The sequence below is a fragment of the Rathayibacter sp. VKM Ac-2803 genome (assembly GCF_009807175.1).
Taxonomy (GTDB): domain Bacteria; phylum Actinomycetota; class Actinomycetes; order Actinomycetales; family Microbacteriaceae; genus Rathayibacter.
This window is the reverse complement of the sequence record NZ_WUCD01000001.1, coordinates 2,879,288-3,340,660: the sequence shown is the minus strand read 5'-3', so window position 1 is coordinate 3,340,660 and position 461,373 is coordinate 2,879,288. Positions and strand designations below refer to the sequence as shown.

The following is a 461,373-nucleotide window of genomic DNA, read 5'->3' as shown; positions in this document are numbered from 1 at the left end:
CGCGTCGACGTACGGCTTGATCTGCGCGACCGTCTCGTCGGGGTCGGAGCCGACGATCCAGCGCTTGGCGACCTGCTCGATCGGCAGCTCGTCGGCGGCCCGCTCCATGTCGACCGGGTCGGTCAGCGAGTGCTTCTGCTCGGGAGTGAGCGACAGCGGCGCCCAGAAGCGCGTGTTCTCGAGGGCGAGCGCGGGGTCGGTGTCGTACGAGAGCTTGATCTCGATCATCCGGTCGATCGCCGCGGAGCCGCGACCACCCGCGGCCAGCCCCTCCTCCACGGCGGGGAGCAGCTTCTCGGTGTAGAGCTCCATGCCCTTGCCCGAGGTGCAGATGAAGCCGTCGCCCGCACGCCCGGCGTACTTCGCGACGACGGGGCCGCCCGCGGCGATGTAGACCGGGACGCCGTCGGCGGGCTTGTCGTAGATCGACGCCTCGTGGGTCGAGTAGTACTCGCCGTCGAAGGTGACGCGGTCGCCGGCCCAGAGGGCGCGCATCAGGCGCACGGCCTCGCGGAGGCGCGCGAAGCGCTCCTTGAAGTCGGGCCAGGTCTGCTCGCCGGCGCCCTGGTAGCCGGTCGCGACCTCGTTGAGCGCCTCGCCCGTACCGACGCCGAGCATGATGCGGTCGGGGTAGAGCACGCCGAGGGTGCCGAACGCCTGCGCGATCACGGCCGGGTTGTAGCGGTAGTGCGGCGTCATCACGGAGGTGCCGAGGCGGATGGTCGAGGTCCGCTCGCCGGCCGCGGCGAGCCAGGCGAGCGAGAACGGCGCGTGCCCGCCGGTGTGCCGCCAGGGCTGGAAGTGGTCGGAGACGACGGCGCTCTCGAAGCCGTGGCGCTCGGCGGCGACCGCGAGCTCGACGAGCTCACGTGCCCCGAACTGCTCCGCTGATGCCTTGTACCCGAGCGTGATCGTCATCTGCAGCCTTCGTCAGAGGGGAGGGACCGCGCCCGGAAGCAGCGCGGTCCCTCCATTCTGCGCCTGCTCGGGCGCCGATCGGGACGGGTCAGGCGGACGGGCCGGAGATGTTGACCATCCATCCGACGCCGTATCGGTCGACGAGCATCCCGAAGCGATCCCCCCACGGGGAGTCGGAGAGCGGCATCGTGACGGAGCCGCCGTCGGCGAGGGCGTCGAAGTACCCGCCCGCCTCCTCGGCGTCCTCGCCGAAGATCGCGATCGTGATGCGGGCGCCCTCGACGTACTCCATCGACGAGGGGGTGTCCGATCCCATCAGGATGAGGCCGCTCGGCGTGGTCAGCTGCGAGTGCATGATCAGGTCCTGCTCGGCCGGATCGTCGCTCGCGTGGAAGTCGGCGAAGGTGCTCGACTGGAGCTCGCCTCCGAAGACCGACCGATAGAACTCCATCGCTTCGCGAGCGTTGTCGCGGAAGCCGATGTAGGGGCTGAGACTCGTGGACATGAGGTGCCTTCCTGTCGGGAACGCGCCCAGTATCTGCCCGCGGGGGCGGGTCTGCAACGGCAAGGGGACGGGCCGGCGGAGCCCCCGCCTCAGAGCTCCGCGCGCGTCGGCGGGTTCGCGCCCGAGCGCGACGTCGTGATCCCCGCCACACGGGCCGCCCAGTGCCCGATCGCCCGCAGCGCCGGCTCGTCGAGCAGCATCCCGTTCGGCGCTCCCAGCCCCTGCCGGAAGGCCTCGTCGAGGATCGCGCCCATCGCCGAGTCACCCGCTCCGATCGTGTCGGCCACGACGATCCGCGCCGCCGGCACCGTCGCCCGTGCGACAGCGGAGGCGAGCAGCAGCCCGTCACCGCCGCGCGTCACCACGGCGAGCTGCGCTCCGAGCGAGAGCAGCCGCGTGAGCACCTCGTCGAGCTGCATCGTCGGGTAGAGCCACTCGGCGTCCTCGTCGCTCAGCTTCACGATCTCGCAGGCGGCGGCCACGCGCTCGAAGCGCGCGAGGGCGTCGTTGTGCTCGCCGACGAGCGCGGGGCGGATGTTCGCGTCGACGCTCGCGGTGACACCGGCGGGCAGCGCCTCGAGCAGCTCCAGCACCGCGGAGCCGCCGGGCTCGAGGTAGATCGCGATGGAGCCGGTGTGCACGTGGGCGGCTCCGGCCGGGTCCGCGGCGGGCGGGTTCCACGACAGGTCGAAGACGTACTCGGCGGAGCCGTCGCTCTGGAGCACCGCGCGCGCCGTCGACGTGCGCTCGGAGTCACCGCGCAGCACCTCGACACCCGATGCGCCGAGGTGCTCGGCGATGCGGCGGCCGCGCGCGTCGTCGGCGATGTCGGTGACGAGGGTCGCCGTGCGTCCGAGCCGGGCGAGCGTGAGCGCGACGTTGGCGGGAGAGCCGCCGACGTGCTCGCTGCTCGCGCCGTCGCGCTCGACGACGTCGATCAGCGCTTCGCCGACGACCAGGACTCGGGGCGCCGCGCTGTCGCGGTCGTTCTCGGAGGACATCCCGCCATCATGCCGCGTCGCTCGTTCTCAGGGCGAGCGGTCGGGCGCAACCGAGGGCGGGACGCGCGACTCCGGCGATCCGAAGCGCGTCGGCCGTCCTCACCCTCGGTCCTGCACGCCCGCCAGCACCTCGTCGACCGTCGTCAGCGTGATCAGCGGCGCGTACAGCGCCATCGCGTCGAGCGCGCGCCGGTGATCGGTCTCGGAGGCGCCCGCGCAGGCGTCCGCGACCACCCGCACGTGCACCCCCGCGTCCGCCGCGGCGAGCGCCGTCGACAGCACGCAGCAGTCGGTCGAGACGCCGGTGAGCACCAGCTCGCGCGGTCCGCCGTCGAGCAGTGCCTCGAGCTCGGGGCCCCACTTGCCGAACGTCGTCGCGGTCAGGGTCCGGTGCCCCTCGAATCCGGGGACCAGCTCGTAGAGGCGGTCGCTCCCGGGGACGAGGGCGAAGGGCCAGTCGCGGTAGTAGGGGATCCACGCCCCGGCCGGCTCGGCCGGTGCCACGAAGCGGGTCGTCACGACGCGCTCGCCGAAGACCGGGAGCAGGCGCCGCGTGCCGTCGGCGGCCCGGGCGAACTCGCCCGACGCCCACGGCGACTCCGGGTCGGCGAACACGTGCTGCAGGTCGATCGCGACCAGCAGCGTCATGCGCGCGACTCCTGGCGGCGCACGGCCGAGCGCGAGAGAGCGAGCGTGCCGACGAAGCCGATCACGAGCGCCACGAGCACACCGAGGTTCGCCCCCGCCCAGGCACCGTCTCGGCCGCCGATCGGGCCGAGGAGGTAGCCCTCCCACTCGAAGCCGGGGGAGTAGTTGACGACGAGCCCCCAGCCCACGACGGCGCCGATGACGACGAGCAGCACCGGCGCGATCGAGACGCTGCCGTAGCGGCCGCGGGAGTCGTAGAGCGCCTCCTGGTCGTAGTCGCGACGGCGGAGGATCAGGTCGGCCAGGAACACGCCGAGCCAGCCCGCGATCGGCACGCCGAGCGTGATCAGGAAGCCCTGGAAGGGGCCGAGGAAGTCGCCCGCGATGAACACCACGTAGATCGCGCCGAGGACCATCAGCACGCCGTCGATGCCGGCGGCGACCGGACGGGAGACCTTGAGCCCCGTGCTCAGCAGCGCGAGACCCGAGGAGTAGATGTCCATCACCGCTCCGCCGATCAGGCCCAGGAGCGCCACGACGATGAAGGGGAGCAGGAACCAGGTCGGCAGGATGCTCGCGAGCGCCCCGATCGGGTCGGCGGCGATGGCGTCGGAGAGCTCGGTCGACGAGGCCGCGAGCAGGAGGCCCACGATCACGAGCACGACCGGTGCGACGGCGCCTCCGATCGTGGTCCAGCCGATGACCCCGGCGGTGCCCGCCGTGCGGGGGAGGTAGCGGGAGTAGTCGGCCGCGGCGTTGACCCAGCCGAGTCCGAAGCCGGTCATCATGAACACGAGCCCGCCGATCACGGCCGCCGTCGACCCGGCGGGCAGGCTCGCCACGGCGCCGAGGTCGATGCGGTCGAGCACCAGCACGACGTAGACCACGGTGAGCACCGCGGTGGCGATGGTGATGGCCAGCTGGAGGCGCATGATCAGCCGGAACCCGGCGATCCCCGCGATCACGATCAGCGCGGCGACGACGATCAGCGCGACGACCTTGGTCAGCACGCCGCCGTCCCAGCCGAACTCCTCGAACACCGTGGCCGTCGCGAGCACCGCGAGGGAGGCGAGCACCGTCTCCCAGCCCACCGTGAGCAGCCACGAGACCACGGCGATCAGGCGGTTGCCGTCGACGCCGAACGCCGCCCGGCTGAGCACCATCGTCGGCGCCGATCCGCGCTTGCCCGCCACCGCGACGAAGCCGCAGAAGAGGAACGAGACGACGATGCCGATCACGCCGACCGCGGTCGCCTGCCAGAACGACAGCCCGAAGCCCAGCAGGAACGAGCCGTAGCTCAGCCCGAGGACCGAGACGTTCGCCGCGAACCACGGCCAGAACAGGTCGCGGGGCCGGCCGTGCCGCTCCGACTCCTGGATGGTGTCGAGGCCGTTGAGCTCGATGCCGCCGGCGGGGCGGGTGGTCGGCTGGGGAGAGGTCATCGCGTCCCTCGTTCTCGCGCGGAGTGGCCGCCGGAGCGCCGACGGTGAGACGAATCTAGCCCCGCATCGGCGCCCGATCGGCCGCCGCCCGCGATCGGGGGCTGCTACTCCGGTGCGGAGGGGATCTCGCGCTCCAGGAGCCCGCGGAGCGTCTCGAGGTCGTCGGCCACGCGGGCGCAGTCGTCGTCCCAGTCGTCGAGACTCATCCCCGGCCGGCGGCGCACCGTGAAGGCGACCTCGGCCCCGTCTCCGTTGACGAGGATCCGGAGCGGATTGTCGACCGAGGTGCCGTCGGGCAGCGTCACCACGTGGTCGGCCACGCCGAACTGATTGCGCGGGGCGAAGCGCACCTCGACGCGCCCCATCGGCGAGTCGGCGAACCAGCGGCCGTCCACCTCCTCGACGGCGGAGGAGGCGAGCCCCGCGGCCCACAGCGGCAGGTTCGCCGGGTCGACCACGAAGGAGTAGACCTCGTCGGCGGGTGCGTCGATCACGACGCCCACCGGGCGGGATTCGAACAGGGTCATCCAGTGCTCCTCATCGTCTCGTCGATCACGTCAGTCGGCCTCGGCCGCGAAGCTCGCGACCAGGAGCGAGGACAGCGTGATCCGCTCCAGGATCCCGTCGATGCTGACGGATTCGCTGCGGGCGTGCGCGCCCTCGCCCGGTGCGCCGAGCCCGTCGAGCACCGGGACGCCGAGCGCCGCGATCAGGTTGCCGTCGCTGGCGCCGCCGACCGCGGTCTCGGTCAGCGGCACGTCGATGGTGCGCGCGATCCGCTCGGCCCGGCGGAACAGCGCGGCGACGGCGGCCGTCCGCTCGAAGACCGGTCGCTGCCACGAGCCGCGGACCTCGATCCGGATGCGCGGATCCGACGCCGCGAGCGCGTTCATCTCGGCCTCCACCCGGGCGGCCTCCGCGGCGCCGCGGATGCGCGCCTCCAGCTCGAGCCGCACCCGCCCGGTGGTCACGTTGACGCGCTGGCCGCCGCCCACCAGCCCGATGTTGACGGTCGTGCCGGCGTCGGGTCGCGCGATGGCGAGCACCCGCGGGATGAGGGCGCCGAGCTCGTGGATCGCGCTCGCGCCCTTCTCGGGCTCCACACCCGCGTGCGCCTCGACCCCGACGATGTCCACCACGAAGTTGCCGATCCCCTTGCGCGCCGTCTTCACCGCGTCGCCGATCGCGCCCTCGAAGACGAGCGCCGCCTCCGCGCCCCTGCTCTGGCGCTCGAGGAACCCGCGGGAGGAGAGGCTGCCCACCTCCTCGTCGCCGTTCACGATCAGGCGCACCGCGGGGTGGGCGAGCCGGGCGTGCCGCAGCGCCGCGACCAGCCAGACCATCTGCACGAGGCCGACCTTCATGTCGTAGGTGCCGGGGCCGCTCAGCCGGTCGCCGTCGACGGCGAACGGCCACGAGCGGGTCGTGCCGAGCGGCCAGACGGTGTCGTAGTGGCCGAGGAGCGCGAGGAAGGCCCGCGAGCCGCGCGCGCCGCGACCGGGGGCCGAGCCGGGGAAGGTCCAGCTCGTGGCGCGGGGGGCGTCCTGCTCGCGCAGGTGCTCGATCTCGGCCGCGTGCCCGAGGCGCTCGCCGACCCAGTGCACGAGGTAGGCGTGCAGCTCCTCGAGCGCGTCGAGCGAGTCGCTGGGACTCTCGATCATGACCAGGTGGCGGATGTCGTCGAGGATGTGCCCGCGGTGGTCACGCAGGAAGGTGCGCACGCGGGCGGCGTCGGCGGCATCGGGGAAGGTCACCGTACCCGGAGTACCAGAGTGCGGGCGTCGGCGCGAACCGGCCGGCCGCGCGCGCCGAGTGAACCGAACACCGCCCCGCTACGTTGACCAGGGAAAGAGGTGGAGATGTCCGAGGATCAGGCCGAGATGCTGCGTGCGCTGCACGACGAGCACTCGGCGGCGCTGTGGAGGTTCGTCCTCCGGCTCACGGGCGACCGCCATCTGGCGGAGGACGTGGTGCAGGAGGCGCTGCTGCGCGCGTGGAAGCACCCCGAGATCCTCGCGCAGGGCGAGGCGGCCGCCCGCTCCTGGCTCTACACCGTGGCCCGCAACCTCGTCATCGACGACCGCCGCAGCGCCCGTCACGCCCGCGAGTTCGGGACCGACGAGGTCCCCGAGCGCGCGCACGGCGACCGCACCGACCAGGTGCTCGACGCCTGGCTGCTCTCGGAGGCGCTGAGCGAGGTCAGCCACGACCACCGCGCGGTCATCGTGCACGCCTACTACGGCGGGCGCAGCGTGAGCGAGATCGCCGAGCTGCTCGACATCGCCCCCGGCACCGTCAAGTCGCGGATGCACTACGGGATGCGGGCCCTCAAGCTGGCGCTGCAGGAGCGGGGGGTGACCGAGCTGTGAAGGACGACTTCGACGACTGGGACGCCGCCTACCTGCTCGGCGCACTGTCGGCGGCCGACCGCCGGGCGTACGAGCTGCACCTGCGAGCCTGCGGCGGCTGCCGCGACGCGCTCGCCGAGTTCGTGCCCCTGCCCGGGATCCTCTCGCACCTGTCGCACGACGAGGCGCTGGGCCTCCTCGAGACCCCCGAGGAGCGCGCGGTCGAGGCGTCGCCGCCCGCCCTCCTGTCGAGCCTGGCCGCGGCGACCGCGTCCGCCCGCCGGCGCACGCGGCTCAAGATCGCCGGCCTGGTCCTCGCGGCGGCCGGAGTCTCGGCCGCGGCCGCAGTGGCCCTGCCGATGATGGTGGCCCCGGCGCTCCAGAGCGTCGAGACAGCGAGCGCCACCGTCGCGCTGGCGGGCGCCCCCGGCGTGCCCGTCGAGGCGACCGTCGAGTTCGTCTCGGAGGAGTGGGGCACGCGGATCGACATGGACTGCACCTGGGGCGCCGCCGACGGCGAGACCGGTGCGTACGCGGGCGGCGTCGGCTACGTCATGTACGTGACCGACACCTCCGGAGAGACCGCGCCCGTCGGTTCGTGGACGAGCACGCCGGGCAGCACCGTGCACCCGACCCTCGCCACCGGCCTCTCGCTGGCCGAGATCGCCGCCGTCGAGGTGCGGGTGCAGGGCTCCGGCACGGTCGTCCTCACCGGTGCGCCCTGACCCGGCGGCCGCTTTCCCAGGCGCCGCCGCGGAGGACTGAGTAGCTTCTCAGTCATGACGATCGCGACCCTCGCCCTCGCCCCGGCGTCCCTGGCCACCGCTTCCTCCTCCGACAGCATCGACGAGCTCTCCGGGCTCGTCGGCGTCGCCGCGCGGGTGATCGCCGCTCTCGGCGAGGTCGGAGTCGGTCTGCTGACCCTGATCGAGACGGTGTTCCCGCCCATCCCGAGCGAGCTGGTGCTGCCGCTCGCGGGGTTCCTCGCGCAGCAGGGGCGGATGAACCTGATCCTCGTCGTCGTCACGGCGACCCTCGGCGCCTACCTCGGCGGGCTGATCCTGTACTGGCTCGGCTACCGCATCGGCACGGAGCGCTCGATCCGCCTCCTCTCCAAGCTGCCTCTCGTCGACCGCGAGGACTTCGAGAAGGCCGTCGGCTGGTTCCGCCGTCACGGCACCTGGGCGGTGCTGTTCGGCCGGCTGATCCCGGGGGTCCGGAGTCTCATCTCGCTGCCCGCGGGATCGGAGCGGATGAACCTCCTCCTGTTCTCGGGTCTGACGATCCTCGGCTCGGGCGTCTGGAACGGCCTGCTCATCGGTCTCGGTGCCGCGCTCGGCACGCAGTACGAGCTCGTCGACCAGTACGCGGGCGTGCTCGACGCGATCATCTACGGCGCCATCGGCGTGCTCGTGATCGCCCTCGTGATCCGGAGCCTCCGACGTCATCGCGCGGCCGGCATCCGCGGGCGGCGCTGAGCGGCGCCCCGACCGGCACTGGTGCGGAGGCGTCGCCCGCGCGAACGCGCTCGACTGAGCGGGGGGGCTCCGCACCGCCTCCCTCCACCTGCGCGATCGCGCCTCCTCGTCTCTTCTCTCGGGAATACCTGGGGGCCTCCCTCGTTGATACCCCCCGGGGGTATTGAGAGGAGAGTCCGCAGGAGACGACGGAGCACGCGCCCGTCGTCGGCGAGCACGAGCACGACCACTCGAGCGAGGTCGGAGGCGGTCACGACCACGCCGCGCACGACCGCGCCGGCGGAGGCGATCACGCCGGTCACCACGCCGGTCACGTCGCGCAGTACCGGCGCCTCTTCTGGGCGATGCTCGTCCTCGCCGTCCCGACGGTGCTGGCGAGCCCGATGTTCGCGGCGCTCCTCGGCTACCCGCTGCCCGACGCCGCCTGGGTCGACTGGGTCTCGCCCGCGCTCGGAACGGTGGTCTTCGTCGTCGGCGGCCGTCCGTTCCTCAGCGGAGCCGTCGACGAGATCCGCTCGCGCGCCCCCGGCATGATGCTGCTGATCGCCCTGGCGATCACCGTGGCCTTCGCCGCCTCGCTCGGCGCGAGCGTCGGGCTCCTCCCGCACGAGCTCGACTTCTGGTGGGAGCTGGTGCTCCTGGTCGTGATCATGCTCCTCGGGCACTGGATCGAGATGCGCTCGCTCGCCCAAGCCTCCAGCGCCCTCGACTCCCTCGCCGAGCTCCTGCCCGACGAGGCGGAGCGGCTCCTCGACGAGGGATCCGAGCGCGTGCGCCCCGACGAGCTCCTGGTCGACGACCTCGTGCTCGTGCGCCCGGGCGGTCGCGTCCCCGCCGACGCCGAGATCGTCGAGGGGGCGGCGGAGGTCGACGAGTCGATCCTGACGGGGGAGTCCCGCACCGTCGCGCGCTCGGTCGGCGACCGCCTCGCCGCCGGCAGCATCGTGACGGACGCGCGCCTGGGCCTCCGCGTGGTCGCCACCGGCGACGACACCGCGCTCGCCGGGATCCGTCGGCTCGTCGCCGCCGCGCAGGCCTCGACCTCGCGGGCACAGGCGCTCGCCGACCGCTTCGCCGCCCTCCTGTTCTGGTTCGCCCTGGGCTCCGCCGCGATCACGGCCGTCGTGTGGTTCGCCCTCGGCGCACCCGACACGGCCCTCGTCCGCGCGATCAGCGTCCTCGTGATCGCCTGCCCGCACGCGCTCGGTCTGGCGATCCCGCTGGTGGTGTCGATCGCGACCGAGAAGGCGGCGAGGGCCGGCATCCTCGTCACCGACCGCGGTGCCCTCGAGGCCATGCGCACCGTCGACACCGTGCTCTTCGACAAGACGGGAACGCTCACCGTGGGCCGCCCGGAGGTCGTCGAGGTCGTGGGCGCCGCCGACACGCTCGCGCTGGCCGCCGCCGTCGAGCGCGAGAGCGAGCATCCGCTGGCCGCCGCGATCGCGCGCGCCGCCGGCGACGGCGCACCGCGCTCCGAGGGCTTCACCACCCGGGGCGGCATCGGAGTGGAGGCGCTCGTCGGGAGCGACCGCATCGCCGTCGGCGGCCCCGCGCTCCTGGCCGAGCGCGGCCTCGAGCCCCTCCCCGCGGCGGCCTCGGCGGCGGAGCGCGGAGCGACCGTGCTGCACGTGCTCCGCGGACGCGAGATCGTCGGCGCCCTCGCCCTCGACGACGCCGTCCGGCCGGAGTCCGCGGAGGCGGTCGCGTCACTGCGCGCGGCCGGCCTGCGGGTCGCCCTGGTCACCGGAGACGCGGAGCCGGTCGCGCGCCGCGTCGCCCGCGAGCTCGGGATCGCCGAGGTCGTGTCCGGCGTCCTGCCCGGCGGCAAGAGCGAGGTCGTCGAGCGGCTGCGCCGCGAGGGTCGGCGCGTGGCGATGGTCGGCGACGGCGTCAACGACGCCCCCGCGCTGGCCGGCGCCGACGTCGGCATCGCGATCGGGGCGGGGACGGAGGTGGCGATCGCCTCGGCCGGGCTCGTGCTCGCCTCCGACGACCCCCGCGGCGTGCTGCGGATCCTCACGCTGTCCCGCGCCTCGTACGCGAAGATGCGGCAGAACCTCGCCTGGGGTGCGGGCTACAACGTCGTCGCGGTGCCGCTCGCCGCCGGTGTCCTCGCACCGATCGGGTTCGTGCTCCCGATGGAGGTCGGCGCCCTCCTCATGAGCGCCAGCACCGTGGTCGTGGCGGTGAACGCCCAGCTCCTGCGCCGCCTCCGCCTCTGATCGTCGCGGTGCGCAAGGCCGTCCCCGGCGGCGTCCGGGTGCCCTAACGTTCGAAGTGCCCTGTCCCGCCCCTCCGACGCGAAGGAACTCCATGTCCGAGACCACCCCCGCGCCCACGATGTCCCGCACCGCCGTCGAGCGCGGCTGGATCATCGGCGTCTCCCTGATCGCCATCGCGCTCGGGGTGATCGCCGTCCTCATCCCGGGGCCGACGCTGCTCACCGTCGCCATCGTGTTCGGCATCCACCTGATCGCGGCAGGGGTGTTCCGCCTCCTGCTCGCGTTCACCGCGTCGCGCCTCGAGACGCGGGTGCGCTGGGTGGCAGGGCTTCTCGGCGCGCTGATCCTCGTCGCCGGCATCCTGTGCCTCTCGAACCCGTTCGAGTCGCTGAGCGTGCTCGGTCTCGTGATCGGCGCGGGCTGGATCCTCGACGGAGTCTCGAGCATCACCAGCGGCCGCACCGTCGCCGGCCCCGCCTGGCTGCCGATCGCCGCCGGCATCGCCTCGGTGATCGCGGGCGTGCTGACGATCATCATGCCCGTGCTCGCGCTGGCCTCCTTCGTGACCGTCGTCGCGATCCTCCTGATCGTCGTCGGCGTCTCGGGCCTGCTGCTGCTGCCGGGTCGCACGAAGAAGGACTGACGCCCCGGGGCATCGCGCGGCGATGACCCTCGGCGCCCGTGCCAGCATGGCCGTGTGCCCGACTCCGACCCCGACCTCGTCCCCGAGCTGCTGGTAGAGGATCTCGGCCGCAGCCTCGCCTTCTGGTGCGGGCCCTGCGGCTTCACCGTCCGCTACTCGCGGCCCGACGAGGGCTTCGCGTACCTCGTCTCGGGCGGCGCCCACGTGATGCTCGATCAGATCGGTCACACCCGCGACTGGGTCACCGCCCCGCTCGAGCGACCCCTGGGCCGCGGCCTCAACCTGCAGATCCGGGTCGACGACGCGGACGCCGTCGCCGCCGCGCTGGCGTCCTCCGGGATCGAGCCCTTCGCGCCGCCCGAGACCCGCTGGTACCGCGTGGGCGAGGAGGAGGCGGGCGTCCGCCAGGTCCTCGTCACCGATCCCGACGGGTACCTCCTCCGCTTCCAGTCGTCGGTGGGTCGACGGCTCGGCCCCTAGCGACAACCGCTACCGGAGTCGCGCGCCGTCATGCCAGCGGAGGATGCCGCCGCCCCTCGCGGACTGGTTGCATCGAGCCCATGAGCACCTCTCCGTCCACCGGCACGCTCGCGCAGGTCCCGCCCGCGCTCCTGAGCGCCCCCGCCCCCGAGGCCGACGACGCCGAGTGGCGCGTCGTCCGCCCCGCCGATCTCGTCTCGGCGCTCACCGGCATCGCCCTCGCGTTCTTCTCCCTCTTCGTCTTCGCCGTGACCCAGTGGCAGTACCTCGGTCCCGACGTCGACAGCGTGAGCGTGCTCGGCTGGCTCGCGCCGCTGATCGCCGGTGCGGTCTGCGTCCTCGCCCCCGCTGTCGCGGTCGGTGCGCGCCTCGTCGCCCGCCGCTCGGCAGACCGGTCGGAGGGCGGCGCGTGAGCGCGTCGACCAGTCCCCGTCCCCTCGCCGGTCCGTCGGTCGAGCTCGCGGAGGAGCTCCTCGGCCGAGCGGGCTGCCTCCGCCCCGAGCACCCGTGGGTGCTCACCGCCGGCGACGCGCCCGTGGTCGACTTCGCCCTCCTCGAACGGCACGCCTGCCTCCTCGATCTGTCGGAGGAGGCGGTCGTCCGCATCGCCCTCTCGCTCGCGACCGGGCGCCCCGTCGACCTCCGCAGCGCGCTCGGCTACCTCACCCGCGACCACGCCGAGCTGGTGATGACCGCCGTCGCCTGCGCCGGCGGGCACGACCGAGCGGCCGGCCGGATCCGCGTCGTCGACGGGCAGCGCCTCGTCGAGATCGCGCCGCCGCTCGGCTCCTGGCGCGCCTGACGAGCGGTTTCCGCGACGCGATCGACGCCCCTCCGCGTCGCTACGGTCTTTCGGATGTCCCCGGCTTAGGGTGTCCGTGTGCAACGTGTCGACGATTTCCCAGGAGCCGGACCGGTGGCGACCTCACCCGAATCCGGTGACCCGCGGGAGGCGTCCTCCCTCCAGCTCCCCTCCACCTCCACCACCCCCGGTCAGGTGACCAGCGGCGAGGCCGGCTACCAGAGCGGCAACGTCGCCGATCCCGTGTGGCAGTCGTGGCGGGACGAGCTCGCCAAGGTGGGCGGCCCCTCTCCGCTCCTCCACTTCGTCGACTCGCCGCGGACGCGCATCGAGCTCTCGACGACCCACCCCGGTGGCCTGCCGCCCTTCATCTCGGGCAAGACGACCCTGCTCTCGTCCCTCATCCGCGACGAGCTGGCCCTGCGGACCGCGAAGAACGCCGCCGCAGCGATCACCGACAAGGGGATCGAGCTGCGCTCGGTTCGCGGCATCGAGGGCGTGCACCTCGCGATCGGCCTCGCCCAGTGGCGCGCCGGCGAGACCGAGTTCACCGCCCCGGTCCTCCTGCGCCCGCTCGCGATCCGCCGCTACGGCCGCGACTTCGAGCTCAAGCTCAAGGGCCAGCCCTACTTCAACCCGCAGCTCGCCCGCGCCCTCAAGCAGCAGTTCGGCATCACGATCGATCCCGAGCAGTTCGTCGAGCTCGCCGTGCAGAACGGCGTCTTCAAGCCCCAGCCGGTCATCGACCAGCTGCGCGGCCTGACCTCGCACCTGCCCTGGTTCGCCGTGCACCCGCGCCTCGTCGTGTCGAGCTTCGCCGACGTCGCGGGCGACATGCTCCGCGACGCCCGGATGCTCGAGCACCCCGTCCTCGACGCGGTCGCGGGCAACCCGGCCGCCAAGCGAGCGCTGCAGCAGTCGCAGAAGGTGGCGTCGATCATCCCGCAGGACGAGCGTCCTCCCGCGACCGACAACCTCCTCCTCGACGCCGACGCCGAGCAGGAGCAGGTCATCGCGAACATCGCGGCCGGCAACTCGCTCGTCGTGAAGACCCTCCCGGGCACCGGAGGGACGCAGACGATCGTCAACGCGATCGGCGCCCTCGCCGCGCAGCACAAGCGCGTCCTCGTCGTCAGCGCGCGCCGCTCCAGCCTCGACAGCATCCACCAGCGCCTGCTCTCGGCCGGGCTCGGCGGCATCGCCGTCAGCCCCCGGACCCTGCGCCGCGATCTGATCCAGTCGATCGGCCGCAACGAGAAGTCGGCGCGCCCCTCCGTCAGCGAGATCGACGACGCCCTGCTGCGCCTGCGCAAGGTGCTGCTCGACTACCGCGGCGCGCTCTCGCGCCGCGACGGCAGCTTCGGAGTGTCGGCGCTGCAGGCCCTCGAGGAGCTGGCGCGCCTCTCGCAGCTGCGCACGCCTCCGTCGAGCACCGCCCGTCTCGACCGCCGCTCGGTCACCGCGCTCGCGCACAGCCGCCCCGAGGCGACGCGCATGCTCATCGAGTCGGCTCGCCTCGGCGAGTTCCGCTACGGACCGGGCGACTCGCCCTGGTACGGCGCCCACTTCGAGTCGACCACCGACGCCGAGGCCGCCCACGAGCTGGCGAAGCGCCTGCACCTGCGCGACCTGCCCCGTCTGCTCGACCGGGCGCAGGACGTCATCGGCCAGACGAGGATGCGTCCCTTCGAGTCCGTCGCCGAGCTCGGCATCTACCTGCGCCTGCTGCAGGACGTCCGCGACACGCTCGACAAGTTCCAGCCCGCCGTCTTCGACCGCTCGATCCAGGACCTGATCGTCGCGACGTCCCCGCGCCGCGACGCGGCCGAGATGTCCTCGACCAACCGTCGGCGACTGAAGAAGCTCGCCCGCGAGTACATGCGGCCCGGAGCCCACGTCACCGACCTCAACGCGGCGCTGCGTCGCGTGCAGCAGCAGCGCACGCTCTGGCAGCGCTACGCGGTCGCCGGCACGGTGCCGGAGGTGCCGGTCGGCGTCGCCGACGTCCAGGTCGCCTTCCAGCACGTCTCCGACCAGCTCGGGCGACTCGACGAGCCGCTCGGCCGCCTGGGCGGCACGAACCAGCTCGCCTCGCTCCCACTCGCGGAGCTCGTCTCGATGGTCTCGGGTCTCGCCGAGGACAGCGAGGTGCTCGCGAACCTCCAGGAGCGCACCACGCTGCTCTCGACGCTCCGCGAATGGGGCCTCGACCCGCTGCTCACCGACCTCTCCCGCCGCCACGTGCCGGCCGAGCTGGTCGCGATCGAGCTCGACCTCGCCTGGTGGCGCTCGGCCCTCGAGATCATGCTCACCGACGAGCGCGCACTCCTCGGCGGCAACACCGGCGTGCTCGACCGCCTCGAAGCCGACTTCAAGCTCGTCGACGAGGCGCACGCCGCCTCGAGCGCCGAGCTGCTCGCCTGGAAGCTGTCCGAGACCTGGAAGATCGGCCTCGTCGACTGGCCGCAGGAGCGCGACGCGCTGCGGGCGCTCCTCCGCACCGAGTCGGCGACGACGCCGCAGGAGCTGCAGAAGGCGGCGCCGCACCTCTCGCGCGTGCTCGCCCCGGCCTGGCTCGCCTCGCCCTACGAGGTGCACCGGATCGGCACCGAGACCACGTTCGACGCGGTCTTCCTCGTCGACGCCGGAGCCACGACCCTCGCCGAGAACGTCGGAGCGATACGCCGCGCGAAGCAGGTCGTCGCCTTCGGCGACCCGGTCACGCAGACCCCGACCCCGTTCGGCCTCCGGGTCGACGAGGCCGTCGAGTTCGGCAACGCCGCGTCGCGCACCGACGTCGAGGCGCTGCACGCGCAGTCGGCGCTGGCCCGCCTCGGCGAGCTGCTCAACACCGTCACCCTGACCCGCAGCTACCGGGCGGGTGGCGAGGATCTCGCCGAGCTCGTGAACCGCCGCTTCTACGGCGGGCGCATCGACTCGCTGCCGTGGGCCGGCTCCTTCCTCGGCCACGACTCGCTCCGCTTCCACTACATCGCCAGCGGGCACGGCATGCCCGAGAACGACTCCGGGGCGGTCGAGTCGGTCGACGCCGAGGTCGCGAAGGTGGTCGAGCTGGTGCTCGAGCACGCGGTCATCAGGCCGCGGGAGTCGCTGATGGTCATCACCGCGAGCCCGCGCCACGCCGTGCGGGTGCAGCAGGCGGTGCTCACGGCCTTCGCCAAGCGCGCCGACCTCAACGACTTCATCCTGGGCGACCGGCCCGAGCCGTTCGCGGTGGTGACGCTCGAGCAGTCGGTGGCGCAGAGCCGCGACCGGGTGATCTTCTCGATCGGCTACGGACGCACGCCCCACGGCCGCCTGCTGTCGAACTTCGGCGCCCTCGCGGAGCCGGGGGGAGAGCGCCTGCTCGCCGTCGGCATGACGCGGGCGCGCCGCTCGATGGACATCGTCTCGTGCTTCCGCCCGGGCGACATCGACGAGTCGCGGATGCGCTACGGCATGGTCGCGCTCGCGCAGGTGCTGCAGGAGGCGGAGGACCGCGTCCAGCCGAGCGATCGCGACGACTACTCCGAGCCGATGCTCGTCGACCTCGCCGCGCGCCTCGAGCGCCGTGGACTCCGCGTCAACATCGGGCACAAGGGCAAGCTCGCCCTGGTCGCGGCGCACGGCACCCGCGCGGTGGTGGTCGAGACCGACCGCGACGTCAGCACGCAGAGCCTGCGCGTGTCGCTGCGCCTGCGTCCCGAGCTGCTGCGCCGACTCGGCTGGCACTACCTCCGGGTGCACAACTTCGAGCTGTTCGCCGACCCCGAGGCGGTCGCCGTCCGGGTCGCCGGGCTGATCGGTGCGCCGACGGAGGAGGGCGCCACCGGACCGATCACGGTCCCGGCGGGCGCCGGACCGAACGAGACGCACCCGATGCCGCCGCTGGCGCGCGACTGACCGTGGGCGAGGGCTCGTCGCCCGCCGGCTCCGACCGGCCGCTGCGCCGGTCGCGCGGCGGTCGGCGGGCGACCCTGCCGGCGAAGCCCGGCACCGACCCGGCGCCCCACGACGCTCCCGTCCCCGACCCGGAGGCGCCGCGTGCTCGCCCGGACACCGGCCCGAACGACGCCCGCCTCCGCCAGGACGTTCCCCCGCACTACTGACCTGCAGCCGTGCCGCGCCCGGCTGCTGCGGCACCGAGGGAACCCCGGTCCGTCGACCCCGCCCGCCAGCCCTGGCCCCCTCGACGGTCCACGGTTCCCTCGGCCAGGCGGTCTCTCCGCAGGGTGCTCCTCTCGGAGAGACGGCTTCTCTGAAGGGGGCCTCCCTCGCTGATCGAGTAGCCCGCGCAGCGGGCGTATCGAGATCCACCAGCGTCAAAAGGCATGGTCAGAAGCCCGATCCACTGACGCCGGTGGGCCTCGATACGCCCCTCCGGGGCTACTCGACCAGCATGGAGGGCGACGGCCCCCGCGCCTGGAACCGGATGCCCGCCAGGGCGACTCCCTCAGCCGCTCTGAACCGCACCGCGAGACGCATCCCGGAAGGCCGAGAGGCCGACCTCCCTGGGGAATAGGAGTCGTCGGAAACGCGTGCCAGCGTTTCGGCCGCTCCGTCCGCACAGCGCTCTGCGGAACTCCCCATCTCGCGAAGCCGACCGCGGTTCTTTCTCGCCGCTGGCGAGAAAGAACAGAACAACTCAGTCCACGTGCTTCCCCGAGTTGGCGGTGGTGGCGGTGCCGCCGTTGGCGAGGAGGTCGCGGATGTCGGCGAGCAGCTCGAGCTCGGTGGGGGCCTTGTCCTCGGCGGCGGGGGCGTCGTCCATCTTCTTCTTGAAGGCGCTGTTCTTGAGGTGGTTGATCGGCACGACGAAGGCGAAGTAGAGGACGAACGCGACGATCACGAACTGGATGAGCGCCGAGACGACCGCTCCGTAGGCGATGACCGTCGGGTCCTCTCCGCCGGTTCCCTCGCGGACGGTCCAGACCAGGGCGGAGAGAGAGGACGCGTCGAACAGCAGCCCGATGATCGGATTGAAGATCCCGGTGACGATGGCGTTGACGATCGTGGTGAACGCCGCGCCGATGACCACGGCCACGGCCAGGTCGATGACGTTGCCTCGGAGGATGAACTCTTTGAAGCCGTTGATCATGGTCTGGTCCGTTTCTGCCGGCGGGCGGGGGAGGGGGTCGGCTCAGCTCCCGGAGGAGGACGACCCGGAGGAGGAGGATCCCGAGGAGGAGGATCCCGAGGACGAGGATCCCGAGCTGGAGGACGAGGAGGAGGACGACGATCCCGACCCGTTGGACGCCGTCGAGGTCGACGCCGGCGCGGCCGCGCCTCCGGACTTCTCGCCGGAGCCCGATGGCGACGACTCGCCCGAGCCCGACGACGACTTCTCGCCCGACTTCGACTCCGACGAGCGCGAGTCGGTGCGGTAGAAGCCGGAGCCGTTGAAGGTCACGCCGACCGCGCTGAACACCTTGCGGAGCGCTCCCTGGCAGCTCGGGCACTCGGTGAGCGTGTCGTCGGTGAACTTCTGCTGGATGTCGAAGGCGTTGCCGCACTGCGTGCAGCGGTAGGAGTAGGTGGGCACGGGTGGCTCCTCAGGAGGGCGGATCAGGGGAAGGAGGGGATCAGCGGCGCAGGTCGACGATGCCGGAGGGAGTCACGACTCCGTCGACGGCCTGGTCGTGCACTTCGCTCGGCACGCGGTCGACGAGCTCGCTGTCGAACACGACCGCGTAGACCGGCGGGCACTTCTCCATCGAGCCGAGCGTCTTGTCGAAGTAGCCGCGGCCCCAGCCCATCCGCATGCCCTGACGGTCGACGGTGGCGGCAGGGACGATGATCAGGTCCACGTCGTTGATGGCGATGGGTCCGAGCAGCTTGCCGACCGGCTCCGGCATGCCGAACAGGCCCTGCGTCTCGGTGTGGCCGTCGCCGACGGCCCAGTCGAGGAGGCCGTCCTGCCGGGAGATGGGGAAGAGGACGCGGATGCCGCGGCCCTCGGCCCAGCCGAGGAACGGACGGGTGCTCGGCTCGTCGGGCGCCGAGAGGTAGCAGGCGAGCGAGGTGGCCTTCGTCCGGGTGGCCAGCTCGATCAGGTGCTCCGTGATGCGGGCGGCGGCCTGCTCGCGGGCCGTCGCGGTCTGCGTGCGTCGGCGCTCGCGCAGCTCGGCACGGAGCGCGCGCTTCTCGTGCGTGATGTCGGCGGGCATGCGCCCAGTCTAGATCCGGGCGGTTCGGCCCCGAGGCGGCGCGGGAGAGCGCGCTCTCTGCGCAACGATGGCCCGGGAAAGGGGGCGCGCGAGCTCCGCACACCGGCCCGACCGCGGAAACATCACCGACCACCGGCTCCGCTACTATGGCGCCCCATGGGCACTCGAATCCGCAAAGCCGTCATCCCCGCCGCCGGTCTCGGCACCCGGTTCCTGCCGGCGACCAAGGCCATCCCGAAGGAGATGCTCCCCGTCGTCGACAAGCCCGCGATCCAGTACGTGGTCGAGGAGGCCGCCGACGCCGGTCTGCAGGACGTCCTCGTGATCATCGGTCGCAACAAGAACGCGCTCGCGAACCACTTCGACTCGGTCCCCGAGCTCGAGCACAACCTCGCCAAGAAGCTCGACGACGCGAAGCTCGCCCACGTCAAGTACGCGAGCGACCTCGCCGATGTGCACTTCGTCCGCCAGGGCGAGCCGAAGGGCCTCGGCCACGCCGTCTCGCGCGCTCAGCGCCACGTCGGTGACGAGCCGTTCGCGGTGCTCCTCGGCGACGACCTGATCGACGCCCGCGACCCCCTCCTGACCCGGATGATCGACGTCGCCGAGCAGCGCGACACCACCGTGGTCGCCCTGCTCGAGGTCGACCCCGACCAGATCCACCTCTACGGCTGCGCCGCGGTCGAGACGACCGACGAGGACGACGTGGTGCGCATCACCGGCCTGGTCGAGAAGCCCTCGAAGGAGGACGCTCCGTCGAATCTCGCCATCATCGGCCGGTACGTCCTCAAGCCCGACGTCTTCGGCGTCCTCGACGAGACCGCGCCCGGCAAGGGCGGCGAGATCCAGCTGACCGACGCCCTCGAGCGCATGGCGCAGGATCCGGCCGAGTTCGGCGGCGTCTACGGCGTCGTCTTCCGCGGCCGCCGCTACGACACCGGCGACAAGCTCGACTACATCAAGGCGATCGTGCAGCTCGCGTCCGACCGCGACGACCTCGGCGTCGACCTCAAGCCCTGGCTCAAGGAGTTCGCCGCGACCCTCTGACGCCTCGCCGCGAGAGGCGTGCGAACGGCCGAGATCCCCTGGCGACACGGGGATCCCGGCCGTTCGCGCGTGAGGCGTGAGCGACTGACCCGCGCGAGTCCAGCCCCTTCTGCGGTCGCGAGTGCGCAGTAGGGTCGGGGCATGCCACTGCCGATACCGACCCTCTCCGAGGGTCGTGTCACCCTCCGCCCGATCAGGGTCAGGGACGCCCGTCCGCTCGAGCGCGAGCTGATCGCCAACCGGGCGTGGCTGCGGCAGTGGGAGGCGTCCGACCCCCGCGGCGGCGCCGCCTTCGACGTGCGCGCGAGCATCCGCGCTCTGCAGCAGAACGCCCGCGCCGGCGGAGGAGCTCCCTTCCTCATCGACTGGGACGGCGAGCTCGCGGGACAGCTGAACATCTCCGGCATCGGCTACGGCTCGCTCTCCTCCGGATCGATCGGCTACTGGGTCTCGGAGCGCTTCGCCGGTCGCGGCATCACGCCGATCGCGGTGGCTCTGGCGACCGACCACGCCTTCTTCGACCTCGGGCTGCACCGCATCGAGATCTGCATCCGCCCCGAGAACCGGCCGAGCCTGCGGGTCGTCGAGAAGCTCGGATTCCGCTACGAGGGGCTGCGCCGCCGCTTCATCCACATCAACGGCGACTGGCGCGACCACTTCTGCTTCGCTCTGGTGTCGGAGGAGGTGCCGCGCGGGGTCCTGCGCCGCTACCTCGACGGCCAGGTGCCGGCCGACGTCGGCGTGCCGACCGACGCCGACGTCCGCGCGTCGCGTCGCTCCGGGCTCTCGGGCCCGCCCGACGGCGCGGGCGTCCCCTCGTCGGGGGCCCGATTGATCCGCGATCCGTACGGACACACCTACCCGTAATCACGGACGCAGGCACCGCGTACTCCTAGCGTTGGCTCCATGAGTAGCGACTGGCTGGGTGGGGGCGTCGTCTGGGCGCTCGCCGCCGTTCTGTGGGTCGCCTACCTCATCCCCACGTGGATGCGCCGCCGGTCGTTCAACGCGACCGAGCGCAACGCGGTGAGACTGCAGCAGACCCTGCGCATCCTCGCCGAGACCGCGGAAGTGCCCGAGCACGTGCGTGCGGAGGCGACGGCCCGAGAGGTCGCGCTCCAGCAGCGCAGGCTCCGGGTGACCGAGACACGACGACGAGCCGAAGAGAAGGCACAGGCGATGGAGCTGGCACAGGCGGAGAAGGCGGCGCGCGAGGCGCTGCGGCGGGCGGCCGCGAGCACGAGGCGGAGCACCCAGTCCGGGCCGAGCGCGCTGCGCTGGCGCCAGGGTGCGGCGCTGACGGTGCTCGTGGGCTTCGTGGCCGCGCTGGTGGGGCTCGTGATGCTGCCCTTCGGCGGCACCGGAGCGGTGCCCCTGGTGGGAGCCCTCGTGCTCGCGGCCGGGCTGGGCACGCTGATCCTGCTCGCTCCGGGTCGCCGCCGGCAGAGCGCGCCTGCCGCGGTCGCGACCGACACGGGCGAGATCGCCCGCCGGCGCGCGGAGGTGTTCGAGGCGGAGCTCGCCGAGGAGTCCGAGGACGTCGAGGAGGCGCCCGTCGCCGCCGAGGCACGCTGGACCCCGCAGCCGCTCCCGAAGCCCCTCTACCTCTCCCGCGGCACCGTCGCGGCCAGCGCCATGGCGTCCATCGATGCGGTCGAGCGCCTGCGTGCAGCGGCAGCGGATGCGGAGCTCGCCCAGCGCGCTGCGGCTGCGGCCCCCGAGGTCGCACCGATCCGCGCGCCGCGCCCCTCGGCTCCGGCCCCGGAGGCGCCCCGACCGTCGTCGCGGTTCGCCTCGATGGGCGTCGTCGAGGGCGTCGACGCGATCGATCTCGACCAGGCGCTGCAGCGCCGTCGCGGGGCCTGAGCCCGTCCGAGCCCCGGCTCGCCGCGTGCTAGTGTGGACGAGTTGTTCGGGCCGGTGACGGTTCGAAGGGCACGGGTCCGTGGCGCAGTTGGTAGCGCGCTTCGTTCGCAATGAAGAGGTCAGGGGTTCGAATCCCCTCGGATCCACCAGTGCTGATCAGATCAGCACGTGAAGGCCCGCTCGTGAGAGCGGGCCTTCGTCGTTCCCGGGCCGTCCGGAGTCGATCCCGCGCCTCCGACCTGCGTCTGCGACAGTGAGGGCATGGCCCTCGAGATCGCCGCCCTCCGCGCGCACTTCCCCAGTCTCCAGTCCGGCATCGCGCACTTCGACGGGCCGGGCGGGACGCAGACTCCCACCGCGGTCGGCGAGGCGATCCTCCGCACGATCACGGGGCCGCTGTCGATCCGCGGGTCAGCGACCGTCTCCGAGCGCAACGCCGAGGAGTGCGTCGCCGGGTTCCGCTCCGCGATCGCCGATCTCCTGGGCGACGACGGCAGGGGTGTCGTCCACGGCCGGAGCGCGACCCAGCTCACCTACGACTTCTCGCGGCACCTGGCCACGACCTGGGCGCCGGGCGACGAGGTCGTCGTGTCCCGGCTGGATCACGACGCGAACGTGCGCCCGTGGATCCAGGCGGCTGTGGCGGCCGGCGCCACGGTGCGCTGGATCGACTTCGATCCCGCGACAGCGGAGATCGACCCGGGGTCGGTCGCCGGCGCGATCACGGAGCGCACGAGGCTCGTGGCGATCACGGCCGCCTCCAACCTGCTCGGCACGATCCCGCCCGTGCGCGCGATCGCCGACGCGGCGCACGCCGTCGGCGCTCTCGTCTACATCGACGGCGTGCACTACACCGCGCACTCGGCGGTCGACGTGAGCGCGCTCGGCGCGGACTTCTTCGTCTGCTCGCCGTACAAGTTCCTCGGTCCGCACTGCGGCGTGCTCGTCGCGGCCCCGGAGCTGCTCGAATCGCTGCATCCGGACAAGCTGCTGCCCTCGACCGACGTCGTCCCCGAGCGGTTCGAGTTCGGCACGCTGCCCTACGAGATCCTGGCGGGAGTGACGGCCGCCGTGGAGTTCCTCGCCGCGATCGCACCGGGCGACGCGATCGGTCGGCGGGCGCGACTGCTGGCGTCGGCCCAGGCCGTCCACGAGCACGAGCTCGCGCTGCGGACACGACTCGAGTCGGGTCTGGCGGCCCTCGGCGACGAGGTCACCGTGCACTCGAGGGCGCGGGACCGCACCCCGACGCTGCTGGTGACGTTCGCGTCGCACGCCTCCGCCGACGCCTCGCGGTTCCTCGCGGAGCGCGACGTCCTGGCACCGGCGGGCTCGTTCTACGCGCGCGAGGCCTTCGATCGTCTCGGCCTCGAGGATTCGGCGGGACTGCGCATCGGTGTGGCTCCGTACACCGACGAGGAGGACGTCGATCGCCTGCTCGCCGCGCTCGCCGAGTTCCTCGCCTGACGCGGACGGCCGGCTACTCCGCGTTCTCGTCGAGCAGCGCCGAGACCGAGCGGTGCACGTCGACGCGCTCCTTGCGGACCGAGTCGCTGACCGTCCGCATCGCCGTGATGCGGTCGACGATCACACTGACGCGCTCGACGGGGACGACGCGGGTGGTGACGACGGGCTCCTCCGCGTGCAGGACCATCGTCACCGGGCCGGCGACCGGGGAGTCGCCGACCGGCGAGCTCTCGACCGGCTCCCGCTCGATCACCAGCTCCTCGCGGCGGAGGCGGACCGTGACGGTGCGCTCCTCCGTCACGATGACCCTCCGGATGCGCAGGCGCTCGGTCGCGATGCGGACCGTCGTGACCTCGAGCCGCTCCTCCGAGCGGATCACCGAGACGGGGTCGCTCATTTCTGCGGCTTCCCGGCGCTCTCGCGCAGCTCGCGGCCGTCGGCCACGTCGTCCGCGTGCTTCTTCGCCTTCTTCTCGCTGAGGCGGGTGTCGCGCGGCGGGAGCTGGAGGACCTCCTCCGCCTCGATGCCGGCCTGCAGCTGACGGCCGCGCTCGAGCTCGGCGTCGAACTCGGCGCCGAACAGCAGCGCCAGGTTCGTGATCCAGAGCCAGAGGAGGAAGACGATCACGCCGCCCAGTGCGCCGTAGGTCTTGTTGTAGTTGCTGAAGTTCGCGACGTAGAAGGCGAAGCCGGCGGAGGCGAGGGCCCAGATCACGAGGGCGAGGACCGAGCCGAGGCTCGTCCAGGCGAACTTCGGCTGCTTCACATTGGGCGACCAGTGGTAGAGCACGGCGACGATGACCACCATGATCACGATCAGGACCGGCCACTTCGCGATGCTCCACACCGTGAGAGCGACCTCGCCCAGGCCGATGGCGTCGCCGATGGTCTCGGCGATCGGTCCGCTGAGCACGAGGATGAGGCCGGCGATCACGAGCAGCGCGACCGTCACGAGGGTGATGCCGAGCATCGTCGGGCGGAGCTTCCAGATCGGGCGCCCCTCGTCGATCCCGTAGATCCGGTTCATCGCGCGGCCGAAGGCGCCGACGTAGCCGGAGGCCGACCAGAGCGCGCCGAGCAGGCCGGCGACGAAGGCGACGCCGGCGGCGTTCGAGGAGGTCAGCTCCTTCAGCGGGCCGCGGACCGTGTCGAGGACGTCGGGGGAGACGAAGCCGCCCGCGAGCTCGAGCACGGTGCTCGTGGTCGACTCGGCCTGCCCGAAGAGCCCCAGGATCGAGACGATCGCCAGGAGGCCCGGGAAGAGGGCGAGGACCGCGTAGTAGGTGAGCGCCGCGGCGAGGTCGGTGCACTGATCGGCGCCGAACTCGCGCAGCGTCTTCTTGAGGACGTAGCCCCAGGAGCGCGCGGTGACATCCGTCGGATCGTCGGGCTTGCGGGAGTCGTCAGGATCGGGAGCGGTCTGCTCGCGCTCGGTGCTGGTCTGGGACACGGTTCTCCTCGGTGGTCCTCCCGGCGGGCGCTGCTGCGGCCGGGGTGCTGCGAACGCCGCAGCGGCGGAGGCGGTCATCGCCCCCGCCGCTGCGACGTGGTGTTCTCGGAGTCGTCAGACGCCGTCGGTCGTGCGGCGCGAGGTCGCGTCGTCGATCTCGATCTCCTCGTGGCTGACGTCCTCGGTCACCTGGCGCTCTTCGGTGACCGTCTCGGTGCCGAGCGAGACGCGCTCGACCGGGACGGTCTCCTTGGCGGCGACGACGCGGTCCTCGGTGAGGACGACCTCGTGCTCCTCCTCGCTGAGGTCCGGGCCGGCGGTCGCCGAGCCGATGTTCGCATCGGTGATCGGCTCGCGGACGACGCGGACCTCGTCGTGGCTGACCGGCACGGTGACGGTCTCCTGCTCGGTGACGACGTGCTTGCGGAGGCGGGCGCGCCCGGCCTCCACGCGCTCGGTGCCGACGTGCAGCTGCTCCTCGGAGCGCGTCATCGCGTCGTCGGTGGTCGGGCCGGAGGTGTCGTGGCCGACGGTGGTGTCGACGCCGGTGGTGGTGGCGTGGTCGGGAGTGGTGTCGACGTCGGTCGTTCCGCCGAAGCCGGCCGCGCTGTCGACGTTCTCGGTCTCGGAGGCCGAGGCCGCGCCGCCGAGGTTGTAGTAGCGGTAGAGGTCCGCCTCCTCGTCGGCGTTGAGCGCGCCGTCGGCGTCGATCCGCGGTGCGTCCTTCACGAACGACTTGTCGTAGGCGACGCTCAGGCGGCCATCGTCGAACGAGGCGCCCTCGAGCGGGACGAACGACTCCGAGGTGCCGAAGAGACCGGTGCGGACGGTCGCCCAGACGGGCGTTCCGCTCTCGTCGGCGACGTAGACCTGCTCGACCGAGCCGATCTTGTCTCCGTCGGAGCCGTGGACGGGGGATCCGATGATGCTGTCGATCGCAGTGCTGTCGATCATGTGACTTCCTTCTTCGTCGAGGGTGGGGTCGCGCTGACGCGCCGCCGATCACCGGGCGGTGGTGACCGTCCGGTGGGGGTGAGGGGGAGAGCGGCGTCGTCGATCCCGACCGTATGACCGGGATCCCGAGAGGTCACGGAGGTTGACAGCTCCCCCCGCCGCGCGAGAGAGTGCGCCGTATTCGGGGGACACGATGTGTCAGCGCACGGTCGCGTCCGGCTCGTCCCAGTTCTCGACGGTCTGCAGCACCCAGAACGCCGCGAACAGCGCCAGCGCGGCCGCCTCGCCGATCAGGAGCCACTGGTCGCCCAGCAGACTCGCGCCGCTGCCCGTGGCGACGAGCGCGATCAGCAGCACCTCGACCAGAGCGATCAGGGCCGCGAGGGCCGCGTAGCAGCGCGCGTAGACGACGGGCGAGCCCGGTCCGGTGACCCCCTCGGCGCCGACCTCCGCCGCGTGGATCCCGGCGACGGCGGCGATCAGCACGAAGAAGGCACCGGCGGCCGCGTAGTGCGCGACGAGGCCGAACGACGGCTGCGTCGACCAGAGCCCGACGGCCGCGAGCAGGAGCGCGGCGATGCCGCAGCGCAGGACGGCCCAGCGGTCGAGGGAGCGGTCGAGTGCGAGGAAGACGACGGAGGCGGCGAGCACCGCGGCCGACACGGTCAGGTAGGCGAGCATCCCCACCGCGACCTCGTCGACAGTGCCCGCGGGCAGGCAGCGCGCGGCGCCGTCGGCGCAGCCGGCGCCGGGCAGCTCGCCGGCGTCGAGCGGAACGGGGACCAGCGCGATGATCGGCGCGATCATCCCGGCCAGGAGGAGCAGGTAGCGCCGGACACTGCGGCCCGCCAGCACGACGAGCGCGACGGCTACGGCGACGAGGGCGCCGACGAAGACGCTGCGCGCCGGCGTGTAGTACGCGGCGCTGATCGAGCGGAGGGGACCGAGAGCGATCAGGTGCCAGACGACGCCGACGCCGAGCAGGAGAACGGCTGCGCAGAGCGAGACGCGGACGTAGCGGTAGGTGCGCTGCGACGAGACGGGTGCACCCCGGCCGAGGGCGTCGGAGCGGGGCACCCGGCTACTCCGCGCGGAGGCCCGAGGAGGCGAGGGCGAAGTCGACGTCGATGCGGATGGCGACGCGGAGCGGGTTCGGGCGCGGCGTCCGGTACCGAGCGGAGTAGAGCTCGACCGCGTGCGCGACGGCATCGGGCTCCTCCTCGATCGTCGCGGGGCCGCCGAGGCTGAGCCAGCGGATGCCGTCGACCTGGCTGACGGTCGCGGTGCCGCCGCGGCGGACGTTCAGCACCTTCTGGCTCTCGCGCGAGGTGATGACGCGCACCACTCCGTCCTCATAGGTGAACCCGACGGCGACGACGTGGAGGCGCCCCTGCTGCCACGGGGTCGAGAGGGTGGCCAGGTGGCGATCGGTCACGAAGGCGAGGCCGTCGGCGCTGAGGATGCTCATCCGTCGAGCGTATCCGGGAGCGGAGCTGCGGCCCTCGGGCTCGGTGCTCCTCCACGGCGTCGCACTTGGTTGCCTGTGCACGGCCGGCGTCGCGGAGTGCATACTGAGATGGTACTGCGACATATGCTCACCTCGTCGAGACGGATCGGCCGTCTCGCATCGAGGAGGAACACCATGTCACTGCGCACACGTCGGATCGCGGCAGCGATCGCCGCCGCTCTTCTCGCCGGAGCGGTCGCCGCTCCGGCGGAGGCGTACGGGTCGGGCCAGGCCAGGGTCACCCCGGGAGGCGGCTGCAATGCCGGCACCTACTACTACCGGAGCGATGCGGGCAGCGGCAGAGCCAACGCCTTCACCTCGTTCGACGGGTACTGCTGGGGCAACAAGTCGGCGGGGGCGCAGCCGATCGCCGGAGCGTCGGTCGGCAAGTGGCAGTACAACTGGGGCTCGGTGAGCGCCTCGATCACGAAGCCCGCGAACGCCACGGTGTACGGCAACCACTCCATCAACGGCGGATACGTGCGGAGCACCTGATGGGGCGTCGAGGTCTCGCGCTCTCCGGCTCGGGAGCCGTCGTGCTGCTCGTGCTCGCGGGCTGCTCGGGAGCGGTGCCGGACGACTCCGTCCGGCACGAGCCGCTGTCGTCCGCGCAGATCGAGGCCCTCGGGGAGCAGGAGCGCGAGTCGGGTCACGATGAGCAGGCGGAGTCCCTCGAGGACGGCGTCGTGACGTTCGAGGAGTACGACGCGTCCTTCACCCGCTACGCCGAGTGCCTGACCGGCAAGGGCTTCACGGTCGAGGGTCCTCAGGTCAGCCCGGTGGACGGTGTCAGATACGAGTCGTCGACCGACATCGGCACGCGGGAGCGGTCCGCCGCGCTCGCCGACATCGACGAGTGCCAGGCGAGGTACTCGACGAGCGTCGCCCAGGCCTACGAGCTGTCCCGACCGCAGGTCATGGATCCCCCGCTCGCGACGGCGGCCGGGGAGTGCCTGACCGGGAGGGGCCTCTCCGTGACGGGGGAGGAGGCGAACGTCGTCGACTTCGTCGAGTCGGTCGGAGAGGCCGAGGACGACGTGGTGATGGACTGCGTCCTCGATGAGGCGACCCGCCTCTATCCCGAGATGCCCGCCCTCTCGGTGGGGTACTGAGGCGGCACCGGACCGCGGGGAGCGGCATCGGCGGGCCCGCGATCGACGCTTCGCTCCTCCACAGGAGCGGAAGAGCACGCAGTCGTCCCGAGACGTGCCGATCACCATCCGAGTATGGGAGGCTGAGTCCTACGATCTGAGCACTACTCACCTCGGGGCGGATCCCACCCGCCCCGCCATCAAGGAGGAATCATGTCTCGTCGATCACGGCGCACAGCTCTGGTCGCCCTCGCCTCGGCGGCCCTCGTCGCAGGTCTCGCCGCGCCCACGGCTCTCGCCTACGGCTCGGGGTCGAGTCAGATCACGCCGGGCGGCGGCTGCAACTCGGGCGCGTACTACTACCGCAGCAACCCGAGCGGCGGTCAGGCCGTCGCCTTCACGTCCTTCAACGGGTACTGCTGGGGCAACAAGTCCGCGGGTGCCCGCGCGATCGCCGGAGCCTCGGTCGGATCGTGGCAGTACAACTGGGGGAGCGTCACCGCGAGCCGGTCGAACCCGCAGTCCGCGACGGTCTACGGCAACCACTCGATCAACGGCGGATACCCGCGGAACACGTGATGCGACGATCCATCACCGCGCTCGCCGGTCTCGCCGCGCTCCTCGGGCTCGCCGGCTGCGCCGCCGGAGGCCCGAGCGGCTCCGTCCGTCACGAGCCGATGTCGTCCGGTCGGATCGAGGCGCTCGCGGCCCAGGAGCGGGACGCCGGGCACGAGGAGCAGGCGGAGCTCCTCGAGGACGGCGTCGTGACCTTCGAGGAGTACGACGCGTCGTTCGTCCTCTACGCCCGCTGTCTCACCGACAAGGGCCTGAGCGTCGAGGGCCCGCAGATCAGCCCGGTGGACGGGGTGAGGTACCAGTCCTCGGTCGACATCGGCACGCGCGAGCAGACCGCCGCGCTGGCCGACATCGACGAGTGCGAGGCCGTCTACCGCACGAGCGCGGCCCAGGCCTACGAGCTGTCGCAGCCGCAGGTGATGGACGCACCTCTGGCGGAGGCGACCGCCGAGTGCCTGCGCGGCAAGGGGCTCGCGGCGACGGGCGAGGAGACCGAGGTCGCCGACTTCGTCGACTCCGTCGGCGAGGCCGAGGCCGAGGAGGCGGTCGACTGCGTGCTGAGCGAGGCCTCGCGCCTCTACCCCGAGATGACGTCGCTCTCGGCGGGGTACTGACGTGGTGCGAGGGGTGGCGCGGCGATCGCGGATCTCCGCGGGTTCCGTGATCGTGCGCGCTCTCCTCACCCTCGGGCTGCTCGCGTGGATCGCGCTCCCGATCGGCGGGTACCTCGTGCTCGCGGAGTCGACCCGGACGGCGGGACTCGCACCGAGCATCGACGTCTGGTCGCCGGTGCAGGCGAGCACGGCCGCGTCCCGGCGCTCGGTCGGCGTCGTCGTCGGCAGGGGCGCCGCCGTCGAGCTCTACGCCCCGGCGTGGAGCGGGATCGTCGAGGCGACCGGGATCGCGCCGGGCACCCTCCTGCGCGACGGAGACGTCGTGGCGACCGTCGGCGGGATCGACCGGCCGGCCGTCGCCTCCGATCGACCGTTCGGCCGGGAGCTCCGGCGCGGCGACGAGGGGGCGGACGTCGCCTCGCTCAACCGCCTGCTCGCCCGCCGGGACCTCTCCGCCTCCGACTCGGATGAGTTCACCGCTCGGACCCTGACCGGAGTCCGCTCCCTCGCGGACGATCTGGGGGTGCCGGGGTCTGACGCGCTCGAGGCGTTCGACCCCGCCTGGCTGGTCTTCCTGCCGCAGCCGGAGGTGCGCATCGCGACGACGACGCTCCGCGTCGGAGCGCCGGCGCCCGCCCCGGGAGACGCCGTGGCGACGAGCCGGCCGCCCCTCTCGTCCGCGCTGCTCGACGCGGTGGGGACCTCGGAGGCGGGCGAGGGCGCCGAAGCGACCGTGCAGAGCGCCGTCGTCGCGGCCGTGGGGGAGCGGCTCGAGATCGGCGGGCGGGAGCTCCCCCTGTCGGTCGACCGGCTGGGTGTCGACGCCACCGGCTGGGGTGCGCTCGACGAGATGATCGATCCCGCTCTGGCGAGGATCGACGCCGTGCTGATCGCCGAGCCGACCCCCGGCACCTGGGTGGTCCCGAGCACCGCTGTCGACGAGAGCGGGTCGGGCGCGGCCTGCCTCCTCAGGCGGCGGGCGGGGGCGAGCGGGGAGCCGGTCGAGGTCACCGTCGAGTCGAGCGCGCTCGGTCGCAGCACCGTCTCGGGTCCGCTCGGCGACGACGACGAGGTGCTCGTCGCCTCCGCGACGGGGGAGCCGCCGTGCTCGTGACGCTCGACGGCGTGGGGGTCGTCCGCGGCTCCCGCCCGATCCTCCAGGACGTGTCGCTCGCCCTCTCGTCCGGAGAGACCGTCGCCCTCGTCGGCCCGTCCGGAGCAGGCAAGTCCACCCTCCTCGGCGTCGTGGCGGGAGACCTCCGCCCGACCCGCGGCACCGTGCGGACGGTGGCGCGGGAGAGTGCTGCCTGGATCGTCCAGTCGACCCCCGTGCTCGCCCGCCGCAGCGCCCTCGACAACGTCGCCCTGGGGGCTCTCTCCTCGGGAGCCACCCGCCGTGCGGCGGAGAGAACGGCGATCGGGGTGATGACGGCTCTCGGAATCGAGACGCTCGCTCCGCAGGCGGTGCACCGGCTCTCCGGCGGTGAGCGGCAGAGAGTGGCCGTGGCCCGGGCGATGGCCGCGGAGAGCGCGCTGATCCTGGCCGACGAGCCCACCGCCGCGCTCGACGCGGTGTCGCGATCCTTCGTGATCGACGCCCTGACGAGGGCGGCGCAGGAGGGCGCGGCGGTCGTCGTCGCCACTCACGATCCCGTCGTCGCCGAGGCCTGCGACCGCCTCCTCCGGATCGACGCGGGGCTGCTCGTCGACCCTCGGGAGGCCCGCAGTGGCTGACCGGCGCTTCCGTGGAGGCGTCCTCGCGCAGGAGGCGGTCCGGACAGTCGCCGGGCATTCGGCGTTGAGCGCGCTGGCGGTGTCGACCGCGCTCCTCGCGGGTCTGCTGGTGCCCGCGCTCACCGGCGCCGAGGTCGGCGCCGTCGAGACGGAGGCGGCGGAGCGCGTCCTCGCGGGCTCCACCGTCCTGACGATCTCGGCGAAGGATCGCGTCCCTCTCCCCGCAGCCCGCTGCGACGCACTCCGGTCCGTCGCCGGGGTGGCCGGGGCGGGAGGGGTCACCGAGAGCGCCACGGTGCCGGCGGCCGACGGCTCGTCCGTCACCCTGGTCACGGCGACACCGGGCTACGCGGAGGTGGTCTGGCCCGGCGCGGCACTCCGACGGGACGAGTCGCGATCGGCTGTGGCGGGCTCGCTCCTCGGCTCCCGCGCCGGACTCAGCGGATCAGGCACCCTGGCGGGCGTCGTCGTCGACGGCGAGTCCCGCGCCCTCCGGATCGATCAGGTGGCCGCCGCGTCACCCCGGATCCCCTTCCTCGATCGAGCCGTCGTCGTCGCGGAACCCGCCACCGGGACGGTCGTCGAGTGCTTCGTCGAGGCCGACGACGAGGCGCTCGCGGGAGTCGAGGCGATCGCCCTCTCGTGGTTCCCCGCCGAGTACGAGTCGACGATCGCGCCCTTCGATCCCGCTCTCGGCCCCGGCGACGCGCTCGACTCCCGCCTGGCCGGTCGCCTCTCCGCGGCCGGCCCACCGCTCGGAGCCGCGCTCGGCGCGCTGGGCATCGGCGCGACCTGGCTCGCTCGACGCCGCGACCTCGCCCTGTACCGCAGCCTCGGGATGTCGAGCCCGCGCCTCCTGCTCGCCCTCACCGTCGAGACGGCCCTGCAGACGGGAGTGGGGCTGCTGATCGGAGTGGGTGCGGCAGCGGTCCTCCTCCCGTGGTCACCGCTCGCCCTCCGGCTCGCCGCGAGCGATGTCGGAGCACTGCTGGCGCTCACCGCTCTGATCCCCCTGGCGGGCCTCGCCCTCTCTCCGCGCGGCCGAGGCCTGGAGGCGCTGCGGGGCCGATGAGCGAACGGTCACACCCGCAGCAGCAGCGCCTCGCCCTGTCCGCCGCCGCCGCAGAGCGCGGCGACCCCGAGGCCTCCGCCGCGCCGCCGGAGGGCGAGCGCGAGATGCAGGGCGAGGCGCGCCCCGGAGGCGCCGACGGGGTGCCCGAGCGCGATCGCGCCTCCGTCGACGTTGACCGACTCGGGAGCGACGCCGAGATCGTCGGCCGACTGCAGCACCACCGAGGCGAACGCCTCGTTGATCTCGATCAGGTCGAGGTCGGCCACCGCGGCCCCGCGGCGGGCCAGGGCACGGAGGATGGCGGCCGACGGCTGCGAGTGCAGCGAGTTGTCGGGTCCGGCGACCTGCCCGTGCTCGAGGATCTCGGCGATCCAGGGCAGCCGGCGCGCCGCAGCCCAGCCCTTCGACACGACGACGAGCGCGGCCGCCCCGTCGCTGAGTGGAGAGGAGCTGCCTGCCGTGATCGTCCCCTCCGGGGAGAAGGCGGGGGCCAGCCCCGCGAGGATCCCGACCGTCGTCCCGGGCCGGATCCCGTCGTCCTCGGTGACGACCAGGTCGTCGCCCCGGCGCTGGGGCACCGCGACCGGCGCGATCTCCTCGGCCAGGACGCCCGAGGCCCGTGCGGTGGCGGCGCGCTGGTGCGAGAGGGCAGCGTAGGCGTCCTGCCGTTCGCGGCGGATGCCCCGCTCGGCGTTGCCGTCGTCGGTGACCCGCCCCATGATGCGGTCGTCGAAGGGATCGAGCAGCCCGTCGTGTAGCAGCGCGTCCTCGAGCGGGCCTGCACCGACTCCGAGACCCGATCGCGCGCCGAGCAGGAGGTGCGGGGCGCCGGTCATCGACTCCTGACCGCCGGCGACCACGACCGACGCCTCTCCGGTGCGGATGAGACGCGCCGCGTCGATGACGGCGGTGAGGCCCGACAGGCAGAGCTTGTTGATCGTGACGGTCGGCACGTCCCAGCCCAGCCCCGCGCGGACCGACGTCTGCCGCGCCGGACCCTGCCCGGCCCCCGCCTGCAGCACCTGCCCGAGGATCACCGCATCGACGTCGGCCGGCGACGCACCCGAGCGCTCGAGGGCCGCCCGTACGGCGGCGGCGCCGAGCTCGACCGCCGACAGCGAGGCGAAGGCCCCTGAGAAGCGCGCGAACGGAGTCCGCGCTCCTCCGAGGATCACGGGGGTGGTGGCATCGTCCGGCACGGCGGGCTCCTTCGGTGCGGTGGGGGCGCCTACGGCACCAGGAGGATCTTCCCGCGGACGTGGCCGTCCTCGCTCAGCCGGTGCGCCTCCGCGACCTCGTCGAGCGAGAACCGCGGCCCGGTCTCGACCGAGAAGCGCCCCTCGGCGGCGAGCCGCGCCGCGTGCGGCACCGCCTCGCGGCGCAGGCGCTGCTCCTCGTCGGTGAGCGGCACCGGGCTGCCGCCCATCCACGCTCTGATGCCCAGCTCGGCCGCTCGCGCACCGACGACGACCGTCCCGACGTGCTGCGGGTCGTCCACGAGCGCGAGGGAGGCGGCGATCGCCTCGTCGGTGCCCGCCGCGTCGAGCACGCGGTCGACCCCGTCGGGGGCGGCCTCGCGCAGTCGCTCCTCGAGCCCCGGCCCGTAGGCGACGGGCACGGCACCCAGCTCGCGGAGTCGATCGTGGTTCGCCGGGCTGGCCGTCGCGATCACGGTCGCGCCGCGCTCGCGGGCGAACTGGACCGCCGCCTGCCCGACCGCGCCGGCTCCCGCGTGGACGACGAAGGTCGATCCCTCCGCGACTCCGAGCGACACGACGGCCTGGTAGGCGGTGCCGATCGGGATGCCGAGCGCCGCCGCCTCCTCGAACCCCAGGCCCGCGGGCTTCGCGTCGAGCGCCTCGGGCGCCACGACGACGGAGGAGCCGTACGTCCCGGTCGCGCCGGTCACGATCACCTCGTCGCCGATGCTCCAGCCGGAGACGTCGGCACCGACCGCGGTGACGACTCCCGCCCCGTCAGCGCCGAGTCGGCGGGGCGACGTGAGGGGCGGGCTCGGTCGGAGCCCCGAGCGGATCTTCCACTCGATCGGGTTGACGCCTGCCGCGCGGATCGCGACGACGACGCCGTCGGCGGGCGCCTCCGGCTCGGGAGCGTCGACCACCTCGAGCACCTCGGGTCCGCCGATCTCGCGGTACTGCACGATCCTCGCCACGGTGTCCTCCTCAGTTCAGCTGTTCGTGGCCATCAGCCGCTGGCGCACCTCGCGCCGCAGCACCTTGCCGATCAGCGACGTCGGCAGCTCGGTGACGACGTCGACCCGCTTCGGCACCTTGTAGGGGGTGAGGTGCCCGCGGCAGAAGTCGCGGAGCGCCTCGGTGTCGACCGCCGTGCCGGGGCGCAGCACGACCGCGGCGGCCACGCTCTCGCCTCCGTCAGCGCGGGGGAGCCCGACGACCGCGGCGCGCACGACGTCGGGGTGCGACTCGAGCACGCCCTCGACCTCGGAGGGCGAGACGTTGAAGCCGCCCGTGATGATGAGCTCCTTGGCGCGGTCGACGATCGTGACGAAGCCGTCGGCCGAGATGGTCGCGATGTCGCCGGTGCGGAGCCAGCCGCCCGCGAGGAGCGTCTCGGCCGTCTCGTCGGGACGCTTCCAGTAGCCCTGGAAGACCTGCGGGCCGCGCAGCAGCAGCTCGCCCGACTCGCCGGCCCTGCGATCGACGGAGGGGTCGGCCGGGTCGACCAGGCGGATCTCGGTGCTCGGGAACGGCACACCGACCGTGCCCGGGCGCCGGGTCGGACCGACCGGATTGCCCAGTGCGACGGGGGAGGACTCCGTCATCCCGTAGCCCTCGACGAGCAGGCCGCGGCTGGCGCGCTCCCAGCGGTCGACGGTCGCAACCGGGAGCCCCATGGCGCCCGAGATGGCGAAGCGGATGCTGCGCAGGTCGAGCTCGCCCCGCTCGGAGGCGCGCGCGAGCGCCTCGTAGACCGGCGGCACCGCGGGCAGGAACGTCGGGGGAGACGTCTTCGCCGCACCCTTGACCAGCGCCACGTCGAAGGTGGGGAACAGCACGACCTTCGCGCCGATGCTGATCGCGAAGGTGAGGCAGAGCGTCAGTCCGTAGGCGTGGAAGAGCGGCAGCACCGCGTAGAAGGTCTCGTCGCCCTCACGCAGGCCCGGCACCCAGGCGCGCCCCTGCATCGCGTTGGCGCGGAGGTTGGCGTGCGAGAGGATCGCGCCCTTGGGGGTGCCCGTGGTGCCGCTCGTGTACTGCAGCAGGGCGGTGTCGCCGAGCGAGGGCCGCGGGTGCGACCGCGCGAGGCGCCGAGTGCCCAGGAGGCGGTCGAACGGGATGAGAGTGCGGGTCCGGGGCTTCGCGGTCAGCTTCGCGCGCGTCTCCCTGACCTTGGGGAGCGGGAGGCGCAGCGCGAGGCGCTTGGCGAGCGGGAACGACTCCGTCATGTCGACCGAGACGACCCGCTCGATGCCGACGTCGGCCGGCATCGTCGCGACGACGTCGGCGACCTTGTCCCAGACCACCGCGAAGCGCGCGCCGTGGTCCTCGAACTGCCGGCGCAGCTCCCGCGGCGTGTAGAGCGGATTGTGCTCGACGACGATCGCGCCGAGTCGGAGCGCCGCATAGAAGGCGATGACGTGCTCGGGGCAGTTGGGGAGCACGAGCGCGACGCGGTCGCCGGGCCGCACGCCCAGGCGCCGCAGCCCCTCGGCGGCCCGCGCCACCTTCTCGCCGAGCTCGGCGTAGCTGGTCTCGGCGCCGAAGAACTCGAGGGCGGTGCCGCGCCGGTAGCGGGCCACCGAGTCCTCGAGCAGATCGACGAGAGTCTGGGTGGGCGGATCGATCTCGGTGGGGACGCCCTCCGCGTAGGAGGACAGCCACGGCTTCGTCGCCAGGTCGGGGGTTCCGGGGGTCACCCGTGCGAGTATCCGGCACCTGCCTCGGCGGATCCTCCGAGCCGGGCGCAAGGGGTGCCGGGCTCACCCCCTCCGCGAGCAGACTGGCGCCATGAGCGCAGCCATCGACCTCCTCCGCGACGCCTTCGGCCGGGTGCACGAGACCGTGCACGCCGTCCTCGACGACTCCACCCCCGAGCAGCTGGCGTTCCGCGCCGACCCCCAGGCCAACTCCGCCGCCTGGCTGATCTGGCACCTGACCCGCGTGCAGGACGACCACCTCGCGCCTCTCGCCGAGCGCGAGCAGGTCTGGACCGCCGACGGCTTCCACGAGCGCTCCGGTCTGCCGTTCGCGCCGGAGGCGAGCGGCTACGGCCACTCGCCGGCCGAGGTGGCGGCGCTCGCCGCGATGCCGGCCGATCTGCTCTCCTCCTACGTCGACGCCGTGCACGAGAAGACGCTCGCCTATCTCGACACGCTCGCCGACGACGAGCTGGCGCGGGTCGTCGACACCCGATGGGACCCTCCGGTCACCCTCGCGGTGCGCCTGGTGTCGGTCGTCGACGACGACATCCAGCACGCCGGCCAGGCCGCCTTCGTGAAGGGCCTCGCCGAGCGCGCGGGCCGCTGAGCCGACGGCCGTCGCCTCCCGCTACCCTTGACCCCGGCACCGTCGCTCGCGGCGGGGCTCGCGGAGCGAGGACCGCGCCACCGAGAGGACACACCCACGTGACGTCGACCATCCCCACCCCCCTGGTTCGCAAGGGGCGCGACGTCGCCCCCGAGATCGCGCGCTCGTGGCTGCTCGTCAATGCGACCCGCACCGAGACGTTCGACGCCGCTCACGCGTCGCGCGCCGACCAGATCGTGCTCGACATCGAGGACGCGGTCGACCCGAAGGCGAAGCCCGACGCCCGCGCCGATGTCGTCGAGTGGCTGAAGGGCGAGAAGCGCGCCTGGGTCCGCATCAACGACCACTCGACCCCGTTCTGGTCGGACGACGTCGATGCGCTGAAGGGCCTCCCGGGCCTGGCCGGCGTGATGCTCGCCAAGACGGAGGCGGCCGAGCACGTCACCGAGACCTTCGACCGCCTCGGCGGCTCCACCCCCGTCCTCGCCCTCGTCGAGTCCGCGCTCGGCATCGAGGAGGCGGTCTCGATCGCCCGCGCCCGCGGCTGCTTCCGACTCGCCTTCGGCAGCGGCGACTACCGCCGCGACACCGGAACCAGCGCCGACGACCTGGCGATGGCCTACCCCCGCTCGCGCCTCGTCGTGGCCTCGCGCATCGGCGACCTGCCCGGCCCGATCGACGGCCCGACCGTCTCGAACAGCCACCCCGTGCTCCGCGAGCAGTCGGCGCTCACCGTCTCGCTCGGCCTCACCGGCAAGCTCTGCCTCGACACCGAGCAGCTCGCGGTGATCAACGAGGTCATCAGCCCCACCCCGTCGGACGTGGCGTGGGCACGCGACTTCCTCGACGACTTCGAGGCGCGCGGCCGCGTGATCCGCGACGGCAGCGACCTGCCCCGCCTCGGACGGGCCAAGAAGATCGACAAGCTCGCGGCCGCGTTCGGCGTGAACCCGCTCTGACCCCGTCCGGCCGGGGGTGCTCGCGGTACGCGACGCTCCGGGCCGCACCGGCCTCGACGAAGGAGACGCTCATGGGTTCGGTCAGCACGTTCCTCTGGTTCGACAACGCGGCGGGAGAGGCGGTCGACCTCTACACGAGCCTCGTCCCGAACTCCCGCATCCTCGATCGGCAGGTGCTGCCGGAGGGCTCGCCCGCGCCCGGCACCGTGCTGTCGGTGACCTTCGAGCTCGACGGTCAGCGCTTCCAGGCGATCAACGCGGGGCCGCAGTTCTCCTTCACCGAGGCGATCTCGATCGTCGTCTCGGTCGAGGACCAGGCCGAGCTCGACCGGCTGTGGGACGCGCTGGTCGCCGACGGCGGGCAGGAGAGCCGCTGCGGCTGGCTCAAGGACCGCTGGGGCCTCTCCTGGCAGATCGTGCCGAGCGTGCTCGGATCCCTCCTCGGCGGCCCTGACCCCGAGGGTGGACGGCGTGCCCTGCAGGCGATGCTGGCCATGAACCGTCTCGACATCCAGACCCTCGAAGAGGCCTATGCCGGCGCGTGAGTCCGGGCGCCCGCGCCGCTCCACCTCGATGCGCCGCGCCTACCTCCGCGACTACCGCTACGCCTACTCGTCGCGCTTCGCGCACCTGCGCGACGGCTGGGACGTGTCGCACTACGCCTCCGGAGACGGCGCACCCGTGCTGCTCGTCCCGGGTGTCTACGAGACGTGGCAGTTCCTCCAGCCGATCGCCGACCGGCTGCACGCGGCCGGCCATCCGATCCACGTGCTGCCGGCCCTCGGCTACAACACCCGGCCGATCGTCGCCTCCGCCGCCCTGGGGCAGGAGTACCTGCGCGAGAACGACCTGCGCGGAGTCGTGATCGTCGCGCACAGCAAAGGCGGCCTGATCGGCAAGCACATGATGGTCGTCGACGACCGCGACGATCAGCGCATCGAGCGGATGATCGCGGTGTCGACCCCGTTCAACGGGTCACCGCTCGCCCGCATCGCGCCGGCCAGGGCGCTGCGCGAGTTCGCACCGCACCGGCCGGTCATCCGCACGCTGCTCGCCGAGCGCGACGCCGACTCCCGCATCACGTCGATCTACGGGATGCGCGATCAGTACATCCCGGGCGGGAGCCGGCTCGTCGGTGCGCGCGAGAACATCGCGGTCTCGGTGGTCGGGCACTTCGCGCTGCTGTCGCATCCGCGAGTGCTCGACCTCATCGCCGAGCGGGTCGACCCGGCGTGACCGTCAGGCCCAGGGGGTGAGCAGCACGAGCGGGATCTCGCGCTCGGTCTTCGTCTGGTACTCGGCGTAGTCGGGCCAGGCGGCGACGGAGCGCTCCCACCAGATCGAGCGCGCCTCGCCCTCGAGCACGGACGCGGTGTAGTCCTTCTTCTCCGCGCCGTCCTGCAGCTCGACGTGCGGCTCCTTGAGCATGTTGCCGTACCAGACGGGGTGCTCGGGGGCACCGCCCTTCGACGCGACGACGACGTACTCCCCGTCGTGCTCGACGCGCATGAGGGCCGTCTTGCGCAGCTTGCCGCTCTTCGAGCCGACCGTGGTCAGGACGATGATCGGCTTGCCGCGGAGGAGGTTCCCCTCCTGGCCGTTCGTGGCTTCGTACAGCTCCGCCTGCTCGCGGGCCCAGGTCGACGTGCTCGGTTCGTATTCTCCGGTGAGGGGCATGCTCCGATCGTACGACCGGTGTCGCACCACGTCGGCCGAGTCCGCCGGCGAGCTGCGAGAGGTCCTCGTGGCGGACGGTCTGCGGATCGCCCGTGCACGAGGATGGTCCGGTGCAGCCTGCAGACCAGCTCGACCGTGCGCTCCTCGCGCTCCTCCGCGACGACCTCGACCACGCCCACTACCGCGTCGACGCGGTCCGCGAGCTGTGGGGCGAGGCGGCCGGCGAGGCGCTGCACCGCGGCGACCGCGTGCCCGCCCGGCGCGCCCTCGCGGCCGACGACTCCCCGCTGGCGACGCTCGCCCGGCTGTTCCTCCTCGCCGACCCGGTCTCGACGGAGGCGGCGTTCGCCGCGTTCTCGCTGCTCGGTCTCGAGGGGGCGATCTCGCTGGGTCTTGTGCAGTCGGAGGCGGGAGCGGTCGTGACCGCCGCGGTCGACCTGCGTCCGTACGACCTCGTCGACCTGCGCGGTGCCGCCTCGTGGTGGATCGCCTCCGACCTGGGCGAGCTGGCTCTCGGCCGCGCTCTGTCGGAGGACCACGTGCTGGGAGTCGGCGGCGCGAGCCTGACCCTGACCGGCCTGATGATCCAGCGACCGGTCGGCAGCGTGCTCGACCTGGGCACCGGCTGCGGGATCCAGGCGCTGCACGCCTCCCGCCACGCCGAGCGGGTCGTCGCTACCGACATCTCGGAGCGGGCGCTCGCCTTCGCGGCGTTCAACGCGGCGCTGAACGGGATCGAGAGCATCGAGTTCCGGCTCGGCAGCCTCTACGAGCCCGTCGCGGGGGAGCGCTTCGACCACATCGTGACCAACCCGCCGTTCGTGATCACGCCCCGTGCCGCGGGGGTCCCCTCCTACGAGTACCGCGACGGCGGCCTCGAGGGCGACGAGATCGTTCACCGCGTGATCGTCGGCGCGGCCGACCACCTCGTCCCGGGCGGAGTGGCGCAGCTGCTCGGCAACTGGGAGTACCGCGCATCGGCCGACGCCTTCGACCGCGTGCGGGGCTGGCTCGACGACGTCAGGAGCCCCCTCGTGCAGGCGCTCGAGCCGGGCCCCGAGGGGCTGGACGCCTGGATCGAGGGCGCCGCCTCACCGCTCGACGTCTGGATCGTCGAGCGCGAGCGCCAGGATCCGGCGGTGTACGCCGAGACGTGGATCCGCGACGGAGGCACGACCCGCGGCGCGGAGTTCGACCAGCTCGTGGACGCGTGGGTCGGCGACTTCGAGCGCCGCGGAGTCACGGGCGTCGGCTTCGGCTACGTGACGCTGCGCCTGCCCGCGACGGCCCGCCCGCCGCTCCGGCGCTTCGAGCGGATCGACGCGGCGTTCGCCACCGCGGGTCTCGGTGGGCACCTGGCGCACTGCCTCGACGCGGGGGAGGCCCTGGCCGGTCTCGACGACGCGGCTCTCGCCGGTCTCGCGCTCACGGTCGCGGGTGACGTGACGGAGGAGCGGCACTACTGGCCCGGCAACGACGACCCGACGGTCCTGCGGCTGCGGCAGGGCGGCGGCTTCGCACGCGTCGAGGACGTCGACACGGCGCTCGCCGCAGTCGTCGGCGCTTCAGACGGCGAACTGTCGCTCGCGGCGATCGCGTCGGCCGTGGCGTCGCTCCTGCACGTCGACGAGGCGGCGGTGCTGGAGTCGGTGCTGCCGCCCGTGCGCGAGCTCATCGCGACGGGCCTGCTGCACCTGCCCTGATCTTCGGCGCTGCCCGTCCCTCCGTGGGCGGAGAACGTCGGTCCGACAGGATCCGCCGTTTCGCGACTGCGGTGAGGGCGAGAAGTGCCGAACGCCGACGCGGGCCCGGATCGATTCGACAGCTTCTGCCGTTTCCCCGCTCCGGAGAGGGCGAGAAGTGACCAACTCGCGGTCACGTCGGTCGTCGATGGCGAAGCGTGCGTCCGCGGCAACGTCTCGTTGAGAAGCGACTCCCTCGAGGCGCTCAGAAGAGGGTCGCGGGGGCGTCCTCGACGGCGGGGGCGGGAGCGGCGGCGGGCGCGGTGGGCCAGCCCGGCCCGGCGTCGACCGGCCGGCGGCGCTGGTAGGCCGTCGCGGCGGCGCGGGCGCGGACGTCGGCGGCCTCGTTCATCCGGTGATTCGCGTGGCCCTTCACCCACTCGAAGGTGACGGCGCGACCCTGGAGCGCCTCGTCGAGCGCCTTGATGATCTCCACGTTCATCACGGGCTTGCCGTCGGCCTTGCGCCAGCCCTTCCGCTTCCAGCCCGGCAGCCACTCGGTGCAGGCCTTGATGGCGTACTGGCTGTCGCAGAGGATGTGCAGCGGATCGGTCTCGTCCGCCGTCGAGCGCAGCAGCTCCAGCACGGCGGTCAGCTCGCCGATGTTGTTGGTGCCGTGCGACCAGCCGCCGGCGGCCCAGCGCTCGTCGTCGACGTACCAGGCCCAGCCGGCGGGGCCCGGGTTGCCCAGTGCCGAGCCGTCTGCGGCGGCGATGATGGTGCCCACGTGGTGCTCCTCGAGTCCTCGGTGCGCCCGACCCGGCGCCCTTCGAGGGTAGTCGCCCCCGTCCCAGGCCTCGTGCCCGGCGCAAGCCGGTGTCGGATGTCGGCGGTTCGCGGCAGGGTGGAGGCATGACCAGCATCCCCACCCTCACGCTCAACGACGGCACGACCATCCCGCAGCTCGGCTTCGGAGTGTTCAAGGTCGACCCGGAGGAGACCGAGCGCATCGTCTCCGAGGCGCTCGAGGTCGGCTACCGCCACATCGACACCGCGGCGATCTACGGCAACGAGGTCGGCGTCGGCCGCGCGATCGCCGCCTCCGGTCTCGCGCGCGACGAGCTGTACGTGACCACCAAGCTCTGGAACGACGACCAGGGTCGGGCGACCGCACCCGGTGCCCTCGACGCGAGCCTCGAGAAGCTCGGCCTCGACTCCGTCGACCTCTATCTCATCCACTGGCCCAAGCCGGCTCAGGATCGCTACGTCGAGAGCTGGGAGGCGATGCAGGAGCTGCGCGAGTCGGGCCGCACCCGCTCGATCGGCGTCTCGAACTTCCTCGTCCCGCACCTCGAGCGCCTGCTCGACGAGACCGAGGTCGTGCCGGCCGTCAACCAGATCGAGCTGCACCCCTACCACCAGCAGCCCACGGTCACCGCGTTCGGTGCCCAGCACGGCATCGCGACGGAGGCGTGGGGCCCGCTCGGCCAGGGCAAGTACCCGCTCCTCGAGCTGCCCGTGATCACCGGCCCGGCCGAGGCGCACGGGGTCACGCCCGCGCAGGTCGTCCTGCGCTGGCACCTCGACCGCGGCCACATCGTCTTCCCCAAGTCGTCGACGAAGGCCCGCATCGCCGAGAACCTCGACGTCTTCGGCTTCGAGCTCACCTCCGACGAGCGCGACGCGATCACCTCGCTCGAGCGCGCCGGCCGCGTCGGCGGCGACCCCAACGAGGTCTGACCCCCGTGGCCCGCTGCTCGAGCAGCCGCGGCGTGCGGCCCCTCATGCTGGTCGAGTAGCCGCCGCAGGCGGCGTATCGAGACCCACCGCCGTCAGCAGATGGAGCATGCAGAACCTTCTGCTGACGCTGGTGGATCTCGATACGCCCGCTGCGCGGGCTGCTCGATGAGCGGGGACACGCCGCGCTCCGCGGGCTCCGGGCTCGATCAGCGGGAGGCCCGCCGCGCGATCGTCACCCGCGTCGCGTACGGCATCGCGACGCGCCCCTCCGCGCCGAACTCCTCGTCGAGCACCCGCCCGACGGCCGCCAGAGTCGCCGCGCGCTCCTCCTCCGTCATCGCGATCACGTAGCTCCGCGACGCGAACATGTCGAGCACGCCCGCCCGGTCGAGCTCGAACACCCAGTCGAACTCGGCGTACGCCACTCGCGTCAGCGCGGAGCCGAGAGGCGGCTGCACCGTCTCGAACCGCTCCGCGGTCGAGGATCCGGCGACCTCGCCCAGCCGGCGCACCCACGGCACCGACTCGTCGCGGATGTTCCAGACCAGCGCGAGCACACCCTCCGGCACGAGTACCCGCGCGACCTCGGAGCTCGCCCGCTCGGCGTCGACCCAGTGCCACGACTGCGCGGCCGTGACCAGCTCGACGGACGCGTCGGCGAGCGGCAGCGCCTCCGCCGTCCCCTCCACCGCCGTGACCGTCGGCAGATGCTCGCCGAGCCGCGCCAGCATCGTCGCATCGGGCTCGACGGCCGTCACCGTCAGCCCGCGCGCGACGAGCGACGCGGTGAACTTGCCCGTCCCGGCGCCGAGATCCACCACCCGCACCCGGTCGGAGGCGTCCGCACCCGCCTCCCGCGCGCGCTCCGGCACGTAGGCCCCCGCCACGCGCGCCGGCGCGTGCGCGACCAGCCAGTCCACCGCGTCGTCCGGGTACCCGGGCCGTCCGCGGTCGTAGGCGTCGACGGCGGTGCCGAAGGAGCGGGAGAGATCGGAGTCGGTCATGCCCCCGACGCTACGCCTGGCGGGTGTCCGCCTCCAGGCGGCGGGCCAGCACGTCGACCGCGTAGCCGTACCCGGCGATCCCCGCGCCGACGATGACCGCGACCGCGATGTCGGAGAGGTAGGAGTGCTGCCGGAACTCCTCGCGCCGGTGCACGTTGCTGACGTGCACCTCGACCATCGGCAGCTCCGTCGCGAGCACCGCGTCGCGGATCGCGATCGACGTGTGCGTGTAGGCCCCGGCGTTCAGCACGATCCCGGAGGAGGTGCCGCGGGCCGCGTGCAGGCGGTCGATGATCGCCCCTTCCGCATTGCTCTGGAAGACCTCGACCTCGAGGCCCAGAGCGCGGGCGCGATCGGCGGCGAGCGCCTCCGCGTCGGCGAGCGTGTCGGAGCCGTAGAGCTCGGGCTCGCGCGTGCCGAGCAGATTCAGGTTCGGGCCATTGACGACGAGGATCGGGAGGGTCACGGTCCGACCCTACTGCGGGCCTCCGCGTCGGGCGGAGTGGGGCGCTCGACCCGTGCAGAACCGAGGTCCGCACTCCCGAAGCTCCCCTCAGCGCGCCGTCGGCCCCGCTCACCCTCTGTACTGCACGCCGAGCCGAGGCTCACCGGGTCGCGATCGGCAGCGGCGGCAGCTCCGCCCGCAGCCGGATCAGCTCCCGCGCGTGCGCATCGAGCCGCCGGTCCTCGTCCGAGTGCAGCGGGAGCGGCGGCACAGCCTCCGCAGCACCGTCGGACCCGCGTACGACGAACACGCTCATGCACTGCGTGGTCAGCTCGAGCACCCCCGTCCGCGGATCGCCCGAGCGCACGTGGATCGCGAGGTGCATGCTCCGCGGGCCCGTGTGGATGAGCCGCGCCTCCACCTCCACGAGATGCCCGATCCGCACCGGCCGGTAGAAGTGGATGCCGCCGGAGTAGACGGCGACGGTGTCGCGCCGCGTCCAGCCCATCGCGACCGCGTCCGCCGCCTCGTCGATCCAGCGCATCACGATGCCGCCGTGGGCGTTCCCGCCCCAGTTGACGTCGCCGGGAGCGGCGAGGAAGCGGAAGACGATCCGAGGCCCGGTGCCCGCCGCCGTGTACTCCTGCTCGCGCATCACCTCGTGCAGCGCTCGCCGGCCCGTGATGCGGGCCGAGGCGCCCTCGGCGAGCGCCGAGTCCTCGACCGACTGCGGCCGCCACTCCGGCACCGCGCGCGGCCGCTTCTCCTCGTCGACGGCGACGAAGATCAGGAGGCAGTGGGTCGCCTCCTCGTAGCGGCCGGTCCGCGGGTCCGCCTGTGCGACCTCGACCAGGACGTGCATGCTCGTGCGCCCGGTGTGGATGATCCGCGCGCTGGCCTCGATGAGGTTGCCGACCGCGATCGGCCGGGTGAAGTGCACGTTGCCGACGTAGGCGGTGACGCAGTAGCCGGCGCTCCAGCCGACCGCGCAGGCGTAGCCCGCCTTGTCGATCCACTCGAGCACGCGGCCGGCCTGGGCGCTGCGGCCGTCGGCGGTCGCATCCTGCGGGGCGGCGAGGAAGCGGAGGGTGATGCGGTCCATGACGTCCATCGATCGGGAGGGGAGTGGACCCGCGGAGAGGGGTGCGAGGAAAGGGGGGATGTCCCCTCCGCGGGCCACAGGGAGTGCCGGGAGCGCCGGCAGGTTCAGGGTGTCACGCGGCGACCGGCAGTCGCGCGGCCAGCAGCCGGAGGCGCAGCGCGCTCAGCTCGGCGGTCAGAGCGCTGGGGAGGCGGTCGCCGAACCGCGCGAAGAACCGCTCGGTCAGGTCGCACTCGTCGAGCCAGGCCTCGACCGGCACCGAGAAGAGCTCCTCCTTCACGTCGGCCGGCAGGTTCAGCCCGTGCGTGTCGATCGCGAGGGGGAGGTCGCCGATCGCGCTGGGACGCGCTTCCGCCAGCCCTTCGACCCGGCGGACGAGCCACTGGATGACGCGGGCGTTCTCGCCGAAGCCGGGCCAGAGGAAGGATCCGTCGGCGCCCTTGCGGAACCAGTTGACCTGGAAGATCGCGGGAGCCTTCTCGCCGAGGTCCTCGCCGACCGAGAGCCAGTGCGCGAAGTAGTCGGCCATGTTGTACCCGCAGAAGGGCAGCATCGCGAAGGGGTCGCGTCGCAGCTCGCCCACGGTGCCCTCGGCCGCGGCGGTCTTCTCGGAGGCGATGGTCGCCCCCATGAAGACGCCGTGCTGCCACGAGGTGGCCTGCGTCACGAGGGGCACGTTGGTCGCGCGCCGGCCGCCGAAGACGATCGCGTCCAGCGGCACGCCCTCGAACGAGTCCCAGTCGTCCGAGAGCGACGGGCACTGCAGCGCCGGAGCGGTGAAGCGGGCGTTCGGGTGGGCGGCGGGGGTGCCGGAGGCGGGGGTCCACGGCTGTCCGCGCCAGTCGGTCAGACGCTCGGGCGTCTCGTCGGTCAGGCCCTCCCACCAGACGTCGCCGTCCTCGCGGAGCGCGACGTTGGTGAAGATCGTGTTGCCCCACAGGGTCTGCACGGCGTTCGGGTTCGAGGACTGACCGGTCCCGGGGGCGACTCCGAAGAACCCGGTCTCGGGGTTCATCGCCCAGAGGCGCCCGTCCTCGCCCTTCTTCATCCAGGTGATGTCGTCGCCGAGGGTCTCGACGCGCCAGCCCGGGATCGCGGGCTGCATCATCGCGAGATTGGTCTTGCCGCACGCGCTCGGGAACGCCGCCGCCACGTGGTAGCGGCGGCCCTCGGGCGAGACGATGCGGATGAGCAGCATGTGCTCGGCGAGCCAGCCCTCCTCGCGGCCCATCGCCGAGGCGATCCGCAGGGCGAAGCACTTCTTGGCGAGCAGCGCGTTGCCGCCGTAGCCCGAGCCGAACGACCAGATCTCGCGGGTCTCGGGGAACTGGGTGATGTACTTCGTCCCGTTGCACGGCCAGGCGACGTCGTCGCGCGTCGTGCCGTCCGCATCGCGCAGGGGGAACCCGACCGAGTGCACGCCCCGGACGAACGCGGTGTCCTCGGTGAAGGCGGCCAGCGGAGCGGCGCCGACGCGGGCCATGATCCGCATGTTGAGCACGGCGTACGCCGAGTCGGTCAGCTGCACGCCGAGCTGCGACAGCGGACCGCCGACGGGTCCCATCGAGAACGGGACGACGTACATCGTGCGGCCCCGCATCGCGCCGCGGAAGTAGGGGGCGATCTCGTCCTTCATCGAGGAGGCCTCGCGCCAGTTGTTCGTGGGGCCCGCGTCGGCCTCGTCGCTCGTGCAGATGAACGTGCGGTCCTCGACCCGGGCGACATCGTCGGGATCGGTGCGCGCGAGGAACGAGCCGGGGCGCCACTCCGGGTTCAGAGCGATGAGCTTGCCCTCCGCGACCATGCGGCCGGTGAGGCGGTACCACTCGGCGGGCGAGCCGTCGCTCCACTCGATCGCGTCGGGCTCGAGGATCGCCGCCATGTCGCGCACCCAGCGGCGCAGCGCCAGGGGAGCGGCGGGGACTGTGGGCGCCGCGACGGCGGTCGGGGCGGTCATCGTGGCCGGCTCGATCCGGACGGTGTTGGTGAAGATGCTCATGGTGGCTCCGCTTTCTTGTCTGTCGTCGTCGACGGGTGGGGAGTCGTCCTCGAGCGGTGTCGCCGCGGTCGAGGGGCACTCTGTGGCGCCTGGAGCCAGAATGGGGGAGGATCGGGACGTATTCCCGGGACTGATGCAATCAAGAACGGCCGTTTTTTCGCCTCTGTCACAACCGATCACTGGAGCTCGCCGTGACCGACACCGCCGGTACCGATGCCGCCCTGCTGGGGCAGCGCATCCGCCACTTCCGCACCCGTCGAGGGCTGACGCTCGGACAGCTCGCCGAGCAGGTCGGGGTGTCGGGGAGCCAGCTCTCCCTGATCGAGACCGGCCGGAGGGAGCCGCGGCTCTCGCTCCTGCAGCGCCTCGCCTCCGCGCTCGGCGTCGAGCTCGCCGCGCTGCTCTCGGACGAGCCGCCGAGCGAGCGGGCGGCCCTCGAGATCGAGCTCGCCCGGGTGCAGAAGGGGTCGCTGTACCGTTCCCTGGGCCTGCAGGAGTTCAAGGTCAACAAGGCGCTGTCCACGCCCGTCCTGGAGGCGTTCCTCGGCGTGTACCGCGAGCTGGCCCGCCGCAAGAGCGAGGCCAGCGCGACACCGGAGGAGGCCCGCCGGGCCAACACGGCTCAGCGCCTCCAGCTGCGCGAGCGCAACGCCCACCTGCCCGAGATCGAGACGATCGCGGGCGAGATGCTCCGCACCGTCGGCCACCGCGGCGGCGCACTCACCCACAGCTCGGTCTCGAAGATGGCGCGGCACCTCGGCTTCGAGATCATCCACGTCGGCGACCTGCCGCACTCGGCGCGCTCGGTGATCGACCTGGCGAACGGGCGGATCTACCTCCCGCCTGCCTCGATCCCGGGCGGCCACGGGCTGCGAGCGCTCGCCCTGCAGGCGATGGCGCACCGACTCCTCGGGCACGAGCGCCCGGTGACCTACGCCGACTTCCTCCGACAGCGCCTCGAGATCAACTACTTCGCCGCCGCCTGCCTGATGCCGCTCGAGCCGGCCGTCGCCTTCCTCCAGGACGCGAAGCGCGAGCGCGACATCTCGGTCGAGGACTTCCGCGACGGCTTCGGCGTCACGCACGAGGCCGCGGCGCTGCGCTTCACGAACCTCCTGACCTCGCACCTCGACATCCGGATGCACTTCCTGCGGGTCCTCGGCGACGGCTCGATCCAGAAGGCGTACGAGAACGACGGCCTGCCGCTGCCGACCGATGTGACCGGGGCCGTCGAGGGTCAGACGGTCTGCCGCTACTGGTCGGCCCGCTCGGCCTTCAGCCGCACGAATCGCACGACGGAGTACTACCAGTACGTGGACACGCCCGCCGGCACCTTCTGGTCGGCGTCGCAGACCGGCACGACCGCGACGGAGGAGTTCTCGATCACCGTCGGCGTCCCCTTCGCCGAGGCCCGCTTCTTCCGAGGCCGCGACACCGACCGCCGCGAGCTCTCGCGCTGCCCCGACGAGTCCTGCTGCCGCCGCGCCCCCGCCGAGCTCGCCGCACGCTGGGACGGCAACGCCTGGCCCAGCGCGCGCCTGCACGCCCATGTGCTCGCCCCGCTGCCCTCCGGCACCTTCCCCGGCATCGACGACGCCGAGGTCTACGCCTTCCTCGACGCCCACGCTCGCGAATCCTGACCCCCTGGTCGGCTTCGCGAGATGCCACTTTGGTACGCGTGCACCGGCGTGTCGCGTACCCAAGTGGCATCTCGCGGAGGGGGCTGTGGACAACTCGAGCGGGGGAGGGTGCGCTCCGGGCACGCTCTCGTGCATGGAGCACGAGGAGAGTCACGTCATGGCGTCCCGGGATGGTGAGTCGCGGCGCCGCCTCGCCGCCGAGTACCCGGTCGTCGCCTTCCGAGGAGCACGCACGGATGTCGAACCGGGCAGCTATGACGAGAGGATCGCGGCCTACAGCGCGATCATGCGACCCGGCGAGTTCTTCTCGCACGACACCGCCGCCCATCTCCTCGGCCTCCCTGGTCCGATCCTCACGGAGCTGTCGCCGCTGCACGTCTCGGTGGCGCCTCCGCTGCGCGCCGCGAGGCGCCTGGGCGTGCGCTCTCATCACCTGTGGGACGAGGCTGTCTCGGTCGTCGACGCCGGCTTCCCCGTCGCGGACCCGGCGTCGACTTTCTGCCACCTCAGCGATTCCCGCTCCGCCGACGAGCTCGTCGTACTGGGTGATGCGCTCGTCCGCCCCGATGAGGGGGCCGGACGCCGGGGACTGAGGGTCGACCTCGAGATCCTCGCCGAGCGAGCGTCGAGGTTCCGGGGGAGGGGAGGTAGACGCGCTCGCGAGGCGATCGGCTTCGTCCGCGTGGGATCCGAGTCGCCGATGGAGACGCGGCTCCGGCTGCTGCTGATCCGCGCCGGACTGCCCGAACCCGAACTGAACGTGCGGCTCTTCGACGCCGACGGAACGTTCGTCGCCCGGGTGGATCTGCTCTATCGGGACCAGTGGCTCGTCATCGAGTACGACGGCGACCACCACAGAACCGACAAGCGGCAGTACGAGCGCGACATCGTCCGGATGGAGGCGATCGAGGCCCTCGGCTACCGGAGGATCCGGGTGCGGGCCTCCGGCATCTACGACCACCCGGAGGCGACGGTCGCGCGAGTGCGCAACGCCCTGCTCGCCGCCCGGTGACTCCCTGAATACCCCTCGCGAGATGCCACTTGAGTACGCGACACGCCGATGCGGGCGTACTCAAAGGGCATCTCGCGGAGCCCGCCAGAGGTCAGGAGGAGATCAGCGCGCGCGCCGTGCCCTCGTCGAGGATCAGGTCCGTGATGAGGCCGGCGGCCAGCGCCCCGCGCAGCCCCGGCAGCTTCGACGAGCCCGAGACCACGCAGATCCGCCGCGCCGCGCGTCGCACCGTGGAGAGGTCCGGACCGCTTGCACGTTCGTTCATGGGGATGTCGTCCCATGTCCCGTCCGCGCGATAGAACACCGTCGCCACATCGCCGACCACGCCCGATTCGCTCAGCGAGGTGAAGTCGCTCGCCTCGAGGTACCCGCCGATGTAGACCTTCGACGGCACCGCGGCGAAGGGTGAGCCGAGGCCGAAGAGCGCCACGTCCATCCGCTGCTGGAGCTCGAGCACCCGCTTCGTCGAGCGCTCGCGCCACACCGCCTGCTTCGTGAGCGGGTCGTCGAAGAACGCCTGCACCGGGAACTGCTGCACCTTGGCCGCGTACGCGTCGCCGAAGCGCCGGAGGATCTCGCTCGAGTAGTTGATGCCCGTCGTCTCGGTGTTGCCGGCGCCGTTGAGCTGCACGATCTGGGTGTTGTGCGTCTCCTTCGCGATCAGGTGCCGACTGATCGCGCTCATCGTCGAGCCCCAGGCGATGCCGACGATCATGTTGGAGTCGATGAACTGCCCGAGGATCCGCGCGGCCGAGAGCGCGACCCGCTCGAGCCGGTCGATCTCGCTGGTGTGATCCGGCACCGGCACGATGTGCGCCGTGATGTCGTAGTGCGCCCGCACCTCGGCCGACAGCGCGCTCGCCCGGTCGAGAGGGGAGCGGATCTGGATGTCGACGAGTCCGGTCGCCCGCGCGTGCGAGAGCAGCCGCGACACGGAGGAGCGCGAGGTGTGCAGCTCGTGCGCGATGGCGTCCATCGTCAGGTCCTGCATGTAGTAGAGCTGCGCCGCACGAAGCGCATCCCGCGTCTTGTCCGGATGGGTCGCGTGCGTCGTCTCGTCGAGTTCGACGACCGGTCGGACAGGGGTCATTGCCGCTCCTTGCACGTATTTCCACCCGTATTGACCGGATGTGTTGTCGGGTCAAGGATGGCTGTATTCCTCCGCGAAATCAATCGTCCACCTCTGAGATGGACACTCCGTGAAGGCCTCGACGAAACACCTACGACACGAAGGCGAGTACGAAGTGGCACAGTCTGCCGGAACTCCCGGAAACACCGACCTCCGCGAGAGCGTCACCGCCCTGCGCGACAACCCCCGAGCGACCGTCCTCGTGATCGGAGGCGGCATCAACGGCATCGGGACCTTCCGCGAGCTCGCTCTCAACGGCGTCGATGTCGCCCTCGTCGAGCGCGGCGACTACGTCTCGGGCGCCTCCAGCGCCTCGAGCCACATGATCCACGGCGGCATCCGCTACCTCGAGAACGGCGAGTTCCGTCTCGTCAACGAGGGCGTGCACGAGCGCAACGGTCTGCTGAAGATCGCTCCGCATTACGTGAAGCCGCTGCAGACCACCATCCCGATCTACTCGACCTTCTCCGGGATCCTCGCGGCCCCGCTGCGCTTCCTGACCCACAAGTCCGGAGCGCCCCAGGAGCGAGGCGCGCTGCTGATCAAGGTGGGCCTCACCCTGTACGACTTCTTCTCGCGCGACGGCGGCTCCGTTCCCCGTCACCAGTTCCACGGGCGCAAGCGCTCGCTGGCCGAGCTGCCCAAGCTCGACCCGAAGATCAAGTACACGGCGACCTACTTCGACGCCTCGGTGCACGAGCCGGAGCGCCTCGCGCTCGACGTCCTCCACGACGCGCTCATCGGCGGCAAGAAGGCCCGCGCGGCCAACTACGTCGAGGCCGTCGGCGCCGACGAGAAGGGCGTCGTCCTCCGAGACCGCGAGAGCGGCGAGGAGTTCACCTTCGAGGCCGACGTCGTGGTCAACGTGTCCGGCCCCTGGACCGACTTCACCAACACCGCGCTCGGGACGACCACGAGGTTCATGGGCGGCACCAAGGGCTCGCACATCGTGCTCGACAACCCCGAGCTGGTCGAGGCCTGCGAGGGCCGCGAGATGTTCTTCGAGCACAGCGACGGCCGCATCGTCCTGATCTACCCGCTCAAGGGCCGTGTCATGGTCGGCACGACCGACATCGACGCCGACCCGAACGAGCCTGCCGTCTGCACCGAGGAGGAGATCGACTACTTCTTCGAGCTGGTCAACCACGTCTTCCCGTCGATCCCCGTCGACCGCTCGCAGATCGTCTTCAAGTTCTCGGGCATCCGCCCGCTGCCCCGTCACGACGACGAGGCGCCCGGATTCGTCTCCCGCGACTACCGCATCGAGCCCTCCACGCTCCCCGGAGCGGGCGGCGCGACCGTGCTCAGCCTGGTCGGCGGCAAGTGGACCACGTTCCGCGCCCTCTCGGAGCACCTCTCCAACGAGGTCTTCAAGCGGATCGGCGTCACCCGCCGGGTCTCGACCGTGAAGACGCCCATCGGAGGCGGCAAGGGCTTCCCTCGCACCGACGCGTCCCGCGCGCAGTGGATCAGCCAGCACCGCTCGGGTCTCTCCTCCGCCCGCACCGGCCAGCTGCTCGAGCGCTACGGCACCCGTGCGCAGGAGGTCATCGAGGCGCTCGCCGACGGTCACGACGAGGCCCTCGACTTCGATAAGGACTTCACGACCGGAGAGATCCGCTACCTCGCCCAGCGCGAGAGCGTCGTGCACCTGATCGACCTCGTGATGCGCCGCACCAACCATGCGTTCACCGGTGGTCTCAGCCGCGAGCTGCTCGAGGAGCTCGCCGAGCACACCGGGGCGGTCCTGGGTTGGGACGAGGCCGCCCGCGCCTCCGAGGTCGACGCGACCATCGCGCACCTCAAGCAGTACAACGGGGTCGATGTCGGAGGCTCCTCCGTCCAGACCCCGACCGCCGTCCCCGCGTCCTAGACACGGCGACTGGCGCAGAACGACGGGAGCCCCGGCCGAGGCAGGACCTCGGGCCGGGGCTCCCGTCGCGACTCCGCACAAACGTGCACGCGTCGCTCCTTGTCGGAGGGTCGGGGCGCGGATAACTTCACACACGTCGGGCATCGATGCCCGCTGCGGACGCCCGCGTGCGTCCGTTCTAACAAGAGGAAAAGGTCAACGTGGACAATCTCGGAGTGGTCTTCCTTGCTGAGCTGGTGGGGACGGCGATGCTCGTCCTGCTCGGCTGCGGTGTCGTCGCCAACGTCGCGCTCGTCAAGAACAAGGGCTTCAACGGCGGATTCCTGATGGTCAACATCGGCTGGGGCTTCGCGGTCTTCGCCGGTGTGATCGTCTCCTACAACTCGGGTGCGCATCTGAACCCGGCGGTCACGCTCGGTCTGGTCGCGAGCGGAGCGACGGAGTTCGGATCGGGCGTCCCGGTCAACATCGTCTCGATCCTCATGTACATCCTGGCTCAGATGATCGGAGCCATCCTCGGCGCCGTCTTCTGCTGGCTGGCCTACAAGCAGCACTTCGACGAGGAGCCCGACGCGGCCAACAAGCTCGGCGTCTTCTCGACGGGTCCCGCGATCCGCTCCTACGGCTGGAACTTCGTCACCGAGATCATCGGCACCTTCGTCCTCGTCTTCGTGGTCATCGGCTTCGGCCGGAACGGCGACGCCGGCGGGCTCGCCGCACTCGGCGCTCTGCCCGTCGCCATCCTCGTGATCGCGATCGGCGCCTCCCTCGGTGGCCCGACCGGCTACGCCATCAACCCGGCGCGCGACCTCGGCCCGCGCATCGCGCACGCCCTGCTGCCGATCAAGGGCAAGGGCTCGAGCGACTGGAGCTACGCGTGGGTCCCGGTCGCCGGACCCATCGTCGGTGGTGTGCTGGCGGGCCTCGCGTCCACCGCGCTGCTCCCCATCCTCTGAGCAGACGCACTCCACTTCACCCCCATTACGAAGGAGTAATCACACATGGCTGACTACGTCATCGCTATCGACCAGGGGACCACGTCGTCTCGCGCGATCATCTTCGACAAGAAGGGATCGATCGTCTCGACGGGCCAGAAGGAGCACGAGCAGATCTTCCCCCGTGCGGGCTGGGTCGAGCACGACCCGATCGAGATCTGGAACAACGTCCGCGAGGTCATCGGCCAGGCGCTCTCCCGCGCCGACCTGACCCGCCACGACATCGCCTCCGTCGGCATCACCAATCAGCGCGAGACCGCAGTGGTCTGGGACAAGACCACGGGCGAGCCCGTCTACAACGCCATCGTCTGGCAGGACACCCGCACCCAGTCGATCGTCGACCGCCTCGCGGGCGACGAGGGCGCCGACCGCTTCAAGTCGATCGTCGGCCTGCCGCTGGCGACCTACTTCTCGGGCACCAAGATCGTCTGGATCCTCGAGAACGTCGAGGGCGCCCGCGAGAAGGCGGAGGCCGGCGACCTGCTCTTCGGCACCACCGACACGTGGGTCCTCTGGAACCTCACCGGCGGCACCGACGGCGGCGTCCACAAGACCGACGTCACCAACGCCTCCCGCACGCTCTTCCTCGACCTCGAGACCCTCGAGTGGCGCGACGACATCCTCGAGGCGTTCGGCGTTCCGAAGTCGATGCTGCCCGAGGTGTGCTCCTCGTCCGAGGTCTACGGCCACGTGGAGGCGTCCTCGCTGCTGCGCGAGGTGCCGATCGCCGGCATCCTGGGCGACCAGCAGGCCGCGACGTTCGGCCAGGCGGCGTTCGATCCGGGTGAGGCCAAGAACACCTACGGCACCGGCAACTTCCTGATCTTCAACACCGGCACCGAGATCGTGCACTCCAAGAACGGTCTGCTCACGACCATCGGCTACAAGCTCGGCGACGGCGAGGTGCACTACGCGCTCGAGGGCTCGATCGCGGTCTCCGGCTCGCTGATCCAGTGGCTGCGCGACAACCTGGGCCTCATCGGCTCGGCCCCCGAGGTCGAGGCGCTGGCCGCCACGGTCGAGGACAACGGAGGCGCGTACTTCGTCCCCGCGTTCTCGGGACTCTTCGCGCCGTACTGGCGCTCCGACGCCCGCGGTGCGCTGGTCGGTCTGACCCGCTACGTCAACAAGGGCCACATCGCCCGCGCCGCGCTCGAGGCGACCGCGTTCCAGACCCGCGAGGTCCTCGACGCCGTCAACGCCGACTCCGGAGTGCCCCTGCAGGAGCTCAAGGTCGACGGCGGCATGATCGCCAACAACCTGCTCATGCAGTTCCAGGCCGACATCCTCGGCGTCCCGGTCGTCCGACCGGTCGTCGCCGAGACCACCGCCCTCGGTGCCGCCTACGCCGCGGGGCTCGCGGTCGGCTTCTGGGAGAACCTCGACGACCTGCGCCAGAACTGGCAGGAGGACTCGCGCTGGACCCCGCAGATGGACCAGGACGAGGCCGCGCGCCAGTACCGCCTCTGGAAGAAGGCCGTCACCAAGACGTTCGACTGGGTCGACGACGACGTCGTCTGAGTTCATGTCCACGGCGGTCCTCGCCCGCCGTGGCGCAGTCGGCTTCACGGGGCGGTTGCGTCCCGAGGAGCGTCTCGCGTCCGGCTAGGAGAAATGGCTGACACGCGATCTCTCCGTTCGCCTCGGCCCTGTCTGCTGCTGTCCGGTCATCGACCGGCGGAGCGCCTCGGTTCGACCTTCGGGTCGGGCCGGGGCGCTTCGGCGTTCCGGCGAGGCACGCTCCCGCGAGGCCCGCTCCCGCGAGGCGGAGCCGTCCGGTCCGCCTTCCATGCTGGTCCAGCCCGCAGCCCAGCAGGGGCGTATCGAGCGGCGAAGCCGCGTCGCGTCTCGGTGGTGAGGGAGAAGTCGGCGCTCGTCGCCATGCATGCCGGTCGGGTAGCCCCGGAGGGGCGTATCGAGCGGCGAAGCCGCGCTGCGTCTCTGTGGTGAGGGAAAAGGGGCGCCCGTCGCCCTGCATGCTGGTCGAGTAGCCCCGCAGGGGCGTATCGAGACCCGCCAGCGTCAGCAGATCGGGCTTCTGATCTGGACTTCTGGCGCTGGTGGATCTCGATACGCCCGCTGCGCGGGCTACTCGATCAGCAAGGCAGGGACCACACGCAGGAGGTCACTTTTCCTAGGAGACCCACCGGCGTCAGCAGGTGAGGCGTCTGCCGTCGCCTTCTGATGGACGTGGATCTCGATACGCCCGCTGCGCGGGCTACTCGATCAGCGAGGAGGGGACCACGCGCAAGAAATCACCTCTCTTGAGAGACCCCTCTCCCTCCGAACTCCGTCCGCACGCCCGAGGGCGCCGTCAGCGCTCGAGCAGCGGCGGGAGCTCGTCGAGGGTGCCGATGCGCCGCACGCTGAGGGCCACCGCCTCCGTGGGGAGCTCGCGGCCGTGCTCCGGGCCGCCGGGCCGGTCGAGCCAGACGCCGCGGAGGCCGGCGCGGGCGGCGCCGAGGGCGTCGGTGGTGAGGCGGTCGCCCACGTACAGGGCGTCGGAGGCGGCGACGCCGAAGCGCTCGCAGGCGACCTCGAAGATGCCGGCGTCGGGCTTGGTGACTCCGACCTCGCCCGAGGCGATCAAGTGCTCGATCCACGGCGTCAGACCCAGCTTCTCGACCTTGTTCTGCTGGAAGGAGAGGTCGCCGTTCGTGATGATCCCGATCCGCGCACCGGAGGCGTCGAGGCGGTCGAGCACGCGCAGAGCGTCCTCGTGCAGGGTCCAGTTGGCCGTGTAGTGCTCGAGATACGCCGCGAACCACTCGCTCGCCTGCTCCGGTGAGAGCGCGACTCCCGACTCCGCAGCGAACGCGGTCGCCCGGGCGCGACGCTGGCCCTCGTAGTCGAGCTCACCGGCGAGGTAGCGGTGGTAGTGCTCCTCCTCGAGGAGGTACCAGCGGCGCTGGACGTCGTCCCGGGTCGCGGCGTAGGGCGCACCGAGCGCCGCGACCTGGTCGACGATGCCTTCGCGCACCGCGTGGGCGTGAGCGAAGAGGGTGTCGTCGAGGTCGAAGAGCGCCAGCCGGAGGGTCACGTCAGCGGCCGCGGCGGAGGAATCCGAGGCGCTCGTAGGCGACGGCGAGCGTCTGCTCCGCGCTCTCGGAGGCGCGGTCGGCGGCGCGGGCGAGGACCCGGTCGAGCTCGGCCGGGTCGGCCAGGAGCTCTGCGGTGCGCGCGCGGATCGGGTCGAAGGTCGCGGCGACCACCTCGACCAGCCCCTTCTTGAGGTCGCCGTAGCCGCGGCCCGCGTACTCCTGCTCGAGCGACTCGACGGTGCGGTCGGCCAGCACGGAGTAGACGGTGAGCAGGTTCGAGACGCCGGGCTTCTCGGCGCGGTCGAAGCGCACCTCCGACTCCGTGTCGGTGACGGCCCGCATGATCTTCTTCGCGGTCGCCTTCGGGTCGTCGAGCACGCTGAGCAGGCCGGCGTCCGACTCCGCCGACTTCGACATCTTGGCGGTCGGGTTCTGCAGGTCGTAGATCTTCGCGGTCTCGCGGACGATGTGCGGCTCGGGGATCGTGAAGGTGTCGCCGAATCGGGTGTTGAAGCGGTTGGCCAGGTCGCGCGTGAGCTCGAGGTGCTGACGCTGGTCCTCGCCGACCGGCACCGCAGCCGTCTGGTAGAGCAGGATGTCGGCCGCCATCAGGATCGGGTAGGTGAAGAGGCCGACCGAGGCGGCCTCGGTGCCCTGCTTCGCCGACTTGTCCTTGAACTGGGTCATCCGGCTGGCCTCGCCGAAGCCCGTCAGTGTGTTCAGCACCCAGGCGAGCTCGGCGTGCGCGGGTACGTGTGACTGGATGAAGAGGGTCGAGCGCTCCGGGTCGATGCCCGCCGCGATGTACTGCGCGGCGGTCGCGCGAGTGCGCTCGCGGAGCTGCTCCGGATCCTGCGGAACGGTGATGGCGTGCAGGTCGACGACGCAGAAGTAGGCGTCGAACGCCTCCTGCATCGCGACCCACTGAGTGAGCGCGCCGATGTAGTTGCCGAGGTGCAGCGATCCGGAGGACGGCTGCATGCCGGAGAAGAGGACGGGCTTGGCGGGGGAGGTGCTGGTCATGGAGAGGCCTCGGTCGGTCTTCGGTCGTTCGGGGGAGGGGAGGATCAGAGGTCGTAGTCGACGACGACAGGGGCGTGGTCGGACCATCGCGTGTCCCAGGCGGAGGCCCTGTCGATCTCGTAGGTGCGTGCGAGGGCCGCGAGCTCGGGAGTGGCGAGCTGGTAGTCGATCCGCCATCCGGTGTCGGTGTCGAAGGCCTGCCCGCGCTGCGACCACCAGGTGTACGGCCCGGGGACCTCGCCGGCGAAGCGGCGGCCGAGGTCGACCCAGCCGAGGCCGGCACCGGCGTTGTAGTCCTCGTCGCCCTCGGCGCCGACGAACTCGTCGAAGTAGGCGCGCTCCTCGGGGAGGAAGCCCGCCTTCTTCGTGTTGCCCTTCCAGTTCTTGATGTCGAGCGTGCGGTGGCCGACGTTGAGGTCGCCCATCACGACGGCGAGCGGGTTGTGGGCCTGCAGCTCGGGCAGTCGCGCCCTCATCGCGTCGAGGAACTTGTACTTCTCGACCTGCTTCTCGGTGCCGACGCCGCCCGAGTGCACGTACGTCGAGACGACGGTGATCGTGCGGTCGCCGACCTCGTAGTCGGCCTCGAGCCAGCGGCCCGCGGAGTCGAAGTCGTCTGCCCCGAGGGAGACGCGGTGGATCGCGGCGCGCTTGCGCGAGGCGAGCGCGACTCCGGCGCGGCCCTTCGCGGTCGCCTCGTCGTGCAGGACGGCCCACTCGTCGCCCAGCAGGCCGGTGACGTCGTCGGTGGAGGCGCGGACCTCCTGCAGGGCGAGGATGTCGACGTCGCGCGAGGCGAGCCACTCGCCCATGCCCTTGCGGAAGGCGGCGCGGACGCCGTTGACGTTGACGGAGGCGATGCGGAGCTGTGTCACCGTGTCATTCTATTTGGAGCAGCTGCGCTGCTCTTCCGCGGCGGTCCTCGCCCGCCGCGGCGCGGTCGGCTTCTCGACGCGGTGCGCTCCACAGAGCGGGTTGCGACCGGCTACGAGAATTCGCTGCCACGCGAATTCCCGGTTCGCCTCGACCTTGAGGAGAACGCGCCGCTGGCTGCCGCGGACCGCGGACGGAAAAGCCGGCGGTGCCAGAGCCGCCGCCGCCCTCGGAGAAGGGGAGGCGACAGCGGTGGCACCGCCGGCAGGACCGCTCAGGACGGTCGGTCGGGGAGCGTCAGACCGCTACGGCGCGGGCCGCGGCGGGCTCCGGCACCTCGGCGACGATCGGAGCGCGCTTGATGCTCTTCGCGATGATCACGGCGATCGCCGTGACCACCATGCCGACGAGGATCGCGACCAGGTACAGAATCGGCTGGCCGACCAGACCGGTCACCCAGACGCCGCCGTGCGGGGCGCGGAGGGTCGAGCCGAACAGCGCGACGAGCGCGCCCGTCACGGCCGAGCCGATCATGGCCGAGGGGATCACGCGCAGCGGGTCGACCGCCGCGAACGGGATGGCCCCCTCCGAGATGAAGGACGCGCCGAGCAGGTAAGCCGCCTTGCCGTTCTGGCGCTCCGCATCGGTGAAGAGGCGCTTGCGCAGGGTGGTCGCGAGGGCGAGGCCCAGCGGAGGCGTCATGCCCGCCGCCATCACGATCGCCATCACCTTGAACTGCACCGAGTTCGGGTCGCCGTCGGCCGGGACGGAGGCGAGACCGGTGGTCGCGAAGGCGTAGGCCACCTTGTTGACCGGTCCGCCCATGTCGAACGCCATCATCAGTCCGAGGATGATGCCGAGGATGACGAGGTTGCCGCCCGAGAGTCCCGACAGCCAGGCCGAGAGACCCTCGCTCAGCGCGCGCAGCGGAGCGCCGAGCACCACGAACATCAGGAACCCGGTGATGAAGGTCGCGATCAGGGGGATGATCACGACGGGCATCAGCGATTTGAACGCCGCGGGCAGCTTGATCCGCGAGATGTAGAGCGCCGCATAGCCCGCGATGAAGCCGGAGGCGAGGCCGCCGAGGAAGCCCGCGCCGACGGTGACCGCGACGGCGCCGCCGAGGAAGCCGGGCGCGATACCGGGCCGGTCGGCGATGCCGAAGGCGATGAAGCCCGAGAGCACGGGGACCAGGAACGCGAAGGTCGCGCCTCCGATCAGGAACATCACCCCGGCCCAGTCGGTGATGTTGAAGGCGTCGAAGCCGTTGTCGATGATCTGCTGCGCCGAGAAGTCGACGATCTGGTAGCCGCCGAAGAGGAACGACAGGGCGATCAGCAGACCGCCCGCGGCGACGAACGGGATCATGTACGAGACGCCGGTCATCAGGTTCTGCCGGATGCGCGTGCCGACGCCGACCTTCTTCGGGGCGGCGGCGGGCGCGGGCGCGGCCGTGCGGGCGGGGGCGCCGGCGGCCGGCTTCGCGGAGCGCAGCGCGAGGGCGCGGTCGAGCACCTCGTCGGGCTTGGCGAGCGCCTCGGCGACGCCGACCTGGAGGATCGGCTTGCCGGCGAAGCGGTCCTTGCCGCGCACCTCGAGGTCGGCGGCGAGGATGACGACGTCGGCGGCGGCGATGTCGCCCGCGGTCATCTCCTCGGAGCCCGCGGCCCCCTGCGTCTCGACGTGGATCGGGTAGCCGCGCTTCTTCGCGGCCTGCTCGAGCGCCTCCGCCGCCATGTAGGTGTGAGCGATGCCGGCGATGCAGCTGGTCACGGCGACGAACCGCGGTGCGTCGGAGGAGACGGCCGCGGCGGGCGCGTCCTGCACCTTCGCGACGGCGCGGTCGATGACGTCCGCGGCCTTGGCGAGAGCCTCCGAGGTGCCGACCTCGAGGGTCGGCTTGCCGGCGAAGCGCTCCTTGCCGCGGACCTCGAGGTCGGCGGCGAGGATCACGACGTCGGCGTCGGCGATCGTCCGGTCGGACATGGGGTCGGAGCCTGCTGCGCCCTGGGTCTCGACCTGGATCTCGTAGCCCTTCTTCTTGGCGGCCTGCTCGAGGGCCTCAGCCGCCATGTAGGTGTGCGCGATGCCGGCGATGCAGCTGGTGACGGCGACGATCCTCATGAGACGACGACCTCTCGGGCGATGATGTCCGCGACCTCCTGGCCGCTGGTGGCGGCGCGGAGGGAGCCGGTGAAGGACTCGTGGATCAGCTTGCGGGCGAGCTGGGCGAGGATCTTGAGGTGCGCCTGGTCGGCGCCGTCCGGAGCGGCGATCAGGAAGATCAGGTCGGCGGGCCCGTCGGGGACGCCGAAGTCGACGCCCTGCTTCGCGATGCCGACGGCGACGCTGGGCGAGACGACGTGCGACGAGCGGGCGTGGGGGATCCCGATGCCGCCGGGCATGCCGGTGGCCATCTGGGCCTCGCGGTCGCGGACGTCGGCGAGGAAGCCGTCGAGATCGGTGACGCGGCCGGCGTCTGCGAGCGTCTTCGCGAGCTGCGCGGTGGCCTCGTCCTTCGTGGCGGCGGTGAGGTCGACGATGACCGTCGACGCCTCGGTGAGAGCAGTCATGCGCTCAGTTCTCCAATCGGGAGGTGTGAATCGGGGTTCTCGACGACGGTGACGTCGCCGAGGCGGAGGGAATCGGGTCCCGGGGCTTCGCTGCCCGGGAGCTGGACGGCGGCGGTACCCCAGGCGACGGCGGTCGCGAGGCGCTCCGCCTCCGTGGCGTCGGTCGCCGAGAGATAGCCCGCGAGGGTGCTGTCGCCGGCGCCGACGGTGCTGAGGGGCACGACGGCGGGGGCGCCCGCCCACCACGACGAGTCCGCCGTGACGAGGAGGGCGCCGTGCTCGCCGAGGCTGACGAGCGCTCGCGCGTCCGGAAGCTTCAGCAGCGCACGGGCTCCCGCGACGACGTCTCCGACCGTCGGCAGGGAGCGGCCGAGGAGCTCTTCGAGCTCCTCGAGGTTGGGCTTCACCAGGGTGGCGGTGCCGGCCGCGATGATCGCGGTCAGCGGGGCACCCGAGGTGTCGACGGCGAGAGGGACGCCGAAGTGCAGGGCGAGCCGGCCGAGGGCCGGGTAGAAGTCGTCGCCGAGTCCGGGAGGGACGCTGCCGCACGCGACGAGCCAGCGGGGGGCGCCGACCACGTGGTCGCAGATCAGCTGCGAGAAGGCCTTCGCCTCCTCCGGGGTCACGGCCGGGCCGGGCTCGTTGATCTTGGTGGTGCGGCCGGTGCGGTCGTCGACGACGGTGATGTTGGTGCGGATGGGCTGGGCGATCGGCGTGCTGGCCGACGCCACTCCCGCCGCCTCGAGCATCGTCGAGAGGTCGAGCCCGGTGGAGGCGTCCGCCGGGTAGACCGCCGTGGCCTCGACTCCGTTGCGGGCGAGGGCCCGGGCGACGTTGACGCCCTTGCCCGCGGGATCGCGGCGGACGTCGTGCGCTCGGTTGACCTCGCCGAGCTCGAAGCCGCTGGTCGAGAGGGTGACGTCGATGCTCGGGTTGGCGGTGACGGTGACGATCATGCGCGGACGACCTCAGGGCCGGCGGACTCGATGTCGTCGGCGAGCTCGTCGTCGACGTCCGCATCGGTGATGACCGTGTCGACCGCGGACAGCGGGGCGACGTGCCCGAAGTCCTGGCGGCCGAACTTCGAGTGGTCGGCGAGGACCACGACGCGGCGCGCGGAGGCGATGATCGCGGTCTTGACGACGGCCTCGTCGAGATCGGGGGTGGTGAGTCCGCGCTCCCGGCTGATGCCGTTGGTGCCGATGAAGGCGACGTCCACCGAGACGGAGGCGATCGCCTGGGAGACCCAGGGACCGACTGCGGCCTGCGTCACTCCGCGCAGGTGCCCGCCGAGGAGGTGGAGATCGATGTTGGGCCGGCCGACGAGCGCCATCGCGACGGGGAGGGAGTGGGTGACGACCGTCAGCCGGCGGTCCAGGGGGAGCAGCTCTGCGAGGCGGACCGTGGTGGTCCCGGCGTCGATGGCGATCGATCCGCCATCGGGGACCTCGGCCAGAGCGGCGGTCGCGATGCGGTCCTTCTCGGCGGCGAGGTGGCCCTCGCGGGCGGCGACCTCGGGCTCGATGCCCAGTCGCTCGACGGGGATCGCGCCGCCGTGAGCGCGGCGCAGCAGGCCGCGCTTCTCGAGGCTGGTGAGGTCGCGGCGGATGGTCTCGGGCGTGACCGCAAGGGACTGCGCGAGGTCGCGGACCTCGACCCGCCCGTTCGAGCGCGCACGGTCCAGGATCGCCTGGTGCCGCTCCGGTGCGTACATGTGGACTCCGTCGTCTCGCCGTGATGATGCTCGCGATCCGCGGTGTCGTTGCCGACCTCGAATCTGCGTTTACATCTTTTTAGACCCGTTCGTGTGGGATGTCAACAGAAACGGACATGTCCGACAGGAGTCGAGCATCGGAACGTCGTGCCGGCCCTAGGCGTCGAGCTCGGCCAGCTCCTCGTCGAGACGGGCCAGCTGCTTGTCGATCCTGCGGCGCCGGAGGAGGGACGCGTCCGGCAGGGCCGCCCGCAGGCGCTCGCGCTCGGACTCCGCGAGAGTGCGGCGGGCGTCTCGCAGCTGCTCCTCGCGCTCCTGCTCCCGTTCCTCCGCGGTGAGCTTGCGGGTCGCGATGCCCGCGTCGCTCATGCCGACCGAGATCCAGGAGGCGACGATCAGGACGACCTGGCAGACGAGGTTGAACCAGATCAGCAAACCGATCAGCACGGCGACGGAGGCGAGCAGCGGATTCCGCGAGGCACCGCCGAGCAGCTGCGTCCCGAGGATCTTGAGCGCGCCGAGGGCGACGCCGCCCATCAGCGATCCCACCCAGAGGTTCTTCCACGGGATAGGGATGCCCGAGAGGATCCGGAACGAGCCGGCGAGCGTGGCGGTGTCGAGCGCGAGCATGATGAGCAGACCGACGACGCTGCCCGTAACGCGGCCGAGCGTCGAGTCGCTGCCGATCCCGAGGAAGTCGTAGGCGATGTCGACGAGGGACGTGGAGAACACCGAGAGGGCGGCCGACACGATCAGCACCGCGCCGAAGACGAGAGCGAGCCCCGCGTCCTTCAGCTTGAGCAGGATGAAGAGCGTCGTGGGCCCGGGCAGCGCGAAGAGGATCCGGACCGCCTGACGGAGGCTGCCGAGGAAGTTCAGGGCGGTGACGAGGAGTCCGGCTGCGGCGATCGCACCGGTCCAGCCGAGGATGGACGAGTCGAGCAGGGTGTCGACCGACACCAGCGAGCCCTTCCCCTCCCCGATCAGGCCGGGGACGGAGCGGGTGAGCAGGTCGAGCAGCGACTCACGGATGACCGGGTTGGCGCGGACCCAGAATCCGAAGACCGCGAAGAACACGAAGAGCGAGGCGAAGACGGCGAACAGCGCCTGGAACGCCAGCCCCGAGGCGAACAGCGGCCCGCCGGTCTCGGAGTAGTGCAGGAACACCCGGACCGGCCGTGTTCGCATGACCCGCTCGAACAGCGCCGGGATCCCGCGCGGGGTGTCGGGTGCCGCGTCGGTCATGCCTCCAGGGTAGGGCCGCGGGCAGGCCCACCCGCGCCGTGCGGACCGCTTCCGTCGGCTCGTGGCTCGCGGAACCCCGTCGGCCATCTCCGGCTCGTCGTTCCCCGTTCGGCTCGCTGAATCGCGCGATTCCCGCGGGCCGGACGACTCTCCGCGAGCCTGACTCGACTCCGGATGACCTTCGGCTCGTGAAACGACGTTCGGCTCGCGGAAACGAGCGCATTCGACGAGCCGAACGCGATTCTGCGAGCCGAACGTGGCGCCGGAACGGGCGGTGGCCGACGAGACAGAGCTTCGGCTCGCGGAATCGGCTTCGGCTCGCCGAATCGCGCGGCTTCGACGAGCCGAATGTGATTCTGCGAGCCGGACTTCGTGCGCCAGCGGTTCGCGGCTCGCGGGAACGCGGAGGGCGTGCCGGGAATCGCAGATTCGGCGAGCCGAACCTGGTTCTGCGAGCCGAAGGCAGCGGGTCAGTGCGGGCGGCCGCGGGCGAGTACCGCGAGGATGCCGTCGAGGGTGCGCGGCCAGTCGTGCATCACGTCCGCGTAGGTGAGTCGGAGGGTCGTGAAGCCGAGCTCCGCCGCCACACGATCGCGGTGACGGTCCCGCTGGTACGAGCGCGGGTCGTCGTGCCAGGCGCGGCTGTCGACCTCGAGAATCAGCCAGCCGTCGATGACGAGGTCGACCCGCCCGAGGCCCGGGATCTCGACCTGCAGCTCGCACTCGATCCCGCCGAGCTGGAGCCGGACGCCCGTGATCGACTCCGTCCCCGCCTCCGCCCGGGAGTCGACCAGCGTGGCGAGCCGGGCGAGTCGCCGGGGGAGGGCGTCGATGATGCGGGCGACTTGGCCGGAGTCGATGAGACGGAGCCGCAGACAGGAGTCGATCACGGCGACCGCGTACTCGAGCGGCTGGCACTGCGCGACATGCGCGAGCGCCTCCTCGCGGGTCGTGCGGATCGAGCGGTACTCCGCCTCGCGCACGCGGTGACTCCAGTGGGTGACGATGTCGGGGTCGAGGGCATCGGGCCGCGGACGCGAGCTCGACGTGATCGCGAGATGCAGCCGTTCGTCGGGCGGGCGGAAGGCCCCCGCCTCGGCGAGCAGCGAGATGCACGTCAGCGATCCACAGGCGTCGGCGGCCCGCAGCTCCTCCGCGGAGGCGGCCGGTGACGCGTACCAGCCGCGCCGGATCCGCCGGAGCGCGCCGCCGCGCGCAGCCGCTGCGGCATCGACTCCGATGGCCCGTAGATACCCGATGTGGTGCACGCCGTACTGCATGCGCCGACTCTGTCCGAGTCGGTCCACCCCCGGCCCGCGCCCCCCGTCAACAGTGGACAACCGCGAAGCGCGCCGCCTGTGGAGGAGCCGACGCTGCACCTCCGGCTCGTGAGAACGCGTTCGGCTCGTCGAATCCGAGGATTCTGACGAGCCGAACGCGCTTCTACGAGCCGGACTTGCTTCTGCGAGCCGGAGGTGGTCAGGCGCGGCCGCGGATGACGGCCTGCTTCACCTCGGCGATCGCCTGCGTGATCTGGATGCCGCGCGGGCACGCCTCCGTGCAGTTGAAGGTCGTGCGGCAGCGCCACACGCCCTCCTTGTCGTTCAGGATGTCGAGGCGCGCTCCGCCCGCGTCGTCGCGCGAGTCGAAGATGAAGCGGTGCGCGTTCACGATCGCGGCCGGGCCGAAGTACTGGCCGTCCGTCCAGAAGACCGGGCACGACGAGGTGCACGCGGCGCAGAGGATGCACTTGGTGGTGTCGTCGAAGCGGGCGCGGTCGGCGACCGACTGCACGCGCTCCTTGCCCTTGGGGGCCGCGGTGTTGGCTATCAGGAACGGCTGCACCTCGCGGTATGACGCGAAGAACGGCTCCATGTCGACGACGAGGTCCTTCTCGAGGGGCAGGCCCTTGATCGCCTCGATGTAGATCGGCTGCGAGATGTCGAGATCCTTGATCAGCGTCTTGCAGGCGAGCCGGTTGCGGCCGTTGATCCGCATCGCGTCCGAGCCGCAGATGCCGTGCGCGCACGAGCGGCGGAAGGTCAGCGACCCGTCCTGGTCCCACTTGATGCGGTGCAGGGCGTCGAGGACGCGGTCGGTCGAGAACATCTCGACGTCGAAGTCCTGCCAGCGCGGCTCGGCGTCGACCTCGGGGTCGAAGCGGCGGATGATGAACGTGACGGTGAACGCCTCCGGGGCGGCGGGGGCCGCGGGCGGCTGCTCGAGGGTAGCGGTCGACATGGCTAGTACTTCCTCTCCATCGGCTGGTACCGGGTGATCACGACGGGCTTCCAATCGAGGCGGATGTGGTCGCCCGCATCGGAGGAGTGCGCGTCACCGGAGAGGTACGCCATCGTGTGCTGCATGTATCCGTCGTCGTCGCGCTTGGGGAAGTCGTCGCGCATGTGACCGCCACGGCTCTCCTTGCGGTTGCGAGCGGAGTAGACGACGACCTCGGCCAGATCGAGCAGGAAGCCCAGCTCGACCGCCTCGAGGAGGTCGGTGTTGAAGCGCTTGCCCTTGTCCTGCACCGAGATGTTGCGGAACCGGTCGCGGAGGCGCTGGATCGTGTCGGTGACCGACTCCAGCGACTCGTCGGTGCGGAACACCTGCGCGTTCTTGTCCATCTCGTCCTGCAGCTCCTTGCGGATCGCGGCGATCCGCTCGGTGCCGGTGGCGTTCCGGAGCGAGGCGAGCATGTCGCGGATCGCGCCGGCCGGGTTCTCGGGCAGGGGAGTGAAGTCGACGGTCTGCGAGTAGTCGGCGGCGTTGTTGCCGCTGCGCTTGCCGAAGACGTTGATGTCGAGCAGCGAGTTGGTGCCGAGGCGGTTCGAGCCGTGCACCGAGACGCACGCGCACTCGCCGGCGGCGTAGAGGCCGGGGACGACCGTGGTGTTGTCCGAGAGGACCTCGGCCTTCACGTTGGTCGGGATTCCGCCCATCGCGTAGTGCGCGGTCGGCATCACGGGCACCGGCTCGACGACCGGGTCGACGCCGAGGTAGGTCCGCGCGAACTCGGTGATGTCGGGGAGCTTCGTCTCGAGCACCTCGGCACCCAGGTGCGTGCAGTCGAGCAGCACGTAGTCCTTGTGCGGGCCGGCACCGCGCCCCTCCGCCACCTCCTGCACCATGCAGCGCGCGACGATGTCGCGGGGGGCCAGGTCCTTGATGGTGGGGGCGTAGCGCTCCATGAAGCGCTCGCCGGAGGCGTTCCGCAGGATCGCTCCCTCGCCTCGCGCTCCCTCGGTGAGGAGGATGCCCAGGCCCGCGAGCCCGGTCGGGTGGAACTGGAAGAACTCCATGTCCTCGAGCGGCAGGCCCTTGCGCCAGATGATGCCGACGCCGTCGCCCGTGAGGGTGTGCGCGTTCGACGTCGTCTTGTAGATCTTGCCGAAGCCGCCGGTCGCGAAGATGATCGCCTTCGCCTGGAACACGTGCAGCTCGCCGGTCGCGAGCTCGTAGGCGACCACGCCGGACGGCTTGTCGACTCCGTCGACCTTCGTCATCACGAGGTCGAGGACGTAGAACTCGTTGAAGAAGTTGATGCCGAGGCGGACGCAGTTCTGGAACAGCGTCTGCAGGATCATGTGGCCCGTGCGGTCGGCCGCGTAGCAGGCCCGGCGGACGGGCGCCTTGCCGTGGTCGCGGGTGTGGCCGCCGAAGCGGCGCTGGTCGATCTTGCCGTCCTCGGTGCGGTTGAAGGGCAGGCCCATGTTCTCGAGGTCGATGACCGCGTCGATGGCCTCCTTCGCGAGGATCTCGGCCGCGTCCTGGTCGACGAGGTAGTCGCCGCCCTTGACGGTGTCGAAGGTGTGCCACTCCCAGCTGTCCTCCTCGACGTTGGCGAGGGCGGCGGCCATGCCGCCCTGCGCCGCTCCCGTGTGGGAGCGCGTCGGGTAGAGCTTCGAGATGACCGCGGTCTTCGCCTTCGGACCGGCCTCGATGGCCGCGCGCATGCCGGCACCGCCGGCCCCGACGATCACGACGTCGAACTGGTGGTAGTGGACTCCGTCGGGTCCGACGGTCTGCGTGAAGGCGCTCTGGTCGGCGCCGCCGTGGGTGTGGCCTGGTGTGCTCACTGGGGAGATGCTCCGATGTGCGGGAAGGGAGGACGGGGGGAGGAGAGTGCCGGGTGCCTGTCGATCACGCCGAGCAGAACGACGCCAGCAGCGCCGGATCCGCTCCGGGCGGGCAGGGGTCGAACGCGAAGACGACCCAGGTGCCGAGGGCGATCAGCGACACCACCGCGACCAGGATGCCGCCCTTGAAGGCGCGGGCCAGCAACGGCGAGGTGGCGTAGTCGTTGACCAGCGTCCGCATTCCGTTGCCGCCGTGGATCAGCGCGAGCCACAGCATCAGGACGTCCCACCACTGCCAGAACGGGTTCGCGAGCTTGCCGCCCACGAAGCCGAAGTCGATGGCCTTGATGCCGTCGCCGAGGAGGAGGTTGAAGATCAGGTGCCCGAAGATCAGGACGATCAGCACGACGCCGGAGGCGCGCATGTAGATCCAGCCCCACTTCTCCCAGTTGGTGCCGGAGGAGCGGGTCGGGGTGTGCGGGGTACGAGGTGCTGCGACGGTGCTCACGGGGACCTACTCGCTGAAGACGTTGATCAGGTGGCGGGGTGCGAAGCCGAGCATCAGCACGACCCACAGGCCGATGACGACCCAGAAGAGCAGGCGCTGGTTGCGGGTCGCCCAGCTCCAGAAGTCGACCAGGATGATCCGCAGACCGTTCAGGGCGTGGAACGCGATCGCGCCCACGAGGCCCGTCTCGCCGAGACCCATGATCGGGTTCTTGTACGTGCCGATGACCGCGTTGTACGCCTCGGGGCTCACGGCGATGAGAGCCGAGTCGAGGACGTGCACGAGGAGGAAGAAGAAGATGGCGACACCGGTGATGCGGTGCAGCACCCACGACCACATGCCTTCGCGACCGCGGTACAGGGTGCCGGCCGGACGCCGGATCTTTCCCTGCTTCCGGGGTGCGAGGGTCTGAGCAGCTGAAACTGACACGGACAACCCTCCCTGGTTGTGCGCTCCGACGGCCTGACCTGATCCGCGTCTCGAGGACGCGGGCGGGGCGGGGGAGCGACGAGAATCTCGCCCTTGGATTGTAAGCATCGCCGCCGACATCCGCGGCTAAGGCGAGCCTTAGCTGCGGTGCGCCACCGCGGACGCGGCGCCCGCGGTCTCGTAGTGCAGCAGCAGCTCCTCGGTCAGCGCGCTCCAGGTTCGGTGGAGCACGCGGCGGCGGCCGGCCTCGCCGAGCCGGGCGCGGAGCCCGGGGTCGCGCACCAGCCGCTCGACCTGCTTGCGCAGGTCGGAGTCGCTCTCGGGTGCGTAGAGCAGACCGTCGACACCGTGCTCGATGAGGTCGGTGGGTCCGCCGGCGTGCGGGGCGACCACCGCGGTGCCCGACGCCTGCGCCTCCTGCACGGTCTGGCCGAAGGTCTCCTCTGTGCCGGTGTGCACGAAGACGTCGAGCGCGGCGAAGGTGGCGGGCAGTCGTTCACCGTCGAGCCGTCCGAGCATCCGCGCCTGCGGCCCGAGACGCGAGGCGACGCGAGCGGAGGAGGGGCCGTAGCCGCCGACCACGATCTCGGCACCCGGGACCGAGGTCAGGCACGAGAGCCGCTCGACCCGCTTCTCGGGCGAGACGCGGCCGATGTAGCCGACCAGCGCGTCACCGTCGGCGAGGGTGGCCCGGAGATCGAGGGCGTAGGGAGAGGAGCGCATCCGCGGGTGGAAGCGGTCGCTCTGCACGCCGCGGCCCCAGAGGGCGGTCCGCTCGATGCCGGCCGCGGCGAGGTCGTCGAGGGCGCTGCTCGAGGGGGCGAGGGTCAGGTCTGCGCCGGCGTGGATCTGCCGGATCACCTTCCAGGCCAGGGCGCGGGCCCCGCGGATGCCGTAGCGGGCTGCGAAGCGCGCCACATCCGTCTGATAGATCGCGACGCTCGGGACGCCGAGCCGGTTCGCGGAGGCGATGGCGCGTGCCCCCAGTAAGAAGGGCGAGGCGACGTGCACCACGTCGGGCGCGAAGTCGGCCAGCTCGCGGGTGAGGGCGAGCGTCGGGATGCCGACGGGGAAGTCGCGGTAGGCGATCGCGGGGTGCTCCACGACGCGGTGCCCCGCGTAGGAGGCGGGCGCTCCCGCGGCAGGACAGACCACCAGCGCTTCGATGCCGCGGGCCGCGAACTCGTCGAGCACCCGCAGGACGCTCGTGGTCACTCCGTTCAAAGACGGAAGGAAGCTCTCGGTGACGACCGCGACTCTCACACCCCGGACGCTACGGGCTCCGTGTGAACGACGGCGCGCGACCGGGTGAACGGCGGACGCTGTCGGGCGCCCTTGTATCCTGCGGTCATGACACCACCTGAGACCGATGGCCGCGCCCCGCTCGACCGCTTCTACAGCGTGATCCCCGCCGGTGGGATCGGCTCGAGGCTGTGGCCGCTCTCCCGGGCCGATGCCCCGAAGTTCCTGCACGATCTGACCGGCTCCGGCCAGACGCTCCTCCGCGACACCTGGGACCGCCTCGCGCCGATCTCGGGCGCCGACCGCATCATGGTCGTCACGGGCCGGGCGCACCGCGCCGCGGTCGAGCAGCAGCTCGAGCACCTGGAGGACCTGAACGTCGTCCTCGAGAGCGAGCCCCGCGACTCCTCGGCCGCGATCGGCCTCGCCGCGGCGATCCTCGAGCGCCGCGAGCCCGGAGTGATCATCGGCTCCTTCGCGGCCGATCACGTGATCAGCGGTCAGCCGCTCTTCTTCGACGCGGTCGCGGAGGCGGTCGTCGCCGCCGACGCCGGCTACATCGCCACCATCGGCATCACGCCCACCGAGCCCGCCGTCGGGTTCGGCTACATCCGCACCGGAGACCACCTCGGGATCGAGGGCGCACCGCACACCCTCGCCGTCGACTCCTTCGTCGAGAAGCCCGACGCCGAGACCGCGCGCGGCTACGTGGCGAGCGGTCAGTACCTCTGGAACGCGGGCATGTTCATCGCCCGCGCCGACCGCCTCCTCGAGGAGCTCGGCCGGTCGAAGCCGAAGCTGCTCGCGGGCCTCCTCGAGCTCGCCGAGGCCTGGGACACCCCGGAGCGCGGTGCGGTCGTCGACCGCATCTGGCCGGGTCTCGAGAAGATCGCCATCGACTACTCCGTCGCCGAGCCGGCGGCTGTCGAGGGCAAGCTCGCCGTCATCCCGGGTCACTTCTCGTGGGACGACGTGGGCGACTTCGCGTCCATCGCGAAGCTGCACGCGAGCGGCCTGCGCTCCGATCTGGCGATCCTCGGCGAGGACGTCCGCGTCCTGGCCGACTCCGCGACCGGCATCGTCGTCAGCGGCGGCAACCGCCTGATCGCCCTGATCGGCGTGAAGGACATCGTCGTCGTCGACACCCCCGACGCCCTCCTGGTCACCACCACCGAGAACGCCCAGAAGGTCAAGGGCGTCGTCGACGCCCTCCGCCTCTCGGGCCGCACCGACGTCCTCTAGCCCCCTCGCGAAGCGCGGCCCTCCCCTCGGAGGCGCCGCGCTTCGCCGTTCCCGCCTCCCCTCCGAGCCCGACCGCGCTCCGCGCGGACCCCTGCACCCGCCCACCCCTCGACCGCGCTCCGCGCGGAGCCCTGCACCCGCCCACCCCTCGATCGCGCGCAGCGCGGAGCCCTGCACCCGCCCACCCCTCGATCGCGCTCCGCGCGGAGCCCTGCACCCGCCCACCCCTCGACCGCGCTCCGCGCGGAGCCCTGCACCCGCCCACCCTCGATCGCGCGCAGCGCGGAGCCCACCCGCCGCCCCGAAGCGCAGCTCACAGCGACGCGCCGGCGTGCTGAGTCGCATCAACTCAGGAAGAGGGCCGCGAGCGGTAATCGCGTGCCAGCGATTCCCGCCAGCCCGACGCAACCCGCTCTACGAAACGCACCACCCCGCGAAGCCGACCGCGGGGGAGGAGGCGCCCGCGCCTCCTCCCCAATATCAACACTGTGTAACGCTTCCCGAGTTGCACCTCCGCGGCGACTGAGGGAGTTGTCACAGTGGGTAACGTGAGGCCATCGATGCCTGCCGCCCATGCGCGCAAGCCGAATCTTGGAGGACGAATCTTGACTATCACCACGCGTAAGGCCGCGTTCGGCGGTCTCGCCGCTCTGGGCGTCACCGCGCTTCTCGCCGGTTGCGCCTCCGCCCCCGAGGAGAGCGACTCGAGCGCTGCCGCGGGTGGCGACTTCCTGCCCTGCATGGTCTCCGACGCGGGCGGGTTCGACGACAAGTCGTTCAACGAGCTCGGCTACAACGGCCTGACGAAGGCCTCCGAGGAGCTCGGCGTGACGCCGAAGACCGTCACCTCGGAGTCCGAGACCGACTACGCGCCGAACCTCACGAGCCTCGTCGACCAGGGCTGCAACCTGATCATCACCGTCGGCTTCGCGCTGGCCGAGGCCACCTCGGCTGCGGCGGAGGAGAACACCGACATCGACTTCGCCATCATCGACGACGCGTCGATCGATCTGCCGAACGTCAAGCCGATCACCTTCGACACCTCGCAGTCCGCGTTCCTCGCGGGCTACGCGGCCGCCTCGTACTCGAAGACCGGCGTCGTGGGCACCTTCGGTGGCCAGCAGTTCCCGACCGTCACCATCTTCATGGACGGCTTCGCCGACGGCGTCGCCTACCACAACGAGCAGAAGGGGACCGACGTCAAGGTCGTCGGCTGGGACGTCGCTGCGCAGACCGGCTCCTTCACCGGAGGCTTCGCCGCCGGTGTCGAGGCCAAGTCGGCCGCGCAGTCGCTGATCGACCAGAACGCCGACGTCATCCTCCCCGTGGGCGGACCGATCTTCCAGTCGGCCATCGAGGCGATCCGCGACTCCGGCAAGGAGATCGCGATGGTCGGTGTCGACGCCGACCTGTACGAGACCTACCCGGACGGCGGCGACCTGTACCTGACCTCCATCCTCAAGGGGATCGAGGCCGGCACGTCCGACGTCACCAGCTCCGCCGGTGCGGACGCGTTCGACGCGACCCCGTACGTCGGCACGCTCGAGAACGACGGAGTCGGCATCGCGCCGTTCCACGACTTCGAGTCGAAGGTGTCCGCCGACCTCCAGGGCGAGCTCGACACCATCAAGGAGGGCATCATCGACGGCTCGATCACCGTCGAGTCGCCGTCCGCTCCCGCCGCCTCCTAGAGGCGCCCGACGACAGAGGCCGGTCGGCCCGAGAGCATCTCGGAGCCGACCGGCCTCCGTCGTCCCGGCGGGGTCCCTCCACCGGTCGGTGTCCGCTCGATCCCTCCCCGCGCCTCCCCTCCGGGCGATCCACTGGTCCGCACCGAAGTTAGATTGGTTCCATGAAGCTCGAACTGCGGGGCATCACGAAGCGCTTCGGTGCTCTCGTGGCCAACGATCACATCGATCTCACCGTCGAACCCGGCGAGATCCACTGCCTCCTCGGCGAGAACGGCGCGGGCAAGTCGACGCTCATGAACGTGCTCTACGGCCTGTACCAGGCCGAGGAGGGCGAGATCCTGCTGGACGACGTGGTCCAGAGCTTCTCGGGGCCGGGCGACGCCATGAAGGCCGGCATCGGCATGGTCCACCAGCACTTCATGCTCATCCCCGTCTTCTCGGTCGCCGAGAACGTCATGCTCGGCCACGAGCAGACCCGAGCGGGCGGCCGTCTCGACCTCGCTGCCGCTCGTGCGCGGGTCCGCGAGATCTCCGACCGCTTCGGCTTCGACGTCGATCCCGATGCGATCGTCGAGGACCTGCCCGTCGGAGTGCAGCAGCGCGTCGAGATCATCAAGGCGCTCTCCCGTGACGCGCGGGTCCTCGTCTTCGACGAGCCGACCGCCGTGCTCACTCCCCAGGAGACCGACGAGCTGATCGCGATCATGCGCCAGCTGCGGGCCTCGGGGACGGCGATCGTCTTCATCACCCACAAGCTGCGCGAGGTGCGCGAGGTGGGCGACCGCATCACGGTCATCCGCCTCGGCAGGGTGGTCGGCGAGGCCTCGCCCACCGCGAGCAACGCCGAGCTCGCCTCGCTCATGGTCGGCCGCGCCGTCGAGCTGACGGTGCAGAAGGAGCCGGCCCGCGCCGGCGACGAGGCGCTCGTCGTCAGCGCCCTCACGGTGCGCGACGCGAACGGGCAGGCTGTCGTCGACGACGTCTCCTTCGAGGTGCGACGGGGCGAGATCCTCGCCATCGCCGGCGTCCAGGGCAACGGCCAGACCGAGCTCGCCGAGGCGATCATGGGGCTGCAGGAGCGCGTCGAGGGCACGGTGACGCTCGACGGCAAGCGGCTCGACGGGCTCACGGTCCGCCGCGTGCTCGACTCCGGAGTGGGCTTCGTGCCCGAGGACCGCACCGAGGACGGCCTGGTCGCCGAGTTCACGATCGCCGAGAACCTGATGCTCGACCGCAGCGACGGCGGCCCGTTCGTGAAGGGCCTGAGCCTGCAGCTGAAGGATCTCGACCGCTTCGCCGAGGAGCGCGTGCGCGAGTTCGACGTGCGCGCCCAGGGCATCGGCACCCATGTCGGCCGTCTCTCCGGAGGCAACCAGCAGAAGGTCGTCCTGGCGCGCGAGCTCAGCCGCGAGCTGCGGCTGTTCATCGCGGCGCAGCCGACCCGCGGCATCGACGTGGGGTCGATCGAGTTCGTGCACAAGCGCATCGTCGAGACGCGCGACACCGGCGTCCCCGTGATCGTGGTGTCGACCGAGCTCGACGAGGTGGCCGCGCTCGCGGACCGCATCGCGGTCATGTACAAGGGCGGAATCATCGGCATCGTCCCCGCCGACACGCCCCGCGAAGTCCTGGGGCTCATGATGGCCGGGCAGTCGCCCGCCGAGAAGGGAGCGGCGGCGTGAGCGACGCGCAACTGCCGTCGGTCGACCCCGACGCCGAGTCCGAGAAGGCGTCCGGTCTCGAGCCGGGTCAGAAGCCCGGTCAGGAGGCGCGTCCCGGCCCGATCGAGAGCGGTGCGTCGCGGGTCCTCCGCGAGATCCTCTCCGGCACCGCTCTGATGTCGGTGCTCGCGGTCCTGCTGTCGCTCATCGTGGGCGGCGTGCTCATCGCCGCGACCGACAAGGACGTGCAGGCGGCCTCGGTGTACTTCTTCGCGCGACCGCTCGACACGCTGCAGGCGATCTGGCAGTCCGTCGCCGGTGCGTACTCGTCGCTCTTCCAGGGCTCGGTCTACAACTTCCGCCGCGAGGGCTTCGCGAACGGCATCAAGCCGCTGACCGACACGCTGGCGTTCGCGACTCCGCTCATCGCGGGCGGTCTCGGCGTCGCCCTCGCCTTCCGGGTCGGCCTCTTCAACATCGGCGGCCGCGGCCAGATGCTGATCGCGGCGGCGTGCGCGGGCTGGGTCGGGTTCTCCTTCGACCTGCCGTGGGGCGTCCACCTCGTCATCACCCTCGCCGCGGGCATCCTCGGCGGTGCGCTCTGGGGCGGACTCGTCGGACTCCTGAAGGCACGGACGGGCGCGCACGAGGTGATCCTCACGATCATGCTCAACTACGTCGCGTTCTACCTCGTGTCGTACCTGCTCCGCACTCCGGGGGCGCTCCAGGCCCCCGGCTCGAACAACCCGAAGTCGCCCGGGATGAAGGAGACGGCGATCTTCCCCGACCTGCTCGGCTCGGGCTACTCGCTCACGCTCGGCTTCGTGTTCTCGCTCCTCGCGACCGTCTTCGTCTGGTGGCTGCTCACACGCTCGAGCATCGGCTTCAAGTTCCGCGCCGTCGGCGAGAACCCGCACGCGGCCCGCGTCGCCGGCATCGACGTCAAGGGCAGCTACGTCTACGCCATGCTCCTCTCGGGCGGACTCCTCGGGCTCGCCGGGAGCGCGCAGGTGATGGGCACGGTCACCACCGGCTTCACCTCCGGCATCGACGCCGGGATCGGCTTCGACGCGATCACCGTCGCGCTGCTGGGCCGTTCACGACCGTGGGGCGTCTTCTTCGCGGGCATCCTGTTCGGCGCCTTCAAGGCCGGCGGGTACTCGATGCAGGCGGCCGAGGGCGTGCCGATCGACGTCGTGCTCGTCGTGCAGTCGCTGATCGTCCTCTTCATCGCGGCGCCGCCCCTGGTGCGCGCCGTCTTCCGACTCCCGACGCCCGGGGTGGCCCCGAAGCGCCGACCGAAGCGCCGCACCTCGGAGGTGTCCGCATGACCGCCGTGACCGCCTCCGCCGCGCCCTCCCGCGTCGCGATCCGCAGCTGGAAGGCTCCGATCGCGTTCGGAGTCTTCGCGCTGCTCGCCGTCGTCCTCTTCGTGGTCCTCGGCCGCGACGGCACGAGTTCGTTCCGGCTCGCAGCGGGCAACGACTTCTTCGCGCTCCCCGACATCCCGTTCCCGACCAGGGCCACCGGAGTCGTCGTGGCGATCGTGACGGTGGGACTGACCGTCCTCGCGTTCGTGATGACCCGAGCCGCCCGGCGGATCCCGCTCTGGCTGTCGAGCGTCTTCGCGCTCGTCTTCCTGATCGGCTTCCTCGTCTGGGCGTCGGCCGGCGCGGCGCTGCCCGTCTCCGGACTCCTGCTCGGCACCGTCGGACTCGCGACTCCGCTGATCTTCGGCTCGCTCGGCGGGGTGATCTCGGAGCGGGTCGGCGTCGTGAACGTCGCGATCGAGGGACAGCTGCTCGCGGGCGCCTTCACCGCCGCGATGGTCGGCTCGCTCACCCGCCAGCCGGTGCTCGGGCTGATCGCGGCGATGCTGGCGAGCGTGCTCGTCTCGTTCGTGCTCGCGGCCTTCGCGATCAAGTACGTCGTCGACCAGGTCATCGTCGGCGTCGTGCTGAACGTGCTGGTCACCGGGCTGACGAGCTTCCTCTACTCGCAGGTGCTCACGTCCGACGCGGCGACCTTCAACTCGCCCGTCAAGTTCGACCGGCTGCCGATCCCGGTGCTCAGCCAGGTCCCGATCGTCGGCGCGGTGCTCTTCAACCAGACGGTCATCGTCTACCTGATGTACTTCGCGATCTTCGCGGTGTGGTGGGGCCTGTTCAAGACCAAGTGGGGTCTGCGCCTCCGCGCGGTCGGCGAGCACCCGCAGGCCGCCGACACGGTGGGCATCGACGTCGCGCGCACGCGCTTCTGGAACGTCTCGCTCGCCGGGGCGATCGCGGGCATCGGCGGCGCGTACTACACGCTCGACGCCGTAGGAGCCTTCGGCAAGGAGATGACCGCGGGCGCCGGATTCATCGCGCTCGCCGCGGTGATCTTCGGCCGGTGGGACCCGATCCGCGCCACCCTCGCCTCCCTGCTGTTCGGCTTCGCGACGAACCTGCAGAACGTGCTCGGCGTGATCGGGTCGCCCGTGCCGAGCGAGTTCATGCTGATGCTGCCGTACGTGGTCACGATCTTCGCGGTCGCCGGCCTGGTCGGGCAGTCCAGAGGGCCGGCCGCCGCCGGCAAGCCGTACCTGAAGTCCTGAGAGGAGTCGTCGTGACCGACATCGACTGGGAGGCGCTGCGTGCCGCGGCCCTCGAGGCCATGGGCCGTGCCTACGCGCCGTATTCGAAGTTCCCGGTGGGGGCTGCGGCCCTCGTCGACGACGGACGCGTGATCTCCGGCTGCAACGTCGAGAACGCCTCCTACGGCATCGGGCTCTGCGCGGAGTGCGCGCTGGTCTCCTCCCTCCACATGACGGGCGGCGGCAAGCTCGTCGCCTTCACCTGCGTCGACGGCAAGGGCGCCACGCTGATGCCGTGCGGGCGCTGCCGTCAGCTCCTGTTCGAGCACTCCGCCGAGGGGATGGTGCTCGAGACGGTCTCCGGCCTGCGCACGATCGACGAGGTCATCCCCGACGCCTTCGGCCCGCGCACGCTCCAGGCGTACGCGGGGGAGTGATCCCCTCCCACGACGATCCGATCCAGAGGACCCGCATGACCGGCACCACCGCCCCCGTCGAGAGCTTCGACGCCGTCGACATCATCCGCACCAAGCGCGACCGCGGCACGCTCACGACCGCCGAGATCGACTGGCTGATCGACGCCTACACCCGCGGCTACGTCGCCGACGAGCAGATGGCCGCGTTCGCGATGGCGGTCCTGCTCAACGGAATGGAGCGCGACGAGATCCGCGACCTGACCCTGGCGATGATCGCCAGCGGCGAGCGGATGCACTTCGACGGCCTCGGCAAGCGCACCGTCGACAAGCACTCGACGGGCGGCGTCGGAGACAAGATCACGCTCCCGCTGATGCCCCTCGTCGCCTCGTTCGGTGTCGCGGTGCCGCAGCTCTCCGGGCGCGGCCTCGGGCACACCGGCGGCACGCTCGACAAGCTCGAGGCGATCCCCGGCTGGCGCGCGGAGCTCAGCAACGACGAGATGTTCGAGCAGCTGCGCACGGTCGGAGGCGTCATCTGCGCGGCCGGGTCGGGTCTCGCGCCCGCCGACAAGAAGCTCTACGCGCTGCGCGACATCACCGGCACTGTCGAGGCCATCCCGCTGATCGCGTCGTCGATCATGTCGAAGAAGATCGCGGAGGGGACCGACGCCCTCGTCCTCGACGTCAAGTTCGGCTCGGGGGCCTTCATGGTCGACATCGACCGCTCGCGCGAGCTCGCCCGCGCCATGGTCGATCTGGGCAACGACGCGGGCGTGCGGACCACGGCGCTCCTGACGAACATGAACGTGCCGCTCGGCCTCGCGATCGGCAATGCCAACGAAGTGCGCGAATCCGTCGAGGTGCTCGCGGGAGGCGGGCCCGCCGACATCCGCGAGCTCACCCTCGCCCTCGCCCGCGAGATGCTCGCGCTCGCCGGGATGCCCGACGCCGACGTCGAGGGCGCGCTCGACGGCGGGGCGGCGATGGACACCTGGCGAGCGGTCGTCCGAGCCCAGGGCGGCGACCCCGACGCCGCGCTCCCCGTCGCGCGGGAGACCCACGTGGTCGTCGCGGAGCGGGACGGCGTCCTCGTCGAGCAGCGGGCCCTGCCGTTCGGCATCGCGGCCTGGCGCCTCGGCGCGGGCCGGGCGCGTCAGCAGGACGCCGTCCAGCACGCCGCGGGCATCGACCTGCACGCGAAGCCGGGAGACCGCGTGCGCGCCGGCGACCCGCTCTTCACGCTCTCCGCCGACGAGCCCGCCCGGTTCGATCGCGCGCTGGGTGCTCTCGAGGGGGCCTACCGGATCGGCGTCGAGGGCGAGCCCGTCCTCGACGGCGGTCCGCTGGTCGCCGAGCGCATCGCCTGAGCCGGGGCACGATCGCCGTTTCATCGCCTCCGGCGCGCCGACCACCTCCGGCTCGCGGAATCCGGCTTGCGTGACACCTCCGGCTCGCAGAATCCGATTCGGCTCGCAGAATCCCTCGGTTGCTGCGAGCCGAACGCGATTCTGCGAGCCGGAGTTCCCCCCGAACGCGACCGCCCGGTGAGGCCGCGCGGCCGAAGCCCTAGGGTGGTCGGCGAACCGTCGCCCGACCCTGAGGAGCACCGTGACCGACACCATCGAGGAGTACCTCCTCCCGGGCGAGGGCATCCTGATCGACGACCTGCCCAAGGTCTCCCTGCACGACCACCTCGACGGCGGGCTCCGCCCCGAGACGATCGTCGAGCTCGGCACGGCGGCCGGAGTGCCGCTGCCCGCCGCCGACCCCGAGGCGCTGCGGGCCTGGTTCACCACGACCGCCGACTCCGGCTCGCTCACCGACTACCTGGCGACCTTCGAGACCACGATCTCGGTCATGCAGACCACCGCGTCGCTCGAGCGGGTCGCCCGCGAGTTCGTCCTCGACCTCGCCGCCGACGGAGTCGTCCACGGCGAGGTGCGCTGGGCGCCCGAGCAGCACCAGCGGGAGGGTCTCACCCTCGACGCGGCCGTCGAGGCCGTGCAGGAGGGTCTCGAACAGGGTGTCCAGGAGGCGGCGGCCCACGGCTCGCGGCTCCGGGTCGGACAGCTGATCACGGCGATGCGCCACACCGACCGCTCGCTCGAGATCGCCGCGCTCGCGCTGCGCCACCGCGAGCGCGGCGCCGTCGGGTTCGACATCGCGGGAGCCGAGGCGGGTCACCCGGCGTCGCTGCACCGGCCGGCTTTCGAGCTGCTCGCCGCCGCGCACTTCCCGACCACCGTGCACGCGGGCGAGGCCGACGGGCTCGACAGCATCCGCTCGGCGCTGCTCGACGGCCGCGCGCTCCGACTCGGGCACGGTGTGCGGATCGCGGAGGACATCGTGATCGAGCGCCAGGACGACGACGCCAGCTACGTCACCCTCGGGGAGCTCGCCGAGTGGGTCAAGGACCGCGAGATCGCGCTCGAGCTGAGCCCGTCCTCGAACCTGCAGACCGGCGCGGTGGCCGCCTGGGGCACCGACCTCGAGGACCACCCGTTCGACCTGCTCTACCAGCTCGGCTTCCGCGTCACCGTGAACACCGACAACCGCCTGATGAGCGGCACGAGCCTCAGCCGCGAGCTCGCCCTCCTGTCGGACGCGTTCGGCTACGACCTCGACGACCTCGAGGTGTTCCAGGTCAACGCCGCCCACGCCGCCTTCCTGCCGCTCGACGAGCGCCGCGACCTGATCGAGACGATCAGCGCCGGCTTCGAGGCGGCCTGAGCATGCCCCTCGACGCCCTCGCCGACGAGGCGATCGCGCTGCGGCATCCGGCCGCCAGCTGGCGGGAGGCCGTCCTCGAGGCGGGGCGCGCCCTCGAGCGCAGCGGCGCCGTCGATCCGGCCTACTCGCGCCGGATGGTCGAGCAGATCGACGTGCTCGGCCCGTACATCGTCATCGCGCCGGGTCTCGCGCTCGCCCACGCGCGTCCCGGGAACGACGTCCTCGCCGACGGGATCTCGGTCGTGACCCTCGCCGAGCCGGTCGCCTTCGGCCACAGGACCAACGACCCCGTCTCGGTCGTCATCGGCATCGCCGCCACCCAGGCGCACGGACACGTCGGCTTCATCTCGGGACTCGCCGACGTGCTCAGCCGGCCCGACGCGATCGGCGCCCTGGCAGTGGCCAGGACGCCCCGCAGCATCAACGCCGTCCTCACGGGCGACACCCTCGACCACGGAGGAAGCTCATGAAGATCGTCACACTCTGCGGAGCCGGGATCGGCACGTCGGCCATCCTCAAGCTCGGCGCCGAGCGCGCCCTCGAAGCCCTCGACCTCGAAGCGGAGGTGATCGCCTCCGACATCGCCTCGGTCGACGCGCTCTCCGCCGATGCGCAGGTCATCCTGACGTCCAGCGAACTCGTCGACCGCATCGGGAAGACGTTCGCCGAGATCGTCGTCATCGACAACTACCTCGACCAGACCGAGATCACGGCGAAGATCGAGCGCGCGCTGGGGTAGTCCGTCCTTCGGACGGACTACCCGGCGGTGCCGATTCCTGAGTCGCCCCCTGCGCGGCGCAGCGCGGTCGGCTCGGCGAGCTTGTGGGTTCCACGGAGCGGGTCGCGTCGCGCTGCCTCGAATCGCTGGCAGGCGATAGGTGCTCATCTCCGCGCCGCCCCCTGTGCGGTTCGGCGCGGTCGGCTCGGCGAGGTAGTGGGTTCCACGGAGGGGGTCGCGTCGCGCTGCCTCGAATCGCTGGCACGCGATAGGTGCTCATCTCCGAGCCGCCCCTTGTGCGGCTCGGCGCGGTCGGCTCGGCGAGGTGGTGGGTTCCACGGAGCGGGTCGCGTCGCGCTGCCTCGAATCGCTGGCACGCGATCCTCGGTCGCGCGCTCCACCCTGGGCCTGAGCGCCAGCATGCTGGTCGAGTAGCCCCGGAGGGGCGTATCGAGACCCAACAGCGACAGGAGATCGGGCTTCTGCCCCACCCTTCTGACGCTGGCGGATCTCGATACGCCCGCTGCGCGGGCTACTCGATCAGCGAGGGCTGGGTCCGCGTTCGAGGTCCGATTCACCGGACGCCCGACGCGCGCATCCGGCGTCCCTTCGTGGCCGGCGGCAGCCATCGATCCGGCGCAGACGCCCTGTGTGTCCGAGGCGGACGGTGCTTCTCCGACGGATCGATCGCCAGGCGGGTCAGCGCAGGAGCTCCGCGGCGCCGGTGCGCAGGGCGGTGAGGCGCGACTCGACGGCGGCGGAGCGGGCGGCGGCGTCCGGGGCGGACGACCAGGCGTCGAGGTAGAGCTTGACCTTGGGCTCGGTGCCGCTCGGGCGCGCGATGAGGCGCGCCCCGTCGAGAGTGAAGCGCAGCGCATCCGTCGGCGGCAGTGCCCCGCCCGCAGCCAGCAGGTCCTCGGAGCGCTCGACGGCGAGGCCGCCGATCGTCGGCGGCGGATCCGACCGGAGCCGGGCCATGATCCGCGCGATCTCGGACAGGTCGGTGACCCGCAGCGAGATCTGCGCCGACCCGAAGAGGCCGAAGCGCTCGGCGAAGGCGTCGAGCTCGTCCGCGATCGTCCGCCCCTCCTCGGCGAGAGCGCTGGCGAGCGAGAGGAACGCGAGCGCGGCCGAGATGCCGTCCTTGTCGCGGACGACCTCCGGATTCACGAGGTAGCCGAGCGCCTCCTCGAAGCCGAAGACGAGGTCGGGCACCCGCGAGATCCACTTGAAGCCCGTCAGCGTCTCGGCGAAGTCGAGCCCGTAGTCGGCCGCCACCGCTCCGAGGGCGGGAGAGGAGACGATCGAGCAGGCCAGCGCGCCGCCGGTGCGACCGGCGAGGCGTGCGGCCTCCGCCGCGCGCCAGCCGAGCAGCGAGCCGACCTCGTTGCCGGTGAGCCGCCGGAACCCGTCCGGCGCGGCCGCGTCCGGCACCGCCGCGGCGAAACGATCGGCGTCGGGGTCGTTCGCGACGATCAGCTCGGCGCGACCCGAGCGCGCGGTCGCCAACGCGAGGTCGAGCGCTCCGTCCTCCTCGGGATTGGGGAAGGCGACAGTCGGGAACGCGGGATCCGGCTCGATCTGCTCGACGACGACCGCCGGTTCGTCGAAGCCCGCGGCGGCGAGGACCCGGTGCGCCGTCTCCCAGCCGACCCCGTGCATCGCCGTGTAGACGACCCGCAGCGGCGCGGACTGGCGCCCGCCCGCGGCAGTGGCGCTGATGTAGGCGGCCACGACCGACTCGTCGGCGATCCGGTACTCGCCGCGGGGCAGCTCCGGCACGCGCCGATCGCGCGAGACGGCGAGGATCCGCTCCGCGATCTCGGAGTCGACCGGCGGCACGATCTGCGAGCCCTCGTCGCCGCCGCCGAGGTACACCTTGTAGCCGTTGTCCTGCGGCGGGTTGTGGCTCGCGGTCACCATGACTCCCGCGTCCGCGCCCAGGTGCCGCACTGCGAAGGCGAGCACCGGGGTGGGGAGGAGGCGCGGCAGCAGCACGGCGTCGACACCGGCACCCGCCATCAGCGCGGCCGAGTCCTCGGCGAAGACGGCCGAGTTCTTGCGACCGTCGTAGCCGATCACGACGACCGGGCGGCCGCCGCCGCGCGCCATCAGGTGATCGGCGATCCCGACCGCCGCCTGCGCGACGAGCACCCGGTTCATCCGGTTCGAGCCCGCGGCGATCGCACCGCGGAGCCCGGCGGTGCCGAAGGCGAGGCGCTGGCCGAAGCGGTCCTCGAGCTCGGCGGAGGCGGTCGCGTCACCCGCCTCATCGGCCAGCAGCAGACCGACGAGCTCCTGTCGCGTCTCGGGGTCGGGATCCTGCGCGAGCCAGTCCTCGGCGAGGGCGCGGACGTCGGTCACAGCGCGCTCGTGATCGCGGCGAGCAGGCGCACCAGGTCGTCCTCGGCGTTCCGGCCCGCCTCGAGGACCTCCTCGTGGCTGAGCGGCGTCTTCTGGATGCCCGCGGCGAGGTTGGTGATCAGCGACATCCCGAGCACCTCCATGCCGGCCTCGCGGGCCGCGATCGCCTCGAGTGCGGTCGACATGCCGACGATGTGTCCGCCGATGATCCGCGCCATCTGCACCTCGGCGGGGGTCTCGTAGTGCGGGCCGCGGAACTGCACGTAGACCCCGTCGTCGAGGTCGGCGCGGGTCTCGCGGGCGAGGGCGCGGAGGCGGGAGGAGTAGAGGTCGGTGAGGTCGACGAAGGTCGCGCCCTCGAGCGGGGAGTCCGCGGTGAGGTTGATGTGGTCGCTGATCAGCACGGGCGTGCCGGGCGTCCAGTGCTCCTTGATGCCGCCGGCGCCGTTGGTCAGGATCATCACCGAGGCGCCGGTCGCCGCGGCGACGCGGACGCTGTGCGCGACCCGCCGCACGCCGTAGCCCTCGTAGTAGTGGGTGCGGGCGCCGATGATCAGCGCGCGCTTGCCGCTGGGCAGCAGCACCGAGCGGAGGAAGCCGCCGTGCCCGTGCACGGCGGGCTTCGAGAATCCGAGGATGTCGGTCGCCGGCACGGTGGCCGTCGTCTCGCCGATGAGGTCGGCGGCCTTGCCCCAGCCGCTGCCGAGCGTGAGGGCGATGTCGTGCCTCTCGACTCCCGTCGCCGAGGCGATCTGGGAGGCGGCTTCGGCGGCGATCGCGAAGGGATCGGCGTCGGGGGAATCGAGCGGATGGGGGGTCTGGTCGGCCATTCGTCCACCCTATCCACGGTGCGCCGGGGAGCGCCCGACTCCCGGGACGCTCCGCGATTGGGCGGTTTCCCAGCGAGAAGGGATGATGGACGCATGGCTTACGAGTTCGAGCGCACGCAGAGGATCGCCGTTCTCGGAGGAGGACCCGGGGGCTACGAAGCCGCCATCGCCGGCGCGCAGCTCGGCGCCGAGGTCACTCTGGTCGAGCGGGTGGGGGTCGGCGGGTCCGCCGTCATCACCGATGTCGTCCCGTCGAAGTCGCTCATCGCGACGGCGGAGGCGACCAACGCCATCGGCGAGGCCGCCGACCTGGGCGTCCAGTTCTTCACGCGCTCGGAGCAGACCAACAAGCCGGTCCGTCCCGAGGTCGCCGTGAACCTCGCGACCGTGAACAAGCGCCTCCTCGGCCTCGCGCGGCAGCAGTCGGAGGACATGCGCGCGAACCTCGTGCACCACGGCGTGAAGATCATCCAGGGCGACGGGCGTCTCGACGGCTCGAACGCCCTGATCGTGTCGACCGCCGCGGGAGGCGAGGGCATGGACTTCGACCGGATCGAGGCCGACACCATCGTCGTCTCGGTCGGCGCGAGCCCCCGCGTCCTCCCGACGGCCACCCCCGACGGCGAGCGGATCATGAGCTGGACCCAGCTCTACAACCTCAAGTCGGTGCCCGAGCACCTCATCGTCGTCGGCTCCGGCGTGACCGGCGCCGAGTTCGCCTCCGCCTACCGCGCGCTCGGGGCGAGGGTCACCCTGATCTCGTCCCGCGACCAGGTGCTGCCCGGCGAGGACGCCGACGCCGCCGCGGTCATCGAGAACGTCTTCAAGCGCAACGGCATGGTCGTGCTCTCGAAGTCGCGTGCCGACCGCGTCGAGCGCACCGAGAAGGGCGTCCGCGCCGTGCTGTCCGACGGCCGAGTCGTCGAGGGCTCGCACTGCCTGATGGCCGTCGGCTCCGTGCCGAACACCGCGGGCATCGGCCTCGAGGAGGCGGGGGTCCAGCTCACCGACTCGGGTCACATCCGCGTCAACCGCGTCGCGCGCACGAGCGTCCCCTCGATCTACGCCGCCGGCGACTGCACGACGTTCCTGCCGCTCGCCTCCGTCGCCGCCATGCAGGGCCGCACCGGTGTGTTCCACGCGATGGGCGATGCGGTGAACCCGACCGAGGTGCGCAACGTCGCCGCGAACATCTTCACCCAGCCCGAGATCGCGACGGTCGGCTGGAGCCAGCGCGAGATCGAGGAGGGCATCGCGCAGGGTGAGATCTACAAGCTGCCGCTCGCCGCGAACCCGCGCGCGAAGATGATGGGCATCCGCGACGGATTCGTGAAGCTCTTCGCCCGCACCGGCTCCGGCACCGTGATCGGAGGCGTCATCGTCGCCCCCAAGGCGAGCGAGCTGATCTTCCCCCTCGCCCTCGCGGTCGAGCACCGCCTCACCGTCGACCAGGTCGCCCGCGCCTTCACCGTCTACCCGAGCCTCACCGGCTCCATCTCGGACGCGGCGCGCGCCATGCACATCGTCGGCTGAAAGCCGACGATGTGCCGCGCCGTCTTCGGAGCCGCTCCCTGCGCGGCTCCGCGCGGTCGGCTTGTCGAGATGGTGAGTTCCGCAGAGCGGGCTCCGTCGGGCTGTCTCGAATCGCTGGCACGCGATTCTCGATCGCGCCCTCGACGGTGCTGATGTCGGAGCCGCTCCTCGCGCGGCTCCGCGCGGTCGGCTCGTCGAGGTGGGGAGTTCCGCAGAGCGGGTTCCGTCGGGCTGTCTCGAATCGCTGGCACGCGATTCTCGATCGCGCCCTCGCGCCTAGTTGGGAGACGTCTGGTGCGCCGCCGGGCCAGCCCGCTGGTCGAGTAGCCCTTGCAGAGGGCGTATCGAGACCCGCCCGCTTCAGACCGTGAGGCTGCAGAACCGGCCCGCTGGAGGCGGTGGGTCTCGATACGCCCCTGCGGGGCTACTCGACCAGCATGGAGGGGAGGGGGCGCCGACGTCTCTCTCCGCTGGTCGAGTAGCCCTCGCGGAGGGCGTATCGAGACCCGCCCCTTCAGAACGTCAGGGTGCAGAGTCGGCCCGCTGAAGCTGGTGGGTTTCGATACGCCCCTGCGGGGCTACTCGACCAGCATGGGAGGAGAGGGGAGGGGACGCCGACGTCTCTCCTCACTGAACGAGCCGCGCAACTGAGGCGGAGAGCCGCCGAAGTGGAAGAACTCGCCGATTCTGGCGTCTCAGCCTTATCGCTGCAGTCGCATCGCGGGGACCGCGCGAAGACGAGTTCGGTTCAGGGGAGAGCGCCGCGACGGGAATCGCGTGCCAGCGATTCACGGCAGCGCGACGCGACCCGCTCTGCGGAACGCACCACCTCAGGAGGCCGACCGCGCTGAGCCGCGCAGGGAGCGGCTCAGACGATGGACAACAAGACGTGGCCGGAGGACACGGTCGTGCCGGCCTCGGCGGCGAGGCCGCGGACGGTGCCGTCCTTGTGGGCGGTGAGCGGCTGCTCCATCTTCATCGCCTCGAGGACGACGACGAGGTCGCCGGCGACGACGGTGTCGCCCTCGGCGACGGCGACCTTGACGATGGTCGCCTGCATCGGCGCCGTGACGGAGTCGCCGGTGACGGTGCTCACGGATCCGGCGCCGCGGCGCTTGGGGGATGCGGCGGTGGTGCCGCGGGCGGGGGCCGCGCCGACGAGGTCGCTGGGCAGGGACACGTCGACGCGGCGTCCGTCGACCTCGACGACGACGTTCTGGCGGGCTCCCGGCTCCGGGATCGCGCCGGGCTCGCCGCTCCACGCCTCGATGGTGTTGTCGAACTCGGTCTCGATCCACCGGGTGTAGATCGTGAACGGGGCGCCGCCCTCGGGGGCGAAGGCCGGGTCCTCGACGATGACGCGGTGGAAGGGCAGGACGGTCGGCAGGCCGGTGACCTCGAACTCGGCGAGGGCGCGGCGCGAGCGCTCGAGTGCCTCCTCGCGGGTGCGGCCGGTGACGATCAGCTTCGCGAGGAGGGAGTCGAACGAGCCCGAGATCACGTCGCCGGCGATGACGCCGGAGTCGACGCGGACGCCCGGTCCGCCGGGGGCCTTGAAGACGTGGATCGGACCCGGGGCGGGCAGGAAGCCGCGACCCGCGTCCTCGCCGTTGATGCGGAACTCGAACGAGTGGCCGCGCGGCTCCGGGTCGTCGTAGTCGAGGGTGCCGCCCTCGGCGAGGCGGAACTGCTCGCGGACGAGGTCGATGCCGGTGACCTCCTCCGACACGGGGTGCTCGACCTGCAGGCGCGTGTTCACCTCGAGGAACGAGACCGTGCCGTCCTTGCCGATGAGGAACTCGCAGGTGCCCGCGCCGACGTAGCCGACCTCGCGGAGGATCGCCTTCGACGCCCGGTAGAGCTCGCTGTTCTGCGCCTCGGTCAGGAACGGCGCGGGGGCCTCCTCGACGAGCTTCTGGTGCCGGCGCTGCAGCGAGCAGTCGCGGGTCGAGACGACGACGACGTTCCCGTGCGAGTCGGCGAGGCACTGCGTCTCGACGTGGCGCGGCTGGTCGAGGTACTTCTCGACGAAGCACTCGCCGCGACCGAAGGCGGCGACGGCCTCGCGGGTCGCGGAGGCGAAGAGCTCCTCGATCTCGTCGCGCTCGCGGGCGACCTTGAGACCGCGGCCGCCGCCTCCGAACGCCGCCTTGATGGCGACGGGCAGGCCGTACTGGTCGACGAACTCGAGCACCTCGGCGGCACCCGAGACGGGATTCAGCGTGCCGGGGGCGAGGGGAGCGCCGACCTTCTCGGCGATGTGTCGGGCCGACACCTTGTCGCCCAGGCTCTCGATGGCGTCGGGGCTCGGGCCGATCCAGACGAGCCCGGCGTCGAGGACGGCGCGGGCGAAGTCGGCGTTCTCGGCGAGGAACCCGTAGCCCGGGTGCACGGCGTCGGCGCCGGAGCGGCGGGCGACCGAGAGGACCTTCTCGATGACGAGGTACGTCTCGGCGCTGGTGGTGCCGCCCAGGGCGTAGGCCTCGTCGGCGAGGCGGCTGTGCACGGCGTCGCGGTCCTGGTCGGCGTAGACGGCGACGGAGGCGATCCCGCTGTCACGGGCGGCACGGATGACTCGGACGGCGATCTCGCCTCGGTTGGCGATGAGCACCTTCGTAATGCGCGACATGGTCCCCAACACTAGGGGGCTGCTCGGCGATGCCCCGCGCGGCTCTCCACAAAGAAGGGAGGGGGCTTCGTCGGTTCCGCACAAGCGCGGCCGGGCGCCTCAGCGGTTCCAGAGCGAGGGCCAGTCGATCCCGAATCCGCGGACCAGCGAGCGCAGGGTGGGCACCGACATGCCGATCACGGTCGAGGGGTCGCCCTCGATCCGGCTGATGAATCCGGCGGCGAGCCCGTCGATGGTGAAGGCGCCGGCGACCTCGAGCGGCTCCCCGGTGGCGATGTAGGCGTCGATCTCGGAGTCGTCGATGTCGGCGGCGAAGGTGACGGCCGCCGAGGTGACGGCTCCGGCCTCGGCGTTCACCCGCCCGCCGCGGTGATCGATCAGCCAGTGGCCGGAGTGCAGACGGCCGGTGCGACCGCGCTGCGCCCGCCAGCGCTCCCTGGCCCGCTCGGGCTCGTGCGGCTTGCCGTGGACGACGCCGTCGAGCACGAAGGCCGAGTCGCCGCCGAGGACGAGCCCGTCGATGTCCGGCCCGAGGACCGCCGTCGCCTTGGCGCGGGCGAGGAGCGCGACGGTCGCATCGGCGTCGAGAGCGGCCCCGCCCTCGGCCTCGGCGCGGGCGACGGCCGCCGGCTCGTCCACCTGCGACGGCACGACGACGGGCTCGATCCCCGTGGCCCGCAGCAGCGCGAGCCGCGCGGGGGAGGTGGAGGCGAGGTAGAGGCGCACGCGGGCTCCCTGCGGTCGCACCCACGCTGTGGGATGCTCGACGGATGGCACAGACTCCGTCCCGCGCGCCGTCCCGCCCCGAGGGGGCCGACCCAGCACTCGGAACCGAGATCGAGGTCGACATTAGCAACGTCGCCCACGGCGGCGTGTTCGTCGCCCGGCACGAGGGTCGCGTGATCTTCGTCCCCGACGTCCTGCCCGGCGAGCGGGTGCGGGTGCGCATCAGCGAGGTCAGGCACGCCAGCTTCTGGCGCGGCGACGCCCTCGAGGTCCTCGAGGCCTCGCCGCACCGCGTCGCGCACATCTGGCCGGAGGCGGCTCTGGACCGGCGTCCCGAGGAGCGCGTCGGCGGGGCGGAATTCGGTCACGCGGCCCTCGATCACCAGCGCGCGTTGAAGCGCCTCGTGCTCGAGGACTCCTTCTCGCGCTTCGCCCGCCGCGAGGTCAGCGTCGAGGTGTCGCCGGTGCACGGCGACGACGACTCCGGCGGCCTCGGCTGGCGCACCCGCAACCGCCTGCACGTCGACGACGACGGTCGCGTCGGGCCCTACGCCGCGCGCAGCCACCACGTCGTCACCGTCGACTCCCTGCCGCTCGCGACCGCCGCGTCGACGGCGGCCGCTCCGCTCGGCCAGCGCCTCGCGCCCGGCTCGGTCGTCGATCTCGTCGACGCCGCGGGGTCGGAGGGGGCCGCCGTCCTCGTTCACGACCCCAGTGACAAGCGCGCGCGGAGGGACCGCACCGTCGTCACCGAGTTCGTCGCCGACCGCACGTTCCGCGTCGACCGCGCCGGCTTCTGGCAGGTGCACCGGGGCGCCGCGACCACTCTCTTCGACGCGGTGCAGGCGAGCGTCGACGCCGAGCTCGCCGATCTCCGCGCGGCTAACCACGACCTCTACGGAGGCGTGGGGCTCCTCGCCGCGGCGCTCACCGACCGCCTCGGCGCGGGCGTGCGCATCACCAGCGTCGAGAGCGACGCGCGGGCGACCGAGCACGCTCTCGAGAACCTGGCCGACCAGCCGGGCGCCCGCGCCGTGACCGCTCGCGTCGACCGCTACCTCCGCGACGCCGTGGCGCAGGCCGACGCCCGGGAGCGCGAGCGCTGGCGCGCCGCCACGGTCGTCCTCGACCCGCCGCGCTCGGGAGCGGGCAGGGCCGTCACCGACGCCCTGATCGAGCTCGCGCCCGCGCAGCTGGTCTACGTGGCCTGCGACCCGGTCGCGCTCGCCCGCGACGTCGGCTCGCTGACGGCCGGCGGCTACGAGCTCGAGCGCCTCGACGGCTTCGACCTCTTCCCGCACACCTCGCACGTGGAGGCCGTCGCCCGCCTCACCCGCCGCGGGGCGTGAGGGCCCGCCTCGCTACGATGAGCCCCGATGGAGTCGACGATGAGCACTGAGCCCCGGGTCCGCGTGGCGATCGTCGACGACCACGAGTCGGTGCGGCTGGGCGTCGCCGCCGCCATCGAGAGCGCGGGGATGCACGTCGTCGCCGCGGCCGAGACCGTCGGGGCGCTGGAGCAGCTGCTCGGAGGCGCCGAGATCGAGGTGCTCGTGCTCGACCTCTCGCTGAACGACGGGTCGAGCATCACCGCCAACGTCAAGTGGGGCCAGGTCCGCGGCTCCGCCGTGCTGGTGCACAGCATCGCCGACCGCGTCGTCGCCGTGCGGGAGGCGCTCGCCGCGGGAGCCGCCGGGGTCATCCCGAAGTCGTCGCCGATGTCGACGGTCATCGCCGCGATCCGCACGGTCGCGCGCGGCGAGGTGCTCAACAATCTCGAGTGGGCCTCGGCGATCGACGCCGACGACGACTTCGCGCGCGCCGTCCTCGGCCGCCGCGAGCGCGACGTGCTGCACCTCTACGCCTCAGGGCTCCCCCTCAAGCTGGTCGCCGAGCGCCTGCAGATCTCGGTCTCGACCGCCAAGGAGTACCTCGACCGCATCCGCGACAAGTACGTCGAGATCGGGCGGCCCGCGCCGACGAAGGTCGACCTCCTCCGCCGCGCAGTGGAGGACGGGATCCTGCCCGGCATCGACCCGGACGACGGCGATGCCGGGCGCTGAGACCCTCGCGGTCCGCGCGCCGGCCAACCGCGAGCGCATCGACCGGATCATCGGCACCGTCGTCTCGTTCTTCGGCTTCGGCTTCGCGCTGCAGACCGTGCCGCCGATCCTCAGCCAGCTCCCCGATCTGCGGCCCGCGGTGGCGTGGCCGGTCCTCGCGCTCGTCTTCGGGGCGCTCGCGGCCTCGGTGGTCACCGCGGTCCTCCGCCGGGGGATGCGGATCACCGCGATCCTGGTCGCGGGCGGGCTCCTCGTCGCCCTCGTCTCGTGGCCGTTCTCGGTGCTCCCGGACGCCGCGGTGCAGGAGACGCCGTGGATCTGGTACCTGATGACCATCGGCACCGCGTTCTGCACGACGGTGGCGTCGCTGCGGATCGCGATCGCCTACGCGGTCACGACGCCGCTGCTGTTCGGGGTGCTCCGCGTCCTCCCCTCGGGCGGCGCGGCGGAGCCCACGCGGGCGATCCTAGACGCGTTCTACGTCGGCATCGTCGGCTTCGTGATGCTCGTCCTGATCACCGTGCTGCGGCAGTCGGCCGACGAGGTCGACCGGGCGCAGACGACGGCCATGGACCAGTACGAGGCGGCGATGCGCCAGCACGCGGGCGAGGTCGAGCGCGTCGAGGTCGACGCCCTCGTGCACGACAACGTCCTCGCGACTCTCCTCGCTGCCGCCACGGCCGAGACGCCCGCCGAGCGCTCGCTGGTCTCGTCGATGGCCCGACGCACTCTCGCCGTGCTCCTCCCCGAGCGCGAGTCCGAGGTCGCGGACGGCGACGTGCCGCTCGAGCTCGTCGAGCGCCAGCTCACCCACGCCGCGTCGACCTTCGCGGCCGATTTCCTCCTCGAGATCGCGAGCGGAGTCGACGCGCGGGCGAGCAGCGTCCCGCGCGCGGTGGCGGAGGCGGTGCTCGGCGCCGTCTGGCAGGCGCTCACGAACAGCGTCCAGCACGCGGGACCGAGCGACCAGGTCCGGCGGACCGTCCGGGGCGTGCTCGACGACGGTGCGGTCGACGTCGTCGTCGAGGACGACGGCCGCGGCTTCCGGGTCGCCGAGGTGCCGCGCGAGCGCCTGGGCATCCGCCTCTCGATCGTGGAGCGGATCCAGAACGCCGGCGGCTCGGCCCGGGTCGACTCCGCACCGGGCGAGGGCACCCGGGTCGCCATCACGTGGCCGCCGTCGGCCGGCGGGGGGCGGCGCTCGTGATCACCTACCCGCGCCCGCTCCTCTACGCCCTCGCCGCGGGCTTCTCGCTCTACCACGTGGTCCTCGCGTTCTTCTCGTACCGCAGCACGCCGCCGAGCACCGCCGACCTCGTCGCCGTCGGGCTCTACGTCGCCGCGACGATCGTCGCCCTCTGGCCGGGCACCGCGATCCGGATGCAGGCGCTCGTCGGGTTCTCGATGACGGCGGTGGCCGTCGCCCTGCCGCTGCTCGTGGCCCCCTCGCTCGATCCGGGAGCCTCCAACGGCTACTCCACCTGGTACATCGCCGCCGTCGGCACCCTGATGACCATCGTCTGCGCGAGGCGGCGGCCGATCGCCGCCTGGGCGGGCATGGCCTTCCTCATCGTGCACACGACGATCTGGGCCGGGCCCGTCGCCCTGGCGACGCTGGGCGTGGTCGGCGGTCTCGCCTGGGTGGGGATCGCGCAGCTGCTGATCATCGAGCTCGGGCGGGCGAGCTCCGAGGCCCGCGTCCTGGAGGCGGCGGAGCGCGCCGCCGCCTCGTGGCGTGCGGCGGAGGAGGCGCATTTGAGCGAGCGCGAGGTCAGGCTCGAGCAGACGCGCGCCATCGCCTCGGACATGCTGCGCCGTATCGCGACGAGTGGATCGGAGCTGAGCGACGAGGAGCGCAGGGAGTGCGGCCTGCTCGAGGCCTCGGTCCGCGATGAGATCCGCGGCCGGCGACTGCTCGACGACGAGGTGCGCCGACTCGTGCTCGACGCGAGGCGCCGGGGCGTGACCGTGTCGGTGCTCGACGACGGCGGGCTCGACCGCACCTCGGAGGAGGAGAGCGGCCGGGTCCTGAGCGAGCTCGCCCAGGCGCTGGGAGGGATCCGGGAGGGCGTGGACCGCATCGTCGTCCGCACCGCCTCGCAGGACTCGCCGTCGGCGGTCACCGTCGTCGGGCTCCGGACGGCCGGGGACGGCAGCGCCGGGGCCCTCGGCTCGGATGACGCGGGCGACGAGGTCGAGGCCTGGGTCGAGATCCGGCGCGACGAGCGCGACTCCGCCCGAGCCTGAACTCTGCATCGAGCGCCGGTCGCCGATCGATGCTGAGCAGGCTCGCGTCTCGCGCGCCTGCTCGTTCGAGCTTCGTCGGCTGAGAAGTCCCGTCGGTTAAAAGAGTGCGGCGGGCCGTCCACTCCTCCGAAGAGGGGGCCCGGCCCGCCGTCAAACCCCGAGTGAGGGTGATAACCCGAATATCACCCTCACTCGCCCCCAAAACACCCGCCCGCTTACCCTGGTCGGCGAGTGATTGGCAGCGCCCCCTCCGAGGAAGGAGCACCGAACACGCATAATCATCCTCAGCGGGCGGAGATCCAGATAGTCGGCACTTTAGGGGACTAATCGGGGTACAAATCTCACGTTCGCCGAGACGTCCAGCGCCATCGGGGTACAGAGCCCGCCGCAGACGGGTCAGCCGGAGAAGGAGCGCCAGGCTCCCGGCCCCGGGACGAGCGGTGCGCGGACGGCCGACGCTCGTGCGCCCCAGCCCCCGTCGGCGACCTCCGACGGCTCGCGACGGGCGGAGGCCTGCGCCGCCAGCGCGGTCACCACGGCGGTGACGGCGGCGATCTGACGGGCGTCGAGACCCGGGGTCGAGATGACGACGTCGGGCCGGGAGTCGTGAGCGCTCATCCCGCGACCGTACCGCATCGGCCGCCGCGGGGGTCGGGCAGCACGGCCGTTCCGGCGTCGACGGGACGGCCCGCCCTTCACGGCCGGGAGTCGGCGGCACGCGGTTATGCTGACGCCGGGCGTCGCCGGAGCGGCGTCGTCCGCAGGTCTCGAACAGGAGTGCACACCATGCCGTCGTGGTTCTCGGGGCGCGGCGCCGCACTGGTCCGAGCCGGGCGGCACCTGGTGCGCCGATCGCCCGTCGCCGTCTCCGTGACCCTGGTCCTGCTGCTCGCGAGTGCGGCGACCGGGACCCTCATCGGGCCCGCGAGCGCCGAGACCTCGGCCTGGTGGGCCGCCGGGCCCGGGACGACGCTGGGCGGGCGCCCGTGGACCGCGGTGACGGCGCTCCTGATCGCCTCGGACCCGCCGCAGCTCCTCCTCGACGTCGTCCTCGTGCTGCTCCTGCTGGCCGCTGCCGAGCGCCGGCTCGGCTCCCTCCGCACCGTTCTCGCCTTCACCGTGACCGGCGCACTCGGAGCGGGCCTCGGCGCCGTGCTCCAGGTGGCGGGCGCGGCGGCGGGGGAGTGGTGGGCGACCGACACCGTCGGCGACGCGACCTTCGACCCGCTGATCGGCGCCGTCGGCGCTCTGCTCGCCTCGACCGCGTTCATGGGCGCCCTGTGGCGGCGTCGTCTGCGCGTGACGACCTTCTCGGTCGTGCTCATGTTCGTCCTCTACGCCGGCGACTCCGCCGACGTGTACCGCATGATCGCCGGAGTCGCGGGTCTCGCCCTGGGCGCCGTCCTCGCCGGCGGGGTCGGCGCCCTGCGCCCCCGCACGCCCGCGAGGAGCTCCCACCGCGAGTCGCGCGCGCTGATCGCCGCCGTGGTCGCGGTGACGGCGATCGGTCCGCTGGTCGCGGTGCTCTCCGACTCCGGGTACGGGCCGTTCTCGTTCCTCGGTCGCCTGCTGCAGAACGCCTTCACGGGCACGGGCGACCTCGAGGACCCCTGCGGCGGGATGGTGCGCCACTGCACCCACCACGTCCAGCTCAGCCTCGTGGCGCCGGGGCCGATCGTGCTGACCTTCGTGCCCCTCCTGCTCTTGCTGGTCGCGGCGGCGGGGCTGCGCTCCGGACGACGCCTCGGTCTCGTCCTCGCGATCGGCGTCAACGGCGCGATCGCCGTCCTCGAGGTCTTCTCGCTGCAGCGCGCGGCACGCCACTCCGACTTCCCGTACTACGCGGAGTACCTGCTCTGGGTCGCGACGACGGTGATCGTCCCCCTCGCCGTCGTCGCCCTGCTCGTGATCGGGCGTCGGCACTTCCGCATCAGGGCTCCCCGAGCGGCGGCGCGACGCTGGGGGCGGATCGTCGGCGGTGCCTTCGTCGTCGCGCTCGGCGGCTACCTCGCGCTCGCCGCGGCGACGCGGACCAGCTTCGAACCCGTGATCGGAGTCGGACGCCTGCTGATCGACGGGCTGCTCCGCTTCGTCCCGGTCAGCTTCCTCGGCGGTCTCGGCCTGATGGCGGTGCCCCGCGAGCCGGTCGCGCGGGTGGTGTTCGAATGGGTGGGCCCGGTCTTCTGGCTCCTGGTGATCGTCGCCCTCGTCTCGCTCCTGCGCGCCACCGATGTGCAGCGGGTGAGGGGCGACGAGGCCCGCTACCGGGAGCTCCTGGTACGCCACGGCGCGGGCAGCCTCGGACACCAGGGCACCTGGCAGGGCAACGAGCACTGGATCTCGGCCGACGGCGAGGGCGGTGTCGCCTACCGGGTGGTGGGCGGAGTCGCGATCACGCTGTCCGATCCGGCCTGCGCACCGGAGAGGCGGCCCGAGGTCGTCGCCGGCTTCGTCCGCTTCTGCGACGAGCGGAGCTGGACGCCCGTCTTCTACAGCGTCCACGACGAGCTGCTGCCCGTGTTCGACGCTCTGGGCTGGTCGCGGATCTCGGTCGGCGAGGAGACCGTCATCGAGCTCGACGGCTTCGAGCTGACCGGCAAGCAGTGGCAGAAGGTGCGGTATCCCCTCAACCGCGGCATCAAGCTCGGCATCGAGGCCGTCTGGACGAGCTGGCCCGAGCTCTCGCTGGGCACGGCGAACCAGATCGTCGACCTGTCGGAGCGCTGGGTCGCCGAGAAGTCCCTGCCCGAGATGGGCTTCACGCTCGGCGGCATGGACGAGATCCGCGACGCCGATGTCGCGCTCCTGCTCGCGGTCGGCCCCGACGGCGTGCTCCAGGGCGTGACGAGCTGGCTGCCCGTGCACCGCGAGGGACACGTCGTCGGCTGGACCCTCGACTTCATGCGCCGCTCCGACGACGCGATGCCGGGGATCATGGAGTTCCTCATCGCCTCGGCCGCGCTGCACGTCCAGCAGGAGGGGGCCGAGTTCGTCTCCCTGTCGGGCGCGCCGCTCGCCGTCGCTCCCCTCGAGGCGGGCCAGGAGGCGCCGGAGCCGACCGTGCTCTCGCGCCTGCTCGAGTTCCTCGCGCGGACTCTGGAGCCGGCGTACGGCTTCACCTCGCTCTTCCGCTTCAAGGCCAAGTTCCACCCGCGCTACGCAGGTCTCTGGATGACCTACCCCGACGCCCTGCAGCTGCCGCGCATCGGCGCCGCGCTCGGCCGGGCCTACCTCCCCGATCTGTCCGCACGGGAGGCGCTGGCCTTCGCCCGCACCCTCGGCGCCCGGCCCGAGGAGCGGGCACCCGCCGACGCGAAGGCGAGCCGACCTGCCGCGGAGCCCAGCGGTTAGAGCAGGAGCTCGCCGCGCAGGACGCGCCCTGCGACGACCGTGAGCGCGGTCGACGTCGATCGCGCGTGGCGGCGGAGGACGTCGAACGCCTCCTCGGTGCTGATGTCCCGCGAGTAGGCGACGGCTCCCTTGGCCTGCTCGATCAGCACCCGGCTGTCGAGGGCGCGCTGCAGCTGGCTGCGCACGAGGTCGCTCTCCTCCAGCGCGCGCTGGTGCAGGATGCCGATCGTCGCCACGTCGGCGAAGGCCTGCACGACCGCCACGTCCTCGGCGTCGAGGACGCCGGGCGCGGTGCCGAACAGGTTGAGTGAGCCGATGCACTCGTTGCGGAGCCGGAGGGGGACGCAGTGCACCGATCGCAGGCCCAGCTCGAGGGCGCGCTCGCGGAAGTGGCTCCACTCGGCCGGAGACTCGGTGATGTCGGCGACGACGACGACCTCCCCGGTGTGCAGGCAGCGCATGCAGGGCCCGGCATCGTCCTGCAGCTGCAGGAGCCCGATCAGGCGCGAGTCCTCGTTCGTCGACGCGAGCACCTCGGCCACGCCGTGCGCGTCGCGGAGCACGAGGCCTGCCGACGCCGCCTCGAACAGGGAGGCGCTCCGGTCGACGAGCAGCTGCATGAGCTCGACGGTGTCGTAGTCGTCGACGAGGGTGTCGGAGAGCGTCACGAAGGTCTCGATGAGATCGTGCTCACGGGCGCGGGCAGTCATGGTGTCGATCCTAGATTTCGGAGGGTGGCGGGGGGAATCCGGAGCGGCGATCGGCGATCTCCTCCGCGACGTCGGCGACCGTGCGGCCCAGCGCGAACGCGTGGGCCCTCAGCAGCAGGAGCGCATCGCCGGGAGTCGTCCGGTGGCGCGCCACGATCATCCCCGTCGCCTGGTGGATGACGCGCCTCGAGTGCGGATCGTCGGATCCGCCGGTGCCGCCGTCGACCAGCACCTGGACGACCAGCTCGAGGGCGGTGCCGGTGCTCCGTCGGCGGATCGCGTCGACCACCGACACGGGGAGGGGTCCGGGGCTGCTGTTGTGCAGGCCGACGACGCCCACGTCCAGCCCGCCGACGCGCAAAGAGAACGCGTAGACGGCGTCGACCGCGATCCTGGTCGCCTCGTCGGCGAACAGCGGCCAGCGCGGGATCGCCTCGCGCACGTCGTCGACGAGCACCGGTCCGCGGCTGCGCACGGCGTCCCAGCCGGGTCCCTCGCCGAGGTCGAGCTGGATCTCGTCGAGCCGTGCCGCGACGGCATCGCTGGCGGCGACGGTCTCGCCGGCGTACAGCGATCCGATCGTCGAGATCGCCGCTCCGCAGACCGGGAAGTCGTCGACGTAGGTCGCGCAGATCCTGCTCAGTGCATCGATCGGCATCGGCCCTCCGATCTGCACGCTGACCCTCGTCGAGGGCTCACGTTAGCAGCCCTGTCGCGAATCGTCGGATGCGGTCGGCCCGGATCCGAGTGCATCGGCGGGTCGCCATCGACTCGCTGACGGGTCAGAGCGGGATGTTGCCGTGCTTCTTCGCCGGGAGGTTCGCCCGCTTGGTCCGCAGCGCTCGGAGCGCCTTGATGACCGAGACGCGGGTCGCGGAGGGCTCGATCACTCCGTCGAGCTCACCGCGCTCCGCGGCCAGGAACGGGCTCGCGACGTTGTAGGTGTACTCGTTGGCGAGCCGGGTGCGGACGGCGGCGACGTCCTCGCCGGCCTCCTCCGCCTTGCGGATCTCACCGCGGTAGAGGATGTTGACGGCGCCCTGGCCGCCCATGACCGCGATCTCGGCGGTGGGCCAGGCGAGGTTGATGTCGGCGCCGAGCTGCTTCGAGCCCATCACGATGTACGCGCCGCCGTAGGCCTTGCGCAGGATGACGGTGACCAGCGGAACGGTGGCCTCGGCGTAGGCGTAGAGCAGCTTCGCGCCGCGGCGGATCACGCCGGTCCACTCCTGGTCGGTGCCGGGGAGGTAGCCGGGCACATCGACGAGGGTGAGGATCGGGACCGAGAACGCGTCGCAGAAGCGCACGAAGCGCGAGGCCTTCTCTCCCGCCTCGATGTTGAGGGTTCCGGCCATCGCGCTGGGCTGGTTGGCGATGATGCCCACCGAGCGCCCCTCGACGCGGCCGAAGCCGATCACGATGTTGGGCGCGAACAGCGGCTGCACCTCGAGGAAGTCGCCCTCGTCGACGATGTGCTCGATGACGGCGCGCATGTCGTAGGGCTGGTTCGGACTGTCGGGGATGACCGTGTCGAGGAAGCGGTCGGCGTCCGTCGTCTCGAGGTCGACCTCGTTGTCGAAGACCGGGGCGGGCGAGAGGTTGTTGTCGGGGAGGAAGGAGAGGAGCGTCCGCGCGTAGTCGAGCGCGTCGTTCTCGTCGCTCGCGAGGTAGTGCGAGACGCCCGAGATCTTGTTGTGGGTGAGCGCGCCGCCGAGCTCCTCCATGCCGACGTCCTCGCCGGTGACGGTCTTGATCACGTCGGGGCCGGTGACGAACATCTGGCTGGTCTTGTCGACCATGATCACGAAGTCGGTGAGGGCGGGGGAGTAGACCGCGCCGCCCGCCGCCGGGCCGCAGATGATCGAGATCTGCGGGATGACGCCGCTGGCCGCGGTGTTGCGGCGGAAGATCTCGCCGTACTTGCCCAGGGCGACGACGCCCTCCTGGATCCGCGCTCCGCCGGAGTCGAGGATGCCGATGATCGGGACGCCGGTCTTGAGCGCCAGGTCCATCACCTTGATGATCTTCTCGCCGGCGACCTCGCCGAGCGAGCCGCCGAAGATCGTGAAGTCCTGCGAGTAGACGGCCACCTGGCGGCCGTGGATGGTGCCGGTGCCCGTGACGACCGCGTCGCCGTAGGGCCGCTTCTTCTCCATGCCGAAGGCGTGGGTGCGGTGGCGCACGAACTCGTCCAGCTCGACGAACGAGCCCGGGTCGAGCAGAGTGTCGATCCGCTCGCGCGCCGTCATCTTGCCCTTGGCGTGCTGCTTCTCGATGGCGGCCTCGCCGCTCGCGGTGACCGCCTCGTGGTAGCGGGCCTTGAGATCCGCGATCTTCCCGGCGGTCGTGTAGAGATCGGGCGCGGGACGTTCGTTGTTCGCGGTCACTCGCTCACCCTACCGGCGGGGATGGGGCCACCCCCCTTGTCGGACGTGCACAGGGACAGGGGGTCCGCGCGAGAGGACCCGCACAAGCGGAGACGACCGCCGCCGGGTGCGAGCGGCTCCGAGCCGTCCGGGGATCGCGCCCGGTACCGTGGCCGCATGCAGCTCCCGCTCTCCCGGTCCGTCTCGCCCCGGCTCCTCCCGCTCGAGAGCGCCGGCTCGACGAACGACGAGCTGCGCGAGCGCGCGACGGCCGACCCCGCCGCCTGGCCGCACCTGTCGGTCGTCGTCACCGACGACCAGCGCGCCGGCCGCGGGCGTCTCAGCCGCGTCTGGCAGGCGCCGCCCGGGCGGACCCTGGCGGCGTCGACCCTCGTCGACGCGGCGGCCCTGTCCGCAGTCGCCCTCGGCTGGCTCCCGCTGCTCGCCGGAACCGCGCTCGCCCGAGCGCTCGCGCCGCTCGTCGACGTCGCCGTCTCGGTCAAGTGGCCCAACGACGTCCTGCTCGACGGCCGCAAGGTCGCGGGGATCCTCGCCGAGCGGCTCCCCGACGGGCGGGTGATCGTCGGGACGGGGGTGAACCTCCTCCTCGACGCCGAGGAGCTCCCGGTGCCGACGGCGACCTCGCTCGCGCTCGTCGGAGCCCGGACCACCGACGCGGACGCCGTGCTCTCGGCGTTCCTCACCGAGTTCGAGGCGCTGCTCGCTCCGCTCCTCTCTCTCGGCGACGCCGAGGCGGCCGGCTCCGCCGCGGCCGTGCGCGCCTCGTGCGGCACCCTCGGAGCCGCGGTCCGCGTCGAGCTCCCCGACGGCAGCACCGCCGAGGGCACGGCGGTCGACCTCGACGCTGACGGGCGCCTCGTCGTCGAGCAGGGCGGGGAGCGCCGCTCGTTCTCCGCGGGCGACGTCACGCACCTCCGGCAGTGACGGGTCGCCGATGACGCGCGATCAGGGGCGCGAGCTCGCCCGCCTCACGCCGCGGGCCCGCACGGCGTTCGCGCCGGTCGTCGGCTTCCTCCTGCTGACCTGGTCGGGCTTCTACTTCGCCGCTCAGTTCGAACTCGAGCTGCAGCGCTGGATCATCGCGCTGGGCACCGCGGTCCTCGTGCTGCTGCTCTGCGCACCCAGTGCCGCCCGCTGGGCGGGGATCCGCTACCGGATCTCGGAGCACGGTCTCCGCGCGCGTCGCGGGCTCTTCCGCGTGCGCCGGGCCGAGCTGGACTTCGACCCGCGGATGACCGTGACCGTCAGCCGGAGCCTCTCGCAGCGGATCGCGCGCTGCGCCGACGTCGCGATCGAGCAGGGCGGCGCGGAGGTGTTCGTCCTGCGCGACCTCCCCGACCCCGAGCTGGCCGCCGAGGTCCTCCGCGAGGCCATCGCCGCCGCCCCGGCTCCGGAATGGCCGGACCCCGTCGGCCCTGAGTGAGTGGCACGCCCTAGCATGGAGCCGCCCGGGGGCCCGGGCGGAGAGGGAGGAACGCCATGCGCGTCGGCGTGATCGGAGGCGGCCAGCTCGCCCGGATGATGATCCCCGCGGCGGTCGAGCTCGGCATCGAGATCGCCGTCCTGGCCGAGGGCGAGGGCGCCTCGGCGCAGCTCGCCGCGACCGTGGTCGGCGACTACCGCGACGAGGCGACGGTGCTCGCCTTCGCCGAGACGGTCGACGTCGTGACGTTCGACCACGAGCACGTGCCGCAGCCGATCCTCCGCGAGCTCGTCGCCCGGGGAGTCGCCGTGCACCCCGGCCCCGACGCCCTGCTCTACGCGCAGGACAAGCTGCTCATGCGCCGCCGCCTCAGCGACCTCGGCATCCCGGTGCCCGACTGGGCCGAGGTGTCGAGCTCGGACGAGCTCGCCGCGTTCCTCGAGGACCACGGCGGTCGCGCGGTCGTGAAGACGGCTCGCGGAGGCTACGACGGCAAGGGCGTGCGCGTGGTGCACGGAGCTCACGAGGCCGACGACTGGTTCCAGGCGCTCGCCGAGGACGGCCGTGGCGGAGCACTGCTGGTCGAGGAGCTCGTCGACTTCCGCCGCGAGCTCGCCCAGCTGGTGGCACGGCGCCCCTCCGGCGAGACGATCCTCTGGCCGGTCGTCGAGTCGGTCCAGCGCGACGGAGTCTGCGCCGAGGTGTTCGCACCGGCCCCCGCCTCCGCCGGCCGCGTCGCCGCCGCGGCGGCCGAGATCGCCGAGACGATCGCCGAGCGGCTGGGTGTCACCGGGGTGCTCGCCGTCGAGCTCTTCGAGACGACGGACGACCGGATCCTGGTCAATGAGCTGGCGATGCGACCGCACAACAGCGGGCACTGGACGATGGACGGCTCGACCACCTCGCAGTTCGAGCAGCACCTGCGCGCGGTGCTCGACCTGCCCCTCGGGGCGACCGGCTGCCGCGACCCGTGGACGGTCATGGTGAACGTGCTCGGCGGACCGGTGGGGGAGTCTCTGACCGACCGCTACCCCCGCGTCCTGGCCCAGCACCCGGCCGTCAAGGTGCACAACTACGGCAAGGAGCCGCGCCCCGGCCGCAAGGTCGGCCACGTGAACGCGACGGGCGACGAGCTCGAGCTGGTGGTCTACGAGGCGCGTGCCGCGGCGGCCGTTCTCACGGACTGACCCTTAGCATGGGGCGGTGACGAGCCAGACGACCACCCCCGCCCGCCCCCTCGGAGACCTCTCGTGAGCGGGCGGGTCGGCGAGGGCACGCCGCTGGTGGGCCTGGTGATGGGATCGGACTCCGACTGGTCGGTCATGCAGGCCGCCTCCGCGACCCTCACGGAGTTCGGGGTCGCGCACGAGGTCGGCGTGGTGTCGGCGCACCGCACCCCGCAGGCGATGATCGACTACGGCCGCGGCGCGCACGCCCGCGGGCTGAAGGTCGTGATCGCCGGCGCCGGCGGAGCAGCCCACCTCCCCGGCATGCTCGCGGCCGTCACCTCCCTGCCGGTGATCGGCGTCCCGGTGCCCCTCGCGCGCCTCGACGGTCTCGACTCCCTCCTCTCGATCGTGCAGATGCCGTCGGGAGTGCCCGTGGCCACCGTCTCGATCGGCGGTGCCCGCAACGCGGCGCTGCTCGCGGTGAAGATCCTCGCGACCGCCGACCCGGCGCTGACGGCTCGGCTCGACGCCTTCGCGGCCGACCTCGAGAGCCAGGTCGCCGCCAAGGACGCCGCACTGGTGGCCGGCCTGTGACGGCGATGACGCTGCCGCTGCGTCATCCGGACGTCCGCTCGCGCTCGTTCATGACGCGGCGCGCGTGGTGGCTGCTCCTGGGCAACTTCCTCGTCCCCGGCTCCGCGCAGGTGCTCGCGGGCAACCGCCGCCTCGGGCGCCTCGGCCTCGGCTTCACCCTCGGACTGTGGATCGCGCTGCTCGTCGCGGTCGTCCTCTACATCGTCTTCCCGACCGGTCTCTACACGCTGGTCACCTTCGATCTGTCGATGCTGGCGCTGCAGGCGGCGCTGGTCGTCTACGGCGTCGTCTGGCTGGTGCTCACCCTCGACACCCTCCGGCTGATCCGCGTGGTGCGGGTCCGGCCGAGGATGCGCGGCGTGCTCGCCTTCGCCACGATCGCGCTGATGGCCGTCTCGGTCGGCACGGCCGGTTACGGCACGTACCTCGTCGGAGTCACGCGCGGCACGCTCTCGTCGATCTTCGGCGGCGGAGCGATCGAGGCGCCCATCGACGGCCGCTACAACGTGATGCTGCTCGGCGGCGACGCGGGCGAGGACCGCGACGGCCTGCGCCCCGACAGCATCTCGGTCGTCAGCATCGACGCGTCCAGCGGCGAGGCCTCGATCATCGGAGTGTCGCGCGAGTTCGTCGACTTCCCGTTCCCCGAGGACAGCCCGATGCACGAGCTGTACCCCGACGGCTACAACACCGACAACTGCAACGTCGACGTCTGCAAACTCAACTCGGTCTACACCGAGGTCGAGCTGAAGGACTCGGACCTCTACCCCGAGGCGGTCGCGGACGGCAGCGAGCCCGGCATCGAGGCCACCCGGGACGCGGTCGAGGGGATCCTCGGGCTGAAGATCCAGTACTACGCGCTGATCGACATGGAGGGCTTCGCCCAGCTCATCGACGCGCTCGGCGGCATCGACGTCGACTACCAGGGCACCGAGCCGCTGCCCCTCGGCGGGCTCCCCGACTCCGACGGCGAGATGCAGGGCGTCAACCAGTGGATCGACCCGGGCCAGTACCACTTCAACGGCGAGCAGGCGCTCGCCTACGCGCGCTCGAGGTACACCACGAGCGACTACGACCGCATGGCGCGGCAGCGGCAGGTCCAGGAGGCGCTGCTCGCGCAGTTCGAGCCGGCCAACGTCCTCTCGAAGTTCCAGGACGTGGCCTCGGCCGGGTCGCAGGTGATCAAGACCGACGTGCCGCAGGGGATGCTCGGTTACTTCGTGCAGCTCGGGCTCAAGACCAAGTCGCAGCCGGTGCAGGCGATCGAGCTGGTGCCGCCGGCCGTCGATCCCGAGGATCCGGACTACGACGTCGTGCACTCGATGGTGCAGGACGGGCTGTTCCCCGACTCCGCCGCGCAGTAGCTCCTGCCGCCGCCGAGGGAGCCGGTTCCCGGTGAGAACCGGCTCCCCCGGACAGCGGCTACAGGTCCGCGTGCAGCGCCCAGACCCGCTCCGCGGAGTCGCGCCAGCTGAAGGCGCGGGAGCGGTCGCGGCCGGCGACGGCCAGGCGCTCGCGCAGTCCGGTGTCGCCGAGCACGCTGCTCATCGCGAGGGCGAGTCGCTCGGGATAGTCCTTCGCGTCGGCGCGCTCCACCGCGACTCCGGCGTCGGCGGCGACCTCGAGCAGGGCCGGGTCGTCCGAGTGCACGACCGGGACGCCGAAGTGCATGGCCTCGAGCACGGGGAGCCCGAAGCCCTCGGCGATGCTGGGATAGACGAAGAGGGTCGCCCGGTCGAGCACGACCGCGAGGTCGGCGTCGCTGAGCACGCCGAGCGCGCGCACCCGGTGCTCGTCGAGGCCCTGCTCGTCGGCGACGGAGGCGATGTCGAGCTCGCCCCATCCCGTCGGCCCGACGATCAGCAGCGGGATCTCGGGCGCGGACGCCCCGCCGAACGCCGTGATCAGCGAGACGAGGCCCTTGCGCGGCTCCAGGGTGCCGACGCTCAGCACGTACTCGTCGGGCAGCGCGAGGGCCTCGGCCCGGGCGTCGGCGTCGTCGGGCAGCACGAGCGAGGAGCCGACCGCGCCGCCGATGACGCGCAGCCGGTCGCCGAAGTCGAGCACCTGCGAGAGCTGATGGGCGACCGCGTGGGTCGGCACGACGACGGCGTCGGCGAACTTGCGGGCCCGCTTCGCCATCGCGCGGTGCCACTTCGCTCCGTGCGGGGTCAGGGTCTCCGGATGCGTCCACGGCACTGTGTCGTGGATCGTGACCGCGATCTGCTCGCCCTCGCGACCCTCGTGACTGCGCAGCGGCGCGAACAGGCTGGGGGCGTGCATCATCCCGCCGCCGGTCGGGATGCCGATCCCGTACTGCCAGGCGCGCGAGAGCTCGCGGCGGCCGAGGTGCAGGCGGTGGATCCGGGCGAGACCGGGGAGGCGGAGCCGCAGCTCCTCCTCCTTCTCGGGCGGGTGGGCCGACACGACGGCCTCGACCTCGCAGTCGCGGGGTGCCGTGCTGATGAGCTCGCGCGTGAGCTCCTCGGTGTAGCGTCCGATGCCGCCCGGGACCCGGGCGAGCATCTGGTCGACCACGACGCGGAGGGTGGTCGTCACGGGGTCACGGCGTCGAGCGGCGCGGCGGCGAGGGCCTCCTGCCACGAGCGGAGCGGCGGCAGGCCGGCGGCCGCCCAGCCGTCGTGGCCGAGCACCGAGTAGGCGGGCCGCGGGGCGGGGCGGACGAAGCTGCCGCTGTCGGTCGGGCGGATCCGCTCGGGATCGAGACCCGCCTTCTCGAACACGGCGCGGGCGAAGCCCAGCCAGGTCGTCTCTCCGGCGTTGGTGCCGTGGTAGACGCCCGCGGGTGCTCCCGAGTCGACGAGGGCGACGAGCCGCTCGGCGAGATCGCCCGTCCAGGTGGGCTGGCCGCGCTGGTCGTCGACCACCGAGAGGGTCTCGTGCGAGCCGGCCAGGCGCACCATGGTCTTCGCGAAGTTCCCGCCGTGGGCGCCGTAGAGCCAGGCCGTGCGGACGACGTAGCCGCGGTCGGGGTTCGCCTCGAGGACGAGCTCCTCGCCCTCGGCCTTGGTGCGGCCGTACGCCGAGATCGGCTCGCGCGGGTGCGACTCGGCGTAGGGGCTCGTGGCGGAGCCGTCGAAGACGTAGTCGGTCGAGACCTGGACGATCGCCGCGCCCACCTCGGCCGCCGCGACGGCGAGGTTGCCGGCGCCGAGCGCGTTGACCCGGCGCGCCTGGGCCTCGTCGCTCTCGGCGTCGTCGACGCGCGTATAGGCGGCGCAGTTGAGCACGGCGTCGTGGCCGGCGACCGCGGCGCGGACCGCGTCGAGGTCGGTGACGTCGAGGTCGCGGCGACCGAGCGCCGTGAAGGGGCGGTCGCCGAGTGCGGTGCGGAGGTCGGTGCCGAGCATGCCGGAGGCGCCCGTGATGAGGAAGGTCACTCCGACATCATGCCGGAGCCCCGTCGGCGGCGGGCGGTGCCGCACCGGCCCCCGGTGACGGCGCCGGACACGCTCTCGTTACACTGGCGACCGTGCAGATCAGAGAGCTCGGTATCCCCGACGTCTACGAAGTCACTCCGCGCCAGTTCCCCGATGATCGCGGGGTGTTCTACGAGTTCTACCGCTTCGATCATCTCGCCGAGAAGGTGGGCCACCCGCTGGAGCTCCGGCAGGGCAACACCTCGGTGTCCAAGCGCGGCACCGTGCGCGGCATCCACTTCGCGCAGATCCCGCCGTCGCAGGCGAAGTACGTGTCGTGCTTCTCGGGCGCGGTGCTCGACTACGTGATCGACGTGCGCGTCGGCTCGCCGACGTTCGGCCAGTGGGAGTCGATCCTGCTCGACGACGTCGACCGCCGCTCCGTCTACATCGCCGAGGGCATCGCCCACGCGTTCGTGGCGCTGACGGAGGGTGCGGTCGTCTCCTATCTCGTCAACGCGACCTTCGACCCGGTGCGCGAGAAGGGCATCGACCCGCTCGACGAGCAGATCGGCCTGCGCTTCCCGGAGGAGGCCGGCGAGCTGCTGCTCTCGCCGAAGGACACCGACGCGCCGACCCTGGCCGAGGCCGAGGCGGCGGGCATCCTGCCGACCTGGGACGAGGCCCGCGCGTTCTACGCCGAGCTCGACGGGGCCTCCTCGTGAAGGGGATCATCCTGGCGGGTGGTTCGGGGTCGCGGTTGTGGCCGATCACGAAGGGCATCTCGAAGCAGTTGATGCCGATCTACGACAAGCCGATGGTGTACTACCCGCTGTCGACGCTGATGATGGCGGGCATCGATGAGGTGCTGGTGATCACGACTCCCGAGTACAACGACCAGTTCCGCGCCCTGTTGGGCGACGGGTCGTCTCTGGGCATGTCGATCTCGTATGCGGTGCAGGAGTCGCCGGACGGGTTGGCGCAGGCGTTCCTGATCGGTGAGGAGTTCATCGGGGACGACTCGGTCGCGCTGGTGCTGGGGGACAACATCTTCCACGGGTCCGCGTTGGGGACGGCTCTGGCGGCGAACACGGACATCGAGGGTGCGGTGATCTTCGCGTACCAGGTCGCGGATCCGCGGGCGTACGGGGTGGTGGAGTTCGATGGGGAGTTCCGTGCTCTGTCGATCGAGGAGAAGCCGGAGAGACCGAAGAGCAACTACGCGGTGCCGGGGCTGTACTTCTACGACAACGCGGTCGTGGGGTATGCGAAGACGATCGAGCCGTCGGCGCGGGGGGAGCTGGAGATCTCGACGATCAACGAGCGGTACCTCGAGGCGGGCACGTTGAACGTGCAGGTCCTGGATCGGGGGACGGCGTGGCTGGACACGGGGACGTTCGACTCGATGATCGAGGCGACGGAGTTCGTGCGGGTGATCGAGCAGCGTCAGGGCTTCAAGATCGGCTGCATCGAGGAGATCGCCTGGCGCCACGGCTGGATCGACGACACCCAGCTCGCGACCCTCGCCGCACCCCTGGTCAAGAGCGGCTACGGCGCCTACCTCAACCGACTCCTCGAACTCGGTCGCTGATCCGTCAGCGGTGCGGGCGGAGCCGCATCAGGGTCACTCGCGCGCCGAGCCCGACCCGCACGGCCGCCCGCACCGGAGCCTGGTACCAGGCGCCGTACTTCTGCGCGAGGTAGAGGTAGGCGCTGCGGTGGTGCACCGCGAGCATCCGCGCCGATGCCAGGCGCGTCGAGTGCCCGCCGAGGTGCGAGACGACCGCGTCGGCGAGGTACACGTTCGACCAGCCGAGCCGGCCGAGCGAGTCGCCCAGCTGGACGTCCTCGAAGTACATGAAGTACCGCTCGTCGAAGCCGCCGATCTGCTCGAACGCGGTCCGGCGCACCATCACGCAGGCTCCCGAGAGCCAGCCCGCCGTCATGCTGCCGCGCTCGAGCGTCTCGACCGCGCGCGAGCGGCGGTAGGTGGCCGACCACGGGTTGCCGGGCCAGACGTGGGCGAGCAGGGCGTGGCCGATGCCGGTGCCGAGCGACGGCAGCGCCCGCGCCGAGGGGTAGATGCTGCCGTCGGAGTCGAGGATGCGCGGGCCGATCGAGCCGATGCCCGCGTCGGCGGTGGCCGCGGCGTACAGGGCGTCGATCGAGCCGGGGAGGAACACCGTGTCGGGGTTCGTCACCAGGATCCACTCGAACTCCGGTCCGAGCCGGCCGACGGCGTAGTTGACCGCCCTGCCGTAGCCGAGGTTCTCGCCCGTCTCGTGGAAGACCACGTGGGGCAGCCGCTCGACCACGGTGCGCACCGAGTCGTCAGTGGTCGCGTTGTCGACGACCACGACGCGGACGTCGTGCTCGGTCGCCTCCGGGATCGACTCGAGGCAGGCGCGGAGCACCTCGCCCGAGAAGTGGGTGACGACGACGACCGCGATGGGCAACGTCGAGCGGGCGATGAGAGCCTCCGGGGATACGCGTCGACGGAGGAGCCCGTCGGAAGAACTCGACGAGGCTAGCACGCGGCTCGCGATGGCCCGAGGAGGCTCAGCGCACCGTGTCCAGGGGCTCGGTGCTGACGGCGACGGCGGCGGGAGAGAGGGTCTCGCCGACCGAGAGGGCCTCGACCGCCGGGGTCTTGAAGACGACGAACTTGTACATGCAGAAGTTCCAGACAAGGCCGACGAACACGGCGGCCGCCTTGGCGACGTTGATCGCGAGGAAGGCGTTCTCGCCCGCACTCGGCAGGAACAGCAGCGAGGTGCCGAACCGGGTGTCGAAGAACACCTCGAAGCCGTAGATGATCAACGACTGCAGCACGAGCGAGCTGAAGCCCGTCACGGCGAAGAACTTCGCGAAGGTCCGGAACGAGGGCCGGCCCTCGTGCCGGAACACGAAGTAGTGGTTGAGCCCGTACGACACCGTGATGCCCACCAGGACCGAGAAGACGTTGGCCAGCAGGGTCGGCAGGCCGACCAGCAGCGACAGCGCGTTCAGGATCAGGAAGTCGAGGGCCGTGTTCAGAGATCCCGCCACCATGAATCGAACTGTCTGCGACTGCAGCCAACGTGGCACAGGTGCTCCTCCGCGTGGTCCCGACGGCACCCGGTCGGGCGCGGTGATGCCGAAGTTACCGCCCCCACCTGGGGTACAGCCTGCAAGGTGGGTGCCGGTTCTCAGGAGCAGGACCGCCGACGTTCAGCCGATGGACACCCTGCAGACGGTGAAGCGGCTCAGGGGACGAAGAGCAGGTAGCGCTTCGCCGGGTCCTCGCTCGTGAGCGACGGGGTCGCGGAGTCGGTGACGGCGCCGACGAGGGTCGACCAGGCCTGCGGGTCGTCGGGGTAGGCGGCCGTGTCGACCAGGATCGCGCAGGCACCGGAGTCGCGGAACTCCTGGGCGAAGCCCTCGGGCGTCGTCGCGCCGTTCCACTCGTCCCCGGCCACGGTGCCGCGGACGGCGCCGTAGCTGAAGCGCAGGTCGTCGTCGGTGCTGTAGACGTACGGCAGGCCCTCGTCGTAGTCGCCCATGCCGCCGATCGGGCCCGTCTCGGGGAACCCCTTGAACGGGAGCTGCGCGACACCGCAGCCCTCGGGCAGCTCCTGGTCCATCGTGGTCGTGAACTGGCGGAGGATCGAGTCGTCCGTCGGGTCGATCGGGACCGCCGCATTCACGCCCGCGAGCTGATCGACCGCCGCGATGACCGAGATCAGCGCGAGCGTCGGCACGAGCGCACGCAGCCGCTTCGCGAGCATGTCGATGAGGACGGCCAGGGCGCCCAGGGCGAGGAAGTCGATGACGATCGCCAGCCGCGACCACACGCGGATCTCGGGGCTGACGTAGTACGCGAGCATCGTGCCGAGGCCGCCGACGATGAAGAACAGCAGAGCGAAGACGAAGGCGACCGTGAGCGCGCCGACGCGGGGGTCGTCGAGGAAGCGCAGGTACGCGGGCTGCACGTCGCGGCGTCGGAGCGACGAGCCGGCGAGCATGCGGATCAGGACGACGACCAGGACGAGCACGATGGCGAGCAGGGCGATGACGGAGGTCGACGGGTTCTCGCCGGTCGTCACGAGCTGCGTCTCGCTCTGGTAGTCCCTCGCGAGGTCCCGGAGGAACGGGACACCGCTCGTGGTCGAGGGCAGCAGCAGCTGCTGCAGCTTCCCGCCGTAGTACTCCGACTCCTGCGGCGTGCGGCCGGAGAAGTACTTGGTGTACCGCTCGCCGAAGTCGAGGGACAGCAGCGCGACCTGCGCGAGGATCAGCACCCCGAGCGATCCGAGGGTGAACGTCGGCCAGGCGAGGTCGCGCAGCGGGCGCCGCCGGAGCAGCGTCACGACGACGGAGACCGCCCACGTGGTGCCGAGGACGATCGCGCCGAACACGTAGTAGTACGAGACCGTCCAGGCGACTCCGGCGGACAGCCCCACCAGCAGTGCGGCGGTGACGAGCCGGCGCCGACGAGCGGAGGAGATCCCCGAGACGACGCGCGCCACCGGATCGGTGGCGGGACCCGCGACGACGAGCACCAGGATCCCGATCAGCGGGACCGACCAGTAGTTCGCCAGGAACGGGTGCCCGTAGTCGATGCGGACGAAGTGGTAGGGGAGGACGGCGCCGATGACTCCGAAGACCGTGGCGATCGCCGGGCGGACCCGCAGCGCCCGGAAGAAGAGGTACGCGGTGGCGCCGATGCCGGCGAATCCCGCCAGGTAGTACAGGTTGAGCACCCAGATGCCGTTCGGCACGAAGGGGCCGGCCATCGCGACGAAGAGCGCCGACCACGGGTCGAACAGCGGCGAGAACAGGAGGTTCTGCGAGGCGGGGAAGCCGAGCTGCGTGTTCGGGAAGTAGGGGAAGACGTCCTGAGCGCTTCCGAAGATCGTGTAGTGCAGGATCTGGTCGTTGCCGCCGGCCGTCCACCGCAGGGCGAGGTCCGAAGGCGAGATGCGCAGGGCGAGGACGCCGAGCACCGTCGCGATCACCGCGGTCAGCGCGGTCCGGCCGAGCTCCACCAGCATCCGACGCCGCGTCGACCGGGGCTGCTCGCGATCGGCGCCCGCGGCGGTAGCGGGGCGGTCGGCGGCCCGGGTGTCGTGTGCCATGCTCGTGCGCGTCTCCTGTCGGGGGTCCTCGGCGCAGGCGGCCGGAGGGGCGATCGGGGATCGCGCGGGTCAGCATACGACACGCCCTCTCCGGACCGGGTGACGCCCCGACGCGGCGCGCCCTCCGCCTGGGAATCGCGTCCGCGCGGCACGGTCCCGGCGGCGGACGAGGGCGGCGCTGGTAGCCTTCCACCGCTTCCACCGGCGGACGGTGCTCGTTCCCGCGACGAAATCGGATACAGATGCTCTCCCTCGCAATAGTCACGCCCACCTACAACGAGGCCGCCAACATCGGCGAGCTCCTGCGTCGGATCGCGGCCGTCGCTGCGCTCGAGCCGGGCACGCGCATCCGCTCGGTGATCGTGGACGACTCGTCCCCCGACGGCACGGCCGAGCGGGCGCGGGTGCTGGGCGCCGAGCTCGCGACGCCGGACTTCTCGGTCGAGGTCCTCGAGCGAGCGACGAAGGAGGGCCTCGGCGCCGCGTACATCTGGGCGTTCCGGCGGATCCTCGAGGGCGAGGACGCCCCCGAGTACGTGCTCCAGATGGATGCCGATCTCTCGCACGACCCGAAGTACCTCCGCGACTTCCTGCGCGAGGTCCGGAACGGGGCCGACTTCGTCGTGGCGTCGCGGTACATCCCGGGCGGCGGGACACCCGACTGGACCTGGGACCGCAAGCTCCTCAGCCGTGGCGGCAACATCTACACCCGCCTGCTCCTGGGCTCGCGGCTGACCGACTGGACGGGCGGCTACAACCTCTTCAGCACCGAGCTGCTGCACCGGATCTCCTTCGAGACCGTCGATGCCACGGGGTACGGCTTCCAGATCGCCCTCAAGCACCGCACGCTCGCGGCGGCGAGGCGCATGCGCGAGATCCCCATCGTCTTCCTCGACCGCACGGAGGGGACCTCGAAGATCCCGGGTAACACCCTGCTGCGCAACCTGCTCCTGGTCCTGCGCATCCGCGCCGGTCGGAGCGGCGGGCGATGACCTCGACGGTCGCACCGACGGCGCGGGGGCGCTGGAACGCGATCGGCCGCGAGGCCGCGGGGCTCCTGCTCGTTCTCGCCGCCACGCTCCTGGTCCTCTGGCGGCTCTCGAGTACTCCGTGGTGGACCTATCTGCTCTCGGAGGGCGACTCGCTCGCCCTCCCGCTGCTCGTCGAGTCGGTGCAGCGGGGCGAGCCGATGCAGTGGGTCATGACGAGCCAGCTCCTGGTGTTCCCGGAGCTGCCGCTCTACCTCGTGAGCCTCGTGCTCGCCGGCGGGGGATCGGCAGGGTCGCTCGTCGCGAGCGCCTTCGTCAACGTCGCCGTGCTCTACCTCGCGCTGCGCTGGCTCGCGGCGAGCGTGCTCGCCGGCCGGTCGCCGCTCCGCCGCGTCGCCGCCGCGACCGTCGCGACCGTCGTCGTGCTCCTCCTCGTCGCCACCGAGGGCCGCGGGATGATCAACGGCGGAGCGTTCGCCAGCGGGATCCTGTTCACCACCTACTACTCGGGGGTCGTGCTCGCGGGCCTCGTCGTGCTCGCCCTGATGGGCCGGGCGACGGGCGGGTTCGACCCGGCGCGTCCTCCGAGCCGCCGTCGGCTGCTCCTCTCCCTCGTGGGCATCGCCGCCGTCTCGGCGGGAACGACTCTCTCGAACCCCCTGTTCGCCCTGCAGTTCACGGCCCCGGCGGTCGCCTCGCTGCTCGTCGTGCTCGTGCTGCGGCGGATGGCCTGGCGCCGCGTGGCCGTGCTGTCGGCGGTCCTCGTCGTCTCGGCCGCGGTCGGCCTGGCGGCACGGGGACTGCTGATCAGGTTCGTCGCCGTCGACGCCTCGACCTACCTCCACCTCGAGCGCGCCGGAACGGCGGTCGACGGCTTCATCCTGCAGATGCGCGAGGTCGGGGCCGCGCGGTCGGGCAAGCTCGAGATCCTCGTCGTCGCGTGCCTCCTCCTCGCGGCGGCGGTCACCCTGGTCGTCGCGGTCGCCACCCAGGTGCGCCCGGAGCGGGCACGGCAGGTGCGCGATGCGAGCGTGGTGCTCGCCACGTTCGTCCTGGTCGCCGCCGCCTCCCTCCTGATCGGACTGATCATCACGGGGAGCCTCGTGAGCCGGTACCTGCTGCCTCTGGCGGTCTTCCCGGTGCTGATGATCGTGCCGCTGGCGGGGCTGCGCCTGCCGCGCTCCGTCGCCGAGCGGCTCCCGGCACCGGTGGCCGGAACCGCCGTGAGATGGGGGGCGATCGCCGGGGTCGTCGCCGTGGTCGGGGTCTCGATCGCCGTCGCGCTCCCTCCGGTGCGGGCCGCCGCGGCGACCGCCGGCAGCACCGCCGACCGCGCCTGCCTCGAGAGCTGGATCGCCGGGCGCGAGGTCTCGGGCGTCGGCTCGTTCTGGAGCACGCGCGCCCTCGAGCTCTACGGGGACGAGGAGGTGGACGTGCAGCAGGTCAACTTCGACTTCAGCGTCCAGCTCTGGATGAACAACGCGGCGTCGTACCGGGACACGACCTTCAGCTACGTGCTGGCCGACCGCGATCCCGACTGGGCCGCGCTCGCGATCGCCCAGCTGGGCGAGCCGCGCGAGATCACCGCATGCCCGACCTTCGACGTCTACGACTACGCGGGCACCCCCGGGGAGGCCGTGCTCAACGAGCGGGTCGCCGCGAGCCTCGCCGCAGAGAGTGCCGCGCATGGCTTCTGAGCCCGGTGCCCGCACGAGACGCCGCCGCCGCCTCGCGCTCGAGCTCGGCTGGGCGGGCGCGGCGGCCGTCGTCAGCACCCTCGCCGCCGCTCTCGCGCTGAGGGTGACGCCAGACGCTCTCACCGAGCGCTGGCAGCTCGGCGGCGACGACCAGATCCTGCACTACCTGCTCTTCCGCAGCGCGACGCAGAGCTTCCCGTTCTCCGAGAACGGCGCGCTCGGCTTCCCCGACGGCTTCAACGCGTTCTTCACCGCGCAGTTCGACATCGCCTCCGCCCTGCTCGCCGCGGCGCTGGCGCTCGTCGTCCACGACGGCTTCGTGCTGCTCAACCTCTTCTACCTGCTGACCTTCGCGCTCGTCGCGCTCACCGGCTACGCCTTCTTCCGCTGCCTCCGCACGCCACCGTGGACGGCGGCCCTCACAGCGATCCTCTTCAGCCTCGCTCCCTACCACTTCCTCCGGCTGGGGGCGGGCCACGCTTTCCTCGCCAACTACTGGGCGATCCCGCTGCTGGGGATCCTGGTGCTCGCGGTCGCAGGCGAGCGCACGGACCCCTTCCGTGCGTGGATCGCGCGCGGGGCGACGAGGCGCGCTCGACTGCTGCGCGGTGCGGTGCCGGTCGTCGTGCTGCCGCTCCTGATCGCGAGCTCGGGCGGCTACTACTACGTCTTCAGCCTCCTCGTGCTCGCCGGGGCGTGGCTCCTGGGGTCGCTCGCCGCGGTCGCGACCGGCGCGAGAATCCGCGAGGCCCTCGTGCGCGCGCTGCCGCTCGTCTCCCTCGGGGTGCTGGTCGGCGTCGAGCTGCTGCTGCTCGGCGGCGGGTACGGGGAGCGGTCGGAGCGCTACTTCGAGAGCCGGGGACCGGGGGAGTCGGAGACCTTCGGCGGCAAGATCCTGACGCTGTTCCTGCCGTGGCAGGGCACCCAGGTGCCCAAGATCGGCGCGCTGACGAACATGTACGAGAACGCGGCGGCCGTCGCGAAGGCCACCGAGCCGCCCGGCATGCCGCTGATCGGCATCGCCGGACTCTGCGTCCTCCTGATCGCGCTGCCCCTGGTGGGTCTGGCGGGCGGTCGCGCTCTCCGCGCCACGGCACTCGGGCGACTGGTGTCCGACGAGCGCATCCGCGTGCTGGCCGTGGCGACCCTGTGGACGCTCCTCTTCTACGTCATCACCGGATTCGGCATGGCCGTCGCCGTGTTCGCCAGCACGACCGTGCGGGCGTGGTCCCGCCTGTCCATCGTCCTCGTGCTCTTCGCGCTCGGAGCCGTGGCCGTCGTTCTGGCGCGCGTCTCGGGCCGTCGGCTGCGGGCCGTCGTCGTCGCGGCCGTGATCGTCGTCGCCGTCGCCGACCAGCTCGCGGGAGTGGCGCGGTTCGTTCCGCTCGCGCCGACCGAGGACGCGGAGATGGTCGCGCTCGTCGACCAGGTCGAGCAGGCCCTGCCGGACGACTGCGGAGTGGTGCAGCTGCCGATCAAGAGCTTCCCGGACAGCGGGCGCATCGGCGCGATGGCCGACTACGACGAGGCGCTGCCCTACCTCTACACCGAGGAGGGGCAGCTGGAGTGGAGCTACGGGTCGATCAGCGGGACCAGCGGCTTCGAGGTCTTCGGCGACGCCGACACGCCCCAGGAGTTCGCCTCGGCCGTCGAGTCGAGCGGCGCGTGCGCGATCTACGTCGACACCGCCGCCTACACGGAGCAGGTCGGCGCCTGGCAGGACGACGTGGTCGCCGCGAGCGGTTCGCTGACCCCGCTCGCCGCGTCGTCGTCCGGTCGCTGGCTGGTGTTCGCCGTCGTCCGCTGACGCGGCCGGCGATCAGCCGACCAGGAAGAGCTCGTACCGTCCGTCCTCGGAGTCGAGCGCGGGCGCGTCGGCGTCGCTGACCTCGTCGACGAGGGGCTGCCAGCCGCCGACGTCCTCGGTGTACGCGCTCAGGTCGACCAGCACCGCGCAGGCGCCCGACTCCTGGACCTCGTCGCCGAAGACGGCCGGGGTGGTCGCGTCGTTCCACTCGTCGGCGCCGCGCGTGCCCACGACGGCTCCGTAGCTCCAGCGCAGATCGTCGCGCGAGCTGTAGATGTAGGGAAGGCTCTCGTCGTAGTCGCCCATCGCTCCGATCGCCCCCGTCTCGGGGAAGTCCTTCAGCGGCAGCTGCACGATGCCGCAGTCCTCGGGGAGCGTGTCGTCCACCTCCGCCGAGAACTCCCTCAGCGCCGTGTCGGGGGCGGGTCCGAGCGGCAGGGCCGCACTCACGCCTCCGAGCTGATCGACGAGGGCGACGGCGGCGACGAGCGCCAGCACGACGATGCGGACGACGCGCTTGCGGACGAGGGACTCCAGCGCGATCGCGGCGACGCCGAGGGCGAAGAGGGAGAGCACGATCGAGAACCGCGACCAGGCGCGGATCTCGGGGGAGGCGTAGTAGGCCAGGAGCGCCCCGAGCCCTGCGGTCGTGAAGAAGAGGAGGGCCACGACGAAGGCGCCCGACATCGCGCCGACCCGCTCGTCGGAGAGGAGCGCGGGCGTCGCCTCCTCCCCGCCGCGGGTGCGGAGGCGAGGAGCGAGCAGCCTGGCGAGGACGACGACGACGATCACCACGTAGGCGATCGACACGACGACGGCGGTGCTCGCGCTCTCGGAGGTCTGCAGGATCCCCGTGGTGTCGGCGTAGTCCTGCGCCAGCGACGCGAGGGGCGCGAACCCGCTCGAGCGCGCGGGGAGCAGGAGGTCCATGATCTTCCCGCCGTAGAACTCCGACTCCTGCGGGGTCCGGCCCGCGAAGTACTTCGCGTAGCGCTCGCCGAGGTCGAGCGACAGGATGGCGAGCTGCGCGCCGATCGAGGCGAGGAGCACGCCGACGGTCACGGTCGGCCACAGCATCGACCGCCATGAGCGGGTCGCTGCGGCGACGATGACGCGGACGAACCACACCGCCCCGACGACGAGGGCGGCGAAGACGAAGTAGTAAGACTGCGTGAAGGCGGTGGCCCAGCACAGCGCGAGGATCGGGACGAGGCGCCGGGCGAGCCGCATCCGCCTGCCGGCGCCCGCTTCGATCCACTCGCCGAACGGATCGGCACGACCGCCCGCGACGACGAGCACGAGCAGCCCGAGGAGCGGGACGGCCCAGTAGTTCGCCAGGAACGGGTGCCCGAGCGCGAGCTGCACGAAGTGGTACGGCAGCACGGCGAAGACGACCGCGACCACGAACGAGGTCGAGCGGTGCAGCCGCAGACCGCGGAAGAAGAGGAACGCCGTGAAGGCCGTGCCGACGAAGGCGAGGAGGTTGTAGACGTTCAGCGCCCAGACGCCGTCGGGGAGGACGAGCGCCAGCGCCGAGACCAGGACGGCCGACCACGGATCGAAGAGCGGCGCGAAGAAGAGGTTCTGCGAGGCGGGGAAGCCGAGCTCGTCGTTGGGGAGGAACGGGAAGACCTGCGAGGCGCTGGTGAAGATGGAGTAGTGCAGGATCTGGTCGGCGCCCCCGGTCGCCCAGCGCAGCCCGAGATCGGCCGGCGAGACGCGCCACGCGAGGACGGCGAGAAGCGCACTGAGCAGCCCGGCTGCGAGGGCCAGGGCGGCCTCGATGCCGAGGAACCGCCATGGCGCGACACCGCGGATCCCGGTGGCGGCAGGAGGAGCGGACGGGGATGGCGAGGTCATGCTCGTTCTTTTCGTTCGGTTCGGAGCGGTCGGGAATCGCAGCGTCCTCAGATCCCTTCCGAAGTGGCCGGCGCGACCGACCCCATCACGGCGGCCACAACCCTAGACCATCGGTCGAGGCGGCTCCGCGCGGCACGCGTTCGACCGGTCGGGCCCCGTGCTACTGTCGTCCGGTTCTCGCACCGGCGAGCGACCGAATGCACCGGAAGGCCGAAGCACCATGAGCAGACGATTCCTCGTCGCCGGAGGGGCCGGGTTCCTCGGTTCGAACCTGACCGCCGAGATCCTGCGTCGGGGCGACTCGGTCGTCGTGCTCGACAACCTGATCACCGGCTCCACGCGGAACATCGGCGAGTTCCTCAGCCACCCGTCCTTCACCTTCGTCGAGGACGACGCCGAGAAGGCCGCCGCGATCCCCGGCCGCTTCGATGTGGTGCTGCACTTCGCGTCTCCCGCGTCGCCTCCGCGCTACCTCGCGCACCCGATCGAGACCCTGCACGCCGGCTCCTCCGTGACCGAGGCGCTTCTCGAGGTCGCCAAGCGCGACGGCGCCCGCTTCGTCGTGTCCTCCACCTCGGAGGTGTACGGCGACCCCGCCGTGCACCCGCAGACGGAGGAGTACTGGGGCAACGTGAATCCGAACGGCCCTCGCAGCGTCTACGACGAGGCCAAGCGCTACGCGGAGGCGATCACCTTCGCGTACCGCCGCTACTTCGGGGTCGACACCGGGGTCATCCGGATCTTCAACACCTACGGCCCGAACATGGACATCGACGACGGCCGCGCCGTGCCCGCGTTCGTGAAGGCGGCCCTGGCGGGGCTGCCGATCCCGATGCACGGCGACGGCACGCAGACCCGCTCCCTCCTCTACGTCGACGATCTCGTCGACGCGATCCTGCGGATGGCCGACTCCGACGACTCCGGCCCGATCAACCTCGGCAGCGTCGACGAGCTCGAGCTGGGCGAGATCGCCCGCCGCATCGTGGCGATCATCGGCAGCGACTCCGAGATCCGCTACGAGGCGCGCCCGATCGACGACCCCGAGCGGCGCAAGCCCGACATCAGCAAGGCCCGCGAGATCCTCGGCTGGGAGCCGACCGTGTCCGTCGAGGACGGCCTCGCACGGACCATCGCGTGGTTCGAGTCCACCATCGTCACCGCTGCGCCGTAGAGCGCCGCGCACCGACGACGCCGCAGCGACCACACCCGTAGAAAGAGACCCGCGACCCGTGAAGCTCTCCATCCTCATGCCCGTCTACAACGAGCAGGCGACGCTCCAGAAGGCCGTCGACCGCGTTCTCGCGATCCGGTTCCAGGAGGGCGTCGAGATCGAGTTCGTGATCGTCAACGACGGCAGCAGGGACCGCACGAAGCAGATCCTCGACGCGCTCGAGGACCCGCGGATCCGCGTGTTCCACCAGAGCGTCAACCAGGGCAAGGGCGCGGCGATCAGCCGGGCCGTCCAGGAGGCGACCGGCGACTACGTCATCATCTGCGACGCCGACGAGGAGTACCGGCCCAGCGAGATCCCGTCTCTGCTGCAGCCCGTCCTCGACGGCGACGCCGAGCTCGTCTACGGCAGCCGCACCTTCGGCAGCCACACGTCGTTCTCGTACTGGTACGTCATCGGCAACAAGGGCGTGAACCTCGTCACGAACATCCTCTTCAACGCCTACATCTCGGACGTCGAGACCTGCTTCAAGCTGATGCCGCTCGCGCTCTACCGCTCGCTGGACATCAAGGAGAAGGGCTTCGGCATGGAGGCGGAGGTCACCGCCAAGCTCCTCGCCCGCGGACACCGCCCCTACGAGGTCCCGATCAGCTACAAGGCCCGCACCCGCGAGGAGGGCAAGAAGATCACCGTCAAGGACGGCTTCGAGGCCCTCTGGATCCTCGCGAAGATCCGCGTGCGCGAGGGCTCGCGCACCCGCCCGCCAAAGACCTCCTGAGATGAGCGGAGCCGAGACGGGCGCCACCGCTCGACCGGGTCTCGTGGCCCGGGGCAAGGCCGTCTACCGCGGTCTGATCGCCTACGCCCTCAAGTTCGGGGTGGTCGGCGTCCTCGGGCTCGTCGTCGACATCACCGTCTTCAACCTGCTGCGCCTCAGCGGCGAGCATCTCCTCTCGGGTCCGATCGGCGCCAAGGTCGTGGCCGTGGCGGCGGCGACGGTGGTGACCTGGTTCGGCAACCGCTACTGGACCTTCCGGGAGCACCGGCGCTCGAACTACCTGCTCGAGCTCGCCGAGTTCGCGACCGTCGCCGTCGCCGGCATGGCGGTCAACCTGCTCCCGCTCTACATCTCGCACTACGTCCTGGGCTTCGACAACCTCGTCGCCGACAACATCTCGGCGAACGTCATCGGGCTCGGTCTCGCGACCGGCTTCCGCTTCGTGCTCTACCGCTACTGGGTCTTCGGGCACCACCGCTCGGGCGGGGTCGTCGAGGCGCGGGAGGCCGAGATCGCCGCGGCGGCGATCTTCGAGGACGACGTGGCGGCGGTCAACGACACGGCGCCGATCCGCCGCCCGGAGTGACGCGACCGGGCACCGCCCGCACCTCCGATTAGAATGTCGGGGTGACAGACGTGAGCGGTGACCCGCGCCTTCGAGCGGGCGATGAGAAGCCAGAAGCCGGTTCCGCGGAGGTCGTCCCCGAGACGGCCGGCGCCCCCGCCCGCACGAGTGCCCGGGTCGAGACCCTCGAGGAGCTCCGGGCCGAGCGCGACGCCCTCCTCAACGATCCGCTCGATGCGTGGCTCAAGCACATGCACGTCGGCGGAGTCGTCGCCTCGGCACCGTTCGAGCAGACGCTCTCGTGGCGCGTGACGAAGCCCCTCCGCGCCGTCCGACTCTTCCAGATCCGCGCCACGCAGCTCGGTCTCCGCGGGGCGATGGGCCACACGGCCCGCTACGCCCAGCGCCGGTTCGGGCGCCGCGGATGAGCAGCACCGACGATCTCGACGCCCCCCTCCGCCGCGCGCTGCTCACCGAGCGCCTCGAGCAGCTCGCGCCCTTCCTCCTGGAGCCCGACGAGATCAAGGCTCTCGCGGGTCGCGGCCCCGGCCCCCTGCTCGACGCGATCGCGCGCCGCACCAAGGAGCGCGCCTCCGACGACCTGACCTGGCTGGCCCTCACCTCGTTCCTCGCGGTCTTCCCGGTCGAGCACTTCTTCCTCTGGTTCCGCCGCTCGCTCGAGTTCTGCGAACCGCACGAGGCCCTGCGGGTCTTCCTGTCGGCCGGCGCGCGCGCCTCCACCGGCTACGCAGACCTCGGGTCGCGGCTCGAGATCGTCACCGACGCGGTCATCGCCGATGTCGACTTCTGCGCCCGTCACGCGCACCAGACCGGCATCCAGCGGGTCGTCCGCAACACGATGCGCCGCTGGCACGGCCGGCACGAGGTCACCCCGATCGCCTGGGTCAACGGATCGATGGCGATGCGGCGCCTCAGCGAGATCGAGCTCTCGCGCGTCATCGACTACGAGAACATCCGGTCGGAGCCGTGGCGCGACGGCGACCCCGAGGAGGTCCGCTTCGTCGTGCCCTTCCGCTCGACCGTGCTCGTCCCCGAGGTCCCCGGCCTCAACCTCTGCGCGCCCTACGCGTCGCTCGCGGCGTACTCGGGCAACCGTGTCGGGCTGATCGGCTACGACGCGATCCCGGTCGTGAGCGCCGACACCGTCCCGGGCATCGAGACCGCGCGCTTCGTCAACTACCTCTCGATCGTCAAGCACGCGAGCCACGTCGCGGGCATCAGCGAGTCGGCCTCCGACGAGTTCCGCGGCTTCGTGGACGCGCTGCCCGCACAGGGCCTCACCGGTCCGCAGGTCGACACCGTCGCGCTCCCGGTCGACCGCCCGAACCTCGTGGACGCCTCGATCGCGCCCTCCACGGTCGGTCCGCTCGTCCTCTCGGTGGGCAGCACCGAGCCCCGCAAGAACCACCTCGCCGTGCTGCACGCCGCCGAGCGGCTCTGGCGCGAGGGGCACGTCTTCACGCTGCGCTTCATCGGCAACGGCAACGACTGGTCGACCAGGGTCTTCGACGTGCGGATCCGCGAGGCTCAGCAGGCGGGCCGCTCGGTGGAGCTGTGGCGCGGGGCGAGCGACGAGAAGCTCGTCGCGTCCTACGAGAACGCGCGGTTCCTCGCCTTCCCCTCCACGCACGAGGGCTACGGCCTCCCCGTCGCGGAGGCGCTCGCGCTGGGCGTGCCCGCACTGACCTCGAGCATCGGCTCGCTGGCCGAGATCGCGGCCGACGGCGGCTGCGTCACCGTGGATCCCGGCGATGACGACGCGATCCACGAGGCCATGCGCGAGATGCTCGAGTCCGACGAGCTGATCGACCGGCTCCGCGGAGAGGCGCTCGCGCGCCCGCGGCGGACGTGGGACGACTACGCGGAAGACCTGTGGGGCGTCCTGGTGGGCGCCGACGAGAACGAGGGAGCGCCCCGTGCGTAAGTCCGTGGCGATCGACCGCATGAGCGTGCTGCTCGAGACCCTCGCGCCCGAGCTCGCGCCCGACGCCGAGGTCGACGGCCTGGTGCGCCAGCTCGCCGGCGTCCTCGTGGCGCCGTCCACGGAGGAGGTCTGGCTGACCCTCTCGGTGCTCACCGGCGCTCTGCCGCTGCGCGACGACGTGGTCGACGCGGTGCGGCTCGTCCGCCTCGACGGGGCGACCGCGCTGCTGCGCTCGCTCCTGCGCGAGCGGGCGAACGGGTTCATCCTCAACCGGCTGCAGATGCCGCGCGTCCGCGTGGTCACGGCCGCCGTCGTCGTGGATGTGCACCACACGGCGCGCACCGGTCTCGCGACCGGCATCCAGCGGGTCGTCCGCAAGTCGATCGCCGAGTGGACCAAGCAGCACCAGATGGTGCTCGTCGGCTGGGACAGTGCCGACCGCACGCTCCGCGAGCTCGATCCTCCGCTGCGCCGCAACGCCCTCTACGGCACCGTGCCCGACGCGAAGGCCGACCCCTCGAGCGACATCCTGGTGCCCTGGCGCTCGCGCTACGTCCTCCCCGAGCTCGCGACGGAGGACGAGCGCACCTCGCGGATCGCGGCGATGGCCGAGTTCAGCGGCAACGCCACCTCGACGATCGGGTTCGACTGCGTGCCCCTGACCACGGCCGAGACGGCCCACATCGGCATGAGCGCCGCGTTCTCGCGGACCCTCGTCGCCGTGAGCCACATGGACCGCGTCGCCACGATCTCGGAGGCGGCGGCCGTGGAGTACCGCGGCTGGCGCGAGATGCTGGCCGGAGTGGGGCGGAAGGGTCCGGACATCGAGCCGATCCTCCTGCCGTCCGAGGCCGGAGTCGTCGACGTGGCGGCCCTCGCCAGGGCGAAGGAGAAGCTCGTCACGGGAGACCTCCCGCTGGTCGTCTGCGTCGGCAGCCACGAGCCGCGCAAGAACCACCTCGCCGTGCTGCACGCCGCCGAGCTGCTCTGGCGCGAGGGGCACGAGTTCAGCCTCGTCTTCATCGGCGGCAACGCCTGGAACAGCGAGGGCTTCGACGCCCAACTCGCTCGGCTGCAGGCCGAGGAGCGCGAGGTGTCCTCCTTCTCGGCGATCACCGACGAGCTCCTCTGGAGCGCCTACCGGCTCGCCCGGTTCACGGTCTTCCCCTCGCTCAACGAGGGATTCGGGCTGCCGGTCGCGGAGTCGCTGGCCGTCGGCACGCCCGTCCTGACGGCGCAGTACGGCAGCATGGCCGAGATCGCCTCGCAGGGCGGAGCGGTCACGGTCGACTCGCGCGACGACCACGACATCGCGCGGGGGATGCGCGAGCTGCTCACCGACGACGAGCTGCTGGCGCGTCTGCAGACGGAGGCGTCTTCGCGCGACAACTCCTCGTGGGCCGAGTACGCCGCCACGCTCTGGGACTTCGTCGCCGCCGAACGCTAGGCGGCGTCGTCACCAGGCGAGACGCGTGTTTCCCGAGTCGGAATTCTCCTCGGCGGTGCTCGGCGCTGGTGCCAGGTCACTCCGCACGGGTGGATTGTGCTCCCGAGCCGTTTCGCCGGTCTGATTCGACTCATCGACGGCGAACCCCTCGGCCACATCGGCCGCGGTGCCTTCTCTGCTCGTCGCGCCTACACCCTCACCTCGACGGTCGTCCCTCTGCCCAGTCGGTTGTGGTTGCATCGCCGGATCTGGGTCCCCTCGGCTTTCAGCGTCGGCGCTACTCGATGTCTTCGCCACTGGACCGCGCGGAGGTGAAGCCTCACCGTCCGATGCTCTCTGTGTCGGCTTCGCTTTGACTGTCGCGGTCTGGACCGCCTGGCTCCCGAAGTAGAAGGCGGCGATAGCGACGACGAGCGTTCCCAGCGTGGTCTGGAGTTGCTGAGACATTTGGAGCGATGGGGAGTCTCCGCCGTCGAGGACGACAGTGACCAGGCGGCCGCCATCCTCGTCGAGGCCGGATCCCTCCTCTAAGAGAGTCCTGGAGACCACTTCCTGGGCAGGATACTGGTCTGCCTGCTCTTGCGTGATGCCCTCTATCCTGCGCACGTCACGGCGGTCGGCGTTGGCGATCAGAAAGACTGACACGACCGCGAATATAACCAGGAGGAGTAGGGCGATGATCGCGCGAATGCTTCCCTCCGGTAGACCCATGGCGTGGTTTCGATTCGCCAAATCGAGCCGGCTGAAGATGATGGCTGCGGACGCGAGCGCAAGGATCAGCACCATCGCAGACGCGATGACGAGGATCGGCAGCGCGATCTCGGCAAGGAAGACCCCTTGGCGGTTGAGGAACCAGAGGGTGAAAGCGAGGGTGGCTATCACGACGAAGAATCCGAAGATGAGAGACCAGACCACGCGAGCGGCACTGCGAACCTGCTTCTGACCGGCTCGCCAGGGTCGATACGCCGGATCGCGTCGTTCGCGCAGGGAGCCGTGGTCTTCCTGGGAAGAAGATGCACCAGTAGATCCCACCACCATGACCCCGCTCCTCACGCCGTCGTGATGGCGCAACGCTACGACCTCTGCTCTCCTGCGTCCAGGAACACGAATCGGCCATGACACTTTCCGCCTGAACCGCCGCGTCGGCACAGGCTCACGCGGCGAGCTCCTCCGCAGTCCGGACGAGAACCTCTGCAGCGTCGGTCCACGGGCGAATGCGCCCGGGATCTACCCGCCGAGGGGCCGCCATTGCGATTTCAAGGGCCTGGACGAGTTCGTCCTGCCGCTCGGGATCAACGAAGACGGCGGCGTCCTCGTGGCCGGCGAGGGCGTCGCGAATTCCCGGGACGTCAGAGGCGATGACCGGCGTACCTGATGCCACGGCCTCGAGAGCCGGCAGTCCGAACCCCTCGTGGTGCGAGACGAGGACGAGAGCTTCAGCCCCCGAGATCAGGGCCGGCAGCACCTCGGCCGGAATCGGCCGTGTGACGATCCGCACATCGGCGCCCGCCTCCGTCGCACTGCGGACTTCCGCAACGATCTCCCCGTCGTCCCACCCGGTCGCACCCACCAGCAAAAGGGTGTGCCCGACCGGTCGGTCGGCGGCAGCGTAGGAACGGATGAGTAGCGGCAGATTCTTCCGGGGCTCGCGCGCTCCGACGAACAGCAGATATCGGTCGACCTGCAGCTCGCCAGCGACGGCGCGCTCCTCCTCGCGGGGACGCGGTCGGAAGACACCGGAGTCGACGGTCGTGGGGAGGACTCGGATCCGGTCGGCGCCGACGCCGAGGAGCTGCTCGATCTCGCGCGCCGCCGACGGCGTTCCCGTCGCCACCAGGCTCGTGCGCCGCAGCCATCCCGGCACGTGGGCGCGGAGGAAGCGGCGCCGCTCCTCCGGGACCATCGCCGGCTGCGCGGCGAAGCAGACGTCGTGCACGAAGGTGATCGACGGGCTGAGCGTCCGCCAGTTGCGGAAGTTCGGGAAGAAGTAGACGCCCCGGCCGATCAGCACGTCGATCGGGAGCGGGGTGCGGGTCAGCAGCCCGAAGACGCGGCGGGGGAGCGGCACCCCGCGCACCCGGACGCCGTCGGGGGCGCGGCGCGCGACGGCGGCCCGCTCCGAGAACGGCGCGAAGAGCGTCGTCTCGACCCGGCCGGCGAAGCGCGGGTCGGCGAGCGCGCGCACGGTCTCGAGAAGGACGACTCCGACCCCGGTCAGCGCCTCCGCCGCGAGCGGTGTCGCATCGACGCGGAGGCGGACGCGACGGCTCACGCCCGGGTGACCCCGCCCACGGTCGCCGAGGCGGCCACGCTGACGAGACCGACCCGCTTGTCGCTCCGCTCGACCGTGAAGCGCGCGCCGACGGGCACGCGGGTGAATTCGCCGTTGCCGAGGGTCGACGCCGAGGCGTGCACCGCGTAGGTCCCGCCGCCGAAGCGGATGTCGGGGAGGTGGAACGCGACGGTGGTCTCCTCCGTGAGCGGAGGGTGCTCGAAGCCGAGCCGCATGGTGTTGGTGCCGAAGACGATCTGCCCCATCGGGGTGTCGACGCCCATGCCCAGGAACCAGTTCTCGAGCGGCGTCGAGCTGAGCGGCCGCAGGGTCACGCGGACCTCGAGGTCGTCGCCCGGGCGGAGCGTGCGGTTGCCGTCCTCGACGGTGCCGCCGTCGAGCTCGATGCTCACGATCTCGGCGGGCTGGATCTGCTCGACCTCCTCGCCGGACTCCTCCGCCTCGACGATCGCCTCAGCGGTCTCGCGCTCGACGCGCTCCTGGCGGGAGGACTCGAAGCCGTTGCGGAGCACCTCGAGGCCCCGGGCGGTCTCGCCGTCGTAGATCACGTGGCCGTGCTCGAGGACGATGGCCCGGTCGCAGAGCTCGCCGACCTGCTCGAGCGAGTGGGTGACGAGGACGATGGTCTTGCCGGCGCGCTGGAAGGCGCGGATGCGGTCCATGCACTTGCGCTGGAAGGGCTCGTCACCCACCGCGAGGACCTCGTCGACGAGGAGCAGGTCGGGGTCGGTGTGGATCGCGATCGCGAAGGCGAGCCGTACGTACATGCCGGAGGAGTAGAACTTCACCTGGGTGTCGATGAAGTCGGCGATCTCGGAGAAGTCGACGATCGAGTCGAACTTCTCCTCGAGCTCCTTGCGGGAGAGCCCGAGGATCGCGCCGTTCAGGAAGACGTTCTCGCGGCCGGTGAGGTCGGGGTGGAAGCCCGCGCCGAGCTCGAGGAGCGCCGCGAGGCGGCCCCGACGCTCGACGATGCCGGTGGTCGGCTGGATGATGCCGCCGATGAGCTTCAGCAGCGTGCTCTTGCCCGAGCCGTTCGCGCCGATCAGGCCGACCGTCGAGCCGAGCGGGATCTCGATGTCGATGTCGCGCAGCGCCCAGAAGTCGTCGCGGTGCTGCTTGCCGCGGCCGAAGTTGACGACGCGCTCCTTGAGGCTCTTGTCCTTGCGGATCACGAAGCGCTTGGAGGCGTTCTGCACGCGGATGATGGTCGGCATCGCCGCCGCAGCGGGGAGGCCGATCTCGGTCTCGAGGGTCATGGGGTCAGATCTCCTGGGCGAAGTTGCCCTCGAGGCGGCGGAAGATGCGGTGGGAGACCCACACCAGCACCAGCCCCACGAGGAAGACGATGAGCAGGTGGAGGGCCATGTCGGCCGGCCACGGCTGCCCGGCGACGGCGCGGAAGGTGCCGTCGGTCTGCTCGACCTGCGTCTCGCGCGAACCCGGTCCCCAGATGGCGCGCTGGAAGGCGAGCATGGCGTTGGTCATCGGGTTCAGCAGGTAGATCTGCTCGAGCCACGGCGGCACCGTCTCGACGACGAACGACCAGGCGTACGTGATCGGCGAGAGCCAGAAGAAGATGAGCAGGCCGACCTCGACGAGGAACTGGATGTCGCGCAGGTAGACGTTGAGCGCCGACAGCGCGAGAGCGAGCGCCAGCCCGTAGACGAGCGTGACCGCGAGGGCCGGGAAGATGAAGAGCAGCTGCCAGCTGAACTCGAACGCGCCGAGGGCTATGGCGCCGACGATCAGCACCAGGAACTGCACCGCGAAGTTGAACAGGGCAGCGCCGATCGTGGCGACGGGGAAGATCTCGCGCGGGAGGTAGACCTTCTTGATGAGTCCGGCGTTCGCGAGGATCGAGGTGGTGCCGGTGGCGACGATCTCGCTGAAGAGGTTCCACAGCGTCAGTCCGCAGAAGACGAAGATCGCGAACACCGGGATCCCGCGGGCAGCGCCGAGGAACTGGCCGATCGCGACGTAGTAGATCATCAGCATCACGAGCGGGCGGATGAGCGTCCAGACGAAGCCGAGGCTCGAGTCCTTGTAGCGGGCCTTGAGCTCGCGGTTGACGAGGAGCTTGAGGAGCTCGCGGTGCTTGAAGATGTCGACGAGGGACGAGACGAAGCCGCTCTTGCGCCCGACGCCCGGCTGCGTGCCGCTCTGGTGGAAGGGCTCGCGATCGATCGCGTCGACGCGGTCAGCCGCGCGCGTGATCGTCGAATTCCTGGTGCTCATCGGTCTCCCAGCCATAGCACTGCCGTGGCGGCAGCCAGATCATTGTACGTACCCTCCCCGGAGCACCGCCGTGGCGGCACGGGAGGGAGCGTGTGCGGCGTCAGCGTGCTCGGCGGGCGAGCTCGAGGTCGTTCTCGACCATCCTCGCGACGATGTCCTCGAAGCCGACGGTCGGCGCCCAGCCCAGGGCCTCGCGGGCCTTGGAGGCGTCTCCGCGCATCTCGGGGGCGTCGACCGGGCGGGCGAAGCGCGGGTCGATGACGACGCGGTCCTCCCACTCGTCGATGCCGGCGGCCGCGAAGGCGGCGCCGACGAACTCGCGGACCGAGTGCGCGACCCCGGTGGCGACGACGTAGTCGTCGGCGCTCTCGGCGCGCGAGGCGCGGAGCAGGGCGTCGACGTAGTCGGGCGCCCAGCCCCAGTCCCGGCGGGCGTCGAGGTTCCCCAGCGAGAGCTCCTCGGCCGCGCCGACGGCGATGGCCGCGACTCCGGCCGTGATCTTGCGGGTGACGAAGCTCTCGGGCCGGCGGGGCGACTCGTGGTTGTACAGGATCGCGGAGGACGCGTGCAGGCCCCGGCCGCGGTAGACGCCGACGAGGTGGTGCGCGAACGCCTTGGCCGCGCCGTAGGGCGAGACCGGGCGGATCGGGGTCGACTCCGTCTGCGGGTTCTCGGTGGCGGCGCCGAAGATCTCGGAGGAGGAGGCCTGCACGAAGCGGACCTCGCGGCCCGACGACTCCTGCAGCGCCATCGCGGCCTCGAGCAGCGCCGCGACGGCGGTGCCGGTGACCTCGGCGGTGAGGACCGGCTCCTGCCAGGACTGCGCGACGGAGGAGATGCCGGCGAGGTGGAACAGCGCGTCCGGTGCCGCCGCCGCCACGGCGCGGCCGAGGCCGGCCGCATCGCGGAGGTCGCCCTCGAAGGGACGGACGGCGGAGGGGAGCGACGAGTCGTCCCCTCCGCGCACGAGGGCTGCGACGTCCCAGCCGTCCGCGAGCAGGCGCTCGACGAGGTAGCCCCCGTCCTGCCCGCTCGCCCCGGTGACGAAGGCGACCGGCACGGCGACTACCTGTTCAGCTGGGTCTGCTCGGCGAGGTCGTTCTCGACCATCATCGCGACCAGCTCGGGGAAGGAGACCTTGGGCTCCCAGCCGAGGACGGTGCGGGCCTTCGCCGGGTCGCCGATGAGCAGGTCGACCTCGGCGGGACGCATGAACGCGGGGTTCTGCGTGACGTAGGGGGTCCAGTCCTCGATGCCGACGTGCCGGAAGGCGATGTCGAGGTACTCGCGGATCTCGTGCGTCTCCCCGGTCGCGACGACGTAGTCGTCACCCTCGGGCTGCTGCAGCATGCGCCACATCGCATCGACGTAGTCGCCGGCGAAGCCCCAGTCGCGCTTGGCGTCGAGGTTGCCGAGCTCCAGGGTCTCCTGCAGTCCGAGCTTGATGCGGGCCACCGCGAGGCTGATCTTGCGGGTGACGAACTCCGGGCCGCGGCGGGGCGACTCGTGGTTGAAGAGGATGCCCGAGGAGGCGTGCATGTCGTACGACTCGCGGTAGTTGATGGTCATGTAGTGACCGAAGACCTTCGCGACACCGTAGGGCGAGCGCGGCCAGAGGAGGGTCTCCTCGCTCTGGGGGACCTGCTGCACCTTGCCGAACATCTCGGAGGAGGAGGCCTGGTAGAACTTCACGCGCGACATGTCGGAGCCGGCGTAGAGGCGCGTGGCCTCGAGGATGTTCAGGACGCCCTTGCCGGTGACGTCGGTGGTGAGCGACGCGTTCTCCCACGAGTAGGCGACGAACGAGATCGCGCCGAGGTTGTAGACCTCGTCGGGCTGGGCCACGGCGAGCACGCGGACGAGGCTCGAGACGTCGGTCAGGTCGCCCGTGAGCAGCGTGACCTCGGGGACGGTGCGGCGGACCAGCTCGTACTTGGGGTTGTTCTGCCCGCGGACCAGGCCGAAGACCTCGTAGCCCTTCGAGACGAGCAGTTCGGCGAGGTACAGGCCGTCCTGGCCGGTGATTCCGGTGATCAAAGCGCGGGGCACGTGGTGGTCCGTTTCGTCGTGGGTCGATGACAGCGGGCTACATACTACCCATCGGCCTCCCGGAGGCCGGGGATCCGGCCCGGGGCGGCGCCCGAGTGGACGTCCGCCGCCGCCGCCGCCGGGAGCGGGCCGCGCGGGTATCCTGACCCGGCTCGGGAACGACCGGGACACCGGATCGATCGGCTTCGCCGGGATCGGAACGCGATTGGACGCCATGCCCGAGAACCTCCCCGTCACCCTCGCCGTGCTCACCGTCGATCCGGGCGGGATGGGCGGCGGCGAGACCTACGCCCGTGCGCTGACGCGCCTCCTGGTGCCCCGCGCCGGCGAGGAGGGGCTGCGCGTCCGTGCGCTCGTGCCCGAGAACGCGCGGGGCTTCAGCGAGGGAGTGCCCGAGGTCGTCGCGCGCGGAGTGGTCAGCGGCGCCGGGCACCGCCGCCGCGCGATCGGGATGCTCCAGGCGGCCGTCCGCACGCTCCGGCTGCGCCGGCTGCTCGGCCGCGACGAGATCCTCTACTTCCCCTTCACCGTGCCGCTGCCCTACCCGTCGCGCAGGCAGGGGCACGTGCAGATGGTCTTCGACCTGCAGCACCGCGACCTCCCGCAGCTGTTCCCGCGCATCGAGCGGGTGTTCCGGAGGGTCGCCTACGAGGCCACCGCGCGCCGCGCCGACGCCGTCATCACCATCAGCGCCTTCACGAAGAGCCGCATCGTCGAGCTCCTCGGCATCCCCGAGGAGCGGATCCACGTCTCGCACCTGGGCGTGGACACCGAGCGGTTCCGCCCGAACCTGGGGAAGCGGGAGGACTTCGTCCTCTACCCGGCGCGCGCCTGGCCGCACAAGAACCACGCGCGGCTCTTCGAGGCGATGCGCCTGCTGCGCGCCGACGGCCACCCGTTCCGCCTGGTGCTGACGGGCGGCGACCTCGACCGGCTCGCTCCGCTGCCCGACTTCGTCGACTGGCGCGGTCACGTCACCGAGCAGGAGCTCGCCGAGCTCTACCGCCGTGCAGCGGCGCTGGCCTTCCCGAGTCTCTACGAGGGCTTCGGCTTCCCGCCGATCGAGGCGATGGCGTCCGGCTGCCCCGTCGCCGCCTCCTCTGCGGGCTCGCTGCCCGAGATCTGCGGCGACGCCGCCGTGTACGTCGATCCGCTCGACCCGCGCTCGATCGCCGACGGGATCCTCGAGGCGATCGGGCGCGGCCCCGAGCTCGGGCCGCTCGGTGTCGAGCGCGCCCGCCGCTTCAGCTGGGAGCGCTGCCGCGAGGAGCACCTGGCCGTCTTCCGCGCGGTCGCCGCGCAGAGGGCGGCGTCGAGGGTCAGTCCCTCGGGTGCAGGAGGCGCCGCCAGCTGAGCCCCTGCGCGGCGCGCATCGCGCAGATCACCACGAGCAGCCAGCCCGCGTCGAGCAGGATCGAGCTCTCGGCGAGCGCGGTGATGATCAGCACCGTGAGCACCAGGACGGGCCAGACGTGCACGACCGCCTTGCGCTCGGACGCGATCAGCCAGGAGCGCCACAGCGCGAGTCCGATCAGGACCAGGAACAGCACCACTCCGACGACGCCGACCTGCAGGGCCAGGTCGAAGACCGCGTTGAGACTCGACGAGTGCGGCCGGCCCGAGAGGTAGTCGATGGCGGTGAAGGGGTACAGATCGGTGCGCCAGTACCCCACCCAGCCCCAGCCGATGATCGGGGCGAGATCGGTGAACCGCCCGACCTGCTCCCAGAGCCGCACCCGGAACTCGAACTCGCTGCCCGCGTTGAGCATGTCGATGATCCGCGAGCGGAAGATCCACGCGGTCAGAGCGGCGGCGGCCGCGATGCTCACCGTGACGTACTGCCGGCGCCGCCGCTGACCGCCGTCGCCGCGCCGCACCCAGCGGAGGGCGAGGGCGACGACGGCGGCGACGACCAGCACCCCCGCGCTGACGGCCGAGCGCGTGAAGAGCAGGGTGAGAGCGGCCAGCACGATCGAGGCGATGGCGGGGCCGCGGGCGAGCGAGCGCGTCACGAGCTCGATCGAGAAGGTGACGATCGCCAGCAGGCAGACCAGGCCGAGCTGGTTGCGCGTGCCGACCAGCCCCTGGACCGGGCCGCCCGAGGCGAGCAGGCCCTCGACGCCGAGGAAGCGCAGCGGGCGGTCGATCAGCACGCCGGCCAGCACCTCGACCGCCAGGGAGGCGACCAGGACGACTCGCATCACGTCGCCGACCGCGCGGATGATCTGGATGATGTCCCGCGTCAGCCCGATCGCGATCGCGAGGAACGCCAGGGCGAACTGGTACGCCACGCTCGAGACGGTCGCCCACTGGTAGCCGCTCCACAGCACGCTCAGGCCGATCCAGCCGAGGAAGACCAGGATGCTCGTCGGCAGCAGGCCCTCCCAGTCGAGCATCCCGCGCCGGAGGATCAGCATCCCACCCGCGAGGATCGTCAGCGTCGCGATCGCGGCGACGTAGCCCGGCCAGCCGATGACACCGCGGACAGCGGGCGCGCAGAGCACGACGACGAGGGAGGTCTGCGCGAGCGCGGCGGCGAACTGCGGCGAGACCAGTGCGTCCGCGAGGGACGCCGGGAGCGCGGACGGCGTCCGATCGCTCATCGACCGGAGCGCTCGACGGCGAGGGGGATCGGCTCGGCGGTGAGCGCATCCTCCGTCTCGTTCGCGGGCTGCTTCGTCAGGACGGCGAGGGCGACCAGGAGGAGCCAGCCGCCCTCGATCAGGATGCGGCTCTCGGCCAGCGACTGGGCGAGCAGCGCGACGCTCAGCAGCAGCGGTGCGAGCGACGTCGCCGAGTAGGGGAGCGTCGTGGTGGCGCTGCGGCGGGGGCGGTCGACCGCGCGGAACCACGAGCGCCAGAGCGTCGAGGCGGCCAGGGCGACGAAGAGGACGAGGCCGACGATCCCGAGCTGGAACCAGACGTCGAGCCAGGCGTCGTGCGCCTGCAGGTAGAGCACGCCCTTGCGCTCGGCGAGGGTGTCGAAGGGGGCCGCCCACGGCGCCCAGTAGCTGACCCAGCCCCAGCCGAGCACGGGACGCTCGGAGGCGAGAGCCCAGACGGCCCGCCAGATGTCGAGCCGGCCCGTCGCGTCGTCGCTCTTGCCCAGGAGGCCGAGCAGGGCGCTCCAGCCGACGATCGTGCCGGCGACGGTGACGCCGACGATCCCGAGCGCGGTGGCGTACACGGGCCGGCGCCCCGACTCCCCGCGGCGCCGGGCCCAGAGGGCCAGGGCGGCGGCCAGCGCGACGGCGACGGCGCACAGGATCACGGTCGAGGAGCGCGTGAGCAGCAGTGCGGCGACGAAGAGGACGGCCCAGAGCGCGCCCCACCGACGGCGGATGCTGTGCGACGCGAGCTCGATCGCGACGACGATCAGGCCGAGCAGCGCGACGAAGCCCAGCAGGTTGCGGTTGCCGACGATGCCCTGGATCGGCTCGCCGGTGAAGAGGTCGGCCAGCGACCAGTAGAACGCGTCGGGGATGCGGCCGTCGGGCAGGTCGATGACCACCGGCAGGACCGGCTGCCGCACGAACACCGCGATCACCAGCTCGAACAGGAGGGAGAGGCCGACCGTGATCCGCAGCGCTCGCCCGAGGGCGGTCACGAAGGAGCGGACGCCGAGCGTCAGGGCGATGACCACGCCGCCGAACGTGGTGGCCAGCTGCGCGACGATGCCGATCGCGCTCGCGCCGGGGTAGGCCGACCACAGCAGCGACAGGACCGCCAGTGCGAGGAACGCGACCAGCGACTTCGGGGTCCGGCTCCAGCGCAGGCGCGGCCGCTCGCGGACGACCAGCGCGACGCACGCGACGAGGAGCGCCGCGACGACGGCGCCCCAGCCCCACCAGCCGAGCAGGTTGCGCAGCGCCTGGCCGCCCACCATGACCGTGAGCACCGCGACCGCGAGCGCTCGGGGAGCGGCGGGCGCGGCGCGTCGGATCATGGCGATCAGTCTAGGGAGCGGGCGGGTCGGCCCGGCTCAGACGAACGCCGCGCTGCCGGTGATGGCGCGGCCGACGATCAGAGTGTTCATCTCGCGCGTGCCCTCGTACGAGTAGAGCGCCTCCGCGTCGGCGAAGAACCGCGCGACTCCGTAGTCGAGCACGATGCCGTTGCCGCCCATCACCTCGCGGCACCAGGCCACCGTCTCGCGCATCCGCGATGTCGTGTACGCCTTGGCGAGGGCGGAGTGCTCGTCGCGCTGCTCGTCGTCGTCCAGCATCTCGGAGACCCGGGTCGCGAGAGCGATGCTGGCCGTGATGTTGCCGATGCTCTTCACCAGCAGGTCCTGCACGAGCTGGTGCTCGACGAGCGGCTTGCCGAACTGGACGCGCTCGCGGGCGTAGCGCAGGGCCGCGTCGTAGGCGCCGATCGCGACTCCGATCGCCTGCCATGCGACCTCGGCGCGGGTGAGGCGGAGGACCTTCGCGGTGTCGCGGAAGGAGTTCGCGCCCTGCAGGCGGAGCGACTCGGGCACGACGACGCCCTCGAGCACGATGTCGGCGTTCTGCACGGTGCGCAGGCTCTGCTTGCGCGCGATCGCCGTCGCCCGGTAGCCGGGCGCCTGGGTGGGGACGAGGAAGCCCTTCACCTGGCCGTCGGCGACGTCCTTCGCCCAGATCACGGTGATGTCGCTGAAGGTCGCGTTGCCGATCCAGCGCTTGGCGCCGTCGAGCACCCAGCTGTCGCCCTCGCGGCGGGCGGTGGTGCGCAGGCCCTGCGCCGAGTCGGAGCCGGACTGCGGCTCGGTGAGGCCGAAGGCGCCGATCACCTCGCCCGAGGCGAGCTTCGGGAGCCACTCGGCGCGCTGCTCCGGCGACCCGGCGACGCCGACGGTGCCCATGACGAGTCCGTTCTGCACCCCGACGTAGGTCGCGATGCCGGCGTCGACCCGGCCGAGCTCGAGCGCGACCCAGCCGCGGAACACGGCCGAGTTCTCGATCGCCCGGGTCTCGGGCCACGAGAGGCCGACGACTCCGGAGGCGTGGATGCCGGGGATCAGCTGCCGCGGGAACTCGGCGCGCTCCCAGTAGTCGTCGGCGATCGGACGCACCTCGGCCTCGAGGAAGGCGCGGACGCCGGTGATCAGCTGCTTCTCGGCGGGCGTGAGCCGCCCCTCGAACCCGTAGAAGTCGGCCGCCAGGATCTCGAAGGTCGTGCTGTCCATGCTCCATCGCTCCGTTGCTCTCGTGGCGCATCGACCGGTGCCGCGGGAGCGGCGACGATGCGGCTCCTCCCAGCGTACGAAGGAGGGGCGCGCCCGCCGCGCCCGCTGGCGGAGAGCGCCAAGGGCGCCGCCGTCAGCGGCCGTCGGCCTTGTAGATCCTGCTAGCGTCGGGGCGGAGCGGCCCCGGGACGTGCGGCTCCGACCCCACTGTCTCGACGGAAGGCGGCCGCCCCGTGTTCATCCCGATCGGCAACACCCCCCGCGACTACGCCTGGGGCTCGCTCACCGGCATCTCGGAGGCGCTCGGCACCCCGGCGTCCGGATCGCCCGAGGCGGAGCTCTGGCTGGGGGCGCACCCCGGCTCGCCGTCGCGCATCCTCGACCCCGCCTCCGTCGGCGCCTCGACCCTCGCGGAGTACCTCGCGCACGACCCGGAGGCGGCGCTCGCCGGGGTGCAGGGCTCGGTGGACCCGGTCTCGGGCGCACCCCGCCTGCCGTTCCTCCTCAAGATCCTCGCGGCCGGCGGACCGCTCTCGCTGCAGGCGCACCCCTCGTCCGAGACCGCGCGGCGCCGCTTCGTCGAGGAGGACGAGGCCGGCGTCCCGCGCGACGCGGCGAACCGCAACTACAAGGACCCTTTCCACAAGCCCGAGCTGATCTACGCGCTGAGCGAGACCTTCGACGCGCTCTGCGGGTTCCGCGAGCCCGCCGGCACCCGGGCGCTCCTCGCCGACCTCGCCGGCCGGGCCACCGGGCCCGCGGCAGAGGCGATCACCGCGTTCGCGCGGACGCTCGAGGGGGAGCCGGAGGCGGTGCTGCGCCACGCCGTGACCTGGCTGCTCGAGGACGGCAACCGCGACGAGGTGGCGGCGCTGGTCGCCGCCGTCGTGGCGTCGTCCGAGGGCGACGACCGGCTCGAGACCGCCACCGTCCGCGATCTCGCGGACAGCTACCCCGGCGACCCCGGGATCGCGCTCTCGCTGCTGCTCAACCGGGTGCGCCTCGCGCGGGGCGAGGTGCTGTATCTGCCGGCCGGCAACATCCACGCCTACCTCCTCGGCACGGGCGTCGAGCTGATGGCGGCCTCCGACAACGTGCTGCGCGGCGGGCTCACCCCCAAGCACATCGACGTGCACGAGCTGGTGGACGTCCTCGACTTCTCGCCGCTGCCGGTGCCGTACCTGCACCCGGAGGAGCCGGCCGCCGGGCTGAGCGTCTACCGCCCCGACGTCCCCGACTTCGTGCTCTCGGTCGTCGAGCCGGTGTCGGAGGAGCCGGTGACGGTGCCGATGACGGGTCCGGCGATCGCGATCGCGACCGCGGGGGAGTTCACGCTGCGCGGCGCGGACGGGGAGACCCGGATCGAGCGGGGCGGGAGCGTCTACGTCACTCCGTCGGAGCAGGCGCTGGCCGTGACGGGGCACGGGACGCTGTTCGTCGCCACGGTCTGACGCGATACTGCTGCGAGAGGCGCCTCCCGACGCCTCTCGGGCTCGTGGAACGACTTCCGGCTCGGAGAACTGCGTCCGGCTCGCGCGATGACGTCCGGCTCGTCGGAATCACCTGATCCTGCGAGCCCGTGTGGATTCCACGAGCCGGAGGTGCGCCCGGCGGCGGTCGTCGGCACTGCTCAGGAGGCCTCGGCACAGGCGAAGGTGCGGCGGTAGGCCGCCGGCGTCGTCTGCAGCACCCGCACGAAGTGGTGCCGCATGACGGCGCCCGTGCCGAACCCCACGCGGCCGGCGATCGTCTCGAGGGGCAGGTCGCTCTCCTCCAGGAGCTGCTGCGCGCGCAGCAGGCGCTGGCGGTTCAGCCAGGCGAGCGGAGTGGTGCCCAGGTCGGCGCGGAACCGGCGCGCGAAGGTGCGCGGCGACATCAGCGCGCGGCGGGCGAGGACCTCGACCGTCAGGTCCTGGTCGAGGTTGTCGAGCATCCAGTCGGTGACACCCGCGAACGAGTCGGCGCGCACCTCGGCGATCGGGGTGCGGATGTACTGCGCCTGGCCGCCGTGGCGCTGCGGGGGCACGACCATCCGCCGGGCGACGACGTTGGCGACCGCGGCGCCGAGCTCCTCGCGGACGATGTGCAGCGACGCGTCGATCCCGGCCGCGGTCCCGGCGCTGGTGACGATCCGGCCCTCCTGCACGAAGAGCACGTCGGGGTCGACCCGGACGGCGGGGAAGCGCTGCGCCAGCTCGTCGGCGTGCATCCAGTGCGTCGTCGCGCGCCGGCCGTCGAGGAGCCCCGCCTGCGCGAGAGTGAAGGCGCCGCTGCAGACGCTGAGGATCCAGGCGCCGCGGGCGTGCGCGCGCCGCAGCAGCTCGAGGACGCGCTCGTCGACGGGACCCCGGGAGTGCGCGGGCACGGCGATCAGGTCGGCGCCCTCAGCGGCCTCGAGCCCCTCGGTGATCACCATGTCGAAGCCCAGGCTGGTGCGGACGGGGCCCGGGTCGGCGGTGACGATCGTGAAGTCGAAGGCCGGCCCGCCCTGCTCGCTGCGGTCGATGCCGAAGACCTCGCAGACGACGCCGAACTCGAACGGCGCGAGGTCGGGGAGGGCGACGAGGGCGACGGAACGGAGCATGGCGGCAGGATAGCCCGCTGCGTCGAGTTCCTGCCAGGCCGAGCCGTTCCCCGGGCGCCGATAGGGTGTCATCCGGCGCGCGGCGCGGGCGCCGGACAGCGAGGGAGAAGCGCATGGCATGGCTGGTCACCGGGGGAGCCGGGTACATCGGGGCGCACGTGGTGCGCGCGTTCTCCGAGCAGGGCATCGACCCCGTCGTCATCGACGACCTGTCGTCGGGTCACGAGTCGTTCGTCCCCGAGGGCGTCCCGTTCCACCGCGGCTCGATCCTCGACGAGGCGCTGCTCGACAGCGTCTTCGCCGAACACTCGATCGAGGGCGTGGTGCACGTCGCCGGGTTCAAGTACGCCGGAGTGTCGGTCCAGCGCCCTCTGCACACCTACGAGCAGAACGTGACGGCGACGATGCGCGTGCTGGCCGCGATGCAGCGCGCCGGAGTCTCCTCCATCGTCTTCTCCTCCAGCGCGGCCGTCTACGGCGCGGTCGACGTCGATCTGGTGACCGAGGCCACCCCCAAGAGCCCGGAGTCGCCCTACGGCGAGTCCAAGCTGATCGGCGAGTGGCTGCTGGCCGACGCGGGCCGGGCGCACGGCGTGCGGCACGCCTCCCTCCGCTACTTCAACGTCGTCGGCTCGGGGTACCCGGACGTCTACGACACGAGCCCGCACAATCTCTTCCCGCTCGTCTTCGAGGCGCTGCTCGCGGGGAGGACGCCGCGCATCAACGGCGACGACTACCCGACCCCCGACGGCACCTGCGTCCGCGACTACATCCACGTCGCCGACCTCGCCCTCGCGCACGTCGCCGCGGCCCGCCGCCTCTCGGCCGGCGAGCCGATCGACCCGGTCTACAACCTCGGCAGCGGCACGGGCGCCTCGGTCGGCGAGATCATGCGCGCGATCGCCGACAGCACGGGAATCGCCTTCACCCCCGAGGTCGCCCCGCGCCGCCCCGGAGACCCGCCCCGCATCGTCGCCTCGGGCGAGACCGCGGCGCGCGACCTGGGCTGGGAGATGCGCCACAGCATCGCCGAGATGGTCGAGAGCGCCTGGCAGGCCCGGAGCAGCGCCGCAGCCTGACGTCGTCCGCGAGATCGGACACGGTCGCGACACGCCGGTGTGTCGTGAACCCTCCACGGAGGGTTGAGGGTTTACAGTCCGCGACTTGACCTGAGCGAATGACACCGGTGTAATTACCTTGCGGCAGCTCCGGTGACGAGCGGCTCGCTGTTCATCGGTCGCAGGCGGGGTAGGAGACGTTATGGCACTTCCCGACAGTCTCCCCGAAGGCAACGATCTCCCCGAGAACCACGGCGTCCCCGGTCGCTCCGGAGTGCCCGAGGACTGGTTCGTCGATCCGGTCCGGCTCGGCGTCCCCGGTGTCCGCCGCGGTGTCGACACCGAGAGCGAGGCACCCGGCGGCGCGCTCTCCTGGCAGGTCGACTCGCTGTGCGCGCAGACCGACCCCGAGGCCTTCTTCCCCGAGAAGGGCGGCTCGACCCGCGACGCCAAGAAGATCTGCACCTCGTGCGAGGTGCGGGCGCAGTGCCTCGAGTACGCCCTCGAGAACGACGAGCGCTTCGGCATCTGGGGCGGCCTCTCGGAGCGCGAGCGCCGCAAGCTCCGCCGCCGGGCGTAGCGCACGCCTGCCTCCCCTCCTCTCCTCTTCGCCCCCTCCTCTTCGCCCTCCCGGCGGGCCACGCGATGCGGAGGATCGCTTGCTTGCTGCCGCTTCATCGCGTGGCCGTGAGTGCGTCGGGGGAGGGCGGCGAGCCGCAGGCGGCGCCCCGGTCGCCATCGCCTAGGGTGGTCCGCGATGTATCCACGAGTCACCGCCGTCCTCGTCGCGCGCAACGGCGCGGCGTACCTCGAACGAACCCTCGCGGCGCTGCGGACGCAGACCCGCCAGCCCGATGCGACCGTGTTCGTCGACGGAGGATCCCGGGACGCGACGGGTGAGCTGCTCGCGGGATGGGGGCCGACCCAGCTCGTGCAGGTGGCCGAGAACCTGCCCTTCGGTCAGGCCGTGGCACGCGCCGTGCGCGTGATGCAGCCTCCCGCGGGCGAGGACGAGTGGCTCTGGCTGCTCGCCCAGGACTCCGCCCCCGACCCTGGCGCCCTCGCGGCGCTCCTCGGAGCCGTCGAGGTCGCTCCGTCGGTCGCGGTCGCCGGACCGAAGGTCATGGACTGGACGCGCACCGGCTACATCCGGAGCTACGGCGAGTCGATCACGCGCTACGGCACCACGGTCCACCTCGTCGAGGACGAGCTCGACCAGGGTCAGCACGACGCGACTCCCGATGTGCTCGCCGTGTCGGCGGGCGGCATGCTCGTGCGGCACAGCCTCTGGGAGGAGCTGGGCGGCTTCGACCCGGGACTCCCCGTGGTCGACGACGCCCTCGACTTCTCCCTCCGCACCCGCCTCGCGGGTCACCGTGTCAGCCGAGTGCCCGACGCCCGGGTGTCGACGGCGCGCATCGGCCTGCAGCGCCCCGATGGACGCCGCATCGACGGCGGCGAGCGTCGCCGCGCACGGCAGCACCGCACCGCCCAGCTGCACCGCCGGCTCGCCTACGCGCCCGTCGCCCTGCTCGTCCTGCACTGGCTCACGCTGGTGCCGCTCGCCGTCGGACGCGCCGTCGTCCGCCTCCTGCGCAAGCAGCCGGGGCTCGTCGGAGGCGAGCTGCTCGCCTCGTTCGTCGTGGCGTTCGGCGGCACCAAGGTGTTCCGCGCTCGCCGAGTGCTCCGCTCGTCGAAGAACGTGGGCTGGAAGGCGATCGCGCCCCTGCGGATCCCGCTCGACGTGGTGCGGCAGCTGCGCTCGGTCCGCCACGACGCCGTCCGCGTCCAGGCGAGTCGCGAGCGCCACCCTCTGCAGTTCTTCCAGGGCGGCGGAGTGTGGATCGTGCTCGTCGCCGCGCTGGCCGGTCTCATCCTCTACACGCCGCTCATCGCCGCGTCCGCGATCAGCGGTGGCGGGCTGCTCACACTGTCCCCGACGGTCGGCGAGCTGTGGCAGAACGCCGCCTACGGCTGGCGCGACCTCGGCTCCGGCTTCATCGGAGCGGCGGACCCCTTCGCCGCCGTCCTCGCCGTCCTCGGCTCGCTGACCTTCTGGGCCCCGAGCTTCTCGATGGTCCTGCTCTACCTCACGGCATTGCCGCTCGCGGCGATGGGCGCCTGGCTGATGATCGCGCGGATCACCCCGCGACCGATCGCACGCGCCGCCGGAGCCCTCGTCTGGATCCTCGCGCCCGCCTTCTTCGCGGCGCAGGCCGACGGGCGTCCGGCCGCGATCCTCGTGCACGTGCTGCTGCCGTGGCTGTTCTTCGCCGGCTTCGGCGCGTACCGCTCGTGGTCGGCCTCCGCCACCGCGTCGATCCTCGCCGCGATCATCGTGGCCTGCGCCCCGGTCCTGGCGCCGCCGCTGCTGGTCGTCTGGATCGTCGTGCTCGCCACGGCCGGTCGCCGCATCGGCCGCTTCGCCGGGCTGCCGATCCCGGGCCTCGCCCTGCTGTTCCCGATCGTGGTCGCTCAGGGCGGCCGGGGCGACTGGTTCGCGATCCTCGCCGATCCGGGGGTCCCGCTCGCCTCGGCGCGCGTCGACCTGTTCTCGCTGCTCGCGGGCTTCCCGTCGCAGCTCCCCGACAGCTGGCTGGGCTTCCTGCAGGATCTGAGCGTCCCGGCCTCGGCCGCGACGCTGGCGACGGCCGTGCTGATCCTGCCCCTCATCGTCGCCGCGCTCGCGTCGCTCCTCCTCCCGAACAACCTCTCGGCTCTCGGCGGTGTCGGTGTCGCCGCCCTCGGGCTGGTGACCGCGACGCTGGCGCAGGGCCTCGAGGTCGCGACGAGCGGATCGGAGTCGGTCGCCGTCTGGAGCGGGACCGGCCTCAGCCTCTACTGGCTCGGCCTCGTCATCGGCTTCTCGCTCTCGGTAGCGGCGCTGCCGTCCTTCCGCCTCGTCCCGGCCGTCGTCGTGACCGCCGCTGTGGTCATCGCCGTCGCGCCGCTCGCCGGTGCGTTCCCGCTCGGGACCGGCTCGGTGTCGACGACCTCCGACCGCTCACTGCCCGCCTACGTCGCCGCGGAGGCGCAGAACGACCCGCGGGTCGGCACGATCGTGCTCGTCCCGCAGGCCGACGGCGGCATCCTCGCCCGCCTCGAGCGCGGAGCGGGCGCGACTCTCGACCAGCAGTCGACCCTCGCGGCGACCGGAGCCGAGAGCACGGACGCCATCGACGAGCTCGCGGGCAATCTCGTGTCGCGCACCGGCCTCGACGTCGACTCGGCCCTCGACGAGCTCGGGGTCCGCTTCGTGGTGCTGACGGAGCCGACCGAGTCGCAGGCGAGCGGCGCGGCCTCGGCCGTCCGCTCCCGCGCCGCCGTCTCGCTCGACGCCAACGCGGCGTTCTCCGCCGTGGGCGACACCCGCTACGGCCTCCTCTGGAGCGCCGTCGACGACGACGGCGTCCGCGCCGATCCCGCACCGAGGGGAGTCGTCGGGCCCTTCGGCCTCGCCTACACGGTCGGCGTCCTGCTCGTCTTCCTCGTCGCGGTCCTGCTCGCGGTGCCGACGGGCCTCTCGCTCGAGCGCGCCCGCTCGGGCGCCGCGGTGGCGGGGATCGACGACGAGCCCGGCGAGGCGACCGGCCAGTTCGACGACGGGAACGACGATGTCTGATCCGACCGACCAGGAGACGCCGGCGAAGGCCGTGTCCTCCGCCCGCACGAAGCGCGCCGACCGCCGCAGGGCCCCGAGCGAGAGCTCGGCCTCGACGCCCACCCGCCGCGGGCCGTCCGCCGCCCGTCGGCGCCGCTCGGCCCTCCGGGGTGCAGCAGGGATCGCGGGGCTCGCCATGGCGGCCGCCGCGGTCGTCGTCCCGCAGCTGATCCCGCTGCCCGCGGAGAGCCGCGCCGCGGAGGGCGTCGTGATCACGCCGGTCGCCGCCGACGGCTCCCTGGTCTGCGGGGGCGACCTCATCGACGCCGGTGAACCCGAGGAGCTGCGAGCATTCAGCGGCTCGGCGACCACGGTGTGGCCGGCCGGCTCGACCTCGGGCTCCGCGGTGCTCACGGAGGCGGATGTCGCGGCCCCGGGCTCCGGAATCGACGGTCTCAGCGTGCCCGCCGACTCCGACCCCACTCCCGGCGGAGTGACGACCCAGTCGATCGCGAACGAGTCGATCTCGGGCCTCTCGGCGCACGGCTGCGCCGAGCCGACGGCCGACAGCTGGCTCGTCGCCGGGTCGACCGACGTCGGTCGCACGTCGGTGCTCGTGCTCGCGAACGCCAGCGAGGTCGCCGCGACAGTCGATCTGACCCTCTACGGCGAGCAGGGCCTCGTCAGCGCCACCGGCGCGACCGGGATCGTGGTGCCGGCGGGCTCCGTCCGCACGCTGCCCCTCGCCGGACTGGCGCCCGATGTCGTCCAGCCGGTGGTCCGGATGACCGCGCGCGGCGGAGAGATCGCCGCGAGCCTCCAGAGCAGCGCCATCTCGGGGCTCACTCCCGAGGGCGTCGAGACCTCCTCGCCCTCGGCCGGCCCCGACACCGTCACCGTCATCTCGGGCTTCACCGTCGCCTCCCCACCCGCCGACACGGCGAGCGACGACGGCAGCGGAGGAGCGGGCAGCCCGGTGCTGCGCATCCTCACCCCCGGCGAGGCCGACAGCACGGTGTCGATCGAGGTCTCCAACGAGGATCCGAGCGGGCTGGGCGCCTCCACTCAGGTCGTCGTGCCGGCCGGTCGCGTCGGCGAGGTGCCCCTCACCGGGCTCGCCGACGGCTCCTACCGGGTGACCCTCTCCTCCGACCAGCCCATCGTGGCGGCCGGACGCTCGAGCTCGACGGGCTCGGCCGGCACCGACTTCGCCTGGTTCGCCTCCGGGACGGCGACCTCCGTCCCGTTCGGCATCGGCAGCACCGGAGAGGCGGGCGCCCGCCTGCATCTCGCGAACGCGAGCGACTCCTCGGCTTCGGTCGTCCTCGAGTCGGCGTCAGGATCGCGCACCCTCGAGATCGGGCCGTTCGCGGCCGCGACGACCGAGCTGGGCACCGACTCCGTCGTGGTCTCGAGCGACCAGCCCGTCCAGGCGTCCGTGTCGATCGCGGCCGACGGCCGGATCGCCTCCTACCCGATCGTGCCGCCCGGACCGCTCTCCTCGCCGGTCACCGTCTACTCGCACTGAGGCGCGATCCACGAGCGTCAGGGGATCGGGCTCTCGGGCTGTCTGTCCGACGCAGGTGGATCTCGATACGCCCGCTGCGCGGGCTACTCGATCAGCGAGGGGTGGGAACCCTGCGCGAGCCGTGCGAGCCGTGCGAGCCGTGCGAGCTCGCTGGTCGAGTAGCCGCCGCCGGCGGCGTATCGAGACCCACCTCCCTAGGGACGTGGGCGCCCGCGTCAGTGGTGCCGGAAGCGGTCGGGCGAGATGTCCCAGGGGTCGCGGCCGAGGAGCTCTGCGACGGCGCGGAAGACGTAGCTCTCGATGAGCATGCGCTGGTGCCAGTCGTCGCGGCGATGCAGCTTGGCCAGCCGCTCGATGGGGACGCGGTAGAGCGTGATGCGCCGGGCGGCGTGGTCGACGCGCCACCGGGCGATCCCCGTGCCGTGCAGGCGGGCGGGGTCGACGTCGGGTGTCGTGGCGACGTCGACGTGGATGCCCGCCAGTTCCTCCGGCCACATCCCTCGGAGGTAGTCGATCGCCGATCCGATCGTCATCTCGAAGAAGTCGGTGCGCGTCTGCAGCGGCGGCAGGTGCGGCCCGGTGACCTGGCCGCGGATGCCCCGCCCGTGCCGATCGCGGGATCCGCTGCGCACGGTGCTCGCCTGACGAGTGGTGGAACGACGTGCGCGGGGCATGTCTCCAGCCTATTGCGCCCGCGACCGCCCGCTCCGTCGCCCCTTGCTACCCTGAGCCGGATGGACGGTCAGGGCGCGGTGGACCACGAGCGCCTGTGCTCGCGGACGGGCTGCCGCTCCGAGGCGGTCGTGACTCTCACCTACGACTACCGCGACTCCGTCGTCGCCGTGGGCCCGCTCAGCCCATCGCCCGATCCGCACGGCTACGACCTCTGCGCCGAGCACGACCGGCGACTGCTCGTGCCGAGAGGCTGGCAGACGATCCGCTACAGCGACCCGTCGGCTCCGACCGTCGGCTGATCGACCGGCCGACCGGGCTCGCGCTCGGGGAAGCCCCGAGGAGCGTCCGCGAGGACCGGTGCGAGGCGTCGGAGCCGCTGGTCGGCGAGGCCGAGCGCGCGCCCCTCCCGCGCCCGGCGCAGCGCGGCGACGCCGAGCAGGAAGTCCTCGGCCGGAGCGTTCGGCACCGGCGAGACGAACGCCGACGCCTCCTGGGCGAGCGAGACCGCCAGCTGCGAGCGCGACGGCTCGGTCATCCGCCCGCGCTGGCGGAGGAACTGCGCGAGCCGGCGGGCGAGGGCGTCCGGGAGGCGCGCCACGTCGGCCGTCGCGGCCCAGCCCAGCAGCGGGGCCGGCACCTCCGCCTCGAGCGGCTCGACCCGGGGGACGCGTTCCAGCTGGCTGCGGGTCCCGGCGAGGATGTCGCCGAGTCGACGCGACTGCCGCGAGAGCAGTCCGACGACCGCGGCGAGGCCGCCGGCCGTCATCAGGATCTCGAGCACCCCGGTCAGGCCGCGCACGAGGGCGTGCCGGAACCCGATGGCTCCTCCGTCGTCGCGCACGATCCGCGCTCCCACGGCGAGCTTGCCGAGCGATCGGCCGCGCGTGGCCGTCTCGACGACGACGGGGACGACGACGATCGAGACGACCAGGGCCGCGATGCCGACCGCCGCGAGTGCTGCGTCGTCGAGGCCGCCGTCACCCGCGAGCGAGGCGACGAGGTAGAAGAGGCCGAAGGCGAGGATCAGCTCGGCGAGGAGGTCGATGATCGCGCCGCACGCGCGCAGCACGAACGACGTCACCGGGACGTCGAGGGCGATGGCCTCGCCGGTGATCAGGCCGGGATCGCCGTCGACGTCGTGGTCCATCGCACTCCTCGGGTCCCGTCCTCCGTCGCAGCGGAGAGATCACTCCGGGCTATCCTCTCAACAGATGGACATCGACGCTCTCTCGGCTGCTCGCAGCACCCAGTGGACGCGCCTGGACGAGCTCTCGCGCAAGCGCCGGCTGAGCGGCGGTGAGGCGGACGAGCTCGTGGAGCGCTACCAGTCCGCCTCCGCCGATCTCGCCGCGATCACGTCGACCGCGGGCTCGACGGCCGTCGGCACGCGGCTCGCCGTCTCGCTGTCGCGTGCGCGGGGCCGACTGACCGGCACAGGAGACGAGCCCCTCGCCGCCGTCTCGCGCTTCGTGGTGCTGTCGCTCCCGGCCGCGCTGTTCCGCCTCCGCTGGCTGACCCTCGCGGTCGCCCTCGCGACGGCCCTGGTGGCCACGCTCTACGCGGTGTGGATCCTCGGCGACGCCCGGCTCCTCGCCGCGCTCGGCGACGACGAGGAGCTCCGCCGCTTCGCGCAGAACGACTTCATCGACTACTACTCCGAGAACCCGGCCGCCTCGTTCGCGGGCCAGGTCTGGACCAACAACGCCTGGATCGCCGCGCAGTGCGTCGCGTTCGGCATCGTCGGCGTCTACGTGCCGTACATCCTGCTGCAGAACGCGCAGAACCTCGGCACGTCGATCGCGGTGATGTTCCACGTGGGCGAGGGCGACACGTTCTTCCTCTACATCGCGCCGCACGGCCAGCTCGAGCTGACGGCCGTGTTCGTCGCGGCGGCGGCCGGCCTGCGCATCTTCTGGGCGTGGATCGCGCCCGGGCCCCGCACGCGAGCTCAGGCCCTCGCCGAGGACGCCCGCAGCCTCTTCACCGTCGCGATCGGCCTGGTCTTCGTGCTGCTGGTGTCGGGCGTCATCGAGGGCTTCGTGACGCCCGCTCCGTGGCCCTGGTGGCTGAAGATCGGCATCGGCGCGGTCGCGCTCGGTGCGTTCCTCGTCTACATGATCGTGGTCGGGGGCCGCGCGTCGCGGGCCGGTGAGACGGGCGATCTGGATCGGTTCGGGGCGGGCTCGCGGAGCATCGCGGAGAGCTGAGCCGGGTCTCACCGGACGCCCGCTCGGGACTCAGAGCCGTCCGGCCGCCTTCAGCGCGATGTAGCGGTCCGCGAGCAGCGGAGGGAGCCGCTCCGGCGCTCCGAGGACGACGTCGCCGCCGAGCCGGCGCACCGCCGCGGCGAGGCGATCGGAGTCGGTGAGCGAGCGCTGGGCGGCGGCGGCGGTGTAGACGGCGCTCCGGTCGCTCCGATCGGCCGCCATCTCGACCAGCTCGGGATCGAGCGCGCACGCGACGACGACGGTGTGCTGCCGGGTGAGCTGGGGGAGGACGGCGAGCATCCCCTCGGCCGAGCCGACGGAGTCGAGCGCGGTCAGCAGGACGACGAGCGAGCGCTGCGAGGCGAGCGTGCGCACCTGGCCGGGCACGGCCGACCAGTCGGTCTCGAGGAGCTGCGGCTGCACGGGGGCGAGCGCGTCGACGACGCGGCTCAGAACCTCCGTGCCGGTCGCACCGTGCACGCGGGCTCGGCGGGTGCGGTCGAAGGCGAGGACGTCGACGCGGTCGCCCGCCGAGGCGGCCAGCGCGGCGAGCAGGAGGGACGCCTCGATGGCCGTGTCGAGCCGCGGCTCGTCCTCGATGCGCGCGGCGCTGGTGCGCCCGGTGTCGAGGACGAGGATCACCCGCCGGTCGCGCTCCGGACGCCACGTGCGCACCACGGGCTCGCGGCGGCGCGCGGTCGCCCGCCAGTCGAGCGAGCGGACGTCGTCACCGCGGACGTACTCGCGGAGGCTGTCGAACTCGGTGCCCTGACCGCGGATCATCACGCTCGTGCGGCCCTCGAGCTCGCGCAGGCGCGCGAGGCGCGAGGGCAGGTGCCGCCTCGACCGGAACGGCGGCAGGACGCGGATCGCGGCGGGAGCGGCGTGGGTGGCCTGCCGGCCGGCCAGGCCGAGCGGCCCCTCCGACCGCACCGTGACGTGCAGGGCTCGACGCTCGCCCCGGCGGCGCGGGACGAGCGCGGTCGTGACGGCCCGCCTCTCCCCGGGTGGGAGGCGCAGGGCCGAGCGCGTGGCGATCGCACCCGCCGACGGCTCCCAGGCGTCGCGCAGGACACCGCGGATCCGCCTCCGCCCCGTGTTCGTGACCAGCAGCTGCGCCTCCGCCCGCTCGCCGAGGCGCACCCGGTCGGGGACCCGGCGCTCGACGGAGACGGACCGCGGCGATCCCGCGATCGCCAGGTCGACCCCGACGAGGACGAGCCAGAGCAGCAGCCAGAGCCCGAGCACGCCGAACGCGGTCTCGGCGCGGCCGCCGAAGAGGACGACCGGCACGAGGCCGACCAGGAGGACGAGGACGGAGCGCCCGGTGAGGTGCACGGCTCAGACCGGGACGCGGACCTGCTGGAGGATGCCGCCGAGGACCGCCTCCGTGCGCACGCCCTCGAGCTCTGCCTCCGGCTGGAGCTGGATGCGGTGGCGGAGCACGGGGAGCACCATCGCCTGCACGTGGTCGGGCGTGATCGAGGTGTAGCCGTTCAGCCAGGCCCACGCGCGCGACGCGGCGAGCAGGGCGGTCGAGCCGCGGGGGCTCGCGCCGAGCTTCACGCTCGGGCTCTGCCGGGTCGCCCGGGCGACGTCGACGATGTAGCCGAGCACGTCGGGGCCCGCACCGACGCGGCGCACCGCCTCCTGGGCCGCACGCAGTCGCGAGGCGTCGAGCACGGGGTGCACGCCGGCGGCGGCGAGGTCGCGCGGGTCGAAGCCCGCGGCGTGGCGGGCCAGCACCTCGACCTCGACGTCGCGCGGGGGCACCTCCAGCACCAGCTTGAGGAGGAAGCGGTCGAGCTGCGCCTCGGGCAGGGAGTAGGTGCCCTCGTACTCGACGGGGTTCTGCGTCGCCGCGACGAGGAACGGATCGGGCAGCGGCAGCGTGCGGCCGTCGACGCTCACCTGGCGCTCCTCCATCGCCTCGAGCAGCGCCGCCTGGGTCTTCGGAGGCGTCCGGTTGATCTCGTCGGCGAGGAGCAGGTTCGTGAAGATCGGCCCCTCGCGGAAGGCGAAGCCCGAGGTGGAGGCGTCGTAGACGAGCGAGCCCGTGATGTCGCCCGGCATGAGGTCGGGGGTGAACTGCACACGGCGCGTGTCGAGCCCGAGCGAGACCGACAGGGCGCGCACGAGCAGCGTCTTCGCGACTCCGGGGACGCCCTCGAGCAGCACGTGGCCGCCGGCGAGGAGCGCGATCAGCAGGCCCGAGACCGCGCCGTCCTGCCCGACGACCGCGCGCCCCACCTCGGTGCGGACGCGGTCGAGCTCGACGCGCAGATCGTCGTCGCCGATCGGCGGGAGGGAGGTGTCGCTCATCGGTGGGGGCCTTCCGGTCGTCGGTCGGGGTGCGTGGTCGCGGGGGAGAGGGCGGTGCGGATCGCGCTCTCGAGACGGAGGAGCTCGTCGGACGCCGAGACCAGCGCCGCGTCGTCGCCGGGCAGGTCGTCGACGAGCAGACGGCGGACGGCGACCGGGTCGCGGCCGAGGAGGTCGGACGCCACCGACACGATCTCCTCGACCGCGGCCGAGGGCGAGAGCCCGAGCAGGGCGCCGACGCGGTGCAGAGTGCCGATGCGCAGGGCGTCGAGGGCCCGGACCCGGGTGTCGCCGCGGGCGTAGAGGCGTGCCCTGCCGCGGGCGGTCTCGCTCGCGTGGACGACGACCGGCAGCGGCTCGACGGCGAGCGGCCCGAACCGGCGCCCGCGCCAGACGGCGGAGGCGACGAACACGCAGACGAGCAGGAGCAGCGCCGGCGTCACCCAGCCGGGCGCGAGATCGGCCGGGTCGGGGGTGGCGCCCCCGGCGAGGTCGTCGAGTCCGACGCGGTACCAGACCAGTCGGTCCTCGCCGCCGAGCAGCCCCAGGGCCAGGGCGGCGCGCCCCGCCTCGTCGATCGTGCCGTTGCGGAGGAGGTCGGCGTCGCCGACCGCGGTGACGGGCGCACCTCCGGGGCCGGTGGCCGAGGCGAGTGCGAAGGCGTCGTCGCCGGTGGGGAAGCAGCCGACGGCGTCGCCCTCGAGGACGCGATAGGTGCTGCCGCCCGACGGGATGCTCTCGGCGCGCTCGGCCGCGGGGAGCGAGCAGCGGGCCGGGAGATCGCCCTCGTCGAGCGGGACGCCGGCGAACGCCACCTGCGGCAGGAGGGCGTCGAGCGCGGCGCCGGTCGGCTCCACGAGCACGATCGCTCCGGCGGCGGCGCCCAGGCCCGCGTACTGCGACTCGTCGAGGACCGCGTTCGGGTCGTCGATCAGCAGCGTCGTGCCGTCACCGACCGTGTCGAGCGCCGCATCGAGGTCGTCGGCGCGCACGACGTCGACGCCCTGCTCGCGCAGGACCTGCGCGACGGCGCGGGCTCCGCCGGGGGCCGCGCTGTCGAGGTCGAGGTCGGCCCCGGGAGTGGGCGCGCCCGTGGCGACGGTCAGCAGCAGCGTCCCGACGGCCACGAGCGCGAGCAGCAGAGCCCAGAGCCGGCCGCGGCGCAGCAGAGCGCCGAGGGTCGGGGTGGTGACGGAGGCGGTGGTCGTCATCGGCGGGGAGCGAGGGCGGCGAGTGGATCGAGCGCCGGCCCGAGATCGGGAGTCGTCGCGGCGAGAGAGCGGTCGAGGTCGCGGATCCGCTCGTAGTCGGCCGCAGTGCCGTGGCCGTCCAGGTACCGGACCCGGTCGAAGTCGTCCGCGCAGCGGCGCAGGGCCTCGGCGGATCCGGGGAAGGCGGCGGAGGCCCGGCGGGCGAATCCGTGCGCCGTGGTGCCGGGAGAGTGGCTCACCACCGTCCGCTCGTCGAGGGCGCGCACCAGCGCGCGGAACCGCTCGACGAGGGCCTCGTCGAAGTCGCCCCGAGCAGCGGCCGCCTCGGCGAGGGCCCGGATGCTGTCGGCCGATCGGCCGTCGTCCGCGGCGAGCACCGCGCCCCTCGAGAGGGCGCTCCGGCGGCGCCGACGCGGCGCGCCGGCGATGAGCAGGGCCGCGACGACCAGGGCGAGCAGCACCACGACTCCGATGACGGCCGCGAGCGGCACCCCCGCGCCGTCGGTGGGCACCGAGAGGGAGGCGAACCAGTCGCGGATCGCCTGCACCGTGCGGTCGAACCACGTCGGCTCGGCGGCCCGGTAGCGCGGATCGGCGAGCTCCTCGAGGAGGAGGCGCCGCGCCTCCTGCGCATCGGGATCGAGCGGCACGCCGACGAGGATCACCGGGGCGCCCGCTCGGGGGTGGGGAACGGGTCGGTGCTCGGGCGCCCGGCCGCGCGGTCCTCGACGTGCCGCAGGAGCACGAGATCGAAGCCCTCGCGCCGCATCCGCCGGTCGAGGTAGGCGAGACCGGTGACGGCCGACTGCAGCACCGTGCCGACGGCGCCGATGACCAGTCCGACGGCGACCGAGAGGAGGGTCACGATCAGCGAGGAGACGATCTGGGCGCCGGGGTCGGTCGGGGCGATCAGGGCGCCGGCGATCGGCACGAGCAGGCTCAGCGGAGTGGCGATCACCTGGCTCGCGAACTGGACGATCACCAGCATCAGCGCCAGAGCGCCGAAGGTGCGCCAGAACCCGCCGACGACGAGACCCCACGAGCGGGCGACGGCCCGCCTGATCGAGAGGCGCTCGACGACGAGGATGCTCGGCACCAGCGCCAGCTTCGTCCCGATCCAGACGCCGAGCGCCGCCGCCGCGAGGCTCGCGAAGACGAGGACGAGGATGCCGCCCACGATCGTGCCGGCACCGCCGTTCTGCGCACCGAGCAGGAAGAGGGGGACGGCGAGCGCGACGGCCGCCGCGACCAGGAGCGCCGTCCCGATGCCCTGCAGCACCGTCCAGCCGACGAGGGCCCAGAAGCGCCCGCGGAGGCGCCCGAGGAGCTGGCGCAGCGTCGGGCGCTCGCCGAGGACCCCGCGCGAGACCTCCAGCACGACGACGCCCTGCACGAGCGCGCCGGTCGCCAGGGCGACGGCGAGGGGGATCAGGGCGGCGAGGATCACGATGGCGAGGGCTCCCGCTCCGACCGCGTCCTGGTCGGCGGCGTCCGCCTGCTCGATGCGTCCGACGGCGAGGACGGCGATCACGCCGTAGAGCACGAGCGCGAGGACCGAGCCGACGCCCTGCACGAGCAGCGCGACGCCGAGCGTGGTGCGGGGACTCCGTCGCAGCACCTGGAACGGCGCTCCGAGGAGGGTGCCGAAGCCGAGGGGGCGCAGCGGGATCAGACCGGGCTTGGGCGGGGGCGTCCAGCCGGGCGTCGTGCCCGACGGGGGTGCCGACTGCTGCCCCGGGCCGGTGGGCGCCCAGGCGACCGGGGGCGCCGGTGCGACGACGTCGCGGATCGGGGGCGCCGGCGGGACCGCGTCGCGAGGGGTACCGGCGACGCCGCTGTCCGCGGGCCCTGCGGGCGGGGGCCACTGAGCTGCATCGGTCATCCCTCCCATGCTGTCACAGGCCCGCGCGGCGCTCCTCCTGCGCGCCCGGCGCCCTCCCGGCCGCGTCGGTTAGCCTGAGCCGGTAACCGCGGACGCCCAGGGGGGTGAGCGCGACCCGAGACGAGGAAGAACAGGCTCATGAGCGCGCGCATTCTGGTGGTCGACGACGACGCGGCCCTCGCCGAGATGATCGGCATCGTGCTGCGGGCCGAGGAGTACGACGTCTCCTTCTGCGCCGACGGCTCGGGAGCGCTCGAGGCCTTCCGCCGCGCCCGCCCCGATCTCGTGCTGCTCGACCTGATGCTCCCGGGCAAGGACGGCATCGAGGTCTGCCGCGACGTGCGCGCCGAGTCGGGCGTTCCCATCATCATGCTCACCGCCAAGTCCGACACCTCCGACGTCGTGCAGGGCCTCGAGTCGGGCGCCGACGACTACATGGTCAAGCCGTTCGACCCCAAGGAGCTCGTCGCGCGGATCAAGACGCGGCTGCGGCCCGCCCAGGTGGCGGCCAACGCGGTGCTGCAGGTCGGCGACCTCAGCCTCGACGTCGCCGGTCACGAGGTGCGCCGCGGCGACCTGCGGATCGGGCTGACCCCTCTCGAGTTCGACCTCCTCCTCGCCCTCGCCTCCAAGCCCCAGCAGGTGTTCACGCGCGAGATGCTGCTGGAGCAGGTCTGGGGCTACCACTACAAGGCCGACACCCGCCTGGTGAACGTGCACGTGCAGCGCCTGCGCGCGAAGGTCGAGAAGGATCCCGACGACCCCCGGATCGTGATGACCGTCCGCGGCGTCGGCTACCGCGCCGGCGCCGTGCTCCCGAGCTGACCGTGTCCGTCGCCCGCCGGTTCCGGCGCCCCGCGATCCGCCGGTGGCCGCGCAGGATCCTCGGCGCCTGGCGCAGCTCTCTGCAGTTCCGCGCGGTGGCGATCACCGTCCTGCTGAGCGGCATCGCGATCGGCTCCACGGGGGCGTACCTCTCGTACAGCATCAGCGACAACCTCTTCCAGTCGCGCCTCAGCCAGGTGACGGGGGACACCTCCCGCGCCACGCGGGCCGCCCAGGGCTACCTCGACGCCGCCACCGTCTCCACCCGCCAGGACATGGAGGAGGTGATGAGCTCGGTGCGCACCGCGGTCCGCGACGCCTCGTCGTCGGCTCTGATCGCGATCGTGCGCTCGCCCGACCAGGAGGCGTCCTCCCTCGCGCCGCAGGACATCTACAACCGCGAGCTGCAGAACGGCGTGATCAGCGACGAGCTGCGCCAGCGGGTGCAGGACGGCGCGGACGGCCAGTACTGGCAGTCGGTCACCCTCGACGCGTCCGGCGAGGAGCAGCCGGGCATCCTGGTCGGATCCACCCTCGAGCTGCCGAGCAGCGCGGGACGGTACGAGCTCTACATCGGCTACTCGCTCGCCGACGCCGAGCGCACCCTGCAGTTCGTCCAGCAGGTCCTCAACGTCGCCGGCATCCTTCTCGTGCTGCTGATCGGCGCCGTCAGCTGGATCGTCGTGCGCCTGGTCGTCGCGCCCGTCCGGGTCGCCGCCGAGACCAGTCAGCGTCTGGCGGCGGGCGACTTCGACGTCCGCATCCCCGAGAAGGGCCAGGACGTGATCGCCACCCTGGCCCGCTCCTTCAACGGCATGGCCGACAGCCTGCAGGACCGCATCAGCGAGCTCGCCACGCTCAGCCAGGTGCAGCAGCGCTTCGTCTCGGACGTCTCGCACGAGCTGCGCACTCCGCTCACCACGATGAAGCTGGCCGGCGACGTGCTCTTCGACCAGCGGGAGGCGTTCCCACCGGTCGCCGAGCGCACCGTCGAGCTCCTGCACGGGCAGATCGACCGGTTCGAGAGCCTCCTCGCCGATCTCCTCGAGATCTCCCGCCACGACGCGGGGTCGGCCGAGCTCGAGCTCGAGCCGGTCAATCTGGTGCGCCTGGCCAGCGAGGAGATCGCCGACATGAGCGGGATCGCCGCCGCGAACGGCTCCGAGCTGACACTCTCGGCGCCCGGAGGCTACTTCGACGCCGACATGGACGCGCGCCGCATCCGCCGGATCGTGCGGAACCTCCTCGGCAACGCGATCGAGCACGGCGACGGGCGCGAGATCGTGGTGACGGTCGACAGCAGCGCGACCGCGGTCGCCCTCGCCGTCCGCGACTACGGTCACGGCATGAGCTCCGAAGAGGTCGCAAGGGTGTTCGACCGGTTCTGGCGGGCCGACCCGTCCCGTCGGCGCACCCTCGGCGGGACGGGGCTCGGCCTCTCGATCGCGCAGGAGGACACCGCGCTGCACCACGGCTGGCTGCAGGTCTGGTCGATGCCCGATCGCGGAGCCTGCTTCCGCCTCACCATCCCGCGGCGCCGGGGCGAGCGGATCGAGTCCTCGCCCCTCCCGCTCCCGCCGATCGACGCCGGCGAGCAGGCCTTCACCGGGCCGATCGTGATGCCGCCGCTCCCGACCCCCGACGGAGCGCTCTCGTGACGAAGTTCCGCACCCTCGCCTCCGCCCTGCTGCTCGTGCTCGCTCTCGCGGGCTGCGCGGGGATCCCCCGCGACGGCGGTGTCGGCGTCGGGCAGCCCGACGCGGCGCCGCAGGACCTCGAGTACGACTTCCTGCCCTCGGGGCCGGCGGCCGGCGCCTCGCAGCGCGACATCCTCAACGGCTTCATCGACGCGGCCTCCAGCCCGCAGGGCAACTACAAGATCGCCCGCGAGTTCCTCTCGACCGGAGCCGACTGGACGCCGAGCGAGCACGTGACGGTCGACGAGGGCCAGCGCTCGCAGGTCCAGCCGTCGACCTCGACCCTGACCCTGACGATCACCCCCGTCGCCGAGGTCGACGCCAGCGGCGTGTACACCGAGGTGGCGACGACCGCCGCGCTGAACCTCGACTACGGCTTCGTGCAGGAGAACGGCGAGTGGCGCATCAGCGCGCCGCCGAGCGGAGTGGTGATCGACCGGACCACCTTCGAGCAGGTCTTCTCGACGCACGCGCTCTACTTCTACGACCCGAGCTACAGCTACCTCGTGCCGGACCTGCGGTGGTTCGCGTCGAGGGCGGACAGCTCGACGAGCACGACGATCGTCACCGAGCTGCTGCGCGGGCCCACCGCCTGGCTGCGCGACTCCGATGCGGCCGTCTCGGCCTTCCCGACGGGGACGGCGCTCGCCGCCGAGACGGTGCCGGTCGAGGCGCAGCGGGCAGTGGTCGATCTGAACTCGGCGGCGCTCGAGGCCGACGAGCGGCAGTGGCGCCTGATGTCGCTGCAGCTGAGCCGGAGTCTCGCCAACGTCTCGAACGTCACCGGCGTGACTCTCTCGGTCGAGCAGAACCCGATCGAGGTCGCGGCCGAGACGACGGGACTGCCCACGTCGCCGCGGGTCGACACGCGGCCGCTCGTGCTCACCGACGACGCCTTCGGCTTCCTCGGCTCGTCGGGCCTCACCGAGACGGCGGTGTCCGACCGGGTGCGGGAGCTGGCGCCCACCGCGGTGGTGCTGGGGGAGCAGCGGGGCGCCGACTCCGACGCGGCGGCCGCCGTGCTCTCGAACGCCGGAGTCGCACTCGTCACTCCCGGCCGGAGCGACGTGCTGCTCGACGCTCGATCGGGCCTGACGGCGCCGAGCATCGACCCGCTCGGCTACGTCTGGTCGGTGCCCGCCGCCTCGCCCAGCCAGCTCGTCGCCTACTCCTCGGACGGAGCGACCTCGTACCAGGTCGCGACCGCCTGGTCGGAGATCGACTCGATCGCCTCGCTGGCGGTCTCGCGCGACGGCACCCGCATGCTCGCGCTGGCGCAGGACGGCCAGCAGGCGACGGTGCTGATGGCCGGCATCAGCCGATCCGCGACGGGGGAGCCCCTCGCCGTCGGCGAGCCCGTGGTGCTCCGCTCCTCCCTCGGCACGGCGATCGCCGCGAGCTGGACGGACGAGCTGGACGTCGTCTCGGTCGTGCGCGCCTCGACGGGCGAGGACGCCGTGACCCTGAACCAGATCGGAGGCGGCGCCACGTCGCTCGGCACCACCACCGGCACCCTGCAGATCGCGGCGGGCAACGCGTCCACCCAGGTCAGGATCCTCGCCGAGGGCGGCGAGCTCCGCCAGCAGCGCGGCTCGGCGTGGCAGACCATCGCGACCGACGTGCGGCTGCTGGCGGTGCAGACCGGCATGGGGTCCTGACCCGTCCGGCTCTCGCGCGACTCCGGGCGCACCTCCGGCTCGCGGAATCGCGTTCGGCTCGCAGGAACCGGCGATTCCTGCGAGCCGGGGCGGATTCCGCGAGCCGGAGGTCTCCGAGCGGGGCGCGACCCTCCTCCACAGGCCGTCGGGCGTCGGAGTAGGGAGGGTGGCGCGTCACGTCGCACGCGCTCCGGGCAGGCTCGGCGCATGCTCCGCGACTCCCTTCTCGACGCCCTCGCCGTCCTCCTCCCCGTCGACTGCCCGGCCTGCGGAAGCCCCGCCCGCGCGGGGCCCTGCGGCGGGTGCCGCGCCGAGCTCGCCGAGGCGGGGCGGCCCGGTCGGCGCACGCTCGGCCCGGCGGAGCACTCGCTCGGAGTCGTCACGGGCGCGGCGTACTCCGGAGTGGTCCGCCGGCTCGTCCTCGCGCTGAAGGACGAGGGGCGGGTCGGAGCCGCGCCGCCTTTGGCCGTGCTGCTGCGGCCCGCTCTGCGCCTGGCCCTGCGTGAGGAGCCCGCCGTGCTCGTCGGCCCGCCGGGCTCCTACGGCCGGCGGCTCCGTCGCGGCTACGACCCGGTCGACCTGATCGTGCGGGCTGCGGGGGGCCGGCCGGCGCGCCCCCTCCGCCGTGCGCGGCACTCTCTCGACCAGGTCGGTCTCGGGCGGTCGGACCGCCTCGGCAACCTCGACGGCGCCTTCCGGGCGCGCCGTCCGCTCGTCGACTCGCCCCCGATCCTGCTCGTCGACGACGTCGTGACCTCGGGCGCGACCCTGCTCGAGATGCGGCGCGCCGTCGAGGCGGCGGGCGGCAGGGTACGCGGCGCGGTCGCCGTCGCGGGCACGCCGCTGCGTGCTGAGGCGGGATTGCCGGGCGACTCACCGCGGTCGCCGATGATCCTCCGGATGAACACTCGGTGACACTCCGGTGGCCGGGGTCTACGCTCGGTGGCACGGCGTGAACGGTCCGCCCCAGAGAAAGGCGGCACGCCGTACTCGACTGGGAGGTTGTCATGGACATCGACATCACAGGACGCAACTTGGGCATCACCGATCGCTTCCGCGCGTACGCGACGGAGAAGGCGGAGAAGGTGGGGCACCTCGCCGATCGAGCCCTCGCGCTCGAGATCAAGGCGAGTCGGCACAGCGAGGGCAAGGGCGCCCCGGGGGGAGACCGGGTCGAGCTGACCCTGATCGGGAAGGGCCCCGTCGTCCGCGCCGAGGCGAGTGGTGCCGACAAGTACGCGGCCTTCGATGTCGCCCTCGGGCGCCTCCTCGAACGGGTGAGGCGAGCCAAGGATCGCAAGAAGGTGCATCGGGGCCAGCATCGGCCCACCTCGCTCCGGGATGCGGCCGCCGACGACTTCAGCGTCGTCGCCATCCAGCCGGCCGATGCCGCCATCCTCGAGCAGGTGAGCACGGGGGTCGTGCCGGTGCAGGCCGAGGCGCCGGCGCCCGCGGAGGACGAGGTCGAGGAGGAGCCGTACTGCCCCGTCGTCATCCGCAAGAAGGTCTTCGCGTCCGTCTCGATGACGGTCGACGACGCCGTCGACTACATGGAGCTGGTCGGCCACGACTTCTACCTGTTCATCGACGCCGACACCGGCCGCCCGAGCGTCGTCTACCGGCGCAAGGGCTGGGACTACGGCGTGATCGGGCTCGGCGACGAGGCCGACGAGCTCGCGGAGCAGACCGCGGTCTGACCTCCGCCCCCTCCTGACGGGCCCCGGTGCCTCGCGCACCGGGGCCCGTCGGCGTCCGCCCCTGGCGGACAGCACCTCAGACCGCGCACAGCCCTCCCCGGCTAGGCTGGTCGCGGTCCGCGCTCCGGTGCGGAACCCCTGCCTTCTACGTTTTGGAGTACCCCGTGGCCTCAGTTCTCGAAAAGGTCCTTCGCGTCGGGGAGGGGCGGGTCATCCGTCGCCTCGAGAACTACGCGAAAGCCGTCAACGCCCTCGAAGAGGACTTCACGCACCTCAGCGACGAGGAGCTGAAGAACGAGACCGTCGAGCTGCGCGAGCGCTACTCGAACGGCGAGTCGCTCGACGACCTCCTGCCGGAGGCGTTCGCTGCGGTCCGCGAGGCGTCGCGCCGCACCCTCGGGCTCCGTCACTTCGACGTGCAGCTGATGGGCGGCGCGGCACTGCACCTGGGCAACATCGCCGAGATGAAGACAGGAGAGGGCAAGACGCTCGTCGCGACCCTCCCGGCCTACCTCAACGCGATCGCCAGCCGCGGTGTGCACATCGTCACAGTGAACGACTTCCTCGCCTCGTACCAGTCCGAGCTGATGGGCCGCGTGTTCCGCGCCCTCGGCATGACCACGGGCGTGATCCTCTCGGGTCAGACGCCCCAGCAGCGCCGCGAGCAGTACGCGGCCGACATCACCTACGGCACGAACAACGAGTTCGGCTTCGACTACCTCCGCGACAACATGGCGTGGCAGGCGCAGGACATGGTCCAGCGGGGCCACTTCTACGCGGTCGTCGACGAGGTCGACTCGATCCTCATCGACGAGGCGCGCACCCCGCTGATCATCTCCGGCCCCGCCTCGGGCGAGGCGAACCGCTGGTTCTCGGAGTTCGCCAGCCTCGCCAAGCGCCTCATCGAGGGCGAGGACTTCGAGGTCGACGAGAAGAAGCGCACCATCGGCGTCCTCGAGCCCGGCATCGAGAAGGTCGAGGACTACCTCGGCATCGAGAACCTCTACGAGTCGGCCAACACTCCGCTGATCTCGTTCCTCAACAACGCCATCAAGGCCCGTGCCCTGTTCAAGAAGGACAAGGACTACGTCGTGCTGAACGGCGAGGTCCTGATCGTCGACGAGCACACCGGCCGCATCCTCGCCGGACGCCGCTACAACGAGGGCATCCACCAGGCGATCGAGGCCAAGGAGGGCGTGCAGGTCAAGGCCGAGAACCAGACGCTCGCCACGGTCACCCTGCAGAACTACTTCCGCCTCTACGCGAAGCTCTCGGGCATGACGGGTACGGCCGAGACCGAGGCGGCCGAGTTCATGGCCACCTACAAGCTCGGTGTCGTGTCGATCCCGACCAATCGCAAGATGCAGCGCCTCGACAACCCCGACCTCGTCTACAAGAACGAGCAGGTCAAGTTCGAGCAGGTCGTCGAGGACATCGTCGAGCGCCACGCGGCGGGCCAGCCCGTCCTGGTCGGCACGACCAGCGTCGAGAAGAGCGAGTACCTCTCGCGCCTCCTCGCCAAGAAGGGCGTGCGGCACGAGGTGCTCAACGCGAAGAACCACGCTCGGGAGGCGGCGATCGTCGCCCAGGCGGGTCGCCTCGGCGCCGTCACCGTCGCCACGAACATGGCCGGTCGCGGCACCGACATCATGCTCGGCGGCAACGCCGAGTTCCTCGCCGTCACCGAGATGGCGGGCAAGGGTCTCAGCCCGTCCGAGACTCCGGAGGAGTACGAGGCGGCGTGGGACGGCGTGTTCGCCGAGGTCAAGGCGAAGGTGGCCGAGGAGGCCGAGAAGGTCCAGGCCGCCGGCGGCCTCTACGTGCTCGGCACGGAGCGCCACGAGTCGCGCCGCATCGACAACCAGCTGCGCGGTCGCTCCGGCCGCCAGGGCGACCCGGGTGAGAGCCGCTTCTACCTCTCGCTCACCGACGACCTGATGCGCCTGTTCAACTCCGGTGCCGCCGAGGCCCTGATGGGCCGCGGCAACGTGCCCGACGACATCGCGATCGAGTCGAAAGTCGTCTCGCGCGCCATCCGCAGTGCGCAGTCGCAGGTCGAGGCGCGCAACGCCGAGATCCGCAAGAACGTGCTCAAGTACGACGACGTGCTGAACCGCCAGCGCGAGGCGATCTACTCCGACCGCCGCCACATCCTCGAGGGCGACGACCTGCACGAGCGCACGCAGAAGTTCCTGGTCGACGTGATCGACGAGATCCTCGAGGTGCACACCGGCACCGGCAACGGTGACGACTGGGACTTCGACGCTCTCTGGACCGAGCTCAAGACGCTCTACCCGATCAGCCTCACGATCGACGAGGTCGTGCAGGAGGCGGGCAGCCGCGGGCGCATCAACAAGGAGTTCATGCGCCGCGAGATCCTCTCGGACGCGAAGATCGCCTACGAGCGCCGCGAGGAGCAGCTCGGCTCGCCGGCGATGCGCGAGCTCGAGCGCCGCGTCGTGCTCTCGGTGATCGACCGCCGCTGGCGCGACCACCTCTACGAGATGGACTACCTCAAGGACGGCATCGGCCTGCGTGCGATGGCGCAGCGCGATCCGCTGGTCGAGTACCAGCGCGAGGGCTTCGCCCTGTTCCAGCAGATGATGGGCCAGATCCGCGAGGAGACCGTCGGCTTCCTGTTCAACCTCGAGGTCGAGGTGACGCAGAAGCAGGGCGAGGTCGCCGGAGTCGCCGCCAAGGGGCTCGCGGAGCCGGTCGCCCCGGTCGAGAAGCTGAGCTACTCGGCGCCGAGCGACTCGGGCGGAGTCGAGGTGCGCAACCAGCGCGGCCAGGTGCAGCAGGCGGCCACCGCCAAGGCGAGCGCCGCGGCGGCCCGCGAGGCGCGCCCGCAGGACGACGCCGCGACCCCCGCGACCGGCGCCTTCGGGCAGAAGCCGGGTGCCGCCGAGGACGACGTCCCGAACAACCGCCAGGAGCGCCGCGCGCAGCAGAAGCGCCGCTGACCCGCTCGACCGAGGGCCCCGACACCGCTGCTGCGGAGGTCGGGGCCCTCGGTCGTCTCCGCCGTCGACGCGACCGCACACCGCGGGGGCTGGGTCCGCGTATGGTCCGACGCCGCTGAAGCAGGTGGTGCCCCTCAGAGAAGTGAACTCCTGCGCGTGGTCCCTCCCTCGCTGATCGAGTAGCCCGCGCAGCGGGCGTATCGAGATCCACCAGCGTCAGAAGGCGAGGCCTGAGGACCGATCTGCTGACACTGGTGGGTCTCGATACGCCCCTCCGGGGCTACTCGACCAGCGAGGGGCCGGCGGGCGCCGACTTCGCTCTCCTCGCCGAGAGACGAAGCGGCTCCGTCGCCGGAGGGGCGCGACGCGGCGTCGCGTCTCGGTAGGTTGTGGGGCGGACCGACCAGCTGACGACGGAGGCGACGATGACGGTTCTCGACAGCGCGAGCCGCTCGGACGGGGAGTCGCTGGAGGGCGCAGTCGCGCAGGTCGTGGGGCGGTACCCGCAGATCGCCGAGCTCGTGTTCACGCCGGTGGCGGCGCCGCACCCCCTGTCCGACGCCGCCGAGGTGTTCCACCACGCCGCCGGACAGCTGCTGAAGAGCGGGACGGAGCGTCCGCTCGCGTTCTTCGGCTACCACTCGATGAACCGCTTCACGCGATCCCGGGAGGCGGTCGGCCTCCTCCTGACCGACCGCGCCGTGCACGTGAAGGACTCGCCCGCCGGACTCTTCGGCGAGAAGGTCCCTCGCGTCGTCCCGCTCCTCGCCGGCCGGGACGGCCCTGCCGCGTCGGCCGCCGCTGCCGTCGCCTCTGCGACGAGCGACTTCGACTGGAAGTCGGCCGATCGGGTGATCACCGTCGAGCGTCGCCCCCTCCTGCTGCAGGCCGTCACCGATGCGATCGTCGTGGTGCTCGGCAGGGCGGCGGTCTCGGCAGCCCTGCCGACCGAGGTGCCCCGCGCGACCGGCCTCCTGGAGCGCGCCGACGAGCTCGGCCTCGGCGCGGTGCTGAAGCTCCCGGACGAGAGGACCCGCAAGCACTTCGCCAAGCTCGTGAAGGGCTTCGCGATACCGGCCGACGAGACCGTGCTCTTCGGGGTGACCGATCAGACGCTCGGTGGCTCGTACGGGATCGTCGCGACCGACCGCGCGCTCCACTCACGGGACCTGATGGAAGCGCCGATCGCGACTCCGCTGGCCGACATCGTCCCCGAGCAGGTCAGGATCGTCGAGAAGAACCTGCTCGCCGGGACGACGCACACCCTTCCGATGCACCTGACCGACGCGAACAGGGCGGCGCTGGCGACCCTCGTCTCGGAGTACGCCGCCGGCACTCTGCACTGACGACCGTCGCGGTCGGCGCCGAGCCGCTGGTCACAGCACGTTGATCGCGGTCGCCCGCCAGCGGGCGTCCCGGCCCTCGAGCCGGATCGCGACCGCACGCGTCCGCACGCGGTTGTGCACGAGGACCACCGCCTCGACGATCCCGTCGCGCGGCTCGGACAGCACGACCCGTCCGACGGTGAAGGGGATCCGGTGCGCCGGACGCCCCTGCGCGGCGCGGGAGCGCGCCGCGAGCACCACCCGCTTCTGCAGATGCCGGTAGACGTCGTCGCTGAGCCAGCGCGCCACCTGGTCGATCTCCCGCGAGCCCGCCAGGATCTCGATCACCAGCAGGGTGAGGCGCTCGAGGACGGGCTGCGGGTCGGGCAGCTCCGCCCTCGTCGCCGGCTGGGCCTCGAAGAAGCCGATGGCCGGCGCTCGCGCGGAGTCCGCCCCCGCCTCCAGGGGCAGGGTGCGGTAGTCGAAGGCGTTCGAAGGGCGGCTCATGCAGGATGCTCCAGTGGCATGACGAGCGACTCATGGGTCGGGTCACCTCTCGGCTCGGGCGGTGCGTGGTGCGCTCAGGGTGGGGCGCGGGGACCTGCTCATCGAAGCAGTCGAGGGATGCTCACATGCGTGTCGACGCGACACTGTGGATAAGACGTCGCCGGACGCACCCGGTGCGGTGCGCGTGGCGTCGCCTCCCGGACTCCATCGGGCACGAGCGCCGTCTCGCGGAGGGGGTGGATCGAGCGCCTAGGCTTGTCGGGTGTCGACCCTCAGTGACCTCGTTCTCGCCCACGGCCGCTCCACCGACGCGGATGTCGAGTGGCTCCACCTGCTCGTGGGCGACGCCCAGCTGCTGGCCGACCTCGCGTTCGCCGACATCGTCCTCTGGGTGCCCACGTCCGACGACAGCTTCGTGGCCGTCGCCCACGCCCGCCCCTCCAGCGCCGCGACGCTGTTCTACCGCGACTTCGTCGGGCAGCGGATCAAGTCGGAGTGGCGCGCCCAGGTCGTCGAGGCGTTCGAGACGGCGCGCATCGTCGACACCTCGGCGCCCGACTGGTTCGAGGAGACGCCCACGCGGGTCCGGGCGGTCCCCGTCCTCCGCCGCCTCGGCCCGTCCGACTCCACGACCGCGGACCGGCCGATCGCCGTCGTCACCCGCCACACCAACCTCAGCGAGACGCGCACGCCGAGTCGTCAGGAGCTGACGTTCAACGACTGCGCCAACGACCTCTTCTCGATGATCGCCTCGGGCGACTTCCCCGACCTCGGAGCTCCGACCGGCCCGCGGCGCGGAGCCCCGCGCGCCTCCGACGGCCTGATCCGCCTCGACGTCGACGGCATCACCACCTTCGCGAGCCCCAACGCCCTGTCGGCGTTCAACCGCATCGGCTTCGCGGACGAGCTCGAGGGGGAGTCGCTCGCCGAAGTCACGACGAAGCTGCTCACCGGCAAGCTCGTGATCGACGAGTCGCTGCCGCTCGTGGTGACCGGGCGCGCGCCCTGGCGCACCGACATCGAGGCCCGCGGAGTCACGGTGTCACTCCGCGCGATCCCGATCCGCGATCGCGGCGAGCGGGTCGGCGCCGTGGTGCTCTGCCGCGACGTGACCGAGCTGCGGCACCAGGAGCGCGAGCTGATCACCAAGGACGCGACGATCCGCGAGATCCACCACCGCGTCAAGAACAACCTCCAGACGGTCGCCTCGCTGCTGCGGATCCAGGCCCGGCGCACGCACTCCGACCTCGCGCGCGAGGCGCTCACGCAGGCCATGCGGCGCGTCGCGGCCATCGCGGTCGTGCACGACACCCTGTCGGAGGGGCTCAACCAGAACGTCGACTTCGATGCCGTCTTCGACCGCGTGCTGCTGCTGATCGCCGAGGTCGCCTCGACGCACAACACGACGGTGCACCCCAAGCTCAGCGGGAGCTTCGGCAACCTGCCGAGCGAGTACGCGACTCCGCTCGCCCTGGCGCTGACGGAGCTCGTCACCAACGCCGTCGAGCACGGGCTCGCCGGCCGCGAGGGCGACGTCGAGATCGTCGCCACCCGCACCGAGGACGTGCTGACGGTCAAGGTGCGCGACACGGGAGTGGGTCTGCCCGAGGGCAAGGTGGGATCGGGGCTCGGTACGCAGATCGTGCGCACCCTCATCCAGGGCGAGCTCGGCGGCACGATCGACTGGCACACGCTGGTGGGGCGCGGGACAGAGGTCACCATCGAGATGCCGCTGCGCTGGCTGGCCCGTCCGAAGGCCTGACGAGCCCGAGAACGACGAGACCCCCGCTGCCCTGAGGCGGCGGGGGTCTGAGGTCGCTGTACGGCGCGCTACGAGGCGCGGCGGGCGCGGGCGGCGCGGCGCTTGAGAGCGCGGCGCTCGTCCTCGCTGAGGCCGCCCCACACGCCCGAGTCCTGGCCGGTCTCGAGGGCGTACTGGAGGCAGACCTCGGTGACCGTGCATCGTCCGCAGACGGTCTTGGCCTTCTCGATCTGGTCGACGGCGGGTCCGGTGTTGCCGACCGGGAAGAAAAGCTCGGGGTCAGCGGTGAGGCAAGCGGCCTTGTCGCGCCAGTCCATGCAGGTGCTCCTTGTGTGCAGGCGTGCGTGGAGGAACCACGCAGTGTTCGAATGGGATGATCGGATCACGCCGACGATCGAACTCGACGGGAAGTCCCAGCGCACCCTCCTGAGCACGCCACGAAGCCCCGCGCAGCTGCGCAAGGCGATTCGAGAGGGTGGACGGGGGCGGCTCGGTTCTTCCGGAGAGCTCACCCGGCTCCGTGTCACACCCTGGGGCAGGACACACGAGCCTCTCGGCTCGAACGGATCGGGTTGTTCACATCGGCGGAAACCCACGACCCTGTGAGCGGTGAAACGAACTCAAGTAGCCTCTCACGGAGGTACGCCCGAATCAAGAGTCCAGGATGGGATGAGGCTGTGATGACCGACGAGAATCGGCCCCCGACCGGCCGGAACGCCGTCGCGCGGCCGCCCGGACTGCTGGTGCTGATCGCGGTGCTGGCACTCGAGACGGTGGGCGTCGCGGCCGTCGCGGCCTGGCTGCTGATCGAGCTGGTGACCACCACGGCCGACACTCCCGGCGGCGGTGTCGCCATCGTCGTCCTCGCCGTGATCGCCCTCTGCTGGGCCGCCGCGACGACACTCGGAGCCGTCCGCCGGCGCAGCTGGATGCGCGGCTCAGCCCTGACGATGCAGCTGGTGCAGATGGCCGTCGCGCTCGGGGCGTTCCAGGGGCAGTACGCCGTGCCCGACGTCGGCTGGGCGCTGCTCGGGCCGGCGCTGGTCGCCGTCGTCGCGATCTTCCTCCCGAGCGTCGTCGCCGCGACCCGCCGCGATCCCGCAGGCGGGTAGCCACCGCCCCCGTCCGGTGCGAGGCTGAGGGGCCCCCTCCCCGATGCGAAAGCGACGCCTCCCATGGACTACACCCGACTCGGCTCCAGCGGCCTGCAGGTCTCCTCGATCATCCTCGGCTGCATGAGCTACGGAGCGCCCGATCGCGGGGCCCACGCCTGGAGCATGGGCGAGGAGGAGTCGCGGCCGTTCCTCCGCCGGGCCCTCGAGCTCGGCATCACCACGTTCGACACCGCCGACGTCTACTCGGACGGCACGAGCGAGGAGTTCGTCGGTCGCGCGCTGGCCGACTTCGCCGTCCGCGAGGAGGTCGTGATCGCGACCAAGGTGCACGGCACGATGCGCCAGGGCCCGAACGGCGGCGGACTCTCGCGCCGCCACATCCTGAGCGCGATCGACGACAGCCTGCGCCGCCTCGGCACCGACTACGTCGACCTCTACCAGATCCACCGCTGGGATCCCGAGACGCCGATCGAGGAGACGATGGAGACGCTCCACGACATCGTCCGCTCGGGCAAGGCGCGCTACATCGGCGCGTCGAGCATGTGGGCGTGGCAGTTCGCGAAGGCGCAGTACACGGCCGACCTCGGCGGCTGGACGCGCTTCGTCTCGATGCAGGACCAGTACAGCCTGATCCAGCGCGAGGACGAGCGGGAGCTGCACCCGTTCTGCCTCGACCAGGGCATCGGAGTGATCCCGTGGTCGCCGCTCGCCCGCGGACGCCTCACCCGCGACTGGGACGAGACGACCTCGCGCACCGAGACCGACCTCTACGGCAAGACGCTCTACCACCAGCAGGAGGAGGGCGACCGCCGGACAGCCGCCACCGTCGCCCGGATCGCGGGGGAGCGGGGCGTCCCGCGCGCGCAGGTCGCGCTCGCCTGGGTGCGCCAGCAGCCGGTGGTGACGGCGCCGATCGTCGGCGCGACGAAGATGCAGCACCTCGAGGACGCGGTGGCGTCGGTCGAGCTGGAGCTGACCGTCGAAGAGCTCGGCGCGCTCGGCGCCGACTACGCGCCGCGCTTCAACGAGGGCTTCTGACGCCGCTTCGGCTCGCGGAAAAAGGTTCGGCTCGCGAGAATCCGCGATTCCTGCGAGCCGAACGTGATTCCGCGAGCCGGAGGCCTTCTCCGGGGGAGGTCGGTCGACCCGGGCGGGTCAGACGAGCTTGAGCTTCTTGCGCAGCGCCTGCACGTGGCCGGTCGCGCGGACGCCGTACTGCGCGAACTCGAGGACGCCGTCGGCACCGACGACGAAGGTCGAGCGGAGCACGCCGACCACGGTCTTGCCGTACATGCTCTTCTCGCCCCAGACGGCCCAGGCCAGGTGCACGGCCTTGTCGGGATCGCTCAGCAGCGGGTAGGCGATGCCCTGAGCGTCCGCCCAGCGGCGCAGCGCCTCCGGGGTGTCGCGCGAGACGCCGAGCACCTCGTAGCCGGAGTCGCGCAGCGAGGACGCGTTGTCGCGGAAGTCGCACGCCTCGGTGGTGCACCCGGGGGTGTCGGCCTCGGGGTAGAAGAAGACGATCACGCGTCGCCCGCGGTAGTCCGACAGCGAGACGCTGCGGCCGTCCTGGTCGAGGAGGGTGAACTCCGGGGCGACGTCGCCGGCGGCGAGGCGCTGGTCGGCGGGGATCGGGGAGAGGGCGGGGTCGGTCATCGTCTGCTTCCGTCGGTGGGTGCGAAGGTGGTCAGGAGGCGCTGGAGGGAGTCGAGGCGCTCGGGTCCCGTCGGGCCGAGTCGCCCCTCCCCGACCGCCTCGATGATGGCGCAGTCGGGGGAGTCGGGGAGGTGCGTGCAGCCGCGCGGGCAGTCCTCGGCGAGCTCGGCGAGAGCGGTGAAGGCTCCGAGGATGTTGTCGACGTTCACGTGCCCGAGTCCGAACGAGCGGACGCCGGGGGTGTCGATCACCCAGCCGTGCCGGTCGCCGCGCTCGACTCGCAGCGAGACGGTGGAGGAGGAGGTGTGGCGTCCGCGGCCCGTCACGGTGTTGACGCGGCCGATCGCGCGGTGCGCGTCGGGCACGAGCTTGTTCACGAGCGTCGACTTGCCGACTCCGGAGTGGCCGACGACGACCGTCTCGTGGCCGAGCAGCGCCTCGGCGATCTCGTCGACGGGCGGCTCGTCCTGGCTCGAGAGGAAGACGCGCAGGTCGAGGCCCTCGAAGTTGCGGAGGAACGGGCCGGGGTCGGCGAGGTCGGTCTTCGTGATGCAGAGCATCGGGGTGATCCCGGCGTCGAACGCGGCCACCAGGTAGCGGTCGACGAGACGCGTGCGCGGCTCGGGGTCGGCGGCGGCCACCACGCAGAGCATCTGGTCGGCGTTGGCCACGATCACCCGCTCGATCGCGTCGGTGTCGTCGGCGCTGCGCCGGAGGAGCGTCGAGCGCTCGCGGATCCGCACGATCCGGGCGAGGGTGCCCTCGTCTCCCGTCGAGTCGCCGACCACGTCGACGCGGTCGCCGGCGACGATCGCCTGGCGACGCAGCTCACGGGCGCGGGCGGCGGTGAACTCGTGCTCCTCCGGGGTGCCGTCGCCGATCATGACCGTGTAGCGGCCTCGGTCGACGCCGAGCACCATCGCGATCTCGGCGTCCTCGTAGGCGGGGCGCTGCTTCGTTCGCGGCTTCGTGCCCTTGGGGTTCGGCCGCACCTTCGCGTCCGACTCGTCGTAGCCGTCGAAGTCGTCGAGTGCTCCGTCGGCGTCGAGGCCGCTGTCCGTCCACCACGACACGGCTCAGACCGATCCCGCCGGTGCCGACGACGCCAGGGCCGACCACAGCTGCGGGAACTGCGGCAGGGTCTTCGACGTCGTCGCGATGTCCTCGATCTCGACGCCCGGCACGACGAGGCCGAGCAGGGCGCCCGCGTGCGCCATCCGGTGATCGGAGTAGGTCCTCCAGCGACCGCCGTGCAGGGCGGCCGGCTCGATGCGCAGGCCGTCCTGGAACTCGGTGACCGCGCCTCCGAGGCCGTTGATCTCGGCGGCCAGAGCGGCGAGCCGGTCGGTCTCGTGGTGGCGGATGTGGCCGATGCCGGTGAGGGTGCTCGGGCCGGAGGCGAGCGCGGCGAGTGCCGCCAGGGCGGGGGCGAGCTCGCCGCCCTCGGAGAGATCGAGGTCGACGCCGAGGATCTCGTCGCCGCCGGTGACGACGAGGTCGCCGCCGTCGCGCTCGACCGTCGCGCCGAAGAGGGGGAGGATGCGCTCGAGGTGCGCGCCGACCTGGGTGGTCTCGGCCGGCCAGTGGCGCAGGCGCACGCGGCCGCCGGTGGCGAGGGCGGCGGCGAGGAACGGAGCGGCGTTCGAGAGGTCGGGCTCGATCAGGGTGTCGGCTCCGGCGATCGGCTGCGGATCGACGGTCCACTCGCCGGGCGACGGCGTGCCGACGACGACTCCGCGTGCCGCGAGCGCGGCGATGGTCATCTCGATGTGCGGCTGGCTCGGCAGGTGCTCGCCCTCGTGGCGGAGGCGGAGGCCCTCGTCGAAGCGAGCTCCGGCGAGCAGCAGGGCCGAGACGAACTGGCTCGAGCGGGAGGCGTCGATGACGATGTCGCCGCCCCGGACGGATCCCGAGCCGTGCACCGTGAAGGGGAGCGAGCCGCGGCCGTCGTCGGCCACGTCGACGCCGAGCGAGCGGAGCGACGTGATCGTCGCGCCCATCGGGCGCTTGTACGCGTAGGCGTCACCGTCGAAGGTGGTCGGGCCGAGGGCGAGGCCCGCGAGCGGGGGCACGAAGCGCATGACCGTGCCGGCGAGGCCGCAGTCGATCGTGGTGGAGCCGAGCAGCTCCTCGGCCGGCTCGACGACGAGGTCGGCGCCGAACGCGCCGCTGGCTCCCGACTCCCGGATCGTCGTGCCGAGGGAGCGCAGCGCCTCGATCATCAGAGCGCTGTCGCGCGAGTGGAGGGGAGCGCGCAGCGTCGACGGCCCCGTCGCCAGGGCGGCCAGGACGAGCTCCCGGTTCGTCAGCGACTTGGAGCCGGGCAGCTCGACGACCGCGTCCAGGGCACCGGAGGCGGCGGGCGAGGACCAGTCGTCCTCACCGGGGAGCGCTCGGGCGTCGCCGTACGGATCGAACTCGGGGGCGGAATAACGCGAGAAGACCATCGGTTATCAGAGTAGTCGGCAGGCACACGGTCAGCGGCGACGGGAGAGGGGTGGCGCATGGTCTCGACGACGATCGCACGCCCCCTCGTCACCCGACGCGTGCGCGCCGGGGCAACCCCGGGCCGCACGGCACCCCGCGGCCTAGAATCGCTCGTGATGACACGCGACGACTCCCCCCGCCCCCTCACCGCCGACGAGGCGCCCGCACCGGCCGAGCCCACGGTGCCGCAGACGTCCGCGGCCGAGCCCTCAGCGGCCCAGCCGTCGACGGCGGAGACCGAGCAGACGATCGAGGCGACCGTCGAGGAGTCCCTCGGCGACCTCGCACCCGAGGCGCCGGTCGACGTCCGCTCACTGTTCGAGGAGCAGGCGCTGCCGTTCATCGACCAGCTGTACGCCGCGGGTCTGCGGATGACGAAGAACCCCTCCGACGCCCAGGACCTGGTGCAGGAGACGTTCGCGAAGGCGTTCGGCGCCTTCAAGCAGTTCGAGCAGGGCACGAACCTCAAGGCGTGGCTCTACCGCATCCTCACCAACACCTTCATCAACTCGTACCGCAAGAAGCAGCGCGAGCCCTACCAGAGCGCGATCGACGAGCTCGAGGACTGGCAGCTCGGCGGCGCGGAGTCGACCACCGCGACCTCGAGCCGCTCGGCCGAGGCGGAGGCGATCGACCACCTCCCCGACACCGCCGTCAAGGAGGCCCTGCAGGCGATCCCCGAGGACTTCCGGCTCGCCGTCTACTTCGCGGACGTCGAGGGATTCTCCTACCAGGAGATCGCGGACATCATGAAGACCCCCGTCGGGACCGTGATGAGCCGGCTGCACCGCGGTCGGCGCATGCTGCGCGAACGACTGACCGACTACGCACGCGAGCGCGGGATCCGCGCCGCTTTCACCTCCGGGAGCACGAAATGACCGACTGCGGCTGCACCAAGGCGAAGGCCGAACTCGAGGAGTACCTGCACGACGAGCTCGGCAAGGAGGACGCCGCCGACATCCGCGAGCACATGGCGAACTGCCCCGACTGCTCCGGTGAGGCGAAGGTCGGCGTCGTGCTGACCGTCGCCGTGCAGCGCGCGTGCAAGGAGACGGCGCCGGAGGATCTCCGCGCCCAGGTGCTCGGCATGCTCCGCGACTCGCAGGCGACCCACACGCAGGTCCAGGCGCGCGTCTAGCGCTCGCCACCGCATCGAGGGAACCCCGGTCCGTCGAGACGGCCTGCAGCAGCAGGCTCCCTCGACGCACCGGGGTTCCCTCGTCTTACGAGGCATCCGGCGCCACCTCCGGCCCGCAGGAACACGTTCGGCTCGTCAGAACCCGGAGGTCTGACGAGCCGAACGACGTCTCACGAGCCGGAGGTCACCGGGTGAGCGCCCGCGACAGCAGGTCGGCCTGCTCGGAGGCGTGGCGCTTGGCCGAGCCGGCGGCCGGCGAGGCCGCGGACGGCCGCGACACCACGCGGATCGGACGCCCGAGGTGCGGAGCGACCTCGAGCGCGATGAACGGCCACGCGCCCTGGTTCTCGGGCTCGTCCTGCACCCAGACGAACTCGGCGTCGGGGTAGCGCTCGGCGATGCCGCGCAGCTCCTCGAGCGGAGCGGGGTAGTACTGCTCGAGGCGGACGAGCGCGATGCCGTCGTCGGGCTTCTTCTCGAGCTCGGCCTTCAGGTCGTAGTGCACCTTGCCGGCGTGCAGCAGCACGCGCTTCACCGCCGACGCGTCCTGGATGCGCGCGTCGTCGATCACGGGCTCGAAGCGCCCCGAGGTGAAGTCCTCGACGGGGCTCGACGCTCCGCGCAGCCGCAGCATCGCCTTCGGGGTGAAGACGATCAGCGGGCGGCGCGGACGCGAGTACGCCTGGCGGCGCAGCAGGTGGAAGTACGACGCCGGGGTCGACGGACGCGCGACGGTCATGTTCCGCTCGGCGCACATCTGCAGGTAGCGCTCGATGCGGGCCGACGAGTGGTCGGGACCCTGACCCTCGTAGCCGTGCGGGAGCAGCAGGACGAGCGACGAGCGCTGGCCCCACTTCTGCTCGGCCGAGGAGATGAACTCGTCGATGACGATCTGCGCGCCGTTCGCGAAGTCGCCGAACTGCGCCTCCCACAGCACGAGGGAGTCGGGGCGCTCGACGGAGTAGCCGTACTCGAACGCCATCGCGGCGTACTCCGAGAGCAGCGAGTCGTAGATCCAGAGCCGGGCCTGCTGGTCCGACAGGTTCATCAGCGGCAGCCACTCCTGGCCGTTCTCGCGGTCGTGCAGCACCGCGTGGCGCTGGACGAAGGTGCCCCGGCGGGTGTCCTGGCCGACCAGGCGCACCGGAGTGTCCTCGAGCAGCAGCGAGCCGAGCGCCAGCAGCTCGCCGAACGCCCAGTCGATCGAGCCGGAGCGGCTCATCTCCTGGCGCTTGGTCAGCAGCTGCTGCAGCTTCGGGTGCACGGTGAAGCCCTCGGGCGGCGAGTTGAACGCGTCGCCGATGCGGGTGACGACCTCGTTCTTCACTCCGGTCACCTCGGGCTCGCCCGGGTAGTCCTCGCCCTGCTGCGCGTCGGGCAGCTCGAGGTCGGCCACGGAGTCGCCGTCGGCGCTGATCACGGGGATCGCGCCGGTCTGCGCCGCGTGGGTCTCGGCGAAGGCCCGCTCGAGGCGGTCCTGGAAGTCCTGGTGCGCCCGGTCGTACTCCTCCTCGGTGATGTCGCCGCGACCGACGAGCGCTTCGGTGTAGAGCTTGCGCACCGAGCGCTTGGCCTCGATCAGGCTGTACATCAGGGGCTGGGTCATCGAGGGGTCGTCGCCCTCGTTGTGACCGCGGCGGCGGTAGCAGATCAGGTCGATGACCACGTCGCGGTTGAACCGCTGGCGGTACTCGAACGCGAGCTGCCCGACGTGCACGACGGCCTCGGGGTCGTCGCCGTTCACGTGGAAGATCGGCGCCTGGATCGTCTTGGCCATGTCGGTCGAGTAGATCGAGGTGCGGGCCTCGTGAGGCGGGGTCGTGAATCCGACCTGGTTGTTGATGTTGATGTGGATCGTGCCGCCGGTGCGGTAGGCGCGCAGCTGCGACATCTGCAGCGTCTCGACGACCACGCCCTGGCCGGCCATCGCCGCGTCGCCGTGGACGAGGATCGGGAGCGTGGTGAAGGTGCCGATGGGCTTGCGGTCCTGCTTGGCGCGGACGATGCCCTCCAGCACGCCGTTCACGGCCTCGAGGTGGGAGGGGTTGGCCGCGAGGTACACGGGGATCTCCTCACCGCCGGCACCGCGGAAGGTGCCCTCGGTCCCGAGGTGGTACTTCACGTCACCGGAGCCCTGGACCGTCTTGGGGTCCTGGGTCCCCTCGAACTCGCGGAAGATCTGGCCGTAGGTCTTGCCGGCGATGTTCGTGAGCACGTTGAGGCGGCCGCGGTGGGCCATGCCGATCGCGACCTCGTCGAGTCCGTCGTCGGCGGCGCCCTGCAGCACGGCGTCGAGGAGCGCGATCAGCGACTCCCCGCCCTCGAGCGAGAAGCGCTTCTGACCGACGTACTTGGTCTGCAGGAAGGTCTCGAACGCCTCGGCCTCGTTGAGTCGGCCGAGGATCCGCAGCTGCTCGTCGTGGCCCGGCTTCTCGTAGCCGCGCTCGAGCTTCTGCTGCATCCAGGCGCGCTGCTCCGGGTCCTGGATGTGCATGTACTCGACGCCGACGGTGCGGCAGTAGGAGTCGCGGAGGATGCCGAGGATGTCGCGCAGCTTGAGCTGGCGCGCCCCGCCGAAGCCGTCGGTGACGAACTCGCGGTCGAGGTCCCAGAAGGTGAGGCCGTGGCTCTCGATCGCCAGGTCGGGGTGCGAGCGCTGCACGTACTCGAGCGGGTCGACGTCGGCCATCAGGTGGCCGCGCACGCGGAAGGAGTTGATGAGCTCCTGCACGCGCGAGGTCTTCGAGACGCGCTCGGCCAGGTCGACGGCGATGTCGGTCGACCAGTGGATCGGGTCGTAGGGGATGCGCAGCGCGGCGAAGATGTCCTCGTAGAAGCCGCGCTTGCCGATCAGCAGCTCGTGCACGATCTTGAGGAACTCGCCCGAGCCGGCGCCCTGGATGACGCGGTGGTCGTAGGTCGAGGTCAGCGTGATGGTCTTGCCTATGCCGAGCTCGACGAGGGTCTTCTCGGACGAGCCCTGGAACTCGGCCGGGTACTCGAGGGCGCCGGCGCCGATGATGCAGCCCTGGCCCTTCATCAGGCGGGGCACGGAGTGGACGGTGCCGATGCCTCCGGGGTTGGTGAGCGAGAGCGTGGTGCCCGCGAAGTCGCCGGCGACCAGCTTGTTGCCGCGGGCGCGCTTGACCAGGTCCTCGTAGGCGGAGAGGTAGGCGGTGAAGCTCAGGGTGTCGGCGCGCTTGATGCTCGGCACGAGCAGCGCGCGGGTGCCGTCGGGCTTGGGCATGTCGATGGCGATGCCGAGGTTGACGTGCGCCGGGGCGACGACCGAGGGCTTGCCGCCGGGCTCGTCGTAGTAGACGTTCTGGCTCGGGAAGTCCTTGAGCGCGCGGATCAGCGCCCAGCCGATCAGGTGGGTGAACGACACCTTGCCGCCGCGGGTGCGGCGCAGGTGGTTGTTGATCACGATGCGGTTGTCGATCATCAGCTTGGCCGGGATCGTGCGGACGCTCGTCGCCGTCGGGATGCTCAGGCTGGCGTCCATGTTGGTGGCGAGGCTCTTCGCCATCCCGCGCAGCGGCGAGACGACGTCCTCCTCGGCCGGGGTCGTGTCGGCCTCGGCGGGCTTGCTCACGGGCGCGTCCGCAGGGATGGGCGCGGACTTGGGCTGCTTCGAGGTGGTGCGCGAGGGCGGAGTCGCAGCGGCGGAGGTGACGGGATGGGTCACCGTGGCGCCCGCGCTGCTCGAGGCGCTCTCGGCCGGCTTCTCCGCGGGGGCGGGCTTCTCCGCAGCCGCCGGGGGAGTCGCTGCGCCCTTGGCGGCGAGCTGCTGGCCGTATCGCTCCAGGATCGGCCACCAGGACTCGTCCACGGAGGCCTTGTCGGCGCTGTACTGCTCGTACAGCTCCTCCACGAGCCACTCGTTGGCTCCGAAGTCCTCCGAGCCCTGGTCCGTACCCACACCGGTCAATTGGCTCGACACAGCCGATCGCCCACTCTCTCCGTTGATTCGTTCGTGCATGGTCTCGCTCCGGCGCTGACGCCTCGGCGGTCATCCGGACGGGCCCGCCGCATCCCTCGACGCACGGATCCCGGCGGAGAGAAGGTCGTCCTCGTCCGCTGGACCGGCGCCTCCGCCCGGTCCCGTCCCGGTCGTCAAGCCTAGCCCGGATCCCGGCTGCGGCGGCCTCGCGCGCGGGTCGGAGTAGCGTCTGTGGCATGCGCTTCTACGGCGGGACGCCCTCGGGCGACCTCACCTACTCCGACGTCTTCCTCGTTCCCGGACGGTCCTCGGTCACCAGCAGGCTCGACGTCTCGCTGGCCCCCGGAGACGGCACGGGCGCCACGATCCCGCTCGTCTCCTCGAACATGAACTCGGTGACCGGCCCGAGGCTCGCCGCGACGCTCGCCCGCCGGGGCGGCCTCGGCGTCCTGCCGCAGGACATGCCGTTGCAGGCGCTCGACGCCGCGATCCGCTGGGTGAAGGAGCAGCCGGTCGCCTTCTCGGGGGCGCTGACCGCGACTCCGGACACCACGGTGGAGGAGGCGCTCACGATCCTGCCCGCCGTCGCCGGCCACGGCTTCGTGATCCAGGAGCAGGACGGCACGATCCTCGGCACCGTCCCCGCCGCCCGCCTCGGCACGGCGCTGCCCGATGCCCGCCTCGGCGACCTCGTGCACGGGGCGGCACCCGCGATCGACGCCGACGACGTGCCGACCGGCCGCGCCGCTTTCGACCTGATGACGGCGGCCGACCTCGACTTCGCCCCGGTCCTGCACCACGGAGCGCTCGTCGGCACGCTCTCGCGCACCGGCGCCCTGCGCTCCACCCTCTACGACCCCGCGCTCGACGCGCACGGCCGCCTCCGGGTCGCCGCCGCGGTCGGCATCAACGGCGACGTGGCCGCCAAGGCCGGGGCGCTCGTGGAGGCCGGAGTCGACGTGCTCGTCCTCGACACGGCGCACGGCCACCAGGAGGGGATGCTCCGCGCCCTGCGCACGGTCTCGGCGCTGGAGCTCGGCGTGCCGATCGCCGCCGGCAACGTCGTCACGGCCGAGGCGGTGCACGACCTCGTCGAGGCCGGCGCCGACATCCTCAAGGTGGGAGTCGGACCCGGCGCGATGTGCACGACCCGCATGATGACGGCCGTCGGCCGGCCGCAGTTCTCGGCGGTGCTCGAGACGGCCGAGCGCGCTCGCGAGCTCGGGGCGCACGTCTGGGCCGACGGCGGGGTGCGCTACCCGCGCGATGTGGCGCTCGCGCTCGCGGCGGGCGCCTCATCGGTGATGATCGGCTCCTGGTTCGCCGGGACCATCGAGGCGCCGGGCGACCTGCGCAGCGACGCGGCGGGCCGGCTCTACAAGGAGAGCTGGGGGATGGCGTCGGCCAAGGCCGTCCAGGAGCGCTTCGAGCGCCTCGACGCCTACGAGCTCGCCCGCAAGCGCCTCTTCGCCGAGGGAATCTCGTCGTCGACCATCTACCTCGACCCGCTGCGTCCCTCGCTCGAGGACCTGCTCGACATGATCACCTCGGGGGTCCGCTCCTCCTTCACCTACGCGGGAGCGCGCAGCGTCGCCGACTTCCACGACCGCGCCCTGGTGGGCCTCCAGTCGGCGGCGGGTTACGAGGAGGGCAAGGCGCTGCCGGTCAGCTGGTGACCGGCCGCCGCGTGCTAGAACCGTCCGCATGACCATCGTCGACAACGCCGTGTACGTCGGCGGCCGCCGCATCCGCAACCCGGATTCGCTCGAGGACACTTTCGAGCTGATGCGCGAGGAGCACGGGATGGCGTGGATCGGGCTCTACCGCCCGACCCGCGAGGAGGTCGAAGCGGTCGCCGAGGAGTTCGGGCTGCACCCGCTCGCGGTCGAGGACGCGCTGAGCGGGCACCAGCGGGCCAAGCTCGAGCGCTACGACGACGGGCTCTTCGTGGTGCTGAGGCCTGCCCGCTACGTCGACACGGCAGAGACGGTCGTCTTCGGCGAGCTGCACGTGTTCGTCGGTCCGGACTTCGTCGTGACGATCCGGCACGCCGACTCGCCCGACCTCGCCCGGGTGCGCCGGCGCCTCGAGGAGGACCCCGCCCTCCTCGCCCGCGGGCCGGAGGCGGTGCTGTACGCGATCCTCGACCAGGTCGTGGACGAGTACGCGCCCGTCGTGCAGGGCGTGCAGGGCGACGTCGACGAGATCGAGGACCAGCTGTTCGGGGTCGACTCCGACGACGGACTGTCCGAGCGCATCTACCGGCTCTCGCGCGAGGTCATCCACTTCCAGCGGTCGGTGCAGCCGCTGACCGCGCTGTTGCACCTGCTGGCCGACGACGCGACGGCGGCGGCGGCGAGTCCCGAGCGCGTCGAGCTCCACCGCTCGCTCCGCGACGTGCTCGATCACACGATCCGGGTGACGGAGGCGGTGGACGCCCTCCGCGCGATCCTCGACAAGGCCCTCACCGTGCACTCCACGCTGGTCTCGCGCCGCCAGACCGAGACGGGGCTCGCGCAGAACGACGTCGTGCGGAAGATCTCGTCGTGGGCGGCGATCCTCTTCGCACCGACCCTGGTCGCCGGCATCTACGGGATGAACTTCGACGTCATGCCCGAGCTGCACTGGCAGCTCGGCTACCCCTGGGCCATCGGGCTGATGCTCGTCTTCGGCTTCGCGCTCTACGCCGTCTTCAAGCGCAAGAAATGGCTTTGATCCGGCTCCGACCACGCCGCCCCGGCCGGTAGACTCGACGCCACAATGGACGACCCCCCTTCTGCCCATCCGCCCTCGGACCGGCTCGTCCGGTACCTCTCGACCCCCCTCCTCGTGACGGGGGGTGGCCCCCGTGGGCAGTGAGTGGATCCTGCTCGGCGTCGGACTCCTCCTGACGCTCGGCACCGGCGTGTTCGTCGCGAGCGAGTTCGCGCTCGTCAACCTCGACCGGGCCGACCTCGAGGCCCGCCGAGACCGCGGCGAGACCCGACTCGGCATGACGATCGCCGCGCTCAAGGTGACGTCCACCCACCTCTCGAGCGCGCAGCTCGGCATCACGCTGACGACCCTCCTCACCGGCTACACGATGGAGCCGGCGCTCTCGACCCTCCTCGAGCAGCCGTTCAGCGGACTGGGCCTGCCGGAGGACGTGCTGGACCCGGTCATGACCGTCGTCGCGATCGTCATCGCGACCCTGCTGTCGATGATCCTCGGCGAGCTCGTCCCCAAGAACTTCGCGCTGGCGCTGCCGCGCGCCACGGCGAAGCTCGTCGTGCCGCTGCAGACCGCTTTCACCACCGTCTTCCGCCCCGCGGTCGCGCTGCTGAACGGCAGCGCCAACGCCCTGCTGCGCCTCGTCGGCATCGAGCCGAAGGAGGAGCTCTCGGGCGCCCGCAGCGCCGAGGAGCTCTCGAGCCTCGTCCGCCACTCCGCGAGCGCCGGGCTGCTCGAGGAGGACACGGCCGACCTGCTCGGGCGCACCCTCCGCTTCTCGGCCCTCTCCGCCGGCGACGTGATGACCCCGCGCCTGCGGCTCTCGACGCTCGAGCGCGCGAGCACCGCGCAGGACGTCCTCGACCTCGCCCGCACGACCGGGCTCTCGCGCTTCCCGATCACCGACGACGACATCGACGACATCCTCGGCGTCGTGCACGTCAAGCAGGCCGTCGCCGTGCCCCGCGGCAAGCGCTCCGACGTGCCGGTCACGGCGCTGCGCTCGGAGCCCCTCCGCGTGCCCGAGACGATGAAGCTCGACGTGCTGCTCACCGAGCTCCGCGGCCGCGGGTTCCAGCTGGCCGTCGTGGTCGACGAGTACGGCGGGACCGCGGGGGTCGCGACCCTCGAGGACCTGGTCGAGGAGCTCGTGGGCGAGGTCGCCGACGAGCACGACCGCTCGCGCGCCGACGTCGTGAAGCTGCCGGGGTCGACGACCTTCCCGGGCATGCTCCGGCCCGACGAGGTCCGCGACCGCGCCGGCGTGCACATCCCGGAGGAGGGACCGTACGAGACGGTCGCCGGCTTCGTGATGAGCGAGCTCGGCCGCCTCCCCGCCGTGGGAGACGAGGTCGACGTCGACGGCGGATCGCTCCGCGTCGAACGCCTCGACGGACGGCGCATCGACCGGATCCGCTACACCCCCGACCCCGACGCAGGGACGGACGAGATCCCGGACCCCCTGGCCGACGCCGGACGCCCGCACCGAGCACGCAAGGAGGTCGACCATGAGTGACTGGGCAGGAATCGCCTGGCTCGTGGTGCTGCTCGCCGCGAACGCCTTCTTCGTCGGAGCGGAGTTCGCGGTCATCTCCGCGCGCCGCTCCCAGATCGAGCCCCTCGCCGAGAGCGGCCGCCGCAGCGCCATCACCGCCCTCGCCGCGATGGAGCACGCCACCCTGATGCTGGCGACCACCCAGCTCGGCATCACCGTCTGCTCCCTGCTGATCCTCAACGTCAGCGAGCCCGCGATCCACCACCTCCTCGAGGTGCCGCTGCACGCCGTCGGCATCCCCGACGAGTTCTCGGGGACCGTGGCCTTCGTGATCACGCTGCTGATCGTGTCGTTCCTGCACGTCGTCCTCGGCGAGATGGTGCCCAAGAACATCTCGTTCTCGATGCCCGACAAGGCGGTCCTGCTCCTCGCGCCCCCGCTCGTCGCCATCGCCCGGGTGCTCCGCCCGATCATCGTCGCGCTGAACGCGATCTCGAACGGCGTGCTGCGGCTCTTCCGCGTCGAGCCGAAGGACGAGGCGAACAGCACCTTCACGCTGGAGGAGGTGCAGACGATCGTCGACCAGTCGACCCGCGAGGGGACCCTCCGCGACTCGACCGGCACGCTCCTCGCCGCGTTCGAGTTCACCGAGAAGAAGGTGCACGACGTGGCCCTGCCGCTCGACGGCATCGTCAGCCTCCCCGCAGGAGCCAGCCCCGCCGACGTCGAGCGCGCCGTCGCCAAGCACGGCTTCTCGCGCTACGTCGTCCTCGGCGAGGACGGGCTGCCCGAGGGGTACATCCACCTCAAGGACGTCCTCGACCTCGACGGCGACACGGAGGGACCCAAGTTCCGCCTCCCGATCCCCACCAAGCGGATCCGCCAGCTCGCCTCGATCTTCGAGGCCACCGACCTCGAGGACGCCCTCGCGATCATGCGCCGCACCGGCGCCCACCTCGCCCGCGCCTTCGACGAGAAGGGCCAGGCCACGGGAGTGCTGTTCCTGGAGGACATCATCGAGGAGCTCGTCGGCGAAGTGGACGACGCCACCCGCCGCTGACGCGGGCCGCGGAGGGGTCATCTGCGGCGTTGCCGTCGGTCGCGGTACCGCCGGTATCGCTCCCTCCTCCGCCTTGCAGCTGACCCCTCCGCGGCCCGCGTCCACCTCCGAAGGAAGAGGGGGAGCGGGCGGCGCTGCGCGCGCCCAGCGGAGGTTCGTCCAGCGGCGGAGCCGTTCCTCGTCTCAGGGGTGAGGGGGAAGGCGGCGCCGCCGGTCGCCCTCCCCATGCTGGTCGAGCCCGCAGCCCCGCGGGGGCGTCTCTCCCTGCTGGTCGAGTAGCCCCGCAGGGGCGTATCGAGACCCACCAGCGTCAGCAGAACAGTCTTCAGCCCTGCCCTACTGACGGACGTGGATCTCGATACGCCCGCTGCGCGGGCTACTCGATCAGCGGGAGGGGGGGAGAGAACCGCGGGGGCGGGCTCGAGCGGCGAGCGGTGGCGAGCGGAGGGGCGGACCTAGGCTGGCGGGATGAGCGGGTTCGAGCGGTTCGGGGTGGGGGAGGCGGCGGCGGTGCTGCGCGCGCCGACGGCGGACGACGACAAGTACAGCCGGGGGGTGCTCGGGGTCACGACCGGGTCGGAGCGGTATCCGGGGGCGGCGGTGCTCGGGGTGGAGGCGGCGGTCCGCACGGGGGTCGGGATGGTGCGGTACCTCGGGGACGAGCGGCCGACGGGGCTCGTGCTCGCGCGGAGACCCGAGGTCGTCACGTCGGCCGGGCGGGTGCAGGCGTGGCTGATCGGGTCGGGCACCGATGCGGCCGACCGCTCGGAGGACGAGCGCGGTGCGCTGCTCGAGCGGCTGCGGTCGGGGGTGCCGGTGGTGCTCGACGCCGGCGCCCTCGATCTGGTCGGCGAGGCGACCGGGCCCGTGATCGTGACTCCGCACGCCGGCGAGCTCAGCGGCATGCTGGCGCGGGACGGGGTCGACGTCGACCGGCGCGCGGTCACGGCCGACGCGGCCGGCTGGGCGAGGCGCGCGGCCGAGCGGTTCGGCGCCTGCGTGCTCCTCAAGGGCTCGACGACCCACGTCGTCGCCGGGGCCGCGGCGCACGCGGTGAGCGGATCCACTCCGTGGCTCGCCACCGCGGGCAGCGGCGACGTGCTCGGGGGAGTGCTGGGCGCCCTGCTCGCGGGACGCGCGGCCGACGCCGAGCGCGACGGGCGCACCCTGGCCGACGACGATCTCGCCGGGGTCGCCGCCGCCTCGGCCGTGCTGCACGCCGAGGCGGGAGCGTCGGCCTCGCGCGGCGGCCCGATCGCCGCCCTCGACATCGCGGAGCACCTCCCGGGCGTCGTCGCCCGCCTCCTGGGCTGATGACCGACCGCGGACGGGAGCGGCCCCGGACGAGCGTCGCCCTCGGATGAGCTGAGAACACGGACAGGCACTGAACCGTTCTCGAGACGCCCCCGTTGTCAGAGGGAGAAGAGGCTCCGTGCGACTCCGCCCCCATCGGAACCGCACTGCCGCCTCATCGGAATCTCGAAGCTCCCCTCCGTAGCGTCGCCAGCGACAGGCGCGTCCGCCCCCCTCACCCCAGGAGAACAGACATGACCGCGAAGACCACGACCCCCGCCCGCTACGCCCTCACCCTCCTGGCCGGAGCCGGCACTCTCGCCGCGCTCGCCGCCTGCTCGAGCACCGCCACCGCCGGCACCGACACCGCGGAGGAGACCACCACCCCCGCCGCCACGACCGAGTCGACCGCTGCGGCGACCGACGATTCCACCGCCGCGGCGACGGGCGACAGCGCCTACGCCGACGGCACCTACGACGCCGAGGGCTCTTACACCTCGCCCGGCGGAAACGAGTCGGTCGGCGTCTCGATCACCCTCGAGGGCGGCGTCGTCACCGCCGTGACCGTCACCCCCGAGTCCGAGAACCCGACCGGCGAGCAGTACCAGGAGCGCTTCGCCAGCGGCATCTCGGGCGAGGTCGTGGGCAAGTCCCTCGACGAGCTGGACGTGACGAAGGTGTCGGGATCCTCCCTCACCTCCGGCGGCTTCAACGAGGCCGTCGAGACGATCAAGGCCGATGCCGCGGCCTGACGCTCTCGCGCACGAGTGGCGCTTCGACGCCATCGGCACCTCGTGGCAGATCGACACCGATGCGCCGCTCGACGAGCCCGCCCGCGCCCGGGTCGCCGCCCGGATCGAGGCGTACGACCGCACCTGGTCGCGCTTCCGCGACGACTCGGCGGCCTCCGCCCTGCGCGCACGACCGGGCGAGCACCTCTTCCCGGCCGAGGCCGAGGCGCTCTTCGGCCTGTACGACGAGCTCTTCGCGCTGAGCGGAGGGGCCGTCACGCCGTTCGTCGGTGACGCCCTCGAGCAGCTCGGCTACGACTCCGTCTACTCGCTCGTCTCGCGCGGACCGGCCGAGCCCGCCCCCTCGTGGGGCGAGGCGCGGGTCGCGGGCGGCGTCGGCGTGCGGACCACGACCGGCGTCGTCCTCGACGTGGGAGCGGCCGGCAAGGGCCAGCTCGTCGATCTCGTGCTCGCCGAGCTCGAATCGGCGGGAGTCGACCGGGCCGTCGTCGACGCGAGCGGCGACCTGCGGGCCCGCGGCGCCGGTGCGCTCCGCATCGGTCTCGAGCACCCGTACGACCCCGCCCGGGCGATCGGAGTGGCGGAGCCGGCCGAGCGCGCACTGTGCGCCTCCGCCAGCAACCGCCGCGTCTGGGGCGAGGGCCTGCACCACGTGCTCGACGGCCGCACCGGGCGACCGGTCGACACCGTCGTGGCGACGTGGGTCGTCGCCGACACCGCGCTGCTCGCCGACGGCCTGGCCACCGCCCTCTTCGTCTGCCCGCCCGAGACTCTCGCCGAGCGCTTCGACTTCGAGTTCGTCCGCGTCCTGAGCGACGGCACCCTCCACTACTCGCCCCGCTTCCCCGGAGAGGTCTTCCGATGATCGGCACCCTCGATCGCGCCCTCGGCCGCATCACCATGTACCGCCTGGTCTGGATGACGCTCGCCGCGCTCCTCCTGATCGCCCTCGGCTACTCCGCTGCCGGGCTGATCTTCTTCACCCCGCTCGAGATCCTCGCGACGGCGGTGGTCGCCGTCGTGTCGACCACCGGGGTCACCTGGCTCATCGCGACGGCGGTGCGCTCGCCCGCGCACCTCGAGTCCTCGCTGGTCACCGGGCTCCTCATCGCGTTCCTCCTCTTCCCGTCGGCCGAACCGCGCGCGCTGCTCGTGGTCGCGCTGGTGGGGGCGGTGGCCGCGGCATCGAAGTACGTGCTCGCGTGGCGCGGCCGCCACCTCTTCAACCCGGCCGCGGTCGCCGTCCTGCTGATCGCGCTCGCCCAGGGCCTGCTCGAGGGGACGGCCCTCGACGGCTCGCTCACCGCGGCCGCCTGGGTGCTGCCGACCGGCGCGCTCTGGCCGTGGGTGCTCGTCGCCTCCCTGCTGATCGTGGCGCGGGTGCGGCGGTGGTCGATCTTCCTCGTCTTCGTCCTGGTCGCCTCCGCCGTCTCGGTCGGGCAGTCGGTGCTCGTCAACGGCCAGGACGCCGGCGCCGCCCTGATGTCGGTGCTGACGGCCTACCCGTTCGTGTTCGCCGGCGCCTTCATGCTCACCGAGCCGCTGACACTCGCGCCGCGCCGCTCGCAGCAGATCGTGGTCGCGGTGGTCGCGGCGCTGCTCACCAGCGTCCCCTTCCATCTCGGGCTGCTCTACTCGAGCCCCGAGCTGGGTCTCGTGGTCGGCAACGCGATCGCCTTCGCCTTCGCGTACCGGCAGCGGAGGCGGCTCTCGCTCGAGCTGCGCTCCTCGAGCGAGATCGCCCCCGGCATCACGGAGTACCGCTTCCGTCCCCGGGTCCCCGTTCCGTTCGAGGCGGGCCAGTGGCTCGAGCTCGACCTGCCGCACCGTGCCGACAGCCGCGGGAGCCGCCGGACGTTCTCGATCGCCTCCGCTCCCGCCGACGGCGAGATCGCGATCGCGACCCGCAGCCCTGAGAAGCCGAGCAGCTTCAAGCGGGCTCTCGCCGGCCTCGAGCCCGGCGCCTCGGTGCGCGCCACGAGTGTCGGCGGCGACTTCGTGCTCCCGGCCGACCCCTCGACTCCGCTGCTCCTCGTCGCGGGCGGCATCGGCATCACGCCGTTCGCGAGCCAGTTGCGAGCGATCGCCGACGGCCAGGAGCGGGACGTGGTCGTCGTCTACGCGGCCGCGCGGATCGAGGACGTCGCGTACCGCGAGCTGCTCCGGGAGTCGGGCGCCCGCGTGGTCCTCGTGTCGCGCGAGACGCCGTCGTCGCTGCCGGAGGGCTGGACCCACGTGCCCGGCCGGTTGAGCGCCGAGAAGCTCGCCGACGCCGTCCCGGACGCCCCGCGGCGCACCGGTCTCGTCTCCGGATCGCCGTCGTTCGTCGACTCCGTCCGCGGTGCGCTGCGCGCTGCCGGGGCGAAGAGCGTCCGCACCGACGCCTTCGCCGGCTACTGAGGCTCTCAGGGAGGCGCGGCTCCTGCCAGGACCACGCCTTCCTGCCCCTCTACACTGACGCCGTGTCGACCCCAGGAACCCGAGCGCCCCGCCGCCCCGTCGCGTGGCTGCGCGAGAACCGCGACTCCGCCTCCGTGCTGTGGGGCGGCTTCGCCCTGGTGCACGTGCTGCTGTCGCTCCTGGCCCTCTTCGCGCCGGGCCTGCCGATGGGCGACGTCAGCATCGTCTACAAGCAGTGGATGCAGACCGCGGTCGACGGCGGCGCCATCGCCGGCATCGACACCGGCTGGGTCTACCCGATCCTCGCCTGGGCGCCCATCGCCGCCTCCTGGCTGTTCGGCGCCGCCGGCTACGACCTGATGTGGCTGCTGCTCGTGGCCGTCGTCGATGCCGCGGCGTTCGCGCTGCTGCTGCGCGGCGGCAATCCGGTGCGGCTCGCCGCGGCCCGCTGGTGGCTCCTCTTCCTCGTCCTGCTCGGGCCGATCGCGGTAGGGCGGATCGACGCGTTCACCGTTCCGCCCGCCATCGCCGGGATGCTCTGGGCCGGCACCCGTCCGGCCGCGTCCGCTCTGCTGCTCACGATCGCGACGTGGATCAAGGTGTGGCCGGCGGCGATCCTCGCGGCCGCCGTGCTCGTGCTCCGAGGTCGCCTGAAAACCGTGCTGGTTCCCGTCGCGACCTCGGTCGTCATCGTGCTCGCCGTCGTCCTCGTCGGCGGAGGCGACCAGGTCTTCAGCTTCGTCGGCGACCAGACCACGCGGGGGCTCCAGATCGAGGCCGTCGTCAGCACGCCGTGGATGTGGGCGGCGTCGCTCGGCCCCGACGGCGGCAGCAGCTACGTCTGGTACGCCGCCGACATCAACACGTTCGAGATGCACGGGCCCGGCACCGAGATCGCCGCGGCGGTGATGACTCCGCTGCTCGCTCTCACGATGCTCGGGGTCGCGCTGCTGGGACTGCGCGCCCTGCGCGCCGGCGCCGCGCCGACCCGGCTGTTCCCCCTGCTCGCGCTGACCTTCGTCGTCGTCTTCATCGACACGAACAAGGTGCTCTCGCCCCAGTACATCGTCTGGCTGGCGCCGCCCGTCATCGCCGCTCTCGTGGTGACCCGGGACGGATGGTTCGCGACGCCGGCGAAGCTGACCCTGGTGATCGCCGCGCTGACGCAGCTCGTCTATCCGTACCTCTACCTCTTCCTCCTCTGGGAGCACTGGTGGATGGTGCTCGTGCTGACCGCCCGCAACGTCGTGCTCCTCGTGCTGCTCGGATGGCTCGTCCGCGAGCTGTGGCGGGCGGGGCGGGTGCAGGCCGACGGTCTCGACGCCTCCGCGAGTGCGCGGATCGGCGCGTCGCCCGTGACGGCCTCGTAGGCTCCTCGGAGCGGTCGAGACGCGGCCGCGGCAGGGAGTCCCTCATGCTCGTCGCATTCTCGGTCGCACCGTCCGGCGGCGAGGGCCCCGACGCCTCCGTGCACGACGCCGTCGCGGCCGCCGTCCGCATCGTCCGCGAGTCCGGCCTGCCGAACCGCACGACCTCGATGTTCACCGAGATCGAGGGGGAGTGGGACGAGGTCTTCGACGTCGTCAAGCGGGCGACGGAGGCGGTGGGCGCCTTCGGGACGCGAGTCTCGCTGGTGCTCAAGGCCGACATCCGCCCCGGCTACTCGGGCGAGATCGACGCCAAGATCGAGCGGCTCGGTCGCGCGCTCGACGAGTGAGCCCTCCCGGGGGCGCGGTTCTCGAATCGTTTCGATTCCGCTCCGGTTCTCTGTACCCTTGACCGGTGACACTCTCTCCGGCCCGCACGCGCCTCGCCCTCCTCGCCCTCGCGATGGGAGGCTTCGGGATCGGCTCGACCGAGTTCGTCGCCATGGGACTCCTCCCGCAGCTCGCGGCCGACCTGCTCCCCGACGTCTACGCTGCGAGCTCGGAGCAGGCGAACTCGCAGGCCGGACTCCTGATCTCGGCCTACGCCCTCGGCGTGGTGGTCGGCGCACCCACCATCGCGGCCGCCGCCGCCCGCTGGCCGCGCAAGCGCCTCCTCCTCAGCCTGCTGGTGGCCTTCACGCTGGGGACGATCGCCTCGGCGCTGCTGCCGACCTTCCCGCTGGTGCTCCTGGCCCGCTTCGTCGCGGCGCTGCCGCACGGCGCGTACTTCGGCATCGCCTCCCTCGTCGCGGCCGACCTGATGGGGCCGGGCAAGCGCGGCAAGGGCGTCGCCTTCGTGCTCTCGGGCCTGACGATCGCGAATGTCGTCGGCGTGCCCGCCATCACCTGGGTCGGCCAGAACGCCGGCTGGCGCAGCGCCTACCTGGTCGTGGCCGCCATCTTCGCCGCGACCGTCGTCGCGGTCTGGCTGCTCGTGCCGTTCCAGGCGGGCGACCCGGGCGCGACGATGCGCAACGAGCTCAAGGCGTTCGGTCGACTGCAGGTCTGGATGACCTTGGCGATCGGCGCCATCGGCTTCGGCGGACTCTTCGCGATGTACAGCTACATCACTCCGCTCTCGACCGAGGTGACCGGGCTGCCGCTCGGCGTCGTGCCCTGGGTGCTGGTCGTGATCGGCCTGGGCATGACGGTCGGCAACCTCGTGGGCGGCTGGGCGGCCGACAAGAACGTCACGCGGGCGCTGATGGTGCTGTTCGCGGGTGTCGGAGTGTCACTGGTGGGCCTCGCCCTGACCGCGACGAGTCCCGCGGGCCTGCTCGTCTTCACGTTCCTCGCGGCCGGGTTCTCGGCCGGCGCCTCCCCGGCGATCCAGACCCGGCTGATGGACGTCGCGCGCGACAGCCAGACCATCGCCGCGGCCCTGAACCACTCGGCGCTCAACATCGGCAACTCGGTCGGCGCGGCCCTCGGAGGCGTCACCATCGCCGCCGGCCTCGGCTACGTCTCGCCCATCTGGGTCGGCGTCGTGCTCACCGCCGCCGGCATCCTCCTCGCCTTCGCGAGCCTCGCCGTCGACCGCGCTCGCGGCACCGTCTACCCCGCCCCGCGCGAGCCCTCCGCCCCCGGCACGAACGGCATCCCGATCAACGCCCTCTGACCCACCCGCCTCGGAGCCGGCCGGTGAGGGAACCCCGGCCAGCCGAGACCGCCCTTGGGAGCCGGCTCCCTCGACGGGCCGGGGTTCCCTCGCTGTCGGGCGAGGTGCAGACTTCGCCCGAATGCGGGCGCCCCAGCGGAGGAGCGAAGCCTCACCTGTCGACGCTGGTGGGTCTCGATACGCCCCTGCGGGGCTACTCGACCAGCATGCATGCGGTCATGCGGGTGAGCGGGCGTGCGGACGGGCGGACGTGCGTGCGTGCGTGCGTGCGCCTCTCGCCCGTCTCGGGGCGGAGCCACGCAAGCTCAGCAGGCCGAATCAGATGACGGATCTGTTGACGCTGGTGGGTCTCGATACGCCCCTGCGGGGCTACTCGACCAGCATGCACGCGGACGAGCGGGCGCAAGCCTCGCGCGCACATCAAGGTGGAGCCGTTCGGAAATCCGCGTGCCAGCGGATTTCCGCAGGCGTCGTCAGACGCTCTGCGGATCGCAACCACCTGGAGGAGCCGACCGCGGCACGGCGGGCGGGGACCGCCGTGCAGAACGGCTCAGTCCGTCTCGATCAGGATCCCGTCGTGGATGGCGCGCTTGCGCAGGGCGACCTTCGTGCCGACGTCGATGCCGACGACGCGGTACTTCTCGCGGATGCGCTTGAGGTACGACTTCGCCGTCTCCTCCGAGATGCCGAGTTCGAAGGCCACCGACTTGACCGGTTCGCCGCCTCCGTAGAGCGCCATCACCCGGCGCTCCTGCGCGCTGAGCTTCGGGGCGCCGTCGGAGTCGCCGGTCGACAGGGCCATGTCGAGCTCGTGCGAGATGTACGAGTGGCCGTCCTTCGCCGCGCGGATCGCCTCGACGATCATGTCGGCGTCCTCCGTCTTGACGAGGTAGCCGAGTGCTCCGGAGGCGAGCGCCTCACGCACGACGGCCGGCTCGGAGTAGGTGCTCATCAGCACGGTCTTGACGCCGGTCGTCTTGAGAGTCGAGAGCTTCACCGAGATCGGGATGTTGTCCTTGAGGTCGAGGTCGAGCAGGACGACGTCGACGGGGAACTCCGGGTGGGTGAGCAGCTCGGGCCAGGAGGCGACCGCGGCGACCAGCTGGATGTCGGACGCGGCGCCGCGGATCCACTCGGTGAGGGCGCCGAGGAGCATCTTGTGATCGTCGACCACCGCGAGGGTGATCTTCGGTTCGGCGGTGTTGGTCATCGGGGTCCTTCGGCTCTGCGGGCGATTCGCGGATGCTGATCAGCGGTCGGCGGGGTTCTCGACCAGACAATCGATCTCGACCACGAGCTCTCCGTCGTGGGAAGCCTCGCGGAAGGTGCCGACCTGTGCGATAGCTTCCCATGTCGCAGGGTCCACTTCGCGCAGTGGCACGCCTTCGGAGCGGAGAACGAGCGGCACGAGCAGGGTCCGCGGGGGTGCGTCGGGGCCGGGATCGCGCGGGGGGCTCGCCTCGACGTGCAGGGGAGAGGTGGATCCGTCGACGATCAGCCAGATCGCCGACAGCAGCCCGTCGCGCTGCTCGTGGCCGAGGAGTCCGGCGGCGCCGTCGGGGTCGTGCAGGTCGACGAGGGGCGCGAGCAGCTCCGACTCGAGGATCGCGTGGTGCAGCCACGTCTCCCGCCGACCCTCGATCAGGTGGAGGCGCAGCTGCGTCGCGAGGGAGGCGGCGAGCGCGGCGCGGTGCGCGTCGAGCGGCAGCGGGGTGCTGCCGTCGCCGACCTCGGCGAGCAGGCGCTCGGCGGCGAGGTCGAGGCGCGCGAGCTCCTCGGAGGCGAGCATCCCGACCGCGTAGCGCGGCCCGAGCGTGGTGCTCTGCACCAGGGCCCGGTCGATCTCGAGCTGCACCATCCGGCGGAATCCGCGCATCATCACGACCACCACGACGGCCGGCGCGATCGTGACGACGAGCGCGCTGACCCGCACCGAGAACGACGTGGGATCACCGGCCGACATCGCCCCGAAGGTCACCAGCTCGGCCACGGCGACGACGAGTGCCAGGGCGAGGATCTCGACGCTCCGGCGGTGGACGATCATCGCCGCGTGCGACACCGCGGCGGCGACCGCGGCCGTCGGCGCGACCGCGGCGCTGCCCGGCTCGACGACGGCGATCAGGTCGAGCACGACCGTGCCCGCGAGGCCGAGGAGGAAGGCGGTGTACGCCATGGTGAGCAGCCGGTCGCCCGAGGAGCGGATGGTGATGACGACGGCGGCGAACGACGCCGCGAGCAGGAACCAGGCGGCCAGGACCAGTCCCGGTCGCGCGTAGGAGTCCATCGTGGTGAAGAAGACGAGGAACTCGTAGGCCATCAGCGCCGCGGCGATGCCGTTCAGCCCGCTGCCGAGGTAGCTGGTGCCGAGCCCCTCCTGCTGGCCCTTCGCCGATCGGGCGGCGCGCGACGGCCGACCCCGCCAGGCTCCGGTTCCGCGCAGCAGCGGAGCGATCTCGTCCGCGCCGTCCCTCACTTGGGCACCTCGAGCACGACCGTGGTGCCCGAGCCCGGCGAGCTGAAGAGCCGGGTGCTGCCGCCGACATCGGCGAGCCGGGCCACGACCGACTCCTTGAAGCCCAGCTTCGTCGAGGGCACGGTCCCGATGTCGAAGCCCACTCCCGCATCGGTGACCATCGCGCGCACGGTCCGCTGGTCCTCCGTGATGGTCACGTCGGCGCTGTTCACACCGGAGTGACGTCGCACGTTCTCGAGGCACTCGGCGAGCGCGAGCACGAACGAGTCGAGGGCGGCCCCCGTCAGCACGACCTGGCCCGAGCCGTGCCAGATCACGTCGAGCCCCATCCGGCCGAAGCGGCTCTTGACGTTCTCGAAGGAGTCGGCGGCCGGCGCGCTGGTGACACTGGTGAGCTGGTACGAGCCCGACACGCTCGGAGTCGGGGTGCCGCCGAGGCGCAGCTGCCGCAGGAGCTGCGCGTCCTCGGCGGCCTGCTGTCGGAGGGCCTCCACCGAGACACCGCGGCCGGAGTGGGCGAGCAGCGTGAGTGTGGCGAGCACCGTGTCGTGGAGCAGGCGCGCGCCTTGGCGGCGCTGCGCCTCCGTCTCGCTGGCCTGGCGCTCGACCCGGTGGGCGTTGCCGATGCTGTCGATGCGGCGCACGACGCGGGGCACCGCGGTGCTGATCCAGAGCGCGAACCCACTGAGCACGCCCCAGGGCAGCAGGCTCTGGACGATCACGGCCAGGACCATCGCGTCTGCGCGCACCAGCACCGTGAAGAAGATGCTGGGCAGCATGACGGGGAGCAGGAGGGCGACGCGTCGGAGCGAGGTCGTGACGGCGACCGCGATGCTCGACGTGATCGCGTTGGCCGTGCTGACCAGCACGAAGCCGGCGAAGGCGTTGCTCTGGGTGAGGTCGACGGCGAGCCCGGCGCTCAGGAGCAGCCCGCCCAGACCGGTCAGGACCACCCAGAGCCGCCCGCCGGTGCGGCCGAGGCCGATGTGGGCGACGGCGAGACCGGCCAGCATGGCGACCGCGAAGGGCACCGCGTGCTCGTGCAGGGTGCCGGGGACGAGGACCATCGACAGGGCGGCGGCGTCCGTGAGCAGTCCGATCCCGCAGGCGGACTGGCGCAGGAGCCGATCGCGCTCGCGTGCACTGCGCTTCAACGGCACGGTCGCTCCTCCTCACGTCGAGGTCCCGGGGCGGACCCCCGACACACGATAGCCGCGGACGGGGGGCAGGGGCGGGCCGCCGCGGCGAGCGGCTACAGGCGCAGGAGGCGGTCGAGGTGCGCGCCGACGGCGTCGTCCTCGATCAGGAAGCCGTCGTGGCCGAAGGTCGAGGTGATCACGGCCACCTCGTCGCCGTCGATGTTCCCGGGGGCGTGCGTGGCGATGATCCGCTGCCCCTCGACGGGGAACAGCCGGTCGCTGTCGATGCCGAGCACGAGGGTCGGGCTGGTGATCCGCGAGAGCGCCTCGGCCTCGCCGCCGCGTCCGCGGCCGACGTCGTGCGAGTTCATCGCCTCGACGAGGGTGATGTAGCTGTTCGCGTCGAAGCGGCGGGTGAACTTGTTGCCGTGGAAGTCGAGGTAGGACTCGACGGCGAAGCGGCCGCCCCCGCCGAGCGGGTCGAGACCCGACTGCCAGCTGCGCTCGAAGCGGTCGTTGAGCTCGGAGGGGCTGCGGTAGTTGAGCAGCGCCATCCGCCGCGCGAGCGCGAGGCCGCGGTACGGGCCCTGGCCGTCGCCGGCGTCGTAGTAGGAGCCGCCCGCGAACCCGGCATCGTTGCGGATCGCCTCGAGCTGCACGAAGTTCAGCGCGATCTGGTCGGCCGTGGCGCGCGGGGGAGCGGCGAGCACGGCGAGGCGGGCCACCCGCTCCGGATGCTCGATCCCCCACTCGAGCGCCTGCATCCCGCCCATCGAGCCGCCGATGACGGTGTGCCAGCGGTCGATCCCGAGGAGGTCGGAGAACAGCACCTGCGCGCGGACCTGGTCGCGGATGCTGGTGTACGGGAAGCGCGCAGCCCACTCGTGCCCGTCGGGGGCGAGGGAGGCGGGGCCGGTCGTGCCCTGGCAGCCGCCCAGCATGTTGGGCGCCACGACGAAGAAGCGGTCGGTGTCGATCACCTTCCCGGGGCCGACGAGTCCCGACCACCAGCCGTCGGTGGCGTGGCCGCGGTCGCCCCGCCCGAGCAGGTGCGAGTCGCCGGTCAGCGCGTGCAGCACGAGCACGGCGTTGTCCCCGGCGGGCGAGAGCTCGCCCCACGACTCGTAGGCGAGGCGCAGGTGCGGGAGGTGTCCGCCCGCCTCGAAGTCGAAGGGGCCGGCGTCGAGGAACCGGCGGTGGCCGGGGTGGTCGCCGTCCCGCCAGGCGCCGGTCGCGGGCGGCTTGCCGATCACGGAGCGGAGCTGGCGCTCGGTGATGAAGGCCGACGGGACGGTGTCCTCGGGTGTCTGCTGCCAGTCCATAGCGTGGTCCATCGTGTCACGGCGTGCCGACGGCCCGCCCTTTGTTACGCCCGCCTCCGCTCCGCGTGCAGAACGGACGAGGCCCCGCGCAGGATCGGGGCCCCGTCCGTTCTCGAGCGACTCAGGCGTTGGCGCGCGACGCCTCCACGACGGCACGCGCGGCCTGCAGCGCCTGAGCGAGGTCGGCGCGCAGGTCGTCGATGCTCTCGAGGCCGACCGACAGGCGCACCAGGCCCGGCGTGACGCCGGCGGTGAGCTGCTGCTCCGGGCTGAGCTGCGAGTGCGTGGTCGAGGCGGGGTGGATCACCAGCGAGCGCACGTCGCCGATGTTCGCCAGGTGCGAGAACAGCGAGAGGGAGTCGACGAACGCGCGACCCGCGTCCACCCCGCCCTTGAGCTCGAACGAGAGCACCGCGCCGACGCCCTTGGGCGCGTAGTGGTTCGCGGCCGCGTACCACGGCGAGGTCGGCAGGCCCGAGTAGTTCACGGTCGCGATGTCGGGGTGGTTCTCGAGGTACTCGGCGATCTCCTGCGCGTTCTGCACGTGGCGCTCGATGCGCAGCGACAGCGTCTCGATGCCCTGGATCAGCTGCCAGGCGCTCGCCGGGGCGATGGAGGCGCCGAGGTCGCGGAGGAGCTGCACGCGCGCCTTGATGATGTAGGCGAGGGAGTCGCCCACCGCCGCGGTGTAGACGGCGCCGTGGTACGACTCGTCGGGCGTGGTCAGCCCGGGGAAGCGGTCGGCGTTCGCCGTCCACGAGAAGGTGCCGCCGTCGACGATCGCGCCGCCGATGACGGTGCCGTGGCCGCCGAGGAACTTGGTCGCCGAGTGCACGATGATGTCGGCGCCGTGCTCGAAGGGGCGGATGAGGTAGGGCGTCGCGATCGTGTTGTCGACGATCAGCGGCACCCCCGCCGCGTGGGCGACGTCGGCGACCGAGCGGATGTCGAGGATGTTGATCTTGGGGTTGCCGATGGTCTCGGCGAAGAAGAGCTTGGTGTTCGGGCGGACGGCCCGGCGCCACTCCGCCTGGTCGTCCTGGTTCTCGACGAAGGTCGTCTCGATGCCCAGCTTGGCCAGTGTGTACTTGAAGAGGTTGTAGGTGCCGCCGTAGATCGACGAGGACGACACGATGTGGTCGCCCGCCTGCGCGATGTTGAGCACCGCGGCGGTCTCGGCCGCCTGGCCGGAGGCGAGCAGCAGCGCTCCCGATCCGCCCTCGAGCGCGGCGAGGCGCTCCTCGACGACGGCCTGCGTCGGGTTCTGGATGCGGGTGTAGATGTTGCCGAACTCGGCGAGCGCGAACAGGTTCTTCGCGTGCTCGGCGTTGTCGAAGACGTACGACGTGGTCTGGTAGATCGGGGTCGCGCGAGCCTTGGTGACCGGGTCCGGAGCGGCTCCCGAGTGGATCTGCTTGGTCTCGAACTGCCACTGGGTCGGGTCGGTCATGGTGCGTCCAATCGGTTCGTCGAAGTCTGCGGGTGGAGGCCGTTCTCCGCCGCGACGAGCCTAGGCGCGGCCGTCGGGGCGGTCGAGACCACCCGACACACGCGGTAATCCGATCAGCGGTGCCCCGGCCCGGGCTCCCGCACGTCGCGCTTCGACCCCGTCGGGTCGGCGCGGCGGGGCCGCTCCGGACGCTCGTCGGCCACGGGGGCGAACAGCCAGTCGGCGCGCGGCTCGACCAGCTTGTGGAACACGGTGCGCGGCCAGCCGAGCGAGAGCACCACCGAGACGAGCACGCAGAAGACGATCACCGCGATCAGCGCGAACGTGCTGTCGGCCTCCGAGAGGATCCCCGACTCGCGCAGCGGGTAGAGGACGAAGCTGTGCAGCAGGTACACGTACATCGTCGACTGACCCCACGTGGTCAGGGCGCTGCGCGAGCGCGGGACCAGGCTGAAGAAGGCGAGCGAGAGCGCGACCGCCGTCAGCATCAGCCCCAGGCGCACGAGGCCCGCCCACCACTCCGTCTCGCCGAGAGCGTCGTAGGGGCGGTCGTAGAAGAACCAGTAGCGCAGGTCCGCGGCGCGGAACGCCTCGATGTTGACGGTCATCACGAGGACGGTGACCGCGAACAGCGCCGCAGCCGCGACGCGCCAGGCGAGCAGCTGAGCCGGCCGCAGGTCGAGCCAGCGGTCGATGAGCGGAGTCCCGCCGAGCGTCCAGGTGCGCAGCCGCCAGCCGAAGACGAAGAAGGGGAGGATCCCGATCGCTCGCGCCAGCGAGAACGTCGAGTCGATGTTGTCGTAGTAGCTGACGCCGACGGCCAGCGCGACGCTGATCAGCAGAGGCCAGCGCAGCAGCGCCAGATAGGGGAGGACGAGCCGGAAGATCCCGAGCGCGAGCAGGAACCAGAGCGTCCAGCTGGGCTTGGTCGGGTTGAACTCCTGCTTGCCCTCGACGGCGAACTGCACCAGCGTCCAGACCGTCTCCATGATCAGGTAGGGCAGCAGGATGTCGGTCATCACCCGGCGCATGGTGCGGGTGCTCGGCGGTCCGCTCTTGGAGAAGTAGCCCGAGATGATCGCGAACGCCGGCATGTGGAAGGCGTAGATCGTCAGGTAGACGATGAGCGACACGTCGGACTGCGAGGTGAGGCGCTGGATGCCGTGCCCGATCACGACCAGGGTCACGCAGACGAATCGCGCGTTGTCCCACAGGGGGACGCGGCGCTTGGGGTGAGCGGCGACCGCGCCCGTCGCGGGAGCGGGGTCGGCGGGCTGCATGCGGTCAGGCTAGCGTTGGGCGGGACGACGGAGTCGGTGGTGCCGGAGGCTTGACGGAAGGGGACGATCGTGGTTCGACGCGTCGTCGTGACAGGAGCGAGTTCAGGGATCGGTGCGGCCACGGTCCGCCTGTTCCGCGACCACGGCTGGGAGGTCGTCGCCGTCGCGCGCCGCCGCGAGCGTCTCGAGGCGCTCGCCGCCGAGACCGGCTGCGAACTGTTCGTCGCCGACCTGACCGATGCCGCGCAGGTCGATGCACTCCGCGATCACCTCGCCGCGACCGGCCCCGTGCACGCCCTCGTCAACAACGCGGGCGGCGCCCTCGGGCTCGACTCGGTCGAGGCGTCCGACCCGTCCGACTGGACGCGCATGTTCGAGATCAACGTCCTCTCGGTGAAGCTGGTGACGAGCGCGCTGCTGCCGCTGCTGCGCGCGGGGATCGCCGACACCGGCTCCGAGGGATCGGCCGACATCGTCACCGTCACCTCCATCGCCGGCCACGTCGCGTACGAGGGCGGCGGCGGCTACAACGCCGCGAAGTTCGCCGCGCACGCCCTGGTGGCCGTCCTCCGGCTCGAGCTCGCGGGCGAGCCGATCCGGGTCATCGAGATCGCACCGGGGATGGTGCACACCGACGAGTTCTCGCTCGTGCGCTTCGGCGGCGACCGCGCCCGGGCCGACGCCGTCTACGCCGAGGTGCCGGCCCCGCTGGTGGCCGAGGACGTCGCGGCGGCGATCGTCTCCTCCGTCGAGCTGCCCGCGCACGTCAACCTCGACCTGGTGACGATCAAGCCGGTGGCGCAGGCGGCCCCGCACAAGGTCGCCAAGGGGACGCTCGCTCCGAAGGCCTGATCGGGGCCGGGACGGGATGTGACGCGGAGGGTCGCGACGCCCTAGCCTGTCCCTCATGGTTTCCGACGCCGACGACTCAGCCGACCTCCTCGCCGCCACGGAGAAGGAGGTCCTCGGCTGGCTCGAGTTCGGCGACGCCGCTCGCCACCTCGCCGACGACGTGGTCGCCTCCGGCTACCGGCCCGAGCTCGTCGTCGCGATCGCCCGCGGCGGTCTCCTCCTCGCAGGCGCGATCGCCTACGCCCTCGGGATCAAGAGCTGCGGCGCGCTGAACGTCGAGTTCTACACCGGTGTCGAGGCGCGGCTGGCCGAGCCCGTCGTGCTCCCGCCCCTGCTCGACGAGGCGTCGGTGCGCGGGAAGCGCATCCTGCTCGTCGACGACGTGTCCGACTCCGGGCACACCCTCGCGCTCTCGGTGAAGCTGATCCGAGCGATGGGCGCCGAGGTGCAGACCGTCACGCTGTACACCAAGCCGCGCACGGTCCTCGAGCCCGACTTCTTCTGGCGCCGCACTCCGCGCTGGATCGTCTTCCCCTGGTCGGCCCTGCCCCCGGTCGCCGGAGCACTCGCCGAGGACGACGAATGAGCGTCCACCTGATCGGCGGCGGTGGCGGCGCCGAGCACGACGCGCAGCTCTACTCCGCGTTCCTCGCCGAGGCCAGGACGCACGCCGTGGACGCGGGCCGCATCGAGGGGCCGCGCATCGCGATCGTGGTCGTGCACGACGGTCTCGGGTCCGAGGCCTACGCCCACTACTCCACGATGCTCGCCGCGGTGGGGCCGCTCGAGCCGGTCGCCGTGCTCAAGCCCGAGGGCGGTCGCATCGACCCCGCGGTCTTCGACGGCATCGACGGCGTCTTCGTCGGGGGAGGTCTGACGCCCGCGTTCCGAGACGCCCTCGAGCCCTCGTTCGCCACGCTGCGCGACCTCGTCTCCGCCGGTCTGCCCTACGCCGGGTTCTCGGCGGGGGCCGCCATCGCGGCCGACCGCGCGATCGTCGGCGGGTTCCGCGTCGGCGGTGTCGCGGTCGCTCCGGAGCAGGCCGCCGAGGAGCTCGACGAGGTGACCGTCCTCGAGGGCATCGGCCTCGTCGACGTCTCGATCGAGGTGCACGCCGCGCAGTGGGGCACCCTCGGGCGCCTCGTCGCCGCCGTCGAGGCGGGACTGGTCGACGGGGGAGTCGCGATCGACGAGTCGACCGTGCTCACGGTCGGCACCGGCGCGCTCCAGGTGCGCGGCGCGGGCTCCGTCTGGCGCGTCAGCGGCGGCTCGGCCGGGGTCGTCGTCGCGACGCTCGCCGCGAACTGACCCGATGGACCTGCAGGAGCTCGCCGGAGCGGGACTGATCGATCGGGGCTGGGCCGAGGCGCTCGCGCCCGTCGGCCCGGACATCGCGCGGATGGGCGACTTCCTGCGTGGCGAGGTGGCGGCGGGGCGGCAGTACCTCCCCGCGGGCAAGGACGTGCTGCGCGCCTTCGCGGCGCCGCTCGCCGACGTCCGGGTGCTCGTCGTCGGTCAGGACCCGTACCCCACGCCCGGCCACCCGATCGGGCTGTCCTTCGCGGTCGAGCGGCACGTCCGCCCCGTCCCCCGGAGCCTGCAGAACATCTACCGCGAGCTGCACGACGACCTCGGCATCGCGACTCCCTCGCACGGCGACCTCGGCGACTGGACCCGGAACGGCGTGATGCTGCTCAACCGAGTGCTGACCGTCGCTCCCGGGGCGCCGGCCTCGCACCGCGGCAAGGGCTGGGAGGCGGTGACCGAGCACGCCATCCGGACGCTCGCGGCCCGCGACCAGCCGCTCGTGGCGATCCTCTGGGGCAGGGACGCGGCGAACCTGCGACCGCTCCTCGGCGACGCGGGCATCGTCGAGAGCGCGCATCCGAGCCCGCTGTCGGCCTCGCGGGGCTTCTTCGGCTCGCGGCCCTTCAGCCGGGCGAACGCGCTGCTCGCCGAGCGGGGCGCGGAGCCGGTCGACTGGAGCATCGCCGAGTGATGACGGTGTCGGCGCGGGAGCCCCGCACGCCGCTACGCTGACTCGGATCATCGGAGAGGGGAGCAGAAGATGCTTGAGGAAGAGTACGAGCAACGCCGCGTCCTGCCGCCGCACCTGCGGAAGGCGCCGCCGCCCGAGCCGGACTTCTCGTTCGAGATCCGCGAGGCGCAGGAGCCCGATCTCCCCGACATCCGCGAGATCTACAACCACTACGTGCGCAACACGGTCGTCACCTTCGACGAGGACGACTCGACGCTGAAGGAGTGGCGGTCGAAGTTCCTCCGCAACCAGAAGCTCGGGCTCCCGTTCATCGTCGCGGTCTCGCCCTCGGGTCAGATCCTCGGCTACGCGATGGTGTCGCCGTGGTCGTCGAAGCGCGCGTACCGCTTCACGGTCGAGAACTCGATCTACCTGCGCGCCGCGTCGACCGGCAAGGGACTCGGCAAGGCGCTGATGGAGGAGCTGCTCGAGCGGTCGAAGGCCGTCGGCATCCGCCAGATCATGGCCGTCATCGCCGACAAGGGCGCGGAGGCGTCGCTCGGCATGCACGCGCGGTACGGCTTCGTCGAGGTCGGCCGGATGGGCCGCGTCGGCTTCAAGTTCGAGCGCTGGCTCAGCACCGTGCTGATGCAGAAGACCCTCAAGTAGGTGGGTCTCTCAGGAGAAGTCACCCCACCCGTGTGGCCCCTCCCTCGCTGATCGAGTAGCCCGCGCAGCGGGCGTATCGAGATCCACGTCGGTCAGAAGACCCGGTCAGGCGTCCGATCCACTGAAGCCGGTGGGTCTCGATACGCCCCTGCGGGGCTACTCGACCAGCATGCGGGGCGACGGACGCAGGTTGTTCCCTCACCACCGAGACGCAACGCGGCTTCGCCGCTCGATACGCCGCCTGCGGCGGCTACTCGACCAGCAGGGTTCGAGTGCCGCCCGCACTCGCTGATCGAGTGACTCGCGCAGCGGGCGCATCGAGATCACCGGCATCGGAGGTCGAGGCCGCCGGTCGATCCGCCACACTGCGAATGCGCCGAACCGGCGGGGCGGCGTGAGGGCCCAGTCCTACACTTGTCGGCATGGAATGGCTCGTCCCGCTCATCATCGTCGTGGCCCTCGTCGTCGTCCTCGGGGTCTACCTCTGGGCGACCTACAACTCGCTCGTGACCCTCAACGTCCGCGTGGACGAGGCCTGGAGCGACATCACCGTCCAGCTCAAGCGGCGGGCCGATCTGATCCCCAATGTGATCGACTCCGTGAAGGGCTACGCCGCGCACGAACGGCAGGTATTCGAGTCGGTGACCCGTGCTCGCGCCGAGACCCTCTCGGCCGAGGGCCCCGCCGAGGCGTCCGTCGCCGAGGACCACATGCAGAAGGCGCTGCGCTCGATCTTCGCGGTGGCCGAGGCCTACCCGCAGCTGCAGGCGAGCCAGAACTTCCTCCAGCTGCAGGGCGAGCTGGTCGACACCGAGGACAAGATCCAGGCCGCGCGCCGCTTCTACAACGGCGGCGTGCGCGAGATGAACACCAAGGTGAAGGTGTTCCCCAACACGCTCTTCTCCCGTCGGCTCGGCTTCTCGGAGCGCGAGTTCTTCGAGGTCGGCGATCTCGCCGCGATCTCGGAGCCCCCGCGCGTCCAGTTCTAGAGGCGCGCGGTGTACAGCGCGATCGCGAGGAACAAGCGCAACACCGTCCTGATCCTCGTGCTCTTCCTGGCGATCATCGGCGGTCTCGGCGCGCTGGCCTCCGCGATCTACCGCAGCACCGCGATCGTCGTCGTCGTGCTGATCGTGGCCGCCGCGTACGCGGTGTTCCAGTACTTCTTCGCCGCGAGCCAGGCCGTCGCGATCAGCGGAGGCGTCCCGATCGAGAAGGCGGACGAGCCGCGGCTGTACCGCATCGTCGAGAACCTCTCGATCACGACCGGCACCCCGATGCCGAAGGTGTACCTGATCGATGACCCGGCTCCCAACGCGTTCGCCACGGGACGCGATCCCGAGCACGCGGTCGTCGCCGCGACCACGGGGCTCCTGGCGATCATGGACGACGCCGAGCTCGAGGGTGTCATGGCGCACGAGCTCGGGCACGTCCGCAACTACGACATCCGCGTCTCGATGATCGTCTTCGGCCTCGTCGTCGCCGTCGGCTTCCTGTCCGACGTCTTCCTCCGCTTCGCGTTCTTCGGCGGCAACCGCAACGGGAGCGGGGGCGGCGGCAACCCGATCCTGCTCGTCGTCGGCCTGGTCTCGCTGGTGCTCGCGCCGATCGTCGCCACCGTCGTCCAGCTCTCGATCTCGCGGCAGCGCGAGTACCTCGCCGACGCGACGAGCGCGCTCACCACGCGGCACCCCGACGCGCTGGCGAGCGCCCTGCTCAAGCTCGAGTCGGCGGGCCGGCCGATGCGCCGACAGAGCACCTCGATGGCGCACCTCTGGATCGCCGACCCGGCCAAGCCGAGCGCGATCTCGCGTCTGTTCGCCACGCACCCGCCGATCGCCGACCGCGTGGCGCGCCTGAGCGAGATGGGCTCGCGCTTCTAGAGACCTCTAGATGTCGTACTCCTCGTCCGGCCCCGGCACCGGAGTGGGTGCCGCGAGCGGACCGCCGTCGAGCGTCGTGAGGTACTCCGCGAACACCGGCGCGGGATCGGTGCCCGTGGCGACCGCGTCGACGAGCGCCCGTCGGACCAGGGCGAGCACGACGGTGGCGAGCACGGCGGCGCGCGGGAACGAGGCGGGGCCGAGGCCCATCCGCTCGGCGATGCTCGGGGTGAGGGCGGCCTCGCCGTCGTGCAGCGACTGCGCCCAGACCGCCCGCATCGCGGGGGTCTCGGTGAGCAGCGGGATGAGCCGGAGGGTGCGCTCGAGCTGCCGGCCCGATGCCGCGGCGGCGAAGGCCGCGCCGAGTGCGGTGTTCAGCGGCTCGGAGGCGGGACGCGCTGTCAGAGCGCGTCCCATGGCCGCGATCGCCGCGTAGAGGACGGGACGGACGCAGTCCTCCTTGCCGCCGAGGTAGCGGTGGAAGGTGCGCAGCGAGATCCCGGCCGCATGGGCGAGATCGATCGAGCTGACGCCCTTGACGGTTCCGCGCTCGAGGAGGAGGGCGACGCACTTCTCGGAGAGGGCGAGCGCGATCGTCCCCTGACGCTGCGGCGTCGCCGCGCTCATTCGACCACCTCCGCGTGGTGGAGCGACAGTGCGGCCGAGAGTGCCGGGGCGAGCGTGCCGCGGCCGACGACGTCGACCGCGTCGAGTCCCTGCCACCGAGCCGCCTCGACGAGCAGAGCGGCGAGCCTCTCGGCGGTGTCGGCGGGAGCGCCGGGCTCGAGCCAGGCGGCCTGGACGCGGAGCATCTTCTGCTGACGGTCGCTCTTGAGGTCGATCCGCGCCGCGATCACGTCGTCGAGCAGCACCGGCAGCACGTAGTAGCCGTGCACCCGCTGGGCGGCCGGCGTGTAGATCTCGATCCGGTAGTGGAAGCCGAAGAAGAGCTCGGCCCTCGGGCGGTGCCAGACCACGGGATCGAAGGGGGAGAGGAGCGCGTCGGCGCGGAGGGCGCGCGGGCGCCGGGCCGCGGTGTGCAGCCAGAGCGGCACGGGCCGGCCCGAGCGCTCCCAGCCGCGGACCTCGACCGGCACCAGCTCACCCGCATCGACGAGATCCCGCACGGCCGCGAGGGTCGGCGCCTTGAGGAGCCGGTGGTAGTCGGCCAGATCGCCGAGGGTGCCGATGCCGTGCGCGACGGCGGCGCGCCGCACCAGCTCGCGGATCGCGTCGTCGGTCGAGACCTCGGCGTCGAGGACCTCGCGGGGGAGGGCCTGCTCGGCGAGCGCGTAGGAGCGCTCGAAGCGCGTGCGCCCTGCGCTCACCACCTCGCCCCAGCGGAACAGCACCTCGAGCCCGCGCTTCATGTCGGACCAGCCCCACCACGGGCCGGTGCGGACGTTGGCCTCGTGCTCGATCTCGGAGGCGCGCAGCGGCCCGTCGGCGAGCGCCGCCCGCAGCCAGTCGAGGGTCGCGCGGTTCTCGGCCGCCCAGCCCTCGTGCTCGGGGAGCCCGACGCGGCGGTAGTGCTCCATCCGCCAGCGGTAGAGCGGGACGTCGGCCCGGCGGATCAGCGCGGCCTCGTGCGCCCAGTACTCGAGGTAGTGGCCCTTCGGCGAGAACGCGACGGCGTCGAGCTGCGCGCGATCGTAGGCGCCGAGGCGGGCGAGGACGGGGAGGTAGTGGCTCCGCTCGAAGACGTTGACCGAGTCGAGCTGCAGCGGCCGGATCCGGTCGATCACCCCGAGGATCTGCCGTGTGCCGACCCGGGGCGGCCGCGCGGCGCCGAAGCCCTGCGCGGCCAGGGCGATGCGGCGCGCGAGCGCGGGAGTGAGCTGCTCGGTCATGGTGCCCCACGCTAGCGAACGCCTCCGACATCGGCCGTTCCGGAGGATCCCGCCCCGCCGCCGGATGTTCCCATCCGGTTCACCTGGGCATCCCCGTCTCGTCGCGAGGCGCTCCTAGGTTTCCGGAGGCGACCCGCCGGGTCCGCCCACCCGACTCCTGGAGGACTCTTGAAGATCCAGCGCTTCCCGCGCGCAGGCGCGCTCGCTGCCGCGACCGCCGCACTCGCCCTCACCCTGACCGCCTGCTCCGGCGACGCCGGGGCCTCCTCCGACGCGTCGTCCATCGACGCCTCGACCGCCACCTCGGCCGCCGACGTCGGCGGTCTCGACGCTCTGGTCGAGGCCGCGAAGGCCGAGGGCGAGCTGAACGTCATCGCCCTGCCCGACAACTGGGCCAACTACGGCGAGCTCATCTCGGGCTTCGAGGACGAGTACGGGATCACCGTCAACTCCGCCGACCCCGACGTCTCGTCGGCCGAGGAGATCAGCACCGCGAAGAACCTCGCCGGGCAGGACACCGCGCCCGACGTCTTCGACCTCGGTGCCGCCGTCGCGCTCGCCAACACCGACATGTTCGCGCCGTACCAGGTCGAGACCTGGGACGACATCCCGGACGAGAACAAGGAGGAGACCGGCCTCTGGGTGAACGACTACACCGGCCTGATGTCGATCGGCTACGACGCCGAGGCCGTCCCCGAGCCCGCGTCGCTCGACGACCTGCTCGGAGCCGACTTCCGCGGTTCCGTCGCGATCAACGGCGACCCGACCCAGGCGGGAGCCGCGGCGGCTGCGGTCCAGCTCGCCGCCGTCCAGTCCGGCGGCTCGGCCGACGACATCCAGCCGGGCATCGACTTCTTCGAGAAGCTCAACGACGCCGGCAACTTCCTCCCGCTCGACCCGACCGACGCGACCATCGCCTCCGGCGAGACCCCCGTCGTCTTCGACTGGAGCTACAACAACCTCGCCGCCGCGAAGACGAACGAGGGCACCCGCGAGTGGACCACCACCGTCCTCCCCGGCACCGCCGTCGGCAGCTACTACAACCAGGCCGTGAACGCCGACGCGCCGCACCCGGCCGCCGCGCGCCTCTGGCAGGAGTACCTCTACTCCGACGCTGCGCAGAACCTCTACCTCGCGGCCGGTGCGTACCCGGTGCGCCTGGCGGCGATGGTCGACGCCGGCACGGTCGACCAGGACGCGCTCGACGCCGTCGGTGCGGCTCCGGCCGACCTCGTCCAGTTCACGTCCGAGCAGACCGAGGCCGCCTCGGCGCTGCTGGCCGAGAAGTGGGCCGCGGCGATCCAGTGACGTCCGCCTCCGTCCGCGCCGTCTCCGGGGCCTCGGCGCCCCGGAGGCGGCGCGGCCTCCCCGAGACTCTCGGAGTCGCGCCGTTCGCGGTCTACGTCCTGCTGTTCCTCGCGGTGCCCACCGTGCTCGCGGTCGGCACCGGCTTCGTGGACGGCGACGGCCGACCGACTCTCGCCAACGTCGCCGCGCTCGGCGACCCGGTCGTGCTGTCGGCGTTCGGCGCCTCCCTCGGCCTCTCGGCCCTCACGGCGGTCGTCGGCGCGATCCTCGGCGCGATCATCTGCCTGGCGCTCCTCGGCGCCGACCCCCGGGGCCCCCTCCGCACGGTCGTCGACGCGGCGGCCAGCGTGCTCGCGCAGTTCGGAGGCGTCATGCTCGCCTTCGCGTTCATCGCGACCATCGGCGTGCAGGGTCTGGTCACCAGCCTCCTCGCGGGCGTCGGCGTCGACCTCTACGCCGACGGCGTCTGGCTCTACCAGATGCCCGGACTCGTGCTGCCCTACCTCTACTTCCAGGTGCCGCTGATGGTGCTCACCTTCCTGCCCGCGCTCGAGGGGCTGCGGCCCGAGTGGGCCGAGGCCAACGCGGTGCTCGGCGGAGGCGCGCTGAGCTACTGGTGGCGCGTCGCGGTGCCCGTGCTCGCCCCCTCCTTCCTCGGCTCGGTCCTGCTGCTCTTCGCCAACGCGTTCTCGTCGTTCGCGACGGCCGCCGCTCTGATCAGCCAGGGAGCGCAGATCGTGCCGCTGCAGATCCGCGCGGCGCTGGTCAGCGAGACCGTCCTCGGCCGCGAGAACCTCGCCGGGGCGCTCGCGCTCGGGATGCTCGTCGTGATGATCGTGCTGATGTCCGGCTACGCGCTGCTCCAGCGCCGCGCGCGGCGGTGGCAGCGATGAACCGGCGGCTCCTGTCCCGCGCGGTCCTGGTCGTCACCGGGCTCGTCTTCGCGGTGCCGCTGGTCGCGATGGCCGAGTTCACCCTCCGCGGCGCCGGCGGCTACGACCTCTCGCACTGGACGGCGATCCTCGACCCCGAGAACGAGCGCGGCTACCGCGCCCTCTTCCAGGGCATCGGCAACTCGCTGATCCTCGCCGTCGTCACCGCGCTGATCGTGCTGGTCCTGCTGGTGCCGACGATGCTGCTGGTCGAGATCCGCCTGCCGCGCCTGCGCCGGGTGCTCGAGCTGGTCTGCCTGCTGCCGCTCACCGTCCCCGCGATCGTGCTCGTCGTCGGGCTGGCCCCGGTCTACTCCGTGGTGACCCGACTCGTCGGCTCGGCGCCGTGGACGCTCGCGCTGGCTTACGGCGTGCTCGTGCTGCCCTACGCGTACCGCGCGATCGCCGCGGATCTCGCCGGGCTCGACGCGGTCACCCTCTCGGAGGCGGCCCGCTCCCTCGGCGCCGGCTGGTTCGGCGTGCTCACCCGGGTGCTGCTCCCGAACCTGCGGCGCGGGCTGGTCGCCGCCGCGCTCATCACCGTCGCGGTGGTGCTCGGCGAGTACACGATCGCGTCCCTGCTCAGCCGCACGACGCTCCAGACCGGGCTCGTGCAGGTGTCGAAGTCGGACGCCTACGTCGCCGTGATCTTCTCGCTCCTCTCCCTCCTCTTCGCGTTCGCGCTCCTGCTCGGGATCGGCCGCCTCGCGCGGATCGGCCTGCCGCTCGCCGACCGCGCCCCGTCGAAAGGCACCTCGTGACCACCTCCGCCCCGGGAGCGCGCGTGCGCTTCGTCGACGTCGCCCGGCACTACGGCACCGCCCGCGCCCTCGACGGGGTCTCGTTCGACGTGGCGCCGGGCGAGTTCATCGCCCTCCTCGGCCCGTCCGGCTGCGGCAAGACCACGGCGCTGCGGGCGCTGAGCGGGCTCGAGCGGATCGACTCCGGCCGCATCCTGGTCGACGAGGACGATGTCGCCGACGTGCCGGTCGCCCGCCGCGACATGGGCATGGTCTTCCAGTCGTACTCGCTCTTCCCGCACCTCCGGGCCCGCGAGAACGTCGAGTTCGGCCTGCGCACCCGCGGAGTCGCCGCGCGCGAGCGCCGCGTCCTCGCCCAGGAGTCGCTCGACCTGGTCGGGCTCGGCGCGCTCGGCGACCGCTACGCGCATCAGCTCTCGGGCGGTCAGCAGCAGCGCGTCGCGCTCGCCCGCGCGCTCGTGACGCGGCCGCGGGTGCTCCTGCTCGACGAGCCGCTGTCGGCGCTCGACGCCAAGGTGCGGGTGCAGCTGCGCGACGAGATCCGCCGCATCCAGACCGAGATCGGCATCACCACCTTCTTCGTCACGCACGATCAGGAGGAGGCCCTCGCGGTCGCCGATCGCGTCGCCGTGATGAACGCCGGCCGCATCGAGCAGCTCGGCGCCCCGGAGGACCTCTACGCGCGCCCGTCGACGTCGTTCGTCGCGCACTTCGTCGGGCTCTCCAACTCCGTCGCGGGCTCGGTGTCGGGCGGAGCCGTGGCCGTCCTGGGCTCCCGCGTGCCGCTGGTCGACCCGAGCGTCGCCGACGGAGCGGTGTCGGCCTTCCTCCGTCCGGAGGACATCGACATCGTGCCCGAGGCGACACCCGGAGCGCTGCCGGCGGTGGTCGTCTCCTCCAGCTTCCTCGGCCCGGTCCGCCGCTCGACGGTGCGCACCGAGCAGGGGGAGGAGCTCGTCGTCCAGCACTCGGCCGGCCAGCGGCTCGAGCCGGGGGAGCGGGTCGGGCTCGTGCTGGCGCTGCGCCCCGTCGCCGTCCGCGCCGTATCGTGACCGGCGCCGATTCCTCACGCGGAATGCACCGGGGATTAGTCTGAGCAGATGAGAATCGGCAGGTCCCGCCGCACCTCCGGCTCGCGCGCCGTCGACAGCGCTCCGCGCGTCGTCCGGAGCAGCCCGGCCGATGCCGATGCCGGGTTCGTGACCGACGGCATGCGCATCGCGGGAGCCTGGGCCTGGCGCCTGCTCGTCGTGGTCGCCGCGCTCGCCGTCCTCGCGCTGCTCGTGATCGAGCTGCGCATCATCGTCATCCCCCTGCTCCTCGCGGTCGTGATCGCGGCACTGCTCGTGCCCTTCTCCTCGTTCCTGCAGCGGCACCACTGGCCCAAATGGGCGGCGATCGCGGTGTCCGAGATCGGCCTCCTGGTCGTCGTCGGCGGCCTGCTCTTCCTCGTCGTCACCCAGGTCTACTCGGGCTTCGACGACCTCAGCCGGCAGACCGTGCAGTCGTACGACGACTTCAAGGCGTGGCTGCTCGACGGCCCGCTGCACCTGACCGAGGGCGACATCAACCAGTACGCGCAGCAGGCGCTCGACGCGCTGCAGCAGGACTCGGGGATGCTCGTCAGCGGAGTCGTCAGCGTCGGCGCGACCGTCGGCCACCTCCTCGCGGGCGTGCTGCTGACCCTCTTCTCGACGCTCTTCATCCTGATCGACGGGCCCAACATCTGGAGCTGGGTCGTCCGGCTCTTCCCTCGTCGGGCCCGTCCCGCGGTCGACGGTGCCGGCCGCGCGGGGTGGATCACCCTCACGAACTTCGTGAAGGTCCAGATCCTGGTCGCGTTCGTCGACGCCGTCGGCATCGGCCTCGGCTCGTTCCTCCTCGGAGTCCCGCTGGCGATCCCGATCGGCGTCCTGGTGTTCCTCGGCTCGTTCGTGCCGGTCATCGGCGCCGTCGTGACGGGCGCCCTCGCCGTCTTCATCGCCCTGGTCTACAACGGGCCGGTCGTCGCGCTCATCCTGCTGCTCGTCGTCCTCGGCGTGCAGCAGCTCGAGGGCCACATCCTCCAACCGCTCATCATGGGCTCGGCGGTCAAGGTGCACCCGCTGGCCGTGGTGCTCGCCGTCGCCGGAGGATCGATCGTCGCCGGCATCGCGGGCGCCTTCTTCGCGGTGCCCTTCGTCGCGACCCTCAACGTCATGGTCAAGTACGTCGCGAGCGGTGCCTGGCGCTCGCAGCAAACCCCTCAGAGAGCAGCCGCAGAGCATGCAGACTAGCCGCGTCGTCGGTCCCACCCTCCACGAGTTCGAGGCGGCCCGAACCGTCATCGCCCCCGTGATCGCCTCCACCCCGATGGAGACGAGCAACTTCCTCGCCGAGGTGCTGGGCTCGCCCGTGTTCCTCAAGTGCGAGAACCTCCAGCGGACGGGGTCCTACAAGATCCGCGGGGCGGTCTTCCGCCTCTCGCGCCTGTCCCCGGAGGAACGTGCCCGCGGAGTCGTCGCCGCCTCCGCCGGCAACCACGCGCAGGGCGTCGCCTTCGCCGCGCGCGAGCTCGGCATCGAGGCGACGATCTTCATGCCGATCGGAGTCGCGCTGCCCAAGCTCTCGGCGACCCGCGACTACGGCGCCGAGGTCGTGCTGAGCGGCCACATCTTCAACGAGGCACTCGCGGCCGCGGCCGAGTTCGCCGAGCGCACCGGAGCCGTCTTCGTGCCGCCGTACGACCACCCCGACGTGATCACCGGCCAGGGCACCCTCGGCCTCGAGATCCTCGAGCAGGCCGAGGGCGTCGAGACGATCATCGTCCCCATCGGCGGAGGCGGCCTCATCGCCGGAGTCGCCTCGGCGGCGAAGCAGAAGGCCGCCCAGGAGGGGCGCACCCTGCGCGTCATCGGGGTCCAGGCCGCCAACGCCGCGCCGTACCCGCTGTCGCTCGCGAGCGGCGAGCCCACCGCCATCACGATCACTCCGACGATCGCCGACGGCATCGCCGTGGCCAAGCCCGGACTGCTGAACTTCGAGATCATCCGCGAGCTCGTCGACGAGGTGGTGACGGTCGAGGACGACGACATCGCCCGGGCGCTGCTCGTGCTGCTCGAGCGCGCGAAGCTCGTCGTGGAGCCGGCGGGCGCCGTCGGCATCGCCGCGATCCTCACCGGCAAGGTCCGCAACGCGGGGCGGACGGCCGTGATCCTCTCGGGCGGCAACATCGACCCGCTGATGATGGAGCGTGTGATCAGCCGCGGCCTCGCCGCCTCCGAGCGCTACCTCAAGATGAGCATCGGCCTGCCCGACCGGCCGGGACAGCTCGCGCGCATCGCCGAGCTGATCTCGGAGGCGAACGCGAACGTCGTCGAGGTGCTGCACACCCGCCACGGCCGCGGCCTGCAGATCAGCGAGGTCGAGCTCGAGATCAGCGTCGAGACCCGCGGCCCCGAGCACGCCGACCGCGTCCTCCAGGTGCTGACCGACGCCGGTTACCACCCGCGCCTCTCCAACGCCTGATCCGCCGGCCGCGGCCGCCATCCCGTAGGAGGGATGCTGCTGCCTGCTGCCTCGCTGATCGAGTAGCCCGCGCAGCGGGCGTATCGAGATCCACCAGCGTCAGAAGTCCGGATCAGAAGGCCGATCTGCTGACGCTGGTCGGTCTCGATACGCCCCTGCGGGGCTACTCGACCAGCAGGCCGGCGACTCGACTTCGCTTCTCGCGCCTCGTTCGATCGCTGATCGCGGCCTGGTGGTCCGTCCGCAAGGCGGAGGAGGAGGCGATACCGGCGGTATCGCGCCCGATGACAACGCCGCGGGAGGTGCTCGTTCGGACCCTGATCGCGGCCTGGTGGTCCGTCCGCAAGGCGGAGGAGGAGGCGGTACCGGCGGTATCGCGCCCGACGACAACGCCGCGGACGGACCACCAGGACGGGATCAGCGGGTCAGTGGCCGTTCCAGGTCTCGACGTTGACGACCTTCACCGTGATCTCGCGGCCGGTGGGGGCGGTGAAGCTCGTCGAGTCGCCGACCTTCAGGTCCATGATCGCCGCGCCGAGCGGGCTCTGGGGGCTGTAGACGTCGAGGTCGCTCTCGCCGGCCATCTCGCGGTTGCCGAGGAGGAACCGCGACTCGTCGCCCGCGATCTCGGCGGTGATGATGGTGCCCGCCTCCACGACTCCGTGGCTCTCGGGCGGCGTGCCGATCTCGGCGTAGCGGATCAGCGCGGTGAGCTGGCGGATCCGCGCCTCCATCTTGCCCTGCTCCTCCTTGGCGGCGTGGTAGCCGCCGTTCTCCTTCAGGTCGCCCTCCTCGCGGGCGATCTCGATCCGCTTCGCGATCTCCTCGCGTCCGGCGGTGGACAGCTCGGCGAGCTCCGCCTGGAGGCGGTCGAACGACTCCTGGGTCATCCAGGTGACCTCGGGCTGGTCTGCCACGGTGGGCTCCTCACGTGACGGCCGCTGTCGCGGGGCCGGACGTGGCCGTTAGAGCGCATAGGCGCCCGGCGGCCGTGTCGGCCGAGGTCCGGCGGCGGTGGAAAAGACAAGGCCCCGACGAGTCCGTCAGGGCACCCGGCAACCCTACGGGAGCCAGCAGGACGAGATCAAACCTGTCGTGGCCAGCTCGGTGGTCCGCACGGTCTCGGTGAACGAGCGGAACCGCTCCGTCGAGGCGGGGTACTCGACGACGAGCCAGCCGACCACGGCCGACTGCTCGTTCAGCGCCTGCACCGCGCAGGCGACCGCGGTGCCCGTGGGCGCGGTCAGATCGAACGACACCTCGACGGTCCGGTCGTCGACGACGGTGTGGGCCGTGTCCTGCGCGTCGACGCCGCCGCGTGCCCCGTCGAGCCCCGCCCAGGTCACCCAGGCGGCGAAGACGGCGACGAAGGCCAGGGCGACGCCGCCGAAGAGCCAGCGATTGCCGCGCCTCGTGCGGCCGTTCCGGCCGTAGCGGGAGGCGAGCGGACCCGCCGCGCGGACCTCGTCCGGGTCGAGCGACACGGCGTCGCTCGGCTCGGCGGTCTCGGACGTGCGGGCGGCCACGGAACTCCCCGGGTGTTGCGTCTACTCTGGACGGATGGCGCGGGCTCCGGTCGAGCCGCCGCGCCGCCCCCATTAAACCCCGAGGAATCGAGCGATCGTGTCCCAGGCCGTCGAGGTCTCCGTCGATTCGGAGGTGCGGGAGGCTCCGCGCCTCCTCGCCGTGCACGCCCATCCCGACGACGAGTCGAGCAAGGGCGCGGCGACGCTGGCCGCCTACGCCGATCGCGGCGCCGAGGTCATGGTCGTCTCGTGCACGGGAGGCGAGGAGGGGTCGATCCTCAACGAGGCCCTCGCCGCCCGCGCCCACGCCGAGCGCGACATCGGCGGCCTCCGCCGCTCCGAGATGGCCGCCGCTCAGGAGGCGCTCGGCGTCGAGCACACCTGGCTCGGCTTCGTCGACTCGGGGATGCCGGAGGACGGCGCCGTCAGCGCCTCCTCGTTCGCCGGCCTGCCGCTGCGGATCGCCGCTGCGCCGCTCGTGCGCCTCGTCCGCCGCTTCCGCCCGCACGTGATCATCAGCTACGACGAGAACGGCGGCTACCCGCACCCCGACCACATCCGCGCGCACCAGGTCGCCGTCGAGGCGTTCCGCGCCGCCGGGCTGGCGGAGGAGTACCCGGACCTCGGCGCGCCGTGGTCCGTCTCGAAGCTCTACTACGACCGCGTGTTCAGCAGCCAGAAGCTGCACGCGATCGCCGAGCACCTGCGCTCCCTCGACCCGGAGGACCCGCGGCTCGCGACGTTCGAAGAGATGAAGCGCTGGGGCGACGAGACGCCCTACCTCGCGACCACGCAGATCGTGATCTCCGGCTACCACGACCGTCGCGACGCCGCCCTCCGCGCCCACGCGAGCCAGGTCGCTCCCGACAACGCCTTCTTCTTCCTCCCGCACGAGGCGATCGACGCCGCCTGGCCGACCGACGACTTCCAGCTCATCGAGAGCCGCGTCGAGGCGCCGACCCCAGAGACCGATCTCTTCGCCGGAGTCGACCTCCGCGCCGACGCCGAGGTGACCGCATGATCGCCGCCGCCCTCTCCTCCGGGTTCGACACCGTCGCCTCCGCACTCCTCCGGGCTGCGGAGGCCACTCCGATGCCGACCCCCGGCCCCGAGTTCAACGAGGACACGGTCACCCCGGGCCTCTTCGGCTTCCTCACGATGTTCGTGATCGCCGGAGCCGTCGTCCTGCTCGCCCTCGACATGGTGCGCCGCGTGCGCCGCACCACCTACCGCGCCCAGGTGGCGGAGCGGCTCGACGCCGAGGAGCAGGAGCGCGACGCCTCCGAGCGCTGACGATCGGCCGGCGTAGCGCTCAGCCGGCGTCGCGCTCAGCCGGCGTTGTAGGCGGGGTCGAGGCACACGAGCAGCGCCGCGGTCCAGTGGCAGAGGAACGCCACCGCGGTGAGCGCGTGGAAGATCTCGTGGAACCCGAAGACCCCGGGGATCGGGTTCGGCCGCTTGAAGCCGTACACGACCGCGCCGACGGTGTAGCAGAGCCCGCCCACCAGGACGAGGACCATCATCGCCGCGCTCGCCTCGAAGAGCGGGCCGAGGTACATCACGGCGGCCCAGCCGAGCAGCAGGTAGAGCGGCACGTAGAGCCAGCGCGGCGCCGAGATCCAGAAGACGCGGAAGCCGATGCCCACGAGCGCCCCCGCCCAGACGAGCGCCAGCAGCAGCCAGCCCTGCGACGGGGGCAGCGCGAGCGCCGCGAGCGGCGTGTAGGTGCCGGCGATGAGCAGGAAGATGTTGGCGTGGTCGATCCGCTTCAGGATCACCTTCGTCCGCGGCGCCCAGTCGAATCGGTGGTAGAGCGCGGAGTTGCCGAACAGCAGCAGCGACGTCGTCGTGAAGACAGCCGCCGCCCACTTGGCCGTCGCGCCGTCGGCCACGCCGATCAGCACCACTCCCGCCACGATCGCGAGCGGGAAGAGGCCCGCGTGGATCCAGCCGCGCCAGGTCGGCTTCGCCTCGGCGGCGCTGCCGTGCTCGATCTCGTCCTCGACGAGCGGCAGGTTCGGCAGGTCGGGTCCGTTCGCGTCGTCCTGCGCGACCGCGAGATCGGCGGCGCGTGCTGACGACGCCTCGGCCGGGTCGGGGGAGGCGGGCGTCGAGGTCATACGCGACAGGATACGACGCGCTCCCGGGCGGCTCCCGGCCCCGCACAGGCGAGCCCCGCGTGCCGACTGCCGTGGACCATCGACTACCGTGTCCCTGTGCCGAAGTCGAGACTGCCTGTGGGGAGGGACCTCCTCTACGGCGTCTACAAGAAGCGCCTGCGGTCGAGCTTCGCTCCCGGGACGCTGCCGAACCACGTCGCCATGATCATCGACGGCAACCGCCGCTGGGCGCGTCAGCGCGCGCTCGAGACGGCCGCGCACGGGCACCGGGCGGGCGCCGCGAAGGTGCACGAGTTCCTGCAGTGGTGCGACGAGCTCGGCATCCGCCACGTCACGCTCTACCTGCTCTCGCAGGACAACCTCGTCGGTCGCGAGACCTCCGAGCTCACCGAGCTGATCGCGATCATCGCCGACCTCGCCGAGGAGGTGTCGCAGCAGCCCGACTGGCGCGTGCAGCACGTGGGCTCGGACGACGGACTGCCGGAGTCGCTCGTGACGGCGCTCGACAGCGCGGAGGAGCGGACCGCCGACCACACCGGCCTGCACGTGAACCTGGCCGTCGGCTACGGCGGGCGGCACGAGATCGCCCAGGCGGTCAGGAGCATCCTCGACGAGCACGGCAAGCTCGGCTCCTCGATCGAGGACGTCGCCGGCCTGCTCACTCCCGAGCTGATCGGCGAGCACCTCTACACCAGCGGGCAGCCCGACCCGGATCTGGTGATCCGCACCTCCGGCGAGCAGCGCCTCTCGGACTTCATGCTCTGGCAGAGCGCGCACAGCGAGTTCTACTTCATGGAGGCGCTCGGCCCCGACATCCGCGAGGTCGACTTCCTCCGGGCGCTGCGCGACTACGCCGGCCGCCACCGCCGCTTCGGCAGCTGACCGACACCCGACCGGAAGGGCCGGCATGACCGCGCACGACGCCGCACTCGCCGCCTACCTCGAGACGTTCGACGAGGAGACGGGGTACCTCGACTTCGCGCGGGTGGGGCCGATCTCGTCGACCGCTGTGGCCGAGCAGGCCGCCGCCTCCGCGCTGCTCGCGCGAGCCGCCGCCGAGACACTCGACGAGCTGTTCCGGCAGGACGCGCGGGTGCGCGAGGCCGTCGCCGCTCTCGTGCGCTTCCCGGCCGATCGGATCGTCTTCCAGCCGAACACCTCGACCGGCCTGATGCACGCCCTGCTCGGAGTGCCGGGAGCGGTCCTGCTGTCGCCGGGGGAGTTCCCGAGCCTCCCGTTCGCCGCGGTGCGCACGGCAGCGCTGCGCGGAGAGAGGTCGCCGGTGTGGCTCGAGGGCGCGGCGGGGCACGTGACGCCCGCCGGCGTCCGCGAGCAGCTCACGCCCGAGATCGCCGCCGTCGCCCTCAGCCTGGTCGACTCGCGCACCGGCTACGTCGCCGATCTCGAGGGGATCCGCGACGTCATCGGCGACCGCCTCCTCGTCGTCGATGCGATCCAGGGCTTCGGAGTCGTGGGCGCTCCCTACGAGCTCGCCGACGTCGTCGTCTCGGGCGGTCAGAAGTGGGTGCGGGCCGGCTGGGGGACGGGTTTCCTCGCCCTCGGCGATCGCGCCCTGTCCCGCCTCGCTCCGCTGCTGTCGGGATGGACGGGCGCCGACGCTCCGGAGCCGTGGGACGAGGTGGGAGCTCCTCGGGCGGGCGCAGGAGCCTTCAGCATCACGAACCCCGACCCGATCGCGCAGGCCCGCCTGGCGGCCGCGCTCGAGGACATCGCGGCGGTGGGCGTGCCCGCCGTCGCCGCTCGCGTGGCCGACCGGGTGAGCGCGATCATCGACCTCGCCGACGAGTTCGGCCTCGCCGTCGTCGGCTCTCGCGACGAGCGGAGCCGTGCGGGGATCGTCGTGCTCGAGCCGGCGCCGGAGGAGCTCGGCCCGCTCTCCGCGGCGCTCGCGGCCCACGGAGTCACGGCGCGGCTCCGCCCCGGCACCGTGCGATTCAGCGCTCACGCGAGCACCACCGACGAGACCCTGGCCGTGCTCCGCTCCGCGCTCGTCTCGGCGGCGACCGTCGTCGAGTACTGACGGCTGTTCCGCCGACGGCCGTTCACATACTGGTTACACGTTCGTAGCGCAAGAAAGCACACGCCTGTCATTCGCGGGGTTAGGTTCGAGTCATCAGGTACAGCGCCTGGTCGAGACGGCCACACAAGTACGGCTCGATATCGCGCAGACCACCGAAGGGAACTGCGCGGTGCACCAGTTGCACCCATGGGGCCGGCTCGCAGCATGAGTCGGGGGCCCGCGCCCCCGAGTGTGGAGAGTCGACGTGACAGTTCCCCAGGGCATGGATCCGCAGACCGCAGCGCAGGGCGGCGTCCACCGCCGAGCGCAGCGGGACTCTGCGAATCCGACCGGACAGCTCCAACGCACCTACGTCCTCGACACGTCGGTGCTGCTGTCGGATCCCTCCTCGATGTTCCGCTTCGCGGAGCACGCCGTCGTGCTGCCGGTCGTGGTGATCAGCGAGCTCGAGGGCAAGCGCAACGATCCCGAGATCGGCTACTTCGCCCGGCAGGCGCTGCGCAATCTCGACGAGCTGCGCATCCAGCACGAGCGGCTCGACTTCCCGATCGCCGTCGGCAACGGCGGCACCCTCCGCGTCGAGCTAAACCACTCGAACATGTCGGTGCTGCCGAGCGGTCTGCAGCTCGGCGACAACGACGCCCGGATCCTGGCCGTCGCGATGAACCTGCAGACCGAGGGCGCTCTCGTGACGGTCGTGTCCAAGGACATGCCGATGCGAGTGAAGGCCGCCTCCATCGGCATCGCCGCCGAGGAGTATCTGGCCGAGCTGGCCCCCGAGTCGGGCTGGACGGGGATGGACGACATCACGCTGGCCGGCGACGCGATGAGCGAGTTCTACGACCGCGAGCGCCTCTTCACCGACGTGGTCGCCGAGATCCCCGTGAACACCGGGCTCGTCGTGCACTCCGACCGCGGCTCCGCGCTCGCGAGGGTCACCGGCAAGCGCCAGATCACGCTCGTCCGGGGTGACCGCGACGTCTTCGGGCTGCACGGGCGCTCGGCGGAGCAGCGGCTCGCCATCGACCTGCTCCTCGACCAGGAGGTGGGCATCGTCTCGCTCGGCGGCCGGGCCGGCACCGGCAAGTCGGCCCTCGCCCTGTGCGCCGGACTCGAGGCGGTGCTCGAGAAGCGGCAGCACAAGAAGATCATGGTGTTCCGCCCGCTCTACGCGGTCGGCGGTCAGGATCTCGGCTTCCTCCCGGGTGACGCCGCCGAGAAGATGAACCCGTGGGCCCAGGCTGTCTTCGACACCCTCGGCGCCCTCGTCTCGCAGAACGTGCTCGACGAGGTGATCGAGCGCGGGATGCTCGAGGTCCTGCCGCTGACCCACATCCGCGGTCGGTCCCTGCACGACGCGTTCGTGATCGTCGACGAGGCGCAGTCGCTCGAGCGGAACGTCCTGCTCACGGTGCTCTCGCGCGTCGGCCAGAACTCGCGCGTGGTGCTCACCCACGACGTCGCGCAGCGCGACAACCTGCGGGTCGGGCGGCACGACGGCGTCGCCTCCGTGATCGAGACGCTGAAGGGGCACCCGCTCTTCGCGCACGTCACTCTCACGCGATCGGAGCGGTCGGCGATCGCGGCCCTCGTCACCGAGATGCTGGAGTCGAACGAGCTGGCCTGAGCGCCGGCCGGGGCACCTCCGGCTCGTCAGAACGCGTTCGGCTCGCGGAATCTCCCGATTCCTGCGCGCCGGACGCGTTTCTGCGAGCCGGAGATGTTCGTGCGAGCCGGAGGTGGCGCCGGGGCGGGCGGCGTACCGTGGGGAGGTGAGCATCCTCGATGACGCGCTCCTCGAGCGCTTCCGTCTCCGCGCCGCCGACTACGACGAGCGCAACGCCTTCTTCGCCGAGGACCTCGACGAGCTGCGGTCGATCGGCTACCTGGCGCTCTTCGTCCCCGAGGATCTCGGCGGCCCGGGCCTCGGCCTGGAGCAGGTCGCGGCCGAGCAGACGCGCCTGGCGACCGCCGCTCCGGCCACCGCGCTCGCGATCAACATGCACCTCGTCTGGACGGGCGTCGCGCGCGTCCTCCGCGAGCGCGGCGACGACTCCCTGACGCACGTGCTGCGCGACGCGGCCGCCGGTCACGTCTTCGCCTTCGGCAACAGCGAGGCCGGCAACGACCTCGTCCTCTTCGACTCGCTCACGCGGGCCGAGCCGCTGCCGGACGGCGGCCACCGCTTCACCGGCACCAAGGTCTTCACCTCGCTCTCACCGGCCTGGACGCGGCTCGGAGTGTTCGGCCGCGACGACAGCGGTCCCGAGCCCCGCCTCGTGCACGGCTTCATCGACCGCGAATCGCCGGAGTCGCCCGTGGCGGGCCTCAGCGTCCGCGACGACTGGGACACGCTCGGCATGCGCGCGACGCAGAGCAGGACCACGGTGCTCGACGGCGTCGAGGTGCCGGCCGAGCGGATGTTCCGCTCGCTGCCCGTCGGCCCCTCCGCCGACCCGCTGGTCTTCGCGATCTTCGCGAACTTCGAGCTGCTGATCGCCTCCGTCTACCTCGGGATCGCGCAGCGGGCGCTGACCCTCGCCGTCGAGGCGGCTCGGCGCCGCACCTCGCTCAAGGCGGGCGGCCGCTCGCTGGCCGACGACCCCGACATCCGCTGGCGGATCGCCGACGCGGCCATCCTGCTCGACGGCCTGGAGGCTCCTCTGCACTCGGCCGCCGCCGATGTCGACGCGCTGATCGACCGGGGCGCGCGCTGGTTCCCCTCGCTGGTCGGGGTCAAGATCCGCACCACGGAGGCGGCGCTGCGCATCGTCGAGAGCGCCGTGCGTGCGTCGGGGGGCTCCGCCTACTCGCGGCACTCGGAGCTGTCCCGGCTCTACCGCGACGTGCTGGCAGGGCTCTTCCACCCCTCCGACGACGAGTCGGCGCACTCGACGTTCGCGAACGCCTGGCTCGGCCCGGTCACGGCCCGGGACTGACTCCGCGAGAGGTCCTTCGAAGGGGCCCACTCCAGTGGACGGCCGGGCTGTGGAGAACTTCTGCAGGGCGGGCGCCGTTCGGTCTACGGTCGGCGGATGCGCCAGGGCCCCGTACTCGATGGGGTCGCCGTCGTGCTCGGAGCTCTGACGCTGGGGGTGGTCGCCGTTGCCGGGGGAGCGGGTGTCGCGGGGCTCGTGATCGCGGCGGTCTCGGTGCCGCTCGTGCTCGCGGACGTGCGCCGGCACCTTCTGCCGAACGTGCTCACCGTGCCGATCCTCGCTGCAGGCGCCGTGCAGGCGCCGGAAGAGGTGCCGACGGTCGCCGAGGTCGCGCTGGTCCTCGGTGCGCTCCACCTCGCCGGCGGGCTCGGGATGGGCGACGTGAAGCTCGGAGCAGGGCTGGCGTTCCCGCTCGCGGCGCTCGGATCCGGTCGTGCGGCCGCGGGAGTCGGAGCGGCCTTCCTCCTCGCCGGCGTCTGGACACTGCCGCAGCTGCTCGCCGGCGACCGCTCACGGGTCGCGTTCGGACCCTTCCTGCTCGCCGGCTTCTGGATCGTCGTCGCGGCCGGCTGAGCGGGCCTGGTCTCTCCGTCGGCGCGGTGGTAGACCGGACGCGGCGGTACTCGCCGCGGGGGGAGGCTCCGATGGATCGGGACGCGCGGACGACCTGCGTGATCGTGGGAGCCGGGCCGGCGGGGCTCGTGCTCGGCCTGCTGCTCGCGCGCGCCGGCGTCGAGGTGACGGTGCTAGAGAAGCACGCGGACTTCCTGCGCGACTTCCGCGGCGACACGGTGCACCCGACGACGCTCGGGCTCCTCGACGACCTCGGGCTCCTGGCCCGCTTCGACGCGCTGCCGCAGTCGAGGATCCGGCGCGTGAGCGTCCCGACGGCGAACGGTGCCCCCGCGGTCCTGGCCGACTTCTCGCGGCTGCCGGTGCGGCATGCGTACATCGCGATGGTGCCGCAGTGGGACCTGCTGGATCTGCTCGCCGAGGCGGCAGCGGCCGAACCGTCGTTCACCCTCCTCACCGAGCACGAGGTGACGGAGGTCGTCCGCGACGGCGACCGCGTCGTCGGAGTCCGGTTCACGGCGCCGTCGGGGTCGGGGCGACTCCTCGCCGACCTCACCGTCGCCTGCGACGGGCGATGGTCGGCGGTGCGCCGCTCGGTCGGCCTCGAGGCGCGGGAGGTCGCCGTCGGCTTCGACGTCTGGTGGTATCGGATCCCGACCGGGCGCGCGGTGGGGGAGTCGCTGCTGCCGCGGATCGGGGCGGGCCGGGTGGCGATCGCCATCCCGCGTCGCGGCTACCTCCAGGTTGCGCGCCTGGGGCGGAAGGGCACCGATGCCGAGGTGCGCGCCCGTGGGATCGAGGCCTTCCGGGCGGAGGCGGCGGCACTCCTGCCCGAGGTGGCCGACGACGTCGACGCGATCGCGTCGATGGACGAGGTGAAGCACCTCGACGTCCGCCTCGACCGCCTCCGCCGCTGGCACGCGCCGGGCGTGCTCTGCATCGGCGACGCCGCGCACGCCATGTCTCCCGTCGGCGGAGTCGGCATCAACCTCGCCGTCCAGGACGCCGTCGCGACGGCCCGGCTTCTGGCCGGCCCCCTCCGCAGGGGCGTCTTCGGGAGCGGAGGCGACACGCTGCTCGCGCGCGTCCAGCGCCGTCGCGGACTCCCCGCCGTACTCGTCCAGACCCTGCAGAGGCTCCTGCACGCCCGCCTGATCCTGCCGGCGCTGAGCGGCCGCCTGTCGGGCCCGCCGCCGTCCGTCGTCGCGCTCCTGCGCACCCTCCCGGCCCTCGCGGTCGTGCCCGCCCTCCTCGTCGGAGTCGGCCCGCGCCCCGAGCGCGCGCCCGCGTGGTCCCGCCGTCCGTGATCGTCGGCGGACCGCTGCCCCCGACTTCCGACGCTGGCGGGTCTTCTCCCTTCGCTGCCGCTCGAGTGGGCCGCGGAGCGCGCCCCCTCCTCGCTGGTCAGCAGCCCACGGAGCGGGCCCCCTTCCCCGCTGATCGAGCGACCCGTACAGCGGACCCCCTCCTCGCTGATCGAGCGACCCGTACAGCGGACCCCCTCCTCGCTGATCAAGCAGCTCGTATGGCGGGCTCCTTCCTCGCTGATCAAGCAGCTCGTGTGGCGGGCTCCTTCCTCGCTGATCGAGTAGCCCGCGGAGCGGGCGTATCGAGATCCACCAGCGTCAGAAGGCCGGATCGGAAGGCTGGTCTGCTGACGCCGGTGGGTCTCGATACGCCCCTGCGGGGCTACTCGACCAGCATGGGGAGGACGCCGCGCGCCGATTCGCCGCCGTCGGCAGGAGAAGCGGCTTCGCCGCTCGATAGGCCCGTTCTGCGGGCTCGGTCAGCATGCCCAGGCAAGGGGATCCACCGAGTCCGCCGTGCGCGCCCGGATCACCTCGACCGAGCAGCCCGTACCCGGACCAGCCGACCACCGCGGAGGCGAACCGGCGAAACGCGTGCCAGCGTTTCGCCGTAGCCGTTCGCACCCCGCTCTGCGAAACGCCCCCTCCGCTCTGCCGACCGCGGTGAGGTCTGCGCTCGCGCAGACCTCACGAAACGATTCAGCCCGGCCGGGTCATCGACATGACGTCGAGGGCCGCGTCCAGCTGCTCCTCCGTCACCTCGCCGCGCTCGACGAAGCCGAGGTCGACGACCGACTCGCGGACGGTGATGCCCTTCGCGACCGAGTTCTTGGCGACCTTCGCGGCGGCCTCGTAGCCGATCACCTTGTTGAGCGGCGTGACGATGGACGGCGAGGACTCGGCCAGGGCGCGGGCGCGCTCGACGTTCGCCGTCAGGCCGTCGACGGTCTTGTCGGCGAGGAGGGTCGCCGAGCTCGACAGGAGGCGGATCGACTCGAGCAGGGCGGTGCCCATGACCGGGATCGCGACGTTGAGCTCGAAGGCGCCCGAGGCGCCGGCCCAGGCGATGGTGGCGTCGTTGCCGATGACGCGGGCGCACACCATGAGGACCGCCTCCGGGATGACCGGGTTGACCTTGCCGGGCATGATCGACGAGCCGGGCTGGAGGTCGGGGATGTGCAGCTCGCCGAGCCCGGTGTTGGGGCCGGAGCCCATCCAGCGGATGTCGTTGTTGATCTTGGTGAGGCTGACGGCGAGGACGCGCAGCGCGCCCGAGGCCTCGACGAGGGAGTCGCGTGCGCCCTGCGCCTCGAAGTGGTCGCGCGCCTCGGTGACGGGCAGCCCGGTCTCGTCGGCGAGGCGGGCGATGACCTTCTGCGGGAAGCCGGCCGGGGTGTTGATGCCCGTTCCGACCGCCGTGCCGCCGAGCGGGACCTCCGCGACGCGGGGCAGCGCCGAGCGGACGCGCTCGATGCCGAGCCGGATCTGCATCGCGTAGCCGCCGAACTCCTGGCCGAGGGTCACGGGCGTCGCGTCCATCAGGTGGGTCCGCCCCGACTTGACGACCTCGGACCACAGCTGAGCCTTGACCTCGAGGGCCTCGGCGAGGTGCTCGAGCGAGGGGATGAGGCTCTCGATCAGCGCGCCAGTCACGGCGACGTGCACCGAGGTCGGGAAGACGTCGTTCGAGGACTGCGAGGCGTTGACGTGGTCGTTGGGGTGCACGGTGCGGCCGAGCGCGGTCGTCGCGAGAGTGCTGAGCACCTCGTTCATGTTCATGTTCGACGAGGTGCCGGATCCGGTCTGGTAGACGTCGATCGGGAAGTGCTCGTCGTAGCCGCCGCCGACGACGAGGTCGGCCGCGTCCGCGATGGAGCGGGCGATATCGGCGTCGAGGACGCCCAGCTCGGCGTTCACGAGTGCTGCGGCCTTCTTGATCCGCGCGAGGGCGGCGATCTGCGCGGACTCGAGGCCCGCCCCCGAGATCGGGAAGTTCTCGACCGCGCGCTGCGTCTGCGCGGCGTAGAGCGCATCGCGGGGGACGCGCACCTCGCCCATCGTGTCGTGCTCGATGCGGTAATCGCCGGAATCGGTCGGGGAGTGATCCACCACGCTGTGTTCGTCCTTGTCTTCTGTGTCGTCGGCGCCGTGCGGGTTGTCGGCGTCGTCTGGAGTGCCGGCTGACGTGTGTCGCGCCGGCCGGCTAGAGGAGCGGTGAACCGTCGGGCTCGACGGCCTGGAGCGGCGTCAGCATCCGCTCCTGCTCGGAGAGGTACGGGCTCAGCTGCGGCGGGTCGATGCCGAGGACGACGTCGGAGCCCACGGTGCCGTCCGAGAGGCGGTAGTTCGCCCCCACGACGGCCAGCTCGCCCGAGGCGACGGCGTCGGCGATGAGCGGGGAGCGCTGGAGCAGCTCGGCGACGGTGTCGCGCAGGTGCTCCCTCCCGACGGCGAGGGCGTCGGTCGCCGACGGGTCGACGAGGACGCGGCCGTCGGGCTGGGGGCCGACGATGCGGCGCACCGCGGGGATGATCGGCTCGATGAGGTGCTCGATGTGCGGCGGGAGGCGCTCCGCGCCGGGGGCCTGCGACTGGATCGCCGCCTTCACGGCGCCGCACTCGTCGTGGCCGAGCACGAGGATCAGCTTGACCCCGAGGACGGCCACGCCGTACTCGAGCGAGCCGATGATCGAGTCGGCGATGACCTGACCCGCGTTGCGGACGACGAAGAGGTCGCCGAGGCCCAGGTCGAAGATGATCTCGGCGGCCAGGCGCGAGTCGCTGCAGCCGAACAGGGCGGCGAGCGGCTTCTGCTCGGCGGCGATCTCGGCGCGACGCTCGACGTCCTGGCGCGGGTGGCGGGGCTCGCCGGCGACGAAGCGCTGGTTGCCCCGCAGCATCTCCTTCCACACCCAGGCGGGCGGTCGGGACTCCCGGGGGACGGGGATGGACTGCGGTGCGTCCCGGTCGTTCAGGTCGTGGCTCATCGTGACTCCTCCTTGCCGATCTGCGGGGCGATGGCGTCGACGACCTCGCGGATCTCCTCCGTCGACGCGGTGCCGTAGACGAGGTAGGTGCTCGACCCCTCCGTCGTCTCGAGAGCGTACGGGGTGTTGCCCGTGTCCGCTCCCGAGTCGCGGCGGTCGTAGACCGTCCAGTCGCGGCCGTCGATCTGCTCGACTCCGGTCGCGGCGGCACGGTCGAGCTGCGAGCCGACCCAGTCCTCGTCGGCCTCGAAGCCCTGGCTCACGCCGATGTAGCCCGCGTTCGGGGTGAGCAGGCCCACGTACCAGTAGTCGACGCCGCCGTCGGTGCGCAGCTCGGCGGCGTTGGCCGACCAGCCCTCGGGCATCTCGGGGACGACGAGAGTCTGCGTCTCACCGAGCTGCAGCTGCGACGCGACGTCGGAGACGTCGACCGGGGGACGCTCCGTGCCGTCGCCGCGCGGGACGACCAGCACGATGAGGGCGACGACGCCGACCGTGGCCAGGAGGGAGAAGACGAGGTTGTTGACGGTCTTGCGCTGGCGGTAGAGCCGGGAGTTCTCGGCCTTGCGGGCGGCCATCTCGGCCGGGGTCTCGGGACGGCCGAGCTCCGCGACCACGCGGGCCTGCTTGCCGCTGCGGCTCATCCGGCGCTCGATCCGCCGGAGCGGGCGGCGTCGAGGCGCGCCCGCGCTCCGATCAGCCACTCCTCGCAGCGTGCCGCGAGGGCCTCGCCTCGCTCCCACAGTGCGAGCGAGCGCTCGAGGGTCGAGTTGCCCTGCTCGAGCTCGGAGACGACCCGGACGAGCTCGTCGCGGGCCTGCTCGTAGCTGAGCTCGGCCGTGCCCGGGGACGATGTGCCCTCCGAGGCGGGGGAGTCGGTGCGGGCGTCGGCCATGGGGATGATCCTATCGATCGGTGCTGGAGGGGGACTCGGTGCGGATGTTGTCATCCGCGCCCGGCGGGATCGGCCGATGCGCCCTCGGACCGCGCCGCGACGCCGCCCTCCGCCAGGGTCAGGACGAGCGCCTCTCCCGACGCCGCGTCGGCGGGAGCGCGGACCACGTGGCCCGAGGCGTTCTGCACGATCGCGTAGCCGCGATCGAGCGTGTGCTGCGGCGACAGCGCGCGGAGCTGCCCGTGGAGGCGCTCCACCTCGAGGTGGGCCCGCTCGATCCGCCGCTCGACGAGCTCGGCCCCGCGCGCGACCCAGCGGGTGAGCTCCTCGGCGTGGCGGTCGACCAGGACGTGGGGCTGCGCGAGCACGGGCCGCGTGCGCAGCTGCGAGAGACGATCGACCTCGTGCGAGACGAGCCCGCTGACCCGGCTGGTCATCCGCAGTCGCGCCTGCTGCATGCGCAGCAGCTCGTCGGAGACGTCGGGGACCACGCGCTTGGCCGCGTCGGTCGGTGTGGAGGCTCGGAGATCGGCGACGTCGTCGAGGAGCGGCCGGTCGGCCTCGTGGCCGATCGCGCTCACGACGGGGGTCGTGCAGGCGGCCACCGCGCGCACGAGCCTCTCGTCGCTGAAGCCGAGCAGGTTCTGGAAGTCGCCGCCGCCGCGGGCGATCACGATCACGTCGACGCTCTCGTCGGCCTCGAGCGTGCGAAGGGCCGCGAGGACCTCGGTCACCGTGCGCTCGCCCTGGACCGCGGCGTGCACGACGCGGAACCGCACGGCGGGCCAGCGCAGCTGGGCGTTCCGGAGGACGTCCTTCTCGGCGTCGGAGTCCTTTCCCGTGATCAGGCCGATGCCGTGCGGAAGGAAGGGGAGCGGCTTCTTGCGGCCCGCCTCGAACAGCCCCTCGGAGGCGAGCTGCCGGCGCAGGCGCTCGAGCTTCTCGAGCAGGTCGCCGAGACCGACGTGCCGCATCTCGAAGACCTGCATCGAGAGCGTGCCGCCCTTGACCCAGTAGTTGGGCTTCACGAGGGCGATGACGCGGTCGCCCTGCGCCAGATCGGCGGGGAGGCGGGCGCGGACCGAGGACCACACCGTGAATCCCACCGTCGCGTCGCCCGAGAGATCCTTGAGCTTTCCGTAGACGTTGCCGCCCGACACGCCCCACTGCGTGATCTCGCCCTCGACCCAGGCGGTGCCCAGCCGCTCGATCCAGCCCTTGATCTTGCTCGCGAGCAGGCCGACCGGCCAGGGGGCGTCTGCGGTGGGAGGGGCGTCTGTCATCGGTGCCTTCGCTGGAGCGGGCGGGGGGAGCGGGGGGGCGGACCCGCGTCGACAACGGTACGGGATGCCTCCGACACCGCGGCGGCTCAGGATCGAGCCCGTAGAATCATGGAGTGAGCGAAGCCCAGATCAGTCTGCCCATGCCCCGCATGCCCCGCGCTGCGGGACGTCTGCGCGACATCCCCGTCGACGGGCCCAAGCGCGTCCTCCTCGCCGCCCCGCGCGGCTACTGCGCCGGTGTCGACCGCGCGGTGGTCGCCGTCGAGAAGGCGATCGAGCACTACGGCGCCCCGGTCTATGTGCGCAAGCAGATCGTGCACAACGTGCACGTCGTCTCGACGCTCGAGAGCCAGGGCGCCATCTTCGTCGACGAGGTCGACGAGATCCCCGAGGGATCGCACGTGGTGTTCAGCGCCCACGGGGTGTCGCCCGCCGTCGTGCAGGGTGCCGCCGACCGCAACCTGCAGGCGATCGACGCGACCTGCCCGCTGGTCACGAAGGTGCACCGCGAGGCCGTGCGCTTCGCCCGCGACGACTTCGAGATCCTCCTCATCGGCCACGAGGGACACGAGGAGGTCGAGGGCACCGCGGGAGAGGCTCCCGATCACGTCACCCTCGTCGGCAGCCCCGACGACGTGCCGAACATCCACGTGAAGGACCCGGACAAGGTCGTCTGGCTCTCGCAGACGACGCTCTCGGTCGACGAGACGATGGAGACGGTGCGCCGCCTCCGCGAGCGCTTCCCCAACCTGCAGGACCCGCCGAGCGACGACATCTGCTACGCGACCCAGAACCGCCAGGTCGCGATCAAGAAGGTCGCGGCCGGCGCCGAGCTCGTGATCGTGGTCGGCTCGGCGAACTCGTCGAACTCCGTCCGCCTCGTCGAGGTGGCGCTCGAGTACGGCGCGAAGGCCTCGTACCGGATCGACTACGCGAGCGAGATCAAGCAGGAGTGGCTCGACGGCATCCGCACCGTCGGCGTCACGAGCGGCGCCTCGGTGCCCGAGATCCTCGTGCGCGAGGTGCTCGACGACCTCGCCGCCGCCGGCTACGGCGACGTCGAGGAGGTCAAGACGGCCGAGGAGGACCTGATGTTCTCGCTGCCCAAGGAGCTGCGGAAGGACGTCGCCGGCAAGCGCGACGCCCGCGGCGTCGGCGGACGGATCAGCGCCGCGAGCTGACGCTCGCACCGCACAAGCGAAGAGGCCGCCACTCCCGAGGGAGGGCGGCCTCTTCGCGTGAGCGCGGGATCAGGCGTCGATGCCGGCCGAGCCCTGCGCGGACATCTGGTTGACGTACTCGCTGAAGGTCGGGTCGCCGAGGATCGCGATCGCGGCGACGATCATCGAGAGGACGACGGTCGCGACGATCCCCAGGATGGGCACCAGCACGGCGCGCTTGCCGGCGCGCAGCCGGCGGATCGAGATCCAGACGGCGAAGGCGACGATCAGCGACTGCGCGAGGGCGAGGACGACTCCGAGGGCCCGAGCGAGATCGGGCGAGGCGTAGGTGCCGATGCCCTGGCTCTGGTAGAGCTCCTCGAGCGTGGTCGCGAAGCTCGACGGGTCGAGCAGAGTCGGCACGGCGAAGAAGACGCCGAGGGCCAGCAGCACGATCGTCAGCAGCCGGTCGACGGGGTGCGCCGCGGCCGGACGCGCGGCCGCCGTGGCGGGCCGCGGGTCGGAGTCGGAGCCGCGCGGGTCCGGGACGACCACCGCCTCCTCGGGAGGCTGCCACGACCAGCCGGGCGGCGCGTACTCGCCGTACTGCGGCTTCGGGCGCTCGGCGCGGCCCGGCTGGTCGTGTGCGTTCGTCACGGAGTGCTGTCCTACTTTCCGGAGTGCCCGGCGGAGCCGAGCTGGCGGGTGGCCTCGGCCACGCGGGCGGCCATGGCGGTCTCGGCGATCTTGCCCCAGGCGCGCGGGTCGTAGACCTTCTTGTTGCCGACCTCGCCGTCGACCTTGAGGAAGCCGTCGTAGTTCTTCAGCACGGTGTCGGCGATCGAGCGGCTGAACGCGTACTGCGTGTCGGTGTCGATGTTCATCTTCACGACACCGTTGCGGACGGCCTCGGCGATCTCCTCGTCGGTCGAGCCGGAGCCGCCGTGGAAGACGAGGTCGAGCGGCAGGGCGGCGGTGCCGTACTTCTGCTGCAGGCCGTCCTGGATCTCGCGGAGCAGCTCGGGACGCAGGCGCACGTTGCCCGGCTTGTAGACGCCGTGCACGTTGCCGAAGGTCAGCGCCGCCATGTAGCGGCCCTGCTCGCCGAATCCGAGTGCCTCGACGGTCGCGATCGCGTCGTCGAGCGTGGTGTAGAGGTGCTCGTTGATGTCGTGCGAGACCCCGTCCTCCTCGCCGCCGACGACGCCGATCTCGACCTCGAGGATCGCGTTGATGTTCTTGACGCGGGGGAGGATCTCCTTCGCGATGGCGAGGTTCTCGTCGAGGGGCACGGCGGAGCCGTCCCACATGTGCGACTGGAACAGCGGCTCGCGGCCGGCCTTGACCTCTTCCTCGGAGGCGGCGATCAGCGGGTAGACGAAGCCCTCGAGCGCGTTCTGCGGGCAGTGGTCGGTGTGCAGCGCGACGGTGACCGGGTAGTTCTTGGCGACCTCGGTCGCGAACTTCGCGAAGGCGATCGCGCCCGCTGCGCGGTTCTTCACGGTGTGGCCGGCGAAGTAGTCCGCGCCTCCCGTGGTGACCTGGATGATGCCGTCCGAGCCGGACTCGGTGAGGCCCTGCAGCACGGCGTTGATCGTCTGCGAGGACGAGACGTTGAAGGCGGGGTAGGCGAATCCGCCGGCCTTCGCCTTGTCGAGCATCTCTGCGTACTGGTCCGGGGTAGCGACGGGCATGGCATCTCCTTTGACGGATGAACGGGAGTGGGTCGGGCGAGGCCCGCGTCGCCGATGAGTCTAGCGAGGCGGGGCTGGGCCGCCCCCGGGGTGCGTCGGGCGCCTCCGGTAGGCTTCGAGCCGGGATGGGGATCCGCGACAGCGGGTCCTGCGACGACGCCGTCTGCACGAATCGAATGCGAAGGACTCCGCGCTGTGACCGACAACGACTCTCTGTATCTCCACCCTGACCGGAACCTCGGCATGGAGCTCGTCCGTGCCACCGAGGCCGCGGCCATCCGTGCTGTGCCCTTCATCGGCAAGGGCGACAAGAACGCCGCCGACGGTGCCGCCGTCGACGCGATGCGCACGTTCCTCGGCACCGTCAACTTCGACGGCGTGGTCGTGATAGGCGAGGGCGAGAAGGACAACGCGCCCATGCTCTACAACGGCGAGCACGTCGGCAACGGCTCGGGTCCCGCCGCCGACATCGCGGTCGACCCGATCGACGGCACCTCGCTGACCGCGGCGGGTCGCCAGAACGCGCTGTCGATGATCGCCGTCGCCGACCGCGGAGCGATGTTCGATCCCTCCGCCGTCTTCTACATGCAGAAGATCGTGACCGGGCCCGAGGGCGTCGGCATCATCGACATCGAGCGGCCGATCGGCGAGAACATCCGCGCTCTTGCCCGCGCCAAGCGCAAGCCGGTCGACGAGATGCGCATCGCGGTGCTCGACCGGCCGCGGCACGCGCAGCTGATCGACGACATCCGGGCCGCCGGTGCGGGCACGCGACTGCTGCTCGACGGCGACGTCGCGGGTGGCATCAACGCGGCCCGCCACGACTCGCGCCTCGACATGTGCGTCGGCATCGGAGGCACCCCCGAGGGCATCATCACGGCGTGCGCGATCCGGGCGCTCGGCGGAGTGATCCAGGGCAAGCTCCACCCGAAGGACGACGACGAGCGCCAGCGCGCCCTCGACGCCGGACACGACCTCGACCGCGTGCTGCACGCGAACGACCTGGTCCGCAGCGACAACACCTACTTCGTCGCCACCGGCGTCACGAACGGCGGGCTCGTGAAAGGCGTGCGCAAGGAGGGCCACGTCATCACGACGGAGTCGATCGTCCTGCGCTCCCGCTCGGGCACCATCCGCCGCGTGACCGCCCAGCACCTCGCGGAGAAGTGGCTCTAGCGAACCTGTCCGCCGCGCCCCGGGTCACGTCGAGTCGCCTCGCCGGCATGTTGGTCGGGTAGCCCCGCAGGGGCGTATCGGGACCCACCGGCGTCAGCAGATCAGGCTTCTGCCCGGCCTTCTGACGGATGTGGATCTCGATACGCCCGCTGCGCGGGCTGCGGGCTCGATCAGCATGGATGGGGCGACAGCGGTGAGGTGACATCTCCCGGGAGAACCGTCTCTCGGGAGGACGCCCCGCCGGCCCGCCGGTCGAGTAGCCGCCGAAGGCGGCGTATCGAGACCCACCTCCCTACGGGCGCTCCTCTCGATGACGCGCGAACGGGCGCGATCCTGCCCGTCAGGCGCTCCGCTCGTCGTCGAGGGTGTCGGGAGTCAGGAGCTCGACAGCGGTGAGGCGACGGGGTGAGGCGGTGACGCCTCCGAGCGGGGCGATGACCCGCGACTCGTCGAGGGTGTCGAACTGGCGCGCGGTGACGAGCACGCGGCTCTCGAGCGAGCCGGCGAAGGCGTTGTAGGAGTCGACCGTCTTCTCGAGGGAGCGGCGCAGCCCCTCGGCGTGGTCGGCGAGCGTGCCGAGCCGCGCGTAGAGCGTCTTGCCGAGGTCGAGGAGGCGCTTCGCGTCGTCGGTCAGGACGTCCTGCTGCCAGGTGTACGCCACGGTCTTGAGGACCGACCAGAGGGTGACCGGGGAGGCGAGCGCGACGCGCTTGCGGAAGGCGTACTCGAGCAGGCTCGGGTCGGCGTCGAGCGCGCTGGCGAGCAGCGGCTCGCTGGGGATGAAGGCGATCACGAACTCCGGGCTCGCGGGGAGCCCGCTCCAGTACTCGCGGGCGGCGAGCGCGTCGATGTGGCCGCGGAGCGCGCGGACGTGGGCCCGCAGGAGCGCCGTGCGGCGCGCCTCCTCGTCGGTGCCCGCCCCGACGGGGATGGCGCTCGCCTCGAGGTAGGAGTCGAACGGGACCTTGGCGTCGACCGCGATCGCCTTGCCGCCGGGGAGGCGGACGACCATGTCGGCGCGCCCGCGACCGGCCTCGCCCTCGAGCCCGAACTGCACGTCGAAGTCGACCCGCTGGGTGAGCCCGGCCGCCTCGACGACGTTGCGCAGCTGCGTCTCGCCCCAGGCGCCCCGGCTGGTGCTGGATCGCAGCGCCGAGGCGAGGGTCTCGGTGGTCGAGCGCAGCCGCTCGCCCGCGACGCGTTGCACCTCGAGCTGCTCGGTGATCGCGCCGAACTGGGCGGCGCGCTCGCTCTCGAGCCGCCGCACCGACTCCTGCATGCCGCGCAGGCTCTCGGCGACGGGGGAGAGGGTCTGCAGGATCCGCGCGTCGTGCCGCTCGCGCTCGGCGACGACCCGGAGCTGCTCCTGCAGCTCGCGGATCTGCTCGCGGGCCGAGCCGAGGTGCTCGCGGTGCTGCTCGACGACGGCCTCGTGCCGCTCCTCCAGACCCTCGGCGCGAGCGCGCGCGGTGGCGAGCTCGAGCGAGAGGGCGGCATCGGGAGTACGGGAGCGGATGAGGAGGAGCGCCGCGATCGAGGCGAGCAGGGCGCCGATCGCGAGGCCGATGACGAAGGAGTAGTCCATGCCGGTGATGACACCACGGACCTCCGACATCCGTGCTCCTGCCCCTCGGAAGGGTGTAGTGGCCGGGGAGCGGTGGCGTCGGTGCTTGCCCGTAGGCTTCGCAATCATGGGGAATCACCGCCGCTCATCGCGCCTGCTCACCGCCGCGCTCGCCGTCGCCGTCGGGCTCGGAACCGCTATCGTCCCGATCTCGTCCGCCTCCGCTGCCGAGGACGTCGCCCCGCCGGCGTCCGTCCTCGTCGACCCGGGTACGACCGATTCGCTCGTCGCGGTCGACGACGGCACCGGGCTGCCCGACCAGGCGGTGCAGTACGAGGCGAGCAGCACCAAGAGCTTCCGCGCCGGGTACATCTTCAGCGACGCGAACTTCTTCGACAGCGATTCGCGCACCGCTTCGCAGATGCAGGCGATCCTCGACGACAAGGGCCAGAACTGCTCCGGCACCCCCAACGGCGTCCCGTGCCTCAAGGCGTTCAGTCAGCAGACGCCGAGCAAGGCGGCCGACGCGATGTGCAAGGCGTACACCGGCAGCTCGCGGGAGTCGGCGGCGTCGATCTTCACCCGGGTCGGTGAGGCCTGCGGCATCAACCCGCTCGTGCTCGCCGTGCTGGTGCAGAAGGAGACCAGCCTGGTCACGACGACCAGCCCCACCGAGCGCCTCTACAACCGTGCGACCGGCTTCAACTGCCCCGATTCGACCGGCTGCGACAACGGTTCGGCCGGCTTCTTCACCCAGGTCTACGGGGCCGCGCGTCAGTTCAAGAAGTACGCGAACCCGCCCGGATCGGGTTCCACCTTCACCGCGTACGCGAAGGACACGACGCCGAGCATCCTCTACAACCCCGACACCTCGTGCGGTTCGTCGCCCGTGACGATCCGCAACCAGGCCACGGCGAACCTCTACTACTACACGCCCTACCAGCCGAACGACTACGCGCTCACCAACAGCGGCAACCAGGCCTGCGCGACCTACGGCAACATCAACTTCTGGTACATCTTCAGCGACTGGAACGGAACGCTCGCCAACGCGGGGATCGCGCCGGTCGGCCGTCAGGACGCGCCGCGCATCTCCGGTGGCACCCTCACCGCCTCCGGCTGGGCCGTCGACCCGACCACCCAGCAGACGGCCCTCTCGACCACGGTGACCGTCACCGCTCCCGACGGCTCCAAGACCGTCCGCACGCAGAGCGCAGGCGGCGACCGCGGCGACATCCCCGGCGAGTACCCGGCTGCGGGTCGCCGGCACGGCTTCACCGCCACGGTGCCGGCGTCGGCGCAGGGCACCTATACCGTCTGCGTGAGCGCCGCCTCCGTCGCCTGGAACCTCTGGACCGGCTCCGGCGACTCGAAGGCCCCCGGATCGAAGGACCTCGGCTGCACGACTGCCAGCAACCAGGGCTCCGTGGCCGTCAGCCGTCTCGCCGGCAGCGACCGCCAGGGCACGGCCGTCGAGATCTCGAAGGCGACCTTCGGTGCGAACGTGCCGGTCGTCTACGTCGCGACCGGCGGCAACTTCCCCGACGCGCTCAGCGCAGGGCCGGCGGCCGCGAAGCAGGGCGGCCCGCTCCTCCTGGTCGACCGCGACTCGATGACCCAGGCCGTGCGCGACGAGCTGACCCGGCTGAAGCCGGCCAAGATCGTCGTCGTCGGATCGGCGCTCAGCGTGAGCGACGCGCTCAAGAACGACCTCGCCGAGTACACGAAGTCGATCCAGCGCATCGGCGGAGTCGACCGCTACGACACCTCGAAGCAGATCATCCAGTACGCGTTCCCGCAGGGCTCCACGAAGGCCTGGCTCGCGACGGGCGAGAAGTTCCCGGACGCTCTCAGTGCGAGCGCGGCCGCGGGATCGGTCAGGGCGCCGGTCGTGCTCGTGAACGGCGGTCTCCCGACGGCCGACGCCACGACGAAGAGCCTCGTCAGTCAGCTGGGCGTCAAGACCCTCACCATCGCGGGCAGCGCGCTCTCGGTCAGCGAGGGGATCAAGAACTCCCTGCCGGTGACCTCGACGCGCATCGGCGGCGTCAACCGCTACGACACCTCCGAGAAGCTCAACCGCGCGGCGTTCACGTCGGCGAGCACCGTCTACCTCGCGACGGGCGAGAAGTTCCCGGATGCTCTCGCGGGGGCGACCGCGGCCGGGTTCACGAGGAGCCCGCTCTTCGCCGTGCAGCCGACCTGCGTCCCGCAGGCCGTGCTCGACGACATCCGCACGCTCGGAGCCAAGAAGGTTGTGCTGCTCGGCGGTACCGGGACGCTGTCCGACTCGGTCGCGCGACTCGAGTCCTGCGGCTGATCGCCTCCGCCCCTGCCGCTAGCGTGGAGGCATGAGCGCCTCCTCGACCGACGCCCGGCGTCGGCGGGGAGGCGCTTCCGTTCTCGCCGCGCTCCTCGCCGCCCTCCTGCTCACGGGAGCGACCGATCTGACGGCGACGGCGGCTCCCGAGCCCGAGCCCACGAGCATCCGGATGTGGACGGACCTCGCCGGCGGAGTGGACGGCTCGGGCTTCGACGCCGGGGACATCGTGTCGGACGAGGTGTTCTTCGACGGCCAGGCCCTCGGACCGCTGACCGTCCAGGCGTTCCTCGACGCGCGGGTCCCGGAGTGCGAGGGCACCGACGTGCCGTGCCTGCGCGACTACGCGGAGGACACCGGCGACGTGGCCGCGGACGAGCAGTGCGCCGCGTACCGGGGCGGGCCGAACCGCTCCGCCGCCGAGATCATCGGATCGGTGGCCGTCGCCTGCGGCGTGAGCCCCGCGGTGCTCCTCGTCCTGCTGCAGAAGGAGCAGTCGCTCGTGACCGACGCGTCGCCGAGCGAGCGCCAGTTCCGCAGCGCGACCGGCTACGGCTGCCCCGACACGGCCGACTGCGACAGCGACTACTTCGGGTTCTTCGGCCAGGTCTATGGAGCCGCCTGGCAGTTCCAGCGCTATCGCAACCCGGACAGCAGCTTCGACTGGTACCCGGTGGGCGAGACGAGCGAGATCCAGTACTCGCCCGACGCGACCTGCGGGACGGCTCCGGTGCTGATCGAGAACGCGGCGACCGCGGGTCTCTACTACTACACGCCGTACCAGCCGAACGCGGCGGCGCTCGAGAACCTCTACGGAGAGGGCGACGCCTGCTCCGCCTACGGCAACCGCAACTTCTGGCGCATCTTCAGCAACTGGTTCGGCGACCCGCGCGCGGGGGAGTGATCAGGCGGCGACGGGCGCCTTCGGCCGCAGCCGCTTGACCGAGACGCCGGCGAGCTCGCCGAGCGCGGCCATGCTCGCCGCACCGTGGCGCCGGGCGGCGTGCACGACGATCGCGGCGCACGCCTCCGCGTCGGCCGAGGCGTCGTGGTGGCGGAAGTCCTCGAAGCCCGCGGCCATGGCGACGACGGGCAGGCGGTAGGAGTCGAGCTCGTAGGTCTTGCGGGCGAGCTGGAGCGAGCAGAGGTAGTCGTACTCGGGGTGCTCGAGGGCGGTCGCGGCGCAGGCGGCGCGGATGACTCCCATGTCGAAGCCGGCGTTGTGGGCGACGAAGACGTCGTCTCCCGCGAAGGCGACGAGATCGGCGAACTGCTCGCTCCAGGTGGCGGCGGCGTGCACGTCGTGCTTGCGGATGCCGTGGATCCGCGTGTTCCACTCGAGGAAGTCGTCGAAGCCGTAGGGCGGGCGGATCAGCCAGCCCGCGCGGTCGACGATGTGGCCGTTCCGGACCTTCACGAGCCCCACCGAGCAGGCGGAGGCCCCGTGGGAGTTGGCGGTCTCGAAGTCGATGGCGGTGAAGTCGATGGGCACGCCTCACCCTCTCACGCACCTCCGACGCCGCCGTCCGCGGCACGCGGCCCCGCGTAGGATGGTCGCCCGTGGCTCTCACTATCGCAATCGTCGGACTCCCCAACGTCGGCAAGTCGACGCTCTTCAACGCGCTGACCAAGAACACGGTGCTCGCCGCGAACTACCCGTTCGCGACCATCGAGCCCAACGTGGGGGTCGTGAACCTGCCCGACTCCCGTCTCGAGGTGCTCGCCGGCATCTTCGGCTCCGAGCGCATCCTGCCGGCGCCCGTCTCGTTCGTCGACATCGCCGGCATCGTGCGCGGCGCCTCCGAGGGGGAGGGGCTCGGCAACAAGTTCCTCGCCAACATCCGCGAGGCCGACGCGATCGCCCAGGTCATCCGCGGCTTCGAGGACTCCGACGTCGTGCACGTCGACGGCAAGGTCGACGCGGCGAGCGACATGGAGACGATCAACACCGAGCTGGTGCTGGCCGATCTGCAGACCCTCGAGAAGGCCGAGGCGCGGTACGAGAAGGAGCTGAAGGGCCGCAAGATCGAGCCGATCGTGGTCGAGACCGCCAAGAAGGCGCGCGAGTTCCTCGATCAGGGCAAGCCGCTGTCGGCGTCCTCGATCGATCTCGAGCCGATCCGCGAGCTGGGCCTGCTGACCGCGAAGCCCTTCATCTACGTGTTTAACGTCGACGAGGCCGTGCTGACCGACGACGCGCGCAAGGGCGAGCTGGCCGCGCTCGTGGCGCCCGCGCAGGCGATCTTCCTCGACGCGAAGCTGGAGTCGGAGCTCATCGACCTCGACGCCGCCGACGCCGCCGAGATGCTCGAGTCGACCGGCCAGACCGAGTCGGGCCTGAACCAGCTCGCGACCATCGGCTTCGACACCCTCGGGCTGCAGACCTACCTGACGGCCGGCCCGAAGGAGACGCGCGCCTGGACGATCGGCAAGGGCTGGACGGCTCCGCAGGCGGCCGGCGTGATCCACACCGACTTCCAGAAGGGCTTCATCAAGGCCGAGATCATCTCGTTCGACGACCTGGTCGAGACGGGCTCGATCGCGGAGGCGCGCGCCAAGGGCAAGGCCCGCATCGAGGGCAAGGACTACGTGATGCAGGACGGCGACGTCGTGGAGTTCCGCTTCAACGTGTAGCGGTGCCGGGATTCAGACCGACGCCGACCGCGAAGTCGGTGCTGTTCGGGGGGTGCGCACCCGGCTCGGCCCGGCCCGCGTTCCTCCGTCGCACTGACAGGATGACGGATGTCACCTCCGTCAATGCCCCGGATCGGAGCAGCGGGCGCGTGATGCGGCAGCTGCGCGAGTCGGAGGGCAGCCGACGTGCGCACGGCAGGACCGCGCCTGCATCACCCCCAGTCCGTCTCGACGGGCGGAATGGACACCATGGATCCGGCTCCCCTCTCCCGACGGAGCATCGTTCGCGCAGCCGCGTGGACGACGCCGATCGCAGTAGCGGCCGTCGCCGCCCCCTCGGCAGCGGCCTCCGACGCCGCCCTGGAACTCCTGGTCGACCTGTCGATCGAAGTGCCCGAGGACCCGATCGACGGCTCCCGCAACCTGTACGCCGCGATCGGCCGACTCGACGGAGAGCCCTTCTCGGAGCCCTTCACCGGTCGCGTCGTCGTCCTGATGTCGGCTCTCGTCGGGGAGGACCGCGCCGATCTCGACGGGTTCGGCGTCATCTACGGCGAGGGCTGGGGCTATCAGAACCTGTCGGGCCGAGTGCTCCTGACGTGGGAGGGCACGGTCTCGGGATACGACCGAGCCGAAGGATTCCTGACGAACGACGACGGGGCGGGACTGAGACTGCGTGACGACGACTCCGGTGTCGACACTCGGATGCGCTACGAGCCGATGGTCGAGTCGGGTGAGGCGACGGCAGTCGTGCTGGGTCCGCGCAACGTGCAGTGGGGCCCTCCCGCAGACTGACCCGATCCGGCTCGCCGGATCAGCGGGGGTGGAGGTGCACGGGTCGGTTCAGCAGATCGCCGATGATCCAGCTCGAGAGGCCCACGAGGACCGAGATCCCGACGACCACCCACGCGCAGGAGCCGTCCCGCCAGCGCATCGACTCCCGGTCGGCGTCGTCGCTGTACCAGCCGCCGGTGCGGCTCGTTCGTCGTCCACCGGGCTCCGTCCTCTCGGCGCGTCGAGTCCACGAGGGGCCGCAGAGGCGTCGTGCGCGGGGCCGCGGCCCTCGACACTCCAGAAGCGAGCGGCGGTGCTGTTCTGGGGGTACGTGGGCGCGCGGATCCGCCGTCGGGGGCGACCGCCCGCTGACAGGATGAGCGAGCACCCCCTTCACGACGCGACCCGCAGCCGATCGCGTCGTTCCGCCTTGCCGCGGGGCCACGCCTCCGCAGCTTCCCGACGACCGGAGCACCTGTGAACCGCGACATCTCCTCCGCATCGCCGTCGATGCCGACCCGCCGTTCCCTTGTGCAGGCCGCGGGGTGGACGGCGCCGGTCGTGGTCGCCGCGGTGTCGGCGCCGGCTGCCGCCGCGTCGACCACTGCGCCCAGCCTCCTGGTCTACTGGACGTTCGTCGAGGCCGAGTTGAAGGTCGGAGAGTCGACCGCCATCCAGTTCGGTGCTGTGCTCACCGAGGGGGAGGTGTTCACCGGCTCCATCTCGTTCCTCGCCTCCGCCTACACCGACCCGGACGAGGTCCTCGCGACGATGACGGGGGTCGGCGACATCGGCGGCGACCCCGGCTGGAGCTACACCCAGGTCGGGCCGGACCTCCTCCTCTCCTTCACGGGTTCCTTCGACGCGAGCGCCGCGACCACCGGGTACCTCGGCGACTCCGGCACCGGGAGCCGGGTCGACATCGACACCGATGGCAGGTACGTCGACACCTTCACCAGGACGGTCCTCGTCACGAGTCCCGAGGGGGTCGAGGTCGCCGTCTCGGCGCCGGAGCAGGCGTACTGGGGAACGGACGGAGAAGGAGCGCCGGACGACGGCGGCGACCCGTCGACCGCTCCGACCCTCTCGGTCAGCTGGGGCCTCTACGACTCCGTCCTCCCCGTCGACGGGACGACCAGCCTGGATGTGACGTTCTCGGTCGCCGAGAACACCGAGTTCACGGGGTCGTTCACAGCGTCCCTCTCCGCGGCGGTCGGTCCCGAGGCCGGCCGCGCCGCGTTCAGCGCTTACGGAGACTTCGACCGGGAGGGTTGGACCTGGGAGACCCAGTGGCCCGACCTGGTCGTGACGTGGAGCGGGACGATCGCTGTCGACGAGACGATCACGGCGACGCTGACCGGTGAGAGCGCCGGCGTCGCGGTCGACACCAGCGGGCAGTACATCGAGACGGAGGTGGGGGCGACGATCACGACGGAGTCGGACGCTCTTGTCGAGATCACGTCTCCGCCCGGGCTCTTCGTCTGGGGGTCGGACGGAGACGGTGCACCGCAAGAGGAGGAGCCGAGTGACGGCGAACCGGGGAACGAGGAGCCCCTCGACGGGGAGCTGGACTGACCACTGCTGTCGGAGCGCCGGGTCCTCCGGAGCGATCGCGACGAGGTCCTCCATCGCTCCCGATCCGCTCGACAGCGGCACCACGGCGGGCGGTCTCCACCCCCGCCCCGTGCCGGCGACGATTCGGAGGCGATCGCCCCCGTGATCAACCGGCGCACGTGGCGGGCATGACCTCGGTCCATCGGGGCGGGGTCCTCCAGGACCTCCACCAGACGATGGTGCACGGCACGGCTGTCGGGACGTGACAGGCGTCCACGCTGGAGAGACGCGCTCGTCGACCGAGTCCGGGGTACGGCAGAGCGTCGGGGGGCCGGACCCCGCACCGCCTGCTTCCTCGGAGGCGGGAGGAGCCGGCGTCCGGATCGACGGCATTGCGGACCTGTCCGAGCACGGGCGGGCTCGGTACGCGGATCTCCTCGACCGTCTCGGGCAGTAGAGCCTCCCCCCGGAGCGTTCGCTCCCGCCTGAGAGACCGGGATGTGAACGTCAGTTGAGCAGGTCTCCGATGATCCAGCTCGAGAGGCCGACGAGAGTCGCGATGGCGACCACGACCCGGGCGATGAGGCGGCGGGTCGAGCGACTGATCGCCTCCGAGGTGCGGGAGGAGCGGCGCAGCGGGCGGACGTACGCGGCGGGCACGTCGTAGCGCTCGGTCGCGGGCCCGAGCACGGGCAGCGTCACCGCTGGCCCGTCCACCCAGTGCGCGGGCAGCTCGGAGGCGCGCGCCGCCTGGAGCGTCAGCTCGGCCTTCAGGGGCGAGCTGCGCAGTGCGGCGTAGGCCGTCGCCGTGAGCCCGAGCCCCTCCAGATGGCGGACGGTGGGCGCGAAGTGCGGCGAGGTGCCGGGCGAGAGCTCGCCGACACGGGCGCCATTCAGTCGCACCTCGATCAGCTCGCTCGGGAGCAGGTGCAGCGTCACCAGGACGAGGGCGCGGCCCTCGACGATCCCGGTCAGCTGCGCGAAGTGCTCGTCCTCGCGCTGCACCTGCAGCCCGCGACCCCAGGGCAGCACGGAGTAGCGCGACGTCGGGGGCTGGTTGACCGGCACCACGAGGTCGGGCGCCGGCAGTGCGAGTCGGAGGGACGCCCGCAGCCCCTGCTCGCCGCGCTCGACCCGGAGGCGCGCGCCCGTCACGGGGACGACTCCGCTCGCGACGATCCGGTCGATAGCGGGCCGGTAGGCGATCGCGTCGGGGAGGTAGCCGATCACGCGGCCCCGCGCGCGGACCGAGATCGCGGGGGCTCCAGTGGGATGGTCGGGCTCGGGGACCAGCTCGACCTCGAGCGACTCCTCGACCACCTCGGCGGCGCGCAGGGGCCTACCGAGGACGTCGGCGATCTCCTCGATCCGCTCGGCCTCGTCGATCGCGTCGACGGTCGGGGTGCCGTCGGCGTTCGGGAGGCGGAGGACGGGACGCGACTCGGCGCGCGACGGCGGGCGATCGGCGGCGGGCATGCGGTCCTCGGTCCACCGGGTGCCGTCCCACCAGCGCATCGCCGCGCCCTCCGGATACCAGCCCGCCGGAGCGCGTCGATCCTCGTCCACCGGCTCCCCGTTCTCTCGGCCGATCGAGTCTACGAGGCGCTTGAGGGCACATCCGATTCAGCGAAAGTTGCGGTAGTCGCGTGCGACTACCGCAACTTCTGAGGAGTCGAGGGCTCAGAGCGCCGGGTCGTCCTCGGCCGCGTCGTCCGGCGCGATCGCCGCGCGCTGCTCGACGGCGCCCGCGCAGGGCCTCGTCGACTGCTCCGCGACCGAGGTCGCGTCGATGAGACCGCGGACGTAGTGCGCGTGGCCCCGGTTGATCGGGTCCGGATCCTCGAGGACCTCGGAGAGTCGGCGGAGCGAGGCACGGGTCGCGAGGCTCGACATGGCGTTCAGGCTAGGGCCCCCCGAGCGGGGACGGTAGAGGCGATCCGCGCCAGACCCCCCGCCTAGGCTCGGGGGCATGACCCGACTCGATAGCGCCGTCGTCCTCGTCCTCGGAGCCTCCGGTGGGCTCGGCCGGCTCATCGCCGACGAGCTGGAGGCGCGCGGCGCCCGAGCCGTCCGCTCCGGACGAGACGCGGACGCGCTGGGTTCCGAACCGCTGGTCGCCGATCTGCGCGGCGAGGAGGCTCCGCGGCGGCTGATCAGCGAGGTGCTGGCGCGGCACGGTCGTCTCGACGGCGTAGTGGTCGCCTCCGGTGTCGTCGCCTTCGGCCCGTCGACCGAGCTCGATCCCGCGGTGCTCGAGGAGCTCGTCGAGGTGAACGCACTCGCACCGATCCGGCTGCTGACGGCCGCCTTCGAGGCGCTGTCGCAGTCGGCGACGGCCGGGCGCGAGCCGTTCGCGGTCACGATCAGCGGAGTGGTCGCCGAGGCTCCCACCGCCGGTCTCGCCGCGTACTCCGCGTCGAAGGCCGCCCTGTACTCGTTCGTCAGGGCGTCGGCGCGTGAGTACAAGCGGGCGGGCGTCCTGCTGCTCGACGCTCGGCCCGGCCACACCGAGACGGAGCTGTCGACGCATCCGCTCGCCGGCTCGGCCCCGAGGTTCGGCGCTGGGCACTCGCCGGCGTCGGTCGCCGGCCGCATCGTGGACGCGATCGAGGCCGGCGAGACGGACCTGCCGCCCGCCGCGTTCTGACGCCGGCGACCAGAGGTGTGGAGGTGACGAGCGGCGCTCCTCCACAGCGGGCGATGAACGGGAGCCGTCCCCACGCGGGGCGGATTCGCCGATGCGGCCGCGCTCTGCTCGGCAGGATCGGCGGATGGGAATCAGATACTACGCATACGCTTTCGACGCCGATCGGACCGAGGCGGCACTGGCCGATCCACGGAGCGTGATCGGCGACGATCCGCTGGCGTATGCCTGGGGCATGCCCCACGGTGCTGCGATGGCGGTCACGAACTTCGAGCAGTCCTTGCCGGAGCGGGACATGGTCCACCTGGACAAGGCCTGGTCGCCGTTGCAGGCGCTGACCGCTGCTCGAGCGCCGGGCGGGACTCCGCGCCCGGCCCACCGGATGTTCGAGGGCCGGGTGACGCCGAACGGGTACGGCTGGATTCCGTGGATGCGGGCTCTCGTGCCCGAGGAGATCGCGGAGATCGCGGACGACCTCGTCGAGCTGCAACAGGTGTTCGACGCCGGAGATCCGACGAAGGACGACGCGGAGTACATCTCCCGCTTCCTCGACAGAGCAGTGAGATTCACGACCGAGGTGGCTCGGTCGAAGCGCGGACTCGTCTACTACATCGGCTAGCGACGCTCAGGCCGTGGCGAACCGCTTCGCCGAGCGCTCGCGCGCCTTCGCCGCCTCGACCTCGCGGTCCTTCGGCGGCACCGTCGCCACGAGGTCCTCGAGGAGGTGACCCGTGACGTGCGCGATCTCGGCGACGGCGCGGTCGAACGCCTCCTGATTCGCCTTCGACGGCTTGGTCGTGCCGCTGATCTTGCGCACGTACTGGAGTGCGGCGGCCTGCACCTCCTCGTCGCTCGCGGAGGGCTCGAAGTTGTGAAGAGTGTGGATGTTCCGGCACATGCGACGAGGGTACGTCCGGCCGCCCACATCCGCGAGGGACACCCGCCGTTCACCGGCGCGTCGCCCGCCGGCTCTAGCGTCTCTGCGTGCCTGCCTTCTCCGACTCCTCTCCGCAGCCCCTCTCCGCGCTTCACCCCGAGACCGAGCTGATCCCCACACCCGAGCTCCTGCGCACGCTGACTCCCGAGGACGCCCGGGATCTCGTCGTGCTCGACGAGGACGACGACGATCCCGTCCTGCTCCGCCGCGACGGCACGCAGATCGACACCTGGCGCGAGGGCTACCCCTACGACGAGCGGATGTCGCGCGAGGAGTACGAGGCGGGCAAGCGCCTCCTGCAGATCGAGCTGCTGAAGCTGCAGAACTGGATCAAGAAGAACGGCCGCCGGCTCGTGGTCGTCTTCGAGGGGCGCGACGCCGCGGGCAAGGGCGGCACGATCAAGCGCTTCACCGAGCACCTCAACCCGCGCGGAGCCCGCGTGGTTGCGCTCGAGAAGCCGACCGAGCGCGAGGGCACCCAGTGGTACTTCCAGCGCTACGTCTCGCACCTCCCCGCCGCGGGAGAGATCGTGCTGTTCGACCGCTCCTGGTACAACCGCGCCGGCGTCGAGCGCGTGATGGGGTTCTGCACGCCGGAGCAGTACGACGAGTTCATCCGCCAGACCCCGCTGTTCGAGAGCATGCTCACGGGCGACGGGATCGACCTGGTCAAGCTGTGGTTCTCGGTCTCGGCGGAGGAGCAGCGCACGCGCTTCACGATCCGCATGATCGACCCGGTGCGGCAGTGGAAGCTCTCGCCGATGGACCTCGCCTCGCTCGACAAGTGGGGCGACTACACGGCGGCGAAGGAGGCGATGATGGCCGCGACCGACACCTCCGACGCGCCGTGGACGATCGTCAAGAGCAACGACAAGAAGCGCGCGAGACTCGAGGCGATGCGCTACGTGCTGAGCCTCTACGAGTACGACGGCCGTGACGACGAGGTCGTCTCGCCGCAGGGACCGGACCCGCTGATCGTCGGCTCCGCGTCCGAGGTCTACGAGCGCGGCGAGCACGTCGCGACGGCACGGTAGTGCCGGCCGGGGGGCGGCGGTACGACAGGGGGGAGCGCGGAGTGGAGGACAGGGAGCACGGCCTCGACCTGCCCGGCGTGCATCTGCGCTGGCTGGCACTGGAGGAGCAGAGTCTCGACCCCGAGTCGCTGCTGCCTCTCCTGACGGCGCTCGAGTGCGAGCGCTACCGGAGCACGGTGTCGGCCGCGATCGCGGAGCGCTTCGTCTTCGGGCGGGTGCTGCTGCGGCTGCTGGCGGCCGAGCTGACGGCCGGGGATCCGACCGCGATCAGCGTGGTGGCGCGCTGCGCGAGCTGCGGAGGGCCGCACGGCCGCCCGGCACTCGAGGGGCCCGATGCGGCGCTCGCACGGCTGTCGGTGAGCATCGCGCACTGCGCCGGTGCCGTCGTGGTCGCGGCGAGCAGCGCGGGGACCGTCGGCGTCGACATCGAGCCGGTCGAGGGGCCGGCCGATCGGGGCGCCCGCATCACGCAGGTCGCCGGGGCGCCGTTCTCGATGGGAGCGATGCGGCCGGCCGACCCGATCCTGCACTGGACGCGGGTCGAGGCGGCGCTGAAGGCCGACGGCCGCGGGCTCGAGGTCGACCCGCGCCGGGTCCGGATCCACGAGTCGCGTCTGTCCGCGGAGGCGCGGATCGACCAGGCGCGCTACCGGCTGGCCGAGCCGCAGCTCGACCCGGCGTTCCGCGTGAGCGTCGCGCTCGGGCCGATCGAGGGGCGGAGCGTCGGGCCGATCATCGGCTGGCGCCGCGAGGACGCCGATGCGCTGGCGGAGTCGCTGGTGCCGGCGGGCGGCCGTTAGCAGGCGTCAGCGAGCGGTCGGCAGCGCGGGCAGCGCCTCGTCGAGCAGCCACGCGTCGAGCAGGTCGTCGACGCCGTCGGTCAGCTCGGCGCAGAGCTCGCGGAAGTCCTCGTCGGTGACGGTCGCGGAGGCGTGCCGTGACGCCCACGCGCGCAGCAGCGCGAAGAAGACGGCGTCGCCCACCCGGAGGCGCACCGCGTGCAGCGTCAGCGCACCGCGCTTGTAGACGCGGTCGTCGAAGAGCGCAACCGGGCCGGGATCGCCGAGCACGAGGTCCTGCGGCTGGGAGCGCAGGAGCGCGTGGTGGCGCCGGGCCAGCGTGTCGGCGGACGGGCCGCCCGACTCCTCCGACCACAGCCACTCGGCGTAGCAGGCGAAGCCCTCGTTGAGCCAGATGTGCCGCCAGCTCGCGATGCCGACACTGTTGCCGAACCACTGGTGGGCGAGCTCGTGCGCGATCAGCCGCTCCGAGCCTCCGCGGCCGTCGGCGTGGTTCGCGCCGAAGATCGCCATGCCCTGCGCCTCGAGCGGGATCTCGAGCACGTCCGCCGTGACGACCACCGTGTAGCGGGCGAACGGGTAGGGGCCGAAGACGCGCTCGAAGAAGGCGATCATGTCGCTGAGCGGAGCGAAGTCGCGGGCCACCCGGAGGGCCAGCGCGGCCGGGCGGGCGATGCTCACCGCGACTCCCGCCAGGATGCGGTCCTCGATGACGTAGCGGCCGATCTGCACCGAGGCCAGATAGGTCGCGGTCGGCTCGCGCTGCTCGTAGAGCCACGTCCGCCGGCCCGAGCGCCCGCTGGTCTCGAGGAGCACGCCGTTCGCGAGGGCCGAGTAGCCCTCCTCGGCGGTGATGCGGATCCGGTACGGCGCCTTCTCGGCGACGTCGTCGTTGCAGGGGAACCAGGTCGACGCGCCGGAGGGCTGCGAGGCGACGAGCACGCCGTCGGCGAGCTCCTCCCAGCCCAGCTCGCCCCAGTGGCTGACGCGTGGCCCGGGGTGGCCGCCGTACTCGATCTCGAGCACGAACGACTCGCCCGCCTCGAGCGGCTCGGCGGGCGTGATCCTCAGCTTGTGCGCCGTCTGCTCGGTGCGCGCCTTGCGCCCGGCGACGCGAGCGCGGGTCACCCGCAGGCGGCTCAGATCGAGTGAGAAGCGGCGCAGCGGCTGCAGTGCGACGATCTGCAGGGTCGCCCGAGCGGCGAGCCGGTTCGTCGCGACCCGGTAGTCGAGGTCGAGGTCGTACGACTCGACGCGGTAGCCGGTGTTGCCGATACCGGGGAGGTACGGGTCGCCGGCGGTCTCGAGTCCTGTCTGCGCGGGGCTCACGCGACGGGCGCGTGGTAGTCGCCGACGCGCACGTCGCGCCACGGTCCGATGGGGTTGCCGCTCCAGCGGCTGCCGGCGGGCACGAGCTCGCCGCGCATGACCAGGGAGGCGGGCCCGACCGTGCCGTGCGCGGCGATGCGCGCCGCGGGCAGGATCACGCTGTGCGGGCCGAGGGTCGCACCGGGGTCGAGACTCACGAGATCCATGCTCATGATTCGATCATGGAACAGGTGCGTCTGCACGACGCAGCCCCGGTTCACGGCCGCTCCGTCGCCGAGTTCGACGAGATCCGCCTCCGGGAGCCAGTAGCTCTCGCACCAGACGCCGCGCCCGATGCGCGCGCCCAGGCTGCGCAGCCACCAGACGAGCGCGGGAGTGCCGGCCGCCGCGTGGGCGAACCAGGGAGCGGCGACCATCTCGGTGAAGGTGTCGGCGAGCTCGCTGCGCCAGACGAAGGACGACCAGAGCGGATGCTCGCTCGGCCGCACGCGCTGGATCAGCAGCCACTTCGCCGCCGTCGAGACCGCCGCGGCCACCGCGCCCGCGACCAGCAGGACCAGGCCGCCGAGCAGGGTCGTCACGATCGCACCGACCGTCTGCACCAGCGCGAGCAGGCTCACGACGACTCCGAAGCCGATCGCCACCGAGACGACGACCGGCACGAAGCGCAGCAGCTCCCAGACGATGCGGGCGATGCGGAGCCGCGTGGCGGGGCGGAACGTGCGCGCCGACTCCGCCTCGACCACGGTCCGTCGCAGGCGCACCGGAGGCGAGCCCAGCCACGACGAGCCGGCCTTCGACTTGCGCGGTGCCGACGAGAGCACGGCGACGAGGCCGCCCGCGGGGACGGTGTGCCCGGGGGCCGCCATCCCCGAGTTGCCGAGGAACGCGCGCTCGCCGATCTCGGCGCGGGCCAGCCGCATCCAGCCGCCGCCGAGGGCGTAGGAGGCGACCAGGGTGTCGTCGGCCAGGAACGCGCCGTCGCGGATCGTCGTCATCGCGGGCAGCAGAAGCACGGTCGAGGCCTCGACGTCGCGGCCGACCTTCGCTCCGAGCAGGCGCAGCCAGACCGGGGTGAACAGGCCGGAGTAGAGGGGGAAGAGGAGCGTGCGCGCCTGATCGAGCAGGCGCTCGGTCGACCAGACCTGCCAGCCGATCCGCCCGCGCACGGGATAGGTGCCGCGGTCGACGCCGAGCCCGAGGAGGCGGACGAAGGCAACGACGAGCGCGGCGAGCACGAGGCCGGTGACGAAGACGGCGGGGACGAGTGCGGCGAGGGCGCGCGGCACCGCCTCCGCGAGACCGCTCGATCCCTGCGTGACGATCGCGACGACTCCGGTGCCCGCGCCGAAGGCGAGGACTGGGACGGCGGCGAGACCGACGGCTGAGACGCCGTACGCCCACACCCAGGCAGTGCGCTTCGGCGGCCGCTCGGCGGGGAAGCCGGCATTGGCCTTGCCGAGGCGCTGGGCGGGGGAGCCGCCCCAGCGCTGACCGGCGGGCACGCGGCCGAAGACGGCCGAGCCGGCTTCGATCTGCGCGTTCTTGCCGATCCGGGCGCCGGGGAGCAGCGTGCTCCGAGCGCCGACGGTGCTGCCGGCGCCGACGCGCACGGCGCCGACGCGGACGACGTCGCCGTCGATCCAGTAGCCCGAGAGGTCGACCTCGGGCTCGATCGCGGCCCCGCGACCGAGTGTGAGCATGCCGGTCAGCGGCGGGAGCGAGTGCAGGTCGACGTCGTCGGCGATGCGGGCCCCGAGCGCGCGGGCGTAGTAGGCGACCCAGGGCGCTCCGGCGAGGCTCACCGCGCCGAGCTGGTGCGCGATCTGCTCCGCCAGCCAGAGCCGGAGGTGCACCCCGCCGCCGCGCGGATGATCGCCGGCGCGCACGCCGCGCAGCAGCAGCCGGGCCGCGACGACGGTGAGGCCCATCCGCCCGAACGGAGTGCAGAACAGCGCGAAGGCGGGGATCAGCACGGCGAGCCAGACGGTGGGCAGCCAGTCGAAGCCGGGCAGCAGGTCGAGGATCGCGGTCACCGTGAGGATCGCGGTCAGCCAGCGGGCGCTGCCGAGGACGAGCAGCGGGGCGCCGAGGAGGGTCTGCAGCACGCGCATGCGGCGGGGGACCGGGGCGATGCGGTGGTCGGAGACCTCGGAGAGTCCGGTCGCGCGGCCGGTGATCTCGGACGCCATCGCTGCGAGCCGCGGGTGGGCGTAGACGTCGGCGACGGTGAATTCGGGATCGCGCTCGCGGATCCGCGCGACCAGCTGCGCCGCCGCGAGGGAGCCGCCGCCGAGATCGAAGAAGTTGGCCTTCTCGTCCACGGGGACACCGAGCACCTCGCGCCAGCGCGCGGCCAGCCAGGCGGTCTCGGGGTCGAGGGCGGAGTCGTCCTCGGTACCGCCCTCGAGCGGCCACGGCAGCGCGGCGCGGTCGACCTTGCCCGACACGCGCGTCGGCAATTCGGCGACGACCGCCAGGAGGGGTACGAGAGCGGCCGGCAGCTCCTCTCGGAGCCGCGCGAGCGCCGCATCCCGGTCGAGTGCGCGCCCGTCGGGCAGGGCGAGGTAGCCGACGAGCACCTGGTTGCCTGCGCTCGTCGTGCGGACGGCAGCGGCGGCTCCGGCGACTCCGGGAAGCGCCTGGAGGGCGGCCTCGACCTCGCCGAGCTCGATGCGGCGGCCGCCGAGCTTGACCTGGTCGTCGGCGCGGCCCTGGAAGACGAGCCCGGCGCTCTCGAACCGCACCAGGTCGCCCGAGCGGTAGGCACGGTCCCAGCCGAGGGTCGGAGCCGGGGCGTACTTCTCGGCGTCCTTGGCGGCGTCGAGGTAGCGGGCGAGCCCGACTCCGCCGATCACCAGCTCGCCGACCTCCCCCTCGCCGACGCGCGCGCCCTCGGCGTCGACGACGGCGAGGCGCCAGCCGTCGAGGGGGAGGCCGATGCGCACCGGACCCTCGCCGCCGAGCGGGGCGGCGCAGGCGACGACGGTGGCCTCGGTCGGACCGTAGGTGTTCCAGACCTCGCGGCCGTCGACCGCGAGGCGCTCGCCGAGCTCGGGCGGGCAGGCTTCGCCGCCGAAGATCAGCAGACGCACGTTCTCGAGCGACTCCGCGGGCCAGAGGGCGGCGAGGGTCGGGACGGTCGAGACGACCGTGATGCCGTGGGTGGTCAGCCACGGGCCGAGGTCCATGCCGCTCCGCACCAGCGAGCGCGGGGCGGGCACCAGGCAGGCGCCGTGGCGCCAGGCGAGCCACATCTCCTCGCAGGAGGCGTCGAAGGCGACCGAGAGACCCGCCAGCACGCGGTCGCCCGGGCCGAGCGGCTCCTGCTGCAGGAAGAGCCGCGCCTCGGCGTCGACGAAGGCGGCGGCCGACCGGTGGGTGACGGCGACGCCCTTCGGGGTGCCGGTCGAGCCCGACGTGAAGATGATCCAGGCGTCGTCGTCGAGGGTGGGCGGCTGCAGCAGCGGGATCGAGGCCGTGCTGGGGTGCGGCGCCGAGCCGGCGAAGAGGCGGGTGGGCTCGCCCTCGCTCCGTTCGAAGCGCCCCGAGCCGGTGATGACGCCGACGACGGCGGCCTCGCCGAAGACGAGCTGCGCCCGCTCCTCCGGGTCGTCGGCGTCGACGGGCACGTAGGCGGCGCCGGCGGCGAGGATCGAGAGGATCGCGAGGTACAGCTCGCGGGAGCCGCTCGCCATCCGGACGCCGACCCGATCACCGCGGCGGACTCCGGCGGCGGTGAGCTCGCCGGCCGTGCCGACGACGCGGGCCAGGAGCTCCCGGTAGCTCAGCGCACCGGCCGGGTCCTCGAGGGCGGAGGCGTCGGGGTGCCTCTCCGCGGTGTCGCGGAGGACGTCCACCAGCGTCCGCGGAGGCGTCGCGAGCGCTCCGGCGTCGAGGAGGTCCTGAGGATTGCCGGTGCTCGTTCCACCCACGTGTCGTCTCCGTTCCGGACCCGCGATCCGACGCGGCGACCGGGGCGTCACCGTAGAGCGGCCCGGTGTCGCGGAGGTGAACAGCCGCCGATCGCGCCGAACCGCCTCCGCGCTCGCGGCAGCCTAGTGGCCGACGGGCAGCGGAGCGTCCGACTCGGCCGGGCGTCGTACGAAGAAGGCCGCGATGATGGCCGCCGTCGCGATGGATGCACCCCAGACGAACGCGGAGTGGATGCCGCCGGCCGTCGCGACGACCTGGTCGGCGCCGTCACGGGCCAGTGCGGCCGACTGGATCGAGAGCACGGTGACGAACAGCGCTGTGCCGGCCGCGCCTCCGAGCTGCTGGACCGTGCCGATGATCGCGCTGCCGTGCGAGTAGAACCTGGGCCGGACGGAGCCGAGGCCCGCCGTGAAGAGGGGAGTGAAGACGAACGCGAGGCCGAGGCTCAGCACCACGTGCAGCGCGAGGATGAACCACGAGGTCGAGTCCTCGTCGAGCGTGGTGAAGCCCCACAGCGCGGTGGCGACGACGATCGAGCCGGGCACGAGCAGCACGCGCGGGCCGAACCGGTCGAACGCGCGACCGACGAACGGCGCGAGGAGCCCCATCAGCAGCCCACCCGGGAGCAGCAGCAGGCCCGTCTCGAGCGGGGTCAGCCCCAGCACGTTCTGCGTGTAGAGCGGCAGCAGGATGAGCGTGCCGAACAGCGCCGACATGCTGATCGCCATCATGACGATCACGATCGTGAAGTTGGCCGAGGTGAAGGTGCGCAGATCGAGCAGGGCGCGGTCGGTCTTCTGAAGCGAGAGCTGGCGCAGCACGAAGCCGAGCAGGCCGACGGCCGCGACGACGAACGGCACCCATGGGGCGACGATCGCGTCGCCGCCCTCGCTGAGGCTGCTGAGGCCGTAGACGAGGCCGCCGAAGCCGAAGACCGAGAGCACGATCGAGAGCGCGTCGATCGGGATCGAGCGGGGCTCGGTGACGTTCTCGACCTTGCGGAGCCCGAGTAGCAGCGCGCCGATCGCGATCGGCAGGACGATCCAGAACATCCAGCGCCAGCTGAGGAAGTTGAGGATGACGCCCGAGATGGTGGGCCCGACCGCGGGGGCGACCGAGATCACGATGGAGATGTTGCCCATCATCCGGCCCCGGATCGCCGGCGGGACGAGGGTCATCACGGTCGTCATCAGCAGCGGCATCATGATCGCCGTGCCGCCGGCCTGCACCACGCGCGCGGCGAGCAGGACGGCGAAGCTCGGTGCGAGCGCGGCCGACAGCGTACCGATGCTGAAGAGGGTCATCGCGGCGGTGAACAGCGTGCGCGTGCTCAGCCGCTGGATCAGGTAGCCCGTGATCGGGATGACGACCGCCATCGTCAGCATGAACGCCGTCGAGAGCCACTGGCCCACGTGCGCCTCGATGCCGAAGTCGGCCATGAGATCGGGCAGGGCCACGCTCATGATCGTCTCGTTGAGGATGACGACGAACGCCGACACCAGCAGCAGGCTGATGACGAGGCGGCTCTTGGGGTCGAGGGCCGTCGACCGGTCGGGGGCGGCGGGCCGCGTGTCGGTGAGGGTGCGCTCGGTCACAGGTGAGTCTCCGGTCGTGGGGGGATCGTCGTGAGGGGGCGCATCGCCTGGCTGGACGTCGATGCGACGAGTGGTACGAGGCTCAGAACACTGCCGGGCACCTCCGACATTCCCGAACGGCCGACATCCGTCGAGCATCCGGCGTGTCGGGAGCCTCAGCCCGCGAGCACCGCCGCGAACGCGTCGGCCGCCGCCTCCGCCTCGGGGAGCGTCGACTCCGCGCCGAAGCTGAAGCGCACGGCCGTCTGCGCCATGACCGGCTCCAGCCCGAGCGCCAGCAGCACGGCCGACGGTTCGTCGCGACCCGCCGCGCACGCCGAGCCGCTGGACACGACGACCCCGCGCTCCTCCAGCGCCAGCAGGATCGACTCGCCGCTGCGCCCCGGTACGACGTAGGAGGCGATCGAGGGGAGGCGGTGCGCGGCCGATCCCGTCGGCACCGCCCGGGGCGCCAGCGCCGCCACCCGTGCCGCGAAGGCGTCGCGGACCGCGGCGATCCGGGGTGCGCGCTCGGCGTCGACGAGCCGCACCGCCGCTCCGAGCGCGACCGCGAACGCGACGTTCTCGGTTCCCGAGCGCCGCTCGCGCTCCTGCCCGCCGCCGTGGACGAGCGGTTCGAACGGCAGGCGGCTCCGCAGCATCAGCGCGCCGACCCCCTTCGGCGCACCGAGCTTGTGTCCCGAGATCGAGACGGCGTCGGCGCCGAACGCCGTCAGGTCGAGCCAGCCCGCCGCCTGCACCGCGTCGACGTGCAGCGGGATGCGGTGCTCCCGGCAGAGCGCGGCGACGGCGGGGACGTCCTGCACCGTCCCGATCTCGTTGCTGGCCGCGACGATCGAGACCAGCGACGTGTCGGGCCGGAGGAGCGCCGCCAGAGCCGCGAGGTCGAGCCGCCCCGAGGCGTCGACCGGAGCGACCGACACCTCGAAGCCGTGCAGGCGGCGGAGGTGGTCCACCGACTCGACCGCGGCCTCGTGCTCGATCGCCGAGACCACCACGTGCCGCCCGCGCGGGTCGCCGAGCGCGATGCCCTTGACGGCCGTGTTGATCGACTCCGTCCCTCCCGACGTGAAGAGCGTCTCGGAGGCGCGCCCGCCCAGGAAGGAGGCCACGCGTCCGCGCGCCTCCTCCAGTGCCCGGGCGGCCGAGTCGCCGAGCGAGTGGCTGCTCGACGGATTGCCGTACTCGCTGGTCAGGAACGGCCACATCGCCCCGAGCACCTCGCGCCGCACGGGGGAGGAGGCCGCGTGGTCGAGGTAGATCACGCCGGCGCCGAGGACACGGCGATGTCGAGCCCGAGGTCGAGCGAGCGGACGCTGTGCGTCAGTGCGCCGACCGAGATCACGTCGACCCCCGCTTCGGCGATGGCGCGGACCGTCTCGAGGTTGACGCCTCCGCTCGCCTCGACCACGGCTCGGCCGCCGATGAGCGCGACGCCCTGCGCCAGTTGCTCGGGCGTGAAGTTGTCGAGCATGATCGTGTCGGCACCGCCCGCGATCGCCGCCTCGACCTGGTCGAGCCGGTCGACCTCGACCTCGATGTGCGTCGTGTGCGAGACCGTCGCGCGTGCGGCGCGCAGGGCGGTGGTGAGGTCGATTCCGCGCTCCGCGAGGATCGCGAGGTGGTTGTCCTTGGCGAGGATCGCGTCCGAGAGCGAGAAGCGGTGGTTGTACCCGCCGCCGCTGAGCACCGCGTGCCGCTCGAGGGCCCGCAGCCCGGGGGTGGTCTTGCGGGTGTCGACGATCCGCGCACGCGTGCCCTCGACCGCGGCGACGTAGCGCGCGGTGAGCGTGGCGATGCCGCTCATCCGCTGCACCAGGTTGAGGGCGACGCGCTCGCCGCGCAGCACGCCGCCGGCCGGCCCGTCGATCCGGGCCAGCACGGCACCGGTGTCGAAGCGCGCGCCGTCCTCGGCGATGTCGGCGATGCGGATCCGCGAGTCGGCCTGCAGAAAGGTGCCCAGCAGCACCGCACCGCCGCTGAAGATGCCGGGCTCGCGGGCGACCAGCTGCGCCGACGCCGTCGCATCCGGAGGGATCAGCGTGTCCGAGGTGAGGTCGCCCCAGGGCGCGTCCTCCTCGAGGGCGAGGGTGACGAGGCGTTCGATGCTCTGACGGGTCAGCACGTGACGGCGACCTTTCTCGTGCCGGCGACGCGGTAGGCGGTCGCGGAGGTGTCGGGGTGGTCGGTGCGGTGGTGGGCGCCGCGCGATTCGGCGCGGGCGAGGGCCGCGTCGATCAGCGCGAGCCCGGCGGTGCGGAGGTTCGCGTTCTCGAGCGTCTCGAGCGTGAGAGTAGTGGGAGCGCCGGCGGAGAGCGCGTCGCGCGCCTCCTCGAGCCCGGCCGCGTCGCGGGAGAGCCCGGCGCCCGTCCACATCGCGGCCTGCAGGGCCGCGCGGTCGAGTGCGACCGGCACCACGGTCCGGGGCTCGCCGGCGACGGAGGCGGCGACGGCCGCCCGATCGAGCGCCGCGGCCGCGCGCCGGGCGAACACCGCGCCCTCGAGCAGGCTGTTCGACGCGAGGCGGTTCGCCCCGTGCACCCCCGTGCAGGCGACCTCGCCCACGGCGTACAGGCCCGGGAGGCTCGTCCGCCCGTCGAGGTCGGTCGCGATCCCGCCCATCCAGTAGTGCGCGGCGGGGGTCACGGGGATGAGGTCGTCGGCCAGCGAGAGCCCGCCCGCGCGGCACGCGGCCGAGATCGTCGGGAACCGGCGCGCGAGAACCTCAGCGGGGATCGCCCGCGCGTCGAGATGCACGGGCAGCCCGCCCTGGAGGCGCATCCGCTCGGCGATCGCGCGCGCCACGACATCCCGCGGAGCCAGCTCGGCGTCGGCGTGCACCGCCGTCATGAAGCGCTCGCCCGAGGCGTCACGCAGCACGGCGCCCTCGCCGCGCACCGCCTCCGAGACGAGGAACCCGCTCGCGAGCGCCGTGGGGTGGAACTGGTAGAACTCGAGGTCCGCCGTCTGCGCCCCCGCGCGGATCGCCGCAGCGAGTCCGTCCCCGGTCGCGACGGCCGGGTTGGTGGTGTGGCGGTAGAGCCGCCCCGCCCCGCCCGTGGCGAGGACCACGGCGTCCGCGTCGATGCGCTCGACCCGTCCGTCGCGCAGCAGGTCGACTCCGGTTACCGCATCGCCCGGCCGCACGAGGTCGACGAGCGCGGTGTGCTCCCGCATCGTGACACCGGAGGCGGCGCGCACCGCCGCGACGAGGGCAGCCTCGATCGCGGCGCCGGTCGCGTCGCCTCCGGCGTGCAGGACCCGCGGCCGCGAGTGCGCCGCCTCGAGCCCGCGAGCGAGCTCGTCGCCGTCGCGGTCGAAGCCGACGCCCCACTCCCGGAGGGCGGCGACGGCCGCCGGCCCCTCACCGCAGAGCACCTCGACGGCCGAGCGCGAGCAGAGCCCGGCTCCCGCAGCGAGGGTGTCCTGGATGTGCAGAGCGACGGAGTCGGCGGGGGAGGTGACCACCGCGATCCCGCCCTGCGCGTAGCGCGTGTTCGACTCCGCGAGCTCGCCCTTGCTCACGAGAACGACCTCGTGCCGGCGCGAGGCCAGCAGCGCGGTGACGAGTCCGGCGATGCCGCTGCCGACGACGACGACGCGAGACACGTCAGGCCGCCGCGACGGGGCCGGTGGGCGGCACGGCGGCGAGCATCCGCTCGAGGGCGACGCGCGCCTCGGCCTGCACGGAGTCGTCGACGCTGATGCGGTTGAGCACGCGACCCTCGACGAGACCCTCGAGCACCCAGGCGAGGTAGCCCGGGTGGATGCGGTACATCGTCGAGCAGGGGCAGACCACGTCGTCGAGGCAGAAGATCGTGTGCTCGGGGTACTGGGCCGCGAGGCGCTGCACGAGGTTGATCTCGGTGCCGATCGCGAAGGTGGTGCCCGCGGGCGCCGCCTCGATCGCCTTCACGATGTAGTCGGTCGAGCCGTACTCGTCCGCCGCGTCGACGACCGCCATCGGGCACTCCGGGTGCACGATCACGCGGACGCCCGGGTGCTCGAGGCGCGCCTTCTCGATCTGCGCGACCGTGAAGCGCTTGTGCACCGAGCAGAAGCCGTGCCAGAGGATGACCTGCGCGTCGAGCAGGGTCGCGGTGTCGGAGCCGCCCTGCGGCTTCCGCGGATTCCACATCGGCATCCGCTCGAGCGGCACGCCCATCGCCTTCGCCGTGTTGCGGCCGAGGTGCTGGTCGGGGAAGAAGAGGACCCGCTGCCCGCGCGCGAACGCGTCCTCGAGCACCGTGGCGGCGTTCGAGGAGGTGCAGACCACGCCGCCGTTGCGCCCGCAGAAAGCCTTCAGAGCGGCGGAGGAGTTCATGTAGGTCACCGGGACGAGCGGCACGCGGCCGTCGGCGTCGGGCTCGGTGCCGTAGAGCTCGGTCAGCTCGGCCCAGGCGTCCTCGACGGAGTCGATGTCGGCCATGTCGGCCATCGAGCAGCCGGCGGCGAGGTTCGGGAGGATGACGGCCTGCTCCGGACGCGACAGGATGTCGGCCGTCTCGGCCATGAAGTGCACGCCGCAGAAGACGATCGCCTCGGCGTCGGGGCGGCCCTTCGCCGCCTTCGCCAGCTGGAACGAGTCGCCCACGAAGTCGGCGTACTGCACGACCTCGTCGCGCTGGTAGAAGTGCCCGAGCACGACGACGCGGTCGCCGAGGGTCTCCTTCGCCGCGAGGATGCGGCGGTGCAGCTCGTCGGCGCTCGCCGCGGTGTACTCGTCGGGCAGACGGCCCTGCACCGGCGCCTCGGCCGGGATCGGGTCGGCCTGGGAGGCGCCGGGGCCGTAGGCGGGGAAGCCGAGGTCGAACGACCAGGGTGCGTCGGCGAGCTCGGGGGCGCAGGTCGCGCCGGGGGCTCCCCGCTCGATGAGCTGGATGGTGCTGTCGACCGATGTCACGGTGTCTCCTCGGATGGTGCGGACTGACGGGGCTCTCAGACGGGGAGCGGACCGTTGTCGACGAGTGCCACTGACCCGTCGTAGCGGTAGAGCCGGGGCGGACGGTGACGGGTGCCCGTCAGGCGCTGCTCGGTCGGAACCACGGTCTTGGAGGCCTCGATCGTGCGGCGGAAGTTCGCCGGATCGAGGGGCTTCTGGAGCACGGCCTCGTGCACCTCGCGCAGCTGGGCGAGCGTGAACGTCTCGCCGAGGAAGGCGTGCGCGATGCGGGAGTACTCCATCTTGTTGCGGAGCCGCCAGAGCGCGTACTCGACGATCACGCCGTGATCGAAGGCGAGCTCGAGGGGCAGGTCGGTGCAGAGCCAGGTGACGTTCTCGCCGACGATCGCCTCGTCCGCCTCCGAGGTGCGCACGAGCGCCCAGTAGACGATCGAGACGACGCGGCGCTCGCCGGGGGAGCGGTCGGTGCCGCCGACGGCGTAGAGCTGCTCGAGGTAGCGGGGGCCGAGGCCGGTGGTCTCGCGGAGGGTGCGGCGGGCCGCCTCCGCCAGGTCCTCGTCGGGGCGCAGGGGTCCGCCGGGCAGAGCCCAGAGCCCCTCGAACGGCTCGCGGATCCGACGCACGACCGGGATCCACACCGTGCTCGCACCCGTCACGGGGTGCGGGCGCAGCGCGAAGATCACGGTCGACACCGCGAGCTGCGGCTGAGCGTCTGTCTCCACGGGGTGTCCCTACTAAAAGTCGTCGTGACCCTAACTGCTGGAATGAGCTTAGTGTCATCCGGACCCGAACACCAAACGCCGTGCGCCCGCGCCGCCGCCCCCGCTAGGCTGACCGCACAACCGAATACCGGGCCGCATACGCGACGCGGGAGAGCCGACTCCGGTCGGCACCGAAGGAGCAAGCCTCCCCGCCAATCTCTCAGGTCTTGTACCGCGTCGAACTGGCCACTCTGGAAAGCGATCCGATCCCGGGATCCGCCGATGGTGAAAGCGCTCAGTCCTCGCGGACGGCGCGAATCTCTCAGGCACCGCGACAGAGGGGGAGTTCCCACGGCACTGCTGTGCCTCGCACCATCGACCTGTGCGGGCGCGTGCGCAGCACTGCGACGAAATGGAGAACTCCCATGTCCCCAGAGAACCCCGAAGAAGCGACCGGCGCCCCTGAGACCGGCGGCATCGCGATCGACTCGCCCGACGCCACCGCGCCGAGCACCGAACCGCGCTACTCGCCCCTCCACGAGGTGCACGTCGCGGCCGGCGCGTCCTTCACCGACTTCGCCGGCTGGCAGATGCCGGTCCGCTACTCCGGCGATCTCGCCGAGCACCACGCCGTCCGCACCGCGGCCGGACTCTTCGACCTCTCGCACATGGGCGAGATCCTGGTCGTGGGCCCGGAGGCGGTGGACGCCCTCGACTACGCCCTCGCGAGCGATCTCTCCGCCGTCGCCGTGGGACGTGCCAAGTACACGCTCCTCCTCGACCGCACGGGAGGCGTGATCGACGACCTCGTCGTGTACCGCACCGGCGAGGACCGCTTCATGGTCGTCGCGAACGCCGCCAACCGCCACGTCGTCGCCGAGCAGCTCCGCGACCGCACCGCGATGTTCGAGTGCGAGCTCTTCGACGAGAGCGACGATGTCGCGCTGATCGCGCTGCAGGGGCCCCGCTCGCTCGAGATCCTGCAGAACGTGCAGGGCCTGGCGATCGAGACCGAGCGCGGAGCGGAGTCGGTGCTCGACACCGACGACGCCGCGCGGCTGCTCGAGGAGCTCCGCTACTACCGGGCCGTCCCCGGCACCTTCGAGGCGCACCCCATCCTGATCGCGCGCACCGGCTACACCGGCGAGGACGGCTTCGAGATCTACGTCGCGCCCGAGACCGCGCCGTCGCTCTGGCAGGCGCTCGCCGAGACGGGAGCGGGCGCAGGCCTTGTCCCCGCCGGCCTCGCCGCGCGCGACACCCTCCGGCTCGAGGCGGGCATGCCGCTCTACGGGCACGAGCTCTCGCGGGAGGTCTTCCCCGCGCAGGCCGGGCTCGGCCGCGTCGTCGCCCTCGGCAAGCCGATCGACTTCGTCGGACGCGCCGCGAGCGAGGAGGGGCCCTCCGGCGAGGCCCCCGTGCTCGTCGGCCTGACCGGCGAGGGCCGCCGCGCCGCCCGCGCCGACTACCGCGTGTACGCCTCCGACGACGCGACCGACCCGATCGGGGTCGTCACGAGCGGCGTGCTCTCGCCCACCCTCGGCGTCCCGATCGCGATGGCCTACGTCGCCCCGACCCAGGCTCAGCCCGGCACGACTCTCTCCGTCGACATCCGCGGCAGCCGCCTCCCGATGACCGTCACCGCCCTCCCCTTCTACTCGAGGAAGAAGATCTGACATGGCCGTTCCGTCCGAACTGCAGTACACCTCCGATCACGAGTGGATCCTCGTCGACGGGGACACCGCGACCGTGGGCATCACCGCCTACGCCGCCGACAAGCTGGGCGACGTCGTCTTCGTCGAGCTGCCTGACGCGGGCTCCCGCGTCGAGGGCGGCAGCGTCGTCGGAGAGATCGAGTCGACGAAATCCGTCGGCGAGCTCTTCGCGCCCGTCGACGGCGAGGTCCTCGAGACCAACTCGGCCGTCGTCGACAGCCCCGAGCTGGTCAACTCCGACCCGTTCGGCGAGGGCTGGCTGATCAAGGTGCGCTTCGACGCGCTGCCCGACGGCCTCCTCGACGCCGCCGCCTACGACGCACTGGTCGGAGAGTAGATGTCGGCGCTCCGCACCCCGTCCGAGTTCGAGTCCCGCCACATCGGGACCGACGCCGACGCCCAGCGCACCATGCTCGCGGCGCTCGGCTACGACTCCGTCGACGCGCTGGTCACCGCCGCCGTCCCCGAGTCGATCCGGGTCCGCGACCTCGATCCCGTGCTGCCCGCCCCCGCGACCGAGACGGAGGCGCTCGCCGAGCTCCGCGCGCTCGCGTCGCGCAACACGGTGCGCCGCCCCCTGATCGGCCTCGGCTACCACGGCACGCACGTGCCCGCGGTGATCAAGCGCAACGTCCTCGAGAACCCGAGCTGGTACACGGCCTACACGCCCTACCAGCCCGAGATCTCGCAGGGCCGCCTCGAGGCGCTGATCAACTTCCAGACCATGGTCTCCGACCTCACCGGGCTCGACACCGCTGGCGCCTCGATGCTCGACGAGGGCACCGCCGTCGTCGAGGCGATGCTGCTGGCCCGCCGCGCCTCGAAGGCGCGCACCGACGTCTTCGTCGTCGACTCCGACGCCCTGCCGCAGACCCTCGCGCTGCTGCGCGGCCGGGCGGAGGCGGTCGGCATCCGCATCGTCGAGCTCCCGCTCTCCGAGACCCCGGCCGATCAGATCCCGGAGGCGTTCGGCGCACTCGTGCAGTACCCGGGCGCCTCAGGACAGCTGTGGGACCCGTCGGCCGTCCTCGCCGCCGTCAAGGACCACGGCGGTCTCGGGATCGTCGCCGCCGACCTCCTCGCGCTCACCCTCGTCCGCTCGCCGGGCGAGCTCGGCGCCGACGTCGCTGTCGGCACCTCGCAGCGCTTCGGCGTGCCGATGGGCTTCGGCGGACCGCACGCGGGCTACCTCGCCGTCCGCAAGGGACTCGAGCGCCAGCTCCCCGGCCGCCTGGTCGGCGTCAGCCAGGATGCGGCGGGCAACCCCGCCTACCGCCTCTCGCTGCAGGCGCGCGAGCAGCACATCCGCCGCGAGAAGGCGACCTCGAACATCTGCACCGCTCAGGTGCTCCTCGCCGTGATGGCGGCGATGTACGCGGTCTACCACGGCCCCGACGGGCTCGCCCGGATCGCGGAGCGCGTGCACACGCACGCCGCGCTGCTGGCACGCGTGCTGGTCGACGCCGGTCACTCCCTCCGCCACGGCGCCTTCTTCGACACCGTCGCGGTCGTCGTGCCGCACGGCGCGGAGGCGGCCGTCGCCCGGGCCCGCGACGCCGGCTTCGACGTGCGCCTGGTCGACGCCGACACCGTCGCCGTCTCGATCGATGAGACCGTCACCGCCCAGGAGGTGATCGCCGTCGCCACCGCGATCGGCGACCTCGACCCCACCGCCGGCTTCCTCGGCGCAGCGGCTCGCCGCATTCCGGAGGCACTCGAGCGCGCGACGCCGTTCCTGGTGCACCCGGTCTTCAACACCCACCGCAGCGAGACCTCGATGATGCGCTACCTCAAGCGACTCGCCGACGCCGACTACGCGCTCGACCGCGGCATGATCCCGCTCGGCTCGTGCACCATGAAGCTCAACGCCGCCAGCGAGATGGAGGCCGTCAGCTGGCCCGAGTTCGCGAACCTGCACCCGTTCGCGCCCGAGTCCGACGTCGAGGGCTCGCTCGCCCTCATCGACCAGCTCGAGCGCTGGCTCGCGCACCTCACCGGCTACGACTCCGTCTCGCTGCAGCCCAACGCGGGATCGCAGGGCGAGCTGGCGGGCCTGCTCGCGATCCGCGGCTACCACCGCGCGAACGGCGACCTCGAGCGCACTGTCTGCCTCATCCCCTCGAGCGCGCACGGCACGAACGCCGCCAGCGCCGTGCTCGCCGGCATGAAGGTCGTCGTCGTCGCCTGCGACGAGCTCGGCAACGTCGACCTCGACGACCTGCGCGCCAAGATCGCCGAGCACGCGGCGGGCCTCGCCGCGCTGATGATCACCTACCCGTCGACGCACGGCGTCTACGAGCACGAGGTCGCCGAGATCTGCCGCCTCGTCCACGAGGCCGGCGGCCAGGTCTACGTCGACGGCGCGAATCTCAACGCCCTGCTCGGCTTCGCCCGCTTCGGCGACTTCGGCGGAGACGTCTCGCACCTCAACCTGCACAAGACGTTCTGCATCCCCCACGGCGGAGGCGGCCCCGGAGTCGGCCCCGTCGCCGCCAAGGCGCACCTGGCGCCGTTCCTGCCCGGGCACCCGCTCGCGCAGCGCCTCGAGCACGCCGTCGGCCAGGAGGGCGGGACCGTCGTTCACGGCGGCGCTCCCGTCTCGGCCGCCCCCTACGGCAGCCCCGGCATCCTCCCGATCTCGTGGGCGTACGCCCGCATGATGGGGGAGGAGGGTCTGCGCGCCGCCACCGGCGCGGCCGTCCTGTCGGCGAACTACGTGGCCGCGCGCCTCCGCGAGCACTACCCGGTGCTCTACACGGGCGACAACGGTCTCGTGGCGCACGAGTGCATCCTCGACATCCGCCCGCTCACCGCGGCCACCGGAGTCACCGTGGACGACGTCGCGAAGCGCCTCGTCGACTACGGCTTCCACGCGCCGACCATGAGCTTCCCCGTCGCCGGGACGCTGATGGTCGAGCCGACCGAGAGCGAGGACCTCGCCGAGATCGACCGCTTCATCGACGCGATGATCGGCATCAAGGCTGAGGCCGACCGCGTGGGCGCGGGGGAGTGGCCGGTCGACGACAACCCGCTCCGCGGCGCCCCGCACACCGCCGAGTGCCTCGTCGCCGAGGAGTGGACGCACCCGTACTCGCGCGAGGAGGCGGTCTACCCCGTCCGCTCCCTCGTCCGCGGCAAGTACTGGCCGCCCGTCCGCCGCGTCGACCAGGCCTACGGCGACCGCAACCTCGTCTGCGCCTGCCCTCCCATCGAGGCCTTCGCCTGATCCGAGGGCTCTGGCCCCGCACAACCAAGGCTGGACGGCCGATTTCGGGAGATTCTCGCGGATTCGGACCATCCAGCCTTTGTTGTGAGGCGGTTCGGCGCTCCTCCCGACGGGCCGGCGCTCGTCAGCTCTCCACCGTCTCCGGATCCTCCGTCCACAGCAGGTCCCAGCGGGGCATCCTCGCCGGATGGACCGCATCCTTCTCGCCCTCGCCGCTCGCGGCGGGGTCGCCTCCGCCCGTCAGCTCGCCTCCGCCGGGTGCACGCGGCACTTCCTGGAGCTGGCCGTGCGGGACGGCCTCGTGCTCCGCCTCCGCCGAGGCTGGTTCGCTCTGCCGTCCGTCTCGATCGACGAGCGACGGGCCGTCGCGGCGGGCGGAGTGCTCACCTGCGCCTCGGCGCTCGCCTCCCGGAAGGTGTGGGTCCTCGCAGAGCGGGAGCTGCACGTCGCCGTCGCGCCGAACGCCGTGCGATCGCCCGCGCGAGGTGTCCGCCTGCACTGGAGCGAGTGGCCGGGCTGCGGTCGGGAGTCGTCCTCGCGCGACGGGATCCGCGCGAGCATCCTGCATGCGGTCGAGTGCCTCCCCGAGGAGGAGGCCGTGATGGCTCTGGACTCGGTGGTCGACAAGGGCCTCCTGCCCTACGACGACCTGATCGAACTGAGCTCTCTCGCCTCCGCTGGGCGGCGGCGAGTCTTCGACTTGGTCGTGAGGGGCTGCCAGTCCGGCCTCGAGACGAGGATCCGTCTGGCGGGAATGCGTCTCCGGGCACGGGTTCGCGCACAGGTTCCGGTGGAGGGGGTCGGCTCGGTCGACAACGTGATCGGCGACTGCCTCGCGGTGGAGACGGACGGCCGGGCCTTCCACACCGGTTCGGTCCAGCTGGAGGAGGACTACCGCCGCACGCTCGCGTTGCAGGCGCGCGGCTTCGTCGTCGTCCGCCTGTCCTCCCGTCAAGTCCTGCACGAGTGGCCGGCCACCGAGGCGACCCTCGCCAGACTCGTCCGCCGCCGCGTGCACCTCTGGACTCCGGGTCAGCGGCAACGTCTGCACAACGAAGGCTGGGAGCCCGGAACCCTCAAGTATTCCGCGGGATCGGCGAACCAGCCTTAGTTGTGCGGCGCTCGCTCCGCCGACAGCTCACATCAGGGAGTCGGCGTCGGAGTCGCGGCCGGCGCCGCGAACAGCTCCGGCCACAGAGCGACCGCCAGCGGGTACCCGACGAACGACACGATGTCGATGATCGAGTGCGCGATCACGAGCGGCAGCGTCCGCCCGAAGCGCTGGTAGAACAGCCCGAACACGACGCCCATCACCACGTTGCCGATGAACGGCCCGATGCCCTGGTAGAGGTGGTAGCTGCCGCGCAGCAGCGCGCTCGCGAACAGGATCCGCCACCGGCCCCAGCCGAGGTCCTCCAGGCGCGCGAAGAGGTAGCCGACGACGATCACCTCCTCCTGGATCCCGGCGCGGATCGCCGACAGCACCAGCACGGGGACCGTCCACCAGAAGGTGTCGAGCGGCGAGGCGACGACCGCGACCGTGATCCCGAGCGCCCGGCCGAGGGCGTACAGCCCGATGCCCGGGGCGCCGATCGCGATCGCGAGGATCACGCCGGTCCCGAGGTCGAAGCCCGGGCGCCGCAGATCCAGACCGAGGCGGCCGAGCGGTCGCCCGACGCTCTGCCAGAGCAGGAAGGCGCACAGGGCGACCGGCACCAGGTCGAAGAACAGCGCGAGCAGCTGGTAGATCAGGTCGAACGTCGGGCGGTCGCTGAGCGAGCCGTTGATAGTCGTCGTCTGGTCGCCGAGCGCGACCGACCGGGTCAGCTTGTTGGTGATCGAGACGACGGAGTAGACGGCCGACGCGCCGAGCGAGAGCCCCAGGACCAGGAGGATCTCCACCCTGATCCGGCGCCGCGACGCGGTGTTCGCTGGAAGATCGTTGGACACCGTCCGAATCCTTTCGCAACTTCGATGACGTGCGTGAACATGCTCGTGCACGCAGGATTCGTGCGGCTCGACGCAAGGATTCCACCTCCCGGTTACCGCTGTGTAACGGTTCCCACATGCTTTTGCAGAGATAGCGAGTCAATACATAGTCTCGTCCAAGGCATTCGCGCGGTGGCCACCAGTCTCCCGTGCGCCGACGCCGTCGCCACGCGCACGGCCCTCTTCGCGTCAGGGAAACCACTTCTCGCGCGCCCTCACACCATCGGAGGAATAGTGAAAATCAGACGATTCGGCCTCGGGGCTCTGGCGCTCGTCGCCGCGAGCACCCTGGTCCTCGCCGGCTGCAGCAGCTCGGACGACAACGGCGGGGGTGACGCGGGAGGCGACTCCAGCGCGATCATCACCACCAACGGATCCGAGCCGCAGAACCCGCTCATCCCGACCAACACCAACGAGGTCGGCGGCGGGAAGATCCTCGACGAGATCTTCGCCGGACTCGTCTACTACGACGCCGAGGGTGCGCCGCAGAACGACGTGGCCGAGTCCATCGAGTCGGACGACGCGCAGAACTACACCATCACCATCAAGCCCGACCTCACCTTCACGAACGGCGACCCGGTCACGGCGAACTCGTTCGTCGACGCCTGGAACTACGGCGCGAAGCTCTCGAACGAGCAGCTGAACAGCTACTTCTTCGAGGACATCGAGGGCTTCAGCTACGACGAGGACAGCGAGCTCACCGGTCTGAAGGTCGTCGACGACACCACCTTCACCGTCGCGCTCAAGGAGCCGAAGTCGGACTTCCCGCTCCGCCTCGGCTACTCGGCCTACTACCCGCTGCCCGCCGCCGCGTTCGAGGACATGGACGCCTTCGGTCAGAACCCGATCGGCAACGGCCCGTACATGCTCGCGAGCGATGACGCGTGGCAGCACAACGTGCAGATCGACCTCGTCGTGAACCCCGACTACGCCGGTGGCCGCACGCCCGTCAACGGCGGACTCACCATCACGTTCTACGCGACGCAGGACGCGGCCTACTCCGACCTCCAGGGCGGCAACCTCGACGTGCTCGACGCCATCCCGGACTCGGCCTACGGCACCTACGAGAGCGACCTGGGCGACCGTGCGGTCAACCAGCCCGCCGCCGTCTTCCAGTCCTTCACCATCCCGGAGCGCCTCGCGCACTTCGGTGGCGAGGAGGGCCAGCTGCGCCGTCAGGCCATCTCGATGTCGATCGACCGCGCTCAGATCACCGACGTCATCTTCGAGGGCACCCGCACCCCCGCCTCCGACTTCACCTCCCCGGTGATCGACGGCTGGAGCGACTCCCTCGAGGGCGCCGAGGTGCTCGAGTTCAACGCCGACGAGGCGAAGGACCTGTGGGCCCAGGCCGACGCCATCAGCCCCTGGGAGGGCACCTTCAAGATCGCGTACAACGCCGACGGCGGGCACCAGGGCTGGGTCGACGCCGTGTCCAACTCGATCAAGAACACGCTCGGGATCGAGGCGGAGGGCGAGGCCTACCCGACCTTCGCCGAGGCGCGCACCAAGATCACCGACCGCTCGATCGAGACCGCGTTCCGCACCGGATGGCAGGCCGACTACCCGGGTCTGTACAACTTCCTGGGCCCGCTGTACGCGACCAACGCCTCCTCGAACGACGGAGACTACTCGAGCGCCGAGTTCGACCAGCTGCTCGGCGAGGGCGCTGTCGACACCGACCTCGACTCGGCGAACGAGAAGTTCCAGCAGGCGCAGGAGGTCCTCCTGAAGGACCTCCCGGCGATCCCGCTGTGGTACTCCAACGTGACCGGCGGATACGGCGAGACCGTGTCGAACGTGCAGTTCGGCTGGAACTCGGTGCCGCTCTACTACGAGATCACCAAGAACTAAGCTGCTAGAACTGGGGCGCTTCGCCCGCGTGGCCGACCACCGTCGGCCCGCGGGCGGAGCGCCCTGTTTCGGTCCGAATCGAATGAGGTCTCCCACCATGCGACACCGGAATCGGCGGGGCTGAGATGCTCGCCTACATCGTCCGACGCATCCTGCAAGCCGTCCCCGTGCTGATCGGCACGACGTTCCTCATCTACTTCATGGTCTTCGCCATGCCGGGGAACCCCCTGCTCTCGCTGTTCGGCGACAAGACGCCGAACCCCGCGCTCCTCGCACGGCTCGAGGAGCAGTACCACCTGAACGACCCCTTCATCGTGCAGTACCTCTACTACCTCGGCGGCGTCGTCCGCGGTGACTTCGGCATCTCGTTCTCGGGGCAGTCGGTCAACGACATCCTGGCCCGCACGTTCCCGGTCACCCTCACGCTCGCCATGATGGCGATCATCATCGAGATCGTCATCGCTCTCACCGTGGGTCTCATCAGCGGCCTCCGGAAGGGCTCGTTCTTCGACGCGAGCGCCCTGGTGGTCAGCCTCCTCCTGGTCTCCGTGCCGATCTTCGTGCTGTGCTTCATCGCGCAGACCTTCTTCGCGGTCCAGCTCGGCTGGTTCCCACCGACGGTGGGCGGCCAGGCGACCTTCGAGCGGCTGCTGCTGCCCGCGATCGTGCTGGCGCTGTTCGTGGTCGCGTCCGCGATCCGCCTCACCCGCGGCTCGGTCATCGAGACGGCCGGCTCCGACTTCGTCCGCACCGCCTACGGCAAGGGGCTCTCGCGCCGTCGCGTCGTCCCGGTCCACATCCTGCGCAACTCGCTGATCCCCGTCACGACCCAGTTCGGCGCCGACTTCGGCCTGCTGATCGTGGGTGCGACGGTGACGGAGGGCATCTTCAACGTTCCCGGAGTCGGGAACACGCTCTACCAGGCGATCATCCGAGGAGAGCGGCCGACCGTCGTCTCCTTCGTCACGGTGATGGTGTTGTTCTACCTCGTGGTGAACATCCTCGTCGACCTGCTCTACGCCGTACTCGACCCGAGGATCCGCTATGCCAAATGAGACGCCCGGCGCCGCGCGCCGCATCGATCACTTCGTCGCTCCTCTCGAAGAGACACCGATCGCCTCGATCGACGCCGTCTCGCTCGACGAGAAGCCCAGCAACCTCTGGACCGACGCCTGGCAGGACCTCCGCAAGCGCCCGATGTTCTGGATCTCGGGGGTGCTGATCGTCGTGATCATCGCGGTCGCCCTGCTCCCGAACCTGTTCACCTCCGCCGACCCGCGCGCCTGCGACCTCGGCCGCAGCCTCGACGGGCCGGGCAACGGCAGCGTGCTCGGCTTCACGAAGCAGGGCTGCGACATCTACGCGCGGATCATCTTCGGGACCTCGACGTCGCTGTCCGTCGGCCTCATCGTCATCGCGATCACGACGATCACCGGAGTCATCGGAGGCGCCCTCGCAGGCTTCTTCGGCGGCTGGGTCGACACCGTGATCATGCGTGCCGGCGACATCTTCTTCTCGATCCCCTACATCCTCGCCGCGGTCGTCATCATGTCGGTCTTCTCGGCGTACCGGAACGTATTCGTGATCGCCCTGGCGATCGGCGCGTTCGCGTGGCCCACCACGGCACGCGTGCTCCGCTCCGAGGTGCTCCGGGTCAAGCAGTCCGACTTCGTCGGCGCTGCGACGGCGACGGGCCTCTCGCGGATGGCGATCCTGTTCCGTCACGTGATGCCCAACTCCATCGCCCCCGTGATCGTCGTCACGACGATCTCGCTCGGCGCGGCCATCACGGCGGAGGCGACACTGTCGTTCCTCGGCGTCGGCCTCCCCGGTGCGGTGATGTCGTGGGGCAACGACATCAGCCAGGCGCAGCGCGACCTGCGGACCGACCCGCAGACGCTGATCTACCCGTCCGCCGCGCTGACCATCACGGTGCTGAGCTTCATCCTCATGGGTGAGGCCCTGCGCGACGCGCTCGACCCGAAGGCGAGGGCCCTCCGATGACGACGACGAACACCCCCATCCCGACCGGGCCGCTCCTCGAGGTCCGCGACCTCGAGGTCGGCTTCCAGACCGGCAGTGGTCTCGTGCAGGCCCTGCGCGGTGTCAGCCTCACGATCGAGCACGGCCAGACCGTCGCCATCGTGGGCGAGTCCGGCTCGGGCAAGTCGACGACCGCCGCGGCGATCATCGGCCTGCTGCCCGGCAGCGGCAAGGTCACCGGCGGCTCCGTGCTGTTCGACGGCAAGGACCTCGCCAAGGCGACGCGCACCGAGCTCGAGGACCTCCGCGGTCGTCGGATCGGGTACGTCCCGCAGGACCCGATGTCGAACCTGAACCCGGTCTGGTCGATCGGCTTCCAGGTCGAGGAGACGATCAAGGCCAACGGCCTCGCCACCGGTCGCAAGGAGATCCGCGCGAAGGCGATCGAGGTGCTGCAGAACGCCGGCCTGGCCGACGCCGAGAAGCGCCTCAAGCAGTTCCCGCACCAGTTCTCCGGAGGCATGCGCCAGCGCGTGCTCATCGGCATCGGCCTGGCCGCCGCGCCGCAGCTGCTCATCGCCGACGAGCCCACCTCGGCGCTCGACGTCACGGTGCAGCGCCGGATCCTCGACCACCTCGAGACCCTGACCAAGACCGACGGCACGGCGCTGCTCTTCATCACGCACGACCTCGGCCTCGCCGCCGAGCGCGCCGAGAAGCTCATCGTCATGTACAAGGGCCGCATCGTCGAGTCGGGCGCCTCGGTCGAGGTGCTGCAGAACCCGCAGCACCCCTACACGCAGCGCCTGATCGCGGCGGCGCCGAGCCTCGCCTCGCGCCGCATCCAGTCGACCGCGGGTGCGGCGACGGAGGCGGTGCCCGGCGAGTCCGCCGACGTCCGAGAGGTCGACCTGGTCCGCGCCGCAGGCGTGCACACCGGCGCTCCCGTGGCCGCGTCGAAGCCGATGATCGAGGTCGAGAACCTCACCAAGGTCTTCAAGATCCGCCGAGGCGGACTGAAGGCCGAGGACTTCACGGCCGTCGACCAGGTGTCGTTCTCGATCCCCAAGGGCACCACCACTGCGCTCGTGGGGGAGTCGGGCTCGGGCAAGTCGACCATCGCGCGCCTCGTGCTCGGCCTCGAGACCGCGACGAGCGGAGCGATCTCGATCGACGGACGCCGCACCGAGAAGCTGCGCGGCAAGGAGATGCTGGCCCTCCGGCGCTCGATGCAGCCGGTCTTCCAGGACCCGTACGGCTCCCTCGACCCGCTGTACAACATCGGCAACACCATCTCGGAGCCGCTGAAGGTGCACGGCGTGGGAGACCGCACCTCGCAGCGCGAGCGCGTGTTCGAGCTGCTCGACCAGGTGTCGCTGCCGCGCGTCATCGCCGGCCGCTACCCGAACGAGCTCTCGGGCGGACAGCGCCAGCGCGTCGCCATCGCGCGGGCGCTCGCGCTCAAGCCCGAGATCGTCGTGCTCGACGAGGCGGTCTCGGCGCTGGACGTCCTCGTCCAGGCGCAGATCCTCCGCCTCCTGGCCGATCTGCAGGCCGAGCTCGGTCTGACCTACCTGTTCATCACGCACGACCTCGCCGTGGTCCGCGTGATCGCGGACGACGTCTGCGTGATGCAGTCGGGGAAGATCGTCGAGCACGCGTCGACCGACACCGTGTTCGACTCGCCGCAGAAGGAGTACACCCGCGAGCTGCTCGCCGCCATCCCGGGCGCCGGGATCGAGTTCGCGGTCTGATCCGCCCGATCGAGGGCCCCGTCCCGTGTCGTCCACCCCGTGTTCATCGGGGCGGGCGGCCGGGATCGGGGCCCTCCGTCGTGCCGCCGCGCGCCTGCGCTACGATTGAGGGTCCCCCTTTATGCACGAGAACACGAGACGAGTCCGTTAATGGCAAGTGCCACCCGCTCCGACCTGCGCAACGTCGCGATCGTCGCCCACGTCGACCATGGCAAGACCACGCTGGTCGACGCCATGCTCAAGCAGACGAACTCCTTCGACGCGCACGCCCACGTGGACGAGCGCGCGATGGACTCGAACGAGCTCGAGCGCGAGAAGGGCATCACGATCCTCGCGAAGAACACCGCTGTCTCGTACAGCGGCAAGCACGCGACCGACGGCCCCATCACGATCAACGTGATCGACACCCCCGGCCACGCCGACTTCGGTGGAGAGGTCGAGCGCGGCCTGTCCATGGTCGACGGCGTCTGCCTCCTCGTCGACGCCTCGGAGGGCCCCCTCCCGCAGACCCGCTTCGTGCTCCGCAAGGCGCTCGAGGCGAAGCTGCCCGTCATCCTGCTCGTCAACAAGACCGACCGCCCCGATGCGCGCATCGACGAGGTCGTCGCCGAGAGCCAGGACCTCCTGCTCGGCCTCGCCTCCGACATGGCGGACGACGTCCCCGACCTCGACCTCGACGCGATCCTCGACGTCCCCGTCGTCTACGCCTCGGGCAAGGCCGGCCGCGCCTCCTCGAACAAGCCCGAGAACGGCACCCTGCCCGATGCCGAGGATCTCGAGCCGCTCTTCGAGGCGATCCTCAAGCACATCCCCGCGCCGACCTACGAGGACGACGCGCCCCTCCAGGCGCACGTCACCAACCTCGACGCGTCGCCGTTCCTCGGCCGTCTCGCCCTCCTCCGCGTCTTCAACGGCACGATCAAGAAGGGCCAGACCGTCGCCTGGGTGCACCACGACGGCTCGCACACCAACGCGCGCATCACCGAGCTGCTGATCACGAAGGCGCTCGACCGCTACCCGGCCGAGTCCGCCGGCCCCGGCGACATCGTCGCGATCGCGGGCTTCCCCGAGATCACGATCGGCGAGACCATCGCCGACCCCGAGGACATCCGCCCCCTGCCGGCCATCACGGTCGACGACCCGGCGATCTCGATGACGATCGGCACCAACACCTCGCCGCTCGTCGGCAAGGTCAAGGGCCACAAGCTCACCGCGCGCATGGTCAAGGACCGCCTCGATCGCGAGCTGATCGGAAACGTGTCGCTCAAGGTCCTCGACATCGGCCGCCCCGACTCGTGGGAGGTCCAGGGCCGTGGCGAGCTCGCGCTGGCGATCCTGGTCGAGCAGATGCGCCGCGAGGGCTTCGAGCTCACGGTCGGCAAGCCCCAGGTGGTCACCCGCCAGGTCGACGGCAAGGTGCACGAGCCCTTCGAGCACCTCACCATCGACGCTCCGGAGGAGTACCTCGGCGCGATCACGCAGCTCCTCGCCGCCCGCAAGGGACGCATGGAGAACATGGCGAACCACGGCACCGGCTGGGTGCGCATGGAGTTCATCGTCCCGTCGCGCGGCCTGATCGGCTTCCGCACCGAGTTCCTCACCACCACCCGCGGCACCGGCATCGCGAACGCGATCCTGCACGGCTACGAGCCGTGGGCGGGCGCCATCGTCACCCGCAACAACGGCTCGATCGTCGCCGACCGCACCGGCGTCGTGACTCCGTTCGCCATCATCGCGCTCCAGGAGCGGATGACCTTCTTCGTGAACCCCACCGAGGAGGTCTACGAGGGCATGGTCATCGGCGAGAACTCGCGCAACGACGACATGGACGTGAACATCACCAAGGAGAAGAAGCTGACCAACATGCGTCAGTCCACCTCCGACACCTTCGAGTCGATGACGCCGTCGCGTCAGCTGACCCTTGAGGAGTGCCTCGAGTTCGCCCGCGAGGACGAGTGCGTCGAGGTCACCCCCGAGATCGTGCGCATCCGCAAGGTCGAGCTCGACGCGAACGCTCGCGCCCGCGCGACGAGCCGCCTCAAGAAGCAGAACTGATCCCCGCGGAAGGCCGGCCGGACTCCCTCCGGCCGGCCTTCCGCATGTCCGCGGTCAGCCGTGCGGCGACGGCATCCCTCGTCACCCTCCCGTCGGTCGACGCCCGCTGCCCCCCATGTGGGTCCAGCCCGCAGCCCCCGAACGGCGCCTCCCCATGCTGGTCGAGTAGCCCCGTAGGGGCGTATCGAGACCCACCAGCGTCAGCAGGTCAGGCCTCAGCCCTTGTCTTCTGACGGACGTGGATCTCGATACGCCCGCTGCGCGGGCTACTCGATCAGCGAGAAGGGGGGCGACACCTCCCGCCGGAGCCGGCCCTCCGCTCCGCTCACCCCGCCGGAATCGGCCCGCCGCTTCCGCTCACCCCGCCGGAGCCGGTGTCGGCGTCCCCGTCTCCGTCGCCCCCGACGACTCCGCCTCGAGCGTCGAGCTGATGAACGACACGAACGCGTCGGCGTCGTCCGGCGCTCCCGTGTACTGCTGCCCGTTGACGAGCACGGTCGGAGTCGAGACCAGCTTCTCGAGCGACGAGTTCGCCAGGGGCTGCGTGGTCGCCCGCTCGGTCGCCGCGGCGACCCACGGCCGGAACTCACCGCTCGTGATGCAGGCGAGCACGTCCTCGTCGGTGACGCCCGCATCGGTGACCAGCGTCCGGATCGCGTCGTCGTCGAGCCCGGTAGTCCCCTCCGCGGGCTGCTGGGCGAACAGCGCCTTGTGCACCGCCAGGAACCGGTCGGGATCCTCGTCCGCGACGCACGCCGCGGCGTTGGCCGCCCGGCTCGAGTACTGCGAACCCGCCGACGAGGAGTCGAGGATCGCGATCGGATGGATCTCGAGGGTGATCGCGCCCTGCGTCAGCCACGACTCCAGATTCGCCGTGTTGGTCGACTCGAACTGCCCGCAGTAGGGGCAGAGGTAGTCGACGTAGAGGTCGACGGTCACCACGCCGCCGGCGCGCACGGTGTCCTCGTCGGTCGCGACCGGCTCCGCGCCGGCCTCGATCGGCGCCGTCGTGACGGCGGTGACGGTCGAGTCGGAGCCCGACAGCACGATGCCGTCGCTGAGCATGTTCGCCGGACCGATGCTCGCCACTGCCTGCTGCGACCACACGTTCCAGGCGACGAGGGCGACGACCGCGAGCACTCCGAGCGCCGCACCGCTCTGCCCGAGGATGCGGTTGCGCCGTCGGCGTCGCCGCTCGACCTCGCGCCGCTCCCTCGCCTCCTCGCGCGCCAGCTCCTGCCGCTCGCGCTTGGTCAGCCCGCTCTTCGCACCGTGTCCAGACATCGGCCCGACGCTAGGCAGCCGATCTCTGCGGAGGATAAGAGCGACCGGCACAGCGGCTGGGACCGCATGCGCGTCTCCTCAGGCCGATCGGGCGTCAGGCGAAGAGCCCCGACCCGACGAAGTCGCTCTCGTCGCGCGCCCCGGGCGGGACCGCGAACACCGCAGACCCGACGTGCTTGATGTACTCGTTGAGCGCGTCGTTCGCGAGGTTCTGCTGCACCGTGACGAACTGCTGCGGCGACCGCTGGAACGAGAGGAAGAACAGCCCCGCATTGAGCCGCCCGAGCTCGTCGTTCCCGTCGACGAAGTTGTAACCGCGCCGCAGCAGCCGCACCCCGCCGTTCACGGTCGGGTGCGCGAGCCGCACGTGCGACTCCTTGTCGATGAGCGGAGTCCCGGTCGCACCGGCGGTGTCGAAGTCGGGTTCGGTGAACTCGTCACCGCCCGACAGCGGGGCGCCCGATCCCTTGCTCCGGCCGATCACGCGCTCCTGCTCGCCGAGCTGGCTGCGGTCCCAGGTCTCGATGATCATCCGGACCTTGCGCGCGACCAGGAAGCTGCCGCCGACCAGCCAGTCGGGGCCGTCGGATCCCTGCACCCAGACGTGCTCCTCGACGGCGTCCGCCTCCTCGGACTTCACGTTCGCGGTGCCGTCCTTGAACCCGAAGAGGTTGCGAGGGGTCGCCTGCGCGGTCGAGGTCGACGACGTGCGTCCGAAGCCGAGCTGCGACCAGCGGATCGACGCGCGGCCGAAGGCGATGCGACTGAGGTTGCGGATCGCGTGCACGGCGACCTGCGGATCGTCGGCGCAGGCCTGGATGCAGAGGTCGCCTCCGCTGCCCGCAGGCAGCAGCGCGTCGCCGCGGAAGCGGGGGAGCGCCTCGAGCTCCGGCGGTCGGCGATCGGCGAGGCCGAAGCGGTCGGTGCCGTCGGCGTCCGTGAAGAGGGTCGGCCCGAAGCCGAACGTCACGGTGAGCGACGCGGCGTCCAGGCCGAGTGCCTCGCCCGTGTCCTGGGGAGGAGCCGTGTCGGGGCCGCCGACCGCGCCCTCCTCGCTCATCTCGAGGCCCCGGGTGAGGCGGGAGGCCGCGAGCGTCCAGTCCTGGAGCAGCTCGATCAGATCCTCGCGCGTGGTCCCCGAGGCGACGTCGAAGGCGGCGAAGTGCAGGCGGTCCTGCGCGGCGGTGGTGATGCCGGCCTGGTTCGCGCCGAAGAACGGCACCGTATTCGCGGCACCGGAGTCGCTCGCGCTGGCGGCCGAGGTCACCGCGAACGTGCCGCCGACCCCCGCGGCGATGCCGGCGGTCCCGGCCGAGACGAGGCCGAGCAGCCCGCGCCGCGAGAGGCGGCGGGGCTGCTCGGCCGGGGCGGTCGACTCGACGTCGTCCGCGGTCTGGTCCTCGTCCACTACTCCGCGGGCTCCTCGACGCCGAGCACGGTGTGGGTGAGCTGCGAGAGCGGCTCCGAGAGGGCGTTCACCTGGTCCGAGAGCTCCTTCTTCTGATCGGCCGTCAGTGTCGAGTAGGCGACGAAGCCGGAGTCGATCGAGCCGTACTGCGCGAGTATCGAGTCGAGCTCGGTGAAGCGCTCGGAGATCTGCGCGGTGAGGTCGGCGCCGTCGTCTCCGGTCGCGGTGGCGATGGGCTCGACGTTGCCGAAGGCGACCTCGGCGCCCTGCACGTTGGCGGCGAAGTCCATCAGGTCGGTGCTCGACCACCAGTCCTCCTCGCCGGTGATCTTGCCGGCGGCGACCTCGTCGAGCAGCCCGATGGCTCCGTTCGAGATGTCGCCGACCGAGACGGTGAAGTCGGAGGCGTACACGAGGTCGTAGAGGCTCTGCACGTCGTCGACGAGGCCCTGCCCGAACTCGGCGCGCTGCTCGGGCGTCGACGGGGCCCAGTCGAGGTAGGCGCTGGTGCCGTCCGAGTTGAGCGCGTCCGGCGCCGGCACCCAGAGGTCCTTCTCGATGCGGTGGAAGCCGGTCCAGTCCAGGCCCTCGGCGACGGCGTCGACCTCGCGGTAGTCGATCTTCGGGTCGAGGTCGCCGAACGCCTCGGCGGTCGGCTCGATGCGCTCGTAGAACACGCGCGTCGAGGCGAAGAGGCTGCGGGCGGTCTCGTCGTCGCCGGCGACGTAGGCGTCGGTGAAGGCCTTGATGGCGGGGAGGAGCTCGCCGGCCTGCGACTTCACGTAGGCGATGTAGTTGGTGACGGCGGCCTCGGTGGCGGCCTTCTCGTCGGCCGACTGCTCGGTCGCCTCCCCGGTCACCGTGAACGCGGTGAGTCCGATCGGGGCGCCGACCTGCTGGAACTTGCAGGCCGTGTAGTAGGTGCCCGGCTCGAGCTGCGCGACGTACGAGACGCTCTGGCCCGGAGTGACGTTCTCCTTCTCGCCGACGATGCGCAGCTTGTCCTCGGCGAGGATCTCGAACTCGTTGACGTCGGTCCCCGTGTTCTCGAGCGCGAACGTGACGGCCCCGGCCTCGGCCGTGGCCGTCGACACCTCGCACGCGTCGTCGCTGATGGCGACGTCGAGCGCGGCGGAGGAGGAGGCGGTCGCGTTCGGCACGCAGCCGGTGAGGATCAGCGCGAGCGCGCCGGCGCCGGCGAGGCCGGTGAGGACGCGGGGGAGCGGGGGTCGAGTGCGCGAGGGCATTGTTCTCCTGGTGTCGAGGGAGGTCGCTCCGGCGTTGCCGGAGCGGGAAGAGTCAGACCGAGGCGGTCGTGGGTGCCGCAGTCGGGGCCGCACTGCCCCGACGCGGCCTGCGGAGGCGGACCTGGCGGACGAAGAGCGCTCCGACGACGACGAGGTAGAGCAGCCACGCGGCGAACTGCAGCGCGGTCGGCTCGGGCGTGTAGTTGAAGAGGCCGCCGAGGACGGCCGTGATCGGCGCCGGGAGGATCGAGCCGAGGCTGAACAGCGGCGCGCTCCCGCCGGGCAGAAGCGACGCCTCCTGCAGATCGCCGACGCCGTACGACAGCACGCCGGCCGCGACCAGGATCAGGAATCCGCCTGTCCAGGTGAAGAACCGGCCGAGGTCGATGCGGACGAAGCCGCGGAAGATCAGGTACGCGATGACCACCGCGCTGAGGATCCCGAGGAACGCGCCGATCGTGCCGACCCACGCGTCCGATCCGGAGTCGGCGCTGCTCGCGGAGACGCTCGCCCACACGAAGAGCGCCGTCTCGATGCCCTCGCGGCCGACGCTGATGAAGCCGAGCACGACGATCCCGATCGCCGAGCCCGCCACCGCGCCGTCGAGCTTCGACTCGAGCTCGCCCTTCAGGCTCCGGGCGTTGGCACCCATCCAGAAGATCATCCAGGTGACCAGGCCGACGGCGAGGATCGAGAGACCGCCGCCGAGCAGCTCCTGCGCCTGGAAGGACAGGCCGTACGGGCCCCAGGTGAGGATCGCGCCCGTGGTGAGCGAGAGCACGATCGCGGCCGCGATCCCGACCCACAGCCGGGGCAGGACGTCTCTGCGGCCGAGCTTGGTGAGGTACGCCACGAGGATGCCGACGACGAGGCCGGCTTCGAGGCCTTCGCGAAGGCCGATGAGGTAGTTTGCGAGCACGCGTGTTCTCTTGGTCGTGGGCGGGGAGGACGGGGCGGCACCCGCCCCGGGCCGCTTTCCTTCGGTAAGCCTTGCCTTACCGAGGTCGACTGTAGCTCGACGCCCGCGCGCCTGTCCAGAAGTGGCGCGGGCCGGAGGAACACGCCGGACGAGAGGCGGAGAGTGGACGCGACCATTGCCGGCGTGACCGAGAGGGTCGTGGCGGTCCACGCCCACCCCGACGACGAGAGCATCACCATGGGCGGAACTCTGGCCCGCCTCGTGGCCCAGGGCGCGGCCGTCACCGTCGTCACCGCGACGCGGGGCGAGCGCGGCGAGGTGATCCCCGACGACCTCGCGCCCCTCGAGGGCTCCGACCAGCTCGCCTCCCACCGCACCAGTGAGCTCGTCGTCGCCCTCACCGCACTCGGAGTCGCCGATCACCGCTTCCTCGGCGACGCGGGGGCTCGCGCGCCCGGGCTCGCTCCGCGGGTCTACCGCGACTCCGGCATGCAGTGGGGCCCCGGGCGCGTGCCCGTCCCACTCGAGCCGGCCGATCCCGCCTCCCTCACCAGCGCCGACGAGGAGGAGGAAGTCGCCGATCTCGTCGCGGTCCTCGTGCAGACCGGTGCCTCGACCGTGCTCTCCTATGACGACGGAGGCGGCTACGGCCACCCCGACCACATCCGCATCGCGAGCGTCGCCCGGCGGGCGGCCGAGCACCTCGGCCTGCCCTTCCTCGCGGTCCTCCCGGTCGACGCCGAGCCGCTCCCCGGCGATGTCGTGATCGAGCTGAGCTCCGACGACCACGACCGCAAGCGCGCCGCCCTGCAGGCGCACGCGACGCAGCTCGTCGTCGAGGGGGACGACGCCCGGCTCTCCAGCGGGCCGCCCTTCCCGATCGGCCGCATCGAGCGCTTCCGCCCGGCGGCGCGACCGGCCGCCGTCGAGCCGGATGTCGAGGAGCGCCCCGACCTGCGCTCGCGCATACTCTCGGGTGTCGCTGCGGTCGCGGTCGGAGCCGTGGTGGGCACCATCACCACGGTCGCGCACCAGAGCACCGTGACCATCGGCGACGCCGTCCTCCCGCTCGGTCTCGCCGCCTCGCTCGCCGCGGTGCTCCTCCTCCTCCTGGGTCTGCGCCTCGTGATGGTCGACCGCCTCGTGGCCTTCTGCACTGCGATGGGGCTCCTCGGAGTCATCGGCCTGCTCGCCCTGCGCAGCGCCGGCGGCTCGGTGCTGGTATCGGCCAACGGCCTGGGGATCGCCTGGACGTTCCTGCCCGCGCTGATCGCCCTCGTGGTGATCGCGTGGCCACGCCTGCGCCCCCCTCGGCGCAGCGACGCCGCGGCCCCGCCGCTCCCCGTACGATAGAGACCTCTGTTCGAAGGGACGTCCACGACCGTGACCTACGTGATCGCACTTCCGTGCGTCGATGTCAAAGACCGCGCCTGCATCGACGAATGCCCGGTCGACTGCATCTACGAAGGCGAGCGCTCGCTCTACATCCACCCCGACGAGTGCGTCGACTGCGGTGCCTGCGAGCCGGTCTGCCCCGTGGAGGCCATCTACTACGAGGACGACCTGCCCGAGGAGTGGTCCGACTACTACAAGGCCAACGTCGAGTTCTTCGACGAGATCGGCTCGCCCGGCGGTGCCGCGAAGGTCGGAGTGATCGCGAAGGACCACCCGGTCATCGCCGTCCTGCCTCCCCAGAGCCACTGAGCGGTCCCTCCGTGGCACTCGGAGCCCTGCCCGACTACCCGTGGGACCTCATGGGTCCCTACGCCCGCACCGCGGCCGCGCACCCGGGCGGGATCGTCGATCTCTCGATCGGATCGCCCGTCGACCCGACTCCGGGCGCGATCCGCGAGGCGCTCGCCCGCGCGACCGACGCGCACTCCTACCCGACGACCGTCGGCACCCCCGCTCTGCGGGAGGCGATCACGGCCTGGTACGCCCGTCGTCGCGGGGTGACCGGACTCGGTCTCGACGAGGTGCTGCCCACCATCGGCTCGAAGGAGCTCGTGGCCTGGCTGCCGTTCCTCCTCGGGCTCGGCGAGGGCGACGTCGTGGTGCACCCCCGGGCGGCCTACCCGACCTACGCGATGGGCGCGGCGATCGCGGGGGCCGAGGTCCTCGCCTCCGACGATCCCGACGAGTGGCCCGAGGCGACGCGCCTGGTCTGGCTGAACTCGCCCGGCAACCCCGATGGAGCGGTGCTCGACGTGCAGGCGCTGCAGCGCGCCGTCGCTCGGGCCCGCGAGCTCGGAGCCGTGATCGCGGGAGACGAGTGCTACGCCGAGCTCGGCTGGGACGGCCGCTGGGCCGCAGAGCCGATCCCGAGCGTCCTCGACCCCCGCGTCGTGGGCGAGAGCCGCGACGGCGTCCTCGGCGTGTACTCGCTGAGCAAGCAGTCGAACCTCGCCGGTTACCGCGCCGCCTTCGTCGCCGGAGACGCGGCCCTCATCGCGCGCCTGGTCACGGTCCGCAAGCACGCCGGCATGATCGTGCCCGCCCCGCTCCAGGAGGCGATGATCGTCGCCCTCGCCGACGACGAGCACGTCGCCGAGCAGAAGGAGCGCTACCGAGCCCGCCGCGACCTGCTGCGCCCCGCTCTCGAGGCCGCCGGCTTCCGGATCGACCGCAGCGAGGCGGGCCTCTACCTGTGGGCGACCGAGGGGCGACCGGCCTGGGAGTCGATCGAGCGGCTGGCCCGCATCGGGGTCCTCGCGGGCCCCGGCGTCTTCTACGGCGACCACTTCACCGAGCACGTGCGGCTCTCGCTGACCGCCACCGACGAGCGGATCTCGGCCGCCGCCGACCGCCTCGCCGCCGGACTCTGACGCGCCTCCGCAGCCGATCCTGGAGGGATCCCACAGAGCGAGGCCGGCAGCGCTGGGGGGTGCAACAGTGCCCCCGCTTTGCCCATAGGCTGTATGTGGTTCGGTCGATGTCGCCTCACAACGGCGCAGGCTGCGCCACCATCCAGACCCGGCGCCGCCCGCTCCGTGCGAGCGTGCGCAGGGGTGCGACGTGACGACCTGGGAGGCGTTGTGACCGAATCCGGTACGCAGAGCGACGGACCCGCGACGGTGGAGACGCCCGAGCCCGCCACGGAGAGCGCGCCGGCAGCGGCCGAGGCCCAGCCCGAGAAGGTCACGCTGACCTTCGGCGATCGGACGGCGGAGTTCCCCGTCCTCCGCAGCGTCGACGGCTCCTCGAGCATCGACTTCTCGACGCTGTCGAAGCAGACCGGCTTCATGTCGCTCGACTACGGCTTCGTGAACACCGCGGCGACCAAGTCGCACATCACCTACATCGACGGCGACCAGGGCATCCTCCGCTACCGCGGCTACCCGATCGAAGAGGTCGCCACGAACGCGACCTACCTCGAGGTGGCCTGGCTCCTCATCTACGGCGAGCTGCCCACCGCCGACGAGCTCGCGGGCTTCGACGAGCGCATCCGCCGTCACACGCTCCTGCACGAGGACCTGAAGCGCTTCTTCGACGCCCTCCCGCACAACGCGCACCCCATGTCGGTGCTCTCGGCGGGAGTCTCGGCCCTCTCGACCTACTACGAGGAGACGTCGAACCCGAAGGATCCGGAGGCGGTCGAGCTGACCACCATCCGCCTCCTCGCGAAGCTGCCCGTGATGGCGGCCTACGCGCACAAGAAGGCGATCGGCCAGGCCTTCCTCTACCCCGACAACTCGCTGAGCTTCGTCGACAACTTCCTGCGGCTCAACTTCGGCACCATGGCCGAGCCGTACGAGATCGACCCCGTGCTCTCGAAGGCGCTCGACCGCCTCCTCATCCTCCACGAGGACCACGAGCAGAACGCGTCGACGTCGACCGTCCGCCTCGTCGGCTCCACCGAGGCCAACCTCTACGCCTCCGTCTCGGCCGGCATCAACGCGCTGTTCGGGCCGCTGCACGGCGGCGCGAACGAGGCCGTGCTGACCATGCTCGGCCGGATTCGCGAGTCGGGCGAGAGCGTCTCCACCTTCGTCGAGCGGGTGAAGAACAAGGAGGAGGGCGTGCGCCTGATGGGCTTCGGCCACCGCGTGTACAAGAACTACGACCCGCGCGCGAAGCTCGTCAAGGAGAGCGCGGGCGAGGTGCTTCAGGCTCTCGGAGTGAAGGATCCGCTCCTCGACATCGCGATGGAGCTCGAGGCCCTCGCGCTCGAGGACGACTACTTCAAGGAGCGTCGCCTCTACCCGAACGTCGACTTCTACACCGGCGTCATCTACAAGGCGATGGGCTTCCCGACGCGGATGTTCACCGTGCTGTTCGCCATCGGCCGGCTCCCCGGCTGGATCGCGCACTGGCGCGAGATGAACCTCGACCCGCAGACCAAGATCGGCCGCCCCCAGCAGCTCTACATGGGCGCCCCCGAGCGCCACTGGCCCGAGGGCCGCTGAGGCGCCTGCGGCTCCCGCTCTCGGGCCCACCCTTCGCTGGGCGGGCCCCGCGGAGGGCCGGCCCGACGCTGGCGGGCCATTCCTTGCTGATCGAGTAGCCCGCCTAGCGGGCGTATCGAGATCCACGTCCGTCAGAAGGATGGGGCAGGGGCCTCGTCCGCTGACGCTGGTGGGTCTCGATACGCCCCTCCGGGGCTACTCGATCAGCATGGACTGCGCCCCTTCCATGCTGATCGAGTAGCCCGCGCAGCGGGCGTATCGAGATCCACGTCCGTCAGAAGGATGGGGCAGGGGCCTCGTCCGCTGACGCTGGTGGGTCTCGATACGCCCCTCCGGGGCTACTCGATCAGCATGGACTGCGCCCCTTCCATGCTGATCGAGTAGCCCGCGCAGCGGGCGTATCGAGATCCACGTCCGTCAGAAGGATGGGGCAGAGGCCTCGTCTGCTGACGATGGTGGGTCTCGATACGCCCCTCCGGGGCTACTCGACCAGCATGGACTGCGCCCCTGCGGGGCTGCGGGCTCGACCAGCGTGCTCGCGGGGGCTGAGCGAGCGTGCCGCCGGCCGTCAGGCGTGCAGCGCCGCGTTCAGCTCGATGCCGGCGCCGGTGCGGGCCAGCACCTCGACGGCGCCGCTGAGCGAGTTGCGGCGGAAGAGCAGGTTCGGCACGCCCGAGAGCTCCACGGCCTTGACCGTCTGCGGTCGCCCGTCGGGTCGCGGCGCTCCGCCCACGATGACGACCTTCGTGCCCGCCGTCACGTAGAGCCCGGCCTCCACGACGGAGTCGTCGCCGATCGAGATCCCGATCCCGGAGTTGGCGCCGAGCAGAGCCCGTGCCCCGATCGACACGCGCTGCACGCCTCCGCCCGAGAGCGTGCCCATGATCGAGGCGCCGCCGCCGATGTCGGAGCCGTCTCCCACGACGACGCCCTGCGAGATCCGCCCCTCGACCATCGAGCTGCCGAGCGTTCCGGCGTTGAAGTTCACGAAGCCCTCGTGCATCACGGTGGTCCCCGGAGCGAGGTGGGCGCCGAGCCGCACGCGCGACGTGTCCGCGATGCGCACCTTCGCCGGCGTGACGTAATCGGTCAGGCGCGGGAACTTGTCGATCCCGGCCGCCTGGATCCCGTGGCGGCGCAGCGACGGGCGGAGCCGGGTGAACGACTCCGGTGCCACGGGCCCGGCGTTCGTCCACACCACGTTCGGGAGGTGCGCGAAGACGCCGTCGAGGTTGATCGTGTTCGGCCGCACGAGCAGGTGTGAGAGCAGGTGCAGGCGGAGGTACGCGTCGGAGGTCGAGGTCGGCGGCGCCTGCGTGTCGATCTGCAGGGTGACCACGTCGATGCGGACCTCGCGGCGCGGGTCCTCCTCCGCGAGCGCCTCGAACTCGGCCGGCACGATCCACGGGTCGCGGCCGGCGGGGACGACGCCCAGGCGCGGCTCGGGGAACCAGGTGTCGAGGACGGTGCCGTCCGAGGCGATCGTGGCGAGCCCGTAGCCCCAGGCCGAGGCGGGCACGGCGGAGGCGGGCGCGGCGGAGTCTGCGGAGTGCTCGGGGGTCATGCGCCCAGGGTAGCGCGGGCGCCGCGGCCGGTACCCTGGGCTCCATGCCCGCTCCGACCCCCGTCGTCCCCGCTGTCGCGGCGCTGGATCTCCGCTCCGATCCGATCGCGCTGACCCGGGCGCTCTGCGACATCCCGTCGGTCTCGGGCGACGAGTCGGCCCTGGCCGACGCCGTCGAGAAGGCCCTCGCGCCGTTCGAGCACCTCGAGGTGATCCGCGACGGAGACACCGTCGTCGCCCGGACCGCCCTCGGTCGCGCTCAGCGCGTCGTGATCGCGGGCCACCTCGACACGGTCCCGATCAACGACAACCTCCCCGTGCGCGACGAGACGATCGACGGGGTCGAGCACCTCGTCGGGCGCGGCACCGTCGACATGAAGGCCGGAGTCGCGGTGCAGCTCGTGCTCGCCGCCGAGCTCGTCGATCCGGTCGTCGACATCACCTGGATGTGGTACGACAACGAGGAGGTCGCCTCCGATCTGAACGGGCTCGGCCGTTTAGCGCGTACTCGTCCCGAACTCTTCGCCGCCGATTTCGCCGTCCTCGGCGAGCCGACCGCCGCCGAGGTCGAGGGTGGCTGCAACGGCACCCTCCGCGTCGATGTCACCACCCGCGGTCGCCGGGCGCACGCCGCGCGCAGCTGGGTCGGCGAGAACGCGATCCACGCGGCCGCCCCGATCCTCGACCGCCTCGCCGCCTACGAGCCGCGCAGCGTCGAGGTCGACGGACTGGTCTACCGCGAGGGCGTCAACGCCGTCCGCATCTCGGGCGGAGTCGCGGGCAACGTCATCCCCGATCTTTGCACCGTGCACGTCAACTACCGCTTCGCGCCCGATCGCAGCGGCGAGGAGGCGGTCGCGCACCTCCGCGAGCTCTTCGACGGCTTCGAGGTCGAGGTCGCCGATCTCGCCGAGGGCGCGCGCCCCGGGCTCGACGCCCCGCTCGCCGCGGCCTTCATCGCCGCCGTGGGCGCCGAGGCCAAGCCGAAGTACGGCTGGACCGACGTCGCCCGCTTCTCGGCATTGGGCGTCCCCGCCGTCAACTACGGGCCCGGCGATCCGCTCCTGGCCCACGCCGACGACGAGCGCGTCGCCGTCCACGAGATCACCGACTGCGCAGCCGGCCTCCGCCGCTGGCTCGGGGGCTCGGCATGAGCGCCGTGACGGCGCAGCCCTCGGTGCGGAGGAGGGCGCGGCTGCGACTCGTCCCGTGGTGGGTGCGGGTCCTCGCCGTCTTCCTCCTGACCCGCGTGGTCACGACGGTGATCCTGCTGCAGTTCGCCGCGAACCAGGCGCAGAACTCGTGGACCGGCCCGTCCCCCTCCTACGTCGACTTCGCCTCGATGTGGGACGGCCGCTGGTACGAGATCATCGCGTCGGCCGGCTACCCGTCGGTGCTGCCGGTGACGGACACGGGCGAGATCGGCGAGAACGCGTGGGCGTTCATGCCGCTGTACCCGGCCGTGGTGCGACTCCTGATGGCGGTCACCGGCCTCGGCTGGGCCACGGCCGCCGTCGCGGTCTCGGTGGTCTGCGGAGCGGTCACCTGCTTCGTCCTCTACCGCCTCTTCCGGCATTCGCTCAGCGAGGCGCAGTCGCTGATCGCGGTGCTGCTCTTCTGCGTCGCGCCGACCTCGCCGATGATGCAGCTCGCCTACGCCGAGTCGGCCGCGATGATGCTGACGGCGATCACGCTGCTCCTGCTCGTGCGGCGGCAGTACGCCTGGGTGTTCCCGGTCGTGCTCCTGCTCGGACTGACGCGTCCGAGCGGTCTCGCCTTCGCCGCGGCGATGGGCCTCTACGTCGTCGTGCGCTACGTCCGGCGAGCGCGGGAGCCGTTCCCGCGCAGCGACTGGCTGCCCGCGGTCGCGCTCACCGGCTGGGGCCTCGTCGTCGGCTTCTCCTGGCCCGCCGCCGCCTGGGCGGTGACCGGGTCGCCGACCGCCTACACCGACACCGAGCTGGCGTGGCGGTCGGCCTACATCGGCTACCAGGAGCTGTTCCCCTTCACCTCGTGGTTCCAGAGCGGGGCGTGGTGGGGCGACTGGTGGTTCGGCGCTCCGCTGGTCGGCATCGCGATCGTGGTGCTGCTGGTCGCGGTCTTCGTGGGCATCCTCGCCGCCCCGTGGACCAGGCGGCTCGACCTCTTCAGCCGGGCCTGGGTCGCGGGCTACGGCGTCTACCTGTTCGCCTTCTTCTTCCCGCAGTCGAGCACCTTCCGGCTGCTGGGGCCGATGTTCCCGCTGGTCGGCGCTCTCGCCGTGCCGCGGTCGCCGCTGTTCCGCTGCACCCTCGTGGCACTCGGGATCGTCGGTCAGATCGTCTGGATCTCGATCTGCTGGGCCGTCGACGGCTACGACTGGACTCCGCCGTGATCGGCAACCCCTGAGCGCCCTCCCAGGGGCGGATTTCGTGAGGGACGCGGATGCACGATAATAGAGGGATACGTCACGAAAGGGGAACTCTATGGCGGCCATGAAGCCGAGGACCGGAGACGGACCGATGGAGGCTGTTAAGGAGGGGCGACTCATCGTCGTGCGCGTTCCGCTCGAAGGAGGCGGACGCCTCGTCGTCTCAGTCAACGATGCAGAGGCGAAAGAACTCCACGACGCTCTCGCGTCGGTGGTCGCTCCCGCCTGACCTGCTCCATCGAGAACGCCCGTCGCACCCCGTGCGGCGGGCGTTCCCTCGTTGACGGGACAGTTCGAGCGGCTCAGGCGCGGCGCTTGTTGGCCTGCAGCAGTCCGTCGCCGATGGGGGAGAGCACGCTGACGACGGCGGGCGAGGCGCAGACCTCGGCGACGAGCGTGCGGAAGGCCGACGCGATCTCGTCGCGCTGGGCCGGGTTCGAGACGCGGCCGCGCCAGAGGGCGTGCGGCACCAGGACGGTCCCACCCGGACGCACCAGCCGCAGGGCGTGCTCGACGTTCTCGATGACCTGCAGCGGGTCGCCGTCGACGAAGACGATGTCGTACGAGTTCTCGTTCATCCGGGGGAGCACCTCGAGCGCGCGGCCCGGGATGAGCCGGAGGCGGTTGGGCGAGACGCCGGCCTCGTGGAACTGGGCGCGCGCGTGCTGCTGGTGCACCGCCTCCGAGTCGATGGAGGTGAGCATCGCCTCGGGGGCGCCGTCGAGGAGCCAGAGGCCGCTCACGCCGGTGCCCGTGCCGATCTCGATGATCGACGTGGCCCGCGCGGCGGCCGCGACCAGGGCCGACTGTGCGCCGATCGACGGCGCGACGGCGTCGATGCCCAGCTCGATCGAGAGCCGGCGGGCGGAGGCGATCGCCTCCGGTTCGACGATGGCGTCCTCGGCGTACTTCCAGTTGGCATCCTTGTCGGACACGGAGGGACTCCCTTTCGTCGATGCGGCGGGCGGATCGCGCCTGCTGCACGGTCAGGCTACGGTGGCGCGCGAGGTCGGTGACGCAGGCGCGGCGGGTTACTCTTGTCTCGTGTTCGGTTTGACGTTCGACAAGCTCCTGATCATCGGGATCATCGCGGTCTTCGTGCTGGGCCCCGATCGTCTGCCGCACTACGCCGCTCAGCTCGGCCAGCTCGTGCGCAAGGTCCGCGGATACGCCACTCAGGCGCGCGAGCGGGTCAAGGACGAGATGGGCGAGGAGTTCAACGAGGTCGACTGGAAGAAGCTCGATCCGCGCCAGTACGACCCGCGCCGCATCATCCGAGACGCCCTCCTCGAAGACGACACGCCTGCTCCCACGGTGAAGCCGCCGACCGCGGTCGCCGCGCCCGTCACGACAGCCGCCGCGTCTCAAGACAGCTACTACACGACGATGAAGCGCTCCGCCGGTGCCGGCGAGCTCTCGACGGTGGCCCCTCCGCCCGTCGACTCCGAAGCCACCTGAGCTCCTCCGCCGGCTGGGGCCGGTATCGCTTCAGTTCCCGGGCCGACCGCACTGGCGACGTTGCTCTCTCGCGTGAGCTGAACGCTCTCTCCGGTCAGCTGACCGACATCGGGAGGCGCCGGCCCGTCAGTCCGCGCGGCCGCGCTCCGAGCCTCTGCGCCAGATCCGTGATCGCTCGTGCCGCAGGATCGACGGGGTCGCCGACGACGACCGGCACGCCCTCGTCGCCGCCCGCGCGCAGCGCCACGCTGATCGGCAGCGACGCGAGCACCGGCACCGGATCGCCGCTCGCGGTGAGCCGACGGGCCACCTCGTCGCCGCCTCCGCTGCCGAAGAGCTCGAGCACGGTGCCGTCGGCCTGGGGGAGCCCCGCCATGTTCTCGACGACGCCGATGATCCGCTGGCCCGACTGACGGGCGAGCGCACCGCTCCGCTCCGCGACGTCGGCCGCCGCGGGCTGCGGAGTCGTCACGATCAGCACCTCGGCGTGGGGGAGCAGCTGGCCGATCGAGATCGCCACGTCACCGGTCCCCGGCGGCAGGTCGAGCAGCAGCACGTCGAGGTCGCCGAAGTAGACGTCGGTCAGGAACTGCGAGATCGTGCGGTGCAGCATCGGTCCGCGCCATGAGACGGCGGCGCCCCGGGTGTCGCCCTCGAGGAACATCCCGATCGAGATCACCTTCACCCCGTGGGCGACGGGAGGCAGCATCAGCTCGCCCACCCGTGTCGGGCCGGCGACGCGGCCGTCGTGCATGAGCCCCAGCAGCCCGGGGATCGAGAAGCCGTGCACATCCGCGTCGACCAGGCCGACCGAGAGCCCCTGCTGGGCGAGGGCGACCGCGAGGTTGGCGGTGACGGTCGACTTGCCGACGCCTCCCTTGCCGCTGGTGACCGCGATGACCCGCGTGAGGGAGTCGGGGCCGAACGGCATGGTCCGCCGTGCACCGCGGAGGCGCTCGGTGAGGGCCGTGCGCTGCGCCGGCGTCATCACCCCGACCTCGAGGCGGGTGCTGGTCACTCCGGGAGTGCGCTCGACCGCCTCGCGGACGTCGCGCTCGATCGCCGACGCGGCGGGGCAGCCGACGATGGTCAGCCGGATCTCGACGTCGACCGCTCCGTCGCCGGCCGCCACGACCGACTCGACCATGTCGAGCTCGGTGATCGGCTTGCGGATCTCGGGGTCGACGACGCGGGCGAGGGACTCGCGCACGGCGCGCTCGAGCCCGGCCGGATCGACCGCCGTGGCGTCAGGCATCGCCGCGCTCGGGCGCGCCCGACTCCGCGCGGTCCTTCTCGAGCTCCTCGACCAGGGTGCGCAGCTCGGAGCGGATGAAGTCCTTGCTGGCCATGTCGCGGATCGCGAGACGGAGCGCGACGACCTCGCGGGCGAGGTACTCGGTGTCGGCGAGGTTGCGCTCGGCGCGCTGGCGGTCCTGCTCGATCTGCACGCGGTCGCGGTCGTCCTGGCGGTTCTGCGCGAGCAGGAGGAGCGGGGCGGCGTAGGAGGCCTGCAGCGACAGGATCAGGGTGAGGACCGTGAAGCCGAGGGCCTGCGAGTCGAAGCGCGCGTCCTCGGGCCCGTAGGTGTTGAAGATCAGCCAGAAGACGCAGAAGACCGTCATGCCGAACAGGAACCACGGGGTTCCCATGCCGCGGGCGAACGACTCGGTCAGGCGGCCGAAGCGGTCGCTCCGCTGCCGGTTGCGCATCGGGAGGACCCGGCTGCGGAGTCCCTTCGGGGCGTCGAGCCGCCTGTCCTGCTTAGTCTCCCGTGCCACGGGCGCCCCTCCATCCTCGTCGTCGTGCTCTGACCGCTTGCTGCGGCGCCACAGGGATGCCCTGGGTCGCCGTCGTCACGGGTTTCCGCGGTTCGTCGTCGTCGCCGTGGCTGCGCCAGTCGTCCGGCAACAGGTAGTCGAGGACGTCGTCGATGGTGACCACTCCGACGAGCCGGTGCGATTCGTCGACCACGGGGACCGAGACGAGGTTGTAGCTCGCCAGGATGCGGGCGACCTCGGCGGCCGAAGTGTCGGGGGTGATCGGATCGAAGCTCTGGTCGAGCAGCGTGCCGAGGCGCTCGTGCGGCGGGTAGCGCAGCATCCGCTGGAAGTGCACCATGCCGAGGAAGCGCCCGGTCGGCGGCTCGTACGGAGGGAGCGTGACGCAGACCGCGGCGCCGAGTGCGGGCGCCAGCTCGTGACGGCGGATGAGGGCGAGGCCCTCGGCGACGGTGGCCTCGGACGAGACGATGATCGGCTCGGTCGTCATGAGGCCACCCGCCGACTCGGGGGCGTAGGTGAGGAGCATGCGGACGTCGTCCGCCTCCTCGGGCTCCATCAGCTCGAGCAGGGCCTCGCCGCGCTCCTCCGTCAGCTGGGCGATCAGGTCGGCGGCGTCGTCGGGCTGCATCTGGTCGAGGACGTCGGCTGCGCGGTCGTCGTCGAGCTGGCCGAGGATCTCGACCTGCTCGCTCTCGGGCATCTCCTCGAGCGCGTCGGCGAGCCGGTCGTCGGACAGCTGGCCGGCGACCTCGAGCATCCGCTGCTTCGGCAGATCGAGCAGCGTGCTCGCGAGGTCGGCGGGCTTGAGCTCCGAGAGGCTGGCGACGTACTGCTCGGCCGACTGGGCCTCGCGCGAGATGCTCTCGCGGACCTCGTGCCAGCCGGCGAAGGTGGTGGCGCCCTTGGCGAAGGGCGATGGGCTCGTCTTGGGGCGGCGGACGAAGAGCTGCGCGAGCTGCCACTCGCCGGGGCCGACCTCCTCGATCGCGACGTCCTCGACGATCGCGTCGCCCGAGCCGTCGACGAAGCTCATGCGCCGGCCGAGGAGCTCGGCGATCACGCGCACCTCGCCGCCGCGCTGCTCGAAGCGGCGGACGTTGATGAGTCCCGTGGTGATGATCTGCCCGCTGCCGATGCTGGTCACGCGGCCGATCGAGACGAAGACGCGGCGTCGGCCGGGGATCTCGACGACCAGCCCCACGACGCGCGGAGGGTCGTTCTGCCGGTAGACCAGCAGCACGTCGCGGACCTTGCCGACGCGATCGCCGGCGGGGTCGAAGACCGTGCATCCGGCCAAGCGCGCGACGAAGACTCTGGCAGAACTCACGGCTACAAACCTAGTGCCGCGCGACCGAGCGGGAGCCGAGGGCTCTCGGCTCACCTTCGGGATGCTCTCGAGCACTGTTCAGAAGGCTCCAAGAGTGCTGTGGGACCCTGAACAGGTGACTCAGCAGATGCCGTTCAACGGCCGCGGGCCGGCCTTCCCGACCATCCCTCGCGGCGAGATCCTCGCCACCTTCGACACCTACCAGGAGGCGCAGGCCGCCGTCGACGTGCTCGCCCGCGCCGACTTCCCCGTGCGTCAGCTCGCGATCATCGGCAACGAGCTCAAGAGCGTCGAGCGCGTGACCGGCAAGCTCACCTGGGGCCGCGTCGCCCTCGCGGGAGCCGCCTCCGGCGCCTGGCTCGGTGTGTTCCTCGGCCTGCTGCTCATCATCTTCTCGCCGACCACCGACTTCTCGTTCCTGATCGCCGCGATCCTCCTCGGTGCCGGCTTCGGGATGCTGTTCGGCCTCGCCTCCTACGCCGTGAACCGCCGTCGCCGCGACTTCACCTCGACCATGCAGGTCATCGCGTCCAGCTACTCCGTGCTCGTCGACCCCGAGGTCGTCAACCGGGCCCGCAACCTCCTCGACGGCCAGAGCGCCACCACCGAGACCACGCAGGCCGTCTGGGCGCCCCCGCCCGTGACCGGCGACCCCCAGCCCGTCCGCCCCGAGGACGACCCCCGCTAGTCGACGTCACCGCCCGCCACCGGCGCTGAGTCTCTGCTGCTCGAGGAGTCGAGGCTGAAGGCCGCATCGGCGCAGAGCATGCTGGTCGAGTAGCCCCGCAGGGGCGTATCGAGACCCGCCCGCGCGCATGCTGGTCGAGTAGCCCCGCAGGGGCGTATCGAGACCCACCCGCGCCCATGCTGGTCGAGTAGCCCCGCAGGGGCGTATCGAGACCCACCCGCGCGCATGCTGGTCGAGTAGCCCCGCAGGGGCGTATCGAGACCCACCAGCTTCAGCAGATGCGGCATCTGTCCCGACCTTCTGGCGGACGTGGATCTCGATACGCCCGCTGTGCGGGCTACTCGATCAACAAGCGGGGCGTGCTCCTCCGTGGGAACGCCCCCACCCCCGTCACCGCCCCGCCGACCCCACCGGCGGCAGCACGATCTCCACCGCGAGCCCGTGCGGCTCCCGGTTCGACAGCGTCACCGTCCCTCCGGCAGACAGCACCGTCGTGTGCACCAGCGCCAGCCCGAGCCCGCTCCCGCCCGACGCGAGCGTCCGCGAGTCGTCGGGCCGCGAGAACCGGTCGAAGGCCACCGGGATGAACGCGTCGGGCATGCCCGGCCCGTCGTCCGACACCGTGAGCAGCAGGCGCCCGTCCTGCTGGCTGAGCGCTGCGACGATCATCCCACCTCCGTCGATCGCCTGGATGGCGTTGCGGACGAGGTTGTCGATCACCCGCCCGAAGTCCTGGGCCGCGACGCCGTAGAGCCGCAGCGGTTCGCGCTCGTCGATGTCGTAGTCGATCTCGACGCCCGACTCGCTCGCCAGGAGCCGCGTGCGGTCCACCGCGCCCACGAGCTCGTCGACCAGCTCGTCGAACGGAGCCGTCGGCCGGATCGAGCGGCTCTCGATCCGCGAGATGTCGAGGAGCGCGGACGCCAGCCGCACCAGCCGGTCGACGCTCTTGCGCGCGTCGAGGATGACGCGGTCGACCGCCACCGGATCCTCCACACGGTGGTGGGCGATCTCGAGCTGCGCCGACAGGGCGGCGAGCGGAGTCCGCAGCTCGTGGCTCGCATCCGACACCATCTGCTTCTCGCGGGCGAGAGAAGCGGTCTGCTTGGTCAGGAAGGCGTTGAGGGTCTCGGCCAGCTCGTCGATCTCGTCGTGGGTGCCCACCACCGGCAGCTGGTCGCCGTGGCCGGGTTCGGCGGCGATCTGGTCGGCTCGGGCGCGCATCCGCCTGACCGGCGCGAGCGCCGCCCCCGTGAGGATCCACGACGCCAGACCGAAGGTGACCACGAGGAAGATCGCGGCGTAGACCAGGACGTGCGCGAAGTCGTCGAGCACGAGCTGCGAGGCGGCCTGGTCGCGCGCGGTCGCGACCGACCAGGTCCCGTCGTCGGCCTCCACCGCGGTGATCCGCACCAGGTACCGGGTCGAGCCCGTCGTGATCTCGGTGTAGCGCGGAGTCGAGTCGGCGGCGGTCGTCTGGAGGTCGCCGAGCACCGCGCTCGAGAGGCGGGCCGGCATCGTCGTCGCGGTGCCGTCTCCCTCGGGGCTGAGGGCGAGGTAGAGCTGACCGGTCGTCGAGCCCTCGGCGCGCGGCACGTTGCCGGCCGAGATGTCGCGGCGGATCTCGTCCTCGATCGACACGAGGATGGTGCGCTCGCTCCGCTCGACGATCCCCGAGACCACCTGGTAGAAGAGCATCGCGGCCAGCGCGAAGAGCACGGTCGCGACCGCGACGCTGCCGACGGTGATGCGCGCCCGGATCGAGAGTGCAGTCGAGCGGCGGCGCTCGGGCTCCGGTGTCGTCACAGCCCTACTCGACGGGGCGGAGGAAGTAGCCCTTGCCGCGCACCGTGACGATGCTGACGCCGGTGTCCTCGGTCGGGAGCTTCTTCCGGAGGTAGCTGACGTACTGGTCGACGATGTTGTTGTCGACGATCTCGCCGCCGCCCCAGATCTCCGAGAGGATCCGCTGCCGGGTCACGACCGAGCCGACCGGAGTGATCAGGAGCTTCAGCAGCTCGAGCTCCTTGGGGCTGACGTGGATGCGGCTGCCGTCGGCGGTGCGGCGGATGCTCGATCCGTCGACCGTGATGCGGCCCACCTCGATCGAGGTCGACATCAACGACGGGCTGCGCCGCAGCAGGGCACGGAGGCGCGCGTTCAGCTCGGTGAAGGCGAACGGCTTCGTGAGGTAGTCGTCCGCGCCGGCGTCCAGTCCGAAGACGCGGTCCTCGATCGCGTCGCGCGCGGTCAACAGCATGATCGGAGTCGACCGGCCGAGCTCGCGGATGCGCCTGCAGATCTCGAAGCCCGACATCGCCGGCAGCATCACATCGACGATCGCCGCCGAGAACTCGGCGTTGTTGAACGCCACGAGGGCGTCGACGCCGTTCGTCGTCAGCACCGCCTCGTAACCGGCGTCTTCGAGGCCGCCCACGAGGGCCTCACCCATGGCTGGATCGTCTTCGACGACAAGGATGTTCACGCGCTCACCCTACGACTCGGCTCTCAGGAACGGGCCGTTTCTGAGAGCGTTTCGAGGGAGGTTCGGGGTGCGCCGCGAGGAATCCGGACTCAGTCGTAGTACATGAAGGTCTCGGCGCACTCCTGAGAGCAGAAGGGGGAGTGGCGCCGGGCACGCTTGCGTCCACACGCTTCGCACAGGCGGTGGCCGAGGTGCAGGGTGAGAGACGGCTTCGAGTGGGTCTGTCGTTCGGTGAGCATCGGTGCTCCAGGGTTGCGACCGCCGGGGTTCCATCGGGTGAACGAGTGAGTTTTCGGGTCTGCACTCGGGAGGCGGGTGCGACAAACGTAATGCAATTCACGCCGATGCGACACCCGTTGGGGTGTCAACTTGCTGAACTCTTCTGCGAGTCGCCGAGTCAGTTCGGCCCATACGTGGTCTCGCGATTGGTGCAAACGGTTCCGGCACCCACCGTTGCGGTGAAAGGGCGGCCGGCGCTACCCAGAGCTCCGCCGAGGATGACGCCGTGGCCGTCCTAGGGTAGGGATCGGTTCCCTGGCGCCGCCGGATCTGACAGCTCGGAGGCGCCAGGGAACTTCCTCTCATCGTTCGCTGATGCTGACGTCTTTCACGACAGGATGGCCGGTTCAGCGAAGTCTCTGAAGCGATGGTGTCAACCGACGCCCGACGGACGTCGACGGCTTCTCCACGAAGTGGTGGAGGACGCCGGCGGCGAGGATCGAGAGTCCGATCACCAGGCCCACCGAGAGCAGGGCGGGCAGCGCAGCGAGCCCGACGAGCTCGATCACGGTGATATGGATGAGATAAAGCGCGTAGCTCACAGCTCCCAACCACAGGACGGACGGCGGCATCAGTCGTCGACGGAGTGCGTGAAGTCCAACGAACAACCCACCGCCGATCAGGTAAGACGAGAGGAACGCGACCGGCGACCATATCTCACCGTTCTGGGAGGTGAGGAGTGCGATGGCGCCGAGGGGAACGACTACGGCACCCGCGACCAGGAGGGGAAGTAGATCCCTGCGACCGCTTGATTCATTGACGTAAACGGCGTACCCGACGGAGGCGGTGTAGAGCATCAAAGGCATGAGCGCTGTGTAGTCCGATCCCGCCAGGAGGTTCGAAGCGCTCATCGCTGCGTAGGCCGCCAACCACAGGTAGCCGAGCCAGGCTGCGCGAGGAAGAACGCCGAGCGCCTTCGCCACAACGCCTTGGACGTAGTAGGCAATCTCGACGCCGAGTGTCCACGCAGGGCCGAGAATGCTGGTGATCCCGAGAAACCCTTGCAGCATCGTGATGTTGATCAGGACGATGAATGCTGTGAACTCCAGCGATGCGGGGTGGCTCATCGCCACCGCCGCTACGTAGAGCGCTGTGCACATCCAGTAGATCGGATAGAGACGCCAGAAACGCCGGATCGAGAAGGTTCGGATTGTCTGCTTGCTCAAGGTCAGCCCGACGACGTAGCCACTGACCACGAAGAACGCGGTGATGCCGATTCGTCCTAGGTTGATGTAGCTGAGGGTCCACTCTCGATATTCCGGGAACCAGTGAGCGATCGCGTGATCGAAGAGCACCATCACGGAGGCGATACCGCGGATGGCGTCGATGTACTCGATCCGCCTCCCGTCCAGGGAACCTGCTTCTTTCGTTCGTTCCGTCATCGAATCCATTCCGGTAAGCGTAGGAGAGTGGCGGGGATTGCTTTCATCGACGGCGCGAACCGATTCGACGAGCCGGTCGGCGCCGCTTCGGTGCGGTTCGCGCCCTCGACGCAACCGACTACGAACGCCTTGAGGAATCCCGCGCTCTGGTAGGCGTACTGCCGCGCCCAGCCCAGAACGCCGCGGTCCCGCTCGGGCGCCTCCAGCACCTCGGTGTTGACAGTTGCGCAGGTCGTGAAGATGTAGCGGGCCCGCGTCACGTGCGGTGTCCCGGTGACGATCGCGACAGTAGTCCAAGCATGGTCTCGAGCCATGACGCTCACATCGGCGGCTTCACCTCGGGTGGTGGCGGGATCAGGCAGGAAGCAGATGACTTCCGGCTGCGTGCAGGCGGCGTTCTCCGGGGCGCTCGTGACCTTCGACGGGTCTCGCGAGATGACGAGGACTCCCGCCCGTCCATCATCGACGAGAGCTTGGGCCAGCTGGACTCGATCGCCGGAGGCGGGGCCGAGGACGACTACGGCATCGACCGATGGTTCGGCGACGCCCGAGGGAGGGAAGACGTAGAGCGGCAGCCCCGCAGCCACGATGGCCAGAACAACGACGGCACCGACGAGTAGCACGCGGGTCAAAGAGCGGCCGATTCGCACGGTCGACGAGGGCGGAAGGCGAGGAGTGGCCGGTGCTGGGGGCTCGGTCATGTCTCAACGGTAGAGCGAGACGCGCCGGATCCTCCGACAATCACCCCTAGTGGGGCATGTCAGGCTGCGGTCAGAAGGGTTCGTGTGGCCTGTGCAACCTCCGAGGCGCGATCAGCGGCCGACCCGACGCTGCGCAGGCGTTGATCCACGAGTGCCGCGGAGGCCGGCCGCCGCGGGAACGAACTTGCCCGTATCTGCGGGGAGGGTCGGTCGAACGGAATCCTCTTCGGAAAAGAGCCGACGCCGCGCACTCGAACTCATGAAGTGGCTGTTATCGGCCATGCCGATGATCAGGAAGAAGGTGAGACTTGGCCCCGCCCAACGTAAGAAGTCGAATGACATGAACATGACGAGCATCACCAGTACTGCCGTCTTCACGAAGATGTCGCCGACCCACACCGACCGGACCACGATGCAGAGCAGAAGCATCACTCCGACGAGCCCGCTCACGACGAATGTCGTCACGATCTGGTTGTCGATCACGCGCAGGCCGTCCTGCTGCAGGAAACCGAGATCGAACAGCGCACCCTCGGATGAGTACCCGTTCCCGAAAATCGAGGTGATAGTGGAGCGTCCGTCGATCAGAGGGGGGATGCTCTCGAAGGCTCCGGTTCGATGGGTGTAAGAGCCCGATTCGGTCAGTGCTCCGACGACTTCGCCGAGGTAGGCGCGTACACCGCTGTTGAGGCTCAGGACCCCGACCAGCCCGCCGAGGACCATGAAATTGCGGAGTCGTGCTCCGAACGAGCTCCCGCTTCTGACGATGAGGAAGAGGATGCCCACACCGAGAGCGAGTGCTGCGCTCCGCGTGCCCGAGAGGAGAAGTGCTCCTGTGAGGGTGATCGCGGCCATCACACGGAGCAGGGCCGCCATCCGCCCCGTGTCTCTCCAGATCATGATGATTCCGATGATGATGATGACGCTGAACACGATCGGGTGACCTGCGAGACCTTGTGCTCGAGGGAACGACTCGCCGAACAGGGTGTTCTCGAGGCGGAACTCCCCGATGAGCGAGTAACCGAAGCCGGGCACGCTAGTACCCGACCAATCGAGGAACGCGATCAAAGATTGAAGAATGCCGAACAAGATGAATGCTCTGCTGAAGAACAAGAAGTCGAGGGGCGTCATGCGTCGACCCGCGACGAGTATCAGGACCCACGGAATGATCAGCCTCAAGGTGAAGAGGAGAGGGTCTTCCGACTCGGTGGCGATCGTCGGGAGAAGGGTTGCGATGATGAAAGTGGTGGCCAGCGCAATGATGGCGCTTCTTGTCTTCTTCTCGACACCGCCGGACGAGCGGAGAAACCCGATGCTCAGGCTCGCTATGACCACGGCGCTTCCGATGTACTGGTAGATGGCCGGACCGTTGTTCGGTGAGAAGAGGTATGCACCAGCGATAGCGACTATCGAGGCTGCACCGAGCGCGTATTGAGCAGGTACGCCGAAGAGAAGAACCAGAGCTCCCAGCGCGAGTAGCGCGAGAGAAGGGTTGGACCCGATACCCGTCCCGACGACAGTGAACGTCGCTGCGACGAAGATCACGGCGGCCGAGTATCCTGCACCGGCTGATGTACGGGTGCGCGGTCGGTCCGGCGGGGAGTACCGGTCATGCAGCATCATGCGCCGAGCGTAGCCGAACCCTCGACGACCGATCCGGCCGCTGGAGGCGACCACGTCGCCCGCCGAGCTCGGCGGGTAGGATCGAACGACACTTCCTCACGTGGCCACGGCGGCGGCGGCCGACGCGCCGCCATCTGACGTAGCACTGATCTGTTCAGGAGCACGGTGCCCGCACGAATCGCCGCCAGTCGACCGGTCGTCAACACTCAGAAGGTCCGACCGGAGATCCAAGCGCTTCGCGCACTCGCCGTGAGCCTCGTCCTTCTCTACCACCTGTTCCCCGGGGCTGCCGCTGGCGGATACGTCGGTGTAGACGTCTTCTTCGTGATCTCCGGCTACCTGATCACCGCTCATCTGCTTCGCGAGCTGGACTCGACGGGAGGGATCCGGCTCGGCCGGTTCTATCTCAGGCGGGCGCGTCGCCTTCTCCCTGTCTCGCTGGTCGTGCTGCTCGCCACAGCGATAGCGACCGCCCTCTTCGTACCTCAGGTCCACTGGATCGCGTTCGCGCAGCAGTTCGTCTCGAGCGCTCTGTACTTCCAGAACTGGCAGTTGGCGGCCAACGCTGTCAGCTATTCGGCGATCTCCTCGGACGCGAGTCCCGTGCAGCACTTCTGGTCTCTCTCCACCGAGGAGCAGTTCTACCTCGTGTGGCCGGCGATCCTGTTGATCGCGTGGGCCACGGCCGTGAGGGGTGGTAAGTCAGGACTCGTCTCGGCCCGGGCGATCCTCTTGGTCGTAACCCTGGCTTCCTTCGCCTACTCCCTTTACTTGACGTCGACGAACCCGGACGTCGCGTACTTCAGTACTTTCACGCGCGCTTGGGAGTTCGGGTGCGGTGCTCTGCTTGCGGCCTTCGCGCTCGCTCTGAAACCCACCCGCTCGTCCACTTCGGCGCTGTCGTGGGCAGGGATCATCGCAATCGCAGTGTCGGCCCTGCTCTATGACGACCAGACCCCCTTCCCGGGATTCGCCGCAGCCTTGCCAGTTCTAGGAACCGCCGCGATCATCATCGCCGGGTCGCCGTCGACGCGGTTCGCGCCAACCGCGCTCTTCCGGTTGAGACCCGTTCAGTACCTCGGCGACATCAGCTACTCGGTCTATCTCTGGCACTGGCCGGTCATCGTCATCGTCCCGCTCGCCGTCTACGGCATCTCCAAGATCGCACTGGTCGCCATCGTTCTTGCGGCGACCTTCACCCTCGCGCCGCTCTCCAAGAAATTCATCGAGGACCGCTTTCGAACAGCGCGTCCGGCGTCGTCGTCCACGACGAGCAGCGCTCGACGGGGTGATCTGTCGACCGTGCTACGACTGGTCGGCGGGATGGCAGTCGTCTGCGTCGCGGCCGGTGGGTTGTGGTACGCGACGACGGAACGCGCCGCTTCGGCGGAGCGGACTCTGGCCGAGGTTCGCTCCACGGTAGGAGTGACCTGTTTCGGCGCTGCGTCGCTCACGTCGCAGGGAGCCTGCGCACCCACCGGTTCACCGGTGGTGCCGGACCCCGTCTTCGCGACGGACAACAACCCGAACGAGGCATGCAAGCAGGCGCTGTCGAGCGCCGAGGTGATCACCTGCGGATTCGGTTCAGAGCGGAGCGACGCCGAGAGCGTCCTGCTGGTCGGCGACTCTCACGCGCAGCGGTGGCTTCCGGCGTTGCTCCCTATCGCGGAGGAGGAGAACTGGCACATCACGACGATGTGGAAGTCGTCCTGCGCTCTCTCGACCGTCGCTCTCGAGGCGGACCGAGCGAATGGGACCTGCTCCACGTGGAGTCGAGATGCTCTGGCGCAGATCGAAAAGGGAGGTTTCGACGTAGTCATCGCGACGTCGGTCAACGGTGTGGAGTTCGTGCATGACGAGGGCGAGTCGTCGATCGAGGCCGGAGCGCGCGGGATGGCCGACGCCTGGGAACAGATCGAGGCTGCCGGGATCCCGGTGATCGCGATCCTTGACAATCCTCGGCCTGGCCTGGCGGGGTTGATGGACCCGCCGAGTTGCGTCCTGTCACAGGACGATCCGAGCCGATGCGACTTCTCTCGAGAAGAAGCTCTACCCGAAGACCCGATCCGGCTGGCTGCGAAGGCGGCCGATGTGCCTCTTGTCGACATGACCGAGTACTTCTGCAGCGGTGAGACCTGCCAATCAGTCATCGGTGACGTTCTCGTCTACCGAGACGACAGTCACGTAATCGATGTCTACGCGGAGACGCTGAGCCCTTTCCTCGAGGAGAAGCTGCTGCTCGCCGATCCCGCGCTCTCCTGAGGGACGGAGTTTCCTCGGAGTCGCTGATCGGTGGTCCGACGGGTCCCCGGGTAGGACGACGCGCGGCCCAGCGGACCGGGCCGGCGTGAGGTGGCCCTGACGGTGACCGGTGACTCGTTCTCCCCTCACGTCGTCGGTCGACGTGGTCCAAGTCCTCTGCCCTTGCAGGTTCACCGAGTGCCCGGTGAGCGCCTTGCGAGTCGCATACGCACCGGCTGGTGGCCGAGGATCCCTTTCTGCGCCGCCGATCCTCCGCGCCTGCTGCCAAGGGCCTCGGCGGGCATGGGTGCAGCGTGCCTCGGTTGCGGAATCGAGGTGGCCGCCCGTGTGGTGGGCTTCGCCCGGTCGGACTTGGTCATCCCCTTCCCGGACGGCCGCCACCGAAACCGGGTCGTCGATAGGCTCGCCCTCATGAAGCGCTTCCTGCCCGTCCTGGCTCTCGTCTTCGCTCTGACGAGTTGTTCCCCCAGCGTCGCGTCCGGCGGACTGGCGTCAACGAATCCGCCCGCTGAAGACGCGATGGTCGTGGTCCCGGATGTCGCCGGTATGGCCGGCACCGACGCCCGCGACGAGATCGAAGACGCCGGCTTCCAGGTCCAATTCGATGCGGGCGTGGACGCGGGAGTCCCGGAAGAAGACTGGGTTGTCGCTACTCAGAAACCTTCCGCGGGTGAGCGGGCAGCCGAAGGGTCGGCAGTGACCGTCACGGTCTCGAAGGAAGAGGAGACGGTGGCTCCGGTCCTACCTACCGATACTGCTGCATCTGCGCCGGCCGATGTCCCACCCCCAGCGCCGGCGGACGCTGCGCCTTCGGAGGCGGGGGACACGGTGCCTTCGGCCGAGAGGGACACGCGCACCACGCCTTCGGGGCTGACCGTCGGAAACGCGATCCTCATCTGCGATCAAGAAGGTCTGACGCAGGCGCCACGAGGGTGGAATGCCGACTTCCTCGAGGACGGCAGCGCCGCAGTGGAAGGCGACAGCATCGCTCTGGAAGCCGGAGTGACGATCACGGACGAAAACGGCGTCGAAGGGCGTTTCACGGTTCTCTGCAAGGTGTCTGGAACGAATGAGTCGACCATGATCGACTCGTTCGAGGTCTATTGACGCGTCATCGGTGGATTCGCCGTTCTGAACAAGCCTCGGCGCCGGCCGTCCGTGATCAGACGGCATCGAAGGCTGCCCTATTGCGAGGCAGCGAGGCGCACTTCGCCTTGGACGCAGACGGAATCGGTCTCAGCAGCGAACACGTTTGGCGCTTTCGATCGAACCCGCGGGCTGCTCAATCGCTGGACAACCCACCAGAGGCACCTTCTTGTGCCCCCAGTAGGATTCGAACCTACGCCCCTGCCTCCGGAGGGCAGTGCTCTATCCCCTGAGCTATGGGGGCCAGGAGTACCGGACAACATTAGCACTCGGGCGGGGGCCTCCCCGACGCCGATCCGGGCTCGTCGGCGTGCCACGATGGTGCCATGCTGCGCACCGTCTCCGCCTCGCTGGGCCTGCGTCTGTCCGGGCCGACCGACCTGATCTTCCTGATGTCCGCGACCCCGACCGGCGCCGCGTTCGAGGACTCGTTCACGGTCCTGCTCGACGGCGAACCGGTGCCGGTCCGCGAGTTCGACGCGCGGCACGGCGCGCGCATCCATCGCGTGGAGGCGAACCGGGGCGAGATGACCGTCGAGTACCGCGCCCGGGTCGAGGGCCACGGTGCTCCCGACGAGCCCAGCGAGCTCGAGCTCGTCGAGTACCTGCGGCCGAGTCGGTACGCCGAGGCGGACGCGCTCGGCGGCATCGCTCGGCGCGAGTTCGGTCGCGCCCGCGGCTTCGACGCGCTCGTCGCGGTCGAGGAGTGGGTGCACGGGCGCCTCTCCTACGTCTACGGGTCGACGGTCGCCACCGGGGGAGCGGCGCAGGTGATCGAGAGCGGGCAGGGCGTGTGCCGCGACTTCGCGCACACCGTGGCCGGTCTGCTCCGCGCGCTCGATGTCCCGGCTCGGGTCACCGCGGTCTACGCGCCGGCGCTCCAGCCGAAGGACTTCCATGCGGTGACGGAGGCCTGGGTCGGCGGCGCCTGGCACGTGGTCGATGCGACGCGGCTCGCTCCGCGCGGGTCGATGCTCCGGATCTCGTCGGGGCGGGACACGGCCGACACCGCGTTCTTGAGCAGCTACCTCTCCGACCTCCGGCTCGAGACCATGAGCGTGGACGCGGAGTGCGACGAGCTGCCCGACGACGATCACGTCTCACCGATGCGGCTGGGCTGACGCTCAGCCCGTCAGGGCGTCCAGCGCCGCGCGGACCAGCGGCTCGGGATCGCCGGGCTCGACGAACGACTCGCTGGACGCCTCGAGCCAGTACTGCTCGACGAACGCATCGGCGACGCCGCGGCCGCTCGCGACCTCGTAGTACCCCTCGACCGCCGGCGGCTTGCCGTAGGTGGGCACTGCGTTGCTCGTCGTGTAGTACTCGTTCTTCAGAGCCTCGATGATGGCGGGGTCCAGCTGCGCGACCGCGAGCTGGAATGTCGCGCCCGACTCGTCCGCCCAGCCGCAGACGACTCCGTCGTAGCCGGCTATCTCGGTCGAGACCGCGGTGGGGTCGACGTCGCTCGGCGAGTAGCCCGCCCAGAGCCCGGTCAGCGCCGACGCGGGGACGAGCTGCTCGCAGGACAGTGGGACGGGGGTGCCCGTGACCGCGGCGTCCGCGCTCGCCGACGGCTCCTGCGCCTGCGTGCACCCGGAGAGCGCGAAGGCGACCGCGACGGCGGCGAGGAGGGCGGCGGGACGGCGCATGCGACGCACCCTAGCAACCGCCCCGGGGGCGCGCGGACGGTCGGGGAGCCGCGACGGCCCCGGCCGGTAGAATCGTGACCCGTGACTCCCGAACAGCTCGCCGCCTCCCTGCACGCCCTCGTCCTCGACGCCGTGCAGCGACGAGGCGGCGACGTCGAGGTCGCGCTCGCCGAGGTGGTGCTCGAGCGCCCCAAGAACCGCGACCACGGCGACTGGGCGTCGAACATCGCGATGAAGCTCGCGAAGAAGGTCGGCGCCAACCCGCGCGAGCTGGCGGCCGAGCTCGCCGAGGGCCTGACCGCCGTCGACGGCGTCGCCACGGTCGAGGTCGCCGGCCCCGGGTTCCTCAACGTGCGCCTCGAGGCCGCGGCCGCAGGGGCGCTCGCCGGCGTGATCGTCGAGGCGGGGGAGGCGTACGGCACCGGCTCCGTCTACTCCGGCGTCCGGATGAACCTCGAGTTCGTCTCGGCGAACCCCACCGGCCCCATCCACATCGGCGGCACCCGCTGGGCTGCCGTCGGCGACAGCCTCGCCCGCGTGCTGATCGCGCAGGGTGCCGAGGTGACCCGCGAGTACTACTTCAACGACCACGGCGCGCAGATCGACCGCTTCACCCGCAGCCTGGTGGCCGCCTACAGCGGGCAGCCGACCCCCGACGACGGCTACGGCGGCGCCTACATCGCCGACATCGCCGACCGCGTGGTCGCCGCCTACCCCGGCGATCTGTCGGTCCTGCCCGAGCAGGAGCGCGACGAGACCTTCCGCTCGATCGGCGTCGACCTGATGTTCGGCGAGATCAAGCAGAGCCTGCACGAGTTCGGGGTCGACTTCGACGTCTACTTCCACGAGAACTCGCTGCACGAGTCGCGCGCCGTCGAGCGCGCGATCGAGCGCCTGCGCGAGCTCGGCCACATCTTCGAGGCCGACGGAGCGACGTGGCTGCGCACCACGGACTTCGGCGACGACCGCGACCGGGTCATCATCAAGAGCGACGGAGAAGCCGCCTACATCGCAGGTGACCTCGCCTACTACCTCGACAAGCGCGAGCGCGGCTTCGACCGCGCGATCATCATGCTCGGCGCCGACCACCACGGCTACATCGGCCGGATGATGGCGATGTGCGCCGCCTTCGGTGACACCCCGGGCGTGAACCTCGAGATCCTCATCGGCCAGCTGGTCAACCTGCTGAAGGACGGCGAGGCGGTGCGGATGTCCAAGCGCGCCGGCACCGTGGTGACGATGGAGGACCTGGTCGAGGCCGTGGGCGTCGATGCCGCGCGGTACTCGCTGGTGCGCTCCTCCGCCGACTCGACCCTCGACATCGACCTCGATCTGCTGACCAAGCGGAGCAACGACAACCCGGTCTACTACGTGCAGTACGCCCACGCCCGCACCCGCCAGGTCGCGGTGAAGGCCGAGGCTTCGGGAGTGCCGCGCGAGCCGTTCGCGCCCGAGACCCTCGTGCACCCGACCGAGTCGGCGCTGCTCGGCGGGCTCCAGGAGTTCCCGCGCATCGTCGCCCACGCGGCCGAGCTGCGCGAGCCGCACCGCATCGCCCGCTACCTGGAGGAGATCGCCGGTCTCTACCACCGGTGGTACGACAACTGCCGCGTCGTGCCGCAGGGCGACGACCCGATCGAGGCCGTGCACTCGACCCGCCTACGCCTCAACGAGGCCACCGGGCAGGTCCTCCGCAACGGCCTCTCCATGCTCGGCGTGACCGCTCCGGACCGGATGTGAGCGCCGCGGGGGCGCCGCGGTGGGGGCGCCGTGCTCTGATCGTCACCGCGATCGTCGTCGTCCTGCTCGTCGTCGCGGCCGTCGTCGGCGACGCGGTGGCACGCCGAGCGGTCGCCGATCAGGCGGCGACGAGCATCCGGGAGGCGCTCTCGCTCCCGGCCGACCACCCGGTCGACGTCGAGGTGGCCGGCTGGGCCGTGCTGCCGCAGCTGGTGGCGGGGCGGCTCGACCGCCTCGACATCCGCAGCGACGACGTGGCCTTCGGCGACCTGAACGGCGATGTCGACGCCTCCCTCGTGGGAGTCCCCGCGAGCGGGTCGGGTGCGCTCGACTCCGGCACGGCCACCGTCGCCCTCGACCCCGCCTCGGTGAGCGACCTGGTCGCCGCCCGCAGCGAGGTGCCGATCGACGGGGTCACCCTCGACCCGCCGCTCGTGCGGGTGAGCACCTCGGTCGAGGTGCTCGGCCTCAGCCTCGCGGCCGGGGTCGGGATCGAGCTCGCTGCGGCCGACGGGGCGATCGAGCTCACGCCCTCCGAGGTCACGGTCGCCGGGACGACCATCGCCGCCGCCGACGTCGAGGACCGCTTCGGCGGTGTCGCCGACGGACTGCTCGGGCCGCGGTCGGTCTGCATCGCCGACTCGGTGCCGCAGGGGCTCACCCTCACCGACGCGGTCGTCTCGGCGGAGTCGCTGGACGCGACCTTCGCGCTCGCCCCGACCTTCCTCAGCGATCCCGCCCAGCAGGAGACCGGCGTCTGCAGCTGATCCCGGTCGGCCTCCGCGCCGCCGACCGGTAGGATCGGAGCCCTGTGCCCGCGGGAGACCGCGGCCCGACAGTGACGGCACACTGCACTGCGCAGACGCCGTACTGACAGCACACGACGAACTTGCTGGCTTCAGGGGTCAATCCGGACTCGCTCGCCACGCAGTGACGCTCCCACTCTCTCCTGTGAGGTCTCACCCGTGGAAAACGACGACGCGCCCGCCCGCGCCCCGCGTCACCCGCTCGCGCCCGAGTGGCTCGTCGCCCCCGACGATGCGAACGCGCTCGTCGACGGCGTCTGGTCGGACGGCGCCGTGCGCGACGACGACGGAGGGCTGACGATCGCGGGAGTCCCGGCGTCGCAGCTGGCCGAGCAGTTCGGCACCCCGCTCTACGTGGTCGACGAGGACGACGCCCGCCGCAGGGCGGTGCAGACCCGCGACGCCTTCGCCCGCGAGCTCGCCCGCATCGGCACCGGCGTCACCGTCTACTACGCGGGCAAGGCCTTCCTCTCGACCGAGGTCGCCCGCTGGATGCGCGACGAGGGCCTCAACATCGATCTCTCGAGCGGAGGCGAGCTCGCCGTCGCCCTGGCCGCCGGCGTCGAGCCCGCGCGGCTCGGGCTGCACGGCAACAACAAGTCGCTCGGCGAGATCGACCGCGCGGTCGAGGCCGGGCTGGGCACGATCGTCCTCGACAGCCTGATCGAGATCGACCGGGTCGCCGCGGCGGCCGAGCGCCACGGCCGCGTCCAGGCGGTGCGGCTGCGGGTGAACAGCGGAGTGCACGCGCACACCCACGAGTTCCTCGCGACCGCGCACGAGGACCAGAAGTTCGGCATCACCCTCGTCGACTGCCCGGAGGCGGTCGCCCGCATCCGCTCGCACGCGAGCCTGCGCTTCCTCGGGCTGCACTGCCACATCGGCTCGCAGATCTTCGGCTCCGCCGGGTTCGCGGAGTCGGCGTCCCGCCTCCTCGAGGTGCACGCGGCGCTGCTCGCCGGCGGCGACGTCCCCGAGCTCAACCTCGGCGGCGGCTTCGGAATCGCCTACACGAGCGCCGACGACCCCACCCCGATCGACGAGATCGCGGCGGCCATCGCCGATGCCGTCGCCGAGCAGTGCACCGGCCGCGGGATCCCCGTGCCGCACATCGCGATCGAGCCCGGCCGCTCGCTGATCGGCCCGTCCGGTCTGACCCTCTACGAGGTCGGCACGATCAAGGACGTCGTCGTCGGAGGTGAGCTCTCGACCGCCGTGCGCCGCTACGTGAGCATCGACGGCGGGATGAGCGACAACACCCGGCCCGCCCTCTACGGAGCCGACTACACCGCGCGGATCGCCAACCGCTCCTCCGACGCCGAACCCGCCCTCGTGCGGGTCGCGGGCAAGCACTGCGAATCCGGCGACATCGTCGTGCACGACGACTACCTCCCCGCCGACGTGCGGCCCGGCGACCTGCTCGCGGTCGCCGCGACCGGCGCCTACTGCTGGTCGCTCTCGAGCAACTACAACTACCTCGGACGTCCCCCGGTCGTCGCCGTGCGCGACGGCCGCGCCCGCGTGATCGTGCGCGGCGAGACCGAGGAGGACCTCCTCCGCCGCGATGCCGGCATCGAACGAAAGGCCATCCTCCGATGATCGAGTACCGCAGCCTCCGCGTCGCCCTGCTGGGCGCCGGGTCCGTCGGTGCCCAGGTCGCGCGCCTCCTGCTCGACCACGGCGACGAGCTCGCCCAGCGCGTGGGGGCGCCGCTGGAGCTCGCCGGTGTGGCCGTCCGCGACCTCGACGCACCCCGCACCGCCGACATCCCGCGTGAGTACCTGACGACCGACGCCGAGGCGCTCATCCTCGGCGCCGACATCGTCGTCGAGCTGATCGGCGGCCTCGAGCCGGCGCGCAGCTACATCCTGAAGGCGATCTCGTCGGGTGCCGACGTGATCACGGCCAACAAGGCGCTGCTCGCCGCGCACGGCAACGAGCTCTTCGAGGCGGCCGACCAGGTCGGCGCGCAGCTGAACTACGAGGCCGCCGTCGCGGGAGCCATCCCGATCATCCGCCCGCTGCGCGACAGCCTCGCCGGCGACCGGGTGCACCGCATCATGGGCATCGTCAACGGCACGACCAACTACATCCTCGACCGCATGGACACCGAGCACTCGACGCTCGAGGAGGCGCTCGCCCGCGCGACCGAGCTCGGCTACGCCGAGGCCGACCCGACGGCCGACATCGAGGGCTACGACGCCGCGCAGAAGGCGGCGATCCTCGCCCGCCTCGCCTTCCACACCGACGTGCCCGTCACCCTCGTGCACCGCGAGGGCATCACCGGCATCACCAAGCGGCAGATCGACCAGGCGCGCGACTCCGGCTACGTGGTCAAGCTGCTCGCGATCTGCGAGCGACTCGTCGATGCCAAGACGGGGGAGGAGGGCGTCTCCGCCCGCGTGTACCCCGCGCTCGTGCACCGCTCGCACCCGCTCGCCGCCGTGCACGGCGCGAACAACGCGGTCTTCGTCGAGGCCGAGGCGGCCGGCAGCCTGATGTTCTACGGAGCAGGTGCCGGCGGCATCGAGACGGCCTCCGCCGTTCTCGGCGACGTCGTGTCGGCCGCGCGCCGTCACGTCGTGGGCGGCCCGGGCCTCGTCACGAGCGCCAGCTCCGGCCTGCCGGTGCTGCCGATCGGCCGCGTGACGACGCGGTACCAGGTCACCCTCGAGGTCCTGGACCGTCCCGGCGTCCTCGCTCAGATCGCCGGCGTCTTCGCCGACCACGGAGTCTCGGTCGAGACCCTCGTGCAGACCCCGCCCGTCGCCGACCCCCTCGACGAGGCCGCCCCCGGTGCGGAGCGCCGCGAGCCGACCGCTACCCTGGTCATCGGCACGCACGCCGCGGCAGAGTCCGATCTGGCGGCCACCGTCACCGCCCTCCAGTCCCACGGATTCGTCGGCGCCGTGACGTCTGTTCTACGAGTTGAAGGAGCCTGAGATGGCCAAGCAGTGGCGCGGAGTCCTGCACGAGTACGCGGATCGCCTCGATGTCACCGAGGCGACCCCGGTCATCACCCTCGGCGAAGGCGGCACCCCCCTCATCCCGGCGCCGGCCCTGTCGGCCCGCACGGGCGCGAAGGTCTGGGTCAAGTACGAGGGCATGAACCCGACCGGCTCCTTCAAGGACCGCGGCATGACCATGGCGATCTCGAAGGCCGTCGAGCACGGCGCGAAGGCCGTCATCTGCGCCTCCACCGGCAACACCTCGGCGTCCGCCGCCGCCTACGCGACCCACGCCGGCATCACCGCCGCCGTGCTGGTGCCCGAGGGCAAGATCGCGCTGGGCAAGCTCAGCCAGGCGATCGCCCACAACGCGCAGCTGCTGCAGGTGCAGGGCAACTTCGACGACTGCCTCGACATCGCCCGCGACCTCGCGAAGAACTACCCGGTGCACCTGGTCAACTCGGTGAACCCCGACCGCATCGCCGGTCAGAAGACGGCGGCCTTCGAGGTCGTCGAGGTCCTCGGCGACGCCCCCGACTTCCACATCGTCCCGGTGGGCAACGCGGGCAACTACACCGCGTACTTCCGCGGCTACTCGGAGGAGCTCGAGCGCGGCGCCACCACGCGCCTCCCGCGGATGTTCGGCTTCCAGGCCGAGGGCTCGGCTCCCATCGTGCACGGCGCGGTCGTCCGCCACCCCGAGACCATCGCCAGCGCTATCCGCATCGGCAACCCGGCCTCGTGGGAGCTCGCCCTCAATGCGCGCTCCGTCAGCGACGGCTACTTCGGCGCGATCAGCGACGACAAGATCCTCGAGGCGTACCGCATCCTCGCGGGCGAGGTCGGCGTGTTCGTCGAGCCCGCCTCCGCGATCAGCGTCGCCGGGCTGCTCGAGCGCGCCGAGGCCGGAGCGATCCCGAAGGACGCCACCGTCGTGCTCACCGTCACCGGTCACGGACTCAAGGACCCGCAGTGGGCCCTCCGCACCGCCGACGGCGCCGACATCACGCCGACCGTCGTCCCCGTCGACACCACCGCGATCGCGGGCGTGCTGGGGCTGGCCGGCGCATGACCTCGGCGGTTCCCGTCGGCCGCACCGTGCACGTCAAGGTCCCCGCGACCTCGGCGAACCTCGGCCCCGGGTTCGACACGCTCGGCCTCGCGCTCTCGTCGTACGACGAGCTCGACGTGACGGCCGTGGCCGCCTCCGGTGCTCGAGTGACCGTGCACGGAGTGGGCGAGGGCGAGGTACCCACCGACGAGACCAACCTGGTGGTCCAGGCGATCATCTACACCTTCAAGGACCAGCGCCAGGAGATGCCCGGCATCGAGGTGATCGCGCGCAACATCATCCCGCACGGTCGCGGGATGGGCTCCTCGGGGGCCGCGATCGTCTCGGGCATCATGGCCGCGAAGGGCCTGCTCGACGGGATCGTCTCGCTCGACTCCGACGACCTGCTCCGCATCGCCACCGAGATGGAGGGGCACCCCGACAACGTCGCGCCCGCCCTCTTCGGCGGCCTGACCATCGCGTGGGTCGAGCCCGACGCGGCGGGCGGGGCCGAGAGCCCGCTGCGCCCTCGCTCGAAGCGGCTGATGGTGCACCGGGGTGTCTCGCCGGTGGTGTTCGTGCCCGAGCACACCATGTCGACCAAGCTGGCGCGGTCGCTCCAGCCGCAGAGCGTGCCGCACGAGGACGCGGTGTTCAACGTGTCGCGCTCGTCGCTGCTCATCGCGGCGCTCATCCAGAGCCCCGAGCTTCTCTTCGCCGCGACCGAGGACAAGCTGCACCAGAACTACCGCGCGGCGGCGATGCCGCAGACCTCGGAGCTGATCGCCCTGCTCCGCTCGCACGGCTACGCGGCCGTCGTCTCGGGTGCGGGGCCGAGCGTCCTGGTGCTCTGCAGTGACCCCGCGCAGCGCCTCGCAGCGGCCGATCTGGTCGAGAAGGAGGCGGGCACGCCGTGGCGCGCCCACATGCTGGCCGTCGACTTCAAGGGTGCTACAGTGGGGATCGCATCCCAGGGAACCGCGTAACGAGCGGAATCTGTTCTTGGGATCGTCCCGATAACCACGGCCATCGAATCGTGTGAAGGGCGCCCGTCCTGCTCCTCTTGCAGATCGGCGTCCGGCGGTCCATCCTCCTCCTCTGCCTCGTCGCAGCGGGTGCATGGCCTGCCGAGAGCATCGCGTGGATCAGAACACGCGATGGAACCGCACAGTCGATGCGCTCTCCCGGTGAGCAGTCGCTCCCGGAGGGAAGGAACCCTCTCCAGTGACAGATGTCAACACCCACGGCTCGGCCGTGGACACCAGCGCCGACCTCTCGGCCCTCCGAGTCGCCGAACTGCAGGCGCTCGCCACGCGCCTCGGCCTCGGCGGAGCGTCCAAGCTCCGCAAGGGCGAGCTCGTCCAGGCGATCACGGCGCTCCGCGACGGTGCGGCAGCCGAGGCGGCCGCCGTCGTCGACGCCGCTCTCGTCGAGGCCGAGCCGGCCGACGTGGTCGAGCAGACCACCCCGGAGCCCGAGGCCCCGGCAGAGCCCGTCATCGAGAGCGCCGAGGCCGACACCGCCGACGCGGTCGAGCAGGCTGCTCCCGTCGTCGACGAGGCTCCGTCGCCCGCCGCCGAGGCCGCTCCGGTCGAGTTCGAGTCGCCCGCGGCGACCGAGCCGGCCCCCGAGGCCGTCGAGGCCCCCGCGATCGAGGTCGCTCAGCCCGAGGCTGCTCAGCCCGAGGTCGCCGAGCCCGTCGCGGCCGAGGCGCCCGCGGAGCGCACCCCGCGCCGTCGCGCCTCGCGTCGCGCCTCCAGCGGCACCGTCGCCGCCGGCGAGCACCTCAACATCGAGGGCGGGACCGGCGTCGAGTCGCTCATCCCCGACCTCCCGGTCATCGAGCCCTCGGCCGAGGCCGACCAGGCTCCCAAGACCGTCATCGACATCGAGCTGCCCAACGGCCCCGAGTCCTCCGACGCTCCGCGCGACGGCGGACCGCGCGAGCGACGCGGTCGTCGCCGCAGCCGCGGCGGCAATGCCGACCAGAACGACGCCGCCGAGAGCACCGCGGACGACGCGGTCGAGTCGCAGGACTCCGACAGCGACCAGCAGGGCTCGGGCGACGAGCAGGGCTCGAACGACCAGCAGGGCGACCAGCAGAACTCCGGCGACCAGCAGGGCTCGAGCCGCGGCCGCAACCGCCGCAACCGCAACCGCAACCGCAACGACGACCGCCAGGGCGCCGACGGCGGCCAGCAGAACGGCCAGGGCAACCAGGGCCAGAACGGCCAGGGCTCGAACGGCCAGGGTCAGAACGCTCAGGGCCCCAACGGCCAGGGTCAGAACGGCCAGAACGCGAACGGTCAGGGCGGCAACCAGCCGCAGGCCGCCGCGAACGGCCAGAACTCCGGTGGCCAGAACGGCAACCAGCCGCAGAACGGCCAGCAGGCCGACGGTGAGGACGGCCGCCGCAGCCGCTACCGCGACCGCAAGCGTCGCGGCGGCGCCGTCGGCGACGACTTCGAGCCCGAGATCAGCGAGGACGACGTCCTCATCCCGGTCGCCGGCATCCTCGACGTCCTCGACAACTACGCCTTCGTGCGCACCACGGGCTACCTGCCCGGCGTCAACGACGTCTACGTCTCCCTCGGCCAGGTCAAGAAGTACAACCTGCGCAAGGGCGACGCCGTCGTCGGTGCGATCCGCCAGCCCCGCGAGGGCGAGGGCAGCGGCCGCCAGAAGTACAACGCGATCGTCCGGGTCGACTCGATCAACGGCCAGACCGTCGAGGAGGCCGCTGCGCGAGTCGAGTTCCAGAAGCTCACGCCGCTGTACCCGACCGAGCGCCTGCGCCTCGAGACCGAGCCGGGCAAGCTGACCCAGCGGATCATCGACCTCGTCGCCCCGATCGGCAAGGGCCAGCGCGGCCTCATCGTCGCGCCGCCGAAGGCCGGAAAGACCATCGTTCTGCAGCAGATCGCGAACGCGATCGTCCAGAACAACCCCGAGGTCCACCTGATGGTCGTGCTGGTCGACGAGCGCCCCGAAGAGGTGACCGACATGCAGCGCACCGTGCGCGGCGAGGTCGTCGCCTCGACGTTCGACCGCCCGGCCGAAGACCACACGACGGTCGCCGAGCTCGCCATCGAGCGCGCGAAGCGCCTCGTCGAGCTGGGCCACGACGTCGTCGTGCTGCTCGACTCGATCACCCGCCTCGGCCGCGCCTACAACGTGACCGCCCCCGCCTCGGGCCGTGTGCTCTCGGGCGGAGTGGACGCCTCGGCGCTGTACCCGCCCAAGAAGTTCTTCGGCGCCGCGCGCAACATCGAGAACGGCGGCTCGCTCACCATCCTCGCCACCGCGCTCATCGAGACCGGTTCGAAGATGGACGAGGTGATCTTCGAGGAGTTCAAGGGCACCGGCAACATGGAGCTGCGCCTCTCGCGTCACCTGGCCGACAAGCGCATCTTCCCGGCGGTCGACGTCAACGCGTCGGGCACCCGCCGCGAGGAGATGCTGCTCAGCGCCGACGAGGTCAAGATCACCTGGAAGCTGCGTCGCGCCCTCGCCGGCCTCGACCAGCAGCAGGCGCTCGAGATCATCCTGTCGCGCCTGAAGGAGACGACGTCGAACGTCGAGTTCCTGATGCAGGTCTCGAAGTCCGCCGTCGGCCCGACCACCGCCGGTCACGGCAACGGCCACCACTAGCGCCCCGACGTCCGCGGTCGCCCCCACCCGGGGCGACCGCGGACGTTTTCGCGTCCCCACCGCTTGTCGCCCGCCCAACGGGCGCACCCCCTCGCTGGTCGAGTAGCCCGCGCAGCGGGCGTATCGAGACCCACCTCCCTAAGAACGACATGCTTGTCGAATAGCCCGAGCGGCGAACGCACCATCCCGTTGCATGCTGGTCGAACAGCCCGAGCGGTGACAGCACCGTCCCGCTGCATGCTGGTCGAGTAGCCCGAGCGGTGAAAGCACCGATCGGTTGCATGCTGGTCGAGTAGCCCGCGCAGCGGGCGTATCGAGACCCACCTCCCTACGAACACCCGGAAGCCAGGCCCCCCTCATGTTCGAATCCGTCAGCGTCCTCTTCGCCGAGTACGAGGATCTCCAGACGCAGCTCTCCGACCCGGCTCTCCACGCCGACGCCGCGCGCTCGAAGAAGGTCAACCGCCGCTACGCCGAACTGAGCCAGATCAAGGCCGCGCACGCCGCGTGGATCGAGGCGGGGGAGGACCTCGACGCCGCCCGCGAACTCGCGCGTGAGGACGACGCCTTCGCCGAGGAGGTGCCGGCGCTCGAGGAGTCGCTGCGCGTCGCCCAGGAGAAGCTGCGCCGCCTCCTCATCCCGCGCGATCCCGACGACGGACGCGACGTGATCATGGAGATCAAGGGCGGCGAGGGCGGAGCCGAGAGCGCGCTGTTCGCCGCCGATCTCCTCCGCATGTACCTGCACTACGCCGAGGCGAAGGGCTGGAAGACCGAGATCCTCGATCGCGACGAGTCCGACCTCGGCGGCTACAAGAACGTCCAGGTGGCCATCAAGAGCAACGCGACCGACCCGTCGCAGGGCGTCTGGGCGCACCTGAAGTACGAGGGCGGCGTGCACCGCGTGCAGCGCGTGCCCGTGACGGAGTCGCAGGGACGCATCCACACGTCGACCACCGGAGTCCTGGTGTTCCCCGAGGTGGACGCACCCGAGGAGGTCGCGATCAGCCAGAACGACCTCAAGATCGACGTCTACCGCTCGTCGGGCCCCGGCGGCCAGTCGGTCAACACCACCGACTCCGCCGTGCGCATCACCCACCTCCCGACCGGGATCGTCGTATCGATGCAGAACGAGAAGAGCCAGCTGCAGAACCGCGAGGCCGGCATGCGCGTCCTGCGCGCCCGCATCCTCGCCCGTCAGCAGGAGGAGATCGCCGCCGCCGCGTCGGACGCCCGCAAGACGCAGATCCGCACGATGGACCGCTCCGAGCGCATCCGCACCTACAACTTCCCCGAGAATCGGATCGCCGACCACCGGACGGGCTATAAGGCCTACAACCTCGACGGCGTCATGAACGGAGCCCTCGACCCGGTCGTCGAGAGCGCGATCCAGTTCGACGAAGAGGCCCGTCTCGCCGACATCGGCAGCGACGAGTCGTGATCGCCGTGACCACCTCCGTCGACGGGCGGACGCTGCTCGCCGATGCCACGGCGCGCCTCACCGCCGCCCTCGTGCCGACCCCCGCGGTCGACGCTGAGCTCCTGCTGGGGCACGTCCTCGGCCTCCGCAGGGGCGAGCTCCAGGCCCGCCTCATCACCGGCCTCCAGGTCGAGGAGTCGGTCATCGCCGCCATCGACCGGATGATCGAGCGTCGCGCGGCCCGAGAGCCGCTCCAGCACATCACCGGCGTCGCGCCGTTCCGCTCCCTCGAGCTGGCGGTCGGCCCTGGCGTCTTCGTGCCGCGGCCTGAGACCGAGGGAGTCGCGCAGATCGCGATCGACGCCCTGCGCGCGGTCGTCGACCCGTCGCCGATCGCCGTCGACCTCGGAACGGGGAGCGGCGCCATCGCGCTGTCGCTCGCCCACGAGGTCCCGCACGCTCGTGTGATCGGGGTCGAGAACGCCGTCGAGGCCTTCATCTGGGCCCGCGGCAACCGCGACCGGCTGGAGCTCGAGAACGCCCGGATCGTCTTCGATGACATCGCGCGTGCACTCCCGGAGCTCGACGGGACCGTCTCGGTCGTCGTGTCGAACCCGCCGTACATCCCCTCGGCCGCCGTCCCGCGCGATCCGGAGGTGCGTCTCTACGATCCGCCCTCGGCGCTCTACGGCGGAGAGGACGGACTCGACGTCGTGCGCCAGCTGTCGCACACGGCGCGCCGGCTGCTGCGCGCCGGGGGAGTGCTCGTGATCGAGCACGGAGAGCTGCAGGGGGCGGAGATCCGGGAGCTGCTGACGGCCGACGGGTGGCGCGGGGCGACGACGCAGCGGGATCTGACGGGGCGCGATCGGGCGACGGTGGCGGTGCGGTGAGGCATTTTGTCCCGGCTCTGCGTCCAGGCGGAACTGTTGCAGGTTCCAAAGATTGACTGCGCGATTACACTGATCTGCGCCGTGATTGCGCGCCGCCCAGTCCGGTCGCGAGCAAAGGAGTCAGATCGTTGATGCGGAAGGATGACGAGATCGAGGAATTACCGCTCGCGGTGGCTGTTGATCTTGCGCATGCGCTCGTCGCTGGCGTGGCAGAGAGCGCGGGGATCCGTGCTCTCTTCATCAAGGGGCCGATAGCCAACTTTCACCGGGTTCGACCTCACCGAATCTCGTCAGACGTCGATGTCCTGGTGCATCCGACTGATGTGAACGTGCTTCGCGATGAATTGATGAAGCGGGGCTGGGTGGAGCGTCCGGAGTCATTCGCTCATCGCTCTTTCGTGACTCACTCCCTGACGCTCCTCCATCCCGACTGGCCGTGCGACGTGGATGTGCATCGCAGCTTTCCCGGATTCCTGAACGACGACGACAACGTGTTCGAGGAGCTATGGAGAAGGCGTATCGAAGTCGAGATCGCGTCGCGGCCCGTCGTCGGCACAGACTTCTCGTCCAGCGTCGTCATCGCGGCTCTTCACGCGCTCAGAGCGATGTATCTCGATAGGCACGCTCAGGAGTTCGACCAGGCGTTGACCGCTGTTCGTGAGAGTCCTCAGACGGACGTCGTCGTCGAAGAACTCCGTCAACTCGCCCTGGACACCGGTGCGACGACGACACTGGCCCCGTTCCTCACTGAATTCGGGCTTGCAACACAGCAGGTTCCTGTACATGGGCGCAAGTACCTGGAATGGCAACGGAACACACGCCAGCTCAATCGGGCGGCGAGTTGGATCTCCGCAATCCTCGAAGTTCGGCTGATCGACAGGCCCCGCTTCCTCTGGAGGGCTGTGTTTCCGGGCGTTGAAGATCTTCTCATCGATCATCCTGCGACTCCACGGACGTCTCGAGGCGTGATGAAGACGTGGTTCCTCCGACTGGTCGACGCATGTCGCGCACTTCCAACTGCAGTGCGAATAGTGCGGCGTGAACGAAGTCGAGCTTCTTTCGAACAGGTCGTTCGACACGCGGATCGAGCTTCCGCGGCGGTGTCCCATTCCGGGGGACAGATTTCTGAAGTGCCCGTCGCGCGACGTGTCCTCGAAAGAGCGGATGAAAGCCGCGCTCCGAGCCCACCTCTTACCCGCGCCGAGCGCTCCGCACCGCTGACGGACGCTGACGACATCCGTCCTCTTCGACGCGCGGCTGGGGTCGCAGCGGTCGATCGAGGAGAGTCGACGTTCCTTCTCCCAGTCAGGAGCACGGTTCCGGGCCTGCCGCTCCTGGTGGCAGGCTCCGGCCGAGCGGTATGGGATCTTCTCGAGACTCCTCGGTCGCTCGAGTCGGTCGTGTTCTCCGCAGCAGCCGACTACGGCGTCTCGCCCTCCGATATCCGAGGCGACGTCTCGCGATTCGTCACTCAGCTCCTCGAGGCACACGTGCTGGAGGTCGCGGACGCATAACGGCGGTCCTGTACTGTTGCCGCGGAGAGTCGCCCTCGCGTTGAGGGCAGCGGCCCTCCGGTCTCTCATTCGGTAAACCCGCTGGCCGCTTGCGAGCGGCGAGCCAGCGCGACCCACAAGTGTCGTACGGCGTTGCCGAATCAGGAGCCGGCCGGAGTGCCGGGGCCGGAGCGGGTCCAGGACTTGAAGCATCGAAAATGCGCCAGCGAGGGCGAGTAGGCGCTCGGTGATCTTTGGCGCCGATCGACAACGGTAGAAAGCGGAGGAGGATATTTGGCGCAGGCGCCGTTCGTCTCCCTTCGGGTCATGCCCCCCGTTCTGGGCAGTGGCTTCCGCGATCTACCGGATTCTCTCGTCCACCACCGAAACATCCAGCACCGGAGGGTTCTTTGACTAGATCCGTGGCAATCATCGGGACCCGCGGGTACCCGAGCTATTACGGCGGATTCGAGACCGCAGTACGACGGCTGGCTCCGTACCTCGCGGACTCGGATTGGGACGTCACCGTCTACGGTCGGGATGCGGGTCTGGGAACTCATGGCGAGGCAGCTGATCCTCGAATCAAGAGTGTCATCACGATCGGACTCGAGTCGAAATCGCTGAGCACGCTGAGCTACGGCCTGACTGCGTGTCTCCACGCCATGATCCACAAGCCCGACGTCGCACTCGTCATGAATGTGGCGAACGGGTTCTGGCTTCCGTTGCTTCGCCTCAGGGGCATTCCGACCCTCGTCAACGTCGATGGAATCGAGTGGGATCGGGCGAAGTGGGGACGCATCGCGAAGGCTGTGTTCCGTCGCGGGGCGGTCGCCACGGCTCGCTGGGGAAACCGGATGGTATACGATTCCACCGTCATCGCTGCACGCTGGCGTCGAGAGTTCAAGGTCGACGGCGACTTCATCCCCTATGGCGGCGACGTCCCTCCGCCGCTTCCGGTGCTCGCCGGGCTCGAACGACGCGCCTATGTACTGGTTGTCGCACGATTCGTTCCGGAGAACTCCATCTCAGAATTCTTCGCAGCGGCATCGAAGCTCGCCGAGACAACCGATGTCGTGATCGTCGGATCCTCCGGTTACCAGGGCGAGCTCGACGAGCAGGCGCAGCAACTGGCTGACTCCCATGAGCGCGTGCGGTGGCTCGGTCACGTGAGTGACGATGAGAAGCTTCAGTCGTTGTGGCAGCACGCCGGTGCCTACTTCCACGGTCACAGCGTGGGCGGTACGAATCCTGCCCTCGTCAGTGCAATGGCAGCCGGCTCTCCGACCGTTGCGAGGGACACCCCCTACAACCGTGAAGTACTCGGGGAGGCGGGTGTTTTCGTGCAGCCCGATGCCGACGAGATCGTCGTCGCTGTCCGGGCTCTCCTGGCCGATCGTGCGAAGCAGGACGACCTGAGCGCTCGGGCGGTGGAGCGGGCGACCTCGGTCTACAGCTGGGAGGGTGTCTGCGCGTCCTACGAAGCCGCGCTCGAGGATCTCGTCCGCGGACGGCGGCTTTCGAGGTGAAGGTGCTCTTCGATGCCTTCTGGTGGAAGGAGGGCCCTGTTTCGAACAAGCAGATCGTCCACCGCATCGTGCTGGGCTGGCTTCAGGATTTTCCTGAGGACGAAATGGTCCTAGCTGTTCCGAACGGGGATGTCGCTGTTGTGCAGCGAGAGTTGGGACCGCGGGTTGAGGTCGTAGGTCTTCGATTCAAACCGCAAGGGGTCGCGGTGATGGCCGAGCTTGGGCGTGTCGCTCGACGTTCCTCGGCAGACGTCATCCTCGCGCACAACTTCACTCCGTTCTCGGGTAAGAGCGCTGTCTTCATACAGGATGTCCTGTTCATGACGAACCCTAATTGGTTCACGAGAGCCGAGAGGCTCTACTTCGCCTTCATGCCACTGAGCGCTCGACGCGCAGTTCGGGTTCTCTCCTCCAGCTCCGCCGAGGCCGAGCGCATCGATTCGAACGTCCGGTTGCGCCGTCCCGCACAGCCGGTCGGGCTGGCTCCCAATCCGGCTCTACTCGAAGCAGACCAGGTGAAACCTCACCTCGACATCGAGCGCAACGCCTTCGTCCTGACGGTGGGTCGCCTGAACGTGCGGAAGAACCTGGAGAGAGTGTGCCAGGCTGCGCTCCTCTCGAAAGGGGTCACCAAGGCATCCCCCCTCGTTGTCGCGGGCGGCTACCAAGGAAAGTCGGTCAAGTTCAGCGACGAGGTGCAGCAAGCGGTACGCGAAGGGCGGATCCTGCTCGCGGGAAACGTCACCGATAATGAACTCGCGTGGCTCTACGCCAACACGTCGACCTTCGTGTTCGCCTCGCTGGATGAAGGTTTCGGCCTGCCACCCGTTGAGGCACTCGCTTTCGGCGCGCCAGTCGTCGCGAGCGATATTCCTGTTATGCGAGAGAATCTCGGTCCGCACGCAGTGTATGTCTCACCTACAGATGTCATTGCGCTGGCGGCCGCTCTTGAACACCCGAATCGCGACGATGGAAATGCGGAGAAGCGGATCGCTTACGCGAGATCGCAGTTCTCGTGGACCGCAGTCGTCGCGCGGATTCGGTCGTCACTGGTCGACGTCATCGCCATAGGGAAAAGGGGATGACGAGGTTGCGCCATTCCGTAGTCATTCCTGCGTACAACGCGGAGGATTTCATCGGCTCCGCCATCGCGAGCGCATGGGAATCCGGCGCCGACGAAGTAGTCGTCGTAGATGATGGGTCATCTGATCGCACCGCTGAGTCGGCGGAAGCGATGGGCTGCCTCGTCGTCCGACAGCCGAATTCGGGCGCGGCGCAGGCCCGACGGGAGGGGGTTCGTCGGGCGACAGGTGACGTCGTATCGCTTCTCGACGCAGATGATCGCCTGCTCGCGGAGGGAGTCGCACGATCCAAGGCGCTGGCGTCGTCCTCGAAGGATTGGTCGATCGTGATGGGCGGAACCGTCGGGGTGACGGCGGGGGGTGAGCGCACGCTCTATCACCATTGGTCTCGGCGGATAACACCTCAACTGCTGATCCGCACGGGGTTCTCGCCTGCCCCCCCTGCGGCGCTGCTGTGGAACAGGTCACGACTCGAGGAAGCCCTCTTCGATCACATGCCGGCTGTCTGGCCGCGATATGCCGAAGACTACGAGCTCTTCATCCGCGGCAGCCTCCGCGGCAGCGTGATAGTGCACGACACGGTCGCGGCGGAGTACTCTCTGGACGGCGGAAAATCGACGACCGACCCGAGGAACAGCATTCGCGCCTCCGAGGACATCCGAGCCCATTACGCCGAACTCCTGGGACTCCGCGTACGCCGTCGTAGCGAGCGTCAGATAGCGAGCCGTGGTCTGATCCGGATCGCCAAGAATAGCGACGCGCCAGGCACTCGCGGCCGTCATGTCCGCACAATCGTGAGAGCAGCGCAGCTCGACCCGGTCTTCGTGGTCGGCCTCGTCGTGAGTGGCGTGATGAAAAGAGTTCGCAATGCCGTCAAATGACACCGGCGACGGGCGTGTGAAGATTCTCTACTACCGCATCGAAGATCCCTCTTATCCACGTAATCGTGAGATTCGTCGGCGCTTGGAAGATGACGGGGGTTTCATTACACATGTCGTCCTCAAGGCCCGCGGTGCGGGGAGGATATCGCGTGTGCTCCGGGACGTCGGAGCTCTCTGGGGGGCATCGCGAGGGGCTGATGTGATCGTTCTGGCCGAGATGAACTGGAGTCATGCCCCGCTCGTCTGGGCGGTCGCTCGACTCCGCCGCGCAGCAGTCGTCATCGATGCGTTCGTCGGGCTTTACGAAACGGCTGTCGGAGACTGGCGTCAGGCCCCGGAGGGTTCGCTCAAGGCACGGCTGTTCCTGCTCCAGGATCTCCTCGCCGTTCGCAGCGCAGATCTCCTTCTCATCGACACTCGGCACCGAGCTCGTATCCTCGAGTCCGAGCATCGGAACATCTCGCGAGTGGTGTCGGCCCCGGTGGGAGCTCCTTCCTGGGCTCGCCCCACTCCTCGGCGTGGCAGTGGCGGACCGCTTCGCGTGCTCTACTACGGCAACTACATCCCGCTTCATGGACTCGATCTCGTCCTGGAAGCCCTCACGCGCCTTCCGGCGAAGGTCGAGGTGGAGGTCGTGCTGATCGGCGGCGGAAGCAGAAGAGCGTCTGTCGAGAAACGAGTCGCAGACCTCGGCCTGGGCACGGTCTGTCGGTTCGTGGATCCTGTCGCAGAGGAGCAGCTCGCCGGCCATATCGCCTGGTCGGACGTCGTCCTGGGCGTCTTCGGCTCGTCGCCGAAGGCGAAGTCTGTGATAGCGAACAAGGTGTGGCAAGGACTCGCCTGCGGAAGGACTGTCCTGACTCAGTCGAGCGAGTCCTTGAGCGAGATCACAGACCTTGTACCGAACCTGCTCCGTACGACTCGTCCCGGCTCGGCGGCGAGCATCGCCGAGTCGCTCGCTGCTCTCGCTGAGCAAGAGTTGCCGGAGGACTTGGCTGTCGATACGAGGCTCGATGCGTATGTCGAGGACGAGTTCAGGGGGGTCGCGGAGGCCGTCCGCTCTGTGGCGAGAAGGGGCGAAAGCTGATGCGCATACCCACGTCCGTCGGTGACGCTCGAGATGCGGTGGCGCTGAGGCTCGCCCGGCGCGATCACGAGAAGACGCTTCGAACTGTCGAGGACGGACCGTGGCGGAGCTTCGAAGGTCTCACCCGCTACAGCACCGTGCTCGCGGGCATTCGACCGCGCCATGGCACCGAGCCCTTCGTCAACGTCCTTCTGCCCGAGATCGGCCCCTCCTCGTACTTCGCGGGTGTACGCACGGCGCTCCTGGTCGCCGCTATGACCGCGAAGGGCCTCGGGCGCGCACTACGTGTCATCAGCTTCGGTCCTCTTCCGCGCTCCGGAGACGAGAAGTGGTTGGCGGGTGCGGTCGCCTCCGATCTGGGGACCCCGCTTCCGGCTGTCGAGCTTTACTCCGTCTGGCATGTCGCACGAGAGTCGTTCTCGACCGACGACGTCTGGTTCGCGACCTACTGGACGACTGCGCACGCCCTCGATGTCGCGGCTCGGAGTGGGCTGCTCGACCCGGCGCGCGTGGTCTACCTGCTCCAGGACTACGAGGCCGGCTTCTATCCAGGATCGACTGTCTCCGCAGTCGTGCAGTCCACTTACCACGCAGGGTTCGTACCCCTCGTGAATTCGCGACCGGTCGCCACCACCCTCGAGAGGCGTGCGGGCCTGATGGTCCCTTCCGAGCAGATCTTCGCACCGCAGATCGACCTGACTCGCCTCGAAGCCGCATCGGGGCTTCGTACGCCCGACGGACCGCTTCGAGTCGGCTTCTATGGGCGCCCGAGCAAACCCAGAAACGCGTTCGCGCTGGGGGTCGCCGCGTTGCGATCGGCGAGTGCTCGGCTCAAGGGTCCCCCGGACACCGTCGAGTTCTGGTCGATCGGTGAGAAGCACAACGATGCTGTCCTTCCTGGCGGACGCCGGCTGCGATCCATAGGGAAAGTCTCCTGGGCCGGCTACTTCGAGCAACTCGCGGGATTCGACGTGCTCCTCTCCCTTCAACAGAGCCCTCACCCCTCGCATCCCCCTCTCGACATGGCGACCCTCGGAGGGTTCGCTGTGATGAACGACCTCGAGGGGACGCGTTCACAGCTGAGCCCCCGCCTCATCGCCCGTGCGAATGATCCAGACGCACTCGCGGGCGGGCTTGTCGACGTCCTCGCGAACCCGGCCCTGCGAGAAGCCCGATCCTTCGACCCATCTCTGATCGATGTGCTCGGGGTACCGCTCGATCGTGCTGTTCACGCCGTGCTGCAGACGCTCCCATGAGGCGACTGTCTCCTCTCGGTGCTGGGGGTCAGGGAAGGAGCCGCGGAATCGCCTCCCTCCTGCTCTACTTCCTGATCCCGGCGATCAGCGCTGCGGCCCCTCTCGCTGTCATCCCCGCCGTCTCGAGCCAGTACGGGGCAGCAGGCTGGGCGAGTGTCGCGATCGCTTTGTCCATCGGCAATGCGGCGGCGGTGCTGGCCGAGCTCGGATGGGGTGTCGTCGGGCCGCAGCGAGTCGCTCGCGAGGCTAGCAATCGGATCCGCATCCTGGAGGAGTCCCTGACGTCCAAGATGGTCGCTGTCGCGGTCCTGGCGCCGTCGGCCGGCTTGTTGACCGGCCTCCTCGTCCACGATCACCAGATCGCTGCCGGGTTGCTCGCGAGCGCTACGGTCGTCGGCGCGATGAGTTCGGCGTGGTACTTCATCGGTCTGGGTCGTCCCTTGACAGTCCTTCTCATCGACACGGTTCCACGAGTGCTGGCGGCGGCGGTGACGGCGGCGGCCATTTTCCTCGGGGCCGCTCTGGAGACCTATGGAGTGCTCTCTCTCGTCGCTGCGGTCGCCGGATACGTCCTCGCGACCCGAACAGCCCGAGCCCCGATCTGGCCGCACCGCCAGTCGTTCAGGAACTCGCCCTCCGTCATCAGAGCGCAGTCGATCCTCATCCTCGGCAGGGGCGTGAGCACCGTCTACACAGCACTTCCGGCAGCGGTTCTCGGCGTAGTGAGCGCCGGTTCCGTGTCCGCCTTCGCCGCTGTGGACCGGCCGATGAGGATGGGATTGACCATCATCGCTGCTGTGCCCAACAGGTTGCAGAGCTGGATCGGTGTTCCGGACCCCGCAGTGTCGAGAGAGCGGAGTCGACAGTCTCTTCTCATCAACGCGGCGCTGGGTGTGCTCGCCGGCACCTTCTATGCCGTCGCCATGCCTTTCATCGCGCCCCTCCTGTTCGCTGGAGAGATCGAGGTCGGGTTCGATCTCTCGGTACTCGGAGGGGTGCTGATCCTGATCATCTCCGCCTCTCGTGGAGTGGGCCTCGCCCTGGTCGCGGCTGATCGGGCCAACCACATCACTGCGGCGATCTTCTCCGCCGCAACGGCAGGGCTGGTCGGTCTCGTGATCCTCGGCGGCCTCTTCGGAGCGGCGGGCGGCCTCACGGCCCTGATCGCCGCGGAGGTCGTCGGACTCGTTGTCCAGGCGGCGATCCTCCGTCGAGCGTGGCGAGCTGGCCGGAACTCCTGAGACGACTGAGCTCCTTCCCTGAATCGCACTTCTCGCCGACCGTCTCCGGCAACTGTCAATTCGGTTCGTAAGAGGTCGTCACCGTCAAGATCGGCTTCTTGGGCGAGTCCTTTCCGTAGAGGATGACGAGCAGGCCTGAGCCTTGAGGCGGTGCGTCCTGGGTGAAACCGAACTCAGCCGTCTGCGCGCCGGCTCCCGCTTGTGACTGCACGTAGGCAGTGACATCGATCTCGAAGGATGCGAGGGAGGACGTGAGATGCGCACCGCCGAGCCTGGCTCCGAGAGTGGGTTTCGTGGCGTAACTGACAGTCGATTCATTCCACGGCGTCGTGACGGAATGGAGGTCGATATCTGCCTCCGTGCCCGTCGAATCCGTGACATTCCCATAGACGAGCAGCTTCGCGGATTCGATCGACTTGCCTGTGTAAGCCGAGAGGTCGTATCTCATGTACGCCTCTCGATTCAGCGTCGAGTACACCGTGTGGCGTTTCACGAAGAGGGCTGCCGAGGAGCCGTAGTTCGTGCTGCTGGTACCGGCTGAATTGCTGACGTAGGTGTCCGCGGTAGCGCCGAGACCGACCGTCCAGGGGTTCGCGGCCCCTGCGCGCAGCCCGGACTCGCTCGTCGCTCCTCCCGCAGTGCTGACGACCGCCCCGACCGAAGCGGGTCCCTGTGCCCGAACGACGTACGTCCCGTCAGCGGCGACCTCGATCACCGCCGAATCGCTCGAACGGTACTGAACCGTGTACTGACTCGAGGCGAGAGCGGCGCCGGTCGTGGCATCCGCGACGGCCGCTCGCAGCTGGCCCGAATCTCCGACACGGGGACTGGCAGCGATCCCCGAGAGCGTCACCTTCGTCAGGGGGGCGGGCGCCGACACCACGACAGGGTCGCGGTAGAACTCGATCTCGTGAACGCCTGTGTACTTGTTGGCGAGGTTCTGATTGTCGATGTTGATGCCGAAGTACCGAGCCGTCTTGGTCGGGAAGGAGTAGGTGACCCAGTCCGTGTTGCTCGGCAGGCCGGATGCGGTCAGTGTGACCCATTTCCCTACCTCGTTCTTGTAGACCAGCCCGAACTTCGTGTTGCTCGGTGCCGAGGCGGCCCAGCGGATGCGAACGTAGGAGATCGGCGTCGGAGTAGCGAAGTCGTATTGGAGGGATTGGTTCCCTCCGCCGACCCACTTGGTGCTCATGTTGCCGTCCTTGGTGAACTGAGCCGCCGCCCAGGTCGTCGTCGACGTAGCGTTCACGATGGTCGTCGCGCCGACCGAGATGCGCACGATGTACTTCACGGTGCGCAGACCAGGTGCGGAAACGGTGATCGTGCCGACCCCTGGGGTGGAGGACGGCTGGCTGATCGCCACCGATGTGCCAGGGGGAGCAGTCGCCGCAAGAACGGCAGCCCCGGCGCCGGGGGACAGGTCCACGTCATAGGAGAGCGCAGTGGAAGAGAATCCCGGCACCGGCACCCCTGAGAGCGAGATGCCGGTCAAGGTGGCGGCGGGTGAGGAATCGACGGTCCAACTGCTGAGAGGGCTCACTGGCGAAGGGGCCGGGGCGGTGAGCCCGGGCCTGATCGGAGTCAGCTGAACGGCGATCGTCGCCGATGTCGCATTGGAGACTTCCACCGTGAGCTTGCGAGTGCCACTGTTCGCAGTCTGCCCATTAGGTGCGGGACTGATCCAGGACGGTTGAGCAGCCGTCTGGGTGAATCGCGTACCCGCCGGCGAGAGCAGTGTCGCGCGCAACTGCTGGCCCTCCTGAGTGAGGACCGCCGATCGTCCGTCGGCAGCGATCGTGATCGCGGCTCCGGTGTGCATTCCCCAGACCAGCGTGGTCGGCTTGCTCGCCACGACTTCATCCTGGACCACGACATCCGATCGAGACTCGACTAGCTTCACTCCTCTCTTCCAGGAGGTCACCTCGCTGGATCGACTCGACGTGAGATCAGCGACGGCGAATGCACTCTCGGGGGAGCTTCCCCTGGCGGAGATGACCGATGACTTCGTGCTGTCCTGGTCGTCGCCGTACCCCGGATTGATGCGGAGGGTGTTGTTTCCTTCTGCTCGCTTCCTGTAGTAGGTCCAGCGCTCACCGCCGGCCAGACCCTTCTCGTAGCCCGGCAGGGAGTACTGGTCCGGCCCCAGTTCAGTCGCCCAGTTGACACCGAGCGCGCTCATCGTGAAGGTCCCGGCGTCGAGCTCGGGGTGACCGTTCGCGGAGGGTGTTGCCGCCTTGAATCCGACGTAGGTCGCGTCGGGCTGGTCCCAGGCGGATCGGAGAGTCGCGACTTCCGCGCCTTCGAAGTACGAGTCCAGAGCAGTCCCGATGGAGCTCGCCGTCGCCTTCGGAGCCGCTGGGTCGTACCAGAGCAGCGCGAACTGGTTGATCGCGGCGGTTTGAATAGCGTCCGCCGCGACCTTCGCGGCAACCGGATCGTTGTACTCCTTCGCGAGCGCCGACAGCGCAGGAACGATGTACGAGACGAGATTCGAGTCCGAGTAGTTGAAGGGGATGCCGTCAGGATCGGCGTTGCGGTAGGACATGCTCGCCGTCTTGCTCATCCCGGGGGAGCTGAAGATCCCCTGATCCGAGCCGGTGGAGATGCGCAGTGCAAGGGCGAACGGGACGAGGTTCTGTACTGCATAACTCCAGTACTGCGCGCCCTCGCGGTAGCCGCCTCCGGGCGCGAAGCCTTTCAGCCCGAACTTCAGGCTCGCGAGCGATCGGTCGAGCACGGTGCCGGCGAAAGCAGTGTCGCTCTCATAGATGGCTAATGCCCCCATCCCGATGCTCGAGTTGGAGACGACATTCCAATTGCCGTCCTGGGTCGTCCATCCCGCGTTGGCATCATAAGCATCCATCGCCGGTTCGAGGCCCTTGTCGATGATCGCGGTGCGGAGAGTGGCGCGCTGGGCCTCTGTCCAGTACGAGTACGCCGAGTCGTAGCCGATACCGAGGGCCTGCGTCAGAGTCGCAGTATCGAGGAAGTGCCCTGGGTTCCAGTCGGGGAACGCGGCAGCGGCAGAAAGCTCAGCCCAGAGGCGGTCGGCGTAGGAGTTGTCGCCCGAGAGTTGCCAGGCGATGCTCAAGGTCGAGCTGCGGTCGAGCACAGTCTGACTGATGCCGTAGAGGGAGCCTGGATTCGCGGGATTGTATGTCGATGCTGCTTGCGCCTTGATGGTGGAAGCCTTCGACTTCACGCGCTCGAGCAGGGCGGCGCGCTCGGGGTTCGATGCAGAAGACTGCCGAAGTGCATTCCAGGTCTGGGCGCTGTTCAGAATCCGAGGATGCGCTTCGGTGACCGAGCCGATGATTGCGGCCTCTGCCCTCGGCGCGCTCAGGATGGACGATACGAGAGACATGACAACGGCCGCGAGAATTGCGAACCGAAGTGTTGCCTTCCACTGGTGCCGACCGTATTGACGCGTCTCGCTCATATGTCGCCCGTTAGTTCTCTTCGATGTAGCTCGAGTGATGCGCACTGTCGAACGATCGCAGAGGGTGGGTAGTGCAGTGCGGAGTCGCGACCGCGATTAACCCAAAGACGTGTTGCCTTGCTAGTGAATTCCGAGATGCTAGAGTCGCGATTCCACTATTGCCTGGTGCGGCTCACGCTTAGCTTCACTCAAAGCGACCGTTACTGTTCGTGACTCTAAAGGGAAAGAGCACCCCGAAAGAGGTGTCGAGCGATGGTACGCGTTTGCCCCCCCCAAACGTGGGCGGACAATTTTTCGTTACCCTTCGGTCAGTCGAGTGGCCGCATTGACAATGCGGCTCGAACTGAGGTCGGTTGAGGACCGGATCGCTCAGATCGCTGGCCTCGTCGAAGACGGTTGCGTCGAACTGGCTCTGGAATGCTCCGCTCGCCCCGACAGCGGGCCGTCTCAGCGCCACGGACGTGCATCGGATAGTTGTCCGCGCAGGTCGGCCAGCGTAAGCCCACTCGCGGTATTGCCGGAGTGGTCCGTTCGTCGCAGGACTCGGGTCCGTTGGTCATGGCCACCATGAAGAACTTCAGTCTCGAAGGAGCTGCCTCAAGGCCGTAGCGGGGGCCCGACGGAGTGGTACGAGTCTGGTGCTCCCCCCGCATGTGCTCTCCTCGACTCGAGTCGCGAAGAGCGCGCCTAGGCCGAGGAACGTCAAACGGTGCTGGTCTGCGCCGCGTACTTCGCCTCGGTCGCCGCTTTCTGCGGGCGCCACCAGGCCTCGTTCTCGCGGTACCACTGCACGGTCGCGGCGAGTCCCGACTCGAAGTCGGTGTAGCGGGGCTGCCAGCCGAGCTCGGTGCGCAGGCGCGTCGAGTCGATGGCGTACCGCAGGTCGTGGCCGGGGCGGTCGGTCACGTGGTCGAACGCCGTCTCGGGCAGGCCGAACTCGTCGAGGATCAGCTTCACGACCTCGAGGTTGTTCTTCTCGCCGTTCGCGCCGATGAGGTAGGTCTCGCCGATCTCGCCGCGATCGATAATCGCCCAGACGCCGCTGTTGTGGTCGTCGACGTGGATCCAGTCGCGGACGTTCTCGCCGGCCCCGTAGAGTTTGGGACGGATGTCGTCGATGACGTTGGTGATCTGGCGCGGGATGAACTTCTCGACGTGCTGGTACGGGCCGTAGTTGTTCGAGCAGTTCGAGATGGTGGCCTTCACGCCGAAGGAACGGACCCAGGCCCGCACGAGCAGATCGCTGCCGGCCTTGGTCGACGAGTACGGGCTCGACGGGTTGTACGGGGTCCGCTCGGTGAACTTCGCGGGGTCGTCGAGCTCGAGGTCGCCGTAGACCTCGTCGGTCGAGATGTGGTGGTAGCGCACGTCGTGCTTCCGGACGGCCTGCAGCAGCGTGTAGGTGCCGATGATGTTGGTCTCGAGGAACGGGCTCGGGTCATTGAGCGAGTTGTCGTTGTGCGACTCCGCGGCGAAGTGCACGACCAGGTCGGAGTCGGCGACGAGGCGGTCGACCAGCTCGGCGTCCGAGATGTCGCCTTCGACCAGCGAGATGCGGTCGGCGACGGGGGCGAGCGAGTCGCGGTTGCCCGCGTAGGTGAGCTTGTCGAGCACGGTGATCTGCGACTCGGGGCGCTCGTGCAGCGTCAGGTGGACGAAGTTGCTGCCGATGAAGCCGGCACCGCCGGTGACGAGGATTCGCACGAGTACTCCTGCTGATTCGGGGGAGAAAGAAGGGGAAGAAGACCGAGGGGGAGGCGAAGGCTCTCAGGATCGACGGTATCGCACGAGCGGCGTCGCCCCGCTCGGGGTCACCGAACGGGGGAGGAGTCGCCGAGTTCGAGGAGTCGGTTGAGGTAGGCGCCGTAGCCGCTCTTGACCAGCGGCGCCGCGAGGGCCGCGAGCTGGGTGTCGTCGATCCAGCCGTGGCGCCAGGCGATCTCCTCGATGCAGCCGATCTTGAACCCCTGACGCTGCTCGATCACCCGCACGAACTCCGTCGCCTCGATCATCGAGTCGAACGTCCCCGTGTCCAGCCACGCCGTCCCCCGATCCAGGACCTGCACGTTCAACGTGCCCGCCTCGAGGTACCGCTCGTTGACGGTCGAGATCTCCAGCTCCCCCCGCGCGGAGGGCTGGATGGTCTTCGCGATCGCCACGATGTCGTTGTCGTAGAAGTACAGCCCCGGAACCGCGTAGTTCGACTTAGGCCTCTCGGGCTTCTCCTCGATCGACAGCGCGTGGAAGTCCGCATCGAACTCCACCACCCCGTAGGCCCGCGGATCCGCGACCTGGTACGCGAAGATCACCGCACCCTCCACATCGGTGTTCGCCGCAAGAGCGGTGCCCAGCGCGGTCCCGTGGAAGATGTTGTCGCCCAGCACCAGCGCGACAGAGTCGCCGCCGATGAAGTCCTCACCGATGAGGAACGCCTGCGCCAACCCGTCCGGCGACTCCTGCACCGCATACGAGATCGACATGCCCAGAGACGACCCGTCGCCCAACAGGGCGCGGAACTGGTCGTTGTACTCCGGGGTCGTGATCACGAGTACCTCATCGATCCCGGCCATCATCAGCGTCGACAGCGGGTAGTAGATCATGGGCTTGTCGTAGATCGGCATCAACTGCTTCGAGATGCCCTTCGTGATCGGCCACAACCGCGACCCCGAACCACCCGCCAGGATGATCCCCTTCACGACTGCGACCCGATCGATCGACCGCGCTGAGCGGCGGTCGTCGGGGGCTGAACGGCGGTTGGCGGGAATGGGGGGAGGTTCACGGTCGACGACCCTATGCGGTCCGTGTTTCCATCCGGTTGCGGCGGGCGCGAAGAGAACGCTTTCCTGGCGCTGATCGTGTCCCCAGTTCGGAAGGCACCGGGGGCCTCCAACTCTCGCGGCGCCCCCGCCGGTATCATTGCCGCGTTATGGCTCGCATCTACGACTGCTCCGTCGACACCGACCTCCTCACCGGCACCCGTCTCGCTCGGACGGCGATCGGCCGTGGCGAGCTCGTCGTGATCCCCACCGACACCGTCTACGGCGTGGCGGCGAACGCGTTCGACGCGGCCGCCGTGCAGCGGCTGCTCGACGCGAAGGGACGGACGAGGCAGTCGCCGCCTCCCGTGCTGATCGGCGATCTCGCGGCGCTCGACGCCCTCGCCGAGAACGTCCCGGAGCCTGTCCGCGAGCTGGCGAAGGCCTTCTGGCCCGGCGGGCTCACGATCGTGCTGCACGCCCAGCCGTCGCTGGTCTGGGACCTGGGGGAGACCCGCGGGACCGTCGCCCTGCGCATGCCCGACAACCCCGTCACGATCGAGCTGCTCGCCGAGACCGGACCGCTCGCGGTGTCGTCGGCGAACAAGACCGGGCAGCCCTCCGCCACCACGGCCCAGGAGGCGTTCGACCAGCTCGGTGACGCGGTCGACGTCTACCTCGACGCGGGCGCCGCCGGCACGCGCTACACCGATCGCCCGACGGGCGCCAGCGAGTCCTCCACGATCGTCGATGCGACGGCGCTGAGCTTCGAGGGCGGCACTCTGCGCATCCTCCGCCAGGGCGTCGTCTCGGCCGAGCAGATCCGAGAGGTCATCGGCGACCTGCTTCCGGATCCCGATAGCGCGGCCTCCGCAGTGCCGTCCTACGACGCGTCGACCGACACCTCTCTTCCCGACGCGGAGGCGGACGAGCCCGCAGTGTCGAACGAGCCTGCAGCATCGGATGAGCCCGCACCGTCGGACCAGCCCGCGCCGAGCGCGCGCCCCGACTGGGCGTCCGGCGCCCGCCTGCAGGACGAGCCGGCGGCGAGCGGACGCGCGCGCCCCGACTCCGCTCCGGGTGAGTAACCGATGATCACCTTCGCCCTCGTCTCGCTCGCTGTCGCGATCGTGACCGGCGCCCTGTCCTTCGTGATCTGGAAGCTGAGCCTGAAGTACCGGCTCTACCCCAAGATCCGGGTCAGGGACATGCACACGCGGCCGACGCCCCGACTCGGCGGCATCGCGATGTTCCTCGGGATCGTGGTCGGCTTCGCGATCGCCTCGCAGCTGCCCTACTTCCGGCTGGTGTTCTCGAATCCGGAGCCGATCCTCGCGATCCTCGGCGCGAGCCTCCTCATCGTGCTCATCGGCGTGGCCGACGACATCTGGGACCTCGACTGGACGACGAAGCTGGCGGGCCAGCTGATCGCGGCCGGCCTGATCGCGTGGAAGGGCGTGCAGATCGTCTCGCTGCCCATCGGCGGGCTCACGGTCGGCTCCCCGTGGATGTCGCTCATCATCACGGTGCTCGCGATCGTCCTCGTGACCAACGCCCTCAACTTCATCGACGGCCTCGACGGCCTCGTCGCCGGCGTCGCTCTCATCTCCAACGGCGTGTTCTTCCTCTACAGCTACCTGCTCGTGCAGCAGACCTCGCCGACGGACTACTTCAATCTCGCCTCGCTGATCGCGGTCGTGCTGGTCGGCGCCTGCGCCGGCTTCCTGCCGATCAACTGGCGTCCGGCGAAGATGTTCATGGGCGACGGGGGAGCGCTGCTCGTCGGCATGCTGATGGCGACGTCGGCCATCGCGGTGACGGGGCAGATCGACCCGGCCCAGCTCGCGGCGAAGGAGCTTCTCCCCGCGTTCATCCCGATCATCCTGCCCTTCGCGATCCTGGTCGTCCCGCTGATGGACTTCGGTCTCGCGGTGTTCCGGAGGCTGCGAGCCGGCAAGTCGCCCTTCAGCGCCGACCGGAAGCACCTCCACCACCGCCTGCTCGACATGGGGCACTCGCACCTGCACGCCGTCCTCATCTTCTACGCGTGGACCGCCGTCATCGCCTTCAGCTGCCTGCTGATGTTCGTCGTCGACGTGCTGTGGGTCCCGCTCGTGTTCCTCGCGGTGGGCCTGCTCGCCTGCACGATCGTGACGCTCGCCCCGCTCAGCCGGCGCAAGCGGCTCGAGGCGGCTGCCCAGCTCGCCGAGGCCTCGCCCGTCCTCGACCCCCTCGACCGCGCCTCCGAGCCCGGTCGTCCGTCCGCCGCGCTCCCGCTCGGTCGTGACACGACAGCGTCGCCCGCGGCGCGGAAAGAAGCATCATGACCGGAGAGAACCCGGCCGCCGTCCGTCAGCAGCCCGCCTCGGTGCCCGTCCTGCGCCGCACCCTCGTCATCGGAGGCGTCTTCGTCCTCGCCCTGGCGGTGATCGGTGCCGTCGTCGGCTTCCTCGCCGCCGGAGCGGAGGGTGCGCTCGGCGCCCTGCTCGGCGCGATCGTCGGGGGAGTGATGGTCGCCCTGACCGCCGCGAGCATCCTCGTCGCCAACCGCCTCGACATCGGCGGCTTCTTCGCTGTCGTCCTCGGCACGTGGCTGGCCAAGTTCGTGCTCTTCATCATCGCGGCCCTGGCGCTGCGCGATCAGCCGTGGCTGAACAGCACGGCGATGTTCGTCACGATCATCGTCGCCGTGCTCGGATCGCTCGTGATCGACGTCCTCGTGGTCTCGCGCTCGCGGATCCCGAACGTCAGCGACATCGCTCGATGAGCGGGAGCCGAGTGCTTTCTGAGAGGCTGGCGATTCGGCTCTCAGGCCGTTCTGTTGCTACAGTAGGGATGAATCCGCAGGCGAACGTGTCCTCAGGTCGTCTCATCGTTGATGTCGGCCGTCGAGTACGAACGCCGACCCAGCGGATGACCCCACCTTTCGTCGTCGCGAGAGCGTTGCGTCCGAATGATTCGATTCGGTCGGCTGCAACGTGCCACGCCCCGAATTCCAGGAGCTAGCGCTGTTTGCTAACGCTGTGACCCTGTTGGTCTCGTCCTCGACCGGTGAGAGTGACTTCCACACCCCGTCGATCTCCGAGTTCTTCCCGCCCGGATTCCTCTTCGAGGGATCCCCATTCGAGATCAACCGCGTCATGCTGGTCCGCTTCATCGCGGTCATCGCACTGATGCTGTTCTTCTACTTCGGGACGCGCAGGATGCGCATCGTCCCGGGCCGCTTCCAGAGCATCGTCGAGATGGCTTTCGACTTCGTGCGCGTCACGATCGCCAAGGACATCCTCGGTGAGAAGGACGCCCGCCGCTTCCTCCCCATCCTGGTCACGATCTTCTTCGCGATCCTCTCGATGAACCTGACCGGCATCGTGCCGTTCCTGAACATCGCGGGCACCTCGGTGGTCGGCATGCCGCTGTTCCTCGGCCTGGTCGCGTACGTCACCTTCATCTACGCCGGCATCAAGGACCGCGGGATGGGCTTCTTCAAGAACGCCCTGTTCCCGCCCGGGGCCCCGTTCCTCATCTACTTCATCCTCACGCCGATCGAGCTGCTGCAGACGTTCATCATCCGTCCGCTCTCGCTCGCGCTCCGACTCGTGATGAACATGATCGTCGGGCACCTCCTCCTGGTGCTGTGCTTCTCTGCGACGCAGTTCTTCCTCTTCAGCTCGCAGGTCGACCCGGGCTTCAAGCTCTTCGGCATCCTGACCTTCGGCTTCGGAGGCGCGTTCACGCTCTTCGAGCTGCTGGTCGCCGTCCTGCAGGCCTACATCTTCACGCTCCTCACCGCGGTCTACATCCAGTTGGCCGTCGCCGAGGAGCACTGACCCCTCAACTCACGGGCTCCCGCCCGTTCTCACGATCCCCCCACTGAAAGGACCCACTCGTGGACTCAGTCACCGTTCTCGCCGAACTCACCGGCAACATCGCGACGGTCGGTTACGGCCTCGCAGCGATCGGCCCCGGCATCGGTGTCGGCATCGTCGCGGGCAAGACCGTCGAGGCCATGGCGCGCCAGCCCGAGATGGCCGGCCGCCTCCAGACCACGATGTTCCTGGGCATCGCGTTCACCGAGGTGCTCGCGCTCATCGGCCTCGCCACCTACTTCATCTTCGCGGCGTAGTCGTGATCAGCACCGCTGTGAACATCGCTGCGGGAGAAGGTGACGTTCCCGAGATCATCCTGATCCCGGAGTTCTACGACTTCTTCTGGTCGGGGGTGATCTTCCTCATCCTCCTGTTCTTCTTCTGGAAGCTGGTCCTGCCGCGCCTCCAGAAGCTCCTCGACGACCGCTCCGCGGCCATCGAGGGGAACATCGCGAAGGCGGACGAGGCTCAGCGTCAGGCTGAGGCAGCCCTCGAGAAGTACACCGCTCAGCTGGCCGAGGCTCGCGCCGAGGCCGGAGTGATCCGCGAGAAGGCGAACGCCGACGGCAACGCGATCGTGGCGGCGAAGAAGGAGCAGGCGCAGGTCGAGGCCGAGCGCATCCTCCAGAACGCGCACGCCCAGATCGAGGCCGACCGCCAGGCGGCCGTCGTCGCCCTGCGCTCCGAAGTCGGAACCCTCGCCATCGACCTCGCCTCCGGCGTGATCGGCGAGAGCCTCAACGACGACGCGAAGGCGTCCGCGATCGTGGACCGCTTCCTCGCCGACCTCGAGGCCTCGGAGAAGGCGAGCAGCTGATGGGCAGCGCGTCAAGGCAGGCACTCGCATCGGCGAAGGCGGAGCTCTCCGCCCTCGGCGGTCAGGCGTCCCTCGACACGGCTCAGCAGCTCTTCGAGGCGGCTCGGGTCATCGACGGGCAGGCGCAGCTGCGCTCCGCCCTGTCCGACCCGAGCGCCGAGGCGGACCTCAAGCGGGCGCTCGTCGCCCGCGTGTTCGGTCCGTTCGGCGAGCCGGCCAAGCGCCTGCTCACCGTCGTGGTGGGTCACCGCTGGTCGAGCTCGAGCGACCTCGTCGCCGGGATCGAGGAGGTCGGGGTCCGTGCGATCGCCGCCTCTGCTCCCGCGGACGTCTCGCTCGAGACCGAGCTGCAGGCCTTCGGCGCCGTCGTGTCGTCGGACGCCCAGCTCGAGCTCGCGCTCGGCAGCAAGCTCGCCGCGGCCGACTCGAAGGTGGCGCTCGTGCAGCGGCTCCTCGAGGGCAAGGCCTCGGCCGAGACCCTCGCCATCCTCCGTCAGCTGATCGCGCACCCGCGCGGCCGGCGCATCCCCGAGCTCGTCCGCTTCGCCGCGGGCGTCGTCGCCGACCAGGGCGGATTCACCATCGCCACGGTCTCGGTCGCCGCACCGCTCGCCCCCGGGCAGCTCGACCGGCTCCGCTCGGCGCTCTCGCGTCAGTACAGCCGACCGGTCTCCGTCAACGTGCTGGTCGACCCCTCCCTCCTGGGCGGGATGCGACTGCACGTCGGCGACGAGGTCATCGACGGGACCGTGTCCGCGCGGCTCTCCGACCTGAAGCTCCAGCTCGCGTCCTGACGGGCGCACGTATCCTCAGGGAGCGGCTCGCGCCGCCTCCGACCCCCGCACCATCCAGGTCAGGCCCCGACGACCGCTTCGGCTCGCACGGACCCAACGAATAGGAATTCCCATGGCAGATATCACCATCAGCCCGGATGAGATCCGCGACGCGCTGAAGGACTTCGTCTCGTCGTACGAGCCGGGCAAGGCCTCCACCACCGAGGTCGGCTACGTCATCGACGCCGCCGACGGCATCGCCCACGTCGAGGGCCTCCCCGGCGTCATGGCCAACGAGCTGATCCGCTTCTCGAACGGCGTCCTGGGCCTCGCCCAGAACCTCGACGAGAACGAGATCGGCGTCGTCGTGCTCGGAGAGTTCTCCGGCATCGAGGAGGGCATGGAGGTCACCCGCACGGGCGAGGTCCTCTCGGTCCCCGTCGGAGACGGCTACCTCGGCCGCGTCGTCGACCCGCTCGGCAACCCGATCGACGGACTGGGCGACATCGCCTCCGAGGGCCGTCGCGCCCTCGAGCTCCAGGCGCCCGGCGTCATGTCGCGCAAGTCGGTCCACGAGCCGCTGCAGACCGGCATCAAGGCCATCGACGCCATGATCCCCGTCGGCCGCGGCCAGCGTCAGCTGATCATCGGCGACCGCCAGACCGGCAAGACGGCCATCGCGATCGACACGATCATCAACCAGAAGGCCAACTGGGAGTCGGGCGACACCAACAAGCAGGTGCGCTGCATCTACGTCGCCATCGGCCAGAAGGGCTCGACCATCGCCTCGGTGAAGGGCGCGCTCGAGGACGCCGGAGCGATGGAGTACACGACGATCGTCGCGTCCCCCGCCTCCGACCCCGCCGGCTTCAAGTACCTCGCCCCCTACACCGGCTCGGCCATCGGCCAGCACTGGATGTACGGCGGAAAGCACGTCCTGATCATCTTCGACGACCTGTCGAAGCAGGCCGAGGCCTACCGCGCCGTGTCGCTCCTCCTGCGCCGCCCGCCGGGACGCGAGGCGTACCCCGGCGACGTGTTCTACCTGCACTCCCGCCTGCTCGAGCGCTGCGCGAAGCTGTCGGACGAGCTCGGCGCCGGCTCGATGACGGGGCTCCCGATCATCGAGACCAAGGCGAACGACGTCTCGGCCTACATCCCGACCAACGTGATCTCGATCACCGACGGCCAGATCTTCCTCCAGTCCGACCTCTTCAACGCCAACCAGCGTCCGGCGGTCGACGTGGGAATCTCGGTCTCGCGAGTCGGCGGTGACGCCCAGGTCAAGTCGATCAAGAAGGTCTCGGGAACGCTGAAGCTCGAGCTGGCGCAGTACCGCTCGCTCGAGGCGTTCGCGATGTTCGCGTCCGACCTAGACGCCGCCTCGCGCCGTCAGCTCGCCCGCGGCGCCCGCCTGACCGAGCTGCTCAAGCAGCCGCAGTACTCGCCGTACCCCGTCGAGGAGCAGGTCGTCTCGATCTGGGCCGGAACGAACGGCAAGCTCGACGAGGTGCCCGTCTCGGACGTCCTGCGCTTCGAGCGCGAGCTGCTCGACTACCTGGGCCGCAACACCCAGGTGCTGAGCACCCTCCGCGACACCAACGTCCTCTCGGATGACACGGTCGCCGAGCTGAACCGCGCCGTCGACGGCTTCAAGCTCGAGTTCCAGACGGGTGAGGGCAAGCCGCTCGCGTCCGTCGGACGCGAGGAGCACCAGGCGATCTCGGCTGACGAGGTCGGCCAGGAGAAGATCGTGAAGGGCCGCCGCTAAACCAGCGGCACCCCCACGATTCGAGACACAAGGACTACAGGAGACACATGGGAGCGCAACTTCGGGTCTACCGGTCGAAGATCCGTTCGGCCCAGACGACCAAGAAGATCACTCGGGCCATGGAGCTGATCTCGGCCTCGCGCATCCAGAAGGCGCAGAACCGCGTCGCTGCTGCAGCCCCGTACTCGAACGCGATCACGCGGGCCGTGTCGGCCGTCGCGACCTACTCGAACGTCGAGCACCCGCTCACGACCGAGCGCGAGAAGCTCGACACGGCCGCGATCGTGATCTTCACCTCCGACCGCGGACTCGCGGGCGCCTTCTCCTCGAGCGTGCTCAAGGAGGCGGAGGAGCTCGCTGCTCTCCTCCGCAGCGAGGGCAAGCAGGTCGTGTTCTACCTCGTCGGCCGCAAGGCCAACGCGTACTTCTCGTTCCGGAAGCGCCCGAGCGTGCGCGTCTGGACCGGGGGGACCGACCAGCCCGTCTTCGAGACGGCGAAGGAGATCGCGGACGCCGTGGTCGAGGCGTACAACCTCGACGACGAGGAGGGCGGCGTGGACGAGATCCACCTCGTCTACAACCGCTTCGTCAGCATGGTCACCCAGCAGCCGACCGTCGTTCGGCTCCTGCCGCTCGAGGTCGTCGAGGGCGCGGAGGATCAGAACACCGACCTCTACCCGCTGTACGAGTTCGAGCCCGACCCCGAGACGGTCCTCGACCGCCTTCTGCCGGTGTACGTCGAGAGCCGCATCTTCAACGCGATGCTGCAGTCGGCGGCGTCGGAGCACGCGGCACGTCAGAAGGCGATGAAGTCGGCGAGCGACAACGCCGACACGCTCATCAAGACCTACACGCGCCTCGCCAACAACGCGCGCCAGACCGAGATCACGCAGCAGATCGCCGAGATCGTCGGCGGCGCCGACGCCCTGTCGTCCAGCAAGTAGACGGCTCTCCTCCCCAGACATGAAGACTCCGCCCTCCGGGAGCGGTGAGACCCAGAAGGAAGAAGCAATGACACTGACCGCACCTGAGGCGGCGACCGGGACTCCGGGCGGGGCCGTCGGCCGTATCGCCCGCGTCACCGGCCCCGTCGTTGACATCGAGTTCCCCCACGACGCGATCCCCGAGGTCTACAACGCGCTCTACACGCACGTCGAGGTCGAGGGCGTGTCGAGCAAGCTGACCTTCGAGGTCGCGCAGCACCTGGGCGACGACCTCGTCCGCGCCATCTCGCTCAACCCGACCGACGGACTCGTCCGCGGCCAGGAGGTCCACGACACCGGCCTGCCGATCTCGGTTCCGGTCGGCGACGTGACCAAGGGCAAGGTCTTCAACGTGATCGGCGAGGTGCTCAACGCCGACGCCGACGGCAAGATCAACGGCGAGTCGTTCGAGATCACCGAGCGCTGGCCCATCCACCGCAAGCCTCCGGCGTTCGACCAGCTCGAGTCCAAGACCGAGCTCTTCGAGACCGGCATCAAGGTCATCGACCTCCTCACCCCGTACGTGCAGGGCGGCAAGATCGGCCTGTTCGGCGGAGCGGGCGTCGGCAAGACGGTCCTCATCCAGGAGATGATCCAGCGCGTCGCGCAGGACCACGGTGGAGTGTCGGTGTTCGCCGGAGTGGGCGAGCGCACCCGTGAGGGCAACGACCTCATCGCCGAGATGGAGGAGGCGGGCGTCTTCGACAAGACCGCCCTCGTCTTCGGCCAGATGGACGAGCCGCCGGGAACCCGCCTCCGCGTCGCGCTCTCCGCGCTGACGATGGCGGAGTACTTCCGCGACGTGCAGAAGCAGGACGTGCTGCTCTTCATCGACAACATCTTCCGCTTCACGCAGGCCGGCTCGGAGGTGTCGACCCTGCTGGGCCGCATGCCCTCCGCGGTGGGCTACCAGCCGAACCTCGCCGACGAGATGGGTGTGCTCCAGGAGCGCATCACGTCGACCCGCGGACACTCGATCACCTCGCTGCAGGCGATCTACGTCCCCGCGGACGACTACACCGACCCGGCGCCGGCGACCACGTTCGCGCACCTCGATGCGACCACCGAGCTCTCCCGTGAGATCGCGTCGAAGGGCCTCTACCCGGCCGTCGACCCGCTGACCTCGACCTCGCGCATCCTCGACCCCCGCTACCTGGGCGCCGACCACTACCGCGTGGCCACGAACGTCAAGCAGATCCTGCAGAAGAACAAGGAGCTGCAGGAGATCATCGCGATCCTCGGTGTCGACGAGCTCTCGGAGGAGGACAAGATCACGGTGTCGCGTGCGCGCCGGATCCAGCAGTTCCTCTCGCAGAACACCTACATGGCGAAGAAGTTCACCGGTGTCGAGGGCTCGACCGTGCCGCTGAAGGCCACGATCGAGTCGTTCGACGCGATCAGCAAGGGCGAGTTCGACCACGTGGCCGAGCAGGCGTTCTTCAACGTCGGCTCGATCTCGGACGTCGAGGAGAAGTGGGCTCAGATCCAGAAGGACAACGGCTGATCATGGCCGGCACCCTGAAGGTCAGCGTCGTCTCCGCGAACGCGGAGGTGTGGGCCGGTGAGGCTCGTCAGCTCACCGCTCGCACGGTCGAGGGCGAGATCGGCATCCTGGCCGGTCACGAGCCCCTGCTCGCGATCCTCGCGTCCGGCGAGGTCCGGGTGACGACCGTGGACGGCACGCGCATCACCGCGCAGGCCGACGACGGTTTCCTCTCGGTCGAGAACGACGTCGTGACGGTCGTCGCCCGCGAGGCGGCACTCGTCTGAACCATCGCCGCGTTGAGCGGCATCCGGAGGGGCCGGGCGATCATCGAGATCGCCCGGCCCCTCCGTCGTCCGTCCCCACTCGAGAAGGAGCCCTGTGCACGTCCTGCTGCCGCCGTCGGAGACCAAGCGGAGCGGCGGCTCGACGCCGTTCGTGCTCGAGGAGCTGGCGTTCCCGGAGTTGACGGAGCGGCGGGGGCTGCTCCGCGACGCCCTCGTCGAGCTCTCCCGCGACAGGGAGGCGTCGGCGCGCGCCCTCAAGCTCGGGCCGAGGCAGCTCGAGGAGATCGATCGGAACGCGGCGCTGACGGCACCGGTCGGGATGGCGGCGGTCGATCGCTTCGACGGGGTGCTCTTCGACGCGCTCGATGCGGGTTCGCTCGACGCCGAAGCGCGGGAGGCGCTCGGCCGGACCGTCCTCATCCAGTCGGCGCTGTGGGGGCCTGTCGGCGCGCTCGACGAGATCCCCGCGTACCGGCTCTCGCACGACTCGCGGATCCCCGGCTTCCCGCTGAAGCGCTGGTGGTCGCAGCCGGCCGCGGCCGTGCTCGCGGGTCTGGGCGGTCTCGTCCTGGATCTGAGGAGCGAGGCGTACGCCGCGCTCGGGCCGCTCGTCGCCGGGGAGGACCGCCGATTCGTGCGGGTGCGCTCGCGGGATGCTTCGGGGACGCTGCGGAATCTCAATCACTTCAACAAGCAGGGCAAGGGGCGATTCGTGCGAGCGCTCGTCGAGGACGGCGTGCAGACCGACTCGCTCGGGGAGCTCGCGGACTGGGCTCGAGGGCGCGGCTTCGAGCTGGCTCCGAACCGCGAGAGCGGCGAGCTCGACCTGGTGGTGCGCGAGGGCTGACGGCTCACGCCGCTCTGAAGCACCCCGCGAGATGGTCGTCGACGACGCCGGCCGACTGCAGCAGCGCGTACATCGTGGTGGGCCCGACGTAGCGGAAGCCGGCGGCGCGGAGGGCCTTCGACAGTGCCAGCGAGGCCGGGGTCGACGTCGGGATGTCGGCGAATGCCCTCGGCGCGACCGGGGCCGGGTCGTGGAACGACCAGACGAGCCGGTCGATCGCGTCCGCCCCGTCGCGGGCCTCGAGAGCGAGTGCCGCACGCGCGTTGTCGATGGTCGCCAGGATCTTGGCTCGGTTGCGGATGATGCCGGTGTCGTCCATGAGCCGGTCGACGTCCTCGTCGTCCATCTTCGAGACGGCCTCGAGGTCGAAGCCGTGGAACACCTCGCGGAAGCGGGGGCGCTTGCGCAGGATCGTGATCCACGACAGGCCGGACTGGAAGCCCTCGAGGCAGATCTTCTCGAAGAGCGGGCGATCGCCGTGGAGCGGGACGCCCCACTCCTCGTCGTGGTAGCGCCGGTACTCCGGGTCGGCTCCGCTCCAGGCGCACCGGACGCGTCCGTCGTCTCCTGCGACGAGACCGTCGGGGATCGTCATCGGTGCGCGATCCCTTCGTGATCGAGCAGCCAGGCCTTCGTGGCGATGCCCTCGCCGGCGCTGAAGCCGGTGATCCGGCCGTCGCCCGCCAGCACACGGTGGCAGCCCACGATGATCGGGATCGGATTCGCGCCGACCGCGCCTCCGATCGGACGCCCCGAGCGGAGCCGCCCGGTCGCCTGGCCGAGTGCTCCGTAAGAGGTGATCTCTCCCCAGGCGATGCGCTGCAGCTCCTCCCAGATCTCGAGCTGGAACGGCGTTCCCCGGAGGACGATCGGCAGATCGAAGCGACGGCGTTCGCCCGCGAAGTACTCGGCGAGCTGGTGTGCGGCCGTCTCGAGGATCGGCGCCTCGCTCTCCGGCAGGTGGTCGTGGGGGAGCACGCCGCCGCTCTCGATGAACAGCGACACGATGGCGTCGCCGTCGCTGCCGATCTCGATGCGGCCGAGCGGGCTGTCGACGCGACGGACGTGGAGGGGAGTCGTTCTCATGCTTCGAGAGTATCGACGGTCCCTCACCCCCTCTCGCGGGAATCGGACATCGGTGCAGAGGCCGGGTGCATTGCGGTCTGGGGAGGAGCGAGGCGTGCGCGCGGTCCGATTCCTCCACAGGGCCGGATCGCTCGATCTCTCTCCCGATAGGAGGGATGACCCCGCGACGCGGTCCGCTTCAGCAGCACGATCTCGGCATGACCCTCACAGCACTCGCACCCCACCGCACCCACCACAGCGTCCTCGCCGCCATCCCGGATCTCGTCGGCTTCGCGCCCCGCGAGAGTCTGGTCCTCGTTCCCTTCCGGGGCGGCAGAGCGACGGGAGCGCTCCGCTTCGACCTCCCCGAGGGCGATGAGACGACCTGCGCTCGGGCGTTCCTCGGTGCGCTCGGCCGCTTCGGTCGTGCGGAGTCCGTCGTCGCCGTCCTCTACCGAGATCGCGTCGCCGCGCCGTCCGACCACGCGTTCGCCGACGCCCTCGCCTCCGCGGCTCGACACGTGCGGATCGACGCGTTCGACGTGGTGATCGTGTCGGGATCGCCCGGTGGTCAGCGCAGTCGACCGCCCGTGCAGGCGGGGCCGCGCGAGGGCACGGAACGACAGCTGCTCCCGGACGTCCCCCGGGACGACGTCCTCGCCGTCGGCGCGCAGGTCGACGCGCTGCTCGACCGGCATCCGCGCGCGGAGCTGCCCGCACCCGTCCGAGCGAGTGTGGACGCGCTGCTCCGACGTGCGGCAGCGGGGAGTCGCGGTGAGCTGCGGCACGCCTCCCTCGCCGCGCTCATCGTCTGCGCGCAGAGGCCCGGATGGTGCCGGCATGCGCTCCGGATCGTCTCTGCCGGCACCCGGACGCCATCCGGCGAGCTGCTGGCGCTCGTCGGTGCCGCCGCGGTGTCAGCACCCGCGACCGAGCGCGTGCCCGTGCTCGTCGTGTTCGCGTCCCTGTCGTGGGCGGCAGGCCGACGCGACGATGCCGTCCGCCTGGCCGCGTGGGCGGCTCGCTCCGATCCGCACGACCCCGATGCCCGAGCACTGGTCTGCGCTCTGCAGCAGTCGGCGGAGGCGCCGTGGCGGAGCAGCGCGGACCGCGCCGCGTGACTCCGCCACGGGCCGTCGGGTCAGAGTCGCGCCCAGGCCTCGGTCAGGACGCCGCGGAGGATCTGCTCGATCTCGTCGAACTCCTTCGGCCCGATCGTGAGCGGAGGCGCGAGCTGCACGACGGGGTCGCCGCGGTCGTCGGCCCGGCAGTAGAGCCCGGCGTCGAACAGGGCCTTCGACATGAATCCGCGGAGCAGGCGCTCGGACTCGTCGTCGTCGAACGTCTCCTTCGTCGCCTTGTCCTTGACGAGCTCGATCCCGAAGAAGTAGCCCGCACCGCGGACGTCGCCGACGATCGGCAGGTCGAGCAGCTTCTCGAGAGTCGAGCGGAAGATCGGCGAGTTCTCGCGGACGCGCTCGTTGAGCTTCTCCTCCTCGAAGATGTCGAGGTTCTCGAGCGCGACCGCCGCCGAGACGGGGTGGCCGCCGAAGGTGTAGCCGTGCGGGAAGGACGCCTGGCCGTGGCGGAACGGCTCGTAGATGCGGTCGCTGATGATCGTGGCGCCGATGGGGGAGTAGCCGCTGGTCATCCCCTTCGCGCAGGTGATCATGTCGGGCACGTAGCCGTACTCGTCGCAGGCGAACATGTGGCCGATGCGCCCGAAGGCGCAGATGACCTCGTCCGAGACGAGCAGGACGTCGTGGCGATCGCAGATCTCGCGGACCCGCTGGAAGTAGCCGGGAGGCGGCGGGAAGCAGCCGCCGGAGTTCTGCACCGGCTCGAGGAACACGGCGGCGACCGTCTCGGGCCCCTCGAACTCGATCATCTCCTCGATGCGGTCGGCAGCCCAGACGCCGAACGCCTCGAGGTCGTCGCCGTGCTCCGGTGCCCGGTAGAAGTTGGTGTTCGGCACGCGGAACCCGCCGGGGACGATGGGCTCGAACATCGCCTTCATCGCCGGGATGCCGGTGATGGCCAGCGCGCCCTGCGGGGTGCCGTGGTAGGCGACGGAGCGGGAGATGACCTTGTGCTTGCCCGGCTTGCCCTGGAGCTTCCAGAAGTGCTTCGCCAGCTTGAAGGCGGTCTCGACCGCCTCGCCTCCGCCGGTGGAGAAGAAGACGCGATTGAGATCGCCGGGCGCGTAGTCGGCGAGACGGTCGGCGAGCTCGATCGCCGAGGGCGTGGCGTACGACCAGAGGGGGAAGAACGAGAGCTCGGCGGCCTGCTTGGCCGCGGCCTCCGCGAGTCGGCGGCGCCCGTGCCCGGCATTCACGACGAAGAGGCCCGAGAGGCCGTCGAAGTACTTGCGCCCGGTGCTGTCCCAGATGTGGTGGCCCTCGCCCTTGGTGATGATCGGCACTCCGGCGCCGGAGTCCATCACCGACTGGCGGGTGAAGTGCATCCAGAGGTGGTCCTTCGCCTTCTGCTGGAGGGCGGAGTCGTCGATGCCCGCGGGTGCCTCGGCGCCGGTCACCGTCTCTCCGGTCTCGAGTCCGGCGGTCGAAAAAGCTGTATCGGTCATTGGTTACCGCGTTCCCCAGTTGTAGAACTGCTTGTGGAGTTTGAGATAGACGAAGGTCTCGGTCGACAGCACGCCCGGCAGCGAGCGGATCTCCTGGTTGAGCAGAGCGATCAGGTCGTCGTCGTTCTCGCAGACGACCTCGGCGAGGATGTCGAACGTGCCGGCGGTGAGGACGACGTAGTCGACAGCCGGGATCGCGGCCAGTCGATCCGCGACGTCCCGGGTGTCGCCCGTGACGCGCACTCCGATCATCGCCTGCCGGTAGAAGCCGAGCTGCATGGGGTCGGTCACCGCGACGATCTGCATGACTCCCGACTCGGTGAGCTTCTGCACGCGCTGGCGCACCGCGGCCTCGCTGAGGCCGACCGCCTTCCCGATCTCGGCGTACGAACGGCGTCCATCGGCCTGCAGCTGCTCGATGATCGCCTTCGACACGTCGTCGAGCTGGATCGGGCGCTGAGAAGGAGGGCGGGAGGGGGTCATGCGAGGATTCTGACAGTCCCACAGGGGCTGGGCAAGTGAATCCGTACACTCCGGGGTCGCGCGGAGCTGTATTCCGCCGTCACGAGACGGGCGGGCCGAGGCGGGCCTCCTCGGGGCGGACGCCGCTCGAGGCGACCGCGTGTCCCGTCGGCCGGGCGCGGTCGCCGAGCCGTTACCATCGGAAGGTTCGTCCGGCCCCGAGGTGCGGAGCCGAGGTGAGGCGAGGAGTCGCGATGACGCAGATCGGCCGCAGCCGCGCCTCCGTCACCGTGCCGGTCTCGGCCTGGAGCTCGGACTCGCCGTCAGCCGAGGTGCGCCTCGGCTGGGCCGCTCGCACGGACACCGGACTCGTCCGCAGCGCCAACGAGGACAGCTACCTCGCGAAGTCCCCCCTCTTCGCCGTGGCGGACGGGATGGGCGGGCACGCGGCGGGAGAGGTCGCCAGCGACGCCGTCGTCTCGAGCCTCTCCCGCGCGGCGACCGGTGCGACTGTCGGCACCGAGGAGATCGACCGCGCTCTGAGGGACGCCGTCGACGACATCGCGCGTCACGCCGGCGACGCCGACGGCGGGACCGGCACGACCGTCACCGGAGCGGCGCTCACGGCGGTGGGCGGCGAGCCCTACTGGTCGATCTTCAACATCGGCGACTCCCGGGTCTACCTCTGGATCCCGGGCTCCCTCGTGCAGCTGACCGTCGACCACTCGATCGTGCAGGAGCTCGTCGACGCCGGGCTCATCACTCGCGACGAAGCCGACGTCCACCCGCACGGCAACGTGATCACGCGCGCGGTCGGCTTCCACGAGGCCCCCGTCCCCGACTACCGACTCGTGCCCGTGATCGCGCCCTCCCGATTGCTGATCTGCTCCGACGGACTCACCAAGGAGCTGACCGACGCCGGGCTCGAGCACCTGCTCTCGAGCACGGCGAGTGCGCTGGAGGCGGCGGACGCGCTGGTCGAGGCCGCCCTCGAGAACGGCGGCCGCGACAACATCACGGTCGTCGTCGTCGATGTCCTCGCGGTGACGGGGGACCCGGGCTGATCCCCGTCATCAGGGAGGACACCCACCGCCCCTGGCTACGATGGGGAGAGGAAGGGCGTTCTCGGTGATCTGCAGCACGTGTGGCTCCAACCTCGCCCCCGGGGCGATCCTCTGCGGTGAGTGCGGATCCTCGGTGGCGTCGCACGCGACGCCCGGGGCGTCGCGACCGACGTCCGTCGGCGACACGACGGTGCTCGATCCCTCGCGCCGCGCCTGGCTCCCGGGTCTCGCGCCGGGCCGCCACCGCCGTCCTGCGCCCGGCGCACCGATGGCGCCTCCGGCGCAGGGACTCGTCCGGCTCAGCTTCGCGTCGGGACAGCACGCGATCGTGACCGGCAACGGGCTCGTCGGCAGGGAGCCGCTCCCCGACCCCGGCGAGACCTTCCGGCACATTCTGGCGATCCCCGACGTCTCGCGCTCGCTCTCGAAGACGCACCTCGAGTTCGGCTTCGACGAGGGCGGCCTCTGGGTGCGCGACCGCTGGTCGGCCAACGGCTCCGTGCTGGTGACGACCACGCAGGCTCCGCTGCCCCTCGAGGCGGGGCGCCGGTACCGCGCCAAGATCGGGAGCCGCGTCCTGCTGTCGACCGTCGAGATGGGGATCGAGCGCGTCGACGGCTCCTCCACAGGCTCCGGCCGTCCACCGATCACCCGCTGAGCCCCCGCGGCGCGCTCGCCTCCGGTGAGCTTGACGCCATGACGATCCGAACCGCCACCGCTCCACCGAGTGCGCCCGCTCCTCCCGCGGCACCGACCCGGGCGTCCTTCCCGTGGATCGCGGCGCTGGCGCCCGTCCTCACCTCGCTCGTGCTCTACGCGCTCACCTCCTCGCCCTACACGCTCGCGCTCGCCGCGCTCGGGCCGATCGTCGCCGTCGCCTCGTACCTCGACGGGGCGCGGCAGCGACGGCGCTCGGCGCGCATCGAGACGGAGCGCTACCGCCGATCGCTCCTCGAGTACGAGGCCGCCCTGGTCGAGACCCGCGAGAGCGAGCTCGCGGCGCTGCGTCTCGCCGCCCCGGGCGCGCTCGCGGTCCTCGAGGGCGCGCTGCCGGTGGACACCCGCTGGCGCCGATCCGCCGCCTCGCTCGAGCTCGTGCTCGGAACGGGTGAGCGCGTCGCCGCGGCGCCCGGGCGGACGCCGGGGCCGACCCTCCCCGACGCGCCGCTGACCGCTGCTCTCTCGGCCGGCATCGGCGTCGTAGGACCTCCCGTGCTCGTCCGGGCATTCGCGCGGGCCCTGATCGTGCAGTGCGCAGAGCTCGTCGCGCCGGCCGATCTCTCGATCGTGCTGCCGTCCGGGTCGGAGTGGGCCGGGTCGCGGGCGCTGCCCCACGCGCGGACGGCCGCTGCCCCGGTCGTGCTGAGGGTCGTGGAGCAGGACTCGGACGACGAGCCGGTGCCCGACGGGAGGCTGATCGTCCTCACCGACGACCCGTCGCGCCTGCCCACCTCCTGCCGCGTCGTCGTCGTGCTCGGCGGGCGGGAGGGCGACCTCGTGGTGGGGCGGCTGCTGCCCGGGGTGACGGAGCACCTGCGCGTCGACTACGTCTCCCAGGCGCAGGCGCAGGCCTACGCGGTCGAGCTCGCCGGCGCGTCCGGCGGCTCCGGGGGTCGCGACCTTCCCGCCCGGGTGCTTCTCACCGAGTTCGGCGCACTGCGCCGCGGCGGGGGAGAACCGGGGCTCCGCGCGGTCGTCGGCGCGGTCGAGGACGGTCCGTTCGAGATCGACCTCGTGCGGGACGGTCCGCACGCGATCATCGGCGGGACGACGGGCAGCGGCAAGAGCGAGCTGCTCATCGCGTGGATCACGGCGCTCGCGGCGCGCCACGATCCGGCTGCGCTGACCTTCTTCCTCGCGGACTTCAAGGGCGGCGCGGGCTTCGCCGCGCTGGCCGGGCTCCCGCACGTGACCGGAGTGATCACGGACCTCGATCCGGGCGGCGCCGCCCGGGCCTTCGCCAGCATCGCCGCCGAGCTGCGACGTCGGGAGGTCGTCCTGGCGCAGCACAGCGTGCCGGACATCGCGAGGCTCGCGCCCGGCACTCTGGCGAGGCTCGTGATCGTCGTCGACGAGTGCGCGGTCGTGCTCGAGCGCTCGCCCGAGCTGCACCGGGCGTTCGCGGACATCACGGCGCGCGGGCGCTCGCTCGGCGTCCACCTCGTCCTCTGCACGCAGAGGCCGGTCGGGGTGGTCCGCGATGCGGTCGCGGCCAACTGCGGCCTGCGCATCGCCCTGAGGGTGCAGGACACCGCCGACTCGAGAGCTCTGATCGGCTCGGACGCGGCCGCCCGCCTTCCGCACGGCACTCCCGGCCGGTGCATCGTCTCGGTCGGCGGCCGGCAGAGACTCGTGCAGTCTGCGATCGCCCGGAGCGAGGATCTCGCGGCGGCCGTGCAGCCGGGTGACGAGGAGGTCGCGGTGCACCGGCCGTGGCGCGACCCGCTGCCGGCGGTGCTCCCGCTGCCGGGCGGAGGAGACGGGCGCCTCCTCCTCGGGCTGGTGGACCGCCCCGAGGAGCAGAGTCAGGTGGTCGTCGCGCTCGAGCGCCGGTCCGTCCTGGTGCTCGGGGCCTCCGGCTCCGGGCGCTCGGGGGCGCTGCGGACGATCGCGACGCAGCTCAGCCCGGCGCGCCTCGTCGGACCGCACGATGCGGAGGAGGCGTGGGACGCGATCGTCGACGACTCCTCCGGTTCCGGGCCGCTCCTCGTCGACGATCTCGACCTGCTGCTGAGGCGCTGCACCGACGAGGAGCGGCGGCGTCTGCTCGACGCCCTGCAGACCGCGGTCAGAGCGGGGGAGCGCCTGGTCGTCGCCGCCGCGCGCCGCCCCACGGACGGTCTCGCCGCGCTGCGGGACGCCTTCGACGACGTCCTGCTGCTCCGCGCATCGAACCGCCAGGAGCACCAGCTCCTCGCGCTCGCCGGGGAGGTCTTCGATCCCGAGCTCCCACCCGGCGGCGGCTGGTGGCACGGGGAGCGGATCCAGGTCTTCGCGCCCGCCGAGAATGCGTCCGACGTCGCCTCATCGACACCACCCGAGGTGTCGTTCGCTCGGGGCCCGGTCGCCGTCCTGACGAACCGCGCCCGGGCGGTCCGCTCGCGCCTGGAGGCGCTGGGGGTCGCGGTCTCGAGCACGGAGGAGGCGCTCGCCGCAGAGACACCGCGAGGCGCCGTGATCGGCTCTGTCCTCGAGTGGTCCTCCGCCCGCAGCCTCCTCACCGCGGTGCGCCGAGCAGGGACGGTCGTGGTCGATGTCGCGCCGAGCGAGGCGCGACTCGTCCTCGGGGCGCTGGGGCCCCCACCGCTCTGCTCCGGAGACCGCGTCCTGGTCGAGCGCGACGGCACGCTCCACCGAGCGCGCTGGCCGGCGACGGACCGGCCCGAACACAGGGAATCCTCCGTATGACGATGCCTCCAGCACGGAATTCGTGACGATCGTGTTTCCGGATGCGCGATCTCGTCGGTCCGCCGTCGACAGGCGGTGGGGGCTGTGCCAGTATTTCCTCACATTCACGCCGGTCGGCCGGAGCACCGATCCAGACAGGAGTCGCAGCATGACCCGTCCCCTCCCGAGGGATCCCGTCCTCCGCGACGCCATCGCCGTGGCGCGCTCCCGGGATCGCGAGCGCAGGGCCGTCCTCTCGCGACGGGCGGTCCTCGGAGGGCTCGGACTCGGGGCGGGAGCGCTGGCGCTCGCCGCGTGCGCTCCGGTGAGCCGGCCCGCTCCGACGGCCGCGGCGGACGCGTCGGCCTCCGACCCGGCGCTCGTGTGGGACAACTGGCCCGCCTACCTCGACGAGGACGACGACGGGGCCTATCCGACGCTGCTCGCCTTCGAGGAGCAGACCGGCATCTCGGTGACCTACAACGTGGCGGTCGACGACAACAACTCCTACTACGGCAAGGTCAAGGACCAGCTCGCGCTCGGCCAGTACATCGGAGCGGACACGGTCTGCCTGACCGAGTGGATGGTCTCGCGCCTGGCCCGACGCCAGTACATCCAGGAGCTCGACCACGCGAACATCCCGAACATCGCCAATCTGACGCCGTCGCTCGCGAACCCCGACTTCGACCCCGGACGTCATCTCTCGCTGCCGTGGCAGGCGGGCTTCGCCGGCATCTGCTGGAACAAGGAGAAGCTGCCCGGCGGGCTGGAGAGCATCGACGACCTGTGGGACCCCGCGCTGCGCGGGCGCGTCGGGGTGCTCAGCGAGATGCGCGACACGATCGGCCTGATCATGCTCGCCCAGGGCACGGACATCGCGGGGAAGTGGGGCGACGACGAGTTCATGAACGCGATCGACGTCTTCCGCGAGCAGGTGGACGAGGGCCAGATCCGCAACATCAAGGGCAACGCCTATCTGAACGACCTGCAGAACGAGGACACCCTCGCCGCCATCTGCTGGTCGGGCGACATCACCCTGATCAACGCGGAGGCCGGCGACAAGTGGGAGTTCGCCCTCCCCGACTCCGGTGGCACCCTCTGGAACGACACCTTCGTCGTGCCGATGGGCTCGCAGCGCAAGGCCAACGCCGAAGCCCTCATGAACTACTACTACGAACCCGAGGTGGCCGCCCAGGTCGCCGCGTGGGTCAACTACATCACCCCCGTCGACGGAGCGAAGGAAGCCATGGAGAGCATCGATCCGGATCTGGCCGAGAACCAGCTGATCTTCCCCGACGAGGAGACGCTGTCGCAGGCCCACGTCTTCCGGACGCTCACGGCGGACGAAGAGAAGGACTACCAGGCCGAGTTCCAGAAAGTGCTGCTGGGCATCTGATGGCCGCCGGAACCTTCGCCGAGAGCGGCGCCGACCTCGAACTGGTCGGGATCAGCAAGCAGTACCCGGGCTTCACCGCCATCGACTCCCTCGACCTCACCATCCCCGCGGGATCCTTCTTCGCGCTGCTGGGCCCCTCGGGCTGCGGCAAGACGACGACGCTGCGCCTCGTCGCAGGCCTCGAGGAGCCCTCCGGCGGCCGCATCCTCATCGGCGGCAAGGACGTCACGGCGACGAAGACGTACCAGCGCCCCGTCAACACGGTCTTCCAGTCGTACGCGCTGTTCCCGCACATGTCGATCCTCGAGAACGTCGCCTTCGGCCTGAAGCGCCGGAAGATCGACGACCCGGTCGGGAAGGCGCACGAGGCCCTCCGCCTGGTCGAGCTCGACCACCTCGCCCAGCGACGCCCCGCGCAGCTCTCCGGTGGGCAGCAGCAGCGGGTGGCCCTCGCACGCGCCATCGTCAACCGTCCGGCACTCCTGCTCCTCGACGAGCCGCTCGGCGCACTCGACCTCAAGCTGCGCCGGCAGATGCAGCTCGAGCTGAAGTCGATCCAGGAGGAGGTCGGCCTCACCTTCCTGCACGTCACCCACGACCAGGAGGAGGCCATGACCATGGCCGACACGGTCGCGGTGATGAACAAGGGGCGCATCGAGCAGATGGGCGCCCCCGAGGAGCTCTACGAGCTGCCGCGCACCGCCTTCGTCGCCAACTTCCTCGGGCAGTCGAACCTCTTCACGGGGGAGGTCGTCGGCTCGAGCTCCACGGCGCTCACCGTCGAGGCGGGCGGCAACCGGATCGTGGTGCCGACCGCGAGGTCGGCGCGCGAGTCGGGGGAGATGACCATCGGGGTGCGCCCCGAGAAGCTGCTCCTCCTGACCGAGGCTCCCGCCGACGCTCCCGATCGGAACGTGCTCGGCCCGGGCCGCGTGGTCGACGTCTCGTTCAGCGGGGTGAGCACGCAGTACACGATCGAGTTCCCGAGCGTCGGACCCGTCGTCGTCTTCGCGCAGAACATGGTCTTCGGGCCGGTCGTCGGCGAAGGTGCAGAGGTCTGGGTCAGCTGGAGCATCGAGCACGGCTTCGGCCTCGCCGACGAGCCGGGCACCGTCCCGCGCTTCGACCCCGACGACTCCACGCGGGCGATCGCACTGCAGAAGCGCGGGCTCCTCGCCGGGCGAGCCGGAGGGTCGTAGGCATGGCCTTCGCCGCCTTCGCGTCCGGCACCGCGGATCCGCTCGACGCGCCCGTCCGGAAGCGGTCGACCATCGCGCTGGTCCTGCTCCTGCCGGGCATCGCCTACATGCTGCTGTTCTTCCTCACGCCGCTCGTCTCGCTGGTGCTGACCTCGTTCCAGGTCGAGATCCCGGACGGCGACATCGGCGAGTACGCGCCCGGCTTCGCCTGGCAGAACTACCTCGTCGTGATGGCGGACTACTGGCCGCACGCGCTCCGCTCGTTCGGCTACGCCCTGATCGCGACGGTGCTGGCGCTGGTCATCAGCTACCCGCTGGCGTACTTCATCGGCGTGAAGGCGCGGCCGTGGCCGCTGCTGCAGAACCTGCTGCTCACTCTCGTCATCGCGCCGTTCTTCATCAGCTTCCTGCTGCGCACCCTGGCCTGGAAGCAGATCATGTCGGACGAGAGCCCGCTGGTGCAGACGCTGAAGGCGATCGCGATCCTCCCGAGCGACGGCCACCTCACGGGGACCCCGTTCGCGGTGATCTTCGGCATCACCTACAACTTCATCCCGTTCATGACGCTGCCGCTCTACACGACCCTCGAGCGACTCGACACGAGATTCCTCGAGGCGGGATCGGATCTCTACGCGCATCCCGCGTCGGTCTTCTGGAAGGTGACGGTGCCGCTGTCGATGCCCGGCATCGTGTCGGGGACCCTGCTCACCTTCATCCCGGCGGCGGGCGACTACATCAACGCGAGCCGCGACTTCCTCGGCTCCTCGCAGACCTCGATGGTCGGCAACGCGATCGAGGCGAACTTCCTGACCCTCGAGAACTACCCCGCGGCGGCGGCGCTGTCCATCGTCCTGATGGCCGTCATCCTCGTCATCGTCGGCTTCTACGTGAAGCGCAGTGGAACGGAGGACCTCCTGTGACCGCCACCGCCGATCGCCCCGTCGCGAGCGCCCAGGAGATCCTCGGCGCCCCGGCCCCCGCTCCCGTCAGGGGACCGCGCCGGTTCAAGGGTCTCGGGCTCGGTGTCTACACCGCGCTCGCGCTGATCTTCCTGCTCATCCCCATCGGATACACCTTCGTGTTCTCGTTCAACGACTCGGGCAAGAGCAACCTCGCCTGGCGCGGCTTCACCTTCGACAAGTGGGTGTCGGCCTGGACGAGCCCCGAGGTCATGACGGCGTTCGGGAACAGCCTCCTGGTCGGCGCCGTCGCGACCGTGCTCGCCACCGCGCTCGGCACGATGATCGCGATCGCGCTCGTGCGCTTCCGCTTCCGGTTCCGGTCGGCGATCAGCCTGCTGCTGTTCCTCCCGATGGCGACCCCCGAGGTCGTGCTCGGAGCCGGTCTCGCGGCGCAGTTCCTGGCGGTGGGGGCCGAGAAGGGGCTCGTCACGATCATCCTGGCGCACACGATGTTCTGCATCAGCTTCGTGGTGGTGACGGTGAAGGCCCGCGTCGCGAGCCTCGATCCGCGCCTGGAGGAGGCCGGCCGCGACCTCTACGCCTCGCCCGCTCAGGTCTTCTGGCGCATCACCTTCCCACTGCTGCTGCCGGGGATCCTCGCCGCCGCGCTGCTCTCGTTCGCGCTGAGCTTCGACGACTTCATCATCACGAACTTCAACTCCGGCTCGGTGACGACGTTCCCGAAGTACATCTACATCGCGGCCGCCCGCGGCATCCCCGCCGAGGCGAACGTGATCGCGTCGGCCGTCTTCCTCCTGGCGATCGTGATCGTCGTCGTCACGCAGGTGTCGTCGGCGGCCCGGGCGAAGAGGATCGCGCAGAGCCAGTGAGCCCGGCGGCTCCTACCGGGGCGCGGTCTCAGACGTAGGAGGCGCGTATGGCGCCGACCGGGCGCCCGCCGCCCGAGACCACCGGGTTGAGCTTCACCAGGACGTCGTTGGCGGCGGCCCGGTCGACCGCGCCGATCTCGACGAGCAGCTTCAGGGCGACGACCGTCGCGGCCCGGAGGCTGCCGTCGAGGATCTTCAGCGCGACGGTCGTCCCGTCGGGGGACGCCATCACCAGCACGCCCTCGGCACCCAGCTTGGCGACGAGGCCCAGGCGCTCGATGACGACGGTGTTGTCGCGACCTGGTCCGTCGATCGCCCAGGCGTTCTCGAGGATCGCGTTCGTCAGGACGCCGGCCTGGCGGTAGAGGCCGAAGGGCGACGCCGCGGAGGAGGAGACGATCCGCGAGATGCCCTTGGCCAGGGCGGTCAACGGCAGTGCGTGCACCGGCGTTCCGCAGCCGTCGATCCCGGAGGCGACGACGCGCTCGCCGGTCAGGCGCTCGATCGTGTCGACGATGTGCTGCTGCAGCGGGTGCGAGCGCTCGAGGTAGTCCTCGGTGCTCCAGCCGTTCTGCACGCAGGCCAGCAGCATCGCCGCGTGCTTGCCCGAGCAGTTCATGTACAGCGGGTCCTGGGTCGCGCCGGCGCGCATGAGCTGTGCGCGCGTCGTGGAGTCGCCGGGCCAGTCGGCCGGGCACTGCAGCGCCGTGTGGTCGAGGCCGGCTCGGAAGAGCAGGTTCTGCACCAGGGCGACGTGCTGCGGGATGCCGGCGTGGCTCGCGGTCGCGATGACCGCCTCCGCCCCCGTGAGATCGACGCCCGCCGTCATCACCGCGAGGGCCTGGAACGGCTTGAGGCAGGATCGCGGGAAGACGGGCGCGGTCGGCGTGCCGAGGCTCCGGGCGACGCGGCCGTCGGAGTCGAGGACGACGGCGGAGCCGGCGTGACGCGACTCGACGAAGCCGGATCGCTCGACGACGGCCAGTTCGACGGACTCTGCGACGGTGAAGGTTCCTTCGGGCATCCCTCCATCTTGCCCGACGCCCGGACGGCTCCCGTCCGCTCAGGCCGCGAGACGACCCCGGGGCTCCCTCAGCGCCGCGCGCCGGGAGCCCGCGGAGTCGACCGCGATCGTCGTCAGAGCGTCGCGAAGGCCTCGGCGAGGACGGACACGGCGTCGTCGAGCAGCTCGTCGGTGAGGGCGAGGCTCGGCAGGAACCGGACGACGTTGCCGTAGGTGCCGGCGCTCAGGACCAGGACGCCGTGCGCTGCCGCGTAGTCGATGATCGCCGTGACGGCAGCGGTGTTCGGCGTCTTCGTCGTGGCGGCCGTACCCGGCTGAACGAGCTCGATCGCCATCATCGCGCCGATGCCGCGGACGTCTCCGATGATGTCGTACTGCTCCTGCAGAGCCCGGAGGGCCGCGCCGAGGCGGGCGCCGATGCGGTCGGCCTCGGCCAGCAGGCCGTCCTGCTCGATGCGCTCGAAGACGGCGACGGCGGCGGCCGCGGCGACCGGATTGCCGCCGAAGGTGCCGCCGAGCCCGCCGGCCTGCGCCGAGTCCATGATCTCGGCCCGGCCCGTGACGCCCGCGAGCGGCAGACCGCCGGCGATGCCCTTGGCAGAGAGGACCAGGTCGGGGACCAGCCCGAAGTGCTCGCTCGCGAAGTACGCGCCGGTGCGCGCCATGCCCGACTGGATCTCGTCGGCGACGAAGACGATGCCGTTCGCCGTGCACCACTCCTGCAGCGCGGGCAGGTAGCCCTGCGCGGGGACCATGAAGCCGCCCTCGCCCTGCACCGGCTCGACGACCAGGCAGGCCAGCGCGGAGGCGCCGACCGTCTTCTCGAGGTACGAGATCGTGCGCTCGGCCGCCTCGGCACCCGAGAGGCCGTCGTGGTAGGGGTAGGAGCTCGGCGCGCGGTGCACGTCGCTCGCGAACGGGCCGAAGCCGAGCCCGTAGGGCAGGGCCTTGAAGTTCATCGCCATGGTGAGGTTGGTGCGGCCGTGGTACGCGTGGTCGAGCACCGCGACTCCGGGACGACCCGTGTGCTTGCGGGCGATCTTGACGGCGTTCTCGACCGCCTCCGCACCGGAGTTGACGAGCACCGTCTTCTTCGCGAAGTCGCCGGGGGTGTGCTCGGCGAGCAGCTCCGCCACGCGGATGTAGGGCTCGTAGGGCGTCACCGTGAAGAGGGTGTGCGTCAGGCGGCCGAGCTGCGCGGTCGCGGCGGCGACCACCGCGTCGTCGGTGTGGCCGATGGTCGTGACGCCGATGCCCGCGCCGAGGTCGATGAACTGGTTGCCGTCGACGTCGACGAGGATCGCCCCGTGCGCGCGGTCGATGTAGACGGGCAGCGCCGTGCCGACTCCCGACGGGACGACGGCGAGGCGCCGCTCGTGCAGTGCTCGCGATCGCGGCCCCGGGATCTCGGTCGCGAGGCGCCGCTCCTGGGGGACTGCCGACGTGGGAACCTGGGGGGCGAGCGTGTCTGTCATGGTCCGTCGAGTCTATCCGCGGGCCGTCGGAGCTCAGGGGTCCAGACTGTCGAGACCGGCCTGATCCACCGGCGAGAAGGGGCATTCCGATGAAGTCAGCGCACGATTACGCGGTTTCCGTCGTCTGGGAGGGCGATCGCGGAACGGGCACCAGCGGGTACCGGGAGTACGGGCGGCAGAATCTGGTCCGCGCGGAGGGACCCGCGCCGATCCTCGGCTCGGCCGACAAGCCCTTCCGCGGCGACCCCGACCGGTGGAACCCGGAGCAGCTGCTGCTCGCCTCCCTGGCGCAGTGCCACCTGCTCTCGTACCTGCACGTCGCCGTGAAGAACGGAGTCGTCGTCACGGGCTACGCGGACGACGCGATCGGCCGGATGGTGCAGGAGGGCGAGGGCGGCCGGTTCGAGTCGGTGACCCTCCGGCCACACGTGCGCGTGGCCGACGAGTCGATGATCGAGCTCGCGCAGACACTGCACGCCGAGGCGTCGCGGCTGTGCTTCATCGCCAACTCGGTGAACTTCCCGGTGGGACACGAGCCGACGACCGAGGCGGGGCCGAGCTCCGCGAGCTGAACGGCTCAGCGCCGTTCGTGCGGCAGGGCCCTCTTGAGGCGCTCGACCGCGCTCGCCGGCGGCGACTCGTTGTAGACGCCCGCGAGCTCCTGACCCGACAGGGCGTGGATCGCCGCCATCACCTCGTCGGTCGCGTGGCGCCTCGCGCGCCCGGAGTCTGCGGAACCGTGCGGGGACAGGTCGAGCGGGTCGCCGAAGCGGACGGTGATGCGGTGCAGTCGCGGGATGCTCGACCCGACCGGCTGCAGCTCCTGGGTGCCGATCAGCCCGACCGGGACGACCGGGGCGCCCGTGGTGAGGGCGAGCCACGCGACTCCGGTGCGGCCCCGGTAGAGGCGGCCGTCGCGCGACCGGGTGCCCTCGGGGTACACAGCGAACGCCTCGTCGCGCTCGAGGATCGCGCGACCGAGGTCGAGCGCCTCCTGCGCCGCCTGACCCGCCCCGCGCTCGACCGCGACGGCTCCGACGGCCGTGAAGAACGAGCGGGAGAGCGCACCGCGCACGCCCGGCCCGGTGAAGTAGTCGGCCTTCGCGAGGAACTGCACGGGCCTCGGCGCCAGCAGCGTCAGCACGGGGGAGTCGATGAACGAGAGGTGGTTGCTGGCGAGGATCACGCGACCGGAGGAGGGGACGTTGTCGCGCCCCTCGACGATCGGCCGGTAGATCAGCCGTCCGGCGCCGCCCATGGTGAGGCGCGCCAGACGCGCCGAGAGGCCGATCCCGGGTGGGGTCGGCCTCTCGTGATCGTCGTCGGTCCGCATTCGGACGAGGCTACCGGCGGGTGCATGCCGCCGGAGTCATGCGGTCAGCTCAGCGTGGCGAGCGCCTCCTCGATGACGCTCGCGGCGTCGTCGATCAGCTCGTCGCTGATGACGACGCTGGGCATGATGCGCAGGACGCTGTCCCAGCTTCCGGCGTCGAGCACGATGACGCCGTGGGTGGTCGCGTGCTTCAGGATCGCCGCGAGCGCCTCCGGATTCTGGCGCTTCGTGCCGGGGTGCACGAGCTCGACTCCGAACATGGCGCCCTTGCCGCGCACCTCGCCGACGACCGGGAACCGCTCGGCCCAGTCGCCGATGCGGGCCCACAGAGCGCGCTCGACGCGCTGCGCCTCGGCGAGGAGCCCCTCGGACTCGATAGCCTCGAACGTGGCCAGGGCGGCGGCGGTCGAGACGGGGTTGCCGCCGAACGTGCCGCCGATGCCGCCGGGCTGCACGGCGTCCATGATCTCGGCGCGGCCGGTGACCGCCGCGAGGGGGAAGCCGCCCGCGATGCCCTTGGCCGTCGTGACGAGGTCGGGGACGACTCCGAAGTGCTCCATCGCGTACCAGGTGCCGGTGCGCGCGATCCCGGCCTGGATCTCGTCGGCGACGAAGACGATGCCGTTCTCGGTGCAGAACTCGGAGAGGCGCTCGAAGTAGCCGGGCGCGGGGATGATGATGCCGCCGTCGCCCTGGATCGGCTCGACGAAGAGGGCCGCGAGCTCCTGCGCCCCGATGTGGGTGCGGATGTAGTCGATGGCGCGCTCGGCGGCCTCGGCTCCGGTCATGCCCTCGGGGTCGCGGAACGGGTAGCTCATCGGGAGGCTGTAGATCTCGCCGGGGAACGGGCCCATGCCGGCGCGCTCGGGCCAGGGGCGGTAGGTCATCGCCATGGTCAGGTTGGTGCGGCCGTGGAAGGCGTGGTCGAGGGAGGCGATGGCACGGCGGCCCGTGTACTTGCGGGCGATCTTGACGGCGTTCTCGACCGCCTCGGCGCCCGAGTTGACGAGGATCGAGTGCTTCTCGAAGTCACCGGGGGTGATCTCGGCGAGCTTCTCGGCGACGCGGACGTAGTTCTCGTAGGGCGTCACCGTGAAGAGGGTGTGGGTCAGCTTGTCGGCCTGGGCGGCGGCGGCCGCAGCGACGGCCGGGTGCGCGTGGCCGATGGTCGTGACTCCGATGCCGCAGCCCAGATCGATGTGGCGGTTGCCGTCGACGTCGACCAGGACGGCGCCCGAGGCGTGGTCCATGTAGATGTTCGCGAGGGTGCCGGCGCCTCGCGAGACGCTCGCGACGCGTCGCTCCTGCAGGGCGACGGAGCGAGGGCCGGGGAGCTCGGTGACGAGCGCGCGGGACTGGGGGACCGAGAATTCACGCATGCCGCCATGGTAGGCGAGCGGTATCGGAGGACCCCGTGCCGACGCTCCGGGGGTCTCCCGCATCCAGGCCCTCCATAGGAGGGTCGCGCAGGATGGTCTCCTCCCCGTACGTGCCGGCTCCGCCGGAGAGGAAAGGTGCGCTGTGCGCAGAACATTCGCGATCGTGGCCGTCGTCGCCGCGACCCTCGGCCTGACGGCCTGCACCGATGCCGCCGAGGAGGCGTCCCCGAGCGCCTCGGCGACTCCGCTCTCGTGCGTCGCGGAGGGAGATGCGACGAGCGCGGTGCAGACCAGTGGCGACTTCGCGACCAAGCCGGTCACCGTGTTCCCGACCCCGATCGAGGTGGACGAGACCGAGCGCTCGATCGCCATCGAGGGCACGGGCGCAGAGGTGGCCGAGGGCGACACCGTCCTCGTCGACTACACCCTCTACAACGGGACGAGCGGAGCCGAGTTCTCGGCCAGCAGCTACGCCTCCGGTGGCCGCGCCGCGTTCGCGGTCGACGTCGACAAGTACCTCGCGGGCCTCGTCAAGGCCGTCAACTGCGCGACCGTGGGATCGCGCGTCGTCGCCGTCGTGCCTCCCGCCGACGCCTTCGGTGATGCCGGCAACACCGACCTCGGCATCGCCGCGACCGACTCGATCGTCATGGTGATCGATGTCGAGGGCATCATCCCGTCGACCGCGACCGGGGAGCCGCAGCCTCCGGTCGACGGCCTGCCGACGGTGGCGCTCGCCGAGGACGGCACGCCGACCGTGACGATCCCGGCGACCGACCCGCCCGCCGACCTGCAGCTCGAGGTGCTGAAGAAGGGCGACGGCCAGGTCGTCGCCGACGGCGACTCGCTCGTGGTCCAGTACCAGGGCGTCGTCTGGGGCACCGGCACGGTCTTCGACCAGAGCTGGGGATCCGGCACTCCCGCGTCGTTCAGCACCGGAGACGTGATCGAGGGCTTCAAGCAGGCGGTGGTCGGTCAGACGGTCGGCTCGCAGGTGCTCGTCGTCATCCCGCCCGCCCAGGGCTACGGCGACGCGGGCAATGCGGATGCGGGCATCAGCGGCACCGACACGCTCGTCTTCGTGATCGACGTCCTCGCCGTCAGCTGACCCGGTCGCGGGCGGGCGCTCCGTGCCAGGATGGGCGGATGCGCAGGGTCATCATCCTCGGCTCGACCGGGTCCATCGGCACGCAGGCCCTCGACGTCATCGCCGCGAACCGCGACCGCTTCGAGGTGGTCGGGCTCTCGGCCGGGACGAACCGCGCCGTCGTCGCCGAGCAGGCCGCGGCCTTCGGTGTCGAGCACACGGCCTTCGGCGAGATCGAGGCCGAGCAGCTGGTGCGCGGCGTGGAGGCGGACGTCGTGCTGAACGGCATCACCGGCTCCGTGGGCCTCGGCCCGACCCTCGCTGCTCTCGAGGAGGGGCGGACGCTCGCCCTCGCCAACAAGGAGTCGCTGATCGTCGGCGGCGAGCTCGTCACCTCGATCGCGGCCCCCGGGCAGATCGTCCCGGTCGACTCCGAGCACTCGGCCATCGCGCAGGCCCTGCTCGCGGGGGAGCATCGCGAGGTGCGCCGGCTCGTGCTGACCGCCTCGGGCGGGCCGTTCCGCGGGCGCGACCGCGCCTCGCTCCGCGACGTGACTCCGGCGCAGGCGCTCGCGCATCCGACCTGGGACATGGGCCTCGTGGTCACGACCAACTCGTCCACCCTCGTCAACAAGGGCCTCGAGGTCATCGAGGCTCACCTGCTCTTCGACGTGGCCTACGACCGGATCGACGTGACGGTGCACCCGCAGTCGGTGATCCACTCGATGGTCGAGTTCGTCGACGGCTCGACCATCGCGCAGGCGTCGCCGCCCGACATGCGGCTCCCCATCTCGCTCGGCCTCGACTGGCCGCATCGCGTCGCCGGCGTCGGCGCGCCGCTCGACTGGACGCGGTCGCACAGCTGGACGTTCGAGCCCCTCGACGAGGAGGCGTTCCCCTCGGTCCGGCTCGCCAAGCGCGTCGGAGTCGCGGGGGCGTCGTTCCCCGCCGTCTTCAACGCCGCGAACGAGCAGGCCGTGCAGGCCTTCCACGCGGGACGGATCGGCTACCTCGGCATCCTCGAGACGGTCGAGGCCGTGGTCGACGCGCACACCGTCGACGGCGCACTGACCCGGGAGTCGCTGGCCGACGCCGAGACGTGGGCGCGCCGCGCGGCGGACGAGCGGATCGCCGCGGCCTGACGTTCCCCGGTCACGGCGCGCACGTCGACAGCGCCGCTACCGCGGAGGAGAGCGTGCCGGTGCCGCCGAGGAGCACGAAGCGGTCGATGCCGAGCTGCTGAGCGGCGTCGAGGACGCTCTGGCGGATGCAGTCGCTGTCGGTCAGGTAGATCCGCCGGTGCAGCTCGGATGCCGCCGCGATCGAGCCGAGTGCGTCGGCGAACGAGTCGGCCCGGACGAGGTAGGCGGTGTCGTTCAGCGGGTCACCGTTGCTGCCGCGGTTCACCGCGACGCTGGTGCGGATCCTGTCGCCGCCGGAGACCCTGCGGACGTCGATGTCGGGCAGGGCCGACTCGACGTCCGCCGCGATGCCCGCCGAGATCGCCGACTCGCTCCCGATGATCTGCACGCCCAGCGGTGACCGCGCTCGCAACGCGGCCTCGGTCGGCGCGTCGAGAGCGCTCTGTGCGCCGTCGACGAGCAGCACCGGGTCGCCCGCGTACCCGGCGACCGGGCCCACCGACAGCGCGTCGGGGAAGTTCGTCCCCGTGGCGAGGAACACGGTGTCGGCCTCGAGATCGCCGAACGCGTCCACCACGACGAGTCGGGACGTCTCGTAGCGGTCCCGACCGCCGATCCTGTCGACCACGGGTGAGAGCTCGCGGAGCCGTTCCTCCACCCCGGTGGAGACCGAGAGGGAGGAGCCCACTACGACGATCCGCTCGGGAGCCAGCCGGCGGATCTCCGCGGTGACCACGTCGGGGAGGATCGTCGGATCCGTCAGCAGCAGCGCCCCGCCCTGCAGCGCGGCAGCGGGTCCGGCGCTCAGCGCATCCGGCCAGTTCGCCCCGCTGACGAGATAGAGGACGGGCACCGGGGCGGTGAAGGCGGATCTCGACACAGAGACCGCAGTGTCGTAGCGGTCGGAGCCTGCGACACGGTCCGTGAAGTACTGCCAGGGGCGCAGCCGCAGGTCGATGCCGGTCGTCGTCGAGCCGGCATCGACTCGGACGGTCGTCGCTCCGGCGAGTGTCGGCGAGTCCTTCCAGTACCGATCCGAGAAGAAGCGGCGGCCCTCCCCGTCCGGCTCGCGCTCGGCGCGGACGGCGTACTCACCGGCCGGAAGAGAGTCGAGGGTGTAGCGGCCATCGGCGACGACCGCGTTCGCGTCGCGGCTCATGCTCTCCCAGTCGCCGGTGGCCGGGTCCTGCAGGTACGCGTCGACGCTCGCGTTCGAGCCGACGACTCCGGACACGGTGCCGCCGGGGTGGAGCTCGACGACGAACGTGCGCGTCTCCCCGGCCGCGAGCACCGCGACCTCGGCCGACTCGGCGAACGGCGTCCCGCCGAGCCAGCTGTGCGCCCAGCCGTCCGCCGACGCACGCACTGTCCAGGCGCCCGGCTGGACGGAGAAGCTCGTGGTGCCTCCGAAGACGCTCCCGCTCGAGGCGCCCCCCGGACCTCCCCAGCCGACGCCGTCGGAGTCGCCCGGGGAGAGCTGGAACGTCGTCATGGCGGGGCCCTCGGCGGGGCTGCCGTCCGCGGTCACGTAGTCCGCGGTCACGATGAGAGTGGCAGTGGTCTCCTCCGCGGAGGCGTCGACGGCGATCGAGCCGGAGACGAGGACCAGCGCGGTGATCGCGGCGGTGAGGAGGTGGGGCGTCTTCACGGTCGTCAGCTCCTGCACGGCTGCTGTGCGGGGACCTGAGGACCGAGGGTCCCCTCGCCGCCGACGAGGACGAGGGTGTCCGCTCCGCTCGATCGCGCGCTGGCGGGGATCGCGGTGCGGAGGCAGTCCGATGGGGTGAGGGCGACGTTCGCACCGCCCGCCGCTGCGACCGTGGAGACCGCCAGCGCATCGGCGAAGCCGGCCTCGTTCACGACGTAGACGGACTCGGACGAGGAGGGGAAGCGGCCGTTCAGCGCGAAGCTTGTCTCGGAGCGGTCCCGACCGGCGATGCGCTCGACGGTCCACGGACCGCCCGAGAGGGAGTCGAGGATCGTCTGGCGGATCGACGGGTCGGCGCCGAGCGCGATCACCTTCCCCGGGGCGAGACGGTCGAGCAGCGATCTCGTCGACGTATCGGCGGACTGCCGCGCGCCGTCCACCAGCAGCACCGCCTCGTGACGGCGGCCGGCGATCGGGCCGACGCTCAGCGCGTCGGGGTAGGAGTTGCCGGTGGCGAGGAAGACCTGAGCGGTGCGATCGCGGTCGAAGACGTCGTCGACGATCAGCCGCGACGTGTCGTAGCGATCCACTCCGCCGATCCGGGTCGTCGGGGCTGCCGAGGCGTCCCGGATCGCGCGCAGGACCTGCTCGCTGACCGTCCGGTCGCTGCCGACGACCACGACGCGCTCCGGTCGGAGACGGCGGAGCTCGGCGGCTACCGTCTCCGGGAGCTCGTCCGGATCGGTCAGAAGGAGCGCCCCGCCGAGCGCCGAGGCGGCCGGTCCGGCGCTCAGCGCGTCCGGCCAGGTCGCACCGCTCGCGACGTACACCACCGGCACCCCCGCACCGAACGTGGAGCGCGTCAGCCGGGTGGCCGTGTCGTAGCGGTCGCCGCCGTCGATCCGCGGCTGGTCCCACACCCACGGCGGGAGCCGGAAGGCGATGCCGGAGACGTCCGCCCCTTCCGATACGTCGATCAGAGTCGCGTCTCCGGAGGCGGCCGCGTCCGACCACCAGCGGTCGCCGTAGCTCGGCTCCGAGAACCACTGCTGCGCTCGGAGGGCGTACCGGCCGGGAGCGAGGTGGTCGATCCGGAAGCCCGGTTCGCTGCCGGTGGAGTAGTCGACCCAGCCCGAGGTGGGGACCCGCTCGAACGACTCCGCCTCCGGGTCCCACAGGTAGGGAGTGATCACGATCTCCGGACGCTGTGCCGGCAGCGGGCCGCCGAACGCCGCGGTCCCGGAGACGGATCCTCCTGCACGCAGGACGATGTCGGCGGTCTCGGTCGATGCCGACACGATGGTGGCGCCGCTGCGCAGTGACGCCTGGCCGTACCACGTGGCCGCCGCGGCGTCCGTCTCGGCCTGGATCAGATAGGAGCCCTCGACGAGCCCGTTGAGGGCGTAGAACGTCTGCCCGTAGGACGAGGCGACGACATCGCCGTGCAGCGTGTACGCCCGGACCGACACCTGCGTCGTCTCGTCGCGAGTCCCGTCCTCACGGAGCAGTGTGATCTCACCCGAGATTCGGATCTCGGCGGGCTCGGCTGCGGAGGCGGTCAGCGGAGCCGCGAGGAGCGCGAGGACGATCGCGCCGGCGGCGGCGACTAACGGCAGTGTCTTCATGTCGCTCCTTCGAGGAGGGCGACCGTTCGCCCACCGAACTCTAAGCGAGCGCATGGAGGTCGGCTCTCCTGCTCGCTTCCCCCCGTTCGCGCGACTCATCGGCGACGCCCAGCCGCAGCCCAGCGGGATGTCCGACGCCCGGCCTACAGTGACCCAGTGGAATCCGTGCTGCTCTTCGTCCTCGGCGTCGTCATCATCGCCGTCGGCGTCGCGCTCTCGATCGCGCTGCACGAGGTCGGCCACCTCCTGCCCGCCAAGCTCTTCGGCGTCAAGGTCACGCAGTACATGATCGGATTCGGCCCCACGATCTTCTCGAGGCGGCGCGGAGAGACGGAGTACGGGATCAAGGCGATCCCGCTCGGCGGCTACATCGCGATGATCGGCATGTACCCGCCGAAGCACGAGGGCGACCCGCTCACGGAGTCGGCCGTCGGCATGTTCAAGGGCGTCGGCCAGCAGTCCGCCGACATCCGATCCAGCAGCCGCCCCTCGATGATCGACGAGGCGCGAGCCGCGAGCGCGGAGACCATCGGCGAGGGCGAGGAGCACCGCGCCTTCTACCGCCTGCCGGTGTGGAAGCGCGTGATCATCATGTTCGGCGGCCCGTTCATGAACCTCGTGATCGCGACCGTGCTCTTCACCGTCCTGCTCTGCGGCATCGGAGTCGCGCAGAGCACGTCGACCATCGCCACGGTCTCGCAGTGCGTGGTCCCGGCGTCCTCGACCGGTGCCGAGACCTGCTCGCCCGACGACCCGCTCTCGCCGGGCGCCGAGGCCGGCATCCTCCCCGGCGACACCATCGAGTCGATCGACGGCACCGCCGTCTCGTCCTGGGACGACCTCACCCCGATCATCCGCGAGTCGGCGAACACGCCGCTCAGCGTGGTCGTCGACCGCGACGGCCGGGACGTCACCCTGACCATCACCCCCGTCGAGAACGAGGTCGCCGTCACGGACGCGTCCGGAGCCGTCGTGACCGACGCCTCCGGAGACGTCGAGACGCAGACCGTCGGCTTCATCGGCATCTCGCCGACCAGCGCCCTCGCACAGCAGCCGATCACCGCCGTTCCCGAGACGGTGTGGACCAACATCACCAGCGTCGCGAACGTGATCCTCAACCTCCCGCAGCGGCTCTACGACGTCGCGCAGGCCGCCTTCGGCAGCGAGGAGCGCGACGCGAACGGCCCGATCAGCGTGGTCGGCGTGGGCCGCATCGCCGGCGAGATCGCCGCCTCCGACCAGCTGCCGATCGTCTCGAAGGTGCAGACGATGGTGGGCGTGCTCGCCTCGCTGAACGTGGCGCTGCTCGTGTTCAACCTCGTGCCGCTGCTGCCGATGGACGGCGGGCACATCGCCGGCGCGCTCTGGGAGGGCCTGCGCCGCCGCGTCGCCAAGCTCTTCGGCAAGCGCGACCCCGGGCCCTTCGACATCGCCCGGCTGCTGCCGCTGACCTACGTCGTCGTCATCATCCTCGGCGGGATGAGCGCGCTGCTCATCTACGCGGACATCGTGAACCCGATCCGGCTGTTCTAGCTCGCACGCCGGTCCTTGCCCGGCGTGCCGCGGTCGGCTTGTCGAGGTGGTCGCGTGGGTGGAGCGTGGAGCGGTCGGCCAGCGCGAATCGCTGGAACGCGATTCACGCGTTCGCCTGCGAGGTGGTCGCCGGTCTCTGGTACGGAGGTGCGGACGGGTCGGCTTGAGGGATGGGTACCCTCTCGTCATGGCCCGACGCTCGCTGATCGAGTAGCCCGCGGAGCGGGCGTATCGAGATCCACCTCCTTCAGAAGACCCGGTCAGACGCCTCATCTCTTGAAGCCGGTGGGTCTCGATACGCCCCTGAGGGGCTACTCGACCAGCAGGGAGGGTGATGCGGGTCGCGGCTCCGCTGGCTGACCGGTCGCTGAACGGAGAGAGGGTCCGAGGTGGACGGCGGCGGCGCGCGCGTACGATGGTGGGCGTGCCAGCAGTCAATCTGGGTTTGCCCAAGGTCCCCGAGATCCTCGCTCCCCGTCGCAAGTCCCGTCAGATCAAGGTCGGCAAGGTGCTCGTGGGCGGTGACGCCCAGGTGAGCGTGCAGTCCATGTGCACGACGCCGACGACGAACATCAACGCGACGCTCCAGCAGATCGCCGAGCTCACGGCGTCGGGCTGCGACATCGTCCGCGTGGCGGTGCCGAGCCGCGACGATGCTGAGGCGCTTCCGATCATCGCGAAGAAGAGCCAGATCCCGGTCATCGCCGACATCCACTTCCAGCCCAACTACGTCTACGCGGCGATCGACGCGGGCTGCGCCGCCGTCCGCGTGAACCCGGGCAACATCCGCAAGTTCGACGACCAGGTGGGCAAGATCGCCGCCGCCGCGAAGGCCGCCGGCGTCTCGATCCGCATCGGCGTCAACGCGGGCTCGCTCGAGCCGAGCCTCATGCAGAAGTACGGCAAGGCCACCCCGGAGGCGCTCGTCGAGAGCGCCGTCTGGGAGGCGAGCCTCTTCGAGGAGCACGACTTCCACGACTTCAAGATCTCGGTCAAGCACAACGACCCGGTCATCATGGTCAAGGCGTACCGCCAGCTCGCCGAGCGCGGCGACTGGCCGCTCCACCTCGGTGTGACGGAGGCGGGGCCCGAGTTCCAGGGCACGATCAAGTCGGCGACGGCGTTCGGCATCCTCCTCGGCGAGGGCATCGGCGACACCATCCGCGTGTCGCTGTCGGCCCCGCCCGCGCAGGAGGTCAAGGTCGGCCTTCAGATCCTGCAGTCGCTGAACCTCCGCGAGCGCAAGCTCGAGATCGTCTCGTGCCCGAGCTGCGGCCGCGCGCAGGTCGACGTCTACACGCTCGCGAACGACGTCACCGCCGGTCTCGAGGGCATGACCGTCCCCCTCCGCGTCGCCGTCATGGGCTGCGTCGTCAACGGGCCGGGCGAGGCCCGCGACGCCGACCTCGGTGTCGCCTCCGGCAACGGCAAGGGCCAGATCTTCGTCAAGGGCGAGGTCGTCAAGACCGTCCCCGAGTCCGAGATCGTCGCGACGCTGATCGCGGAGGCCAACCGCCTCGCCGCAGAGATGCCCGCAGACGACACGTCGACCGGTTCCCCGGTCGTCACGGTCGCCAACTGAGCCGCGGCGGGAGCGGGTCGCCCGAGGACTCCGGATAGGATCGTCCCTCGTGGTTACCCGTCTCTCGCACCTGTTCGTCCGCACCCTCCGAGAGGATCCGGCCGACGCCGAGGTCGCGAGCCACCGCCTCCTGGTCCGCGCCGGCTACATCCGGCGCCAGGCGCCCGGTGTCTTCGCCTGGCTGCCCCTCGGGCTGCGCGTGAAGCGCCGCATCGAGCGCATCATCCACGAGGAGATGGAGGCGGCCGGCGCACAGGAGGTCCACTTCCCGGCGCTGCTGCCCCGCGAGCCCTACGAGCTGTCGGGCCGCTGGACCGAGTACGGCGACGGCGTCTTCCGCCTGAAGGACCGCAAGGACGCGGACTACATGCTCGCGCCGACGCACGAGGAGTTCTTCACCCTCCTGGTGAAGGATCTGTACTCGTCGTACAAGGACCTGCCGCTCTCGATCTACCAGATCCAGGACAAGTACCGCGACGAGGCGCGCCCCCGTGCCGGCCTCCTGCGCGGCCGCGAGTTCACGATGAAGGACGCCTACTCCTTCGACTACACCGACGCAGGCCTCGACGCGAGCTACCAGCTGCAGCGCGACGCCTACGAGCGGATCTTCCGTCGCTTCGGCCTCGAGTACGTCATCGTGCAGGCCGACGCCGGCGCGATGGGCGGCTCGCGCAGCGAGGAGTTCCTGCACCCCACCCCTGTCGGCGAGGACACCTTCGTCCGCTCGGCCGGCGGCTACGCGGCCAACGTCGAGGCCTACCGGACTCCGGTGCCCGACGCGCTGCCGATCGAGGGACTCGCCGCGGCGCGCGTCTTCGACTCGCCCGACACCCCGACGATCCAGACCCTCGTCGACCTCGCGAACGCTCAGCAGCCCCGCGAGGACGGGCGTGCCTGGACCGCCGCCGACACCCTCAAGAACGTCGTGCTCGCCCTCACGGCGCTCGACGGCACGCGCGAGCTCGTCATCATCGGGCTGCCCGGCGACCGCGACGTCGACCTCAAGCGCGCCGAGGTCGCCTTCGCGCCCGCCGAGGTCGAGGCGGCGACGGAGGCCGACTTCGCGAAGCACCCCGGTCTCGTGAAGGGCTACATCGGTCCCTGGTCGGCCGACGGCGCGGTCCTCGGTGAGGAGTCCGCGACCGGGATCCGCTACCTGGTCGACCCCCGCGTGGTCGACGGCACCGCGTGGATCACCGGAGCGAACACCTCGGGCCAGCACGTGCTCGACCTCGTCGCCGGTCGCGACTTCACGCCCGACGGCGTCGTCGAGGTCGCGGAGGTGCGCGCCGGCGACCCGGCGCCCGACGGCTCCGGCCCGATCGAGACCGCCCGCGGCATGGAGATCGGCCACGTCTTCCAGCTCGGCCGCAAGTACGCCGACGTGCTCGGCCTGAAGGTGCTCGACGAGAACGGCAAGCTCGTCACCGTCACGATGGGCTCCTACGGCATCGGCGTCACCCGCATCCTCGCGATCATCGCCGAGAGCAACCACGACGACCGCGGCCTGATCTGGCCCGAGAACGTCTCGCCCTTCGACGTCCACGTCATCGCGACGGGCAAGGACCCGTCGGCGCTCGCCCTGGCCGAGTCGGTCGGTGCCGCTCTCGAGGCGGCGGGCCGCGACGTGCTGATCGACGACCGTCCGAAGGTCTCGCCCGGCGTCAAGTTCGGCGACGCCGAGCTGATCGGAGTCCCGGTCATCGTGATCGCGGGCCGCGGCGCTCCCGACGGCATCGTCGAGCTGTGGGACCGCCGCACGGGGGAGCGCGAGCAGCTGCCGTCCGCCGAGGCCCTCGCCCGCCTCGGAGCCTGAGGGCCGGGGAGCCCCCGAGGCGGAGCCGTCGTCGACTCGTTCGGGTAGGATCAATGGTTCCGACGCGCGGGAGCGGCTCCCCCCGAGGCCGCCGCACCGCCTGACTTCGGACCGGACTTCGACGAGGTCGCGCATCCGCGACGCCAAGTTAATAGAGAGAAAGGCCCGCCCGTGGACATCGACCTGAGCGTTCTGCGCCTCCTGGAGCGCGAGCGCGAGATCCCCTTCGAGGAACTCGTGCAGATCATCGAGCAGGCGATCCTCACCGCCTATCTCAAGCACATCGGACAGGCCGACGACGCCGACAAGGCGACCGCGGTCGACGCGCGCGTGCACCTCGACCGCAAGACCGGGCACGTCACGGTCTTCGTCCCTGAGCTCGACGAGGAGGGCGCCGTGATCGGCGAGTCCGAGGACTCGCCGCGCGACTTCGGCCGCATCGCCGCCTTCGCCGCCAAGCAGGTCATCAACCAGCGCCTGCGCGACATCGGCGACGAGAAGGTCCTCGGCGAGTTCAAGGGCCGTGAGGGCGACATCGTCGCCGGAGTCATCCAGCAGGGCCCGAACCCGAAGATGATCCACGTCGACCTCGGCTCGATCGAGGCGATCCTCGCCCCCGAGGAGCAGGTGCCCGGCGAGGACTACAGCCACGGACGCCGCATCCGCGTGTACGTGACGAGCGTCGGCCGCGGGCCCAAGGGCCCGTCGGTCCAGGTCTCGCGCACCCACCCGTCGCTCGTGCGCAAGCTGTTCGCACTCGAGGTGCCCGAGATCGCCTCCGGAGTCGTCGAGATCGTCTCGCTCGCCCGCGAGGCCGGCCACCGGACCAAGATCGCGGTCCGCGCGACCGAGCCCGGAGTGAACGCGAAGGGCGCCTGCATCGGCGAGCTCGGGCAGCGCGTGCGCGCCGTCACCGCCGAGCTGAACAACGAGAAGATCGACATCGTCGACTACTCCTCCGATCTGCCGACGTTCGTCGCGAGCGCGCTGTCGCCGGCCAAGGTGACCAGTGCCTTCGTGATCGACCAGAGCCTCAAGGCCGTCCGCGCCCTCGTGCCCGACTACCAGCTCTCGCTCGCGATCGGCAAGGAGGGTCAGAACGCCCGACTCGCCGCGAAGCTCACCGGCGCGAAGATCGACATCCAGCCCGATTCGGTGATGGACGGGGAGTGACTCCGGAGCGTCGGCGTCGCGGGGAGGCGCTCCTCGGAACGAGGGAGTAAGGTGGAACCCGTCAGAACGTGCGTCGGCTGCCGTCTGCGAGCCCCCCGATCCTCTCTTCTGAGGATCGTCTCCCATTCCGATGTCCTCGCGGTCGATCCGCGGGCCGTCGCCGTGGGCAGGGGAGCGTGGCTGCATCCGACGAAGGACTGCTACGAACGCGCGGTCAAGCGCCGGGCGTTCAGCAGGGCGTTCCGGACACGCGAGAGCGTGGACGCGAGCGACCTCGAGCAGTACCTCACCCGCGATCCGACCGGCTCGGGCTCCTCATCCGGAGGACCCGACGCAGCGCACGATCACACCATAGAGAACAGGCAGAACGGCCCGTGAACTGATCATGAGCGAAGACTGATGAGCGGCTCGAAATGAGACCCGTCCGTTCGTGACGCCTGCCCCCGTCTTGGGTGCAGGCCCAAGACAGGAGAGAAGTGGCAAAACCACGCGTACACGAGATCGCATCGGAACTCGGTGTCGATAGCAAGGTCGCACTTGCGAAGCTGAAGGAACTGGGCGAGTTCGTCAAGGGACCGTCCTCGAGCATCGAGCCCCCCGTCGCCCGCAAGCTCCGCCAGGCCCTCCAGGGCCAGGCCGGTGCCAGCGCAGGCGGCACGTCGTCGACCCCGGCGGCCACCAGTACTGCGCGCCCCGGCGCCCCGCGCCCCTCGGGTGCACGACCCTCCGCGCCGACTCCCGGCCCGGCGAAGCCGCCCGCTCCGGCGCCGGCTCCTCCGATGTCGGTCGCCGAGCGTCAGCTCGCCGCCCAGGCGGCGCAGGAGGCCGCGGCCGCCCAGCGTGCCCAGGACGCCGCCAACGCGCCCGCCGAGGCTCCGGCTCCGGCGGCTCCGGCCGCCGCCGTCGCCGCCGAGACTCCGGCCGCCGAGGCTCCGGCCGCCGAGGCTCCCTCCGCCCCCGCGGCGGAGAAGCCCGCAGGCGGACCCACCCCCGGTGGGCCGAAGCCGGCGACTCCTCGCCCGGCTCCCGCGGCGAACACCCCCCGCTCCGGCGGCGCGGGCGGCTCCAGCCGACCCGGTGGCGCACCCCGCCCCGGCAACAACCCGTTCGCGAGCAACCAGGGCATGGGCCAGCGTCCCGCTGCTCCCCGCCCCGGCAACAACCCCTTCGCGAGCTCGCAGGGGATGGGCTCGCGCCCGACCCCGAGCAACATCCCCCGCCCCGCCGCACCCCGCCCCGGCGCCCCGCGCCCCGGCGGACCCGGCATGGGCCAGCGTCCCGCAGGCTTCGGCCAGCGTCCCGGCGGTCCCGGCGGCGGCGGAGCCGGTCGTCCCGGCGGCCCCGGTCGTCCGGCCGGCGGCGGCTTCCAGCGTCCCGGCGGCGCCCCCGGTGCAGGCGGCGGCTTCGCCCCTCGCCCCGGTGGCGGCGGCGGTCGCGGTCGCGGCCCCGGTGGTGGCACCGCCGGTGCGTTCGGTCGCGGTGGCGGCAAGAGCAAGGCCCGGAAGTCCAAGCGCACGAAGCGTCAGGAGTTCGAGCTCAGGGAGGCTCCGTCGCTCGGCGGCGTCAGCGTTCCCCGCGGCGACGGCAAGACGGTCATCCGTCTGCGCCGTGGCGCGTCCATCTCGGACTTCGCCGACAAGATCGAGGCCATGACCGGCGTGCCGGTGCCCCCCGGCAACCTGGTCACCGTCCTCTTCGCCCTCGGCGAGATGGCGACGGCGACCGAGTCGCTCGACGAGGCGACCTTCGAGGTGCTCGGTGGAGAGCTCGGCTTCAAGATCCAGGTCGTCTCGCCCGAGGACGAGGACAAGGAGCTCCTCGAGGGCTTCGGTCTCGACCTCGAGCAGGAGCTCGAGGACGAGACGGACGAGGACCTCGAGATCCGTCCCCCCGTCGTCACCGTCATGGGTCACGTCGACCACGGAAAGACGCGCCTGCTCGACGCGATCCGCAACGCCAACGTCGTCGCCGGCGAGGCGGGCGGCATCACGCAGCACATCGGTGCGTACCAGGTCGTCGCGGAGCACGAGGGCATCGAGCGCCCGATCACCTTCATCGACACCCCGGGTCACGAGGCGTTCACCGCCATGCGAGCCCGCGGTGCCCAGGTCACGGACATCGCGATCCTCGTGGTCGCGGCGGACGACGGCATCATGCCGCAGACCATCGAGGCGCTGAACCACGCCCAGGCGGCCAACGTGCCGATCGTGGTCGCGGTCAACAAGGTGGACAAGCCCGACGCCAACCCGGCCAAGGTGCGCCAGCAGCTCACCGAGTTCGGTCTGGTCGCCGAGGAGTACGGCGGAGACGTCATGTTCGTCGACGTGTCGGCGCGAGCCAACACGGGCATCCAGGACCTCCTGGACGCCGTGCTGCTCACCGCGGACGCCGGTCTCGACCTGCGCGCCAACCCGAACAAGGAGGCACGCGGAGTCGCGATCGAGGCGAAGCTCGACAAGGGACGCGGCGCGGTCGCGACCGTGCTCATCCAGTCGGGAACGCTGCGCGTCGGCGACGCGATCGTCGCGGGAACGGCCTACGGCCGCGTCCGCGCGATGGCCGACGAGAACGGCGTCGCCGTCCTCGAGGCCGTGCCGTCGCGACCGGTGCAGGTGCAGGGACTCTCGTCCGTGCCCCGCGCCGGCGACACCTTCCTCGTCACCGAGGAGGACCGCACCGCGCGCCAGATCGCCGAGAAGCGCGAAGCCGCTCAGCGCAACGCCCTGCTGGCCAAGGCCCGCAAGCGCATCTCGCTCGAGGACTTCACCCGCGCTCTCGAGGAGGGCAAGGTCGAGTCGCTCAACCTCATCATCAAGGGCGACGTGTCCGGTGCCGTCGAGGCGCTGGAGGAGTCGCTCGTCAAGATCGAGGTCGACGACTCGGTGCAGCTGCGCATCATCCACCGCGGTGTCGGTGCGATCACGGAGTCGGACGTCAACCTCGCGACGATCGACAACGCGATCATCGTGGGCTTCAACGTCCGCCCCGACCCGAAGGCCCGCGAGCGCGCTGCTCGAGAGGGAGTGGACATCCGCTTCTACTCGGTCATCTACAACGCGATCGAAGAGGTCGAGAACTCGCTCAAGGGCATGCTCAAGCCCGAGTTCGAAGAGGTCCAGTCGGGTGTCGCCGAGATCCGCGAGGTGTTCCGCTCCTCCAAGTTCGGCAACATCGCGGGTGTCATCGTCCGCTCCGGCACGATCACCCGCAACTCGAAGGCGCGCGTCATCCGCGATGGCGTCGTCGTCGGCGACAACCTCGCCATCGAGTCGCTGCGTCGCTTCAAGGACGACGTCACGGAGGTCCGTACGGACTACGAGGCCGGTATCGGGCTCGGAAAGTACAACGACATCCAGATCGGCGACGAGATCGAGACGATCGAGATGAAGGAGAAGCCGCGAGGCTGATCCCGACTCCCCAGAAGGCCCGGGTCCGCCCGGGCCTTCTGCCTTCCCCGGGGGGCTTCTCCGGGTGTTCTCCTGGAGGGGATCGGGAGGGTGCTGTCGCCCTCTCGCGCCATCCCGCGCCCTACGGGCGCCCGCCAGACCCGAGCCGGGCGCGAGAGGACGACAGCACCCTCCCTCCGCTTCGGTTCAGGAGAGCTTCGCGCTTCTGAGGGAGGAGCGGGTGGGGTGCCTCGTTGCGGCTCCTGGCTCGGGTCTGGCGGGAGCGCCGCAGGCGCTCGGGAGGGAGCCGTGACGAGGCACCCCACCCGTTCCGGTCGGCTCGCAGAAGCCACTGCCACTAGAGCACTCAGTACGGCAATGATGAGATGACGAGCCGAGAGGCGCGTCGAGAGAGATGTGAGGACCAGCTATGGCAGATCCGGCACGGGCGAGGAAGCTCGCCGAACGGATTCAGGTGATCGTCGCCAAGCGGCTCGAGCGCGGACTCCGCGACCCGCGGCTCGGCTTCGTCACCATCACCGATGTGCAGGTGACCGGCGACCTCCAGCACGCCTCCGTGTTCTACACGGTCTACGGCACCGACGAGGAGCGCACCGACTCGGCCGCTGCTCTGAAGGCGGCGACCGGGATGCTGCGCACCGAGGTGGGCAAGAACATCACGTCGCGTCTGACGCCGTCGCTCGAGTTCATCCTCGACGCGGTCCCCGAGAACGCGAAGCACATCGAGGATCTCCTCGCCGCGGCGCGCAACCAGGACTCGCAGGTGCAGACGCTGGCGGCGAAGGCCGACTACGCGGGCGACGCCGATCCGTACGTGAAGCCCCGTGAGGACGACGACGAGGACTAGGCGCTGAGCCTGAAGACTGCGGAGCCCGTGGCGACGTCGACCGAGACCAGGTCGACGGCGACACGGGCTCCCGGCGTGAGGGGGGCCTGCACGTCGACGGTGATCTCGGGGTCGAGGAGCTGCACGGAGGAACGGGTCCTCGCGGACTGGACGACGACGCCCTCGAAGCTCGACCCCTCGTGGCCCCGGAGGATCGCCGCTTCGACGATGGAGGTCGCCGCCCGGTTCGCGGCTCCTGCCCGACGGTCGCTCGCGGCCATCAGAGGCGGGATCTCGGGCAGGGCGGCGCGGAGCCCGGAGGGGATCTCGGCGCCGGAGGAGATCGCGAGGCAGACCGCGAGCCCGAAGCGGTCGACGAGGCGGCGCAGCGGTGCGGTCACGTGGGCGTAGGGGGCGGCGAGGGCGGCCTGCCGGGGCTCCTCGGGAACGGTGCCGTCGAAGGCGGTGTAACCGGCTCCGCGGAACAGCGAGGCGGCGGCGTACATGATGGCGAGCCGGCGCGGGTCGGTGGTGTCGAGGCGGCGGAGGTAGGCGCCGTAGGGCTCCTCGAGCGCCCACGGGGTGCCGAGCGCCTCGGCGCGGGCCCGGAACGCGGCGACGGTCGAGGGGTCGGCGGCGGGCATCGTGCGGAGGATCCCGATGCGAGCGTCGACCATCAGCGTCGCGGCGGCCATGCCGGTGAGGAGCGACACCTGCGCGTTCCAGCCCTCGACGGCGAGCGGTGCGCGGCGCTCGACGCGGTAGCCGCCGTCGACGGCGACGATCTCCTCCTCGGGGAGGGTCAGGCTCGCTCCTCCGCGCTCGGCCTCGCGCGCGAGGCGCTCGCGGCCGAACCAGGGCAGCAGCGCGATCGACGGATGCATCCGGTCGGTGTCGACGTCGCGCTGCACGCCTTCGTAGTCGAGGCGGGCGGTGCTGCGCACGAGCGCGCGCTCGAGGCGGACCGCGCGGGGCTCGACGCGGGAGTCGAGGGCGATCGTCCAGACGAGCGCTCGGCGCGACTGCCCGGGGAGGAGCGAGGCGGTGCCCTCGGAGAGGACCGCCGGGTGCAGGGGGATCCGCCCGTCGGGGAGGTAGTAGGTCTGGCCGCGGCGGCGGGTCTCGGCGTCGAGCGCGCCCCCGGGGCGGACGACCGCGGGGACGTCGGCGATCGCGTAGCGGAGGACGACGCCGTCGGCGGTGGTCTCGAGGTGCAGAGCCTGGTCGAGGTCGAGGGAGCCGGGCGGGTCGATGGTGACGAACGGGATCGCGGTGAGGTCGAGGCGGCCGGCGTCGTCGGCGAGACGATCCGCCTCCTCGGCCTCGGCGAGGGCGGCCGCGGGGAACTCGGCCGGCAGGTCGCTGCGCAGGGCGGCGAGAGCCTCGGCGACGTCGTCGTCGGGGCGGGGGAGGCGGAGGCGGCGATCGGTCACGGCGCCACGCTACCCGGCACGTCCGACAGGGCGGTCAGGAGTGGGGGAGCAGGTAGCCGGCGACCGGATCGCCGACCGCGAGGCCGTCGGCGAGCAGGCCGGCGAGGGCTCGGGAACGCTGCTCGCCGTCGGGCCAGACGGAGTCGATCTCGGCGGCCGTGACAGGGTGGTGCGACGCCCGCAGCTCGGCGAGGATCAGACCCCGCACTTGGCGGTCGGAGCCCTCGAACGTCTTCTGTCGGGCCTTCACCGGGCCGTCGTAAGCGGGGTAGCCGGCGGCGCGCCAGCGGCAGGAGTCGCGGATCGGGCAGCTGTCGCAGCGCGGGGCGCGAGAGGTGCACTCGATCGCTCCGAGCTCCATCATCCCGGCGTTGAAGGCGGCGGCGTCCTCGAGGCCGTCGGGCAGCAGCGCGTCCATCGCGGCGAGATCCGGCTTGGCGCGCGGCGGGCCCGCCTCCGCGACTCCGTCGACCGCGCGGGCGATCACGCGACGCACGTTCGTGTCGACGACCGGATGGCGTCGGCCGTAGGCGAAGACCGCGATGGCGCGGGCGGTGTAGTCGCCGATCCCGGGCAGCGCGAGGAGGGTGTCGACGTCGTCGGGGACGACGTTGCCGTGCTCCTCGGCGATCGCGGTGGCGCAGGCGTGCAGCCGGAGTGCTCGCCGCGGGTAGCCGAGGGACTGCCAGGCCCGCACCGCCTCGCCGGGAGGGACGGCGGCCAGATCGGCGGGCGTCGGCCAGCGCTCGAGCCACTCCTCGAGACGCGGGATCACGCGGACGACCGGGGTCTGCTGGAGCATGAACTCGCTCACGAGCGTGCCCCAGGCCGGGAACCCGTCGCGGCGCCAGGGGAGGTCACGGGCGCTGGTGCGGAACCAGTCGACGATCGCGGGCGCGAATCCTGTGGGCATCGGCTCACCCTAAGGGGTGGCGCGTATCGTGGTCGGATGACCCAGTGGGCTCCCCAGAAGGCCGATGTCCTCGACGCGCTCGCGGCGGAGGTGCTGCACAACTACGGGCGGGGCCGCGTCGCGGTCGGCATCGACGGGGACGACCCCGAGATCAGCGCCGCGTTCGCCCTCGAGCTCGCCGAGGCGATCCGCCGGGCCGGCCACGACGCGATGGTCGCGCACCTCACCGACTTCCAGCGGTCGCGCGCCGACCGCGAGGATGCGGATCTTCCGGAGGCGCAGCGCGCGTACCTGGGGCGCTACGACTACGAGCTGCTGCGGCGGGTGCTCATCGGCCCTTTCAAGATGGGTGGGAGCACCGGGTTCGTCCTGGCCGGCTTCGACGCCGTGCGCGACGAGCCGCGTCAGCCCAAGTGGCGGACCGCTGGTCGCGACGCCGTCCTCCTCGTCGACGGGGAGTTCGCGCTGCGGCCCGAGATCCGCGGGGCGTGGAACCTGAGCATCCGGCTCGACACGCAGGAGCCGCCGGTCGACGAGGCGTACCGCGCGAGCACGGATCCGCGCCGCCTGGCGCCCGTCCTCGTCGACATCCGCGACCCCGAGCACCCGCGTCGCGTCTTCGCCGACTCGTGCTGAGCCGACCCGCCTGAGCCGATCCCGCTGAGACGACCCGTGCCGTGCTGAGCCGACCCGCGCCGAGCGAACGGCGCCGCTAGAGCGCCGAGGCGCGGCGGGCGACCTCGGCCGGCGGCAGGAACGCCCCCGCCCGCTCCACCTCGTGGACCAGCTGCACCAGCAGCTCGTTGACCGGTGCCTCGCGGCCCAGCCGGTGCGCGGTGCGGACGACCGCACCCGCGAGGTGGTCGATCTCGCTCGGGACTCCGCGGCGCACGCTCTGCAGGGTCGAGCCGGGGTTGGGCACGTCGCCCATCCGGGAGGCCATCCGCCGCGGCAGGAGCTCGACGACCGGGAGCGGGGCGACCGCGAGGGCGCGGACCGCAGCGTCGGAGAGACCCTGGAGAGCACCGAAGCGCACGCCCGACGCGATCCCGATGCGGGCCGCCTCCTTCATCGCCCGGGCGAGGAGGCGACGGAGCGCCGCATCCGCGATCGTCTCCTGCACCGACAGCCCCGTGATCGCCGGCAGGGCGTTCACCTCGTTGATGAGCAGCTTCGTCCACTGCGCGCCGAGGAAGTCGTCGGTCGTCGCCGTCGGGATCGCCTCGCCGAGGATCGCGGCGGCTCGGCGCACGTCGTCGTCGGCCGGACGGCCGGGCACCCCGAGGGTCGTGGTCGCGGGCGCCGTGACGCTCACCCGGCCGGGTTCGAGGTGACTCGCGGCGAACAGCGCGAGAGCGCCGACCAGTCGGGCGTCGCGGACCTGGCGGGCAGCGGCCTGCAGCCCGTCCAGCCCGTTCTGCACGACGACCACGAGCGTGCCGTCGACCGTGCGCCGGTTCGCCCGCAGCGCGTCCTCGGCGTCCTGCGCCTTGGTGCAGACGAAGGCGATGTCGGGGACGAGGTCGAGCGTCTCGCCGCTGCGGACCCAGGCGGTGTGCTCGCCCCAGGCGCCGTCGAGGCGGACGCCGGAGCGGCGGATCGCCGTCAGATGGGCGCCTCGAGCGGTCACCTCGACGTCGTGTCCTGCACGGTCCAGGAGCGCGGCGATGGTGCCCCCGACGGCGCCGGCTCCGAGTACTGCGATCCTCATCCGGACAGCCTAGGACGGGTGCATCGACCGCCTGTGCGTCCGGCCTGCTGGCGCCGGGCCGACTCCCGAACGGCGCGTGTATCCTCGCACCCGTGCTCGAGACCCCCGGTAGTCCTGCGACGTCTCCGAACGGGATCCTCCTGCTCGACAAGCCCGGGGGCATCACGAGTCACGACCTCGTCGCCCGGACGCGTCGCCGTGCGGGCACGCGCAAGGTCGGGCACGCCGGCACGCTCGATCCGATGGCGACCGGGCTGATGATCCTCGGCCTCGGGCCCTCGACCAGGCTCCTCACCTACCTGGTCGGGCTCGACAAGCAGTACGAGGCGACGATCCGCCTCGGCGCCTCGACCAGCACCGACGACCGCGAGGGCGAGACGCTCGCGAGCGCCGAGGCCGGTCTGGTCGCCGCGATCACTCCGGAGGCGGTCGACGAGGTCGTCGCCGGCCTCACGGGCGCGATCGAGCAGGTGCCCAGCTCGGTCAGCGCCATCAAGGTCGACGGCCGCCGCGCCTACGCCCGCGCCCGCGACGGCGAGGAGGTCGTCCTCGCCGCCCGCCCCGTCACCGTCAGCTCATTCGAGGTCCTCGCCCGTCGCGAGGTCGACGGCTTCCTCGACCTCGACGTGCGCATCGACTGCTCGTCGGGCACCTACATCCGCGCCCTCGCGCGCGATCTCGGCGCCGCCCTCGGAGTGGGCGGGCACCTGACCGTGCTGCGCCGCACCACCGTGGGCCCCTTCTCGGTCGCGCAGGCGGGCGACATCGACGAGCTCGACGTGGCCTCGGCCCTCCTCACCCCCACCGCAGTCGCGGGCGAGCTGTTCCCGCTCCTGCACCTCGACGCCGGGGCCGCCGTCGATCTGGCGAACGGCAAGCGGATCGCCGCCACGGAGGAGGCGCTCACCGCGACGGGACTGCTCGCCGCGGTCGACCCCTCCGACCGGCTGATCGGCCTCGCGGAGCGCCGCGGGCAGCAGCTGAAGAGCGTCGTCAACTTCCCCACCGAGCAGACCCGGGCGGTCGCACCGTGATCGACTGGTTCACCACCCTCCAGGTCGGCGTCGCCGTCGTCGCCGGGCTGCTCTGCCTGATCCTCGGACTGTTCAACCGGCGCCCCTCCGACATCTCGGTCGGGGCGACCGCGATCGTCGAGCTGCTGCTCATCGTCCAGCTCGCCGTGGCGATCGTGTCGCCGCAGGTGGGCAACAGCCCGTCCGGCAGCCTGCCCGAGTACTACATCTACCTGATCTCGGCGCTGCTCCTGCCGCTCGCCGCGGGCTTCTGGGCGCTGATCGAGCGCAGCCGGTGGAGCACGGTCATCCTGGGCGTGGTCTGCCTCTCGGTCGCCGTGATGGTCTACCGGATGCACCAGATCTGGTTCTTCCAGGTCGCGTGAGCACCCCGCAGCCAGCGCCTACCATTGACCCTGCGATGTCGAATCAAGCCAGCGATGCGCCCGGACGGGCGTCCACTCCCCGAGAGCCCCGTACCCGGACAGCCCGCTCCACGCGGGCGAGGGGGATCGGCAGCCTCCTCGTCGTCGTCTACGCGATCCTGGCGCTGGCTGCGACCGGCCGCTCCGTCTTCCAGATCATCGACCGCTTCGACGAGGCGCCGCTCGCCTTCTCGCTCTCGGCACTGTCGGCCGTGGTGTACATCGTCGCGACCGTCGCGCTCGTCGCGCCCGGTCGCGTCTGGCAGCGCGTCGCCTGGGTGACCATCACCTTCGAGCTGATCGGCGTGCTCGTCGTCGGGGCGATCAGCGTGCTCGCCCCGCAGCTGCTCGGGCTCTCGAGCGTCGATCCGTTCGGCCGCCAGGCCACCGTCTGGTCGGCCTTCGGCGCCGGCTACCTGCTCATCCCGCTCGTCCTGCCCGTGCTCGGGCTGTGGTGGCTGCGGGTGCAGGGTCGCCGAGGCGCGGCGTGATGCGCGTCGAGACGACTCCGCAGGACCTCGCCGGGATCGGACCCTCGGCCGTGACCATCGGCAAGTTCGACGGCGTCCACTCCGGCCACCGCGCGGTCATCGGCACGCTGCACGAGCGGGCGCGCGAGCGCGGCCTCGCCGCGGTCGTCGTGACCTTCGACCGCAATCCGCTCAGCGTCATCGCCCCCGAGAAGTGCCCGCCGGCGCTCGTCGGCAACGAGCAGAAGCTCGAGCTCCTGGCCGGCACCGGCGTCGACGCGACGCTGCTGCTCACCTTCGACGAGGCGTTCCGCTCGCTCACCGCGGAGGAGTTCGTCCAGCAGGTGCTGGTCGACGCTCTCGAGGCGCGCATCGTGCTCGTCGGCTCGGACTTCCGCTTCGGGGCCAGGGGTGCGGGCGACGTCGACCGCCTGCGCGCCCTCGGCGAGGTGCACGGCTTCACGGTCGAGCTCATCGACGACGTGCGGCCCGAGCACGGCCGCCGCGTCTCGTCGACCTGGATCCGCGAGCTGCTCGCCGACGGCGACATCGAGCACGCCACGCGGCTCCTCGGCCACGAGCCGGTGGTGCGCGGAGTCGTGGTGCACGGCGCCAAGCGCGGTCGCGAGCTCGGGTTCCCCACCGCGAACCTGTCGCCGGAGTCGCAGGGGCTCATCCCGGCCGACGGCGTCTACGCGGGTCGGCTGACCGCCGAGGGGCGCACCTACCCGGCCGCGATCTCGGTGGGCAGCAACCCGACCTTCGTCGGCGTGCCGCCCAAGCAGGTCGAGGCCTTCGTGCTCGACGAGACGCTCGATCTCTACGATCTCGTGGTCGATGTGGCGTTCGTCTCCCGCATCCGCGGCCAGGTCGCCTACGAGGGGATCGAGCCGCTCATCCGCCAGATGAACGACGACGTGACCCGCGTGCGCACCGTGCTCGGCATCGCCTGACCGGCTCGCATAGCAGCGGTCGGCGCCCCGCACCAGGCCGCGAGGCTGTCGGAGGTGCGGCGTAGCGTGGTTCGCATGAGCGAATCCTCCCCGGCCCCGTCGCGCCCTCTCGCGCTCGTCACCGGCGCCACCGGCTACATCGGGGGACGCCTCACCCCGCGGCTGCTCGAGGCCGGCTTCCGCGTGCGTGTCCTCGTGCGCGACCCCCGCCGTCTCGCCGACGTCCCGTGGGCGGAGGAGGTCGAGGTCGCTCAGGGCGATCTCGCCGATCCGGAGTCGCTGGCCGCGGCGTTCGAGGGCGTCGACGTCCTCTACTACCTCGTGCACTCGATGGGCTCGGGCGCCGACCACGCGCACTTCGAGGAGGTCGAGAGCCGTGCTGCGACGAACGTCGCCGAGGCCGCCCTCGCGGCGGGGATCGAGCGCATCGTCTACCTCGGCGGGCTGCACCCCGACGGCGAGGAGCTGTCGAAGCACCTGCGCTCCCGCGCGGAGGTCGGCCGGATCCTGATGGCGTCGGGAGTGCCCACGATCGCCCTGCAGGCCGGAGTCATCATCGGCTCGGGATCCACGTCGTTCGAGATGGTGCGCCACCTGACCGACATCCTCCCGTACATGCCCGCCCCGCAGTGGGTGCGCAACTTCATCCAGCCGATCGCGGTGCGCGACGTCCTGCACTACCTGATCCGCTCCGCCTCCCTCGAGGACCGCACGCTCAACCGCACCTTCGACATCGGCGGCCCCGACGTCCTCCGCTACGGGCAGATGATGAACGGCTACGCGGTCGAGGCGGGTCTGCCGCAGCGGCCGATCGCCTCGCTGCCCGTCTTCACGCCGTGGCTGGCCTCGCAGTGGGTCAATCTCGTGACGCCGATTCCGCGCTCGCTCGCGGTGCCGATCATCGCCTCGCTGCAGTACGACTGCATCGTGCGGGAGCAGGACATCCGCGACCTGATCCCCGATCCCGAGGGCGGGCTCACGGGCTACCGCCGCTCGGTGCGGCTCGCGCTCGGCAAGATGCAGACGGGCGAGGTCGAGACGAGCTGGCAGAACTCCGAGGTCGTCGGCGCGCCCAGCGATCCGCTGCCCAGCGACCCCGAGTGGGCGGGCCACACGGTCTACGTCGACAACAAGGTGCGCCGGACGGACGCCGATGCCGCGAAGCTCTGGCGGGTCATCGAGGGCATCGGCGGCACCAACGGCTGGTACTCGTTCCCGCTCGCCTGGGCGATCAGGGGCTGGATGGACAAGCTCGTCGGGGGAGTGGGCCTGCAGCGCGGGCGCCGCGACTCCGAGCGGCTGCACGCCGGCGACGCCCTGGACTTCTGGCGGGTCGAGGCCATCGAGCGTCCGACCCTCCTGCGTCTGCGCGCCGAGATGAAGGTGCCGGGAGGCGCGTGGCTCGAGATGCGCGCCGAGCCCGCCGAGGGAGGCGGCTCGATCTACACCCAGCGGGCCGTGTTCTTCCCGCAGGGACTCGCGGGGAGGCTGTACTGGTTCGCCGTCCTGCCCTTCCACGGCGTGATCTTCAACGGCATGGCGAACCGCATCACGGCGACCGCCGCGGGCCTGAAGGACAGCGCCGATGAGCGCTCGCCTGGCGGTCTCACCCTCCAGCGGTGACAATGGGAGGGTCCGTGGGCGGCGACGCCGGCCCGGACGCTACCGAGAGGAGCACGATGAGCGAACGGTCGGACACGGACGCGGGGCGCGATCTCCAGCTGGGCAAGGTCCTCTTCGTCGGGGACAGCATCATCCAGGGCGGCTCCTGGGCCGAGTGGCTGTCGGCCTCGACGGTCGTCGACGAGGGGGTCGGAGGAGCGACGACGGCCGATGTCGTCGCGCGGCTCCCCGAGCTCGTCGAGCAGGCGCCCGACACGGTCGTGGTGCTCGTGGGCACCAACGACCTCGCCTGGCACCGCACGACCGAGCACATCGTCAGGAACATCGAGACGATCGTGGCGACGTTCCGGCGCGACCTGCCCGACGTGCGCCTGCTGGTCATCTCGGTGCTGCCGCGCGGGCACGAGTTCGCGCCGCAGATCCGCGAGATCAACCGGCACCTCTGGCAGTTCGCGCCCACGGCGCACGCGGGCTACCTCGACCTCTGGCCGGTGCTCGCCGGCGAGGACGGCGGGATCCTGCCGCAGTACTCGGAGGACGGCCTGCACCTCACGGAGGACGGCTACCAGGCCTGGCGCGACGCGCTCGGCCCCGCGCTCGGCGCCGTGCTGCGGATGCCGCCGCGGACCCGGCCGATCACCCTGCCGTTCGACGAGTTCGCGCGGCCCAAGACGGCGTGACCCGCGACTTCCGCGTGATCTCTTGGCCTGCTGATCAGATTCGCTGGGTGCATCCCTAGCGTTCGGGTCGACTCTCGAATCCGCGCCCCGCTCGGGGCGGAGGAGGAGAGGGCGACATGGGCAACGGCGGCGACACGATCGAGAACGAGCGGCGCGAGACCGCGACAGGGCGGACGGAGTGGGCACCGCCCTCCGCGGCGGAGGTGTCGGACGGCGGTTCCCCCGCTTCAGCACCCCGCCCCAGGCCCTCGTGGCGACGCCGGTCGGGTCTGATCCTCGCCGCCGTGCTCGCAGGGCTGGTCCTGCTCGGCGGCGGGTTCGGAGTCGGCTACGGAGTGGGGAACGCCGTCGGCTCCTCCTCCGTGGCCGGATTCGATCCCTCGCAGCGCGGGGAGACGCCCGAGGGCGGGTTCGGACAGGGCGGCCCCGGGTCGCAGTTCCCGGGCGGCACCGACTCCGAGAGCGGCGGCGCGAGCGGGACGACTACGAGCTGAGCGCGGCGGTGAAGGCCGCCAGCGCATCGTCCGAGAACAGGACGAAGCGGACCTCGTCGAGCGCGCCGTCGACCGTGGCGGCGCGCACCGACCTGACGGCCACCCGCGCCGCGTCGTCCATCGGCCAGCCGTAGACGCCGGCCGAGATCGCGGGGAACGCGACCGTGCGAGCGCCGAGTGCGCGGGCGGCGCGGATCGACTCCGTGTACGCCGACGCGAGGACGGCACTGCGATCCTCCCGGGCGGAGAAGACCGGACCCACGGTGTGCACCACCCAGCGGGCGGGCAGCCTCCCGGCGGTGGTCGCGACGGCGGAGCCGGCGGGCAGGCCGCCCGGCAGATCGGTCTCGCGGAGCCGGCGGCACTCGGCGAGGATCTCGGGACCGCCCGCGCGGTGGATCGCGCCGTCGACACCGCCTCCGCCGAGCAGAGACGAGTTCGCGGCGTTGACGATCACATCGACGTGCTCGCGGGTGATGTCGCCTCTCACGGCGGTCAGGACGGTCACGGTCACGACCGGTTGTTGGAGAGCTCGAAGATCTTCACGAGCTCAGCGATGGCGGCCTCGCGAGCGTCGCCGCCCTCCTCGAACATCGCGGTGATGTGCGTGCGGAGGTGGTTCTCGACGATCAGCTTGTTCAGCGAGCCGAGCGACTTCTGGATCGCGAGGGACTGCGTGACGATGTCGACGCAGTAGTCCTCGTTCTCGATCATCTTCTCGAGACCGCGCATCTGGCCCCCCAGGATGCGCGCTCGGTGCAGGGAGCGTTTCTTGAGGTCCTCGATCACGCGGTCAGCCTACGCCGCTCACGGATACGGGGCGGGGGTATCGCCCGTACCATCGGAGGGTGAATGCGCAGAGAGCCGGCTCCGGAGCCTCCGACCGCTATCCCTCCCGCGGGATCGCGAAGATGGCGCTCGCGCCGGGCATCCTGGCCGCGATCATCCTGCTCGCCGGTCTCGCCCTGGTCGGGGGCGACGCCTACGACTTCGTCCGCTACCCGGTCGCGATCCTCGCGGCCGTGATCGGCTGGTTCGCGATCCAGGCGAAGGCGTACCTCTGGCTCATCGGACTGGTGCCGACCGTCGTGCTGTGGAACCCGGTGCTGCCTTTCTCGTTCCCCGACGCGGTCTGGTCCTCGCTCCAGCTCGCCGCCGTGGGTGTCGTCGTCGCGGCCGGCCTGCTCATCAAGGTGCCCGTCGCGGACTGACCGTGTCCCGCCGCCCCGAGGAGTAAGCACCGAGGAGTAGACGCCGAGGAGTAGACTCGGGCTGCGTCCGCACGTCCGGGGATGCTGCGACCGGGTCTCAGACCCGTTGCTCGGAGCTCCCGACGGCCAGCTGGCGCATCGATGCCCGTCGCTCCTCGCGAGCAGCGTGGCGAGTGCACTGCGACGGCAGAGCGCGGGAATCCCTCCTCCGCCCCGTCACACGTGGAGGAGGAGCATGGCTCGCAGCGGCCAGCGTCAGTCCGGTCAGACGCGTCGAACCACGAACGCCGCCGGGAGCCGACCCCGCTCGCGCTCGCGCGGAGTGGACAACTCGGGGATCATCCCGATCCTCGCGCGTCGCGTCCGCGAGGTGGAGGCGAAGGCGCAGACCGGGAAGGTCGGGCCGACCAACCGGACCAAGTTCCTCGTCATCGCCCTGCTGATGCGCGAGGAGCGCAAGCGGGTCAAGGTCGACACCGAGCTCAGCGACTCGCAGCGCGCAGAAGAGATGAAGCGCCTCGACGGCATCGCGACGATCCTCGCGAAGACCGCCGCGCGCGACACGAGCCTCATCGCGCTCCTCGAGTCCGAGGCCGGCATCACCGCGGCCGCGAAGAAGCTGCGCCGCGACTGGCTCCTCGAAGCCGGTGCCGAGCTGAGCCCGGACGAGCTGCTCATCGTCACCGAGCCCGAGCCCAAGCCCGAGGTGCCGGTCAACCAGGTCGTGCCGCCGTCGGTGCGCGCCCGCCAGCTCGCCAACCCGTTCCTGCCGCCGGACTTCTCGATCGCGGCGCCCGCTCCGGCACCCCGCCGACGCCTCGACGACTGGGAGCTGCTCGGTCCGCTCTTCAAGGCCTTCGAGTACGGCGCCGGCGGACGCGCGGCCAGCATGGAGCTGCCCGAGCCCCCCGCCATCGACCGCGTGACCCCGCGCGGACGCGAGCTGATGCCGCACCAGGCGCGCTTCATCGAGAGCGCGCGGGAGGGGCACCGCAGCTTCCTCCTCGCCGACGAGCCGGGCCTCGGCAAGACGGCGCAGAGCCTCCTCGCCGCCTCGGTCACCGGGTCGTACCCGCTGCTCGCCGTCGTGCCGAACGTCGTGAAGATGAACTGGGCGCGCGAGGTCGAGCACTGGACTCCGCAGCGTCGCGCGACCGTCATCCACGGCGACGGCACCACCCTCGACGCGTTCGCCGACGTCGTGATCGTCAACTACGACATCCTCGACCGGCACAGCGGCTGGCTGGGCAGCCTCGGCTTCCGCGGCATGGTCGTCGACGAGGCGCACTTCATCAAGAACCTCCGCTCGCAGCGCTCGCAGAGCGTGCTGGCACTCGCGGCGAAGATCAGGGAGACCACCCCCGGTCACGACCCGCTGATGATCGCCCTCACGGGTACCCCGCTCATCAACGACGTCGACGACTTCCGCGCGATCTGGCGCTTCCTCGGCTGGATCGACGAGACCAAGCCCGGGCCCGACCTGATGCGCCAGCTCGAGGAGACCGGGCTCACCCCGGCCGACACGGCCTTCTACCCGGAGGCGCGCGAGGCGGTCATCGATCTCGGCATCGTCCGCCGCAAGAAGATCGACGTCGCCGCCGACCTGCCCTCGAAGCGGATCGTCGACCTGCCCGTCGAGCTAGACGACGACCTCGGGCGCTCGATCCAGAAGGCGGAGCGCGAGCTCGGCGCCCGGATGCTGCAGCGCTTCAAGGCGGTCACCGCCTCGATCACGCACGACCTCGACGACACCGAGCAGGAGCGGTTCATCCGGATCGTCGCGCAGAGCGAGCTCGAGGAGTCGAAGTCGGCCAAGACCGGCGAGAACGTCTTCACGATGGTGCGCCGCATCGGCCAGGCGAAGGCGGCGCTGGCCGCCGACTACGCCTCGCAGCTGGCGCGCTCGGTCGGAAAGGTCGTGTTCTTCGCGAAGCACGTCGACGTGATGGACCAGGCCGAGGACACCTTCGAGAAGCGCGAGCTCTCCTCCGTCTCGATCCGCGGCGACCAGACCGCGACCTTCCGGCAGGCGCAGATCGACGCGTTCAACGAGGATCCGGACGTCTCGGTCGCGGTCTGCTCGCTGACCGCGGCGGGCGTGGGGGTCAACCTGCAGGCCTCCTCCAACGTCGTCCTCGCCGAGCTGTCCTGGACCTCCGCGGAGCAGACCCAGGCCATCGACCGCGTGCACCGCATCGGCCAGGAGGAGCCCGTCACCGCCTGGCGCATCATCGCGGCCCACACGATCGACGCGAAGATCGCCGAGCTCATCGATGCCAAGGCGGGTCTCGCCGCCCGCGCGCTCGACGGAGCGGACGCCGAGACGACCTCGGCCGACACGGTGCAGCTCGACGCGCTCATGCACGTGCTGCGGGAGGCCATCGGCTGACGCGGCTCAGCGTTCGCTGGGCGCGGCGAAGAAGTCGCGCTCGAAGCGGCTGGAGCGCGCGAAGGCCTCGCGCATCGCGGCTCGCTCAGGGGGCGACGCCCGGTGCGCCGCCGCCTCCGTGATCGCGATCGCCCGCTCGGTCGCCGCGGCGAACGCCGGGTCGGAGTAGGTCGCGAGCCAGTCCTCGTACGGGTGGCCCGGCCGGGACGCCGCCGCGAGGCGCTCGCCGACATCGGCGTAGAGCTGGAAGCAGGGCAGCAGGGCGGCGACCAGCTCGCCGTAGCCGCCGCGCGAGCCGACGGCCAGCAGGTGGTCGATGTAGCCGCGGGTGGTCTCGGAGGCGACGGCGCTGCGGTCGCCGAGGCGGTCCCGGTGCAGCTGCGCCTCCGCCGCGAGGGCCGAGGCCGAGGACTCGGCCCAGAAGACCTGCTCGGCGGTGGTGGGCGCGCGCTGCGCGGCGAGCGCGAGCACCCGCGCGTACTCGGTGAGGTAGAGGGCGTCCTGCTCGAGGTACCACTCGAAGTCGCCGCGCGACAGAGTGCCGTCACCCAGCGCGCGGACGAAGGGCAGCGCGTCGATCTCCCGGCGGAGCTCCCGGGTCTCGTCCCAGACGGCCGCGCAGAACGGGGGCGTGCGGAGGCGGTGGAAGTGGTCGATGGGTCCGTTGCCCGAGCCGACGTCGAGCGCATCGGCTCCGCGGAGGGCGCCGGTGAGCCACTCCTTCGCCTCGACGAGCGCGTCGGCGGCGTTCCTTGCTCCTCCGGCGAGCAGAGTCGCCATCGCGGAGGAGAGGGAGCAGCCCGTGCCGTGGGTGTTCGCGGTCTCGACGCGCTCACCCGGCACCTCCCGCACCTCGCCTGCGGGCGACACGAGCGCATCCGGAGCGGCCGCGCCGGCGAGGTGGCCGCCCTTGACCAGCACGGTGGTGCCGAGGGAGGCGGCGAGACGCGAGGCCTGGGCGATCGCCTCCGGCCACTGGGTCGCGGTCGGCTCGCCCAGGAGGACGGCGAGCTCGGGCAGGTTCGGGGTCACCAGGTCGGCGCGGCGGACGAGCGCGCGAACGGCGTCCTCCGCCTCCTCGTCGAGCAGCCGGTGCCCGCTCGTCGCCACCATCACCGGGTCGACGACGACGAGCGGCGGGCCGACGGTGTCGAGCCAGTCGGCGATGACCGCGCCGAGCTCGGCGGTCGCGATCATCCCGATCTTCACGGCGTCGATCCGCACGTCGTCGCTGACCGCGTCGAGCTGCTCGCGGAGGAAGACGGCCGGGGGCAGGTGCACCGAGCGGACGCCGTGGGTGTTCTGCGCGACGAGCGCGGTGACGACGGCCATGCCGTAGCCGCCGAGCGCGCCGATCGACTTGAGGTCGGCCTGGATGCCGGCGCCGCCCGTGGGGTCGGTGCCCGCGATGCTCAGCACGCGGGGGATCATCGGTCCCACTCCTCGCGGAAGGCGCGGGCGGCCACCGCGGGATCCTCGGCCGTGCAGATCGCCGAGACGACGGCAAGGCCGGCCGCGCCGCGATGGCGCAGGGGAGCGGCGTCGCTCAGCGCGACTCCGCCGATCGCGACGCAGGGGTAGCGGCTCGCCGCGGCGAAGGCGGCGAAGCCCTCGAGACCGAGCGGCGCCGGGTGGTCGGCCTTGGTCGCGGTCGGGCGGATCACGCCGACGCCGAGGTAGTCGACGGTGCCGGGTGGGAGGGCGTGCGCGGCCTCGAGATGGGCGGGGGTGTCGGCGGTGAGGCCGATGACGGCGTCGAGGCCGAGGATCGAGCGGGCGGCCGCGGCCGGCAGGTCGGACTGGCCGACGTGCACTCCGTCGACCCGTGCTCCGGCGTGCCGGGCGGCGAGGACGACGTCGACGCGGTCGTCGACGATCAGCGTGGTGCGCTCGTCGAGCACCGCGGCGACGGCGACGACGAGGGAGACCAGCTCGGCGGCGGAGGCGCCGTGGTCGCGGACCTGGACCGTGGTGACTCCGCCGGCCACGGCCTGCGCGACGACCGCGGGGACGCCCCTCGCGCCGCACTGGCGGGTGTCGGTCACGAGGTAGAGCGAGAGGTCGAGGGCGCTCATGCGAGTCGTGCCCCGTTCGCGGCGTCCTCGGCGCCGAGCGCGGCGAGCTCGTCGAGGAGCGCGACGGCGAACGACCCCGGGCCGGCGGTCGTCGCGGCGGCGCGCTCGGCGGCGAGTCCCCAGACCACGGAGGCGGCGACGGCGGCGTCGAGCGGAGCGGCTCCGGCGCCCAGGAACGCGGCCATCACGGCGCCGAGGGCGCAGCCGCCACCGGTCACCCGGGTGAGCAGGGGGTGGCCGCCGCTGATGCGGACCACGGTCGCGCCGTCGGTGACGACATCGGTCGCCCCCGAGACGGCGACGGCGCCGCCGGTGCGGAGGGCGAGGGCGATCGCGGCGTCGAGCGCGTCCTCGGCTCCGTCGACCGCGTCGACACCGCGGCCGCCGGCACCGAGTCCGGCGAGAGCGAGGATCTCGGAGGCGTTCCCCCGGATGATCGACGGCCGCGCCTCGAGCAGCTCGGAGGCGAAGGCGGTGCGGACGGGCAGCGGTCCGACGGCGACAGGGTCGAGCAGCCACGGGGTCCCGGTGCGCTGGGCGGCCGCCACCGCCTCCCGGGCACCGTCGCGCTGCTCGGCGCCCGGGGTGCCGAGGTTGACGAGGACCGCGGAGGCGATCTCGGCGAAGACGCCGGCCTCGCCCGGCAGATCGCACATCGCCGGGCTCGCGCCGAGGGCGAGCAGGCTGTTGGCGGTGAAGCCGGTGACGACGGCGTTCGTGATGCACTGCACGAGCGGCGGGCGCTGTCGGAGGGCGTCGAGATCGCGGCCGACGGCGGTCGCCCGGTCGTGGAGGGTCGGGTGGGGCGGCGTGCGAATGCTCATTCGCGACATCCCTTCGCTAGTACGAACTAGATCAGGTTCGACGGGTCTCATCTCAGCCCTGGAGGGGGCACCCCGTGTCACTGCGCACGACCCTAGCAGCGGGCTGCGGCTCGCGAGGGAGCCCCGGACCGTCGAGGCCGCCCGCGCGCGCCGGCTCCCTCGACGGTCCGGGTCTCCCTCGGTGCCGGGGCGTCAGGCGGTGAGGATGGTGCTGTCGCCGCGGTCGGTCACGACGACGCGCAGGCCGGTCGGGAGGCGCTCGCGCATGGCGTCGACGTGGCTGATCAGGCCGATGGTCCGGCCGCCCGAGCGCAGGGAGTCCAGCGTTCCGAGGGCCGTCTCGAGGGTCTCGGCGTCGAGCGATCCGAAGCCCTCGTCGATGAACATGGTCTCGAGCGAGATGCCGCCCGACTGCATCGTCACGACGTCGGCGAGGCCCAGCGCCAGGGCGAGCGAGGCGAGGAACGTCTCGCCGCCCGAGAGCGACGCCGGCTGCCGGCGGGCGCCGGTGAACGCGTCGAGCACGTCGATCCCGAGGCCGGAGGCGGCGCCGCGGTAGGCGAGGGAGTCGTCGTGCGCGAGGGCGTACCGGCCGCTGGTCATCGCGTTCAGCCGCAGGTTCGCGGCGGCCACGATCTCCTCGAGGCGGCCCGCGAGGGCGAACGCCTCGAGGTCCATCCGCCGCGAGTTCTGGCCGTGGCCGTCGATCGTGTCGGCGAGGGCGCGCAGCTCGTCGTAGCGGCGGAGGCGGTCGTCGAGCGCCGCGAGACGCGTCGCGGCCCGCGCCGCCAGGTCGGTGAGGCGGCTGGCGCGATCCTCGAGGAGCGACAGGGTCTGCCGGGCGTCGTCGCGGCGGGCGGAGGCGGTGCTCGCCGCCTCCTCGGCCGCGGCGACGTCGACGGGGACGGCGGGCAGCGCCTGCAGCTCGGACTCGGCGAGCACCGAGTCGACGGCCGACCTGCGCCGCTCGTGCTCGGCGACGACGGCCTCGGCACGGGCTCGCTCGCCGCTCGCGAGGGCGGCCGCCTCGGCGGTCCCGGCCGTCGGGAATCCCCGCTCCTCGAGGACCTCGGCGAGGTGCGCCTCGGCCGCCGCGGCCGCGTCGGACCGGGAGGAGGCGAGTTCGTCCGCCTCGACGAGGCTCTCGGCGACCCGTCGCTCCTCGCGGAGCCCGGCCACCCTCTCGGCGATGCTGGCGAAGCTGCCCCGCTGGGCGTCGATCCGCTCGCGGAGGATCCGCAGCGACTCCTCGGCGGCGGTCGCCCCGCTCGCGCTGCGGTCGCGCTCGTCGCGGGCCGCGTCGACGAGGCCGGTCAGCTCGTCGGCGCGGGCTCGCACGGCGGCGCGGTCGCGCCTCAGGACCTCGCAGCGTGCGGCGGCCGTGCGCGCGGCGTCGAGCCTGCGGCGGGCGTCGGACCGGGCGGCGTCGAGCTCGTCGGCGCTCTCGCGGCCCGCCCGCTCGTCGAGCGCGGACCACGCGAGGGTCGCCGCGGTCTCGTCGGCCCGAGCGGCGTCCATCGCGGAGGCGGCCCGCTCGACCTCGAGGCGCGCCCGATCGAGATCGTCTGCGCTGACCGGAGCGAGGTCGCCGTGGCTCGCCGGTGCCGGGTGCTCGGTCGATCCGCAGACGGGGCAGGGCTCGTCGTCGTGCAGGGCGGCCGCGAGCTCGCCGGCGAAGCCCGCGAAGCGCTGCGCGACGAGGCGGGCGTGCTCGGCGGCGCGCTCGCCGTGCCGGCCGACGGCGCGGGCGTGTGCGGCGCGCAGCGCGTCGAGAGCACTCGCGGCGGCCGCCCGCTCGACGAGCAGCGCGACCCGGCGATCGAGTGCGTCGAGCTCGTCGACGCGGCTCTCGACGGCGGCGGCGTCGGCCGCGAGGGCCGCCTCCTCGGCCTCGAGCGCCGCGGCGCGCGCCGGCAGCTCGCGCGCCTCGCGCTCGACGACGTCGAGGGCGCCGCTCGCCGAGGCGAGGACGTGCTGCGCCTTCTCGACGGCCCGGGTCGCCTCGGGGAGGCGGCGCTCGTCGGCCAGGGCCTCGGCCAGGGCGCCGAGCTGCGCGGTGAGCCTCTCGATCGCCTCCGCCGCCTCGGCGCGGCCGGGCTCCCGACCGAGCACCTCGCGGAACCTCTCGGCCGCCTCCCCGCGGGCGACGGACGCGGTCTCGGCGGCCGCGCGCGCCGTCCGGGCGCTCCGCAGCACCGGCAGCACGCCGTCGGCCCGGCGCGCGCGCTCGAGTCGTCCGCGGTGCTCGACGGCGGCCGGCTCGGCGACGGCGAGCTCCTCGGCCTCGCGCAGGGCTCGCGATCGCCGCTCCTGGGAGCGGCGGAGGGTGCGCGCGGAGTCGAGCGTCGCGCGCGCCTCGAGATCGGCCGCGTCCGACTCGGCCACCTCGGTGCGCGCGACGGCGACCAGCGGCTCGAGCCGCCCGACGAGCCCCGAGAACCAGGCGCTGTCGACGACTCCCGACTCGTCCGCTCCGGCGATCCGGCGGGCCTCGTCGGCGAGGGCGTCCACCGCCGCCCGCTCCTCCTCGAGCGCGGCTCCGCTCTGCTGCCGCTGCTCGATCAGCCGCCTGCGCAGCAGCTCGTAGCGCTCGGTCGCGAACAGCGTGCGCAGCAGCCGCTGCCGATCGTCGTTCTTCGCGAGCAGGAACTCGTGGAAGCGGTTCTGCGCGAGCAGGATCACCTGCAGGAACTGGTCCTTCGTCAGGCCGACGATGCGGCCGATGTCGGCTCCGGTCTCGCGCGCGCTCGAGGACAGCCCCGTCCACTCGCCGTCGATGCTCTCGAGCAGCGCGACCTTCGCCGACTGCCGCGTCGTGCCGCCTCCGCGCTTGGCGGGGCGCTCGTACTCGGGGGAGCGGCGGATGCGGTACAGCCGGCCGGCGGCCTCGAAGTCGAGCTCGGCGAACGTCTCGTCCTCGGGGGCGCTGTGATCGCTCCGGAGTCGCGTCGCCGTGCCGTCGAAGCGGGGGACCGACCCGTAGAGCGCGAAGCTGATCGCGTCGAGGATCGTCGACTTGCCCGCTCCGGTGCGGCCCGCGATCAGATAGATCCCGACGTCCTCGAGCGCGTCGAAGTCGATGCACTGCTCGGAGCGGAAGGGGCCGAGGCCCGCGAAGGCGAGTCGGCGGATCCTCACCGCATCGCCTCGGCGTCGACCGCGGCGAGGGCGTCGAGCACCAGGGCGCGCTCGAGCTCCGTCGCCCCGTGCCCGCCGCGCACGTGGGCGAGGAAGTCGTCGACGATCTCGACGTCGCTGCGCCCCCGCACCCGCTCGGCGTACTCGCGCCGCTCGGCGGCCGCGTGCGGCGGACGGTGCTCCAGCGTCGCGCAGCCGGGGAACCGCGACTGCAGCCGCGTCATCGCGTCGAGCGGGCGCACCTCGTCGGTGAGCACGGCCGACACCCAGTCGCCCTCGTACTCGCCGAGCGACGGGTCGCTCAGCAGCGTCGCGAGCGGCCCCTCGATCACGCTCAGGCGCCGCGGCACGGGCAGCGGCGACCAGGTGACCTCGCGCAGACCGGAGGAGTCCAGCTCGACCAGCCATCCGCCGCGGGGCTTCGACGCCTCGCCGAACGAGTAGTGCAGCGGGGCCCCGGAGTAGCGGACGTTCGGCAGCAGCGTCGCCCGCCCGTGGATGTGCCCGAGCGCGGCGTAGTCGGCCGCTGCGAAGTGGTCGACCGAGACGTAGTCGATGCCGCCCGCGGTGATGTCGCGCTCGACCGTCGCCGTCGGCGCCCCGACCGCGAAGCAGTGCGAGAGCACCACCCACGGCCTGCCTGCGGACTCGGCGTGCTCGCGCACCCGGCGCATCGCGAACGACAGGACCTCCTCGTGGCGGCGCAGCGACTCCTCCGGGTGCCGGTGCCGGTAGAGGGCGGGCTCGAGGTAGGGAATGCCGTAGACGCCCGCCTCGACCCCGTCGGCGCCCCGCAGCACGACGGGCTCGGTGTAGCGCTCGGGGTCGGTGAGCACGTGCACGCCGGAGGTGCGCAGCAGCCCCGCCTGGAAGCCCAGTCGCGCGGGCGAGTCGTGGTTGCCGCTGGTCAGCACGACCTCGGCACCCGCCCCGCGGATCGCCTCGAGCGTGCGGGTGAGCAGGGTGTAGTGCTCGGCCGCGGGCACCGCCGAGTCGAAGACGTCACCGGCGACGAGGACGGCGTCGACCGCCTCCGCCCGAACCGTCTCGACGAGCGCGTCGAGGACCGTGCCGAGCGCCGCGACGCTGGAGTGGCCGAAGAACGTGCGCCCGATGTGCCAGTCGGAGGTGTGCAGGAGCTTCACATCCGTCCTTTCGCGAGGGTTGCCGTCGTGCCGGTCCAGGCTACTGAGCACCTCCGACACCGGCCGCGCGCTCGGACACCTCTCGTTCACCGGCGGGTGCACAATAGGTCGTCGGCCACGACGAGAGGAGCACGGGATGAGACTGCCCCGCGTCCCCTCCACGATCCTGGGACTCGGCTCGCGCACGCGCGCGGTGGCGGAGGACACCAGTCCGATCGAGCGGATCCGCCCGCCCGAGGAGCCCGTGCGGACGAGCACCGTCGACAACGCGATCTACCAGGACGGCCGCCGGATCGTCTCGCCGCACAGCATCCCGGAGGCGCTCGCCGCCCTCCAGAAGCTCCCCGACGCGATGGCGTGGATCGGCCTCTACCGGCCGACGGAGGCGGAGCTCTCCTCGCTCGAGGACGAGTTCTCGATGCACCCTCTGGCCATCGAGGACGCGATCAGCGCCCACCAGCGCCCCAAGCTCGAGCGCTACGGCGACGACATGTTCGTCGTGCTCCGCGCGGCCAGCTACTCCGACCAGCGCGAGGAGGTCGACTTCGGCGAGCTGCACCTGTTCGTCGGGCCGAACTTCGTGGTGACGGTGCGCCACTCCGAGAAGCCCGACCTCTCGCTCGTGCGCCGGCGGATGGAGGCCGACCCCGCGCTGCTGCGCGTCGGCCCCGTCGCCGTGCTCTACGCGATCCTCGACGCCGTGGTCGATCAGTACTCGCCCGTCGTCGCCGGCCTCGAGAACGACATCGACGAGATCGAGGCGCAGGTCTTCGAGGGAGACCCCGCCGTGTCGCGGCGCATCTACGAGCTCAGCCAGGAGGTCCTCGACTTCCAGCGGGCGGTCTCGCCGCTCGTCGGCATGCTCGGCCGCCTGGTCACCGACTTCGAGGTCTTCCAGTCCGACGTCGAGCTGCGCCGCTACATCCGCGACGTCGCCGACCACGTCGCGGTAGTGAACGAGCGGGTCGACGGCTTCCGCACGACGCTGCGCGAGATCCTCGCCGTGAACGCGACTCTCGTCGCGCAGCGCCAGAACGAGGACATGAAGAAGCTGGCGGAGGCGGGCAACCAGCAGAACGACGAGGTCAAGCGCATCTCGGCGTGGGCCGCCATCTTCTTCGCGCCCACCATGATCTCGAGCGTGTACGGCATGAACTTCGACGCCATGCCCGAGCTGCACCTCGCCTGGGGCTACCCCGCGGCGCTCGGTGCGATGCTCGCCTCGAGCGTCGTCCTGCACCGGCTGTTCAAGAAGTGGGGCTGGCTCTAGGGTCACGATCCCACTGCGGAGCGCAAGCCTCTCGTGTCGATTACTCCCGTTCGAGGGTCACTCCTACGCTCGGACTGACGTCGCTCACTGCCGGTCCACCCCGTCCCCCTGACCCCGGGCGAGGTGATGCACGCACCTCCGCCGCAGCTCGAGTACCGCCGGAGGACCGCCCCGAGGGGTCGCAGCGGTCCGTGATCGGAAGAGCACGTGTGCACGCGCCCATCGAATGGACCCATCTCGGCCCGGGCTCGGTCGACGACCTCCCGGCGAGCGTCGTCTTCGCGGGCGGCGGGCCCCACTACCTGCTGGGCCGGGGCCGCCGGATCACCCGGGACGTCGCCCTGGTCAGGGTGCGCCAGTCGCCGGTGACGGTGAGCGACTCCGCTCGGCAGGAGGTCGTCACCGTGCTCTTCCTGCTCGACGGCGAGCTGACCTTCACCGGGAGCCGCCACGGGCTGAGGGCCGGCCAGGCCGCGTTCGTCCGCGGGCCGCTGGCCGAGCACCACGCGAGCATGCCGGTCGACTCGCTGCAGGTCACCGTCTCGATCGACAGTCTGCGACCGCTCGGAGTCGCGGTCGACTCCCTCGACGAGGGCGTCCCGCTCGCGTCGCACCTGATCACGCCGCTCCGGGCGTTCTTCACCGCGCTGCTGAACACGCCCGAGCCGGACGGCACCGAGGACGCGACGGCCGACTCCGTGCTGCAGGTGCTCGCGGTCCTGCTGCTGCAGAACGGGCGGGGTCCGCAGCGTCCTCAGGAGGCGTCGCGCGTCGAGCGCGCCCGGCGCGTCCTCGAGACGACCGCCTCCGATCCGGGAACGACCCCGGCCTCGGTCGCCGCGGAGCTCGGTGTCTCGGTGCGGACCCTCCAGCGCGACTTCCGGCTCGTCGGCTCGTCGCTGGCGGGCGAGCTCCGGGTGGAGCGCCTGCGTCTCGCGCACGAGCTGCTGCGGGAGGGTCGACGCGGCAGCGTGTCGATCAGGGAGGCCGCGAACCGGTCGGGGTTCACTTCGACGCGTCACCTGCGCGGGGCGATGAAGGCGCAGCTCGGGGCGACCCCGAGGACGGTCCGCTCCGGCGGCGACTGAGCCGGCGTCGTGCGGTGGTGGGGAGCGCGGCGTGCGGTCTGCAGGCGATCCCGCGGATCCGGTCGATCCTGCCGCCTGATCGGCGGCGTTCTCGCCCCACCGCCTGCAGATCGCACCGCCGCGCTCGAGCGGTCAGTCCGTCTCGGAGAACTGCACCGTGACGACCGAGGTCGCGCTGCCGGCCGACGTGGTCGCCGTGATGGTCAGCGTCGCCGTCGCGGGGCGCTCGTGCGTCGAGAGGTTCTGCGTGTTCACCGCGAAGAGGTAGCGACCGGCGGGCCCGTGGGTCAGCGTCGCGGCGGGGCTCGGCGAGCTCTCGGGTCCGCCGTTCGAGGGCGCCGGGTAGGCGTAGACACCCAGCAGGTCGCCATCGGAGTTCGAGCCGGAGGCGAGCACGGTCACGGTCGCGTCCTCGACGGCCGTGCCGGCCGCGTCGGTGACGAACACGGGGAAGTCGTACGAGCGGCGCGCCGGGTCGTGCTCGTCGCTGCCGTAATGGTGGTCGCCCTTCCAGTCCGCGATGCAGGCACCGTCGGCCGGGTCGATGCAGGGCGCGGTGCCGGGGGAGGCGGACGCGAGCGGGGCGGAGGCGGCGACGGCGATCACGGGGAGCGACCAGGCCGCGCCGGTCGCCAGGGTGCGACGCGAGAGCGAGCGGGACGGCTCGGGGGAGGAGGAGGTGGTGTTCACGGGCTGCCTTTCGGAGTCGGTCGGTTCGGGTCCGACCAGAGTCCCGAACACCCCGCCCGCGTCACCCATCGGAGGGGTCCCGTGACGCGAACGCGTCACGTCGCCGTCGCGAGACCGTCGCCTTCGCGCGGGAGGACTCGCTCAGCGGCCAGATCCCGCTGCTCGCCTCGGAGTCGGTAGGGTCGCCGCATGGGGGACACGCAGACCGGACGACGTCGGATCACCGCACTCCGCGGGGGAGGTGCCGTCCTCGCGTCCGTCGCGCTGCTCACCGGCTGTGCCGCGGCCGAGGCGGAGGCACCGGTTCCCACCGTCACCGTGACGGCGACCGCCGAGCCCCTCGACCGCACCGCCGGCGAGCAGGATCTGAGCGCGTCCTACGCCTGCGGCCGCTACACCTCGCTGTTCAGCCTCGAGTGGACGATGCGGTGGTTCCGCGACAGCGGCGAGGTGTCGGAGGAGTCGTACCGATCGTTCCTCGAGCGCCAGGCCTTCCAGCTCTCCACCGTCCGATCCGACGACCCGGCGATCACCGCGTCGGTGACCGCGATCCGCGACCACCTGCGGCAGGCCGAGACCGCCGCCGGGCGCTGGACCTACGACCCCGTCGCCGACGACTGGAGCGCACTGGTCACCGAGCTGTCCGGCGACTGCGCCGACGCCGGGTCCGAGATCGCCTCCTGGGCCGAGCCGGAGATGGGCGGCTGACCCGCCGCGGTCCGAGCGCGCTCAGCGGCGGGCGACCCGGTACTCCGTCTCGACCATCCCGTTGCCGAAGTGCGCGACGTCGAGCAGCTCGAGCGCGAGCGGTGTCTCCGGAGGCGACCACGGCACGCCGCGTCCGATCGCCGTGGGCAGCACCACCAGTCGCACCCGGTCGACGGCATCCGCCGCGAAGAGGTGCCGCGTCAGCGCCAGGCTGCCCCAGACGAGGGTCTCGCCCGGAGACGCGACGACCGCGTCGATCTCCTCGAGGCCGATGATCCTGGCGGGTGCGAACGACCCCCACGGCGCCTGCGTCAGCGTCGCCGAGACCACGTGCTTCGGCGTGCTGTTGATCGCCTCCGCGATCACCTCGGCGTCGGAGGCGGGAGTCGGCCAGTACTGCACGAACATCTCGTAGGTGGCGCGACCGAGCAGGATCGCGTCGACGCCGGACATCCGCGCCGCGTTGCGCTCCTCGAAGTCGGCCATCTCGGTGCCGACGCCCTCGAAGACGTCGAACACTCCGTCGGCGTTCGCGGCGAAGCCGTCGGCCGAGACGAACTGCTGCACGACGAGCTCACCCATGAGCCCCATCGTCTCTCCGCGGAGTCGACCCCCGCAAGGGAGTCAGTCCTCGTCGTCTCCCGGTTCGGCGATCTCGGCGCCGTCGGCTCCGGAGGCGTCGCCCTCCACGTGCAGATCGGCGTCGCCCGGGAGGGAGAAGTCGCTCAGCGGATCGAGGGGCTCGGGGGTCGTGTCGCGTTCGCTCATCTCTGAACCCTACGAGTGCGCAGCGAGACGCTGGACCGCGGCGACGGGGATGGACAACCAGCCCGGGCGGTTGCGAGCCTCGTAGATCGCCTCGTAGACGGCCTTGTCGAGCTCGAACGCGTCGAGCACGGCGCGATGTGCAGTGACGGCGTCTCCCGCCCGCTCCGTGTAGCCCTCGAGGAACGCGGCGCGCGTCGCGGCCGCCCAGGCCGACCGGGACGTGCCGGGGGAGTCCTGCTCCGAGGCGCCCGCGGCGTAGTCGAACGACCGCAGCATGCCCGCCACGTCGCGCAGGGCGATGTCGGGCATCCGCCGCTCGTTCATCGGTCGCAGCGGCTCGCCCTCGAAGTCGAGCAGCACCCAGCCGCGGCCGGGCACCGACAGCACCTGGCCCAGGTGGTAGTCGCCGTGGATCCGCTGCAGTCTCGGCCACGGCGCGTCGGCGGCCGCGCGGAAGACGGCGTCGATCGCCTCCGCGTCCTCGGCGATGACGGGCACCTCGGCCGAGGCGATCCGGAGGCGGCGGCGCATGCTGCCGATCATCCGCTCGATCACCTCGGGCGAGGCGTCCTCGGTCTCCATGACGTCGGCCAGCACGGCGTGCACCTCGGCAGTCGCGAGGCCCAGCTCGCGGGCGGGGCCGGTGAAGTCGGAGTCGGTGCCCACGGCCTCGAGAGCGACGCGCCAGGCGTCCTCGACGCCGGGGAGGAACTCCTGGGCGAAGGCGAGATGGCCGAACGCGCGGCCCGACTCCTCTCCGCTGTCGTCCCACTCGCCGGTGACGTTGCCGATCACCGGGGGGACGAGCGTGCTGCCGGCCGCGTTCAGGGCCGACTGCACGGTGACGTCCGGGTTGTCGCCGTGGTGCAGCGCCCGGAAGACCTTCACGATCACGGGAGTGGCGGCCGAGCCGTCCTCCGCGGTGGTCTGCACGATGATCGAGGTGTTCGACTGCTCGCCGCTCAGGATCCGCGAGGACGCGAACGCGCCGATCACGGCGCCCGGCTGGCGGTGGCCGTCGGCACGCGCGTGTCCGAGCGCGCCGTCGGCGTCGGAGGAGCGGTCGTCGGCGATCATCTCGAGCAGCGCCTCGGCGAAGAACGGGTCGCGCGGCCCGTCGTAGACGTACCGGCCGTCGTCGCTCGAGATCAGCGCGTCCTCGAGGCCCTCGACGGGCTCCGGATGCACGGTCACCGGCACCTGGTACAGCACGGGGCTGGTCCCGGCGCGGTCGATGACGAGCGTCACGACGACGTCCCCGCCCGCGCGCCGGAGCACCCACTCCCCGCGGACCTCGAGAACGGGGCTGCGCCCCTTGCTCGCGTACCACCGCTGCTCCGCCACCCAGGCCGTGGCCCGGTCGATCGATAGGCCTGCGCTCATTGGTCGGCTCTCCCCTTCGTCGGCACCCCGACCCTAACGGGCTCGCGTGTCGGGCAGCTGGGGCTTGCGGCGCGCCCCGGTGATCCGGAGCGCGCCACTCCCGCGGTGCGCCCTCAGGACAGCCCGAGCACGTCGAGCGTCCACGCGTACTCGAAGGCGACCTCGCGCCAGCGCTCGTAGCGTCCGCTCACCCCGCCGTGCCCGGCGGTCATCTCGATCTTGAGGAGCGCCGGCGCCCCGACCTCGCGGAGCCTCGCGACCCACTTCGCCGGCTCGACGTAGAGCACCCGGGTGTCGTTGAGACTCGTGGTGGCGAGGATCCGCGGGTACCGCACGCCCTCGCGCACGTTCTCGTAGGGCGAGTACGACTTCATGTAGGCGTACACCTCGGGGTCGTGCAGCGGGTCGCCCCACTCGTCCCACTCGATGACGGTCAGCGGCAGCGATGGGTCGAGGATCGAGGTGAGCGCGTCGACGAACGGCACCTGCGCGAGGATCCCGGCGAACGACTCCGGGGCGATGTTCGCCACCGCGCCCATCAGCAGACCGCCCGCCGAGCCTCCCTGGGCGACGAGCCGCTCCGGAGTCGTGAACCCGGCCTCGATCAGGTGGTGCGCCGCGTCGACGAAGTCGGTGAAGGTGGTGCGCTTGGTGAGCGTCCTGCCGTTCTCGTACCAGGAGCGGCCCATCTCGCCGCCCCCGCGCACGTGCGCGATCGCGAAGACGACTCCGCGGTCGAGCAGCGAGAGCCGGGGGATCGAGAAGCCGGGGTCGATGCTGGCCTCGTACGAGCCGTAGCCGTAGAGCACGAGGGGTGCCGGCGCGCTGTCGGGGTCGGCCGCGTCCCGCCGCCAGACGAGCGACAGCGGGATGCGGGTGCCGTCCGCCGCCGTCGCCCACTCGCGCCGCTGCACGTAGCGCTCGGGGTCGTAGTCGCCGAGCACCGGCTGCTGCTTGAGGACGGTCCGCTCGCCGGTCGCCACATCGAGCGCCAGCACCGTCGCGGGCGTCACGAACGAGGTGTAGGCCAGGCGGAGCGCGGGCTGCTCCCACTCGGGGTTGCCCGCGAGCCCGGCGTCGTAGAGCGGCTCGTCGAAGACGATCTCCTCGAGCGACGCCTCGCCTGAGCCGTCGCGCAGGAGGCCGAGGCGGGTCGCGCCCTCGGAGCGGTAGGAGACGACGACGTGGCTCGCGAAGGCGTCGACACCCTCGATGCGGCGACCGGCGGAGTGCGGGACGACGACGCGGCGCTCCTCGGCGCGCTGCTCGGGACTCAGGCCGAGATCGGCCGGCTCCTCGACGATCTCGAAATCGAGGGCGCCGTCGTTGTGCACGATCAGGAGCCGATCGCGCCCGTCGACCACCGCGTGCTCGACCTCGTACTCCACGCCCTCGCGGCGGGGCCAGACGGAGTGGAACTCGCCCGTCGGGTCGTCGGCGTCGAGCAGCAGGCACTCGCTCGTGATCTTGCTGCCGATCTCGATCACCAGGTAGCGGCGGCTGCGGGTGAGGCCGATGCCGATCCAGTAGCGCTCGTCCGGCTCCGAGAAGACCGTCACGTCGGCGGAGGAGTCGGTGCCCACCTCGTGGCGCCAGACCGTGTCGGGACGCCACGACTCGTCGACCGTGGGGTAGAAGACGAAGCGCGCGTCGGCGCCGAAGGTCGCGCCGCCGCCCGTGCCCTCGACCACGTCGGGCAGGTCGACGCCGGTCGAGAGGTCGCGGATGCGGAGGGTGTAGCGCTCGTCGCCCTCGACGTCGGTGCCGAAGAGCAGGTAGCGGCCGTCGCTCGACACGTCGAAGCTGCCGAGCGAGAAGAAGTCGTGGCCCTCCGCCTCCGCGTTGCCGTCGAGCACGATCTGCTCGCCCTCGAGCGAGCCGCCCTCGGCGATCGACGGAGGCGTCCAGTCGTCGGAACCCGAGATCGGGGCGCGGCAGTGCACCGCGTACTGGCGGCCCTCGTACGAGCGCGAGAAGTACCACCAGGCGCCCTCGCGCACCGGCACCGACAGGTCGGTCTCCTTCGTGCGCGAGCGGATCTCGTCGAAGATCGTCTGCCGCAACGGCGCCAGCGGCTCGAGCACGGAGTCGGTGTAGGCGTTCTCGGCTTCGAGGTGGGCGAGGACCTCCGGGTCCTCCTTCTGCCGCAGCCACTCGTACTGATCGATCACGAGATCGCCGTGATGACGGCGTTCGAGGGGGATGCGACGGGCGACGGGAGGGACGGGCGCAGTCATCACTCCAGCCTAGGCGGCGCGCGCGGGAGGAGTCCTCGACGGTGCCGCCTCGTGCGCACAATGGAGCATGGCCAGCGATCCAGCGAAGAAGACGAGCCCCTCCCGCAGCGTGCAGACCGAGGTCGAGCGCAAGTACGACGTGGACGCCGAGGCCGAGCTGCCCGAGCTCGTCGGCGCGGGAGCGGTCGCGAGCATCGTCCGCGAGGAGCCGGTGACCCTCCGCGCCGAGTACTTCGACACCGCCGACCGCGCCCTCTCTCGGGGCCGCATCACCCTCCGTCGCCGTGTCGGGGGAGCGGACGAGGGCTGGCACGTGAAGCTCCCCGGCTCCGCGGGACGCACCGAGATCCACGCGCCGCTGACATCGACGAGCACCGTGCCGGCCGCCGTGCGCGAGCCCGTCCTCGCCCACGTCGCGCGGGCCCGCCTCGAGCCGCTGGCGGTGCTCGAGACGGTGCGCGGGATCACCCGCGCGGCCGACGGCGAGGGGCGCCTCCTCGCCGAGATCGCCGACGATCTCGTGATCGCGCTCGACGTGCGGTCGGGGCAGGAGCGGCGCTGGCGCGAGTGGGAGGTCGAGCTGGTCGACGTGCACGGTGCCGAGGGCGAGGCAGCGCTCGACGCGATCGAGGCCCGTCTGCTCGAGGCCGGGGCCCGACCCGCCGCGAGCGCCTCGAAGCTCGCGCGCGCGACCGGCGGTCCTATCGACGAGTCCTCCGCCACCCCGGGCGACGGCGGAGAGGCGGCGCTCGCCGCGATCCGCGCCCTGCTGCGCGACCTGCGGTCGATCGACCCGCACGTGCGCCTCGAGACCGACGACGCGCTGCACCGGATGCGCGTGCTCACGCGACGCCTGCGCACCGTGCTCGCAGGGTCGAGGTCGGTCCTCGAGCGCGCCTCGACCGACCCCCTCCGCGACGAGCTCCGCTGGCTGGCCGCCGTCCTCGGGGCGGCGCGCGACGAGGAGGTGCTCGCGGATCGCCTGCGCACCGCTATCGATGCGGCTGCGGACGAGTCGCCGGGCCTCTCCTCCGCCTACGACACCCTCTTCGATGCGGGCGAGCGGAGGCACGCGACGGCCCTCTCCCGCGTCTCGCGGACCCTGCGCGGCGGCCGCTACCTCGCTCTGCTGGCCTCGATCGACGCGCTGCTCGCCGATCCGCCGCTCACGGAGCGGGCCGGATCGAGTGCGAAGAAGCTCCTCGATCGCTCGGTCGAGAAGGAGCTGGCGCGCCTCGAGCGGGCCAGTAGCGCACCCGCGGAGGAGGCGGAGACCGCCCGGCACGAGATCCGCAAGGCCGCCAAGCGCCTCCGCTACCTCGTGCAGGCCTGGACCTCGGTCGTGCCGTCGGTGGTGAAGAAGCGGCATCGCGCGCTCGAGTCGGCCGCCGAGCGCGTCGCCGACGCCCTCGGAGAGGAGCGCGACGCGGCCGCGCTGCGCGAGACGGTGCGCGCCTGGGCGGTCTCGGCCGAGAAGCGGGGAGAGCCCGCATTCCTGCTCGGAGTGGTCTTCGCCGACCAGGCGCAGCGCGCGCGCGAGGCGGGTGCGGCGGGCGATGCCGCCCTGGCGCGTCTGCACTCCCTGTCAAGGTGAACTGCCGGTAACACAGGGGAAACCCCGGCGGCGGATAATGGGACTCATGCCTTCCGTCCGTGCTCTGCCCTCACCCCTCCTGCGTCCGCGCCACTTCGACCGCGACGACGTCGTGGTCCATGCCGGCCTGTTCTCACTGGTGAACTCGAGTACGACCCCCCGCGCGGCGTGGACGGAGGACCTCGTCGCCCTCGGCGAGGTCCTGGACGAGGCCGAGTTCCCCTACCGGCTGATCCGCGGCAACGACGGATCGCCCTTCCTCGCGATCGACCGATCGCTCGGCGCCGAGCTGGCGACGCTGCTCGCGCGCGCCTTCGCGACCGAGCCGTTCTACGTGAAGACCCTCGACAAGCGCGGCACTCCCGCCCAGCTCCTCGCCGAGGGGATGATCGCCCCGTATCCGCGCGCCGCCGTCTTCTCGCTCTTCCGCCCGCGCGTCTCGCCGAACGGCTCACTCCGCTACGGCGCGCGCAGCGGCGTGCGCCTGGAGTTCTGGAAGGTGGGCGAGGAGGAGATCATCACGCCCGCTGAGAACGCCCTGATGCGCAACAGCCTGCCCGTGACCGAGGCGATCGACGCGCACGTCGAGCTCTACGGACGCACCTGGCCGACCTTCGAGGGCATGTTCGAGCCCCTCGTCAGCGACATCCGCTTCGACGTCGACATGGTCTTCTCGTGGGTCGACGGCACCGACCTCGAGTTCCAGCGCGCCCGCGCGGCGCGGATGGCCAGCTACGTCGTCGGCGAGGGCGACGACGCTCCCGCGCGCTTCCGCCAGATCGACGAGCTCAAGTACGCGCTGCGCAGCGTCTACATGTACGCCCCGTGGGTCCGCCGGATCTTCATCGTCACCGACTCGCCCCGTCCGCAATGGCTCGAGGACCACCCCGACGTCACCCTGGTGCGCAGCGAGGACCACTTCCGCGACCTGTCGGTGCTGCCGACCCACAATTCGCACGCGGTCGAGAGCCAGCTGCACCGCATCCCGGGTCTCGCCGAGCACTTCCTCTACTCGAACGACGACATGTTCTTCGGCCGTCCCGTGAATCCGTCGATCTTCTTCTCGCCCGGAGGCATCACCAAGTTCATCGAGGCGACCACGCGCATCGGCATGGGCGACTCGAACGCGGCGCGCAGCGGGTTCGAGAACGCCGCCCGCGTCAACCGCCGCCTCCTGCGCGAGCGGTTCGGCGCCATGACGACCCGTCACCTCGAGCACGCGGCGACTCCGCTGCGCAAGACGGTGATGGCCGAGCTCGAGGCCGAGTTCGAGCCGGAGTTCACCGCGACCGCCGCGAGCCGCTTCCGCTCGTCGAGCGACGTCTCGGTCACCAACTCGCTCTACCACTACTACGCGCTGATGACGGGGCGCGCCGTCGTCCAGGAGAACGCCTCGGTCAAGTACGTCGACACGACGATGCACCAGGGGCTCAAGGACATGAAGAAGCTGCTGAAGAACCGCAGCGTCGACTTCTTCTGCTTGAACGACGGCAGCTTCCCCGAGATCTCGGCGGAGGCGCGCACGAAGGCCGTCATCGGGTTCCTCGAGGAGTACTACCCGATCCCGGCTCCGTGGGAGCGCGAGGACTGACCGTGGGCTGGGCCGTCGGCGGGGGAGTGCTCGGGCTGCTGCTCGGGGTGGCGAGCGCGCTCGTCTTCCCCGGCATCGGAGTCGGCTCGGGCATCGGCGTCGGCCTCGCGCTGGGAGCCGCCCTCGCCTTCGCGGGCCATCTGTTCGCGAAGGACCGCGCGCGCAGGCCTCCCGAGCGCTGACGCGTCGGGCGCCGTCGACCGAGGGAACCCCGAACCGTCGGGACGCCCCGCTGCCGGCGGCGGTCTCGACGGTCCGGGGTTCCCTCGAGGAGCAGGACCTAGGCGCTGACGCCGATCGGCTCGGCGACCGGCGGGTAGAGCGCCTCGTCGCGGGTGACCGGAGCCGCTGTGGCCGGCGCGATCTCGACGCCGTGGTCGGCGAGGATCCGCTGGGTCTCGTTCGCCGAGACGTACGACACCTCGGTGGAGGCGCCGATCGGCACGACCGAGTGCAGCACCGTGCCGTCGTAGACGTGGATGAGGTTGAAGGCCTGCGCGCCGTTGCGGGCGCGGGTGCCGCCCACCGGGACGTTCAGATCCTGCGTGTAGCAGGTGGCCGACGCGACCGACACGGGGATCCCCGCGAAGGTGGCGGTGGAGGAGTAGTGCAGGTGGCCGGCGATGATGCTGCGGACGTCGGACCCCTCGAGGACCTCGGCCAGTGCGGGCTGGTCGCGCAGCTCGACGAGCACCGACAGGTCGAGCACGCTCGGGACCGGCGGGTGGTGCAGCGCCAGGATCGTCCCGTGCGGCGCCGGGCTCGAGAGCTCCTCGGCGAGCCAGTCGAGCTGGGCGTCCGAGATCTCGCCGTAGTGCGCACCGGGGACCGTCGAATCGAGCGCGATGATCCGCAGCCCGTTGACGTTGTGCACGCGGTCGATCGGCTGCGTGGTCGGCAGCTGGTCGAGCAGCCCCGAGCGGAAAGCACCGCGGTCGTCGTGGTTGCCCATCACCCAGATGACCTCGGCACCGAGGCGCGCGGCGGCCGGCTCGACGACGGCGCGGAGCTTGGCGTACGCCTCCGGCTCGCCCTTGTCGGCCAGATCGCCGGTGATGACGATCGCCTCGGGGCGGCCGCCCGACTCCTCGAGCTCGTCGAACAGGCGGCGGAGCTGCGCCTCACTGTCGACGTCGGAGCCGTAGAGGCCCCCGGCTCCGGCGATGAAGTGCGTGTCGCTGAGGTGAAGGATGAAGTGGTTGGGCCGGGGGTACTCGGCCTGACGGACGGTCATGATCCTCGAGTTTCACGATCTGCGGGAGCTGAATCGGATGTTTCAGCATCGACACTAGCGGAGCTTCTCCGCGGGATCCAGAGGTGCACCCGCGAACGCCAGTCCATCATCCCCGGGTGAACGCGGGGCCAACACGGATCGGCGCGTCATCGAACGCTTTTCCCAGAATCGGACTCGTTCTCGCGCCCGGGTGCACCGACGCGCGTCGAGCCGGAGTCGGGTCGGCTCAGAGGGGGGGCCGGCTCAGAGGCGGGTGAGCAGCGTCGCGTAGAAGACGATCGCGCGCTCGAACTGGTCGATCTCGATCGACTCGTCTGCGCCGTGGATGCCGAGCTGCTGCTGCGGGCTGATCTCGAAGGGGATGAACCGGTAGACGCCGTCGCTGATCGCGTGGAAGTGGCGGGCGTCGCTGCCGCCGGTCTGCACGTACGGGGCGACGATGGCCTCCGGGAACACCTCGCGCACGACGCCGTGCAGCACGTCGTACGGGCCGCCGTCGCCCGGCGTGCCCGTCGACGACACGGGGGAGGGCTCGTGGGCGACCCGCACCTCGATCTCGACCTCGGGGTCGTCGATGACCGCGCGGATGCGCTCGACGACTCCGGCGACGGTGCCTCCGGGGTTGATCCGGACATTGGCGACGGCGCTGGCGGTCGAGGCGAGCACGTTCGCGCCGGTGCTCCCGCGGAGCTGGGTGACGGCGACGGTCGTGCGGAGCATCGCGGCCGAGCGGTTGGAGTGCGAGGCGAGGGCGCCGATGACGGCGTCGGGGTGCTCGTGCGGGTGCGCGTACCAGACCGCGTGCGCGGCATCGGCGGAGGGGGCCGCGGCCTTGACCAGCTCCGCGATCGGCTCCGGGAGCGTCGAGGGGAACGGGTTCTCGGTGAGGCGGTGGATCGCCCGGGCGAGGCGCTGCGTCGCGAGCATCCCCGGCAGGGGCGGGGGAGCGGAGGCGTGCCCGCCGGCGTCGTGGCAGGTCAGCTCGAGGTTCATGATCCCGCGCTCGGTGACGCCGATGACCGCGATCGGAGTGGTGACGCCGGGGAGGATGCCCCGCCGCACGTTCCCGCCCTCGTCGAGCACGAGGCGCGGCCGGATCCCGCGGGCCGCGAGCAGGGTCACGACCGCGGGCGCGCCGTCTCCGGCGGTCTCCTCGTTGTGGGTGGAGACGAGGTAGACGTCGTGCCTCGGCTGCTCGCCGCGGACGACCGCGGCCTCCACGGCCTCGAGCAGCGTCACGAGGGAGCCCTTGTCGTCGACGGCACCGCGGCCGATGATCGACGTGCGCCCGTCGGGGCGCAGCACTGTGTCGGCGGCGAAGGGCGCGCTCGACCAGTCCTCGGGAGTCACGCTCACGACGTCGTAGTGGGCCATCAGGACCGAGGGGTCGCCGTCCTCGGCGCCCCGCCACCGCCAGAGGACGGAGTGACCGGCCACGATCTCGCGCTCGAGTGCCGCGTGCAGGGCCGGGTACAGCTGCTCGAGCAGATCGACGAAGACGTCGAAGCGGCTCCAGTCGGTCAGGGACTCATCGGAGTGCGACACCGTGTCGACCCGCAGCAGGGCCTGGAAGCGCTCGAGCGCGGTCGTCGTCACCCGGCTAGCCTACGACGGCGGCGCATCGGCCCCCCGCCGCGGCGAGCGGAGGTGCGCGTGCACGAGCTGCCGGAGGTGTGCGTCGTCTACGTCCTGCGCGAGGCGGCGAGCGGAGTCGAGGTGCTGCTCGGCCGCAAGCGCCGCGGTCTCGGCGAAGGACGGATCGTCGCACCGGGCGGGAAGCTCGAGCCCGGCGAGACACCGGCGCACGCCGCGGTCCGCGAGCTCGAGGAGGAGGTGGGTCTCGTGGCGGACCCGCGCGACCTCGACCCCCGCGGACGCCTCGACTACCGCTTCCCGCACCGCCCGGCGTGGAGCCAGCGCTCGCACGTGTTCGTCTGCCGGCGCTGGAGCGGGGAGGTCGTCGACTCGAACGAGCTCGCCGCCGAGTTCGTGCCCGTCGCCGACGTGCCGTACGCGCAGATGTGGGACGACGCGCGGTTCTGGCTGCCCGGCGTCCTGAACGACGGCGACTCGGCCCACTGGAGCTTCGAGTTCGGCGCGGACCTGGCGAGCGTCACCGGCTCCGACGCCCCCGGCTGGGCGGGCTGAGCCCGGCTCATCGAGCCTCTCCTCTCTACTGCGCGCTCTCCTGGCCGCTACAGCTCGAGCACGTCGCCGGCCGCGAGCGCGTGGTACTCGCCGCCGCCCTCTCGGACGGCCCAGCCCAGGCGGTCGTGCCCGAGCTTCTGGCCCGCTTCGGAGAGCACCGCCTCGTGCGTCGCGAACGCGTGCCGCGGCGCGAGCTCGAGCACGTAGTCGATCGACTCGGCGATCTTCATCCAGGGAGCGCCGGAGGGGGCGGCCAGGATCTCGACGTCGACATCGGCGGGCACGGTGAACGAGTCGCCCGCGTAGTAGAGGCGGCCGTTCACGAGCACGCCGACGTTGTCGATCACGGGGATCGAGCGGTGGATCACCGCGTGCCGCGAACCGAAGAAGCGCAACTCGAACGGTCCGACCTCGATCGTGTCGCCCTCGGCCACCGTCTCGATGTCGAGACCTTCGGCGGCGGCGGCGACTCCGGCGGGTCCGAGGACGCGGAGGGAGGGGTTCGCGGCGCGCAGGCGCTCCAGCTGCTCCGGGGTCCAGTGATCGGCGTGCTCGTGCGTGATCACCACCGCGACGGTGTCGGCGGTCCCCTCGACGGGACGGGTGAAGGAGCCGGGGTCGATCACGAGGCGGGCACCCGCCTCCTCGACGACGAGAGTGGCGTGCTCGAGCTTGGTCAGTCGCATGCCCCGAGCTAACCGCGGGCGGCGCGCGGGTGCAAGGCGGAGCGCCTCCGTCGATTTGCACCGGTGCGGACCGGTGTGCAACACTCTTCGAGTTGCAAAAACGCGGCCCCATCGTTTAGCGGCCTAGGACGTCGCCCTCTCACGGCGGTAACGCGGGTTCAAATCCCGCTGGGGTCACCACGGCAACATCGAGAAGGCCCCCGGTTCGCCGGGGGCCTTCTCGCGTTAACACCCGGCGCCCCTGACACACCTCCCGAGCACGGTCCACCCCGTCGTGCCCACCCGCAGACCGGGCGCAGGATCGACGCTAGGCTCGCATCCGCGAAGGGGAGCATCCCGACCTTCCCACCCCGTCAGCACGTCTCGCGTCGCCGCGATGCCGGGGCGGGACGGGTGAGCGGACAGGCGAGGCCGTCCGAGACCCCGGGGAGAGACCGACGGCCCTCCACCCACCTCCGAAAGGCCCCTCCCATGATCGATCTGCCCGTCTGGTTCGTGGTCGGCTCCTTCGTCGTCCTGAGCCTGATCCTCGCCGCCGACCTCCTGCTGGTCTACAAGCGGCCGCACGTCCCCAGTCTGAAGGAGTCGGGCCTCTGGGTCGGCTTCTACGTCAGCCTCGCGCTGCTGTTCGCGCTGGCGATGCTGGTGCTCGGCGACGGTGAGACCGCGGGGCAGTTCCTGGCGGGCTGGCTGACCGAGTACAGCCTCTCGATCGACAACCTGTTCGTCTTCGTCATCATCATGGGGCGCTTCGCGGTGCCGCCGAAGTACCAGCAGGAAGTGCTGATGGTCGGCATCATCATCGCGCTGATCTTCCGCGGGGTCTTCATCCTGCTCGGCGCCCAGCTCATCGAGAGCTTCAGCTGGATCTTCTACCTCTTCGGCGCCTTCATCGTCTACACCGCGTACAACCAGGCGTTCGGCAAGGAGGACGAGAGCGAGGGCACCGACAACCTGCTGATCCGGCTCCTCCGCCGCCGCGTGAAGATCTCGGACAGCTTCGACGGCTCGAAGATCCGCACCACGATCGACGGCACGCGCTACTTCACGCCGATGCTGATCGTGTTCCTCGCGATCGGATCGACCGACCTGCTCTTCGCGCTCGACTCGATCCCGGCGATCTTCGGCATCACCGAGAGTCCCTTCATCGTCTTCACTGCGAACATCTTCGCTCTGATGGGGCTCCGCCAGCTCTACTTCCTGCTCGGCGGCCTGATCGACAAGCTCGAGTACCTCAAGTACGGCATCGCGTTCATCCTCGCGTTCATCGGCGTGAAGCTCGTGCTGCACGCTCTGCACAAGAACGACCTGCCCTTCATCAACGGCGGCGAGCCGGTGCCGGTCTGGGACATCGACACGTGGACGTCCCTCGCCGTGATCGTCGTCAGCATGACCGTCGCGACGGCGGCCAGCCTCCTGAAGATGCGCCGCGAGCACAGCCACATCGAGATGCACGACGGGCACCCCGAGGTCGTCGCGGACGCCGACGCGCCCCGGTCCGGCGCCGAGGAGAAGTGACCGGCCGGTGACGAGCATCGAGCTCCCGCAGGGAGTGCTGCGCCTCTCGGTCACCAGCAGCACCGATGTCGGATCCGTCCGCCGGGTCAACGAGGACGCCCTGCTGGCCGACGACCTCCTCCTCGCGGTCGCCGACGGCATGGGTGGTCACGCGCGGGGCGACCTCGCCAGCGCGACGGCCGTCGACGCCCTGCGCGCGAACGCGCCGACGGCGATCGGAGCGGTCGACGCGGTGTTCGATCTCGTCGAGGCGGCGAACGCCGCGGTCCGCGGGCTCGACGTGGGCGGCGCACTCTGCGGGACGACGCTGACCGGACTCACCCTCGTGCGTCCCGAGGAGGCGGGTCCCGTGCGCTGGGCCCTCTTCAATGTGGGCGACTCGCGGGTCTACCGGTGGGACGGCTCGGCGATGCAGCAGTTGACGGTCGACCACTCGGCCGTGCAGGAGCTCGTCAGCGCCGGTCTGCTGACCCGGGAGCTGGCCGAGACGCATCCCGACCGCAACATCGTCACGCGCGCCCTCGGTGCCGACGACGCCGTCGAGACCGACGTGTGGACCCTCCCCGTCGTGCCCCGCGCCAGCTACCTCCTCTGCTCGGACGGGCTCACGCGAGAGCTCTCGGACGAGCGGATCGCCGCACTGTTCGAGCGCCGGGACGCGGGGGAGATCGCCGCCGTCGACCTCGCACGGACGCTGGTGCGCGAGGCGGTCGATGCGGGAGGACGCGACAACGTGACCGTCGTCGTGGTGGACGCCGTCCTCGACCCTCGGGCCTGAGCACGCCGATCCTGCTGCAGAGTGCCCCCCGGACGGGTTCCATCGCGGTGTCGCGTCGACTCCAGAGCCTGGCTGTCGAAAGGCATACTGGAGGGATGGACATCGCCGAGGCTCTCGATCGTGCCAAGGCGCGCTTCGCAGAGGGCGATGTCCGCGGGGCGGTCTCGCTGCTCGAGCGCTGCGTCGCGGCCGACCCGACCTGGCTCGATCCTCGGGTCCTCCTCTCCGAGCTCTACCGTCGCTCCGGCGACCTGATCGAGGCGGGGCGCTGGGGCTATCTCGTCGAGAGCGGCGCCGCTCCGGAGGAGCTGCACGCGTTCGAGCGCGCCCTCGTCAGCACCGACGAGGACCCGTTCGAGCTCGCGGAGCGCGCCCTGGTCCATCCGCTCGAGCTCGCGGCGGAGTCGCCGCACGCGGCCCGCATGCTGGCCGAGCTCCCGCAGCGCCTCGAGGAGGCGGCCCGGCACGAGGCCGAGGCTCCCGACCCGCTCGACGGCGAGTGGTTCGAGCACGAGGCGCTCCCGACCCCGCGTCGCGGCGGGATCATCGGCATGTTCGGCGCCGCCGCCGCAGCCGTCTTCGTCGTCGGCGGCGTGGTCGTCGGCGCCGCCGCTCTGCTCGTGGTGCCCGCGGTGCTGATCGCCATGCTCGTCACGCCCTAGGGCCGGTCGCGACAGGCGCCGGGAGTCCCCGGCCCCGCCCGTCCGCGGTGCTATCCTCGGTGAATGCTGTTCGGCCGGCTCCTCCTTCTCCGCCGCGACGAGACCTCGATCTGACAGGCCTCTCTCGTCGCGGTGTCTCTCGTGGGCTGACCATCCTTCCCGAGGAAGAGAAACCACCGACATGAACGACAGTGCTATCGACGGCGCCGCGAACCACGACGCCGGGATCGCCCGCCCCCGGACCCTCGCCGAGAAGGTCTGGGACGACCATCTCGTCTCGAAGGGCCAGGACGGCACGCCCGACCTGATCTACATCGACCTGCACCTCGTGCACGAGGTGACCAGCCCGCAGGCCTTCGACGGCCTGCGCCTCGCCGGCCGCCCCGTCCGCCGGCCCGATCTGACGATCGCGACGGAGGACCACAACACCCCGACCGTGGGCATCGACCGGCCGATCGCCGATCTGACGAGCCGCACCCAGATCGAGACGCTGCGTCGCAACTGCGCCGAGTTCGGCGTGCGCCTGCACTCGCTGGGCGACGTCGAGCAGGGCATCGTCCACGTCGTCGGGCCCCAGCTCGGCCTGACGATGCCGGGCATCACGGTCGTCTGCGGCGACTCGCACACCTCGACGCACGGCGCGTTCGGAGCGATGGCCTTCGGTATCGGCACCAGCGAGGTCGAGCACGTGATGGCGACCCAGACGCTGCCGCTGAAGCCGTTCAAGACCATGGCGATCACGGTCGACGGCACCCTCCGCGACGGAGTGACGGCCAAGGACATCATCCTCGCCGTCATCGCGAAGATCGGCACCGGAGGCGGTCAGGGCTACGTCCTCGAGTACCGCGGCTCCGCGATCCGCGCGCTCTCGATGGAGGGCCGCATGACGATCTGCAACATGTCGATCGAGGCCGGCGCGCGCGCGGGAATGGTCGCCCCCGACGAGACCACCTTCGCCTACCTGAAGGGGCGGCCGCACGCTCCCGAGGGCCAGGCCTGGGACGACGCCGTCGAGTACTGGCGCACGCTGCCCACCGACGAGGGCGCGAGGTTCGACGCCGAGGTGGTCCTCGACGCCGACACGCTCGAGCCTTTCGTCACCTGGGGCACCAACCCCGGGCAGGGCGTCTCGCTGTCGCAGGCCGTGCCCGATCCCGAGTCGATCGACGACCCGAACGAGCGCTCGAACGCCCGACGCGCCCTCGAGTACATGGATCTCGAGGCCGGGACCCCGATGAAGGAGATCCCCGTCGACGCCGTCTTCATGGGCTCCTGCACCAACTCGCGCATCGAGGACCTGCGCGCCTTCGCCTCCGTGATCGCGGGTCGGACGAAGGCGCCCGGGGTCCGTGTGATGGTCGTCCCCGGCTCCGCCCGCGTGCGGATCGAGGCCGAGGCCGAGGGCCTCGACAAGGTCTTCACCGACTTCGGCGCCGAGTGGCGCTTCGCCGGCTGCTCGATGTGCCTCGGGATGAACCCCGACCAGCTCGCTCCCGGCGAGCGCTGCGCCTCGACCTCGAACCGCAACTTCGAGGGCCGGCAGGGCAAGGGCGGACGCACGCACCTGGTCTCGCCGCTGGTCGCCGCCGCGACGGCTGTGCGCGGCACCCTCTCCAGCCCGTCCGATCTGGAGCCCGCTCGCGAACTGGTGGAGGCCTGATCATGCAGAAGTTCGAGACCGTCACCGGCGTCGCCGCGCCGCTGAAGCGCAGCAACGTCGACACCGACCAGATCATCCCGGCCGTGTTCCTCAAGCGGGTCACCAAGACCGGCTTCGAGGACGCGCTCTTCCACGGCTGGCGCCAGGAGGAGGACTTCGTCCTCAACCAGGGGCCGTTCCTCGGCGCGCAGATCCTGGTCGCCGGGCCCGACTTCGGCACGGGATCCAGCCGCGAGCACGCGGTGTGGGCGCTGCGCGACTTCGGCTTCCGGGTCGTGCTCTCCTCGCGCTTCGGCGACATCTTCCGGGGCAACTCCGGCAAGCAGGGTCTGCTGGCCGCCGCCCTCGCCGAGGACGACATCGAGCGCATCTGGGCCGCCATCGACGAGCAGCCGGGAATAGAACTGACCGTGGACCTGGTTGCCCGTACGGTCACTGCCGGTGGCGACTCCTTCCCCTTCGAGATCGACGACTACACTCGATGGCGCCTGATCGAGGGGCTGGACGACATCGGACTGACCCTGCGCGACGAAGCGCTCATTTCCGAATTCGAGACCCGTCGCGAGAGCTGGCGGCCCAAGACATTGCCGGTGAAATAGCGTGAACACACTTCTTCAGGACGCCAAGACGGCGCTCCAGGATGCCAAGGCCTCGGGGGCGCGAGTGGGGATGACGACGGAGCGGATCACGATCCACGGCGGGCGACCGCTGAAGGGGCGCATCGAGCTCAAGGGGGCGAAGAACCTGGTCACCAAGGCCATGGTCGCCGCCCTCCTCGGCGAGACCGCCTCGACCCTGCGCGACGTGCCCGACATCAGCGACGTCCGCGTCGTGAAGGGCCTGCTCGAGGTCCACGGCGTCAAGGTCAAGCAGGGCCCCGAGGTCGGCGAGCTGATCCTCGACCCCTCGAACGTCGAGTCGGCGCACATGGCCGACATCGATGCCCACGCGGGCTCGAGCCGCATCCCGATCCTGTTCTGCGGGCCGCTGCTGCACCGCCTGGGCGAGGCGTTCATCCCCGACCTCGGCGGCTGCCGCATCGGCGACCGCCCGATCGACTACCACCTCGAGGTGCTGCGGAACTTCGGCGCCATCGTCGAGAAGCTGCCGTCCGGCATCCGGATGTCGGCGCCCGAGGGCCTGCACGGCGCCAAGGTGTCGCTGCCCTACCCGAGCGTCGGAGCGACCGAGCAGGTCCTGCTGACCGCGGTCCGCGCCTCCGGCATCACCGAGCTCTCGGGTGCGGCGATCGAGCCCGAGATCATGGACCTCATCAACATCCTGCAGAAGATGGGCGCCATCATCTCGGTCGACACCGACCGCGTGATCCGCATCGAGGGCGTCGAGCGCCTCTCGGGCTACACCCACCGCGCGCTCTTCGACCGCAACGAGGCCGCCTCCTGGGCCGCCGCGGCGCTCGCGACCGACGGCGACATCTTCGTCGGCGGCGCCCGCCAGCAGGAGATGACCACGTTCCTCAACGTCTTCCGCAAGGTCGGCGGCGCGTTCGAGATCGCCGAGGACGGCATCCGCTTCTACCACCCCGGTGGCGAGCTGAAGCCGGTCATCATCGAGACCGACGTGCACCCCGGCTTCATGACCGACTGGCAGCAGCCGCTCGTCGTGGCGCTGACCAAGGCCAAGGGCGTCTCGATCGTGCACGAGACGGTCTACGAGCAGCGCTTCGGCTTCGTCGACGCCCTCGTCGAGATGGGCGCGACCATCCAGATCCACCGCGAGTGCCTCGGCGGCCAGGCCTGCCGCTTCGGTCAGCGCAACTTCATGCACTCCGCCGTCATCTCGGGGCCGTCGAAGCTGCACGGCGCCGACATCGTCGTGCCGGATCTGCGCGGAGGCTTCTCCCACCTGATCGCGGCGCTCTCGGCCGAGGGCACCTCCTCGGTCTCGAACGTCGGCATCATAAGCCGCGGCTACGAGAACTTCCTCACCAAGCTCGAGCTGCTCGGCGCCGACTTCTCGCTCGACGCGTAGTCGCCCGACCACCCGGAGAACCCCGGGTCGTCGAGGCCGCCTGCTTCTGCAGGCGCTCTCGACGGCCCGGGGTTCCGTCGTTCGCGGGCGGCTCGCGGCCCGGGCTTCCGTCGCGCGGGCGCGGGCAGGAGGGGCTGCTCCCCGGGGGATGCGAGGATGGGCGGGTGTCTGAACGCAGTCGTCCCTCCGTCTTCTGGTTCCTCGCGGCGGCGGTGATCCCGACGCTGACCGCCTCCGTCGACCTCCGGGTCCGCGACATCGAGAAGATCCCGCCGACCGGCGCGTTCGTGTTCGCGCCGAACCACTACAGCGAGATCGACCCGTTCATCACGGGCTGGACGCTGTGGCGGGCGGGGCGCGCACCGCGGTTCCTCGCCAAGGCGTCGCTCTTCAAGGTCCCCGTCGTCGGGACGGTCCTGCGCGCCTCCGGGCAGATCCCGGTCGAGCGCGCCGGCTCGGTGCGAGGGAGCCAGCCTCTCCAGGCGGCGAAGGACCTGGTCGACCGCGGCGGATCGGTGCTGATCTACCCCGAGGGCACGCTGACGCGCGACCCCGAGCTCTGGCCGATGCGCGGCAAGACCGGCGCGGTGCGGATGGCGCTGCAGTACGGACTGCCGGTCATCCCGATGGCGCACTGGGGCACCCAGCAGCTGATGGGGCGCTACTCGAAGAAGGTCACGCTGTTCCGCCGCAAGCGGGTCGACGTCCTGATCGGCGATCCCGTCGACCTGTCCGCGTTCCGCGGGCGCAGCCTCGACTCCGCGACCCTCAATGAGGCGTCGGCCGTCGTGATGGCCGCCATCACGGCGCTGCTCGAGGAGCTCCGCGGGGAGAAGGCGCCCGAGAAGCGCTGGAATCCGGCCGAGCACAACCAGAAGGGGACGGGACGCTTTGAGTCCGAGCAGTAGGAGCCAGAAGCCGCCGATCCCCGTCCCGCGGCGCGTGGCGGTGCTCGGTGCCGGCAGCTGGGGCACGACGTTCGCCAAGATCCTGGCCGACGGCGGGTCCGACGTGGTGATGTGGGCGCGGCGGGCCGAGCTCGCCCGTGAGATCACGGAGGCGAAGCGCAACAGCGACTACCTCCCCGGCATCAACCTGCCGCGCAACATCCGCGCCACGCCCCGCATCGAGGAGGCGCTCGAGGGCGCCGACCACGTGTACCTGTCGATCCCGTCGCAGTCGCTCCGGAGCAACCTCGAGGCGATCACGCCGTTCCTCACCGAGCGCACCGTGCTGGTGAGCCTGATGAAGGGCGTCGAGAAGGGCACCGGCCAGCGGATGAGCGAGGTGATCGCGCAGATGCTGCCGATCTCGACCGACCGCATCGCCGTCGCCTCCGGACCGAACCTCGCGCTCGAGATCGCGAAGGAGCAGCCGACCGCCGCGGTCATCGCCTCCGAGAGTCTCGTCACCGCCCAGGAGGTCGCGCTCGCGGCGACCAACCGCTACTTCCGCTCGTTCGTCAACACCGACGTCATCGGCACCGAGTTCGGCGGTGTGCTGAAGAACCTGATCGCGGTCGCCATCGGCATCGTCGACGGCGTCGGCTACGGCGAGAACACCAAGGCGTCGATCATGACGCGCGGCCTCGCCGAGATGACCGACTTCGCGGTCGCCTACGGAGCGAAGGCCGAGACGATGTCGGGGCTCGCCGGTCTCGGCGACCTGATCGCGACCTCGAGCTCGTCGCTCTCGCGCAACAACACGGCGGGCCGCCTGCTCGGCCAGGGCTACAGCTTCACCGACGTCGTGAAGTCGATGCAGCAGACGGCGGAGGGCCTCGCCTCGGTCGCGCCGGTGCTCGAGCTCGCCCGCGCCAGGGGTGTCGACATGCCCATCGTCGAGCAGGTGGCGCAGGTGCTCGCCGGTACGCTCGATCCGAAGGACATCGCGCCGCACCTGACCACGGATTCGGACGAGCCCCAGGGTGAGAGGAACCTCGATGACCAGCAAGCTCCGCGTGGCCGTTCTGTTCGGGGGGCGCTCCAGCGAGCACTCGATCAGCTGCGCCACGGCGGCCGGAGTGCTGCGGGCGATCGATCGTGACCGCTTCGAGGTGATCCCCGTCGGGATCACCCGGGACGGTGCGTTCGTGCTCGAGGAGGACCGGCCCGAGAAGTTCGCGCTCGACGCGGCAGCTCTGCCCGAGGTCGTCGACAACGGCAGCCGGGTGCGCTGGCCCGAGTCGGCTCTGTCGCGCGAGCTGAGCGTCTCCGACGGCGGAGCAGCGCGCTCGCTGGGCGACGTCGACGTCGTGTTCCCGATCCTGCACGGGCCGTGGGGCGAGGACGGCACGATCCAGGGCCTCCTCGAGCTGATCGGCCTGCCGTACGTCGGGTCGGGCGTGCTCGCCTCGGCTCTCGGGATGGACAAGCACTTCACCAAGACGGTCCTGCGGGCGGCGGGCATCGCCGTGGCTCCCTGGTACACCGTGACCGAGGCGGAGTGGCGGGCCGACCCGGGCGACGCCGTCGCCGCCCTCGACGACCTCGGGCTGCCCGTGTTCGTGAAGCCCGCGCGGGCCGGATCGAGCGTCGGCGTCAGCCGCGTCGACGAGCGCTCGCAGCTCGATGCCGCCCTCGACGAGGCGTTCGCGCACGACTCGCGCGTGCTGATCGAGTCGGGGATGTCCGGCCGCGAGATCGAGATCGGTGTGCTCGGCGCTTTCGGTGGCGCCGCCGCGCGCACCTCGGTGGCGGGCGAGGTCGTCGTCTCGGGCGGCGGCTTCTACGACTTCGAGGCCAAGTACCTCGGGGCGGCGGGCATCGACCTGATCTGCCCGGCCGACCTGAGCGCGGACGAGCTGGCCGAGATGAGCGCGCTCGCCGTGCGGGCGTTCGAGTCGATCGGAGCCGCGGGGCTCGCCCGCGTCGACTTCTTCCTCACCGCAGAGGGCTTCGTCGTCAACGAGATCAACACCATGCCCGGCTTCACGCCGATCTCGATGTTCCCGCGGATGTGGGGGGCGAGCGGGGTCGCCTACCCGGATCTGATCGGCGAGCTGATCGACCTCGCGCTCGAGCGGCTCCCGGTCGCCGCCCGGTGACACTCGACCTGCGGATCGATCCGGAGGCGGCCGCCGCGCCGTTCGAGCAGATCCGCGAGCGGATCGCGGCGCAGGTGGCGGCGGGAGAGCTGCCGCTCGGGGCGCGCCTGCCGCCGGTGCGCGCACTGGCCGAGCAGCTCGGCGTGGCGCCGGGAACCGTCGCGCGGGCGTACAAGGAGCTCGAGTCGGCCGGAGTGGTCGAGACCCGCGGGCGCTCGGGAACGATGGTCGCGGGCGGCATCGAGGGCGTGGAGCGCGAGCTCCAGCTCGCCGCCGCGGCGTACGCCGAGCGGGCGCGAGCGCTGGGCGCACCCGCCGACCAGGCGCTGCGCGTGGTGAGCGGCGCGCTCGGCGCCTGAGGACGCGGTGCGACTCCGTGGTGGGGGATGAGTCGGCGCCGGCCGCCACCCCCCCCTGCTGGTCGAGTAGCCGCTGAAGGCGGCGCATCGAGACCCGCCGGCGTCAGCAGGTCGGGACTTCCATCCTGTCTTCTGACGCTGGTGGATCTCGATACGCCCGCTGCGCGGGCTGCTCGATCAGCGAAGAGGGGCTCACCCGCAGCGGATCGGGAGGACCTTCCGCAAGCTCGTTGCGCGAGGAGGGGGTCACTCGCAGCAGGTGGAAAGAGATCCCCGCAAGCTCGCTGGTCGAGTAGCCGCCGCAGGCGGCGTATCGAGACCCGCCAGCACCAGCAGATCGGGCCGTCGACCCGGTCTTCTGACGGACGTGGATCTCGATACGCCCGCTCCGCGGGCTACTCGATCAGCGAGGGGGGGGCTCGAGCGGGAGATCACCGCCCTCAGGAGACCACTCATCGAGGTGGCGTCAGCCGGTGGGGGTGCCCGTCGGGTCGAGCGTGTTCGTGTCGGAGACGTCCGTGCACTCGCGGTCCTGGGGGATGTACGAGACGGCGTTCGCCAGGTCGACGACGGCCGAGGTCCCGGAGGCGCGGCTCTGATCGACGGTGATCTCGACGGCCGGGTCGCGACCGTAGGTGGTCAGCGTGTAGATGTCCTCGTCGGCCTGGGTCTCGTCGATGATCCAGTCGACGCCGCTGACCGAGACGCAGAGGTCGGTGGTCGGCCCGGGCGGCTCGACACCGCAGTGCAGGATGACCGCGGCGGGTGTTCCCCAGGCGGCCGTCCCCTGCGCGTTCGTCTCGCGCTCGGGCTGCTCGGCGACCACGTCGGGCAGGCGCACCGAGACCTCGGCGCAGCCGGGGTTCGTGGCGTCCGCAGCGGGTTCGAGGGCGACGGCGGCCGAGCATCCGGAGAGCAGGAGCACGGCTGACAGGGCGACGAGCGGGGTGCGGAGGCGGCGAGCGGACATCGTGGGCAACGCTAGCGTGTGAACCATGGCACCTCATCCGAGCCCCACCCTGGCCGAGCTCAGCGAGGGCGAGGTCCTCGCGAGGGTGCTGGGCAGGCTCGGCGGCGCCCCGGGATCGGAGACGCTCGTCGGCCCGGGCGACGACTCCGCCGTGCTGCGCGCCCCCGACGGCCGCTTCGTCGTGACCACCGACATGATGGTGCACGGCCCCGACTTCAGGCTCGCCTGGTCGACGCCGTTCGACCTCGGCTGGAAGGCCGCCGCGTCGAACCTCTCGGACGTCGCCGCGATGGGCGCCCGCCCGACCGCGCTCGTGGTCGCGATCGCCGCGCCGCAGGGGCTCGGCGTCGACGTCCTCGAGGGCATCGCCGAGGGGCTCGCGGCCGGCTGCGCCGCGATGGCGCCGGGGTGCGCGGTCGTCGGGGGCGACCTCTCCGCCTCCTCGACCCTGACCCTCGCGATCACCGCGTTCGGCTCGCTCGACGGCCGCGCCCCCGTGCTGCGCAGCGGAGCCCGGCCGGGTGACGTGGTCGCGACCGCGGGCGTGCTGGGTGCGGCGGGGCTCGGCCTCCGCCTCCTCTTCGAGCGGGCGACGACGGAGGGGGAGCCGTCGGCATCACTCGCCCGTGGACTCCGCGAGCGGTTCCCCGAGGTGCTGGACGCCCAGCTGCGGCCGACTCCACCGCTCGCGGCCGGGGTCGCGGCGGGCGGGTCGGCGACGGCGATGATGGACGTGTCGGACGGCGTGGTGCTCGACGCGCGCAGGATGGCCCGGGCGAGCGGCGTCGTCATCGACCTCGACCCGGCGGCCGTCGACCGGCACGCCGGGCTGCTGACCGTGGTCGACGGCGTGGACGCCGCGCTCGCCCGCACGCTCGTCCTCGGTGGCGGGGAGGACCACGCGATGCTCGCGTGCTTCCCGCGCGGCGCGGCGCTGCCTCCGGAGTTCACCGCCCTCGGCGTCGTACGCGAGGGCGCACCGGAGGTGCGCGTCGGAGGCGACGCCCTCCTCGAGGGCGGCGGCTGGGACCCCTACCTCGGCTGGGACGGCGCCGCGGGCTGACCGACGGCGCGGGACGCCCACCAGATCGTCGTCTCGCCGTAGTCCTTGCGCTTGTCGCGCTCGAGCCCGGACGGCCAGCGCGGCTCGGGGCTGCGCGAGCTCCTCTCCACGACCACGACCGCGTCCTCGAGGAGGAGTGGCAGTACTCCCGCGAGATCGGCCGAGAGGTCGTCCTCGCCGAGGTCGTAGGGCGGGTCGAGGAACACCGCGTCGACGTTGAGGGCGGGGGAGCCGTCGAGGAACGAGCGCACGGAGGCGGTCGCGACCTCGATCCGCGGCCGGGTCACCCGGTTCGAGGCGGCCGCGGCGATCAGGGCGCGCGCGTTCTCGCCGGCGGTCCGCGCCGCCTTCGGGTCGCGCTCGACGAGCACGACCGAGCTCGCACCCCTGCTCGCGGCCTCGAGCCCGAGGGCCCCGGATCCCGCGTAGAGGTCGACCACCGTCGCTCCGCCCAGGTCGACCCGCGCCTCGAGAGCCGAGAAGACGGCCTCGCGGACCCTGTCGCTGGTGGGCCGGGTGCCCGTGCGGGGAACCCGGAGGGTGAGGGATCCGGCGAAGCCGGCGATGATCCTGGTCACCGCTCCGAGCATACGGCGCCACCGCCGCCCGGGAGAGCCCCGGGAACCCTGAGCCGATTTCCGGTTCCGACTGCGAGAATCACCAGTTATGACGTCCCTCGACTCCCACTCCTCCGCTGTCGACTCCGCTTCGGCCCCGGGGGCGTCGATGTCGCGCGAGGAGTTCACCGAGCACTGCGCGGCCATCCTGTCCAATCTGACGCGCGTGATCGACGGCAAGGACGCCGAGGTCTCGATGGCTCTGACGGTGTTCCTCGCGGGCGGGCACCTCCTGATGGAGGACGTGCCGGGCACCGGGAAGACGGTGCTCGCGAAGTCGCTCGCCGCCTCCGTCGGCGGCTCGGTGTCGCGGATCCAGTTCACACCCGACCTGCTGCCCTCCGACGTCACGGGGGTCTCGGTGTACAACCAGGCGACCCGCGACTTCGAGTTCAAGCCCGGTCCGGTGTTCGCGAACGTGCTGATCGGCGACGAGATCAACCGCGCGTCTCCGAAGACGCAGTCGGCGCTTCTCGAGTGCATGGAGGAGCGCCAGGTGTCGGTCGACGGCGTCACGCACCTCCTCCCGCGGCCCTTCGCGGTCGTGGCCACGCAGAACCCGGTCGAGATGGAGGGCACGTACAGCCTCCCCGAGGCCCAGCGCGACCGCTTCATGGCGCGCCTCTCGCTCGGCTACCCCGACGAGCGGGCCGAGCTCGAGATGATCCGCACGCGCGACGCGCGGAGCCCGCTCGAGGAGCTGCGCCCGGTCGTCACCCGCGACGAGCTCGAGCGGATGATCGACTACGTGCAGTCGATCTACGTCGCGCCTCCGGTGCAGGAGTACGTGGTCGCGATCATGCAGGCCACGCGGATCGACCCCGAGCTCCGGCTCGGCGGCAGCCCGCGCGCGACGCTCCAGCTCATCGCCGCCGCCAAGGCGCTCGCGGCGATCAACGACCGCGACTTCGTCGTCCCCGACGACATCGACACCCTCGCGGTCCCCGTCCTCGGGCACCGCCTGCTGCCGGCCACCCGTCTGCCGGGGCGGTCGGGGACGAGCGCGTCCCACTCCGTCAGCGAGATCGTGCAGCGGATCGTCGCCGCGACCCCCGTGCCGTTCAGCGGCCGTGGCGCCTGACCCGCGCGGGGGCGACGCGCCCTCGACGCGCATCGGCTCGCTCCCCGCGCTCGCCGGCGTCGCTCTGACGCTGCGCGGCTGGGCGTTCGCCGGCTTCGGCACGGTGGCGATCATCGCCGCACCGCTGACGGGCTTCCGCGAGCTGCTGTTCGTCGGCCTCGTGCTGCTGGGGCTGCCCTTCGGTGCGGTCGTGTCCCTGCTCGCGGGCAGCCCCGTCCTGCAGGTGCAGCGCCGCTTCGCTCCGCGCGTGGTCGCGGTGGGCGACGTGGTCGACGTCGACGTGCTCGTCGAGAACCGCGGCGGGCCGCTGCGCGCGGGCGCGCAGGCCGAGGACCGCCTCGAGCGGATCGAGCGCGGAGAGGCCTCCGGCCGGATCGTCGCCCGCGGAGGGTTCTCCCTCCCGCCCGTGGGAGCCGCCGGGAGCGGATCCGGTCGGGTCCGCGCCCGCTACCGCCTTCCCGCGGGGCGCCGCGGCATCCACCGCCTCGGGCCGCTCCGCCTCGTCCGCGGCGATGCGCTCGGGCTGGCGCTGCGCGAGACGGTCTCGGGATCGGCGCAGTCGTTCGTGGTGACTCCGCGAGCCGTGCCGCTGCAGAGCGACGTGCTCGACGCCCACGGCGCCGGAGGGTCGAGTCCGGTCGCACACGCGACCGCCGGTGCCGGCACCGACGACGTCATCCCGCGCGACTACCGGCCGGGAGACGCGATGCGCCGCGTGCACTGGCGGGCCAGCGCGCGATCGGGCGAGCTCAAGGTGCGCCAGGACGAGCAGAACACCGACCCGCACGCCTGGATCCTGCTCGAGACCCGGGCGAGCCGGATGCTCGACGGGCGCCGCGACGAGCGGTTCGAGTGGGCCGTCTCGATGACCGCCTCGCTCGCCGTGCACCTGCTCGACCGTGGATTCGAGACGCACCTGGTCGAGACGGGCTCCGGCGCCGGGATGGGCCCGTCCGAGGACGAGCTCGAGCTCGCTCACGACGTGCTCCTGCGTCTCGCCGAGCTCGAGGCCGCCTCCGACTCGGTCGAGGCGGTCGGCCGCATCGCAGCCGAGATGCGTGAGGCCGGGGGAGTGCGCCCGGTCTTCGCGGTGCTGTCCCGACTCCGCGAGGAGGATCTGGCGTCGCTCGCCTCCCTCGCCGCCCACGCCCGGCCGGCGCTCGCCTTCGTCGTCAGGGGCAGCCCCGAGGAGGAGGCGGTGCTGACCTCGCTCGGCTGGTACGCCGTCTCGGTGACTGTGAACACCTCCATCGAGGAGGCGTGGGCCGACGCGCTCGCCCTCCGGGTGGTCGCGTGACGCGCCGCGACGGCTCGGCGCTGCTGAGCCTCCTCTTCTGGCTGGCGATCGTGGCGGCGGCCTCGGGCAGCGGCCGCCTGCTGAACGGGGTCGGCTGGCTCGTGCAGCTGGCCGTCGCGGTCGGCCTCGTGCTCGCGGTGCCGGCCGGCGCTCGGGTGCTGCGCGCGCATCCCGTCGTCCCGCCGATCCTGGCCACTCTGTCGGCGGTCGGGGTCGTGACCGCGATGTTCGTGCCCGCCCGCTCGCTCCTCTTCCTGATCCCGACACCCGCGTCCGTCGCGGACGCCCGCGCCCTCGCCCAGAGCGGCTTCACCTCGATCGCGCAGCAGGGGCTGCCGGCGATCGCCGACGAGGGGATCTCCTTCCTGCTGGTCGGCGGAGTCGTGGTGCTCGCGTGGGCCACCGATCTCTTCGCGTTCTCGGTGCGCCTCCCCGCCCTGGCGGGGCTGTTCCCGGCGGCGCTGCTCGCGGTGCCCGCGGTGATCGACCCGGCCGACGTCTCGTGGCCGAGCCTCGTCCTGACCGCGCTGGCCTATGTCGCGATCCTGGCGGTGAGCGCCCGCCCGCGGCGTCCCGGCGCGCGCCGCCCGACGGCCGCCTCGGCCGCTCCGGCGGTCGGGATCGCGGCGGTCGTCGTCGTCGTGTCCGGCCTGCTCGCGGGATCGGCCGCCGGGTACGTGCGCACCTCGGCCTCGTCGGGGGTCTCGGGCACGCTGTTCAACGGCTCGATCGACCCCGTGGTCGCCCTCGGCGCCGACCTGCGCCGCCCCGACCCGGTCACCGTGCTGCGCTACGCCACCGACTCCGACCTCCCCGTCTACCTCCGGGTGCTCACGGTGTCCGACTTCGAGGGCGAGAACTGGGCGCCGAGCGCGACCGAGGAGACCGCTCCGATCGACGCGCCCATCGCTCCCGAGGGGCTGGCCGAGAGCGTGCCGCGGCTGAGCGAGGAGGTCGACGTCTCGGTCGAGACGCTCCGGAGCCAGTGGCTGCCGGTGCCGTACCCCGTCGAGTCGGTCAGCGGAGTCGGCGACGGCTGGCTGCAGGACGTGCAGGACGGCTCCATCCGCGGCGACGCGACGACCCGGGCCGGCGACGAGTACGACGTCGCGGCGCTGCGGCTCGAGCCCGACCCGCAGCAGCTGCTCGACGCTCCGGCTCCGGCGGGGCTCGAGCGCTACCTCGCGCTCCCGGACGACGTGCCGGAGATCGTGCGGACCACCGCCGCCGAGGTGACCGCCGACGACACCACCGCCTACGACCGCGCGCGGTCCCTGCAGTCCTACTTCCGCTCGTCGGAGTTCGCCTACTCGGAGGACACCCCGGCCGAGGAGGGCTACGACGGAGACGGCGTCGGCGTCCTGGAGTCCTTCCTCACCGTCCGCGAGGGCTACTGCGTGCACTTCGCCTCGGCCATGGCGGTCATGGCGCGGGATCTCGGCATCCCGTCGCGACTCGCGATCGGCTACCAGCCGGGGTCGGTCGTGCCCTCGAGCGACTCCGACCTGACGACCTACCGCGTGATGTCGTCCGATCTGCACGCGTGGCCCGAGCTGTACTTCGAGGGCGTCGGCTGGCTGCCCTTCGAGCCGACCCCGAGCCGCGGCGCTCCGGCGTCGTACACACTGCCCAGCGCGACGTCGTCGACGGGGTCCAGCACTCCGGGGGCGGCGGCGAGCGCGGCACCGGGGACGACGCCCGAGGCGAGCGCGGCGCCCACCTCGACCGCGCCGACCTCGACCGCCACGGCGGGAGCGCTCGGCGGTTCGTCGGTGTCGGCGGCTCCTGCCGTCACCGCCTGGGTGCTGCTCCTGCTGCTCCTGCTGGTGCCCTGGCTGCTGCGCGTCGTGCAGCGCTCCCTCCGCCGGCGCGCAGCGGCGCGCGGATCGACGGAGGCCGCCTGGACCGAGCTGCTCGCGAGCGCCAGGGATCTCGGGATCCCGGTCGAGGCGACCGCGACTCCGCGAGCGCAGGAGGCTCTCATCGCCTCCGCGGTCGGGAGCGGCGAGGCGCGCGAGGCGCTGCGGGGACTCCGGCAGACCCTCGAGCGGGTGCGGTACGCGCCGGTCGCGTCCGACGCCGGCTCGTCGTGGGCCGCCTCCGCGCACGTCGTCTCGGCCCTCCGCGCCGAGGCCGGCGTGCCGCGCCGGGTGCTCGCCGCCGTGCTGCCGCGTTCGGCGTTCACGCCGCAGCGACGCGCGGTGGCCGCCCTATGATCGCTAGGTGATCCAGGACCCGCTCGACGCCGGCCTCGCGGCGGTCGTCGGCCCGCGCACCGCGGCCGCCGTCGAGAAGGCGTTCGGCTACCGCACCGTGGGCGAGCTCCTCGGGCACTATCCGCGGCGCTACGCGAAGCGCGGCGAGCTGACCGCGCTCTCGCAGCTCCCGGTCGGCGAGAGCGTCACGATCGTGGCCGAGGTGCGCGAGGTGCACGAGCGCCCGATGAAGAACCGGCCCGGGAAGCTGCTCGAGGTGGTCATCTCGGACGGCACGGGCACGCTCTCGCTCACGTTCTTCAACCAGTCGTGGCGGATGGCGAAGCTGCACCGCGGCGCGCGGGGGATCTTCGCGGGCACGGTCTCGATGTTCCGCCAGACCAAGCAGCTGACGCATCCCGACTACCGACTCTTCGACGACGAGGAGGCCGCTGCTGCGGGCGGGGTCGAGCTGGCGAAGGACTGGGCGGAGCGGCCGATCCCGATCTATCCGGCGACGAGCGCGCTCTCGAGCTGGCAGCTCCAGTCGGCGATGGCCGTGCTGCTCGACGGGCTGGGCGCGGTGCCCGACCCGATGCCCGACTCGGTGCGGTCGGGCCGCTCGCTGATGCCCCTCGGCGAGGCACTCGAGCTGATCCACCGACCCCAGCGGGAGGGGGACGAGGCGCAGGCGCGCGAGACCCTGCGCTTCCACGAGGCCTTCCTCCTCCAGCTCGCTCTGCTCGAGCGCCGAGCGGCGGCGAAGGCCACGCCGGCGACCCCGCGGACGCCCTCACCCGGCGGTCTGCTCGAGCGCTTCGACTCCGTGCTCCCGTTCGAGCTCACCGGCGATCAGCGCGCCGTCGGGGCCGAGATCGCCGACGACCTCGCGACCGAGACCCCGATGTCGCGCCTCGTGCAGGGCGAGGTCGGCTCGGGCAAGACGCTGGTGGCCCTCCGCGCCATGCTGACGACGGCCGAGAGCGGCGGTCAGGCCGCCCTGCTGGCGCCCACCGAGGTGCTCGCCGGCCAGCACCTGCGCTCGATCGCCAGGACCCTCGGCCCCGAGCTCTCGGCAGAGCTGGTGCCCACGCTGCTCACCGGCGGTCTCGGTGCCGCGGAGCGACGCGCGGCGCTCCTGCGCATCGTCTCGGGCACCGCCAAGATCGTCGTCGGCACGCACGCGCTCCTCGGCGACAAGGTGACGTTCTACGACCTCGGGCTCGTCGTGATCGACGAGCAGCACCGCTTCGGCGTCGACCAGCGCGACACCCTCCGCCGCAAGGGGGCGCAGCCGCCGCACGTGCTCGTGCTCACCGCGACGCCCATCCCGCGGACCGTCGCGATGACCGTGTTCGGTGACCTCGACACCTCGACGATCCGCGAGCTGCCCGCCGGCCGCCCCGGGATCACGAGCCACGTCGTGTCGCTCACCGACAGCCCCGGGCTGATCGCCCGGGCCTGGGAGCGGGCGGAGGAGGAGATCCGAGCCGGTCACCAGGTGTACATCGTCTGCCCCGCGATCGAGCCTGGGGAGGTCGCCGAGGGCGTCGTCGCGCCGGAGGACGCCGCGACTCCGCTGTCGACGGTGGCGGCCACGATCGAGGGGGTCAGGAGGCACGCGCTGCTGTCGAAGCGCCGCTCCGCCGCCCTGCACGGACGCATGAGCACCGACGAGAAGGACGCCGTCATGCGCGCGTTCGCGGCCGGGGAGATCGACGTCCTCGTCTCGACCACCGTCATCGAGGTGGGCGTCGACGTCCCCAACGCCTCGATGATGATCGTGCTCGACGCCGAGCGCTTCGGCGTCTCGCAGCTGCACCAGCTCCGGGGGCGGATCGGCCGCGGAGGCGTGCCTGGCGTGTGCCTCTTCGTCACGGCGGCCGAGGCGGGGACGATCGCGCGGGAGCGGGTCGAGGCCGTCGCCGCGACGCTCGACGGCTTCGAGCTGGCCGAGGTCGACCTGGAGCTGCGCCGCGAGGGCGACGTGCTCGGCGACTCGCAGTCGGGCGGTCGCTCCTCCCTCCGCCTGCTGCGCGTGGTGCAGGACGCACCGCTCATCGTCGAGGCGCGTGCCCTGGCCGAGAGGCTCCTCGAGGAGGATCCGCGGCTCGCCGAGCACGACCGGCTCCGCGCGGCGCTCGAGCGCCGAGTGCAGGACCGCGACCGCGAGTTCCTCGCCAAGAGCTGACCATCGCTGTTCAGGGACGTGCCGCCGGCGACGGCTACGCTTTCGGCATGGCCCGCATCGCCGTCGTCCCCGGTTCGTTCGACCCCGTCACGCTCGGGCATCTCGACGTCATCGAGCGCGCCGCCCGCCTCGTCGACGAGCTGCACGTGGTGGTCGTGCACAACCCGTCCAAGACCGCCCTGCTGCCGATCACCCAGCGCGTCGCCCTGATCGAGCAGTCGATCCAGGAGGCGGGTCTCGAGGGGTCCTTCGTGGTCGCGTCGTGGAGCATGGGGCTCCTCGTCGACTACTGCACCGACGTCGGCGCCAGCGTCCTGGTCAAGGGGATCCGCTCGCAGGTCGACGTCGCCTACGAGACGCCGATGGCGATCGTGAACCGCAACCTCGCCCACGTCGAGACGGTGTTCCTCCTGCCCGATCCCGCCCACGCCCACGTCTCGAGCTCGCTCGTGCGCCAGGTCTCGAGCCTGGGAGGCGATATCTCGCCGTACGTGCCGCCCGCGGTCGCCGCCTTCCTCACCTCCTGACTCCGCCGCCCGTGGACGCCGCACCCCCGCCCGCCCGCGAGAATGGAGGGGTGAGTGCGACGCGAGTGCAGGCCTGGACCCTCGACGGGATCCCCGAGGTGGTCCCCGGGGACGACCTCCTCGAGCTGATCCTCGCCTCCGTCGCCGCGGCGCCCGAGGAGGACCGCCCGATCGACGGCGACATCCTCGTCGTCACCAGCAAGATCGTCTCGAAGGCCGAGGGCCGCCTCGTCGCCGCCGAGGACCGCGAGGACGCGATCACCGCCGAGACCGTGCGGGTCGTCGCGACCCGCGCTCACGCGCACGGCGTCACGCGCATCGTCGAGAACCGGCTCGGCATCGTGCAGGCCGCGGCGGGCGTCGACTCGAGCAACGTGGCCGAGGGCACCGTGCTGCTCCTGCCCGAGGATCCGGACGCGTCGGCGCGCGTTCTCTGCGAAGGGCTCCGCAGCCGTCTCGGAGCGCGGGTCGCCGTCATCGTCAGCGACACCCTGGGCCGGGCGTGGCGCGTCGGCCAGACCGACGCGGCCATCGGCGCGGCGGGCCTCGAGGTCGTCGACGACCTGCGCGGAGCGACCGACGCCCTCGGACGCACCCTCGGCGTCACCATGCCGGCCGTCGCCGACGAGATCGCGGGCCTCGGCGACCTCGTGAAGGGCAAGGCCACCGGCCGCCCGGTCGCGGTCGTCCGCGGTCTCGCGCGACTGGTGACCGAACTGGACGCGCCGGGGGCGCGCTCGCTCACCCGGACGGGGCCCGAGGACATGTTCCGTCTCGGCGCCGACGAGGCGTACGCCGAGGGCGTGGCGGCCGGTCGCGCGGCCGCGGGGGAGCGATGAGCGTCGGCTGGAGCGCCGTCGTCGTCTTCAAGGGCCGCGGCTCGTCGAAGACGCGGCTCGACCTCGAGGCGCGCGCGGTGCTGGCCGAGGCGTTCCTCCTCGACACGCTCGCGGCCGCCAGGGCAGCGCAGGACGTCGCGACCCTGATCCTGGTCACCTCCGACGCGGAGGCGGCCGCGCTCGCGCTCGCCGCCGATCCCGCCCTCGTCGTACTCGCCGATCCCGGCACCCTGAACAGCGCCGTCACTGCCGGAGTCGCGCACGCTCTGCGGGAGCGGCCGGAGGCGCCCGTGGTCGCGCTGACCGGCGACCTCCCAGCGCTGGTGCCCGTCGATCTCGATCGCGCGCTGCGTGCGGCGGTGAGGCTCCCGGCGGTCGTGCCCGACCGCGCCGGCACGGGGACGACGGCCCTCCTCCTCGCGGCGTCGGCGCTGATCGAGTCCGCCTTCGGCCTCGACTCGTTCGCGCGCCACCTCGCGGCCGGCTGCACCGCCGTCGACGTGCCGCGCGCCTCCACGCTGCGCCTCGACGTCGACACCCTCGACGACCTGCGCGACGCGGAGGCGGCCGGCGTCGGCCCGCGCACCGCCCGCGCCCTCGCCGCCGCGGCCTGACGCGGGTCCGGGGTTCCCCCCTACCCTCACCCGGGTCGGACGCTCGCGTCAGCCGGCGAGGAGGCCCTCCTCGAAGGCGGCGGTGAGGTCGCGGTGGATCTCCAGAGGTTCGCCGTCGACGGCGCGGATCGGCACGGCCCGGCGCGTGCTGGAGACGAGCCAGGCGGCGTCCGCCCTGGCCAGCGCCGCCACCGGCAGCTCACGGCGAGCGGAGTCGAGGCCGTGGTCGCCGCCGAGCGCCAGGATCCGCGAGACGGTCGTCCCGTCGAGGATCCCGCGGCCGGCGACCGGCGTCGTCAGCACGCCGTCGAGCAGCAGCACGAGGCTCGACGTCGCGCCCTCGAGCAGCCAGCCGTCGCTGGTGCGCCAGACCACGTCGTCCGACCCGCGGAGGCGCGCCTCGCGCAGGGCGGCACGCGTCACGGCGCCCGAGGTGCTCTTCACCCCGCCGAGCAGCCACGGCGCGGCGTCGGTCGTTCCGCGGGCGTAGCCGCGATCGAGGACCGCCACCGCGACTCCGCCCGCTCGCAGCGCGCTCGCATCGGATGTCGGCTCGACGCGGACGGTGCAGCGGGCGCCGTCCGCCTCGCGGTACCCGGCGACGAGCCGCACCGAGAGGTCGTCGGCCGCGTCGTGCTCGGCGAGGGCGAGCTCCACCGCGGCGGTCCAGGCGTCGTCGTCGGGGAGGCGGAGTGCGATCGCGTCCGCCGAGGCCCGGAGCCGGCCGAGGTGCTCCTCGAGCCCGTGAGGACGGCCGTGGATCACCGCGAGAGTCTCGAAGACCCCGTCGCCGCGGAGGTAGCCGGGCTCGTCCACCCGCACGAGTCCCGCCTCCGGATCACGCAGCTCGGCGGCACCGGAGACGATCTCGACGAGGACGGGAGAGCTCATGCCCCCATCCTGGACCGTCGGAGTCGCTCAGCGGGCGCCGAGCCCCGCCGCGACGTCCTCGGCGGTCGTCAGCTCGCGCAGGGCCGACGGCCGGAGTCCCTCGGTGCTCAGGACGTCGGCAGCAGCGAGCACGCCGACGTCGAGCCCGGTCAGCTCGCCGATCAGCGACACGGCGACCTGGAACGTCTTGAAGCCGCCGAGCGGGACGAGTCCCTCGCGCGTGATCCCCTCGACGAGCTCGGTCTGATCGAGCAGGTAGGCGCTCGTCGCGGTGGTCTCGCCGTCGGGGCTCCACGCAGCGATCTTCCAGAAGCGGCGGGGGATCCCGATGCCCCGGTACACGGGATCGCCGTCGGCGAGGACCGGCCCGGTGAAGACGTCGAGGCGGGTCCGCCAGGTCTGCGCGTAGTCGAGCACCAGCGTCTCGAGGCCGAGCCAGAGCTCCTTCGACTGGTTGAAGCCGCTCGCCTGGGGCGCCGCGTTCGTGTAGCAGAAGCTGTCGACGTTGGCGGCGCGCGCCTCGGCAGGCTCGCCCCACACGGGGTCGCGCCGGCGGACGAGGTGCCCCCGGTCGAAGTCGTTGCGGGCGTAGACCTCTGGACCGGTCTGCTCGGAGGCGGGGATGCGGTCGTCGAGGTGCCAGTCGTCGCCGCGGCCGAGGTCGAGCAGGCGGGCGCCGTCGATGTTGACCGCGGTCGAGAGCGCCAGCCGCCGCTCGGGATCGAGCAGCACCTCGAAGTGCGTGTACGGCAGCTCCCTCGTCGCGCGCTCGGCGGACGGGCGGAGCGCGCCGACCACGGGGCCGAGGAAGGAGTCGTCGAAGCCGCTCACTCCTCGACCTCCCCGGTGGCCGTAGGCGTCGGTGTCGGTGTGGGCGTCTCCGTGGCGGTCGGCGCGGGAGTCGCCTCCGGCGTCTCGGTGGCGGTCGGCGTCGCGGCGGGCGCCTGGGTCGCCGGTGCCGGGACCTGGGAGCCGTTGCTCACGAGCAGGGTGATGCTCGAGTAGCGCGGCGCCGTCGTGCCGGCGCCCGGATCGGTGCCCGCGACGGTGCCGGCGGCGGCCGCGGAGTCGACGGTCGCGCCCTCCTCGACGTCGAAGCCGAGATCCTCCAGGGTCTCGGTCGCGGCGTCGACCGACTGCCCGGTGACGTTCGGGACGGTGACCTGGCGGCCGTTCAGCAGCGCGCTGGAGGGATCGGCGAAGTCGTCTCCGCCGTACTTCTCGTCGGCCCGTGTCATCACGGCGTTCCAGATGTAGTGGCGCACGTTCGAGGCGTAGGCGTCGCGTCCGGTCTCGGTGTTCTCGACCAGCACCCTGCGCATCGAGGCGTCGCCCGTGATGTTGCCCACCCAGACGACCGTGGCGACCCGGGACGAGGCCCCGTCCATCCAGGTGTGCACGGCGTCGTCGGTCGTGCCGGTCTTGCCGATGTGCTCGATGCCGTCGTCGGGATCGGAGGCGGCCGCGGTCCCGCCGGTCACCACGTCCTGCAGGGCGTCGGTGGCGACGGCGGTCAGCTCGGGCGAGAGCGCCTGGTTGCAGGTCGTGACGGGAGGCTGGACCGCCGCGCCCGCGGAGTCGGTGATCGAGTCGATGGCGATCGCGCTGCAGGCGCTGCCGTTGTTCGCGAAGCCGGCGAAGGCCGTCACCATCGACAGCGGCGCGATCTGGTCGGCCGAGCCGAGGATCGCCGAGGGGAAGTAGCTGAGCTCGGCGCCGGAGGCGGTCTTCACCCCGAAGGCGGCCGCCTGGTCGCGGATCGCGCAGAGGTCGAGCTGCTGCGCCATCGCCACGAAGACCGTGTTGATCGAGCGCATGGTGCCCTGCAGCACGCTGAAGGTGCCGTTCTCGCCGTCGTCGTTGTTGACCTCGAACTCGCCGTTCCACTCGCCTCCGGGAGCGCACGAGGCGGGGAAGTCGTCGAAGGTCCGCTCGCGCCCGTTCACGGTCTCGTAGATGGTGTGCCCGTTGGCGAGCCACTGCGCGAGGGTGAAGACCTTGTAGGTCGAGCCGACCTGGAACCCGGCGGAACCGCCGTACGCGGTGTCCGTGCTGAAGTTGATCGCCGAGAAGTTCTCTCCGTTGACGGAGCCGGCGGCGTCGTAGTCCTTGTTCTGCGTCATCGCGAGGATCCGGCCCGTGCCGACCTCCATCGAGACGGTCGCGCTGCCGATGTTGACGTCGTCGACGGGCGTCTTCGGCACCCACTGGTTCGTCGTCGCGGTCGCGACGTCCTGCAGGTCGCGGTCGAGCGTCGTGTAGATCTTGTAGCCGCCGCGCTGGAAGTTCGCGAAGCGGGCGTTCTCGTCGTCGCCGAAGGCGGGGTCGTTGCGGATGACCCAGGTCACGTAGTCGCAGAAGTAGGCGGCGTTGCCGGCGGTCTGGCAGCCGGTCTGGGTCGGCGCGATGGCCGGGACGACCTCCTCGGCGACGGCGGCGTCGTGGTCGGCCTGGGTGATCTTCCCCTCCTGGAGCATCTGGTCGAGGACGTAGTCGCGGCGGACCTTGTTCTCGGGGATGTTCTCGGGCTGGTCGATGCGCAGGTTGTTCGGGTTGTTGACGGTGGCGATCAGGCTGGCCGACTGCGCGAGAGTGAGGTTCGCGGCCGATGTCGAGAAGTAGTACTCGGCCGCCGCCTGGATCCCGTAGACCTGGCCGCCGAAGCCGGCGATGTTGAGGTAGCCGAGGAGGATGTCGTCCTTGCTGTACTTCTTCTCGAGGTCGACGGCGAGCTTCATCTCCTTGAGCTTGCGCGCGGGAGTGGTGGCCGTCGCCTCGGCGTAGGCGGCCTCGGACGCGGCCGGGTCGGTGTCGCTCAGCGACTCCGCCTTCTGCACGAGGACGTTCTTGACGTACTGCTGCGTGATCGAGGAGCCGCCCTGCAGGTCGCCGCCGAACACGTTGCTGAGGACCGCGCGGATCGTGCCCTGCAGGTCGACTCCGCCGTGGTCGTAGAAGCGCGGGTCCTCGGTGGCGACCGCCGCGTCCTTGACGAACTGGCTGACCTGGTCGAACGCCACCTCCTCGCGGTTCTGCGCGTAGAAGGAGGCGAGCAGCTGGTCGGACCCGTCGGTGTTCTTCGCGTAGATCTCGGTCTTCTGCGCCAGCTGGCCCAGCTCGAGGTACTCGGGGACGGTCTCGAAGAGTCCGATCGGATTGTTCTCGGCGAGGCCGGTGACGGCGAGGGCGGGCGTGACGCCGACTGTGATCAGCAGACCGCCGGCGATGCTCGCTCCGGCGACGGCGAGCACGCGGGCGAGCATGCCGCCGCGGGGGGTTCCTTGCGCAGACATGGCTACGAGAGTAGGCGACGAGTCTGGATCCGGGGTGCCGCCCCCTCCGGTGGCGCTCGGAGTACGGTGAGCGGATGAGCCGGATCCCGCAGTGAGCGCCGCCGTCGACCCCGCGGAGAAGGCCCGTCGAGCGGTCCTCGTCGTGGCGGTCCTCGCCTCCTTCGTCGCCTTCCTCGACGGCACTGTCGTCAACGTGGCCCTGCCCGCGATCTCGCGCGAGCTCGGCGGCGGACTCGTCACCCAGCAGTGGGTGGTGGACGGCTACCTGATCACTCTCGGCGCGCTGATCCTCGTGGCGGGATCGCTCGCCGATCGCATCGGACGCGCCAGGAGCATGACGATCGGGCTGATCGGCTTCGGTGTGACGTCGCTGCTGTGCGCCGCCGCCCCGACGGCCGAGGTGCTGATCGTCGCGCGGATGCTGCAGGGCGCTGCGGGGGCGATCCTCGTCCCCAGCTCGCTCGCCCTCATCATCGCGACAGTGCGCGGCGCGGCGCAGGCGAAGACGATCGGCGCCTGGACGGCCTGGACCGGCACCGCGACGATCGCCGGACCCGTGATCGGCGGGCTCCTGGTCGATGCCGGCTCGTGGCGGTACGTCTTCGCGCTGAACATCCTCCCGATCGCGCTCACCCTGGTGCTGCTGCGCCGGCTCGGTCATGTCGACTCCGGGACGCGGGTGCCGATCGACGGCGTCGGCGCGGTGCTCGGAGTGATCGGGCTCGGCGGCCCCGTCTTCGCCCTCATCGAGCAGGAGCGGCTGGGCTTCGAGGATCCGCTCGTGCTGACCGCCCTGATCGGGGGAGTGGCGGCGCTGATCGCCTTCGTCCTCTGGGAGCGGCGCGCACCGCATCCGATGCTGCCGCTGTCGCTCTTCGCGACGCGCAACTTCACCGTGGGCAACATCGCGACCGCGTTCATCTACGGGGCTCTCTCGTTCGGCTTCTTCGCGCTCGGGCTCTTCCTGCAGCAGGGCCTGGGCTTCTCGGCGACCCTCGCGGGTGTCGCGACGCTGCCGCCGACCGTGCTGCTGCTCCTGCTGTCGCAGTACGCGGGCTCGCTGTCGGCGCGCTTCGGCCCGCGCCTCTTCATGGGGGTCGGTCCGCTCGTCGCCGGCGGCGGGTTCCTCCTGATGATCGGCGCGAGCGAGCCGGGGGACTACCTGACCCGGCTGCTGCCCGGCATCGTGCTGTTCGGCCTGGGCCTCGCGGTGACGGTCGCCCCGCTGACCTCGACGATCCTCGGCGCCGTGTCGAGCGAGCACAGCGGAGTCGGCTCCGCCGTCAACAACGCGGTCTCGCGCATCGCGGGCCTGGTCGCCATCGCCGCCACCTCGCTCATCGTCGGCGACACGCTCGACGCCGCAGGCTTCTCGCGCGCCGCCCTCGCGACCGCCCTCCTCCTGATCGCCGGCGGCCTCGTCTCCCTCGCCGGCATCCGCAACCCGGCGCGCACCTAACCGACCCGGCTCGCTGCCCCCATGTTGGTCGAGTAGCCCCGCAGGGGCGTATCGAGACCCACCCGCTTCAGCAGATGGGGCTTCTGCCCCGGCCTTCTGAAGGACGTGGATCTCGATACGCCCGCTGCGCGGGCTACTCGATCGGCGAGGGGCGGGCAGGATGACCTGCGAGAGCCCTCAGCGACGACATGGTCGCTTCGCGAAGAGTTCACAAAAATAGTTGTCGCTACATGGAATACTCGGATCGTCGATACGATTGCATGTATCGGACCGGGGAGAACTCCCCACGACGACGACCCTGAGGAGAAATCATGACCGACACGATCACCATTCCCGGTTACAAGGCAGGCACCTGGGTCATCGACCCCACGCACAGCGAGGTCGGCTTCAGCGTCCGTCACCTCATGATCAGCAAGGTCAAGGGCAAGTTCGAGCGCTTCACCGCGACGTTCACCACAGGTGAGAACCCGCTCGACTCCAAGGTCGAGGCCACCGCCGAGGTCGCCTCCGTCAACACCAACGAGCCGAACCGCGACGGTCACCTCCGCACCGGCGACTTCTTCGAGGCCGAGAAGTACCCCGAGATCCACTTCGTGTCGACCGCGGTCCGCGCCAACAAGGACGACTTCCTCGTCGACGGTGAGCTCACCATCAAGGACGTCACCAAGCCCGTCACCTTCGAGGTCGAGTTCGGCGGCTTCGGCTCCGACCCCTACGGCAACTACAAGGCCGGTCTGACCGCCAAGGCGACCATCGACCGCACCGACTTCGGTCTCACCTACAACGCCGCCCTCGAGACCGGTGGCGTGCTCATCGGCGAGAAGGTCACCATCACCCTCGACCTGCAGGCCGCGCACCAGGCGTAGTCCGCACCGTCCTCGCCGACGCCGTCCGCTCCCTCCGGGGCCGGGCGGCGTCGTCGTTCCCCGCCCGTTCCCGCCTCGGACGCACCTCCGGCTCGCAGGATACGGTTCGGCTCGCAGAATCAGACGATTCCTGCGAGCCGAACGCGATTCTGCGAGCCGGAGTTCGTGTTCCTGCGAGCCGAACGCGGTCCTGCGAGCCGGAGGCGGGTCGGAGCGGCGTCAGAGGACGCCGAGCTCCGTCAGCTGCTCCGAGATGCCCGCACCGTCCGGTGCGTAGACCCAGGGCGTGCCACTGGTCTCGGAGCGGTCGGCAGCCTTCGAGCGGCCACCCGCGAGCACCGCCTCTCCGGTCGAGAGCTGGCGGATCGCGATCGCCGCGACCCTGTCCGGGTGCTCGTGCGCGAAGTCGGAGTAGATCTCCTCGTCGTGCTGGCCGTCGTCGCCGACGAGCAGCCACTTCACGTCGGGAAACTCACGCGCGAGGCGACGGAGGTTCTCCTCCTTGTGCTGCTTGCCGCTGCGGAACCAGCGGTCGTGCGTCGGCCCCCAGTCGGTCAGCAGCAGTGCTCCGGAGGGGTACAGGTGCCGTGAGAGGAACCGCGTGAGCGCCGGCGCCACGTTCCACGCCCCGGTCGAGAGGTAGACCACGGGCGAGCCCTCGTTGCGGCGCGCGAAGCGGTCGAGGAACACCGCCATGCCCGGGGTGGGCATCCGCGCGTGCTCGTCGAGCACGAAGGTGTTCCAGAAGGCGATGAAGGGCCGGGGGAGCGCAGTGACCATCACGGTGTCGTCGATGTCCGAGACCAGGCCGATGCGCGCCTCGGGGCTCGCTATGAACACGGGAGCCTCGACCGGAGTCGCGCCCGCCGTGGTGAACGTGATCGTGTGCCAGCCCGGGTCGAGCGTGATCGGGATGTCGGCGTCGACGACTCCGCCGCGGTCGGCGACGATCTCGTGGCTCTGCCCGTCGACCTCGACGATCACCTTCGCACCGTTCACGAAGACGCTCGTGAAGCTCCTCCAGCCGCGGACTCCCTCGACGGGGCGCACCTCTTCGGCGCCCGGCGGTGTCGGCTTCGTGTAGAGCACGCGGGCGAGGACCCGCAGCTGCACGGTCGTCCCGTAGCCGGTGTACGGGATCACGCGGGCCACGTAGCCCTTGCGCTTCACCCGCCCCATCCGGAACGCGTGGATGCGGTCCTCGAGGCGGGCGGCGCGGTGCAGGACCTCGGCCGCCCCGGCGCTCATCGGCTTGCTCTCAGGCGTCAGCGGCATCCGCACAGTCTGTCAGATGCCTGTCGGCTCGCGGGGGCACGGCGGCTCGCCGTCGCCCGACGGTCGGCGGACGTTCCTCCGCTCGCCGTCACCGCTCCACCGCGTCAGGAGGCGAGCGGCTCGATGAGCTCCGGGCCGTTGCTGCGGACCGAGCCCACGGCGTCGCCGACCGGAGTGACGTCGAGCTCCTCGGCCAGCTCGCCTGCACCGTCGGAGGCGGCGCGCAGCAGCGACCCGTCGGCGACGGCGTTCGGGTCGAGCCAGTCCTCGATGAGCTCGGGCTGCAGCAGCACGGGCATCCGCTCGTGGACCTCCGCCACGGCTCCCGCGCCGGGCCGGGTCAGGATGGTCGCCGAGAGCAGCCACGGTGCGCCCTGCTCGGCGGAGCGCCACCACTCGTAGACGCCGGCGAACAGCACCAGCGACCCGCCCTCGGGCGCGATGAAGACGGGCGACTTCACTCCGTCGGCGCCGACCCGCCACTCGTACCAGCCGGAGGCGGGCACGATGGCGCGTCGCGCGGCGTACGACTCGCGGAACGCCGGCTTCTCGGCGACCGACTCGATGCGGGCGTTGAACAGGGGCGCCCCGGCCGACGGATCCGCGGCCGAGCGCGGGACGAGTCCCCAGCGCGCGGCGGCGAGGCGCCGACGAGGAGGCTCGCCCTCCTCGACCCCCTTCATCGACTCGGCGACGACCGCGATGCGCTGGGTCGGGGCGATGTTCCAGGAGGGCTCCGGCAGATCCGGCCCCTGGTCGTCGATGTCGAACAGCGCGACGAGATCGGCGGTGGTCTGCGACAGGACGAAACGTCCGCACATGGGTCCTCCTGGCATCGTGGGAGTCGGCGGATCCGCCGCCCTTCCGGGGGCACGAAACGCGAGAGACGTTCGCAAACGGGCGCGCAGGTCGCGTCCGCCTGCGTACGATTGTAGGAACCGCCACCGAAGGAGCCTGCCGTGCCTCTTGGAAATCTCGTCGACCGACCCTTCGGCGAATCCCCCCAGGTCCGGAACGAGCCCGTCCAGGTGCGCAGCGCAGCGCGCCTCGCCTCCCTGCTCGACGCGGCCGCGGCCGTGGTCGACGAGGTCGGGTTCGACCGCCTGACGACCGCGATGGTCGCCGAGCGCGCCGGAGCCGCCATCGGCACCGTCTACCGCTACTTCCCCGACCGCATCGCCGTGCTGCAGGCCCTCCGCGAGCGCGCTCTCGAGCGGTTCCGCAAGAAGGTCATCACCGAGATCCGCGAGACGCACCCCGACAACTGGTGGGGCGCCGTCGACTGCGCAGTCGACGCGTTCTGCGAGATGCACCGCACCGAGCCCGGCTTCCGCTCGATCCGCTTCGTCGACACCATCCACGCCCCCGAGGTGGCGGGGGAGGCGTTCGAGGCGGGCTTCTTCGCCCGCCGCTTCGCCGAGATCCTCGCCTCCGAGTACGGACTCCCCGGCGGAGCGCAGCTCTCGTTCCGCCTCGAGGTGACCGTCGAGGTCGCCGACGCCATGCTCACCCGCGCCTTCCTGATGGACCCCCAGGGCGACCAGCGCTTCATCGACGAGGCCCGTGCGCTGCTGCGCAACTACCTGTCGATGCACTACGGGGCGGTCTGAGTTTCTGCGACGGAGGGGCGGGCCCGGTGGGCCCGCCCCTCCGTCGTCCACGCCGCTCCCCGCGCGGCGTGGCGCAGTCGGCTTCCAAAGGTGGTCGCGTGGGTGGAGCGTGCTGCGTGCGGCTAGGGCGATTCGCTGGCACGCGAATCACCCGTTCGCCTCGAGTGTCCAGGGCCTGGAGCGGGGAGTCTGGGCTTGAGACGGCAGCCTGCTGGTCGAGTAGCCCCGCAGGGGCGTATCGAGACCCACCAGCGTCAGCAGGGCGGGGTGATGGCCTCGCCTTCTGACGCTGGGGATCTCGATACGCCCGCTCCGCGGGCTACTCGATCAGCGAGGGAGGGGCGGGGGAGCGCGAGCAGGGTGTCTCGCTCCCCTTGGCGCGAGCCCGCGGCCACCCCCTAGTCGGCCGGGGGCTCCTGCGCAACACTGCGCCATCCAGGTTGGCAGGCGTCTCCGAATGGTGTTTGGCTGTCGCAGAGGTTCTGCACGGGGCCGCGCAACGAGGGTGAGAGACGTCGTGATCGAGTTCCGCGGAGTCAGCAAGCAGTACCCGGACGGCACCCGCGCGGTGGACGACTTCTCGCTCGTGCTGCCGTCGCGGGAGACGACCGTCTTCGTGGGGTCCTCCGGCTGCGGCAAGACCACCATCCTCCGGATGATCAACCGCATGATCGAGCCCACCGGCGGCACGATCGAGATCGACGGCGAGGACATCTCGACGCTGCCCGCCGTGTCGCTCCGCCGCCGGATCGGCTACGTCATGCAGAACTCCGGCCTGCTCCCGCACCGCCGGGTCATCGACAACATCGCCACCGTGCCGCGGCTCAACGGAGTCGCGAAGAAGCCCGCGCACACCCGCGCGCTCGAGCTGATGGACACGGTCGGCCTCGACCGCGCCCTCGCGACGCGGTACCCGAGCCAGCTCTCGGGCGGCCAGCAGCAGCGCGTCGGAGTGGCGCGCGGTCTCGCCGTCGACCCCAACATCCTGCTGATGGATGAGCCGTTCGGCGCCGTCGACCCTCTCGTCCGCGCCGATCTGCAGCGCGAGACCCTCCGTCTCCAGCGCGAGCTCGACAAGACCGTCGTCTTCGTCACCCACGACATCGACGAGGCTTTCCTGCTCGGCGACCAGGTCGTCATCCTCGAGAAGGGCGGCCGGATCGCGCAGAAGGGCTCGCCCGCCGAGATCCTCGCGAACCCCGCGAGCGACTTCGTGGCCGGCTTCATCGGCGCTGATCGCGGCAAGCGCTCGCTCCGCATCGAGGAGCGCGACGGGGCGCGCATCGTCGTCGACGGCGACGGGCGCCCGACCGGAGTCCTGCGCTCCCAGGACGGCGCCGGCGCGTGAACTGGGTCCTCAACAACACCGACTCGATCATCACGAACCTGATCGCGCACCTCCTGCTGTCGGTCCCGCCGATCCTCCTCAGCTTCGTGATCTCGCTCCCGTTCGGCTGGTTCGCCAACCGGTACCGTTGGAGTCGCGGCACGGTCCTCACCGCGCTGGGCGTCCTCTACGCGATCCCGTCGCTGGCGATGTTCATCCTGCTGCCGGCGATCCTCGGCATCCCGCTGCGCTCGACCGCCAACGTCATCATCGGCCTCACCCTCTACGGCATCGCCCTGATGGTGCGCACCACGGCCGACGCCCTGGGCGCGGTCTCGGAGGACGTGACGCAGTCGGCGACGGCGATGGGCTACTCCGCCTGGGCCCGGTTCTGGCGGGTCGAGTTCCCGCTCGCCGGTCCGGTGCTGCTCTCGGGCCTCCGGGTCGTGACGGTCAGCACGGTCTCGCTCGTGACCGTGGGCGCCGTGCTCGGGATCCAGAGCCTCGGACTGCTCTTCACCGACGGGTTCCAGCGCGGCATCTCGGGGGAGATCATCACGGGCATCGTGCTGACCATCGCGCTCGCCCTCGTGCTCGACGGGATCCTCGTGCTGCTCGGGCGCCTCCTGATGCCCTGGACCGCTGCCGACCGCGCTCGCGAGAAGAGGCGCGTCGTGCGCGTCGAGAAGGCGGTGACGACGTGAACCTCATCCTCGAGGCGTTCGCGTGGATCGGCGATCCCACGCACTGGACCGGCGTCTACGGCATCCCCAACCGGCTCGCCCAGCACATCGGCATCAGCCTGCTGGTGCTCGTGATCTGCTGCGCGATCGCCATCCCGCTGGGCTACCTGATCGGGCACACCGGCCGCGGAAAGGGCATCGCCGTCCCCGTCGCGGGCGGGCTCCGCGCCCTGCCCACCCTCGGCGTGCTGGTCCTCGCGGCGATGAGCCTCGGCCTCGGCCTCGGCGCCCCGCTCATCGCCCTGGTGATCCTCGCGATCCCGTCGGTGCTGGCCGGTGCCTACTCGGGACTCGAGGCGGTCGACCGGCGCACGGTCGATGCGGCGCGCTCGGTCGGGATGACGGAGTGGCAGATCCTCGGCAAGGTCGAGATCCCGCTCGGACTCCCGCTGCTGATCGGCGGCCTGCGCTCGGCGATGCTGCAGATCATCGCGACCGCCACGCTCGCCGACTTCATCGGCGCCGGCGGGCTCGGGCACTACATCTTCCAGGGCGTGAAGGCGGGGGACTACGCGCAGATGCTCGCCGGGTCGATCATCGTGATCGCCCTCACGCTGCTCAGCGAGATCCTGTTCGCGATCCTCCAGCGCGTGGCGGTGCCGCGCGGGGTCGTGCTCGGTCTGGCCGGGACATCCGGCCGCTCAGGTTTCCGCGCCTCGTCGACCCGACGAGCCGCGGTGGTGGGAATCCCCATCGACGAAGGGAAATAGCTATGTTCACAGCAACCAAGAAGGGCCGTGTCGCGCTCAGCGCACTCGCGGTCGGTGCCGTCGTGGCACTGGCAGGGTGCTCGTCCAGCGATCCGCTCGATTCGGGATCGGGTTCCGACTCCTCCGAGGGCGGCGCGACCCTCGTCGTCGGCTCGCAGGACTACTACTCGAACGAGATCATCGCCGAGATCTACGCGCAGGCACTCGAGAACGGCGGCTTCACCGTCGAGCGCGACCTCCGCATCGGCCAGCGCGAGATCTACCTGCCCGAGATCGAGAGCGGATCCATCGACGTGTTCCCCGAGTACGACGGCAGCCTGCTCCAGGCGCTCGAGCCGGACACGACCGCCACGACCGCGGACGACGTCTACTCCGCTCTGACCGACGCGCTGCCCGACGGCCTCCGCGCCCTCGACGCCGCCGAAGCGAGCGACCAGAACTCGTACACCGTCACCCAGGCCTTCGCCGACCAGTGGAGCCTCACCGACATCGCCTCGCTCGCCGAGGTCACCGACCCGATCGTGCTGGGCGGCAACTCCGAGCTGCAGACGCGCCCCTACGGCCCGGACGCGCTCAAGGAGAAGTACGGCATCGACACCACGTTCCAGGCGATCGAGGACAGCGGCGGATCGACCACGGTCGACGCCCTCACCAGCGACCAGATCCAGCTGGCGAACATCTACACCGCCGACCCGAACATCCAGTCGAACGACCTCGTCGCCCTCGAGGACCCCGATGGTCTGTTCGTCGCCGACAACGTCGTGCCGATCGTCTCGGACAAGGTCGACGACGCCGCAGCGGAGGTCCTCAACGCCGTCAGCGCGAAGCTGACCGCCGACGATCTCGTGTCGCTCAACGCCGAGAGCGTGAACGACGAGAAGTCGGCCGCGTCGATCGCGACCGAGTGGCTCGAGTCGGCCGGTCTCGTCGACTAGTCGCTCCCGCACCACCCGCGCGAGGCGCGTCACTCATCGAGGTGACGCGCCTCCGCTCGTTTCAGGAGCTTTTTGGCGCCGAAGACGATCAGCGCGAACAGAACGATCGCTCCGACGAACAGGTACCCGGCGTAGTGCAGGCTGTCGGACAGCTCTCGGTACCCGCCGGCGGCCGCGGCGCCGACTCCGACGTAGGCGAACGACCAGAGGGTGCACGCGGGCGTCGTCCAGGCCATGAAGGTGCGGTAGCGCATCCCGCTCATGCCCACGGTGAGGGGGATCAGCGAGTGCAGCACCGGCAGGAAGCGGGAGAGGAACACGGCGATCCCGCCGCGCCGAGCGAGATAGCGCTCGGCCCGCACCCAGTTCTTCTCGCCGAGCCGGCGTCCGAGCCTGGACGCGCGGATCCGCGGGCCGAACCAGCGCCCGAGGTAGAAGCCGACCGACTCGCCGCAGAGCGCGCCGACGATGACGGTGAATGCCAGGGCGACGAACTGCAGCGGAGTGGTCACGCCGGTCGCGCTGACGATCACGACGGTGTCGCCCGGCACGATCAGGCCCGCGAGGATCGTCGTCTCGAAGAAGATCGCCAGCCCCGCCAGCAGCGTCCGCCAGACCGGCGGCACGCTCACCACGAAGGCGAGGATGCCGCTCAGGACGTCGTTCACGGGGGAGTCGCTCGTCAGCGGACGCGCTTGAGCAGGGCCCAGAACGTCTCGACGATGTCGCCCATGTCGACGTCCTCGTCGAGCAGCCACTGGATCTGCAGTCCGTCGGCCAGGGCGGTGATCATGCGGCCGGCGACCTCGGGATCGATGTCGGCCGCGATCAGCCCCTCGCGCTGGTCGGCGCGGACGCTCTCGGCCAGCACCTCCGTCGTCGTGCGGTAGCGGTCGAGGAAGAACTCGTGCGCCGGGTGCGTCTCGTCGGTGCCCTCGGCCGACAGCGTCGCGTAGAGGTGCACCAGACCGGGGACCTCGCTGTTGTGCCGGATCAGCCGGACGAGACCGGCGATCGCCGGGTCTCCGCTGTCGTCGAGGTCGTAGGTGGCCCGGTCGACGTCGTCGCGCTTGCGGAGGACCTCGGCGAAGAGCTCCTCCTTCGAGTCGAAGTAGTGCAGCAGACCCGCCTGGGTCAGGCCGACCGCCTCTGAGATCTCCCGCAGGGACGCCCGACGGTATCCCTGGCGGGAGAACACCTCGAGTGCGGTCTGCAGGATCTCCTCGCGCTTGGCGACACCCTTGGCATAGCTCCCCTTGCTCGGCATGGATCGATCGTACGGTGCCGCACCTGAGCAGTGGTGCCGCGCGAGGGGCCCGCGCACCCTGCCGGACGGATTCCCAGCCGACCCTCCGACCCGCGGTTGACTGAGAAGAAGCTGTGACTTCACGAGCCGGATCCGCAGACTCGGGGCGCCGCCGAGGTCGCTCGCCGTCGAGACGGTCGTCGGAGTGCCTCCGACAGCCGACGGCCCTGCTCGACCCGCCCCTCGGGGCGTCTTCGCTCGACGTCGAGACGTACTGTCTCGACGTCGAGCGAGTCGTGGACAGGGGCGGCCGGCGGGCGTCGTGGAAGCACCCCGCAAAGGGTGTCGCAGACGGGCCTCAGAGGCCCGCACATCCGCTCCAGTACTGGGATCGGAGGCCATCGGGGCCGGCGCCCCGACCTAAGCTCGGGGCCGTGAACGAACTCCTGGATCCACTCCTGCTGTCGCGGTGGCAGTTCGGCCTGACGACGATCTACCACTTCCTGTTCGTGCCGCTCACGATCGGCATGGCGCTCACCGTCGCGATCTTCCAGACCTGCTGGGTGCGCACCGGCCGCATCCACTACCTGCAGCTGACGAAGTTCTTCGGGAAGATCTTCCTGATCAACTTCGCGATGGGAGTCGTCACCGGCATCGTCCAGGAGTTCCAGTTCGGCATGAACTGGAGCGACTACTCCCGCTTCGTCGGCGACGTCTTCGGGGCGCCGCTCGCCTTCGAGGGGCTGCTCGCGTTCTTCCTCGAGGCGACGTTCATCGGCCTGTGGATCTTCGGCTGGGACAAGCTCCCCGAGAAGCTGCACCTCGCTACCATCTGGCTGACGACCCTCGGGACGACCCTCTCGGCCTACTTCATCATCGCCGCGAACGCGTTCATGCAGAACCCGGTCGGCTTCGAGATCAACGAGACCAAGGGGCGCGCGGAGCTCACCGACATCTGGGCGCTGCTCACCAACAAGGTCGCGCTCGCCGCGTTCCCGCACACGATCTTCGCCTGCTTCATGGTCTCGGCCGCGGTGATCATCAGCGTCGCCGCCTACCACCTGTCGCGCAACCAGCACCTCGAGACCATGCGTCCGGCGCTGAAGTTCGGCGCGTGGATGATGCTCATCAGCGGCGGCCTCACGCTGTTCACGGGCGACTCGCTGGGCCTCGCCATGGTCGACACGCAGCCGATGAAGATGGCGGCGGCGGAGGCGCTCTACACGACGTCCACGGGCGCGGAGGCCTCGTTCTCGGTCTTCACCTGGGGCACGCCCGACGGCTCGAGCGAGCTGTTCTCGATCCGCATCCCCTACCTCCTGTCGTTCCTCTCGACGCACACCTTCACCGGCACGGTCGAGGGCATCAACGACCTGCAGGCGCAGTACGTGCAGGTCTACGGCCCCGGCGACTACACGCCGATCATCTGGGTCACCTACTGGTCGTTCCGCTGGATGATGGCGCTCGGCGTCCTCGCTATCGGCGTCGCCGCGGCCGGCCTCTGGTTCACCCGCAAGGGCCGCGAGCCGAAGAAGTGGATGTGGAGGATCGCCACCTGGGCGGCCCCGCTCCCGCTGCTCGCCATGATCGTGGGCTGGATCTTCACCGAGATGGGCCGCCAGCCCTGGCTCGTCTTCGGACTGCTCAAGACCGAGGACGGCGTCTCGCCCGGCGTCAGCGGCCTCGAGGTCCTGATCTCGCTGATCGCCTTCACCGCGATCTACGGGACCCTGGCGGTCGTCGAGTTCCGGCTCATCCTCAAGGCCGCGCAGGCCGGACCGGACGACGCCCCCGAGATCGACGAGGAGAGCGGTCGCCCGCAGCTCGTCGGCACGGTCTACTGAGGAAGGCACGATCATGGATCTCGCACAGTTCGATCTGGCCACTGTCTGGTTCTGGGTCGTCGCCGTCTTCTTCATCGGCTACTTCGTGCTCGACGGTTTCGACTTCGGGGTCGGGATGTCCCTGCCGTTCCTCGGCAGGGACGACACCGACCGCCGCGTGCTGATCAACACGATCGGCCCGGTCTGGGATCTCAACGAGACGTGGGTGATCGTCGCGGGAGCCGCGCTGTTCGCGGCGTTCCCCGAGTGGTACGCGACGCTCTTCAGCGGCTTCTACCTGCCGCTGCTCATGATCCTCCTGGCGCTGATCGCCCGAGGAGTGTCGTTCGAGTACCGGCACCAGCGTCCCGAGGCGGCCTGGAAGAAGCGGTTCGACACGATGATCACCGTCGGGTCGGCGCTGCCCGCGTTCCTCTGGGGCGTCGCCTTCGCCAACATCGTCCAGGGCGTGCCGCTCGATGCCGACCACAACTACATCGGCACCGTCTTCGACCTGCTCAACCCCTACGCGCTGCTCGGCGGCGCCACGACGCTCCTGCTGTTCTTCACGCACGGCGTGGTGTTCGTCTCGCTCAAGACCGACGGCGAGATCCGCGAGCGGGCGCGGAGGCTCGCCTCGCGTGCCGGGCTGGTCACGATCCTCGTGGCCGCCGTCTTCCTGGCCTGGACGAACCTGGCCCAGGGGGGCACCGTGACCCTCCTGCTCTCGATCGCCGCGGCGGGCGCGCTGATCCTCGCCTGGGTCGCCAACGCGCGGGGCCGGGAGGGCCGGGCGTTCGCCCTGCTCGCCGGCACCATCGCCCTCGCCGTCCTGACGCTGTTCACGACGCTCCATCCCGCCGTCATGCCCGCCTCGAACGACATCGCCAACAGCCTCACCATCGAGAACGCCTCGAGCACTCCCTATACGCTGACCGTCATGAGTTGGACCGCCCTGGTGTTCGTGCCGCTCATCGTCGGCTACCAGGCCTGGACCTACTGGATCTTCCGCAAGCGCATCACCCGGACCCACATCCCGGTCGACGCGCACTGACGTGAAGCCCCTCGACCCGCGTCTGCTCCGCTACGCCCGCGCCGCCCGACTGTTCCTGGTGCTGGGCGGCGCGCTGGCGCTCGGTCGCACCCTGGCGATCGTCGCGTTCGCCTGGCTCGTCGCGCAGCTGGTGGCGGGCGCGGTCGACGGACGCTCGGCCGAGGAGCTCTCGCCGCTCCTCGCCGCGCTGCTCGCGGTCGTGGCGGCACGGGCGGCGCTGGCCTGGGCGACCGAGGTCAATGCCGTTCGCGGGGGAGTCGGCGCGAAGGCCCAGCTGCGGCACGCCGTCCTGGAGGCGCTCGTCGCCCTCGGTCCGGCGGGTCGCTCCGGCGGCGGGTCGGGCGGTGTCGTCGCGCTGCTCGGCGGCGGGCTCGACGCGCTCGACGGCTACTTCGCGCGCTACCTGCCGCAGCTGATCGCGACGGCCGTCGCGACTCCGCTGCTGACGTTCGCCGTGTTCCTCGCGGATCCGCTCAGCGCGCTGTTCCTGATCGTGACGCTGCCGCTCATCCCCGTCTTCATGGTGCTGATCGGCTGGGCGACGCAGTCGGTGCAGAAGCGGCAGTGGGCGCGGCTGCAGGCCCTCGCCTCCGGCTTCGTCGACACCGTCGGCGGGCTGGCGACCCTCAAGATCTTCGGCCGGGCCGAGCGCCAGGGCGCGCGCATCCGAGCTCTGACCGAGGAGTACCGGCTGCATACCATGAAGGTGCTGCGGGTCACGTTCGTCAGCGGGTTCGTGCTCGAGCTGGCCGGCTCGCTGTCGGTCGCGCTCGTCGCGGTCTCGATCGGGCTGCGGCTCGTCGACGGATCGCTCGGCCTGGCCGTCGGCCTGTTCGTGCTCGTGCTCGCGCCCGACGTGTTCCTGCCCGTGCGCCAGGTCGGCGCCGAGTTCCACGCGGCGGCCGACGGGGTGCAGGCCGCCGACGTGGCGTTCGCCGTGATCGAGCGCGCCGCTCTGCTGCCCCCGGCGACGCCGGCACCCCGCGGCGCCGGCCCGCTCGAGGTGCGCGCCCTCGCGGTCGACGACGGCGCCGGCCGGGTCCTCGCTCCGGTCGACGCCGTCTTCTCGCCCGGCACGATCACGGCGATCGCGGGGCCGAGCGGCTCGGGCAAGTCGACCCTCCTCGCGGCCCTCGCCGGCGCCGTCCCCGCGACCGGCTCCCTCGTCCTCGGCGGAGAGCCGGTGCCCGCGGGTGCCGGCCGCGACTGGCTCGCCTGGTCGGGCCAGCGCGCGGACCTGCTGCCCGGCACCGTCGGCTCGAACGTCGAGCTCGGCACCCGCTCGCCCGATCCCGCCCGCGTCTCGCGGGCCCTGGCGCTCGCCGGAGCGGACGTCGAGCCCGACCGTCGCGTCGACGCGGAGGGCACCGGGCTCTCGGGCGGGCAGAGCGCCCGCGTGGCGACAGCGCGGGCGATCCACCGACTGCTCGAGCGCGACTGCCGGGTGCTGGCGCTCGACGAGCCGACCGCGGCGCTCGACGCGGAGTCGGAGCGCGCGCTGCTCGCCGGGCTGCGCACCCTCGCCGACGAGGGAGCGATCGTGATCGTCGCGAGCCACCGGCCCGAGACCCTCGCGGCGACCGACTCCGTCGTCGTCCTCGCACCGGCCGAGGCGGTGCTGCGATGAGGCGCGCCGACGTCCTCCGTGCCGCGATGCCCCCGGCGCGCCGTTTCCTCCCCGGACTCTCGTTCGGGCTGCTCTCCTCGGCCTCCGTGGTGGCACTGCTCGCCTGCTCGGCCTGGCTGATCGTCCGCGCCGCCGAGCAGCCGCCGATCCTCTTCCTCTCGATGGCCGTCGTCGGCGTCCGCGCCTTCGCGCTCGCGCGGGCCTTCTTCCGCTACCTGGAGCGCCTCAGCGGGCACAACGCCGCCTTCCGCGCGCTCGCCGAGCTGCGGGCCGGGGTGTACGAGCGCCTGGTGCCGATCGCGCCCGACGGTCTGGGGCGGGTGCGCCGCGGCGACCTCGTCTCGCGGGTGATCGCCGACGTCGACTCGCAGCAGGACGTGCCGCTGCGGGTCGTGCAGCCGCTGATCGTCTCGGGGGTGGTCGCCACCGCCGCGGTGGTCGGGGTGTGGCTGCTGCTGCCGGCGATGGGCATCGCGCTCCTCGCGCTCCTCCTGCTCGGCTTCGCGGGGTCGGCCGTGGGAGCGGGCCTCCTCTCGGCGCGCGCCGACCGCGAGCTGGCCCCGCTGCGTGGAGAGCTGGCCGAGCGGGTGAACCTGCTCGTGACCCGGCTCGACGTGCTGATCGCCTTCGACGCGGCCGATTGCGCCGTCGCGGACGTGACGGAGGCGGAGGCGGCTCTCACCCGGGCCGCGCGGCGCCGGGCGGCCTCGGCGGGGCTCACGGCAGCCGTGCTCGCGCTGTGCTCCGGCGTCGCGGTCTGGGCGGGTCTCGCACTCGGCGTCCCGTCGATCGGCGACCTCGGCGGCCCGGCGCTCGGTGTGATCGTGCTGGTCCCGCTCGCGGTCTTCGAGGTCGTCGCCGTGGCGCCCCTGGCCATCCAGTCGGCGCGCACCGCCCTCTCCGGCGCTCAGCGCTTGGCCGACCTCGACCGGGAGGCGTCCTCGCCCGCCCTCGCGACCGACGATGCCGTCGATCCGCGGGCCGAGACGCCGCGCGGGCGCGACATCGTCCTCCGCGACCTCTCGGCCGGCTGGCCGGGAGCGGCGGAGCAGGCGCTCACCGGCGTCACCCTCGACCTCCCCGCCGGGTCCCGCGTGCTGGTGACCGGCGGCAGCGGCTCGGGCAAGACCACGCTCGCGCACGTGCTCGTGCGCTTCCTCGAGTACTCGGGCTCCTTCCTGCTCGGGGGAGTGGAGGCGCGAACCCTGCCGCAGTCGGAGGTCCGGCGCGTCGTCGGACTGGTCGAGCAGCAGCCGTACCTCTTCGACGACACGATCCGCCAGAATCTGCTGTTCGCCAGGCCGGAGGCGGACGACGCGGTCCTCGAGGACGTCCTCGAGCGGGTCGGACTCGCCTCCTGGACCGCCGCACGCGGGGGACTCGACGCCCGCGTCGGCGAGCGCGGCGCCCTCGTCTCGGGCGGGCAGGCCCAGCGGCTGGCCCTCGCGCGGGCGCTGCTCGCCGACTTCGACGTGCTGATCCTCGATGAGCCGACGGCCTCGGTCGACGCCCCCGTGGCGGATGCGCTGCTCGCCGATCTGCTCCGGGCCGCGGAGGGGCGGACGGTGGTGCTGATCGCGCACCGCGTCGATCCGTCACTCGCCGTCGACCGCCGGATCGCCGTGGGAGGCGGGACCGCCGTCAGCGTCTGACGATGCCCTCGGCCCGGGCGAGCCGATCGCCCTCGGCCGCCCACCGGTCGAGCACGGCGTCGGCGCGGGTCCGCGCCTGGCTGTCGAGGCTCTCACGGAGCGGCCGGACGACGTCGCGGGCGAGCGGATCGGTCAGGGAGTCGACCCGGGAGTCGCGCACGAAGCCCTCGAGTCGCGTCAGATCGGAGGCGCGCAGCAGTGCGACCCGCGACTGGAGCAGCACGACGGCCGCCAGGCGCGGTTCGAAGACGGGCGGCGCCCACAGCTCGGAGGAGAGGGCCGTGATCTCGTCGTGGCCGAGGTCGGGGAACTTCTTCAGGGCGTCCCGGACAGTCCCTCGGACGGCCCCGACCGAGGCTCCAGTGGCGTCGAGACCGAGCCGGTCGCGGACGTCCTGAGCACGCCAGACGTCGCCCTCGTACTCGAGCGCGGCGCGGACGAAGTCGCCGGCGTCGCTCAGGGGAGGGGCCGCTTCAGCGCGTCGAGGCGCCGGCGCCAGGTGTCGAGGCGGCCGGGTTCCGCGGCGAGCGCCGGCCCGTCGACCCAGGAGGTGGCGAGGCGGAGGCCGTGCAGGGCGTTCGCGGTCCAGACCTCCCGGCCGTCGAGCGTGGCGGGCTCGGCTGGCGCCTCGATGACGTCGACGCCGAGGGCGCCCGCGAGCACCGAGAGGGTGCGCGCGGTGACGCTCCAGACCCGGGGGGAGTCGGGAGGCGGCAGCACCAGGGCGTCACCGAGCCACCAGATCACGGCGCTCGACGCGCCGTCCACGACGGCACCCTCCCTGTCGAGGATCACCGCCTCGTCGGCGCCGGCGGCCGCCGCGCGCGTGCGGAGCAGGGCGAGACGGCTGATGTCCGGACCCTTCCGCTCGGGGGTGCGGCGCGGATCCACGGGGCTGGTCCAGAGGACCACCGAGCGTCCCCGCGCAGGAGCCGGGCGCAGGCGCAGCTGCAGGGTCCCGGCGGCGAGCTCGACCCGGGGGAAGTGCTCGCCCGTGCGGGGCAGCGCCTCGACCGCGGAGTCGAAGAAGCCGTCGGCGTCGCCGGGACCGCCCGCATCGGCGACGGCCGAGAGGAAGCGCTCGCGGTGCAGCTCGAGTCCGCGGACGCGTCCGTCGACGACGAGCCAGGAGTCGGCGGCGTCCAGCACGACGGGGTCGGCCGGTGCAGGAGCGAGACCGGTCCCGTCCCACCTCAGCACCCGGTCGTCGTCCACGACGGCCTACGCTATCCGAGTGATCGGCGCCGCACCTCCGGACGGCACTGCCCGGCGCCTCGCCCTGCCGTGGGTCGACCCCGAGCGGGCGTACCTGGCCCTGTTCCGCGACGCTCCCGCCTCCTTCTGGCTCGACTCCGGTGCCGACGCGACGGCGGGCCGCTCGTACCAGGGGGCGTGCTCCCTCGAGGACGTGCTGCTCGGCGACTCCAGCGACGCCCTCGCCGAGCTCGACGGCCACGGGGGAGGCGACCGCGCCCTCGGCCGCTACGGCTGGATCGCCTACGAGGCGGGAGCGCCGTTCGTCTCGCTGCCGCTTGTCGCCGGCGATCTCCCCGTCGTCGCCCTCCTCCGCGGCGACCCCGTGCTCGAGTTCGACCACTCCGCACGCACGCTCGCGCTCGTCTTCAGCGAGGGGCGCCGGGAGGCGGCCGAGCGGCTCGCGGAGGCGCTCGCCGCAGCTCCGGCGGCGATCCCGGCTCCCCGCGAGCCCGAGCCCGCGGGAGTCGTCCGCTGGCGGCACGACTCCGCCCGCTACCTCGCGCTGATCGAGCGCTGTCAGGCCGCGATCCGCGCGGGCGACGCCTACCAGCTGTGCCTCACGAACGAGGTGATCGTCGAGGGCCGCTTCGATCCGGTCGAGTGCTACCGCCGGCTCCGCCGCTCGAGCCGGAGCCACCACGGCGGGCTGATCCGCATCGGCGAGCGCGCCCTCGTCAGCGCGTCGCCCGAGCGCTTCCTCACCGCCGACATCGACGGGCGGGTGGCCACGCATCCGATCAAGGGGACCCGGCCGCGCTCGAGCGACCGTGCCGAGGACGCCCGTCTGCGCGAGGACCTGCTGGCGAGCGTCAAGGAGCGCGCGGAGAACGTCATGATCGTCGATCTCGTGCGCAACGACCTCGCCCGCATCGCCGAGCCGTCCTCGGTGCGGGTCGACCGCCTCCTCGAGGTCGAGAGCTACCCTCACGTGCACCAGCTGGTCAGCGAGGTCTCGGCGCGGCTCGCGGCGGGAGTGGGAGTGCCAGGGCTCCTGGCGGCGACCTTCCCCGCCGGGTCGATGACCGGAGCGCCCAAGCGCCGGGCCGTGGAGCTCCTGCGCGAGTTCGAGGCGGGGCCGCGCGGCGTCTACTCCGGAGCCTTCGGGCGGTTCGGCTCCGACGGCTCGCTCGACCTCGCGATGACCATCCGCACCCTCGTCCTCGACGCCGGATCGGCCCGGATCGGCACCGGCGGCGGCATCACGGCGCTGTCCGTGCCGGGCGAGGAGGTCGAGGAGACCCGCCTCAAAGCCCGGGCCCTGCTCGCCGTCCTCGGAGTCGCCGGTGCAGCCGCGGAGGATTCGTCGCCCGGCCTCTAGAGGCCAGTAGGGTGGTTCGTCGGACGCCGGCGCGTGGTCGCGCGCGTCCTCCCCACCCTTCAGAAGTGAGACATACCCGTGGCAGAAGACAGCTCCGCGCACACCGGCCCGCACGACGAGGACCGCTACGACTTCCGCGCCCTCCAGGACAAGTGGCTCCCGATCTGGGAGGAGTCGCGCCCGTTCGCGACCGACGCCGAGAACGACAAGCGCCCCCGCAAGTACGTGCTCGACATGTTCCCGTACCCCTCCGGCGACCTGCACATGGGTCACGCCGAGGCGTACGCGCTCGGCGACGTCATCGCCCGCTACTGGCGCCAGCAGGGCTTCAACGTGCTGCACCCCATCGGCTGGGACAGCTTCGGCCTGCCCGCCGAGAACGCGGCGATCAAGCGGGGCCTCAACCCCGTCTCGTGGACCTACGACAACATCGACCAGCAGAAGCGCTCGATGAAGCGCTACGCCGCGTCGTTCGACTGGGACCGCGTCATCCACACCTCCGACCCCGAGTACTACAAGTGGAACCAGTGGCTGTTCCTCAAGATGTACGAGAAGGGCCTGGCCTACCGGAAGGACAGCTGGGTCAACTGGGACCCGGTCGACCAGACCGTGCTCGCGAACGAGCAGGTCCTCGCCGACGGCACCTCCGAGCGCTCGGGCGCCGTCGTGGTCAAGAAGAAGCTCACGCAGTGGTACTTCAAGATCACCGACTACGCCGACCGCCTGCTCGACGACCTCAACCAGCTCGAGGGCTCGTGGCCGTCGAAGGTCATCGCGATGCAGCGCAACTGGATCGGCCGCTCGATCGGTGCCGACGTCGAGTTCGAGATCGAGGGCCGCGACGAGCGGGTCACGGTCTTCACGACCCGCCCCGACACGCTCTGGGGCGCGACCTTCATGGTCGTCGCTCCCGACTCCGACCTCGCGTCCGAGCTCGTCGAGAACGCCGACCCCGAGGTGCGGGAGGCGTTCCGCAGCTACCTCGAGAAGGTGCAGAAGTCGAGCGAGATCGAGCGCCTCACGGTCGACCGCCCGAAGACCGGCGTCTTCCTCGGCCGCTACGCGGTCAACCCCGTCAACGGGGAGCGCCTGCCGATCTGGGCCGCCGACTACGTGCTCTCCGACTACGGTCACGGCGCGGTCATGGCCGTGCCCGCGCACGACCAGCGCGACCTCGACTTCGCCCGCGCCTTCGACCTGCCCGTGCGGGTCGTCGTCGACACCACCGCGCCCGTCACCGGTGCGATCCCGGTCATCCCGGAGGACCCGGACGAGCTCGCCGAGCTCGAGAAGCGCTACTCCGTCGACCCGTTCGTCACCGGCGAGGCGCTGACCGGCGACGGCCGCCTGATGAACTCGGGGCCGCTGGACGGCCTCTCGAAGCGCACGGCGATCGAGCGCGTGATCAAGCTGCTCGAGGAGCGCGGTCGCGGCCGCTCGGCCAAGAACTACCGCCTCCGCGACTGGCTCATCTCGCGTCAGCGCTACTGGGGCACGCCCATCCCGATCATCCACGGCGAGAACGGCGAGCTGATCCCCGTCCCCGAGGACCAGCTGCCCGTCGTGCTGCCCTCGACCGACGGGCTCGACCTGCAGCCGAAGGGCTCGTCGCCGCTCGGCGCGGCCGAGGACTGGGTGAACGTGCCGAACCCGGTCGACGGCTCGCCCGCCCGCCGCGACCCCGACACCATGGACACCTTCGTCGACTCGTCGTGGTACTTCCTCCGCTTCCTGTCGCCGAACGATTCCGGCCAGGCCTTCGACCCGAAGCTCGCCGAGAAGTGGGCGCCCGTCGACCAGTACGTCGGAGGCGTCACGCACGCGATCCTGCACCTGCTCTACGCGCGGTTCATCACCAAGGTGCTCTTCGACCTCGGCTACGTCTCGTTCACCGAGCCGTTCACGGCGCTGCTCAACCAGGGCATGGTGCAGATGGACGGCGCCGCGATGTCGAAGTCCAAGGGCAACATCGTGCGCCTGTCGGACCAGCTCGACGAGTTCGGCGTCGACGCCGTGCGCCTCACCATGGCGTTCGCCGGCCCGCCGGAGGACGACATCGACTGGGCCGACGTGTCGCCCTCGGGCAGCGCGAAGTTCCTCGCCCGCGCCTGGCGCCTCGCGAAGGACGTCACCACGAAGCCCGACGTCGAGTGGAAGAACGGCGACGCCGCGCTCCGCCGCCAGACGCACCGCTTCCTCGCCGAGGCTCCCGGGCTGATCGAGGCGTTCAAGTTCAACGTCGTCGTCGCTCGCCTGATGGAGCTCGTGAACGCGACCCGCAAGACGATCGACTCCGGTGCCGGCGCGGGCGACCCCGCCGTCCGCGAGGCGACCGAGGTGGTCGCGATGGCGCTCAATCTGTTCGCGCCGTACACGGCCGAGGACATGTGGCAGCGTCTCGGCTACCAGGGCACGGTCGCGCACGCGCTGTGGCGCAAGGCCGACCCGAACCTGCTCGTCGAGGAGAAGGTCACCGCGATCCTCCAGGTCGACGGCAAGGTCCGCGACCGCCTCGAGGTGTCGCCGAAGATCTCATCCGACGAGCTCGAGGCGAAGGCGCGGGCCTCGGCCGGCGTCGCGCGGGCGCTGCAGGGGCGCGAGGTCGTGACCGCGGTCGTGCGGGCTCCGCGCCTGGTGAACCTGGTGACGAAGCCGGCGTAGATCCTCCCTCGAAGGGGCTCCTCCACAGCGGAGGAGCCCCTTCGTCGTCCACGGATCCGCGGCCGGCGCCTGTGGGGTACTCGCCCGCGGTCGTACGGTCGCCGGATGCAGCAGGCCGGGACGAGCGACGAGGAGCTGTCCGCGCTTCTGCGACGGCCGCGTCGTGCCCGACCGCGCTGGCGGATCGGGCTCGGAGCGGCCGTGGTGCTGGTCATCGCGGCGGCGGTGGTCGCCGTCCTGCTCGCGGGGGCGCAGGCGGCCGGACGCACCCGGGTGCTGCCGCCCGCCGAGAGCCTCGCGCCCTCGACCGCGGCGTCGGCCTCGCTCGAGATGCTCTACGTGCACGTCGCCGGCGAGGTGGTCGATCCGGGTCTCTACCTGCTCGACCCGAGTGCGCGCGTCGCTGACGCTCTCGCGGCGGCGGGCGGATTCACCGATGTCGCCGACCGCGCGGCGGTCAACCTCGCGCGGAGGCTCGTCGACGGCGAGCAGCTCCTCGTCCCGGCGGAGGGGGCGGCTCCGGTCGCGGGCGGCGCGCCCGCTGCCGCGGGAGACGGCTCGCTCGTCAGCCTCAGCACGGCGACCGCGGCCCAGCTCGAGGAGCTGCCCGAGGTCGGGCCGTCGACCGCGGCGAAGATCATCGCGTACCGGGAGGCGAACGGGCCGTTCACGTCGATCGACCAGCTGCTCGAGGTGCCGGGAATCGGCGAGAAGACGCTCGAGGCGTTCCGAGAGCTGGTCGCGCCGTGACCGGCGTGCGGGGGCACGACCTCCGGCTTCTCCCCGCTGCACTGGCCGTGTGGCTGGCGAGTGCTCTCTCCGGGCTCCTCCCGATCGCCGTGGCCGTCGATTCGGGACGAGCCGTGATCGTGGCGGTCTGGCTCGTCGCGGGGCTCGCTCTCGCCGTCGCGGTCGCGCTCCGAGGCCGTCGAGGCGCGACCGTCGCGGTCCTCGTGGGCGTCGCCCTGGCGGGAGCGGCGCTGGCCGTCACCTCCGTCGCGGTCAGCGCACCCGAGCGGCACCCGCCGGCGCTGAGGGAGGCCGCCGACTCCCGGGCGGTCGTCTCCGCGCTCGTCCGCGTCGACACGGCGGCACGCCCGCTCGCCGCGGGCGGAGTCTGGTTCGACGCGACAGCGCTGCGTCTCGACGAGGAGGAGGTCTCGGCGCCGGTTCGCGTCTTCCTGGCCGAGCCGGGCGGGCGGCTGCCCGTCGCCGCCGAGCTCGTCCTCGAGGCGAGAGCTGACGGGGGAGGGGTCGTCGGAGAGAGCACGCTGCTCACCGCGTCGGCCGTCGCCGAGCGGAGCCCACCGACCGGAGTCGCCGCCGTCGCGGAGGTGCTGCGCGCGACGTTCCTCGACCGCGCCGGGCGGCTGGGCGGCGACGTCGCAGGGCTCCTCCCCGGGCTCGCCACCGGTGACACCTCGGCGCTCGACGCCGGTCTCGAGGACGACATGCGGACGGCGTCGCTGACCCACCTGACGGCGGTCTCGGGCGCGAACTGCGCGGTCGTCGTCATCGCAGGCTGGAGCGTCGCGGCGCTGCTCGGAGCCGGGAGGCGCCTCCGGACCTGCGCTGCGCTGGCCGTGCTCGCCGCCTTCGTCGTGCTCGTGACTCCCGAGCCGAGCGTCGTCCGGGCGGCCGCGATGGCCTCCGTCGTCCTGCTCGCGCGGCTCGGCCGACGCTCCGGAGCCGCCGTCCCGTCCCTCCTCGCGAGCGTCATCGTCCTCGTCGTCCTCGACCCGGGCATCGCGGGACAGCTGGGCTTCGTGCTGTCCGTCCTGGCGACCGCCGGCCTGCTCCTCTTCGCGGAGCCGATCGCCCGGAGGCTCGGCGCTCTGCTGCCCCGCCCGCTCGCGCTCGTGCTCGCGGTGCCGATCGCGGCGCAGGCGGCGTGCCAGCCGGTCGTGCTGCTCGTCGATCCATCGGTACCCGTGTACGGCGTGCTCGCCAATCTCCTCGCCGAGCCTGCGGCGCCCGCCGCCACCGGGCTGGGGCTGATCGGCTGCCTCCTGGCGCCCTGGTGGCCGGCCGCTGCCGACGCCGTGATCGGTCTGGCGGCCGTTCCCGCCTGGTGGATCGCCGCGATTGCCCGCGCTGTCGCCTCCTGGCCCTCCCCGCGTCTCGCGTGGTGGCCGGGTGTCGGCGGTGTCGTCGCGCTGACGGTGCTCACCGTGCTCGGGCTGCTGCTCGTGACGCGCTCCGCCCGCCTCGCCCCGGTGCGGCGGCTCTCGGGCTTCGTGCTGGCGGGTGCGCTCGTGGCTGCGGGGGCGTCGACCGTCGCGACGCCGCTCCTCCGCTCGGCTGCGATCCCCGCCGACTGGCGGATCGCGATGTGCGACGTCGGTCAGGGCGATGCCCTGCTGCTCAGGGGCGATGCCGGAGTGCTCCTGGTCGACACGGGCCCGCTCCCCGAACCGCTCGACGCCTGCCTCGATCTGCTCGGCGTCGACCGCATCGCGCTGCTCGTCCTCACGCACTACGACCTCGACCACGTCGGCGGGCTCGAGGCGGCGGTCGGTCGCGTGGATCTCGCACTGGTCGGTCCTTCCGACGGGGCAGACGACGACCGGGATCGCAGGGACCTCGAGGAGGGTGGGGCGAGTGTTCGCGAGGCGGTGCGCGGGGACTCCGGCGCCCTCGGCTCCCTGCGCTGGCGGGTGGAGTGGCCCGAGCGGGGGAGCTCGCTGCGCGGCAACCCGGCGAGCGTGACCCTCCGAGTCGACATCGCCGCGGATGCGAGGGGCGCACCGCTGTCCGTCGCGATGCTCGGCGACTTGGGCGAGGAGGAGCAGGGGAGGGTCGCGCGGCTCGACATGGGCCGCGTCGACGTGATGAAGGTGGCGCACCACGGCTCCTCCGACCAGTCACCCGCGCTCTACGACGCGCTCGGTGCCCGAATCGGGCTGATCTCGGTGGGCGCCGGGAACGATTACGGCCACCCGAACCCGTCTTTGCTGGCCCTGCTCGCCGAGCGCGGCACCGAGGCGCTGCGGACGGATCTGGACGGCACGGTCGTCCTCTCGTCCCGCTCCGATGGAGTGGCGGTGTGGGTGAGTGGCGTGGCGCTTCCGTCTGCGGCGTCGAGGCTCGCGCATCCACCACAGACCGATCAGGCATCCGGCCGTCGGTACGATCTCAGGGCTCGAACCGAGGCAGAAGAAGGGAGGGGTCGTGACGAAGCTCACCGTCGTCGATCTCGCCGGCGTCGTCTACTCGTCGGGAAAGGTGTTCGACGGACTGCAAGCCGGTCGGCTCGACACCGAGCGGTTCCTCCGCTCGGGGAGCCTGGACGGCATCACCTCACGCTCCGATCTCGCCCTCCTGGAAGACCTCCGTGACGTCGCGCAGTTCGTCATCGACAGCACCGGAGCCGCGATAGATGCTGCCTACGTCAGAGCCGTCAACGCCGCGATCACCAGGAGTGGACCGCTCCACCCGGGCCGCTTCAGGACCGCGGATCAGGGAATCGGCGTCAACACGATCCACGGTCCCCACGAACCTCGCCCTGTGACGCAGGACGACATGGAGCGGATCCTGCGGAATGCCACATGCGGCGTCGATCGGAAGGAGAACGCGCTCGATCTCTTCGTCGAGCTGGCGAAGGCCCAACCGTTCGAAGACGGCAACAAGCGCACAGCGCTCTTCGTGGCCAACGGACTTCTGCTCAACGAGGGGCGAGACGTCCTTCTGACGGTTCCTGTCGACGAGAAGGATCCGTCGGTGGCGAGGAACTTCAACGATCTCCTCGCCCGCGCCTACGTCTTCGACGATCACGCCCCGAGCAAGGATCTGCTTCGCAAGAAGGGCTTGGCTCCGCTGCGGCCGTGAGCTGCGCTCGCTCCGTCCGCAGCGATCGAGGAGCGCAGAGGCCCAGCGTCGGTGGTCGGCGGTACGGTCGTGCAAGCGTCAGGTCGCGACCGGTCGCGCCGACATCGAGCGGTGCGAGGCCGCAGCCGACACATCGACGGACCATAGGGTTGACCGCGCGCGGATCGGCGCCACACGGGAGGACGACGGCATGGCAGGCAGGGCCCCGGCACGCGCGAAGGCGGCGCCGTCCAAGGCGGCGATCCCGCAGCTCGCGTGGAACCAGACGCGGCCCGCACCCATCGTCCTGATCACCGGCCCCGAGCAGTTCCTCGCCGATCGCGCCGTGCGGTTCCTCCGCGACTTCCTGCGGGCCGAGGATCCGAGCCTCGAGGTCAGCGACATCGACGCCGGCGGCTACGCACCCGGCGAGCTCATCACGCTCGCCAGCCCGTCGCTCTTCGACGAGCCGCGCCTCATCCGCGTCTCGAGCGTCGAGAAGTGCACCGACGCCTTCCTCCTCGAGACCCTCGCCTACCTCGATGCTCCCGCCGACGGCACCACGCTCGTGCTCCGGCACGCCGGCGGCAACCGCGGCAAGAAGCTGCTCGACGCGATCCGGTCGGGAACCGGGGGAGGCGTCGAGATCGTCTGCGCCGAGCTCAAGCGCGAGAGCGACAAGGTCGACTTCACGGTCGCCGAGTTCCGCACCGCCGGCCGCACCGCGACCACGGGTGCGATCCGTGCGCTCGTGTCGGCCTTCTCCGACGATCTCGACGAGCTGGCCTCGGCGTGCCAGCAGCTGATCTCCGACTCCCCGGGCGAGATCACGGAGGCGACCGTCGCGAAGTACTACGGCGGCCGGGTCGAGACCACCGCCTTCACGGTCGCCGACTCCGCGATCGCGGGCCGGCACGGGGAGGCGCTCCTCGGGCTGCGTCACGCCCTCGCCTCCGGAGCCGATCCCGTCCCGATCGTCGCCGCCTTCGCGAGCAAGCTGCGCACCATGGCCAAGGTCGCCGGCTCCCGCGAGGGCTCCGGCCAGATCGCCTCCCGCCTGGGGCTCGCACCGTGGCAGGTCGACCGCGCCCGCCGCGATCTGCAGGGGTGGACGGGCGAGGGCCTCGGCACCGCGATCGTCACGGTCGCCGACGCCGACGCCAACGTCAAGGGCGCCACCCGAGACCCCGTCTACGCCCTCGAGCGCATGGTCTCCATCGTCTCGTCGCGCGGCGTCTGACCGCTCGCCCACCACTCGGGCAGCGGATCCGGCGAGCTGTCCAGCCCGTCCGGTGCGCGGAAGCGGCCCC

411 protein-coding genes, 3 tRNA genes, 1 pseudogene and 3 riboswitches (1 of these 418 running past the window's edge) are annotated in these 461,373 nt (G+C 71.4%); of the genes and pseudogenes, 248 read left to right on the top strand and 167 right to left on the bottom strand.

What is annotated here, in order from left to right:
* From fgd to GRS96_RS15560, 7 genes are all read right to left on the bottom strand, one after another.
* Nucleotides 1–918, bottom strand: the 5' portion of a protein-coding gene (gene fgd, locus GRS96_RS15590) for a glucose-6-phosphate dehydrogenase (coenzyme-F420) (RefSeq protein ID WP_204162101.1). The gene continues 99 nt to the left of window position 1, outside the view; 918 of the gene's 1,017 nt are visible here — the first part of the coding sequence; the start codon lies at nt 916–918; its stop codon lies off the left edge, out of view.
* 88 nt (nt 919–1,006) lie between these two features.
* A complete protein-coding gene (locus tag GRS96_RS15585) occupies nt 1,007–1,423 on the bottom strand; it encodes a VOC family protein (protein ID WP_159856909.1) in 417 nt (138 codons plus the stop codon).
* A gap of 89 nt (nt 1,424–1,512) precedes the next feature.
* Nucleotides 1,513–2,424, bottom strand: coding sequence for a carbohydrate kinase family protein (locus GRS96_RS15580; RefSeq protein WP_159856907.1), 912 nt, complete (start codon nt 2,422–2,424; stop codon nt 1,513–1,515).
* Between the two features lie 99 nt (nt 2,425–2,523).
* A complete protein-coding gene (locus GRS96_RS15575; RefSeq protein ID WP_159988912.1) occupies nt 2,524–3,072 on the bottom strand; it encodes a cysteine hydrolase family protein in 549 nt (182 codons plus the stop codon).
* A complete protein-coding gene (locus GRS96_RS15570; RefSeq protein ID WP_159856903.1) occupies nt 3,069–4,514 on the bottom strand; it encodes a purine-cytosine permease family protein in 1,446 nt (481 codons plus the stop codon). The genes GRS96_RS15575 and GRS96_RS15570 overlap by 4 nt, the downstream gene beginning before the upstream one ends.
* 104 nt (nt 4,515–4,618) lie before the next feature.
* A complete protein-coding gene (locus GRS96_RS15565; protein WP_159988911.1) occupies nt 4,619–5,041 on the bottom strand; it encodes an SRPBCC family protein in 423 nt (140 codons plus the stop codon).
* A 30-nt stretch (nt 5,042–5,071) separates the two neighbouring features.
* Nucleotides 5,072–6,268, bottom strand: coding sequence for a M20/M25/M40 family metallo-hydrolase (locus GRS96_RS15560; RefSeq protein WP_204162100.1), 1,197 nt, complete (start codon nt 6,266–6,268; stop codon nt 5,072–5,074).
* Nucleotides 6,269–6,373: 105 nt separating this feature from the next.
* On the opposite strand from GRS96_RS15560, the gene GRS96_RS15555 reads away from it, so the two are divergent.
* The 10 genes from GRS96_RS15555 to GRS96_RS15510 all read left to right on the top strand — a co-directional run bounded on the left by GRS96_RS15555 (nt 6,374) and on the right by GRS96_RS15510 (nt 16,599).
* Nucleotides 6,374–6,883 carry a sigma-70 family RNA polymerase sigma factor gene (locus tag GRS96_RS15555; protein ID WP_159856899.1) on the top strand — a complete coding sequence of 170 codons (510 nt, stop codon included), beginning with the start codon at nt 6,374–6,376 and terminating at the stop codon, nt 6,881–6,883.
* The gene (locus GRS96_RS15550) at nt 6,880–7,587 is read left to right on the top strand and encodes an anti-sigma factor family protein (protein ID WP_159988910.1); all 708 of its coding nucleotides are present in this window, start codon (nt 6,880–6,882) and stop codon (nt 7,585–7,587) included. Before GRS96_RS15555 ends, GRS96_RS15550 begins: the two co-directional genes overlap by 4 nt.
* Before the next feature lie 54 nt (nt 7,588–7,641).
* Nucleotides 7,642–8,340: a DedA family protein gene (locus GRS96_RS15545; RefSeq protein WP_159856895.1), complete on the top strand. Its 699-nt coding sequence runs from the start codon at nt 7,642–7,644 to the stop codon at nt 8,338–8,340.
* A 344-nt stretch (nt 8,341–8,684) separates the two neighbouring features.
* Entirely contained in the window at nt 8,685–10,565 is a 1,881-nt protein-coding gene (locus tag GRS96_RS15540) for a copper-translocating P-type ATPase (RefSeq protein ID WP_159988909.1), read from the top strand.
* A 91-nt stretch (nt 10,566–10,656) separates the two neighbouring features.
* Complete coding sequence (locus tag GRS96_RS15535) at nt 10,657–11,208, top strand: HdeD family acid-resistance protein (RefSeq protein ID WP_159988908.1); 552 nt, start codon at nt 10,657–10,659, stop codon at nt 11,206–11,208.
* A gap of 54 nt (nt 11,209–11,262) precedes the next feature.
* On the top strand, nt 11,263–11,688 hold the full coding sequence (locus GRS96_RS15530; RefSeq protein WP_159856889.1) for a bleomycin resistance protein: 426 nt from the start codon (nt 11,263–11,265) through the stop codon (nt 11,686–11,688).
* A gap of 80 nt (nt 11,689–11,768) precedes the next feature.
* Nucleotides 11,769–12,101: a hypothetical protein gene (locus GRS96_RS15525; RefSeq protein ID WP_159988907.1), complete on the top strand. Its 333-nt coding sequence runs from the start codon at nt 11,769–11,771 to the stop codon at nt 12,099–12,101.
* Nucleotides 12,098–12,490: a hypothetical protein gene (locus GRS96_RS15520; RefSeq protein WP_159988906.1), complete on the top strand. Its 393-nt coding sequence runs from the start codon at nt 12,098–12,100 to the stop codon at nt 12,488–12,490. The genes GRS96_RS15525 and GRS96_RS15520 overlap by 4 nt, the downstream gene beginning before the upstream one ends.
* A gap of 114 nt (nt 12,491–12,604) precedes the next feature.
* Nucleotides 12,605–16,393: a DEAD/DEAH box helicase gene (locus tag GRS96_RS15515; protein WP_236553641.1), complete on the top strand. Its 3,789-nt coding sequence runs from the start codon at nt 12,605–12,607 to the stop codon at nt 16,391–16,393.
* A 2-nt stretch (nt 16,394–16,395) separates the two neighbouring features.
* Complete coding sequence (locus GRS96_RS15510; RefSeq protein ID WP_159856883.1) at nt 16,396–16,599, top strand: hypothetical protein; 204 nt, start codon at nt 16,396–16,398, stop codon at nt 16,597–16,599.
* Nucleotides 16,600–17,135: 536 nt separating this feature from the next.
* On the opposite strand, the gene mscL is transcribed toward GRS96_RS15510, so the two are convergent.
* The 3 genes from mscL to GRS96_RS15495 are packed head-to-tail and all read right to left on the bottom strand — an operon-like array spanning nt 17,136 to nt 18,657.
* A complete protein-coding gene (gene mscL, locus GRS96_RS15505) occupies nt 17,136–17,588 on the bottom strand; it encodes a large conductance mechanosensitive channel protein MscL (RefSeq protein WP_159988905.1) in 453 nt (150 codons plus the stop codon).
* 42 nt (nt 17,589–17,630) lie between these two features.
* The gene (locus GRS96_RS15500) at nt 17,631–18,032 is read right to left on the bottom strand and encodes an FmdB family zinc ribbon protein (RefSeq protein ID WP_159988904.1); all 402 of its coding nucleotides are present in this window, start codon (nt 18,030–18,032) and stop codon (nt 17,631–17,633) included.
* Nucleotides 18,033–18,072: 40 nt separating this feature from the next.
* Nucleotides 18,073–18,657 carry a 5-formyltetrahydrofolate cyclo-ligase gene (locus GRS96_RS15495; RefSeq protein ID WP_159856879.1) on the bottom strand — a complete coding sequence of 195 codons (585 nt, stop codon included), beginning with the start codon at nt 18,655–18,657 and terminating at the stop codon, nt 18,073–18,075.
* Nucleotides 18,658–18,813: 156 nt separating this feature from the next.
* Here GRS96_RS15495 and galU point away from each other — a divergent pair, with 156 nt between their 5' ends.
* The 5 genes from galU (at nt 18,814) to GRS96_RS15470 (ending at nt 23,037) form a co-directional block, all read left to right on the top strand.
* The gene (gene galU / locus GRS96_RS15490) at nt 18,814–19,704 is read left to right on the top strand and encodes a UTP--glucose-1-phosphate uridylyltransferase GalU (RefSeq protein ID WP_159856877.1); all 891 of its coding nucleotides are present in this window, start codon (nt 18,814–18,816) and stop codon (nt 19,702–19,704) included.
* A gap of 141 nt (nt 19,705–19,845) precedes the next feature.
* A complete protein-coding gene (locus GRS96_RS15485) occupies nt 19,846–20,571 on the top strand; it encodes a GNAT family N-acetyltransferase (protein ID WP_159856875.1) in 726 nt (241 codons plus the stop codon).
* A gap of 39 nt (nt 20,572–20,610) precedes the next feature.
* Nucleotides 20,611–21,570, top strand: coding sequence for a hypothetical protein (locus tag GRS96_RS15480; RefSeq protein ID WP_159988903.1), 960 nt, complete (start codon nt 20,611–20,613; stop codon nt 21,568–21,570).
* A 73-nt stretch (nt 21,571–21,643) separates the two neighbouring features.
* Nucleotides 21,644–21,719 (top strand) — tRNA-Ala (locus GRS96_RS15475).
* Between the two features lie 112 nt (nt 21,720–21,831).
* On the top strand, nt 21,832–23,037 hold the full coding sequence (locus GRS96_RS15470) for a cysteine desulfurase-like protein (RefSeq protein ID WP_159988902.1): 1,206 nt from the start codon (nt 21,832–21,834) through the stop codon (nt 23,035–23,037).
* Nucleotides 23,038–23,050: 13 nt separating this feature from the next.
* Here GRS96_RS15470 and GRS96_RS15465 read toward each other — a convergent pair whose 3' ends face one another.
* The 5 genes from GRS96_RS15465 to GRS96_RS15445 all read right to left on the bottom strand — a co-directional run bounded on the left by GRS96_RS15465 (nt 23,051) and on the right by GRS96_RS15445 (nt 26,908).
* Nucleotides 23,051–23,434 (bottom strand): DUF2382 domain-containing protein, encoded by a 384-nt coding sequence (locus GRS96_RS15465; RefSeq protein ID WP_159988901.1) that lies wholly within the window; start codon nt 23,432–23,434, stop codon nt 23,051–23,053.
* Nucleotides 23,431–24,486 (bottom strand): YihY/virulence factor BrkB family protein, encoded by a 1,056-nt coding sequence (locus tag GRS96_RS15460; RefSeq protein WP_159988900.1) that lies wholly within the window; start codon nt 24,484–24,486, stop codon nt 23,431–23,433. The genes GRS96_RS15465 and GRS96_RS15460 overlap by 4 nt, the downstream gene beginning before the upstream one ends.
* A 114-nt stretch (nt 24,487–24,600) precedes the next feature.
* Complete coding sequence (locus GRS96_RS15455; RefSeq protein ID WP_159856865.1) at nt 24,601–25,440, bottom strand: DUF2382 domain-containing protein; 840 nt, start codon at nt 25,438–25,440, stop codon at nt 24,601–24,603.
* Between the two features lie 198 nt (nt 25,441–25,638).
* Nucleotides 25,639–26,517: a hypothetical protein gene (locus tag GRS96_RS15450; RefSeq protein WP_159856863.1), complete on the bottom strand. Its 879-nt coding sequence runs from the start codon at nt 26,515–26,517 to the stop codon at nt 25,639–25,641.
* A 4-nt stretch (nt 26,518–26,521) separates the two neighbouring features.
* Complete coding sequence (locus GRS96_RS15445; RefSeq protein ID WP_159856861.1) at nt 26,522–26,908, bottom strand: pyridoxamine 5'-phosphate oxidase family protein; 387 nt, start codon at nt 26,906–26,908, stop codon at nt 26,522–26,524.
* 174 nt (nt 26,909–27,082) lie between these two features.
* On the opposite strand from GRS96_RS15445, the gene GRS96_RS15440 reads away from it, so the two are divergent.
* The 7 genes from GRS96_RS15440 (at nt 27,083) to GRS96_RS15410 (ending at nt 32,034) form a co-directional block, all read left to right on the top strand.
* The gene (locus tag GRS96_RS15440) at nt 27,083–27,442 is read left to right on the top strand and encodes a hypothetical protein (protein ID WP_159988899.1); all 360 of its coding nucleotides are present in this window, start codon (nt 27,083–27,085) and stop codon (nt 27,440–27,442) included.
* Entirely contained in the window at nt 27,442–28,059 is a 618-nt protein-coding gene (locus GRS96_RS15435) for a hypothetical protein (RefSeq protein WP_159988898.1), read from the top strand. Before GRS96_RS15440 ends, GRS96_RS15435 begins: the two co-directional genes overlap by 1 nt.
* Nucleotides 28,060–28,251: 192 nt before the next feature.
* Nucleotides 28,252–28,617, top strand: a complete 366-nt coding sequence (locus tag GRS96_RS15430; RefSeq protein ID WP_159856855.1) for a hypothetical protein — start codon at nt 28,252–28,254, stop codon at nt 28,615–28,617.
* Complete coding sequence (locus GRS96_RS15425) at nt 28,617–29,228, top strand: hypothetical protein (protein ID WP_159988897.1); 612 nt, start codon at nt 28,617–28,619, stop codon at nt 29,226–29,228. Before GRS96_RS15430 ends, GRS96_RS15425 begins: the two co-directional genes overlap by 1 nt.
* 52 nt (nt 29,229–29,280) lie before the next feature.
* Nucleotides 29,281–30,342, top strand: coding sequence for a hypothetical protein (locus GRS96_RS15420; RefSeq protein WP_159988896.1), 1,062 nt, complete (start codon nt 29,281–29,283; stop codon nt 30,340–30,342).
* Nucleotides 30,333–30,962 carry an ATP-binding cassette domain-containing protein gene (locus tag GRS96_RS15415; protein ID WP_159988895.1) on the top strand — a complete coding sequence of 210 codons (630 nt, stop codon included), beginning with the start codon at nt 30,333–30,335 and terminating at the stop codon, nt 30,960–30,962. The genes GRS96_RS15420 and GRS96_RS15415 overlap by 10 nt, the downstream gene beginning before the upstream one ends.
* Nucleotides 30,955–32,034: a hypothetical protein gene (locus GRS96_RS15410; RefSeq protein ID WP_159856847.1), complete on the top strand. Its 1,080-nt coding sequence runs from the start codon at nt 30,955–30,957 to the stop codon at nt 32,032–32,034. The genes GRS96_RS15415 and GRS96_RS15410 overlap by 8 nt, the downstream gene beginning before the upstream one ends.
* An 8-nt stretch (nt 32,035–32,042) precedes the next feature.
* Here the strand turns inward: GRS96_RS15410 and GRS96_RS15405 are convergent, their stop codons facing one another.
* The 3 genes from GRS96_RS15405 to GRS96_RS15395 are packed head-to-tail and all read right to left on the bottom strand — an operon-like array spanning nt 32,043 to nt 35,932.
* On the bottom strand, nt 32,043–33,233 hold the full coding sequence (locus GRS96_RS15405) for an acetyl-CoA C-acyltransferase (RefSeq protein WP_159988894.1): 1,191 nt from the start codon (nt 33,231–33,233) through the stop codon (nt 32,043–32,045).
* Nucleotides 33,234–33,262: 29 nt separating this feature from the next.
* Complete coding sequence (locus GRS96_RS15400; protein WP_159856843.1) at nt 33,263–34,207, bottom strand: NADP-dependent oxidoreductase; 945 nt, start codon at nt 34,205–34,207, stop codon at nt 33,263–33,265.
* Nucleotides 34,208–34,222: 15 nt separating this feature from the next.
* A complete protein-coding gene (locus GRS96_RS15395) occupies nt 34,223–35,932 on the bottom strand; it encodes a long-chain-fatty-acid--CoA ligase (RefSeq protein WP_159988893.1) in 1,710 nt (569 codons plus the stop codon).
* A gap of 91 nt (nt 35,933–36,023) precedes the next feature.
* On the opposite strand from GRS96_RS15395, the gene GRS96_RS15390 reads away from it, so the two are divergent.
* The 4 genes from GRS96_RS15390 (at nt 36,024) to GRS96_RS15375 (ending at nt 38,737) form a co-directional block, all read left to right on the top strand.
* Nucleotides 36,024–36,542: a mycothiol transferase gene (locus tag GRS96_RS15390; protein WP_159856839.1), complete on the top strand. Its 519-nt coding sequence runs from the start codon at nt 36,024–36,026 to the stop codon at nt 36,540–36,542.
* Between the two features lie 98 nt (nt 36,543–36,640).
* Nucleotides 36,641–37,501 carry an HpcH/HpaI aldolase/citrate lyase family protein gene (locus GRS96_RS15385; RefSeq protein WP_204162098.1) on the top strand — a complete coding sequence of 287 codons (861 nt, stop codon included), beginning with the start codon at nt 36,641–36,643 and terminating at the stop codon, nt 37,499–37,501.
* A 71-nt stretch (nt 37,502–37,572) separates the two neighbouring features.
* Nucleotides 37,573–38,046 carry a VOC family protein gene (locus tag GRS96_RS15380; RefSeq protein WP_159856837.1) on the top strand — a complete coding sequence of 158 codons (474 nt, stop codon included), beginning with the start codon at nt 37,573–37,575 and terminating at the stop codon, nt 38,044–38,046.
* Nucleotides 38,033–38,737 (top strand): esterase/lipase family protein, encoded by a 705-nt coding sequence (locus GRS96_RS15375; RefSeq protein WP_159856835.1) that lies wholly within the window; start codon nt 38,033–38,035, stop codon nt 38,735–38,737. The genes GRS96_RS15380 and GRS96_RS15375 overlap by 14 nt, the downstream gene beginning before the upstream one ends.
* 3 nt (nt 38,738–38,740) lie before the next feature.
* On the opposite strand, the gene GRS96_RS15370 is transcribed toward GRS96_RS15375, so the two are convergent.
* A complete protein-coding gene (locus GRS96_RS15370; protein WP_159856833.1) occupies nt 38,741–39,178 on the bottom strand; it encodes a nitroreductase family deazaflavin-dependent oxidoreductase in 438 nt (145 codons plus the stop codon).
* A gap of 110 nt (nt 39,179–39,288) precedes the next feature.
* Between GRS96_RS15370 and GRS96_RS15365 the strand changes: the two genes are divergently transcribed.
* Nucleotides 39,289–40,881, top strand: coding sequence for a DUF7059 domain-containing protein (locus tag GRS96_RS15365; protein WP_159856824.1), 1,593 nt, complete (start codon nt 39,289–39,291; stop codon nt 40,879–40,881).
* 256 nt (nt 40,882–41,137) lie between these two features.
* Here the strand turns inward: GRS96_RS15365 and GRS96_RS15360 are convergent.
* Nucleotides 41,138–41,647 (bottom strand): annotated as a pseudogene (locus GRS96_RS15360) (ribonuclease H family protein); the annotation flags it as partial.
* Between the two features lie 125 nt (nt 41,648–41,772).
* On the opposite strand from GRS96_RS15360, the gene GRS96_RS15355 reads away from it, so the two are divergent.
* Nucleotides 41,773–42,600 (top strand): aldo/keto reductase, encoded by an 828-nt coding sequence (locus GRS96_RS15355; RefSeq protein ID WP_159856820.1) that lies wholly within the window; start codon nt 41,773–41,775, stop codon nt 42,598–42,600.
* Nucleotides 42,601–42,806: 206 nt separating this feature from the next.
* Here GRS96_RS15355 and GRS96_RS15350 read toward each other — a convergent pair whose 3' ends face one another.
* The 4 genes from GRS96_RS15350 to GRS96_RS15335 all read right to left on the bottom strand — a co-directional run bounded on the left by GRS96_RS15350 (nt 42,807) and on the right by GRS96_RS15335 (nt 47,108).
* A complete protein-coding gene (locus tag GRS96_RS15350; RefSeq protein ID WP_159856818.1) occupies nt 42,807–43,604 on the bottom strand; it encodes a class I SAM-dependent methyltransferase in 798 nt (265 codons plus the stop codon).
* Nucleotides 43,605–43,614: 10 nt separating this feature from the next.
* On the bottom strand, nt 43,615–44,070 hold the full coding sequence (gene aroQ, locus GRS96_RS15345) for a type II 3-dehydroquinate dehydratase (protein WP_159988892.1): 456 nt from the start codon (nt 44,068–44,070) through the stop codon (nt 43,615–43,617).
* 139 nt (nt 44,071–44,209) lie between these two features.
* Complete coding sequence (locus tag GRS96_RS15340; protein WP_236553640.1) at nt 44,210–45,151, bottom strand: acyl-CoA thioesterase; 942 nt, start codon at nt 45,149–45,151, stop codon at nt 44,210–44,212.
* A 112-nt stretch (nt 45,152–45,263) separates the two neighbouring features.
* Complete coding sequence (locus GRS96_RS15335; protein WP_236553699.1) at nt 45,264–47,108, bottom strand: phosphoenolpyruvate carboxykinase (GTP); 1,845 nt, start codon at nt 47,106–47,108, stop codon at nt 45,264–45,266.
* A gap of 233 nt (nt 47,109–47,341) precedes the next feature.
* Between GRS96_RS15335 and GRS96_RS15330 the strand changes: the two genes are divergently transcribed.
* Together GRS96_RS15330 and GRS96_RS15325 are read left to right on the top strand one after the other, a co-directional pair.
* Complete coding sequence (locus tag GRS96_RS15330) at nt 47,342–48,790, top strand: helix-turn-helix domain-containing protein (protein WP_159856810.1); 1,449 nt, start codon at nt 47,342–47,344, stop codon at nt 48,788–48,790.
* Nucleotides 48,791–48,947: 157 nt separating this feature from the next.
* Nucleotides 48,948–49,802: an endonuclease domain-containing protein gene (locus GRS96_RS15325; protein WP_159988889.1), complete on the top strand. Its 855-nt coding sequence runs from the start codon at nt 48,948–48,950 to the stop codon at nt 49,800–49,802.
* A gap of 91 nt (nt 49,803–49,893) precedes the next feature.
* On the opposite strand, the gene GRS96_RS15320 is transcribed toward GRS96_RS15325, so the two are convergent.
* Complete coding sequence (locus GRS96_RS15320) at nt 49,894–50,892, bottom strand: sugar-binding transcriptional regulator (RefSeq protein WP_159856806.1); 999 nt, start codon at nt 50,890–50,892, stop codon at nt 49,894–49,896.
* A 154-nt stretch (nt 50,893–51,046) separates the two neighbouring features.
* Between GRS96_RS15320 and GRS96_RS15315 the strand changes: the two genes are divergently transcribed.
* The 3 genes from GRS96_RS15315 to glpK all read left to right on the top strand — a co-directional run bounded on the left by GRS96_RS15315 (nt 51,047) and on the right by glpK (nt 55,320).
* The gene (locus GRS96_RS15315; protein WP_159856805.1) at nt 51,047–52,804 is read left to right on the top strand and encodes a glycerol-3-phosphate dehydrogenase/oxidase; all 1,758 of its coding nucleotides are present in this window, start codon (nt 51,047–51,049) and stop codon (nt 52,802–52,804) included.
* Nucleotides 52,805–53,052: 248 nt separating this feature from the next.
* On the top strand, nt 53,053–53,760 hold the full coding sequence (locus tag GRS96_RS15310) for an MIP/aquaporin family protein (protein WP_235022013.1): 708 nt from the start codon (nt 53,053–53,055) through the stop codon (nt 53,758–53,760).
* Nucleotides 53,761–53,805: 45 nt separating this feature from the next.
* Nucleotides 53,806–55,320 (top strand): glycerol kinase GlpK, encoded by a 1,515-nt coding sequence (glpK, locus tag GRS96_RS15305; RefSeq protein WP_159856801.1) that lies wholly within the window; start codon nt 53,806–53,808, stop codon nt 55,318–55,320.
* A gap of 793 nt (nt 55,321–56,113) precedes the next feature.
* Here the strand turns inward: glpK and GRS96_RS15300 are convergent.
* The 14 genes from GRS96_RS15300 to GRS96_RS15235 all read right to left on the bottom strand — a co-directional run bounded on the left by GRS96_RS15300 (nt 56,114) and on the right by GRS96_RS15235 (nt 70,550).
* On the bottom strand, nt 56,114–56,839 hold the full coding sequence (locus tag GRS96_RS15300; RefSeq protein ID WP_159988888.1) for an HAD family hydrolase: 726 nt from the start codon (nt 56,837–56,839) through the stop codon (nt 56,114–56,116).
* A gap of 1 nt (nt 56,840) precedes the next feature.
* Nucleotides 56,841–57,863 carry a tryptophan--tRNA ligase gene (gene trpS, locus GRS96_RS15295; protein ID WP_159856797.1) on the bottom strand — a complete coding sequence of 341 codons (1,023 nt, stop codon included), beginning with the start codon at nt 57,861–57,863 and terminating at the stop codon, nt 56,841–56,843.
* A gap of 44 nt (nt 57,864–57,907) precedes the next feature.
* On the bottom strand, nt 57,908–58,738 hold the full coding sequence (locus GRS96_RS15290) for an exodeoxyribonuclease III (RefSeq protein ID WP_159856795.1): 831 nt from the start codon (nt 58,736–58,738) through the stop codon (nt 57,908–57,910).
* A 295-nt stretch (nt 58,739–59,033) separates the two neighbouring features.
* Nucleotides 59,034–60,863: a PTS fructose-like transporter subunit IIB gene (locus GRS96_RS15285; protein WP_159856793.1), complete on the bottom strand. Its 1,830-nt coding sequence runs from the start codon at nt 60,861–60,863 to the stop codon at nt 59,034–59,036.
* A complete protein-coding gene (locus tag GRS96_RS15280; protein ID WP_159988887.1) occupies nt 60,860–61,312 on the bottom strand; it encodes a PTS sugar transporter subunit IIA in 453 nt (150 codons plus the stop codon). Before GRS96_RS15280 ends, GRS96_RS15285 begins: the two co-directional genes overlap by 4 nt.
* Nucleotides 61,309–62,268, bottom strand: a complete 960-nt coding sequence (locus tag GRS96_RS15275; protein WP_159988886.1) for a 1-phosphofructokinase family hexose kinase — start codon at nt 62,266–62,268, stop codon at nt 61,309–61,311. The genes GRS96_RS15280 and GRS96_RS15275 overlap by 4 nt, the downstream gene beginning before the upstream one ends.
* Nucleotides 62,265–63,026, bottom strand: a complete 762-nt coding sequence (locus GRS96_RS15270; protein WP_159856787.1) for a DeoR/GlpR family DNA-binding transcription regulator — start codon at nt 63,024–63,026, stop codon at nt 62,265–62,267. Before GRS96_RS15270 ends, GRS96_RS15275 begins: the two co-directional genes overlap by 4 nt.
* A gap of 156 nt (nt 63,027–63,182) precedes the next feature.
* Entirely contained in the window at nt 63,183–64,271 is a 1,089-nt protein-coding gene (locus GRS96_RS15265) for a YihY/virulence factor BrkB family protein (protein WP_159856785.1), read from the bottom strand.
* A gap of 470 nt (nt 64,272–64,741) precedes the next feature.
* Entirely contained in the window at nt 64,742–65,551 is an 810-nt protein-coding gene (locus tag GRS96_RS15260; protein WP_159988885.1) for an endonuclease domain-containing protein, read from the bottom strand.
* 199 nt (nt 65,552–65,750) lie between these two features.
* The gene (locus GRS96_RS15255; RefSeq protein ID WP_159856783.1) at nt 65,751–66,512 is read right to left on the bottom strand and encodes a succinate dehydrogenase iron-sulfur subunit; all 762 of its coding nucleotides are present in this window, start codon (nt 66,510–66,512) and stop codon (nt 65,751–65,753) included.
* A gap of 2 nt (nt 66,513–66,514) precedes the next feature.
* The gene (gene sdhA / locus GRS96_RS15250; RefSeq protein WP_235022011.1) at nt 66,515–68,254 is read right to left on the bottom strand and encodes a succinate dehydrogenase flavoprotein subunit; all 1,740 of its coding nucleotides are present in this window, start codon (nt 68,252–68,254) and stop codon (nt 66,515–66,517) included.
* A 160-nt stretch (nt 68,255–68,414) separates the two neighbouring features.
* Nucleotides 68,415–68,858: a succinate dehydrogenase hydrophobic membrane anchor subunit gene (locus GRS96_RS15245; protein WP_159856779.1), complete on the bottom strand. Its 444-nt coding sequence runs from the start codon at nt 68,856–68,858 to the stop codon at nt 68,415–68,417.
* Nucleotides 68,859–68,864: 6 nt separating this feature from the next.
* On the bottom strand, nt 68,865–69,287 hold the full coding sequence (gene sdhC / locus GRS96_RS20675; protein ID WP_442966236.1) for a succinate dehydrogenase, cytochrome b556 subunit: 423 nt from the start codon (nt 69,285–69,287) through the stop codon (nt 68,865–68,867).
* Between the two features lie 138 nt (nt 69,288–69,425).
* Complete coding sequence (locus tag GRS96_RS15235; protein ID WP_159856775.1) at nt 69,426–70,550, bottom strand: glycosyltransferase family 4 protein; 1,125 nt, start codon at nt 70,548–70,550, stop codon at nt 69,426–69,428.
* 87 nt (nt 70,551–70,637) lie between these two features.
* Here GRS96_RS15235 and GRS96_RS15230 point away from each other — a divergent pair, with 87 nt between their 5' ends.
* The 10 genes from GRS96_RS15230 to GRS96_RS15185 all read left to right on the top strand — a co-directional run bounded on the left by GRS96_RS15230 (nt 70,638) and on the right by GRS96_RS15185 (nt 81,583).
* Nucleotides 70,638–71,771, top strand: a complete 1,134-nt coding sequence (locus GRS96_RS15230) for a mannose-1-phosphate guanylyltransferase (RefSeq protein WP_159856773.1) — start codon at nt 70,638–70,640, stop codon at nt 71,769–71,771.
* Between the two features lie 605 nt (nt 71,772–72,376).
* On the top strand, nt 72,377–73,462 hold the full coding sequence (locus GRS96_RS15225) for a BMP family lipoprotein (protein ID WP_159856771.1): 1,086 nt from the start codon (nt 72,377–72,379) through the stop codon (nt 73,460–73,462).
* 161 nt (nt 73,463–73,623) lie between these two features.
* Complete coding sequence (locus GRS96_RS15220) at nt 73,624–75,144, top strand: ABC transporter ATP-binding protein (RefSeq protein WP_159856758.1); 1,521 nt, start codon at nt 73,624–73,626, stop codon at nt 75,142–75,144.
* Complete coding sequence (locus GRS96_RS15215) at nt 75,141–76,454, top strand: ABC transporter permease (RefSeq protein ID WP_204162097.1); 1,314 nt, start codon at nt 75,141–75,143, stop codon at nt 76,452–76,454. The genes GRS96_RS15220 and GRS96_RS15215 overlap by 4 nt, the downstream gene beginning before the upstream one ends.
* On the top strand, nt 76,451–77,719 hold the full coding sequence (locus GRS96_RS15210; protein WP_159856756.1) for an ABC transporter permease: 1,269 nt from the start codon (nt 76,451–76,453) through the stop codon (nt 77,717–77,719). Before GRS96_RS15215 ends, GRS96_RS15210 begins: the two co-directional genes overlap by 4 nt.
* 11 nt (nt 77,720–77,730) lie before the next feature.
* Nucleotides 77,731–78,135: a cytidine deaminase gene (locus GRS96_RS15205; protein ID WP_159856754.1), complete on the top strand. Its 405-nt coding sequence runs from the start codon at nt 77,731–77,733 to the stop codon at nt 78,133–78,135.
* A gap of 35 nt (nt 78,136–78,170) precedes the next feature.
* On the top strand, nt 78,171–79,481 hold the full coding sequence (locus GRS96_RS15200; protein WP_159856752.1) for a thymidine phosphorylase: 1,311 nt from the start codon (nt 78,171–78,173) through the stop codon (nt 79,479–79,481).
* A gap of 241 nt (nt 79,482–79,722) precedes the next feature.
* Nucleotides 79,723–80,844, top strand: coding sequence for an adenosine deaminase (locus GRS96_RS15195; protein ID WP_159988884.1), 1,122 nt, complete (start codon nt 79,723–79,725; stop codon nt 80,842–80,844).
* A 2-nt stretch (nt 80,845–80,846) separates the two neighbouring features.
* The gene (locus tag GRS96_RS15190; protein ID WP_159988883.1) at nt 80,847–81,314 is read left to right on the top strand and encodes a PTS sugar transporter subunit IIA; all 468 of its coding nucleotides are present in this window, start codon (nt 80,847–80,849) and stop codon (nt 81,312–81,314) included.
* Entirely contained in the window at nt 81,311–81,583 is a 273-nt protein-coding gene (locus GRS96_RS15185) for a PTS sugar transporter subunit IIB (RefSeq protein ID WP_159856746.1), read from the top strand. The genes GRS96_RS15190 and GRS96_RS15185 overlap by 4 nt, the downstream gene beginning before the upstream one ends.
* Nucleotides 81,584–82,261: 678 nt before the next feature.
* Here GRS96_RS15185 and GRS96_RS15180 read toward each other — a convergent pair.
* Entirely contained in the window at nt 82,262–83,926 is a 1,665-nt protein-coding gene (locus GRS96_RS15180; protein WP_159988882.1) for a phospho-sugar mutase, read from the bottom strand.
* Entirely contained in the window at nt 83,923–84,756 is an 834-nt protein-coding gene (locus GRS96_RS15175; protein ID WP_159988881.1) for a purine-nucleoside phosphorylase, read from the bottom strand. The genes GRS96_RS15180 and GRS96_RS15175 overlap by 4 nt, the downstream gene beginning before the upstream one ends.
* A 93-nt stretch (nt 84,757–84,849) precedes the next feature.
* On the opposite strand from GRS96_RS15175, the gene GRS96_RS15170 reads away from it, so the two are divergent.
* Nucleotides 84,850–86,289 (top strand): NAD(P)H-quinone dehydrogenase, encoded by a 1,440-nt coding sequence (locus GRS96_RS15170; RefSeq protein WP_159856740.1) that lies wholly within the window; start codon nt 84,850–84,852, stop codon nt 86,287–86,289.
* Between the two features lie 868 nt (nt 86,290–87,157).
* On the opposite strand, the gene GRS96_RS15165 is transcribed toward GRS96_RS15170, so the two are convergent.
* Entirely contained in the window at nt 87,158–88,918 is a 1,761-nt protein-coding gene (locus tag GRS96_RS15165; RefSeq protein ID WP_159988880.1) for an acetyl/propionyl/methylcrotonyl-CoA carboxylase subunit alpha, read from the bottom strand.
* Nucleotides 88,919–89,017: 99 nt separating this feature from the next.
* Nucleotides 89,018–89,644 carry a Maf family protein gene (locus GRS96_RS15160; RefSeq protein ID WP_159856736.1) on the bottom strand — a complete coding sequence of 209 codons (627 nt, stop codon included), beginning with the start codon at nt 89,642–89,644 and terminating at the stop codon, nt 89,018–89,020.
* 44 nt (nt 89,645–89,688) lie between these two features.
* Here GRS96_RS15160 and GRS96_RS15155 point away from each other — a divergent pair, with 44 nt between their 5' ends.
* From GRS96_RS15155 to GRS96_RS15140, 4 genes are read left to right on the top strand one after another with little or no spacing between them, the layout of a single operon-like run.
* A complete protein-coding gene (locus tag GRS96_RS15155) occupies nt 89,689–90,993 on the top strand; it encodes a class I SAM-dependent RNA methyltransferase (RefSeq protein ID WP_159988879.1) in 1,305 nt (434 codons plus the stop codon).
* A 39-nt stretch (nt 90,994–91,032) separates the two neighbouring features.
* Complete coding sequence (locus GRS96_RS15150; protein WP_159856732.1) at nt 91,033–91,707, top strand: response regulator transcription factor; 675 nt, start codon at nt 91,033–91,035, stop codon at nt 91,705–91,707.
* Complete coding sequence (locus GRS96_RS15145) at nt 91,694–92,914, top strand: ATP-binding protein (RefSeq protein WP_159988878.1); 1,221 nt, start codon at nt 91,694–91,696, stop codon at nt 92,912–92,914. The genes GRS96_RS15150 and GRS96_RS15145 overlap by 14 nt, the downstream gene beginning before the upstream one ends.
* Nucleotides 92,911–93,954 carry a hypothetical protein gene (locus GRS96_RS15140; RefSeq protein WP_159988877.1) on the top strand — a complete coding sequence of 348 codons (1,044 nt, stop codon included), beginning with the start codon at nt 92,911–92,913 and terminating at the stop codon, nt 93,952–93,954. The genes GRS96_RS15145 and GRS96_RS15140 overlap by 4 nt, the downstream gene beginning before the upstream one ends.
* A gap of 396 nt (nt 93,955–94,350) precedes the next feature.
* Here the strand turns inward: GRS96_RS15140 and GRS96_RS15135 are convergent, their stop codons facing one another.
* Nucleotides 94,351–94,572, bottom strand: coding sequence for an acyl-CoA carboxylase subunit epsilon (locus GRS96_RS15135; protein WP_159856726.1), 222 nt, complete (start codon nt 94,570–94,572; stop codon nt 94,351–94,353).
* A gap of 168 nt (nt 94,573–94,740) precedes the next feature.
* On the opposite strand from GRS96_RS15135, the gene GRS96_RS15130 reads away from it, so the two are divergent.
* A complete protein-coding gene (locus GRS96_RS15130) occupies nt 94,741–97,305 on the top strand; it encodes a bifunctional lysylphosphatidylglycerol flippase/synthetase MprF (protein ID WP_159988876.1) in 2,565 nt (854 codons plus the stop codon).
* On the opposite strand, the gene GRS96_RS15125 is transcribed toward GRS96_RS15130, so the two are convergent.
* From GRS96_RS15125 to GRS96_RS15115, 3 genes are all read right to left on the bottom strand, one after another.
* Complete coding sequence (locus GRS96_RS15125; protein WP_159856714.1) at nt 97,302–98,015, bottom strand: GAF and ANTAR domain-containing protein; 714 nt, start codon at nt 98,013–98,015, stop codon at nt 97,302–97,304. The two genes, GRS96_RS15130 and GRS96_RS15125, sit on opposite strands and share 4 nt — an antisense overlap.
* A 10-nt stretch (nt 98,016–98,025) precedes the next feature.
* Complete coding sequence (locus tag GRS96_RS15120; protein ID WP_159988875.1) at nt 98,026–98,673, bottom strand: ANTAR domain-containing protein; 648 nt, start codon at nt 98,671–98,673, stop codon at nt 98,026–98,028.
* Nucleotides 98,674–98,797: 124 nt separating this feature from the next.
* Nucleotides 98,798–100,402: an acyl-CoA carboxylase subunit beta gene (locus tag GRS96_RS15115; protein WP_159856710.1), complete on the bottom strand. Its 1,605-nt coding sequence runs from the start codon at nt 100,400–100,402 to the stop codon at nt 98,798–98,800.
* A gap of 156 nt (nt 100,403–100,558) precedes the next feature.
* Between GRS96_RS15115 and GRS96_RS15110 the strand changes: the two genes are divergently transcribed.
* The 5 genes from GRS96_RS15110 to GRS96_RS15090 all read left to right on the top strand — a co-directional run bounded on the left by GRS96_RS15110 (nt 100,559) and on the right by GRS96_RS15090 (nt 104,952).
* The gene (locus GRS96_RS15110) at nt 100,559–101,326 is read left to right on the top strand and encodes a biotin--[acetyl-CoA-carboxylase] ligase (protein WP_159988874.1); all 768 of its coding nucleotides are present in this window, start codon (nt 100,559–100,561) and stop codon (nt 101,324–101,326) included.
* Nucleotides 101,327–101,336: 10 nt separating this feature from the next.
* Entirely contained in the window at nt 101,337–101,825 is a 489-nt protein-coding gene (locus tag GRS96_RS15105; RefSeq protein WP_159988873.1) for a PH domain-containing protein, read from the top strand.
* 56 nt (nt 101,826–101,881) lie between these two features.
* The gene (locus GRS96_RS15100; RefSeq protein ID WP_204162096.1) at nt 101,882–103,012 is read left to right on the top strand and encodes a 5-(carboxyamino)imidazole ribonucleotide synthase; all 1,131 of its coding nucleotides are present in this window, start codon (nt 101,882–101,884) and stop codon (nt 103,010–103,012) included.
* A gap of 108 nt (nt 103,013–103,120) precedes the next feature.
* Nucleotides 103,121–103,588, top strand: a complete 468-nt coding sequence (gene purE, locus GRS96_RS15095) for a 5-(carboxyamino)imidazole ribonucleotide mutase (protein ID WP_159856976.1) — start codon at nt 103,121–103,123, stop codon at nt 103,586–103,588.
* Nucleotides 103,589–103,593: 5 nt separating this feature from the next.
* Entirely contained in the window at nt 103,594–104,952 is a 1,359-nt protein-coding gene (locus GRS96_RS15090) for an LCP family protein (RefSeq protein WP_159989349.1), read from the top strand.
* A gap of 58 nt (nt 104,953–105,010) precedes the next feature.
* Here the strand turns inward: GRS96_RS15090 and GRS96_RS15085 are convergent, their stop codons facing one another.
* Together GRS96_RS15085 and rfbD are read right to left on the bottom strand one after the other, a co-directional pair.
* Nucleotides 105,011–106,147: a glycosyltransferase family 4 protein gene (locus GRS96_RS15085; protein ID WP_236553639.1), complete on the bottom strand. Its 1,137-nt coding sequence runs from the start codon at nt 106,145–106,147 to the stop codon at nt 105,011–105,013.
* On the bottom strand, nt 106,144–106,989 hold the full coding sequence (gene rfbD / locus GRS96_RS15080; RefSeq protein WP_159988872.1) for a dTDP-4-dehydrorhamnose reductase: 846 nt from the start codon (nt 106,987–106,989) through the stop codon (nt 106,144–106,146). The genes GRS96_RS15085 and rfbD overlap by 4 nt, the downstream gene beginning before the upstream one ends.
* A gap of 92 nt (nt 106,990–107,081) precedes the next feature.
* Here rfbD and GRS96_RS15075 point away from each other — a divergent pair, with 92 nt between their 5' ends.
* Nucleotides 107,082–107,693, top strand: a complete 612-nt coding sequence (locus tag GRS96_RS15075) for a dTDP-4-dehydrorhamnose 3,5-epimerase family protein (RefSeq protein ID WP_159856692.1) — start codon at nt 107,082–107,084, stop codon at nt 107,691–107,693.
* The gene (rfbA, locus tag GRS96_RS15070; protein WP_159988871.1) at nt 107,690–108,559 is read left to right on the top strand and encodes a glucose-1-phosphate thymidylyltransferase RfbA; all 870 of its coding nucleotides are present in this window, start codon (nt 107,690–107,692) and stop codon (nt 108,557–108,559) included. Before GRS96_RS15075 ends, rfbA (GRS96_RS15070) begins: the two co-directional genes overlap by 4 nt.
* Nucleotides 108,560–108,563: 4 nt before the next feature.
* Here rfbA (GRS96_RS15070) and GRS96_RS15065 read toward each other — a convergent pair whose 3' ends face one another.
* From GRS96_RS15065 to GRS96_RS15055, 3 genes are all read right to left on the bottom strand, one after another.
* The gene (locus GRS96_RS15065) at nt 108,564–109,424 is read right to left on the bottom strand and encodes a glycosyltransferase family 2 protein (protein ID WP_236553638.1); all 861 of its coding nucleotides are present in this window, start codon (nt 109,422–109,424) and stop codon (nt 108,564–108,566) included.
* A gap of 103 nt (nt 109,425–109,527) precedes the next feature.
* Entirely contained in the window at nt 109,528–110,019 is a 492-nt protein-coding gene (locus GRS96_RS15060) for a GtrA family protein (RefSeq protein WP_159988870.1), read from the bottom strand.
* Nucleotides 110,020–110,213: 194 nt separating this feature from the next.
* Entirely contained in the window at nt 110,214–112,085 is a 1,872-nt protein-coding gene (locus GRS96_RS15055) for a hypothetical protein (protein WP_159988869.1), read from the bottom strand.
* A 242-nt stretch (nt 112,086–112,327) separates the two neighbouring features.
* Here GRS96_RS15055 and GRS96_RS15050 point away from each other — a divergent pair, with 242 nt between their 5' ends.
* The 3 genes from GRS96_RS15050 to GRS96_RS15040 are packed head-to-tail and all read left to right on the top strand — an operon-like array spanning nt 112,328 to nt 116,578.
* Nucleotides 112,328–113,077, top strand: a complete 750-nt coding sequence (locus tag GRS96_RS15050; protein ID WP_159988868.1) for a polyprenol monophosphomannose synthase — start codon at nt 112,328–112,330, stop codon at nt 113,075–113,077.
* Entirely contained in the window at nt 113,074–114,771 is a 1,698-nt protein-coding gene (locus tag GRS96_RS15045; RefSeq protein WP_159988867.1) for a hypothetical protein, read from the top strand. Before GRS96_RS15050 ends, GRS96_RS15045 begins: the two co-directional genes overlap by 4 nt.
* Nucleotides 114,761–116,578 carry a hypothetical protein gene (locus tag GRS96_RS15040; protein WP_159988866.1) on the top strand — a complete coding sequence of 606 codons (1,818 nt, stop codon included), beginning with the start codon at nt 114,761–114,763 and terminating at the stop codon, nt 116,576–116,578. Before GRS96_RS15045 ends, GRS96_RS15040 begins: the two co-directional genes overlap by 11 nt.
* Before the next feature lie 12 nt (nt 116,579–116,590).
* Here GRS96_RS15040 and GRS96_RS15035 read toward each other — a convergent pair whose 3' ends face one another.
* Nucleotides 116,591–118,438 (bottom strand): hypothetical protein, encoded by a 1,848-nt coding sequence (locus tag GRS96_RS15035; RefSeq protein ID WP_159856678.1) that lies wholly within the window; start codon nt 118,436–118,438, stop codon nt 116,591–116,593.
* Between the two features lie 220 nt (nt 118,439–118,658).
* Here GRS96_RS15035 and GRS96_RS15030 point away from each other — a divergent pair, with 220 nt between their 5' ends.
* Genes GRS96_RS15030 through GRS96_RS15005 form a run of 6 tightly spaced genes read left to right on the top strand, consistent with a single transcriptional unit; the run spans nt 118,659 to nt 124,344 of the window.
* On the top strand, nt 118,659–119,609 hold the full coding sequence (locus tag GRS96_RS15030; RefSeq protein WP_159856676.1) for an NAD-dependent epimerase/dehydratase family protein: 951 nt from the start codon (nt 118,659–118,661) through the stop codon (nt 119,607–119,609).
* A gap of 58 nt (nt 119,610–119,667) precedes the next feature.
* Nucleotides 119,668–120,387 carry a glycosyltransferase family 2 protein gene (locus GRS96_RS15025; RefSeq protein ID WP_159856674.1) on the top strand — a complete coding sequence of 240 codons (720 nt, stop codon included), beginning with the start codon at nt 119,668–119,670 and terminating at the stop codon, nt 120,385–120,387.
* 1 nt (nt 120,388) lies between these two features.
* Complete coding sequence (locus GRS96_RS15020) at nt 120,389–120,973, top strand: GtrA family protein (protein WP_159856672.1); 585 nt, start codon at nt 120,389–120,391, stop codon at nt 120,971–120,973.
* A 41-nt stretch (nt 120,974–121,014) separates the two neighbouring features.
* On the top strand, nt 121,015–121,380 hold the full coding sequence (locus GRS96_RS15015) for a hypothetical protein (protein ID WP_159856670.1): 366 nt from the start codon (nt 121,015–121,017) through the stop codon (nt 121,378–121,380).
* Nucleotides 121,377–122,897 carry a glycosyltransferase family 4 protein gene (locus GRS96_RS15010; protein ID WP_159988865.1) on the top strand — a complete coding sequence of 507 codons (1,521 nt, stop codon included), beginning with the start codon at nt 121,377–121,379 and terminating at the stop codon, nt 122,895–122,897. The genes GRS96_RS15015 and GRS96_RS15010 overlap by 4 nt, the downstream gene beginning before the upstream one ends.
* The gene (locus tag GRS96_RS15005) at nt 122,890–124,344 is read left to right on the top strand and encodes a glycosyltransferase (protein WP_159988864.1); all 1,455 of its coding nucleotides are present in this window, start codon (nt 122,890–122,892) and stop codon (nt 124,342–124,344) included. The genes GRS96_RS15010 and GRS96_RS15005 overlap by 8 nt, the downstream gene beginning before the upstream one ends.
* Before the next feature lie 9 nt (nt 124,345–124,353).
* Here the strand turns inward: GRS96_RS15005 and GRS96_RS15000 are convergent, their stop codons facing one another.
* The 6 genes from GRS96_RS15000 to GRS96_RS14975 all read right to left on the bottom strand — a co-directional run bounded on the left by GRS96_RS15000 (nt 124,354) and on the right by GRS96_RS14975 (nt 130,924).
* On the bottom strand, nt 124,354–125,259 hold the full coding sequence (locus GRS96_RS15000) for a hypothetical protein (RefSeq protein WP_159856664.1): 906 nt from the start codon (nt 125,257–125,259) through the stop codon (nt 124,354–124,356).
* 238 nt (nt 125,260–125,497) lie between these two features.
* Complete coding sequence (locus GRS96_RS14995) at nt 125,498–126,616, bottom strand: glycosyltransferase family 4 protein (RefSeq protein WP_159856662.1); 1,119 nt, start codon at nt 126,614–126,616, stop codon at nt 125,498–125,500.
* Nucleotides 126,613–127,896, bottom strand: a complete 1,284-nt coding sequence (locus GRS96_RS14990) for an ABC transporter ATP-binding protein (RefSeq protein ID WP_235021988.1) — start codon at nt 127,894–127,896, stop codon at nt 126,613–126,615. The genes GRS96_RS14995 and GRS96_RS14990 overlap by 4 nt, the downstream gene beginning before the upstream one ends.
* 4 nt (nt 127,897–127,900) lie before the next feature.
* Nucleotides 127,901–128,875 (bottom strand): ABC transporter permease, encoded by a 975-nt coding sequence (locus tag GRS96_RS14985; protein ID WP_159856660.1) that lies wholly within the window; start codon nt 128,873–128,875, stop codon nt 127,901–127,903.
* A 100-nt stretch (nt 128,876–128,975) separates the two neighbouring features.
* Nucleotides 128,976–129,935 carry a GDP-mannose 4,6-dehydratase gene (locus GRS96_RS14980; protein ID WP_159988863.1) on the bottom strand — a complete coding sequence of 320 codons (960 nt, stop codon included), beginning with the start codon at nt 129,933–129,935 and terminating at the stop codon, nt 128,976–128,978.
* A gap of 5 nt (nt 129,936–129,940) precedes the next feature.
* Nucleotides 129,941–130,924: a GDP-mannose 4,6-dehydratase gene (locus GRS96_RS14975; protein ID WP_159856656.1), complete on the bottom strand. Its 984-nt coding sequence runs from the start codon at nt 130,922–130,924 to the stop codon at nt 129,941–129,943.
* Between the two features lie 214 nt (nt 130,925–131,138).
* Here GRS96_RS14975 and GRS96_RS14970 point away from each other — a divergent pair, with 214 nt between their 5' ends.
* A complete protein-coding gene (locus GRS96_RS14970; protein WP_159988862.1) occupies nt 131,139–132,278 on the top strand; it encodes a glycosyltransferase family 4 protein in 1,140 nt (379 codons plus the stop codon).
* On the opposite strand, the gene GRS96_RS14965 is transcribed toward GRS96_RS14970, so the two are convergent.
* Genes GRS96_RS14965 through GRS96_RS14955 form a run of 3 tightly spaced genes read right to left on the bottom strand, consistent with a single transcriptional unit; the run spans nt 132,244 to nt 136,094 of the window.
* Nucleotides 132,244–133,527: an O-antigen ligase family protein gene (locus tag GRS96_RS14965; protein ID WP_159988861.1), complete on the bottom strand. Its 1,284-nt coding sequence runs from the start codon at nt 133,525–133,527 to the stop codon at nt 132,244–132,246. The two genes, GRS96_RS14970 and GRS96_RS14965, sit on opposite strands and share 35 nt — an antisense overlap.
* Nucleotides 133,524–134,870: an O-antigen ligase family protein gene (locus GRS96_RS14960; RefSeq protein ID WP_159856650.1), complete on the bottom strand. Its 1,347-nt coding sequence runs from the start codon at nt 134,868–134,870 to the stop codon at nt 133,524–133,526. The genes GRS96_RS14965 and GRS96_RS14960 overlap by 4 nt, the downstream gene beginning before the upstream one ends.
* Before the next feature lie 36 nt (nt 134,871–134,906).
* Nucleotides 134,907–136,094: an acyl-CoA dehydrogenase family protein gene (locus GRS96_RS14955; RefSeq protein WP_159856648.1), complete on the bottom strand. Its 1,188-nt coding sequence runs from the start codon at nt 136,092–136,094 to the stop codon at nt 134,907–134,909.
* Between the two features lie 233 nt (nt 136,095–136,327).
* On the opposite strand from GRS96_RS14955, the gene manA reads away from it, so the two are divergent.
* A complete protein-coding gene (manA, locus tag GRS96_RS14950) occupies nt 136,328–137,545 on the top strand; it encodes a mannose-6-phosphate isomerase, class I (protein ID WP_159988860.1) in 1,218 nt (405 codons plus the stop codon).
* A gap of 179 nt (nt 137,546–137,724) precedes the next feature.
* On the opposite strand, the gene GRS96_RS14945 is transcribed toward manA, so the two are convergent.
* Nucleotides 137,725–138,678: a GlxA family transcriptional regulator gene (locus GRS96_RS14945; RefSeq protein WP_159856644.1), complete on the bottom strand. Its 954-nt coding sequence runs from the start codon at nt 138,676–138,678 to the stop codon at nt 137,725–137,727.
* A 113-nt stretch (nt 138,679–138,791) separates the two neighbouring features.
* Here GRS96_RS14945 and galE point away from each other — a divergent pair, with 113 nt between their 5' ends.
* From galE to GRS96_RS14925, 4 genes are all read left to right on the top strand, one after another.
* A complete protein-coding gene (gene galE / locus GRS96_RS14940) occupies nt 138,792–139,757 on the top strand; it encodes a UDP-glucose 4-epimerase GalE (protein ID WP_159856642.1) in 966 nt (321 codons plus the stop codon).
* Nucleotides 139,758–139,938: 181 nt separating this feature from the next.
* Nucleotides 139,939–140,316 carry a WhiB family transcriptional regulator gene (locus GRS96_RS14935; RefSeq protein WP_159988859.1) on the top strand — a complete coding sequence of 126 codons (378 nt, stop codon included), beginning with the start codon at nt 139,939–139,941 and terminating at the stop codon, nt 140,314–140,316.
* A gap of 177 nt (nt 140,317–140,493) precedes the next feature.
* A complete protein-coding gene (locus GRS96_RS14930; protein ID WP_159988858.1) occupies nt 140,494–143,358 on the top strand; it encodes a glycosyltransferase family 2 protein in 2,865 nt (954 codons plus the stop codon).
* A complete protein-coding gene (locus GRS96_RS14925; RefSeq protein ID WP_159856636.1) occupies nt 143,351–144,865 on the top strand; it encodes a DUF5719 family protein in 1,515 nt (504 codons plus the stop codon). The genes GRS96_RS14930 and GRS96_RS14925 overlap by 8 nt, the downstream gene beginning before the upstream one ends.
* A 215-nt stretch (nt 144,866–145,080) precedes the next feature.
* Here GRS96_RS14925 and GRS96_RS14920 read toward each other — a convergent pair whose 3' ends face one another.
* Entirely contained in the window at nt 145,081–145,539 is a 459-nt protein-coding gene (locus tag GRS96_RS14920; RefSeq protein WP_159856634.1) for a metallopeptidase family protein, read from the bottom strand.
* A 60-nt stretch (nt 145,540–145,599) separates the two neighbouring features.
* Between GRS96_RS14920 and GRS96_RS14915 the strand changes: the two genes are divergently transcribed.
* Nucleotides 145,600–145,839: a DUF3499 family protein gene (locus GRS96_RS14915; protein WP_159988857.1), complete on the top strand. Its 240-nt coding sequence runs from the start codon at nt 145,600–145,602 to the stop codon at nt 145,837–145,839.
* Here GRS96_RS14915 and GRS96_RS14910 read toward each other — a convergent pair.
* Complete coding sequence (locus GRS96_RS14910) at nt 145,806–146,687, bottom strand: RDD family protein (RefSeq protein ID WP_159988856.1); 882 nt, start codon at nt 146,685–146,687, stop codon at nt 145,806–145,808. The genes GRS96_RS14915 and GRS96_RS14910 overlap by 34 nt on opposite strands.
* 64 nt (nt 146,688–146,751) lie before the next feature.
* Here GRS96_RS14910 and GRS96_RS14905 point away from each other — a divergent pair, with 64 nt between their 5' ends.
* Entirely contained in the window at nt 146,752–147,747 is a 996-nt protein-coding gene (locus GRS96_RS14905; RefSeq protein ID WP_159988855.1) for a stage II sporulation protein M, read from the top strand.
* 30 nt (nt 147,748–147,777) lie between these two features.
* Here GRS96_RS14905 and GRS96_RS14900 read toward each other — a convergent pair whose 3' ends face one another.
* Genes GRS96_RS14900 through GRS96_RS14880 form a run of 5 tightly spaced genes read right to left on the bottom strand, consistent with a single transcriptional unit; the run spans nt 147,778 to nt 153,162 of the window.
* Complete coding sequence (locus GRS96_RS14900; RefSeq protein ID WP_159856626.1) at nt 147,778–149,085, bottom strand: DUF58 domain-containing protein; 1,308 nt, start codon at nt 149,083–149,085, stop codon at nt 147,778–147,780.
* A 3-nt stretch (nt 149,086–149,088) separates the two neighbouring features.
* Nucleotides 149,089–150,069, bottom strand: a complete 981-nt coding sequence (locus GRS96_RS14895) for an AAA family ATPase (RefSeq protein WP_159988854.1) — start codon at nt 150,067–150,069, stop codon at nt 149,089–149,091.
* Nucleotides 150,066–151,280, bottom strand: a complete 1,215-nt coding sequence (locus GRS96_RS14890; RefSeq protein ID WP_159988853.1) for a DUF4350 domain-containing protein — start codon at nt 151,278–151,280, stop codon at nt 150,066–150,068. Before GRS96_RS14890 ends, GRS96_RS14895 begins: the two co-directional genes overlap by 4 nt.
* On the bottom strand, nt 151,277–151,930 hold the full coding sequence (locus GRS96_RS14885) for a DUF4129 domain-containing protein (RefSeq protein WP_159988852.1): 654 nt from the start codon (nt 151,928–151,930) through the stop codon (nt 151,277–151,279). The genes GRS96_RS14890 and GRS96_RS14885 overlap by 4 nt, the downstream gene beginning before the upstream one ends.
* A gap of 11 nt (nt 151,931–151,941) precedes the next feature.
* Entirely contained in the window at nt 151,942–153,162 is a 1,221-nt protein-coding gene (locus GRS96_RS14880) for a hypothetical protein (RefSeq protein WP_159988851.1), read from the bottom strand.
* A 138-nt stretch (nt 153,163–153,300) separates the two neighbouring features.
* On the opposite strand from GRS96_RS14880, the gene mtrA reads away from it, so the two are divergent.
* The 7 genes from mtrA (at nt 153,301) to GRS96_RS14845 (ending at nt 163,348) form a co-directional block, all read left to right on the top strand.
* Nucleotides 153,301–153,987, top strand: coding sequence for an MtrAB system response regulator MtrA (gene mtrA, locus GRS96_RS14875; RefSeq protein ID WP_159988850.1), 687 nt, complete (start codon nt 153,301–153,303; stop codon nt 153,985–153,987).
* Between the two features lie 2 nt (nt 153,988–153,989).
* A complete protein-coding gene (gene mtrB / locus GRS96_RS14870; RefSeq protein WP_236553637.1) occupies nt 153,990–155,645 on the top strand; it encodes an MtrAB system histidine kinase MtrB in 1,656 nt (551 codons plus the stop codon).
* Complete coding sequence (locus tag GRS96_RS14865; protein ID WP_159856614.1) at nt 155,642–157,342, top strand: GerMN domain-containing protein; 1,701 nt, start codon at nt 155,642–155,644, stop codon at nt 157,340–157,342. The genes mtrB and GRS96_RS14865 overlap by 4 nt, the downstream gene beginning before the upstream one ends.
* A gap of 207 nt (nt 157,343–157,549) precedes the next feature.
* Nucleotides 157,550–158,257 (top strand): ComF family protein, encoded by a 708-nt coding sequence (locus tag GRS96_RS14860; protein WP_159988849.1) that lies wholly within the window; start codon nt 157,550–157,552, stop codon nt 158,255–158,257.
* A gap of 92 nt (nt 158,258–158,349) precedes the next feature.
* Nucleotides 158,350–159,039 (top strand): ribosome hibernation-promoting factor, HPF/YfiA family, encoded by a 690-nt coding sequence (gene hpf / locus GRS96_RS14855; protein WP_159988848.1) that lies wholly within the window; start codon nt 158,350–158,352, stop codon nt 159,037–159,039.
* Nucleotides 159,040–159,203: 164 nt separating this feature from the next.
* Nucleotides 159,204–162,002 (top strand): preprotein translocase subunit SecA, encoded by a 2,799-nt coding sequence (gene secA, locus GRS96_RS14850; RefSeq protein ID WP_159988847.1) that lies wholly within the window; start codon nt 159,204–159,206, stop codon nt 162,000–162,002.
* A gap of 425 nt (nt 162,003–162,427) precedes the next feature.
* A complete protein-coding gene (locus GRS96_RS14845; protein ID WP_159988846.1) occupies nt 162,428–163,348 on the top strand; it encodes a hypothetical protein in 921 nt (306 codons plus the stop codon).
* A gap of 30 nt (nt 163,349–163,378) precedes the next feature.
* Here GRS96_RS14845 and GRS96_RS14840 read toward each other — a convergent pair whose 3' ends face one another.
* Complete coding sequence (locus tag GRS96_RS14840) at nt 163,379–163,834, bottom strand: Rv3235 family protein (RefSeq protein WP_235021984.1); 456 nt, start codon at nt 163,832–163,834, stop codon at nt 163,379–163,381.
* Between the two features lie 262 nt (nt 163,835–164,096).
* Between GRS96_RS14840 and GRS96_RS14835 the strand changes: the two genes are divergently transcribed.
* On the top strand, nt 164,097–165,596 hold the full coding sequence (locus tag GRS96_RS14835) for a sensor histidine kinase (protein WP_159856588.1): 1,500 nt from the start codon (nt 164,097–164,099) through the stop codon (nt 165,594–165,596).
* 68 nt (nt 165,597–165,664) lie between these two features.
* On the opposite strand, the gene GRS96_RS14830 is transcribed toward GRS96_RS14835, so the two are convergent.
* A complete protein-coding gene (locus GRS96_RS14830) occupies nt 165,665–165,913 on the bottom strand; it encodes a WhiB family transcriptional regulator (RefSeq protein ID WP_056045195.1) in 249 nt (82 codons plus the stop codon).
* A 363-nt stretch (nt 165,914–166,276) separates the two neighbouring features.
* On the opposite strand from GRS96_RS14830, the gene GRS96_RS14825 reads away from it, so the two are divergent.
* The gene (locus tag GRS96_RS14825; RefSeq protein WP_159988845.1) at nt 166,277–166,708 is read left to right on the top strand and encodes a hypothetical protein; all 432 of its coding nucleotides are present in this window, start codon (nt 166,277–166,279) and stop codon (nt 166,706–166,708) included.
* 63 nt (nt 166,709–166,771) lie between these two features.
* Nucleotides 166,772–167,749 (top strand): aldo/keto reductase, encoded by a 978-nt coding sequence (locus tag GRS96_RS14820; RefSeq protein ID WP_159988844.1) that lies wholly within the window; start codon nt 166,772–166,774, stop codon nt 167,747–167,749.
* Nucleotides 167,750–167,866: 117 nt separating this feature from the next.
* Here GRS96_RS14820 and bcp read toward each other — a convergent pair whose 3' ends face one another.
* From bcp to aroA, 3 genes are read right to left on the bottom strand one after another with little or no spacing between them, the layout of a single operon-like run.
* The gene (gene bcp, locus GRS96_RS14815) at nt 167,867–168,367 is read right to left on the bottom strand and encodes a thioredoxin-dependent thiol peroxidase (protein ID WP_159988843.1); all 501 of its coding nucleotides are present in this window, start codon (nt 168,365–168,367) and stop codon (nt 167,867–167,869) included.
* Nucleotides 168,364–169,440, bottom strand: coding sequence for a ribosome small subunit-dependent GTPase A (gene rsgA, locus GRS96_RS14810; protein WP_159856580.1), 1,077 nt, complete (start codon nt 169,438–169,440; stop codon nt 168,364–168,366). The genes bcp and rsgA overlap by 4 nt, the downstream gene beginning before the upstream one ends.
* A gap of 3 nt (nt 169,441–169,443) precedes the next feature.
* Nucleotides 169,444–170,814 (bottom strand): 3-phosphoshikimate 1-carboxyvinyltransferase, encoded by a 1,371-nt coding sequence (gene aroA / locus GRS96_RS14805; protein ID WP_159856578.1) that lies wholly within the window; start codon nt 170,812–170,814, stop codon nt 169,444–169,446.
* 156 nt (nt 170,815–170,970) lie between these two features.
* On the opposite strand from aroA, the gene GRS96_RS14800 reads away from it, so the two are divergent.
* The gene (locus tag GRS96_RS14800) at nt 170,971–171,732 is read left to right on the top strand and encodes a sigma-70 family RNA polymerase sigma factor (RefSeq protein ID WP_235021982.1); all 762 of its coding nucleotides are present in this window, start codon (nt 170,971–170,973) and stop codon (nt 171,730–171,732) included.
* Nucleotides 171,729–171,992 (top strand): zf-HC2 domain-containing protein, encoded by a 264-nt coding sequence (locus GRS96_RS14795; protein WP_159856576.1) that lies wholly within the window; start codon nt 171,729–171,731, stop codon nt 171,990–171,992. Before GRS96_RS14800 ends, GRS96_RS14795 begins: the two co-directional genes overlap by 4 nt.
* A 184-nt stretch (nt 171,993–172,176) precedes the next feature.
* Here the strand turns inward: GRS96_RS14795 and GRS96_RS14790 are convergent, their stop codons facing one another.
* A complete protein-coding gene (locus tag GRS96_RS14790; RefSeq protein WP_204162095.1) occupies nt 172,177–175,935 on the bottom strand; it encodes a multifunctional oxoglutarate decarboxylase/oxoglutarate dehydrogenase thiamine pyrophosphate-binding subunit/dihydrolipoyllysine-residue succinyltransferase subunit in 3,759 nt (1,252 codons plus the stop codon).
* 236 nt (nt 175,936–176,171) lie between these two features.
* Between GRS96_RS14790 and GRS96_RS14785 the strand changes: the two genes are divergently transcribed.
* From GRS96_RS14785 to GRS96_RS14735, 11 genes are all read left to right on the top strand, one after another.
* Complete coding sequence (locus GRS96_RS14785; protein WP_159988841.1) at nt 176,172–177,611, top strand: GuaB1 family IMP dehydrogenase-related protein; 1,440 nt, start codon at nt 176,172–176,174, stop codon at nt 177,609–177,611.
* Nucleotides 177,612–177,639: 28 nt separating this feature from the next.
* A complete protein-coding gene (corA, locus tag GRS96_RS14780; protein WP_159988840.1) occupies nt 177,640–178,650 on the top strand; it encodes a magnesium/cobalt transporter CorA in 1,011 nt (336 codons plus the stop codon).
* Nucleotides 178,651–178,783: 133 nt separating this feature from the next.
* On the top strand, nt 178,784–180,160 hold the full coding sequence (locus GRS96_RS14775) for a hemolysin family protein (RefSeq protein ID WP_442966624.1): 1,377 nt from the start codon (nt 178,784–178,786) through the stop codon (nt 180,158–180,160).
* Nucleotides 180,153–181,199 (top strand): hemolysin family protein, encoded by a 1,047-nt coding sequence (locus GRS96_RS14770; protein ID WP_159856568.1) that lies wholly within the window; start codon nt 180,153–180,155, stop codon nt 181,197–181,199. Before GRS96_RS14775 ends, GRS96_RS14770 begins: the two co-directional genes overlap by 8 nt.
* A gap of 468 nt (nt 181,200–181,667) precedes the next feature.
* Nucleotides 181,668–182,513: an ADP-dependent NAD(P)H-hydrate dehydratase gene (locus GRS96_RS14765; RefSeq protein WP_159856557.1), complete on the top strand. Its 846-nt coding sequence runs from the start codon at nt 181,668–181,670 to the stop codon at nt 182,511–182,513.
* 233 nt (nt 182,514–182,746) lie between these two features.
* Nucleotides 182,747–183,244 carry an FMN-binding protein gene (locus tag GRS96_RS14760; RefSeq protein ID WP_159856555.1) on the top strand — a complete coding sequence of 166 codons (498 nt, stop codon included), beginning with the start codon at nt 182,747–182,749 and terminating at the stop codon, nt 183,242–183,244.
* Entirely contained in the window at nt 183,231–184,109 is an 879-nt protein-coding gene (locus GRS96_RS14755; protein ID WP_159856553.1) for an FAD:protein FMN transferase, read from the top strand. The genes GRS96_RS14760 and GRS96_RS14755 overlap by 14 nt, the downstream gene beginning before the upstream one ends.
* Complete coding sequence (locus GRS96_RS14750; protein WP_159856551.1) at nt 184,106–185,644, top strand: RnfABCDGE type electron transport complex subunit D; 1,539 nt, start codon at nt 184,106–184,108, stop codon at nt 185,642–185,644. Before GRS96_RS14755 ends, GRS96_RS14750 begins: the two co-directional genes overlap by 4 nt.
* A gap of 62 nt (nt 185,645–185,706) precedes the next feature.
* Nucleotides 185,707–187,014: a glycosyltransferase 87 family protein gene (locus GRS96_RS14745; protein WP_159988839.1), complete on the top strand. Its 1,308-nt coding sequence runs from the start codon at nt 185,707–185,709 to the stop codon at nt 187,012–187,014.
* Nucleotides 187,015–187,058: 44 nt separating this feature from the next.
* Complete coding sequence (locus GRS96_RS14740) at nt 187,059–187,361, top strand: thiamine-binding protein (RefSeq protein ID WP_159856547.1); 303 nt, start codon at nt 187,059–187,061, stop codon at nt 187,359–187,361.
* A 113-nt stretch (nt 187,362–187,474) separates the two neighbouring features.
* Nucleotides 187,475–188,689, top strand: a complete 1,215-nt coding sequence (locus tag GRS96_RS14735) for an MFS transporter (RefSeq protein WP_159856958.1) — start codon at nt 187,475–187,477, stop codon at nt 188,687–188,689.
* A gap of 550 nt (nt 188,690–189,239) precedes the next feature.
* Here the strand turns inward: GRS96_RS14735 and GRS96_RS14730 are convergent.
* The 6 genes from GRS96_RS14730 to GRS96_RS14705 form a co-directional block, all read right to left on the bottom strand.
* Complete coding sequence (locus GRS96_RS14730; RefSeq protein WP_159856545.1) at nt 189,240–189,899, bottom strand: response regulator; 660 nt, start codon at nt 189,897–189,899, stop codon at nt 189,240–189,242.
* Nucleotides 189,900–189,938: 39 nt separating this feature from the next.
* The gene (locus GRS96_RS14725) at nt 189,939–191,162 is read right to left on the bottom strand and encodes a hypothetical protein (protein ID WP_159988838.1); all 1,224 of its coding nucleotides are present in this window, start codon (nt 191,160–191,162) and stop codon (nt 189,939–189,941) included.
* Nucleotides 191,159–192,322, bottom strand: coding sequence for a sensor histidine kinase (locus GRS96_RS14720; protein WP_235021979.1), 1,164 nt, complete (start codon nt 192,320–192,322; stop codon nt 191,159–191,161). Before GRS96_RS14720 ends, GRS96_RS14725 begins: the two co-directional genes overlap by 4 nt.
* Nucleotides 192,323–192,414: 92 nt before the next feature.
* Nucleotides 192,415–193,623 carry a homoserine O-acetyltransferase MetX gene (gene metX / locus GRS96_RS14715; protein WP_159988837.1) on the bottom strand — a complete coding sequence of 403 codons (1,209 nt, stop codon included), beginning with the start codon at nt 193,621–193,623 and terminating at the stop codon, nt 192,415–192,417.
* 121 nt (nt 193,624–193,744) lie between these two features.
* The gene (locus tag GRS96_RS14710) at nt 193,745–195,073 is read right to left on the bottom strand and encodes a bifunctional o-acetylhomoserine/o-acetylserine sulfhydrylase (RefSeq protein WP_159856539.1); all 1,329 of its coding nucleotides are present in this window, start codon (nt 195,071–195,073) and stop codon (nt 193,745–193,747) included.
* 113 nt (nt 195,074–195,186) lie between these two features.
* Nucleotides 195,187–196,353 (bottom strand): acyltransferase family protein, encoded by a 1,167-nt coding sequence (locus GRS96_RS14705; RefSeq protein ID WP_159856537.1) that lies wholly within the window; start codon nt 196,351–196,353, stop codon nt 195,187–195,189.
* A 69-nt stretch (nt 196,354–196,422) separates the two neighbouring features.
* Between GRS96_RS14705 and GRS96_RS14700 the strand changes: the two genes are divergently transcribed.
* From GRS96_RS14700 to GRS96_RS14670, 7 genes are all read left to right on the top strand, one after another.
* Nucleotides 196,423–197,205 carry an SDR family oxidoreductase gene (locus GRS96_RS14700; RefSeq protein ID WP_236553635.1) on the top strand — a complete coding sequence of 261 codons (783 nt, stop codon included), beginning with the start codon at nt 196,423–196,425 and terminating at the stop codon, nt 197,203–197,205.
* Nucleotides 197,206–197,260: 55 nt separating this feature from the next.
* On the top strand, nt 197,261–197,791 hold the full coding sequence (locus GRS96_RS14695) for a phosphoribosyltransferase (protein ID WP_159856535.1): 531 nt from the start codon (nt 197,261–197,263) through the stop codon (nt 197,789–197,791).
* Nucleotides 197,788–198,513 (top strand): Type 1 glutamine amidotransferase-like domain-containing protein, encoded by a 726-nt coding sequence (locus tag GRS96_RS14690; protein ID WP_159856533.1) that lies wholly within the window; start codon nt 197,788–197,790, stop codon nt 198,511–198,513. The genes GRS96_RS14695 and GRS96_RS14690 overlap by 4 nt, the downstream gene beginning before the upstream one ends.
* 4 nt (nt 198,514–198,517) lie before the next feature.
* A complete protein-coding gene (locus tag GRS96_RS14685; protein ID WP_159988836.1) occupies nt 198,518–199,204 on the top strand; it encodes a uracil-DNA glycosylase in 687 nt (228 codons plus the stop codon).
* A gap of 69 nt (nt 199,205–199,273) precedes the next feature.
* A complete protein-coding gene (locus GRS96_RS14680; RefSeq protein ID WP_159856529.1) occupies nt 199,274–199,852 on the top strand; it encodes a GNAT family N-acetyltransferase in 579 nt (192 codons plus the stop codon).
* 422 nt (nt 199,853–200,274) lie between these two features.
* Nucleotides 200,275–200,841: a LemA family protein gene (locus GRS96_RS14675; protein ID WP_159856527.1), complete on the top strand. Its 567-nt coding sequence runs from the start codon at nt 200,275–200,277 to the stop codon at nt 200,839–200,841.
* A gap of 9 nt (nt 200,842–200,850) precedes the next feature.
* Nucleotides 200,851–201,735 (top strand): M48 family metallopeptidase, encoded by an 885-nt coding sequence (locus GRS96_RS14670; protein ID WP_159988835.1) that lies wholly within the window; start codon nt 200,851–200,853, stop codon nt 201,733–201,735.
* 6 nt (nt 201,736–201,741) lie between these two features.
* On the opposite strand, the gene GRS96_RS14665 is transcribed toward GRS96_RS14670, so the two are convergent.
* Both GRS96_RS14665 and GRS96_RS14660 read right to left on the bottom strand, forming a co-directional pair.
* Nucleotides 201,742–202,362 (bottom strand): TetR/AcrR family transcriptional regulator, encoded by a 621-nt coding sequence (locus GRS96_RS14665; RefSeq protein ID WP_159988834.1) that lies wholly within the window; start codon nt 202,360–202,362, stop codon nt 201,742–201,744.
* Nucleotides 202,359–203,585, bottom strand: a complete 1,227-nt coding sequence (locus GRS96_RS14660; protein WP_159988833.1) for a winged helix-turn-helix domain-containing protein — start codon at nt 203,583–203,585, stop codon at nt 202,359–202,361. The genes GRS96_RS14665 and GRS96_RS14660 overlap by 4 nt, the downstream gene beginning before the upstream one ends.
* A 174-nt stretch (nt 203,586–203,759) precedes the next feature.
* On the opposite strand from GRS96_RS14660, the gene GRS96_RS14655 reads away from it, so the two are divergent.
* The 6 genes from GRS96_RS14655 to ilvA are packed head-to-tail and all read left to right on the top strand — an operon-like array spanning nt 203,760 to nt 210,093.
* Nucleotides 203,760–204,893, top strand: a complete 1,134-nt coding sequence (locus GRS96_RS14655) for an ABC transporter substrate-binding protein (RefSeq protein WP_159856952.1) — start codon at nt 203,760–203,762, stop codon at nt 204,891–204,893.
* Nucleotides 204,890–205,786, top strand: a complete 897-nt coding sequence (locus GRS96_RS14650; protein ID WP_159988832.1) for an ABC transporter permease — start codon at nt 204,890–204,892, stop codon at nt 205,784–205,786. The genes GRS96_RS14655 and GRS96_RS14650 overlap by 4 nt, the downstream gene beginning before the upstream one ends.
* Nucleotides 205,783–206,586 carry an ABC transporter permease gene (locus GRS96_RS14645; RefSeq protein ID WP_159856518.1) on the top strand — a complete coding sequence of 268 codons (804 nt, stop codon included), beginning with the start codon at nt 205,783–205,785 and terminating at the stop codon, nt 206,584–206,586. The genes GRS96_RS14650 and GRS96_RS14645 overlap by 4 nt, the downstream gene beginning before the upstream one ends.
* Entirely contained in the window at nt 206,583–207,638 is a 1,056-nt protein-coding gene (locus GRS96_RS14640; protein ID WP_159988831.1) for an ABC transporter ATP-binding protein, read from the top strand. The genes GRS96_RS14645 and GRS96_RS14640 overlap by 4 nt, the downstream gene beginning before the upstream one ends.
* Before the next feature lie 48 nt (nt 207,639–207,686).
* Entirely contained in the window at nt 207,687–208,862 is a 1,176-nt protein-coding gene (locus GRS96_RS14635) for an AI-2E family transporter (RefSeq protein WP_159856514.1), read from the top strand.
* Nucleotides 208,852–210,093, top strand: coding sequence for a threonine ammonia-lyase (gene ilvA / locus GRS96_RS14630; RefSeq protein ID WP_159856512.1), 1,242 nt, complete (start codon nt 208,852–208,854; stop codon nt 210,091–210,093). The genes GRS96_RS14635 and ilvA overlap by 11 nt, the downstream gene beginning before the upstream one ends.
* A 425-nt stretch (nt 210,094–210,518) precedes the next feature.
* Here ilvA and greA read toward each other — a convergent pair whose 3' ends face one another.
* Together greA and GRS96_RS14620 are read right to left on the bottom strand one after the other, a co-directional pair.
* Nucleotides 210,519–211,010, bottom strand: a complete 492-nt coding sequence (greA, locus tag GRS96_RS14625) for a transcription elongation factor GreA (RefSeq protein WP_159856510.1) — start codon at nt 211,008–211,010, stop codon at nt 210,519–210,521.
* Between the two features lie 144 nt (nt 211,011–211,154).
* On the bottom strand, nt 211,155–211,619 hold the full coding sequence (locus GRS96_RS14620; RefSeq protein ID WP_235021977.1) for a DUF4307 domain-containing protein: 465 nt from the start codon (nt 211,617–211,619) through the stop codon (nt 211,155–211,157).
* A gap of 97 nt (nt 211,620–211,716) precedes the next feature.
* Between GRS96_RS14620 and mca the strand changes: the two genes are divergently transcribed.
* Nucleotides 211,717–212,640 (top strand): mycothiol conjugate amidase Mca, encoded by a 924-nt coding sequence (gene mca, locus GRS96_RS14615; RefSeq protein WP_235021976.1) that lies wholly within the window; start codon nt 211,717–211,719, stop codon nt 212,638–212,640.
* Nucleotides 212,637–212,912 carry a hypothetical protein gene (locus tag GRS96_RS14610; RefSeq protein WP_159856509.1) on the top strand — a complete coding sequence of 92 codons (276 nt, stop codon included), beginning with the start codon at nt 212,637–212,639 and terminating at the stop codon, nt 212,910–212,912. The genes mca and GRS96_RS14610 overlap by 4 nt, the downstream gene beginning before the upstream one ends.
* Before the next feature lie 35 nt (nt 212,913–212,947).
* On the opposite strand, the gene trhA is transcribed toward GRS96_RS14610, so the two are convergent.
* Nucleotides 212,948–213,739, bottom strand: coding sequence for a PAQR family membrane homeostasis protein TrhA (gene trhA, locus GRS96_RS14605; RefSeq protein WP_159988830.1), 792 nt, complete (start codon nt 213,737–213,739; stop codon nt 212,948–212,950).
* A 96-nt stretch (nt 213,740–213,835) separates the two neighbouring features.
* On the opposite strand from trhA, the gene GRS96_RS14600 reads away from it, so the two are divergent.
* The 6 genes from GRS96_RS14600 to GRS96_RS14575 all read left to right on the top strand — a co-directional run bounded on the left by GRS96_RS14600 (nt 213,836) and on the right by GRS96_RS14575 (nt 220,599).
* Nucleotides 213,836–214,621, top strand: coding sequence for an isoprenyl transferase (locus GRS96_RS14600; protein ID WP_159856505.1), 786 nt, complete (start codon nt 213,836–213,838; stop codon nt 214,619–214,621).
* Nucleotides 214,622–214,646: 25 nt separating this feature from the next.
* Nucleotides 214,647–215,780, top strand: a complete 1,134-nt coding sequence (locus tag GRS96_RS14595) for an aminotransferase class V-fold PLP-dependent enzyme (RefSeq protein WP_159988829.1) — start codon at nt 214,647–214,649, stop codon at nt 215,778–215,780.
* A 262-nt stretch (nt 215,781–216,042) separates the two neighbouring features.
* Entirely contained in the window at nt 216,043–217,407 is a 1,365-nt protein-coding gene (locus GRS96_RS14590) for a PhoH family protein (protein WP_159856946.1), read from the top strand.
* Between the two features lie 145 nt (nt 217,408–217,552).
* Complete coding sequence (locus GRS96_RS14585; RefSeq protein WP_159988828.1) at nt 217,553–218,719, top strand: acyl-CoA dehydrogenase family protein; 1,167 nt, start codon at nt 217,553–217,555, stop codon at nt 218,717–218,719.
* A gap of 96 nt (nt 218,720–218,815) precedes the next feature.
* Nucleotides 218,816–219,292 (top strand): prepilin peptidase, encoded by a 477-nt coding sequence (locus GRS96_RS14580; RefSeq protein WP_159988827.1) that lies wholly within the window; start codon nt 218,816–218,818, stop codon nt 219,290–219,292.
* Nucleotides 219,293–219,363: 71 nt separating this feature from the next.
* Nucleotides 219,364–220,599 carry an FAD-dependent oxidoreductase gene (locus GRS96_RS14575; RefSeq protein ID WP_159988826.1) on the top strand — a complete coding sequence of 412 codons (1,236 nt, stop codon included), beginning with the start codon at nt 219,364–219,366 and terminating at the stop codon, nt 220,597–220,599.
* A 699-nt stretch (nt 220,600–221,298) separates the two neighbouring features.
* Here GRS96_RS14575 and GRS96_RS14570 read toward each other — a convergent pair.
* From GRS96_RS14570 to xseA, 5 genes are all read right to left on the bottom strand, one after another.
* On the bottom strand, nt 221,299–222,711 hold the full coding sequence (locus GRS96_RS14570) for a class II fumarate hydratase (RefSeq protein WP_159856495.1): 1,413 nt from the start codon (nt 222,709–222,711) through the stop codon (nt 221,299–221,301).
* Between the two features lie 91 nt (nt 222,712–222,802).
* Nucleotides 222,803–223,498 (bottom strand): carbonic anhydrase, encoded by a 696-nt coding sequence (locus GRS96_RS14565; RefSeq protein ID WP_159856944.1) that lies wholly within the window; start codon nt 223,496–223,498, stop codon nt 222,803–222,805.
* A gap of 83 nt (nt 223,499–223,581) precedes the next feature.
* On the bottom strand, nt 223,582–224,229 hold the full coding sequence (locus GRS96_RS14560) for a DUF4245 domain-containing protein (protein ID WP_159856493.1): 648 nt from the start codon (nt 224,227–224,229) through the stop codon (nt 223,582–223,584).
* Nucleotides 224,226–224,480: an exodeoxyribonuclease VII small subunit gene (locus GRS96_RS14555; RefSeq protein WP_159856491.1), complete on the bottom strand. Its 255-nt coding sequence runs from the start codon at nt 224,478–224,480 to the stop codon at nt 224,226–224,228. Before GRS96_RS14555 ends, GRS96_RS14560 begins: the two co-directional genes overlap by 4 nt.
* Before the next feature lie 50 nt (nt 224,481–224,530).
* The gene (gene xseA, locus GRS96_RS14550) at nt 224,531–225,763 is read right to left on the bottom strand and encodes an exodeoxyribonuclease VII large subunit (RefSeq protein ID WP_159988825.1); all 1,233 of its coding nucleotides are present in this window, start codon (nt 225,761–225,763) and stop codon (nt 224,531–224,533) included.
* A gap of 140 nt (nt 225,764–225,903) precedes the next feature.
* On the opposite strand from xseA, the gene GRS96_RS14545 reads away from it, so the two are divergent.
* Nucleotides 225,904–226,944, top strand: coding sequence for a 4-hydroxy-3-methylbut-2-enyl diphosphate reductase (locus GRS96_RS14545; RefSeq protein WP_159856942.1), 1,041 nt, complete (start codon nt 225,904–225,906; stop codon nt 226,942–226,944).
* A 69-nt stretch (nt 226,945–227,013) separates the two neighbouring features.
* Here GRS96_RS14545 and GRS96_RS14540 read toward each other — a convergent pair whose 3' ends face one another.
* Both GRS96_RS14540 and fbaA read right to left on the bottom strand, forming a co-directional pair.
* A complete protein-coding gene (locus GRS96_RS14540) occupies nt 227,014–227,580 on the bottom strand; it encodes a DUF6264 family protein (RefSeq protein WP_159988824.1) in 567 nt (188 codons plus the stop codon).
* An 11-nt stretch (nt 227,581–227,591) separates the two neighbouring features.
* Complete coding sequence (gene fbaA, locus GRS96_RS14535) at nt 227,592–228,617, bottom strand: class II fructose-bisphosphate aldolase (protein WP_159856485.1); 1,026 nt, start codon at nt 228,615–228,617, stop codon at nt 227,592–227,594.
* 243 nt (nt 228,618–228,860) lie between these two features.
* Between fbaA and glpX the strand changes: the two genes are divergently transcribed.
* Nucleotides 228,861–229,793 carry a class II fructose-bisphosphatase gene (gene glpX / locus GRS96_RS14530; RefSeq protein ID WP_159856483.1) on the top strand — a complete coding sequence of 311 codons (933 nt, stop codon included), beginning with the start codon at nt 228,861–228,863 and terminating at the stop codon, nt 229,791–229,793.
* Between the two features lie 340 nt (nt 229,794–230,133).
* Here glpX and GRS96_RS14525 read toward each other — a convergent pair whose 3' ends face one another.
* The gene (locus tag GRS96_RS14525) at nt 230,134–231,408 is read right to left on the bottom strand and encodes a DNA recombination protein RmuC (protein WP_159856481.1); all 1,275 of its coding nucleotides are present in this window, start codon (nt 231,406–231,408) and stop codon (nt 230,134–230,136) included.
* A 76-nt stretch (nt 231,409–231,484) separates the two neighbouring features.
* On the opposite strand from GRS96_RS14525, the gene GRS96_RS14520 reads away from it, so the two are divergent.
* Nucleotides 231,485–233,674: a cell wall-binding repeat-containing protein gene (locus GRS96_RS14520; RefSeq protein WP_159988823.1), complete on the top strand. Its 2,190-nt coding sequence runs from the start codon at nt 231,485–231,487 to the stop codon at nt 233,672–233,674.
* A gap of 31 nt (nt 233,675–233,705) precedes the next feature.
* On the top strand, nt 233,706–234,578 hold the full coding sequence (locus tag GRS96_RS14515; RefSeq protein WP_159856477.1) for a hemagglutinin: 873 nt from the start codon (nt 233,706–233,708) through the stop codon (nt 234,576–234,578).
* Here the strand turns inward: GRS96_RS14515 and GRS96_RS14510 are convergent, their stop codons facing one another.
* A complete protein-coding gene (locus GRS96_RS14510; protein ID WP_159988822.1) occupies nt 234,579–235,166 on the bottom strand; it encodes an exonuclease domain-containing protein in 588 nt (195 codons plus the stop codon).
* Between the two features lie 68 nt (nt 235,167–235,234).
* Here GRS96_RS14510 and ychF point away from each other — a divergent pair, with 68 nt between their 5' ends.
* The 3 genes from ychF to GRS96_RS14495 all read left to right on the top strand — a co-directional run bounded on the left by ychF (nt 235,235) and on the right by GRS96_RS14495 (nt 238,657).
* Nucleotides 235,235–236,308 carry a redox-regulated ATPase YchF gene (ychF, locus tag GRS96_RS14505; protein ID WP_159856473.1) on the top strand — a complete coding sequence of 358 codons (1,074 nt, stop codon included), beginning with the start codon at nt 235,235–235,237 and terminating at the stop codon, nt 236,306–236,308.
* A gap of 249 nt (nt 236,309–236,557) precedes the next feature.
* On the top strand, nt 236,558–237,103 hold the full coding sequence (locus GRS96_RS14500; protein WP_159856471.1) for a hypothetical protein: 546 nt from the start codon (nt 236,558–236,560) through the stop codon (nt 237,101–237,103).
* Between the two features lie 456 nt (nt 237,104–237,559).
* Nucleotides 237,560–238,657: a hypothetical protein gene (locus GRS96_RS14495; RefSeq protein WP_159988821.1), complete on the top strand. Its 1,098-nt coding sequence runs from the start codon at nt 237,560–237,562 to the stop codon at nt 238,655–238,657.
* A gap of 486 nt (nt 238,658–239,143) precedes the next feature.
* On the opposite strand, the gene GRS96_RS14490 is transcribed toward GRS96_RS14495, so the two are convergent.
* Complete coding sequence (locus GRS96_RS14490; protein WP_159988820.1) at nt 239,144–240,202, bottom strand: DUF2510 domain-containing protein; 1,059 nt, start codon at nt 240,200–240,202, stop codon at nt 239,144–239,146.
* Between the two features lie 114 nt (nt 240,203–240,316).
* A complete protein-coding gene (locus GRS96_RS14485; RefSeq protein ID WP_159856465.1) occupies nt 240,317–240,529 on the bottom strand; it encodes a hypothetical protein in 213 nt (70 codons plus the stop codon).
* 76 nt (nt 240,530–240,605) lie between these two features.
* Here GRS96_RS14485 and GRS96_RS14480 point away from each other — a divergent pair, with 76 nt between their 5' ends.
* Both GRS96_RS14480 and GRS96_RS14475 read left to right on the top strand, forming a co-directional pair.
* Nucleotides 240,606–241,283: an SDR family NAD(P)-dependent oxidoreductase gene (locus GRS96_RS14480; protein WP_159856463.1), complete on the top strand. Its 678-nt coding sequence runs from the start codon at nt 240,606–240,608 to the stop codon at nt 241,281–241,283.
* A gap of 250 nt (nt 241,284–241,533) precedes the next feature.
* On the top strand, nt 241,534–241,899 hold the full coding sequence (locus GRS96_RS14475) for a hypothetical protein (RefSeq protein ID WP_204162093.1): 366 nt from the start codon (nt 241,534–241,536) through the stop codon (nt 241,897–241,899).
* A gap of 6 nt (nt 241,900–241,905) precedes the next feature.
* Here GRS96_RS14475 and GRS96_RS14470 read toward each other — a convergent pair whose 3' ends face one another.
* Nucleotides 241,906–242,178 carry a DUF2277 domain-containing protein gene (locus tag GRS96_RS14470; RefSeq protein ID WP_159856459.1) on the bottom strand — a complete coding sequence of 91 codons (273 nt, stop codon included), beginning with the start codon at nt 242,176–242,178 and terminating at the stop codon, nt 241,906–241,908.
* Nucleotides 242,179–242,324: 146 nt separating this feature from the next.
* Between GRS96_RS14470 and ppk2 the strand changes: the two genes are divergently transcribed.
* Together ppk2 and GRS96_RS14460 are read left to right on the top strand one after the other, a co-directional pair.
* Nucleotides 242,325–243,251, top strand: a complete 927-nt coding sequence (gene ppk2, locus GRS96_RS14465; protein WP_159856940.1) for a polyphosphate kinase 2 — start codon at nt 242,325–242,327, stop codon at nt 243,249–243,251.
* 41 nt (nt 243,252–243,292) lie between these two features.
* Nucleotides 243,293–244,051 (top strand): 4'-phosphopantetheinyl transferase family protein, encoded by a 759-nt coding sequence (locus GRS96_RS14460; RefSeq protein ID WP_159988818.1) that lies wholly within the window; start codon nt 243,293–243,295, stop codon nt 244,049–244,051.
* Between the two features lie 6 nt (nt 244,052–244,057).
* Here GRS96_RS14460 and GRS96_RS14455 read toward each other — a convergent pair whose 3' ends face one another.
* The 8 genes from GRS96_RS14455 to GRS96_RS14420 form a co-directional block, all read right to left on the bottom strand.
* Nucleotides 244,058–245,380 carry a M1 family metallopeptidase gene (locus GRS96_RS14455; protein WP_204162092.1) on the bottom strand — a complete coding sequence of 441 codons (1,323 nt, stop codon included), beginning with the start codon at nt 245,378–245,380 and terminating at the stop codon, nt 244,058–244,060.
* Complete coding sequence (locus GRS96_RS14450) at nt 245,377–249,315, bottom strand: Pls/PosA family non-ribosomal peptide synthetase (protein ID WP_235021974.1); 3,939 nt, start codon at nt 249,313–249,315, stop codon at nt 245,377–245,379. The genes GRS96_RS14455 and GRS96_RS14450 overlap by 4 nt, the downstream gene beginning before the upstream one ends.
* A gap of 123 nt (nt 249,316–249,438) precedes the next feature.
* Nucleotides 249,439–250,911: a DHA2 family efflux MFS transporter permease subunit gene (locus GRS96_RS14445; protein WP_236553633.1), complete on the bottom strand. Its 1,473-nt coding sequence runs from the start codon at nt 250,909–250,911 to the stop codon at nt 249,439–249,441.
* A gap of 155 nt (nt 250,912–251,066) precedes the next feature.
* Nucleotides 251,067–252,176, bottom strand: coding sequence for a cysteine desulfurase family protein (locus GRS96_RS14440; protein WP_159988816.1), 1,110 nt, complete (start codon nt 252,174–252,176; stop codon nt 251,067–251,069).
* Complete coding sequence (nadC, locus tag GRS96_RS14435; RefSeq protein WP_159988815.1) at nt 252,173–253,036, bottom strand: carboxylating nicotinate-nucleotide diphosphorylase; 864 nt, start codon at nt 253,034–253,036, stop codon at nt 252,173–252,175. Before nadC ends, GRS96_RS14440 begins: the two co-directional genes overlap by 4 nt.
* Nucleotides 253,030–254,520, bottom strand: a complete 1,491-nt coding sequence (gene nadB / locus GRS96_RS14430) for an L-aspartate oxidase (RefSeq protein ID WP_159988814.1) — start codon at nt 254,518–254,520, stop codon at nt 253,030–253,032. Before nadB ends, nadC begins: the two co-directional genes overlap by 7 nt.
* Nucleotide 254,521: 1 nt before the next feature.
* On the bottom strand, nt 254,522–255,814 hold the full coding sequence (gene nadA, locus GRS96_RS14425) for a quinolinate synthase NadA (protein ID WP_159856449.1): 1,293 nt from the start codon (nt 255,812–255,814) through the stop codon (nt 254,522–254,524).
* A gap of 35 nt (nt 255,815–255,849) precedes the next feature.
* Nucleotides 255,850–256,536: an NUDIX hydrolase gene (locus GRS96_RS14420; RefSeq protein WP_159856447.1), complete on the bottom strand. Its 687-nt coding sequence runs from the start codon at nt 256,534–256,536 to the stop codon at nt 255,850–255,852.
* Between the two features lie 136 nt (nt 256,537–256,672).
* Nucleotides 256,673–256,760, top strand: a riboswitch (glycine riboswitch).
* A 1-nt stretch (nt 256,761) separates the two neighbouring features.
* Nucleotides 256,762–256,860: riboswitch (glycine riboswitch) on the top strand.
* An 80-nt stretch (nt 256,861–256,940) separates the two neighbouring features.
* Here GRS96_RS14420 and gcvT point away from each other — a divergent pair.
* The 4 genes from gcvT (at nt 256,941) to GRS96_RS14400 (ending at nt 262,567) form a co-directional block, all read left to right on the top strand.
* Nucleotides 256,941–258,191, top strand: a complete 1,251-nt coding sequence (gene gcvT, locus GRS96_RS14415; protein ID WP_159988813.1) for a glycine cleavage system aminomethyltransferase GcvT — start codon at nt 256,941–256,943, stop codon at nt 258,189–258,191.
* A gap of 1 nt (nt 258,192) precedes the next feature.
* Nucleotides 258,193–258,567 (top strand): glycine cleavage system protein GcvH, encoded by a 375-nt coding sequence (gene gcvH, locus GRS96_RS14410; RefSeq protein ID WP_159988812.1) that lies wholly within the window; start codon nt 258,193–258,195, stop codon nt 258,565–258,567.
* Nucleotides 258,568–261,456, top strand: coding sequence for an aminomethyl-transferring glycine dehydrogenase (gene gcvP / locus GRS96_RS14405; protein ID WP_159988811.1), 2,889 nt, complete (start codon nt 258,568–258,570; stop codon nt 261,454–261,456).
* Between the two features lie 187 nt (nt 261,457–261,643).
* Nucleotides 261,644–262,567, top strand: coding sequence for an endonuclease domain-containing protein (locus tag GRS96_RS14400; protein ID WP_159988810.1), 924 nt, complete (start codon nt 261,644–261,646; stop codon nt 262,565–262,567).
* A gap of 32 nt (nt 262,568–262,599) precedes the next feature.
* Here GRS96_RS14400 and GRS96_RS14395 read toward each other — a convergent pair whose 3' ends face one another.
* Nucleotides 262,600–263,406: a CPBP family intramembrane glutamic endopeptidase gene (locus GRS96_RS14395; RefSeq protein ID WP_236553632.1), complete on the bottom strand. Its 807-nt coding sequence runs from the start codon at nt 263,404–263,406 to the stop codon at nt 262,600–262,602.
* 273 nt (nt 263,407–263,679) lie between these two features.
* Between GRS96_RS14395 and GRS96_RS14390 the strand changes: the two genes are divergently transcribed.
* From GRS96_RS14390 to typA, 5 genes are all read left to right on the top strand, one after another.
* On the top strand, nt 263,680–265,299 hold the full coding sequence (locus GRS96_RS14390) for a peptide ABC transporter substrate-binding protein (RefSeq protein ID WP_236553631.1): 1,620 nt from the start codon (nt 263,680–263,682) through the stop codon (nt 265,297–265,299).
* Between the two features lie 125 nt (nt 265,300–265,424).
* A complete protein-coding gene (locus GRS96_RS14385) occupies nt 265,425–266,354 on the top strand; it encodes an ABC transporter permease (protein ID WP_159856437.1) in 930 nt (309 codons plus the stop codon).
* The gene (locus GRS96_RS14380; protein ID WP_159856435.1) at nt 266,344–267,303 is read left to right on the top strand and encodes an ABC transporter permease; all 960 of its coding nucleotides are present in this window, start codon (nt 266,344–266,346) and stop codon (nt 267,301–267,303) included. The genes GRS96_RS14385 and GRS96_RS14380 overlap by 11 nt, the downstream gene beginning before the upstream one ends.
* A complete protein-coding gene (locus GRS96_RS14375; RefSeq protein WP_159988808.1) occupies nt 267,300–269,036 on the top strand; it encodes a dipeptide ABC transporter ATP-binding protein in 1,737 nt (578 codons plus the stop codon). The genes GRS96_RS14380 and GRS96_RS14375 overlap by 4 nt, the downstream gene beginning before the upstream one ends.
* 150 nt (nt 269,037–269,186) lie before the next feature.
* A complete protein-coding gene (gene typA, locus GRS96_RS14370) occupies nt 269,187–271,091 on the top strand; it encodes a translational GTPase TypA (protein ID WP_159856431.1) in 1,905 nt (634 codons plus the stop codon).
* 357 nt (nt 271,092–271,448) lie between these two features.
* On the opposite strand, the gene GRS96_RS14365 is transcribed toward typA, so the two are convergent.
* The 4 genes from GRS96_RS14365 to efeU form a co-directional block, all read right to left on the bottom strand.
* Nucleotides 271,449–272,375: a DsbA family protein gene (locus GRS96_RS14365; protein WP_159988807.1), complete on the bottom strand. Its 927-nt coding sequence runs from the start codon at nt 272,373–272,375 to the stop codon at nt 271,449–271,451.
* A 94-nt stretch (nt 272,376–272,469) separates the two neighbouring features.
* Entirely contained in the window at nt 272,470–273,783 is a 1,314-nt protein-coding gene (gene efeB / locus GRS96_RS14360; protein ID WP_159988806.1) for an iron uptake transporter deferrochelatase/peroxidase subunit, read from the bottom strand.
* Nucleotides 273,783–275,030, bottom strand: coding sequence for an iron uptake system protein EfeO (efeO, locus tag GRS96_RS14355; protein ID WP_159988805.1), 1,248 nt, complete (start codon nt 275,028–275,030; stop codon nt 273,783–273,785). Before efeO ends, efeB begins: the two co-directional genes overlap by 1 nt.
* A 52-nt stretch (nt 275,031–275,082) precedes the next feature.
* A complete protein-coding gene (gene efeU, locus GRS96_RS14350; protein WP_159988804.1) occupies nt 275,083–275,949 on the bottom strand; it encodes an iron uptake transporter permease EfeU in 867 nt (288 codons plus the stop codon).
* A gap of 183 nt (nt 275,950–276,132) precedes the next feature.
* Here efeU and GRS96_RS14345 point away from each other — a divergent pair, with 183 nt between their 5' ends.
* The 4 genes from GRS96_RS14345 to GRS96_RS14330 all read left to right on the top strand — a co-directional run bounded on the left by GRS96_RS14345 (nt 276,133) and on the right by GRS96_RS14330 (nt 280,355).
* A complete protein-coding gene (locus tag GRS96_RS14345) occupies nt 276,133–277,302 on the top strand; it encodes a PIG-L family deacetylase (RefSeq protein ID WP_159988803.1) in 1,170 nt (389 codons plus the stop codon).
* Nucleotides 277,303–277,332: 30 nt separating this feature from the next.
* A complete protein-coding gene (fdxA, locus tag GRS96_RS14340) occupies nt 277,333–277,653 on the top strand; it encodes a ferredoxin (RefSeq protein ID WP_085475430.1) in 321 nt (106 codons plus the stop codon).
* 11 nt (nt 277,654–277,664) lie between these two features.
* Complete coding sequence (gene dapC / locus GRS96_RS14335; protein ID WP_159856417.1) at nt 277,665–278,774, top strand: succinyldiaminopimelate transaminase; 1,110 nt, start codon at nt 277,665–277,667, stop codon at nt 278,772–278,774.
* Nucleotides 278,775–279,092: 318 nt separating this feature from the next.
* Entirely contained in the window at nt 279,093–280,355 is a 1,263-nt protein-coding gene (locus GRS96_RS14330; RefSeq protein ID WP_235022001.1) for a citrate synthase, read from the top strand.
* A gap of 568 nt (nt 280,356–280,923) precedes the next feature.
* Here GRS96_RS14330 and dapD read toward each other — a convergent pair.
* Nucleotides 280,924–281,919, bottom strand: a complete 996-nt coding sequence (gene dapD / locus GRS96_RS14325) for a 2,3,4,5-tetrahydropyridine-2,6-dicarboxylate N-succinyltransferase (protein WP_159988802.1) — start codon at nt 281,917–281,919, stop codon at nt 280,924–280,926.
* Between the two features lie 44 nt (nt 281,920–281,963).
* Between dapD and dapE the strand changes: the two genes are divergently transcribed.
* The 3 genes from dapE (at nt 281,964) to GRS96_RS14310 (ending at nt 284,558) form a co-directional block, all read left to right on the top strand.
* Entirely contained in the window at nt 281,964–283,073 is a 1,110-nt protein-coding gene (gene dapE / locus GRS96_RS14320) for a succinyl-diaminopimelate desuccinylase (protein ID WP_159988801.1), read from the top strand.
* Nucleotides 283,070–284,293: a hypothetical protein gene (locus tag GRS96_RS14315; RefSeq protein WP_236553630.1), complete on the top strand. Its 1,224-nt coding sequence runs from the start codon at nt 283,070–283,072 to the stop codon at nt 284,291–284,293. Before dapE ends, GRS96_RS14315 begins: the two co-directional genes overlap by 4 nt.
* A gap of 91 nt (nt 284,294–284,384) precedes the next feature.
* The gene (locus GRS96_RS14310) at nt 284,385–284,558 is read left to right on the top strand and encodes a DUF3117 domain-containing protein (RefSeq protein WP_159856411.1); all 174 of its coding nucleotides are present in this window, start codon (nt 284,385–284,387) and stop codon (nt 284,556–284,558) included.
* Nucleotides 284,559–284,631: 73 nt separating this feature from the next.
* Here GRS96_RS14310 and GRS96_RS14305 read toward each other — a convergent pair whose 3' ends face one another.
* On the bottom strand, nt 284,632–285,264 hold the full coding sequence (locus tag GRS96_RS14305; RefSeq protein WP_159856409.1) for an O-methyltransferase: 633 nt from the start codon (nt 285,262–285,264) through the stop codon (nt 284,632–284,634).
* A gap of 109 nt (nt 285,265–285,373) precedes the next feature.
* On the opposite strand from GRS96_RS14305, the gene GRS96_RS14300 reads away from it, so the two are divergent.
* A complete protein-coding gene (locus GRS96_RS14300; protein ID WP_159988800.1) occupies nt 285,374–285,787 on the top strand; it encodes a twin-arginine translocase TatA/TatE family subunit in 414 nt (137 codons plus the stop codon).
* Nucleotides 285,788–285,881: 94 nt separating this feature from the next.
* Here the strand turns inward: GRS96_RS14300 and GRS96_RS14295 are convergent, their stop codons facing one another.
* From GRS96_RS14295 to GRS96_RS14285, 3 genes are read right to left on the bottom strand one after another with little or no spacing between them, the layout of a single operon-like run.
* The gene (locus GRS96_RS14295; RefSeq protein ID WP_159988799.1) at nt 285,882–287,042 is read right to left on the bottom strand and encodes a P-loop NTPase; all 1,161 of its coding nucleotides are present in this window, start codon (nt 287,040–287,042) and stop codon (nt 285,882–285,884) included.
* The gene (locus GRS96_RS14290) at nt 287,035–287,565 is read right to left on the bottom strand and encodes a DUF1003 domain-containing protein (protein WP_235021963.1); all 531 of its coding nucleotides are present in this window, start codon (nt 287,563–287,565) and stop codon (nt 287,035–287,037) included. Before GRS96_RS14290 ends, GRS96_RS14295 begins: the two co-directional genes overlap by 8 nt.
* Nucleotides 287,549–288,895: a magnesium transporter MgtE N-terminal domain-containing protein gene (locus GRS96_RS14285; RefSeq protein ID WP_159856403.1), complete on the bottom strand. Its 1,347-nt coding sequence runs from the start codon at nt 288,893–288,895 to the stop codon at nt 287,549–287,551. Before GRS96_RS14285 ends, GRS96_RS14290 begins: the two co-directional genes overlap by 17 nt.
* A gap of 115 nt (nt 288,896–289,010) precedes the next feature.
* On the opposite strand from GRS96_RS14285, the gene GRS96_RS14280 reads away from it, so the two are divergent.
* Complete coding sequence (locus GRS96_RS14280; RefSeq protein ID WP_236553629.1) at nt 289,011–289,583, top strand: general stress protein; 573 nt, start codon at nt 289,011–289,013, stop codon at nt 289,581–289,583.
* A 390-nt stretch (nt 289,584–289,973) separates the two neighbouring features.
* Here the strand turns inward: GRS96_RS14280 and GRS96_RS14275 are convergent, their stop codons facing one another.
* From GRS96_RS14275 to GRS96_RS14255, 5 genes are all read right to left on the bottom strand, one after another.
* Nucleotides 289,974–291,389, bottom strand: coding sequence for a sensor histidine kinase (locus GRS96_RS14275; RefSeq protein ID WP_159988798.1), 1,416 nt, complete (start codon nt 291,387–291,389; stop codon nt 289,974–289,976).
* 4 nt (nt 291,390–291,393) lie between these two features.
* Nucleotides 291,394–292,068 carry a response regulator transcription factor gene (locus GRS96_RS14270; RefSeq protein ID WP_268817144.1) on the bottom strand — a complete coding sequence of 225 codons (675 nt, stop codon included), beginning with the start codon at nt 292,066–292,068 and terminating at the stop codon, nt 291,394–291,396.
* A gap of 626 nt (nt 292,069–292,694) precedes the next feature.
* On the bottom strand, nt 292,695–293,738 hold the full coding sequence (locus GRS96_RS14265) for an acyltransferase family protein (RefSeq protein ID WP_159988797.1): 1,044 nt from the start codon (nt 293,736–293,738) through the stop codon (nt 292,695–292,697).
* Nucleotides 293,726–294,430, bottom strand: a complete 705-nt coding sequence (locus GRS96_RS14260; RefSeq protein ID WP_159988796.1) for a YdcF family protein — start codon at nt 294,428–294,430, stop codon at nt 293,726–293,728. Before GRS96_RS14260 ends, GRS96_RS14265 begins: the two co-directional genes overlap by 13 nt.
* A gap of 111 nt (nt 294,431–294,541) precedes the next feature.
* Complete coding sequence (locus GRS96_RS14255) at nt 294,542–296,050, bottom strand: hypothetical protein (RefSeq protein ID WP_159988795.1); 1,509 nt, start codon at nt 296,048–296,050, stop codon at nt 294,542–294,544.
* 165 nt (nt 296,051–296,215) lie between these two features.
* On the opposite strand from GRS96_RS14255, the gene GRS96_RS14250 reads away from it, so the two are divergent.
* Both GRS96_RS14250 and GRS96_RS14245 read left to right on the top strand, forming a co-directional pair.
* Nucleotides 296,216–298,312, top strand: coding sequence for an acyltransferase family protein (locus GRS96_RS14250; protein ID WP_159988794.1), 2,097 nt, complete (start codon nt 296,216–296,218; stop codon nt 298,310–298,312).
* Nucleotides 298,313–298,723: 411 nt separating this feature from the next.
* Nucleotides 298,724–299,419: a PASTA domain-containing protein gene (locus GRS96_RS14245; protein WP_159988793.1), complete on the top strand. Its 696-nt coding sequence runs from the start codon at nt 298,724–298,726 to the stop codon at nt 299,417–299,419.
* Nucleotides 299,420–299,630: 211 nt separating this feature from the next.
* Here the strand turns inward: GRS96_RS14245 and GRS96_RS14240 are convergent.
* A tRNA-Arg gene (locus GRS96_RS14240) sits at nt 299,631–299,702 on the bottom strand.
* An 82-nt stretch (nt 299,703–299,784) separates the two neighbouring features.
* On the opposite strand from GRS96_RS14240, the gene GRS96_RS14235 reads away from it, so the two are divergent.
* Nucleotides 299,785–300,579, top strand: coding sequence for a transglutaminase-like domain-containing protein (locus GRS96_RS14235; RefSeq protein ID WP_159988792.1), 795 nt, complete (start codon nt 299,785–299,787; stop codon nt 300,577–300,579).
* Nucleotides 300,580–300,582: 3 nt separating this feature from the next.
* Here the strand turns inward: GRS96_RS14235 and GRS96_RS14230 are convergent, their stop codons facing one another.
* Nucleotides 300,583–301,107 carry a hypothetical protein gene (locus GRS96_RS14230; protein ID WP_159988791.1) on the bottom strand — a complete coding sequence of 175 codons (525 nt, stop codon included), beginning with the start codon at nt 301,105–301,107 and terminating at the stop codon, nt 300,583–300,585.
* A gap of 81 nt (nt 301,108–301,188) precedes the next feature.
* Here GRS96_RS14230 and argS point away from each other — a divergent pair, with 81 nt between their 5' ends.
* The 13 genes from argS (at nt 301,189) to GRS96_RS14165 (ending at nt 318,598) form a co-directional block, all read left to right on the top strand.
* On the top strand, nt 301,189–302,847 hold the full coding sequence (argS, locus tag GRS96_RS14225) for an arginine--tRNA ligase (protein WP_159988790.1): 1,659 nt from the start codon (nt 301,189–301,191) through the stop codon (nt 302,845–302,847).
* Nucleotides 302,844–303,614 carry an LmeA family phospholipid-binding protein gene (locus GRS96_RS14220; protein ID WP_159988789.1) on the top strand — a complete coding sequence of 257 codons (771 nt, stop codon included), beginning with the start codon at nt 302,844–302,846 and terminating at the stop codon, nt 303,612–303,614. The genes argS and GRS96_RS14220 overlap by 4 nt, the downstream gene beginning before the upstream one ends.
* Before the next feature lie 198 nt (nt 303,615–303,812).
* Nucleotides 303,813–305,252, top strand: coding sequence for a diaminopimelate decarboxylase (gene lysA, locus GRS96_RS14215; RefSeq protein WP_159988788.1), 1,440 nt, complete (start codon nt 303,813–303,815; stop codon nt 305,250–305,252).
* Entirely contained in the window at nt 305,249–306,595 is a 1,347-nt protein-coding gene (locus tag GRS96_RS14210) for a homoserine dehydrogenase (RefSeq protein WP_159988787.1), read from the top strand. The genes lysA and GRS96_RS14210 overlap by 4 nt, the downstream gene beginning before the upstream one ends.
* A gap of 1 nt (nt 306,596) precedes the next feature.
* The gene (thrC, locus tag GRS96_RS14205) at nt 306,597–307,673 is read left to right on the top strand and encodes a threonine synthase (protein ID WP_159856373.1); all 1,077 of its coding nucleotides are present in this window, start codon (nt 306,597–306,599) and stop codon (nt 307,671–307,673) included.
* Nucleotides 307,670–308,638 carry a homoserine kinase gene (gene thrB, locus GRS96_RS14200; protein ID WP_159988786.1) on the top strand — a complete coding sequence of 323 codons (969 nt, stop codon included), beginning with the start codon at nt 307,670–307,672 and terminating at the stop codon, nt 308,636–308,638. Before thrC ends, thrB begins: the two co-directional genes overlap by 4 nt.
* Nucleotides 308,639–308,876: 238 nt before the next feature.
* Entirely contained in the window at nt 308,877–311,303 is a 2,427-nt protein-coding gene (gene rho / locus GRS96_RS14195; protein ID WP_159856369.1) for a transcription termination factor Rho, read from the top strand.
* A gap of 358 nt (nt 311,304–311,661) precedes the next feature.
* Complete coding sequence (gene prfA / locus GRS96_RS14190) at nt 311,662–312,744, top strand: peptide chain release factor 1 (protein WP_159988785.1); 1,083 nt, start codon at nt 311,662–311,664, stop codon at nt 312,742–312,744.
* A complete protein-coding gene (gene prmC, locus GRS96_RS14185) occupies nt 312,744–313,616 on the top strand; it encodes a peptide chain release factor N(5)-glutamine methyltransferase (RefSeq protein WP_442966636.1) in 873 nt (290 codons plus the stop codon). The genes prfA and prmC overlap by 1 nt, the downstream gene beginning before the upstream one ends.
* Nucleotides 313,617–313,747: 131 nt before the next feature.
* Nucleotides 313,748–315,130, top strand: coding sequence for a PqqD family peptide modification chaperone (locus GRS96_RS14180; RefSeq protein WP_159988783.1), 1,383 nt, complete (start codon nt 313,748–313,750; stop codon nt 315,128–315,130).
* Nucleotides 315,131–315,531: 401 nt separating this feature from the next.
* Nucleotides 315,532–316,635, top strand: a complete 1,104-nt coding sequence (locus GRS96_RS14175) for a glycosyltransferase (RefSeq protein WP_236553628.1) — start codon at nt 315,532–315,534, stop codon at nt 316,633–316,635.
* Nucleotides 316,632–317,720 carry a glycosyltransferase family 4 protein gene (locus tag GRS96_RS14170; RefSeq protein WP_159988781.1) on the top strand — a complete coding sequence of 363 codons (1,089 nt, stop codon included), beginning with the start codon at nt 316,632–316,634 and terminating at the stop codon, nt 317,718–317,720. The genes GRS96_RS14175 and GRS96_RS14170 overlap by 4 nt, the downstream gene beginning before the upstream one ends.
* Nucleotides 317,717–318,598: a glycosyltransferase family 2 protein gene (locus GRS96_RS14165; protein WP_159988780.1), complete on the top strand. Its 882-nt coding sequence runs from the start codon at nt 317,717–317,719 to the stop codon at nt 318,596–318,598. Before GRS96_RS14170 ends, GRS96_RS14165 begins: the two co-directional genes overlap by 4 nt.
* Here GRS96_RS14165 and GRS96_RS14160 read toward each other — a convergent pair.
* Entirely contained in the window at nt 318,591–319,049 is a 459-nt protein-coding gene (locus GRS96_RS14160) for a hypothetical protein (protein WP_159988779.1), read from the bottom strand. The two genes, GRS96_RS14165 and GRS96_RS14160, sit on opposite strands and share 8 nt — an antisense overlap.
* Before the next feature lie 90 nt (nt 319,050–319,139).
* Here GRS96_RS14160 and GRS96_RS14155 point away from each other — a divergent pair, with 90 nt between their 5' ends.
* The 3 genes from GRS96_RS14155 (at nt 319,140) to GRS96_RS14145 (ending at nt 322,182) form a co-directional block, all read left to right on the top strand.
* Nucleotides 319,140–319,685, top strand: a complete 546-nt coding sequence (locus GRS96_RS14155; RefSeq protein WP_159988778.1) for a glycosyltransferase — start codon at nt 319,140–319,142, stop codon at nt 319,683–319,685.
* On the top strand, nt 319,685–320,941 hold the full coding sequence (locus GRS96_RS14150; RefSeq protein WP_159988777.1) for a rhamnosyltransferase WsaF family glycosyltransferase: 1,257 nt from the start codon (nt 319,685–319,687) through the stop codon (nt 320,939–320,941). Before GRS96_RS14155 ends, GRS96_RS14150 begins: the two co-directional genes overlap by 1 nt.
* A gap of 191 nt (nt 320,942–321,132) precedes the next feature.
* Nucleotides 321,133–322,182 carry a hypothetical protein gene (locus tag GRS96_RS14145; protein WP_159988776.1) on the top strand — a complete coding sequence of 350 codons (1,050 nt, stop codon included), beginning with the start codon at nt 321,133–321,135 and terminating at the stop codon, nt 322,180–322,182.
* Between the two features lie 55 nt (nt 322,183–322,237).
* Here GRS96_RS14145 and GRS96_RS14140 read toward each other — a convergent pair whose 3' ends face one another.
* From GRS96_RS14140 to rfbA (GRS96_RS14130), 3 genes are all read right to left on the bottom strand, one after another.
* Nucleotides 322,238–325,624, bottom strand: coding sequence for a CBM96 family carbohydrate-binding protein (locus GRS96_RS14140; RefSeq protein WP_159988775.1), 3,387 nt, complete (start codon nt 325,622–325,624; stop codon nt 322,238–322,240).
* Nucleotides 325,625–326,326: 702 nt separating this feature from the next.
* Entirely contained in the window at nt 326,327–327,328 is a 1,002-nt protein-coding gene (gene rfbB, locus GRS96_RS14135) for a dTDP-glucose 4,6-dehydratase (protein ID WP_159988774.1), read from the bottom strand.
* A gap of 107 nt (nt 327,329–327,435) precedes the next feature.
* Nucleotides 327,436–328,320: a glucose-1-phosphate thymidylyltransferase RfbA gene (gene rfbA / locus GRS96_RS14130; protein ID WP_159988773.1), complete on the bottom strand. Its 885-nt coding sequence runs from the start codon at nt 328,318–328,320 to the stop codon at nt 327,436–327,438.
* A 230-nt stretch (nt 328,321–328,550) separates the two neighbouring features.
* Here rfbA (GRS96_RS14130) and GRS96_RS14125 point away from each other — a divergent pair, with 230 nt between their 5' ends.
* From GRS96_RS14125 to GRS96_RS14070, 12 genes are all read left to right on the top strand, one after another.
* Nucleotides 328,551–329,468, top strand: a complete 918-nt coding sequence (locus GRS96_RS14125; protein ID WP_159988772.1) for an L-threonylcarbamoyladenylate synthase — start codon at nt 328,551–328,553, stop codon at nt 329,466–329,468.
* 3 nt (nt 329,469–329,471) lie between these two features.
* Nucleotides 329,472–330,707, top strand: a complete 1,236-nt coding sequence (locus GRS96_RS14120; protein WP_159859119.1) for an MraY family glycosyltransferase — start codon at nt 329,472–329,474, stop codon at nt 330,705–330,707.
* Nucleotides 330,704–331,147, top strand: coding sequence for a hypothetical protein (locus GRS96_RS14115; protein WP_159988771.1), 444 nt, complete (start codon nt 330,704–330,706; stop codon nt 331,145–331,147). Before GRS96_RS14120 ends, GRS96_RS14115 begins: the two co-directional genes overlap by 4 nt.
* Nucleotides 331,148–331,403: 256 nt before the next feature.
* Entirely contained in the window at nt 331,404–332,207 is an 804-nt protein-coding gene (gene atpB / locus GRS96_RS14110; protein ID WP_159988770.1) for a F0F1 ATP synthase subunit A, read from the top strand.
* Nucleotides 332,208–332,266: 59 nt separating this feature from the next.
* The gene (locus tag GRS96_RS14105; protein WP_055794702.1) at nt 332,267–332,503 is read left to right on the top strand and encodes an ATP synthase F0 subunit C; all 237 of its coding nucleotides are present in this window, start codon (nt 332,267–332,269) and stop codon (nt 332,501–332,503) included.
* A 2-nt stretch (nt 332,504–332,505) separates the two neighbouring features.
* Entirely contained in the window at nt 332,506–333,063 is a 558-nt protein-coding gene (locus GRS96_RS14100) for a F0F1 ATP synthase subunit B (RefSeq protein ID WP_159988769.1), read from the top strand.
* The gene (locus tag GRS96_RS14095) at nt 333,063–333,857 is read left to right on the top strand and encodes a F0F1 ATP synthase subunit delta (protein WP_159859129.1); all 795 of its coding nucleotides are present in this window, start codon (nt 333,063–333,065) and stop codon (nt 333,855–333,857) included. Before GRS96_RS14100 ends, GRS96_RS14095 begins: the two co-directional genes overlap by 1 nt.
* 112 nt (nt 333,858–333,969) lie before the next feature.
* On the top strand, nt 333,970–335,607 hold the full coding sequence (atpA, locus tag GRS96_RS14090; RefSeq protein WP_159859132.1) for a F0F1 ATP synthase subunit alpha: 1,638 nt from the start codon (nt 333,970–333,972) through the stop codon (nt 335,605–335,607).
* Nucleotides 335,608–335,654: 47 nt separating this feature from the next.
* A complete protein-coding gene (locus GRS96_RS14085) occupies nt 335,655–336,551 on the top strand; it encodes a F0F1 ATP synthase subunit gamma (RefSeq protein WP_159859135.1) in 897 nt (298 codons plus the stop codon).
* A 67-nt stretch (nt 336,552–336,618) separates the two neighbouring features.
* Nucleotides 336,619–338,094 (top strand): F0F1 ATP synthase subunit beta, encoded by a 1,476-nt coding sequence (gene atpD / locus GRS96_RS14080; protein ID WP_159988768.1) that lies wholly within the window; start codon nt 336,619–336,621, stop codon nt 338,092–338,094.
* A 2-nt stretch (nt 338,095–338,096) separates the two neighbouring features.
* Nucleotides 338,097–338,360: a F0F1 ATP synthase subunit epsilon gene (locus GRS96_RS14075; RefSeq protein ID WP_159859142.1), complete on the top strand. Its 264-nt coding sequence runs from the start codon at nt 338,097–338,099 to the stop codon at nt 338,358–338,360.
* A gap of 94 nt (nt 338,361–338,454) precedes the next feature.
* On the top strand, nt 338,455–339,207 hold the full coding sequence (locus GRS96_RS14070) for a YaaA family protein (protein ID WP_159859145.1): 753 nt from the start codon (nt 338,455–338,457) through the stop codon (nt 339,205–339,207).
* 4 nt (nt 339,208–339,211) lie between these two features.
* Here GRS96_RS14070 and GRS96_RS14065 read toward each other — a convergent pair whose 3' ends face one another.
* Nucleotides 339,212–339,802: a DNA-3-methyladenine glycosylase I gene (locus GRS96_RS14065; RefSeq protein ID WP_159988767.1), complete on the bottom strand. Its 591-nt coding sequence runs from the start codon at nt 339,800–339,802 to the stop codon at nt 339,212–339,214.
* Nucleotides 339,799–340,293, bottom strand: coding sequence for a methylated-DNA--[protein]-cysteine S-methyltransferase (locus GRS96_RS14060; protein ID WP_159859151.1), 495 nt, complete (start codon nt 340,291–340,293; stop codon nt 339,799–339,801). The genes GRS96_RS14065 and GRS96_RS14060 overlap by 4 nt, the downstream gene beginning before the upstream one ends.
* Nucleotides 340,294–340,490: 197 nt before the next feature.
* On the opposite strand from GRS96_RS14060, the gene GRS96_RS14055 reads away from it, so the two are divergent.
* Nucleotides 340,491–341,393, top strand: a complete 903-nt coding sequence (locus GRS96_RS14055; RefSeq protein ID WP_159988766.1) for a DUF4192 family protein — start codon at nt 340,491–340,493, stop codon at nt 341,391–341,393.
* A gap of 20 nt (nt 341,394–341,413) precedes the next feature.
* Here GRS96_RS14055 and GRS96_RS14050 read toward each other — a convergent pair whose 3' ends face one another.
* Both GRS96_RS14050 and GRS96_RS14045 read right to left on the bottom strand, forming a co-directional pair.
* Nucleotides 341,414–342,856, bottom strand: a complete 1,443-nt coding sequence (locus GRS96_RS14050; protein ID WP_159988765.1) for an aspartate aminotransferase family protein — start codon at nt 342,854–342,856, stop codon at nt 341,414–341,416.
* 3 nt (nt 342,857–342,859) lie between these two features.
* Complete coding sequence (locus tag GRS96_RS14045; protein ID WP_159859161.1) at nt 342,860–343,339, bottom strand: Lrp/AsnC family transcriptional regulator; 480 nt, start codon at nt 343,337–343,339, stop codon at nt 342,860–342,862.
* Nucleotides 343,340–343,572: 233 nt separating this feature from the next.
* Here GRS96_RS14045 and GRS96_RS14040 point away from each other — a divergent pair, with 233 nt between their 5' ends.
* The 7 genes from GRS96_RS14040 to GRS96_RS14010 all read left to right on the top strand — a co-directional run bounded on the left by GRS96_RS14040 (nt 343,573) and on the right by GRS96_RS14010 (nt 352,156).
* Nucleotides 343,573–344,382, top strand: a complete 810-nt coding sequence (locus tag GRS96_RS14040; protein ID WP_159859164.1) for a PP2C family protein-serine/threonine phosphatase — start codon at nt 343,573–343,575, stop codon at nt 344,380–344,382.
* Between the two features lie 133 nt (nt 344,383–344,515).
* Nucleotides 344,516–345,040 (top strand): hypothetical protein, encoded by a 525-nt coding sequence (locus GRS96_RS14035; protein WP_159859167.1) that lies wholly within the window; start codon nt 344,516–344,518, stop codon nt 345,038–345,040.
* A gap of 38 nt (nt 345,041–345,078) precedes the next feature.
* Nucleotides 345,079–347,790, top strand: a complete 2,712-nt coding sequence (locus GRS96_RS14030) for an FtsK/SpoIIIE domain-containing protein (RefSeq protein WP_159988764.1) — start codon at nt 345,079–345,081, stop codon at nt 347,788–347,790.
* A 148-nt stretch (nt 347,791–347,938) separates the two neighbouring features.
* Complete coding sequence (locus GRS96_RS14025; protein ID WP_159859173.1) at nt 347,939–349,165, top strand: ABC transporter substrate-binding protein; 1,227 nt, start codon at nt 347,939–347,941, stop codon at nt 349,163–349,165.
* A complete protein-coding gene (locus tag GRS96_RS14020; RefSeq protein ID WP_159859176.1) occupies nt 349,165–350,364 on the top strand; it encodes an ABC transporter ATP-binding protein in 1,200 nt (399 codons plus the stop codon). The genes GRS96_RS14025 and GRS96_RS14020 overlap by 1 nt, the downstream gene beginning before the upstream one ends.
* A gap of 2 nt (nt 350,365–350,366) precedes the next feature.
* Complete coding sequence (locus GRS96_RS14015) at nt 350,367–351,284, top strand: ABC transporter permease (protein ID WP_159859179.1); 918 nt, start codon at nt 350,367–350,369, stop codon at nt 351,282–351,284.
* 122 nt (nt 351,285–351,406) lie between these two features.
* Nucleotides 351,407–352,156, top strand: coding sequence for an ABC transporter permease (locus GRS96_RS14010; RefSeq protein ID WP_236553695.1), 750 nt, complete (start codon nt 351,407–351,409; stop codon nt 352,154–352,156).
* 28 nt (nt 352,157–352,184) lie between these two features.
* Here the strand turns inward: GRS96_RS14010 and GRS96_RS14005 are convergent, their stop codons facing one another.
* Nucleotides 352,185–353,180, bottom strand: coding sequence for an asparaginase (locus tag GRS96_RS14005; protein ID WP_159988763.1), 996 nt, complete (start codon nt 353,178–353,180; stop codon nt 352,185–352,187).
* Nucleotides 353,181–353,293: 113 nt separating this feature from the next.
* Nucleotides 353,294–354,655, bottom strand: a complete 1,362-nt coding sequence (gene gabT / locus GRS96_RS14000; protein ID WP_159859185.1) for a 4-aminobutyrate--2-oxoglutarate transaminase — start codon at nt 354,653–354,655, stop codon at nt 353,294–353,296.
* Nucleotides 354,656–354,744: 89 nt separating this feature from the next.
* On the opposite strand from gabT (GRS96_RS14000), the gene GRS96_RS13995 reads away from it, so the two are divergent.
* Nucleotides 354,745–355,227: an OsmC family protein gene (locus GRS96_RS13995; RefSeq protein WP_159859188.1), complete on the top strand. Its 483-nt coding sequence runs from the start codon at nt 354,745–354,747 to the stop codon at nt 355,225–355,227.
* A 5-nt stretch (nt 355,228–355,232) separates the two neighbouring features.
* Here the strand turns inward: GRS96_RS13995 and GRS96_RS13990 are convergent, their stop codons facing one another.
* Together GRS96_RS13990 and gabT (GRS96_RS13985) are read right to left on the bottom strand one after the other, a co-directional pair.
* Nucleotides 355,233–355,988 (bottom strand): lysophospholipid acyltransferase family protein, encoded by a 756-nt coding sequence (locus tag GRS96_RS13990; protein ID WP_159859191.1) that lies wholly within the window; start codon nt 355,986–355,988, stop codon nt 355,233–355,235.
* Nucleotides 355,989–356,032: 44 nt separating this feature from the next.
* Entirely contained in the window at nt 356,033–357,367 is a 1,335-nt protein-coding gene (gene gabT / locus GRS96_RS13985; RefSeq protein ID WP_159988762.1) for a 4-aminobutyrate--2-oxoglutarate transaminase, read from the bottom strand.
* 142 nt (nt 357,368–357,509) lie between these two features.
* On the opposite strand from gabT (GRS96_RS13985), the gene GRS96_RS13980 reads away from it, so the two are divergent.
* The gene (locus GRS96_RS13980; RefSeq protein ID WP_159988761.1) at nt 357,510–358,475 is read left to right on the top strand and encodes an FKBP-type peptidyl-prolyl cis-trans isomerase; all 966 of its coding nucleotides are present in this window, start codon (nt 357,510–357,512) and stop codon (nt 358,473–358,475) included.
* 38 nt (nt 358,476–358,513) lie between these two features.
* The gene (locus GRS96_RS13975; protein WP_159859200.1) at nt 358,514–359,596 is read left to right on the top strand and encodes a 1-deoxy-D-xylulose-5-phosphate reductoisomerase; all 1,083 of its coding nucleotides are present in this window, start codon (nt 358,514–358,516) and stop codon (nt 359,594–359,596) included.
* A 10-nt stretch (nt 359,597–359,606) separates the two neighbouring features.
* Here the strand turns inward: GRS96_RS13975 and GRS96_RS13970 are convergent, their stop codons facing one another.
* The gene (locus GRS96_RS13970) at nt 359,607–361,244 is read right to left on the bottom strand and encodes a cell wall-binding repeat-containing protein (protein ID WP_159988760.1); all 1,638 of its coding nucleotides are present in this window, start codon (nt 361,242–361,244) and stop codon (nt 359,607–359,609) included.
* A gap of 5 nt (nt 361,245–361,249) precedes the next feature.
* Nucleotides 361,250–362,869: a cell wall-binding repeat-containing protein gene (locus GRS96_RS13965; protein WP_159988759.1), complete on the bottom strand. Its 1,620-nt coding sequence runs from the start codon at nt 362,867–362,869 to the stop codon at nt 361,250–361,252.
* A 165-nt stretch (nt 362,870–363,034) separates the two neighbouring features.
* Here GRS96_RS13965 and GRS96_RS13960 point away from each other — a divergent pair, with 165 nt between their 5' ends.
* From GRS96_RS13960 to rbfA, 7 genes are all read left to right on the top strand, one after another.
* The gene (locus GRS96_RS13960) at nt 363,035–364,402 is read left to right on the top strand and encodes a site-2 protease family protein (RefSeq protein ID WP_159859269.1); all 1,368 of its coding nucleotides are present in this window, start codon (nt 363,035–363,037) and stop codon (nt 364,400–364,402) included.
* Nucleotides 364,403–364,826: 424 nt separating this feature from the next.
* Nucleotides 364,827–365,984: a flavodoxin-dependent (E)-4-hydroxy-3-methylbut-2-enyl-diphosphate synthase gene (gene ispG / locus GRS96_RS13955; protein ID WP_204162089.1), complete on the top strand. Its 1,158-nt coding sequence runs from the start codon at nt 364,827–364,829 to the stop codon at nt 365,982–365,984.
* Nucleotides 365,985–366,033: 49 nt separating this feature from the next.
* Entirely contained in the window at nt 366,034–367,800 is a 1,767-nt protein-coding gene (locus GRS96_RS13950; protein ID WP_159988758.1) for a proline--tRNA ligase, read from the top strand.
* A gap of 171 nt (nt 367,801–367,971) precedes the next feature.
* Nucleotides 367,972–368,973 (top strand): transcription termination factor NusA, encoded by a 1,002-nt coding sequence (nusA, locus tag GRS96_RS13945; RefSeq protein WP_159859213.1) that lies wholly within the window; start codon nt 367,972–367,974, stop codon nt 368,971–368,973.
* Between the two features lie 51 nt (nt 368,974–369,024).
* Nucleotides 369,025–369,351, top strand: a complete 327-nt coding sequence (locus GRS96_RS13940; RefSeq protein ID WP_159859216.1) for a YlxR family protein — start codon at nt 369,025–369,027, stop codon at nt 369,349–369,351.
* Nucleotides 369,352–369,449: 98 nt separating this feature from the next.
* Entirely contained in the window at nt 369,450–372,380 is a 2,931-nt protein-coding gene (gene infB / locus GRS96_RS13935) for a translation initiation factor IF-2 (protein WP_159988757.1), read from the top strand.
* A gap of 409 nt (nt 372,381–372,789) precedes the next feature.
* Nucleotides 372,790–373,227, top strand: a complete 438-nt coding sequence (gene rbfA / locus GRS96_RS13930; RefSeq protein ID WP_159859219.1) for a 30S ribosome-binding factor RbfA — start codon at nt 372,790–372,792, stop codon at nt 373,225–373,227.
* Here rbfA and GRS96_RS13925 read toward each other — a convergent pair.
* The gene (locus GRS96_RS13925; RefSeq protein WP_159988756.1) at nt 373,224–374,639 is read right to left on the bottom strand and encodes an RNB domain-containing ribonuclease; all 1,416 of its coding nucleotides are present in this window, start codon (nt 374,637–374,639) and stop codon (nt 373,224–373,226) included. The genes rbfA and GRS96_RS13925 overlap by 4 nt on opposite strands.
* A 34-nt stretch (nt 374,640–374,673) precedes the next feature.
* Nucleotides 374,674–375,552 (bottom strand): A/G-specific adenine glycosylase, encoded by an 879-nt coding sequence (locus tag GRS96_RS13920; protein ID WP_159859224.1) that lies wholly within the window; start codon nt 375,550–375,552, stop codon nt 374,674–374,676.
* Between the two features lie 36 nt (nt 375,553–375,588).
* Here GRS96_RS13920 and GRS96_RS13915 point away from each other — a divergent pair, with 36 nt between their 5' ends.
* Nucleotides 375,589–376,188, top strand: a complete 600-nt coding sequence (locus GRS96_RS13915; RefSeq protein WP_159859227.1) for a hypothetical protein — start codon at nt 375,589–375,591, stop codon at nt 376,186–376,188.
* A gap of 76 nt (nt 376,189–376,264) precedes the next feature.
* Here GRS96_RS13915 and GRS96_RS13910 read toward each other — a convergent pair whose 3' ends face one another.
* Nucleotides 376,265–377,263 (bottom strand): ketopantoate reductase family protein, encoded by a 999-nt coding sequence (locus GRS96_RS13910; protein WP_159859230.1) that lies wholly within the window; start codon nt 377,261–377,263, stop codon nt 376,265–376,267.
* A gap of 92 nt (nt 377,264–377,355) precedes the next feature.
* On the opposite strand from GRS96_RS13910, the gene truB reads away from it, so the two are divergent.
* The 7 genes from truB (at nt 377,356) to GRS96_RS13875 (ending at nt 382,921) form a co-directional block, all read left to right on the top strand.
* Complete coding sequence (truB, locus tag GRS96_RS13905; protein WP_159988755.1) at nt 377,356–378,297, top strand: tRNA pseudouridine(55) synthase TruB; 942 nt, start codon at nt 377,356–377,358, stop codon at nt 378,295–378,297.
* Nucleotides 378,294–378,662, top strand: coding sequence for a hypothetical protein (locus tag GRS96_RS13900; protein ID WP_159859236.1), 369 nt, complete (start codon nt 378,294–378,296; stop codon nt 378,660–378,662). The genes truB and GRS96_RS13900 overlap by 4 nt, the downstream gene beginning before the upstream one ends.
* Before the next feature lie 35 nt (nt 378,663–378,697).
* Nucleotides 378,698–379,192, top strand: coding sequence for a hypothetical protein (locus tag GRS96_RS13895; protein WP_235022106.1), 495 nt, complete (start codon nt 378,698–378,700; stop codon nt 379,190–379,192).
* Nucleotides 379,192–380,124: a bifunctional riboflavin kinase/FAD synthetase gene (locus GRS96_RS13890; RefSeq protein ID WP_159988754.1), complete on the top strand. Its 933-nt coding sequence runs from the start codon at nt 379,192–379,194 to the stop codon at nt 380,122–380,124. The genes GRS96_RS13895 and GRS96_RS13890 overlap by 1 nt, the downstream gene beginning before the upstream one ends.
* 75 nt (nt 380,125–380,199) lie before the next feature.
* Nucleotides 380,200–381,747: an SDR family oxidoreductase gene (locus tag GRS96_RS13885; RefSeq protein ID WP_159859242.1), complete on the top strand. Its 1,548-nt coding sequence runs from the start codon at nt 380,200–380,202 to the stop codon at nt 381,745–381,747.
* A gap of 56 nt (nt 381,748–381,803) precedes the next feature.
* Nucleotides 381,804–382,427, top strand: a complete 624-nt coding sequence (locus tag GRS96_RS13880; protein WP_159859245.1) for a GDSL-type esterase/lipase family protein — start codon at nt 381,804–381,806, stop codon at nt 382,425–382,427.
* Between the two features lie 116 nt (nt 382,428–382,543).
* On the top strand, nt 382,544–382,921 hold the full coding sequence (locus GRS96_RS13875) for a hypothetical protein (RefSeq protein ID WP_159988753.1): 378 nt from the start codon (nt 382,544–382,546) through the stop codon (nt 382,919–382,921).
* Here the strand turns inward: GRS96_RS13875 and GRS96_RS13870 are convergent.
* Nucleotides 382,911–383,429 (bottom strand): O-acetyl-ADP-ribose deacetylase, encoded by a 519-nt coding sequence (locus tag GRS96_RS13870; RefSeq protein WP_159989337.1) that lies wholly within the window; start codon nt 383,427–383,429, stop codon nt 382,911–382,913. The genes GRS96_RS13875 and GRS96_RS13870 overlap by 11 nt on opposite strands.
* Before the next feature lie 2 nt (nt 383,430–383,431).
* Nucleotides 383,432–383,710: a metal-sensitive transcriptional regulator gene (locus tag GRS96_RS13865; protein ID WP_056044456.1), complete on the bottom strand. Its 279-nt coding sequence runs from the start codon at nt 383,708–383,710 to the stop codon at nt 383,432–383,434.
* A gap of 59 nt (nt 383,711–383,769) precedes the next feature.
* Between GRS96_RS13865 and GRS96_RS13860 the strand changes: the two genes are divergently transcribed.
* Complete coding sequence (locus tag GRS96_RS13860) at nt 383,770–384,132, top strand: DUF6804 family protein (protein WP_159859251.1); 363 nt, start codon at nt 383,770–383,772, stop codon at nt 384,130–384,132.
* A gap of 235 nt (nt 384,133–384,367) precedes the next feature.
* The gene (locus GRS96_RS13855; protein WP_159859254.1) at nt 384,368–386,521 is read left to right on the top strand and encodes a DEAD/DEAH box helicase; all 2,154 of its coding nucleotides are present in this window, start codon (nt 384,368–384,370) and stop codon (nt 386,519–386,521) included.
* 6 nt (nt 386,522–386,527) lie between these two features.
* Here the strand turns inward: GRS96_RS13855 and thiD are convergent, their stop codons facing one another.
* The 5 genes from thiD to GRS96_RS13830 form a co-directional block, all read right to left on the bottom strand.
* Complete coding sequence (gene thiD / locus GRS96_RS13850) at nt 386,528–387,952, bottom strand: bifunctional hydroxymethylpyrimidine kinase/phosphomethylpyrimidine kinase (RefSeq protein WP_236553627.1); 1,425 nt, start codon at nt 387,950–387,952, stop codon at nt 386,528–386,530.
* Nucleotides 387,949–388,596: a thiamine phosphate synthase gene (thiE, locus tag GRS96_RS13845; RefSeq protein WP_159988752.1), complete on the bottom strand. Its 648-nt coding sequence runs from the start codon at nt 388,594–388,596 to the stop codon at nt 387,949–387,951. Before thiE ends, thiD begins: the two co-directional genes overlap by 4 nt.
* A complete protein-coding gene (gene thiM, locus GRS96_RS13840; protein WP_159988751.1) occupies nt 388,593–389,420 on the bottom strand; it encodes a hydroxyethylthiazole kinase in 828 nt (275 codons plus the stop codon). Before thiM ends, thiE begins: the two co-directional genes overlap by 4 nt.
* Nucleotides 389,412–389,505, bottom strand: a riboswitch (TPP riboswitch). Its footprint overlaps the gene before it by 9 nt.
* A gap of 107 nt (nt 389,506–389,612) precedes the next feature.
* Nucleotides 389,613–392,558 carry an AAA family ATPase gene (locus GRS96_RS13835; RefSeq protein WP_159988750.1) on the bottom strand — a complete coding sequence of 982 codons (2,946 nt, stop codon included), beginning with the start codon at nt 392,556–392,558 and terminating at the stop codon, nt 389,613–389,615.
* A complete protein-coding gene (locus tag GRS96_RS13830; protein ID WP_159988749.1) occupies nt 392,555–393,703 on the bottom strand; it encodes an exonuclease SbcCD subunit D in 1,149 nt (382 codons plus the stop codon). The genes GRS96_RS13835 and GRS96_RS13830 overlap by 4 nt, the downstream gene beginning before the upstream one ends.
* Nucleotides 393,704–393,839: 136 nt before the next feature.
* Between GRS96_RS13830 and GRS96_RS13825 the strand changes: the two genes are divergently transcribed.
* Both GRS96_RS13825 and GRS96_RS13820 read left to right on the top strand, forming a co-directional pair.
* Nucleotides 393,840–394,973, top strand: a complete 1,134-nt coding sequence (locus GRS96_RS13825; protein ID WP_159858720.1) for a magnesium and cobalt transport protein CorA — start codon at nt 393,840–393,842, stop codon at nt 394,971–394,973.
* Nucleotides 394,974–395,182: 209 nt separating this feature from the next.
* Nucleotides 395,183–396,061, top strand: a complete 879-nt coding sequence (locus GRS96_RS13820) for a helix-turn-helix domain-containing protein (RefSeq protein ID WP_159858717.1) — start codon at nt 395,183–395,185, stop codon at nt 396,059–396,061.
* Between the two features lie 132 nt (nt 396,062–396,193).
* On the opposite strand, the gene GRS96_RS13815 is transcribed toward GRS96_RS13820, so the two are convergent.
* Nucleotides 396,194–396,751, bottom strand: coding sequence for a transcriptional initiation protein Tat (locus GRS96_RS13815; protein ID WP_159988748.1), 558 nt, complete (start codon nt 396,749–396,751; stop codon nt 396,194–396,196).
* Nucleotides 396,752–396,940: 189 nt separating this feature from the next.
* On the opposite strand from GRS96_RS13815, the gene GRS96_RS13810 reads away from it, so the two are divergent.
* Entirely contained in the window at nt 396,941–397,459 is a 519-nt protein-coding gene (locus GRS96_RS13810) for a hypothetical protein (protein ID WP_159988747.1), read from the top strand.
* 21 nt (nt 397,460–397,480) lie between these two features.
* Here GRS96_RS13810 and GRS96_RS13805 read toward each other — a convergent pair whose 3' ends face one another.
* The 4 genes from GRS96_RS13805 to GRS96_RS13790 all read right to left on the bottom strand — a co-directional run bounded on the left by GRS96_RS13805 (nt 397,481) and on the right by GRS96_RS13790 (nt 401,847).
* Nucleotides 397,481–398,041, bottom strand: a complete 561-nt coding sequence (locus GRS96_RS13805) for a dihydrofolate reductase family protein (protein WP_159858711.1) — start codon at nt 398,039–398,041, stop codon at nt 397,481–397,483.
* Nucleotides 398,042–398,083: 42 nt separating this feature from the next.
* Nucleotides 398,084–398,227 carry a hypothetical protein gene (locus GRS96_RS13800; protein WP_159858708.1) on the bottom strand — a complete coding sequence of 48 codons (144 nt, stop codon included), beginning with the start codon at nt 398,225–398,227 and terminating at the stop codon, nt 398,084–398,086.
* Nucleotides 398,228–398,236: 9 nt separating this feature from the next.
* Nucleotides 398,237–399,610 (bottom strand): maltokinase N-terminal cap-like domain-containing protein, encoded by a 1,374-nt coding sequence (locus GRS96_RS13795; RefSeq protein ID WP_159988746.1) that lies wholly within the window; start codon nt 399,608–399,610, stop codon nt 398,237–398,239.
* A 113-nt stretch (nt 399,611–399,723) separates the two neighbouring features.
* Nucleotides 399,724–401,847: a S9 family peptidase gene (locus tag GRS96_RS13790; protein WP_159988745.1), complete on the bottom strand. Its 2,124-nt coding sequence runs from the start codon at nt 401,845–401,847 to the stop codon at nt 399,724–399,726.
* A gap of 67 nt (nt 401,848–401,914) precedes the next feature.
* Between GRS96_RS13790 and GRS96_RS13785 the strand changes: the two genes are divergently transcribed.
* Genes GRS96_RS13785 through GRS96_RS13775 form a run of 3 tightly spaced genes read left to right on the top strand, consistent with a single transcriptional unit; the run spans nt 401,915 to nt 405,214 of the window.
* Complete coding sequence (locus GRS96_RS13785; RefSeq protein ID WP_159988744.1) at nt 401,915–403,441, top strand: CYTH and CHAD domain-containing protein; 1,527 nt, start codon at nt 401,915–401,917, stop codon at nt 403,439–403,441.
* 46 nt (nt 403,442–403,487) lie between these two features.
* Nucleotides 403,488–405,032 carry a stealth conserved region 3 domain-containing protein gene (locus GRS96_RS13780; RefSeq protein WP_236553626.1) on the top strand — a complete coding sequence of 515 codons (1,545 nt, stop codon included), beginning with the start codon at nt 403,488–403,490 and terminating at the stop codon, nt 405,030–405,032.
* A gap of 2 nt (nt 405,033–405,034) precedes the next feature.
* A complete protein-coding gene (locus tag GRS96_RS13775) occupies nt 405,035–405,214 on the top strand; it encodes a hypothetical protein (RefSeq protein ID WP_159988742.1) in 180 nt (59 codons plus the stop codon).
* 98 nt (nt 405,215–405,312) lie between these two features.
* Here GRS96_RS13775 and GRS96_RS13770 read toward each other — a convergent pair whose 3' ends face one another.
* Complete coding sequence (locus GRS96_RS13770; RefSeq protein ID WP_159988741.1) at nt 405,313–406,266, bottom strand: phosphodiesterase; 954 nt, start codon at nt 406,264–406,266, stop codon at nt 405,313–405,315.
* Nucleotides 406,267–406,509: 243 nt separating this feature from the next.
* Nucleotides 406,510–407,862: a M20/M25/M40 family metallo-hydrolase gene (locus GRS96_RS13765; RefSeq protein WP_159988740.1), complete on the bottom strand. Its 1,353-nt coding sequence runs from the start codon at nt 407,860–407,862 to the stop codon at nt 406,510–406,512.
* 57 nt (nt 407,863–407,919) lie between these two features.
* On the opposite strand from GRS96_RS13765, the gene GRS96_RS13760 reads away from it, so the two are divergent.
* The gene (locus tag GRS96_RS13760; protein ID WP_159988739.1) at nt 407,920–408,414 is read left to right on the top strand and encodes an 8-oxo-dGTP diphosphatase; all 495 of its coding nucleotides are present in this window, start codon (nt 407,920–407,922) and stop codon (nt 408,412–408,414) included.
* 47 nt (nt 408,415–408,461) lie between these two features.
* Here GRS96_RS13760 and GRS96_RS13755 read toward each other — a convergent pair whose 3' ends face one another.
* On the bottom strand, nt 408,462–409,100 hold the full coding sequence (locus tag GRS96_RS13755; protein WP_159988738.1) for an MBL fold metallo-hydrolase: 639 nt from the start codon (nt 409,098–409,100) through the stop codon (nt 408,462–408,464).
* Between the two features lie 104 nt (nt 409,101–409,204).
* On the opposite strand from GRS96_RS13755, the gene GRS96_RS13750 reads away from it, so the two are divergent.
* The 11 genes from GRS96_RS13750 (at nt 409,205) to GRS96_RS13700 (ending at nt 419,115) form a co-directional block, all read left to right on the top strand.
* Nucleotides 409,205–409,280: transfer RNA gene (locus GRS96_RS13750), tRNA-Glu, on the top strand.
* Nucleotides 409,281–409,571: 291 nt separating this feature from the next.
* Nucleotides 409,572–410,618, top strand: a complete 1,047-nt coding sequence (locus tag GRS96_RS13745; RefSeq protein ID WP_159988737.1) for a TerC family protein — start codon at nt 409,572–409,574, stop codon at nt 410,616–410,618.
* A gap of 7 nt (nt 410,619–410,625) precedes the next feature.
* Nucleotides 410,626–411,396: a PP2C family protein-serine/threonine phosphatase gene (locus GRS96_RS13740; protein ID WP_159858640.1), complete on the top strand. Its 771-nt coding sequence runs from the start codon at nt 410,626–410,628 to the stop codon at nt 411,394–411,396.
* A gap of 95 nt (nt 411,397–411,491) precedes the next feature.
* Nucleotides 411,492–412,058: a DUF6584 family protein gene (locus GRS96_RS13735; RefSeq protein WP_159858637.1), complete on the top strand. Its 567-nt coding sequence runs from the start codon at nt 411,492–411,494 to the stop codon at nt 412,056–412,058.
* 181 nt (nt 412,059–412,239) lie between these two features.
* Nucleotides 412,240–413,718 carry a 3-isopropylmalate dehydratase large subunit gene (leuC, locus tag GRS96_RS13730; protein ID WP_159988736.1) on the top strand — a complete coding sequence of 493 codons (1,479 nt, stop codon included), beginning with the start codon at nt 412,240–412,242 and terminating at the stop codon, nt 413,716–413,718.
* Nucleotides 413,719–413,720: 2 nt separating this feature from the next.
* Entirely contained in the window at nt 413,721–414,317 is a 597-nt protein-coding gene (leuD, locus tag GRS96_RS13725) for a 3-isopropylmalate dehydratase small subunit (RefSeq protein WP_159858631.1), read from the top strand.
* A gap of 70 nt (nt 414,318–414,387) precedes the next feature.
* Nucleotides 414,388–415,710, top strand: a complete 1,323-nt coding sequence (murA, locus tag GRS96_RS13720; RefSeq protein ID WP_204162160.1) for a UDP-N-acetylglucosamine 1-carboxyvinyltransferase — start codon at nt 414,388–414,390, stop codon at nt 415,708–415,710.
* A gap of 164 nt (nt 415,711–415,874) precedes the next feature.
* Entirely contained in the window at nt 415,875–416,618 is a 744-nt protein-coding gene (locus tag GRS96_RS13715) for a lysophospholipid acyltransferase family protein (protein ID WP_235022089.1), read from the top strand.
* Between the two features lie 40 nt (nt 416,619–416,658).
* Nucleotides 416,659–417,756 (top strand): NAD(P)H-dependent glycerol-3-phosphate dehydrogenase, encoded by a 1,098-nt coding sequence (locus GRS96_RS13710; protein WP_204162088.1) that lies wholly within the window; start codon nt 416,659–416,661, stop codon nt 417,754–417,756.
* On the top strand, nt 417,653–418,756 hold the full coding sequence (locus tag GRS96_RS13705) for a D-alanine--D-alanine ligase family protein (RefSeq protein WP_159858628.1): 1,104 nt from the start codon (nt 417,653–417,655) through the stop codon (nt 418,754–418,756). The genes GRS96_RS13710 and GRS96_RS13705 overlap by 104 nt, the downstream gene beginning before the upstream one ends.
* Entirely contained in the window at nt 418,753–419,115 is a 363-nt protein-coding gene (locus GRS96_RS13700) for a GntR family transcriptional regulator (protein ID WP_159858625.1), read from the top strand. The genes GRS96_RS13705 and GRS96_RS13700 overlap by 4 nt, the downstream gene beginning before the upstream one ends.
* Before the next feature lie 466 nt (nt 419,116–419,581).
* On the opposite strand, the gene GRS96_RS13695 is transcribed toward GRS96_RS13700, so the two are convergent.
* On the bottom strand, nt 419,582–420,085 hold the full coding sequence (locus GRS96_RS13695; protein WP_159858622.1) for a DUF3515 domain-containing protein: 504 nt from the start codon (nt 420,083–420,085) through the stop codon (nt 419,582–419,584).
* A 25-nt stretch (nt 420,086–420,110) separates the two neighbouring features.
* Between GRS96_RS13695 and thiL the strand changes: the two genes are divergently transcribed.
* Nucleotides 420,111–421,148 carry a thiamine-phosphate kinase gene (gene thiL / locus GRS96_RS13690; RefSeq protein ID WP_159988735.1) on the top strand — a complete coding sequence of 346 codons (1,038 nt, stop codon included), beginning with the start codon at nt 420,111–420,113 and terminating at the stop codon, nt 421,146–421,148.
* Here the strand turns inward: thiL and rsmD are convergent.
* Entirely contained in the window at nt 421,118–421,726 is a 609-nt protein-coding gene (gene rsmD, locus GRS96_RS13685; RefSeq protein WP_159988734.1) for a 16S rRNA (guanine(966)-N(2))-methyltransferase RsmD, read from the bottom strand. The two genes, thiL and rsmD, sit on opposite strands and share 31 nt — an antisense overlap.
* An 88-nt stretch (nt 421,727–421,814) precedes the next feature.
* Here rsmD and GRS96_RS13680 point away from each other — a divergent pair, with 88 nt between their 5' ends.
* The 7 genes from GRS96_RS13680 to cofC are packed head-to-tail and all read left to right on the top strand — an operon-like array spanning nt 421,815 to nt 430,509.
* The gene (locus GRS96_RS13680; protein WP_159858613.1) at nt 421,815–422,846 is read left to right on the top strand and encodes an AAA family ATPase; all 1,032 of its coding nucleotides are present in this window, start codon (nt 421,815–421,817) and stop codon (nt 422,844–422,846) included.
* Nucleotides 422,836–424,143, top strand: a complete 1,308-nt coding sequence (locus GRS96_RS13675) for a DUF58 domain-containing protein (RefSeq protein ID WP_159988733.1) — start codon at nt 422,836–422,838, stop codon at nt 424,141–424,143. Before GRS96_RS13680 ends, GRS96_RS13675 begins: the two co-directional genes overlap by 11 nt.
* Nucleotides 424,140–426,359 carry a transglutaminase family protein gene (locus tag GRS96_RS13670; protein ID WP_159988732.1) on the top strand — a complete coding sequence of 740 codons (2,220 nt, stop codon included), beginning with the start codon at nt 424,140–424,142 and terminating at the stop codon, nt 426,357–426,359. The genes GRS96_RS13675 and GRS96_RS13670 overlap by 4 nt, the downstream gene beginning before the upstream one ends.
* Nucleotides 426,360–426,366: 7 nt before the next feature.
* Nucleotides 426,367–428,529 (top strand): ATP-dependent DNA helicase RecG, encoded by a 2,163-nt coding sequence (locus GRS96_RS13665; protein ID WP_442966622.1) that lies wholly within the window; start codon nt 426,367–426,369, stop codon nt 428,527–428,529.
* Between the two features lie 47 nt (nt 428,530–428,576).
* Nucleotides 428,577–429,056, top strand: coding sequence for a pantetheine-phosphate adenylyltransferase (coaD, locus tag GRS96_RS13660; protein ID WP_159858604.1), 480 nt, complete (start codon nt 428,577–428,579; stop codon nt 429,054–429,056).
* Nucleotides 429,057–429,106: 50 nt separating this feature from the next.
* Nucleotides 429,107–429,895 (top strand): coenzyme F420-0:L-glutamate ligase, encoded by a 789-nt coding sequence (cofE, locus tag GRS96_RS13655; protein ID WP_236553625.1) that lies wholly within the window; start codon nt 429,107–429,109, stop codon nt 429,893–429,895.
* The gene (gene cofC / locus GRS96_RS13650; protein WP_159988731.1) at nt 429,892–430,509 is read left to right on the top strand and encodes a 2-phospho-L-lactate guanylyltransferase; all 618 of its coding nucleotides are present in this window, start codon (nt 429,892–429,894) and stop codon (nt 430,507–430,509) included. Before cofE ends, cofC begins: the two co-directional genes overlap by 4 nt.
* 48 nt (nt 430,510–430,557) lie before the next feature.
* Here the strand turns inward: cofC and GRS96_RS13645 are convergent, their stop codons facing one another.
* From GRS96_RS13645 to GRS96_RS13635, 3 genes are read right to left on the bottom strand one after another with little or no spacing between them, the layout of a single operon-like run.
* The gene (locus GRS96_RS13645) at nt 430,558–431,400 is read right to left on the bottom strand and encodes an aminotransferase class IV (RefSeq protein WP_159988730.1); all 843 of its coding nucleotides are present in this window, start codon (nt 431,398–431,400) and stop codon (nt 430,558–430,560) included.
* 27 nt (nt 431,401–431,427) lie between these two features.
* Complete coding sequence (locus tag GRS96_RS13640) at nt 431,428–432,231, bottom strand: DNA/RNA non-specific endonuclease (RefSeq protein WP_159988729.1); 804 nt, start codon at nt 432,229–432,231, stop codon at nt 431,428–431,430.
* The gene (locus tag GRS96_RS13635) at nt 432,228–434,693 is read right to left on the bottom strand and encodes a transglycosylase domain-containing protein (RefSeq protein ID WP_159988728.1); all 2,466 of its coding nucleotides are present in this window, start codon (nt 434,691–434,693) and stop codon (nt 432,228–432,230) included. Before GRS96_RS13635 ends, GRS96_RS13640 begins: the two co-directional genes overlap by 4 nt.
* 91 nt (nt 434,694–434,784) lie before the next feature.
* Between GRS96_RS13635 and GRS96_RS13630 the strand changes: the two genes are divergently transcribed.
* Both GRS96_RS13630 and GRS96_RS13625 read left to right on the top strand, forming a co-directional pair.
* A complete protein-coding gene (locus GRS96_RS13630) occupies nt 434,785–436,152 on the top strand; it encodes an MFS transporter (RefSeq protein WP_159988727.1) in 1,368 nt (455 codons plus the stop codon).
* Nucleotides 436,153–436,463: 311 nt separating this feature from the next.
* A complete protein-coding gene (locus GRS96_RS13625) occupies nt 436,464–437,018 on the top strand; it encodes a YceI family protein (protein ID WP_159858586.1) in 555 nt (184 codons plus the stop codon).
* A gap of 219 nt (nt 437,019–437,237) precedes the next feature.
* Here the strand turns inward: GRS96_RS13625 and GRS96_RS13620 are convergent, their stop codons facing one another.
* A complete protein-coding gene (locus GRS96_RS13620; protein WP_159858583.1) occupies nt 437,238–438,293 on the bottom strand; it encodes an App1 family protein in 1,056 nt (351 codons plus the stop codon).
* Between the two features lie 104 nt (nt 438,294–438,397).
* Nucleotides 438,398–439,114 (bottom strand): SOS response-associated peptidase, encoded by a 717-nt coding sequence (locus GRS96_RS13615; RefSeq protein ID WP_159858580.1) that lies wholly within the window; start codon nt 439,112–439,114, stop codon nt 438,398–438,400.
* A gap of 138 nt (nt 439,115–439,252) precedes the next feature.
* On the opposite strand from GRS96_RS13615, the gene GRS96_RS13610 reads away from it, so the two are divergent.
* The 5 genes from GRS96_RS13610 to GRS96_RS13590 all read left to right on the top strand — a co-directional run bounded on the left by GRS96_RS13610 (nt 439,253) and on the right by GRS96_RS13590 (nt 443,618).
* The gene (locus tag GRS96_RS13610; protein WP_159858577.1) at nt 439,253–439,903 is read left to right on the top strand and encodes a TetR/AcrR family transcriptional regulator; all 651 of its coding nucleotides are present in this window, start codon (nt 439,253–439,255) and stop codon (nt 439,901–439,903) included.
* Nucleotides 439,904–440,420: 517 nt separating this feature from the next.
* Nucleotides 440,421–441,251 carry an ABC transporter ATP-binding protein gene (locus tag GRS96_RS13605; RefSeq protein WP_159988726.1) on the top strand — a complete coding sequence of 277 codons (831 nt, stop codon included), beginning with the start codon at nt 440,421–440,423 and terminating at the stop codon, nt 441,249–441,251.
* Nucleotides 441,248–441,934 (top strand): ABC transporter permease, encoded by a 687-nt coding sequence (locus GRS96_RS13600; RefSeq protein ID WP_159988725.1) that lies wholly within the window; start codon nt 441,248–441,250, stop codon nt 441,932–441,934. The genes GRS96_RS13605 and GRS96_RS13600 overlap by 4 nt, the downstream gene beginning before the upstream one ends.
* Nucleotides 441,931–442,683, top strand: coding sequence for an ABC transporter permease (locus tag GRS96_RS13595; RefSeq protein ID WP_159988724.1), 753 nt, complete (start codon nt 441,931–441,933; stop codon nt 442,681–442,683). Before GRS96_RS13600 ends, GRS96_RS13595 begins: the two co-directional genes overlap by 4 nt.
* Before the next feature lie 2 nt (nt 442,684–442,685).
* On the top strand, nt 442,686–443,618 hold the full coding sequence (locus GRS96_RS13590) for an ABC transporter substrate-binding protein (protein WP_159988723.1): 933 nt from the start codon (nt 442,686–442,688) through the stop codon (nt 443,616–443,618).
* Between the two features lie 29 nt (nt 443,619–443,647).
* Here the strand turns inward: GRS96_RS13590 and GRS96_RS13585 are convergent, their stop codons facing one another.
* Complete coding sequence (locus tag GRS96_RS13585; RefSeq protein WP_159988722.1) at nt 443,648–444,286, bottom strand: DedA family protein; 639 nt, start codon at nt 444,284–444,286, stop codon at nt 443,648–443,650.
* Nucleotides 444,287–444,300: 14 nt separating this feature from the next.
* Nucleotides 444,301–444,885 carry a TetR/AcrR family transcriptional regulator gene (locus GRS96_RS13580; protein WP_159988721.1) on the bottom strand — a complete coding sequence of 195 codons (585 nt, stop codon included), beginning with the start codon at nt 444,883–444,885 and terminating at the stop codon, nt 444,301–444,303.
* 413 nt (nt 444,886–445,298) lie between these two features.
* Between GRS96_RS13580 and GRS96_RS13575 the strand changes: the two genes are divergently transcribed.
* The 4 genes from GRS96_RS13575 to cydC are packed head-to-tail and all read left to right on the top strand — an operon-like array spanning nt 445,299 to nt 451,020.
* Complete coding sequence (locus GRS96_RS13575) at nt 445,299–446,708, top strand: cytochrome ubiquinol oxidase subunit I (RefSeq protein WP_159988720.1); 1,410 nt, start codon at nt 445,299–445,301, stop codon at nt 446,706–446,708.
* Between the two features lie 13 nt (nt 446,709–446,721).
* A complete protein-coding gene (cydB, locus tag GRS96_RS13570) occupies nt 446,722–447,741 on the top strand; it encodes a cytochrome d ubiquinol oxidase subunit II (RefSeq protein ID WP_159988719.1) in 1,020 nt (339 codons plus the stop codon).
* A gap of 1 nt (nt 447,742) precedes the next feature.
* Nucleotides 447,743–449,368 carry a thiol reductant ABC exporter subunit CydD gene (cydD, locus tag GRS96_RS13565; protein ID WP_159988718.1) on the top strand — a complete coding sequence of 542 codons (1,626 nt, stop codon included), beginning with the start codon at nt 447,743–447,745 and terminating at the stop codon, nt 449,366–449,368.
* A complete protein-coding gene (gene cydC / locus GRS96_RS13560) occupies nt 449,365–451,020 on the top strand; it encodes a thiol reductant ABC exporter subunit CydC (protein WP_159988717.1) in 1,656 nt (551 codons plus the stop codon). Before cydD ends, cydC begins: the two co-directional genes overlap by 4 nt.
* On the opposite strand, the gene GRS96_RS13555 is transcribed toward cydC, so the two are convergent.
* Nucleotides 451,010–451,339, bottom strand: a complete 330-nt coding sequence (locus tag GRS96_RS13555) for a DNA alkylation repair protein (RefSeq protein ID WP_236553693.1) — start codon at nt 451,337–451,339, stop codon at nt 451,010–451,012. The two genes, cydC and GRS96_RS13555, sit on opposite strands and share 11 nt — an antisense overlap.
* 137 nt (nt 451,340–451,476) lie before the next feature.
* Complete coding sequence (locus GRS96_RS13550) at nt 451,477–452,235, bottom strand: aminotransferase class IV (RefSeq protein ID WP_159988716.1); 759 nt, start codon at nt 452,233–452,235, stop codon at nt 451,477–451,479.
* A 19-nt stretch (nt 452,236–452,254) separates the two neighbouring features.
* Here GRS96_RS13550 and GRS96_RS13545 point away from each other — a divergent pair, with 19 nt between their 5' ends.
* The 6 genes from GRS96_RS13545 (at nt 452,255) to holA (ending at nt 461,303) form a co-directional block, all read left to right on the top strand.
* Nucleotides 452,255–453,595, top strand: coding sequence for an anthranilate synthase component I family protein (locus GRS96_RS13545; RefSeq protein ID WP_236553624.1), 1,341 nt, complete (start codon nt 452,255–452,257; stop codon nt 453,593–453,595).
* Between the two features lie 78 nt (nt 453,596–453,673).
* Nucleotides 453,674–456,256 carry a leucine--tRNA ligase gene (leuS, locus tag GRS96_RS13540; protein ID WP_204162087.1) on the top strand — a complete coding sequence of 861 codons (2,583 nt, stop codon included), beginning with the start codon at nt 453,674–453,676 and terminating at the stop codon, nt 456,254–456,256.
* A 105-nt stretch (nt 456,257–456,361) separates the two neighbouring features.
* The gene (locus GRS96_RS13535; RefSeq protein WP_159988715.1) at nt 456,362–457,006 is read left to right on the top strand and encodes a ComEA family DNA-binding protein; all 645 of its coding nucleotides are present in this window, start codon (nt 456,362–456,364) and stop codon (nt 457,004–457,006) included.
* Nucleotides 457,003–459,594: a ComEC/Rec2 family competence protein gene (locus tag GRS96_RS13530; RefSeq protein WP_159988714.1), complete on the top strand. Its 2,592-nt coding sequence runs from the start codon at nt 457,003–457,005 to the stop codon at nt 459,592–459,594. Before GRS96_RS13535 ends, GRS96_RS13530 begins: the two co-directional genes overlap by 4 nt.
* Nucleotides 459,482–460,084, top strand: coding sequence for a Fic family protein (locus GRS96_RS13525; protein ID WP_204162086.1), 603 nt, complete (start codon nt 459,482–459,484; stop codon nt 460,082–460,084). The genes GRS96_RS13530 and GRS96_RS13525 overlap by 113 nt, the downstream gene beginning before the upstream one ends.
* A 190-nt stretch (nt 460,085–460,274) precedes the next feature.
* On the top strand, nt 460,275–461,303 hold the full coding sequence (holA, locus tag GRS96_RS13520; RefSeq protein WP_159858538.1) for a DNA polymerase III subunit delta: 1,029 nt from the start codon (nt 460,275–460,277) through the stop codon (nt 461,301–461,303).
* Nucleotides 461,304–461,373 lie beyond the last annotated feature (70 nt).

Coding starts and splice junctions, on each gene's coding strand:
- GRS96_RS15585 (WP_159856909.1), bottom strand. CDS start 1,423: ATGTCCACGAGTCTCAGCCCCTACATCGGCTTCCGCGACAACGCTCGC.
- GRS96_RS15580 (WP_159856907.1), bottom strand. CDS start 2,424: ATGTCCTCCGAGAACGACCGCGACAGCGCGGCGCCCCGAGTCCTGGTC.
- GRS96_RS15575 (WP_159988912.1), bottom strand. CDS start 3,072: ATGACGCTGCTGGTCGCGATCGACCTGCAGCACGTGTTCGCCGACCCG.
- GRS96_RS15570 (WP_159856903.1), bottom strand. CDS start 4,514: ATGACCTCTCCCCAGCCGACCACCCGCCCCGCCGGCGGCATCGAGCTC.
- GRS96_RS15565 (WP_159988911.1), bottom strand. CDS start 5,041: ATGACCCTGTTCGAATCCCGCCCGGTGGGCGTCGTGATCGACGCACCC.
- GRS96_RS15555 (WP_159856899.1), top strand. CDS start 6,374: ATGTCCGAGGATCAGGCCGAGATGCTGCGTGCGCTGCACGACGAGCAC.
- GRS96_RS15545 (WP_159856895.1), top strand. CDS start 7,642: ATGACGATCGCGACCCTCGCCCTCGCCCCGGCGTCCCTGGCCACCGCT.
- GRS96_RS15540 (WP_159988909.1), top strand. CDS start 8,685: ATGCTCGTCCTCGCCGTCCCGACGGTGCTGGCGAGCCCGATGTTCGCG.
- GRS96_RS15535 (WP_159988908.1), top strand. CDS start 10,657: ATGTCCGAGACCACCCCCGCGCCCACGATGTCCCGCACCGCCGTCGAG.
- GRS96_RS15525 (WP_159988907.1), top strand. CDS start 11,769: ATGAGCACCTCTCCGTCCACCGGCACGCTCGCGCAGGTCCCGCCCGCG.
- mscL (WP_159988905.1), bottom strand. CDS start 17,588: ATGATCAACGGCTTCAAAGAGTTCATCCTCCGAGGCAACGTCATCGAC.
- GRS96_RS15495 (WP_159856879.1), bottom strand. CDS start 18,657: ATGCCCGCCGACATCACGCACGAGAAGCGCGCGCTCCGTGCCGAGCTG.
- galU (WP_159856877.1), top strand. CDS start 18,814: ATGGGCACTCGAATCCGCAAAGCCGTCATCCCCGCCGCCGGTCTCGGC.
- GRS96_RS15485 (WP_159856875.1), top strand. CDS start 19,846: ATGCCACTGCCGATACCGACCCTCTCCGAGGGTCGTGTCACCCTCCGC.
- GRS96_RS15480 (WP_159988903.1), top strand. CDS start 20,611: ATGAGTAGCGACTGGCTGGGTGGGGGCGTCGTCTGGGCGCTCGCCGCC.
- GRS96_RS15470 (WP_159988902.1), top strand. CDS start 21,832: ATGGCCCTCGAGATCGCCGCCCTCCGCGCGCACTTCCCCAGTCTCCAG.
- GRS96_RS15465 (WP_159988901.1), bottom strand. CDS start 23,434: ATGAGCGACCCCGTCTCGGTGATCCGCTCGGAGGAGCGGCTCGAGGTC.
- GRS96_RS15455 (WP_159856865.1), bottom strand. CDS start 25,440: ATGATCGACAGCACTGCGATCGACAGCATCATCGGATCCCCCGTCCAC.
- GRS96_RS15445 (WP_159856861.1), bottom strand. CDS start 26,908: ATGAGCATCCTCAGCGCCGACGGCCTCGCCTTCGTGACCGATCGCCAC.
- GRS96_RS15440 (WP_159988899.1), top strand. CDS start 27,083: ATGTCACTGCGCACACGTCGGATCGCGGCAGCGATCGCCGCCGCTCTT.
- GRS96_RS15435 (WP_159988898.1), top strand. CDS start 27,442: ATGGGGCGTCGAGGTCTCGCGCTCTCCGGCTCGGGAGCCGTCGTGCTG.
- GRS96_RS15430 (WP_159856855.1), top strand. CDS start 28,252: ATGTCTCGTCGATCACGGCGCACAGCTCTGGTCGCCCTCGCCTCGGCG.
- GRS96_RS15425 (WP_159988897.1), top strand. CDS start 28,617: ATGCGACGATCCATCACCGCGCTCGCCGGTCTCGCCGCGCTCCTCGGG.
- GRS96_RS15390 (WP_159856839.1), top strand. CDS start 36,024: ATGAGCGCAGCCATCGACCTCCTCCGCGACGCCTTCGGCCGGGTGCAC.
- GRS96_RS15380 (WP_159856837.1), top strand. CDS start 37,573: ATGGGTTCGGTCAGCACGTTCCTCTGGTTCGACAACGCGGCGGGAGAG.
- GRS96_RS15375 (WP_159856835.1), top strand. CDS start 38,033: ATGCCGGCGCGTGAGTCCGGGCGCCCGCGCCGCTCCACCTCGATGCGC.
- GRS96_RS15370 (WP_159856833.1), bottom strand. CDS start 39,178: ATGCCCCTCACCGGAGAATACGAACCGAGCACGTCGACCTGGGCCCGC.
- GRS96_RS15355 (WP_159856820.1), top strand. CDS start 41,773: ATGACCAGCATCCCCACCCTCACGCTCAACGACGGCACGACCATCCCG.
- GRS96_RS15350 (WP_159856818.1), bottom strand. CDS start 43,604: ATGACCGACTCCGATCTCTCCCGCTCCTTCGGCACCGCCGTCGACGCC.
- GRS96_RS15340 (WP_236553640.1), bottom strand. CDS start 45,151: ATGGACCGCATCACCCTCCGCTTCCTCGCCGCCCCGCAGGATGCGACC.
- GRS96_RS15335 (WP_236553699.1), bottom strand. CDS start 47,108: ATGACCGCCCCGACCGCCGTCGCGGCGCCCACAGTCCCCGCCGCTCCC.
- GRS96_RS15325 (WP_159988889.1), top strand. CDS start 48,948: ATGGCGTCCCGGGATGGTGAGTCGCGGCGCCGCCTCGCCGCCGAGTAC.
- GRS96_RS15320 (WP_159856806.1), bottom strand. CDS start 50,892: ATGACCCCTGTCCGACCGGTCGTCGAACTCGACGAGACGACGCACGCG.
- GRS96_RS15310 (WP_235022013.1), top strand. CDS start 53,053: ATGCTCGTCCTGCTCGGCTGCGGTGTCGTCGCCAACGTCGCGCTCGTC.
- glpK (WP_159856801.1), top strand. CDS start 53,806: ATGGCTGACTACGTCATCGCTATCGACCAGGGGACCACGTCGTCTCGC.
- trpS (WP_159856797.1), bottom strand. CDS start 57,863: ATGACCAGCACCTCCCCCGCCAAGCCCGTCCTCTTCTCCGGCATGCAG.
- GRS96_RS15285 (WP_159856793.1), bottom strand. CDS start 60,863: ATGAGGATCGTCGCCGTCACCAGCTGCATCGCCGGCATCGCGCACACC.
- GRS96_RS15280 (WP_159988887.1), bottom strand. CDS start 61,312: ATGACTGCTCTCACCGAGGCGTCGACGGTCATCGTCGACCTCACCGCC.
- GRS96_RS15275 (WP_159988886.1), bottom strand. CDS start 62,268: ATGATCGTCACCGTCACCGCCAACCCGAGCATCGACGTCACCCTCTCG.
- GRS96_RS15270 (WP_159856787.1), bottom strand. CDS start 63,026: ATGTACGCACCGGAGCGGCACCAGGCGATCCTGGACCGTGCGCGCTCG.
- GRS96_RS15265 (WP_159856785.1), bottom strand. CDS start 64,271: ATGACCGACGCGGCACCCGACACCCCGCGCGGGATCCCGGCGCTGTTC.
- GRS96_RS15260 (WP_159988885.1), bottom strand. CDS start 65,551: ATGCAGTACGGCGTGCACCACATCGGGTATCTACGGGCCATCGGAGTC.
- GRS96_RS15255 (WP_159856783.1), bottom strand. CDS start 66,512: ATGTCGACCGCTACCCTCGAGCAGCCGCCCGCGGCCCCCGCCGCCCCG.
- GRS96_RS15230 (WP_159856773.1), top strand. CDS start 70,638: ATGACACCACCTGAGACCGATGGCCGCGCCCCGCTCGACCGCTTCTAC.
- GRS96_RS15220 (WP_159856758.1), top strand. CDS start 73,624: ATGAAGCTCGAACTGCGGGGCATCACGAAGCGCTTCGGTGCTCTCGTG.
- GRS96_RS15210 (WP_159856756.1), top strand. CDS start 76,451: ATGACCGCCGTGACCGCCTCCGCCGCGCCCTCCCGCGTCGCGATCCGC.
- GRS96_RS15200 (WP_159856752.1), top strand. CDS start 78,171: ATGACCGGCACCACCGCCCCCGTCGAGAGCTTCGACGCCGTCGACATC.
- GRS96_RS15190 (WP_159988883.1), top strand. CDS start 80,847: ATGCCCCTCGACGCCCTCGCCGACGAGGCGATCGCGCTGCGGCATCCG.
- GRS96_RS15185 (WP_159856746.1), top strand. CDS start 81,311: ATGAAGATCGTCACACTCTGCGGAGCCGGGATCGGCACGTCGGCCATC.
- GRS96_RS15175 (WP_159988881.1), bottom strand. CDS start 84,756: ATGGCCGACCAGACCCCCCATCCGCTCGATTCCCCCGACGCCGATCCC.
- GRS96_RS15170 (WP_159856740.1), top strand. CDS start 84,850: ATGGCTTACGAGTTCGAGCGCACGCAGAGGATCGCCGTTCTCGGAGGA.
- GRS96_RS15165 (WP_159988880.1), bottom strand. CDS start 88,918: ATGTCGCGCATTACGAAGGTGCTCATCGCCAACCGAGGCGAGATCGCC.
- GRS96_RS15155 (WP_159988879.1), top strand. CDS start 89,689: ATGGCACAGACTCCGTCCCGCGCGCCGTCCCGCCCCGAGGGGGCCGAC.
- GRS96_RS15150 (WP_159856732.1), top strand. CDS start 91,033: ATGAGCACTGAGCCCCGGGTCCGCGTGGCGATCGTCGACGACCACGAG.
- GRS96_RS15145 (WP_159988878.1), top strand. CDS start 91,694: ATGCCGGGCGCTGAGACCCTCGCGGTCCGCGCGCCGGCCAACCGCGAG.
- GRS96_RS15135 (WP_159856726.1), bottom strand. CDS start 94,572: ATGAGCGCTCACGACTCCCGGCCCGACGTCGTCATCTCGACCCCGGGT.
- GRS96_RS15130 (WP_159988876.1), top strand. CDS start 94,741: ATGCCGTCGTGGTTCTCGGGGCGCGGCGCCGCACTGGTCCGAGCCGGG.
- GRS96_RS15125 (WP_159856714.1), bottom strand. CDS start 98,015: ATGACTGCCCGCGCCCGTGAGCACGATCTCATCGAGACCTTCGTGACG.
- GRS96_RS15120 (WP_159988875.1), bottom strand. CDS start 98,673: ATGCCGATCGATGCACTGAGCAGGATCTGCGCGACCTACGTCGACGAC.
- GRS96_RS15110 (WP_159988874.1), top strand. CDS start 100,559: ATGCAGCTCCCGCTCTCCCGGTCCGTCTCGCCCCGGCTCCTCCCGCTC.
- GRS96_RS15105 (WP_159988873.1), top strand. CDS start 101,337: ATGACGCGCGATCAGGGGCGCGAGCTCGCCCGCCTCACGCCGCGGGCC.
- GRS96_RS15100 (WP_204162096.1), top strand. CDS start 101,882: ATGCGCGTCGGCGTGATCGGAGGCGGCCAGCTCGCCCGGATGATGATC.
- purE (WP_159856976.1), top strand. CDS start 103,121: ATGGGATCGGACTCCGACTGGTCGGTCATGCAGGCCGCCTCCGCGACC.
- GRS96_RS15090 (WP_159989349.1), top strand. CDS start 103,594: ATGACGCTGCCGCTGCGTCATCCGGACGTCCGCTCGCGCTCGTTCATG.
- GRS96_RS15060 (WP_159988870.1), bottom strand. CDS start 110,019: ATGGTGGCGGGATCTCTGAACACGGCCCTCGACTTCCTGATCCTGAAC.
- GRS96_RS15055 (WP_159988869.1), bottom strand. CDS start 112,085: ATGGCACACGACACCCGGGCCGCCGACCGCCCCGCTACCGCCGCGGGC.
- GRS96_RS15050 (WP_159988868.1), top strand. CDS start 112,328: ATGCTCTCCCTCGCAATAGTCACGCCCACCTACAACGAGGCCGCCAAC.
- GRS96_RS15045 (WP_159988867.1), top strand. CDS start 113,074: ATGACCTCGACGGTCGCACCGACGGCGCGGGGGCGCTGGAACGCGATC.
- GRS96_RS15040 (WP_159988866.1), top strand. CDS start 114,761: ATGGCTTCTGAGCCCGGTGCCCGCACGAGACGCCGCCGCCGCCTCGCG.
- GRS96_RS15035 (WP_159856678.1), bottom strand. CDS start 118,438: ATGACCTCGCCATCCCCGTCCGCTCCTCCTGCCGCCACCGGGATCCGC.
- GRS96_RS15030 (WP_159856676.1), top strand. CDS start 118,659: ATGAGCAGACGATTCCTCGTCGCCGGAGGGGCCGGGTTCCTCGGTTCG.
- GRS96_RS15020 (WP_159856672.1), top strand. CDS start 120,389: ATGAGCGGAGCCGAGACGGGCGCCACCGCTCGACCGGGTCTCGTGGCC.
- GRS96_RS15010 (WP_159988865.1), top strand. CDS start 121,377: ATGAGCAGCACCGACGATCTCGACGCCCCCCTCCGCCGCGCGCTGCTC.
- GRS96_RS14990 (WP_235021988.1), bottom strand. CDS start 127,896: ATGACCCTCGAGACCGAGATCGGCCTCCCCGCTGCGGCGGCGATGCCG.
- GRS96_RS14985 (WP_159856660.1), bottom strand. CDS start 128,875: ATGAGCACCAGGAATTCGACGATCACGCGCGCGGCTGACCGCGTCGAC.
- GRS96_RS14970 (WP_159988862.1), top strand. CDS start 131,139: ATGCCCGAGAACCTCCCCGTCACCCTCGCCGTGCTCACCGTCGATCCG.
- GRS96_RS14965 (WP_159988861.1), bottom strand. CDS start 133,527: ATGAGCGATCGGACGCCGTCCGCGCTCCCGGCGTCCCTCGCGGACGCA.
- GRS96_RS14960 (WP_159856650.1), bottom strand. CDS start 134,870: ATGATCCGACGCGCCGCGCCCGCCGCTCCCCGAGCGCTCGCGGTCGCG.
- GRS96_RS14955 (WP_159856648.1), bottom strand. CDS start 136,094: ATGGACAGCACGACCTTCGAGATCCTGGCGGCCGACTTCTACGGGTTC.
- GRS96_RS14945 (WP_159856644.1), bottom strand. CDS start 138,678: ATGCTCCGTTCCGTCGCCCTCGTCGCCCTCCCCGACCTCGCGCCGTTC.
- galE (WP_159856642.1), top strand. CDS start 138,792: ATGGCATGGCTGGTCACCGGGGGAGCCGGGTACATCGGGGCGCACGTG.
- GRS96_RS14935 (WP_159988859.1), top strand. CDS start 139,939: ATGGCACTTCCCGACAGTCTCCCCGAAGGCAACGATCTCCCCGAGAAC.
- GRS96_RS14930 (WP_159988858.1), top strand. CDS start 140,494: ATGTATCCACGAGTCACCGCCGTCCTCGTCGCGCGCAACGGCGCGGCG.
- GRS96_RS14925 (WP_159856636.1), top strand. CDS start 143,351: ATGTCTGATCCGACCGACCAGGAGACGCCGGCGAAGGCCGTGTCCTCC.
- GRS96_RS14920 (WP_159856634.1), bottom strand. CDS start 145,539: ATGCCCCGCGCACGTCGTTCCACCACTCGTCAGGCGAGCACCGTGCGC.
- GRS96_RS14915 (WP_159988857.1), top strand. CDS start 145,600: ATGGACGGTCAGGGCGCGGTGGACCACGAGCGCCTGTGCTCGCGGACG.
- GRS96_RS14910 (WP_159988856.1), bottom strand. CDS start 146,687: ATGGACCACGACGTCGACGGCGATCCCGGCCTGATCACCGGCGAGGCC.
- GRS96_RS14905 (WP_159988855.1), top strand. CDS start 146,752: ATGGACATCGACGCTCTCTCGGCTGCTCGCAGCACCCAGTGGACGCGC.
- GRS96_RS14895 (WP_159988854.1), bottom strand. CDS start 150,069: ATGAGCGACACCTCCCTCCCGCCGATCGGCGACGACGATCTGCGCGTC.
- GRS96_RS14890 (WP_159988853.1), bottom strand. CDS start 151,280: ATGACGACCACCGCCTCCGTCACCACCCCGACCCTCGGCGCTCTGCTG.
- GRS96_RS14880 (WP_159988851.1), bottom strand. CDS start 153,162: ATGACCGATGCAGCTCAGTGGCCCCCGCCCGCAGGGCCCGCGGACAGC.
- mtrA (WP_159988850.1), top strand. CDS start 153,301: ATGAGCGCGCGCATTCTGGTGGTCGACGACGACGCGGCCCTCGCCGAG.
- GRS96_RS14860 (WP_159988849.1), top strand. CDS start 157,550: ATGCTCCGCGACTCCCTTCTCGACGCCCTCGCCGTCCTCCTCCCCGTC.
- hpf (WP_159988848.1), top strand. CDS start 158,350: ATGGACATCGACATCACAGGACGCAACTTGGGCATCACCGATCGCTTC.
- GRS96_RS14845 (WP_159988846.1), top strand. CDS start 162,428: ATGACGGTTCTCGACAGCGCGAGCCGCTCGGACGGGGAGTCGCTGGAG.
- GRS96_RS14840 (WP_235021984.1), bottom strand. CDS start 163,834: ATGAGCCGCCCTTCGAACGCCTTCGACTACCGCACCCTGCCCCTGGAG.
- GRS96_RS14830 (WP_056045195.1), bottom strand. CDS start 165,913: ATGGACTGGCGCGACAAGGCCGCTTGCCTCACCGCTGACCCCGAGCTT.
- GRS96_RS14825 (WP_159988845.1), top strand. CDS start 166,277: ATGACCGACGAGAATCGGCCCCCGACCGGCCGGAACGCCGTCGCGCGG.
- GRS96_RS14820 (WP_159988844.1), top strand. CDS start 166,772: ATGGACTACACCCGACTCGGCTCCAGCGGCCTGCAGGTCTCCTCGATC.
- bcp (WP_159988843.1), bottom strand. CDS start 168,367: ATGACCGACCCCGCCCTCTCCCCGATCCCCGCCGACCAGCGCCTCGCC.
- aroA (WP_159856578.1), bottom strand. CDS start 170,814: ATGGTCTTCTCGCGTTATTCCGCCCCCGAGTTCGATCCGTACGGCGAC.
- GRS96_RS14800 (WP_235021982.1), top strand. CDS start 170,971: ATGACACGCGACGACTCCCCCCGCCCCCTCACCGCCGACGAGGCGCCC.
- GRS96_RS14795 (WP_159856576.1), top strand. CDS start 171,729: ATGACCGACTGCGGCTGCACCAAGGCGAAGGCCGAACTCGAGGAGTAC.
- GRS96_RS14785 (WP_159988841.1), top strand. CDS start 176,172: ATGCGCTTCTACGGCGGGACGCCCTCGGGCGACCTCACCTACTCCGAC.
- corA (WP_159988840.1), top strand. CDS start 177,640: ATGACCATCGTCGACAACGCCGTGTACGTCGGCGGCCGCCGCATCCGC.
- GRS96_RS14770 (WP_159856568.1), top strand. CDS start 180,153: ATGAGTGACTGGGCAGGAATCGCCTGGCTCGTGGTGCTGCTCGCCGCG.
- GRS96_RS14765 (WP_159856557.1), top strand. CDS start 181,668: ATGAGCGGGTTCGAGCGGTTCGGGGTGGGGGAGGCGGCGGCGGTGCTG.
- GRS96_RS14760 (WP_159856555.1), top strand. CDS start 182,747: ATGACCGCGAAGACCACGACCCCCGCCCGCTACGCCCTCACCCTCCTG.
- GRS96_RS14755 (WP_159856553.1), top strand. CDS start 183,231: ATGCCGCGGCCTGACGCTCTCGCGCACGAGTGGCGCTTCGACGCCATC.
- GRS96_RS14750 (WP_159856551.1), top strand. CDS start 184,106: ATGATCGGCACCCTCGATCGCGCCCTCGGCCGCATCACCATGTACCGC.
- GRS96_RS14740 (WP_159856547.1), top strand. CDS start 187,059: ATGCTCGTCGCATTCTCGGTCGCACCGTCCGGCGGCGAGGGCCCCGAC.
- GRS96_RS14735 (WP_159856958.1), top strand. CDS start 187,475: ATGGGAGGCTTCGGGATCGGCTCGACCGAGTTCGTCGCCATGGGACTC.
- GRS96_RS14730 (WP_159856545.1), bottom strand. CDS start 189,899: ATGACCAACACCGCCGAACCGAAGATCACCCTCGCGGTGGTCGACGAT.
- metX (WP_159988837.1), bottom strand. CDS start 193,623: ATGGACTGGCAGCAGACACCCGAGGACACCGTCCCGTCGGCCTTCATC.
- GRS96_RS14710 (WP_159856539.1), bottom strand. CDS start 195,073: ATGACCGACCCGACCCAGTGGCAGTTCGAGACCAAGCAGATCCACTCG.
- GRS96_RS14705 (WP_159856537.1), bottom strand. CDS start 196,353: ATGCAGCCCGCCGACCCCGCTCCCGCGACGGGCGCGGTCGCCGCTCAC.
- GRS96_RS14695 (WP_159856535.1), top strand. CDS start 197,261: ATGGTTTCCGACGCCGACGACTCAGCCGACCTCCTCGCCGCCACGGAG.
- GRS96_RS14690 (WP_159856533.1), top strand. CDS start 197,788: ATGAGCGTCCACCTGATCGGCGGCGGTGGCGGCGCCGAGCACGACGCG.
- GRS96_RS14685 (WP_159988836.1), top strand. CDS start 198,518: ATGGACCTGCAGGAGCTCGCCGGAGCGGGACTGATCGATCGGGGCTGG.
- GRS96_RS14680 (WP_159856529.1), top strand. CDS start 199,274: ATGCTTGAGGAAGAGTACGAGCAACGCCGCGTCCTGCCGCCGCACCTG.
- GRS96_RS14675 (WP_159856527.1), top strand. CDS start 200,275: ATGGAATGGCTCGTCCCGCTCATCATCGTCGTGGCCCTCGTCGTCGTC.
- GRS96_RS14665 (WP_159988834.1), bottom strand. CDS start 202,362: ATGAGCGCGGCGACGCCGCAGCGTCAGGGGACGATCGCGCTCGCCCTC.
- GRS96_RS14660 (WP_159988833.1), bottom strand. CDS start 203,585: ATGACCGAGCAGCTCACTCCCGCGCTCGCGCGCCGCATCGCCCTGGCC.
- GRS96_RS14645 (WP_159856518.1), top strand. CDS start 205,783: ATGAACCGGCGGCTCCTGTCCCGCGCGGTCCTGGTCGTCACCGGGCTC.
- GRS96_RS14635 (WP_159856514.1), top strand. CDS start 207,687: ATGAGAATCGGCAGGTCCCGCCGCACCTCCGGCTCGCGCGCCGTCGAC.
- ilvA (WP_159856512.1), top strand. CDS start 208,852: ATGCAGACTAGCCGCGTCGTCGGTCCCACCCTCCACGAGTTCGAGGCG.
- GRS96_RS14610 (WP_159856509.1), top strand. CDS start 212,637: ATGATCGCCGCCGCCCTCTCCTCCGGGTTCGACACCGTCGCCTCCGCA.
- trhA (WP_159988830.1), bottom strand. CDS start 213,739: ATGACCTCGACGCCCGCCTCCCCCGACCCGGCCGAGGCGTCGTCAGCA.
- GRS96_RS14595 (WP_159988829.1), top strand. CDS start 214,647: ATGACCGCGCACGACGCCGCACTCGCCGCCTACCTCGAGACGTTCGAC.
- GRS96_RS14590 (WP_159856946.1), top strand. CDS start 216,043: ATGGATCCGCAGACCGCAGCGCAGGGCGGCGTCCACCGCCGAGCGCAG.
- GRS96_RS14580 (WP_159988827.1), top strand. CDS start 218,816: ATGCGCCAGGGCCCCGTACTCGATGGGGTCGCCGTCGTGCTCGGAGCT.
- GRS96_RS14575 (WP_159988826.1), top strand. CDS start 219,364: ATGGATCGGGACGCGCGGACGACCTGCGTGATCGTGGGAGCCGGGCCG.
- GRS96_RS14565 (WP_159856944.1), bottom strand. CDS start 223,498: ATGCTGCGGGGCAACCAGCGCTTCGTCGCCGGCGAGCCCCGCCACCCG.
- GRS96_RS14560 (WP_159856493.1), bottom strand. CDS start 224,229: ATGAGCCGCAGCGGCAAGCAGGCCCGCGTGGTCGCGGAGCTCGGCCGT.
- GRS96_RS14555 (WP_159856491.1), bottom strand. CDS start 224,480: ATGGCCGACGCCCGCACCGACTCCCCCGCCTCGGAGGGCACATCGTCC.
- xseA (WP_159988825.1), bottom strand. CDS start 225,763: ATGACAGACGCCCCTCCCACCGCAGACGCCCCCTGGCCGGTCGGCCTG.
- GRS96_RS14545 (WP_159856942.1), top strand. CDS start 225,904: ATGCCCCGCATGCCCCGCGCTGCGGGACGTCTGCGCGACATCCCCGTC.
- fbaA (WP_159856485.1), bottom strand. CDS start 228,617: ATGCCCGTCGCTACCCCGGACCAGTACGCAGAGATGCTCGACAAGGCG.
- glpX (WP_159856483.1), top strand. CDS start 228,861: ATGGAGCTCGTCCGTGCCACCGAGGCCGCGGCCATCCGTGCTGTGCCC.
- GRS96_RS14525 (WP_159856481.1), bottom strand. CDS start 231,408: ATGTCGGAGGTCCGTGGTGTCATCACCGGCATGGACTACTCCTTCGTC.
- GRS96_RS14520 (WP_159988823.1), top strand. CDS start 231,485: ATGGGGAATCACCGCCGCTCATCGCGCCTGCTCACCGCCGCGCTCGCC.
- GRS96_RS14515 (WP_159856477.1), top strand. CDS start 233,706: ATGAGCGCCTCCTCGACCGACGCCCGGCGTCGGCGGGGAGGCGCTTCC.
- GRS96_RS14500 (WP_159856471.1), top strand. CDS start 236,558: ATGGATCCGGCTCCCCTCTCCCGACGGAGCATCGTTCGCGCAGCCGCG.
- GRS96_RS14485 (WP_159856465.1), bottom strand. CDS start 240,529: ATGTCGAGCCTCGCGACCCGTGCCTCGCTCCGCCGACTCTCCGAGGTC.
- GRS96_RS14480 (WP_159856463.1), top strand. CDS start 240,606: ATGACCCGACTCGATAGCGCCGTCGTCCTCGTCCTCGGAGCCTCCGGT.
- GRS96_RS14475 (WP_204162093.1), top strand. CDS start 241,534: ATGGCGGTCACGAACTTCGAGCAGTCCTTGCCGGAGCGGGACATGGTC.
- GRS96_RS14470 (WP_159856459.1), bottom strand. CDS start 242,178: ATGTGCCGGAACATCCACACTCTTCACAACTTCGAGCCCTCCGCGAGC.
- gcvT (WP_159988813.1), top strand. CDS start 256,941: ATGTCCCCAGAGAACCCCGAAGAAGCGACCGGCGCCCCTGAGACCGGC.
- gcvH (WP_159988812.1), top strand. CDS start 258,193: ATGGCCGTTCCGTCCGAACTGCAGTACACCTCCGATCACGAGTGGATC.
- gcvP (WP_159988811.1), top strand. CDS start 258,568: ATGTCGGCGCTCCGCACCCCGTCCGAGTTCGAGTCCCGCCACATCGGG.
- GRS96_RS14400 (WP_159988810.1), top strand. CDS start 261,644: ATGGACCGCATCCTTCTCGCCCTCGCCGCTCGCGGCGGGGTCGCCTCC.
- GRS96_RS14385 (WP_159856437.1), top strand. CDS start 265,425: ATGCTCGCCTACATCGTCCGACGCATCCTGCAAGCCGTCCCCGTGCTG.
- GRS96_RS14380 (WP_159856435.1), top strand. CDS start 266,344: ATGCCAAATGAGACGCCCGGCGCCGCGCGCCGCATCGATCACTTCGTC.
- GRS96_RS14375 (WP_159988808.1), top strand. CDS start 267,300: ATGACGACGACGAACACCCCCATCCCGACCGGGCCGCTCCTCGAGGTC.
- typA (WP_159856431.1), top strand. CDS start 269,187: ATGGCAAGTGCCACCCGCTCCGACCTGCGCAACGTCGCGATCGTCGCC.
- GRS96_RS14365 (WP_159988807.1), bottom strand. CDS start 272,375: ATGTCTGGACACGGTGCGAAGAGCGGGCTGACCAAGCGCGAGCGGCAG.
- efeO (WP_159988805.1), bottom strand. CDS start 275,030: ATGCCCTCGCGCACTCGACCCCCGCTCCCCCGCGTCCTCACCGGCCTC.
- dapD (WP_159988802.1), bottom strand. CDS start 281,919: ATGACCCCCGAGCACTCCGCAGACTCCGCCGCGCCCGCCTCCGCCGTG.
- dapE (WP_159988801.1), top strand. CDS start 281,964: ATGCCCGCTCCGACCCCCGTCGTCCCCGCTGTCGCGGCGCTGGATCTC.
- GRS96_RS14315 (WP_236553630.1), top strand. CDS start 283,070: ATGAGCGCCGTGACGGCGCAGCCCTCGGTGCGGAGGAGGGCGCGGCTG.
- GRS96_RS14310 (WP_159856411.1), top strand. CDS start 284,385: ATGGCGGCCATGAAGCCGAGGACCGGAGACGGACCGATGGAGGCTGTT.
- GRS96_RS14295 (WP_159988799.1), bottom strand. CDS start 287,042: ATGCCTGACGCCACGGCGGTCGATCCGGCCGGGCTCGAGCGCGCCGTG.
- GRS96_RS14265 (WP_159988797.1), bottom strand. CDS start 293,738: ATGGATTCGATGACGGAACGAACGAAAGAAGCAGGTTCCCTGGACGGG.
- GRS96_RS14260 (WP_159988796.1), bottom strand. CDS start 294,430: ATGACCGAGCCCCCAGCACCGGCCACTCCTCGCCTTCCGCCCTCGTCG.
- GRS96_RS14255 (WP_159988795.1), bottom strand. CDS start 296,050: ATGATGCTGCATGACCGGTACTCCCCGCCGGACCGACCGCGCACCCGT.
- GRS96_RS14245 (WP_159988793.1), top strand. CDS start 298,724: ATGAAGCGCTTCCTGCCCGTCCTGGCTCTCGTCTTCGCTCTGACGAGT.
- GRS96_RS14235 (WP_159988792.1), top strand. CDS start 299,785: ATGCTGCGCACCGTCTCCGCCTCGCTGGGCCTGCGTCTGTCCGGGCCG.
- GRS96_RS14230 (WP_159988791.1), bottom strand. CDS start 301,107: ATGCGCCGTCCCGCCGCCCTCCTCGCCGCCGTCGCGGTCGCCTTCGCG.
- GRS96_RS14210 (WP_159988787.1), top strand. CDS start 305,249: ATGATCGAGTACCGCAGCCTCCGCGTCGCCCTGCTGGGCGCCGGGTCC.
- thrC (WP_159856373.1), top strand. CDS start 306,597: ATGGCCAAGCAGTGGCGCGGAGTCCTGCACGAGTACGCGGATCGCCTC.
- thrB (WP_159988786.1), top strand. CDS start 307,670: ATGACCTCGGCGGTTCCCGTCGGCCGCACCGTGCACGTCAAGGTCCCC.
- prfA (WP_159988785.1), top strand. CDS start 311,662: ATGTTCGAATCCGTCAGCGTCCTCTTCGCCGAGTACGAGGATCTCCAG.
- GRS96_RS14180 (WP_159988783.1), top strand. CDS start 313,748: ATGCGGAAGGATGACGAGATCGAGGAATTACCGCTCGCGGTGGCTGTT.
- GRS96_RS14165 (WP_159988780.1), top strand. CDS start 317,717: ATGACGAGGTTGCGCCATTCCGTAGTCATTCCTGCGTACAACGCGGAG.
- GRS96_RS14160 (WP_159988779.1), bottom strand. CDS start 319,049: ATGCTCGGACTCGAGGATACGAGCTCGGTGCCGAGTGTCGATGAGAAG.
- GRS96_RS14150 (WP_159988777.1), top strand. CDS start 319,685: ATGCGCATACCCACGTCCGTCGGTGACGCTCGAGATGCGGTGGCGCTG.
- GRS96_RS14140 (WP_159988775.1), bottom strand. CDS start 325,624: ATGAGCGAGACGCGTCAATACGGTCGGCACCAGTGGAAGGCAACACTT.
- GRS96_RS14125 (WP_159988772.1), top strand. CDS start 328,551: ATGGCTCGCATCTACGACTGCTCCGTCGACACCGACCTCCTCACCGGC.
- GRS96_RS14120 (WP_159859119.1), top strand. CDS start 329,472: ATGATCACCTTCGCCCTCGTCTCGCTCGCTGTCGCGATCGTGACCGGC.
- GRS96_RS14115 (WP_159988771.1), top strand. CDS start 330,704: ATGACCGGAGAGAACCCGGCCGCCGTCCGTCAGCAGCCCGCCTCGGTG.
- GRS96_RS14095 (WP_159859129.1), top strand. CDS start 333,063: ATGGGCAGCGCGTCAAGGCAGGCACTCGCATCGGCGAAGGCGGAGCTC.
- atpA (WP_159859132.1), top strand. CDS start 333,970: ATGGCAGATATCACCATCAGCCCGGATGAGATCCGCGACGCGCTGAAG.
- GRS96_RS14085 (WP_159859135.1), top strand. CDS start 335,655: ATGGGAGCGCAACTTCGGGTCTACCGGTCGAAGATCCGTTCGGCCCAG.
- atpD (WP_159988768.1), top strand. CDS start 336,619: ATGACACTGACCGCACCTGAGGCGGCGACCGGGACTCCGGGCGGGGCC.
- GRS96_RS14075 (WP_159859142.1), top strand. CDS start 338,097: ATGGCCGGCACCCTGAAGGTCAGCGTCGTCTCCGCGAACGCGGAGGTG.
- GRS96_RS14065 (WP_159988767.1), bottom strand. CDS start 339,802: ATGACGATCCCCGACGGTCTCGTCGCAGGAGACGACGGACGCGTCCGG.
- GRS96_RS14060 (WP_159859151.1), bottom strand. CDS start 340,293: ATGAGAACGACTCCCCTCCACGTCCGTCGCGTCGACAGCCCGCTCGGC.
- GRS96_RS14055 (WP_159988766.1), top strand. CDS start 340,491: ATGACCCTCACAGCACTCGCACCCCACCGCACCCACCACAGCGTCCTC.
- GRS96_RS14050 (WP_159988765.1), bottom strand. CDS start 342,856: ATGACCGATACAGCTTTTTCGACCGCCGGACTCGAGACCGGAGAGACG.
- GRS96_RS14045 (WP_159859161.1), bottom strand. CDS start 343,339: ATGACCCCCTCCCGCCCTCCTTCTCAGCGCCCGATCCAGCTCGACGAC.
- GRS96_RS14040 (WP_159859164.1), top strand. CDS start 343,573: ATGACGCAGATCGGCCGCAGCCGCGCCTCCGTCACCGTGCCGGTCTCG.
- GRS96_RS14030 (WP_159988764.1), top strand. CDS start 345,079: ATGACGATCCGAACCGCCACCGCTCCACCGAGTGCGCCCGCTCCTCCC.
- GRS96_RS14025 (WP_159859173.1), top strand. CDS start 347,939: ATGACCCGTCCCCTCCCGAGGGATCCCGTCCTCCGCGACGCCATCGCC.
- GRS96_RS14020 (WP_159859176.1), top strand. CDS start 349,165: ATGGCCGCCGGAACCTTCGCCGAGAGCGGCGCCGACCTCGAACTGGTC.
- GRS96_RS14015 (WP_159859179.1), top strand. CDS start 350,367: ATGGCCTTCGCCGCCTTCGCGTCCGGCACCGCGGATCCGCTCGACGCG.
- GRS96_RS14005 (WP_159988763.1), bottom strand. CDS start 353,180: ATGCCCGAAGGAACCTTCACCGTCGCAGAGTCCGTCGAACTGGCCGTC.
- gabT (WP_159859185.1), bottom strand. CDS start 354,655: ATGACAGACACGCTCGCCCCCCAGGTTCCCACGTCGGCAGTCCCCCAG.
- GRS96_RS13995 (WP_159859188.1), top strand. CDS start 354,745: ATGAAGTCAGCGCACGATTACGCGGTTTCCGTCGTCTGGGAGGGCGAT.
- GRS96_RS13990 (WP_159859191.1), bottom strand. CDS start 355,988: ATGCGGACCGACGACGATCACGAGAGGCCGACCCCACCCGGGATCGGC.
- gabT (WP_159988762.1), bottom strand. CDS start 357,367: ATGCGTGAATTCTCGGTCCCCCAGTCCCGCGCGCTCGTCACCGAGCTC.
- GRS96_RS13975 (WP_159859200.1), top strand. CDS start 358,514: ATGCGCAGGGTCATCATCCTCGGCTCGACCGGGTCCATCGGCACGCAG.
- GRS96_RS13965 (WP_159988759.1), bottom strand. CDS start 362,869: ATGAAGACACTGCCGTTAGTCGCCGCCGCCGGCGCGATCGTCCTCGCG.
- rbfA (WP_159859219.1), top strand. CDS start 372,790: ATGGCAGATCCGGCACGGGCGAGGAAGCTCGCCGAACGGATTCAGGTG.
- GRS96_RS13920 (WP_159859224.1), bottom strand. CDS start 375,552: ATGCCCACAGGATTCGCGCCCGCGATCGTCGACTGGTTCCGCACCAGC.
- GRS96_RS13915 (WP_159859227.1), top strand. CDS start 375,589: ATGACCCAGTGGGCTCCCCAGAAGGCCGATGTCCTCGACGCGCTCGCG.
- GRS96_RS13910 (WP_159859230.1), bottom strand. CDS start 377,263: ATGAGGATCGCAGTACTCGGAGCCGGCGCCGTCGGGGGCACCATCGCC.
- GRS96_RS13895 (WP_235022106.1), top strand. CDS start 378,698: ATGTCGAATCAAGCCAGCGATGCGCCCGGACGGGCGTCCACTCCCCGA.
- GRS96_RS13890 (WP_159988754.1), top strand. CDS start 379,192: ATGCGCGTCGAGACGACTCCGCAGGACCTCGCCGGGATCGGACCCTCG.
- GRS96_RS13885 (WP_159859242.1), top strand. CDS start 380,200: ATGAGCGAATCCTCCCCGGCCCCGTCGCGCCCTCTCGCGCTCGTCACC.
- GRS96_RS13880 (WP_159859245.1), top strand. CDS start 381,804: ATGAGCGAACGGTCGGACACGGACGCGGGGCGCGATCTCCAGCTGGGC.
- GRS96_RS13875 (WP_159988753.1), top strand. CDS start 382,544: ATGGGCAACGGCGGCGACACGATCGAGAACGAGCGGCGCGAGACCGCG.
- GRS96_RS13855 (WP_159859254.1), top strand. CDS start 384,368: ATGGCTCGCAGCGGCCAGCGTCAGTCCGGTCAGACGCGTCGAACCACG.
- thiD (WP_236553627.1), bottom strand. CDS start 387,952: ATGATCCCCCGCGTGCTGAGCATCGCGGGCACCGACCCCACGGGCGGC.
- thiE (WP_159988752.1), bottom strand. CDS start 388,596: ATGAGCGCCCTCGACCTCTCGCTCTACCTCGTGACCGACACCCGCCAG.
- thiM (WP_159988751.1), bottom strand. CDS start 389,420: ATGAGCATTCGCACGCCGCCCCACCCGACCCTCCACGACCGGGCGACC.
- GRS96_RS13825 (WP_159858720.1), top strand. CDS start 393,840: ATGAGACTGCCCCGCGTCCCCTCCACGATCCTGGGACTCGGCTCGCGC.
- GRS96_RS13810 (WP_159988747.1), top strand. CDS start 396,941: ATGGGGGACACGCAGACCGGACGACGTCGGATCACCGCACTCCGCGGG.
- GRS96_RS13805 (WP_159858711.1), bottom strand. CDS start 398,041: ATGGGTGAGCTCGTCGTGCAGCAGTTCGTCTCGGCCGACGGCTTCGCC.
- GRS96_RS13800 (WP_159858708.1), bottom strand. CDS start 398,227: ATGAGCGAACGCGACACGACCCCCGAGCCCCTCGATCCGCTGAGCGAC.
- GRS96_RS13795 (WP_159988746.1), bottom strand. CDS start 399,610: ATGAGCGCAGGCCTATCGATCGACCGGGCCACGGCCTGGGTGGCGGAG.
- GRS96_RS13790 (WP_159988745.1), bottom strand. CDS start 401,847: ATGACTGCGCCCGTCCCTCCCGTCGCCCGTCGCATCCCCCTCGAACGC.
- GRS96_RS13785 (WP_159988744.1), top strand. CDS start 401,915: ATGGCCAGCGATCCAGCGAAGAAGACGAGCCCCTCCCGCAGCGTGCAG.
- GRS96_RS13780 (WP_236553626.1), top strand. CDS start 403,488: ATGCCTTCCGTCCGTGCTCTGCCCTCACCCCTCCTGCGTCCGCGCCAC.
- GRS96_RS13770 (WP_159988741.1), bottom strand. CDS start 406,266: ATGACCGTCCGTCAGGCCGAGTACCCCCGGCCCAACCACTTCATCCTT.
- GRS96_RS13755 (WP_159988738.1), bottom strand. CDS start 409,100: ATGCGACTGACCAAGCTCGAGCACGCCACTCTCGTCGTCGAGGAGGCG.
- GRS96_RS13745 (WP_159988737.1), top strand. CDS start 409,572: ATGATCGATCTGCCCGTCTGGTTCGTGGTCGGCTCCTTCGTCGTCCTG.
- GRS96_RS13735 (WP_159858637.1), top strand. CDS start 411,492: ATGGACATCGCCGAGGCTCTCGATCGTGCCAAGGCGCGCTTCGCAGAG.
- leuC (WP_159988736.1), top strand. CDS start 412,240: ATGAACGACAGTGCTATCGACGGCGCCGCGAACCACGACGCCGGGATC.
- leuD (WP_159858631.1), top strand. CDS start 413,721: ATGCAGAAGTTCGAGACCGTCACCGGCGTCGCCGCGCCGCTGAAGCGC.
- murA (WP_204162160.1), top strand. CDS start 414,388: ATGACGACGGAGCGGATCACGATCCACGGCGGGCGACCGCTGAAGGGG.
- GRS96_RS13705 (WP_159858628.1), top strand. CDS start 417,653: ATGACCAGCAAGCTCCGCGTGGCCGTTCTGTTCGGGGGGCGCTCCAGC.
- GRS96_RS13695 (WP_159858622.1), bottom strand. CDS start 420,085: ATGTCCGCTCGCCGCCTCCGCACCCCGCTCGTCGCCCTGTCAGCCGTG.
- thiL (WP_159988735.1), top strand. CDS start 420,111: ATGGCACCTCATCCGAGCCCCACCCTGGCCGAGCTCAGCGAGGGCGAG.
- GRS96_RS13680 (WP_159858613.1), top strand. CDS start 421,815: ATGACGTCCCTCGACTCCCACTCCTCCGCTGTCGACTCCGCTTCGGCC.
- coaD (WP_159858604.1), top strand. CDS start 428,577: ATGGCCCGCATCGCCGTCGTCCCCGGTTCGTTCGACCCCGTCACGCTC.
- cofC (WP_159988731.1), top strand. CDS start 429,892: ATGAGCGTCGGCTGGAGCGCCGTCGTCGTCTTCAAGGGCCGCGGCTCG.
- GRS96_RS13645 (WP_159988730.1), bottom strand. CDS start 431,400: ATGAGCTCTCCCGTCCTCGTCGAGATCGTCTCCGGTGCCGCCGAGCTG.
- GRS96_RS13635 (WP_159988728.1), bottom strand. CDS start 434,693: ATGTCTGCGCAAGGAACCCCCCGCGGCGGCATGCTCGCCCGCGTGCTC.
- GRS96_RS13625 (WP_159858586.1), top strand. CDS start 436,464: ATGACCGACACGATCACCATTCCCGGTTACAAGGCAGGCACCTGGGTC.
- GRS96_RS13620 (WP_159858583.1), bottom strand. CDS start 438,293: ATGCCGCTGACGCCTGAGAGCAAGCCGATGAGCGCCGGGGCGGCCGAG.
- GRS96_RS13615 (WP_159858580.1), bottom strand. CDS start 439,114: ATGTGCGGACGTTTCGTCCTGTCGCAGACCACCGCCGATCTCGTCGCG.
- GRS96_RS13590 (WP_159988723.1), top strand. CDS start 442,686: ATGTTCACAGCAACCAAGAAGGGCCGTGTCGCGCTCAGCGCACTCGCG.
- GRS96_RS13580 (WP_159988721.1), bottom strand. CDS start 444,885: ATGCCGAGCAAGGGGAGCTATGCCAAGGGTGTCGCCAAGCGCGAGGAG.
- cydB (WP_159988719.1), top strand. CDS start 446,722: ATGGATCTCGCACAGTTCGATCTGGCCACTGTCTGGTTCTGGGTCGTC.
- cydC (WP_159988717.1), top strand. CDS start 449,365: ATGAGGCGCGCCGACGTCCTCCGTGCCGCGATGCCCCCGGCGCGCCGT.
- GRS96_RS13535 (WP_159988715.1), top strand. CDS start 456,362: ATGCAGCAGGCCGGGACGAGCGACGAGGAGCTGTCCGCGCTTCTGCGA.
- holA (WP_159858538.1), top strand. CDS start 460,275: ATGGCAGGCAGGGCCCCGGCACGCGCGAAGGCGGCGCCGTCCAAGGCG.